We start from the raw sequence: 461,373 nt of genomic DNA on the forward strand, positions 1-461,373 counted from the left end.
CCACCCGACATTTCGTTGGGTTTGTGATGGATTCGGTGCGCAATGTGTAAATCTTCAAATAAAGAATACGCTTTTTCGATAGATTCTTTCTCATTTTTCCCTGCGATTCTTGTCGGTAACAAGACATTTTCCAAGGCAGAAAACTCCGGTAAAAGCTGATGAAACTGGAAGACAAATCCAATGTTTTGATTTCGGAAACTTGAAAGTTGTCTATCACTCATGCTGATAAATGATTGACCAGCCAAGTCGATTTGCGTATCAAATTTTTTGGGTGTTGTGGGTTTATCTAGTGTTCCTAAAATTTGCAATAATGTAGATTTACCGGCGCCCGACTCACCTACAATTGAAATTACTTCGCCCTGTTCAATATGAATATCAACTCCTTTCAGAACTTCTAAATCGCCGTACGACTTATGAATATTACGCGCTTTAATCATGGTGTCAAAAATACTAAATTTAAGGTAAAGTTCCCCCTTAGAAATGATGGAATTATATTAAAAAAGTCCTTCCAACATGTACGCCGAAAGGACTTCTTTTAGGATTTACGATTTTATATTAGAGTAACAATGTTAAAGGTTGCTCTAAATAAGTTTTTAAGGTTTGCAAGAATTGCGCGCCCGTAGCACCATCAACAACTCTATGATCACAAGCTAAAGAAAGTTTCATTGTATTTCCAACGACGATTTGGCCATCTTTTACAATTGGTTTTTCAATAATTGCGCCTACAGAAAGAATCGCTGAGTTCGGCTGATTAATAATTGAAGTGAAAGTTTCGATCCCGAACATTCCTAAATTAGAAACTGAGAAAGTTGAACCTTCCATTTCGTTGGCTTTCAGACCTTTGGATTTTGCTCTTCCGGCCATATCTTTTACGTCAGTAGAAATTTGTGTGTAGTTCATCTGATCTGTATTTTTCAACACAGGAACCACCAATCCATCTGGAATTGCTACGGCAACTCCTACATTAATATTTCCGTGGTGAATAATCTTATCTTCTTTCCAGGTAGAATTTACTTGCGGATGTTTTCTTAAAGCCATTGCTGTAGCCTTAATAATCATGTCATTAAATGAAATCTTAGTATCTGGTAAAGCGTTAATTTCTTTTCTTGCCTCAATCGCTTTATCCATATTGATTTCAACGATCAAGTAATAATGCGGTGCGGTAAATTTACTTTCAGCGAGACGTTTCGCAATAATGTTTCTTACTTGTGAATTCGGTGTTTCAGAATCTTTACCCTGAACAAAATTCATTGAAGCCTGTGCCGGAGCAGCAACTGCAGCAGGCGATGAAACTTCTTGTTTCGCTTGCGTAGAAGCAGCACTTGGCTGATAATTTTCAATATCTTTCTTTACAATTCTGCCATTTTCTCCACTTCCCTTTAAAGTTTGTACATCAATTCCTTTATCTTCCGCCATTTTTTTAGCTAATGGAGAAATCGCCACTCTTTCAGTTGATGAATTATCAGCAGTTGGCATTTCTGTATTTTCTGATGTGGAGTTATTTTCTTCAGCTTTTTCAGGAGCAGGTTTTGATTCTGCTTTTTTTGTTGCACCTGATGTAAGACCAGAAACATCTGTTCCTTCGGGCCCGATGATTGCTAAAACAGTATCAACTGGACTCGCTTCACCTTCGGCAACGCTTGTGTAAAGTAAAGTTCCGTTCACTTCTGATTCAAAATCCTGAACTGCTTTATCGGTTTCGATTTCTGCTAGAACATCTCCTTCTTTTACCTGATCACCCACCTTAAAATGCCATTTTGCCACTTTACCCTCGGTCATGGTATCAGAAAGACGAGGCATTGTAATTACTTCAACTCCTTGTGGAATTTCAGCAGTCGTTTCTTCAATGCTCGTAGATTCGTTTTCGGTTTTATGTTCTTCGTCTATTTTATTCTCTTCTTTTTTTTCGGAAATTCCTTCGTCAACCATTCCACTTTTAAGTTTAGAAATGTCTTCTCCCTGCTCTCCAATAATCGCCAAGACAGAATCTACAGGCGACGAACCGCCTTCTTCTGTTCCGATATATAATAAAGTTCCGTTAAATTCTGATTCGAAATCCTGTACGGCTTTATCAGTTTCAATTTCGGCCAAGAGATCTCCTTCTTTTACTGAGTCGCCCACTTTCTTGTGCCATTTTGCCACTTTACCGTCCGTCATCGTATCAGAAAGACGGGGCATTGTAATTACTTCTGCCATAATTCTAATTTGTTATATATTAAAATGAAGAGATTTTAAAACATACTCATTTTAAAATCTCGATCACCAAATTGTTTTAGTTATTTTCAAGCTTGTTTATAAACGGATAATCTTCCTGATCATAAACATAATCATAAACTTTAGATAAATCTGGATATGGAGACTGCTCCATAAATTCCACACACTCTTCTACAAATTCTTTAGATTTTTCATCGAGTGCTGCTAGTTCGTCTTCTGTTGCCCAGTTTTGCGATAAAATTTTATGTTTTACGATTTCTATAGGATCGTCTTTTTTATGTTCTGCAACTTCTTCTTTTGTTCTGTAAGGTTCTGCATCCGACATAGAGTGACCTCTGTATCTGTAGGTTCTGGCTTCTATAAAAGTTGGTCCGTCTCCTCGTCTTGCTCTTTCGATTGCTTCATAAGCAGCTTCCGCTACTTTCTCAGGATTCATAGCATCTACAGGTAAGCACGGCATTTCGTAACCCAAACCTAATTTATAGATATCTTCGTGGTTGGCAGTTCTTCCTACCGAAGTTCCCATCGCATAACCGTTATTTTCAACCACAAACACCACTGGTAATTTCCAGTTCATTGCCATGTTGAAAGTTTCGTGAAGTGAACCTTGGCGCGCTGCTCCATCGCCGAAGAAACAAATATTTACGCCACCAGTTTCAAAATATTTATCGGCAAAAGCAATCCCAGCTCCTAAAGGAATTTGACCCCCTACAATACCGTGACCGCCATAAAATCTTTTTTCTTTGCTGAAGATATGCATAGAACCACCCATTCCACCTGAAGTTCCCGTGGCTTTACCACAAAGTTCTGCAAGAATTCTTTTAGGATCTACTCCCATGGCCATTGGGTGAATGTGACATCTGTAAGCCGTGATCATGCTGTCTTTGGACAAATCCATCGCGTGCGTGAATCCAGCTGGAATCGCTTCCTGTCCGTTATATAAATGTAAAAATCCTCTGATTTTTTGTTTGAGATAGAGTGAACGGCATTTGTCTTCAAATCTTCTCCACATCGTCATGTCTTCATACCACTGCAGGTAGACTTCTTTCGAAAATTCTTTCATGTGTTGATTTTGCTTTTTTTAATAGGCACACCTAACCTTTCGGTTTTATGTTTGTTTAGAAATATTCAGCAAAAATAATAAAAATCTTTGTCTTTAAGGTTAGCATAGCAGGACAATTGTCAGTTTTTAGTCATTTAAAAATATTACTTTTGGTCACTTAATATTTTTTATGGCAGATTCTTCCCAGGAAATGACACACCGAGTATCGAAATTACTTTCTAATTTCTTTAATCCTATGAATTCTCTCGTTCTCTATTTTCTTTTTTTTAGCATTAAAAATTTTTCGTTAAAAGAAACCGGAGAAAATTTTCTACCAATTTTTTTTCTCATGATTGTTCCCATTTCTGGATGGATTTTTTATAAAGTTAAAAGTGGTGCATTTACCGATTCAGATGTTTCTGATCGAAACCAACGCAAACAACTGTATTTTTTTATCGGCGCTTCTTTGATTATTTATTTACTTTTCATTTATTTCAGATTTAACCGTGTAGATTGGGTTCTTCTATATCTTTTAATTCTACTGGTAACCATGCAGATCAGCAACTATTTTATAAAAAGCTCAATGCATACGGCTCTGAACATTTATGTTGCTGCGTTAATGTTTACAATAGATCCATTGCTGGGAATTGGGTGGTTAAGTATAGCAGTTGCAGTTGGCATAAGTCGCGTAATTCTTAAAAGACATACTTGGGCAGAAGTTATTTCAGGCGCATCAATCGCCACAATTATATCTTTTATCTATCTTTATACTCATATTCAATTATTATAAAAAAGGCATGAAAATTAGCGAATTAACGGCAGGCGAAGAACAATTAATGAATGTCCTCTGGAAACTTGAATACGGATATATGCGGGAAATTATCGAGTTTTATCCTGATCCAAAACCCCACCCCAATACAATTTCTACCTTCCTAAAAATTTTAGTGGAAAAAGAATTTTTACAAACCACAAGAGAAGGACGGATTTTTAAGTACACGGTAGCCATTCCATTTGAAGATTATAAAAAATATAAACTCGGAATTTTTTTAGAATATTATTTTGATAATTCACCGAAAAACCTGGTAAAGACCTTACTGGCTGAAAACCTAATTCATCCAGCTGACTTTAAAGAGTTTTTCGAAGTGAAAACAACTATTCATTCTAATCTTAAAAAGGAAAAGCGCGATTCTGATCTAAGTGATTTTATAGAAGAAATTACGGCACCAAAGAAGAAAAAAGTTGGGAAAGAAAAGAAGAAAAAAAATAAGCTAAGCAAGCAGAAAAAGAAGAAAAAACTTTAATAGAACAGCTTCAGTAATTTTAACATAAATACCTAAAACAGTGCGAAATAAATTTATTGACATCTTTGGGAATGCAGGATTTATAATCAAACACAATCCTTTGATGCTGGTAATCGCATTGATTGCTGCTGTTTCTATGATTTGTCTCGTTGAAGTTGCACTACCTCGGCAGGAGCAGTCATTTGTTTTTATGAAGTTGGCATTGGTGGCATCTTTGGGAATTTCTGTTTCTTTTACGGTAAGAATGCTGTCGCAAAGATTCGGTCGGGAAATCGTCTTTCAGTTTATTGCGATTGTATTTCTAATTGCTTTTTATTTTCTACTTCCAGACCGGGAGAAAGATTTTACAGAAATGTATGCCTATTTATTGATTCCTACTTTTATTTTATCCCATCTACTCGTGTCGTTCGTAGCATTTTTAAAATTTAACAGCGAATTGAATTTCTGGCAGTTTAACAAAAAATTATTCATCAATTCGTTCTTAACTGCTGTATTTACAGGAGTTTTAACGGGCGGCGTTTTATTGGCTATTTTAGCGGTTGATCGGCTTTTTGATTTTAATCTGGGAAACGAGTGGTACACATATACACTCTACTTCCTGTTATTCTTCGGCAGCGTTTTTATATTTCTATTATTTAATGAAAATGGACTTCCATATCTAGAGCGACACGGTGATTATCCCGTAATACTAAAATTCTTTACGCAATATATCCTCATCCCACTATTGCTCATTTATGCAGTGATTCTATATTTCTATTCTGCTAAGATTTTAATCAACTGGGAACTTCCCAGAGGTTGGGTTTCTTATCTGATTCTCGCCTATTCGGTCGTCGGAATTCTGGCACTTTTGCTTGTACATCCTTTGAAAGATGACACTACAAAATCCTGGGTAAGAATGTTTTCGAAAATATTCTATTATACATTGTTGCCACTCATTATTTTACTTTTTGTGGCGATATTTACCCGAATTTTAGAATATGGATATACAGAACCGCGGTATTTTGTTTTGATGTTGGCTTTGTGGCTGACGACCGTCGTTCTATATTTTATCTTGAACATAACACAAACTATTAAATTTATACCCTTAAGTTTATTTCTTTTTGGTCTTTTTTCCCTTGCTTTTCCTTATTTTAATGCTTTTTCTGTGGCAAAAAGAAGTCAGAAAAGTGAATTGGTAAAAATATTGAACGAAAATAATCTACTTAAAAACGGTAAAATTAACTTTAGCAAAAAAATTCAAAGTGAAAAAGTACATGATATTGCAGATAAATTTAAATTTCTGGCGGAAAGAAAAGAGATTGATTTTTTACTTCCCTTCCTGCACTCTAAAGGACAAGTTGAACTAACAAAAAATATACAGGATGGCAATTACTACGAAATTAAAAATCTGACTAAAAATCAGTTTAAAAATATTAGTTATGATCTATCCGATAAAGAAATCAATCCTGCTTCACAAAATATTACTTTGGTTGCTAAAGATTTTAATGCAAACCTTTCCGGTTACCAATATCTTTTCAAAGCCTATAACTACAAAGATAATTTCTTCGAATTTGAGGGTAATACGATAGAATTAAAAATGCCGGTTAGCGTTTTCAAATCGGATTTTAATTTAATTTTTAATAAGCAGAAAGTTAATTTAGTTCCAGATTTACAAAAGCTGTTTAAAAAGTATCCAAATAATGGGGAAATCAAAGTTGATAATCTTTTCATCACGAAGAAAATTGGGAACTACGAATTCAAAATTATGTTTGATACGCTTATTCTCGTGAAGTCTGCAAATAAAGAAAGTCAGTTTCTTATCAATTCGGAATCGATTTTAATTCTTATCAGAAAATTATAACAATTAAAATTAGGCACAAAAAAAGCGACTTTAAAAAGTCGCTTATATTTGTTTAGGTAAATCTTACCAGTTAGAACCGCCACGACTTCCTCCGCCGTAACCGCTTCCGCTTCCACCGCCGCTTCCGCCACGACTTCCACCACCATAACCACCACCGCCTGAACGGTTGTTGTCAAAGCTTCTTCTTGGTTTGTCTTCTCTTGGCTTAGCTTCAGAAATGTTAAGTTCTTTACCATCCAATTCTTTCCCGTTTAGAGCTTCGATAGCATTCTTGCCATCTTCATCGCTCATTTCTACGAAACCGAAACCTCTCGATCTCCCAGTTTCTCTGTCTGTAATGATTTTGGCAGACGATACGTCACCAAATTCTGAAAATAAATCTTGCAACGACTGTTCTTGAGTTGCATAGTTAATGTTTGAAACAAAAATGTTCATCTTAAAAAAAAAATTAATTATTAATACTGTTGAAATTATAAATGAAACTCAACAATTGATGAACAAAAATTGATTTCAGGATATAAAAACAGGTGCAAGATACAATTAATTATTACATATGCAACATTTTATACAAATTATTTAGTCAACTTCTTTTCCATTACTTGCTTCCAGAAGTCTGAACCAATCTTCCCTGCTCAGTTCTAAACCTAAACTTTGTTTAAATTCTTTTATCTTTTCTACACGGGAAGTCCCTATTATAGGAATTACATTTGCTGGATGTTTTAATATAAAAGCTAAAAGTATTTGGTTTTCTTCGGCTTGATATTTCTGACAAAGGTCTAAAACCACATTTTCAATTCTTTTATTCTGCTCAGAATTCTCGGAGAAATAATTTCCCATTACTGACCAAGCCATCGGTTGCAATTTTTTAAGCATCATTTGATCTAAAGTTCCGTCATATAAAGCTTTGGTTTCATTAATCGAAATTTCTACTTGATTCGTAATAATTGGGAACGCATCGTTGACCAGATCAAATTGTGATGGTGAAAAATTTGAAACACCAAAATGCCTAACTTTTTTTTCTTCCCGCAAAATTGAAAACGCTTCTCCGATTTCCAGGGGATTTAGTAAAGGTGAAGGTCGGTGCAGCAATAATAGATCAAGATAATCCGTTTTCAAATTTTTAAGACTTGTGTCTACCGATTTTAAAATATAATCCTTGGAATAATTATATGATTTAAGATGGAAATTACGATTGGTACACGGCATTTCTATACCACATTTTGAAATGAGTTGAATCTTATTTCTGTCAATTTTCATATCAGAGAATGCATCACCAAATAGCTTTTCGGTTGTATAATCACCATAAATATCGGCGTGGTCGAAAGAGGTGAGATTTTCTGTCATCGCAGTATCGATGAGTTGTTGCACATTTCTTATGGAATGATTGGCTCCCCAAATGCCCCAGCGCATGGTTCCTATGATAATGGGTGAAAAATTCATGAGCTTATGATTTTGGTCAAAATTACATCATTATAAAAAGTCTTTACTCATTTTACAATTTAAATTTTATTTTTAAAATTTTAGTCTCTTTTACTCGAGTAATCGCAACCCAGCGTGAGTGAATCCCCTTGTTTAATCTGGAGAGAATGGAAGATGGTAATGTTCGCCCTAAAGAACAGAAATTTACCTCTAGGCAACATTTAATAGCATTAAAAAAAATATTAACAGCAATATCTTTAAAACATTGTAACCTTTTACCACATGATAACGTATAATATAATGCAGTCCTAAAGTGGACCTTATTACTACATGAGACAATTAAAAATTACCAAACAGGTTACCAACAGAGAAACCGCCTCGCTTGACAAGTATTTGCAAGAGATTGGAAAAGTTGATTTGATTACGGCCGACGAAGAAGTTGAATTGGCACAAAAAATCCGCGCCGGAGACAGAGTGGCGCTAGAAAAATTGATTAAAGCCAACCTCCGATTTGTGGTATCTGTGTCTAAACAATACCAGAATCAAGGACTTTCTTTGCCCGATTTAATTAATGAAGGGAACTTAGGCTTGATGAAAGCGGCGAAAAGATATGATGAAACCAGAGGTTTTAAATTTATCTCTTACGCAGTTTGGTGGATTCGTCAATCGATTCTACAGGCATTGGCAGAACAGTCTAGAATTGTAAGATTGCCATTGAACAAAATTGGATCAATTAATAAGATCAACAAAGCGTACGCGCATTTGGAGCAGGAAAACGAAAGACCTCCTTCCCCAGAAGAGTTAGCTGAAGTTTTGGATATGAGCGAAGACGACATCAAGGAATCAATGAAAAACTCCGGAAGACATTTGTCGATGGATGCACCGTTGGTTGAAGGTGAAGATTCTAACTTATACGATGTTTTACGTTCCGGTGAATCACCAAGTCCAGATAAGGATTTGATGTTGGAATCATTACAAATTGAAATCGAAAGAGCGTTGCAAACTTTGACTCCACGTGAGGCAGATTTGGTTCGTTTGTATTTCGGCTTGAACGGAAAACATCCAATGACTTTGGAAGAGATCGGTGAAACTTTTGACCTGACAAGAGAAAGAGTTCGTCAGATTAAAGAAAAAGCAATTAAAAGATTGAAACACAATACGAGAAGTAAAATTCTGAAATCGTATTTAGGTAAATAATATTTTTCAAAAATATTATATAAATTAGAGCAGGTTTTTAAAGCCTGCTTTTTTATGGAAAATAATAAATTAAATAATTTAATTCAGTCTAATTTAATAGATTTCTCAACGGATATTTTAGAAATTCCTTTGGACACATTTATTGACAACGACACAATCGAAGCATTTCCGATTCTAGGCAGTATTTTTAAAATTATTGGACTCGGAAAATCAATTAATGATAAAATTTTCGCTAATAAATTAATTCATTTTCTAAATGAGTTAAAAGATTTGGAAAATGATTTCATTTTAAAAGAGATCAGCTATATCGATGATTCTAACTTATATCGTCACAAAGTTGGTGCGAAAATATTAGAAATTATAAATCGTATTGACTCTGATTCAAAACCTCAAATTATAGGAAAATTATTTAAATCTTTACTTTTAAAGCATATAGATTATGCAACATTTTACAAACTTGTTAATTCCGTTGAGAGCATCTTTATTTACGACTTACTCGTTTTAAAAGATTTTGATGAGCATGGTTATTTATATGTAGATCCTCCTCCTCATTTATATAACTTTGAATTATGTAACGTTTTAACAATGAACTCTCATTTCATTGATCTAACTAATACAGAAGAACGATTTTATGGAGTCAGAGCAGAATTACTTCACCATGGAACTATATTACTTAAGTTTGGTTTAAATTAATTAGGCAAAAAATTCTTCCTCGCCAGTTCTTTACGTACTCGGCTCAGACTTTCTGGTGTAATTCCGAGATAAGAGGCAACCATCCATTGGGGAACGCGCTGCAAAATATCAGGATACATTTTAATAAATGTCATATATCTTTCTTCCGCCGTATCAGCAAGAAGAGAATTCACCCGATTTTGCAAATTTCGAATGTGCTTTTGTAAAAGCAAGTCATTATTCTCCGCGGTTTGGGGAAATTTTTCAATCATGTTTGTAAAAAAATGATTATTCAGCAGCAAAACTTCAGACTCTTCAACGGCTTCGATATAATACTTTGATTTTTCATTAAAGTAAAGAGAACTTCGGTCGGAAATAAGCCACGTTTCTGGTGCAAACTGAATAATATGTTCTTTTCCATTTTTATCAATGGAATACATTCTTAGCAAACCTTTTTCTACGAAAAAAGTTTCGCGGCAAATGTCGCCGGGCTGAAGTAGAATGTGATTCTTAGAAACTTTTTTAAAGGTATAATTTTCACTACACGGATCGAGTAAGTCTTTCGGAACTTCTAAAATTTCGGAGAGATATGTTGTAATATTATGTAGGGAATCCATCAGCTTTTAAATGAGACTCACTGAAATACTCTGATGAGAAGCGTCTTTAACTGCTTTTCCATTTTCCAAAATAATCAGCTGTGGGCTTTGATGAGTGATGCCGAAATCTTCAGCGATCTTATTCGAAATAGGCCGGAAAGTGATTAAATCCAGAAAATAATAGGCTACATCTTTGTCAGAATTTCCTACTTCCGCTTCAAAATTTTTCAATACCATTTTACTGATATGGCATCTAGTAGAATGTTTAAAAATGACAACCTTTTTTTCAAAAGACTGTTCGATGGCTTTATTTAAATCTTCTTCAGATTTAATAGAGTTCCAAAAAGTAGATGAAGAATTTTGAGCGTCTTCGCCCCCAAATATTTTATTAAATAAACTCATATATTAATTGTTTTAGGAAATATAGAAAAAAATAAATTACCAGTTATTTTCTTTCTTTAAATTATCGATATGTGCAAAATGATGTTCACAATGCCAAGCGCAAAATGCCAAACATTCTCGCAGATTGATATTTTTATTTTGATCTGGATGAAAATAGGTACTTTCGAATTCCTTATTTGTCAGTGATTTTAATTCATAAACCCAACGTTTATGAACTCCTTTTAATGTTTGGATTGCAGGTTTGATGTCAATACTAAAGCTGTCTTGAAGTTCCGCCCATTGTTGTTCATTATAGGGTTTTATGGTTGGCGAATCTTCGGTTAAAGCCAGTTTGAACCTTATATAACTGTTCATACTGCTGTCCGCTAAGTGATTAATTAGCTGTCTCACCTTCCAACCGCCTTCGCGATATTGCGTGTCGAGTTGCTCATCGCTCCAGTTTTCCACGGCATATTTTATCTTATTCGGGAATTCTTTTATGGTTTTAATATATTGATCAAGATCCTGATCTGAAATTTCTACAGGTTCCTGATAATTGCCGATCGGATATTTTCTAAGTTCTAAATTGTCCATTTTAATTTTCAAATTTGACTATTTGGCTTACCAACGGAATTGGCGGGCATTTTGTGTTTTAGTTTTGTAAATTTACTACAAAAAAGTTGAATTCGATCTGATTCGAAAAATTTAAGAATATGAAAAAAGCCCTGATTATAGTCGATGTACAGAATGATTTTTGCGAAGGTGGCGCACTTGCCGTTCCTGGCGCGAATGAAATTATTCCTTATATTAATCTCCTCATGCAGGATAATGAATATGAGCAAATTGTGCTCACCCAAGATTGGCATCCGGCTAATCACAAAAGTTTTGCCTCAAATAATGGCAAAAAAGTCGGTGAAAATATCATTTTGAACGGCGTTCCTCAATTTATGTGGCCCGATCACTGCGTGCAGGGAACGCACGGTGCAGAATTTCATCCCGATTTAAACCGTGATAAAGTGACGCATATTATTCAAAAAGGCACAAACACAGAATTCGACAGTTACAGTGGTTTTCAAGATAATAATCATTTTGTAAAAACCGGACTTGATGATTTTTTAAAATATCATGATATAGAACTGGTGGAAATTGCGGGACTTGCCCTTGATTATTGTGTGAAATTTACGTGCTTAGATGCAGCGCAATTAGGATACGTAACCTGTCTGCATTTTAATGGAACACGTGCTGTAAATGTAAAACCCGATAACGCAAAGGAAGCCATCTACGAAATGTTACAAAATACGGTAACTGTTTTAGGTTAAACTCATTTAAAATTAAAATTAGCTCCGCATTTATCAATGTGGAGTTTTTTTGGCTTTTCTAATTTTAATATTTTATTTTTAACAAAATTTTAGTGTGAAAAAAATTGTATTTCTAGCTATCTTATTAATTCTAACATCTTGTATTTCGGTAAAACGGTATAATGAAAAGTTGGAAATTCCAATTGCAGCCGCCAAATTGAAAAAAGATGTCGATTTCACACGAACTAAATTAGAAAAACTCCACCCAAATTTATATTGGTATATCACAAAAGAAAACTTAGATTATAAGTTCGATAGTTTAAAAAATGGAATTAATAAGCCATTAAAACCGAACGAATTTTACCAAAAACTTGCGCCAATTATCGCTGACATCCGAGAAGGCCACCTTCGCCTCTATTCCGCAGACAAGCGGCTGACAAAAAAAGAAATCAAAGATCTAAAAAAGCAAAAAGGATTATTGGGTCGCTATAACTTTGTAGTTAATGATGATCGAATTTTTGTAAAAGATAACGCCGACAAAATCCCTAATATGAACGTTGGTACAGAAATACTTCGTGTTAAAGATATTCCCGTTAAAGATTTATTAGAAAAATACAAACCGTTTGTAAACAGCGACGGTTACAATACTACTTTTCAAAAATATTCAATGGCTCGGCGTTGGCCGCTATTTTTCACTGAAGAATTTGGCATTTTAGATAGTGTAAAAGTAGAAACCAAATATCAAAACGAAAAGAATACATTTTATCTGCACCGGGAAAAAATCACAAAGGAAGAGCGTAAAGAAAAAGAAGAACAAAATAAAAAACTCACCAAAAGCGAAACGGGTAAAACCAAAGATTATAATATTGTCACCAAAAGTTTTAATCGCGATTTACAATTTCCCACCAAGGATTCTACGATTGCGTACATGAAAATTAAAACATTTTCCGGCACGTATTCCCGTAAATTTTATCGACAGAGTTTTTCAAGTCTCAAAAAATCTCCTGCAAAATATTTAATCTTAGATATTCGTGATAATTTGGGTGGTTCTCTCGCGGAGATCAACAATCTTTATTCCTATCTGGTATCTGAAAATTTTAAATTCATTAATGATATCGAAGTGACTTCCCGATCATCAATGTTTCAGGCGAATTATTTTATAGAATTTCCAGCCTTGCTAAAACCTATTGCTGTTTTAGGTTATCCATTTTATTTTGTCGGTTCAGCGCTTTCTGTCAAAAAAGAAAATAATCAATTTTACTTGCGCAATAATGGAATCTTTGGTTTGAAAAAAGCAAAAAAAGACAATTTTGCGGGGAAAATTTATGTACTCATTAATGGAAGCAGTTTCTCCGCATCATCGATTATCGCCTCAAAATTAAAAGATGATCAGCGCGCCTTTCTCGTCGGTGAGGAAACGGGCGGAGCGAATGACGGAACTGTTGCTGGCAGATATTCTACCAAAAAATTACCGAATTCGAAATTGAAACTTCCAATTGGCTTAATGCTTATTCAGCCAAATATAGATTTTACGCACACCAAAAAAGGTGTTGTTCCAAACGAGGAAATTATTCTAACTTTAAATCAAGTCTTACAGAAAAAAGACATTCAACTGGATTGGATTTTAAATGACATTAAAAAGCACCAATTCCTGGAAAAATAAAAAAAGCTCTCGATTTGAGAGCTTTTTCGCTGAATTTTTTAATTGTAATGTTCTACGCTTAAAATTTCAATTTTTTTCTCACCTTCTTTAAAAGGCCAGTTGATTACGTCGCCCACTTTGTTCCCAACAGTTGCTAGAGCCATTGGCGATAAAATAGAATATTTTCCTTTTTTTTCTTTGTGTCTGCTGGTCTGCACAAATAAATAGTTTTCTTCTTCATTTGTATCGACATCTTTAATTTTAATTTCGCAGTTTACAGTTACTACATCTTCTGGTAATTCTCTACGAAGAACCTGTTTGGCATTTCGAAGTTGCTGCAAAAGAATTTGCTCCTCTTCTATGGTGGTGCCTTTTCTACGTAAATGTTCTTTAATTAAATCGTAAATTCCTGTAGTTAAAACGATACTTTCTGACATGTTGATTTTTTTCTAAAAGTTAAAAAATGAATACATAATTATGACTCAGACAGTTATTTCAAACAAAATCATTTGTTTGATTATTCTGCGAAATGCATTCAAAAATAGGTGGTTGAATATTTAATGTTCTGAAAAACTGCCCTGTCCTGAATCGTGACAGGGAATATTAAATAAACTCCTTAGAATCTTGTAGAAATTTATCATCTAGCAAATAGGCCAACGACGACGACTTTACGTCCGCAGAAAATTTTTCTAGAAAAAAGTAAATCATTATCATTTTTATCCTAATTAACTGACGAAGATACGACTTATATATTGGATTTCCAAACAGTTAACTTTTTGTACGTGGTAAAATTGATAAACTCTTTAATTATAAGGCATCGAAAATTATATTAATTACAAGTTCTAAAATTCAAATATAAATCCGAAATAAGGAAGAGGTGTTGAACGGTCACTTTCACCCGTTTGTAATAAATAATATTGCTGATTTTGAGGAGCCTCAGGATTGGCTATCACTCCGTTGTTGTCAGCATCCCGCTGAAGATTGACAATCGGCAAACGACTTGGGCTTTTTGATCCATAAGCATTTACAACATCAATATATGCGGTAAACTGCCACTTGTTGAATATCCATTTTTTTTCTGCACGTAAATCAAGTTGGTGCGATAAATTGCCACGTTGTGAATTCAGTAATTTAAAATTTTGTAAAGGTCCATTTGAAATATTCCAGATATTAACCAAAGCGCTACGCTGAAGATCGTACGGAGTTTCCGGTAATCCTGATTGCATGCGGAATCGTGCGCCTACATTCCAGTTATGATTTAAATATTTTCCCGCTGTTATGGCTACAATATGGCGAGAATCCCAACTCGAAGGCAAAAGATTTCCGTTTCCATTAGAAAATTTAGAGTATCCAAATGTATATGCTACAATTCCGTAGAAATTATTAACAGTTCTTTTTTGCGCCAAAAATTCCAGACCGTAGGTTTCTCCAAACCCTCTGGAATCCAAAGGTTCATTTCCTACAACTCCGAAATTTGCGCCTACATTTGCAAGTGAAATCTGGTTTCGAAGAGAAAACGGACAATTTTTGTATTTTTTATAATATCCTTCCACTGTAAGCCGTAAATTATCGTCGCCATTATATTCTACTCCACCAACCAGGTGCGAATTGCGGATATATTTTAAAGTACTTTTATTGGTGAGAGTTTGATTTTCCACATATCCTAAAGCGGTATAAGCTGGAAGTTGGTAGAAAATTCCTGTATTAAAGGTGAGGGCAAATTTCGGGGTGAGTTTATAGCTCAATGAAAACCGTGGGGAAAATTGGTCTAATGGATTATTTGTATTTTCTGAGTAATTGCTTGCATCTACTCTAAAACCTCCAGAAAGTTGCAAACGATCAGCAAAAAATCTTTTTGAAGTCTGCAGATAAACTCCGTATTGCAAAACATTTAGTTCTGATAAAATTTCATCAAAATTTACCGCATTTTGCGTTACATTTTTGATGGTTGAATTATTAAAGTATTTTGAAAAATTGAGGTTTGTTCCTGCACTGAATTTATATTCATTCCACGCGAAACTGCGGTCAAACCTTATTTTATTTTCACTTTCCTGAGATTTGTAATCGTACAGCAAATTAGTGGGAGTTTCTATATTTCGGTAATATTTAAACGCTTGATTATCCAGCATATTTCGGCTTATTGTTAACAACCAGTTGCCATTTTCTGCCAGGTGACGATAACCAGCACCGATCGTATAATTCCATTGAGGCGACACGGGAAGTTGATCGATTAAAGTTAAATTGGTTAAAGTTGGCTCCGCATTTTCATTAAATTTAAAGCTGTCTTTCGCCCCTAAACCAAGAAAAAAAAGCTCGTCACCTGATTTATATTTTTTGGCTACTTTAAAGGTTGCATCATAGTAACTAGGTAAAAAAGGCAATCCTATTGCTTTAAATAAAAGCTGCAAATTCGATTTCCGAACACTGAAAAGTCCGGTCCAGGATTGGTCTTTAGAAAGGGGTCCATCCATCATAAGCTGCATATCATCTAAACCAATCACCGCTTTATAACCTAATTTATCTTTCCGGGCCTGTTTCAAATTAAATTCAAACAAAGAAGAAAGAACACCATTTCGTGAAGCTGGAAAAGCACCACTATAAAAATCAACATCTTTCACAAAGTCGATGGTAATAATGCCGCGCGGTCCACCAGAAGCGCCTTGGGTTTGAAAGTGATTGATGACAGGAACTTCAATTCCGTCAATATAAAATTTATTTTCAGCGGAACTTCCACCCCGAATAAACAGGTCATTTCGAAAAGTTGCTGTACTTCCAACACCCGGAAAACTTAAGATTGCTTTTGAAACGTCGCGTGTAGAACCAGCATTTTTTTGAACTTCTTCACTCGTAATATTTCGTAATGAAAGTGGGCTTTCGGCAGTAGTTTTATATTGTTTTCGGGTGATGACGACTTCATCAATATTCCTGGCTATTTTATTTAAACCGACGGAGTATGTTAAATTTTGATTGGGAACAATATTTACATCCTTTAAAAAACCGGTCTCGTAATCTGTAGATCGAATTTCAAAACTGTAAGTTCCAGAAGGAAGATCAGCAATATTAATATTTCCTTCTCCCCTAAATTCCTGCGTTGAGTTTGAAATAGAAATATCTGCAGGCAATGATTTTCTTGTAAATTCATCGTACACATTTATATTAATGCTGCCTGTTTGTGCAGAAAAGCTAAGAAATGACAGTACGAATAAAAAAGATAAAATAAATTTCATATAAATTTTCGGACAAAATTACAAATAAGCGCCCCATTATGGGACGCTTAAAAAAAAATAAAAAAAACTAACTATGGTAATAACACTTTATCAATGGTAAATTGTATCCAGTCTTTACTGGCTTCAATAGTTAACACGAAATTTTTAAATCAATTTTGATGATAAGTAAATTTTCGTTCTACAATATTAGTACTTTTATTTTCTAATACAAATTTATTGGTATTATTTTTTACTAAAAATATTATTTGTAAAATCTATATTATTACAAGACTTCATTATATAAGAGAAAACCTCACATTTTGTAAGGTTTAATATATTAAAATTTAATTATTTTTAAAGAAGATTTTCATCTACGATATTAGGAATGGTTACTTTTAATTGAGGTTCAATTTCCATTGCACGTTTAATGGCGAATATTGCGCCTTCGTTTCTGGCCCAGCTTCGGCGGGAAATTCCGTTATTTACATCCCAGAACAGCATTGATTTTAGTCGGCGCTCTGCATCTGCACTTCCATCGAGAAGCATTCCAAAACCGCCATTAATCACTTCTCCCCAACCGACGCCACCACCATTATGAATAGAAACCCAAGTTGCTCCGCGGAAACTGTCACCAATTACATTTTGAATTGCCATATCCGCCGTAAATCTGGAACCATCATAAATATTTGAGGTTTCTCTGTAGGGAGAATCTGTACCGGAAACATCATGGTGATCTCTTCCTAAAATAACAGGTCCAATACTTCCTTTTCTAATTGCAGTATTAAAAGCTTCGGCGATTTTCATCCGACCTTCAGCGTCTGCGTAAAGAATTCTTGCCTGTGAACCTACGACCAGGTTATTGTCCTGCGCGCCTTTGATCCAGGTAATATTATCCTGCATTTGCTGTTGAATTTCTTGTGGAGAATCTTTCATTATTTCCTCTAAAACCTCACATGCAATTTTATCCGTCTTTTCTAAATCTTCCGATTTTCCACTGGCACAAACCCAGCGAAAAGGCCCGAATCCGTAGTCGAAACACATGGGTCCCATAATATCCTGCACATAACTTGGATATTTAAATTCTCTTCCTAAAGTTGGATTAGCTGCCATCACATCAGCTCCAGCTCTACTCGCTTCCAGTAAAAAAGCATTTCCATAATCGAAGAAATAGGTTCCTTTTTCTGTATGTTTATTAATGGCTTTCGCATGTCTTCTCAAACTTTCCTGAACTTTCTCTTTGAATAATTCTGGATTTTCTGCCATCATCTGATTGGCTTCTTCGAAAGAAATTCCTACTGGATAATAACCGCCGGCCCAGGGATTATGAAGTGATGTCTGGTCAGAACCGATATCAATTTTTAAATTTTCTTCGTCAAATTTTTCCCAAACCTCCACAATATTGCCAAGATAAGCGAGCGACACCGTTTCTTTACTTTCCTGCGCTTTTTTAACTCTTTCAACCAACTCATCGAGATTCGCGTGAATTTCATCAATCCAATTTTGTTCATGTCGAATCTTCGTAATTTTCGGATTTACTTCCGCACAAATGGTTATACAACCAGCGATATTTCCAGCTTTAGGTTGTGCGCCGCTCATTCCACCTAATCCTGACGTAAGAAATATGCCGCCTTTTGGCTCTTTTTTAATTTTTCTAAAAGCATTTAAAACCGTGATGGTGGTACCGTGAACAATTCCTTGCGGACCGATGTACATAAAACTTCCCGCAGTCATCTGGCCATACTGCGAAACTCCCAAAGCATTGAATTTTTCCCAGTCATCGGGTTTTGAATAATTAGGAATCACCATTCCATTGGTCACAACCACTCTCGGTGCATCTTTATGACTTGGAAATAATCCCATAGGATGACCTGAATACATGCTCAAAGTCTGCTCATCTGTCATTTCAGACAAATATTTCATTGTCAATAGATATTGCGCCCAGTTTTGAAAAACAGCACCATTTCCACCGTACGTTATGAGTTCATGTGGATGTTGCGCCACGGCGTAATCCAAATTGTTTTGAATCATCAAAATGATGGCTTTTGCCTGTTCCGATTTTCCAGGATATTCGGAAATATTGCGCGCTTTAATGTCATAATCCGGACGAAAGCGAAACATATATATTCGACCAAAATCTTGTAATTCTTTTCTAAATTCTGGCAATAATTCTGCATGAAATTTCGGCTCGAAGTACCGTAGCGCATTTTTTAGCGCCAGTTTTATCTCTTCATCGGTCAGGATTTCTTTCCGTTTTGGCGCATGATTAATTTGGGGATCGTAGGTTTTTGGTTCAGGCAAAACAGATGGAATGCCTTGTTGTATATTTTCTTTAAAAGTCATGGTATTTATAAATTCGAAAATTAATTTTTTTTGCGTTTTTAAAGATATTCAAATTAAGAAATACAAAGCAAATACAGATTTCAATCAATAACACAAAAAAACCTTACTTTTAAAAGTAAGGTTGATTATCTAAGAAATTAAATCTTCGCTGGTTTCTTCGTGATTATCTTCGTTATCACTGAGACTGTAGAAATTATTTTCCTCATCCTCCGAGCCTATTTTTTCCATGGCATCATCGGCGGCCGCACCGGGAACATCCAAATCATCGCCCAATCTCTCGGGGCTTACCGTTTCGTTGAGTATGGGATTACCGTCGCCATCCAGAGAAAAGTGTTCTTCCTGATTGAAAATATCATTTTCAGGACTGTAATTCATTTCTTTTAAATTTTCGTTTTGTTCTTCGATATTGTTGGAGGGTTCCATATTATTATTTTTATTGGTTAATTTTAAGTTGCGCAAAAATGATTCCATACTTACCTAACATTTCATTATTACAGAAGTAGTAATTATTTTCAACTACAATTTTCTCATCCTCTGTAATTTATATATTTTAGACATCGTCTTCTAACGCTTGATTTTTATTATTTTCCCATGCATCTTTGTAGGCTTGCTGTTGATTTTTCCAGGCATCAGGCGGAACAGCATTTTTTGCATTTTTTCTATTCTTATTATCGACAATGCTTTTTAATTTTTGTTCCTCTTCTGACAAATCTTTGATATTAATGAATTCAGTCTCAGGGTTTTCAAGATTTTCGGAATTGTTTTCAGGATTTTTTATATTTTCCATTTCAGTTATTTTAAATTAATTTTTTATAGAAATTTAATGAAATTGAGAGCAATTATTACGCCTTCATGAAATCCTTGAAAGGATAATTTGTTTCAACAAACTTTACTTAATAAAACTGCAACTTCAGTGCGAAATTTATGACTTTTAGGTATCGGTATCTTTTAGCCGGTTTGAAAAGCATTTGATTCTCTCTAAAATTTACTATTTTATCTCAAATATTATGAGTATCACCCGAAAATTTCTTAAATTTTATTATTAAATTTGTCCACATTGATATTATGGAAAAAAGCGCTAAAAAAACACCATCCTCAGCGATGGATCAAAACAAAATTCTCTCTAAACCCCGTATATTTTTCGGTATTTTATTTATTCTTATTTCGGTGGTGGCAACATTTTCCTTTGTTTCCTACCTCATGAACTGGAAGGCTGATCAAAGCCAGGCCGGAACCATGTTAGATAAAACAGTTAAATCATCGAATATTTTTGGAAAAATCGGCGACTGGTTAGGGAATATTTTTATATTTGAAAGTATCGGTATCGCAGCTTTTTTGGTTGCTTTTCTCTTTTTTGTCTGTGGACTGATCATCCTTAAAAAAAATTATTTCAAACCTTGGAAAACCATTGGTCATTCCCTATTCTTTATTTGTTGGCTGCCCATTCTATTAGGTGCTATTACAAAAGGTGAAGGCGTTTTGAGTGGAGTTTATGGTTTTCAAATTATGGATTTTCTAAATTCCGTGATTGGAACCGCTGGATTGTGGTTGGTACTTTTAGTCAGTATTGGTTTATATTTTATTCTGGAATTTAATTTGAATCCTGCCAATATCAAATCGAAATTAACCGATCTTAATGATAATACAGTAGGACGCGTGAAAGGAATGCTGCCAAAATCAGCGGAGAATTTCGAAGCTGACGAAGAGTTGGACGACTTAAGCGATTTAGCTAATCCTTTAATTACTGTTTCTGAAAGTGCGGGAATAAAAAAAGAACCTCTAACTGATCCTTTAAATCCTGCTACTACGAATTCAGAATTTGAAACCATTAAAACACCAAATAAAACATCCTTTGATGGTCAGAGTGGATCGACTTCAGTAAATCTAAGTCCTTCAGTTAATCAATCTTCCACCGACAATAAAGCGCAGAATGACGACATTAACTTTAAAGTAGAAGTAGCTAAACCAGTAGAAATTCTGGATGAGTCTGATTTAAAATCCAAAGAATTAGTTGATAAACACGGTTATTACGATCACAAACTGGAGTTGGCTAAATTCCAGATGCCGACAATCGATTTACTACGGGATTATGGTAACGAAGAAATTTCTGTAAATCAGGAAGAATTAGAAGAAAACAAAAATAAAATTGTAGGACTTCTGAAGAATTTTAATGTCGGTATCGCAGAAATAAAAGCGACGATCGGACCAACTGTTACTTTATATGAAATTGTTCCAGAAGCTGGAATTCGTGTAGCTTCGATTAAAAAACTGCAAGATGATATCGCATTGAATTTATCCGCTCTTGGAATCCGTATTATTGCACCGATGCCGGGAAAAGGCACCATTGGTATTGAAGTTCCGCGCAAAAATCCATCGATGGTTTCCATGAGAAGTGTAATCGCTTCCCAGAAATTTCAGAATTCCGATATGGATTTACCCGTTGTTTTCGGTAAAACAATTTCTAATGAAATTTTCATGGCAGATCTTGCGAAAATGCCTCACTTATTAATGGCGGGTGCAACAGGTCAGGGAAAATCAGTTGGGATTAATGCAATTTTAACGTCTTTGCTTTACAAAAAACATCCGAGTGAATTAAAATTCGTGATGGTTGATCCGAAAAAGGTGGAACTTTCCCTTTATTCAAAAATAGAAAGACATTATTTAGCGAAACTTCCAGATGGTGAAGATGCCATTATTACAGATACACACAAGGTAATTAATACGCTGAACTCCCTCTGTATTGAAATGGATCAGCGCTATGATTTGTTGAAAAATGCATTTTGCAAGAACATCAAAGAATACAACAAGAAATTTTCTGAGCGTAAACTAAATCCGGAAAACGGTCACCGATATTTACCTTACATTGTTTTGGTAGTTGATGAATTCGCCGATTTGATTATGACTGCTGGTAAAGAAGTAGAATTACCAATTGCACGTTTAGCACAATTGGCTAGAGCGGTAGGAATACACCTTATTGTGGCAACACAAAGACCATCAGTGAATGTAATTACGGGGATGATTAAAGCCAATTTCCCAGCAAGGGCGGCTTTCCGAGTAATTTCTAGCGTCGATTCCAGAACGATTTTAGATTCACCAGGTGCAGATCAGCTTATAGGAAAAGGTGATATGCTTTACTTTAATGGAAATGAAATTATGCGTTTACAATGTGCTTTTGTTGATACACCTGAAGTTGAAAAAATCGCAGAATTCATCGGAGAACAAAAAGGATATGCAAGTGCTTTTATGCTTCCGGAATATTCCAGCGACGAGAATACGTCGACCGTTGCCGCTTTCGATCCGAACGAAAAAGATGTGTTGTTCGAAGACGCAGCAAGAATTCTCGTTTCTACGCAACAAGGTTCAACATCAATGTTGCAACGACAGTTGAAGTTGGGTTACAACAGAGCTGGCAGAATTATGGATCAGTTAGAATCGAGTGGCGTTGTTGGTGGATTTAATGGTGCAAAAGCACGTGAAGTCCTAATTTCAGACCTAAATTCTTTGGAACGCTTTTTGGAAGAATTGCGCAAATAGAATCAAATTTTAAACATAAGTTTAACTTCACTTTAAAATTTTAATCCAACCACAAAGAATAATAATGCAAACACTATTAAAAAAAATATCAGTAGGAATTTTAGTCATCGCAACAACCGCCAGTTTCTCTGCACAGAAAATTGACGCAAAAGCGAAAAGTATTCTAGACGCCGTAGCGAGTAATTATAAAAGTAAAAATAATGTTTACTTTAAATTTATTTACGGAACCGGAACTGGAAAAAATGTGACGAAAACAGAACCTGGAATTTTCTACTCTGCAAAAGATCAGTACAAATTAAAAATAATGGGTACTGAACAAATTTTTGATGGCAATAAAATTTATAATATTTCTGCAGAAGACCAGGAAATAACAGTCGCAAAGCCAACAGGAAACGAGCAAATGTTCTCTCCTCTTAATTATATCGAAGAATATAAAAAAGGATACCATGTAAAATATGTCGGTAAATTAAATGTAAATGGTGTAAATGCAGATTATATTAAACTAACTCCGACCACCGATAACGGAATTAAAGAAGTGAAACTTTTTGTGAATGGTCCGAAAAAACAGTTGGTGAAAATAGAACAGTATTCTAAGGATAACAATGTTTCTGTGATCGCAATTCAGGATTATAGAGAAAATCAAAAACTAAGCAATACCATGTTTACCTTCAATAAAGACAACTACAAAAATTATTTTGTTACGGAGCTTTAAAAGTAATAAACACCTCATATTAATAAAGTCACAAAGCCAAAAACTTTGTGACTTTTTTGGTAAATTTGAGCCATGATAAAAAAACTTGACGGTTACGTCATTAAAACTTTTTTCGGCCCCTTTTTATTTATATTCAGCGTGCTGTTTTTCATATTTGTAGTTAATATTATATGGATCAGATTGGCGCAGTTTACGGGAAAAGGTTTGAGTTACTGGGAAATCCTGAAACTCCTCTCCTACCTTTCTGCTATTGTTGTACAACTGGTTTTGCCACTTACCATTCTGCTTTCATCAATCATGACCTTTGGAGATTTCGGAGAGCGTTATGAGCTCGCCGCTATGAAAGCTGCAGGAATTTCGCTGACTCGAATTATGCTTCCCTTATTCTTTACTACCTTATTTTTTGCCCTGCTCCTATTTGTATTTTCCAATAATGTGGTGCCGGATTTTCAGCGAAAAGCTAAAAATATGCTTTATAACATTGCTGCAACAAAGCCTGCATTAAACTTTACGCCGGGTCAGTTTATCCAGCAAATTCCAGGTTACAGCGTAAAGTTTGACAAAATATCTGGCGAAAGTGGAGAAAATCTAACCGGTGTTTTTATTCATAAAATGGCAACTTCGTTTGAGGATCAACAATCTATTGTCGCTGAAACCGGGAAATTTGTACCGGCTGTAAATCCTAATTATTTGAAATTGGTTTTATTTAATGGTCATGTTTATGAAGACCAACTGACTGGCGCCGATTATAATCAGCGATTAAAGCAACCGGATCAGGCGATTAAATTTGACACTTTAGTGTCGCATTTCAATATTTCAGATATCATTAACAAAGCGATTGAGGCGGAAAAAATTACGGATGATTATTCTTTTCAAAATATTCTACAGCTTAATAAAACCATCAAGGAAACTAAAAAAAGCAACGAAAATATTCTGAATAATATGAATTACGAATTGGTCAGTCAAGCCAACAGTTACGTAACTTACATTGACAATACTAAACTAAAAAAGACCATCACGCCACCGCCAAAAGTTGATACGATAAAACAAAAGCGTAAAAATGAGATGCTGTATTCTGCCTATAATAAAATCGAAAATATTAAGCTTTCGACGCTTGGAAAAGATCCACAGATTAAAGATATGCATGCGTACTTCTCACGTGTGATTATGCATCAGCAAAGAATTGTTTCGTATTCTGTGACCTGTATTATTTTCTTTCTTATTGGTTCCAGTTTAGGGTCGATTATTCGAAAAGGAGGGCTGGGACTTCCGGTTGTGATTGCAATTGTTGTGTTTATCCTGTTTTATCTTTTAAATCTTTCCGCTGAAAATATTGCATGGTCTGGCGGAATGGATCCCTACTTAGCAGCATGGTTGCCTAATCTGGTGCTATTGCCTTTCGGGATTTGGCTGACCTATAAAGCGCTAACCGATTCGCAACTATTTGATATTGAAAAATATAAAGCACTCTTCAAACCGATTATAGCTAGATTCAGTAAAAATAAAGAACACACGCGGTATCGATAAGCTACCAAGTTTAAGTAAAAAGGATGGATTTTATTCATCCTTTTTTTGGAATATATTCGACCTCCAAATAAGATCTAGAAACCTTTACATCAAAAAAAAGTTTACGAAATAACTTCCGTAAACTTTATAAATACTTTTGAAAAAAGTGATTTTCTTATTTCAAATATTTTGTGATAGAGTCACTGGTTGGTTTTGTTGTACTGATGTAAGAATCAATTAAATGGCCGTTCTCGTCAATTAAAAACTTAGTGAAATTCCAAAGAATAGCAGTGTTTTTAACACCATTCATTTCTTTTTCGGTAAGAAATTTAAATATCGGTGCAATATCATCTCCTTTTACAGAAACTTTTGCTGCCATTGGAAAAGTTACTCCGAAATTTTTCTCGCAAAATGCTCCAATTTCCGCATTGCTACCAGGTTCTTGTCCTCCAAAATTATTTGCAGGAAAACCTACAACCACAACTTTATCTGCGTAATCCTTGGAGAGTTTTTCCAGATCTGCATATTGGGGCGTAAATCCACATTCAGAAGCCGTATTTACGATTAAAACTTTTTTTCCCTTATAATCGGCGAAATTAATTTCCTTGCCGTCTAAACTTTCAACTTTATAATCGTAAAGAGTTTTGAGCATCGTATCATTTGTCGTGTTCACTTGAGCTGTATTTTTATTTGAATTTTTGCAGCTTTGCAACATTGCTCCGCTTGCTAATAGTAGTATAAATAATTTTTTCATGTTTATTAAAATTTAAATGTATTCGCTGGGAATACTTTGTTTGTTTCTATTTTATTTAAAACCATTACATAATCACTGTCTTTTTTTGGCGAAGACGATTCGATCCGGAAAGGCATCATCAAATTTCCTACTTGCTGATAATCAGAATACGTAAGGGTATCATCTTTTTTTATTTCCTTGACGATCATGTACGTTTTAGCATCAAAGTAATAGAGCGTTTTATTTACGTTTTTAGTAAGTTCAACCTTCTGACAAAGTATGTCGCCAACTTTTTCTTTACCGATATAGGCCGCTTCAAATCCTTTATTCTCCCAGTCAATAAAATCGTTATCAAAACTTTCTGGGGAGTAATTTGGGTATTCCTGAACTTTATTGGTTGCGTAATTCATGGCATATCCTTTCTCACCATCATAACCTTCAATCGCTGATTCTTTTTTGTCAATAGTAATCGTCGTCTTCGTAAGATTTGGGCGTTGCTGATATATTTTAATCGGATATTCATCATTAATTCCCAAAGTCACTTTACCCTGCAACAAGACAGAATTTAAAAGTTTCCAATTGGTCAATCCACCGGAAACTTCAATATTTTTATCGATAATTTCTTTTGCAGTTTGTGCTGATATCACTGAATTTATAGCGAGGAGAAATACTAAAAAAATCTTTTTCATTGTAAATAACTGACAATCCATGTATTGTCTTTCTGTAATAAATTATTTGCTTTAATCTGAAGAATATATCCTTCTAAAAGCCGACCAAATATATACTTTTTAATCTAAAAACGAATTTATAATCCTAAAAGTCTGCGTGCTTCATCTAAATCCGCAGGAACATCTATTCCCACACCCACGAAATCGGTTTCAATCATTTTAATTTTCATGCCGTATTCTAAATAACGCAGGCATTCTATTTTCTCCGCAATTTCCAAAGGTTTCATTTTCAATTTCGAAAATTGCTGCAAAGCCTCTTTTCTGAAAACATAAACGCCAATATGCTTAAAATATTCTGTATTTTCAAATTTTTCCCGCGTGTACGGAATGACCGATCTGCTGAAATAAAGTGCAAAGCCATCACTATCAGTAATAACTTTCACATTATTGGCATTTTCTATCTCTTCTTTATTTCTTAATTTGATTTTAAGAGACGCCAGCGAAATTTCTTTTTTGTCATCAGTTTGAAATACTGAAATCAGCTTCTCGAGAGGTTCAGTTTTCAGGAAAGGTTCATCTCCCTGCACATTCACCACTATATCACAATCTATCGCTTTCACGGCTTCCGCAATTCTGTCGCTACCTGTTTCGTGTTCCCCAGTCATCACAACCTGACCCTTAATGGACTGAATTTCTTCAAATATAATTTCTGAATCGGTCGCCACGAATACTTCGTCAAAAAGCTTCGTGTCTACAACATTTTGATAGGTTGTTGCAATGACAGTTTTCTCGCCGAGCTTTTGCATTAGCTTCCCAGGAAAGCGCGTTGCCTGATATCGGGCAGGAATTACAGCGATGATCTTCATACTGATTGCATAAATATTAATATTCTAAAACAAACTGAATTCTACTCTATTTTAAGATAGTTTTTCTAAAGCTTGTTCCAATCGAGGCAACATATTTTTAATATCATCTTTAGATAAACCACCTGCCGAAGCTCGATACCACGGCATCATTCTGGAATTTCCAAAGGCTGAAAAAGGAACCAAGGCGATTCCGGCATTGTCAATGAGATAAAAAACCAAGTCAGAAGAATCTTCGATAACGCTGCCGTCAGGTTTAGTTTTCCCGACAAAATCGAGTTTTATAGTCAGGTAAAGAGCGCCCATAGGGACAATACTTTCTACTGCAAATCCTTTATTTTTAAGATTTTGAATTCCTTCATGAAGAACAGTAAGACTTTCCGCAATTTTTCCTTTAAAATTATCGACAAATTTATTTACTTCTTCAGGATGATTCAACAAAACAGAAACTGCTTCCTGTTCTGGTTTTGGTGCCCACGCGCCGACGTGCCCCAAGAAAGCTTTCATTTTATCAATGATAGTTGAAGGACCAAAACTCCACCCCACGCGGATTCCTGTAGCTGCAAAGCATTTTGAAGCACCGTCAATAAAGATCGTGTATTCTTTTAGTTCGGGATAAAGCGAAACGGGATTAAAATGTTCTTCGTCAAAGGTTAGCAGCGCATAAATTTGATCGTACATTATGTAAAGAGGTTTCTCTTCAGCACTTCGACTTTTGTTTTCTTTAATTACAATTTCGCAGATATCAGAAAGCTGCTTCTTAGTAAACATAGTTCCAGTTGGATTCAGTGGCGAACAAAGCGCTAATAAAACTGCGCCTTTCAAATGCGGTTCTAATTCTGCGGCTGTGGGAAGAAAATTATTTTCCTCGGATGTTTCAACTTCTATTTTTTGTGCCTCTGTAAGATATGAATAATGATTATTATTCCAGGATGGAACGGGATAAATTACTTTGTCATCGGGATCAACAATCGTTTTAAATGTAGCATAAATCAAAGGTCTAGAACCTCCAGAAACCAAGATTTCATTAGCAGAATAATCAAGGTTCCATCTATTTTTAAGGTCTTCTGACACCGCTTTCCGCAAAGAAAGTAAACCATTTGCAGGCGGATAATTCGTTAGATTATTTTGATAAGCTTTCTGAACTTCAGCTTTAAGTAAATCCGGAATGGGATAAATATTAGAATCTAGATCACCGATGGTAAGATTTGCGATGTCAGCACCTTGTGCTTTTAAATCGTTTACTTGATTTCCGATTTTTATAATTTCCGAGCCGACAAGATTTTCGGCGAGCTTTGATACTTTCATTTACTTAAATTTATATTGATAGATTGTCGTATTTAAAACTATAGAAGTTCAACTTTACTTTAATTATTTTTAAAGTTTAAGATCGTTTTTCACCTGATCTATTTTATCATTCAAAAGCGCAATTTTTTCTTTAAACTCTTCTTTAGAGCGAATTTCATCTTTTACAGAAACGTAAAATTTAATTTTAGGTTCCGTGCCGGATGGGCGCACACATACTTTGGTGCCGTCTTCGGTATAATAAATCAACACATTAGATTTTGGAATTTCATCCATCGTAGATTTTGTGTGGTCTACCATATTCAGTGAGGTTTGCTCCTGAAAATCTTTTACGATGGCTACTTTTGAACCTGCAATTTCTTTCGGCGGATTTTCCCGGAAATCTTTCATCATCTGCTGAATTTCTTCCGCGCCGGTTCTCCCTTTTCGAACTACATTGACCAATCCTTCATAATATAAACCGAGGTCTTTGTAAATTTCGATCATATATTCGAACATTGTACTGCCATTAGCTTTACACCAAGCGGCAATTTCACAAGCCAATAATATGGATCCACAAGAATCTTTATCGCGCACAAAATCTCCGGTCATAAAACCGAAACTTTCTTCGCCACCACAAATAAATTTTTCTTCGCCTTCAAAATCACGGATCATTTTTCCGATCCATTTAAATCCTGTCAAACCAACTTTACATTCAACACCAAATTTTTCCGCAATATCATAGAAAATATCTGAGGTTACAATGGTAGATCCAATGAATTCCTTACCTGTAATTTTTCCGGCTTTCTGCCATTGATCTAAAATATAGTACGTTAAAATCGTGTTGGTTTGATTTCCGTTGAGCAACTGCATTTCCCCCTCAATATTACGAACTGCAATTCCTAAACGGTCGCCATCAGGATCTGTTCCAATCACAATGTCTCCATTTGTAATGCGTGCTAAATCGAGCGCCATTTCCAAAGCTGCAGGTTCCTCGGGATTTGGAGAAGAAACGGTCGGGAAATTACCACTTGGAATCATTTGCTCACGAACGAGATCTACTTTTTTAAATCCTGCCTTTGCCAGAGCTTGAGGAACTGTGGTATAGGTTGTGCCGTGAATTGAAGTAAAAACAATGTTTAAATTATCACGTCCTACATTTTGGTAGAGAGAATTTTCGATACAAGCATCAATATAAACATCGTCTTGCTCCTCGCCAATCCACTCAATTAAATCATCATTTCCTTCAAATTTAATTTCGTCGAATTTTACGGAATAGACTTCTTTAATAATTGCTTCGTCATCTGGTGGAACGATCTGCGCTCCATCATCCCAATAAACTTTATAGCCATTGTATTCGGGGGGATTATGGGAAGCGGTCAAAACGATTCCAGCGTTGCAATTTTTATCTCGTACAGTAAAAGAAAGCTCGGGTGTTGGGCGGTGCTCCTTAAATAGTAAAACTTTAATTCCGTTTGCGGTTAAAACATCAGCACACATTTTACCAAATTCTTTCGAATTATGTCGAACGTCGTAAGCGATCGCAACTTTTATTTCCTGATTCGGAAATTGCTGATGCAGATAATTTGCTAAACCCTGTGTTGCCTGACCAAGCGTATATTTATTAAGCCTGTTGGTGCCAACTCCCATAATTCCACGCATGCCGCCTGTCCCAAATTCGAGCTCACGGTAGAATGAATCTTCCATTTCATCGGAACCAGTTGCAATCCACTGACGAATTGTTTTTTGCGTCTCTTCATCGAAAGTATCTGTTAACCAGAGATTTGCTTTTTCTAAAGTGGTCATATCTTTATTTTTTATTTCAATATTATCTATAATTCTAATATATAACTGAATTAAAATGTTTTAAAAATTTCAGTTAGTCCAACTTTCCGTGCTGAACGTTGGCAGTTTTTTCAATTTTTAAAGCCTGAATGGGATCATTATAATACGTAAGTTTTGCGGTATTATTTACATTTCCTTTTAAAGAATCGGAAACATTAACTTCCGTATAACTGCCATTTTTTAATGAAAGTTGAAGGTTATTTATCATCCAATACGGCGCAATAATACTTGCTGTATCAGAAACTTTCAAAACTGCGTCTTTTGTTTTACCTAAAAAATTTGCTCGGCTTTTTTGCGTCATTTCTACTTCTGCGCGTCGGGTATTAACTGAACCAATAAATTTAGCACTATTTTTTAAATTAAGCCGAAAATTATCGGTCTTAATCTCACTGGAAATATTCAATTCCACTGATTCCGAAAGTGCGACTTTTTCTAAACTGTATTTGGAATAAATGGTGACATTGTAAAAATCAACACCTTCGGTTTCGCGACTTTCCTCAATATTTAAAGATTTATTTTTTACTTTAATGTTTAGATTATTTCCTACATTTTTATAAGTTTCAACATTTACGTAACTGCTGTCACTTTTAATATAAAAAGCCCGGAATTTTCCGTCTAAATTTACATTTACAAAGTCCTCAACTTTGATATCTTTGCTCACGATATCGCCTTTGGGACTGACTTTTCCACATGACATTAAAATAAGGAATACCAGGAAATACAGAAAATTTTTCATTAATAATAAGTAAACTCAATTATAATTTTGATGGGTTTTTAGATGCTAAACCATTAAATAACTTCCTCCACATGATAATTTTCGTGCTGTCTGTTGGTGCGAATGATCATTTCTCCCAGAAATCCTGCGATAAATAGAAGTGTTCCTAAAATCATCATGGTGAGGGCGATAAAAAACCAGGCATTATTGGTCAACAGATGACCGTAAACTCCTTGTGAAACATCAATTAATTTAGAAAGTCCGAGCCAAACAGCAGAAAGAAATCCGACGATAAACATAACGGTTCCAACTGCGCCGAAAAAGTGCATCGGTCTGCCCCCAAATCGGCTTACAAACCACAGCGTTATCAAATCCAGAAATCCTCTTACGAAACGTTCAGTTCCGAATTTGGAAGTTCCGTAAGGTCTTGCCTGATGCTGAACAGGCTTTTCGGTGATTTTTCGGAAACCGGCGTTTGCTGCTAATACAGGAATATAGCGATGCATATCTCCATAAACATCAATTGATTTTACCACCTGCTTTTTATAAGCTTTTAACCCACAATTAAAATCATGAAGCGATACTCCAGAAATACTTCTTGCCGCGGCGTTAAATACTTTGGAGGGAATATTTTTCGTCATTACGTTATCAAAACGTTTCTTCTTCCAGCCCGAAACAATATCGTAACCTTCCGTTTTTACCATGTCGTATAATTCCGGAATTTCCTCGGGAAAATCCTGTAAATCGGCATCCATCGTTATCACCACATCGCCGATCGCTTTTTCAAATGCGGCATGAAGCGCCTGTGATTTTCCATAATTTCGGGAAAATTTAATCCCATGGATTTGAGGATGCTGAATTCGTAAGTTTTCAATAATACTCCAGGATAAATCCGTGCTGCCATCATCTACAAACCAAATTTCGTAGGAAAGATTATGCGAAGTACACACTTTGTCAATTCGCGAAAAAAGTTCTTCTAAAGATTCTTCTTCATTAAGAAGCGGAATGATGATGGATAAATTCATGGAGACGTAAAAATTATGGAAACAAAATTAAGGCATTATTTTTTTGCAGAGGTAATTAAAAAATAAATGAAATTAAAGCTCTGTTTTATTCCGGAAAAAACTGGCAAAAAACGTTGAAAGTATTACATAAAAAACCAAAACAGCCGCAAAATAGTAGGTGAACTGGCGAAAGTTAAACATGTCCTTATCTTTGATCATTTCAGGAGAAAAACTCTGTTTTCTCTGTTGATAATTAATTTCTAACTCTGCAATTTCTTCGGGTGATTTCATCACTTGTTTTGCCTTGTTATACTCAGCGTCTAATTCAGTTTTCTGTCTTTCGAGGTATTGAAAATTCAACAAATCTTTCACTGCTGGATCGGCAAAGTTCAAAAATAAGAACATGGTGATCATCGACAAAAATCCTCCCACAAACATGGGTTTAAAAGCGCGGCCAAAAACGTCACGAAAACCCATTCGAACTCCCGTTCTTTTTACTGAATTCACGGAGATATACGCTCCTGCTACATAGATTATCGGCATCAAGAAAGCATTCAAAAGAAGCGAATTATTAAAATAATCGGTGTTCATACCGAAAAAGTACATTCCGAAGAAGACCACCATTGTTGTTATAAACAGGTAAAAACCAATGGTATAGACGTTTTGTATCATATTGAAAGTAATAATTTTTATTTTTTTAAAGTGTAGAATTTTGAATTTTCAATTAAAGGCGTATCTTTGCAACGGCAAGTCCTAAACAACCAGCTCCTGAAACTCCTCCAGGGTGGGAACGCAGCAAAGGTAATTGGTCGTAGCGGTGTGATTTAGGTAGCTTGCCATTTTTTATTTCTTATTCTTCTCCATTTTTATTTCACTCAACGTTTTTACACCTTTCCAGTTCTCCCCCGTTTTGATGCGGTGAATCTGCATGTCTGAGACTTTAAAGTGATTTGCCAGTTCCCGAAGCGTTTTTCCCTGAATCAACTTTTCTTTGATATAAAGTACATTCTCTACAGAAAGCTTTTCATTTCCTGATTTCCTCCTTTGTTCCCCAAAAATATTTTCATTGTATTTTTTTGCTTTGTAGTAGGGATTATCTGCATATCTCGAAAAAGCTTCATCTTTCGTGGCCCACGCCAAATTACCAACGTGATTATTTTGTTTGTTAAAATCCCGGTGAATCACTACTTCTGCATGATCAGTTTTTTCCAAAAAAAGTTCTGCCACCGCTCTATGGACTAAAAAATGTACGGCAATTTTCCGTTGCTGATCAGTCTTCAAAATAAATTTTTTCCTTTTTGCTACAACTGCAAGTTTTTGCTCTTTTAAATCTTCTATTTCTGGGAGATGATCACCAGTTTCTGAACTTTCTTTTAGTAATGAAGTACGTCTTTCCTCAATAAAGGCAATGAGTTCATTATATGCTTCAATTTTTTCAGTAACTTTTTGTGGTCTTTCTTTATATAAGGTAATGCGAACAATTGGATAACCTTCTTGCAGAGAACCTTTAATAATTCCGCCATTTGGACGAACTTTGTTATACGTTTTCACCCGTCCGAAATTGGAAATTTCTACACGGTAAAAATTACTGTGTTCAATGTTGAGTGGAAATTCTTTCCAAATTTCGATCTGATTAAGCATTGCTTTTAAATTTCAAATTCTTCTCCTAGTTTTGGTAAGGTAAAATCAATATTTCTTTCTTTAAAAAGTTGGTACGCTGCTTCATGGTTGATTTTTATAGGTGGAAAAGTATCAAAATGACATCCAATGACGCGCGTCGTTTTTAATAATTCGCTTGCTGCAAAACTTGCTTTTCTTGCACACATGGTATAATGCGAACCCACCGGAAGAATCGCCAGATCAATATTTCCGAAAAGTTTGGGAAACATTTCCATATCAGCCATCACGCCTGTATCACCAGCCATATAAATATTCTTACCCGAAAAACGGAAAAAATAACCAGCAGGTTCGCCGCCATATGAGCCATCTGGGAAAGAACTAGTGTGACTTGCAGGCACCATAGAAATTTTTAAATCATCAATTTTCGCGGAACCTCCAAAATTAATGTCAATTGAATTTGGATGTTTAAAATGTCCACAAATCTCTGGCTGACCGATTACAGTTACTTCAGGATAATGTTGCAGTACTTCTTCCACATCAGCAATATGATCGCCATGCGCATGTGTAATCAATACAAAATCGATTTTTTGCGTGGTGATATCAAACTGAGATTCTTCCTTTTGATAATTATAAAAAGGATCGCTTAAAATTGTTTTCTCTTTATAAGTGAACAAAAAACAGTTTTGTCCGAGAAATTTTATTTTCATTTTTGAATCCATGTTGAAAAAATTTTAATAAAAATAATTAAGGCCGAAAGCCACTAAAATAGCCATAGTCAAGGTCAGAATCCCAACTTGTTTTAAAAATGGATCTAATTCTTTCGGTTCTTTAACCTGCATAATTTTTCGACGCAAACCCGTCATTGGAAGCATCAAAATAAAGAAGATGAAAGCATAATATTTTCCTTGCGTATGTAATCCATTCTTCATCATAAAAACTAAAACCAGAAGCAAAGGAAGTTGCAAAAGAATAATTTCATAAACCATCGCTTTTTTAAAACCTAACCTCAAAGCAAGTGTTTTTTTGCCGCTTGCTGCATCACTTTCAATATCGCGCATATTGTTCAGATTAAGTACTGCTGCACTTAACAAGCCCACAGCGGTTGCAGGTAACAGAATATCCCAGTGAAATTCTTTTGTAAACAGAAAATAACTTCCACACACCGAAACTAAACCGAAAAAAATAAATACCATTATATCGCCCAGACCTAAGTATCCATATGGTTTTTTACCAATTGTATATCCAATAGCGGCCAAAATACAGGCAACGCCCAATCCTACAAAAATGTAAAATTCATTCATCAGGTTTTCTTTGAAGAAAGCCAAATAAAGAAGTGCAATGGTGGCAATCAAGGATAAAACAGAAAATAAAATCACAGCATTTCGCATTTGCGTTGCGGTGATTCTTCCGGAAGCTACGGCTCTTTGCTCTGCTTCATTCACTCTCAAATGGTCTGTTCCTTTAATTCCGTCGCCATAATCGTTCGCGAAATTCGAAAGAATCTGATATAATAACGTGACAACTAAAGCCATCGCAAAAATTCTCCAGTCCCAAGTTCCGCCGTTTTCCAGAACTCTCCATCGTGCGATGAAAGAACCAATAATAATTCCACTCATCGAAAGCGGTAATGTTCGCAGGCGTGCTGCGCTAATCCAATCTTTCATTGTTTTATATCCAATTTTTTGCTGAAGATTCTACTTTATAAAGGCTGTAATTTGCCAAATTTCTCAGTTCTGAAATTTTTGCAGTTTTCATTTTAAGGCTTCCACCGGCTGTACTGAAAAAAATATTTCCAAGATCAGATTTCTTTTGCCAGAAATATTGAGATATCGTTACCGTCTGAATTTTTTCAATTTGAAGTGTTTTCTGCTCAATATCCCAAATCCCACTTTGCTTTCTAATAAAATCCTCGTTATAAGCCAAACGACTGTTGTTAAAAGAAAAATATATAATCGAAGCCGCAAAAATACTATAAAAAATAGAATAAAGTAGAATTGGAGCAGTTTCTGAAAAGAAGAAAAAACCCGCTACGACCGGAACAACAATAAAGGAAACCGTTCGAGAAATAATAAATCTAAAATTCGGCTTTAAAAAAGTATGAAAAACCGGAATTTCTCTGTACAAAAATTTTAGAATATTATTTTTCTCCTCCTCATTACAACCTAAAATATTAATCGAGTTATTCTTGGAGTTTTCTTCTCCAATTTGATTAAATTTTAAGCTCAAAACATTCCATTTTTTTTGAAAATAATTTTGAGTAACACTAATCTTCTGAACCTTGTGATTATTTATAAGTTGATTTTTAGTATTAAACAAACCGTATTCAACAGATAAATAATAAGCAAATTTCGATATAATTAAATTGTAATACACTACAAAAGTGCGGACTACATTAATTAAAATTCCAAAAATTGCCACGAATAAAAAGGCTGCTATAAACGTAAAAACAGAAAGAGTTTCAATGCTGGTGTATCCAACTTCATTCTTTAAATAGGTCTCTAAATCAAGATTAAAATTTTTAGAGACTTGCTGAGAAAAATAGATCAGTAAACTGATGAGGGCGAAAAAACTTTTAACATAATTGGCAGTTACCGCATATTTTAATAAGGATAAATTTGAAATCTTTATTTGTGGAATTTCTTCTATATCTGCAGTCAAGTTTTCTTCAACAGCAACTTTTTTGTCAAGCAAGTAGCTTCTTATATATTGAGCATTTTCATTCGAAATAGCCTCAATCATAATGTCCTTTTTATCTGTGCCCGGAGAATCAATTTCAAGCTGATAAATATTCAGCATGCGATGGAGGAACGGCTGATTGATGTTGACTTCCTGAATCTTACTTTTTTCTAAAAGAATGGTCTTTTTATTAAAAACTCCTTTTTTAATAATGAATTCATCGCCTTCAAAATTAAATTCGTAAGTGAAGTATTGGTACTTTATATGTGCATTAACGACCACGAACACCAAAGAAATTATCGCCAAAAAAGTAAGAATTTCTATGGTATATTCCTTTTGTTTATATAGAATGTATAAAACAACAAACCAAAAACTCTTGAGCAATTTTCCGTAGGAAATTAGAGCTAGAATGATTATCCCCTTTTTGGATTGCCTTTGTGGCGCAGCAAAATCAGGATTCATATGATATATTTTGCGGCGTCTCTAACCTCTCCGGTTTATCACTTCCCGACTTCATTTTAAGCAAAATATGTTGATTGATCTTCTCTGAAAGTTTTTTATCTAATCCGTGAATCTTAACATCACCATTCTCTTGTCCGGCCGTAAATAGGGCAATAGTTTTTATATATAAAACCCTACTTAACCATCCTTCTTCTAAATTTACATGTTGAATTCTGTTGTACGGAATGATGATAGTAGTGCTTTTTATTAGACCGTGCTGATAAATTATATCGTGCGTTCGTAAAGCAAATTTTCTTTTAAAAAACCCGAAATAACCGATCACGTAATTGATGATTAAAAATAAAACCGATACTAGAAGTACGTATTTGAAGTAAACTCCAAAAAAATTAGGTTTAAAAATATTAAAGAGTAGCAAAGCAGCAAGAAAAATAATTGAAAAAACAAACCAATTAAAAACCACAACCCAGCCGTATTTTCGCGAAATAGGCTGTAATTTCACCGCTTCAAACTTGGGTAAATCTGCGAAATTAATTTCTGCGTTTTGGAATTCCACTAGATTTATTTAAGAAATCCAGTTATTGTCTCCGAAGTCGGGTTTTCTTTTTTCGAGGAAAGCATTTCTACCTTCTTTAGCTTCTTCTGTCATGTAAGCCAACCGAGTAGCTTCACCCGCAAAAACCTGCTGACCTACCATTCCATCATCCGTTAAATTCATAGCAAATTTTAGCATACGAATCGACATAGGTGATTTTCCTAAAATTTCTTCCGCCCACTCATATGCAGTATCTTCAAGCTCAGCATGTGGAATTACGGCGTTTACCATTCCCATATCCGCCGCTTCTTGAGCAGAATAATTACGTCCTAAGAAGAATATTTCCCGTGCTTTTTTCTGTCCAACCATTTTTGCCAAATAAGCCGATCCGTAACCGCCATCAAAGCTTGTAACATCGGCGTCAGTTTGCTTAAAAATAGCGTGCTCTTTGCTGGCTAAAGTTAAATCACAAACCACATGCAAAGAATGTCCGCCACCAACAGCCCAACCGTTGACAACCGCAATAACCACTTTCGGCATAAAACGAATCAACCGCTGAACTTCCAGAATATTCAACCGATGCCTTCCATCTTCTCCCACGTAACCTTGTTCGCCACGAGCCCGTTGGTCGCCGCCGCTGCAAAAAGCATGGCCGCCATCTTTTGGACTGGGACCTTCACCAGTCAGTAAAACCACTCCCACTGAAGAATCTTCGGAAACATGGTAAAAAGCATCGTATAGTTCCGAGGTCGTTTTGGGACGAAAAGCATTGCGCACTTCCGGCCGGTTAAATGCAATTCTTGCGACACCACCCTTTTTTTGGTAGGTAATATCTTGGTATTCTTTGACGGTTTTCCAGTCTGCCATTTTCTGTAAAATTTTGTGCAAAGATAGGCAATTATAAGAGGGTTGACCAAATGAAAAAGCGTCTTAGTTGGGCAAAATTACGCCGTATTTAGAAGCGTCAAGATTGTATTTTTTCCGAAAACCCTACCCGCTTTCCGTTGCAATTTTTCTAATCCCAACGCGGCATCCAGCAGCTTATTAGAAAAGATTTTCACTGCAATCGGGGCTAGAAGAAAAAACCCATTGTTAAATCTGGAAGGCTTCTTCCGAGATATTACGATTCTTTTGAAGCACTATTTCTGCCGCTTCGAAATCATGGGAATTGACGGGCTAATCGTAGTTTTGAGTACCTGGAACACTGCGCCATTTTTGACAAATTCGTTTTTAATAAAACTCGAAATCTCACGCGAAGCAAGTTTGGCTTTAGCAATTTCGATCTCGAACAAGTAAGACGACTGGAAAATGAGTACTAACTCTGACCTGTATTTTTTTGGCCAGTTGTTAAATATTAAGGTGCATCATTTTGGAATTCATCTTCTGCGATCTCATCATTCTCTTGAAGTACGAGTTCTGCAGCTTCAAAATCTCTGTCACTCACCATTAAATAGTAGTTTTGAGAGATGGGAAATACTGCAATATTATTCACAAATTCATTTTTTATATAACTGGGAATTTCGCGGGAAGCGAGTTTCGTTTTGGCTAATTCAATTTCGTATAAATAGGAAGACTGAAATATGGCGACTAATTCTGACATAACTTCTTTTCGGAAAGTTACTTATTTTTTGCCATATCGAGTATTATTCTGGAATTTTTGAAAGAAAAATCGCCTGAACTTTTAGCCCCGGTTGGAGCAATTGTTTGAGCTCTTTTTTCTTTTTGGAAGGAAAGCGGCAGGCAAAAGAAAAAAAGCGAGTGCGGAAAACGGGTTTGGACCTCGAACTTCTACACTCGCTTCTTGCTCCTGAAAATATTTACAGGATATTATCTTTCAATTTTTTTTCTGTTGATGAACCAATAGACGGGAACTCCGAGCAAAATGAGAATGAAACCGGGCCATGTATATTGGGGTTTGAAAATGACCAAGAGTACGCAAAATGCGGTGCCGATAAGAAGATAAATAATCGGAGTAATTGGATAAAGCCAGGTTTTATAAGGTCTTTCGAGGTTTGGTTGTTTTATTCTCATCCAGATGACGCCAAAAACAGTTACCATATAAAAAAGAACGATGATAAAGGAAATCATGTCCAGCAAATCACCATACTGACCGGAAAGCGCCAATAAACACGCCCACGCTCCCTGCATCCAGAGTGATTTACCCGGAACATTGTTTTCGTTATTTTCTGCGGCTGACTTGAAGAATAAACCGTCTTTCGCCATGGTTTGAAATACACGTGAGCCTGCGAGAACCAAACCATTAATACATCCGAACGTTGAGATCATTACTAAAATCGCCATGATGATAGTTCCTGTATTTCCAAAAATAACTTCGGAGGCAGCTACTGCAGGACGATTGTTGTCGGCAAATGCAATTCCGTTTCGGTCTAAGGCATGAAGGTAAACGAAATTCACAAATAGGTATAAAATCATAACGACTGTTGTCCCCAGCACCATTGCTTTCACTACATTTTTCTTAGGATTATCGATTTCGCCCGACATGAAAGTTACATTTTCCCACGCTACAGAACTAAAAACAGAGCCTACCATCGCGGCGGCAATTCCACCCAACAAGGTCAAACTACCGATGGATTTCCAGGTGGTAGGTTCTAAGGTAGTGCCAGTATCTGTCCCAAAATTCTGAAAAGCGTTCCATCCAAAACTCATATTTTCTGCCCAATGGGAATTTTTCACCAAGATGACACCGAAAATGATAATGCCTAAAAGGGCAATTATCTTCGACGACGTGAAAACATCTTGAAGAATCTTTCCATTTTTCAAGCCTCGGGAATTGATATAAGTAAGTAAAAGAATAATTCCTATTGCTAAAATTTGAATCCAGGTAATTTTAAAGCCGCCATTTTGAAACAAGGGTTCAGCGTTAAGTGCTGGCACCAGATAGGCGGTAAATTTACCAAAAGCCATAGCGACGGCCGCAATTGTTCCGGTTTGAATCACCGTAAATAAACCCCAACCGTAAAGAAATCCCGGCATTTTGCCAAAAATTTCAGTAATGTAGGTGTATTGACCGCCAGCTTTCGGAAACATTGAGGAAAGTTCGCCATAGGAAATCGCAGCTGCAACGGTCATAATTCCCGTAATAATCCAGACGGCAATTAGCCAATAGCCGGAGCCTAAATTCCGCATCATATCGGAACTGACAATGAAAATTCCGCTTCCAATCATAGAGCCCATTACGAGCATTGTCGAATCCCAAAGTGTAAGTTTTTTAGTCATAAAATGAACTATGTTATATTAATTACGATAAAATTTTATTTTTCAGTGCATTTTATTTTTAAAGTAAACCTCTCCCAATTATTAATTATAATTATTTAGCATAATAGTATACGGGAATTTCCTTTTTAGCTTTGAAAGCCGTAAATATATAAATTTTCTTTACCTAAAATCACATTTTAGTTACAATTATCACCCGCAATCTGGAAAACATTAATTATAAAAATAGAGGTTTAATTATTATTCCTACTTTTGTGAAAATTACAATCATGAAAAAATTATTCATTCTCTTTTCTCTGTCGTTCGCAACCTTAGCAATTGCACAGGAGAAAGTAACGTTAAATTCTGGACCGCCTGCAGGAAACGCAGTAGTAGGAGATCAATATGGGACGGAAGTATCTGAAAAGGCAGAGAAGACAGCCATGACTGTTAAAAAATTGGAGGAACAACTTAAAAAATCAGAAAAACTTGAAAACGTATCTGTTAAAGGTAAAGTCAAAGAAGTCTGTGATCAAAAAGGCTGTTGGATGACCGTAGAAACTGATAATAACGAAAAGTTTTTCGTGAAGATGAAAGATTATGCCTTCTTCGTTCCTACAGCATTGGTTGGGAAAAATGTAATTCTTGAAGGAAATGTTGAAAATTCAATTATATCGGTAGACGAACAGCGCCATTATGCTGAAGACGCGAAGAAGTCTCAGGCGGAAATCGATGCAATAACAAAACCGAAAGAAGAAATAAGGTTTATGGCCAGTGGAATAAAAGTGGTGAAGTAACCAATTCAGATAAAAATTGAAAGCGAAGTCGAGTTGAATTCGCTTTTTTTATTCTATAGTAAAATCTACTTTTTCGTCCAATTTTGGAAATTTGAGGTTTGAAATAAATTTCTTTCCTGTACAGTCAATTTCCTTCCAGCCCTTCTTCCTGCCGATATCTCCTACTTCTACGACGATTGGTGTGAACGATATTTCTTCACTTCCATTAATTAATTCTTCTTTATACTGTACCGCAATATCTAGAATACATTGGTAGTCGGTATTTAATCTTACATTTCTATAAATAATATCGAAATGGGTTTCTTTGTTTTGAGGAATTTGTTGATAATCTTCCCAACCAGCAGTGGATCCCTGTAATTCGGCCATCACGACCAATGCTTCATACAATGCGATTGTATAAAATTTTCTCGTTTCTTTCCGCAGGTAGTCATCCTGAAAATGGCCACCTTCAAATAAAATACTTGGAATTCCCATTTTCATCAAATTATCGCCTAATGAGGTTGGATAAAACTCGTCATTATACCGCGCAATCTGATGTGGAATTTCCGAACTCAATTTTTGAAAAATACGACTAATTACCGCCATTGATTTTTTACGCGTGGACGTTATTGAACGTTCATAATCCTGTGCAGGAGCCAAAAAAGACAAAGTTGCCGGATGAATTCCATCGGTGCTGAAAATTGTTCTTTGTTCGTGCAAATTCAGCGCGTAATGATAACTTTTCGAAGAACAAATTCCTTTAAATATTAAAATCTCCTTGCTCGATTCTTTCAGAAAATCGCGATTTATATCAATATCCAATGCATTCCTGCGTGTCCATTTTTCTGAGCCATCTGGATTTAACATAAAAACAAAATCGAGGGTGATTTTTGAAAGGAGGTCTTCCTTTAATTCCTTTTCATTTTCCAGAATTTCTAGCAAATCCAATATGGCATGTGTAGAATTGGATTCGTTGCCATGCATTTGGGACCAAGCCAAAACATTAATACTACCATTTCCCATTTCCATTTTAAAAATCGGCTTTCCTAAATCGGAGGTGCCGACCTCTTTTATGTAATCGCTATAATTGTCCTGTAGGTAAGAAAATAATTTTTCCGGGGAAATATAACGGTTTGGGAAATTGGGATTCTTGCGGTAATATTTAGTGATAGACATTCTTCTATTAATTTACAATTTCCAAATTTAGATTTTTCAAACCGAAAAATAAAATTCACTTTTGTAAATTTATTAAACATGACTAAATGTCAGTTTGTCTGTTGATTATTTTGTGGATTGTATTATTCTTATTTAAATTTTATATCCTCACTGAAAATCAATCTTTTAAAGCATTTAAATGAAGTATAAATTAAACTTTACTTTAATGCTAATTAGGTATGGAAAACCTTATTTGATGGTAATTATAATAAACAATTTTTAAAATAATTAATGAGTGAACATTTTTTTATTAACATTTGTAAACTAAATATAATTTCTTATTAATCGTTATATTTGCGTTTTAAATTTTTATGGCAAACGAAACTATTTTCCTACTGAGCTTTCTGGCTTTTATTCTATTAATATTGGTTCTAGACTTGGGTTTACTGAATAAGAAAGCAGATACAGTCTCCATGAAACAGGCTGGTTTGATGAGCTTTTTCGTTGTAGCGCTTTCAATGTGCTTTTATTTTGTACTTACAAACTACGGTCACCTACTCCATGGCATAGACAGTATTGAAAAACTACAACAGGTCATTTCACGGCACCATCATCCGGTTAAAATTATTCCTGGCAATCTTGAGGACAGTCTTTACTTATACAATCACAATTTAGGTTTGGAATACCTCACGGGGTATGTTGTGGAATATGCATTGTCCGTCGATAATATTTTCGTGATGGTACTCATATTTACCGCTTTCGGCGTAGCACCGAAAAATTACCACCGTGTGCTCTTCTGGGGTATATTGGGCGCGATTGTGATGCGATTTATCTTTATCTTCTTAGGTGCAGCACTTATTCAGAAGTTTGAATGGATTATGTATGTCTTTGGAGCTTTCCTCGTATTTACTGGGATAAAGATGTTTTTCGAAAAAGACCATGAGGATACAATTGATCCACAGAAGCATCCGGTTGTGAAATTCGCGAATAAATACTTCAAAGTTCACAATCATTTTGTAGGTAATAAATTCTTCGTGACCATTAATGGAGTGAAGAAAATGACTCCTTTATTTCTGGTTTTGGTGATTGTCGAATTCACTGATTTGATATTTGCAGTAGACAGCATTCCTGCCATTTTTTCTGTAACCAAAGATCCATACGTCGTTTTCTTTTCTAATATTTTTGCAATCATCGGTCTTAGATCCATGTTCTTTCTTTTAGCAGGAATCATTGATAAATTCCGTTATCTTAAAGTTGGCTTATCGTTACTCTTGACCTTTATCGGTTTGAAAATGCTCTTTCATGAATATTTGGATGAATTGGGATTCTCAACAACAGATTCGCTCTTTATTATTGTAGGAATTCTAGGCGGTAGTATCTTCCTCTCTCTGGTGTTACCGGAAAAAAAGAAAGACAGAAAATTAAAATATGATCCAGAAAAGGATGATCATTTAAGGAAATAATTACATTTGTAAATATATTAAATAATAGCATATCAATAACTTGGTGTGCTATTTTACTTTTGTAAATAACCCATAATTTTTATGCGTTACATTTGTAATATACTTTTGTAAAATTAATATTACATTTGTAACATGGATTTGAACGAAAGAATTTCTAGTGTAATCAGCTATTCTGAATTGTCGCTGTCAGAATTTGCAGATGAAATCGAAGTGCAGCGCTCCAGCATCTCACATATTACGTCTGGTCGTAATAAACCTTCGCTCGATTTTCTGATGAAAATTAAAAATCGCTTTCCAGAGTTGGAATGGGAATGGCTCATCGAAGGACGAGGAGAAATGCTTAAAAAACCTAATATAGCGTTAGAAGACAATGAATTACCATCAAAAACAAAAGCTACTTCCCTGCCCGATTTATTCTCATTAATTAATGATGAAGCTTTTGGTGTTACTGAATCTGAAGATAAAATTGTCCCAAAAACTTCCGTAGATGACGATATTCGTCCACAAAGGTCCAGTAAAGTTGAAATAGACGATTCTCAGCGATCAGACGCTCTTCCTACAACTGACAAACCATTAAATATTGAAAATCAGCAAGTTAAAGTAAAGCGCATCGTTCTATTTTATGAAAACGGAAAATTTGAAACTTTTGAACCCTAAATTTTAAGCGAAAAAAAATTATGTTGTACATTTGAGTATCCCTCAAAATATAATCTATGAAACTCGCTGCTCTCGCAAAAGAATTAGAAATATCCATTCAAAGCTTTATAAAATTTATTCAGGATTTTGATCTCGAACTTGCAGAGTGTCTCACCCCAAATTTTGAGGTAAAAGAAGATTTTGTTCGGTTTGCCAGAGAAAATAAAGAATTTCTAAAACGGTATGCCGAAGATCTTGATCAATCGAAATCGGTTGCGCAGATTGCAGAAAGTATTCACCAGCCGACCGAAAAAGTGGCGCAGATCATCAAGGAGCAAAAACCACAGCTTTTTGATAATGGAAGATACCGCTCCTCTATTTCCAGCTTTGGTATTGATAATAAACTTGGTGGAAATTATGAGTTCGTATACAATTATTTTGGGAAAAATACCAAATTAACAAAGCGCGATTTTATTGGATATCGCGATCTGTTTTTCTTTATTTCTGAAGCTCTGGAACCCTATTTAAGCAACGTTTCTGTAGAAAATTGGGGAATACATAAACCTGCAGGAATTATATTGTACGGGCCGCCCGGAAGTGGAAAAATATTTTGGGCAAATAAAATAGCAGATATTATTGGATATGATTTTAAAGAGATCAAAAAGCATTATTTAGGCACCACTTTGGTCGATAATGAGAAAACCGATTTCAATGATTTTCTGGTAACAATGATGCAGGAAGAAAAGGTTCTTCTTTTTTTAGAAAATTTCGACCAATTAATGGCAGAAAGAAGCGAAGAAAATTCAGTAAATGGTTGCGACGAAAAAACCAAAGAAATCATCCTGCATTATATCAGCCATTTTGAAGAAGAAAACATACTGATGATCGGTGCTGCAAACTCTTTGTTCAAAATTGATAGAGAACTTTTAGCGCCAGGGAGATTTGATGTTCTGATTCCTATTTTCCCTCCGGACGTGAAAGAACGTTCCGAAATGCTACTTTATCATATGACTGATGAGCTATCGTCTGACGCTTTACTTCTCAAAATTCTTAAACACAATAAAGCTCATTTGCTCCCTTTTTGGGAAGACATTTCCAAGAAAATGCGCGCCTATTCCAATACCATGTTAATTGATTTTACCCAAAGTTTAAAAAAACGGGCAAGAAATCTTTACTTAAAAGAAAATACTACAGAAATCAAATTAACTAAAACGATACTGGAAGCGGCGTTGAAAGATGCAGCAACAAAGCTTACTGAGCAATATCTGAATCAGGTCGAGCAATTTTTAAAAGAAGTCTCGCGGAATAATTATGATGAATTTTCACATCGTATTAAAGCCCTAGCGAAAGAATTAGAACACTACAGAATTGTGGAAAAACCCACAAAATCCATAGGTTTTAAATTAAACGAAGAAGATTAGAAAATAAAAATTCATTGATTTCTCAATGAATTTTTTTAAGTTCTATAAATTATAATATTAAAGTACAACTCCTATTTCATAAACATTAGCTTGCTTTAGATATTTAGATCGTTCTCGTGAAGTGATTGATTCAAACTCCCCATTTTTCAAAACGATAATGGGATCTTCTCCTATTTCTACTTCTGCATTGGTGATGTACTTCTCTTCCGGACTTTCATCCTTTAAATCAGAATCTACTTCCTGAAGATGGTGTGCATAATCTTTAAATTCGGGATCTGAGGAGTGAAGGAACTTATATTCAGGTCCAGCTTGTACGTTAAAATGCAGTTTTCGGGTTACAAGACCTACTTCATTGGTTATTTGGGGATTATCATTTCCGTCTTTAAAAGCGACTTCTACGACTTCTCCTAAATTTTGCGCTGCATAATTTTGGGCGTCCTCAAAAGTGTCAAATCCAACCATTACAACCTTCTCATCCATTTCGTACTTTACCAGTTTTTCTCGATCTATAGTTTCCATATTAAAGTTTTTAATTCGTGAACGTACATCAATAATATTGCCAAGATACTGTTCATAGAAGTTTACACCATTTTCGGAAATTTGTTATCTTTGAAAACTTATCAAAAATATTATGAAAAAAATCTTCATTTCGCTCTCGCTTTTAGCTTCAATATCTTTCTTTTCCCAAACCATAACTTTAGATAAAATTTATTCAGGATATTATCGTGGCAAGGGAATCTCTGGAATTTCTTCTCTTAAAAACGGGGAGAATTATGTAATCATTGAACCCGGCGGAATTGCAAAATACTCTTATAAAACAACCAAAAAAGATGGCAATATCGTGGAAGGAAGTTTTCAGTCATATATTTTTAATGATGATGAATCTAAAATTTTACTATTAAAAGACAGTCAGCCAATTTACAGACATTCGTTTTTCGGAAAATATGAAGTGCGGGATATCAAAACAGGAAAAAGCTTGCAACTGAACGAAGGTAATTTTGTGCAAGAACCTACCTTTTCGCCGGACGGAAGTAAGGTTGCTTTTGTGGCAGATAACAATCTTTTTTATCAGGATTTAAATTCTGGGGAAATTGTGAAAATAACTGAAGACGGAAAAAAGAATCAAATACTAAACGGTCTTGCAGATTGGGTTTATGAAGAAGAATTTGGACATGCGCGATTGTACGAGTGGACAAAAAATTCAGACGCAATTGTATTTGTAAAATCTAACGAATCCGAAGTTCCGGAAATGTCGATCCCAATTTACGGAAAACAGCTCTACCCTTCGGAAATGCGTTTTAAATATCCAAAAGCAGGTGAAAAAAACTCAATAGTTTCAGCACAACTTTATCGATTGGACAATGCAAAAACAATTGCACTCAATTTATCCAATTATAAAAATTATTATATTCCCAATGTTTATCACACGGCAAAAGCTGATGAAATTATTTTGATCACTTCTGAAAGATTGCAAAATGCCTCAGATGTTTTAAAGGTAAATACCAAAACCGGAAATATTACCAAACTATTTACAGAATCTGATAAAAGGTGGATTGATACTGATGATGTAACCTTGGAATTTTTAGATGACAACTCATTTATTTGGGGCGCAGAACGCGATGGAAACAGACACTTATATTGGTACGACCAAAACGGAAAGCTGAAAAAACAAATTACAAAAGGAAACTGGGAAGTAACCAATTATTACGGATACAGCCCGCGAACGAAAGAAGTTTTTATACAAACAACGCAAAATGGAAGCATTAATAAAGTCGTTTCCAAAGTAAATATCAATACTGGTAAAATCACTATACTTTCTGAAAAAGCCGGAACAAATAGTGCAAATTTCAGTCAAAATTATAACTACTTTATTGAAACATCTTCTTCCGCAGCCAAACCTTACACCTATGTCTTGAAAGATGGAAATGGCAAAACACTAAAGGAACTTCAGAACAATGAGGAACAGTTAAAAAAACTGGAGGCTGACAACATGGCGACGAAAGAATTTTTCACCATTCCTAATGAAGTTGGCGATCAAATGAATGCCTGGATTATGAAACCGAAAGATTTCGATCCAAATAAAAAATATCCATTATTTATGTTTCAATATTCCGGACCAGGGTCGCAGCAAGTGACAAATTCCTGGGATCAGGGAAATGGATTTTGGTTCAATCACCTGGTTCAGCAAGGTTATATTGTCGCTTGTGTAGACGGTCGTGGTACCGGCTACAAAGGAACTGAGTATAAAAAAGTGACGTATTTAAATTTAGGTAAATATGAAATTGAAGATCAGATTGCTGCAGCAAAATGGTTCGGAAAACAGTCGTACATCAACAAAGACAGAATCGGAATTTTCGGTTGGAGTTTCGGAGGTTATATGGCGAGTTTAGCTTTGACTAAAGGTGCCGATGTTTTCAAAACAGGAATCGCAGTTGCACCAGTAACGAATTGGAGATATTATGACTCTGTTTACACGGAAAGATTTATGAGAACGCCCCAGGAAAATCCCGCAGGTTATGATGATAATTCGCCGACAAACTACGCACAACTATTAAAAGGTAAATTTCTGTTAATTCACGGAACAGCCGATGACAATGTGCATTTTCAAAACTCAATGGAGTTTTCAGAAGCTTTAATTCAAAACAAAAAACAATTTGAATTTATGGCATATCCCGATAAAAACCACGGAATTTTTGGTGGAAATACAAGACCTCAGTTGTATGAAAAAATGACCAATTTTATCCTGGAAAATTTATAGAAATATTTGTCTTAAGATTAAAACCACTCAAAATTGAGTGGTTTTTTTGTGTCAAAATTTGGAGACTACATTCCATGAAATTATCAGATTTCAAAATAGTACAAAACTCTTATTTCAATTTTCCCCGATTTCATTTTCTATTTTCTTGAACTCACTTCATCTCGCTTTCAAAAACGGTTTTCCTGAAATATCTTTACTCCATCAATATAAAACAAAATAAAAATATTATGAAAACAACGATTAAAATGCCTTTGGGAATGGTGATCTTCGGATTAACATTAATGCTTTTCACCGTTTTAAATTCCTTTCGATTGGAAAGAAAAATTGAAAATTTTGACGAAATAAATGTCAAAAGAATCAACATCATCGAAAAAGATGGAACTATTCGAATGGTTATTTCTAACAAAGAATTGCAACATTCTGGAAGAATGAATGGTAAAGATTGGGAGAAACGCGAACGACAAGCTGGAATGATTTTCTTCAATGATTTGGGAGATGAATGCGGCGGTTTAATATATGAGAATAAAAAAAGAACCGACGGAAGTATAAAAAACGGAATGTCCATCACGATGGATCAATATAGAGACGACCAAGTCATTCAAATTTTAAATAATGAATCCATTAAAGGAGATAAAATGACTTCTGAACGTGGTTTTTCAGTAAATAGTTTTAAAAGTCTGGAAGGAATTGACGCCCGAAATAAAGCTTATGCAGACGCTGAAAAGATCACAGATGAAAAATTGAGAAAAGAAAAATTGCGGGAAATTTCTAAAAATCAGGGAAGTAATAAACTTTTATTTTTAGGTAAAACTACTGGTAATTCCCAAGGTTTATTCATCGCAGATCAAAACGGTCAACCGAAATTAATGGTTTATGTCGATGAAAAAGGTGAACCGAAAATCCAAACCTTTAATGAAAAAGGGGAAGTGAAGGATTTTCTCCTTACCGAAACTAAATAAAATATAAATTGGGTATTATCTTTCGGGAAAAATACCCATTTTTGATTTTCCAATTATGAGCACCAAAAAACTGATCCTCAATTCTCTGCTTGTTTTGCTTTTTATCGTAATCATCAATACGATTCAAACCTACGTTTTACATATTACAAGACGATTTGGAGACATCGATTTCTTTAAAATTCCAACGCATATTTTCGGGATTATTTCATGTATCATTTCCTTAGTAAGTACACTTATCGCCTGGAAAATCACTTCTAAGATTCACTTGACAAAGTTTTCCAGAATTGCTTCTGCTTTCGTTTTATCGATTATTATTTATGCAATTTTGCAAAGTATTTATTACCCAGTTCAGCGTTTTCTTATTTTTGATCTGGGAACCGATTTCAATATGTTGGTGGGAAATTTTGTTTTTACGACAGTGATTTTTCATCTTTACATTAGTGGACTTTCTTTGGCTTATTTTTATTTTCAAGAAAGTGCACAGACCAAAATAAATCTTCAGAATACGGAAAAAGAAAAGGAAATTCTGCAGTACAAAATTTTACAAAAAAATCTAGAGCCGCACTTTCTTTTCAATAATTTAAGCGTCCTGGCTGGATTGGTTAAGAAAAACCCAACAGAAGTTGAAGGTTTTATTGACGATTTTTCTGATGTTTATCGCTACTATTTAAATCATAGCGGAAAGGAATTGGTGACTTTAAAAGAAGAATTAGATTTTCTGACTAAATATATCGCTTTAATGACCAAAAGATTTCGGTCTGCTTACACCTTCGAAATTAACATTAATGACGAAAATGGCTTTATTCTTCCCTGCGCATTACAGCTTTGCGTAGAAAACGCAATTAAGCACAACCGCGGATCGGAGGAGAATCCTTTAAAAATTAATATAAGCCGAAATGAAAATTTTATCATTATTTCTAATGATTACAAACCTGTAGATTTTACAGCTGGTTCTGGAGTTGGAAACCAATTTCTTCAAAAAAGTTATGAATTAAATTTCGGTAAAAAAGTAAATTTCAAACTATCTGAAACACTTTACACCGTGGAAATTCCTTTAATATGATGAAAGTTATAATCATTGAAGATGAAGAGCTAAACGCAGAAATCATCACTGAACATCTGAAAAAATATGATGTTTCAATTGAAATTGTGGCATACTTAAAAAGCAAAGAGAAAACCCGGGAATGGATTTTGAAAAATGGTCAGGTTAACTTGGTTTTTAGCGATATCGAGCTTTTAGATGGCAATGTTTTTTCTTTATTGAAAGAAAATATCATTACTTCACCAATCATATTTACTACGGCTTATAACAATTTTTATCAGGATGCTTTTGAGGTGAACGGAATTGGTTATCTGTTGAAACCCATAAGTTATGAGCGATTTTCGCACGCCATGGATAAGTTTAAAACTTTAACCAATGCAGAGAAATCTCCGGATTGGAAAAGCATTTCTGAATTACTTCATCAAAAAACAAAGCGATTTAAGGAAAGGATTATCATAAGAACTTCCGCAGAAATTCAAATTTTGAACACGGAGAAAACGGTTGCGATCCTTTCGAATTCAGGAAAATTAATTGCAGTAGATGATTTGGGTAAGGAACATGAATTTCGCTATAAACTTGCCGATTTGGCTGAAGAGTTAGATCCAAAAATATTTTTTCAGATCAATCGGGGTGAAATTGTAAACATCAACTTTATCGAAAAGATCGAACCTTATTTTGGCGATCGACTTTCCATTAAACTCAAAAATGTAAAAACAAAACTCATAACAAGTGCGTCTTCTACACCAGAATTCCGCAAATGGATCGAATGATTTTGGTATTCAATTAAAAATCCTATTTTTGAGAAAATTAAAAATCTATGGAAAAATCGACCAGTAAACATCCGAAAGGATTGCCGTATTTATTTTTTACGGAAATGTGGGAGCGCTTCGGATATTACCTGATCTTAGGAATTTTCGTGCTTTATATGATCGACAGTGAAAAAGGTGGTCTCGCCTTCAATGATAAAAGTGCAGATGATATTTTCGGAACTTTCATCGCCTTAACCTATCTCACGCCTTTTTTGGGTGGATTTTTGGCCGATAAAGTTTTGGGTTATATCAAAGCCATCTACATCGGCGGTATTTTGATGGGACTTGGATATCTTGGCGTTGGTCTTTTTAAAGAACTTCCGCTATTTTATGCTTCTTTAGGACTTGTGATCCTGGGAAATGGTTTCTTTAAACCAAGCATTTCTACCCTTCTCGGTAATCTTTATAACGAGGAACCTTACAAGGAAAATAAGGATGCCGGCTACAATATTTTTTATATGGGAATTAATATTGGCGCATTTATATGTAATATTATCGCAGCATTTATGCGTAACAAATACGGTTGGGGACCAGCATTTATGACCGCTGGTGTAGGAATGTTTATTGGTCTAATCGTTTTCACGATGGGAAGAAAACATATTTTACAAGCCAATATTTTGAAACCGTCTCAGGAAGGTGATACTAAAATTTCTGATGTTTTGTTAAAAGTTTTCTTACCGGCAATCGTCGCAGGATTTATTGGGTGGATGATTCCCAACAATATTTTTGGAAGTGATTCTACCGACGCCTTTATTTTCGCTTGTATTCCGGTCATCTACTTTTATGTAATGCTCTATGTTAAAGCAAATTCAGAGGACAAAAGGCCAATCGGAGCACTGCTGGCGATTTTTGCGGTGAGTGTCATGTTTTGGGCTGTATTCAAACAAAACGGAACCGCTCTAACCCGTTGGGCAAAGAATTATACAGATCGGTCCATACCTGCTCCTTTAATTGAACCTTTGCGAGCCATTAATTTAATTGATGGTAAGGATGGTGTTCAGGGTAAAACCTATGAAATGAAAGAAGTTTCAGTCTACGATGATCAGTACAGAGCAGTAAAAGATGCGAATGGGGAACCGATGAAAGAACAGGCTCCAGATATTTATTTCCGCAATATTTCTGAAAAGGAAAAAGCTGCGCTTCAAGCCAATCCAGAAACGGAAGTCGCACTTTACAATACGGAGCTTTTTCAATCTATTAATCCAGGCTGGGTAATTATATTAACTCCAGTAGTGGTTGGTTTCTTTATGCTCCTGCGCCGAAAAGGGAAAGAACCAACTACTCCATCAAAAATTGTTTTAGGACTCTTTATTTCGGCCTTATCCTGCCTGGTAATGGTCGGTGCGGTTTATGCCGGTGATAACGGCTTAATTAAAGTTTCCGCAATTTGGCTAATTGCCTCCTACGGAGTCATAACCCTGGGTGAATTAATGTTATCACCAATGGGTCTCTCCTTGGTTTCAAAACTTTCACCACCCCGAATTACAGCTTTGATGATGGGCGGATTCTTTCTTTCTACCTCCATCGGTAACAAACTTTCGGGTGTACTGGCGAGTTTCTGGTATGAATATGATAATAAAGCGAACTTCTTTATTGTAAATTTCGGGCTACTGTTGCTTGCCACTTTACTCGGTTTATCTATTTTGAAAAGATTAAATAAAATCATGAAAGAAAAAGGAGTCAACTAATTTTAATATCCAATAAAAATGAAACCGCAGAATTATTCTGCGGTTTTTTTGTTTAAAGTTGTGAAATGTCTTTGTAAAAACGCAAAAAAAACTATATTTGCTAATCTTAACAAATAATTAACACTTAAAAATTATGGATACAGCAGTACAGAAAGGCCACCCGAAGGGATTGTACCTTTTGTTCATGACTGAAATGTGGGAGCGTTTCAGCTATTACGGAATGCGGGCAATCTTTGTTCTGTATATGACGAAAATGCTCTTAATGGGTGATGCAGAAGCATCCGAAATTTATGGTAGTTATACCGGATTGGTATATTTAACACCACTTTTAGGAGGTTATTTATCTGACCGTTTTTTAGGAAACAGACGAAGTATTGAAATTGGAGGAGTCTTAATGGCACTTGGTCAATTCTTTATGTTCTTTTCAGCGTCAACTTCTGGTACGAACGCCATCACATTAATGTGGGTTGGTCTTACCCTTCTGATTATTGGAAATGGATTCTTTAAACCAAATATTTCAACAATGGTTGGTCAATTGTATCCAAAAGGCGATCGCCGAGTAGATTCAGCCTTCACTATTTTCTACATGGGGATCAACTTAGGAGCCTTCTTCGCGCCGCTAATTGCAGGAACGTTGGCAGAAAAAGTTGATTTTAAATGGGGATTTTTAGCTGCTGGAATCGGAATGATTATCGGTTTAATTACCTTCATGTTGCAGAAAAATAAATTATTGGTTGATGGAAATAATGAACCTATAGGTTTACCAACCAATAAATTTGGAATCGCTCAGTTTGGGATGGTCGCCGGCGCAATTGCAATGATCTTCTTCTTCATGAACTTTAAAACTATGTTTAAAAGTGATTTAGATATCATTGGGTATTTAATATATGGAGCCATGATTCTAATGCCGCTTCTCGTTTTAACAGATAAAGGACTTACGAAAGAAGAACGTGATCGAATTATGGTCATATTCATCCTCGCCTTCTTTGTGATCTTTTTCTGGGGCGCATTTGAGCAAGCTGGAGCATCATTAACAATCTTCGCAGACAGACAAACCGACCGTACGATTTTCGGGTGGGAAATGCCTGCAAGTTATTTCCAATCAGTAAATCCACTGGCTATTATCCTATTGGCGCCACTATTTTCTTCCCTTTGGTTAAATTTGGGAAATAGAGGTAAAGAACCTTCTTCACCTAAGAAAATGGCAATTGGTTTGGCTTTAGTAGCTTTGGGATATGTTGTTATCGCATTTGCAGTTTACGGAATGGGCGCGATGGACAAAGTGTCTATGTTCTGGTTGATCGCATTGTACGTTATTCACACGATGGGAGAACTTTGCTTATCACCTATTGGATTATCAATGGTTTCTAAATTGTCACCACTTCGTTTTTCTTCATTATTAATGGGAACTTGGTTCTTAGCAAATGCAGCAGCTAACAAATTTGCAGGAACTCTTTCGGCGTTAATCCCGGGAACAGGCGAAGAAGGATCTGGAGCGAAAGTAACGTCATTCTTAGGATTCCAAATTGCGAGTCTTTTCGATTTCTTCTTGGTGTTTATTGTAATGTGTGGTGTTGCAGCAGCAATTCTATTCGCAATGAGCCGTTGGTTAGAAAAGAAAATGCACGGTGTAAACTAATTTTGCTATTTTAAATTAACATAAAAAACCATCGATTATTCGGTGGTTTTTTCTATTTTCGTGTGTTCTAATTTTAAGGATGATATTTTAAAAGAACCTTCCTTAATAGTATTTTTACCACAATTCTACTTACACAACAATATGAGTCTTACACTTGATCAAATACAGGATTTCAAAGGGAAATATCCAAAACAGATATGGTCTCTTTTCTTCTCCGAAATGTGGGAACGCTTTTGTTTCTACGGTATGCGGGGAATGCTTGTTTTCTTCATGATTTCACAGTTAAATCTCGATGAGAAAGATGCGAACCTTCAGTATGGTGCCACCCAAGCTTTTGTGTATGCCTTTACATTTGTTGGTGGTTTATTTGCCGATAAAATATTAGGATTTAGAAAATCGCTATTCTGGGGCGGTTTTTTAATGATTATTGGAAGTTTAATTTTAGCCGCAGATCCGCACCAATTTTTCTTTTTAGGTATTTCATTTACGGTGGTGGGAACAGGTTTCTTTAAACCAAATATATCCACAATGGTTGGGAAACTTTACAAAAGTGGCGACAATCGAACTGATGCAGGTTTCTCGCTCTTTTATGCCGGAATTAATTTAGGAGCACTACTTGGTGGATATCTTTGTATCGCCATTGGAAAAGGAGAATTATTATCTCATCTAATTCCTGAAGCATTGCGCTGGAATGTCGCATTCGGTTTAGCTGCCGTGGTGATGGTAATCAGTTTGATAAATTTCGTATTTACTCAAAAAACATTAGGACCAATCGGTTTACCACCTCAGAAAGTACTTGCCAATGGAGAGGTCGTTTCATTGGAAAAATGGAAAGAATATGGCGTTTATGCACTTTCTATACTTTTCATCCCCATGATTATGATCATGGTTGCAAAAACAGAATACACTGATTATTTCATGTATACGGTGGGACCCTTGACTTTAATTTACCTCTTTTTTGAAATGTCTAAAGTCACTAAACCAGAAAGAAGCAAACTTTTCGCAGCCTTAATATTCATTCTCTTTTCCATTATTTTCTGGGGAATTTATGAACAAAGTGGCGGTTCACTGAGTATATTCGCTGCTCATAACTTAAACAATGATTTATTAGGCTTAGATCCAAATGGAGTGAATAATTCCGGAGGTGCATTTTTCATTCTGCTGGTTGCCGTTCCTATTGGTTTACTTTGGATTTGGCTGAGCAAAAAGAAATTGGAACCGAATACCATCATTAAATTTGGTTTAGGATTTATCTTTTTGGGATTAGGTTTTTATGCTATTTATGCCACGAAATTTTTTGCTAATGCAGCGGGTGTAACCTCCTTAAGTCTTTTCACCATTGCATTATTTATCATAACACTCGGGGAAATGTGCCTCTCCCCGATCGGACTTTCTATTATGACAAAATTGTCTACGCAAAAATTACAAGGAATGATGATGGGTTTATGGTTTCTGGCGTCAGCTTACGGGCAATATGTAGCAGGTTTAATTGGCGCGAATATGGCAACAGCTCGCGAAGATGCTACCAACATCGAAAAATTAACAGCTTACACGTCTGGTTACAAAGAATTAGGGTTGTATGCTGTAATTGCCGGAATTGTATTAATATTAATATCACCATTAGTGAAAAAATTGATGCGCGAAGTAAGATAACATTTAACATTCCTTCAAAATATGAATCAAAACCCACAATGAAAAAAATTATCCTCTTCCTTTTTATACTCAGTTCAACTTTGACTTTCGCGCAAGTTACCTGGCTAACCTTAGATCAAGCACTTACGGCACAAGCCCAAAATCCAAAGAAAATTTTAATCGATTTTTATGCAGATTGGTGCTCCAACTGTCAAAAAATGGAAAAAAGCACTTTTGATCATCAAGTGATTTCCAAATATATAAATGAAAATTATTACCCGGTTAAATTTAATGCAGAAGGCAGGGACAGTGTTACCGTATTTGGTAGAACTTTCAATAATCCGGGGTTTATTGTCGGAAAAAATAAAAATACGATGCATGAGTTTACAAAATATATGAACGTAAATGCTGTCCCGTCCGTCGTTTTTTTAAATGAAGAAGGAAATCCGATTACGATTCTACATGGTGCACTTACGGCAAGAGAACTTGAACCCTATTTGAATTTCATTGCTAAAGATGACTTTAAAAAAATTACGACCCGTGATCAGTGGGAAAGCTATCAGAAAAAATTTAAATCTAAAATAAAAGACTAGCTCTCTAATATTGATAAATGATAAAAGACTTTCAAATTAATTTTGGAAGTCTTTTCTATTTTGTCGAAATTCGCTACCAATCAGAAACTATCAGTAAAATAAATTAGTGACTCTCGAAACTCCAATAGAATTTTTAAAGGGAATCGGTCCAGAAAGAGCCAAGTTCATCAAAAATGTGCTGGGTTTTTCAACCGTATACGATTTCCTCACCTTCTACCCTTTGCGATACATTGATAAAAGTAAAGTTCATCTGATTGCTGATTTAAAGGGCGATTTTGAAAATGAAATTCAGCTCAAAGGTAAAGTCACCGATATCCAGGAGGTCGTTTATGGAAAAGGTCAAAAAAGGTTAACCGCTAAATTCCGAGATCAGTCGGGAACGCTGGAAATTGTTTGGTTTCGGTATTCTAAGTGGATGAAAGAGCAGATACCGCTCAATCAGGAAATCTTTATTTTTGGGAAAATTAATGAGTTTAACGGCAATTTATCAATGCCTCATCCCGAAATAGAAGTCGATGAAAAGAAAGCAATTTCCGGCAGTTTACTTCCTATTTATCCGGGAAGTGAAAAATTATCGAAGCGCGGAATTAACAATAAATTTTTTCAAACTGTTTTAGTTGAGATTCTTAAAAATCTCCCCAATTTAACGCAGGAAAATCTGCCGGAAACATTATTAAAAAAATTAAAACTCATCGGGCGACTGCAGGCATTGTATAATATTCATTTTCCAAAAGATGTATTTCACTTTAAACATGCCGAAAAACGAATCAAATTTGAAGAAGCTTTCTTTTTTCAATTAGGGTACGGTCTAAAAAAACAGCATCATAAGACCTCAGTAATCGGAAATCCTTTCCCTAAGATTGGGGATAATTTTAACCACTTCTACAATCACCAAATTCCATTTGAATTAACAAACGCACAAAAGCGCGTGCTGAAGGAAATTAGAACGGATATGAAAAAGCCCATTCAGATGAACCGACTGCTGCAAGGCGATGTAGGTTCGGGGAAAACAATGGTTGCTCTGCTGGCGATGCTTATTGCACTTGATAATGGTTTCCAGAGCTGTTTTATGGCACCCACAGAAATTTTAGCACAGCAACACTTCAATTCGCTTCAGGAACTTTTAGAAAAATCGGAAATTAAAGTCCGTTTGCTTACCGGTTCTACTAAAACTTCTGACCGTAAAATCATCCATCAGGAATTATTCAGCGGCGAGCTTTCTATTTTGGTTGGTACTCATGCGGTTTTAGAAGATATCGTACAGTTTAAAAGTCTTGGTTTGGCCATCATCGATGAACAGCATCGGTTTGGTGTAGCACAACGTGCGAAATTATGGGCAAAAAATAAAATTCCCCCGCACATATTGGTAATGACCGCCACTCCGATTCCACGCACTCTGGCTATGAGTTTTTACAGTGATTTAGATGTTTCTGTAATTGATGAATTGCCAGTCGGCCGAAAACCTATTATCACGGCTCACCGTCGTGAAAAAGATCGGCTCACCATCTTCCGGTTTGCCAAAGAAGAAATCGAAAAAGGAAGACAGATTTATTTTGTATATCCTTTGATTGAAGAATCAGAAAAATTAGATTATAAAAATTTATTGGAGAATTTTGATCATATTCTGGAGTTTTACGAAGGTTACAATGTCACCATGCTTCATGGACGAATGAAACCTGCCGAAAAAGAAATGGCTATGAAATATTTTGCTTCCGGAGATGCCCAAATTATGGTAGCTACCACGGTGATTGAAGTTGGTGTAAATGTTCCCAACGCCTCAGTGATGATCATTGAAAGTGCGGAAAGGTTTGGCCTTTCACAGCTTCATCAACTTCGCGGACGTGTCGGTCGTGGTGCAGAGCAGAGTTATTGCATTTTGGTTACTTCCGATAAACTTTCCAGCGATACGCGAACCCGGATGAAAACAATGGTAGAAACCAATGACGGTTTTAAAATATCTGAAGTTGATATGAAATTACGCGGTCCTGGTGATATTCTCGGAACACAACAAAGCGGTGTCGTAGATTTTAAAAAATTAGATTTAATTACAGATTCTACAATTATTAAAGTAGCAAAAAGTGCCGTAGAAGATTTGCTTACCGCCGATCCACATTTAGAACATTCTGCAAATTTCGAATTGCGTACCTATTATGGCAAACAGTATAAGGGAAAAAATAAATGGGGACGGATTTCCTAGGAAATTTTCGTAATAATAAATACACATCAACTCACTTTCTGTTATTTTTTTGAATACTTTTGCTTACTATGAAAAAATGTTTATTCTCCATTTTACTTCTTTTCTCAATTGCGCTATTTGGCCAGTCAAAAATTACGGTTTTAGGAACGGGCGATCGCTTGCCCCTGCTCAATGCAGAAATATCCTGTAACAATAAATTAATTGGTAAAACAGATAAAAACGGAGTTTTAAATTTCAAAACAAAATGCAACAAAGTTTCCGTAAAAGCATCAGGTTATTATGCAGATGATGTTGTTGTTGATAAGGTTATGGAAATTGCTTTGTCTAAAACCGACCCAAAAACACAGTCCATTGAAGGCGTTATAATTGCCGATAAAAGTGATCCTCGCGCGCTCAATATTCTTCAAAAAGTTAATGAAAATTATAAAGACAATTCCCCAAAAAGTCTAGATTCTTATATCTTTAAATCGTACGAAAAAATATCTTTCGACTTTGATGAAGACAGTATAAAGCAGTACAATCAATATTTAGAAAATAGATTGGATTCCTTAAAATCACTTCCGGTTACCATACAGTCTTCTGATAAAAAGAAAGATTCTCTGGAAAGTGTAAACGTCATGAAATTGATGGGTCAGAGTAAATTATTTTTATGGGAACGTGCGTCTGAATTTCTTTTTTCAAAGAAATATGGCGAAAAAGTAAATATACTCGATAATCGAATTTCAGGGCTTCAACAACCTGTTTATGAATTACTTGCCCTACGATCAAATCGTAATCGAATTCCCCGAGAAATTAGGGAGGAAAATCGATCCCTTTATCGCTTCTTTCTTACCGATAGCATAAATATCGAAGGACGTAAAAACTATGTGATCCGCTTTCGTCAGGTTGATTATAAAAAACCCATTGAAAGAAGAAAGTACAATGGCTACATTTATGTCGACGCAGAAAACTACGGTCTTAAAAAAATTGAAAGCAACAGCAAAGTTAAAAGCGAGGGGACAATTACGAGCATTTGGACGCCAATTGATAACAAATGGTTTCTCCTCAAGGAGAATTTGAAACTGAAAATGGGTGCGACCAAGTTCAAAAAGGAAAAATCAGACGATAAATCTGAGAACAATAAACCCGTTGATAAACAAAAATTTGGGAACTATGTTTACGTAATGGCAGATTATTTCGATTTTAAAGCAAATCAGGAACTCGATCAAAAGAATTTTGCAGGCTATTCATTATCTGTAAAAAATTCCGATGGTTCAACGCTCGACCAATACCGAACAGATTCTTTAACAGCAAGGGAGCGAATGACTTATACCAAAATTGACAGTGTCGGAAAGAAATATAAACTGGATCAGAAACTTAATATCGTCAGCGGTTTGCTCGATGGAAAAATAAGTCTGGGGAAAGTAGATGTTGATGCACTTCAAATCATTAAGTACAATCAATATGAAGGAGTTCGCCTGGGTGCAGGCATTAAAATGAATGAGAAATTTAATAAATACCTATCACCAGATGCTTATTTCGCTTACGGATTTAAGGATCATACCTGGAAATACGGCGCTGGACTCGATGTGAAAACAACTTTAGAAAAAACCTCTTTTTTCCGTGCAGAATATTACGATGATGTTGTGGCGGCCGGAAGATTTAATGAAGATTTATGGAACTTTAAAATGAAAATTATGAATTCCGGAATCGATTTGAATAATGATCAATTTTACGGTTATAAAGGTTTTAAATTTTCCTACGAAAATGATCTCACCAATGTATTAACCCTTAGATTATCTGCGAAGAAAGACCAGGAAGAATCAAAATTTGATTATAATTTCAAAAATCTAGGTTCCCAGTTTGAAAATTTTGCGACTAAACTTACTTTAAGATATACGCCGCGGTCGAAAAGTATGATGACACCTTCTGGAAAACTCACGTACGAACAGAATTATCCGGAATTTTATTTTAATTATGAGCAAGCTTTAAAAACGTTTGGCGGAGATTTCAACTTCAGCAGATTTGATATTCTAGCCCAACATCAGTTTAAAACGAAGACCGGACTTACCGGCGTGCGCGTTTATTCCGGATTAACTACGGGTGAAGCTCCGATTTGGCACCAGTTTGCGATCAATGGTTTGGGAAGTAGCAACAGTTCTTTAAATTTCAACTTTACTTCTTATCTTGGCTTTGCAACTATGGAAGGGGGGAAATATTACAATGATAAATTTGTCGGATATTATTTTACACACCGAATTCCCTACTACTTCCGAACGATCGGGAAAACCACTTCCAGTTTTAATTTACTTTACAAAGGAATTATCGGTGATATGAAAAATCCAGAATTTCATCAGTTTAAATTCGAAAAACTAGATCATCTTTATCAGGAAATCGGTTTCGAAACCAACCACATTTTAGGAACACCTTTCGATTTAGGTCTCTTTTACCGCGTAGGTCATTACGCTACAGATTCATTCAAAGATAATTTTGCGATCCAACTTAAATTAAGTTTATTAGGATTTTAACAATGAAAAAGATACAGATTAAAGCAAGCTCTTTTTTTGAAATTTTAAAAGCAAAAGATACGTCGATGTGGGAAATTTTCGCGCAGATGATCGATGGTCAGGAAAGAGAAATTATTTTTGTTGATGACGAGGAAAAAATTCTCTTCACTTATATTTTGCCGCAAAATGTGGAAAAACTAAATGAAGATCGGAAAAAGTTCGCGGAAGAATATGCCGAAAAACTGTCGGGATTGAATTAATTATTCAAGAAAAAATCGATTGTCTTTTTAGTTTCTCGAACATCGTGAACTCGCAATATTTTCGCACCATTTTCTAATGATTTTAGATGTAATTTCTGGGTCTCTTCCTCAATATCCAAAGCAGATTTACCTAAAGGTTTATAGATGAATGATTTTCGGGAAATCCCGACCAACAGAGGATAAGTTCCAAAAAAAACGTGGTTAAGTTCCTCAATCACCTGATGATTCTGTTTTACCTTTTTTCCAAAACCAAAACCTGGATCTAAAATAATATCTTTCACTCCCATTTTTCTTAATTGTTCTATTTTCTCAGAAAAATAATAATTAATTGCAAGAATAATATCATCGTTAATTAAATGAGAATGCATTTTGTCATAGGTCGCATTCACATGCATCAGAATATATGGAAGCCCAGTTTCCGCTGCGGTCTGAAACATTTTGTCGTCAAACATTCCACCGGAAATATCATTAATTAAATCAATTCCTTCCGCAAAACCATAATTCACAGTTTCAGAATAAAATGTATCGAGCGAAATTAAGATCTCTGGGAAAGCTTTTTTTATTTCTGAAATAATATTCCCAAGTCGAGTAATCTCTTCTGGTGCAGAAAACAAATCAGCTTTTGGCCGAGTTGATTGCGCACCAACATCAATTATATGAGCGCCCTCGTTAACCATTTTCTCTACCTGTAAAAGAGCCGATTTTTTATTATTAAATTGTCCGCCATCCGAAAACGAATCAGGCGTTAAATTTAGAATTCCCATTATTTTTGGTTCCGACAAATCTATAAGTTGACCACGGCAGTTTATCGTTCTAAAAACAGGAAATGGCGAAGGTGAAACAGGTACATTCATTAGACAAAAATACAATTTCAAGGCTTTATGGGGCAATAACTCTCAAACGAAATTCTTATCTTTGAAAAGTTTAGAAATCTTATGCAAAAAACATCCAAACAGTTTGATCAGGTTATATCCGAATGCCGAAATCTCTTCAGCCATAAACTCACTGATTACGGTGCTTCGTTTCGGGTTTTGCGACCTTCATCTTTAACGGATCAACTTTTCATCAAGGTTAAAAGTCTCCGTAATTTTCAGTCCAGTGGCATTTCGAAAGTTGGTGAAGCTGCGGAAGAAAATTTTATGGCGATTGTAAACTACTCTATCATTGGATTAATTCAGCTGGAGAAAGGAGTTGCCGATGATTTCAAGCAGGAAAATACTGAAATTCTAAACCTTTACGACCGTTTTGCGCACGAAGCAAAAGAACTGATGCTGAAGAAAAATCACGATTATGGCGAAGCGTGGCGCGAAATGCGAATCTCTTCTATTACCGATTTAATTTACCAGAAAGTTTTGCGCACAAAACAAATCGAAGATAATGCGGGAGAAACTTTAGTTTCGGAAGGAATTGATGCCAATTATTTCGACATGCTAAATTATGCAGTTTTTTGCCTGATTAAATTTTCGGAGGAAAAAGAGAGCTTTAAACCAGATTTCATTTGATATTATGATTAAAAATATACTGCGGATTATAATTGCGCTTATTTTTCTTGCGTCGGGTTTTGTGAAAGCCGTAGATGTTGTTGGCTTCTCATTTAAACTGGAAGAATATTTTTCACCAGCTGTTTTTAATATTCCGTTTTTAGAAAAACAAGCATTGATAATTGCAGTCGCAGTTGTCGCATTTGAGCTGATTTTCAGTTTCTTTTTATTGTTAAAGAGTAACTTAAAGTTCACCCTATTGGTGTTGATCGGCTTGTGTGTATTCTTTGCATTTCTTACTTTCTATTCTGCGTATTTTAATGTCGTGACCGATTGTGGTTGCTTCGGTGACGCACTCAAATTTACGCCTTGGCAAAGCTTCTGGAAAGATATTATTTTACTTATCGGTCTAAGTATCTTATATTTTCTCTATCGCGACGATTTTGACGAAATTGAGGAAAAGACAAATTTTAAAAAATATCTGTCTGCATTTGCATTTATGACTATGGTTTTTGTCATTAACTGGGGAATTACGCACGAACCTGTTATTGATTTTAGAGATTATAAAATAGGTACCGACCTCAATGTAGAAAAGCAAAAAATAGAAAAAGATCCATCTGAATTTAAAACCTTTTACTCCCTCAAAAATGATAAAACAGGGGAAGTTTTGGAAGTAAATCAAGATGATTATGTGAATAATAAGAAATATTGGGAAGAAGGTTCACCCTGGAAAATCGACGAATCAAAAACAAAATCCAAATTAACTAAGCAAGGATACGAGTCGGAAATTGGAAAATTTAAACCTGAAACTCAAGAAGGAGTTGATTTAACTGACCAAATTTTAAAAGCTCCAAAAGCCATTTTAATTTTTGCTTACAAGCCAAAAGAAGCAAACATCAATATTTTAGCACAATCTGAAGCAATATTGAGTCAGCAAAAAGATGCCTTTGTTTACGGAATTTCCACGGATCCAGGAACTTTTAAAACGATTAATAATGCCATGATGGATGGCACGGCAATAAAAACGATTGCGAGAAGCAATCCATTCATCCTCACTTTAGAAAAGGGAAAAATAGTAGATAAACGTTCTGCTGAAGATTATATTAAACAAAAAAAATAGACAAGAATGTACCAAAAAAAATCAAATAAGTCAATTGCGGGATATCATTTATTAATGATTTTATCAGCAGTTGATGGCGAATTTGCACCAGAAGAAGGAATGCTCATTCAGCAGTATCTTGCAGATGAATTCCCTTTTAAAATGGATTTGGATAATGAATTAGATACCATCGCTTTATTGAAACAGGAAGAGTGGAAAAAGCATTTTGAATTTCATGCGCAATGTTTCTTAGATGATTCTACGGAAGAGGAAAGAGTATCTTTTGCAAAATTTGCCAAAACATTAATTAAAGCTGATGATCAAGTCTCTGAGCCGGAACACGACTTTTATCAGATCATGAAAACCATCTGGAAACTTAATTAAATTTATTTTGAAATGAGAAAAAATATTGTAGCAGGAAACTGGAAAATGAACAAAAACGCAATTGAAGCCCAACAGCTGATGTTGCAGATTTTACATTACAAAAAAGAAAATCCAACCAACTGTGAAGTTTGGATCGCACCACCAGCCCTTTATCTACTGATGGCGAAAGATATATTTTCAGCTAGAGAAATTGGTGTATTTTCTCAGGACATGAGCGAATATGAAAGTGGCGCATATACTGGCGAAATCTCCGCGGAAATGTTGGAATCCATTGGAGCTACTGGCACATTGATCGGGCATTCCGAAAGACGCCAATATCATGGTGAAACAGATTCGCATTGCAACGTAAAAATAAAATTAGCTCTAGATAAAGGATTGACGCCGATTTACTGTAATGGCGAAACGTTAGAACAACGGAAATCGGGTAAACATTTTGAGGTTGTAAAAAATCAGACAGAAGTGGCACTTTTCACTTTAAGTGCTGACGAAATTAAAAAAGTTGTGATCGCTTACGAACCAGTTTGGGCTATAGGAACTGGTGAAACCGCTTCTCCGGAGCAGGCGCAGGAAATTCACGCACACATTAGAAGTCTGATCGCAGATAAATATGGAAAAGAAGTTGCTGACGAAATTTCTATATTATACGGTGGTTCCGTAAAGCCGGACAACGCAAAAGAAATTTTTTCTCAACCTGACATCGACGGCGGATTAATTGGCGGTGCAGCCTTAAAAATTGATGATTTCTCAAAAATTATTGAAGGATTTAATTCTTAATCCTCACCGAAACACCTCTTCAAAAGAGAGGGACTTTTACAAAAAATGCGTCTCAAAACTGAGACGCATTTTACTTTTAAGTATAAGTAAATTTATTTCTTTTCTACTTTTCTCTGAAGAACTTCATCAACCATTCCGTAATCTTTTGCTTCTGAAGAAGTCATCCAATAATCTCTATCCGACGCTTTCTCCACCCATTCGTAAGTTTGGCCGGAGTGTTCAGAAATAATATCGTACAATTCTTTTTTCAGTTTCAGCATTTCTCGAAGGTTAATCTCCATATCAGAAGCTACACCTTGTGCACCACCACTTGGCTGGTGAATCATCACGCGTGAATGTTTCAAAGCAGATCGTTTTCCTTTTTCACCTGCAACCAAAAGAACAGCGCCCATTGAAGCCGCAATTCCTGTACAAATAGTCGCCACATCAGGTTTAATGATTTGCATGGTGTCATAGATTCCCAATCCTGCGTACACGCTTCCACCCGGTGAATTGATATAAATTTGAATGTCTTTTGAAGCATCAGAACTTTCTAAAAAGAGCAACTGTGCGGTAACGATATTCGCAACCTGGTCATCGATTCCTGTACCCAAGAATATAATTCGATCCATCATCAAACGGGAAAAAACGTCCATTTGAGCTACGTTTAATCTTCTTTCCTCCATAATATAGGGTGTCAGATTATTCGGTCCGTACATTCCCATATATTGATCAGTAGCTAAACCACTATTTCCTAAATGCTTTACAGAGAAATCTCTGAAATCTTTTTTTATATCCATTTTAAATTTTTTACACCTATTATTTTACAATTTTTGTTCCTTAAAAAAACTATGCCCTTTTGTCAGTTGGCGGTTTAATTTCTTGTTAATTTCATTCAGCAAAGACTTTAAGATCATAATCTTTTTTAGTTTTTCCAGATAATCATTTTCATCTTCTTCGGCAGAAGAATCCAGTTTCTTCACGACGTCATAAATTAATTTTTCAATAAAATGACTTTTGTGAATTAAGATGTCATCTTCAATCTCAGCTTCCAGTTTCTCCCCAGGTTTTGGTGGAAAAATATTGCTTTTCTCCCAGTTGCTTAATTCATCATCTTCTAAAATGGCTTCCGAAACTTTTAAGACAAGACTTTCATCCATTAAAGTTAAGAAAAAATCGCTCGTGATAATTTCATTATTCTGAAGTCCTTGTTTTAATTCCGAAATAATTTTAGCGTTAATAGGTGACTGAATTTCGTAATCATCTTCCTCAAAGTGGCTGATAATTTCTTCGATAACGGTAATTTTAAAAGGCTGATTTTCCGAATCACTTTTTTCCAGCACCCGATCGCCGAAATTCAACATATGTTTTACAAGCTTTTCTTCCAGTTCCAATAACGGATTTACAGAAATTAAAGTTGCCGGAACGATTTCCAATTTTGGCTTAACCTGTGGCTCTGCTCTCTGTTGTGGAGAAAATTGCTGTCTTTGAATCTGTTTTTGAACGTTCAGTTCATTAAAAAGTGACTGTTCCGAAAGTCCGAATTTGGTGGCAACTTCTTTCAGATAGATCTCTTGTTTTAAAGCGTTTTTTACAAATGCGACAGATTTTACGATATCACGAATCGCTTCTGCTTTTTTAATGGGATCATCTGCAGCTTCCTTCAATAAAATTTCAGCTTTAAAATCTATAAAATCTTTTGCTTCTTTTGCAATAAAATTTTCCACATATTCCTGCGGATGTTTTCGGGAAAAAGAATCAGGATCGTCGCCATCTGGAAAAAGTAAAATACGAATATTCATTTCTTCAGCGAGCAAAAGATCAATACTTCGGAAACTTGCTTTAATTCCGGCTGGATCACCATCAAAAAGGATGGTAACATTTTCGGTCAAGCGTTTAATTAACTTAATTTGATCGACAGTAAGCGCTGTTCCAGAGCTGGCTACAACATTTTCAATTCCACTTTGGTGAAGAGCGACGACATCCATATAACCTTCAACCAAAAGGCAAAGATTATTTCTAGAGATCGCCTGTTTTCCTTGGCTTAAACCATAAAGAACACTCGATTTATGGTAAATTTCTGTTTCTGGCGAATTTAAATATTTCGCAGTTTTTATATTATTTTTAAGGATTCTTGCGCCAAAACCTAAAACCCGTCCAGAAAAACTGTGGATCGGAAATACAACACGCTCCCGAAATCTATCGATTCCATTCGGCGCATTTTCGGGGAAAATAGAAAGTCCTGATTTCTCTAAAATCTCTTTAGAATAGCCTTTATTTAAAGCAAATTCAGTGAAAGCATTTCTTTGTTCCGGCGAATAACCGAGGTGGAATTTTTTAATAATATCATCCCGAAGTTCCCGCTCTTTAAAGTAAGAATACCCAATATTGCGACCTTCTTCAGTTTCAAAAAGTTGGTCCTGAAAAAAATCGTTCGCAATTTCATGAATTTTATAAAGCAGCTCTTTATCGGTTTGTGCCTGCTTTTGTTCCTCGGTCAGTTCGCGCTTTTCTTCTTCTATTTCAATTCCGTACTTTTTTGCCGCATGCCGTAAGGCTTCTGGATAGGTGAAATTTTCAATTTCCATTAAAAAAGAAATTGCGGTACCGCCTTTGCCCGAAGAAAAATCTTTCCAAATTTGCTTGCTGGGAGAAACAACGAAACTCGGCGATTTCTCCTCATGAAAAGGGCTTAAACCTTTAAAATTAGAGCCGGCACGTTTAAGTTGCACATATTCGCCGATGATTTCTTCAACCCGAACGGCAGAAAATATTTTATCGATAGTTTGCTTAGAAATCATTTGGTAAAAATAGGGAATAAGTTTTTCTTTTCCTTATTAATTTGGGCGCATCCTAAAAGGAAAAGCCAAGTAAATTGTAGAAAGAATCAAGAAATTAATACTGGATTTTAGAGTACCACTTATAAATATCTGAATCTCAATTCCAAAATTATCTCTACATAAAACTTTTCGGCGCTCGCTTCGCTCGCGCCTCCAAAAAAATTCAATAAATTTGACGAACATTTCCCTTGATTATGAAAAAACTTCTACTCGCTTCAATCGTCACTTTTTCACTGATGATGTCGGCACAAAAAAAATATGTACTCGTCATACACGGCGGTGCTGGAACAATCCTTAAATCAAACATGACGACCGAAAAGGAAAACGCTTATAAAGCAAAACTTACGGAAGCCTTAAAAGCCGGATATACGGAAATTCAAAAAGGAAATTCTTCGGTAGACGCCGTTGCTGCTTCCATTATGATCATGGAAGATTCGCCCTTATTCAATGCGGGGAAAGGCGCCGTTTTTACCGCAGAGGGTACAAACGAACTCGACGCTTCCATCATGTATGGAAAAGATAAATCTGCCGGCGCCATTGCGGGAGTTCATACTATTAAAAATCCGATTAAAACTGCCATTGCCGTGATGCAAAAATCAGAACATGTAATGTTATCGGGTGTTGGCGCAGAACAATTTGCAAAAGACCAAAATTTAGAAATTGTAGATCCAAAATATTTCTGGACCAAAGACCGTTGGGACGGTTTGCAAATACTAAAACAAAAAGAACAATCAAATACAACAAAAAAAGTCTCTCAAAATATATTACCCGAATCGTACGAAATCGATCAGAAATTTGGGACGGTTGGCGCAGTTGCTTTAGATAAAAGTGGAAATATTGCCGCTGGAACTTCCACAGGTGGAATGACCAACAAAAAATACGGCAGAATTGGCGACGCACCAATCATCGGCGCAGGAACGTATGCCAATTCCCAAGTCGGAATTTCCGCCACAGGTTGGGGCGAATATTTCATCCGAGCCACAGCTGCCAGAACGATTGCTGCAAAAATGGAATATCAGAATAAAGATATCAAAACGGCTTCTCAAGAAACCATTGACGAAATCGAAAAAATGGGCGGCGACGGTGGCTTAATCGCATTAGATAAAAATGGAAACATGGCGATGCCCTTTAATACAGCAGGAATGTACCGCGGTTCGATTACTGAAGACGGCGAAATTGCAATTGAAATTTATAAATAAACATGCAGTTTAAAATCGATAGAGTTGAAGACTGGCAAAAAGTTATTGATGCGATCTTGCCAGAACTGAAGTACAATATTCTTTTATTAAAGGGAAATTTGGGAGCGGGCAAAACAACTTTCACTCAATTTTTTCTAAAAAATTTGGGCAGTACAGATGAAGTATCCTCTCCTACTTACGCCATTGTAAATGAATATGATTCGCCCAAAGGAAATGTTTTCCATTTCGATCTTTACCGGCTTAAAAACGCAACCGAAGTTGAAGATATTGGAATTGACGAATATCTGTACAATGCCTATTTATGTATTATTGAATGGCCTGAAGTTTATGAAGAAGAACTCAGGGAAATTCCACATCACGAAATGAGCATAGAAACTGAGGGAAACTTCCGCGTCATCAACTTCCACTAAAATATCCTGAATTAATAGTCAAATCATTGTATCTTTGCGTCTTAATTTCTAGGAATTAGCAGTCGTTTTAATAAATTGTACACTATGAGTAACACCCATGTTTTCACTCCTTTTACCGAGCAGGATTTATTACCACAGGAAGAGAAGCTCGAAATTGTAAAGAAAGGAAAACAATTCAGCATAGGAATTCCAAAGGAAACCTGTCTTAACGAACGTAGAACGTGCATTACACCGGATGCGGTTCAGGTTTTGGTTTCAAACGGACATCAAATTATTGTGGAAGCAGGCGCTGGTGAAGGTTCTTTTTTTACCGACTTACAATACTCAAATTCGGGCGCAAAAATCACCACAAATCCGCAGGAAACTTTTGAACAGGATTTAGTTTTAAAAATTAATCCGCCAACGGTTGAGGAAATAGAAATGTTGAAGCCCAATACTTATCTGGTTTCGGCTTTGCAGATTAACCTGCGTGATAAAGAATATTTCAAAAAACTTGCAGAGAAAAAAATTAATGCCATCGCTTTTGAATTCATTGCTGATGAATACAAACAATTGTCCTTAGTTCGATTGATTGGTGAAATTGCCGGAAGCATTTCTATACTTTACGCCGCGGAATTGTTGGCACTTTCAAATGGATTAATGTTGGGTGGAATCACCGGTGTTCGTCCGACCGAAGTGGTAATTATGGGTGCCGGGATTGTAGGTGAATTTGCAACCAAAGCCGCTTTAGGTTTAGGCGCAAGTGTGAAAGTTTTTGACAATTCTCTGTCGAAACTTCGCCGTTTACATATGATGGTTGACGGTCGCGTTCCAACCTCAATTATCGATCCTAAAGAACTGACAAAGAGTTTAAAAAGAGCAGATGTTGTGATCGGTGCACTTTCAAAAATGAGCCACGTTCCCATCATCACAGAGGAAATGATTGTCGGCATGAAAAAAGGCAGTGTTATTATTGATGTAACGATTGATAATGGTAAGATGATTGAGACCTCGGAGTTGACTAATATGGATGATCCTTACATCATCAAACACGGAGTTATTCATTGTGGCCTGCCGAATCTGACTTCAAAAATGCCCCGTACAACGACCAAAGCAATCTCCAACTTTTTCCTCTCTTATCTTCTAAATTACGATGAGGAGGGCGGTTTTGAAAACATGCTGGTGCGCAAAAATGAAATGAAACAGTCGTTGTACATGTACAAAGGCCGTCACACCAAAAAAATGATTTGCGACCGTTTCGATCTTACTTATCACGATATCAATCTTTTAATTTTCTAAATGAGAAAAGCCAAATTCTTCTTACTGGGACTTATTCCCGGTCTTGTTATCGTATTTTTTATTTTGAACAAAAAAGGCGCAAGTTGCAGCGGTTATCTTCCGAATTCACGCGTGATTGCAGAATCTTTATCAAAAGAATTTACCTATTCTGCTCGATTTAAAACTGAAATGGACCTTTGGAAAGTTGATGAGAAATTTTTGAAAGACAGTATTCTAACCAAAGGAAATATTGATTTCGACCGAAGCGATGCGCAGAAAAAGCCTTGCCCAAGCTATATTTTAAACTATCCGAAAAAAAATCCACGATATGAGATTGGATTTGAAAAATGCGAGGAAACCTCTTATTTTCAAAGTTTAAAAAAATTACGATAATTTTTAATTCACAATAAAAAGTTATGAAACTAACGATTATCGGTGTTGGTTTAATTGGTGGTTCGATCGCCTTTAAATTACGTGAAAAGCATTTTGCAGATTACGTTTATGGCGTTGACCAAAACAAAATTCACTTGCAGGAAGCAAAAGAACTCGGAATCATTGATGAAAGTCTTTCGCTAGAAGAAGCAGTAAAAAATTCCGATTTAATTATAGTTGCGATTCCAGTTGATTCTTCAAAAGATATATTGCCGAGTATTTTAGATTTGGTCAACGAAAATCAAACGGTAATGGATGTCGGCTCTACGAAGGCTGGAATTGTTCAGGCAGTTGAAAATCATAAAAACAGAAGTCGTTTTGTAGCTTTTCACCCGATGTGGGGAACAGAAAACTCTGGGCCTAAATCGGCGATTTCAGACAGTTTCACAGGAAGAGCGGGAGTCATTTGCGACAAAGAAGATTCTGCACCTGATGCTTTGAAAATGGTCGAGCAAGTTGCAGAAAATCTGGAAATGAATCTACTCTATATGGATTCAGAAGGGCACGATATTCATACGGCTTATATCTCTCATATTTCACATATCACTTCTTACGCCTTGGCAAACACAGTTTTGGAAAAAGAACGCGAAGAAGATACTATTTTTCAATTGGCGAGTTCGGGTTTTTCGAGTACGGTTCGTTTGGCAAAATCTCATCCCGAAATGTGGGTTCCTATTTTCCGTCAGAACAAAGAAAATGTGTTGGATGTTTTGAATGAACATATTACACAGCTTCGGAAGTTTAAATCGGCTTTGGAAAAAGATAATTATGAGTATTTGGAAGAGTTGATTCGGAATGCGAATAAGATTAGGGGAATACTGCGGTAAAGTTTGGAGTTTGGAGTATGGTGTTTGGAGTATGGAGTATGGAGTATGGAGTATGAAGTATGAAGTGAGAAGTTGGAAGTATGAAGTTTGGAGTATGGAGTTGATTAATTTTTAATCTGTTTTTTAATGATAATGTACTCTTTAGCCTTATAAAGAAAAGATGATTTTGATTCTAGCCCCGATCGCAGTGGAAATCCCGGAATGAGGCGCGAGCGAAGCGAGCGCCTAATGAAGGATTGGAACGAAGAGCGGGACTGATCGCCGGGAAAGCGAAAATCTTGTTGCTCCTAAAAATTAAAGAAAAACTTTTAACATTCAGCCACGTTAACCGCGATTGCAAGACCACCTTCTGAGGTTTCCTTGAAGCGATCGCTCATACTTTGTGCTGTTTCCCACATTGATTGAATGACTTCGTCTAAAGTTACGCGCGCTTTCGCAGGATCGGACTCCAAAGCGATATTGGCCGCAGTAATGGCTTTCATAGCGCCCATAGAATTGCGTTCAATACACGGAATCTGGACCAAACCGGCAATCGGATCGCAGGTAAGGCCAAGATGATGTTCCATCGCGATTTCTGCAGCCATGAGAACCTGACCATAAGTTCCACCCATAATTTCGGTAAGTCCAGCCGCAGCCATTGCTGACGAGACGCCGATTTCAGCTTGACAACCACCCATCGCGGCGGAAATTGTTGCATTCTTTTTGAAAAGTGTTCCGATCTCTCCAGCGACCAAAAGAAAACGGATGATATTATCCTCACTTTTAAAATCGGTAAAAACCTGGGAATACATTAAAACGGCGGGAATAACGCCACTTGCACCATTTGTTGGTGCCGTAATGATGCGTCCAAAGCTGGCATTTTCCTCATTTACAGCGAGTGCAAAACAGGAAACCCACTTGTTGATGTTGGTAAAACTTACGTCGGCGTCGACGAGTAATTGATACCATTCGCTACTATTACGGTAAATTTTATCACCCAGTAATTTACTGTTTAAGTTGGCTGCGCGGCGCGTCACGTTTAATCCGCCCGGCAGAACACCTTCTTTATTTACCCCTTTATAAATGCAGTGTTTGATCTGATCCCAAATATACAGTGCTTCTTTCTCGGTTTCTTCTTTTGAACGCCAGGATTCTTCGTTTAAAAAAACAAGATCAGAGATTTTATCCAATCCCAGTTTGGCCATATTTTTCTCAATGTCTTTCCCGTTATGGCAAGGATATAAAGTTCTAGTACAATGTCGATCGTAGGAACTCGCTTCTTTGGTCGCGATAAAACCGCCGCCTACAGAATAGTAATCCTGAATGAGTTCTTCACCATTCTCAAAAATGGCCTTGAAGATCATTCCGTTTGGGTGAAAATCCAGGGATTGTTGTTTATTTAAAATGAGATGGTGACCGTAAATGAAAGGAATTTCTTTTTCACCAGCGAGTTTTAAAGTATTGGAGGATTTTATGGCTGCTACTTTTTCATCAATTTTCGAAGTGTCAATTAATTTAAAGTTTTCTCCTGATAAACCCAGCATTCCGGCGATATCGGTGCCGTGACCAATTCCTGTTTTGGCCAAAGATCCAAAGAATTCAACAAAAACTTCTTTAACTTCATGAAGTTGGTGATCGGTTTTTATTCTTTTTAAAAAACTTTCAGCGGCATTCCAAGGGCCCATTGTATGAGAACTGGAAGGTCCTATACCTACTTTAATAATTTCAAAAACACTGATTGATTCCATTATGATGCTTGAGAAGGTTCAACTCCAAAATTTAAAGAGCAAATATAATCCTAATTTAATGTAAACTAAACTTTAAGCCGTGGAAAAAATCTTTATATAAAGCGTTTTGATTTGGATGAAATACATTAAAAATAGCATTTGAGTCTACTTTGAAGTAGAAAGCATTATTCCTGAGTTTTTGTACCACTTTCATTTTGGAAGATCTCTCCCAAAATTTTTGAAACCTGCTTATGCTTCGTAGCGGGAAAAAGATGTGTTCCGTTTTCTATCACATAATCGGGTTTGGAATATTTCACCGGGAAGACGATATCTTTACTGCCTAAAACTTGAATTACCTTAGGATTTTCTTCGAACTTCCAATCAGAAACTTTTTGAATTCCCCATTTCAGATAGTACGGATCTGTCACTTGTAAATAATCCATCAATTTTGGATTTTTAGGATCGACCAGTTTTCGGGCAAATGAATAAACGGTTGCAGAGTGAATATTGAACAATCGCTGCGGCAAAAAGCGCGGAATTCTCGACAGCTCCCCGAATTTAATAAAACGTGATTTTTCTTTATCCGATTTTATACTTCCGAGGATTACGACTTTCTCTGCCGGTTTAATTTTGTCGATTTCCTGTACAACTATGCCTCCGAAGGAATATCCTAAGAGTGCAAATGGTTCCTTTTCATCGATTTTTTCAGCCATTCGTTCAACGTAGTGATGAAAGTCTTCGTGATTGGTTGGGATCAACCAGTCGAGAAAAACAACTTCCATATTGGGTGGAAATTTAATTTTTTCTAAGACTTTAAAAGCGGCACCAAGGCCACTGATGACGTAAAGTTTCATCCTTCAAAATTAAAAAAAAGAGCAGACAAATCTGCTCTTTTCTAAATGATATTATCAATGGATCTTTATTTCGCAGTTACATTGATCAGCATATCGATTTCATCTTTTATGATAATGTCTTTCGCCGTAGACGCATACGCAATTCCGAATTTCTGACGATCGAAACTAAATTTGTCTGACAAAATACTCAACACTCCTTTGTTTAAAGAAATTTTCGCAGGAAAAGCGACAGGATTACTAATCCCTTTTGCAATCAGATTTCCATAAACCATGTAGGGAAATGTCTTATCTGCATTCTTTTTCACAGAAGTGATTTTATAAGTCGCCGTCGGGAATTTTTCAGTTTCGAAAAAATCGCCTGTTTTTAGGTGATTATTTAGTTTTGTCTGATATTCACCAGTAAGATCTGTGGAAGTGATGCTTGTCATATCCAGAACGAATGTTCCACCGACAATTTGATTATTTTTCATTGTAACATCTCCAGATTTTACATTTACAAGACCGTTATGAGAAGACGCTTCCGTCTTCGCAATTTTGTAACCCCACCACTGTACATTGGAATCAGTTACTTTCTTTGATTGTCCGAAAGCTAAACCGCTTGCTAAAAGACTTAAAATTACTAATTTTTTCATATTATATATTATTAAATTTCTGGTGCAAACATAACCAATAAGAAGGTAAGATCGAATTGATGTAGGATAAGAAAGTAAAAAAGAAAAGCGTAATCACAAAAAAACTTCGCTCGTAAGCGAAGTTCCTTTAATATCATCAAACAATATTTTAATCCTGATAAAATGCTGCGTATAATGCCGCACCATTTAAAATTGTTTTCTCATCTTTTACAAGGTAGATTGGAATATCGGCTAAAATATTTTCCATCTTATCACTGATGATAAAGTTTTTATAAAACTTTTTGTTGGTTAAAAACTGCTCGAGCATGACGGGAATGTGACCTGTTAAATAAAGTCCACCCGTCGCTTTCATTTTTAAAACCAAACTGTTGGCTTCACGAGCCATGTACATTAAAAAAGTATCAATGGTCATTTTACAGATTCGGTCTTTATTTTCTATTGCACCACGAATAACGGCTTCCGTAAAATTATCGGCTTCAATTTCTTTCGTAAGCCAATCCGGTTGCTTTTGTTGCTTCACGTCTCGCAAAAAGCGGTAAATATTAAATAATCCTCCGGTGGAGAGTACCGATTCCCAACTTACAATTCCGTAAATTTTTTGTAGGAAGGAATAAAATTCAACTTCGTCATTGGTTCTGGGCGAAAATTCACAGTGACCACCTTCTGTCGCGAAAGGGCGCAAACCTTGTCCGTCCCAGAAAAGTGCAGCCTCGCCAAGTCCTTCACCAGGCGCTAATAGAACGACGTTCCCGGGCGTGAACGTAACCCCATCGTGAATTTTCACAAAATCACTTTCTTCTACATTTTGTAATCCATATGCAGAAGCTTCTAGGTCATTCACTAAATATACTTTATCAACCTTCGTTTTTTGTTTTATTTTTTCTTCATCTAAAATCCATTTTAGTCTTTGTGGCTGACTTTTCCCTGCGATAACAGGTCCGGGAACTGCCACAGAAATCATATCGATATTTTCCAAAGCGTGGTCTGCAATAAATTGATTTGCAATTTCTGAAAAGGAATTGAAATCTTTTGTCGCATAAGATTTCTCTGCAAGCAAATTTACTTTTTGATTTTCCGATTTGTAATGACCGAGAATAGTTACCTTTTCCCGAAGATCGGCAGCGATCAAAGAAACATTGTTATTGCTGTCAGATTGTAGGCCAGGTAAGAAAAGATTGATTTTATTTTTAGGTTCCATTGTAGAGTGTTTAACCCAAAGATAATAATTGTTTTCAAAAAATAGCAGATAAATAAAAAAAACCTCCTCTTAAGAAAGAGAAGGTTTTAGAATTTAAGCTGTGAAAAATTAATTTCCTAAAGGAATATTGTATCCTAAACCAACACCAACTGCGCCGGCATTGTATTTTTGGCTTCCTATTTCACCTTTGTTTCCTGTAAACGTTTTTTGGTACTGTAAAGCTACGTTCCAGTCGCGGTTGTGATATCCTATTTCTGGTTTGATATAAAAACCACCATCTGGACGAGCAGTCGCATTATTAGACGCAACCATATCATCACCTACGATAAATCCGTAACCCAAATCAGTTCCTAAGTAAAAACCAGTTTGTTTTGGATAAACTCTAATTAGAGCAGCTACTGGAACTACGCCAAAATCGTTATTGTTTAAACCATTGTTATCTTTTCCGAAAAAATGACTGTAACCAGTGGCGATTCCTAATCCAAAACCTGGAGTCACTAAATTTTGGTAAGCCAGGTCTAAACCTAAGTTTCCACCTGCGTTTTCAGCGGGAACAGCTAAACCACCATTTACACCGATTTTGATCATATTGTTCATGTTTGCACTCTGTGCACTCATTAATCCTGCAGTAACTACACCTAAAGCAAGGATTGATTTTTTAATTGAATTCATATTGTTAAATTTTAAGTTTTACTCGAACTTCTTTGTCAAAATCGTGCCAAAGCAATGAGCTATGTAGATGATAAATAACAGATAATATTTCAATACATTGATAATCAAATATTTAAATGCGACAAAAAATTAAACAAACATTTAAATTTCTTACTTATACCCTATTTCTAAACGTTCATTTTGGCAGATGTCATAAAAAAAACCGACAATTGTCGGTTTTAAATTCTATTATTTATTCTCCAGATTTCGGCTCATGTCCTGATAACCGCCGCCATTGTAAACATCCGAAAGTCCCTGCGATTTGAAATACTCTACGGCTTTCCCACTTCTGTTCCCACTTCTGCAAAAGAAGATTTTTGGACCTTCGAGATTTTCTATCTCTTCTTTACGGCTTTCAATTTCTCCTAAAGGAATATTTACGGCTTCTTCAATTTCACCATCCATTTCCAGTTCCATAGGTTCACGAACGTCGATTAGATGGTAATTTCCTGCTTTTAAAATTTCTTCTATTGACATATTGTTAAATTTGGTGTTATAATTAATGAATAGCAAATTTATAAAATAATGTTAGTTTTGCAAGACAACACATGTCACATACTGCCGAAAAATATGCAAACTTAATAAAAGCCAAAGCTGAAAAATTTGGATTTCAGAACTGTGGCATTTCCCCTGCAGGTTTTCTGGAAGAAGATGCTCAACCTTTTGAAAGTTGGTTAAAGAATAATTTCCAGGGTGAAATGGCTTACATGGAAAATTATTTTGATAAAAGACTGGATCCGCGATTACTGGTGGAAGGTTCAAAGTCAGTTATTTCTCTTTCTTACAATTACTATCCAGAAAAGGATTTGGCGGAATTAGGCGAATTGAAAATTTCCAAATATGCTTATGGCCAAGATTACCATGAAATTATCAAAGAGATCCTGCGGGAAATGGTTCAGGAACTTCAGGACGAAATTGGTGATTTTCAATTTCGGATATTTACAGATTCTGCGCCGATTTTAGAACGTAGCTGGGCCAGAAAATCCGGAATAGGATGGGTCGGTAAAAATGCAAACCTTATTACCAAACAAACTGGATCGTTTTATTTTTTGGCAGAAATCATCTGTGATCTCGATCTTACTTCAGATGAACCTACAAGCGATCATTGCGGAAGCTGTAGAAAATGCATTGAAGCTTGTCCCACAGACGCCATTGTATCGGACCGTATCATTGATGGCAGTAAATGTATTTCCTACGCCACCATCGAATTGAAGAATGAAATCCCGGAAAGTTTCAAAGGAAAAATGGAAGACTGGATGTTTGGGTGTGATATCTGCCAAGATGTTTGCCCCTGGAACCGATTTTCAAAACCTCATCATCAAAACTTATTTAAGCCAAATCCTCTTTTAGAGAACTTTCAAAAATCAGATTGGCAAGAATTATCACAGGATTTATTTTCAGAACTGTTTCGGAAATCCCCGGTTAAACGTACAAAATTTGCTGGTTTGAAAAGAAATATTAATTTTATTAGAGATCAAACAGATACAATTCAAAATAAAGAACAGTAAAATTTTCTGTGCTCAACAAGATTTCATCTTTTGACATCTAAAAAATCCACATTCTTACACACAAAATTGCATCATAAATTTAGTTACATTTGAAAAATGAAGAAAATCATCCTTGTCATTTTAAAAACAATCTGGGCTTTCATTGGCTTGATCGCAGTTTACGTACTTTTAGTATTGGCTCTTCCCTATTTTGAAACACCGGCACAACAGGTTTCCGAACCCAAAACAGTAGAAACTTTCATTTTAACAAATGGCGTGCACACCGATATTGTAGTTCCCATTAAATCAAAACAAATTGATTGGAGTAAGGAAATTCTCTTCAGCAATACTACTTCAAAAAGTACCGATTTCAAATACCTATCTATTGGTTGGGGAGATAAAGGCTTTTATCTCGATACCCCAGAATGGGCAGATTTAAAGGTTTCAACGGCCATTAATGCGGCATTTTGGCTGGGAGAATCTGCGATGCATTGTACCTTTTATAAAACAATGACCGAATCGAAAGATTGTAAAAGAATCATGCTCACTGAAAAGCAATATGCAGACCTCATCAATTTTATTCAGAAAAAATTTGACAGAGATGAAGCAGGAAATCTGATGCTTATAAAAACAGATGCTGTATACACGGCAAATGACGCATTTTACGACGCTCAAGGAAGCTACAGTTTCTTAAATACTTGCAATACGTGGACAAATAATGCGCTTAAGACTGCAGGTCAAAAAGCAGCTTTCTGGACTGCGACTGATTTCGGAATCTTTCAACATTATGATTAAAATTTCACCAAAAAAGTAAATCACTTTTAAAAATCGGCATTCATTATTTTGGTTTAAAATTAATTTTTGGTACATTAAGGCCTATTTTTTACTATTTATGATGATCCGTAACTTAACTAATTTCCTACTTTTTTGTATATTTTTTGTCTTCTGTAATTCTACATTAAATGGACAAAACCTGGTTAATAATACCGATGTAAAACCACTTCGCGTAGGTATTGCTGGGACTGCACCTTTTGTAATCAACGAAGAGGGAAATGCTACTCCACAAGGAATATCGCCCAGCATTTGGACGGAAATTACTGATGACCTCAAATGGGATTACAATTACACCCGCTATAATTCTGTAAATCAAGCTTTAGATGCGCTGAAAAAAGGGGAAATGGATGTGATTGTAGGACCAGTAACCATTAATTCTGATCGGCTTGAACATTTTAAGTTTTCACAACCGTATTACCAGTCAAGTTTAGCCATCGCTTATAAAGAAGGATCTTTCAGCATCTGGAATGTATTAAAACTGATTTTCAGTGTGAAACTTATTTTTGCTATTGGCATTTTTCTAATCATTCTGACCATAGTTGGAACATTTCTTTGGCTCGCTGAGCGCAAAGCTTCCCCGGAGCAATTTCCCGCAGATCCTGCGAGAGGAATCGGTACTGGAATGTGGCTCGCCATCGTAACAATGAGTACGACAGGTTACGGTGATAAAGCGCCTGTTACTTTAACGGGACGGATTATTGCCGGAACGTGGATGATTGTTTCTATCATCTCAGCAACATCGATGGTTGCGGGAATTGCGAGTATTTTAACTTTTTCCAATTTTCAATCGGTTGATATTCAGAATATGGAACAGCTTTCGGGGAAAAAAGTAGCCACAATTGCGGGTTCGCCTTCTGTAGAATTTTTACGGGAATTTAAAGTCATCATTAAATCTGCACCTACAATTGAAGAAGCCATGATTATGCTGAAGAATAAGGAGGTAGAAGCCATTGTCTACGATCGGCCGCAGTTGATGTATTACATTAATAATCACGAAAGTGAAAATTTAAAAATAGCAAAAGCCGAATATTATAAACAAGGTTACGGATTTGCTTTTCAAAAAGATAGTCCACTAACGTACGAAGTAAACCGAACATTACTGGAACTTGCAGAAGATCAAAAGATTCTTGAAATTACAGAAGATTATTTGGGAAAGGATGAATAAAAATCAGGTTTTTACCTAAAAAAAACTCCCTCGAAAGGGAGCTTTGTAAAACTGATATTATGAAAAAACTATTTAATCATCCGTGCTTAAACTGAAAACTAAATCTAACTCATCTTTAACGTAAACCATTCCTCCCATTCTTCTTGGAGGCACGATCTGGAAGTCGGAGAATTTCAATCTTTTATTTCCTACCAAACTGTTTTTATAATACGTAAAATCGATGTTATAGTTACGAGAAACAGTCATCATCTTAACTTCTACAACAGCTTGAAATTTTGTTGCAGAGGTTTTCTTAAATTCTAAAAACTTGATGGTAAGGTTTGGAAATTTATCAGATTGTAAAGTCTTCCGAAAATCTGCAGTCATCATTCTGTTCCCGCAATCAAAGTTTATGATTTTAAAAATCAAATTTGGAAGCTTCATTCCGCTAAATGAGTACACTGAGGGTGAGTTTTTAAATTGAGACTCTGTACATTTAAAGGTATTGATATTCGTCCAACCATTAATTTCCAATCCATTCTGCTGTGCAAAAGCACTGAGAGATGTGAGTAGAAAGGTGAAAAAAATGATTTTTGTTTTCATGATATGAAGATAGAAAAAGGGATTGCCAAGCAACCCCTTTCCCTTGAATAATTAAAAATTAGAAACCAATAGTTGCTTCAACCATTACTCCATTAAATTTACCGCCTCTTAGTGCACTTGTTGCGCCCCATACTGCGTCGTCGTTATATTTCTGAGATACGTACTCTACTTTTGCAAGTATGTTTTTGGTCATATTCCAGCCACCACCTACGTTGAATCGGTCGATTTTTCTCTCAGAAGCAGTTTCATTGTCTTTACCGCTTATTGTATTATATCTACCTCCGAAGTAAAACTGTTCGTTGCCACCGAATCTGTAAAGTAATTCTGCTGCAAGTTGTGTGTAATTCCCTCTAGTAGTTGCAGTTGCTCCTTTTAGACCAGTTACATATTCATAAATTCCGAAGAATTCTAAACCTTGATATTTGATGAATGGGTTAACTTGGATGGCTTTATTTTTCTTGAAACCTGGGTTGAATCTGCCTGTTGCATAATTTTCTTGACCCATTGCGTCATTCTCAGTTAAAAGCGTGTAATAATATCTAGCTCCCGCTCTATCTGAGCCGTAAAGATATCCACCAGTACTCATTCCGTTTGTTTGAATAACAGATCCTGTTAATCTCACTCTTAATTCTGGACTGATTTGTTTGTCATAACCCAATTTTGCATACACTGAAGGTGAGTTATCATTTGTTCCTTTCACTGCAGTTTGGTTTAATTTACCGTTAGAAATACCGGCCATACCGATGAAACTGTTGTAAAACACATAAGCTTCACCAAATGCCTCTGTAGAGAAACTGTCCATGATGTAATTTCCTACGAATGGGTTGTTGATTGCTTCCGCGTTATCAGATCTTCTGAAGTGAGCATCACCATAGTTAATTTCATCCATACCAACTTTAACTCTGGCATATTTCATAATTTCAGATGCAAAACCTTCTTGTATAAAATCTAAGTTATCAACCTGAATATATCCACCTTTCACCCAAGCTTCGTTATGGTGACGTGTAGAAAGATAGGTTCTTAAGTGCATTTTTACCCCTTTCGCTAAATAAGCATTAATGTCTAAGTTAGCAGTTGGAAGGTTAAAATCCGAACCCATCACTCTCAATGTATTTGGAGTTGTTGTGCCTGTTTTTAAACCTAAGGAAGTTGCCTCAGTAGAGTGATCTAAAGCTTGAAACTGTAAAGCGAAATCACCTCCTACGGAAACTTTTACGCCATCATAAGCCGGGGCTTCTACTTTAGGATCTTCAAAAATGTTGCGTGTCGCTTTTTCCGGTGCAAGATAGTCTCTCATTGTAGATGATTCTTCTTGTGCACTCACTAAGGAGATTCCGGAAACTAGTACTGCGAGCATTGAAGCTCTAATTAACATGGTTTTCATATTCTTAATTTTAATTTTTTACTATTTAATTTATTGTGCTACTGCGTTTACAGTAATGGTTACCTCGTTACCAGTTTTTACGGTGTTCATCATAAATGCTGGAGGTGTTACCCCGTAATCAGTCATTTTAATTGCAGCCGTTCCCCAAATAGTGTAGGTATTACCGTTTTTGGTCACATTTACTGGTACACTTACTGTTTTGGAAACGTTGGTTACCGTAAGTTTACCGGTCATTGTTCCTTTTCCTATGTTTACAGAAGTTGCGGTAAAGCTTATTGCAGGATATTTATCGGCCTGAAGTGCTTTATAAGCGTTGGTATCCATAGGTCCTTTTCCACTTTTTAATGTTTTACCATTCATAGTATAATGAACATCATTAATACTGTTTCCAGAAACATTACCAGAAAAAGTTCCTGTTGTGGAAGTCATTTTCCAGTCATGTAAAGTTGATGTACCGGATACGACAGTTTTAACATTATTGCTGCTGATTTTTTGGGCGGCAACTACTCCTGAGAAAAGAGTGAGTGCTAAAACGAGAGATCTGAAGTTTACTAAATTTTTCATTATTTCTTATTTTTAAAATTCCGTGATTAATTATACCTTGATTTTCTTATACAAAGATAGATCAACGATTTATCAAATCCACAATATTAGAGGGAAATCTTTTATGATATAAATCTTAATTTTAAAGATTAATGCGAATATGTATCGATAAAGTAGATAAAAATGAAAATAATTCATTTAAATTGAGCAAAATTTTCTTTTTTTGTAAAGAAACTTGATTAATGTTAAATATTGTTAATAATGCGATGGCAGATGATTACTGCAAAGCTGATAGAAGTCAGTAAAATAAAGCCTCTTTAGTGAAAAAAGTAAGTTATTTTGAAAAAGTTAGAGAATAAAATTCTTCAACTTATTTGAATATGATAAAAAAGTTCTTACCTGTTTAGAAGCACTTTTCATTTAAAGCTAAATTAATTTCCAACTTGCTGCACCATCTTTACAGCTTCTTGTTTTCAACTTAACATTGATGTTTTTTATGAAGATTTGGAAACCACGTCAAATCATAAGACCAGGGAACTTTACCCTTTCTTTTATGTAAAAATAAATCCCATCGGGGAAGTTTTTCGAATTTCATTTAATTGGCAGAATCTTGATGCTCACGAAATTTTATATATTTTTGCGTCTAATCAGGATTTGTATTTAAAAAATAAAACATGCTACACGCAATTTTATACTATGAAATTTAATAAACCAACTAAAAAATGGGCCTTAATATGGTTCATTTTCGCACTTATTTTCGCCCTCGCTGTTTTACCGGTTCCGGCACAACTTCCAATAAAATATGTTGATAGAGAAAGCGGACAAATTAAAACTGAAAAAGTGTATGGTGAAGAATGGCTGAAATGGTTGTATCACAATCCTGTCGGTGAGGCCACTTTATGGACTATTGCAAAACGAAAAATAGTAAGTTCTGTTTATGGAAACATGATGGAAAAGCCCTCCTCAGCAGATAAAATTCAGCCATTTATTAAAGAATACGGCGTAAATATTAACATTGCACAAGATCAGAGTTTTAATAGTTTTAATGATTTCTTTATTCGCAAACTCAAACCGGAAGCTAGACCCATTGTTGCAGATTCCTTGGCAGTAGCTTCTCCAGCAGATGGTAAAATTTTAGCGTATGAAAATGTAAATAAATCAGATTTTTACATTAAAGGTGTTAAGTTTAATGTTCAATCTTTTTTAAATGACAAAGAATTAGGAAAAAAATATGAAAATGGAGCGATGATCGTTTTTCGGCTGGCACCACCCGATTACCATCGGTATCATTTTCCTGTCAGCGGAATGACAGCAAGTTCCAATATTAAAATTGATGGCGATTATTATTCTGTAAATCCGCTGGCACTTCGTGAAAAGGCCGAAATTTTTTGGCTCAACAAACGGGAATACGGCGTTATAAAAAGTCCGGTATTTGGCGATGTTGTGATGGAAGAAGTCGGCGCAACAATGGTGGGAAGTATGATTCAAACCTACACAGGCACGAATGTCAAAAAAGGACAAGAAAAAGGTTATTTTAAATTTGGTGGGTCTACTGTGGTTCTCTTATTTGAAAAAGATAAAATTAAAATTGATAACGACTTGTTGATGAATACTTCAAAAGGCCTGGAAACGACTATAAAAATGGGCGAACAAATTGCGGTGAAAAAGTAAAATCCGTCCCAAATTTAAATGAGACGGATTAATTAACATACTATTTATACGTTTAATACATAAATGTAAGTCCTGCTCCAAAACCATATTCGCTGTCATAGTTGGTGGAAATAGAAACCCATTTCTGCAAAACATACCTCAATCCAAAATCAAATTCCTGATCAGAATTAACGGCGAAACTCCCACGAATTCGAGGCGAGATCGGAATTCCTTCTCTACCCAATTCCAAACGGACTTTTCCATTGTGATCGACATTCGCATCAGCCATAATTAAAAAGGGCAGAATATATCTGATTCCCGCAATAGCCACGTTTTGATTCGCTGGCATTACGTTTTGCCCGAACCAGGTATTTGAACTGTCATGTGTTTTATTACTTCTGAAACCTACATACGGCATTGCCCACTGGTATTTTCCGAGAAATCGCCCAACTTTCACACTGCCTTCGTAATGCGTAAAATCGTAGTCTGAGTGTAATTCATTAACGTTCATCCATCTCGCCCCAAGCATGCTCATATTTTCAAAATGAAATTTGTTGGAAGCAACATCCAGCATCGCTTTTGTGCTGATCATTCGGTTGGTACTCAAAAATTTGCGATACGACACTTCTTTATCTGGCAGTTGCGGATTCGGAGCAGAATTTTCGTAACTGAAAACGCGTCCCATTCCGGTCATCATGTGGTACAAAATATGACAGTGGAAAAACCAATCACCATCTTGGTTCGCAGCAAACTCAATGGTATTGGTTTCCATCGGTGCCATATCCACTACATTTTTTAAAGGTGAATATTCACCTTTTGAATTAATGAGTCGGAAGTCGTGACCGTGAAGGTGCATCGGGTGGCGCATCATGGAATTATTGTACATGGTAATACGCACGACCTGACCTTTTTTAATTAAGATCTTGTCGCTTTCAGCTACCGTTTTGTTATCTAAAGTCCAAAGGTAGTTTCGCATATTTCCTTCTAAAGTGAAATTTAACTCTTTCACATTGTCATCTGGTAAGATTGTTTTAAAGGGAGATTTCAACATATTATAATTCAGGCGCTTGATGGTTTTCATAGGTGGCGTATCCATATTGTCCATGTTGTGATCCGCGTTTATATCAGCTTTCATGTCCATTTTACTGTGGTCCATCTTGCTGTGATCCATTTCCTTGGAATCCATCTTCTTATCAGATTTCATATCCATTGTTCCGTGGTCCGTGTTGCTGTGATCCATTTCCATGTCTGAAGATTTATCTTTCGAACCCATCATTTCATTCATATGTTTCATGGTCTGCATTCTTTGGCTTTCAGGAATTTCCGGATACATCACTTCATTCATATCCAAGGTCTGATTTCCCATAGTCATGTTCATTGGTTTCATGTCGCCACTCATTTCCATCATGCCATTCATCATTTTCATGCCTTCGAAAAGCATCAATTTTGGCAGATTCGGAGCGCCTACTTTTTCTCCATCACCCAAATAGAGCGAAGCGTGACCTTGTCGATCTTCCGATGTTGCACGAAATTCATAACTTTTATTTGCGGGAATTGTGACCTCGATATCATAAGTTTCAGAAACGCCAACGATTAAGCGGTCAACTTCTACTGGTTCTACCTCATTACCATCATTACCGATAACCGTGATTTTTCCGCCGCCATAATTTAACCAGAAATAGGAGGACGAACCTCCGTTGGCAACGCGTAAATGAACTTTATCTCCGGCTTTTAAGTTTTTGTAGTTAGAAGAAATTTGTCCATTAATTAGAAAATTATTGTAATAAACATCACTCACATCCATGGCTTCCATACGTTTCCATTCATTCAAAAGTTTGGTGCCGAAATGTCCTTTTTCAATGGCTTCGGAGTAACTTTGAACGGTTCCTTTCTTTATAGACCAATAATCGCCCTGATCCATGTGCAAACGACGCATGATCTGTTTTGGATTTTCATCCGTCCATTCTCCTAAAAGAACCGGAATATCCGCAGAGAATTGTTTGTCAGGCTGACCATCTCTTTTCTGGAAAACCAAAATCCCATTCATCCCAATCTGTTCCTGCGTTCCTTCATGAGAATGATACCAGTAAGTGCCATTTTGAGAAATCCGAAATTTATACAAATGCGTTTCACCTGGCTTCACTTCTTTGGTAGTCAAATACGGAACGCCATCCATTTCATTCGGCAGAATCACACCGTGCCAATGCAGACCCGTGTTTTCTTTCAACTGGTTGTGCAGATAAATTTCAGCCGTGTCGCCTTCTTTAAAATATAGAGTTGGCGCCTGCAATTTGCCATTGGTAGCAATTGCGCGGGCAGGTTTTCCACTAAAGTTGACCAGCGTGTCTTTTACGTACAGATCATAACGAACCGTTTTTCCACCAAAGGAAACAGATCCACGTTCAGAAGCCGAATCCTTCATCACGTGATCTGCATGAGAATCTTTTGCTGGTTGATGCTTTTCTAATGCCATCCCACATTTCGGACAAATCCCCGGTTTATCGGAGGTCACTTCCGGATGCATTGGGCAGGAGTACATTCCAATCATCTTTTTATCAGTCGACATTTTAGGAGATTCTTTCACCTTTTTGGAAACAATTTTTGGGATTGCAGGAGAAACTGCAAGAGCTTTTTTCGGCGCAGGTTTTACTGCAGGTTTTGAGGCCTCCTTTGTAATTTTTTTCGCAACCGGAAAATTCTTAACTACCGGTTTATCTTTTTTTACGATTGGTATTGTTTTTTTCACCAATGTCATTCCGCATTTAGGACAATCGCCCGGTTTTGCAGAACGTATTTCCTGGTGCATAGGGCACGTGTAATAGGTTTGGATATTCTGAGAATGAACAAATATTGCACTTAAAAAAAACGTAAGGACTAAAAATCCTTTCAATAGGTATACTTTATTTTTCATTCTCTAATCGTTTAATCATTGTTTTCATTTCTTCAATTTCCTTTTTCTGAGCCGTGATGATATCGTTTGCTAACTTTTTAACTTCGGGATCTTTAATATCTGCTCGTTCACTAGTTAGTATGGCGATTGAGTGGTGAGGAATCATTCCTTTCATCCAAAGTATATCTCCAACGATGGGACTTTGAGTCCGCACTAAACCTAGCGCAGCGAAAAACAAGCCTATACTTCCCACTATTATTCCAAGGTTTTTCTGCTTATTTTTATACATTTTGCGCATAAAAAAGAACATGATTAAAGCCATTGCTGAGATTCCGAGGCATGCCATATAAAACCTGGTCATGCTGAAATAAATATGATCCAGTTCATAGGTGTTGAGATACATGGTAATGTACATCGCCACAAATGAGGCTGCAAGCATTAATACAAAAGTGGTGTACACGTTACTTTTTGAGTCGTCCATTGAATTTTTCATAAGTTTATTTTTAAATTTTAATGTTTTTTAGACGTAATGAATTACCGATTACCGACACGGAGCTAAAACTCATCGCCAAGGCTGCAATCATCGGTGATAATAGGATTCCGAAGACTGGAAACAAAACGCCAGCTGCAATTGGAATTCCTAAAATATTATAACCTAAAGCGAAAAATAAATTTTGCTTGATATTCTTCATCACGGCATCACTTAAGTTTCTTGCTTTTACAATTCCATGTAAATCACCTTGTACCAACGTAATCATTGCGCTTTCTATCGCGACATCTGTTCCGGTTCCCATGGCGATTCCGACATCGCTTTTGGCTAAAGCAGGTGCATCATTAATTCCATCTCCCGCCATTGCTACGATCTTTCCGCTTTTCTGAAGTTTTTCAACTTCCTGAAGTTTGTTTTCTGGCAGCATTCCGGCTTTAAAATGAACAAGATTAAGTTCTTTAGCAACCGCCTGTGCAGTATCGTGATTGTCTCCGGTGAGCATGATGACATCAATGCCTTTTTCCATTAATTCTTTAATTGCCTTTGCACTGGTCGGTTTTATTTTGTCACCGATCACTACGTAGCCGGCAACTTTTCCATCCACAGATAAGTAAGAAACCGTTTTTCCTTGCTTCTGAAAGTTCTGGGCTTCAGTTTCTATTTCAGTGGTGATTTCAGCCTTGGCATATTCCATCATCTTGGCATTACCCAAATCCACTTTCTTGCCGTTGACTTTTCCTTCGACACCTTTTCCCGTAACTGCACTGAAATTTTCAGCATTTATAATTTCTATATTTTGCTCTTTTCCATACTTAGCGGTGGCATCTGCCAGTGGATGCTCGCTCATCTTATTTAAAGAAACGATGAACTGCAAAACTTCTTTTTCTGTAAATTGATCTCCGAAAACTCCTATTTTTTCCACGGTTGGTTTTCCTTCCGTTATCGTTCCGGTTTTATCGATGATCAAAGTATCCACTTTATCCATTTTTTCTAACGCTTCGGCGTTCTTAATTAGCACCCCGTTTTGAGCACCTTTCCCAACACCGACCATCACAGACATTGGGGTGGCTAAGCCTAAAGCACATGGACAAGCGATAATGAGAACCGCAATTGCATTGACGAATGCATAAACATAAACCGGTTGTGGTCCAAAAACTGCCCAAACGATGAACGTAATAATTGAAACAAGTACGACGATCGGCACAAAATAACCTGAGACCGTATCTGCTAATTTCTGGATTGGTGCACGACTACGACTTGCGCTGTTTACCATTTCAACAATTTGAGAAAGCAAGGTATCTGATCCCACTTTCTCTGCTTTCATTAAAAAGGATTGATTCCCATTGATGGTTCCACTGCTTACTTTATCATCTATTGTTTTGGTTACCGGAATTGGTTCCCCCGTGATCATCGATTCATCCACAGAAGTTTCACCTTCTGTAATGGCACCATCTACCGGAACTTTTTCACCTGGTTTTACACGCAGGATATCACCTAGCACGATTTGTTCAATCGTTACTTCTTCTTCAACTCCGTCTTTGACTCTAATGGCTCGGTTGGGTGCGAGTTTTAATAATTCTTTAACGGCAGAATTTGTTTTGCTGTGCGCTCTGGCTTCCAAAACTTGTCCCAATAAAACTAAAGTCAAAATCACAGTAGCTGCTTCAAAATAAACATGAACTGCTCCCGTATGAGATTTAAATTGTTCCGGGAAAATATCTGGAAAAAACATTCCAAAAACACTGAAAAGGAAAGCGGCTCCAGCCCCAATTCCAATCAAAGTAAACATATTAAGATTCCAGGTTTTGATACTTTTATAGGCACGTACAAAAAACATCCAGGTTGCGTAGAAAACGACTGGAATCGATAAAGCGAATTGCACCCAGTTCCAATATTTTTGTTCCATCAAATTATAGAGCGGATTGTTGGGAATCATTTCGCTCATGGCCATTATAAAAATGGGTAGCGTAAAAATACCAGCGATCCATAATTTGCTGAGTAATTTTTTATAGGTCTTTTCTTCGGCAGAAATATCAGGTTCCATCGGCACCAGATCCATCCCACAAATAGGACATTCGCCCGGTTCATCTCTGATAATTTCCGGATGCATCGGGCAAGTCCACTGCTCTGACGTTACTGCGTTCGTATTCTGTTCTTCAACCAGATCCATTCCGCAAACCGGACAATCGCCTGCTTTATCGTAGGTTTTCTCACCTTCGCAATGCATCGGACAGTAGAAAGTGCCGTTGCCTTTTACTTTTGGTTTTTCTTCTTTCGGTTCGATATGCTGATGTTCACCAGGATGATGGATGGAATATTTATTACCATCTATTTTTAGAGCTTCCTGCAATTTCTCGAGCGGAATATGAAATTCCATTTCGATCGTCGCTTCTGAATTCTCTAAATCAACATTAACTTTTGAAACGCCTTCTACCTCGGAAAGTATTTCTTCTACGTAACTCCTACAGCCGCCGCAAGTCATTCCATGGATGTGATAGATGTGTTTCATTATATTATGTTTAAATTGATTGGTGGTGAATTGATTCTTTAAAACCGCTTTGACCAACAATTAAATCTTTAAAAGCTCTTGATTATTGGTCTTAGAGTAAGTGCATGTAATTACAAATAAAATTTAGTTTCACTTAAGATTACCGTATTCAGGTAACCTCGACGTACCATAAGATTATCAGTTTACTTAATTTCTGATTTCACGCTACCACATTTCAACATGGAGGCACCGTAGTAAGGATTTCTAATTTCTTTTTCAGCACTTAACCACGACGAATCTGCCATGGGACAATACTGAACGAAAACAGATTTGTCGGCCATTTTAAATTGTTTCGTTAATGCTATAATATTGTTTGAAAGACCATTGAAGGATTCTCTCTGGGTTTCGATGCTGCGGCTTTCTGCGATTTTAGTTGCGTCTTTTCGCAAAACATCCAGATTCCCTTCAGATAAAACTTTGTAATCCACCATCGAGGCCGATTTAATAAAAGTATCAGCGGCTTTCGAGGCTGCATCTGAATTGTCTGTAGCCAAGGCAGTTTTAATTCCCAAATAGTTTTCATAAAGTTTAGAAACTGCAGCATCGCTTTTTTGAGCCGACAAATTTAAAACGGTAAATACTGAAAATAGGGCTGTGAATATTAATTTTTTCATTGTAATAAAATTTAAATTGTTTTTAATATAATAAGGTTTGAATAGTCTAATTTCATCTTTGTCATCATTTTCCATTTCACTTCCTTCGTCTCAAATACATTAGCAAGTATTAAGATTAGAAGGTTTGTTAAAAAGACTGTTTTCCTAGATTTAAAAAGGCTTTCGTTGTGATTAGTTTATACCTTCCTTAATCCTGAAACTAGAGCATTGATAACGATGTAATGATACGGCGACTTTGATTTTTTTTGTGTCACAATTTTGGTTTAAATCTACATAATTCGGTCTAACGGATTTCTATTATTCGCGTTATTTGATTTATAAAAAGTTAAACTCATTCCGGTTTCACTTGCGAATTGTCTGCTCAGGTAATTCACATTGCTATAATTAAGCAACTGACTGATTTCCGTAAAGTTATATTCCTGATTTTGAATAAGTTCCTTTACTTTTTCAATTTTTAATTTAATGAAATATTTCTCAATCGTTACCCCTTCAGTTGTTGAAAACAGTTTGCTTATTTTAGAATATTCGGTGTGCAGTACATCTTCAAGATAAATAGAAAGGTTTTGGTTTAATTCTAAAGGCAAATCATCAAGAAGTTTGATGAGTTCTATTTTAATCTGTTCTACCAGTTGTTTTTCCGGACTTTCTATAAGAGAAAATCCATTTTTTTCTAAAATTGAATGAAGGTTTGTTTCATCCTCAGGGTTTAGCATAGAAAGTTGTATTTCCCCGAGTTCGATGTGTAATACTTCGATGCCACAATTCTGTAACTCCTCACGCAAGACTTTGATGCATCGGTCACAAACCATATTTTTTATGTAGAAATTTTTTATCATCCTTTATTGTATTTGAAAGTATTGTATCAATAATTTTTTCTCCGCCTCCGAAAGTTGAGCCTCAGGATGAAGCCATAGATAAGAGGTTAAGGGCATTTTGTCTTGCTCGATCTGTTTCACTATTTCGGTATATTTAGTACGCATTCTCCGTTTGCCATAGTCCTGAAATTTATCAAAATTAAGTTTCATTTTCCCCTCCGAAATATGATTTTCTAAAAGCAACGCAATAGGCTGAATGTTTCCATACCAAGGATACTTGGTCTGATTGCTGTGACAATCGTAACAGGATCTCTCCAGGATTCGGTTGACGTTATTGGGAACATTAAATTGAGTTGCAAAACTTTTATCTGCAGGAATTGGCGATTCATTTTTGTGCACAGGAATAACCTGCACGACTAAAAACAGAATGACTGCTGAAATGAATATAATCAAAAGTTTTTTCATTTTTTAATATTCTATATTCTGTAACACCATCTACATCTCATGACCTGCCATCGGATCAGCGCCTTTTTGGAAAATATATTCGCTGTTGAGCAGATAAGTTCCTGAAACCACGATCTCATCATCTTCTTTTATACCCGATAAAATTTCGATGCGGTCGTCCGTTTCCACGCCTGTTTTTACCATTCTATTGACGAAGGTGTTTTTTGCAGTTTTTACCCATACTGTGGACATTTTTCCATCGCGGATCACCGCATCTGTTGGCAGAGTGAGCGTTTTGCGGGAATCGTTTTCTACTAAAACATAAACCGGCATTCCGGGTTTGAGCAAATTGTCTTTATTGGGAATGGAAACCCGCACCAGATTTATTCTGCTGGCGGAATTTATTTCAGGATTGGTAAAATCGATTTTTCCTTCAATTTTCAAATTATCCATATCGGGAATGGAAACAATCACTTTCGTATCTCGATGGATTAGTGCCATTTGGGAAGAATAAACCTGCGCTTCCGCCCAAAGTGTAGAAAGATCAGCGAGCGTTAATATTGTTCCACCTTCTGAAAGATAAGCACCTTCTGAAATATTTAAATCAGTGATATAACCTGCTCCAGTACTGAAAACCGTTGTGGTAATCGGAGCTTTTCGGGTTCTTTCTAATTGACGGATCTGTCCTTGAGACATTCCCCAAAGCGAAAGTTTATTGCGGGAACTTTGGAGCAACTGATCAAAATCGATGGAGGTATTTCCTTTAAAGAGAGGTTGCCGCTCCAAAGCCAAAAGATATTCCTGTTTTGCATTATTCAGTTCTTCACTGTAAATTTCTATTAAAGGCGAACCTTTCGGAACGTATTCCCCGATATTTTTGTAATACAATTTTTCCACTCTGCCCATCACGCGGGAACTGACGGAATGCATTTTATACTGGTTGAAATTAAGTGTTCCGGTGAGCGTCATTTTGTCGGAAAGGTCATCATTAGAAAGACTCATCGTTTTTATATTGCCCAGTTTTATCTGCTCATCATTCAGGACAAGTGCGTTTGGATCTGCATTTTTTTTCTTTTCTACAGGCACCAATTCCATGTGACAAATTGGGCATTTCCCAGGTTTATCTGCAACAATTTGCGGATGCATTGAACAAGTGTAATATATATCGTGGTTCGCGAGTGGATCTTCTTCTTTTTTACAGGAAAAAAGAAAAACCAAAAGCACCATTATTAAAATATTATATTTCATTTTTCTCCTTTTTTTATTTATTTACTTACTTTAATCAAACTTTCGCTGTCCATCAGATATTGGGCATTTTCTGCAACCTCATCGTCGGGTTCTAACCCACTTACAATTTCAATTTTATCTTTTACAATAGCACCAGTTCCGACTTTGTGAGCAGTAAAACCGCCCGGTGCTTTTTTAAAGACAACTTTATCCATACCCAAAGAAACCACCGATGTTTTTGGCAGCCAACTGGCTACTTTGGAATGACTTGCAATTTCTGCTTTTACCTGAGTGCCGATCGGTATTTTTCCGACGCTATTATCAAAATAAACTCTTGCCGTTACGGTTTTGCTTCCGGGGCGGAAAAATGGTTCAATAAAATCAACAGTACCTTTAAACCGACTTGCAGGATCGTTTTGCGGAACAACTGTAACAGACTGTCCTTTGCTTACCAAAGCAATATCTTCTGCAAAAATATTGAGGAGCGCCCAACTTCGGCTGGGATTGTACACGGTGAAAATATTTTCTCCTTTTTGAAGATACATGCCTTCTTTCAGCGGCAATTCTGCAGTAACTAAACTTGCCTTCATGACTTCATTCGGTTGTGATGAGTTCGCCATACCTCCAGCTGATTGAATATATCCGCTGTAATTGCTAAAGACAGGAACACTCAGATCTGGTTTACCTTTTCTGCTGATGCTCTGAATCTGAGAAGACGGCATTCCCAGAAGCAATAATTTTTGTCGGGAGGCATTAATCATCATGGAGTTTGAACGGTCATTTTTCAAAATAAATAAATGATTCTGCTGCGCTGTAAGCAATTCCGGACTGTAAATATCTAAAATACGCTGCCCTTTGGAAACTCTTTGAAATTTGTAACGAACATACAATTTCTCGATCCTTCCGGCAATTCGGGAAGAAATAGTTCCGATCTGACGCGTGTCGTAATCTACAATTCCTAAAGCTTCTACCATTGTTGGGACATTTTCCTTTGATAAACGGATGACGGGCAACTGAGAAACCACAAAATTATTGGTGGGTTGTAATAGATCTTCCAGTTTAATGCCATCTGCTTTTTTTGCATGCACCTCTTTCAGCACCAGATCCATCCCGCATTTCGGGCATTTTCCAGGCTTATCCGAAATTATTTCAGGATGCATTGGGCAAGTATAAGTATGCAGTTCCGAAGCTTGCGAATGCGAGTCTTCCCAGAATTTTAATTTTTCACACGCTGATAAAGTGAACAGCATCACCGTGAACAGTATTAGTTTTTTCATCTTCTTTCAAGTAATCGGTCTAATTCGGTTTGAGCCTGGAGCGCTTTTGTCAGAATATCAAAGTATTCTAATTGTGTTATATTGAGTTTTTCCCAGGCATCATAAAGCGTGAAAAGATCCTCTGTGTTTTGCTCGTAGCCTAACTGCATTAATTTGTAATTATTTTTCAAAGCCGGAATGATGGTATTTTCATACAATTGAATTTGTTTTTTATTCAGTTCCAATTCGTTGCGCATACCATAACCTCGACCGCTGTATTCATTCACCATCACTGCTTTTTTGGCAAGCAGTGCTTCTTCTTTGATCCGTAGACTTTCGATATTGGCGTCGTACATTTTTGAAGCCCACGGAACTAAAGGAATCTTCGCCATTAACATCAATGTAAATTCCATAGGCTTTCCTCCAAATCCGAACATATTTTCGAATTTGACACCGAATTCTGGTCGCACATTTTGTTTTTCCAGATCCTTTTTCAATTTGGAGATATTAATTTCTTTGTCAATACCACGAAGGTCGCTTCTGTTTTGATAAAAAAGTTCTGGATCGAAAAGTTCTATCTCATAGTCGTTTAAAGTAAAATCAGGTTGTACATCCAGTTCTTCCATTGCGTTTCTTCCCATCAAAGCATTCAGGCGAATTCTTTTTACGCGGATATCATTATCATACATGAGTTGCATATTATCGGCTGAACCGAGGGCTGCTTTAGCTTTGTAGTAGGCTGAAATTTTTCCGAGGCCGTTTTTGTACCGAATTTCTGCATTCCGAATCATAAAGTCGAGCATATTTTTATTATCCTTTACGACTTTTATTTTCTTGTCCAGGACGATCCAGTCATAGTAGAGTTTTTTTGCATCCTGAAAATTTTCATTTAAAGTGTAAGTTAATTTTTCTCTTTCTACAGACGACATCGCAAGCATTAAATTTTCATTGGCATCCAGTTTCTTTTTATTTGGCATCATCTGTTCTACCGAAACTGCAAAAGATCCCATTCCGAGCATGTCTCCATCTCTGCTCCACCGTTGAACATTGTAAGGAGTCATTAAAAAACCGGCACCCACCGTCGGCGGCACCCAACTTCTGGAACCTTTGGCAGCTGCATCCAATGACCTCACTTCTGCATCATACATTTTTACCACCGGATTGTTTGCGGCAATACTGTCTAAAATTTCAGACAGAGACATTTGCTGTGCTCTCAAATTCCCGGAAAAAATTGCAATTATTATTAGGAGTGTTATTTTCTTCATTTTAAATATTATTAACGTTTTAATGGGAAGCATCAAGCACATCTATTTTCCCCAGTTTATTCAATTCCCATTCTTTCTGCATTAAAAAGATGATCGGCGTTACCAAAAGAATGTGAATTGCAGAAGTGAAAACCCCACCTACCATTGGTAAAACAATTGGTTTCATCATATCACTTCCTACTCCATGACTCCAAAGAATCGGGACTAATCCAAATAGAGTTACACAAACGGTCATTATTTTTGGTCTTAACCTTTTAGCAGCACCATAAATTACGTATTCACGCAAATCTTCATTGGTGATGGTTTCCCGGGAATTCCCTTTCGCAGCAACCAATTGCACCATGGCATCGTTTAGATAGATGACCATTACAATTCCCGTTTCGACAGCAAGACCAAACAGTGCAATAAATCCTACGGCAACAGCGACGGAAAGATTCACACCCCAAATCGAAATCATAAAGACGCCGCCAATTAAGGCAAACGGAATACTGATCAGATTGAAAAAAGCTTCACGATACGAGTTGAAGGCAAAATACATGGAGAGAAAAATAACGATCAGCACGATCGGCATGATCATTTTCAATGTTTGCTCACCTCGGATGAGATTCTCGTATTGACCGCTCCACTCCACATAATATCCTTTTGGCATTTTGGTCATTTTGTTATCCAGTCTTTTTTTGGCTTCTTCTACGGTACTTCCTAAATCCCGGTCACGCACATTAAATAAAACAGCTCCACGCAACATGGCGTTTTCTGAATTGATCATAGGTGGACCTTCGGAGAGCTTCACATCTGCAACATTACTTAAAGGGATCGACCCAAATTTCATGGTTTGTAAAGGCAATCTGCGGAGCGATTCTATATTATTCCGAAAATCCTGACCGTAACGCGCATTCACGGAAAAACGTTGTCTGCCTTCAATGGTTGTGGTGAGTTTGATGCCGCCTAAAGCACTTTCTATCACAGCGTTTACGTCATCTACACTTAAACCATATCTGCCAATTTCATCTCTTTTTACCTCAATATCGATGTATTTACCACCGGTGATCGGTTCTACATAAATATCTTTAATACCATCAACACCGACGAGTTCATTTTTAATTTGCTGAGACAAGGCATAAATACTGTCTAAATTTTCACCATAAACCTTCACACCGACATCGGTTCTAATTCCGGTGGAAAGCATATTGATCCGGTTGACAATCGGCATTGTCCAACCATTCGTTACGCCAGGAATCTGAAGTTTCGCATTCAGTTCATTGATCAAGCCTTCTTTGGTTGTTCCATCGCGCCATTCATTTTGAGGTTTCAATAGAATAATGGTTTCGATCATCGAAATCGGAGAATTGTCGGTAGCGGTATTTGCTCTACCGGCTTTCCCTAAAACATGATCAACTTCGGGAACGCTTTTAATAATTTTATCCTGAACCTGCAACAATCTTTTGGCTTCCGAATTCGAAATATCGGGCAGCGTGACCGGCATAAACAGAATGGAACCTTCATCTAAAGGCGGCATAAACTCGCGACCGAGATTTAACATCATCGGAATGCTGATAGCAAGCACAAGAATATTGATGCCCAACGTTGTTTTTCGCCACTTTATACACCACCTGATCAAAGGTTCGTAAAACCTTTCCAAACCTCTATTAATAGGGTTTGTATTGTCATCTTTAAACTTTCCTTTCATAAAAAAAGAAATGAGCACTGGTGCCAAAGTTAGAACCAGAAAAGCATCAACTATGAGGATGAAAGTCTTCGTATAAGCCAGTGGATGGAACAATTTTCCTTCTTGTCCCGTCAACATAAATACAGGGAGAAATGAAACCACAATAATTACGGTAGAAAAAAAGACTCCTCTAGATACCTGTTTGCACGATTTCTCAATAATGCTCATCCGAATATCTTCGGGGATTTTCTTATAACGATCCGGCTTTTCGCTTTTCTTCCGGAATATATTTTTAAACCAATCGGTCTTCATGATTAGGAGTTTTTGTTTTGGTTATGATTCTGCCAATCCGACAGATTTTTGTAGGCATTTTCAGACATGATAATTCCGTTATCTACGATCACCCCAATTGCTAAGGCAATTCCTGTAAGTGACATGATGTTGGAGGAAAGGCCAAAAGCATTGAGTATAATAAACGCAATGGCTATCGTAATTGGAATTTGAATAATAATACTCAAAGCACTGCGCCAATGAAAAAGAAAAACAATGACAATAATTGCCACTACAATCATTTCTTCAACCAGTTTGGTTTTTATATTTTCAATTGCTGCCTCTATTAGCGTACTTCGATCGTAAGATGTTTTTAGCGTCACTCCTTCCGGAAGACCTTTTTCCACCTCCTTCATTTTATCTTTAACATTATTAATGACTTTATCAGCATTCTCACCGTAGCGGGCGACGATAATTCCACCAACTACTTCACCTTTGCCGTCAACATCAAAAATACCAGTCCGCAAATCACCACCCATTTGCACGGAAGCAACATCTTTCACACGAACTGGAATACCCTGATTATTGCCCACGGCAATACTTTCGATATCTTCAATATTTTTTATGTAACCAAGACCACGAATGATATAGGCCATATCTGCCATCTCGAATTTCCGGCCGCCGACATCATTATTATTGGTTTTCACCGCCTTCATCACGTCCAGTAAAGAAATATTGTAATATTGCAATTTTACCGGATCGATCACGAGTTGATACTGCTTTTCGAAACCCCCGAAAGAGGCGACTTCTGCAACGCCGGGAACGGTTTGCAAAGCAAATTTTATATACCAATCCTGCAACGCACGCTGATCTCCCAGATCCATATTCGGTGCGTCTAAATGATACCAATAAACGTGACCAACACCAGTTCCATCGGGTCCCAGAGTTGGGGTTACATCTTGCGGCAATAATCTTTGTGCATAATTGAGCCGTTCCAGAACTCTGGTTCTTGCCCAATAAATATCTACGTCATCATCGAAAATGACATAGACGAAACTCATCCCAAACATGGAAGTCGCCCGAATGTTTTTAATTTTTGGAATCCCTTGTAGATTGCTGACCAAAGGAAAAGTAACCTGATCCTCGATGATCTGCGGACTTCTTCCCATCCATTCCGTGAAGACGATTACCTGATTTTCACTCAAATCAGGAATCGCATCAATCGGATTATTTCGGACGGCAAAAATCCCCCAGATAAACAAGCCTGCGGCAATCAGCAGTACAAAGTATCGGTTTTTAAGAGATAATCTTATTAAATTTTGAATCATATCTTTTACAGTTTACTTAATTTCCTCCTGCACTTCTCCACAGGTAAGCATTCCTTTACCGTAGTAAGGATTCTTCACCTCTTTAGAAGAACTTAACCAATAAGCACCTTTGTTGTCGTTATACATTGGGCAGAAAATTTTATAGACCGGTTTCGCGGTACCAAAAGTTTTTGCCAAGTCATAAAAATCTTTGCTCAGCATATCCATATGCTCCCGCTGATGTTCTATATTTCCTCCATTACTTTTAATATGTTCTGCATGCTCTTTAATGTCTGCTTCGAGATCTGCATACTCTTTTTTCTGGTCGGCAGGAATGGTGGTTTTATCTACTTTATTTAATGAAGTCAACATATTGGTGGCGACGGCCACTGCTTTTTTATCATCATCTGAAGATAAAGCATCTGCCATCTGCTGATAATTAGTATACAGATTAGAAAAATCTGTTTTTGAATTTTTAGGTGCATTAGTTACTGGAACGGGAGTATTGCTTTCAGTCATTTCGGTATTTCCCATGGATTGCATGTTTTGCATTTCCATACTATCCGAACTATTATGGTTCATTCCTTGCATGTCCGACGACATCATTGTTTCAGTCTTGGATTCTTTATTTTCTTTACATGAAGTAAGAAAAAGTACAGAAACGGCGAATACTGTTGAAAATAGAGCTTTCACTTTGATTGATTTTTAGAAATTAATTTTACTGTTATTGATGGATAGAATAGACCATTTAACAAATTTTTACGAATTACCTATCCTAATCGCAAACACAATCTTGTGTGAAGCAAACGGGAATTAGCTATTTAAAAGTTTGATAGATGGATTTGAGATTTTGATGACAGCCTTTGATAAAGAATTGCTTCTTCTCATAACTCTTAATAGTATAATGAAAATGACAATCAAAATAAATATTTGAATATCTTCCTATACTAAAATCTGAGAAGAAAGTAGGGTGTTCCCGAAAGAATATAAGAACGGCTGTACAAGGATATTTATCCTATTTTTGGCGGTTGCCAAATGGGATGAAAGCCGACAGAAAAGTGGGAATTTAAATAATAGAAATTATCTTTTTTTAGAACTAAAAAAAACAGGTTATTTTTCATTTCAAAAAACGGGACATCACTAAGAAAAGTAAATCCACCCGTACTTGAAGTTGAATTGCAATTGCCATTACAATTATTATGGGTACAATTGTTAGATTCTTTATGACAACATTTTTCTTTACAGTTTCCACTTTCGCAGGAATCATCTATTTTAGAAAATGTAGCCTCAGATTTGACATTTGTTTTTTCAGTACTATCTATCTTTTTACTATTAGTGGAGCAAGCATAGGAAGATGCAGGCACAAGGAACAATCCCAATACGAATAAAAATGATATTTTATTGTAATAATTGAATAACATTTAAGATCAATAGAACTACAAAGTTAATAATAAACAAGCTATAACAAGGGGATATTACTAAAAAGATTCTTTATTTCTTCCTCCAGGCAGATAAAGTTATACAATCCAATAATTTTAAAATATTTAATTCAGGTATTAAATAAGTGAACATTGGTTCAGAAACGAATCCACTTCTATTTTTAAAATTCTACAAATGCATCACCAAAAAAAACTTTAATATGCTCTTTACCTAAAAGTAGTAGAAAAATTACAATAAATCCTAAAACAGCCACCCTTTTAGCCACCCTTAAAAATAAAAAACCTCTGATAATCAACGATTACAGAGGTTTTTGGTACCCGGTGCCGGAATCGAACCGGCACATCTTGCGATACTAGAGTTTGAGTCTAGCGCGTCTACCAATTCCGCCAACCGGGCTTTTTAAATTGGTGTGCAAATATAGAATTATTTTTTATCTGAGAAAAATAATTTACGCATTTTATCTTTAAAATTCGATCGTAAGTCCATCATATGCCAAATGCATCCCCGCTGGAAGTTCACTTTCAGTTTTCTCGTGCAGATCCATGTGGTGAGATATGTGCGTGAGAAACATTTTTTTTGGCTGCAATTCTTTAAATAATTGCTTTACATCAGGTAAAATAAAATGTGCTGGATGAGGTCCTTCTTTCCGAATGCAGTTTAATATCAAGTAATCCAAATTTTTGAGTTTTTCTTTTTCCTCATCTGAAATAAAACTTGCATCCGTCAGATACGCCAGCTTCTTAAACTTAAACCCAAAAATAGAAATAGTAGAATGCATCACTTCAATGGGAATGACTTCGGCATCGAACAAGGTGAAAGATTTCGTGATCTCATGCAGATTGAAGGATGGAGCTCCCGGATATTTCACATCGGCAAAAGCATAAGGAAAACGCTCTTTCACTTCATCTCCTACTCTTTTGCTGGAATAAATATCGATATTTTTTCTATTTTTAAAAATCAAGGGACGTAAATCATCGAGGCCTATGATATGATCATTATGCTCGTGTGTAAGTAAAACTGCATCAATTTGTTCTTCCTTGTTTTGCAGCATCTGAAGACGGAAATCTGGACCGCAATCGATCAATATTTTCTTGCCTAAATCGGTACTGATAATAACTGAGGAACGAAAACGCCGATCTTTCGGATCAGCAGATTTGCAAACGTCACAATGGCAGCCTATTACAGGAACACCTTGCGAAGTTCCAGTTCCTAAAAATTTCAACTGCATTTTTTTGAGGTTGGTTTAATTTTGGTAAATTTACAAAAAATTAGACTTGCCCGTGATTCACCAGAAATTAACACCTAAACAGAAAGCTTTAGCGATCAATTTAGACCCTCACATTTACGGTACATTTGCCGAAATTGGTGCGGGTCAGGAAACAGTTCGCCATTTTTTCCGGGCGGGTGGAGCATCCCAAACCATTGCGAAGGCGATGTCTGCCTATGACAAAGACTTCAGTGATGCTATATATGGAAAGGAAGTACGCAATAGATACGTTACCCAAAACCGGTTGCGCAAGATGTTGCGATACGAGGTTTCTTTAATAGAAGAACGTGTTTCCCGCGAAACTTGTCCTGGTCGCAAATTTTTTTCCTACGCAAATACGGTAACAACCATTAATTTCGACAAAACGATGAAAGGTCATGGTTGGGTCGGATTACGGTTTCAGCTTGATGAAAATGATGATTATAACGAGATTGTTCTTCACGTAAAATTTAATGAAAATGATGCGACTTTACAGCAGGAAACATTAGGTGGACTTGGTGTAAATTTAATCTACGGTGCTTTTAATTACAGCGATAATCCTCGTAAGATGATCAATTCACTCTTTGATGATATCAATAATGATAACCTTGAAATTGATATGATCGACTTCAGCGGACCTGCGTTTAATTATGTTGATAACCGCTTGATGAGTCTTCAACTTGTAAAAAACGGGATGACCGATGCTGTGATTTTTAATTCTGAAGGCAATAATATGTTGCCCGCAGATATTTTATACAGAAAGAATATTTTTGCTGTTCGGGGAAGTTTTCGACCTGTGACGTTGGTTAATATTGATATGTTTTTAAAAGGTTTAGAAATGTTCAATAAGGATTGGCAATGCAGTACCGACGAAACTGAAGTATTATTTGAAATTACAATTTCCAATCTTCGTGCTGCTGGTGATATCGATGAGCGTGATTTCCTGGACCGCGTTGATGTTTTAGGGAAACTTGGATACACTGTAATCATCTCCAATTTTTCTGAATATTACCGTCTTATCGATTACTTTGCCACGTACACGAACGGCAAAATCGGCGTTGCGATGGGAGTTAACAACCTTTTGGATGTCTTCGATGAAAACTACTATAAAAATTTGTCAGGTGGCATATTGGAAGCGTTCGGAAAGTTCTTCCGGAAAGATATGCGCGTTTATCTTTACCCGTACAAAGATCCGGAAACTCATGAATTGTTAACTGCCGATAATCTAAAGGTTGCTGACAGTTTGAAAGAATTGTATAAATATTTTAAACACAATAATCGAATCGTCGATATCAAAGATTATAATCCGGATTATTCGGAAATATACTCCCGTGTTATTTTAGAAAAAATTGCGAATCACGTTTCTGGGTGGGAAAAAGAAGTTCCGGAAGGCGTTGCAGAATTGATAAAAGAGCGTGGAATGTTCGGTTATAAAGAAGAATTAAAACTAAAAGAATTTATTTAAATAAAATACAATGTCAGAAATTAAAAAACGTCTTTCGATTATATTAGAAAGTCCAAAAGATAATACAGAAGAGAAACTTCAAAAGGTTTGTCATCTACTCGACCAAGAAATCTCCTACTTTAACTGGACCGGATTTTACTTTAAAAACGGCGACAAAGAAGAATTGATTTTAGGACCTTACGTTGGTGCTCCTACCGATCATACAATTATTCCTTACGGAAAAGGAATTTGTGGTCAGGTTGCTGTGTCTAATGAAACCTTTGTAGTTCCGGATGTTCATGAGCAAGACAATTACTTAAGTTGTTCAATCGACACGAAAGCTGAAATAGTAGTTCCTATTATGAAAGATGGGCAAAATCTTGGACAAATTGATATCGACTCTCACAAAGTAGATCCATTTACTGATGCAGATCGTGAGATGTTAGAATGGTTGTGTGACGAAGTTGCTAAGATTATGTAATCAAATTTGATTTGAAATAAAAAAAGTGTGGATTTATAGTAAGTCCACACTTTTTGTTTTTATTAGGAGTTTTTTTATCCTGCCAAATCAGCAATTCCTTTTTTATCTAAACGGTAAACCGTCCATCCATTCATTGGTTTTGCTTGAAGAGATTCATAGAAGTCGATGGCGGGTTGATTCCAGTTGAGAACCGACCACTCCATTCTGCCACAGTTTTCTGCTTTTGCAATTTTTGTCAGTTCGATGAGTAAAGTTTTGCCATATCCTTTTCCGCGGTGCTCTGGCTCTACATAAAGGTCTTCTAAATACAAACCTGGTTTTCCTACAAACGTTGAAAAATTATAGAAATACAAGGCAAATCCAGCTGGAATTCCATCTTCTTCGCCAATGATGACGTGTGCGAATTTTTTTACAAATATATTTTCCTGAAGTTCCTCTACCGAAGTCACCACTTCATCTTCCATTTTTTCGTAAACGGCGAGTTTTTTAATAAGATCAAAAATTATTGGTGTGTCTTCTGGTGTTGCTTTTCTAATGGTGAACATTTTTTTTAAATTTTAGAAATCAAAGTTACTTATTTTCAAAGAATTTTCTATTGAAACTTGGTAGTAACTAGCCCCGATTGAACGGCCTGTTTGAGCTCTTTTTTTTCGGTGTTGGCAAAGGCGCTGGCGAAAAAAAGCGAGTAGTGAAAGCGGGATTAAGCTCCATAAAAAAACCTTTGAGAAATTCTCAAAGGTTTAGTTTTATATTTTGGTCTTCTGAAAATTAAATTTCAGTATTCATATCCCAGTTTTGAAGATAATCGTGAACGTGTTTCAGGAACATTCCTCCCAAAGAGCCGTCTACAACACGGTGATCGTAAGAATGTGACATGAACATCAAATTACGGATTGCAATCACGTCGCCATCTTTCGTTTCTAAAACTGCAGGTTTTTTCACAATCGCACCAACGGCTAAAATCGCAACTTGAGGTTGTGGAATAATCGGTGTACCCATTAGGTTTCCGAAGCCTCCAACATTAGAAATCGTGTAAGTTGCACCTTGCGTATCTTCAGGTCTCAATTTTTTATTACGTGCGCGGTAGGCCAAATCGTTGATCGCTTTTGCCAAGCCGGAAAGGGAAAGTTGATCTGCATTTTTAATAACAGGAACAATTAGATTTCCGTCTGGAAGTGCCGTTGCCATTCCGATATTGATGTTTTTCTTTTTGATGATTTTATCACCATCTACAGAAACGTTGATCATCGGGAAGTCCTGAATTGCTTTCACAATTGCGTGAACAAAAATCGGCATGTACGTCAATTTCTCGCCTTCTCTCTTTTCGAAAATATCTTTGTGTTTCGTTCTCCATCTTACTACATTGGTAACGTCAGATTCGATGAACGACGTAACATGTGGCGAAGTGTGTTTGCTCTTCACCATTGCATCAGCGATGATTTTACGAACGCGATCCATTTGAATTACTTCGTCACCCTCATTTAATTTCATGGGCGCAGAAACCTGAGCCGCAACTTGTGGAGCCGGAGTTGCTGCTATAGAAACTTGTGCTGTGGCTACTTGTGGCGCTGCAGGAGCAGTTCTGTTGGCTACGAATGATAATATATCTTCTTTGGTAATTCTTCCGTCTAAACCGCTTCCTTTAATAGATTGCAATTCGTTGTCAGAAATTTTTTCGTTTTGGGCGATTGATTTTACTAACGGTGATAGGTATAAATCGGAACCTTCGAAACCGGTAGCAGTTTTTGAACTTTCCATTGCTGCTTCCAAACCTTTTACAACGTCGGAATCTACATTTGGAATTTCAGTTTTCACTTCTTCCACAGATTTTGGTTCTTGAGGTTGATCAGCCACTGCATCACCAGCGCCGGCAACTTCTAAAATTGCGATTGCTTCACCAATCTTTGCAACTTCATCTTTCTGTTTCAGGATCTTAATGATTTTCCCCGAAACTGGAGTCGGAACATCGGAATCAACTTTGTCGGTTGCAATTTCTACAACGGAGTCATCTTCCTTTATGGAATCTCCTTCATTGAACATCCAACTGATAATCGTCGCTTCCATCACGCCCTCTCCCATCGATGGAAGTAGTAATTTATATTCTGCCATTTTATATTTCGATTTTCACAAAGATAAAAAATTTTCCCATTAGGAAAAAATGAATTTTTAGGGCATTTTTTTGATTTTATTTCAATAATTATGTTTTCTATTTTTACATTTGTCTAAATATTTATCTTAATGAAAAACCTGCATATTGTAGCCTTATTCCAATTCAAAGAAAATGATCTGATGGACGCTTTGGAATTACTGAAAAAATTAGTTTTTGAAACCCGAAAAGAAGAAGGTTGTTTACAGTATGACTTGATCGAAGACAATACGAACAAAGGCGTTTTCTTTATTGTGGAACTTTGGGAAAGTGAAGAACATCATCATCAACACAATGGTACAGATCATTTGATGAATTTCAGAAATCAATCGGCGTCGATGTTGGAGAAATCAGCACAAGTATATAAAGGATACAAAACTTTCTAAATCATGAAGAAGGTTTCATTATTATTCTTCGTCTTATTTTCTGTTTGTGCCTTTTCTCAGAAATATACAAAGCAAGAAATTTCACGCATTACGGAAGGGAATATCGATTCTGCACTGGTTATTTTTCAAACGTCAGATTCTTTGCAGCATCGAGTTTTACTCGATCATTCCATGGACGCGAATCCAAAAGATCAATACACCAAGATTTTGGTCAACCGAATGAAACTTGCCCTTCTTTCTACAGGAAGCGGTGTCGGAATCGCAGCACCCCAAGTTGGGATCAACCGGAATATCATTTGGGCAAAACGGTTTGATAAAGACGGTAAACCGTTGGAATATTTTATCAATCCCAAAATTCTTTGGCGTTCAGAAGTTTTGAATTTTGGTCCAGAAGGCGATTTATCCATCGAAGTTTTCAGAGATTATTTTTACAGAAGTCAAGTCATTCAGTTGGAACATTTTGATTTAAATGGAAAGAAACACACTGAAATTGTGGAAGGTTTTACTGCGGTTATTCTGCAGCACGAAATCGATCATCTTTCCGGGATTTTAATATCTGATAAAATAGAAAATCAGAAAATGAAGACTTATGAAAAAGTTGAGTTCTATAAGGAAGTGAAGTGATTTTTTAGTGCACAGATTTCACGGATTTACACAGAAACGCTTAAAAGCATTTTCTGTAAACTGCTTTATTCAGTTCAATTTTACAAATAAAAAAAATCACCTTTAATCGGGTGATTTTCTATTCTATTAAATCCGTGAAAAGTAAGTTCGACGGAGTCAAATCTGCGAGAATAAAAACGTTATAAATTTTTTGTAAAAATTAAGCCGCCTTTATTAAAAAAGAAATTCGTGCATTCGTGGCAAAAAAATCAAAGCGTGTTTTATTAAACAATCTGCGCTTCAAAAACGTCACAGAAATGTTTTTTAATTTTCTCTTTGACTTCAGCCATTTCTTCTTCCGAGAACTCTCTTTCCAATTCTCTTTGCAAAGAAGTCACGCCTTTATCTTTAATTCCACACGCAATAATATATTCGAAATAACGCAAATCGGTATTTACATTCAAAGCCAAACCGTGCATCGTCACCCACTTTGAGGTCTTCACACCCATCGCACAAATTTTTCGCGCATAAGGTTTTCCAACATCCAGCCAGACGCCGGTTTCGCCTTCACTTCTTTCGCCAGTCAAACCATATTCAGCAATCGCTCGAATAATCACTTCTTCCAAATTCCGCATATACAGAAAAATATCGGACTTAAAATTATCCAAATCCAAAATCGGATACCCCACAATCTGCCCGAAACCGTGATACGTAATATCTCCGCCGCGATTCGTCTTTACATAAGTCGCATTAATTTCCTCCAACTTTTTCGCATTCGCCAGCATATTATGTTCGTCCCCAGATTTCCCAATCGTGTAAACATGCGGATGCTCCACAAACAATAAATAATTCGGCGTTTCTACCTGTTCATCGTCAGTTCGGTTGCGATTCTCCAGTTTCAAATCGATGATTTCCTTCATCAATTTCTCCTGAAATTCAAAAGCCGGTTCATAGTCCATCAACCCTAATTCCTGAAACTGCAAAGTTCTATTCTGTGTGCTTGTCATTTTATTTTACTTTTTAGGACAATCCCCTCTCCGATGCTTATCCAGCCGCTTGGGTCGGGCTATCCGTTGCAATTCCTCGTTTCGACGCTCGCTTCGCTCGCGCCTCTACTCCGGGATTTCCACTTCTATCCCTATTGCGAGACTCCGCCTCTTTTCACGTTTAGTTTTACGATTAAAGATTAGTGAAAAGTCCTTTAAATTTTTTGTTTTCTTTCGAAAATCCTCTTAATTGCATTTATCTTTTGTGTCTTTTGTGTCTTTTGTGGTTTAAAAATTTATGGTCTCAAATTTATAAAATTAATTTATTATGCTACGAATAAAATCTTCTCCTTTTTTTGTCCAGTCATCATTATTCAGCAAAATATTCACGAAAGCTGTCCCGATAATTCCGCCATCTGCTTTTTCGGTAACCTTATCAAAATCAGATTTATTTTTAATTCCAAACCCAATCATCACCGGATTTTTCAAACCTAAATTCGCCAGTCGATTCAGATATTGTTCATTGTTGATTTCTTTTGCCTCATTTCCTGTCGTGGAAGAACTTGAGACCGCGTATAAAAATCCGGAACTTAAAGAATCCAAATATTTAATTCTTTCATCAGAAGTTTCTGGCGTCACCAAAAAGATAAAATTCAGATTGTTTTTTTCTAAAATCGATCTGTAGTTTTTCTCAAATTCCACGGGCGGTAAATCGGGAATAATCAAGCCAGAAACTCCAGACTCTTTACATTCTTTACAAAATTCTTCAAATCCAAAACTTAAAACCGGATTAATATATCCCATCAAAATAATCGGAATATTCATTTCTGATTTTACTGTTTTTAATTGACCAAAAAGTTCCGCGATGGTCATTCCATTTTTCAACGCGATTTCATGTGCTTTCTGAATCACGGGTCCATCTGCAACCGGATCTGAATACGGCATTCCGATTTCGATATAATCTGCTCCGGAATTTTGGATTAATTTTAAAATTTCAGTCGTGTCTTTCAATTGGGGAATTCCCGCTGTGAAATATATATTGAGTTTTTTTTTCATATTATAACGTAAATCTGTTAACAAATAAAATTAAATAGTAGAGAAAAATAAAAAGTAAAATACTCATCAGTAAAACATAAAAGATGTGTTTTAACAAGTGATTTGGATTGATGTTCTTTTGAATATTACTTATTTTTTTTAAGCCTTCCAAAAACGGGATGCGATTCAACCACAAAATAAAAAAAACCAAAAGTTGTAACGTAATTGCACTGAAAAGTGCTGGGATTTCATAAAAGTAATCTTGTAAAATAACATTAATCAGTATTGAAGAAATCAGCAAACACCCAACAATTCTTGTCTTGGGAATAAGCAACAATATTGCTCCCACTACTTCAAATATTCCTAAAATAATAACGTACGGCTTCGAGTAGGAATAAAAATTCCACATAATTTTCATCCCAGCAAACTGATCATTATCAAACCCATGGAATTGCCAATATTTACCTAATCCAAAGATAACCATGATTCCTGCAACATAAAGTACACAGGACCATTCAAATAGATTAAAGAACTCCTTTTTAGTAATCATAGGTCTAAACGTGTCAGGTAAGTTTCCATATCCTTATCTCCCCGTCCACTCAAACAAATCACGACAACTTCATCTTTTCCAAAACTTTTCTTTTCCAAAACTGCCAAAGCATGCGCAGATTCCAAGGCCGGAATAATTCCTTCAATCTGCGTCAGTTCAAAAGCAGACTTCAAAGCTTCATCATCAGTAATACTGAAAAATTCTGCTCTTTTTCCGGTGGCTAAATTTGCGTGAAAAGGTCCAATTCCAGGATAATCCAGTCCAGCAGAAATCGAATGTGGTTCGATGACTTGTCCGTCTTCAGTTTGCATGACCAAACTTTTACTACCGTGCAAAACTCCTAGAGTTCCCAAAAAAGTAGTCGCTGCAGATTTGCCCGAATGAATCCCAAAACCACCCGCTTCGGCCGCAATAATTTTCACACTCGGTTCATCAACAAAATGGTAAAAAGTTCCCGCAGCATTACTTCCGCCTCCAACACAAGCGATTACAACATCAGGATTTTCCCGTCCGATCTTTTCCTTTAACTGCCATTTTATTTCTTCCGAAATCACACTTTGAAACCTTGCTACCAAATCCGGGAAAGGATGCGGACCAACCACACTTCCAATAATATAATGCGTTGTGGTGGCATTATTAATCCAATCTCTCAACGCTTCATTTACAGCATCTTTCAAGGTTTTAGATCCAGAGGTCGCAGGAATAACCGTTGCACCCAACATTTTCATTCTACCAACATTTGGTGCTTGCCGAGCAATGTCAACTTCTCCCATGTAAATAATACATTCTAAACCAAGTAATGCACAGGCAGTCGCAGTTGCAACGCCGTGTTGTCCAGCGCCAGTTTCTGCAATAATTCGGTGTTTCCCTAATTTTTTTGCCAGTAAGGCTTGCCCCAAAGCATTGTTAATTTTATGCGCACCAGTATGGTTTAAATCTTCTCTTTTCAGATAAACTTGCGTCTGATATTTTTCGCTCAAATTCTTTGCAAAATATAACGGAGTAGCACGACCAACGTAATTTTTCAACAAGTCTTGGTATTCTTCCTGAAATTCCTCCGAATTAATTATTTCTAAGTAATTATGTTGAAGTTCCTCTACATTTGGATATAACATTTCCGGCACAAAGGCGCCACCAAATTCGCCGTAATAACCATTTTCATCTGGGTTTCTATATGTTTTCATTTTTGTATTTTTCTTTTTATAAAGCCACGAAATGGCGATTTAACGAAGGATAGGATGAAATCCTATTCATAAATTTCAAATTAGTCCCAAAGATATTTTTCATCATATTCCATCTTATTTTCAATTAACATTTCTACAAATTCATTCTTGAAATCTAATTCCTCATGATGTTTTCTCTGATTCACAATGTAGTTCTTAACAATTTCCAGATTGCTCCTACACACAGAAAATCCACCATAACCATCTTGCCAAAAGAAATCTTCATATTTACTTCCTTTTGTTTTTATCCATTTGGAGGAATGTGCCTTAACTTCCTGTACCAATTTCATTAAAGCAATTTTTCTTGAAAGCAAACATAAAATATGGATATGATTATCTGTTCCTCCAATTTGGATTGCTGTACTTTCAAAGTCCTTGCAAATGCTTGCGACGTACCTAAATAACTCATCTTTTATTTCTTCATCGATAAAATCATTTCTGTGTTTTGTACTGAAAACGATATGGATGTAATTTTTGACTAATGATTGTGGCATGGTTGTGTTTTTTTTAATTTCATCATTAATAGGATTTCATCCTATTCTTTATTAAAGCATCGCTTCGCGACTTAATGTATTTTTAAAATTAACAATTTTTGCAATATTTTTATTTCCAGGTTCTATTTCAAATTTTGAATTGATATCTAAAGCAAAAGGTTTCTGCTTTAATAAATTGATATTTTCAATATTCTCTTCTGAAATTCCACCACTTAAAAAGTACGGTTTGGTGATTTCTAATTCATTTAAAACTTGCCAGTCGAATGATTTTCCTGTTCCACCAAAAGCTTTTGAATCGGTATCGAAAAGAAAATAATCGACTTCTGATTTTAAATTTTGAATTTTAAATTTTAAATTTTCTAATTCTGTTCCTATTCTAAAGACTTTGATGATTTTAATTTCAGGATTTAATTGTTCTCTCACTTCCGAAATAAATTCGTCGCTTTCATCACCGTGAAGTTGTATAAAATTGAGTCCGGCTTTTTCAGATATTTCTATAATTTGTTCTAGACTTTCATTAACAAAAACTCCAACCTTTCCGGAATGTTTGATTGCTTTTATTTCTTCTAAATCTAAAGAATCCAAAACATATCTGGGAGATTTCTCATAAAAGATAAAGCCTAAAAAATCCGCCTTCAAAGAAACTAATTCTTCAATTTGATCTAGTTTTGTTAAACCGCACACTTTAAGTTTTGGTTGTCGGTTATTAGTTGCCAGTTGTTGATTCATTCTATTTTCTAAAATCTAGTTTCTAACATCTTTAATGAACTCTTCAAAAGCAACTCCAGGATTTTCATTTCGCATAAAATATTCGCCCATTAAAAATCCATCAAATCCTTTTTCTTTTAAAAATTTAAAATCTTCTATAGAATAAATTCCACTTTCGGCAACTGCCAGAATTTCTTTTGGTAAAAGGTTTTTCAGATTGACTGAATGTTGCAAATCAACTTTGAAATCTTTGAGGTTTCTATTATTAATTCCGACCAGATCAATGTTTTTATTGAAGTGCTTTAATTCTTCTTCTGTATGAATTTCTAACAAAACTTCTAATCCTAATTCGTGAGATAATTGTGTAAACTCCTGAACTTGGTTTGGAGAAAGACACAAAGCAATTAATAAAATTACATCTGCTCCATTCGCTTTTGCTTCGTAAAACTGGTATTCATCAATCATGAAATCTTTTCGTAAAACAGGAATCGAAATTTCACTTCGTACTTTCAAAATATCTTCTAATTTTCCTCCAAAAAATTCTGAATCAGTCAGGATTGAAATTCCACTTGCTCCAAATTTTTGATATGATTTTACAACTTCTAAAACATCTGCTTTATCATTAATAACTCCTTTACTGGGCGATTGTCTTTTAAATTCAGAAATGATTCCACTACCCGATTTCACTGATTCTTTTAAAGAAAAATTTTTTCGGTCAAAAAGTGCTGCATCTTTTAATTGCGTTAAAGCAACTTTCTTTTTCGCTTCAGCAACTTCCTGCTTTTTCTGTTCAATAATTTTATCGAGAATATTCATTTCTAATCAATTAAAACATTTAGACAATTCAAGGCTTTTCCTTCCATCAAACTTTCCTTCGCCATCATTAAGCAATTTTCGTAATCGCCGTATTTTTCGGTATTCTTCAAAGCCATCGCTGCATTTGCTAAAACAACGGCGTTTTGTTCGTACGTTCCTTTTCCCTCTAATATCGTTTTAAAAATCTCTGCGGCTTCTTCAACACTATTTCCGCCGAAAATAGTTTCTGCTTCGATATTCTTAAATTGCAAGTCTTCGGCTGAATAAATCTTCTCGCCATATTTATCAATAATTTTCGTATCGCTCGTCAAACTGATTTCGTCGTAACCATCTAAAGCATTGACAAGTAAAAAATCAGTATTTTTCTTCTGCAATAAATATTGGTAAATCCGTGCAATTTCCAAATTCGCCACACCGATCATGGTATATTTTGGCTGAGCTGGATTGATCAACGGCCCCAACATATTGAAAAAAGTTTTTAAACCTAAATTTTTACGCATCGGTGCAATTGATTTCAAAGAAGTGTGAAAAATCGGTGCGTGTAGATAACAGAAATTTCCTTTTTCTAAATCGTTTTTCAAATCGGCTTCTGTTTCTTTAAATTGGTAACCCAGAGTTTCCAAAACGTTGGACGCTCCGCTGATTGTTGAGGCCGCATAATTTCCGTGCTTGGCAACTTTTTGTCCGGTTCCGGCAACGACCAAACTCGCTAAAGTTGAAATATTGAATGTGTTTTTGCCATCGCCACCGGTTCCAACAATGTCTACCAAATCATCAGTTCCCAAATCAATTTTCGGCGCGAGTTGCTGTAAGGCTTCAGTAAAACCTTCCAATTCTGCCAACGTAATACTTCGCATCAAAAACACCGTAACGAAAGAAGTGACTTCAATTTCGTTGAAAATATTCTTTGAAATTTCCAGGAGGATTGATTTCGCCTGGGCTTTGCTCAAAGTTTGGTGGTCGAATAAATATTGTAATATCTCTTTCATTTTAATTCTGTAAAAAATTTTGGATAATCCTTTTTCCGGATGGTGTTAAGATACTTTCCGGATGATATTGAACTGCCTGAACATCGTACTTTTTATGTTGCAAAGACATTATCATTCCGTTCTCATCAACTGCAGTAATTTCCAGTTCTTCGGGGAAATCTTCAGGATTTACGGCCCAACTGTGATATCTTCCTACTTCTAAATTTTCGGGCAAATCCCTTAAAAGTCGAGCATCTTTTTTGATGGTTTGAGCATTCGTTGCAACACCGTGATAGATCTCTGTAAGATTAATCAGACTTCCACCGAATGCTTCCGCAATCGCCTGCTGACCAAGACAAACTCCCAATATCGATTTCGTTGGTGCATATTTTTTTATCAGTTCAATTAAAATTCCGGCTTCACTTGGAATTCCAGGTCCGGGAGAAAGTACGATCTTATCATACCTTTCAATGTGCTCCAAAGTAATTTGATCATTTCGGAATACATCTACTTTCTCACCACTAATTTGCTCAATCATTTGAACTAAATTATACGTAAAACTGTCGTAATTATCGAAGACTAATATTTTCATAATTGTATTTTCTTAAATTGAGGTTGCTTTTTTAATGGCCATTTTCAGCGCATTCAGTTTATTATTCACTTCCTGCAACTCATTTTCAGCCGCGGATTTCGCTACGATTCCAGCGCCGGCTTGATAATAAAGCGTGTTATTTTTACTTAAAAAAGTTCGGATCATAATGGCTTGATTACAACTTCCATCGAAACCGACAAAACCGATACAACCTCCATAAAACGAGCGAGAAGTTTTCTCATAAGAATCGATCAATTCCATCGCTTTATATTTTGGTGCACCACTCAAAGTTCCCTGCGGAAAAGTTGTGGCGATCATTTCGTAAGGATTTTGATTTTCTTCAACATCTGCGGTAACTTCACTTACCAAATGAATCACGTGAGAAAAAAACTGAACTTCTTTCAACTTTGTCACGGTTGTATTTTTTCCGCAAATGCTTAAATCATTTCGCGCTAAATCAACCAGCATCGTGTGTTCTGCATTTTCCTTCGCATCTTTCTTTAATTCTTCGGCGGCTTCTAAATCTTTCTGAACTTCACCAGTTCTTTTAAAAGTACCGGCAATTGGATGAATAATGGCTTTTCCGTCTTTAATTATCAATTGACTTTCCGGACTGGAACCCATCAATTTATAATCGCCGTAATCGAAATAAAATAAATAAGGCGAAGGATTAATATGTCGTAAAGCACGGTAAACATTGAATTCATCTCCATTAAATTTCTGTTCGAATCTTCTGCTCAAAACCAGTTGAAAAACATCACCACGGAAACAGTGCTTTTTTGCGGTTTCTACTAATTGGCGATATTCCTCATCTTCTAGATTTGAAGTTTCATAATCGGTAATTTTAAAGGGAAAAATGGGAGCGTTTTTCTGATTGATCAAATTTTCGATTTCGATAGTATTTGATTTTAGCCCATCGATTTTATTTTCAATAATGAACATCTCATCGTTGTAATGGTTAATCGCAATCACATATTGATACAGACGATAACGCAATAATGGAATTTTATTTTCCTCTGAAAGTTCTTTAAACTGAATATTTTCAAAAAATGGAATCGCGTCGTAACTCGTATATCCAAAAAATCCTTGTGCAGATTTACCAATTTCTTTGGAAGGTTCTTCACAAACAAAACATTTGGTGAAATCATTGAGCAGTTCACTTAATTTTTCTTTTTCTAAAGCAATCTTTTGTGGATTGCCAAGAGGAAATTTAACTTCTGCTTCCTCAAAATTTCGGATCTCAATTCCGGCAACCGCATTGATGGCGATAAACGAAAAGTTGTTATCGGTATTTTGATTTCCGGCACTTTCCAGCAAAATGGTATCCCGAAATTTATCACGAAGTCGAAGGTAAATCCCGACCGGCGTGAAAAGATCGCTCATCACCGATTTGATGGTGGTTTTTATGTTTATAGTTTGATTAAATTCCATGATATTTTTTAAAATTTAGATAAAAAAAAGACTTTAACGTAGCCCGTCAAAGTCTTTTATATGTTTTTACAAACAGAATACAAGATTTGCTTCAGACCCTAAAGGAGTTTGAATGATGCCACCAAGTATTGTTTGTGATTGTTTTCATTTGAAAAAAAATATTTTTCTTAAAGTTCGAATGTAATGCTTATTGAAGTAGTTTTTCTTTTACAAAAAGATTACCTCCGAGTTTCATTGAGGCAAATATATAAATGTTTTTTTTATCTGCAAACTTTTTTTAAAAATTTTGAGATTTGATAGTTTGAGAAAAAATGAAGATGTTTGTATAAATAAATTATTATGAAAAAATTCTTAGCAATTGCATTTATTGGTGGCTTATTGATGACAAGTTGTATTAAAAAAGAAACAGCAGCAGAAACGAACACCATGTTAAGCAAACCAGAAACTCCAACCGTAGAAGCCCTGCCGACTCCTGATTCAGCAGCAGTGATAGAGCCGATGGCTGCGGATTCTACCCTGATCAAACCCTAATCAAAATAATTAGCAGTCCTTTTGAGACTGCTAATTTTTTTCATCTATTCTTCTACATTTTTCAGCGCCATTAATAATTGATAAGCGCCTTTAGTCACAAATTTCTTGTCTTTATTATCTTCTTTAAAATTTAAAAGTTCGGTAAAACCATTTTCAGCATTTCCGATTTCTACTGGAAACATCTTATAGGTTTTGGGCTTAACTTCTTCAAAAATATATTGTTTTTCCTCCCATGTTACGATGGCGTCATCGGGAATTACAATGCCTTCTTCAGAATCGGCTTCCATTTCTGCATTCATAAAAGTTCCCGGAAGTAATTGCAAACTGTTATCGACAAAATGACAATGAATCAAAACACTTCGGTCAGCGGAGAAATCTTTTCCGATAATAAAAACGCGGGCTTCATATTTTTTTGTAGGATTTTGATTGGTAAAACCATACACTTTCTGACCTACTTTAATTTTACCTAAATCCTTTTCAAAAACCTTTAAAGCCAAATGTAAATCACCTGTATTGACGATATCGAACATTTTATCCATTGGAGAAACGTATTGTCCGATATTGACATTAACCGTAGAAATATAGCCGGAAATCGGAGAAGTTACGGCAAAGGATCGGCGGATATTATTGGCATTTAAAGAGCCAGGATTAATTCCCATTGCACTTAATTTCTGCGCCATTCCTTTCATCATTATATTTTGATTCTGGCTTTCATTAAAGGCCTTTTGCGTCACCTTATCGGAACTGGCTTTGTTCTCGTTCAAATCTTTTTGGCGTGAATAATCCTGTTGTGCGTATTGAAGATTAGATTTTGCCAAGAGATAATCCTGCTGCAACTGCACCAATTCTGGATTTTCTAAAGTTGCTAAAGTCTGTCCTTTAGAAACATAATTTCCCGGCATAAATCTCGAAACTCGCACGTAACCTCCGCTTGGCGCGGAAACACTCGCCATTCCTTGTGGTGGAACATCGATTTGCCCGGTGAGCATAATTTTATGCGCGATATCGAGGTTATTTAAAGTGCTGGTTTCAATGCCCGAATTTTTGATTTGTAAATCCGTCAAAGAAACCTGATCTCCAACGACGGTGCCTATTTCTTCCTGAACCACTTCTTCTTTGGAACAGGAAAAAATCATGAGGCTTAATAATATTATAAGTACTTTTCTCATTTTAAAAATTTTGTTGTTAAGATTCACCACCGATCATTTTTGAAGTGATTCCTTTTCGATTTGTATTTTCGGAAATCGCAACTCCCGCAAAGTGTAAAATGACAAAAATCGGCATCCAGTAAACTGCAAGTTTGTGAGTTGTTTCTGCTAAATTACTAAGAGATTCTGAACCGATTTCAAATTTTAGAATACTGCCGGTCATTATTTGTACAGCAACCAAAACATAAAATCCAAGATAAGTTAAACCTTGTAATTTTTCCTTAGTTGAAGTTAATTTCGAAAAAGGATTTGGAAATTTTATTCCTTTGACTATCATGTAAGCGATTCTTATAATAAAGGCGATGGTGATTACATAAGCAGCGTAAACATGCCACTCAAACATTGGATCTTGCACAGAATGAACGATGGTTCGAAGACTTTGCTTATCCAAATTAAGATTTTGAATTTGAGGGTTTTTATTCATTGCCTCAGAAATGACAGTTTTGCTCATCCAGACAATTCGTAGAAATCCGGTGGTAAATAAAACCAACATTCCTAGTGCAAAAATCCAGTGTAATAAGCGATGTAGAACGGTATATGTTTTCATTTTGATAAATATTAAATTATTGTTGCGTTAAATTATTGAGTTGAATTGTTTTCTCATTCAGCAGTTTTTGAGTGTCGATGAGTTTGTTTTGAATGTCTAAACTTTGGTTAATTAAAATGGACCATTCCAGATAGTTGATTTCACCTTCATAATACAATCGGTTTGCAGTTTTCATAATGGTTTCTGCATTTTTTAAACCTTTGGATTTGTAGTATTCAGTTTCACTTTTTAGTTTTTCATATTCACCGAAAAGTGTTGCGTATTGATTTTTTAAATTTCTGGAACCGAGTTCGTAATTGTTTTCTGCAATTAACTGATTGATTTTCTGACCTTCAATTAAAGATTTCTGCGCTCCATTAAAAAGTGGAATTCCAACGCCAATCATTCCGGAATGAAAACGTGCAGATCTTTCATAAAATTGGTCATCTGCGCCAGTTCCGTACATGCTGGAATTATTATACCCAATATTAAACGTCGGCAGAAGTTTGGATTTCTCTGCATTTAGTTTAGCAAGTTCTATCGCTTTCTGCTGTTCCAATTGTTTCAACACGATGGGATTTCCAGCATAATTTAGATCTTGAGTCGGACCATTCATTTCATAGAAATTTGAATTTTCGTTTGAATACATTGTTTCATCATTAATCAGATAATTGAACTGATAAAGGGAAACTTCACGGTCTTTCTTCAGATTTGCCAATTGAATTTCCGCCTGACTTCTGTAATTTTCTGCCGTGGTTTTTTCCAGAATATTACTTTCTCCTTTTTTCAATCGAAGTTCGGCGCGTTTGTAATAATTGGTATAAATGGAATCGGCTCTTAACAGCAGTTTTTCTTTTTCAGTCTGATAATTGAGTTCATTGTAAATCAAAGCGATCTCCCGTTTTAGTTGCCATTTTTGAAGATCTAAATTCAGCATGGAGTTTTTCCATTCTTCCATTAAAACCTGTTTCTGACTGTTGTAAAAACCAGGTAATCTGAAAGTTTGATTGACTGAAAATTTAGTGTCCGTGTAAGCGGAAACAAATTGCCCGATTTCTCCGGAAACATTCAGTGGATCGATTACGGCGTGAGATTTTTTAATCTTGTCTTGGTAATCAATTCGAAGTTGTCCGTTTTTTAAATTCAGATTATTTTTAAAGGCTTTTTCGTAGGCCGATTCCAGGGAAATCGGCGTTTGTGCTTTCAGTTGAATTGTAATCAAAACTGAAAATGTGATTATTATTTTTATAAGTTGTTTCATCTTTTTAAATTTAATTAAGGTCACTTGATTTTAGCAAAAATCTGCAGCCCGACTTGACTCTAGTTTTTATATTTTTATTTGAATCGTCGAAACTCGTTCCTCGTTTTGAGCGCGGAAGGCGGAATTGTCTGCCCAAATAATTATTTTATTCATCATAACCATCTTCTTCGGCACTTATTTCTACAATTTTTTTACGTCGGTCCGGGAAATGTTCCTCGAACCAAATGTAAATTAGGGGCAACAAATAAAGCGTGAGGAACGTGGCCAAGAGCAATCCGCCGATGACGACTGTTGCTAAAGGTCGTTGAACTTCTGCGCCTTCGCCTTGACTTAAGGCCATTGGTAAAAAGCCGAGTGATGCCACCAAAGCGGTCATTAAAACCGGACGTAATCTGGTTCTTCCACCGATTTTTACGACGTCTTTTAAATCGGAATGATGCATTTTCTGGCGGTTAAATTCTGCGATTAAAACGATTCCATTGAGTACGGCTACTCCGAAAAGTGCGATAAAACCGACGCCGGCGGAAATACTAAAATTCATTCCGCGGATCCAGAGCGACATAATTCCGCCAATCATAGAAAGTGGAATTGCGGAGAAAATGAGCAAGCCATATTTCACGGAATTAAAGGCAAAATAAAGCATCAGTAAAATCAGCAGTAAACTTATGGGAACGGCGATCATCAAACGGGATTTTGCGTGTTGAAGGTTCTCAAAAGTTCCTCCGTAAGAAATGGAATATCCGGGTGGAAGTTTGAAATCTTTTTCAACCACTTTCTGTAAATCTTCTACGGTCGACTGAATATCGCGGTTTCTGACATTGAAGCCGACGATAATTCTGCGTTGTGCATTTTCCCTTTGGATTTGATTGACGCTCTCTTTGAGTTCAACCGAAGCAACTGTGCTCAACGGAATTTCAGTTCCTAAAGGTGTAGAAATTAAAAGATTGTTGACGTCATCGACATTCTTTCTTTGCTCGCCATCTAAACGAACGACCAGATCGAATTTCTTTTCGCCTTCGAATACCGAACCGGTTGATTGTCCGGCAAATGCAGTGTTGACGATGTTGTTGACATCTTCAACGTTCAATCCAAACTGCGAAAGCGCTTCTCTTTTGTAAGAAATCACAATTTGTGGCATTCCGGAAATCGGTTCCACGTAAATGTTTTGCGCTCCATCAATTTTCTTCGAAATTTCCCCTAATTTTTCGGCATACACTTTTAAAGTATCGAGATCTTCACCGTAAATTTTACAAACAACATCTTGTCTTGCTCCCGTCATCAATTCGTTAAAACGCATTGCGACCGGATATTGGAAGGAGTACGTTACCCCGACCAGATTTTTCTTCAATTCTGCAGACATTTTTTCTGAGAGGTCATCATAAGTTTTAGCGGACGTCCATTCTTTCCTTGGTTTCAGAATGATCATCATGTCACTTGCATCGATTGGCATTGGATCGGTTGGGATTTCACTACTTCCGGTTTTCCCAACAATCTTTTCAATCTCCGGGAATTTCTTCATTAATATTCTGGAAGATTTCTGGACTGCATCAGTAGATGTTTTAAGGTTACTTCCCGGTAAAACTCTGGTGTCAACCGCGAAATCTCCTTCTGGAAGTGAGGGAATAAATTCGCCACCCAATCTCGACATCACAAACAAAGAGATAAAAAACAATCCGACAACACTGAAGAAAACCAAATTAGGAATCTTCAAAATAAAATTTAAAGTTCGATGGTAAAAGGCTTCAAACTTTGCCATCATTTTATCTGAAAAGTTTTTCTTTAAATCTATCTTTTTAGATAAAAACAAAGAACTCATCATTGGAATGTACGTCAGAGAAAGGATGAAAGCACCAAGTAAGGCGAAGATTACTGTTTGCGCCATCGGTTTGAACATCTTTCCTTCAATTCCTTGTAACGTTAAAATTGGCAGGTATACAATTAGGATAATAATTTGACCGAAAACTGCTGAATTCATCATGGTACTGGAAGAAGTATACACTTCACGATCCATAAATTCCTGAGAAATTTTTTTGTCCTGAAACTTGGTTAAATGCTTGAACCGATGCAGAATCGCTTCGACAATAATCACTGCTCCATCGACAATCAAACCAAAATCCAGCGCTCCTAAACTCATTAAGTTTCCGGAAACACCGAAAATATTCATCATGATAATGGCAAAAAGCATTGCTAATGGAATTACCGAAGCGACGATTAATCCAGCACGCATATTTCCAAGAAACAAAACCAAGACGAATATGACGATTAAAGCTCCTTCTAATAAGTTTTTACTTACCGTACTGATGGCGTTATTCACCATTTTTGTTCTATCCAGAAACGCATCAATTTTCACTCCTTCCGGCAGTGTTTTTTGAATTTCTTCAATTCTGGTCTTTACGTCTTTGATGACTTCATTGGAGTTCGCTCCTTTCATCATCATGACAACGGCACCTGCAACTTCGCCGTCGCCGTTATAAGTCATCGCACCGTAACGGATGGCTTTTCCGTATTGAACTTTCCCAATATTTTTAATGAGAATTGGCGTTCCATCAGCCAAATTTTTTACGACCGTATTTTCAATGTCCGGAATTTGATTCATCAAACCTTCCGTTCTGATGAACAAAACGCTGGGGCCTTTTTCAATGTAAGCGCCACCGGTATTTTGATTGTTTTTTTGCAAAGCATCAAAAACTTCGGAAATCGTAACGCCCATCGATTTTAAAATGGCTGGATTTACGGCAACTTCATATTGTTTCAAATAACCACCAAAACTGGCAACATCAGCAACGCCAGGCGTTCCGAGTAATTGTCGGCGTACTATCCAATCCTGAATGGTTCTTAATTCCATCGGATTATAGCGATGTTCGTAACCTTTTTTCGGACGGACAACATATTGGTAAATTTCCCCTAAACCCGTGGAAATTGGGGCCATTTGCGGAACTCCTAAACTTACAGGAATATCTTTCGAAACTTGCTGAAGCCGTTCTGCAACTTGTTGTCGAGCAACCATTAAATCGATATCGTCTTTAAATACAATGGTAATCACCGATAAACCAAAGCGCGAAAAACTTCGCATTTCCTTGATTCCCTGTATATTATAATTAATCTGTTCTAAAGGGAAGGTGATAAACCGTTCGATATCGGGCGCACCCAAACTTGGGGAAACGGTGATAATTTGAACCTGATTATCCGTAATATCAGGAACCGCATCAATAGGAAGGTTTCTGAGTTCAAACAATCCATAAATAATTAAACCAAGCGTCATCAAAATGATGATCAGTTTATTTTTTATGGAAAATTCTATTATTTTATTAAGCATATTTTTTCTTTAAAAAGTTGCCAGCGCATGATACGCTGACAACATTGTTAATCATCATGTTCGTCACTTTTGGAACTTGGACCATTGCCCTTATAATTTCGATAGTCAAAGTCCTGGCCCGTTCTGATTTCGGTATGACGGATTTCACCACCGGTTGTTCCTACTTTTTGAGCAAAGAAAAGACTGACTATCGCAAAGATTCCGACAAGAAATGGCGCATATTTAGAAATGACTGAATTTCTGAAACTCGCAATGAGTGCAACCAAAGAAATTGCTCCTAAAACATACGTTAGGGCTGCAAATATTTCAGAGACTTCTTCATGTTTTTTTATGAGATTCTCAGAAAGACCTGCAATTTTTGTCGCAGAATCTTCGGCACCTTCACCTGTCCCCATGGCAACCATTGAAGTAATGGCTCCGAGAATGAAAATGATATAAGCGTTTCGTTTGGTAACTTCGGATTTACTGAAAATTCCGATAAGTAGTATAATTATTCCTACGACAGGAAATATAATTGGCAAATGATTTACGACCAGATGCATATGTAATTCGTCCATTTTTTTTAATTTAAAATTTAACTTTTGTTTAGGATAATATCAGTCAGAATCGCAAGATTTGACATGATTATGTTCTTAAGAATTTCTAAATTAAATTTGAGGAGGTTCCCAGATTTTTTGAAAAACGGAGGGATAGTATTTTTCGGAGTAAGAAAAATTGTTGGAATCATCAACAAACACCAAATGACGTTGCAAATTGATTGTTGCTTTTTCCGGCGGAATGTTTAGGGTAATGGTCGAACTGGAAAAGTCATGTGTTTTAAAGGGCAGTTTCATATCCTGCTTATAATCGCTGTCTAGAATCTGCTCATCAATATAATGTATTTTAAAGAAGTCATAAATTGACAAATCGTGATTGGCTATTTTGTGCGAAATATAATGCTCAATCAATCTCGGCATTTTCACAAATTGTCTGACCTCACTAAACGAAGTAAGATAAGTAAACAACAGGAAATAAATAAACCACTTTTTCACACTACAAATTTACGGAAAATAGCAGATAGAATATAATATATTGCAGATTTGGAATCAATCCAAATAAATATCATGCTTTTTTGCTTGAAAATCTTTAAATAAAAAATCACTTTATAAATGAAAGTACATGATGATTTAAATGAATGCAAGTAGTAATTTCCGCGCTATTATCTTCCCTAAAAATTTACTAAATTTGCACTCTTAAAAAAGCAATAAAAATGCAGTTATCAGAACAGGAAATTATCCGGAGAGAAAAGTTACAAACCCTTGAAAAAATGGGCATTAACGCTTTTCCAGCCGAAGAATATAAAATTACAGAGACGACCAAAACCATTAAAGAAGATTTTGTTGAAGGTAAGAAAGTGACTATTGCAGGTCGTTTGATGAGCCGCAGAATTCAGGGTAAAGCGAGTTTCGCGGAACTTCAGGATTCTGAAGGTAAAATTCAGGTTTATTTTAACAGAGATGAAATTTGTACTGGTGAAGATAAAACGCTTTACAATGACGTTTACAAACACCTTTTAGATATCGGTGATATCATCGGAATTGAAGGTGAACTGTTCAATACGCAAGTTGGCGAAATGACCGTGAAGGTGACGGATTTTAAAATTTTAACAAAATCTTTACGTCCACTTCCACAACCAAGAACAGATGAAAATGGAGTGACTTATGATGCCTTCAATGATCCTGAACTTCGATACAGACAACGTTATGTTGATTTAATCGTAAATCCGCAAGTAAAAGAAGTTTTCATTAAAAGAACAAAATTGTTCAATGCGATGCGAACTTACTTTAATAATGCTGGCTATTTTGAAGTTGAAACTCCAATTTTACAGGCGATTCCAGGTGGTGCTGCGGCAAAACCTTTTATCACGCATCATAACGCTTTAGACATTCCCTTATATTTAAGAATTGCGAACGAACTCTATCTAAAAAGATTGATCGTTGGTGGATTTGACGGTGTTTATGAATTCTCCAAAAACTTTAGAAATGAAGGAATGGACCGAACTCATAATCCAGAATTTACGGCGATGGAAATTTACGTTGCTTATAAAGATTACAACTGGATGATGGATTTCACAGAAAAATTGTTGGAATTTTCTGCAATTCAAGTGAATGGAACAACGGATTCAACTTTCGGTGAACACACTATTAGTTGGAAAGCGCCATATCCAAGAGTTTCAATGACCGAATCAATTCAACATTTCACTGGATTTGACATTACTGGAAAATCAGAAAAAGAAATCTTCGATTTTGCAAGATCAATTGGTGTTGAAGTAGATGAAACAATGGGTAAAGGAAAATTAATTGATGAAATTTTTGGGGAGAAATGTGAAGGAAATTATATTCAACCGACCTTCATTACGGACTATCCTATCGAAATGTCGCCTTTAACAAAGAAACACAGAAGCAAAGAAGGTTTAACAGAGCGTTTTGAATTAATGGTTTGCGGTAAAGAAATTGCAAATGCATATTCCGAATTAAATGATCCAATCGATCAGAGAGAGCGTTTTGAGAAACAAGTAGAATTAGGTAAAAAAGGTGATGACGAAGCAATGTTCATCGACCAGGATTTCTTGAGAGCCTTAGAATACGGAATGCCGCCAACTTCAGGTTTGGGAATTGGAATGGACCGTTTGATCATGTATTTAACAAACAATCCATCGATCCAGGAAGTTTTGTTTTTCCCACAAATGAAGCCGGAGAAAGCAACGCCAACTTTCGAACTGGATGAAGATGAAAGACTGGTTTTGGAGATTTTGAATTCTTCAGAGGAACCGATGACTTTAGGAGTAGTGAAAGTAAAATCTCAACTTTCTGGCAAGAAATGGGACAAAGCGACGAAAAATTTAACGAAATACAATTTGGTTAAAGTAGAAAAAATCGACGATGTTGTTTGGATGAAATTGATGTAAAACCATTAAAATAAATTTTTTGAAGCGGACTTTACAGTTCGCTTTTTTTGTCCCACAAAAATAAAGTTGGTTTAAATCTTCCGAAAATCCAGTTATCTAATATTTTGTATTAGTTAAGAAAAATGACGAAATTGCATTGATCAAATCGATTTAAAAATTAAAAAAAAGAATTATGAAAAGAAATGCAACAGCCATTTGGCAAGGGTCAGGTAAAGACGGAAAAGGAAATTTAACCACTCAAAGCACAACCTTAAACAAGACCCAATATTCTTACAGCTCTCGTTTTGAAGAAGGCGTTGGGACAAATCCTGAAGAATTAGTCGCTGCAGCTCATGCAGGTTGTTTCGCGATGGCGCTATCTTTTAAAATAGATGAAGCCGGTTTTAAAGCAGAAAACTTAGAAACGAAATGTGTCATTAATCTGGATGCGAAAGAAGGAAAAATAACGCAGTCGATGTTAACTTTGATGGCAACTGTTCACGGAATTAGTAAAGAAAAGTTTGATGAGTTAGTTGCTGATGCAGAGAAAAACTGTCCAATTTCGAAATTGCTGAATACTGAAATTAAGGTCGATGCAACTTTAGCATAAAAAAAAAATAAAAGTTAAAAATAACTTTCTAATCCTCAAAAATCTGAGGATTTTTTTGTGCATAATTGTGCTAATTTTATGACTGCTTTAACTTTCATATTTCAGCGAAATTCAGTATATTTGTTGGTCTTTTGAAATAGAGAATAATCGCTCTATTTCTCAGCAAAATTTTAGTTAAAATGGAATTAAAATTCAAGGCAATTTGCTTTGATGAATAATAAATATATGAGCCAAAAAGAATATACAGCCAGTAGTATACAAGCGTTAGAAGGAATGGAGCACGTGAGAATGCGTCCATCGATGTACATCGGTGATGTTGGAGCAAGAGGTCTGCATCATTTAGTTTATGAGGTGATTGACAACTCGATTGATGAAGCGTTAGCGGGACATTGCGACACGATCTCGGTAGTTATCCACGAAGGTGAATCCATTAGCGTTAAAGATAACGGTCGGGGTATTCCAGTTGATTTCCATGAGAAAGAGCAAAAATCTGCGCTTGAAGTGGTTATGACCAAAATTGGTGCGGGTGGGAAATTCGATAAAGATTCTTATAAAGTTTCTGGTGGATTGCATGGTGTTGGGGTTTCGGTGGTGAATGCACTTTCAGTTTCCTTAATTGCAACCGTAAATAGAGATGGCAAAATTTATCAGCAGAAGTTTTCCCAAGGGAAAGCGTTAGCAGGTGTAGAAGAAATCGGAACGACTACAGAAAGAGGAACGGAAGTTTTCTTTCAGCCCGATGGATCTATTTTCCAGGAATTGGTTTATTACTATGATACTTTGGCCAGCAGACTTCGTGAACTTTCTTATTTGAATAAAGGGATTACAATTACTTTAACCGATGAAAGAGTTACTGAAGAAGATGGTAGTCTTAAAAGCGATGTTTTCCATTCTGAAGGTGGACTGAAAGAGTTTGTAGAATACATCGACGGAAACCGTGAAAGCATTATGAATAATGTGATTTTCATGGAAGGTGAAAAAGACAATATTCCGGTTGAAGTTGCCATGCGATATAATACTTCTTATAATGAGAATCTTCATTCTTACGTAAATAACATCAACACACACGAAGGTGGAACTCACCTTGCCGGTTTTAGAAGAGCTTTAACAAGAACGTTAAAGAAATTTGCTGATGAATTGGGACTTCCGGCAAAAGAAAAAGTAGAAGTTACTGGTGATGATTTCCGTGAGGGATTGACGGCGGTGATTTCTGTAAAAGTAATGGAACCTCAGTTTGAAGGTCAAACGAAAACGAAATTAGGAAATTCTGAAGTTTCTGGTGCAGTTGATAAAATCGTTGGTGAAATGCTAACCAACTTCTTAGAAGAGCATCCAAACGAAGCGAAAATTATTGTACAGAAAGTAGTGCTTGCAGCGAAAGCGAGACAGGCAGCGAAAAAAGCAAGAGAACTCGTTCAACGTAAATCTCCAATGGGCGGAAGTGGACTGCCAGGAAAACTTTCTGACTGTTCTTCTAAAGATCCAGAAATTTCTGAACTATTTTTAGTCGAGGGAGATTCGGCAGGTGGAACGGCTAAGCAAGGTCGTGACCGTCATTTCCAAGCGATTCTACCTTTGCGTGGTAAAATTTTGAATGTTGAGAAATCGATGCTTCACAAAGTTTACGACAACGAAGAAATTAAAAATATTTATACTGCTTTAGGAGTTTCTGTAGGAACTGAAGAAGACAGCAAAGCCTTAAATATTTCCAAATTAAGATATCATAAAATTGTGATCATGTGTGATGCCGATATTGATGGTGCTCACATCGCCACTTTAATTATGACGTTTTTCTTTAGATATATGAAAGAACTCATTGAGAATGGATATGTTTATATCGCGCAACCTCCTTTATATTTACTGAAAAAAGGAAATAAGAAGGTTTATGCCTATAACGAAAAGGAACGTGAAGAAATCACTTTAGAAATGTCACCTGACGGAAAAGGAGTTGAAGTTCAACGTTACAAAGGTCTGGGAGAAATGAATCCTGAACAACTTTGGGATACGACGCTGAATCCTGAACGAAGAACATTAAAACAAATTACCATCGAAAGTTTAGCAGAAGCTGACAATGTATTTTCTATGCTAATGGGTGATGAAGTTCCGCCAAGACGGGCATTCATTGAGAAGAATGCAATTTACGCGAAAATTGACGTTTAATTAAAAGCGTATAACACTATATCAACTGCTCAGATTATTCTTGAGCAGTTTTTTTAGCGTAAAAACGTACGAATCTTTTTAATAAAATAAAATTTGTATTTTTATATATGAGGAATTTTATAGTTTTTTCTTTCAGTGCCTTCATTTTTTTGATGGGCTGTAACCAGAAAAAAACCATCAATACAGATTTAAATGCTGAGATTGCACCACTAAATGATAGTATTGCATCTTTTGTCATTGATTCTGTTGCAGTACAAGATTCGGTTAAAATAACAGAAAATCTTACGGCTGCCTTTCATTCAAAGATGCTTGTTTTCCCATCTTTAAGCAATAAGCGAGTTTTAGATTCTATTTACAGTGTGGAGAATATTCATTTAAACTCCTACTCTGCTGAAAATATTACCGATTCTTTAAAAGCCAAAAAAGACAAATTTTTCCGCGACACGAAGGAATCAATTAAAGAATGGAATCCAGATTTTAAACAAACGTGGACTAATAATTCAAACATGAAGTTATTTTCAAATACCAACGGGTTTCTCACCATCAAATATACCGGAGATGGATTCACGGGCGGCGCACATGGCTATTATTACGAAAAATACAAGGTCTTCGACCTTAAAAAAAATACGACTTTACAACTTTCTGATATTTTAAAAAATCAAAATGCTGAAATTTGGGGAAGAATATTAATGGATCATTTTCTGAAAAACGATTTGGGAAAGGGACAAAGCGAAATGTTGCTGGTTAAAGAAATTCCCTTAAATACCAATTTCTACTTTGATGAAAATAACCTCTTTTTTCTGTACAATCAGTACGAAATTATAGCTTATGCCGCCGGTCCGGTCCTCATAAAAATACCGCTGTCAGACATAAAACCATTTTTAAATGCGGAATTTAAAAAGAGAATTGCAAAATAATCAGGCGCAAGCAAAAAGCTTTTAATCGCCCACTTTACCTATTTTTGCATCTATGAATAACGTTGCCTTTATTATCAATCCATTTTCGGCGCAGAAGAATTATCAACCATTTCTCACGTCACTTCAAAAAAATCTGGAAAACCCGATCTTCTACCTTTCTGAATCGGTCGCAGGAACAGAACAATTCATCACGGAAAACTTTGATAAAATTGATATTTTTGTAGCTGTTGGCGGTGACGGCACCATATCTTCTGTAGCTAAATCACTCATTAATACCGATAAAGTATTGGCTATTTTTCCCGCTGGTTCAGGCAATGGCTTTTCGAATGAAAATAATTTCAACAAGAATCTGAAAGATCTTCTTGCTAAAATAAAAAATAATCAGCATCGGGAAATCGATACTTTTATGGTCAACGAGTACTTTTCAATTAATGTTTCCGGAACTGGATTCGATGGAAAAGTCACAAAAGCTTTTGAAAAAACAAGCCGTGGTTTTAAGAACTATATTAAAGTTTCACTTCAGACATTTTTTTCCTACAAACCCGTTGAAGTTCAATTCAAGTCACCAGACTTTCAAAAATTCAACGGAAACTATTTGATGATCAACGTTGCAAATACGCGGCAATTCGGTAACAACGCTTATATTGCGCCGCATGCAAGCACTGTAGACGGTTTGGCAGAAGTAGTTTTGGTAAAAAAGTTCCCGTTTTGGTACAGCGGCATTTTCGCTTTTAACATGTTTTCGAAAAATTTAGAGGAAAACAAATACATCACTTACCTTTCAGTTTCAGATATTGAATTTACGGTCAATACGGAAGATTGGCATTTAGACGGAGATTATAACCGAATTAAATCGCCTGTCTCAATTAAAGTTTTACCCCACAGCTTGAAAATCCTGGTTTAATCAGGCATCCTGTAAACCCTTTTTATAAGCATTCAAGGCACGTTCGCGCGCAAATTTATGCTCCACAATGGGTTCAGTGTATTGTTTTGAACCAAATTCAGGAACCCACTTTTTAATATAGATAAACTCCGGATCAAACTTTTTTTGCTGTTCCGTTGGGTTAAAAACTCGGAAATAAGGCGCCGCATCACAACCGCTTCCTGCACTCCACTGCCAGTTTCCATTGTTGGAAGACAAGTCATAGTCAAGCAACTTTTCCGCGAAATAAGCTTCCCCAATTCGCCAGTCCATTAAGAGATGTTTTGTTAAAAAACTCGCACAAACCATTCGAACTCTATTGTGCATAAATCCTGTTTCATTTAACTGGCGCATTCCGGCATCTACAATCGGATATCCCGTTTTTCCTTCCTGCCATTTCTTCAAGAGATTTTCATCATAAATCCAGGAAATATGGTCGTATTTTTTCTTAAAAGATTGATGCACCACTTTCGGGAAATGATAAAGAATCTGCATGAAAAATTCCCGCCAGATCAATTCTTTCAGGTAAGTTTGATTGAGTTTCCCGCCTTCTGCAGCAAGTTTTCTAACACTAACTGTCCCAAAACGAAGATGAACACTCATTTCAGAAGTTTTTAAAGTCGGAAAATTTCGCGTTTCATGGTAATTTTTAATGATATCCGGATCAATATGAGGAATTTCAAACTCGTATCCTGTTTTCTTAAAACCAATTTGTTTTAAAGAAAGATTTTGAGGTTCTACATCAATTAATCGATTAAGATGTTTTTCACTGGGAAAATGCTCGATATTTTCAATGTCATATTTTTGAAGCCATTGTTTCGAATACGGTGTATAGATCGTATATGGAGTTCCGTCAGATTTTAAGATTTCATCTTTGTGAAAATGAACCTGATCTTTAAAGGATTGAAAATCTATTCCTTTAGAAGTTAAAAACTCTTTAATTTCTAAATCTCTTTTAATTGCTGAAGGTTCATAATCTTCGTTACAAATAACGCCTGAATGATCATATTCTTCGGACAACTTTTTAAATAAATCTATTGGTTTTCCGTGAAGAATTTTAATTGATTTCCCCGTTTTCTCTAAAAATTGATTCAAGGTTTGTAAAGTTTGCACGATATAATCAACGCGCCGATCTTCTTTATTTTCTAATTTTGAAAGAATTTCAGTATCAAAAATGAAAACTGGCAGAACATTTTTAGACGATTCCAAAGCTCTAAAAAGTCCATGATTATCACTCAATCTGAGATCCCGCCGAAACCAAAAAATAGTAATTTTATCAGCCATTTTCAACCATTTTCAGAATTTTTATCGGATCTTCATTTCGCAAATTGGTGTAGATGGTGTGATGAAAAGTATTCAGCTTTTTCAATGAAGTTAATAACTGTTCTTTTTCTTCGCCATTCAGTTTCCCACACATTATTTTAGAAACCATGGTTACATCTTTCATGGACTCCTGAAAAACCTTTTTACCTTTTTCGGTCACCGAAATTCTTGTACTTCGCTTGTCATTTTCATCTGGACTTTCAACTAATAAACCATTGCGTACCAGCCTTTTAATTATTTCTATACCCGATTGTTTTTCATGCGCATTTTTCTCGATGAGCTGCATTTTCGTGAGGGACGGATAATCCATCAATCTAAACAAGTAGGTAAAATCTTCGTTCACCAAATCGGTATGACTTTCCAGCGATTTTTTAATGAGATGTTTGGAATATCTTCCCAGCATAATCACCTGTTTTGCAATCTCATTCTCACGATCGAAAACCTGCAAATCAAATTTATCTGTCAGATTTCTCGGCGTTTCTTTTTCGTAAGCTTTCTCATTCAAATACAGTCGAAAATCCTCCAGACTTGTTTGGTTACTCGGCTGATTTTTTTGAAAAGTATCAAGCTCCGATAAAATGTCAATGATTAAATTAAGTTCCATATAATAAAATTATAGTTTTATATTTCCTAAACCTCCGTCAACGCCGATGATTTGGCCGGTCATCCAGGAACTTCTATCCGAAAGTAAAAATTCCACCAACTGTGCGCTGTCCTCTGGCATCCCGATTCTTTGTAACGGATGCCTTTTTGCCGACGCAATTCTTTTATCTTCTGTGGAAAGCAGTTGGGCGGCAAGATCAGTATCAGATAATGACGGCGCAATTACATTTACTCTGATTTTAGAGGCAGAAAGTTCGGCTGCCAAACTTTTAGCAAAACCTTCAATCGCACCTTTACTGGCAGCAATAGAAGTGTGAAATGGCATTCCTACTTTCGCCGCAACGGTTGAGAATAATACAATACTTGCCGATTTTGATTTTTTAATAGCTGGTAAACATTTCTGAATTACTTTAACCGCTCCCATAAAATTCTGGTTAAAATCAGCTAAAAAATCCTCTTCTGTTAATCTGTTAAATGGCCTCAAATTAATTGAGCCTGGGCAGAAAACCAGACCGTGTAATTCCTCCGGTAAAGATAGTGAGCTCAGGTCATCTGTAGAAACGTCCAGTTCAAAAAATTTCGTTTCTAAACTTTCTAATTCTGTCGTTAAATTTCTAGATATTGTAAAAAGATTTTCATCTTTTAACAGTTGAGCCGTGGCCAGTCCAATTCCTCTTCCAGCGCCAACAATCAGTATATTTCTCATTTTAAATTTCTTTTATATTACCCTTATTTTTTTTGCATTTTTCACTGCAATACTTTACACTTTCCCAATCTTTTTCCCATTTCTTTCGCCAACTAAAAGACAATGTACACACTTCACATATCTTTGTGGGAAGGTTGCCCTTTTTTACATTTTTCAAATTGATTTATGGTTTTGCGTACGGTAACTGCTCCAGGAAAACTCCTTTATAGTAAGCGTCTAAACCACCGCTCAATAATAAACCATCACCTTTAACCAGACCATCTTCTGATAATCTGGTGCTGGGAATATGAATAGCTTCCACACTTCCAATAACCAAAATAGTATTATTAATTTCTAAATTAAGAATCTGTTGCAGTTTCATCTCAATCTTAATTTCAGCCTCCTTTACAAAAGGTGCAATGCAATTATTTACATATTCGGGCGAAAAACCTACCACTTCAAATTCCGATGTATCTTTTGGATACCGCGCCGAGGTTTGATGGGAGTGGCTGGCTAAAGTTTCATTAACATAATTAATGGTGTAATATTCGGTCTCGCGGATGTTTTCTAAGGTATCACGCTCAACAGAATCGGGCCGTGAAATAAAGCCAAACAAGGGCGGATGGGAACCTAAATGAATCAGCGAATTAAAAATTGCCACATTTTCCTGACCATCTTTAGACTTTGTACCGATTAAAGAAACCTGACGAATACCCGCTACAGAATTAATCAATTTTGCACGAAAACGTTGTTCGCTTTCTAAAATTTCTTCTTTACTAAATGTTAAAATCTGCTCTTTCTGCATCTTATCGCTTGCTTATTTTATTACCAGTAATTGACCGCTGTCGGGTACACCTAAATCGATCAATATCTTCGTTCCTTTTGTATAAATGCTTCTGACTAATTCCCGAATTAACGCGAGCACGCCAGAGTTTAAATGAAGTTCTCTTCAACTCTTTTCGCATCAGTGCAATCACGTCTTTTTCTGCAAGGGAAAACTGATATTTAATGGCTTCAAAAGGTGTTCGGTCTTCCCACGCCATTTCTATAATTCGATCCGTTTGTGCTTCGTTTAAAATCACGATGCTGTAAAATTTTTATAATTATTTACACTGACATTACGGGCCTTGATAGCATGCATTAAATTGTAAAGACCAAAAAATGTTCTGTTCATGTAAATAAAATGTCGGGAACCCCGATTGGCATTGCGCCCTTTCAACTGGGTGTTTTTAGCATATTTCTGACCTAGATCAGCAATTGCCGCAAAGAATTTTCCATCTGAAAAATCGAAACTTTCTTCCTGAAAAGGAGTCGTAAATAAATACAACAATTCATAAAATATTTCGGTGAAGAATTCTTTTTCTTCCGCAGAATCATCAGGACGAATAATTTCTAATTCTAATAATTTTCGATCTAAAAATTGTCGATCATCTAAATTTTCCCGAACGGCGAGTTCAAAATAAGGAATATAAAAATCCTCCGGAATACTTTTCATACACCCAAAATCGATGGCGATTAAGGTTCCTTTGTCATCAACTAAAAAATTTCCGGGATGCGGATCTGCATGAACTTTCCGCAACGAGTGAATCTGAAACATATAAAAGTCCCACAAGGCCTGCCCCACTTTATTCGCTAATTCCGGATCTGTATTTTCATCACAAAATGTAGAAAGATGTTTGCCATGCATCCAATCCATCGTAATAATTCGGTCATTAGAATATTCGGGATAATAATTAGGGAAAGTGAGATTTGGCAAGTTTTCACAACTTTTACGAATTTCTAAACTCTGTTCAATCTCCAGTTTATAATCTGTTTCTTCCAGAAGTTTATCCTCAACTTCTTTAAAGTATTGATCGGAGTTTTTTCCTTTAATATTAAACATCTTCATTGCAATGGGCTTTACCATTGCCAAATCGGAAGAAATACTATCGGATACGCCAGGATATTGAATTTTCACCGCCAGCTCTTTACCATCTTTAAAGGCTTTATGTACCTGACCAATACTCGCAGCATTGCTAGACGTACTTTCGAACGTATCAAATAATTCCGTAGGTTTCTTTCCAAAATGATTTTTGAAAATTTTATTAACCAATGGCGGAGAAAGTGGCGGAACCTGGAACTGTGAAAGAGAAAATTTTTCAACATACGCTGCCGGTAATATATTCTTTTCCATGCTGAGCATTTGAGCAACTTTTAAAGCGCTGCCTTTCAATTCCTTTAAACTATCATAAATATCGGTCGCGTTATTTTTATTTAAATTCTCTTTCGCTTCACCTTCTGTCTTGGTAATTTTCTCCCCGTAATATTTTAAATAGTTCACGCCAACCTTTGCTCCCGTAGAAATAAGTTTGCTGGCGCGCTGAATTTTACTGGTAGGTATTTTATCTAATGTTTTCATGAATTGGGTCTTACTTTTTCGTTAAATATAAATTTCCCTAAATCCACCAATTTTTTAAATGGTTTCACATCGAGCAATTCAAAACTTGTATCTACGGATTTTTCAATGAAAATATCTGTTTTCTCAAAATTAGAACTCGTGTCCTCCAGCCAGAATTTTAAAGTTGCCACAAAATGACCCCAATATAATTCTTCGATGCCTTTGTTTTTAATCTTTTCCATTTTAGCCATACTTTCAGTCTGATTTTCCATCACAGATTCAGAAAGGCCAAGACTTTTTATAAAACGCTGAAATTCTTTTTTCAAAGACCAGAGTTTCTTTACATTTTGCAGATTATTTTTTTCCTGACCTATCAGGTAAATAACTAAACTTCGGTTCAAGGTAAGCTGCTCATAAAATGTAAAATAGAAAGACAACATTTTATTTTTCGGCGTTTCCATTATATAGGATTCTTCTGCTGAAATTAAGAGAAGCGTCTGATCCATGAAGTATTTCAGATAATCACCTTCCAATTGATCAAAATTTGCGTAGTAAAAGTAGAAATCACTTTCAGCAATCACATTATCGTCACAGAACGTAAATACATTAAGCGGTTTTTTATTGTTTCTCAATACATAATTAGAATACAATTCTAAAATCTTTTCCTGAGTAACTTCTATATTTTTCATAACTTGTTAAATAATTAAGTACAAATTTAGTAAAAAAATTTTCTATTTAAGAAATAAAAGTATATTTTTGTTCCATTATTAAAATAGATGAAGAAAGTTGTAATCATTGGATCTGGTTTTTCTGCACTCGCTTCTGCCTGTTATATGGCAAAGGCAGGCTATTCTGTTCAGGTTTTAGAAAAGAATGAGCAGTTGGGAGGGCGCGCCTCAATGTGGGAGAAAGATGGTTTTAAGTTTGATATGGGTCCAAGTTGGTACTGGATGCCAGATATTTTCGAGCGTTTCTTTTCAGATTTTGGTAAGAAAGTTTCAGATTATTACAGTCTTCAAAAATTATCACCCGGTTATCGCGTAGTTTTTGGGAAAGATGATTACATCGATATATCAGATGAGCCTGAAAAAATTATTGCGAAATTTGAAGAAATAGAACCGGGAAGCGGAAAACATCTGCGCAAATTCATGGAGGATTCCCGAAAAAATTATGAGATCGCAATGCAGGATTTGGTTTATAATCCTGGAAAATCTGTATTGGAACTCGTAAGTTTTGAAACTGCTATACGATTGCCACTTTTCGTTCAGAATATTTCTGAAACGGTTCGTAAAAATATTAATAATCCGAAATTGCAAAGTATTCTGGAATTTCCTGTACTTTTTTTAGGTGCAAAACCTCAAAATACACCGGCATTTTATAACTTTATGAATCATGCAGATTTCGGTTTGGGAACCTGGTATCCGAAAGGTGGCTTTAATGCCGTTGCGAAAGGAATTGTACAATTAGCCCAAGAACTCGGCGTGGAATTTCATATTAATCAGGAGGTTACTAAAATTGAGACTGAAAATAACAAAGCAAAAAGAGTTATTACGACTACAAATTCTTTCGATGCTGATATCGTAATTTCCGGAGCAGATTACGCGCACACCGAAACATTATTAAAACAAGAAGAAAAGAATTATAACAACGAATATTGGATGAAAAAGGTTTTCGCACCTTCCTCCTTTTTATATTATGTCGCGTTTGATAAAGAAGTTCCAGAACTAAAGCATCATAATTTATTTTTTGATACCGATTTTGGTCAACACGCAGTTGATATTTACGATGAGCCAAAGTTACCGACGAAGCCTTTGTTTTACGCGAATTTTTCCTCGAAGACTGATAAAGATTTGTGCCCAGAAGGCAAAGAAATTGGTTTTTTCTTAATTCCGGTGGCTGTAGATTTAGAAGACAATCAGGAGATTCACGACCGCTATTTCGAACTTATTATGGACCGAGTTCAACAAAATATTGGAGTTGATTTAAGGAGTAACGTACTTTTTAAAAGAAGTTTTGGCGTTCAAGATTTTAAAGACCGCTACAATTCCTGTCGAGGTAATGCTTACGGATTGGCCAACACTTTACTTCAAACGTCAATACTTCGACCAAGCATCAGCAATAAAAAAATTAAAAATTTGTTTTATACTGGCCAGCTTACGGTTCCAGGTCCTGGAGTGCCGCCCGCTTTAATCTCCGGAAAAGTAGTGACAGACTATATTATTAAACATCAAAAAAACACAGTGACCCGATGAATAACTTAGAAATTTTTAATCAAGTTTGTGGCCTCTCGTCCAAAATGGTGACAGAACAATACAGTACGTCATTTTCCCGTGCATCTACTCTTTTCAAACCGGAGATTCGTCAGCACATTTACAATATTTACGGATTTGTAAGATTGGCAGATGAAATTGTGGATACTTTCCATGATTTTGATAAAGCGAAATTAATGTCGGAATTTGAATACAACTATCATCTCGCCATGGAAAATGGTATTTCACTCAATCCTATTTTACAGTCATTTTGTACCACGCAACGGGAAAAGAAAATTCCACAGCATCTGGTAGATTCTTTTTTATACTCGATGAAAATGGATCTGGACGAAATTAAAGATCTGAATGATGAAAAGTATAATGAGTATATTTACGGCTCCGCAGAAGTGGTAGGTTTGATGTGTTTAAAGGTTTTTGTAGATGGTAATGTTGAGGAATATGAACGGTTGAAACCATACGCTCAAAGTTTAGGTGCAGCTTTCCAAAAAATTAATTTTCTGCGTGATATTAGTGCCGATTACAATGATCTAGACCGCACTTATTTTCCAAATGTTGATTTTAGAAACTTTTCAGCAGCAGACAAAGAGAAAATCGAGCAGGATATTGCAAAGGATTTCGCACATGCAAAAACAGGCATAAAAATGTTGCCAATGACTTGTAAACTTGCGGTGTATATGGCTTACAAATATTATTTTAATCTCTTTAAAAAAATTAGAAAAACTGAACCAGAACTCCTTCTAACAAAAAGAATTAGAGTTTCAAACGCACGAAAAATGTATCTGTTTGGAGAAATGATTTTAAATAAAAATTTGAATTTGCTTTGATGAAAAAAATTGGCCTTTTACTACTACTTATATTTACCCAGGTGATGTACGCTCAAAACTTGAAAGATTATCGTTCTCTTCTTCAAAAAGGGGAAAACTCAGAAAATGCCGCAAAGATGTTGATTGATAAATCGTCTGTGGCTTACACACAAACCAAACAGCCTATTTACGCAGGTTTTCTGGCGGTGGGAAAATTCTTCATGGCGAAGCATGTTTTTAATCCACTGAAGAAAATGTCTTATTTTAATGAGGGAAAAAAAACGATGGAACAGGCCTTGAAATCTGATCGTAAAAATTTAGAAATCCGTTTGATGCGGTTAATTACGCAGGAAAATGTACCGAAATTGTTGGGTTATTATCACGATATCGAAGAAGACCGCGCTTTTCTTACGAGAGAATATAAAACCACACCCGACAATGATTTGAAAGTATACATTAAAGATTATTTAAAGTTATAACATGGAATTTACAGGATATATATTATTAACCATCGCCGTTGTAATCATCATGGAAGGTGTTACCTGGGTTACCCACAAATTCATTATGCATGGATTAGGATGGTATTTACATGAAGATCATCATCAACCAGGTTATCCACACGTTTTTGAGAAAAACGACGCTTTTTTTGTAGTCTTCGCAATCCCAAGTATGTTGCTTTTTTGGTACGGAACGCGGGACGGCATCAACTGGATGTTTTTTGTTGGACTGGGAATTTTAATTTATGGACTTTCTTATTTTCTGGTACACGACGTGTTAATTCACCGAAGATTTAAATGGTTCGACAAAACAAATAACTGGTATTTACGTGGTTTACGTAAAGCTCATAAAATACATCACAAACATCTGGATAAAGAAGAAGGTGAATGTTTTGGAATGCTCTATGTTCCCCTAAAATATTTTCGGGAAGCACGTTTATCCACGGTAAAAAAATAAATTTAGCAGACTAACTTTGATAATTCTTGGGATTTTTTCAGGTTCTTTTGTTGAATTCCCCACTTTAAGGTAGTTTGTGAATCCACGTTAGTATTTTTGGACAATACTGAGATTTATAAATCTATCGGGAAAATATTCCTCCTGAAACACTTTACAATTTCATCTTTCTTTTATATATCGACTTAGTAGTATTTAAAAACTAAAAAATTATTCCATTCTACTAATGAAAATTAATTTGACAAAACAATCGGGCATTTATACTTTAACGTCCGAACAGATTTTACCACTTTCATTAGAAAAAGCGTGGGATTTCTTTACAGTACCCACTAATTTAGATAAGATTACACCAAAAGAAATGGAATTTCGGATTACCAATAATCCGCCCAACAAAACATACAAAGGTCAAATCATCACCTACAAAATTGGAATTTTACCCGGAATTAGCTCAAATTGGATTACCGAAATTACGCATTTTGAAGATCAACAGTTTTTCGTCGATGAACAAAGATTTGGTCCGTATGCAATGTGGCATCACGAACATCATTTTAAAGAAATTTCTGAAAATAAGGTTTTGATGACCGACATTGTTAATTTCAAAATGCCGTTCGGGATTTTAGGAGATTTTTTTGGTGGACAATTAGTGAAGAATAAAGTAAAATTTATATTTGAAAGCCGTTTTAAAATTTTAGAAAAAGCACTTGCATCATGAAAATATTACTTACAGGCGTAACCGGTTATATTGGTAAAAGACTGTTGATTCAGTTATTAGAAGATGGTCACCAAATTGTGTGCTCTGTAAGAGATAAAAATCGTTTCGGACTCAAATTATTTAAAGAAAAGATCGATCAGATAGAAGTTATTGAAAATGATTTCTTAGATGAAAAAACCTTAGCAAACATTCCGAAAGATATCGATGCAGCTTACTATTTAATTCATTCTATGTCATCCAGCGAAGGCGATTTCGAGGAGAAAGAAAAAATATCAGCCGAAAATTTCCGAAGTGCTTTAGAAAAAACAGCAGTTAAACAGGTGATTTTTTTAACTGGAATAATTAATGAGGAAAAACTTTCTAAACATCTTCAATCCAGAAAAAATGTGGAAGGTGCTTTGCAAAGTTCCGTTTACAGTTTAACCAGTCTTCGTGCCGGAATAATCGTAGGTTCTGGAAGTGCATCATTTGAAATCATTCGCGATTTGGTCGAAAAATTACCGGTCATGATTACGCCGAAATGGCTGAACACCAAATGTCAACCGATTGCGATCCGAAACGTTATGCAGTTTTTAGTGGGCGTTTTAGGGAAAGAATTTACCTATAATCAAAATTACGATATCGCAGGAACCAATGTTCTAACCTATAAAGAAATGCTTTTGCAATACGCCGAAATTCGTGGGTTAAAACGCCATATTTTTATTGTTCCCGTGATGACGCCAAAACTGTCTTCTTATTGGTTGTACTTTGTGACTTCCACCAGTTATTTTCTGGCGATTAATTTGGTCGACAGCATGAAAATTGATGTCGTCGCCAAGAAAAATAATTTAGCTGAAAAGCTGAATATTCACCTCTTTTCCTACGAAGAAGCAATTCGTCAGGCCTTCGATAAAATTAAGCAAAATGATGTTTTATCGAGCTGGTTTGATTCTTTTACGAATCAGTTTCACAGTAGAAAAGTATGGCAATATCTGGAAGTTCCAGAAGAAGGTTGTTTTAAAGATATTCGGCAGGAAAAAGTAGATGATGAAGAAAGAGCGCTTGACCGCGTCTTCAGTATTGGTGGAAAAACCGGTTGGTATTACGCCGATTTCCTCTGGAGAATTCGGGGTTTTCTTGATAAACTTTTTGGCGGAGTCGGTTTACGAAGAGGCCGAAGAAATATGAGCACCTTAGAAGCTGGAGATTCTGTTGATTTCTGGCGCGTTCTTTATGCCAATCGGGAAGAAAAACGACTATTGCTTTTTGCAGAAATGAAACTTCCTGGCGAAGCGTGGTTAGAATTTAAAATAAAAAATGGCATCCTTTATCAGGAAGCCACTTTTCGTCCGCTTGGTTTATCGGGAAGACTGTATTGGTATTCTGTTTTACCATTTCACGGTTTAATTTTCAATGGAATGTTGAAAAAACTCGCAGGAAAATAATTACTCCACTGCTACAGAATCATCGCCACGACCATCTGCAATTGCGATTGCATTTCCATTTTCGTCAATGATAATTAATTCTGTGCGGCCAATCTGGGCAGTCCTTTCAATTTTATAATTATGCTTTTCTAAATCTGCAATTGTAGTTTCGGGGAAATTGCTTTCCACCAAAACAGTTTCGGGCAACCACTGATGGTGGAATTTCGGAGTGTTAACCGCCATATTCGGACTCAATTTAAAGTCTATAATATTCACAATCGACTGGTAGACTGAAGTCGGAATCGTTGTTCCACCTGGTGTTCCTACGATGATGTAAGGTTTTGAATTTTTCATCACAATCGTAGGCGTCATTGAACTCAACATTCTTTTTCCGGGTTGAATGGAATTCGCTTCACCACCAACCGCTCCAAACATATTGGGAACACCAGGTTTTACGGAAAAATCATCCATTTCATTGTTCAGTAAAAATCCTGCACCAGAAACAACCACTTTACTGCCGTACAAACCATTTAAAGTGGTGGTTACAGCAACGGCATTGCCTTCTTTATCAATAATAGAAATATGGGTGGTTTCCGTAGATTCTTTTGATTGAGGAATAATTTTACCAACTTCTGAACTTGGTGTCGCTTTATTCATGGTAAAACTTTTCCACCGGTTTTTTAAATAATCGTCAGAAATAAGCATTTCAGTTTTATCTTTAATAAATCCGGGATCTCCCATATATTCAGCTCTATCAGCAAAAGATCGACGTTCAGTTTCTACCATAATTTGCACGGCTGGCGTTGAGTTTTGTTGATATTTTTCCACATTTTCAAAACTACTCATCTTTAGCATTTGGGCTAAAAGAATTCCGCCACTGGAAGGCAACGGCATAGAAACGATCTCCGTTCCCTTATAATTAAAGGAAATTGGCTTTCTTTCTACCACCTTATAATTTTTCAGATCATTTAATGTAATAATACCATTTCCGCGTTTCATTTCAGCAATGAGTAGTTGAGCTGTTTTTCCTTCATAAAAACCTTTAGCACCGTTTTTCTGAATGAGTTTTAAAGTCTCAGCCAAATCCTTTTGGATTAATAAATCACCTTGCTTCCAAGGCGTAGATTTTTGAAATACCGTTGTATTTTTATTATGTTCCGTAAAATACTTCATCTGATTATTTAGCAAATTGGCTTCTTTTTGCGATACTGCAAAACCTTGTTCTGCCAAATCAATTGCGGGTTGAATGAGTTTTTCCATGGGAAGTTTTGCATGTTTTAAAGTTGCATAAAACCCTGCAATAGAACCAGGAATCCCTACAGCTAACCTTCCATTCTGAGAAAGATCCGTATTTGCATTTCCTTTTTTATCCAAATACATATCTCTGGATGATTTTTCTGGTGCAGTTTCCCGAAAATCAATGGTAAATTTCTCACCGTTATTTTTCACTCCAACTAAAAAACCGCCGCCGCCAATATTTCCAGCTTGTGGATAAACTACTGCTAACGCATATTGTGTCGCAATAACCGCATCGTAAGCGTTTCCACCCATTTTCATGATTTTTGCGCCAGCTTCGCTTGCTAAAGGATGTGCGGAAACCACCAGACCTTTATTCTTGGTATGTATTTCTTTAACAATGTTAATATCTGTGAATTGTGCAAAAGTAAATTGGGAAATAACGACAAATGAAAGTAGCAGTTTTTTCATAGCTAAAAATTTTACCAAAAATAAGAAAATTATCAGCTGAAGAATTAATTAATAATTTCTATAATGTAAATATATTTTGTAAATAATATTTTTTATATCATTTTCGAATAAACATTAAACTTTTATCATATATTTGATGAATTATATAAACATTATACAATTAAACAAACTATACTATGAAGAAAAATTACTATTCAGCTTTACTTTTAGGAAGCCTATTGACTTTTACGTCAGTGTACACTTTCGGCCAGGAAAGAGACTCCGTAAAGACCAAAAACATTGACGAAGTTAACTTAACCGTCGGTTCAAGGAATAAAAACAGAGTTGCCACGGATACTCCAGTTCCGGTTGATGTCATTAACATTGCAGCGCAGGGAGTTTTAAGTCCACAGACAGATCTTAATCAAATTTTGAACTTCACAGCGCCTTCATTTACCTCAAATTCCACAACGGTAGCTGACGGAACTGACCACATTGATCCAGCCCAGTTAAGAGGATTGGGACCTGATCAGGTGTTGGTGTTATTGAATGGAAAAAGACGACACTCTTCTTCATTGGTCAATATTAACGGCTCGCCAGGAAGAGGATCTGTAGGAACGGATTTAAACGCGATTCCTGCTTTTGCCATCGAGCGTTTAGAAGTTCTTCGAGACGGAGCGTCCGCGCAATATGGTTCAGATGCTATTGCTGGAGTCATTAACGTGGTGATGAAGCGAAATACCGGACAGTTAACTGCTGCTTTAACTGCTGGCGGTTTTAACTCTTCTGGCTCTAATAATTTTGAAAAAGGTTGGGATGGTGCAAAATACCAAGTTGATCTAAATTATGGAACTAAATTGGGCAGCAATGGTTTTATCAACTTTACAGGGAGTTTATTAAGTCGCGATGACACACGTAGAGCAATGCCAGCCGGCGGAAAAATATATAATGCATATAACGCGATTGAAAAAAGAGCCATGGAAAGTGGCGTTAATATTTCGTCGTTATTTTCCAATATCAATCCCCAATATAATCCCAACGCAAATCAAATCTTAAGTTATCTCCGTCAGTACCAAGGAAACGTAGGTTATTTCAGCGCTGAACAGCGAACTGCAATACAGAATGCGAATACCATTACTGAAATGCAAAAGGCCTTAAATTTTGATGTTACAGAAAATGAACTTGCATACCGCGGATTAGAAAGGAAGGATTTTAATATGCGCGTTGGACAGTCGAAATTACAAAGCGGTCAGTTTTACGTTAATTCAGAATTCGATTTAACGGAAGGTATCAGAGGTTATGCTTTTGGGGGCTATTCCATGAGAAAAGGAGATGCTGGAGGATTTTACCGAAGACCAAATCAAAACAGAACTTCCACCTCTATTTATCTGGATGGATTCTTACCGGAAATTCATTCCGACATTACCGATGTATCTATTGGTACAGGAATCAAAGGAAAAATGGGAAATGTAAATTGGGATTTGAGTAATACTTTTGGTAAAAACTCTTTTCAATACAGCATAGAAAATACCGCCAACGCAACGATGATGTTCCCAAGTAAAACGGTTTTTGATGCTGGAGAACTGGCTTTCTCTCAGAATACCATCAATGCTGATTTTAATACGCAGGTAAATTGGTTACAAGGATTAAACCTGGCTTTTGGTGCCGAAGGAAGATTTGAAAATTTTCAAATCATTGCCGGTGAAGAATCATCTTGGGCCAGATATGACTATTTAGGAAAACTATACACGACTACCACCCAGGTTTTACCTACCGATTTTTTTGGCAGCACAAGACCCGGCGGAGCACAAGTTTTTCCCGGTTATAGATCAGAAAACGCCTTAGACAAAAACAGAACTTCATTTGCGATTTATTCTGATAATGAGCTAGATGTTACTGAAAAATGGCTTTTGAGCGGTGCCTTACGATTTGAAAATTTCTCTGATTTCGGTTCAACCTTTAATTATAAACTGGCGACCCGCTACAAAATTACGAATGATATTAATTTTAGAGCGGCACTATCTACCGGATTTAGAGCGCCTTCACTGCATCAGATCTACTTTAATTCCACTTCTACACAATTCGTAGGCGGAGTACCATTTGAGGTGGGTATTTTCTCCAATGATTCAAAATTAGCAGGATTACTCGGGATTAATAAATTAAAGCAAGAAAGATCTGCTAGTTACTCCGCAGGTTTTACTGCAAAAGTACCCTCGGCAAACCTTTCGATTACACTGGATGGTTATTATATTAAAATCAAAGACAGAATCACGCTAACAGATCAATTCTCTCCTACACCAACAACACAGGCGTTATTTGATCAGGCAGCAGCTACAGCCGCAGCATTTTTCGCAAATTCAATCGATACGCAAACCAAAGGAATTGAAGCTGTAATTTCACAAAAATCTAATTTTCCCGGGTTTAAATTGAATAATGACTTTGCAGTGACTGTTTCTAAAACCAATAGAATTGGTGACATTCATTCCTCCACGATTTTACAGAATTCAGGACAAGCGAGCCGGTATTTTTCTGAATCGAGCAGGGTTTATTTAGAAGAAGCTTCGCCAAGGTTTAAAATGTCACTAAACAATTTAGCAGAATTCAACAAATTGAGTCTTTTGATGAGAAATGTTTATTTCGGTAAAGTGACCGATCCCAACTCTGCAGATATTGATATGAACGGTACAATAAACGCCGATGAGCACCCAGTTTGGTCTGGCAAATTAATTACAGATTTATCTGCAAGTTATAAATTCAACAAAGTAGTGAGTTTAACTTTGGGTTCAAATAATGTTTTCGATATTTATCCGGACAAAAACCTGGATTCATTATCTAACGACAACCAATTTGTATATTCCAGAAACGTTTCCCAGTTTGGGATGAATGGTAGATTCTTATTTGTAAGAGCCAACCTTACTTTCTAATTAAATCCTTTTTATTTTAAATGCTGTTTCATTTGATGAGGCAGCATTTTTATTTGAGGTAAAATAAAGCGTGAAATTAAGACGGAAAAGTCAGCTTAAAAATAAATTGTCGACGGAAATAAATTTTCCCCAAAAAATTATTTTCAGAATACTATTTCTTTTACTAAGCTATTTTTCTAAATTTGTGCAAATCTAAAATTGAAACATGGCATCTCACACGGAAAAAATTCTAATTACAGGCGCGCTGGGCCAAATCGGCACCGAATTAACCAATCGCTTAGTTGAAATTCATGGCGCCGAAAATGTAATTGCCTCCGGGCTCGACCGTTGGGATAAAAGCCTGACTTCTGCAGGATTCTATGAAAGAATGGACGTTACCAACACCCAATTGGTTCGTCAGGTGATCAAAGATTACGGTATTACAACCGTTTATCATTTGGCATCTTTATTATCTGGGACTTCTGAAAAGCAGCCGCTTTTTGCCTGGAAACTCAACTTGGAACCTTTGATTAACTTTTGTGAAATGGCGAAAGAAGGACTTCTTCAAAAGATTTTCTGGCCAAGTTCTATCGCTGTTTTTGGGAAAGGAATCCCGAAAGAAAATGTAGGTCAGGAAGTGGTTCTAAATCCTACAACCGTTTACGGAATTTCTAAAATGGCTGGAGAAAAATGGTGTGAATATTATTTCGATAAATACGGTGTAGATGTTCGCAGTATTCGTTATCCGGGTTTAATTTCCTGGAAAACGCCTGCTGGTGGCGGAACTACAGATTACGCCGTCGAGATTTTTTATGAGGCTGTTGAAGAAGGAAAATACACCAGCTTTATTTCAGAAAATACCGGAATGCCCATGCTTTACATGAACGATGCAATTAAAGCGACCTTAGAATTAATGGCAGCGCCGAAAGAAAATCTAACCGTTCACACTTCCTATAATTTGGGTGGACTATCATTTACACCAAAAGAACTGGCGGCAGAAATTCAAAAGGAAATGCCTGACTTCACTATTGATTACAAACCCGATTTCCGCCAGGAGATCGCAGATTCCTGGCCGGCTTCTATCGATGATTCGGTGGCGAAAAGAGACTGGGGACTTTCTTACGACTATGATATTACCGAAATGACAAAAGATATGCTGAAAAATTTGAAAGTTAAACTTCAAAAAAGCTAAAAATAATTTCCAAATTAAAAAGCCTGCAATCCTGTGAAATTTTTCAAAGATTGCAGGCTTTTTTTATTATCTTTCTACTATGATTTTACTGACTTTCAATATCATTAGTGAAGACTTCACTTATAAAAAGAAAGAAGGAATTAATTCTGCCGATCAGCTTGCATTAACTTTAACGACGACTAAAGCAATTTTGAGAAGTTTGGAACAATACGAAGTGTTGGCTACCTTTTTTATTGAAATATCGCTTTTGTCACAAATAGAAAATCTTTTAAAACAAATAAGAAATGAAGGTCATGAAATCGCATTTTTTCACCAAAATTCTTCCTTAGATGAAATTGAAATCGCAAAAAAAAGGACGGAAGAACTCCTTGGCAAAAATGTTCGTGGCATTCGTATAGAAGAAAATATCTTTCCTGCAGAAGCTTTAAAAAAATTGCAGTTTAATTATATTTCAGTAATCGACGATCAACAAATTTCTTTTCCTTTAAAAAAACTCATCCGCAAAGCACCTTTCACCGAAGAGAACGGCCTAACCTTTATTTATCAAAGTATTTCACCTTATTCTCAGATGCCCTACAATGATTTTATTTTTCAACTAACTCCTTTAATTTATTATCAAAATATGGTGGTTGAAACAATTAAGAAAGACGAATTTGTCCTCGTAAATTTAAATTCATGGCAATTCTCCGACGTAAAAAAGTTGCCGTTTCATTTGCCCTTTTATAGAAAATATAAAGTTGGAAAAACAATGCAGGATAAATTAGACCGTTTTTTAGAATGGATAAACCTGAATCAAATTGCAACGTCCAGAATTAAAGATTTTATAAGTTAATTAATTACAATTCAAAAAAGGAATTCAAAATTACACCCCTAAACGGTCGGCTAATTATTTTAAAAATGATATTTTTGCATCATGCGGAGAATATTTGAATTTATAAGAATAAAAATTAAAGATTCTTTTGATAATATTCACAACGAAAATCTAAAGCATAACATGTTACAGGCGATTCCATTCTGGATCGGGTCTGTAATTACGGGAATCTTCGCAGTCATTTATGCGCAAATGTTTCAGTGGGGCGAAAATCTCATGCATTTCATTATGGCGTGGCACAGCTGGCTCATCTTTATCATTGCGCCAACTGCATTTGTATTATCGTGGTGGCTCGTGAATCGGTTTGCACCATATGCAAAAGGCAGCGGAATCCCGCAGGTGATGGCGGCGGTAGAACTAGCAAACCCGAAAGAACACCGAAAAATAACGCATCTTCTCAGCCTTAAAATTCTCATTCTAAAAGTTTTATCATCTGTCATACTCGTTATTGGTGGTGGAGCTGTCGGGCGCGAAGGCCCAACCATTCAAATTGCAGGTTCCGTATTTCGAAAGGTCAATGAGCTTTTACCAGAATGGTGGCCCAAAATCTCCAAGAAAAATATGATTATGACGGGCGCCGCCGCCGGACTTTCTGCAGCATTTAACACACCCTTGGGCGGAATCGTATTTGCCGTAGAAGAACTTTCAAAAACACACATCAACTATTTTAAAACGGCGCTTTTTACGGCGGTTATTATTGCGGGTTTAACTGCACAAACATTTGCAGGATCTTATCTGTATCTGGGCTACCCAAAAACGAGTGATATTGGGATGATGATTGTTTTCCCGGTTATTTTAGTTTCAGGGATTTCAGGCATTTTCGCCAGTCAGCTTTCCCGAATAATGCTTGGCGTAAATAACTGGAAAAAAAGGTTGAAAACCGATAAATCAAATATTATATTTCTCGTTATTTCAGCTTTAATTATTGCTTCACTTGCCTATTTCGTAAATCAGGAGATTTTAGGATCCGGAAAAGGAATTATGCAAAGAGTTCTTTTCACCGATAATAAAAATGAAGAATGGTATATGCCACTTTTCAGAATGTTGGGTCCAGCGTTGTCCTTCACTTCGGGCGGGGCGGGCGGAATTTTCGCACCTGCATTATCGGCTGGAGCAAGTATTGGATCTGTTATCGCAGGTTGGATTAGTTTATCACCCGATGAAACCAATGTCGTCATCTTAACAGGAATGGTGGCTTTTTTAACCGGAATTACGCGGGCGCCCTTCACTTCTTCAATTATTGTTCTTGAAATGACGGACCGTCACAGTTTAATATTCTACCTGATGCTCGCCGCAATGATTTCCTCCCTTTTCTCTTTAATGGTGAGCAAACATTCCTTATACGACGAATTGAAAAATGGTTATTTAAAAGATTTACGGAAGGAATAAGCAGCTTCAAATTTTAGCTTCTTCAGAGTGCATTCCCGTTTTCCGCTATATCCCCGACCAGTCGAGGGATGCCGCTGCAACCGGGGCTAAAACTTCTTTCATTTTGTATTTCCAGGATTTTTAAATTTATTTTGGGCGAAATCCTGTTTAATTGGTTCAGTATCTTGCATGTTAGGAAAAGAAGACCTATTTTTGCACCTCGAAATAATTAACAATTTTAATTAACATTATGAACAATTACGAAACTGTTTTCATTTTAACTCCCGTTCTATCTGATGCTCAGGTGGAGGAAGCAGTAAAAAAGTTTGAAGACTTACTAAAAGCAAACAATTGCGAAATCGTTGCCAAAGAAAATTGGGGACTGAAAAAATTAGCTTATCCAATTCAATTAAAAAAGAATGGATTCTACACTTTGATCGAATTCAAAGGTGAAGGAACAGTGGTTGCAGATTTAGAGTTGATGTACAAACGTGACGAGAGAGTGATCCGTTACCTGACTACAAAACTTGACAAACATGCAATCGAGTATGCAGTGACAAGAAGAACCAAAGTAAGAACTGCGAAAGTTTAATTTAACCCTCAAAAAAAAAGAATCATGGCAATAGATGATATGGCTAAACAAGCCTCAGCAGGTGGTGAATCGGAAGTAAGATTTTTAACTCCGGTAGACATCAACACAAAATCTGACAAAAAATACTGTAGATTTAAAAAATACGGTATCAAGCATGTAGATTACAAAGATCCTAACTTCCTTCTTCAGTTCGTAAACGAACAAGGTAAAATTTTACCAAGAAGATATACAGGAACTTCTTTAAAATACCAAAGAAAAGTATCTGCAGCAATTAAAAGAGCTAGACACTTGGCAATGTTGCCTTATGTAGCCGATTTATTAAAATAAAATTAATCATTGGTTGTTGGTTATTGGTTGTTGGCAGTTGGTTCGCTAACTTCTAACCTCTAAAATCTAACTTCTAAATAAAAAAGGACAACAACAATGGACATTATCCTAAAAAAAGACGTAGAAAACTTAGGTCTTGAATTCGACACGGTAAGTGTAAAACCTGGTTACGCAAGAAATTTCTTGCTACCTCAAGGCGTTGCTTTATTGGCAACACCAAAAAACAAAGCAGACTTAGCTGCTACTTTAGAAGCTAGAAAAGAAGAAGAAGCTAAATTGGTTGCTGCTGCAAACGCAACAGTAGATCAGTTGAAAAAAACAAACATTACCATTTCAACCAAAGTTGGTTCAGGTGACAAATTGTTTGGATCAATCAACAACGCAAACCTTTCTGACGAATTATCTAAAGCAGGTGTACAAGTTGATAAAAAATACATCAAAATTCCTGGGAATAACATCAAGAGAACTGGTAAATTCACAGCCTTGATCAGACTTCACAGAAATGTAGAGCATAACTATGAATTCGATGTTGTTTCTGATGCGCCACCGGTTGTAGAAGCTAAACCAGCTCCTGCTAAACCAAAAGCGAAGCAAGAAGAGGAAACTCCGACTGAAGAAGCATAAGAATAATACACTTTCAAGCAATAAATCCGGTATCAATCATTTGATACCGGATTTTTTTGTACACGATATCACACGTACAAAAAACCTCATGTTTTGTGACTGCTAAATTTTTTGTCGGATATTTATCAACATTAATAATAGGCCATTCACGCCGCTTCTTTTATTATCAAAGTGAGCATTAACTGAGTTTCTAGTACAAATACGCACAAAAAAACTCCAGATTGTATTCTGGAGTTTTATTTTTATTTTAAACCGGTTTAATAGCGATTTGAAGGTGCTTTTACATTTCCTAAAATATCCGGGAAATAATAATCAGCCAAATGTTCAAACTCGTCGCCGCGCATAAACATACTTGCATCTACTTCTTCGTAGGAAGTTCTGCCAGCTGCTGCAATCAATTCATTACAGGTACGCAACGTATTCTTATGGAAGTGATAAACCCTTTCACTTTTATCGGTCACATCAAGACCTTTAATGAGCATTTTATCTTGTGTGGCAACTCCAGTCGGACACGTGTTGGTATTACATCTTAAAGCTTGAATACAACCCAACGCGAACATAAATCCTCGAGCGTTATTACACATATCAGCGCCCATTGCCACGGCTCTTAAAATATCGAGTGAAGTTAATACCTTACCACTTGCAATTATTTTCAGTTTATCCCGTAAGTTGAAATTGGTAAGTGTTCTATTAACGAAAATCAAAGCAGGTTCCAAAGGCATACCTACTCCATCAGAAAATTCAGGTGGCGCCGCACCAGTTCCTCCTTCTGCCCCATCAACTGTAATAAAATCCGGATAGATCTTGAGAACGTTCATCTGAACACAGATATCTTCAAATTCTTTTGTATCACCAATACACAATTTAAATCCTACAGGTTTACCGTCCGACAAGTCACGCAATTGTTTCACAAAATGTAACAATCCTGTCGCGTCAGAAAATGAAGAGTGCGAGGGTGGCGAAATAATAGTCATTCCTGGTTGTACGTGTCTGATGGCTGCAATTTCTGGCGTATTTTTGGATCCTGGTAAAACTCCACCATGACCTGGTTTTGCACCTTGTGAAATTTTAATCTCGATTAATTTTACACTGGGTAAGGAAACATTTTTCTTGAAAATTTCAGGTGAAAAGTTTCCATGATCATCTCTACATCCAAAATATCCAGTTCCAATCTGCCAGCACAAATCACCACCTTCCAAGTGGTAGGGTGAAATTCCACCTTCTCCAGTATTGTGAAAAAATCCACCTTTTTTGGCACCGCGGTTTAATGATATTTGAGCACGGTCACTTAGTGAACCGAAACTCATTGCGGAAATATTAAAAAGTGAAGCTTTATATTTTTGTTTACAATCAACACCACCCAACAAAACGGTAGGCAACTCCTCCGCCGGTGATTTTGCGTAAATGGAATGCTTTATTCCTTCATACTTTCTATTGTTAATTTCCAGCTGAGTTCCAAATGGTACAGTATCGCTTAAATTTTTAGCTCGGCGATATGCAGAAGAACGCTCATTACGAGGGAATGGTTTCCCATCGGTTTCTCTTTCAATAAAATATTGCTGCATTTCCGGAGAAATTCCTTCAAAAATATATCGAAAATATCCCACCACCGGGAAGTTTCTTAGAATGGCATGTTTCGTTTGGAAAGCATTGTACAATCCTAAAATGTATATGAAGGTAAGCAAAATAGGAATCCAGTAATGGGATTTGATTAAAAGGGAAATTGCCCAAATGATCACCAGAATTATAATTCCCCATTTAATGAATTTGTCTCTCATTATAAATTATTTTTTATTTACGCGCAAAATTACCAATAATAAACCGACTAAAAAAACCACTTTGGTGGGAAAGCGGTTTTTAAGTCAAATATTGTAATTATTTAATCCAATTGATTTTAGCACGCTGAACTTGTTCAGAATCTGTTCCAATCATAACTTGAAATTCACCGGCTTCCCAATCAAATTTCAGAGAATTATCATAAAATTTTAAATCTTCTGGTGAAATGGAAAAGGTCACTTTTTTATGCTCTCCTTTCTTCAGAAAAACCTTTTGAAACCCTTTTAGTTCCTTCACTGGTCTTGTGATACTGCCAACCAAATCCCGAATGTATAACTGAACAACCTCAGCGCCATCATAATCTCCAGTATTCGTTAGGGTAACTGAGGCCTGAATGGTTGAATTTCCTTTCGGATTTAAATTAGAAATTGAAATATCTGAATATTTGAAATTGGTATAACTTAATCCAAAACCAAAGGGATAAAGCGGTGTGTTACACTCATCCATAAAATTAGAGCGGAACCTTTCGTACTCGCACTTTTCAGTTTTTTCGGCACTTAAAGGACGACCTGTATTTTTGTGATTGTAATATAAAGGAACCTGACCTAAACTGCGAGGAAACGTCATCGGCAATTTTCCGGAAGGATTAACTTTCCCAAATAAGACATCGGAAATTGCATTTCCTGCTTCTGTTCCCGAAAACCAAACATTTAAAATGGCATCCGGTGTGTCCTTCATATTTGACAAGGCCAGCGGTCTTCCCGTAAACAAAACAACTGCAATAGGTTTCCCGGTTTTTTTCAATTCATTGAGCAAATCAATTTGAGATGCGGGAATATCGATTTCTGTTCTGGATGATGATTCACCGCTCATTTCAGCAGATTCGCCAATGGCCAGAACAATCACATCTGCTTTGTTGGCAATCGACACTGCTTCTTTCAAAAGCTCTTCTTTGGAACGCGAATCTCTGTCTGTTAGTTTGCCGTGCGCAGCATAAATATTCTCGAGTTTTTCGCTGTAATCAATGTTTGAACCTTTAGCTGAAAGAAATTTAACCTCTTTACCAAAATTATCCTGCAGGCCTTTTAGTAATGAAACCGAATTGGCATGTTTTGCACCAACACTCCAGGTTCCCGCCATGTTCAATGCATTATTAACCAATGGTCCAATAACAGCTACCGTTCCTGTTTTTTTCAAGGGTAAAACTTTATGATCGTTTTTCATTAAAACCATAGACTGTGCGGCGGCGTTTCTTGCAATTTTTCTATTTTCTGCACTGTACACTTCTTTTGAGGCGAGCGTAACATCCCCATACTTATATGGATTTTCAAAAAGTCCCAAATCATATTTGGCTTCCAAAATTCTTCTTGCAGCTTGATCTATTTCCCCTTGCGACACCTTACCTTCCTGCAATGACGTTTTTAAAGTTTTTAGAAAACCTTCTCCCACCATATCCATATCAACGCCCGCTTTTAAGGCGAGTGCTGAAACTTGCTGCAAATCGCCCATACCGTGATCAATCATTTCATTGATCCCAGTATAGTCGCTGACTACAAAGCCGTTAAAGCCCCACATTTTCCGTAAAACATCGGTTTGTAGCCATTTATTTCCAGTAGCGGGGATTCCGTCAACTTCATTAAAGGAAGCCATCACGGAACCAACTCCTGCATCTACAGCCGCTTTATAAGGGGGAAAATACTCATTAAACATCCTCAGTCGGCTCATATCCACGGTATTGTAATCCCGACCTGCTTCCCCAGCGCCATAGAGTGCAAAATGTTTTACACAGGCCATCATGGTATTGGCTAAAGAAAGATCTTTTCCCTGATAGCCGTACACCATTGCTTTTGCAATTTCACTTCCCAAGTAAGGATCTTCACCAGAACCTTCGGAAACTCGACCCCATCGAGGTTCGCGAGAAATATCGGTCATTGGTGAAAATGTCCAGGAAATTCCATCGGAAGTTGCTTCTCTTGCGGCGACCCGTGCGGATTGCTGAATTAAATCCATATCCCAAGATGCCGCTAAACCCAAAGGAATTGGGAAATTGGTTTCATATCCGTGGATAACATCCATTCCGAAAATGAGTGGAATTTTTAAACGGCTTTTCTCCACCGCAACTTTTTGTACGGCTTTTATTTTTTCAGCACCTTTAATATTGAAAAGGCCACCGACCAAACCATCTTCTATCTTTTTACCGATATTGGAATTTTGTGCCTGACCTGTTGTAAAATCTCCCGCACTTGGTAAATTTAACTGGCCGATTTTTTCCTCAACCGTCATCTTTGCTAATAGATTATCGATAAATATTTTTTTATCAGCCTTATATTGTGCAGTTTGATAAGATTGTACAGGCTTCATAACCATTTCCTGCGCTAAAAACAATGGCGAAAGAGCCAGGGTTGCAATTAATATTATTTTCTTCATTATAACTACTTTTAATTCTTAACTGTATTTTTCTTTTGTGCCAGCATCCATTCATACAACTTCGGATTTGAATAGGTAGAATCCCATGAATTATGATTGTCATCTGGGAAAATCGTCAATTCAACATTTTTATTGAATTTCTTTATTTCCTGATAAATTTCAATAGAGTTTATGGGTGACACGATATCATCATTCCCACCATGGAAAATTTTCATGGGTAAATCTTTGTATTGGGAAGCCCGAACTTTCATCAATCGATCCACTGGCGCGCAAACCGCAACAACTGCCGAAAATAGTTCAGGATGTTCCATCGCTAATTTCAGTGTTCCCCACCCGCCCATTGAAAGGCCTGTTAACATAATTCTGGAATCGTCAATATTGTATTTCTGTTGGATATCTTTAATTAAATAATACACTGCTTCGGTATCCCACCATAAATCTTTCGGCGTTTGAGGAGCTAAGATCGCAACAGGTTCGGGAAATAAATTTTTATAGGTAAAAGGACTGTGCGCTTTTACCAGCTCCAAATTATCTCCGCGCTCGCCAGAACCATGGAGGAAGACCATTAAAGGAACTTTCCCTTTTACATCTTTCGGATAATCTAAAATGTAAGAAATCTGCTGCATTTTCTTTACCTCTTTTCTCATCTCATTTTTCATTTCCTGAGCAGCAACGGAGAAAGTTGTCAATAAAAACATACAAAAAAGAGTTTTATAGGTTGTAGGCATAACTTTAATCTTTAATTATACTTAAGTGAGGATTTCATTTACAACGAGTATTTAGTTGATTTAAAATCGAGTTTTTTCAAACCTGCTTTAATTTCCGGCGCCTTCATAAATAATTTCCAGATGAAGCCCGTTCTATAATTTTCTATCATAGGTGAAATGGTTCCTTGGTCAATTGCAAGATATCTCGGGGTAAACCAGTCTCCATAATTAATAGAAGTGGCATCATACGGACCTGCAGAACCTATAAATGATGGTTTCTCAGTATATATAAATCGTAAAAAATTCATCGATTCTTTCGGTGAATACGGAAAACTACTTAAGGCCGCAGTGGGATTTATTACGCCCTGGTCGTTCGTTGGAGAATGTGCTGTGTAACCAACAGAACCATCTTTATTTCTGGTGTAGCCGGCAGAAAGTCCCCAATAATTTGATCCATATCCTTTATACTTTTTCGGATTTTCAACACAATATTGGTAATCAATCATTACGTGATTTCTATTAACATCAAAATAATTATTGATATTCCGATCTGATAAACCCGTTGGATCTAGGCCGAGATAGGAATATTGAGCCCAAAAAAGCGGACCACCATATTCTTCGGAGCCGTTATGTTTTACGTAAAGTGGCAAATCGTATTTTGAATGATCTGTTTTGATGGTGCCATTTCTAGCCCAACCTTTATAATACGTTTCTGCATCAATAGGATATGAGGGTGAAGAAGCTGCTAAAATATAGGTGATCAAAGTTTCGTCATATCCTTTAAGAGGGAAATTCATATCCCAGCCGTAGGTTGGTGACCAATGCCAGTAAAGGGTTTTTTCGCCTCCTTTTGTGTACCAGTTCCACTCAACACCTTTCCAGAGATGATCCATTTTTTGCGCAAGATTCCGCTCTTCTTCGTTGCCATTCTTGAAATATTCTCGGACTGCAATCATTCCCTGAACCAAAAACGCAGTTTCTACCAAGTCTCCACCATTGTCTTTTTTACCGAAAGGAACTGTTTTTCCCGTTTCTCCATTAATCCAATGTGACCAGGCACCGTGATGTCGGTCGGCTTTTTCGAGAAAATCGGCCATTACACCTAATCTTTGTACCGCTTCCTGCCGGGGAATAAAATTACGCTCCACACCTACCAAAATTGTCATGAGTCCGAATCCGGAACCGCCGGTTGTAATAACGTGTTTGTCATGCTGCGGATAAACATTATCCTCATGATAACGCTCGCGAGCTAATAATGAATTCGGCTCGGCATACTCCCAAAAATATTTCAAAACATCTTTCTGAACTTGAGACATCAATTGTTCATCAGATAAGTGATCTGAAATTAAAGGTTTTTTACTTTCACACGAAGTTAGTAGTAAAAAGGTTGAACACGTGATCACAATTTTCCTCATAGAAGTTTATTAGTTTTAAGGATAAAAATACGATTTATATATTGACCTGAAATTCCAACTTAATGCACAAATTCATTTAAATTAAAATCCGTGCTTTGATGAATGAAAGCCCAACTTCAGTAAACCGTTTTTTACATCTGGAGCATTCATAAATAAATTCCAGAGAAATGCAGATTTATGATTTTCAATCATCGGTGACATCGTACCCTGATCAATTGCCAAATATCTCGGCGTTAACCAGTCATAATGAATCGAGTATGCATCATATGGTCCGGCAACACCAATATATTTCAGATTGGTTTCATTGTATAAAAATCGCAGGTAACTCATGCTTTCTTCTGGAGTGTAGGGAAGACTTGATATTGCTGCCGTAGGAGAGATTACTCCTAAATCATTATTAGGCTGATGAGCAGAATATCCCGTAGTGCCATCGCCATTTCTCGTGTAACTCGCCGTCAATCCCCAATTTTTAGTACTGTAGCCCTTCCAGTTTTTTGGATTTTCCACCGCATACTGATGCATGATTTTCGCATGATTGGTCGTTGCTTCTCCATAATTTACATATTCATCGGTAAGTCCGCGCGGATCTAGTCCTAAGAATGAATAATGAGAGAAGAACATGGGACCTACAGTTCCATTGGCACCATTGTGATTTACGATTAAAGGAATACCATATTTGGAAGCAGATGTTTTTATGCTCCCGTTGCGGGCCCAACCCTCCTGATATACGGATTTAGAAATTGTATAATTAGGAGAAGCGGATGCTAAAACGTATGTAAGCAACGTTTCATCATATCCTCGCACCGGTAAATTCATTTGGAAGTCATAGTTGGGAGACCAATGCCAGTACAAGACGTTTTGACCTTGTGCATACCAGTTCCATTCTACCCCTTTCCATAAATTATCAGCTTGTGTGCTTAATGCGATTTCCTGCGGATCTGTTGAATTTTTAAAATATTCCCGAACACAAATTAAACCTTGTGCCAGGAAAGCTGTTTCTACGAGATCACCACCATTATCCATGGTTCCAAAAGGAATAACTTTACCATTGGTTCCATTAATCCAATGTGGCCAGGCGCCGTGAAAACGCTCAGCATTTTGCAAAAAGGTAAGTGAAGTTTTTAATCTCGATACTGCTTCCGGACGGGAAACATATCCGTTTTTTATGGCAACCAATAAAGTCATCATACCAAATCCCGAACCGCCTGTCGTGATAACCGCAGCATCTGCACCAGGATTATCGGTGTGGTAGCGTTCCCGGGCTAATTTGGAATTTACTTCGGCAAAATCCCAAAAATATTTTGTAACGTCTTTCTGTACCATATTAAGAATCTCTGGATCGGTATAGGTAGTCACTTTAGGTGGATCGATAACCGGTGGCTTTACTGGATCGGGCACGCGTTCTCCACTAGAACAACTGCCACAGCTTAAGACTATGGCAGTTGTTATAAAGAAATTTATTTTATAAAAATTCATTTATCTTTTCTTGGTATACAAATTTTGAACTTCTGCTGCTGATAGTGGTTTTGAGTACATTCTAAACTGGTCGATTCCGCCCGTCCAAGAATTTTTCAACCAATCTGAAGCGCCATCGCTAATTTCGCCCGCAGAAAATTCCTGAGGTCCAGCGCCAATTTTCAATCCTACGATTTTACTCGGTTCAAGAACAACATTTCCGTGGTTCGTCCATTCCGGCACGAAAGCTTTCGCCTGACCATCAACATACATCGTCATTTTCGATGTTCCACCATCGTATACGAATGCCAAATGGTGCCACTTATTATCGTAAATGCCTTTCGGACTGTTATCTCCTACCCATTCAAACCATTTTTCGTCTGTTTTGTCTTTCACAAAAAACTTAACGACCGGACTTTCGGGTGAACCTTCAGTTAATAAAAACATAGATCCTCCGGACCAGTGATAGCCACTCGCGGCGGGCATACTGAAAATATGATCGGTTTCTAAGTTCCCTTTTTGAGCCCAAACAGAAACGGTAAAACTCCCGGCAGTTTGTGCAAAATCATTTGCGCTGCTGTATTTTACATATTTATATTTTTCTCCTTTAACGGCTTTTCCAGAGATTCCGTCCATGGGTTTTAATGGATTATCAGTTGGGAACTTTGCTTTAACACTGTCTACGGCATTCATCAGCTTATTATCTGTTGCACCGTCGAAAGCTACATAGAACTTCAGCGGTCCGCCCGGTTCACCTGCATCTTTTGGATACTCACCCATTTCTGGGCGGTCTAAATTTTGGCAGGAAAAGGCCAGAAATGCCAAACTGCATAAACCTAAAACTTTGATTATTTTATTTTTCATCTTGATGATCATTAATAGTTAGGATTTTGAATAAGTACACCCTGCGATTTATCAATCGCATCTTGTGGAATAGGGAAATACTTATTGCGATCGGTATATCCGAATGGTGCTAAAACTGTGGTCGCATCTCCCCAACGAACGAGGTCGTAAAAACGTTCAAACTCCATTCCGAATTCTACTCTTCTTTCTTGTTTAATTGCCTCACGCATGCTCATCATGTCTGCAGCCGTGGTGTTGGGCAAACCTGCTCTATTTCTCACTTTATTGAGATACATTGCTGCGTTTGCACTTTGTCCAAGTTCATTTGCGGCTTCGGCAGCGATCAGCAAAACGTCAGCATAGCGGATAATTTTAATATTTTCCCAGTAATTTTTACCGGTTGCATATTGTTGTCTTTCCGAAGGTCTGGTATAAGCTTTACCGTTCCAATATTTTTGAGCTAAAGGCGGCGAATCGGGCAGAATTAAACCTGGAGTATTATAAATATCTGGTCCACCAGAAGTTAAAATTGTGGTTTTTTTACGCAAATCACCCTCTTCATAAGCAGCTACTAAACCAGTTGAAGGTACATTAAATCCCCAACCTAAATCCCATTCACCAGAACCTCGCACCCCTTGCGATTCATAAAAGTTATTGGTGTATTTTGTAGGATAATCGTAGGTTTTTTGAACTTCTAAGATTGACTCTCTGGAGTTATTACCGTCTTTTGTAAATTCAGTATCGTAGGATGCATTAAGACTGTAAGCATTTGAATTGATCACAACTTCAGCAGCCTGTAAAGATTTTGACCAGTCTTTCTGATACAAATATAATTTTGCAAGAAGTGTATTTGCGAGGCCAGAAGTCGCCCGACCGAGATAAGCACTCGCCCATTGGGTTGGCAGAACATCTTTTGCTTCAGTTAAATCTTTGATAATTTGAGCATCAACCTCAGCTACTTTATTTTTAGGAGCGATCTCATCTTTAGGAACATCGATGGTTTTTAGATTGATGGGCACTTCTCCATAATCTCTTCGCAATTCGAAATAACAGAATGCTCTAATTACTTTAGCTTCTGCAACATTAATTCCTGTCCCCACAGAAGTATCGCCTGTCGCAGCTGCTGCGTTTATAAGTTCATTTGCATCATAAATGATTTTATAATGACCATTCCAGTTATTTTTGATATGACCATTAGAGGCGCTGTATGCAAAATTATTGAATACATTACCATCAGTCGCGGCATCAGAAGCTGTACTTCCTTTCTCATTGTCGTCCGCTCGAATTTGATGCGTCCAAACGTAGGTAAAGTCGCTGATTCCACTTTGATCCCGTAAACTTGCGTACAATCCAAAAGCCTGCGCTTCAAAACCACCTATGGTAACTTCATCTCCAACCGGTCTGCCTTCGGGTTTTAAATCTAACCAATCGTCTCCACAACTTTGGAAAGAAAGCGCTGCGGCAGAAAGAACTCCTGTCAGCATTATATTTTTAAATATTTTATAATTCATTTTTTTAATTTTTAAAAAGTTGCATTAATACCGAAACTGGTGATTCTTGGGTTTGGATAACCACTGTTATTATATCCAAACTGAATAGCAGATCCTCCAAATTCTGGTGTGAAACTGTTTACATGATCCCAAGTTTTTAGATTCTGAACATTAACGTAGAATCGAAGGGCCTGTAATTTAAAATTTGACAATAGATCTTTGTTAAAGTTATATCCTAACTGTACATTTCTAATTCTAAAGAAACTGCCATCTTCAATCATGTATGATGAAGGCAATTGGTTGTAACCAGAACCTGAATAACTTCTTGGTTCCCAGTTTGATGTTCCGGCGCCTGTCCATCGATCCATTCTTTCCTCGCGGTAATTAAATGGTGCGAAGGAACTTCCGTTACCCCAACTTCTATAGACTTCATTCCCATAAACACCGTAGAAATCAGCGCTTAATGAGATTCCTTTATAATCACCTCCTAAGCTAAAACCATACGTAAAATCTGGAGTTGGATCGCCCAGCATTGTTCGGTCATCTGCAGAAATTTTTCCATCTCCATTTAGATCTCTATATTTAAAATCTCCTGGCGCCACATCACCAATCGTAGAAGCTGGATGTGCTAAGATATCAGCATAAGACTGATAAATACCTTCTACTTCATAGCCATAAAACGCGCCAATTGGCAAACCTTCTTTGTAAATTGACGATCCGTAATAGCCGATATATCCTTCATTTAAAGTACTTAGAACCTGAGTTTTCGTCGTCGAAAGATTCCCATTAATATAATAAGTGAAATTGTCTTTAATACGGTCTTTCCATCCCGCGGTAAATTCAAAACCTTTTGCTTCAATAGAACCTGCATTCAAGAAATAATCAGGATTTCCATCAACAAAGTTTAACAAATCCTCCGTCTTTTTATTATAATAAGTTGCATCAAAAGAAAGTCTTCGATTCAGCATCATCGATTCAAAACCTACTTCGTAAGATTTTAAGTGTTCCCAACTTAGATCGTCAGCTTCTTCAAACTGCTTGATAAAGGCGGGGTAAAGATTTCCGTTGAAAACTCCTGTTCCACCCTCTACATAAATAGGATATCCAAAATAATTATACGGCGTATACTGATTTCCTAAATCACCATAAGAACCCTTTAATTTAAAATAATTAAGGAAAGATATGTCTTTCATAAATTCCTCTTTAGTTAATTCCCACGCTGCTCCTACAGACCAAAAAGTATCAAATCTATTTCCAGAAGCGAGTGCCGATGAACCATCATTTCTCAACGATGCATTAATCATATACTTATTCTGGAAGTTGTAGAGAATACGTCCGAAATAAGAAACGTTTCTATTTTTACTTTGTCCACTTCCGACACTCTTCGTGCTGGAATCCACAAAATCACTGTTTAAATACCAAAATCTTTTGTTATATGGAATTTGCCCTAAAGGATTAGAAAGACTTCCTCTCGCATTTGCAGAAAGCGAACTTGTTTCTCTACTTGTAGTTTCAAATCCACCCATCACCGTTAAATCATGATCACCAAATTTATTTTTATAAGTTAATAACTGGTTTTGCTGGAAACTTAAATCTCGATTTTCAAACTGATTGACCGATGTTAATGCTCTACCTGAATACAACGATATTGAATTGGTTTCTGGTATAAAAACATTAAAAATTGGTTCGTAACCTCGACCTGTACCATTTCTGTAATTTACAAAGTAATTAGAACGGAAGGTAAAATGATCAAAAAAATCAAATTCGAAGTACGCATTTGGGTTAAACTGAAAATCTTTGTTCAACTGCGTATATTTATGACCTTCTACTAAAGCCAACGGATTTCCAATTTGTGCTGCCCCAATTTCTTGTGGCAAGGAATTAAATAATCCTTCATATTGGCCGGGAATCATATTAATCGGTGCAACAACAGGCGTTGCATTAAGGGCACCACCGAAACCTCTGAGCTGAGGTAACTTCGCGTACGATCCTGTGATGCCAAAACCAGCACGTAGATTACTCGTGATTTTCAGGTCATCATTAAATTTCATAGTCATACGATCATAGTTCTCGTATTTTATAGACCCTTCTTCCATTTGATAACCAAAAGAGAAACTCACTCTGTTCTTATCACTTCCATTGGAAATGGTCACATTATGTTGATTAATGATGGCTCCCTTTTTCCGGATCACATCAATCCAATTGGTGTCTGCATTGAAAATATTAAACTTATCATACGCTGGAAGTCCCTGCGCCATTAAATCTTCATTATATAAAGTTCTAAACTGCTCGGCATTTGTTAAATCTGGTCTGTTGTCAAATGATTTCACACCAATAGAAGAGCTTAAACTCACGGAAGTTCTTCCGGACTTGGCTCTTTTCGTCGTAACGATAATCGCACCGTTTGCTCCCCGGTTCCCGAAAATTGCCAAAGATGATGGATCTTTTAAAATTTCCATCGACTCGATATCTGAGGGATTTAGGAAATCGATATTATTGGCAAATACTCCATCAACAATATAAACAGGCTGCGTTTGGTTGATGGTTACAGTTCCTCTAATTCTAACATCGGCCTGCGAACCAGGTTGCCCAGAATTCACCACCGAAAGTCCAGCGACCTTTCCCTGTAAGGAATTTACAGGATTTGAGGCAGGTTTATCATTAACCTCTTCCCCACTCACACGAGTAATCGATCCAGTAAGATCTCTCTTCTTGGCACTACCATACCCAATCATCACCACTTCTTCAATCTTTTGCTCTTTGACTGCGGTGTCTTTTCGAGCTTCCTGTCCACTCACATTAATACCGAAGTATAAGGCGGCGATCAAACAGGGAAACTTTAAATTTCTGTTTTTCATATACGACGTTTTATCTTTTTTAATGGTTCGTATTACTCGCATAATACAGTTTACTCTTTCAAAGTTATACAAAAATTTATAATGTTAAGGATAGTATAATATTTAATAAATTATGTTAAATTAAAAATATACCGCTATTTATTTGGCGTACTATTTGACATTGCACCATAAATCAAAATAAAATCGTTATGAGAAGAAATACAATATTGGTTGCCACTATGGCGGTCGCAACTATCGGAACTACTGCACAATCCTGTGTTGCTTTAGCAACGTCTGCTGTAGGAATCGCAGTTTTAAAACAAATCTTGCTTGGTGGAATTACAAAAGGACTTGGAATCTTTAGTGATAAAAACAGCTTTTTATCTAATCAACTAATTGATGCGGCTTTGCCTTCGCAACTGCGGGATCTTAACAATACTTTACAGAAACTCGGATTAAACAGTCTTGTTCAGAAGGAAAAAGAATATATCGCACAAGCTGCGGCATTTACTGTAGAAACTTCAAGACCTATTTTGGTGAACGCCGTTAATTCATTAACTGCGGAAGATGCAACCCGAATTTTACAAGGCGGAAGCGGCGTGGCTACACAAATTTTACGTGAAAAAACGTCCGATCAACTCATGTTGGCAATTGCTCCTAAAGTAGATGCAAAACTTAATGAGTTCGGACTCGTGCAATCACTGAACTCTGCCTTAACCGGAACCAATCTTCTGGGAAGCATCTTTGGGGGACAATCATCAAATGTAGTAACCAGTGGAATCAGCAAATTTGCAGCACAACAGATGGTCAACGGACTTTTTAATATTATCGAAAATCACGAACAACAGAATTCTGCTAAAATTTTGAATTCACTCAGTGCGGTAAAATAATATAAAATTTTATACCTAAATTTGAAATCCGGTCCATGGCCGGGTTTTATCATTTTAATTCAAATCAGAACGAATGAATATTATAGAAAACGAAGGCAACAAAAATCCAGAAGAATTTTACGCCTCTCTCAAAGAAAAACTTGATCACACCCATAATTTTCCGGAAGATTATCTCTTTAAATTTATCGTAATAAGCGATGAATCGAAACATACCGAAATTTTTCGTGTTTTTGATGACGTTAAATTTACCTTGTCAACTCGAGACAGTTCAAATGGAAAGTATACGTCCATCAGTATTAATGCATTTGTAATGGATTCCGATCAAGTGATTAGCCTCTACAAAGAAGTGGGGAAAATAGAAGGCGTAATGATGCTTTAATCAAATTATGAATATATTAATTACTGGCGGAACTGGATTAGTAGGCGAAGCGCTAACCGAAAAACTTCGAAATAATGGTCACCAAGTTCGAATCCTCAGCAGAAAGCAATCAGAAAATAAAGATGAATTTTATTGGAATCTTTCAGAAGGTTTTATTGATGACGCTGCTTTTACCGATCTAGAATGCATCATTCATTTGGCAGGCGCGACCATCAGCCAAAGATGGACTCCAGCTTATAAAGAAGAAATGTTCAGCAGCCGTGTAGACACTGCAAAACTGCTCAAAAAATATTGTCTGAAGAATGAAATAAAGTTAAAATCTTTTATTTCTGCGTCTGGAATTAATTATTACGGAACGTTTATATCAAGCCAAATTCTGGAGGAAAATTCTGGAATTGTGAAAAATGATTATTTGGCCCAATTATGCAAAGATTGGGAAAATGCCGCTGAGGACTTTTCTGATATTTCTGAGAGAGTTGTTTGTCTAAGAACCGCAATGATTTTGGCTAAAACTGGCGGTGCCTTTCCCCTGTTGGCAAAAACGGTAGATTTAAATATAGGCTCTGCAGTAGGAACTGGTGAGCAATGGATGAACTGGATTCATTTGGAGGACATGGTTAATATGTACATATTTGCAGTGGAAAATAAAAATCTAAATGGAAAATACAATGCTGTCGCAGACGATATTCCGACCAATAAAAATTTCATGCAAACTTTGGCAAAAATGAAAGATAAATACTTTCTGCCGATAAATGCACCAGCTTTTGTAATGAAAGCACTTCTGGGAGAGATGAGTTCAATTATTTTAGAAGGAACGCGAGCGGATAATAAAAAAATCAAATCTGCAGGATTTGATTTTACATATTCTAATTTTAAAGAGGCTTTGAAGAATTTAACCTGATTAAGATTCTATAAAAAGTTTTGCCACTTCTACAGGTCTTCCAATCATGGCAACGGCATCTTTAATTAAAATCGGCCGTTGAATAAGTGAGGGATTTTCTACTAAAACCTGCACCCATTCATCTTCGCTGTAGTTTTTATCACTGTAATTATCGGTAAATAATTTTTCGTTTTTACGAATCAAATCTTTAGCAGCGATATGCAGTTTTTTCAATACAGTTCTTATTTCTAATTCACTTAAAGGGTGCGTAATAAAATCAATTATTTCGAATGGAACACCGTTTTCGTCTAGGTATTCTAAGATTCCCCGGCTTTTGGAGCAGGCGTGATTATACAATATTTTAACCATGGTAAATAGTTTTTAAAAATTACAGTTTTAAGTCGTGGCAAAATTGAATTTAAAAATTAAATTCACTTAGAATAAACCGTGTAATTCTGTTTCTATTCTTTCTAGGATATAACCAAAATCTTCAGGTCTTTCTACAAAATCAAGATCATCAACTTCGATGATCAGGAGTTTCCCTTCATTATATTCAGAAATCCACCGTTCGTATTTTTGGTTAAGTTTAGACAGGTATTCAATAGAAATTGAAGCTTCGTATTCCCGCCCTCTTTTATAAATTTTCTTCACCAAATTCGGTACGTCAGACTTCAAATAGATGAGCAAATCTGGTGCCGAAACAAAGCTCTTCATCAGGTTAAAAACGGAGGAGTAATTTTGAAAATCCCGATCCGTCAGAAGCTTCATATCATTTAGGTTTTCCGCAAAAATATGCGCATCTTCATAAATTGTACGATCCTGAATTATGTTTTTCCCACTGTCACGAATTTCTTTCACCTGACGAAACCTGCTGCCTAAAAAATAAATTTGAAGCGCAAAACTCCACTGACTCATATCAGCATAAAAATCTTCGAGATAGGGATTTTGATCTACATCTTCAAATTGAGCTTGCCAACCATAATGTTTAGCTAACATAGTGGTTAATGTAGTTTTACCCGCGCCAATGTTTCCTGTGACAGCAATATGCATTCTTAAATTTTATAGTTTTTTTAATTAAAGCTGAACAAAGTTTTAGAAAATTATTTTTTTTCCTGCGCTTTACTCCATCTTTTTTCGAGTGGGTAAAGATAAAGTTTGTTGTCTCTCATTTCAAAATAAGACGAACTGTTTTTATCCACAATTTGGCAATCTGTACAGCGGAATAAAGGTCTCAATTGGTTTCCTTCCAGTTGTGAAATTACGTTTTTACTAATAATCAAAATGTTATCATTTTCCCGCCGGAGTTTTCGTGCATTTTCTACAGGAATCTCAACTACTTTTTCTGAACGGAAATTATATACAGCCAATTTATCTTTGTATAGAAGGTAGATCTGCTTTTCATGCACTATCAAATCCAGAACATCTTCGACATCCATATATAATGGAAATTTATTTAAAATTTTGTCTTCTCTAAAATGATATTGAATTAAATTCTTAGAACTTCCGTCCAATAACCACAATTGCTGCAAATCTTCAGCATATGCTGCTTTTATATATCCAAATTTCTGCTGAAGTCTAATCGTCTGGATTTCTGCGAGGTTTTTATCGAAAAACTTTACTTCTTGTGCATTTTCCGAAAAAGAGGGAATATTTAGAGGATTTTGGACCGATTGAATTTTAAAAGGCAAGGTCAGCATGAATTCGGCTTTCAAAATTCCCAAAGAATCATATTTGGCTAAAGAGAAATTTGAACTTTTATAAAGATAAATATTGCCATAATCATCAGCAAAAAGATCTTTAGTTCCTGCTAAATTTTCAAAAATTCCCACATTTGTTTTCGCTTGACTAAAAGTCAAAATAAATAGAAAGAAAAGGGCAAAATTTAATACTTTCATTTCTTAATGATTTATAAAACTGCCCGCTTTTATTTATTTAATTTTTACTTCATAAATCGTAGGCCAGTTCTTGCCTGTAACCAACATATTTTCTCCTTTAAAAGCAATTCCATTCAGCACGGAGTCGTTATCATTTTCATGAAGTTTTGCAATTTCTGAAAAATCGAACTTACCCACAACTTCGCCGTTTGCAGGATTTATTTTAAGAATAATGGGTTTCTGCCAAACATTTGCATAGATAAATCCGTTGTGATATTCCAACTCATTTAACTGATCATATGCTTCCGTATTTCCGGCGACAGAAATGTAACGCAACATTTTTGAAGGATCAGCAACATCAAGAAAATAAATATTTTTCGTACCGTCGGAAGCTATTAAATTCTTTCCGTCGTAGGTTAATCCCCAACCTTCACCCATCACATTTGGATAAGGAAATTCACTCAACAATTTGAATGTGTTTTTGTCATAAACAAAACCTTTTTTATTGCGCCACGTCAACTGAAAAATCTTGTCGCCCACAATGGTACAACCTTCGGAAAAGACATCTGAAGCTTGTGGTGCTTCTTTCAAAGGCGTCGTAGTTCCAAGTGTATATTTTAATATTCTTGATTCTCCCAGCTGGCCTTCGGATTCGTAAATTGTATTGCCTTCCAACTCAAAACCCTGTACAAAATTTTTCGTATCGTGCGGATATTCTTTTATAATTTCATAAGTTAAAGTCGCTTCCGGATTTTTTGCAAAAACATTAATTGTTGCGTCCTGCGTTAATATTTCGCCACCTTTCTTTTTTATATTAAAGGTCACTGCATTATCGCCAAGGGTGAAAAATTCTGGGTCTACAACCAACTTTGACGTTTCTTTGTCGCCAAAACTTATGGTAATACTTTCCGCATTCTCAGTAACCGTTTTCGGAAGTTCCAAAGCATCACCAAAGTGATAACCTTTGCTTTCCATCGACATGTTATAATCGTTTAAAGTATTGAGAACTTCTTTATCATTGTTACAGGAAAAAAGAAAAACCAAAGCAAAAAGTGCTGAAAATATTTTAAGTTTCATTAATAAATTTTTTCAAAAATACTGAAATTTATCAAGAATACCTTTCCTCTAAAATTTTGAAAAATGACGGCAATTTAAATTATAATTATATTTGCTCCTCTTATACAAGATCTCATGAAAAAAACCATCTTTTTACTGCTCATATCAACAGGATTTATTGCGGCCCAAACATCTACAAAACAAGACACGCTGAAAGGTTCTAACACAGAATTTCGCAATTTTTGGGATGTGAAAAAATATGAAATTGCGGTGGAACCAAAATTTGAGGATCAATCCGTATCGGGTACCAACAAAATTACTTTTGAAATTATAAAAGAAGTCACCAATCCTGTATTTCAGGTTGATTTACAACAGCCGATGGATTATAAAATCATTGATTCTGACGAAAAATTATGTTCTTCTAAAAGAGACGGTGATTTTATTTTTATTCAAACCAATCGGTCGTATAAAAGAGGAGAAATGCATTCATTTACGATTCAGTTTTTCGGAAATCCAACGGTGGCTAAAAATGCACCTTGGGACGGTGGCTGGGTTTTCAAAAAAGATGATCAGGGAAATCCGTGGATGTCGGTTGCGCAGGAAGGAATTGGAGCCTCGGTTTGGCTGCCGTCGAAAGATGTGTGGAGTGACGAACCAGATAACGGCATCATCATGAAAATTACGACCCCTAAAGATTTGGTCGGTGTTGGAAATGGCAGATTACTTTCTCAAAAACAACAAAAGGATAAAATCGTTTATACATGGGAAGTGAAAAATCCAATCAACCTCTACTCTATTGTTCCCAATGTTGGAAAATATGTAAATTTTAAAGAGACTTACGCAGGTGAAAAAGGACCACTTGATCTGGATTATTGGGTTTTAGATTATAATGTAGAGAAAGCGCAAAAGCAATTTCAACAGGTTAAACCAATGATGAAAGCGTTTGAATATTGGTTCGGTCCTTACCCGTTCTACGAAGATTCATACAAATTAATCGAAACACCCTATCTCGGAATGGAACATCAAAGTGGCGTCGGTTACGGAAATAAGTACGAAAATGGGTATTTAGGTCGAGATTTATCTGGAACAGGCGTTGGTTTGAACTGGGATTTTATTATTGTCCATGAAAGCGGACACGAATGGTTTGCCAATAATATTACTGCTGAGGAAAAAGCAGATATGTGGATTCACGAAGGTTTCACCAATTATTCGGAAACTTTATTTGTGGAAAATTATATGGATAAAGCCTCCGCTGAAAAATATATTGTGGGAATTCGAAAAAACATTAGAAATGATGAGCCGATTATTGGCCAGTACGGAATCGCAAAATCAGGAAGTGGCGACATGTATTATAAAGGTTCAAATATGATTCACACCATTCGCCAAATCATTAACAACGATGACAAATTCAGACAAATACTGCGTGGTTTAAATAAAGATTTTTATCATCAAATGGTGACCACAAAACAGGTCGAAAATTATATTTCTCAAAAATCTGGAATCGATTTTTCTACCGTTTTTGAGCAATATTTAAGAACGACTCAAATTCCAACTTTGCAATATTCACAAACTGGAAACACCTTTAAATACAGATATGATGGTGGTGTCAAAAATTTAAAACTACCAATCAGGATTAATGGTAACCAAGAAATCAATCCAACCGAAAAATGGCAAACCGTGAAATTATCTTCTGCCGCGCCGGTAAAATTTGATGAGAATTATTACATCTATTATTCAGAGCAAAAGTAAAGTTTGACATCATTTATTCATTAAAATTGCCGTTCCTGAAAAAAAACGGCAATAATTTTTTTATTTAATTAAATGTTCGACGAGAGAACTAAAATCAATGTAAATATTGAAAGCAGGAACTAGTTATTTTTCATAATGATTCTGAAAGTTGTTCCTAACCCAATTTCAGAATGGGCAACTTTTATATCACCTCGATGGTATTCTTTAATCACCCTTTTCGCCAGAGAAAGACCTAAACCCCAACCTCTTTTCTTCGTAGAATAACCCGCTTTGAAAGCGTTGCGCGATTGCAAATTGGTCATTCCAGAACCTGTATCTTTAACATCAATAATCGTTGAATTATTTTTTTCGTAAAGTTCAATCTCCAGACGACCTTCACCTTTCATAGCATCTACCGCATTTTTGACCATATTTTCGATGACCCAACTTAAAAGAATACGGTTGTGTGGGATCAGCAATTGTTCCTTCGGCAGCACAAGCATGAAATTTACTTTTTTCGAAATTCTGGTTTTTAAATAATTAAAATTTTGCTGTACTGTTTCATTAATGTTAAGATCATTCAGTTCCGGAACTGATCCAATTTTAGAAAATCGCTCGGAAATGGTTTTCAGGCGGTTGATATCATTTTCAATTTCCTTTACACCCAAACTGTTTTCATTTTCCATGCGAAGAATTTCAATCCACCCGATCATAGAAGATAAAGGAGTTCCGATTTGATGCGCAGTTTCTTTCGCCAAGCCCGCCCAGACATAGCCTTCATCGGTTTTTTTAATGGTTCGCAAAAACCAGAAAGAGAAAAAGATATATGATAATATCAAAAGCCCCAGAATATAGGGGGTATATCTTAGATTGTTTAATAGATTTGAGTTTGTATAAAAGACATACTGGTTATTTCCGTTCGGCATTTGCAACTCTATCGGTTTGTAAGAGCTTTCCATTTTTCGCAGTAGAGCCATTATTTTTTTTGGATCATTCTTTATTTTCTCCGGAATATTAATCTGAAAACCTTCACCATCAATCGGAACTTTATTCTTATCGGTCACAATTACAGGAATGGTATTGTTGGTTTTGCTGATTTGCAATATTAAGTCCAGTGTGACGGGATCTTCAATAATCTCTTCCTGCTGATATTTGATCGCAGTCGCAAATAATTCAATGCGCTTGATTTCCTCTTTACGTAAATAATCAATTAATACCACAGAGGCCACAACTACTGCTGCAACTGCTGACGTGAGCAGAAGGTAAATAATCCAGTTATTTAGTTTTGAAAAAATGTTTCGTTGCTTCATTGATTAATTTTCAGCTACTTTAAAGAATTTAAAACCTGATACAAGGCATCACTAATATTACCACACTGATAATTATTAAGAATGATGGCAAATACATACTTTTTACCATCGCGGCCCGTATGATAACCTGCAAACGACTTGGTGTCTTTCATGGTTCCACTTTTCATTTTCATACCGTTTCCCTGGGTCGGGAAACCGTCATAAAATTCGGGAAACCACGATTGTTTTTTACTATAAATTAATGCCTGCACTTCTGCACGGGCAGAAACATAGTTTTGGGGCGATAAACCGCTCCCATCTGCAAAATTAATCATCGTAGGATGAATTCCTTTTCCTTTCCAGAAATCCTTCAGAAAAGAAATACCAGCATCAAAACTGCCTTCCCCTTTCTTTTCTTTGGCTAAAGTTTTAATTAATGTTTCACCGTATAGATTCACACTTTTGCGCATAAACCAAAATATAATTTTGTCTAATGTTGGGGAATTATACTCTACTAATACATTGTTTTTTGGAATTGTTGATGTTTTTTCGCCCGCAATTTTCTGTTCAGATACCGATGTCACTTTTCCCGCCATTTGAATATCTGAAATTTTTAGCCAATCTGAAATTTCAGCTCCTAAAGTCAGCGGCGGATTAGGCGTTGCTCCTGATACTGTAATAGATTTTGCCGGAAGTTTGCCATTGATATACGCAACATCTGAATATGGAGCCGTAAAAATGAGGCTTTGGTCAGAACTTCCACCTGTTCTTACTTCATTCACCCATTTTACATTGGGCAAATCTATATTTGTTTTTTTAAGATCGCCATTTACCATCTGCATATCAAACTGATTTTCCCGCCAGTTTACACCCCAAACTCCAGCACCATAGTAATTACCGAGATCATTCCAGGGCCATCCACCTGGAACCGTCTGAAAATCAAAGTAAGAATCATCAATTATAAGATTGCCGGTAATCTTCCTAATACCTTTATCATTAAGGGACTTCAGAAGTTTTTGTTTGAAATTTTCCGGTTTGTATCCATCATATCTCCAGCTTCCCAACGTCGGATCTCCTGTGGAAGTAAGGAAAAGGTCGCCGTCTAAAATATTTCCGCTCAACGTTCCAGAATATCGCACCGTTGTTTTGTACTGAAAACCCTTTCCTAATGTTTCAAGTGCCGCTGCAGCAGTAAATATCTTCTGAGTGGAGGCAGTAGATAGACCTTGATTCCCATTATATTCATAAACAAAATTCCCTTGTTCATCGGCAACATAAAATGAAAGATTTGCAGCATAAGCAGGTGCAGAACTCAGCAGATTTCGGGTCGCGCCGTCCAGCTTTTGTGAAATGGTTTGTGAGGAATAAAATTGAGAAATTAATAAAAGAGCAAAAAACAGCTTCTTCATGAAATTTTTGTTTCAAATATAAAGAAATATTCGCGTTAGAGTAGTTAAAAAAACAGTTTAATCACGCACAAAATATTGTTAAATTCAAAATTAATTCGCCTTTCACTTGCATTAACCTCAATTAAAATGTAACCTTTGTAAATAATTTTTAATTTAAAGCACAATGACATCAATTATCACAGGCTTATTTAAAAGCCAAAGTCAGGCACCCAGAATTGCCGAAGATTTAGAAAGTGCAGGTATTAAAAAATCATCTTACATATTATACCTGCACGCCCAACCTATTAAAAAAGAAATTAAAACATCGATCTGGCGGTATTTTTTTAAAGATCACGCACTTTTAGAAGATGATAGTTTAGTGGTCAGCGTAAAAGCGAAAACACCAGAGCGGGTAGAAACGGTGAAATGTATTTTCTGTGGGCACGAGTGCATGCTTCAAAACTATTTTGAACACATAAAATTTAAGGATGCCAAGTCCCTTGAATATTTGCACCGCATCGCATCTATACGAGCGAAATCACAAATATTTAACTTGCCCGCAAGTAATCATCGTCACTGCCACGACGGAATTAACACAGAGATAAACTTTGGTAAATGTTGATATTGCTCAAGATTAGCGTCTTTTTATATTTGAAATTCGTGCGAAATACTCTGCTTTTTTTTCTTATTTTCGTAACTTAATTGCAGTGGATAAATGGTTTACGATTTAGAACAGGAAAATAAGGAAATTCTCGCCAGGTACAGGGACTTAATAACCAACACCTACAGGCATTTAGATGAGGAACAAAATAAACTCATCCGGAAAGCTTTTGACATCGCTTTAGACGCGCACAAAGATCAGCGCCGTAAGACAGGTGAACCTTATATTTATCATCCGATCGAGGTCGCGAAAATTGTTGCCAATGAAGTCGGATTAGGCGCTACTTCTATTGCCTGTGCGCTTCTGCACGACGTTATTGAAGATTCCGATTACACCTACGAAGATCTTCAGAAAATATTTGGTAAAAAAATCGCCGATATTGTAAATGGATTGACCAAGATTTCGGTCATGAACCATCAGAACATTTCCATACAATCTGAGAATTATCGAAAACTACTGCTGACCTTATCAGAGGACTTTCGGGTGATATTAATAAAAATCGCAGATCGACTTCACAACATGCGTACGCTGGAAAGTATGACGCCGGAGAAACAGAAGAAAATCGCTTCAGAAACGGTTTATATTTACGCACCACTTGCCCACCGATTGGGTCTTTATAACATTAAATCTGAACTTGAAGATTTATCATTAAAATTCAATAATCCAGAAGTTTACACCGATATTTCTGAGCAATTAAAATTAGCGAAGGAAAGCCGTGAAATTTATATCGAAGAATTTAGAAAAGAAGTTTCCGTACAGTTGGAAGATGAGGGATTGAACGTTTCTATAAAAGGACGCGCCAAAGCAATTTCTTCTATTTACCGAAAAATGTTGAAGCAAGGCGTTACCTTCGATGAAGTATTTGACAATTATGCCATTAGAATTATTTACAAGTCTGATGCAAAAAATGAAAAATTTCTTGCCTGGAAAATTTATTCAATTGTCACCGATCTTTATCACAGCAATCCGCACCGCATGCGTGACTGGATTTCGCGCCCACGTTCCACAGGTTATGAAAGTCTGCATCTTACCATTTTAGGGCCCGACAAGAAATGGATTGAAGTGCAGATTAGATCTGAAAGAATGGATGACATTGCGGAAAAAGGCGTTGCTGCACATTATAAATACAAAGAAGGTTTTAACCAAAATCATGATGAGAAAAATTTTGAAACCTGGGTAACTGAAATTCGTGAAGTTTTAGAAAACCAGCAATCTTTGTCAACAACTGAATTGTTAGATGACATCAAACTAAACCTTTATTCCAAAGAAGTTTTTGTTTTTACGCCAAAGGGTGAAATAAAAATTTTACCCATTAATTCTACAGCTTTAGATTTTGCCTTTTCGGTCCACTCAGATCTGGGTACCAAATGCTTGGGCGCAAAAGTAAATGGCAAACTTGTACCTATTTCTTACACCTTGAAGAATGGCGATCAGGTTGATATTCTTTCTTCTCAAAACCAGAAACCGAAAGCTGATTGGTTGGAATTTGTAGTAACATCTAAAGCGAAATCGAAAATTAAAGCCATCTTAAACTCAGAAAAAAATAGTCTGTCGGAAGAAGGTAAAGAAATTTTGCAGCGTAAGATGCGCCATGCAAAAATCAACTTTAATGATGAGGAGCTCAACAAAATGCAGAAGTTTTTCGGCTTAAAATCTTCTCAGGAGTTGTTTTTAAAATTCCAAAACGGCCAGCTGGATATTGGAGATATTAAAAAATATACCGAAGGAAAAGGAATTTTCAGCAATATCCTGCAACGATTTCGTAAATCTCCAGAGAAAAATACGGTGTACGAGGAAGCTCCAGAAACCAATTTAGACATGATCGTTTTTGGAAAAGATGAAGAAAAAATGAACTATTCTTTTGCCAAATGCTGCACGGTTATTCCCGGAGATAAAATGTTCGGTTTCATTACAATTTCTGATGGTATAAAAGTTCATAACGACGGTTGCCCGAATGCTATAAACCTGCGTGCACAATATGATTACCGCGTTTTATCGGCAAAATGGGTGAATGAGGAAAGTTTCCGAAACAGAATTAAAATTGAAATTGAAGGTCTGGACCGTATGGGAATGATCAACGATATAACGGCAGTTATCAGTAATAATATGAATATGGATATGAAGAGTATGTCCATTGAATCAAATAACGGTATTTTCCTGGGTAATATTAATCTGGAAGTAAAAAACCGGAGCCAGTTAGACGAAACATTTAAACAGTTAAAAAACATCAATGGCGTTTCTCGAATTAAACGTCTCTAAAATTCTAAAAAACTAATATGCTAATCACCGATTATTTCAAAAGATTTCTCCACAGTTCTCAATCATCTGGAATTCTACTAATTTTATGCGTTCTTATCTCCTTATTTATTGCGAACTCTTCTATGGGCGAAGAATTTCAGAATATTTTAGATGCAAAAATAGGCACAGAAATTTTCGATTTAAATTATCCTATTAGCGTTTGGATCAATGATGGCTTGATGGCCGTTTTCTTTTTACTGGTTGGTTTAGAAATCAAACGTGAAATTGTAGAAGGCGAACTTTCCACTTTTAAATCTGCTTCTTTGCCAATCATCGCAGCTTTAGGAGGAATAATCGTACCAGCCGGAATTTATGTATTTTTCAACAGCGGAACAGAATATGCTAAAGGTTGGGCAATTCCAATGGCGACCGATATTGCCTTCTCACTGGCTATCATTTCCATGTTGGGAAAAAGGGTGCCTTTATCCCTTAAAATATTTCTTGCAGCATTAGCAATCGTTGATGATTTGGGTGCAATTTTAGTGATTGCTATTTTTTACACCGAACAAATTAACTGGTCTTATTTAGCACTTTGTGGATTGATGGTTGCCATCTTAATTGCATGCAATATTTTTAAACGAACCAAACATATCTGGTATATTATCCCGGGAATTTTTCTTTGGTATTTTATGCATCATTCCGGCATACACGCAACGATTGCGGGTGTTATCTTAGCGTTTACGATTCCTACTAATGAATCAATGACAATAACGTCGCCGCTGGAGAAAATGGAACATAAATTACACTTGCCTGTTAATTTTTTGATTATGCCTGTTTTTGCGCTTGCCAATACAAATATCATGTTTAAAGAAGGTATGGTTGATGGGCTTTTTTCAAATTTTGGATACGGAATTATCTTTGGCTTGGTGTTCGGTAAAGTGATTGGAATAAGTCTTTTTTCCTGGATCTTTATTAAACTGAAGATCAGCGCTTTGCCCGACAAAAGTTCTTGGTCTCAAATGTTGGGCGCAGGATTACTGGCCGGAATTGGTTTTACTATGTCTATTTTCATCGCTCTGCTTTCCTTTAAAAACAATGTAGAAATTCAGGACGAAGCAAAGTTCGCGGTCTTAGTCGCTTCTGTAATTTCTGGTTTTGCAGGTTTTTCTCTCTTAAAATATATCGGCAAAAAAAGAGAGGCTTACGAAGCAGATTTTTAATTTATTCTAAAGTGATGTGATGATGATCCTGAAAATCATCGGCATGTAAAAGTTGATCATCAGTATAATGAAGATCATTAGAAGACATTTCATCGGCGATCATTTTCTCGACACGCACCTTTTTTATGGCAATATTCAGTTCATTACCGAGCAGAATTAAAATGATATTGATGTTCACCCAAATCATCACTAAAATTATGGTACCGATTGAGCCGTAAAGAACATTATACCGTGCAAAATTCCGCACATAAATCGCAAAGAAATACGTAACGACGACAAATAGAATCGTTGTTAGAATGGCGCCGGGAACTGCTTGCTTAAAGGTGGTAATCTTCAAACAACCTACCCAATAAAATAAAGCGAGTAAGATAAAATAAAAGAGCGGGAAAGATATAAATCCGATAATTTTAGACATATTATCTACGAACCAGGAAATATTAATTTCTGGCGTAAACAGTTTCAATACGACTTCACTGTAATAAACGCCGAGCAATGATATTAAAATCAGCAAGATAAATGCGATGGTAATGACAAAAGCAACCAGATATTCCTTTATCAGTCCACGTTGCAGATTGGTATGAATATTAAAACCGTTTATCAAAGAGTGCGTGCCATTAACGGCGAAAACCATTGCAAATACAATGGTAAGATTGCTGATGTTTTTAATATTTGGAATGATGAAATTCTGAATATAACCCGTCACATCTTTTTGAATGTGTGCGGGCAAAATATTATTCATCAAGACCTCGAAAATATAAAACTGTAGCTTGTCGTAATGCGGCAAATACGGCAATAAAGACAGCAAAAAAAGAATAAACGGAAAGAGACTAAGAAAAAAGCTCCACGAAATACTGGCTGCACTTCTGCCAATCTGCATTTTAAAAACGCCGTGACCATATACTTCGAACATTTTAAGGAGGGAAATCCCTAGAAAAGGAATATGAATCTCATCCAAAAAGTCCCGTATTTTAAGAATGAATCTAGGAGTTTTAATACCCATTAATTTATATTTGCAAAACAAAGATATGAAATGCGAATTAATTTAGTCTGCATGGGGAAAACCTCGGATAAAGAAATCTCCGGCCTCATCAAATACTACGAAAACAGATTGCCTAAATACTGGAATTTTGAACTCACTGAAATCAGTGATGTGAAGAATGCCAAAAATCTGAGCGCAGACCTTCTTAAAAAAGAGGAAGGAAAATTATTTCTAAACCATATCGAAAATGGCGACTACGTTATTATTCTCGATGAGAAAGGCTCACAATGGACCAGCCGGCAATTTGCGGGAAAGATTGATGGATGGATGTCTGCCTCCATTAAAAAAGTACTATTTATTGTAGGTGGCGCCTATGGATTTTCTGATGAAATCTACGAAAGAGCTAACGAAAAAATTTCTTTATCAAAAATGACTTTTACACATCAAATGATCCGTTTGTTTTTTATTGAACAAATTTATCGGGCAGATCAAATTCTTCAGGGAAAGCCTTATCACAACGATTAACGTAAAATTAATTTAATAAACATTGTTTCAGAACAATCCGTTGTTGATCAATTAACTTGTTTAGCCCGCAATATTCTACTAAATTATCTTCTCAATTCGTGGATCGGTATTTTACAACTCTTCTTGGTACATTTTTTTCTATATTGGAAAAAAATAAATTATGTCTCTGGAAAAGCTTAATAACTACGCTAAATTTTTCGCATTTATTTTAAAGTATTACAACAGTGACGTTGTAAAATCGACCACAAATACTGCTTTAGGCGATGCTGATCCGTCAGAAGATCCGTACGAATTCACCCAAAAACCAGAAGAGTTGGTTGATGATTTAAAGAAAATGGGACCAACTTTTGTGAAGTTGGGACAGTTGTTATCGACGAGACCTGATCTTCTCCCCGACCATTATTTAGATGCGCTCGCAAATTTACAGGATAATGTAGAAACCATTTCCTACACCGAAGTTGAAAAAATATTTGAAGAAGAAATCGGGGTTGGCATTAACAAAGCATTTGCCGATTTCGATCCAAATCCCTTGGCAAGTGCGTCCATTGGTCAGGTTCACAAGGCAGCTCTTCACTCAGGCCGTGTCGTAGCAGTAAAAGTTCAGCGCCCAGGCGTACGGAAAAATTTCATTGCTGACCTTGAAACTTTACAAAAAATGGCAGATTTGGCTGTTAGACATTCCAAAGATGCAAAGAAATATGCATTGGATGATATTGTTGAGGAGCTCCGTTTTATTTTATTAAATGAACTTGATTATAATAAGGAAGCCCAAAATCTTACCATTTTAAAAGAAAATTTAAAAAGGTTTAAACACTTGATAATTCCAGCTCCTGTAAAAGAATATTCTTCGTCGAAGGTGTTGACAATGGATTTCGTAGAAGGAAAAAAAATCACCGCGTTAGGAAACCTGAAAAAAATAGAAAGTGATTTCACACCTGTAATTGATGAATTGGTTGAAGCCTACTTACAGCAAATCGTGGTTGATGGATTTGCACATGCAGATCCGCATCCGGGAAATATTCATCTTACTACCGACGATAAACTCGTCTTGATGGATTTGGGAATGGTCGCGAAATTCAGCCCACAAATTATGGAAAAAACCATGATGTTGATGGTGAGTATCAGCAAGAAAGATGGCGATGCAATGACCGATGCATTATTAGAAATGAGTGAATTTGAGCAGGATGAAAACAAAATCAGAAATTTCCGTAAAAAGATAAACCGCTTAGTTTTGGAAAGCACAAGCACCGCTGCGGAAGATATGGAAACGGGTAGAATTGTTTTACAGATGAACCGAATTGCTGCAAATGAAGGAATTAAACTTCCCGTGGAACTGAATATTTTAGGTAAAATATTATTAAATCTGGATCAGATCGTTGCGGTTCTCACTCCAAAATATAATCTACAGCAAGCCATTGGGAAGTTTATGGAGAAGATGGTTAATCAGCGCATGAAAAATGAGTTGAGACCTGAAAACATGTATGGATTTCTTCTTGATAATAAAAAGTTAGCAGAAAGTTTACCAGGTAGGCTAAATAAAATCACAGAAAATCTTGCCAACAATCAATTTGAGCTTAAAATCCAGGCTTTAGATGAAAAACGACTTACTGATGGTTTCCAAAAAATCGCCAACAGAATTACCGTCGGATTAATTATTGCGGCCATGATTATTGGTGCAGCCCTACTGATGCGTGTTCCGTCCAGTTTTACAATAATGGGATATGGTGTTCTGCCTTTTATATTTTTTTTAGTTGCCATTGGTCTCGGACTTTTTTTAGTTTACAACATCATGTTTAAAGATGAAAGTTTTACAGAAAATAAAAAGTAGTATACAATACCTTCTATTTTTTTTGAAGTAAACAAAAGTTATCCTCAATTTTGGATAACTTTTTTATTTCCACTTATTTTTAATCCCTATTTTTGTAGTTATGCAAGACTTATCACTGCGAACGGTAACCGTGATGCGTTACATTTTGCCTTTGCGAGAAGGCGGTTCACTACCTGCATTGGCAGAAGCTGATGATGATTTTAAATACGTCTTAAAATTCAGAGGTGCCGGCCATGGGGTGAAAATGCTTATTTCGGAATTATTAGGCGGTAAAATCGCACAGGTTTTAGGCCTTCCTATTCCCGAGCTGGTTTTCGCAAATTTAGATGTTGATTTTGGCAGAACCGAAGCTGATGAAGAAATTCAGGATTTATTAAAGTTTTCCGAAGGTTTAAATTTAGGTTTACACTTTTTATCAGGTGCAATTGCCTACGATCCTTCTATAGAAATTGATCCGCTTCTTGCCTCTAAAATTGTGTGGTTAGATGCCTACATCACGAATATCGACCGCACATTCAAAAACACGAATCTCCTCATGTGGCACAAAGAATTGTGGGTTATTGATAATGGAGCCTCTCTTTATTTCCATCACTCTTATATGAATTTTGAAAAACATGCGCTGAGTAATTTCGCTTACATCAAAGATCATGTGCTTCTTTCCCAAGCATCAAAATTAGATGAAGCTGATGCGTTTGCCCAAAGTGTTTTAACTGATGAAATATTACATCAAATTGTTGAACTTATTCCGCTGGAATGGCTGGAGTGGAATGACACCGACGATTCGCCAGACCAAATAAAAGAAGTGTATTTCAATTTTCTGAAAACACGACGTGATCATTCTGTAAACTTTATAAACGAAGCAAAAAATGCAAGAGGTTAAAATTTACGAATACGCGGTAATACGGCTCGTACCGAAAGTTGAAAGAGAAGAATTTTTCAATATCGGATTGATTATGTTTTCTAAAAAGGAAAAATACATCCGTTTTGAATTTCATTTATGTACTGAAAAATTTGCATCGATGCGGTCGAAACTCGACTTTGAAGACGTTTCAAAAAATCTTCAAAATTTCAAACACGTAGCCCGCGGAGAAAAAGAAGGCGGCGCGATTGCGCAACTCGATATTCCGGAACGATTTCGATGGTTAACGGCAGTTAGAAGTTCGGTCATACAAACTTCCCGCCCACATCCAGGAAAAACAAAGGATTTAGATGCTACTTTTGACAGATTGTTTGAGGAACTGGTAAAATAAATTTACTTTAATATTATTTAAAGTTTCGTCAATTTTGCAAATTTCAGAATCAAATTCTTTTCACCTTCGTGCTGAAATTTTACTTTTGCTTTAATGTTCTGAGGATCAGTTCCATCTAGAAAAATAACATCACCCACCCCAAATCGGTCATGACGAACTTTATCACCAACTTCGATATCCTGAGAAGATAATCCACTTGGATTGATTATTCTAGCAGTCGCTACTGGTTTTAAATTCTGAGGAATTGGTTGCGGTTCGTTTCTTTCAATGGTTTTCTTCGCATCTTTCTTTTTGAAAAATCGTGCTTCCGAGGAATCATCATCGAAAATATTAGATTTTAAACCTGAATGATTTACAAAACGACTTTCTACGGCGGGATTTACGAATTCGAGGTACTTTTCATCCACCTCACTTAAAAACCGTGAAGGTTCAGCATCCGTAATTTTACCCCACTGAAATCTTGAAATCGCATAGGTAAAATAAGCCTGTTTCTCCGCTCTTGTCAGCGCGACATAAAATAGACGGCGTTCTTCTTCCAATTCCTCACGCGTTGAAGAACTCATAAAACTTGGAAAAAGATTTTCTTCCAATCCGACCACATGAACTACAGGAAATTCTAGACCTTTCGAAAGGTGTATGGTCATCAAAGAAACTTTGTCACCATCGTCATTTTTATCGGTTTGTGTATCTGCAGACAGCGCAATATTTTCCAAGAAATTAGATAAGGAAGGATCACCATCTTCGAGTTGTTGCTGCTCTTCGATGAAACCCTGCATGGAATTCATCAATTCCTGCACATTTTCAACACGGGAAATTCCCTCGGGTGTTTGATCATCTTTTAAAAATTTGATCATTCCCGTTCTCTTCGCAACTTCCATCGCGACATTGTAGGCATTTTCAGTTTTTAGCATTACCTGAAACGCTTTTATCATGGACCAGAAATCTGACAGTTTGGTAAGTATGCCGTTATTTAACCGCAGGTTAGGCGCATAAAATCCAAGATTATCCAATACTTGAGTCACTGCTAAATTTTGACTATCCGCAAAAACGATTAATTTATTTTGGGTCGTTTCGCCAATTCCCCGGGCTGGATAATTAATGATTCTTGTTAAAGCTTCAGAATCATTTTCATTAATTAGCAATCGCAAATAGGCAATGAGATCTTTCACCTCTTTTCGCTGGTAGAAAGAAAGTCCTCCGAATACCCGATATGGAATATTCTTGCGGCGCAAAGCGTCCTCAAAAGCACGTGTTTGCGAATTAGTCCGATAAAGTATAGAAAAATCTGTAAACCTGCGTTGTGCAGAATTATGCTGCTCCCAAATATTAGAAGCTACAAAGTTTGCTTCATCGGCATCTGATAGTGCGCGGTAAACCTTGATTTTATCACCTTCTTCATTATCACTGAATACATTTTTTTTAAACTGCTGTAAGTTTTTGGAAATTACCACGTTAGCAGCATTTACAATATTCTGGGTCGAACGGTAATTTTGTTCCAAAGAAACCGTGATTGCATCGGGGTAATCTTTTTTAAAATTGAGAATATTATAAATATTCGCACCACGGAAAGAATAGATGGATTGCGCGTCATCACCAACTACACAAATATTTTCAAATTTTGAAGCCAGGGCTTTAATAATTAAATATTGAGAATGATTCGTATCCTGATACTCATCTACTAAAATATACCGAAAACGATCCTGATATTTCGCGAGAACTTCTGGAAAACGGGTGAGCAATTCATTGGTTCTTAAAAGCAAATCGTCGAAATCCATGGCGCCGTTGCGAAAGCAAACATCAACATATTTCTGATAAATCGCGCCGATCTGTTTCATATTGGCTCGCTCATCAGCTTCAATGAGTTCGGGATTATTAAAGTATGCTTTTACCGTGATTAAATTATTTTTATAAGAAGATATTCTCGATTGAACTTTTTTAGGTTTATATAAATCGGAATCAACATTCAGTTCTTTTAAAACTTTCCGGATCACGTTCAATGAATCTTGGGAATCGTATATCGTAAAATTTGCGGGGAAACCCAAATAATGAGCTTCCGATCGTAATATGCGTGCAAACACAGAATGGAAAGTTCCCATCCACAATGATTTAGCTTCACTTTGACCCACAACTTTTGCAATACGCTCCTTCATTTCCTTGGCTGCTTTATTGGTAAATGTTAAAGCAAGAATATTAAAAGGATCAACCAGATTTGTAATCAGATGCGCAATTCTCATGGTGAGCACACGTGTCTTGCCGGAACCTGCGCCTGCAAGAACCATAAGTGGTCCTTCCAGCGTAGTTACCGCTTCATATTGGGGTTCATTTAATCCTTTCAAGTAGTCCATCTGCACAAATTATTATGTTTCAAATTTACGGAATATTTAGAGACTAGGTGAAGGACATCTTGGCAGAAAAGAAGAATTTGAAGAAATTATAAATTAGGGAAAAGAAGGGCATAATAATTGACTAATAGCATTTATAACTTACAAATCATAAAATCATGTCAGAAAATATACTATCTCTTGAAGACCTTAAATTTCTCGAAATTCTTTATCACAAGTTTGGCTTAAAATTCATCAGATGTGATGAAGGTGGAATGAAAATAAATAATGAGGAGCAAATTGCGAACGCAAATTCAATCGAATCATACGATAATATGAGTTATCTGGCTCAGATTTCTGGTAAATTGAAATATAGATTAGATTCCAATTTTCAGTTAAATTTTTCCCGAGGTTTTAACTTCGATTTACAAAAAATATAAAGCGATCAAAGCCTTTACATAAAAAAAAGACAATCTAATTAGATTGTCTTTATTTTTTTTACTTACGAAGCGAGTTGCTGAACGGTGTTGATAATGTCGTCAATTTCAAAAGGTTTCGCTATGAAGGCATTTGCGCCGGACTCTATTGCGGTATGTTCAAGACCCCGACTTGCTGACATTATAACTATGGGAATATTTCTAGTTTCCTCGTTTTGTTTTAGTTTTCTACAGATATCTCGTCCATCTTCACCTGAAAGCCACATATCAAGTAAAATAATATTGGGCTTGTGCGACTGTTCGACAAAACTGAAAATCTCGGAACCTCGTTCGAAAGTATTTACTTCAAAACCCTCGAAATCCAACATCGTTCCTAAAGAATCCAGAATTGCAATATCATCGTCGATTATTACTATTTTCTTAGAATTCATCATTTTAATTTTATAATTTAACTTTAGGCAGGGAAAAACAAAATGTTGATCCATGATTAAGTGTACTGCTTACTGAAATTTTACCGTGGGATCGTTCAACGATCTGGGAAGATATATACAAACCTAAACCTAAGCCTGGGAAGGTACTTTCTTCATCTCCGCTGACGCGATAATACTGTTCAAATACTCTGTTTTTCTTGTCTTCCGGCATGCCAATTCCAAAATCCTGGACAGAAAATTCAACATTGTTATTTGTTTCTTTTACTGTTACGACAATTCGCTCCGCTTTTGGAGAATATTTAATCGCATTGGATATTAGATTGGTCATTACCTGACCAATTCGATTTCTATCTGCAAATACCGTACCCACCGACTCAGTTTGCATTTCGATTTTATATGCTGTGGACATTTGTTGGTCTTCAACGGTCTCTATGACAAGCTTTTCGAAATCAAAGATTTCTTCATTCAAATAGATTTTCCCCGCATTAATTTTAGTAACATCTAATAAATCGGCAATAAGCGAAGTCAATTTCACGATCTGCAGATCCATTTTTTTTGCGAATTCGGCGTTTTTTTCATCACCCGTTTTTCGCAACATTCGTTCTAAAACCTGGGCATATAATTTCAAAGACGTTAAAGGTGTTTTCAGCTCATGGCTTGCAATTCCTAAAAAGGTATCTTTCTGTGCCGAAAGTTTTTTAAATTCGTCAATATTGGTGCTCGTTCCAATCCATTGAGTCAAATTCCCTTCATCATCCAGCACAGGAGTTGCCCGATTTAAAAACCAGACAAACTTCTCATTCAAAGGATCAAATAATCGAAACTCAATTTCGAAAAATTTTTGTTCCAAAGTTGATTTTTCCCAAACTTCTTTCAATTTAACGAGATCTTCAGGATGGATGGAATCAGAAAAATCAAAAGATTCAATGTCTTCTTCCTTTAGATTTAAAAAGTTTGTTAAATTTTTATTGTAATAAATGAGTTTGTTTTCCTGATCTGTGGTCCACACAATATGAGGCATTGCTTCTGCCAAATTCCGGTATTCTTTCATTACATTTTGAGCCTTCATACGAGCGTTCACGAGCTCGGTAACATTCATGGCCATATTCCAGATTGCGTAAATTTTTCCGCTTGAATCCCGCAAAGGTCGGTAGGAAATACTGTAATAAAATTGTTGAAGTCTGCCATCAACGATTAATTCTACCTTATCTTCTGTTGCAATATAAGGTTCCCCAGTACGAAAAATATTTCTTAAAATCTCTACAAATGGTTGACCTTCTAATTCCGGTAAGGCATCTTCTAACTTTTGACCAATTACGGCCTTCGTTTTCCCCCAACTTTTAATCATTTGATCATTGGCGAATTCAATCACCAGATCTTCGCCTTTGTACATTCCTGTTGCATAATCGGAGATTTCCATTAGTTCCTTGAAGAGCAACTCATTTTCATGAAGTTTTATTTCGCTTAAAACCTTGTCCGTAACATCAATTGCGACGATTGATATTCCTGTAATTTCCTCCCCAGAAAAGATGGGTGAATATATAAAGTCAAAATAATAGGTGATCAAAACGCCTTCTTTTTCAAGGAGCGCCTTAGCTTTGGATCCTTTGAAAGTTATGCCCGTTTCGTAAACGCCCCGAAGTATTTTCGGAAATTCCTGATTCTCTATTTCCGGAAGTGCTTCCAAGAGTGGAAGGCCAATAATACTGTCGCCTTTTTGCCAAAAGTCCAACACTTGACTGTTGGCATTTTCAATCACAAAGTTTTCTCCCATTAACACGGCTAAACCGATGGGTGCCTGGCTGAAAAGAGAGGCCAATGATTCGTGACTGATCGTATTATTCAGGAAATTTTTCATGAGAACAAACTTAAAAAAATTATGTTAAATTAAAAACACTTTTTTAGTCCTGCAATTGTTGAAATTTTAGGAGAACGATCCTTAATTTTATGATATTAAAACGGCTTTTTGATAAAAAATTAAATTATCATTTTAGGCGCCAGGTTATCGTTAAATATTTAAAAATTATGATTATATTTGCACTTCGAAAACTTTGATATAAAAATGAGCACAATATTTACATTATTCATGATCCTCATCATGATTTTGAGTATCTTACTAATCATCATCATTATGGCCCAAAATCCTAAAGGAGGAGGCCTTTCCGGAACATTTGGCGGAACATCACCGGCGCAGTTCGGTGTTCAGCGTACCAATGATTTTATGGAAAAAGCAACTTGGACTTTAGGAATTATGATTGTAGTTCTTATTTTATTAAGTGTAGTCCTGACTGCAAAACCAACTCAAACGATTCAGCAGGCACCTGCAAAACGTGAAGCACCTGCTCCACAAACTGCACCAGGAACCAATAATTCTGTAACAATGCCAATTCCACCAGCGGAAACTAAGTAGGAGAAAACACCTTTATAATAATAGTAAAAGAGATACATGAATTTGTATCTCTTTTATTTTATCTTAATTTTTTCGATGGTATGCCGAAATTTTAATCCTGCTGATAAAAAAAGATATTGCAAAGGTTTCCGCTTCTTATAATACTTATCTATGAAAATTTGCATTGCACCGTAAAAGCGATTCAAATATTCGACATTTCTCACCGTACTTTCTCCTTTATGATGTAAAATTGAAGATTGCCCATAATACCAGTTTTTATAGTTGGCTCTTAATAACGAAAAGCAAAGATCAATATCTTCACCATACATGAAATATTTTTCATCTAATCCGCCAACTTCACCATAAATTTCTTTCTTAACAAGTAGAAAAGCACCCGTCACTACTTCAACTTCTGCGATTTCAAATTCATCGATATCATTTCGGTAATAAGATTTCCTCTTATCATTTTTGAAATTAATAAAAAGTTTATTAAAAGAATTCAATAAATCAGGAACAGAACGTTTACTTTCGGGTAAAAACTTGCCTTTTAAATTATGCATCCGAACACCCAAACACCCAAAATCTTCTTTAGAATCAGCGAAAACTAAGATTTCTTTCATGCAAAAATCTTCAAATTCCGTATCTGGATTTAAAAGCAGTAGATATTCACCTTTAGCATGCCTTGCCGCTTTATTATTAGCTTTTGCAAAACCCTCGTTGCGTTCTGAAGTAATAAAATGTATTGCAGGGAATTTGTTAACTAATTCTCTCCACGATGTATCGGTAGATTGATTATCAATAACAAATACCTCATAATCAACATCGGTAACGAAGGTTTGTATGGAGAATAGACATCTCCGAAGAAATTCGGTTACATTATAATTGACAATAATTATGGATAACTTCATTTGCCTATCGACTTTAGATATCTGTTGCGGCCCAGTCTAAAAAGAAATTTCATTTTATAGAAGATAAAATATAAAATGTATTCTAGGTGATTGATTCTCCTCGATTTTAAAACCTCTTTCAAATTTTTCTGAAAACCTTTTTCCATTTCAGTTAAATTTGCAGAAAGTCCTGAAACACCAAAAGTTCTTTTTCCAGCACCTGTAAGCACCAATTCTTCATTTACAATATACATTTTATTATGCTCGGAAATTTTTAACCAATAATTTAAATCTTCTGCGTACCGCTGCTTTTCATCAAAATACCCACTGTTCGTCAAAACTTTACGTTTAAATATTACCGTGGAAGGTTGTACTTCATTGCGAAACATTAATTTACGAAACGTAATGACAGCGAGATTATTTTCATCGACCTTATACGGAAATAATAGCTCTTGATTTTTCCGTCGGCAACCTAGAAAGTCTACGTCTAAATGTTTACTTTCTAAAATACTTATTTGCTTTTTTATTTTTTGGGGAAACCATTCATCATCAGCATCTAGTAAAGCAATATAATCGCCTGTGGCCACTCTTAAACCAGTATTTCTAGAATTGGAGACGCCGCCATTTTCCTGGTTGATTAATTGAATATTAATACCTGAATTTACCTTCGTAAAATTTTCAACTACTTGCCTACTATTATCGGTAGATCCATCATTTACGACGATGATTTCAAATTCACCATTCCAAGTTTGTTTTTTGATGGAATCTAAGGCCGTTGTAATAGTTTCTTCAGCGTTATAAAGTGGAATGATAACTGAAATCACTGGCAAAAATTAGGTGTTGTGGTGAATATGTAAAACTAACGAATTTTTTGCAGCAATTAATCTTTTTCACTGTACGGCAAACGATTTTGTATTGATCTTCCTAAAGAAATCTCATCTGCATATTCCAGTTCGTCACCTACAGAAATTCCCCGTGCAATCGTCGAAAACCGGACGTTATTATTTTTAAATTTTTTGTAAATGAAATACGCCGTTGTATCCCCTTCCATTGTAGCGCTCAGCGCGAAAATTAGTTCCTGCACCAATCCTTCTGCAAGTCTTTTTTCAATAGAAGAAATATTGAGTTTAGCCGGTCCAATTCCTTCCATGGGCGATATTTTACCGCCTAAAACCAGATATTTTCCACGAAATTTACCCGTGTTTTCAATCGCCATTACGTCGCGAACATCTTCAACCACACAAAGTACTTCATCGGATCTTTTGGTATTGGCACAAATTTCACACACTTCAGAATCCGAAAAATTATAGCATTCGCGACAATATTGAATTTCTGTAACCAATTTTTTTAAAGAATCACCCAAAGCAATTGCTTGACTGCCAGGTTGTTTTAAAAGATGGAGCGCTAATCGCAAAGCAGATTTTTTTCCTATGCCGGGCAAACCGGAAATTTCTTCCACGGCTTTGGCTAAAACTTTACTCGGATATTCCATTTCACAAAAATAAAATTAAATCGTCCAATTTCCAAGTCCCGTTCATTTTATTATCTTTAAAAAAAATATAATTAAATGAAGAAATTATTTCTCCTTGCCAGTTTTTCACTTTTATTTTCTTGTACAAAAGAAAAAAACATAGCGGAAACTGCAGAAGTAAAAACAGATTCTATTTTGATAGTACAAGATTCTGCAAGTACTACCGAATCTCAAACAACTAATCAAATTAATTTAGAAACCTTTGGATTTCCGGCGGAAGTGAATGGCTGTTCGTGCTATTTCAGTAAAAATAAGGCAGACTTTCAGGATGAAAAATATGTATATATTGATGATTATGGTAATAATGCATTTCTAAAAATAGACGGAAAAACCATTAAAATTCCAATGAAAGAAGGTGATTTCGATCCTGAAAATTTCAGTAAGATGATTAAAAATGATGAAATTACAGTGACCATTAAAGGTAAAAAAGTGAAAGAGTTGGAAGAAGTGATGATGTTTGAAGGAACAATGACCGTGGAAAATAAAAAAGGCGAAAAAACTGTCACTCCAATTTATGGAGAATGTGGTTGTTAAATAGTCTTAAAATCGGATATAATGCGCTTTTGAATCTTTCAAAAGCGTTTTTTTATTTGTATTTTTGAGGTAAATAATATTTAAAATGGAATTATCACAACTAGAACCACAAATCGTCTGGAAGAACTTCGCAGCGTTAAATTCGGTTCCGCGCCCTTCTAAAAAAGAGGAACAGGTTATTGAATTTATAAAAAATTTCGGCGAAAAACTCAACTTAGAAACTACGGTCGACGAAGTGGGCAACGTTATTATAAAGAAACCGGCAACCAGCGGTATGGAAGACCGAAAACTAATCGTGCTTCAATCTCATCTCGATATGGTTTGCCAGAAAAATAACGACGTGAATTTCGATTTTGAAACGCAGGGAATTCAGATGGAAGTTGATGGCGATTGGGTAAAAGCAAAAGGAACGACTTTAGGTGCCGATAATGGATTAGGCGTCGCGTCTATCATGAGTATTTTGGAAAGCAGTGATATTCCTCACCCCGCCTTGGAAGCGCTTTTTACCATTGATGAAGAAACTGGGATGACGGGTGCAAAAGGTTTAAAACCTGGCCAATTAGAAGGTCAAATTTTATTGAATTTAGATACGGAAGAAGATGACGAAATCGATATCGGTTGCGCCGGAGGAATTGATGTCACCGCTTCTCAAAATTATAAAGTGGAAGATTCCAATGGTCAAATTGTAAAAATCACCGTGAAAGGATTACAAGGCGGCCACTCTGGAATGGACATTCACAAAGGTTTTGGGAACGCCAATGTAATTTTAGGAAGACTTTTGTATACAGGACTTTACAATCAAAATATTCAGTTAATTTCTATAGATAGCGGCGGTTTACGAAACGCAATTCCACGCGAAGGCAATGTGGTTTTATCTGTTCGCAATTCCGTAGAATTTATCGAAGATGCCAATAATTTAAAGGCGGAAATTTTAGAAGAATTTGCTGATATCGAGAAAGATCTGCAAATTAATATCGAAAATTTCTCAACGCCTGACAAAGCAATTTCAGAAGGAGATTCTAAAAATATCATTTTAGCGTTGAAATCAGCACACAATGGCGTGTATAGAATGTCTCCGGATGTGAAAGATTTGGTAGAATCTTCAAATAACATCGCAAGAGTAGAACTTCAAAATGGAGAACTGAAGATTTTAAATCTTTCCCGCTCTTCAGTTGAATCTTCTAAAAATTCAGTTGCTGAACAGTTAAAATCGGTGTATGAACTTGCAGGGATGGAAGTTGAATTTAGTGGTTCTTACCCAGGTTGGAAACCGAAACCCGGTTCTGAAATCGTAAAAATAATGGAGAAAATTTATGAAAGAGATTTTGGGTCAAAACCTGCTGTAGTTGCCTGCCATGCTGGACTTGAATGTGGAATTATCGGTGCTAATTATCCTGAAATGGAAATGGTAAGTTTCGGTCCAACCATTAGAGGTGCTCATTCGCCAGATGAAAAAGCCAATATTCCTTCTTTGCAGAAATACTGGGGATTTTTGAAAGAAATTTTAGCAAATATTCCTGCGAAGTAATATTCAATAAATCAGTTGACAAAAAAACAAAATACGCCCGCCGTATTTTGTTTTTTTTTAGGTCTAAAGTCGATTTGATCATATCTAAAGTATCGAATAAACGCGGTGTATTTTCAACATGCCAACAATACTTTTTATCGTGCAAGAATTACATTACCAAAATAGGAAAATTTAAAATTTTGATCTGATTTTTCTATCAGATTGCCTTTCGTTGCGCTTTTTCTTTCACAGAAGAGAACGAATAATTATATCAAACTAAGTAATTTAGGTGACAAAATTTTTCTACATGATCAATCGAACGCCGCCCAAATCGGCAACACGATAGCTGAATCGGTCACTTGGTGAAGCAATAAACATAAAGTTTTTCGGAATTGCCCATTTCTGAGAAAGTTCCTCAATTAAATCCGGCGTAAATTCACCAATAATTTCTATAAATTCAATATCTATTTCGGGATAAGCGCGGTCTAAAACTTCAATATCAACTTTCAATTTTTCATTGTCCTCTCCCGGTTTCATAACGTTCACAATCTTAATTTTCTTCGTGGTTTCATTCTGTTGCACATATTGCATCACTTTATTTAAAATCGAAACATCATCTCTTTTCGTAAAAAATACAAACTCCTGAGAATGCACTTTGAAATACATCTGTCTCAACTTTCGATTTGAAAGCACCGAAAGTTTTCGCAATGGACGGAAAATCGAATCAACTCCAACCAGTAATGCGGAAATAATAACGGATCGATTCAACATAAATAAAACCACCAAAAAGGCTGGAACCAAGTAGTAGATAAACGTTTTAAAAGAATTCGGATTCAAAATTAAATTTCCCCAAAATCCAATGACAATAAATACAATTGCGACAAGAACAACAAAAACGGGAGCATATTCTGGACGGGGCAACCTTTTTCTTTTGATTTTCAATAGCAAGTTACCAATTCCAAAAAGTGCCATTACCGATAGAAAAGAGAAGGTGTAAACTCCGGCTAGCGAAGTCATCACGCCATTCGTCGCCATTAAAACTGATACACACAATAATAAAAATCCAATTGCAATCCTGTAATGCGAACCTCTTTTATTCTGTTTAAGGAAAAAATTTGGTAAAATTCTATCTAAAGTCATCCGATTGACCAAACCCGAAACTCCAACAAACGAAGTCAGTACCGCTCCACAAAGCACCAAAACGGCGTCAACAGAGATTAAATATCCCAACCATTTTCCACCGGTAATTTCGCCCATATACGCCAATAATGATTCCTGATGTTCACCAACTGATGCTAACGGTAAAACAAAAATAATAATCAATGCGATTAAGGGGTTGAAGAAACTTACCACCGCCCACATATTGCGCAAAGTTTTCGGGAAAACACCGACTTCCTGCTCTTCGACAAAGTTGGCAGAACTTTCAAAACCAGAGATCCCCAACATTGCAGCAGAAAAACCCAGAAATAAAGCACTGATAATTCCCCCCGATTTTACGGGTGTTGTCCAGTTTAGATGCATGGTTTCAAATCCTGTATTGGCAATAAACCAAATACCGGCAATCACCAAAATACTTAACGAAACTAAATGGACTAGAAATATGACAACCGCAACAATCGCAGATTCGCCAATACCTGCAATCGTAAGCAAGGTAAAAATTACCAAGACTATAACGGTGGCAATCATGACGTTCATTCCCGGCAAAAGATTATGCAGATAATGCATAGCCTCTGAGCCGGAAAGTACCGCTGTTGCCATATAAGATAACACGGTCAAGGTAGCTGCAAAAGAAGCAACCCTTTTAGACGATGTATTTAGCAGAACATTGTATGCTCCACCATTCAGCGGCAAAGCACCAACGACTTCCCCATAAATTTTACGGAAAAGAAATAGAACTAGAGCTACAACGAGCAGAGAAATCCAGGCATATTGCCCAGCGTACATGATGGTCAGTGCAGAGACATAAAGACAAGACGAGGCAATATCGTTGCCTGAAATTGCAGTAGACTGCAATTCATTAAGCTTTTTATGGACGGACTTTTCCATTGCGTACATTTGTTAGTTTACTTTTTTCAGCGATAATCTGAGTGTTGGTCAGTAAATTAAAGCTGCCAATTTTTCGGTCTTTCAGTGATTTAACTCCTGTAAAAAAAGTAATAGTTGATTTTTTCATATGTAATTACATTTATAAATTATTGATGTTTAAGAATCTTCCCTAAAATGGAGATTCTGACTTTGAAATTTTTTTCGAAAGTTGTTGGGACTTTCTTCGGTGATCTTTTTAAAATATTTACCAAAATGTGATTTATCGGAAAAGCCGAGTTCGAAGGAAATCTCAGTAACGGACAAATCAGTATTTAAAAGCAATCTTTCTGCCTCTAAAATCACCCGGTTTTGTATTAAATTCTCGGCAGAAATATCTAATTTTTCTTTCACCAGCGCATTAAGATAATTTGCAGAAATAGCCAAATACTTGGAATAATCTGAAGTTCTTTTTAAATCTTTAAAGTGAATTTCGATCAAATCTTTAAACTGCTCGATGTAAGAATTCTTTTTATTTGTTTTAAAATTAATGTAGTCGGGATTATTGGTTTTTCGAATGTATTTCAGCATCGAAACCTTTAACAGAAGACAAATAATCTCTTTATTTAAAAGTGCGGAGGTTTTAAATTCACCCTTAATGTCCGCAATTCCTACTCGGAAATTATTGAACTCACTTTTTGTAAAATCCATAACGGACGGTAAATCAGAAAAGGCTGTATCATTTTTTATTTTTCGATTTCCAGTATAAATTAAATTATAAAAAGACCGCGTAAAAAGAACCGCTTCGCCTTTAAAACTTTCAACTTCCGAAAAACGGAAAACCTGATTATAATCCACAAAAAATACCCTGTTTTTTTTCAAGTCATGAACTTCGTGATCGATCAGCAGTTTACCCGCGCCACTTTCTACAATCAACAAAGTGTAAAACTTTGTTTTAAAGGAATTCCGGACAGAAAATAAGGTAGCTAAATCTTTCAGCGTCAGTACAATAAACTCACCGTCCAGCGAAAATGGATGTTTTAATGAATTTATTGTGATTGCATTGATTACTGAACTTGCCATAAAGAGGTACATTTCATTACATTACCAAAGGTAAAACAAACCATTTTAATGAGACGGATAAAATTTTATTAATGTTAAAAAGGAGTGTTAGAAATGTCCGCGAAAATTTAATTTAAACAGATAAAATGATTGGATCCAGCTCCATATGGTGCAATATCCGAGTCTACTTTCTTATCCACGTAATCTGAATTCATGGCGCGGAGAACTGCCATATAATTCATGCTGAAATTGATGGTATCACCAACTTCCAAGTTTTGAGAATTTTCGCCCAGATCTAAAATCAACATATCGGAACTTGCACCAATAATTTCTATTTCGGGAATTAATGCTTCGATATCTTTATGATCAATATCCAGCAATCCGATATCTACAATAGCACGGAGCGACGATTTTCCCTTTTCTTCTTCAGAAAAAATGGGTGTCTCACCTGTTAGATTAGTACCCGCAGTTCCGGAAGGAATGGTTGGTTTTTCCTGCATCTCGATAATTTCCGCGGTTAGCGTAAAAACATCGTGATACATACCGGTAAGCAAAGAATCTTTGTAAACATTAGTCCCAAAAAACAAAGTTTCCCCCACACGAAAATGGTTAATTCCAAGCGGAACTTCACGACTGAAAATAAGCGGAATCGTCACAGAGGAACCACCAGAAATATAAGGAATCTTCTCACCAGAATTTTCTTCTACAATTTCTTTAAAACGGTTCAGCTTGATGAGTTTTTTCTCATCTGGCAAAATTCCATTTAGGCAATTAAGATTGGTGCCCAAACCCACAACTTCAATATTTGGCAAGGCCAAAACCTCATCGTAAAAAGACATGAGATTACGCGCCATAATTCCTTCACGTAATTCTCCCATTTCTACCATAAGAACTACTTTGTGAATTTTATTCTGCTTCACGGCTTCCTCTGAAAGCACTTCTAAGGTTGCCAACTCGGTATTAAAGCTGACATCTGCAAATCGAACAATACTTTCTGCCAAACGTTTTGCCGGCGGTTTTATATAAATCGTCTGCGTTTTTGGCGAAAGTTTTTTTATGGTTTTCAGATTGCTAAGCCGGGAATCACAAATTTCTTTGTCACTGATATTCAGAAGAACCTGTAGAAATTTTTCGTTGCCACAAAGCATTTTTGCGACAATCGCCCACTCGATTTTATTCTCCTGAAAAAGTTGATCCAGAACCTGAAAATTATGACGGAGTTTTGTTGAATGTAAAGTAATATATGACATCTTATTTTTTTAATCTCATTTCGAGATATTTACTGGTAAAACCCAGGTTTTCGTAAAGAAATTTTGCAGGGTTGTCGGGTTCACAATGCAGTGCCATATCCCCTTCGGAAGCTTCGATTGCATCTTGCATCAGTTTTTTACCGATTCCCTGTCCACGCAGAATTCTATCAGTGGCGATATAAACCAAGATATTTTCCGGAATATAACTGTCCATGCCTGTTTTATTGACAACTACTGCACCTGCAATCTTTTGCGTCATGGTATTAAATGCGCTAAGGACTACTCCGCCAGGTTTATTATTTAAACCAAACGCGTAATCCACTGCCTTCTCAATATCAGTTTTTGGATCACCATATTGCTCCAAACTTTGAAAAAGAAAATCAATGATATCTGTTTTGGTACGCTCGTCTGGAATATTCTCTGGTGTGTACGTATTAATCTTAATCATATTTTTTTTATTTTTATCCGGGAACCGGTAAGGTTACATCATAACCCAAAATGGGTTCATTATCAATCTTAGCCACTTTTGATTTTACAATGAAAAGAGGAACATCGGTCCCATTAATTATTTTTTTAAAGAAATTTTCACCCATAAAAGATTTCCAGGAATTTTCGTCCTGATCGGCGAGCAATATAATATCGCTCTCTTCATCCTGTGCTGTTTCTACGATTACGTTGGCACTATCTACGCACAATTTAAATTCCGAAACACAATCTGCTGACTTCAACTGCATCACTTTTCGCATCTCGATATATGATTTTCGAACCTGCGCGATACCATCGGCATCTGCAACGCCTAATAAATTAATGCCACCCTCGTTTTTTTGAGCCAGTAAGAGGGACAGTTCTGCTTTCTGATCCAATTCGTTTTCGACACGTACCGGAAAAAGAATTTTCTTAAATGTAGATTTCTTAAATGTTTCAGGCACTAAAAGAACGGAACAGCTCGAGTATTGCAGCACGTTATATGAGTTAGATCCCAAAATAAATTTCTTCACATCCTGTCTGCCAGAGGTTCCCAAAACCACCAAGTCGATATCTTCATCATGAATGATCTCGTTAATACTGTCGATGAGACCCTGAGTACTGATGAGGGTTTCGATCTGCAGATTGTATTTTTCCTGAAAAGTTTTTTTTATCTCTTCCAGTTTTACCTTCGCGAGGTCGATGGATTGCTGTACCGTTTCAGATCCAATAATTTGTTTACCACCACGGTCCACAAGATAATAGGTATGTACAATGTGGGTAACAATTAATTTTGATTCATGGCGACCTGCCATTTCTGCAGCCAAACGCAAAGCGTTATCAGCTTTCGCAGAAAAATCGGTCGGAACTAATATATTCTTAATTGTGCTCATGTCGGTCGGATTTTATTTGATACTGCAAAAATACGGCTTACAGGAGCAAAAGTGTGGATAAAAAAAACTGAGTAGTGGTACTAATTATCGAATGGGAAGGTGTATTTGATACAATAATTAAATTTTTAAGTACATTTTACACTAAGATTATATAATCGAATATATTATTTAAAACATAAATCAAGGTTGTGATTGAATTTTTACCTTTGAATAGAAATTGAAATTCTTGACGTATTCAATTTTTAAGAAGTCGGATTAAATGCCAATTAAACTTTTAATAAAAATCAATAGCATGGCTACAAAAAACACAAATGAAGCGCTTTTTCAAATTTTAGAAGATCGTTTTAACGCAAATATGCATCGACATGAAAATCTGAAGTGGAAAGAAATTCAGGAAAAACTTACAAAGTATCAAAAGAAGTGCGATTCTCTGCTTCAAATGGAAGAAAGTGGCGGCGAACCCGATGTCGTTGGAATGAATTCGAAAACAGGTGAATATCTTTTTTATGATTGTTCTGCAGAAAGTCCCAAAGACCGACGAAGTTTTTGCTATGATAAAGCCGCGCTGGAGAAAAGAAAAGAAAACAAACCCAAAAATAACGCAGAAGAAGCGGCAAAATCGATGGGAATTGATATTCTAACCGAAGACGAATACCGACATCTACAAACGTTAGGAAATTTCGATACAAAAACATCAAGTTGGCTGAAAACTCCGGAGAAAATCAGGAAATTGGGTGGTGCTATTTTCGGTGATTTTCGCTACGACACCATTTTCATTTATCACAACGGAGCAGAATCTTATTACGCATCGAGAGGTTTCCGCGGCGTTTTGCGGGTTTAAATTCATGAAATATGGTTTATTTTATACTCCCGTTTTCGGAAATATAAACTCAACATCTATCTAAAAACGAAATGGTTCCTAAAATATAATTTAAGGAACCATTTTTTATTGTTCGAGGAAAAAACATTCTAAATGTTCAGTCCACCTTCAATGCCGCCATCTTCAGTTTTACTACCTGTAACTGCGGCAAAGACCATCTTCGCCATGGCAAAAACTTTATTATCCTTCGTTTCATAATAGTAACCGTCCTGCGCTTTTACGCCAATGAGGGTAACTTTTGGATCATCTTTTACGTCAAACCAAGCATTGGCAAAATCGGACCAATACTTGTCGATAAGGATTTTATCAGTAGTGATTTTTGCGGAACCTTTTACAAATACATATTCGTAAGAAGAATTGTTCATGAAATACAACTGCACCGCTGAATCTTGCATGATGTGCTCGTTGTGCTCACTTTCTGAAGAGCTGATAAACCACAAAACGCCGTCCTCATCTACTTCCTGCAAACTCATGGGAACGCTGTGCGCATCATTTCCTATTTTCGTGGTAAAGAAGCATGTTCTGGCTTCTTCAGCTAACTCTTTTATTTTCTTAATGGCCGAATTGCCAGATAAATCCTGATGTGGTGATTGTGCCTGTCCCATAATTTTAAATTTAAATTAATAATGTTTGTGTTCTGTAAAGTGCAAGATTTTCTTTGATTTGGAATAATAAGAAAATGACTTCTAAAAGTGGCATCAAGTTTTAGTCCAAGCACCTAGCAGTTTCAAACATTTATAAGAGTTTAATACTATTTGTACAGAAATTATAAAAGATTTACGTTTCGGGAAAAGAATTAATCAATAATGCTAAGCGTTTTTTCATCTTCTTTACCCTCGTAAAATTTATCCAAAGCGCTGCTGAAAATCCTAAATTTTTCTGTTGAAAAAATCTTTTCATTTCTTGAAACAGTAAAACTGAATAAAGTAAGACAGGATTTAAATTTCATAAAATCCGGATACCCAAAAATCTCTTCCGCCGATTTTCCCTGAACGTCATGGACCAATATTGAAGTCAGTGTGATCAATCTTTCACCCAAAACTTCATGCTGAAGGTAAGCCTCTGCCTCTTCTACAGTCTCAATTTCAAATTTTCGTGCAATGTCCGTTTTGCCCAAACCTTTAATCTGGGGGAAAATATACCACATCCAATGCGTGGTTTTTTTTCCATTTTTCATTTCCTGCATGGCGTCATCGTAGGAATTTTCCTGTGCTAAAAGGAAACGGTCTAAATTTTCTTTCATTTTGAATTTTAAGTTTAAAAATGATGTTTGAAACTCCTCTGAAATATTACTAAATATAGGGTGCTTTTCTTTAATAAATATCAATATTTCTACTACATATTTTTAAAAATAATAAGATATTAAGATTTTAAAATTAGTAAATTCTCTATAATATTTCTGTGCGAATTTGGTTAGAGAACCGAGCGGTAATGGTTATCTTTGCAAAAATTTCGAAATAAAAATTCTACTAATAGATGTCGCTATCCCTTTTTAATCCTTTCAAGGATATGATTTTCGATGAACAGTTCTGTTTTCTTACGGGAGATTTAACTACCGAAAAAATGACCGTTTACCCGCAGTGGTTGATGAACCATTTTAAATTTGGAAAAGATAGAATTGAAATGATGGATAAATCAAAATCTTATCATTATGAAAATCTTCAGTTGCCGTGTTCACCCCGCGTGAAAAAAGCTTTTGAAGCGTTAGAAGAAGAGGTACAAAAAGCCTACGAAAAGGGGTACGAAGGAATGGCTGCCCTTGATGAACAAATCCTCTTTCTATGGTCCGGTAGAATGGTGTACGGAATGTTATATTACGAAATGCAGTACGAATATGGAAGATTGATGAAACGGGGCGAAAATTTTGATTTGTCAGCGGCGCTTCGGGAGCGATTTGGCAATTTTCATCTCATGATGCAGTCTATCGTGGAACCGGTTTCTTTTGTAGGAAAAAAACCGTGGAGCATTGCTGTATTTCCTCTGAAGTATTCTGAAGATATTTTCAGTTACCGCGACGATACCATCAATTTATTGTTCCAGTTTGGAGTCAACGGCTTTGGTTTTATTGCTTGTCTTCAGGATAACGGCATCATCGGAGAAAAAAACAAAGATATTCTGGAAAAAATGCACGGTCATGTTTTGCACCCGCTTCAGTTTGAGGAACTCTTTGCGAGATTTCATTACTCCGATTATATATTGCAGTACAAAGCAGAATATAAAATTGAAGAGCGCGCGAATGCCATTACGATAGAGGCAATTCCTATTGTGGCCACTGCAGAACGACCTGTTTTCGGATTTTGGGACGAAGACATCTTTGCCCAACTTCTGTCGAATTATTGGTCGGTATACGGAATTCAGAGAGAAGACATTTTGAAGTTTCAAAAACCACCGCTCAGCTTTTTAGAAAACCCTTATTCAAAGGATTTTATTCTTCCGGAAAATATCGATTTGCCATTTTAACTGAAGACGTGAAAATGTTGTGTCAACGTTGGACTTTCCTTTAAATATAAGGGTTAAAGAGTAGAGAAAAATTTTAAAATTCAGAGAAAGTCAAACTGTACCTTCTAATTTTCTTCGGATTGATTCGCCTGCTTTTCTACATACAATTTATTGACGAGTGTCATCACAATGGCAACAAGAGGTGTAGCCAGTAATACCCCCCAAAATCCCGCAATGACACCCATTGCAACCTGTCCGAAAACCAGTAAAGCTGGTGGAACACTCACCATTTTTTTCTGAATTAAAGGTTGTGTGACCGCACTCTGTACGATCTGAATTACAGTATAAAGTCCCACGACGAGTAGTGCGGTATTCGTGTCCTGCATTAACGCTAACAATGCTGCCGGAATCAGGGCAATCAATGGCCCAAAATTCGGAATAAAATTTAATAAACCTGCGACTAGCGCTAAAGTTAAAACCAGTGGCATTCCCAGAATCCAAAGCCCTAAACCTGTTAAAACCGCAATGAAAAAGAACCCAAAAATTTGACCTTTTAACCAATTTTTCAGCACTTGATGCAGCTCATCCCATAAATTTTCTGCAGTTTCTTTCCCTTTCGTTGGAACGAGATGAATGACTCCTTTTCGATAAACTTTTGGACTTGCGGTAAAAAACAGACCCAACAAAACGACAATATAAAGATCACTTAATATCCCAAAAGTGGAGGAAAAGAAAGATTTTATGGTAGAACCGGCTTTTCCGGAATTCAGAGAGTTGGCCGAATAATTAAGAATTTTTTCACCCAACGGTTTTTCTGAAAGCCAACTTTTCGCATGTTCTAGGGTCTGCGGAAGTTTATCGGAAAGTTCGTCAACTTGAGAATTTAAACGCGCACCAACGAACCAAAAGAAAAGTCCGACAATCAGTATATTAAGCGTCACCGAAAGAATAAGCGCGTACGGAGAACCTATCTTCAACTTCTCCTTAAAAAAATCTGCACAGCCGTGAAAATAAATACTCATGAGTACGCCCGCAAGAACTAAAAGCAGAAGATTTAAAAGGGTCCCGAATAAATAAGCGACCAAAACAATCACGAGTAGAATTCCGCCCGCAATCCAAATTTTATTTTGGAAATCACTATTTTTTGAAGGAGTAGAATGTTGATCCATTTAACTTTTAATTTTACTTTTAATGCTAGTAAAGTTAGAAACCACTATCGTAAAGGTAGAATATTTGAAATATATGGCAATATTAAAAATGAAATTTTAGATGTGATTTCAAACTTATTTCGTGTATTAAATAAGGAGAAGAAACAGTAATCAATAAGCATTAAATCGAAATTAATAGTGAAATTAGACGTAATATCTAAAGGTAATTTCCCATAATACGCAATCATATTCTACCAAAGTAAAGCGTTTTTCCGATCCAGGTCCATTTCCAAAAACCGCGAACACAAAGACGACTACCCTCTTTAATTTCAACGTTGGCATCCCAGATTCTTCCGCTCGAGCCATCATAAATTTTACCATTTTCATACCGCTGGTTTTCTGTATTGAAGTGCAAACCTTCCAGAATATCCATCCCGATAATCTTTCTGTGGCGCAAATTGATATCAGGATTGTAAATATCTACACGGGAGTTCAATGGCGAACCGCCTCCCAGTCTTTCATCAAACCAAATTACCTTCGCCCTGAAAGCGTTTCCTTCCTTATAAACATTCACTTCAACACTTTTATCAGTGGCCATCCATTTCCCCAGAATCTCATCTTTCGTATTCTGGCAGAAGACATTCAGAAAAGCAGAAAACATTAATATTACAGATAATTTAATGCGCATTTTTGGTTGATCAAAAATTATAAACATAGACCAAACCGGCCTTGTGATTCATATACATGGGCGTGAGCGTAAAATTCCAGCCTTTTTTAAGAAATACCTTATCGTATAATAAGTAAGAAAGCTTCGCTGAAGCGATCCCAATTCCAGCACCTGCAACCACATCTCCCAGCCAATGTTTGTTATTATACATTCTTAAAACTCCCGTTGCTGTTGCAACCGCATAACCTGCATAACCAATCCAAGGCGAGGACTCTTTATATTCCTGCCGTAGAAATTCAGCCGAGGCAAAAGCAATTGCGGTATGACCTGACGGGAAAGAATTAAAACCTGAATGATCCGGTCGTTCTTCTTTGGTAATTTTCTTTAGAGGAAAAACAAAGGCGGTCGTAATGGCGATGGTGCTGCCGTAAATTAAAGCAGCATCTTTCCAGTTGTGTTTCCCTTCTACTCCAAAAGCGTTTAAGGCAAAAACCGCAACTCCCGGCGAAAACTGCGTGAAATCATCATAGTTGGAATGAAATAAGGGATGATCTTCCTGAAGTTCATCTTTTGTGCTTTGATTCAATTTCGGACTTGCCAGAGAAATAAATCCATAAGTAACCATAGCGGCTGGAATGATAAACTGTTTTACTTTTATTTGAGTTTCAGGCAATCTTGCAACTTCCTGCAAAGAATCCTTCTGCGCAAAGCCATATTGAAAACTAAAGAAAAACAAGCATAAAAAAAACTTTACAATCGGTGCTACCCTATTTCTCTTAAAAATTACTTTCATCAGAAATGAATTAAAAATTAAAAAAAGGCAATCAGAATTATTGATTGCCTTTAGATTTTATTAGTCTTTTTCAACTTTTAAAGTTTGGAAATTTCCATTATGATCAAACAGAAGATCGCCTTTTTTAACTTCGGCTTCATAGATTACAGAGCCGTCTGCTTTTACGATTTTTGCAGCTTCCTTAATGGTTCCGTATTTTTTTTGAGCAACATAAGAAACTACATTTTTAGGCAATTCTGTAACTTTTAAAGAAGTTTCAGTTTCCTCTTTCATCCCTTTTGCATTGTACGTAACCGACACATCCTGGTTATTTAGTTTGAATTCTGCTTCATACGTTCCGTGTTCATCGTCCCATTTCACTTTGTTTACTTTCGGATAATCCTTTTTAAATGCATTCTTGACTGCTACAGGAACTTCATCTCCTTTTGTCATTTGCTGTGCCGTGATTGTTCCTGCTCCGAGTGCGAAAATAATTGATAATACAATTGCTGACTTTTTCATAATAATAAATTTTATAGATTAGGATTGAACTTCCGTCAATCTCTACTACAAAATTGCCGTGCTAATCTGTGGAGATTCTGAATTTATTAGAGATAAAAAATATTTAACATTTATTTGTGATGCTACTTAATGAGATAGGTGATGTATCATGCATTACTATTTTAGTTTCTTTTAACCCTAAAATAATGTCTGTTTTCTCTGAAAAAATAATCTAGATTTAAATCGAAAGACCGCGCAATTTGTTTTGCAATTTCTAAACCTAAACCCGTACTGTTTTCCTGACTGTTCTGGCGTTGAAATCTTTTAAATAATTTTTTCTCGTCTAAAGCACGATGTTCTGCCAGATTAGAAATTACAAATTCATCTTTATTAAAGTTAAGTTCGATTGTACTGCCAACCGGAGCATATTTTAAAGCATTCAGCATTAAATTTCCGACCAGAATTTCCGCCAAACTGAAATCCATAATAACTAGAAATGGCGTAGACCAATTGGTTTCTAACTGAAGATTTCTAAATTTAATCTGTTCCTGATAATTCCTTAAAAACTGGTCAGCAATCTGATTGAGATTCACTTCCTGAATATTATTAAACTGTTTATTTTCAATTTTAGAAAGTAAGAGCAGTGATTTATTTAACCGTGTCATTCGGGAATTCGCGAGCGAGATATCATTCAGAATCTCTGACTGTTGCTCCGAAATCGGTTCCGTCTGCCAAAACAGTTCGATATTGTTCTGAACAATCGCCAAGGGAGTTTGAAGTTCATGAGATGCATTTTCTGTAAATTCTTTTTGCGCCTGATACACTTTCATATTCGTGGCAGAAAGTTTATTTAAAGAATCATTTAAATCACTCAATTCATCGATTCTGGTTTTTTCTAAATGGAGACTTTCGGTATCATCAACTCTGAAATTTTTAAGTTGATCTAAAGTTTCATAAAAAGGTTTCCAGATGTTTTTTTTAATTATTGAATTGATGAAAAGTAAAGTTAAAGTGAGCAAGCCAAACATCGACAGTAAAAGATAAAGAATGCTCTTCAAAAGATCTTCTGTTTCAACCAGCGATTCGGAAATCTTTACATTATAGAAAGAGGATGAGGTTTTTAAAGGAAACTGCAGCACGCGGAAAGATTCTGTTTCTTTCTCCTCTTTATTGTAAATATTTTCAGTAGAAATTCTCTCCTCAACTTGATGAACAGGATCTTTCTCGATTGTAATTCCTTCCTGAAAACTGATCACGTTTCCATTCGTTAAATTTTCTAACTTTTCTGTAATTACGCTTTGACGGTCTTTTAAATGCTCATCAATATTATGCGTTAAAACATTTTGGATGACCAAATAAAAAACGGGAATTGAAATAAGCATCACCAAAAGAGTAACACCTATATACCGCAGGGAAATGTAATGCGTCAGTTTCATACGGAGTTTTTTATTGTTTTTAAGGTCATATTTTATCGCCTATTTTTATAGCTTTTTTATTTACAAAAGGTCAATCGCGATTTCATTTCGCTTCAATTTTATAGCCCATTCCGTAAACTGATTTTATACAATCCTGCGCACCAACGGAAGTCAGTTTTTTCTTAATGTTTTTGATATGTGCATAGAGAAAATCAAAATTGTCGAAATATTCGATATTGTCTTCTGCGATGTGTTCTGCAATGGCGTTCTTGGAAACGATCTTATTCTTATTAACGGCGAGATAAAGGAGAATATCATACTCTTTTCGTGTAAAATCGATGGGTATATTTTTAAAGGAAATAATTTTCGAATCAGCATCAATTGCCAAATCATTAATTTCAATTACTGAACTTCCTTTAAATTGTCGCCGTCGAATAACCGAAGAAATCCTAGCACCCAATTCTGAGAGGTGAAAAGGTTTGGGTAAGTAATCATCAGCACCGAGATTCAGGCCTGTAATTTTATCATCTAAAGAATTTTTTGCAGAAATAATAATCACGCCGTCGGCTTTTTTCTCGTTTTTTAATAATTGTAAAAGATGAAGACCGTTTCCATCGGGTAAAGTAATGTCGAGAAGAATACAATCGTAGTCGAACAATTCCAGTTTCTCTTTGGCGCTTTCAAAGTTTTCGGCAAGTTCACAAGTGTACTTCTCGTTCTTTAAATAAGATAAGATGCTTTTGCTGAGTTGCTTTTCGTCTTCGACGAGTAAAATTTTCATTGAAATTTTTTAGAAAAGTAAATTTAAATACTGAATTAAAACTGAATTTTATTTTTAAAGATGCAAACTTTAAAGGACGTAAAAATATTAATAAATTACACCAGCAGAAAAATTCCTCAAATCTCTAAAATCACCCCACTTTTAAAACCCAAATGCTCCCTGTTCTGAACATATCCGAGTTGATTGGTCACCATTTTTGTTTTGCCAATTAGGAAATCTTCGGCGTTATAATGATGATGACCGTAAATCCAATACTCAATTTCATTTTCCTGGATGAAGCCTGATAATTCTGTAGCAAATGCCTCATTGATAATGCTCCCTTCGTATTGCGGCGGATAATTCAACAAGGTTGGGACGTGGTGCGTCACTACTATTTTCTTTGAATCGTTTTGTTCCGAAAGGACACGTCGTATAAAATCGACATTTTCTTCAAATAGATGGTTAAAGTCGGTTGCGTTAAAAAGGTTTTTACCTTTTCTTATTAATTTAAAATCATACAAAGCTTCCTCGATCTGACTTGCATTTTCGGGGGAGATCGCAGACCATAATGTAGAAAAAATAAGTTGTACGTCCCCAAAAGATTTCACGGTGTTATTCAAAAGAAAAATGTTCTCCTTAACTTTTTCTTCAAAACTTCCACTTCTATCGTTAATATCACTTTTATAATATTCATGATTTCCGGGAAGCCAAAACACCGTTTTAAAATGATCCGACAAATAGGTCAGGAAATCCTGATGTCTGTTCATATGCGAAAAGGGCATAATATCTCCGGCCAAGATCAACACCTCAGCAAGAGGTTGAAGGGGATTTTTTACGAGAAAATCTTTATTGTCAGCAAATTCGAAATGGAGATCAGAGCAATACTGGATTTTCATAACTACATTCTTAATGTGAGGTTAAATTAGTAAATTGTACAGACGATTCGACTAAAAAATAATTAGAATTGTATTTAAAGCAAATATTTATTAAAATTTATCCTTAAAATTGCTTCACATTAATTAATTTTGTACCTTATCAGATAATCTAAAAATAAAACAAAATATATGGCGGATTCTTTCTCCAAAAAAGAAAACTTTAAGAAAAAACTTCAAAAACAAAAAGAAAAAGCAATGCGTCGTGAAGAACGCAAGGAAAGTAATGACAAAGGAAAAGGTCTAGACGACATGATTATGTACGTAGATGCCAACGGTCAGTTTACGAGTACACCTCCGGACAAAAGGAATGATGAAGATTTTGATTTGGGTAATATACAGCTAGGCGCGGCGCCGATTGAAGCTGAAGATCCTATTAAATCAGGTATCGTTACTTTTTTCAGTGAAAAGGGTTACGGTTTCATCACCGAAGATAAATCGAAAGAAAATATTTTCTTCCATAGTAATAATTGCGAAGAGATGATCAAGAAAGGGAATAAAGTCGCTTTCGAAGTAGAAAAATCTCCCAAGGGTTTATCTGCAATCAACATTAAGTTAGTTAAATAACAGATTTCTAAAAAGCTTCAATCGAAGCTTTTTTTGTGACTTGATATCGCGTTCAATTCATTTTGAAAAGTAAGCATTTTGCACTACTCGCGCGGAAAAGAAGGAGCAGCGGTTTCAAAAGTCAGAACATTAACAAATTAGAAATTCAATGACCACCTTAAGAGCTTCCTATTATTAATCTCGCCGGTATTTTGCCCTCGAAAGTATTTTTTCCTCTTCTCTTTCAATAAGAAGGTGGGCTATAATTTCGGCCGACCGCACTTTCGTCTCCTTATTTTTAGCCAATTTTATTTTTAATTTCTGTTCAGAAATATCCACGCGATAAAGAATACTCAATAAGCGGTTAAAATCATTTCGAATCAAATCATCAATGAAGCTCACCAAAATTTCAAACTGGTCTGCATCTGACTGGGCGGATGCAACCGCTTCAATCTGCAGATTTTGAACGACTGTCGTAAGCGCTTTGGTGTTTTCCATTGGGTACTAAATTTACGTAAAATTCTTTTTTACGACCTTGAAATTGAAAGATGTTTTTATTTTTATAATTTTGAATGATTGCTAATCTATTCAAAACTGCTATTTTCCCTCGAAATATTTCATCCATAATCATTTTGTAAAAACCTTATAACTTTTTTTCAGTATGAATCATTAACAATAAGCAAATTACAAATGTCTATGATTAAAATAAGTCGGTTTTAAACATAGGCCTTACGCCTATATTCAACGATTTATTAAGGTTAATTTGTATATTGTTTCACTGCTTTCCTTATTTGTAAAAAAATAGTAATATTTTGAAATGAATACGTCCATCTAAAAATAAACGAATTCTATGTTTAAATCTACTCTGAATAAGGGAATATTCATTCCCAGCATTCTTTTTATATTATTGGTTTCCGTAATTTCCGTCCTCTATCCCGCGATGACCGATGCGATATTAGACACCATCAAAAACTTCATATTTGTGAACCTCAACTGGGTTTATGTATGGTCGGTAACGTGTTTTGTCATTTTCCTAATCTACTTATTATTTAGCAAATACGGAAAAATTCGATTGGGAGACAACGACAGCAGGCCGGAACATTCCTTTTTTTCCTGGGTCGCCATGTTATTTTCGGCGGGAATGGGAATTGGACTCATGTATTTTGGGGTCGCAGAACCGATGCAACATTATACTTCGGAAGTCTTTGGCCTCCACGAATATGTGAACAAACCAAAAAATGCACAGCTGTTTACTTTTTTCCATTGGGGAATACACGCCTGGGCAATTTACGGACTCGTCGGATTATCGCTTTCCTATTTCGCTTACCGGCTGAAACTTCCGTTATCATTACGAAGTTGTTTCTATCCTTTATTAAAAAATAAAACCGACGGTAATTGGGGAAATGCGATCGATGTTTTTGCATTGTGCAGTACTTTTTTCGGAATAACGACGACCCTGGGTTTTGGTGTTGTTCAAATTAATTCGGGTTTACAACATTTAAATATTGTTCCAGACACCAGCTTTTTTTATCAAATCCTGATTGTCGGAGTTCTGGTTTCCCTGGCAGTACTTTCAGCCTTAACAGGCGTTGACAAAGGAATCAAAATATTAAGCAATATTAATGTCACCATGGTTGTTGCGTTGCTTTTGTTTGTGCTCATATTAGGTCCCACGGTTTATTTGATCGGCAGTTTCACTGAAGGTTTGGGTAATTATATCAGCAACTTTTTCGACTTGACTTTTGCCACGCACGTTTACGACAAAGAGCAATTGCCTTGGTTCTACGACTGGACGATCCTGTATTGGGCCTGGTGGATTTCCTGGTCGCCTTATGTGGGTCTTTTCATTGCAAAAATATCTAAAGGCAGAACGATCCGGGAGTTTATTGTAGCGGTGTTACTGCTTCCGTCGTTATTCAATTTTATCTGGATGACCGTTTTCGGCAACAGTGCAATTTGGTTTGATGAGAATGTGGGTAACGGAGCACTAAGTGCGGTGGCTACAAACCCTGATGCATTGATGTTTCGATTTTTAGAATACTTGCCATTTTCTACCATCGCAAGTTTTATCACCATTCTTATTGTGATCATTTTTTTCGTGACTTCTGCAGATTCGGGTATTTTCGTCATGAACAATATTGCCACGAAAAATGCCGTGAAATCTCCGAAATGGCAAACCGTTTTGTGGGGTACACTATTGGCGGGATTATCGTTACTGTTGCTTAATGCTGGAGGTCTTAAAGCCCTCCAAAGTATGACGCTTATTACTGCATTGCCATTCGCGATCATTTTGCTTTTATTTATTTTGAGTTTAATAAAAGCGCTAACCATTGACCAGGCGTACTACGACCGTACGTTTTCAAAAGCTACCGTTCCGTGGTCTGGCAGATTATGGAAAGACCGCCTGAAACAAATTGTAGCTACGAAAGACCGTCACTCGATTGATCTTTTTATCGATACTGTGGTGAAAGAAGCCTTCACCGAACTGAAATTAGAATTTGCGGAAAACGGCATTGCAGCAAACCTTAATCATCATACCAATCCGAGGAAGATTGAAATAGAAATCAAATATGATAAGATCAATAATTTCGTCTATGGAGTGGAAACTACTGCAAAAAAAGTATCTGGTTTCCTGGTTTCTGAGGATAATATTCCAGAAGTTCAGGATAAAGGGGCTTTTTATCCAAAAGCTTATTTTGGAGATACACGAGAAGGTTACGACGTTCAATATTTTACCAAGAATGAATTGATCTCTGATGTACTGAAACATTACGATCGGTTCTTAGATATAGTGTCGGAAGAAAGAAATGAAATGTTTATCAGCAGCGATTCGCACCACCAAGCAAAGTAAAAGGGTTTGACTAGAACTATATTAAGTGGATGAATTATAGAATATGAATGCTCGTACACTACACATTAAGGCTATTTGATGTGTCGTGTGGGAAATATAGAGTGTGATAAAAAAATATGAGCCGATATATGCTGGAGCAAAATCTAACCGACGGTACAAAAATTACCTTCAGCATAGAACCAGAACGCTACGTTAGAAACGAGGTGAAAATTTCTGAAGTGAACTTTGTTTTACCTCTCAGCCAGAATAATAATCAAAGTAAATCTCCTTATTATCTAAAAACTCGGTGAATAAATCGAACGCCGTCATTTGGTTTTTCAACAACTTTAAAAGGCGTGATTCTACCTTATCAAAATCACAATTTAAGGCTTTAGAAACAGCTGCAACATCGGAAACTGTTGCGCATCTTTCATATTCATAATCTGGATTTAAATCTTGCAGATCGACCCGAATTTCAGTTGGATTTACAGTGAGCCAAATTACGCGGCCAAATTTATCGGAGTAAATTTCCATAGGTTTAAAGGTAATAAATATTTATTCCAATTCCTTCACTTGTAGATCATCCACGTTTTTTCTTTTTTGAACGGTTGTGGAAATGATGTGATTAAATAGTTTGAATAGAGCCTCCTTTAATCAAACTAATTCAGTATTTTTAAGGAGCAGGAAAACACAGCCCCGACAAAAATTCAATTTAAAAATAAACACAATCATGATGGAAAAACAAACCGTACACAATCTCATTATTTTAGACGAAAGCGGCTCGATGGACATTATTAAATCCCAGATTATTTCGGGCTTTAACGAAACCGTGCAGTCGATTAAAGGTTCTCAGAAAAAGTTTCCGGAGCAGGAACATTTTATCTCGGTGGTGAGTTTTAATAATCTCGCCAATAAATTGCTGCACTTCATCGATCCTGTAGATAAGCTTAACGAAATCGACGCAGAACAGTATCAGCCGAATGCCTGTACGCCACTTTTTGATGCGATTGGATTTGCAGTAACCAAATTACACCAGGTGGTAAAAGATCAAAAAAACTCTAACGTACTGGTGACGATTATGACTGATGGGGAAGAAAATGCCTCCAAGGAATATTCCGGGAAACAGATTAAGGAACTCATCGAAAAATTGAAACAGGAAAAATGGACTTTCACTTATATCGGCACCGATCACGATGTGGATCAGATTGCACTTCATCTTTCCATCACCAATACTTTGATCTTTGAGAAAAATGAAGAAGGCATCAAAGATATGTTTGAGAAAGATCGAAAATCACGCGGTTCTTATTACGCTAAAGTTCAACGAAATGAGGATACGAAAGACAATTTCTTTGAGGAATAGCAAGTAATTTTTCAGGATTTTTAAGTGAAAGAAGAGCGGCTCGGATTTTAGAATCTGGGCTTTTCTATTGTTTATAAAATAAATATCTTTGTGTAAATAACGATTATGAAAAGATCCAAAATTACCCTTCTTGCGCTCGCTTCCGTACTGCTATTTTCCTGTACCACGCAGCAAAAGACCGCCACTGAGCCAATTCCACAGGAACAAAGTGCAAAAAATGACGGAAACAGTATCGACCGTTTTGCCGACATTGAAGTACTTAAATATCAGGTACCAGGCTGGAACGATTTAACCTTAAAGGAAAAAGAATACGTCTATTATCTGAGTCAGGCCGGATATGCAGGCCGCGACATCATTTATGATCAGAATTACAAACACAACCTGACGATCCGTCGTGCTTTGGAACACATTTACCAGAATTACAAGGGCGATAAAGACACGGAAGACTGGCGCAATTTCGAAATTTATCTGAAGCGGGTTTGGTTTGCCAACGGCATCCATCACCACTACTCCAACGAGAAGATGAAACCCACTTTTTCGAAAGCCTATTTTGACCAGCTTTTGCAAAATACCAACACGAAACTGGACGCACAGATTGCTGATATTTTATTTAACAATGTCGACAATAAAAAGGTCAATCTCGATTTGAGCAAAGGTTTACTTCGCGGCTCTGCAGTCAATTTCTACGGCGACGGTGTGACTTCGGAAGAAGCCGATAAATATTACGCCCAAATGAAAAGCCCGGATGCGCAACGCCCTTTATCCACCGGACTCAATTCTAAGTTGGTGAAGGAAAATGGGAAACTTACTGAAAAGGTGTATAAAAGCGGTGGCATGTATGGCGCAGCCATTGACAAAGTAACGTATTGGCTGGAAAAAGCTAAGACAGCAGCGGAAAATCAGAAGCAGGCGAATGCGTTGGCACTGCTGATTCAATATTATAAAACCGGCGACCTCAAAACATGGGATGATTACAACACCGCGTGGGTCGGAGCTACCGATGGCAATATCGATTATATAAACGGTTTTATCGAAGTCTATAATGATCCTTTGGGACACAAAGGTTCCTATGAAAGTGTGGTTCAGATCAAAGATTTTGACATGTCCAAGAAAATGGAAGTCCTCTCCAATGAGGCCCAATGGTTTGAAGACCATACGCCACTAATGCCCCAGCACAAGAAAAAGAATGTGGTGGGCGTCAGTTATAAAACCGTCGTGGTCGCGTCTGAGGCCGGAGATTCTTCACCGAGCACGCCAATTGGCATCAACCTACCCAATGCGGATTGGATCCGTGCGGAATATGGGTCAAAATCGGTTTCCCTCGGGAATATTATCGATGCCTATAACCAAGCTGGCGGCTCGGGTCGTTTAAAGGAATTCGTGAACGATGAGGAAGAACTGCGACTTTCCGAAAAGTATGGGGAGCTGGCAAGCAAACTGCACACCGCCCTTCACGAGGTAGTTGGTCACGCTTCGGGACAGATTAATCCAGGTGTGGGCACGCCGAAAGAAACTTTGAAAAGCTACGCTTCCACCATGGAAGAAGGCCGCGCAGATCTGGTAGGACTTTATTTTCTTTATGATCCGAAGTTGCAGGAACTCGGCTTGGTAGATGACTGGAAAGCCGTCGGAAAATCGGCGTACGATAACTATATCCGAAATGGATTGATGATGCAGCTCGTGCGTTTGGATCCGGGTGCTGATATTGAAGAATCTCATATGCGAAACCGACAGTGGGTCAGCGCCTGGGTTTTCGAGAAAGGTAAAAAAGACAATGTCATCGAGAAAGTGATGCGCAACGGAAAAACCTATTTCAACATTACGGATTACGATAAGTTGCACGATCTTTTTGGTCAGCTTCTTCGCGAAACACAACGTATAAAATCCGAAGGCGATTATAACGCGGCTAAAAACCTGGTGGAAAACTATGGCGTAAAAGTAGATCAGGCGCTTCATAAAGAAGTGTTGGCGCGCAATGCGCAGTATAAAGAGGCCGCCTACCGTGGTTTTGTCAATCCTTATATTACACCTGTGAAAAACACGAACGGAACGGTCACCGATTATGTTTTGAAATATCCTACATCATTTCCGGAGCAGATGCTGGAATACGCTAAAGAGTATAGTTTCTTACCGGATAATAATTAGCTTCGACAGGCTCAGCTACCACGACAGGCTCAGCTACCACGACAAGCTCAGCTAGCACAACAGGCAAAGCCACTGAAAAGTGGCTTTTTTTTGGCTTCGACAGGCTCAGCCACCACGACAGGCTCAGCCACTACGAAAGGCTCAGCCACCACGAGAACTGCTCAACGGTCCCTGAGCTTGTCGAAGGCCAACCACCGATCTGGTGCCTGAGCTTGTCGAAGGGCAACACCGAAAGAACTACGAATGGTGCCTGAGCTTGTCGAAGGGCAACACCGAAAGAACTACGAATGGTGCCTGAGCTTGTCGAAGGCACATTTTACCGTAACTTAGTAGTGCAATGAAATCAATTCCGTATATCGAATACACGAAAATTGAAGAATCAGACTTCAATTCCACCGACTGGTACCACATGTCTCACCTTAGTAAAGCGTGTGCCACTGCAGATGCGCACCGAACTTCAGCCTACGCCATCTGTTTGCTGAGCGAGGGAGATATTCAGTTGGAATCTGATCTGTTTGTCCATATCTCCAAAGCACCTGCGATATTTACTCTTGCGCCGTCAGCAATTCGAAAATTTACGGATATGGGCGAGGGTTATAAAGCGAAAATCTTTTTCTTCCGGAAAGAAATTTTTTTGGAAGGTCAAACCGACATCACTTACCTGGAACAATTTGATTTCTTTGAAAAAAAAGGCCAGCAAGTGGTCCCCTTAAATGCAGAAGAGTTTCAGAAGTTTACGGCTTATTTTGATTTAATTCAACAAAAATCGACCGATGTAGCACCGCACACTTCAGAAATTATCCGAAGTTTAATCTATATTATTCTGAATGAAATTGATGATGTTCATTATCGCCACGTGCCTGAAAAAGAAGCCGTGACAGATCAGAACTTAAACCTACTTTCCCAATTTAAAATACTTTTAGCCAAACATTTTTTGGAGGAAAGAAAAATTTCTTTTTACGCCGAAAAAATGAATTTAACACCCAAATATTTTTCTACGGTAATAAAGGAAGTAAGCGGGAAAACGGCAGGAACCTGGATTAATGAAATGCTGTTGCTGGAATCAAAAGTGCGCTTGCAGAACAAAAAACAGAGCATTGCGCAGATTGCGGATAGTTTGAACTTTTCTGACCCTTCCCATTTCGGGAAATTCTTTAAAAAACACACTGGACGAAGTCCTTTAGAGTACCGAACGTAATCTTCCGACCTTTATACCAATTCTTCCTACTTCCAGCACTTCCCTTGGATTGCCTGCCGGCCTACCTTTGTACTATAATTAAAAACAACAGTTATGGTACCAATCACAAAACCTACCGTCCGATTATTGGCTTCAGGGAACCAATTAATAGCTAAACAGATGCAGGCAAAAGCAGGATCTGTTTTGCCAAAACACCTTGCCAATTTAGAATCCATACTCTTTATTCATGAAGGAGAGTGTGTGCTCGAAATCAATGGAGAAGAAAAACTACTGAAACAAGGCGACGCATTTGTTGTACCCCCAGACACCCAACATCAAATTAAAGTAAAAATCGACTTCAAAGGGCTACATCTCATGCCGAAAGAAATAGAATTTCAATACTTTAATTAAAAACCTAACAGTTCGCTCTTTTATTAAAATATTTAATCTTAAAATTTCAATATCATGAAAACCTTACAACAAATAAGTAACAGCTTTAGCAGAACAGGTATGATCCTTGGACTCTTGTTTTTATTAATAAGTATACCCGCATTTGCACACTGCGACTCCTACGATGGTCCGGTCATTAAAGACGCCATTAAAGCTTTAGAGAAAGAAAATGTAAACTTTGTGAAGAAGTGGATTGAACCGCAACAAGAAGCAGAAATCATCAAACTCTTTAATAAAACGGTAAGTCTTAAAAATAAAGATGCCGAAATCTATTCCCTCGTTGAAAAACACTTCTTCGAAACGCTGGTTCGCTATCACCGAGAAACTGAAGGTGCTCCTTACACCGGTCTAAAACCTGCAGGTTCTACAGAACCGATCATTCAGATGGCAGATACCACCATCGCGAACAGTAATGTGAAAACACTCCTCCATAATCTCGGAAATCATATTCAGAAGGTGATTACAGAAAAATATGAAAAGGTAGCAGCCTTAAGTACCGTGAAAGACCATTCCGTTGCTGAAGGAAGAGCGTATGTTGCGGCTTACGTTGATTACACGCATACTTTGGAAGCCTTGGAAAAGGTAATGTCGCATGGCGCCGCACATTAAAACTTCGAATAACTCTTTATTATAATTCCCCTTCGACTCAAGAAAACAATTGATTCGAAGGGGTTTTGGTTTGGACAAGTTCAACCTCATAGAAATTTCGACCAGTAATCTGGTGCCTGAGTCTGTCGAAGCACTCATTCCCCACCCTGCTTATTTTTAGATAAAAGCGGCAGATCGGTAGGTCTATTTTCAATCAGCGCTTCTTTCTTTGCACGACTCCAACCTTGAACCTGCTTTTCTCTGTAAAATGCATCTGCAATGTTGTCATATATTTCATAATAAACCAGGACTACTGGGAGCCTTTTCCTGGTATGATTAGCACCTTCCCCGTTTTGATGTTGTGCCAACCGCAACTCAAGATTTACCGTACTCCCTGTGTAGTAACTGTCGTCCGCGCATTTTAAAATATACATATAACCTTTAGCCATGACCGTTTTTTTTATGAATTCATGATGCCTGAGCTGGTCGAAGGTATAGCTGTAGTGGTTTCGACAGGCTCAACCACCAAGAAAACCTCACTCACCACAACGGGGACAACCATTTATAAGAACCAGACCATCATAGAAAAAACTAATATCGTCAATAAACTAATATCTTCTGGTGCCTGAGCTTGTCGAAGGGCAACTACCAAGAATGTTCGATCACCGTATTCAAATTAAATATCGAAAAAATCAAAAAACTTCTGGTGCCTGAGCCTGTCGAAGGCACAGCAAAGTGGCTTCCACAGGCAATATATTCGTGGTTTCGACAAGCTCAGACCGAGAGAATGATACAATTATTATAACTAACCCATCTTGGTGCCTGAGCCTGTCGAAGGCACCACTTACATTTTCCTCAGATAATTCTCTTGCAGAAATTCCTTAAAGCCACGCACATCATCTTCCAAGGCGCGACCACCAGTCCAATGCGAATAACGATTATACAGTAAAGCTTTCAATGAAAGCGGAATACCATCTTCCTCATTATAAAAGTGCAATACATATCTTTTATATTCAAGCACTCGTGGATGATCTTCTGCTCTTTCCTCTTCATTTTCGACCCACATTTTTTCATACTCCCAAAAATTAGAGTTTGCGCAGGATTTCGGACACTCCTTTTCTGCTTTGTAGTATTGGGTAAATTTGAGAAGTGGATTTGTTGGAGACATTACGAATATATTTTAGCGTTAAAGAAAAATCTTATTTAAATATCGTAAATTAGATCTAAACAATAATCTCCCTAAGCCTCTCAGAAATAAGTTTCCAATTGGAATTTAAATTTATTGTTCTAATTTCAATCATATGAGATTTATATTTATATTGTAGATCATACTCTTTTTCGATGGTGGGATAAAGAAGAACTCCTTTAGCATTCATCGTTTTCAATGTTTCATCTTCTTGATTTAATAAGTAACTGAATAGTTGATAAAGATTATTTGACTTGATTTTCTCTTTATCATAATTAATGGTCATTGTTTCCCGATAATACTTCGCATCAATTATAATTTTTTCAGTCCCGTTTTCTAATGTGATATCCGTTTCCATTTTTGGAATAAACTGAAAACTTTCTTGATCTTCACTGTTGAAACTCCACTTTATTGTTTCTTTTTTTACTATGGTATATCTATTTTGTTCAATGCGATAAAAGTTCCTAATGAAGGCTTCAAAGAGTTGATTCATCTTCCGTTCATCTCTGGTAAAATCAGTAAATTTAAAAATACCTTCTTCCTCTGATGGTAATGTATTTTCATAAATTATTTGACAGACATTCATTAAAAAACCATAAAACCGATTATTTCTGTTTAATTTAATTTGACTGAAAAGCGAATTATTAATTTGGATTAAATCAATCCCTGAAAACATTCTTTGCAACTTGAATAATTCTTTTTTTAATTCTCTATCTAATCCCTTCGTTCTTGATAATGAATACAGGGTAGAAAGTAAAATTCTGTTGTTTAGAATATTAGAGGAAAAGGAGTCGAAAGTACAAACGGTTCTCTGTTTAAATAACAAGTTACTCTTTAAAGTTTGACTGATCTGAAGTTTTCCTTTCACTCCTACAATCTCATCTGTATAATCGATGTAACTTTTATCAATACCCCTTTTAAGCAATATTTTAGTACCATTAATCAGAATCTTAGCGAACAGGTCAACCAATTCTGTTTTATCGTCAACCGAAACATATACACGCTCTTTCTCCTCTAACTTGTTCCAAGCATAGCACAAAAGATAGTAGATGTTTTCAATAGGAATTGGCATTATTATCTGGAAAGTAAATTCAACATATCACCCACATTGTTCAGATCATCAAACCAGATTTCTTCCAATAATGGTTTGAGTTCGAAATCAATAATTTCCTGCCACCAAATATTTTCATCTACCGTAGCAGTGAAATCGCAAAAATAACTATGCCCAATTTGAAAGCCTTCCCCTAAATTAACATCATCTTTTATTTTTTCATTGACTTTTACTAATGAAGAACAGATGTGTTCAATCATATCTTTAGAGAGTCCATTATCTGATAAGAAAGCACGGAAATTAATTCCATAATCTGGTTGTAAACTTATAAATGCAAAACGTCGTCTTAAAGCATAATCTACAATTGCGAGAGAACGGTCAGCCGTATTCATAGTTCCGATAATATGTAAATTATCTGGAACATAAAACCGATCTTCTTCATCTTCTGCATATGTTAATTTGAGGGCATATTTTTCCTTTCTCTTATCCGCTTCAATCAGCATCATTAGTTCTCCGAAAATCTTACTTAGATTCCCTCTGTTTATTTCATCGATGATAAAAAAGAATTGCCTTTCAGGATGTGCTAATGCTCTTCTACAAAAGGTGTAAAATATTCCTTCTTTAATATCAAAACCGCCTTTTAGGGTAGGCCGTAATCCCTGAATAAAATCCTCGTAACTGTAGGATTGATGAAACTGAACCATTTCGATATTGGCATCATTCATCTCCTTCATTATTTCATAAGCTAGTTTTCTTGCAATAAAAGTTTTACCAACACCGGGTGGACCCTGTAATATTATGTTTTTCTTTCTTTTTAAAAGAGAGACCGTTTTCAAAAACTGCTCTTCGCTAATGAAAGGCTTATCTTCATCTTCGGAAAAATTGTATTTCTTAACTTTACTCTCTTGGAGTAATTTTTCACTAATAATATTCTTATTATCTATGATCTCTCGAATAATTTCATATTCCTCAACCGTTAATTTAAATAGACTTCCTTGATTGTTATTAAATACTTCGCACTTCTGTAATTCCGGGTTATTTTTTAATTCGTTCCAACTCACTGGAATTTCTAATTTTAAGATCAATTGAAATTCTATTTCTTCTCCCTTATCACTATTATGAATACCCTTAGTAACTTCATAGATGGCTTTGATTTGTTTAGTAGGACTACTCTCATAACCTATGATTATATCGCCGGGTTTTATTTGTTCAAAATATTTATATATTCTGCGTTTATTTCCTTTCTCATTATATGTTGTGTAGGTTTGCAGTTCTTCAGTTTGATGACTTGCAATACTCCAAATCTTCGGATTAGCATTGAGCCACCAAAAGTTGATCGGCTCTTCTAATTCATCTGTTGCTTCTTCTTCAATAACTTCATCCGCTTTTATATCATTTTGTCTATTAAAGATCAGATTATATTTTTCAAAAACGAGTACTAATTCTGGGTAGAGTCTTGCATATTCGCTTAAAATGTACTCCCAAGGTTTTGTTGAGCTAAATGTATCAGGTCTAAATAACGTGGCATAATCACTATATGTATTAGGTTTATATTGATACACTTTGTTTGTTATCCATCGTACATTCCGTCTATGGTGATAAGAAGTGGCATCTGCATCGTAGTAGTAATCTCCCTCAATAATTCCTATTCCTAGAGAAGTATTTACGCCCTTATTAGCAAAAATAACATCCCCAATATTTGCAGATTTAAACATCCAAAGATTCCAGATTTGATTGGATTTAGTGTCTTTCGGAAATTCTGCAATGGCTTTTAATTCTTCTATAGAATTACATTTTGAGAGATCGCCCACATTCAAGTTTGAATAACTAAGCGCGGCAATATTCTTAGAATAGAAATCCTCCCATTCAGCTGCCTGACTGCCGGGAGCGAATTTAAAATAGTTCCTGCTTTCCTTATTAAGCCTGATAATTTCGCCTTTTATACTTTCAAAATAAGAGATTACTTTATTGTAGTTGTTAATTTTTACAAATTGATTCCCTTGCGGTTTTTTTATGGAGTGTCCTGCAACAATTCCTACTTCTGGACTTTCACTGATTTTTAAAAAAAACTGGTAAGCATCGCGGTGTGAATTTTTAATATGTGGATAAAGTGCAAGCCAGCAATATTCGGATCCAAAATTAGATGCACCTTGAAAATCTACTCTATGAAAGACATATTCTTTCAAATCTAATTTCTCAATTAAATCAGTCCCGATCTGGTCTAAATAATTTTGAACATTTTCCTTTTGCTTTGTCCACTTATTATAAAAGAAAGTATGGAAAATTGCCCAGGGCTTTTGCCAATTTGCAAACATATCTCTTTTACCAATTGGGTAATCCAGTAATTCATTTAAAAATAGGGAAGCTAAATGATCGAAATAAGTAACATCCTTTGATCTTATTTTATCTTTAATTTGGTCAATTAATGCTGCATCTACCTTCACGCCATTTTGTAACTGACGTGCTACTTCTGCACGCAACACATTGACGGGTTGAAATCTATTTTCTGGATTGCCGTAATCTTTATAGATTTCTGCCACTATCTCTTCTGGTAAATCATTTAATGCCTGATATAAAACTGCGGAATCTTTAGAATAAGTGTTATATTGTTTTGCTAAGTTGACTATATATTGAAATTGTGTTTCCATTAATTACATTTTCTTTTGTGAGCTATGGCTTTCATAATAATATTTTAAATCGGTCGAATATCAATTTTTCTTGTTCTTAATCATAAATAATAGATTATTTTAAGACATTATAATTTTTCAATTTTCCAACAAGAATTAGTCAAAGTTTCATTTTCAACTAAAGTAAAACTTTCTTGAAGCTTAACCCATTCCAGAAGTAAATTTGTATCTGGTTTGTAGCGTTCAATACTTCTAATAAAATGATCAATATGAGATTTCAAATCGCTGTACTCTTTTTCATATTTTTCAATTCCTTTTGACTCTATTATTGTCTTCAGTTCCAGAAAATAGCATTGGAAATAATCGACAACATTTTTATCTAGTACAGTCTCATTATATCTTTTTACACTACTCAATCCAATACTTTTAAAATCGTGTAAGGTTCCTAAATAATAATCGGTATGCAATTTTTTATGATGTAGCAATCGCTTATAAGTGTTTCCAAGCGAAGTAATTAATAATCGAATGGTTTTAGTCTCTAAAAATTGACCTTCAACTATTCGCTCAATGAAATGATCGCTATTGTCAAATGGTTTCAAACTGTCGTAAAATAAACCACTCTCTATTGAATTTTCAGAAATCAAAAAAGAATTCAGTTGAGCTTTCCAAATAAGTTCACTTTTTTGCCTTTTACCTAAATGATTAAATTCGAAAAGAATGTTCATAATAATTCTCTTTACTCGATCATTTACATTCTCAAAGGCAATCTTATCTTTTATCAGTAATGCAATATCTTGGAGTCTAACTATGTCACTTAAAATGTCAACTAAATAATCCCAATGTAAACCTCCATCAAAATCACCGTGAAATTCCACTTCTGAAATATCCTCCACGATTCCGAAATTTTCTTTTAAATTTTCATATAAACTTTTCTCTAAACTATCTATCGCCACATCTAATGATATTCCATTATTTAATCTGTCATAAAATGACGGCAGATTTAAATGCAAAAAGAAACTCAATTCTTGGGAATCATGTAGGTCAATTTTTTTTTCAGCAAAATGTAAATAAATTCTTTTTACAATAACTACCCAGAACAAATCGAAAAAACTTGAATCATTTACTCTAATTGCAGTTTTAGCGTTCTCTTTCCATAAAGCTAATAGCGAATCAATGATTTGAGAAGTCCTTTCTCCATCTAATCCATCACCAATCTCTATACATGCATTATCAACAATTTGAGAGTAAATAACTTGGTATGATTTAATTTCATCTTTTAAAATATAATCATCTATTTCATCCTTAATATTTGCAATCGAATTATCTTCTGTAATTTTAACTTCTGAAAAAGACTTGTACCGAGAATTATTAGCGAATGCATTAAAATCTAATTTTTTTGCTATCTTTAAATTACCACCAATACGGCTGGATTTATCTATGAGTACAGTGACAAATGGATATAAATAGCACAAAAATATAATAAAAAGAAAACCTGATAAATATCCCATCGTTAGAGCAGTACCATCTTTAAAATCGTTAATGATAAAATACGCTATAAAAAGACTTATTAATGAACCAATCGAAAACTGTATGAAGTTCCTTAATTTAGGATTATTTAAAATATTTACTTGAGTTTTATTTTCTATTCTTTCTTTACTATTTTCTACACTTAAAATTACAAAAGCGATTAAAATTCCAAAGAGAGAAGCAATTGAACTTAAAATGAACGCAAAAAAATCTTTAGCATCTTTATCCCTTAAATGCAAATAATCATCTAATACTTTTAATTTATCTGGAATGCCAAAGATTATAATAATTGAAAATAAAATAGGTATTAAATAAAGAAGATAATTTTTTTTCATCCGGCCTTTTAATTTTGTTATTTATTATAATACGATTGCGATTCCGCAACCAAACCCAAACCTTCACCATCACTCTCCCCAACCCTAACCTGACCATTCATCAACATCGGCAATAACCAATCCCGCAACGAAGCGAGTTCTTGGTTTTGTAAAGAGTTTATCTTGATTTTTTTATCAAATGTTGAAACAATTTTTTCAAAATTTATTAAAATTTCTTTTGATGGATAAACCAATTCTAAATTATATAAATCATCTTTTGTTAATGAGCCGAATGTAGTTCCTACCGAATTTAAATAATCGAATTTCTTTTTGAAATAATTCATTTGATATATTAAATAAGAATTATAGCCATCCCTACTATTCAACGCTGCTAAACCACGACCAATACAGCAATTAGTTGAGGCAACATTCATTGTTCCTATTGGTGCTCTTACACTTAACAAAATATCACCTTCCAGAGCAAACCTTGTTGGTGCAGTTGTATACATTCTAACTGTTGGAAATCTCCATTCGAAATCGGTAGATCCTTGAAAAAACATCATCCCCTGTTTATCTTGATTATAAGAAGTTCCAGCAGGAGATTGGCCCATTGTTATATTTGCAATTTCTGATAATCTTTTTACTTCCCACCCTTTCGGAATCTCCCTCTTCAAAACAGCATTATAAACCATTTCTCCGCCGGAAGATTTATACCCTTTAGCATGTTTATCGGTCACTTCGACAAGCTCAGTGTCCGTGGTGGCTGAGCTTGTCGAAGCCACGGGAAAATCAAACTGCACAAACCAATAATCGTAAAGCGTTTTTGCCATTTGCTCTAATTCGATATTGATTTTATTATTCAACTCAATCTTATCATCTAAAGCAGAAAGGACCGCAGCGATTTGTTTTTGGTTTATAATGTCATGTAATCGTAATTCTAGTCTTTTAAAATTAGATGTTGCCTGCGCTAAAGCAGGTACACCAACATGACTTTTAAATGACATTAATTTTTTTTGCCCATAATCACTTTTCATTAAGTAAGAAAAATAAACTGGATCTAAATCTGCGGTAAAACGAACTCGAAATTGACTTTGAGAAATTATATATCTTTCATATTTAGAATTATAGGGAATATATGCAACTTGTCCTAATGTGCCCCGATGTGTAATAACGATATCACCTCTAAATGCATTGGCTTTTCCTAATTTGTTTGCCTTTTCTAGCGAGACATATTTGAATGAATTTTCAACAAGTTTATGACTAGTTAAATTTGAACCATTTAAAACTGGTATTCCGTGTGAGATAAAATTATCAACTTTAATATCTGAACCAAATGGTCCCATAGAAATAACATCGATAACTGAAGATAATTTAGTTTCTTTCATACTTCAATTCTTTTAATTGTTTCTGAATTTCCTGATCAAGTGTATTTCCTTCCGCAAAAAGATTTGTTAAATGAGTTTCAAAGTTTTCCATTTTAGTCGCAAACTCATCCGCCGTAATATCAGTGTATTCAATCTTCACTTCAAAATATTGCCCTGCAGAAAAAGAGTAATTCTTGGCTGCAATTTCTTCTTTACTTACCACAACAGATAGATCTTCTACTGCTTCTTTTTGATTAAAAGTTGAAATTATTTCGTCTTCTTCAGCCGTGGTTAAAACTGTTCGCTGGTTTTTACCTTCTTTAATAGTGTTGCCCAATTTAGAAGCATCCATCAAAACAATATGTTGGTTGTCTGCTTTTTTATCCAGAAACAAAACCGAAACATTGGTTCCGGTACTGGCAAAAATATTACTCGGCATACTTACCACACCTCGCAACCAGCCGTTGTCAATTAAGCGTTCGCGAATCTTTTTTTCAATTCCCGATTGAGCCGTGATAAATCCGGTAGGAACTACAATAGCGGCTTTTCCATTATCGTTTAAACTGTACATAATGTGCTGAATGAACATCAGGTAAATCGACATTGCTTCTTTTTTACTTTTAGGAATATTGGGAATTCCGGCAAAGAATCTTTTCTTAAAAGCATCTTTATCTAAATCTGCATGAAAATCAGAGAAGTCTAATTTAAACGGCGGATTCGAAACGATATAATCAAATTTAGATTCCAAATAATAAGGTTGTGCAATGGTATTGGTTTTAATAATATTCGGGATGGAATGCGTCAGGTTATTCAAAACCAAATTCAACCTCAACATATTACTCGACTTCTGGGAAATATCTTCCGAATAAATGGTACAGTTTTCTTCCCCAATTTGATGCGCAAGACTCATCAATAAAGTTCCTGAACCCGCACTTGGATCATAACATTTAGCGCCTTTCACCGATTCCGGCACCATAATTTGCGCCATGATTCTGGCAACCGCATGTGGGGTGTAATATTCGGCATATTTACCACCCGAATCGGTATTGTAATCTTTAATTAAATATTCAAAAATGGTCGCAAAGAAATCATATTTCTGCTTGAACATTTCTTCAAAACTAAATTCGAAGAGTTTATTGATCAAGGCTTTACAAAAGGCATCTCGCTGTGAACTGTCCGAAATAAACTGGCTTAATTCATCGAACAAAATATCTTTCGCACCTGTAAATGATTTCACAGAAAACACTTCTGCATTCTGAATACTGATTTGGCGCAAAGTATCATCAAAGAGTTTGGCAAAATCACCATCATTCTGTTTAGAAAACAAATGAGAGATCAAATGTTCCGGTTGAAGTCTTGGAATATTAGGATCTAAAGCAGCTAATAAAAACTGGTAATCATCTTCCGGTAAATCTCGTAATGCTTTAGAGAATTTCTTTTCATCTTCAACAATTGCAGGCATTTCTTGCTTTACGGCATATCTGAATTTATCGTTTAAGAATTTATAAAGAAAAACCTGGGTGATAATCTTAAATTCGTTGCCATCATTTCCCAAACCATAAATTGCGCAAACACTTTTCAGATTATCGATGAGCGACTTGGTCTTGGTAATGAATTGAATATCGTGGGTCATATTTTAGTTATATTGATATTGTTGCAAATACTCGTTTGCAATCATATTATTAATAGTTTCTGTGGTGGCATAATCCAAAGGAATATTTTCGTTCTTCTTGAATTCCTGTACCACCAATTGCAGAAGATAGCATTTGAAGTAAGGTTCATTTTTACGCAAATCATCTTGGTTGATGAGTTTCTCATCCACCTGTTGTTTCACTTGCATTAAGGCACGGTGCAGTTGGCTTTCTTTTGCGTTCAAAGTTCCCTTTTCTTTTAAGCGTTTATGAATACGCGTATATTTTTCGTCGTTTTCATATTTAGCTTTTAGCAAAGCATTTTTACGGTTGAGTTCTTTGGCTTTATCGTAGATCTTTTGGAGCAAATGCATGTTCTCCACCATATCGTTTTGGGTGACTTCGCTCAGATTTTTCTTTTTGAAAAGTCTTTCCAATTCTTCCCGTAACGTAACAAAGTGTACATCCTGCTGATCGAAATTATGCTGCAGCGATTCTCTGGCTTTACGAAGAATATCTTTGAATTCATCGGCAAGAACCAATTCACTTTCATCAATTTTTATAAACTGAAAGATAATATCTTCGAGCGCAGTATTCAGCAGATTTTTAGAAGCTTCTTCATTTCCTATACTTTCTACGAAATTAAGATTATCTATTCTGTTTTGGGCAATAAGAAGTAAACCATTTAAGACATTAAAATCTTCAATTCCGTGCAAAGCATCATAACCATTTACGGCAATAATGTTTTTCAATTCCTTTGCCGTTCGCAACGCTTTTACTAAACGCAATAATTCTTTTTTGTCGGTCAGTTGTTCAATCTGCTGAGAGAACAATTCTCTGTTTTCGGTATCGTAATGAAATAAGGTTTCCTTGATTTCTTTTAACTCGTCTTTAATTTCCTGTTCAGATTTAAAAAGATGCGAATACATTTCCATTTCATCGCCTAACTGATCCTGCAACTCATCAAAATACATCTTGTTAGTTCGGTCAAATGCTTTGGAGATATCGGCAAAATCTACTACATATCCGTACTTGTATTTTTTATAAGGACGATTAACCCGGGTTAAAGTCTGCAGTAAATTATGATCTTGAATAACTCTTGCCAAATACAATTTCTTTAAACGTTTGGCATCAAAACCAGTGAGCAACATATTGTAAACAAATAGCAAATCAACTTTGGCTTTTTTGTACGCGCCAATCAAATCTTTGCGAATGGTTTTATCGTTTTCGTCGTGCAGAATTAATGCAGCAGTTAATTTCGGCTCTTCGTTATGTCCATATTTTGGTTTAGATTCAGCTACCATCAAAAGACTAGCATCAGTTTCCTGTTCGCCATATTTCTCCTGAAATAATCTAAACAATTCTTTTGCTTGCGGCGCAGAATCACAAACTACCATTCCACCTAAAGAAGTATCCTGTTGATCTCTTCTAAACTGAATTAAATCTTTGGTGATATAGTCCAAAAGTGGGTCGGCAAATTTTTTGTCAGCATAAATATCTCGGGCGGTAATTTCACCTTTCAATATTTTAATCTTTTCCATCACCTCCTGCATCTGGATTTTGAAACTTCCTTCAATTTCCTCTCTTATCAAACGCAAAGTATAACCATCGGCAATAGAACTGTTGTAATAATACTTGTGAAAATAATTACCGAAGAGCATTTTAGAATCATAATCTTTGGCAACTTCTCGTAACAAAGGCGTTCCTGTTAAAGCGATGATCACGGCATTCCGATCAGAATTGATGAGGTTTGCCAGGTAATTTCCTTTTGGATTATAACTTCGGTGTGCTTCATCTAAAAAGTAAATCCGCTGCACATTGATATCATAATTCAGATCTTTAACAGAAATAGCATCTTCACTAAATTTTTGAATATTCACCACCGTAATTTCCGGCACACCGCTATCGTTATGAATCGCGCCAACCACTTTTAAATCTTTAATAAAATCCTGACGAGAATTCACCTGATTAACTTTCAATCCACGATTCGCAAATTCACTGGATGATTGAATTAATAAATCCAAACGGTCGACGATGAAATAGAACTTAGGAATGATTTGTTTTTTTGCGAAATAGTTGGTCAAATATTTTACGTTATAATATGCTAAAGCCGTTTTACCTGAACCTTGCGTATGCCAGATAATCCCTTTGTTTTGACCTTGGTCTAATTTCGAAGATATCGCTTGAGTTGCAAACAACTGCGGATAGCGCATAATGTGCTTCTGATAAGAGATCTTTCCTGCATTTTCTTCTTCTACGTACGCAATCGCATATTGCAAGATGAATTGCAAACGTTCTCTGCTCAATAAAGAAGTGAGAATTCTATTTGTTGGTGTTTTATCCTGTTTGTTGATGATATACTCGGGACTATCTTTAATCACCACAATATTATTATCCTTTAAAACTTGATTTTCAATATCTTCTGATAAAGTCAATAAAGTTTGTTTTACGGGATATTCTAAATCCTCTCTGAAATAATTAAAGTTAACCTGATCATTAGATGGAGTTGCATAGAAAGCCCCAAAAATCGGTTCTACGATACCATCTTCATATTCCATGTTATTGGAGAATATGAGTAACTGGGATATATTTACAAAGCGACGGAAATGTTTATTTTTAAAACGGGTGTTGATTCTATTTCGTTCTGCAATAACTCCTTCTTTATTATGCGGTTTTTTAACTTCAACAAAAGCCAGTGGCAAACCATTGATTAAAATGGTGATATCTGGTCTGAATTCCTCATCACCGGATTTGCAGGTTAATTCGGTGGTAACGTGAAAACTGTTATTTTTAAAGTTTTCAAAATCAATCAATTTGATTCCGGAAGTGGCCGTCAATCTTTCGTAAAATTTCTTACCTAAATCTTCAAAATCTAATTCCAGGTTAATTTCATCTAATAATCTATGAGATTCTTCTTCAGAAATACCATTGATCTTTGAAATCTGGGGAATAAAAATAGAGGAGAAAATATTATTCTCCTCTATTCTATTTTGATCTTTTAAAGAAATGTATTGATAACCCAGTCGCATTAAATGCAAAATAGCTGGGAGTTTTACTCTCGAATCTTCGTTAAACTTCATCTCACGTATAATAGTTTGTTGTAAATATAAGAAATGTTCGCACGTTCAGAAAAAGAAAATAAAAGAAAAAATCATGATATTTTCCCTACGCAAAACAACGTCTTTTTGTTTATTTAGTTGAGACATTGTTTTTAATCACCTCTACGTTTTTGTCACCTCCCACTCTCCTCCCACACTCCTTCCCAAAAACCTCTCTTTTCGGGAACATTCCGCAACAATCCCGCAACACTTCCGCAATAAAGAGATCGCTTAAAGAAAATTAGATTGACATTAATTCGAAAATAAACAAGATGCAGTATTAATTTATTAATTATCTTGCAATCTTTAAAATTAATAATCTCGTAGTTACCCGTTATGAATGCGATTCAACGAAATAATGTACATGTTAAAGGCAAGGGAACGCAGGTGATGCTGTTTGCACATGGTTTTGGGTGTGATCAGAACATGTGGCGTTTTGTTGCTCCTGCTTTTGAAGAAGACTATAAAGTGGTATTGTTTGATCATGTGGGTGCAGGCAATTCTGATTTGTCGGCTTACACCACAGAGAAGTATTCAGAACTGGAAGGATATGCCGCTGACCTCGTGGAAATTTGTGAAGAAATGGAATTGAAAGACGTTATTTTTGTCGGTCATTCCGTAAGTTCCATCATTGGAATGATCGCCTCTTTGCAATCACCGAGTCTTTTCAAATCATTAATAATGGTAAGTCCATCGCCGTCTTACATCAATGAGGGTGATTATGTGGGCGGCTTTACAAGAGAGCAAATTACAGAATTGCTGGAGGCCTTAGACAACAATCACTTGGGCTGGTCAATGACCATGGCACCCGTCATCATGGCAAACCCGGAGCGTGGCGAATTGGCAGAAGAACTGTCGAACAGTTTTTGTCGTACCAATCCCGACATTGCAAAAGATTTTGCCCGCACAACCTTCTTTTCAGATAAAAGAGATTTACTGCCTAAAGTTGAAATTCCTACCCTTATTTTACAGTGTTCAGACGATGTGATCGCGCCGGAAGAGGTTGGCATTTATATGCATGAAAAGATAAAAGACAGTCAGTTGGTCATTATGGAAGCAACCGGACATTGCCCCAATCTCAGTGCACCGGAAGAAACTATTGCAGCCATGAAAGCATTTCTCTCATGATTCCGGATCCCCCTCAAAATAATAGTATTTCGCACCGGGAAGCAGATGATTTCTTTGAAGAGTCCTTCTCTGGTTTTGTCATTGCCGATGAGAAGAACAGAATTATTCGCAGCAATAGGTGCGTTTCTGCCTGGCTCGGGATTTCTGCGGAGGAAATAAAAGGCAAAAGGTTTTCGGATCTGCTCTCCATTGGGAGTAAGATTTACTTTGAAACGCATCTTTCACCCCTTCTGAAAATGCAGGGATATTTTGATGAAATTCTGGTGGAATTAAGTGGTGTCTCGGATCAACGATTAAAAATTTTGATTAATGGTAAAGAATCGGCTCCGAAAGAAGACGGTTCAAAATTGATTTACTACACGCTTTTAAAAGCTTCTGACCGCGTGCAGTACGAGCAGAATTTACAATATGCCAGAAGCATCGCTGAAAAGGAATTGGAAGCTGAACGGGAAAATGTACTCTTAAGGGAACAATTGATCGCCGTTTTGGGACATGACTTGCGGAATCCGCTCGGTGCAATAACCATGACGGTTGGCGTTTTAGAGCGCGCACTTAAAGAGGAGCACCAGAAAAAAATGCTCGGGATTTTAAAGCGAAGCACCTACCGCATGAATGAGCTTATCGGAAATGTGATGGATTTTGCGCGTACGCGAATGGGTGTAGGAATTGTGATCACGCCGCAAGAGGTCGACTTACAAGCCCTCCTGGAACACGTAGTCGAAGAGTTGAAGTTCTTATTCCCGAACCGACTGATCGAGACTGAATTCGCTCTTCCGGAAACGGTTCATTGTGATGCAGACCGAATTTCTCAACTTGCCTCCAACCTTCTCGCAAATGCCTTGACTCACGGTAATCCGGGATCTCCGGTTTATTTTAGGGCCATCAATACGCCCGACAACCTCGAAATTTCTGTGGCCAATGAGGGGGAACCTATCCCGGAAACGTTGCAGGCAATTTTATTTACGCCTTTCAAGCGGGAAAGAAACAGTCCGAGCAAAAACGGGCTGGGTTTAGGCCTTTACATCGCAGATCAAATTGCGCAGGCACATGGCGCGACGTTGTCCTTTGTTTCCAATGAAACGGAAACGCGGTTTACTTTTTTGATGCAATGGGAGCATTAAATAGTATTGCAGAAGACCGCCTAACTCTGTTTAGTGGAAAGGAATATGGCTCAATTTGTTTAATAGTCAGAGAAAGAATATTTCTTCCACAGCCATAATCAAATTGAAATAATGGTGAAAGAGAATCGTGTTTTCTGTAGCGATGAAAAGTTTTCTAACCTAATTTCTCCAGAAAAATTTAACGTGGTCAAGTGAAACCAGAGCAAAGCGTTGAACGAAGCTTTCTTTTGAGCTGTTTTTTTAAATTGATATTGCAATTCTACTTCAATGTGAGGCGACGATTGACCAATGGTTTCCGCTTTCTTTGTCTAGAATTAAAAGGCTAATCTATTAAAAACGAAAATTTTACAAAATAAATTCAGGATTTTTTAGAGTTGATTCAATCCAGCAATCATAAAGGGTCCGATTGGCAGCGCAGTCACAATTTTAAGATCATCCCAAACCGTACTTTCATTTCCTAAAAATTTTAAAATATCTTCCGGCGAGCGTTTTGAAAACATCGTCGAGAAAATTTCTTTTCCTTGCATCTTCCCAGACAGAATAACTTCCAGCAAAGTGCGGTCATACCATTCATACCGCTTGTCATCAAACGATTTTTCCGGGTTTGGATTTTTTTGTTGCACTAAATTTTCGATAATTTGTGCCGTATTTTTCTGCACAAACTGAAAGGTATAGCCACTGCTTGCCTTCGTGTAACCGCCGGCTGTTCCAATGTTGATGATGCGATTAAAAGCATCGCTCTTTCGCTCAAACTTGGCCAGAGACATGGGGATGATTCCAAATTCGGTATGGGTAATTTCGTAATCTGAAATCTGAAGATCATTTTTAATATAATGCTTCAAGGCTGTTTGATATTCTTCTTTTGGCAAAACACTTTTACTGAACAAGGTGTACTCTACCAGAGCTTCCGTGGGGCTTGTGGGTAAAACATACATGAAGGTGGCACCATGTTTTTGATCTAAGGTAAAGTCCATTAAAGTTCCAACCTTTGCATCGAAAGTATCTGCTGTAGTTTTAATCACCCAACCCGTAAAATGTTGAAGCAAGGAATTTTCTTCTGTAATCTTCGGATTAAATAAAGAGGTTGAATTGAATAAATAGTCAGCTTGGTACCTATTATCCTCAGTTTCTACAGTCGCCGCAAGGGCGTCTGAAGTAATCCCTTTTATATTTTCATTTTTAAAGGTTACATTTTCAAAATTGGAGGCGTAGGAAAGAACAAAGTCATAAAAATCTTTTCCCTGTATCATTTTGTAGCGGTACTTTTCCAGATCAAATTGGCGGGTAAAATCTTCATTTTTAAAAATCAGTGATTTCCATTCATGCGTGACCACCGATTCAAAAAGACCTTTTCCTTCCTCCCAAAAACACCAGGTACGGTCGTTTGCATTTTTCTGAACGCGATCAATCACGAGGATTTTTTTAGATTGCAAAACGGGATCGATCAACAATCGGTAAAGCAAACTTAACCCCGCACACCCCGAGCCGGCAATGATATAATCGTATTTTGAATTGGTATTGTTCATGTAAAATTTTGAGGTGATCTTCTAGATATCAATAGAATATTTGAACAGAATGTTCTTGGATAAAGATAGACTTTTGGAGGGTTGAAAATTGTAAATAAGTGTCTAAAATTGCGGGATTTATTTACCGATGCAAAACTTAGAAAAAATATTCCCCAGAACCTCATCATTTGTAAACTCTCCGGAAATCTCTCCCAATTGCTCCAGCGCATTTCTCAACTCATACGCCAACAATTCGGTATGAATCCCTGAACTCACCGCCTCCTCCACCTGAAGAACAGATTGCAGCGATTTCTGCAAGGCATCAAAATGCCTTTGATTCGTAATGATCACATTGCTTTCCTGATCTTTCAAATTCTCCACGTAATCGATCAAAACCGTTTTCACGGCTTCAATTCCCGTTTGATCTTTCGCGGAGATCCTCAACAATTCATCACAATAATCCGGAAACAATTCCAGGTTTAAAGTGGCGTCAAATTCGTTTGGAGTTTCGTCGTTGGTCAAATCCACTTTATTATGAACCAGCACAATTTTCAAATCCTCGCGGTGGAATTCCTTTACAAAAGCAATCACTTCTGCAGGCGAAGAATCGTGCTCATCGTAGAGATACAACAGTACTTTCGCCGAAGCAATTTTCTCCTTCGCTTTCGTTACGCCAATTTTCTCAATGATATCCGTTGTTTCCCGAAGTCCCGCCGTATCCACAAACCGAAAAGCCGTTCCTTTCAAATGAATCACTTCCTCAATCGTATCGCGCGTCGTTCCCGCGATTTCAGAAACAATCGCTCTTTCCTCTTTCAACAAAGCATTCAAAAGCGTCGATTTCCCAGCGTTCGGTTTCCCGATAATAGCGACTTCTACTCCATTTTTCAGCGCATTCCCGTATTGGAAACTCTCAATCAAAGCGCTCAGTTTATGGCGCAAGTTGAGCAGCAATTTATTCATGGCGGTACGGTCCGCAAATTCCACATCCTCTTCCCCGAAATCCAGTTCCAGTTCAATCAGCGACGTAAAATTCAGCAAGTCATTTCTAAGGATCGAAATCTCATTCGTAATTCCCCCTTTTAACTGATTCAAAGCCACTTTCCGCGACGCCTCATTTTCGGAAGCAATCAAATCAGCAATCGATTCCGCCTGCGCCAGATCAATTCTGCCGTTCATAAAAGCACGCATCGTAAATTCCCCGGCTTTCGCCAGTCGCGCTCCATGCTTCACCAAAACTTCCAGAATTTTCTTCGCAATATGTGGAGATCCGTGAAAAGAAATTTCCACAGAATCTTCTGCCGTAAAGGTTTTCGGCGCTTTAAAAACCGAAACCATCACTTCATCGATTATTTCTGAATTGTCGGTTGTCGGTTGTCGGATGTCGGATGTACTTATATCACTTTCAAATCCTATACTTTGGTTCTTGGATCTTGATTCTTGACTCTCGTCAATCTCCTGTCCATTATCTATTATCTTTTCTCTTTCCTCTTGGCTCTTTTCACTTTTTACCTGGTTCTTATCCACGATAAACCCATAATGAACCGTATGCGAATCCACCTCCTCCAGATTCTTACCGTCAAAAATTTTGGCTGCAATTTTAAAAGCCTGGTTACCCGAAATTCTTATAATCCCAATAGCTCCAACTCCGTTTGCCGTGGCGATTGCACAAATAGTATCTTGATTTAAATTCACGTTCATGCCGCAAAATTACGGAATTATTCCTGTTTTTAGGAGCACCAAGATTTCGCCTCTTTCGAAGACTCGTCCCGCTGGGAATTTACCCTGAGCCTGTCGAAGGACTATATCTTTTTTGTTCCGCCTTTCGGCGGAACAAAAAAGGATGTCGTTTCCATCGGGGCTAGAATGGAGGGTGGTTTTTCTTCTTGAAATTTAAAAATAATAGTAACAAAAGTAATTTGTATGTGAGAGTGAAATTTAAATAATTAAAAATGAAAAAATTATAAAACTTTAGTCTCTTATTGGTAAAAATCCTTTCTCCCCAAGAGTCTTAATAATTCCACGTAATAGAAAATTATTATCAAACCGAATTATATATTTACGCATTCCATCATTTTCAGGAATAATCATTTTTTTATCAATTAGTTTTTTAATTTGTCTTGAAATTTCTGAGCTATGTTTACCTTTAAAAAACTCCTTTACGTCAGTTGCTTGCACAACTTGAATTTCTATAACTTTTTTCAAAATTTTAGATTCAATTTCTGTTATATATTTTCTTTCAAGTGAGTGATTAATTGTAGGAATTAAAATTTCTTTTTTTAAATATTCATAATCACTTAATTTATCAATTTTTTCAATCTCATCTTTTAGACCTTTCAATACATATTCGCACCATTCTAAAATTCCTTCATCAGTACCTAAATCAGCTTTCGATAAATTTTCATAATAATCATTCCTATTACTACAAAAAACAGCTGTTGGATTAATTATTCGACCAACGTTTACATTAAATCCAGTTTTGACGAGCATTGCGTAAGTAAATAATCTCACTGTACGTCCATTTCCATTACCATATGGATGAATCCAAACAAACCTGTGGTGAGCAATCGCTGCTTTTAGTAAGTCATATTTTGGACTATTGTCAACACTAATAAAATCAAATAATTCTTTCATATAATCACCCACTCTAAAATGATCAGGAGGTAAATGACTAGATTGATTTATTTTTAAATTATTTTTTCTATAAATTCCAGGATTAGAATCACCCTCGCCATAAGGTGGAACAGATAAACCATCTACAATCATCTTATGTAACTCACTAATAAAAAGAGTATTAATTGGATTATCTTGAATATTCTCCTCAACGAATTCCATTGCTTTCTCAATATTCTGAATCTCTTGAATTCCAGATGAAACATTTACTTCATCGTCTAATTTTGTTTCAATGTATTCAGCTATCGTAGTTCTATTTCCTTCAATTCGTGCCGATCCAATACTTTCTAAAGTATGAAAAATGTGTTTGAGTTGAAAGAAAACTTTTGGATGAGTTGATCCTCCAAGTGGTTTTTTTCGTAAGTAATCTAACTCAATAATTAAGTCTGTTAAATTACTTTTGAAAGTTGGTTCAACTAATTTTAAATCGTATGGGGTAAATTTTGCTACTGACATTTTAAATTAAAATATAAAACATTTTACAATCAAGTTATAAACAATTAACAAATTTACAAATAAATTCTTTTATAATAGGGAATTTCAAGAAGTCTACATTAGTACAACAATTAACATTAATCATAAATCACAATTCAAAATTTAATAAAAAATACTTTACAACTATTGACAATGTCGAAAAAAAAGACTAACTTTGATAACGCCTTCAGCTTACAAATAATAAAAAATAAGGAAGTATTTCTACTATAAAATATTATTTGTAAGCTGAAGGCAAAGTATAAGAGCAATGCGTTAAAAAAACTAGTTTTTTTAACGCATTGCTCTTATTTTAATTATAAACATGCTTTGTGAAATATCTTTAAAGGTTTAACTTAATTTATAAAAATATTATATGAAATTACTTTTTTTGAATTTTCAAGTTTTTCTATTTTACACTCTATAAATTATTGAAAACTAAACTCTTCCTTCTAACATTTGTAACTTTAACAACTTTACTCTTCGGACAAACAGCAGAAAGAATTGCTGCAGTTCGCAAAAAGGTTGAAGCCATCAATACAGAAAAAAATTATCAGATCAAAAAATTAGATAACGACTATTTTGTGAACGTAAAAAATGAAACAACTGATGGCGGACAAGAACTTTCCGGTTATTATAAAAATGGAAAACTAAAAAAAATCGTTTACAGTTTCGGATTTTCTTACGGAATGAAAACCTGCGAATATTTCTTTTCAGACGATGAATTAATTTTCGTTTTCGAAAAGCAGGATCAATTTGCAGCTATAAAAGACCAATCAAATCAAGTAACTGGATTGGATCACACAAAACTAGAATCCATTTACATAGGTCGGTTTTATTTCGAAAACTCCAAATTATTTTCAATCAAGCAAACTGAAAAAGAGATTTTCACTCAAATGGATAAGAAAAGTAAAGAGGCAGAACTTTTAAAAGACAGTAAAGTTTTCCGTCTTGAATTACAGAAAGCAAAAAGCAAGTAAGAGCGTTGGATTAAAAAGCTAAATCAATATGAATATATTTAAATCCATTATCAACAGCGTCAAAAAATTAGGTACAAATGATAAAACTGAAAAACGCAGAGATCGATTTACTGCAAAAAAAATTCAATTGGAAGAGTTATCTGAAGAACTCAATCTGGTCCTGGAGGGTAAAACCGACTTTAATTTTATTGGAATCACTGCAAATGGATACGACAGTCTCTTTTTCGTCCGGAATGACGAGAAATTTAATGTAGAGTTTAGGGCACTTAAAAAGATTCAGCTCCCTTACTTAGAACTGTTAGAAAAATTTGCTTCGAAAAACCATATCAAGTTTGAAACAGAAAAATTAGATAGAATCCCCTATTTAAGTTTTAAAACAAACACGAGTATCCCAGAAACGGTTGAGTTTGCAAAACGTATTCAAAGAGAAGTTTTTGGAAATAATGACAGTACAATATATAAAGTGATTCCTTAATTAAAACTAAGGCATTAACTAAAATGCAGAATCAATTTTAAAACAACAATTACAGCTCTTACAAACTCGCATTCTGCTATTAAATCATAAAGTTGAAAATTTTTGATTTTCAGAACTTAGGTGCACTTTTAAAAGTATTATTTTTCTTAAACTAATGTCACCTCTATATTTAAAATAGTTTTTTATTAACTTTAAATAGTATAGTGCAAATTAACCTTTTGTGACTTTTGTGGTTTAAAACTCCCACAACTGCTCTATATAATAAACCAACCAAATGAAAGCAATCCATATCACAAAATCCGGTGGACCGGAAGTTTTACAATTACAGGAAACTCCAAAACCAACACCGGCAGAAAATCAGGTGCTTATTAAAGTAAAAGCCGCAGGAGTCAATCGCAGCGATATTATCACGCGACAAAACACAGCCACTTACGGCAAAGGTTCGCCGACCACTTTAATTCCCGGCTTAGAAGTTTCGGGCGAAATAACAGAAATCGGTTCCGCCGTAAAAGATAAAAAAGTCGGCGATAAAGTCTGCGCACTCATTGCAGACGGCGGTTATGCCGAATATGTAACAGTCGACAGTTCCCACTGTCTTCCCATTCCCGAAGGAATCGGTTTGACCGACGCGGCGGCAATTCCCGAAACGGTTTTTACGGTTTGGTTTAACGTCTTTCATTTGGGCAAACTTCAACCGCGTGAAAAATTATTGATCCACGGCGGAACCAGCGGCATCGGAACCATGGGCTTGCAAATGGCAAAAGCGTGGGGCTGCAAAACCTACTCTACTGCAGGAACGGATGAAAAAGTGGATTTCCTCCAAAAAATGGGCGTTGACAAAGTCATCAACTACAAAAAAGAGGCTTTCGAAGAATTTCTGAAAGACGAGAAAATCGATGTCATCTTAGACATGGTCGGTGGAGATTACACCCAAAAGAATCTCGAAATTCTGAATAAAAAAGGCCGACTTTGTTACATCAACGGCATGAAAAGCATGGATGTGAATATTAATCTGCTCACCATTATGGCGAAGAATCTCACGGTGACGGGAAGTTTTCTAAAACCCCAAACCGCCGACGTAAAAACCCAGATCGCCAAAGACGTCGAAAAAAATATCTGGCCGATGTTTCATTCAAAAGAAATTCATCCCATCATCTACAAAACCTTCCCGCTCGCTGAAGCGGCCGAAGCCCACCGATTAATGGAAAGCAGCGAACATATCGGTAAGATTTTGTTGACGATGGATTAGGGAGAATTTGAGAATGTGCTAATGTGGCAATTTGAGAATTTGGCAATTTGAGAATTTTAAAAACTAGTTCCCATACGACCTAGGAAACGGAGCCGTTAAGAAAATTAGAATTTGGGCCGCTAAAAAACCGACGAAGGAGGTTCGCCGATTCAAATAAAATAATAAAAAGTGGTGAGGCAAATTTCCAGTGTTTGAGTGGCGGCAAAAATCTTTAATCGAAGAAAAAAACTAACATTTCCGCCCGAGTTTGGAAATTTTAGGATCAAGTTCTAATTTTTAGGTGAGTTTCCAGTCTTGATTTTTTGGTTCTTTTTTATCAAGAAAAAAGAATGAAGAGTAAAAAAGATTATATAAGATATGGGAAATTGAGATTCCACGCTCCACTTTGTTCCGCTCTGAATGACAAAATTCATCAGTTTCAAACAAACTCGTATTTGAATGACTTAGGAAACGGAGCTGTTAAAAAAATTAGAAATTAATTCGTGAAGAAACCGACGAAGGAGGTTGGCCGATTCAAAAAAAAAAATAAAATATAGTGAGGCAAACTTCCAGTGTTTGAGTGGCGGAAAAAATCTTTAATAGAAGAGACAATTAAAGTTTCCGCCCGAGTTTGGTAGTCTTAGAATTAAATTCTAATTTTAGGTAAGTTTCTGGTCTTGATTTTTTGGTTCTTTTTTATCAAGAAAAATGAATGAAGAATAAATATTAATTTGTGAATGTGATAATTGGAAAAATTTTTTCCATTCTTGTTCGTCGTGGCGGATGATTCTTTTTTATCAAAAAAAACAATACAATAAAATAATATAGATCAATGAAAAATTTTTTTGAATTAATAACAGAATCAATCGGTTGGTTACAAATCGTAGCGTCACCCTTTCTTATTGGGATTATAATTGGAGCTTTAATTTATTTCCCCAATCCAAGTTCAATCACTCTTATTTTAGGAATTATTGCAGCTATTTTAGGATTGGTTTTAGGTATTATGTGGGCAAACAAAGCCTTGAAAGGGAAAGGGACAATTTGGTTCATGTCCAGAGTAATGGCCACTCCGGAATTGGAAAATCCGGACGCACAAAACAAATCAGAAGCAAACAAAGATGCCGGAGAAAAAACCAAACTAATTCCCTCTAAGCAGAAATTGAATGCTCAGTTTCCCGACCTTGAATTAATTGAAGAATTGATTTTAACCTTGTAATTTAAGTTGAAAAAACATTCAACCTGAATCAAAGTCAGGAATATGCTGCGCAAGCTTTCAACTCGACAACTTTAAAATTCTGTTTCGAATAGCCAAAATCACTCCAACAAAAACAGGACAATTTGTAACCCGTTTGAAAAGAAAGGAGCAAATTGATTTGAACCGAGCGAAAAATTAATTGTCGATGGAGCAAAGCGACTTATCAAAAAAGATAGCGTTCCTCCGGAACGCCCTAACTATCCCCTAATATAACCTACAGAGATGCGATTCCTCCGGAATCTCCTTTTTAATAAACCATTGTATCGTCTATAAAGACGAGATGAAAATCATTGCGAGTTTGCATGAAAACCTCAGTCTTGAACTGTAGACGAGATAAAAACCACTGTCTTGTCCTTTATACGAGAGAAAAACCACTTTGCGTCTTTGACTGAAAATATTTTCGAATCAAAAAAATGTACTCTTATTTCAAAAGTGGTATTTTAGTAGATTAAATAACAAAGAATTCTTTGTCAAGCACTAACAAGCTGGCAATTCTTAAAAATTAAACTTTTCATGAATCAACCTGTAATCGATCTCCACTGCGACTTACTCAGTTATATGACGCGTCCAGAATCCAGCATTTATAATACCGAAGATGTTGGTTGCGCAGTTCCCTATTTGACAAAGGGAAATGTGAAGTTACAAATCATGGCGATTTTTGCGCCCGTGGAAAATAACAGTCATGAATTTGGATTAAAACAAAGCGAAATTTTTAAGAATTTAAATGAGGAAGAAAACGAATTATACCGTTTCGAAAAACATCATTTAGCAAATTTTGGAACGAATGAAAATATCGGAATGCTGGCTTCGGTAGAAAGTGGTTCGGCGTTTTGTGATGAGAATATTTCTTTGAAAGAAGGTTTTCAAAACTTAGAAAAGATCATTGAAAACGTAGGTTCGATCCTTTATATTGGATTTACGCATCACGCTGAAAATAGATTTGGTGGCGGCAACTACTCCACTGCCGGCTTAAAAAACGACGGAAAAGCTTTAATCGATTATATGCACAACAGAAACATTGCCATCGATTTTTCGCATACGAGTGATGCTTTGGCGTATGATATTTTAAACTATATTTCTAAACAGAACATCGACGTTCCGATTATGGCGAGTCATTCAAATTACCGTCCGGTTTATGATCACAAACGGAATTTACCCGATGATGTGGCGAAAGAAATAATTCATCAAAAAGGATTGATCGGACTTAACTTTGTGCGCGCATTTTTAAATCCAGATAACGTGGAAGCTTTACAAGAACACGTTGCGCATGGAATTTCCTTAGGCGCAGAAAAAGCGATTTGTTATGGAGCAGATTATTTTTACACCAAAGACAATCCAGACAAGTCAAGAATTCCTTTCTATTTTTCGGCACATGGAAACGCCAGTTGCTATCCTGAAATCAATAAAGTTTTGGAAGAGCAATTTGGTGCTGAACAAATGAAGAAAGTAAGCAGTCAGAATGCTTTGGATTTTTTAGAAAGACTTTGGAGATAATTAGCTTGAGGTGGTTTCATTTTTCGATAAATTCTTTAATTAAAAGATTTATAGTTCCGTCAGGTGGTTTTCAATCACTCTCTACCTCATATCAGCAATAATTAAAATATGGAAAGCTGTTTAAAATTTAAACAATTCTTGATCAAACTTTATATTCTTTAAAATAAGAAATCAATGTTACCGATTGCGTATCATCCCATTTACAAACATCCATTGCCTGAAGGTCACAAGTTTCCAATGTTGAAATATGACTTGCTCCCGCAACAGTTATTATTGGAAGGAATTGTGGAAGAACATGATTTTTTTGTACCCGAACCTGCTGATCTAAAACATATTTATGCTGTTCACGACCAACAATATGTGGAGCGTTTATTAAATTTAATCTTGGATGCAAAAATGGTACGGAGGATTGGTTTCCCGCTGTCTGCAGAATTGGTGGAACGGGAATTTAGAATTGCGCAGGGAACCATCACAGGCTGCGAAAAGGCGATACAAACTGGAGTTGCATTTAATATCGCTGGTGGAACACACCATGCTTTCACCAATCGAGGCGAAGGTTTTTGCATGCTGAATGATCAGGCTATTGGCGCGGCGTATTTAATAAACCATCAATTGGCGACCAAAATTCTCATCATCGATTTGGATGTTCATCAGGGAAATGGAACGGCGGAAATATTTCAGCATCATCCAAACGTATTTACATTCTCCGTGCATGGTCAAACCAATTATCCGTTTAAAAAAGAAACGTCTGATCTGGATATTGGACTACCCACCGGAACTTCTGACCATGAATATCTGGAGGTAATCAATGAATTTGTCCCAAAACTTATTAACCAGGAAAAACCTGATTTTATCTTCTATCTGAGTGGTGTTGATATTTTGGAATCTGATAAACTGGGAAATCTGAACTGCACTTTGGAAGGTTGTAAAACCCGCGATGAAATTGTTTTTTCTCATTGCAAAAAATTTGAAATTCCCGTTCAGTGCAGTATGGGCGGCGGTTATTCTCCCGAAATAAAAACGATCATCAACGCACATACCAACACGTATCGCGTTGCGGCGGATTTTTATTCTTAGGAAAATCTTTTTTATATTAACATCCATAAAAATATTACATGGAAATAATCAAAAATCCGATTCAGTCAACTGACGAAAAATATTTGAGAAGATGTCTGGAATTGGCAAAAGAGTCGGTGGAAGCTGGCGATGAAGCTTTCGGCTCAGTCTTGGTCAATGACGCTGGAGAAATTATTGCAGAAGCGCGAAACCGCGTGAATGAAAAAACAATTCTGGCGCATCCGGAAATTGATTTGGCGTATTGGGCAGCAGAAAATTTATCGGAAGAAGAACGAGCAAAGTCCACAATGTACACAACTGGTGAGCATTGTCCGATGTGTTCGGCTGCGCAAGGTTGGGTGGGAATCGGAGGTTTAGTGTATTTGAGTTCTGCCAAACAGTTGGGAGAATGGCAAAAGGAATATGATCTTCCAGCTGCACCGATTAACTTTTTACCGGTTGAAGACATTATTAAAAAGATCGAAGGCCGCGGTCCTGCGGAAGGTGATTTACTGCAAGAAATCAAGAAGCTTCACGAAATGAAATGGTCAAAAAAATAGACGCTTTTTAAAGATTTGAAATTGCACAAAACAGAATTTTACTTGGTAAAAGTTCCTCTTCTATTAAGCGATGATCTGCGTGAGGGATAGCAATGGAAATCCTTTTTGTTTTGTTCCGACAAAACAAAAAGATTGTAATGAATAACCCGACCCTTGGGGCACGCCCAAATAAAAAAAGTGTAGAAAAATCTACACTTTTAGTTTTTATATCGGTTGAACCATTTCTAAGAACCAGTCTTTGACCTCGCCTTCTAAATCGTTTTCTAATTTTTCTTTACACCACGCGTGGTAATTATTTAACCAGTCTTTTTCAGGCTGAGTCAATAATTCGGTAGCAATTACATTTTTGTCGAACGGACAAATCGTCAAGGTTTCGAAATCATAGAAGGTTCCGAAATCGGTGGTTTCCAATTCCCGAACTGCGATGAGATTTTCGTGACGAATTCCGTAATGGTTTTCATAATAGAAACCTGGCTCATTTGACAAGACCATGCCCGGAATGAGTTCCTGGAAATTCATGTCTTTTCTAATGTTTTGTGGACCTTCGTGCACATTCATAAAACTTCCCACCCCGTGACCGGTGCCGTGGTTGTAATCTTTGCCTTCTTTCCAAAGTGCCAATCTTGCAAAGGCATCGAGTTGAACACCACGCGTTCCTTTTGGAAACTTCACCATGGACAACTGAATTAATCCTTTCAAAGCCAACGTACAGTTTTCTTTAAATTCTGCCGACGCTGTTCCTAAGGCCGAAGTTCTGGTGATATCGGTGGTTCCTTCTAAATACTGGCCGCCGGAATCGACTAAGATCGTATCTTGATTGGTGACTTCTTTGCTTCCTTCACTTTTCGCAGAGTAATGCATAATCGCCCCATTTTCTTTGTATCCGACGATGCTGCCGAAACTTTCGCCCACGAAGTTTTTACCTTCCGCGCGGAAACCTCTTAACTTTTCGCCAATTGAAAATTCGGTCATGACTTCTTTTCCCGCCTGATGCGTGAGCCAATAAAGGAATTTCACCATCGCTACGCCATCTCTTTGCATCACGGTTCTGAAACCTTGGAGCTCGGTTTCATTTTTAATGGCTTTCATTAAATTCCCCGGAACAGGTGCTTTAATGAAGGTATTCCCTTCTTTTAAGGCTTCAAATATGGCTTGATTGCTGTTTGGAGAAATTAGAATACGTTCCTCTTTATAACATTTCAGATCTTCAAAGAACTGATCGTAAGGCAACATTTTTACCCAACATTCCTGCATTTGTTCCCGGGCATCGGTATCAAGTTTTTCCAGGTCAACGAAAAGCTTGGTTTCGTTTTTTGTTAAAATAATATAGCCCAAAAAAACAGGATTAGACTGTACATCGCTTCCGCGTAAATTGAGCGTCCAAGCGACATCATCTAAACTTGAAATCACGTGGACTGAAGCATCCATTTCCTCCATTTTCTGACGAATATCTGCCAGTTTATCTGCCACTGATTTCCCCGCGCGTTCTACGGGATGTACGAAAATCGGATTTTTAGGAGCATTGGTATTTCGGTCTTTCCACACTTCTTTCAACAACGGATTATCGACAAGTTTTTTTCCTTTTGCCGTCAGTTTTTGCTCCAGCAATTCCCAGTTCGCGTTTGAAGTTGCCAAAGCATTTACCGCAACTGTTCCATTTTCTGGAATTTCGGAAATGATCCAGTCGATATAATTGGGAGTGCCTTCCATGCCATCTTTAAAAAGATCAACACCAGAATCTTTAAGTTCAATCGGTGCCTGAACGAAATAACGACCATCCGTCCAGAGTCCGGCTTTATCTTTCGTAACGACAACGAAGCCGGCGGAACCTGTAAATCCTGAGAGCCACGATCTTTCTTGCCACTCTGCGGGTAAATACTCGCTCATGTGCGGATCTGCAGAATAGACGATAAAAGCGTCGATATTATTTTCAGCCATTTTCTGGCGAAGCAGTTCTATTTTTTCTGATGATGTCATAACTTTTAATTTGACGTGAATTTACGAAGAATGTGAGACTTTACGAAAAGATCAGCCCTAAAATCGACAATAAATGCGGGAATTTAAAAACAAAAAAAAGTATACTGAAAATAATTCAGTATACTTTAATTCAAAATAGGTAAAAACCTCTTTATTTTTTAGTAGCTGACATGGCAGCTTCTTTGTCTTTAAACTCTTTATATTTTGCATCGTTTTTCACTGAAAGGTAAAGACCTTTAAGTAAAGTAACAACTTCAATATTATTGCCGTCATACAAATACCACTGTTCAGCGTAAGGAAGTGAGGCTGCTAATCTCGCTCTTCTTGCTTCGATAATTTTGTTGGCCAGTTCAGTTTTTCCCGCTTTTCTTGCAGCATTATAATCATCAATCGCCTTTGCATCATCACCCATTGTGGTAAACGTAAGGTTTTGATGTGCCTGAATGAAATCTGGTTTAAGCTCTACCGCTTTTTTGTAAGAAGCCAATGCTTCTGCTGCAGTTGCAGGATCTTTACTTTGCAAAACACCAAGATTATACCAGTTATTGGCATCATTCGGATTTTTCGCCAGCTGTGCTTTCAGATTGTTTACAAATTCATTTGTTTTCCCCGCTTTATAATAAGCTGTTCCCTGTAATTCTGCTAATTTAGCATTACTTGGGAATTTTTTCAAACCTTTATCAATAAGTGCTAAAGCATCATCTGGTCGGTCAGCATCTAGAAGTAAAGCTGCTGTAGTTTCGTATAATTCCTGCTCCATACTTTTAGACGTTTCCACCTTAAAATCAGTATAGTCTGCAGTTGCGCCCATTTTCTTGTAGAGATCCCAAGTCGCTTTCTCTAAATTTTCTACTTCGCCAGATTTTTTATTTTTAGCAGTATAGGTTGTTTCAACACCTGTATAATTGGAGTTGATCAAATTTGTATACACTTCTGTCGCTTCCTTTTTCATATCCCCCAAAGCGTAGGTAAGGCCTGCGTAATAAAGATATTTCTTATTGTCCTGACCTGCTGCGCTCAATAAGTCATAGACTTCTTTGAATTTTGGAGCAGCAACTGTATATTTTTTCTCGTTATACGCAGCTAATGCTGCTTTATTTGCCGCTTCAATAACCGGGTTGATTGAAGTTCCAAGTTTTCCCATCAAAGTAGGCACGTAAGTTTCTTCTTTTAAACCTTGAACTCCAGATTCATCTGCTGCTGTTTTACCAACATAGTATACTTTGTTTTTGGAAGAATCTTTACCAACATAAATTTTATTTTTGGCAAGATCATTAATTTTTGCAAGGTAGGTTGCGCCTTCTGCTGTTTTACCAGCTTTCAAGAGCGATAATCCTTTTGCATAATAATACTGCTCTAAAAGTGCAGGTTCCAAAAGATATGTTTTAGTTCCCATCGCACTTTCGGCCTGCGCAAGTTGTGACGTTGTCGTGGCGATATCACCGGCGTCGATGGCTTTTACTGCGGCTGCAATTTCTTTTTTCTGTGCAAATGTGAACACAGCTGTAAGCATTGCGGCGCTTAAAAATATTTTTTTCATTTGATTTTATTTAAAAATTGTTAGCTTTATTATTCTGGAGATTCATCTTCTGAATCGTTCTCTATTTCAGGATTTTCACTTAGTTCTGCTTCTTCATCTTCAATTTTTTGAAGCACTTCAGGATCACCAATATTGGTAAATGCATTATTACCGGTTTGCTCCTGATCACTAAAGTCTGGATGGTCAGAATCTACATGTTCGGTAGGAAGTTCAGTAAGTTCTTCATCGATCACCTCTACAACTTCTTTATCCATTTCCACTTTTGCAATGGCTGCGATTTCATCATTCTTTTTAAGGTTGATTACTTTCACACCTTGCGTATTTCTACCCATGATTCGCATTTCGTCCATTCCCATTCTGATGGCTACGCCTGATTTATTGATGATCATTAAACCATCATCATCAGTCACCATCTGAATTGCGATAAGATCGCCCGTTTTTTCGGTAATATTTAAGGTAATAACTCCTTTTCCACCACGGTTTGTCACCCGATAATCTTCTACTGCCGTACGCTTTCCGTATCCTCTTTCAGATACCACTAAAACGGACTCATTTTGCACATCGTCCACAACAATCATTCCAATAACTTCGTCGCCTTTATCGAGCGTAATCCCACGAACACCGATCGATCCACGTCCCACAGCTCTCGCTTTTTCCTCTGGGAAACGGATACATTTACCTTTTCGTGTCGCAATCATAATTTCAGAAGTTCCGTTGGTTAATCGTGCACCCAACAGCTGGTCATTGTCTCTAATTTCAATCGCATTTACGCCATTTGTTCTGGGACGGGAATAAGCTTCCAATGAAGTTTTCTTGATGGTTCCGTTTTTGGTAATCATCACCACATTCATTTTATTGATATATTCCTGATCCTTTAAATCATTGGTTCTGATGTAAGCTTTGATTTTATCATCCGGCTCAATATTAATTAAATTCTGAACCGCTCTACCTTTGGATATTTTAGAACCTTCTGGAATTTCAAATACCCTTAACCAGAAACATTTTCCTTTTTCAGTAAAGAACAACATATACTGGTGATTGGTCGCTGCTACGATATACTCCAAGAAATCTTCATCTCTCGTTGTCGCTGCACGGTTTCCGACACCACCTCTACTTTGAACTTTATATTCTGAAAGGGACGTTCTTTTTATATAACCTGCATGAGAAATAGTAAGCACTACTTTTTCATCTGGAATTAAATCTTCGATAGACATTTCGCCACCTGAGTAATCTATTTCCGTACGTCTTTCGTCCCCATACTTTTCTTTCATGTCTAACATTTCATCTCTGATAATCTGATATCTTCTTGGCTCGTTGGCTAAGATATCTTCTAAATCATTAATCAATGCCATGATCTCGTCATATTCCGCGCGGATTTTGTCGAGTTCCATTCCGGTCAATCGAGCCAATCTCAAATCTAAGATTGCTTGTGCCTGAATATCTGAAAGTTCGAATTCTGCCATCAATCCTTCCTTCGCTTCGGCAGGATTTGCGCTGTGACGAATAATCGCAATCGCTTTATCAAGAGAATCCTGGGTTCCGATCACTTTCATGAAACCTTCAAGAATATGTGCTCTTTCTCTGGCTTTTCTTAAATCATATTTTGTTCTGCGAACAACTACTTCATGGCGGTGTTCTACAAAATGATGAATAATATCCTTTACATTCAACTGGACCGGACGGCCTTTTACCAAGGCAATATTATTAACGCTGAACGAAGTCTGCAATGCCGTATATTTATAAAGCATATTTAGAACAACATTCGGGATTGCATCGTGTTTCAATTCATAAACCACACGCATTCCCTGTCTGTCAGATTCATCGCGAATCTCGTAAATACCCGGGATTTTTTCGTCTTTAACGAGTTCCGCAGTTCTGGCAATCATATCTGCCTTATTCACCTGATAAGGAATTTCCGTAACGATGATGGCATTTCTGTTTCCAATTTCTTCGAAACCTACTTTTGCACGCAACACGATTCTTCCTCTACCGGTATGAAGTGCATCACGAACACCGTCGTACCCATAAATAATACCACCTGTCGGGAAATCGGGTGCGATAATGTGTTTCATCAATTCATCAATCGTAATTTCACGATCGTCGATGTAAGCACAAATGGCGTCAATTGATTCTGAAAGATTGTGCGGCGCCATATTGGTCGCCATTCCTACTGCAATCCCCGAAGTACCATTGACCAAAAGGTTAGGGATTTTCGTTGGCATTACAGAAGGTTCCGTCATGGAATCATCAAAGTTATTTTGAAAGTCAACGGTATCTTTATCAAGATCTGCTAAAATTTCATCTGAAATCTTTTTCATTCTTGCTTCCGTATAACGCATTGCTGCGGGCGGATCGCCATCTACAGACCCAAAGTTACCTTGTCCGTCTACCAATTGATAACGCAAACTCCAAGGTTGCGCCATTCTTACCATGGCATCGTAAACGGAGGTATCACCGTGTGGGTGATACTTACCAAGAACATCACCTACAATTCTGGCTGATTTTAAATGTTTTCTGTTTGAAAAAACGTTGAGACCGTACATCCCGTAAAGAACTCGTCTGTGTACGGGTTTTAAGCCATCTCTTACATCGGGTAACGCTCTGGAAACAATTACCGACATCGAATAATCGATGTAAGAGGATTTCATTTCATCAACAATGTTGATAGGAATTAACCTTTCTCCTTCTTTATGCATAATATTTTAATAAAATGAAAATCAAGCGGTTATACTGATGCTTGAACTTTCTCAAAATTCTAATTTTAATAACGTGCTAAATTACGAAAAAAATCCCGAATTTTGTGCGAAACAGAACGCTCTGAATCATAAAAAAAGTTAAAAATATGAGTCTCCTAAGCATTACTTTCCACACCACAGCCGACATTCAGAATGACTGGGGAATTTACCTCGGTACAGAGCTGCACCAAATGATTGAAAATCTGATGGAAGTAGAAAAATATATTCTGTCTGAAGTTGAAAGCGATCTAGTTTCCGAAGGTCAAAATACCAACCTTCTCCTAATTTTCGAAAATGCGGAAAAGCGCGATGATTTTGTAGAAATTGAACTCACCAATATTACTGAAATCGTGAAACAGAAATTTGGGGTAAATGTCATGGTTTTCGTTACTTATCTAAATCCCAGAAGATCTCGACTTTAATTTAAATCACCTCCAAAAACGCCATGGTGTCTACATGGTCTGCATACGTAGACAAGGCAGGATTTTGCGCTTCGCCAAAATAGATTGAATCCAAACCTAATTCAGATTTCGCAACGATCGCCTGAATATTCTGGTCGTTTTCAGCAATGAAACTTTCGACCTCTCCCAGGTTTTTATACCGTGTAAAATTTAAGACTGATAAAGGGGAAAATAAATCTGCATCTTCCTTCAGCATTACAAAATTATTATCCCAGAATCTTTCCTGATTAAGCAAATAAATTGCACGGTTATATTCGTAATTATTAGCGTATTTGTGATGATTGATTACATTTTTAAAAGCGATGAAACTTTCAAACAGACGGTCTATCAAAAAGTCCTCGGGAATAAAAAGACGGGTTACATTCCGACAACCCAAACCATAATACCGGAAAATATCTTGCGCCAAAAGTGCAAGTTCTTCTGGAGTTTCATCTCCTTTTAATACAGCAATTGATGTTCTGTTTTTTCTGATGATACTTAAAGAATCTTTAAAATAATAGTCCAGATAGCGCGCGGTATTATTGCTTCCTGTGGCAATTACAGCATCGAAATCCTGAAGTCTTTCCACGAATTCGAACGATACATTTTCCTCTGAAAATAAATTCCATTTGTTGAGAAGAAACGGAAGCATTGTTTTATCTTTTGAAGACAATTTTATAAGCGGAATGTGCTGGCTTAGAATTACCGAAATCACATCATGCAAGCCTACTAAAGGAATGTTTCCCGCCAAAATCAATCCTACTTTCTTCGGGTTTTTGGAGGGTTCGTATACAGACAGCCAATTTTTTATATTTTCTTCCTGCAATAAATTCGCCCACTGCGTTAGGGCAAACTTTTGATTTTCAGCCGTAAACCAGGGATTTTCATTTTCCGATTTCCTCAAAACCGAAGAAAATTCTTCATCAATTTCGGTATAATTTTCAGGATTCTTTTCTAAAAAATCAGTAATATACCTGCTTAATTTACAAAGGCCTGAAATTTGTTTTTCTAACTTCATTCTATGGGAAAATTGGGGGATTTTTAGTAATTTTGTGCAAATTTAAATAAATAAAGTAGCAATGGCTATTAAAATAACAGACGAATGTATCAATTGTGGCGCTTGTGAACCGGAATGTCCGAACAACGCTATATATGAAGGTGCCGTAGATTGGAAAGCTTCCGATGGAACGGCCTTAAAAGGAAAAGTAGTCATGAAATCCGGATTAACCGTTGACGCTGATGCGCCACAGGAACCGGTAAGTGATGACATCTATTTCATAGTGACTGATAAATGTACAGAGTGTATGGGCTTTCATGAAGAACCTCAGTGTGCTGCCGTTTGCCCGGTAGACTGCTGTATTCCAGATGAAGATCATGTAGAATCTGAAGAAAGTTTGCTGGAGAAAAAAGCGTTTCTTCACGGCGAATAAGAATACAATGCCGCTCCGTAAAGGGCGGTTTTTGTCTTTATTTACGTAATGTTTTCAGACCTTAAAATTTTTTAATTAACATCATTATCATGAGTAAAAAACACAATTTCAGTGCAGGTCCCTGCATTTTACCTCAAGAAGTTTTCGAAAAATCGGCCGAAGCGATTCTAGATTTTAACGGCATCGGTCTTTCTCTGTTGGAAATATCGCACCGCAGCAAAGATTTTGTAGCGGTAATGGACGAAGCTCGTGCTATTGTGAAAAGATTAATGAAGTTGGGCGATGATTATGAAGTTCTTTATCTTGGCGGCGGCGCAAGTTTGCAGTTTGTCATGGTTCCGTTCAATTTGATGAAATTGGAGAATGGGAAAGCAGCATATCTCGACACCGGAACATGGGCTGCAGGCGCGATTAAAGAAGGAAAAAAACTGGGAACCGTAGATGTTGTAGGTTCTTCGAAAGAGAAAAACTACTCCTATATTCCAAAAGATTACAACGTAGGAAGTGAATATGATTATTTCCACTGCACGTCTAACAATACCATTTACGGAACACAAATGAAAGCGTTTCCAAAAGTGGATACTTTGTTGGTTTGTGATATGAGCTCTGATATATTTTCAAGAGAAATAGACTTTTCTCAGTTCGATGTGATTTACGCTGGAGCCCAAAAAAATATGGGTCCCGCAGGAACAACTTTAGTGGTTGTAAAAAAAGAAATATTAGGTAAAACAGGCCGAGATATTCCTTCTTATCTGGACTATTCATTACAGATTGCAAAAGAATCAATGTTTAATACTCCACCGGTTTTTCCTATCTATGCATCTCTTTTGACGTTGCAACATCTGGAAAATAATGGAGGAATTGCAGCCGCGGAAAAAAGAAATAACGCGAAAGCCGAATTGCTATATTCTGAAATTGACCGCAACCCTTTATTTGAAACATTTTGTGTGGAGGAAGACCGATCTATAATGAATGTTTCATTTAAATTAGTGGATGATTCCAAAAAAGAGGAGTTTGACAATGCGTGGAAAAATGCAGGAATTAACGGCTTAAATGGCCACCGCAGTTTGGGTGGTTACCGCGCCAGTATGTATAACGCGTTGCCCATTGAGAGTGTTCAGGTTTTAGTTGACGTAATGAAAAATTTAAAATAAGATGATAGTTCTTGCAAACGACGGAATATCAAAAGCTGGTGAAGAAGCACTTCAGGAAGCTGGCATTGAACTCTTGGAAGCAAAAGTTTCCCAAGAACAGTTAGCCAATTTTATAAATGAAAATAAAGTTGATGTTTTATTGGTGAGAAGCGCTACAAAAGTTCGTCAGGATCTGATCGACGAATGCCCTTCTTTAAAAATTATTGGGCGCGGCGGTGTTGGTATGGACAATATCGACGTTGAATATGCCATCGAAAAAGGCTTATATGTAATTAACACACCGAAAGCATCTTCACGTTCAGTGGCAGAAATGGTCTTTGCTCACTTTTTTGCTTTAGCAAGATTTCTCCACGAATCTAACAGGTTAATGCCGCTAGAAGGCGAATCACACTTCAAGGCTTTGAAGAAATCTTTCTCCAGCGCCATTGAATTACAGGGAAAAAATTTAGGAGTGATTGGCTTCGGAGGAATCGGCCAGGAAGTGGTAAAGATGGGAATTTCTTTAGGGATGAAAGTAAAAGTACTGACCAGAAATCCCAAAACAGAAACACTCTTTTTAGAATATTTCGACGGACAAAAGATGCAGTTTGAAATTACTTCGGAAACAGATATGAACAATTTTCTGCAGGATTTAAACTTCCTAAGTATCAATACACCAGCAACTGAAAATTATATTATTGATAAGGAACAGTTCGAGAAAATGAAAGATGGAATCTACATTGTAAACACAGCCCGTGGCGGTGTAATTAATGAAGTTTCAATGTTGAATTTTATTGAGTCGGGTAAAATCGCGGGAGCAGCTTTAGATGTTTTCGAAAGTGAACCAGCTCCCGAATTGGCATTATTGATGAATCCAAATCTTTCATTAACCCCACATTTGGGTGGAAATACCCTCGATGCGCAGGAGAAAATTGGCCGGGAACTGGCAGAACAAATTATTGAGATTAAAAAGAAACTCCATTTAACGAATGCCAATATTTAAACCTTTTCGGGGAATTCGTCCGAGTGAAGATTACGTAGATATATTTCCGACGCATCCTCTCGACAATTTCTCACAAGATGAAATTAACAAAAAAGCACAGCTGGATTCCTCCTATATCCAGATGGTAAAACCTTTTGTGGTGAGCAAATCAAAAGATGTAGACCGTAATTTGCGAAAAATACGTACCAATTTTGAGGAACTCTTAGCCGACCGAAAACTGATTCAGGATAATTCTTCCTATTATTTATACGAGCAGATACTTCCAAATAAATCAATTTTCAGAGGTTTAATGGGTCTTGTAAGTGTAGAAGATTTCTGGAATGGAAATATTAAGAAACACGAATCTACCCTAACGCATCGCAAAGAGAACCTGGCTTATTATTTAGATAAAGTGAATGTTCAGGCAGAACCAGTGTTGCTGACATACATGGCAAATCCCAAGGTAGAATTGCTGATGAATCACGAAGAAAAGAACGTTCCTATTCTCAATTATACAGACGAAAACGGTACCCGACATAAAATATGGCGTATTGATAACCGCCTCAGAATGCAACAATTTAAAGAAGTTCTGGAGCAAATTGATTCATTTTATATTGCCGACGGTCACCATCGTATTGGTTCCGCGGCACTTCATGCAAAAAACCAGAAAACCAAAAATAAGAAACACAACGGAACGGAACTCTACAATTATGTTTATAGTTTTATTGTATCCAACCAATCTATTAAAATTCACGATTACAACAGACTTTTAGAAGATCTCAATGGGTTGAAACCGAAAGATTTTTTAAAGAAAATAGAAAAAAACTTTCAGATTCACGAGAAAGGGGAACAGCCGTATTTTCCTTCCCAGAAGTTTCATATTTCCATGTATTTGGATGGTAAATTTTATTCGCTTCATGTAAAACATGAACTTAGAAAGCAGCAGAGTGAAATGAATGATCTAGATCATCTTCTGCTCGAAAATTACATCATTAAAGATATATTGGGAATCGATGATCCTAAAACCACTGAAAAAATCACTTATATCAAAGGAAATTCAAGTATCGACGGTATTAATACGATCAAAGAAAGTGTAGATTCAGGCAAATTTAAAGTAGGATTTGGTATTTATCCTGTCAGCTTTAATGACCTTATTAAAGTTTCTGATAACAAGACGGTCATGCCACCAAAATGTACTTATATTGAACCAAAACTCGTCACTGCTTTATTGATGTACGATATGAAACAGTAATATCTGCTTATTGTAATTATTTTTTTTTAAATTTGAGTGATCAATATAAAAAAAATGAAATACTCTTTTATAAAAATACTTCCGCTCTTTCTGGGCGGATTTTTATTTGCCCAAAAAGACGCTGATTCTATTCAATTCAAAAATATTTCTGATGAGATGTTGGTGAACGGAACTGCTTATGAAAACCTACGCGATTTAACGCAAAACATCGGACACCGATTAAGTGGCTCTGCTGCTTATGAAAAATCCGTTGACTGGGCAGTTTTAAAATTGAAAGAAGCGGGCGCCGATAAAGTCTGGAAAGAAGAAGTCATAGTTCCAGTTTGGGAACGCGGCAGAGAATCTCTTCAGATAAAAGACGGAAATGGAAAGTGGAAATCTTTAAAAATGCTTTCCTTAGGAAATTCTGAAGGGACAAAAGGAAAAGACGTAGAAGCCGAAATTGTGTTTGTAAAAAATAAAGAAGATTTCGATAAACTTCCAGATGCTGCCGTAAAAGGGAAAATTATATTCTTTAATTATCCATTTAATCAAAAATTTATTATGACAGGACAGGCATATGGAGATGCGAATATTTACCGACGTGCGACTGCTTCCTGGGCTGGTAAAAGAGGAGCCAAAGCGGTGATCATTCGGTCGCTTTCTTCTGCTTTTGATGACGTTCCGCATACAGGAATGATGCGGTACGCAGAAGATGATCAGGTTAAAATTCCGGCTGTTGCCATCGGACCGAAAAGTGCTGATGAATTAGAAAAAACTTTAAAAACTCAAAAAGTATTTGCGAAATTAAATTCCAACGCGACCATGAAAGGTGAGAAACTTTCGCACTCTGTGATCGGCGAAATTACCGGAAATAAAGACAAAAGTGTCATCGTTGTGGGTGGGCATTTAGATTCCTGGGACGTTGGCGACGGTGCCCAAGATGACGGTGCCGGAATTGTGCAAAGTATTGAAGTATTAAGAACCTTTAAAAAACTCGGCATTAAAAATAATCATACCATTCGCGTCGTTTGTTTTGCCAATGAAGAAAACGGAGTGAAAGGTGGAAATCAGTATGCCGAAAATATTAAGAAAAATAATGAGAAGCATCTTTTCGCCATTGAAAGTGATGGCGGAGGTTTTACGCCGCGGGGAATCGGTTTGGTAATGAGCCCGGAAAAACGTCAGCAAATTCAATCCTGGAGAACTCTTTTCTTGCCATATGGCGTTTATAATTTTGAAATCCAGTATGCGGGAACCGATATAGAACCGATGGAACCTTTGGGTGTTCCTTTGGCCGAACTTATTCCTGATTCTCAGAGATATTTTGATATTCACCATTCCGAGGAAGATACTTTTGATAAAGTAAACCGTCGGGAATTGTTGCTGGGTGCAGTTGCAATGGGACAATTAATCTACATGGTCGATAAAAACTGGTAATGAAAAAACCACCAATTCATCGCAGTTTTGGGAATGCTCTAAAAGGTATTTTCTGGATTCTGCGAAATGAACGAAATTTTCAGATTGAACTTCTTGCATTGTTAGCCAATGTGGTGCTCATCTTTTACTTTAAAGTCAATGGTATGGACGCAGCAATCATTATTATCGTTTGTTTTGCCGTGCTTAGCCTGGAAATGCTCAATACGTGTGTGGAAAAGATTTGCGACCTTATTCAGCCGGATTTCGACAGTCGCATTAAAGTGATCAAAGATGTTGCAGCTGGTTCGGTTTTTATCATGGTGATTGCGGCAGTGATCATCGGACTATTAATTTATCCTAAATACTTGTACTAAAGACACTTTCATCAAAAGAACTCTTCGCAGCCTGATAACCAATCTCGAAAATTTCGTCCAGACGGTGTGCTTTCCTTTCAAAAGTCCCGTACTGCGCTAACTTTTGCGACGTAATAAACCAATCACAATAAGAGAATTTATAAATTTCCGTACGGTGTGATAACAGTTCGTAGGCTCGCGACGTAATTGATTTGATAGAGTGAAGATCACTTAATTCTACGTTTTGCGGAGGCGACACATAGACGCCAACGAGCTGCTTGCAGTCATGCGTAAGAATATCTGCAGGGAAATTATTTAAAACGCCACCATCGCTATACATTTCATTGCCAACAACATATGGTGTTGTAATTCCGGGAATTGAGCAGGAAGCAATAATCGCATCGACTACTTTATCGGTTGGAGAAAATATTTTTTGTTTCCCCGAAACCAGTTCTGTTGCAATAATCTTGATTTCTTTATTTAAATCTCCAAGGACCATTTCGCCGAAAATCGGATTAAGATACGTGGAGAAAATAAGCGAGGAAACAAGGCCAGGTTTATTAAACGTGAAATGCCGCCAGTTAAAAAAATAGACGGATTTAAAAAAATCAAGAATCTCCTCAGGATTTTTTCCCACGACATAAAGTGCTCCGACAATAGAGCCAGCACTGCAACAAGCCACTACATCTGGAGAAATTTCTTTCTCTGCCAGAAATTTTAAAACTCCAGCATGCGCCACGCCTTTCGTTCCGCCACCGGAAAGAACCAATCCCAGACTGTATTTTTCCATATCTTAAGTTTTTCAAAATTACGAAACAGCACTTAAATCTCTTCTTTTTCAACCAGTTTATTGATATGCTACCCTTTTCATGTTATCAATTTATAGCTGCATTCTTCGTAGGAATTTTTTGCTGCCTCATATCCAATTTGGAAAATCTCTTCTAACCGGCTCGATTTCCGTTCGAAAATGCCATACTTTGAGAGTTTTTGAGGGCTGATGAACCAATCACAATAAGAAAATTTATACATTTCAATTCGGTGCGAAAGCAGTTCGTAAGCGCGCGTGGTGATTGCTTTGATAGAGTTTAATTCAGACACTTCTACTTTATGAGACGGCGAGACATAAACTCCTATTAATTTCTTGCAGTCGTGGTAAATAATATCAGCCGGAAAATTATCTGAAACGCCACCATCGCTGTACATTTCATTCCCGATGACATACGGTGTGATAATTCCGGGAATGGAACAGGATGCGATCACCGCATCTACAATCTTATCTTTTTTTTCAAAAATCTTTTGCTTGCCTGAAACCAATTCCGTCGCTACAATTTTTACTTTTATTGGCAGATGGCCGAGCGTCATGTCCGCGAAAATGGGTAGTAAATAGTTGGCAAAAATCTCTGATGAAATGAGGCCCGGTTTATTAAAAGTAAAATGCCACCAATTAAAAAAGTACACCGACTTGAAAAAATCAAGAATTTCTTCTGGAGTTTTACCGACCGCATAAAGTGTTCCCACAATTGAACCTGCACTGCAACAGGCCAAAATATCGGGGCGCAAATTCTGTTCGGAAAGAAACTTGATCACGCCAGCGTGTGCAACACCTTTTGTTCCGCCGCCAGAAAGTACCAACCCAAGCTTGTAACTTTTCATCACTAATAGTATTTAAAACAAAAAAACCGCAATAAAATGTTGCGGTTTAGTATTTAAGATGGGATTGCAGAACTCTATTTTAGAAGATATTCCTGCATAAACTTAATAACCGCCAATCTTTGAAAATCTACATTTTCCTTCTTTCGGAAACCGTGCCCTTCATTCTTCGCTTCTAAATACCAAACTGTATTTCCTTGTGCCTTTAATTTATCACGCATTTGCATGGCTTCAGTTACAGGAACTCGCGGATCATTGGTTCCCTGAATAATAAACATGGGCTTTTTAATTTTATCGGTGTTGTTTAAAGGGGCAATCTTGGTAAAGAATTCACTCATTTTCGGATCGCGTTCATCACCATATTCGGCACGTCGCAGATCACGGCGGTATTCCTCAGTATTTTTTAAAAAAGTATTGAAATCAGAAATACCGACAATATCCACAGAACATTTTATTTTATCTGCATATTCGTAAGCCGTTGCCAAAGTCATAAATCCACCATAACTGCCACCCATTATCATAATTCGATCTTTGTCCAATTCTGGTTGTTTCGCAATCCAATCTAATAAAGCGCCGATATCTTTTACAGAATTCATGCGGTTGAAACCGTTGTCGCTCGCAATATAGGTTTTGCCAAAACCTGAAGAACCACGAACATTTGGATAAATCAAAGCCACGCCCATTTCATTCGTATAATAATTACTCGAACCTAAAGAAGACGCCATAGACTGACCTTCCGGTCCGCCATGAATATTGATGAGAACTGGTCTTTTGCCTGCAAATTTCTTCGAAGCCGGATAATAGAATCCAGAGATTTTCATCTTGTCAAAACTTTTCCATTCGATGAGTTTTGGTTGCGCCATATCGCTTTTCTGCATTTCTCCCTGTTCGCTGTCCGTCCATCTTTCAATATTTTTGGTTGCTAAATCCAAACGATAAATATCCGATGAAGAATCATAAGTTGACTGGGTGTAAAAGAGCGATTTTCCGTCATCGGTAAATGCAATATCACTAACGATACCTATCGGCAAACCATTGATTTCATTATATTTTTGAGTTGCGGTATCCATCAAATATAATTTGATTAGACCTCCTTCATTGGTTGAAAAAGCAATTTTAGATTTATCTTTTGACAAAGTATAATTCTCCACCTCCCACGGAATATCGGTCGTGAAATAGGTGATTTTTTTCGTTTTCAAATTGATCATCGCCAATCGATTGAATTCATTATCACGATCAGTTACATAAAATATTTCATCCGAATTTTTTGAAAACTGTGCGCCACCTTGAACTATTTGCTTTTCACTCAGATCGGTGATTGGCTGCAGTTTTTTGGTGTTGACATCGAACAGATACAGATAGGATTCATTCGCAGAAACATATTCGCTGATAATGAGTTTATTTCCGTCTGCTGATATATCGTCAATTGACCAGCCGCCACCTTTCACTTGCAAAACTAATTTGATGTCGTTTGGTTTTAAAGGATTCATGAAATAAATATCCCGATCGCCACCATTTCTTTTGGTGGAGGAAAAGTAAAAACCTGACCCATCTTTTTTCCATTGTATGCCACCGTTTTGGGATCTTCCGCCATCGGTTAGCAATGTAGATTCCATGGATTTTAAATCGAGTTTAAAAAGCTGACCAAATTCATTTCCGCCAATGTCTTTTGAGTAGACCAAAAACTCTCCTTTTGTAGGTTCAAAATCTGCAGAATTTACCGGCTCATCAAAAAAAGTAATTTGTTTTCTGTTTCCTAAAGCGTGCGATAAATGATGCAGTTGATTGGTGGACGCAAATCTGGTGACCATAATCAATTCTTTTCCATTCGGATGAATGGCAGTAAAGTAAGCACCTCTGCTTTCCGTATATTTTTTAATATTATCGTTTAAACTTTTCGGAATTGCCGGAATATTTTCTACGATTAAATTCTCGTTCGGAACTACATTATCATTTTTGGTTTGGGCAAATAAAGAAGTTCCGGAGAAGAGCAAAATCGGGAATAAATATTTCATTTTCATGGATCATAATTTGATGTTAAGATAGAACTATTTGGGAATAAAAACCACAAGTTTAAAATTTGATTTAACTGTAATTTCTAAAGCAAGAAAACCTAACGCAACTCGAGCTAAAAATTTAAAGACTTTTTAAAAGACCGATTACATAATAACAATGAAAAATTGTGGTGACTATTCAAAAAAAACCGTTGTACTAGTACAACGGTTTATAAATGAAATGTTTGAAAACTTATTTAGGCATCACTACTGTATCGATTGCATGGATTACTCCATTAGAAGCTGGTACATCAGCCATAACAACTGTCGCTGTGCCGCCTTTTGCATCGGTTAACATTACTTTATCACCTGTCAGACTTAAATCGATTTTCTCGCCCTGAACAGTGGTAACGGTGTATTTTCCGTTGTTTTTGTTTATTGCGTCAATTACTGCGGCCGCGTCAAATTTACCTGACACCACATGGTACGTCAAAACTGATTTCAGTTTGTCAAGATTTTCCGGTTTCAGTAAACCATCCACAGTTCCTGTAGGAAGTTTATCAAATGCAGCGTTGGTAGGTGCAAAGACAGTGAAAGGCCCTGCTCCACTTAACGTTTCAACTAATCCGGCAGCTTTTACTGCAGTTACCAGTGTTGAGAAATCTGGATTTGAAGAAGCAACTTCTACAATGTTTTGAGCATCAACTGCCGCTGTGGAATCCATTGCTGTAGAATCCACTGTTGCTGTTGTAGCATCAGTCATGTCGGTAGATTCTACTTTTTTTTCACAAGAAGTTGCGATTGCTCCTACAACTAAAAAGGCACCAATTGTTTTTACGAATTTCATAATCAATATTTTAGGTTAAATTAAGGTAGTCGAAGATAGAGATAAACATGATTTGTTCAATATAGTTACCGATAATTTTTAACGATGACTGTAAATGTTAAAATAATCTCAGTTGATCCCCCACTTAATTGACGTTTCTATAAAATGTGCATCAATAGTAGGCGATTCGCTGTAATTGTTTCAAAATAGGTGGCAATGAAAATCAAAGAATTTCATAGTTTTGTGTTTTTAGTTTACACAAACGTACCGTACTTTCTATATTTTTTTTAAAGGTAAATTATTGAAGTACTGCATGTTGGTGAGAGACAATAATTAGAAATTCGCTCCATGAAAGAAATTTTTTTTACAATGGAAAAGCATGTCGAATGTCTTTGAAGAAGAATACTACGGTTTTGCCAGTAGACTTATTTGAGTGACCTGCATCGAAATAATTTTCCATATTTTATCTGCCTTTTGAAAAACAGCGGTAATATACTTCTGATCGATATTACCTTTTTTTACAATACCTCCAGGAATGGTATAGTCACTTTTTGCGGTTAATTCTTCTTTAATATGAGCGACTGCTGAACTTTCGTTGATCAATTTAGTGTCGATCAATTCATATTTAACAGAAGTTGGTTTGATGCAACAGTCATTAATTTGGGAAAACTTAGCGCTAATATTTTCTTTCCCTTTCCAGTACATTCCGAGGAAATTAATCAATGTTGCATCATCACTGAAAGCCTCTGAAAATGCTTTCATATCATTTTTATTCCAGTCGGCTTCCTGTTTTTGGATAATCTGTTTCAAAGAGTCATCGGAGGCCTGTCCATTTATTCCGCTATAGCTTATTAAAGCCAAGAATAATAGAAGTATTTTTTTCATCTGAAAACTTTTAGTTTACACGAATGGACAATATGTTGATTTTAAATAAATATAATTTTAACATTAAATGATTGGGAGACAATGTGTTGATGAGTAAAACGGATTAAAAAATCCGCGCTATCGGAATTTAATTTAGAAAATACTGTCTACAGTTTTGTGTCATTAATCAATACTTAAAGGCGGCCCGACCACTTCCATTTCGTTATCGGCAAAAACTTTTGCCATTTCCTCTCTACTGGGTTCGTGATTTAAAGCTGCTATCGTCAGAAAAAAATTCTCCATTTTACCTGCGGGTTGAAATATCACATTCATTTTCCCTTTTTCCGACACTTGTGTCCAGGCATGTGGGACTTTGCGCGGTAAAAAAATGTTGTCACCCGAGGTTAAAAAATAGTGATCGCTGCCCACCTGAAATTTATAAGATCCTTCGATCACATAAAATACTTCGTCCTGGAAATGGTGAATGTGCAAAGGCGTGCCCTTGCCTTGTGATATAGATGTTTGTTCAAATATAGCTAAGCCTCCATCTGTATCACTACCTGGAATTTTCAAATCTAGAATGTTTGCATTAACACCTTTTAGTTTAATATGACCATGAATTCTTCCTTCTCCGGCAGAAACTTTAAATCCTTTGCGATTTCTCGTTGCGAGTTTTTGAAAATTTGAAAATCCGAAAAATGGTACTGCTGCCAGCGTGCAAAGTGAGGCAAGAAAGGTGTTCCGTTTCATGATTTTATACTTTTAATTAATAAAATTATACACATCCGTTAAAAAACAATCCAACTTTAATTTTGAAACCAAGTATTTCTACTAAGACCAAACGAAGTTAAAATAAATATTTTGTCTTTATGAATTAAAATGCAACTAATTGCTGGTAAAGTAATGATCTGATTTCACAGTCAACCAAACCCGAGCGGTCACCATCTAAAATTTTTCTCAAGGAGATTTGATCTTTATAAGTAGTAGGAAATTCGTCGAAAGGCGGATGATTTTCGGACATAAAATCGATATTTTTTTATAAAGAAATTGGTGCGTAAACAACAAAATTTTGATTTAAAATTTATGCAGCTGAGTTGGAATCTTCCCTGGATGTTCTTTTTTGCCAGGGAAATTTTCCTTCAATTTCAACCTGAATGGAAAGACTTAAAAATGTTCGGATCAGGACGATAATCGCTAAAATAACCACCCGTTCTAAAGTAGGATCTGTAACGACCGTGGCAATAATATCACCCGCCACGAGGATTTCCAGACCCAGGAGAATGGCTTTGCCCAGTTCCTGACGTAAAATCTTGTAAGAGCGTGGCGAAACGCTTTGCGCATTGAAAAGAAACTGACCAATTGCGTTAAGGGTTCCGAAGACGATGGTAATAATGCCTAAAATTTCTAAAGCACGCGCGCTGTATTCAATGTAGTTTCGGATTTCTTCCATAATTTATGTTTTAAGATAAATTTAGGGAAAAAACCGGTAAAATTTTATTTTTTGATTTTCAATTTCGATTTCAGGGGATTTTACTGTTTGGAATCAGCAGCAATAAATGCAGACGGTAAACTAAAGCGACAAAAAATAGAAAAATACCAATACCATCTATTTTTCTTTATTGTCCTATAGTACTCTTCGAATTTGCCTTAAGTATTCATTTCATTGCGATATTCTAGAATTGATGCTAACGGTTGCCTATTTCTGTTGGCGGGGACTTTTTTATAAATGGTCTTTATAAATATAACAAATTGAACAATTAGCAAAAATCTTGATGATAGGAACTTCCAATCCGCTAATAGAATACCGTATGATGTGTAGTATTTTAATTCGGATTGAACTGAATATTGAAATTCTTTAAATAATCCTTTATTGGTTCCATTCCCATTTCTTTTCTTCTTTCGTTCACAGTTTCAGGATTATCTAATTTATACAATTTACCTTTTTCTATTTGTGAACCATATATTTGGGGTTTTCCTTCGTCCATTAAAATCCTATCTTTCATCAATGCGTATTGTTGTTTAGATAAGTCTCCATTTTCAACCGCATTCTCTATTTGTGGAAAATACTTTTTTCTGATTTCTTTAGTACTGTGTTGCAGTCCCAACCAGATTGCATCCATTTGTTTTTGACCCACCTCCTTTAATGTTGGCATACCACACTTTTCAATAATGCTAATCACTAATTCTTGATTCCTATGATCTTCTTTAGCGTATTTGATGAATTCATTTGATTTTCTAATCCTTTGGTCACTTTCTAAAACTTCGCTCAAGATTTGACGTTTTTTGCTGCAATCGACTTCAATAATATCTACTGAACCTACATAGACAAATTTATCCCTATTCATATAAAGGAATATTGATATTATTAAAACAAGAGCGGTTAATGTGCTGAATAATATTTTTTTTATTTTCATATCTATTTTTGGTTAATATTACACATAACGTTTTGCGTATTGGCGATGGTGCGGCTAAAAATACTGACTTTATCTTTTATAAATTAATGTTCGGAAAATCTAAAATATTTAAACTTAAGATTCATCCTCATTATTGCCATTTCGATGTTGTACGGCGGTTTTATTTCAATATTTTTACGTCGATATTTATTGATGGTTCAGCAATTGACATTTTATCCCATTTTGAATAAAAATCTCTTTTGTAAAATGTATGAAATAATGAACCACTTAAAAACAGATAACCACCAAATGAATTTAAAACTTGCATTGATACAAAAAAGTCCTCCTTTTCAACCCATATATCTCTATCAGATATGTCAAAAGTAAAAACGCCATCTTTGATCTTATCGTTTGTTAATATTGCTGTAAGATTTTCAGAAACTATAGATTCAAATGGTAATTTATCTTTTAATGAGTAAATATTAAAACTTATTTGTAGAGGCTGGTCTGCTTTTAATTCCGCAACATTTACATTTATCTTATTTATTTTTACCTTTTTATTATTTCCAAAATAAACAGCAATTTCTTTAGATTTATCTTCGTTCGTTCTCTCTGGATAATAAGCGAAAAGAATTTTCTGTGAGTGTGAATTTGAACCCCAATTTTTTTCTGTAAATTTTTGCTTCTTTAAAATGACTGCTTGAATATTTTGAACTTTTTCATTTAAAGATATTTCAAAATTTTTAGAATTAATATTCTGTATTTTAATGGAATAATTTTCATAACCGCCAAATTGAACAACTAAATTCTTCTTTTTATCAACATTGGTTAAGTCAATAGAAAATTCCCCATTTCCATTTGAAATAACCCCAAAATTTTCGTCTAAAATTCCAACTCTCGCAAAAGAAATTGGTTCTTTATCAATTTTTGCCTGAATTTTACCGTTAATTATTTGAGCATTAAGAAAAAAATTTATTAGTGCAAAAAATATCCCGTATTTTATTTTCATAATTTTGTTTTAAACTGACGTACAACGTTTTGGCGCTTGGCGAAGGTGGCGATTTTTACCACAAATGTTGATGCGGAGAACCAAACTGTGATTAACAACAAAACTGTCTGCGGAGCACTGAACCGCCACTTTTGCCAAACGCCTGTTAGCTGTAGTTATTCTTTTCAATGTATACATCCTAAATAAATGTCACCAAATTTTTCTCTTGCAATGTCGGATAATTTTTTGTCACAAAGGTCTGAAATGTAAAGTCCGTAAGGTTCAACTTTCAATATCGCATCAGCAATAGGGTCGTCAATATAAAGTTTAGAACCTTCATTGAAAAATGTATAGCGAATAGTCGCCCACATTTCAAATCCAAGACCAAAATCCGTGTCTGGCTCATAGCCTGAGTTGTCGCCAGCTTTTACCATTTTTGTAACTAATCCCAATGCGTCTTTAAGTTGTATTGAAGATATATGAGCTGCAAGGTCAGCAACCTGAATACCTTTTATATCAATTGAATTTTGTTCTAAATGAAATGTGCACTCCGTGAAATCTATTGAAGAAATCAATTGTTCGGCTTTGTCTTTTGAAGTAAACATACCTTGGTCAAGATAAACGCTAGTAGGTTTTTTAATTCTTTTGTTGCTGTCAATAAATTGTCTTACAGCTTTTATGCATTCAAAGCCAAGTTGCTGTCTGTTTGTCCTTGGAATAACAACAATGCCAAGGCTGCAACTATCAGTAAGTAATCCTTTTAGTTCTTCTCGAACTTTTGCTTTTTCTGGTTCTTTAGAATAGTTCGCACTGCTTTTATATTCAAAAATGTTAGGGTCGAAGCCACAACTCTTAATTATGTCAATGACTTTTTCATTGATGTCAATGTCAGTATAAACACAAGCTCCGATTATAAAACCAGCTTCATCGTGAACACTATCGTCTATGTAGAATTGTCCCATATAATTACAGCTAACTCTCAAATATACGCAAGTTCCATAAATTATAGTGAGATTTATTTAAAAGTTCCCACTTGCAATCCGACTGGAGTGGAGCTCTTTTTTTGCAGCGACGCGAAGCAAAAAGCGGCAATACTTCGACAAGCTCAGCAAAAATTCGCGGAGGATTAAGTTGCCCTAATAAAAAAACTCCAGCAAATTACTGGAGTTTTCTATATCAATATTTCGAATATTTTAGATGTGAATCACTTCGCCATAAGCGGCTGCAACTGCTTCCATCACTGCCTCGGAAATAGTTGGATGCGGGTGAATTGACTTCAACACTTCGTGGCCGGTAGTTTCTAATTTACGCGCTACAACTGCTTCTGCGATCATATCGGTAACGCCGTCACCAACCATATGACAACCCAGCCATTCGCCGTATTTCGCATCGAAAATTACTTTGATGAAACCATCGGTATCACCGTTTGCTGTAGCTTTTCCGGAAGCTGAGAAAGGGAACTTCCCTACTTTCAGTTCGTAGCCTTTTTCCTTCGCTTGCTTCTCGGTTAAACCAACAGACGCCACTTCTGGATGCGCATATGTACAACCCGGAATATTGCCGTAATCGATTTTTTCTACGTGAAGTCCTTTGATTTTTTCAACACAAGTAATTCCTTCTGCAGACGCAACGTGTGCTAAAGCTTGTGTTGCCAAAATATCACCAATTGCATAATAACCGGGAACCGATGTTTCGTACCATTCGTTCACCAAAACTTTTCCTTTATCAGTTTGGATTCCAACTTCTTCAAAACCTTGACCTTCAATATTGGAAGCGATTCCAACCGCTGAAAGTAAAATATCTGCTTCTAAAGTGATGTTTCCAGTTGCTGTTTTTACGGTTGCTTTCACGCCGTTACCAGAAGTATCCACAGATTCTACAGAAGCGTTGGTCATGATTTCAATCCCTGATTTTTTCAAAGATTTCTCAACGTGTTTTGAAGTATCTTCATCTTCAACAGGCAGAATGTTTGGCATGAATTCAACAACGGTTACTTTCGTTCCCATGGTATTATAGAAATCTGCGAACTCAATTCCGATCGCGCCTGAACCAACAACGATCATCGATTTTGGTTGCTCTGGAAGAACCATCGCTTGACGGTATCCGATTATTTTTTTTCCATCTTGTGGAATATTTGGTAATTCACGAGAACGCGCTCCGGTTGCTATAATAATATGTTCTCCAGAATATTCAGTTGCTTTTCCGTCTTTATCGGTTACAGAAACTTTTTTGCCTTTTTGAATTTTGGCAGTTCCCATGATGACATCAATTTTATTTTTCTTCATCAGGAAAGCGATTCCACCACTCATTTTCGTGGCAACTCCTCTACTTCTCTGGATAACTTTTGAAAAATCAAAACCTGGATTTTCTACAGCATTTAAACCATATTGTTCTGCGTTTTTTAAATATTTAAAAACGTGCGCAGATTTCAATAAGGCTTTCGTCGGAATACAACCCCAGTTTAAGCAAATTCCACCTAAACTTTCTTTTTCTATAATTGCAGTTTTGAAACCTAATTGTGCAGCTCTGATTGCGGTTACATAACCTCCAGGTCCGCTTCCAATGACAATGATATCGTAATTCATTCTTTAAAAATTTGATGCGAATTTACGGAAATTTTTTGAGGTTTAATACCGATAATGAAAAACCCCTTCAGCCTCGTACGAGCCAGAAAGGGTTAATTCTTTATAAAACGCTATCAAAGATTTAAAACTTTGACGAAGCATATCTATTTATTAGATTTTCGGAAATTTCGTCGGATTTACTTCCGTGAATAAGGCATAAACCTTTTCAACCATATCATCAACACTTGGTTTGCTGAAATAATCGCCATCACTTCCATACGGCGGACGGTGATTTTCTGCACTAATCGTTAATGGATCAGAATCTAAATATCTAAAGGCTTTCTGTTTTTCTAAAATCTGCTGAAGAATAAATGCGGAGGCACCCCCTTCAACATCTTCATCAATAATAACCAATCTGTTGGTTTTCTTTAAACTTTCAGAAATTTCGTGACTTAAATCCAACGGAATTAAAGACTGAATATCAATTACTTCAGCCGAAATTCCAATTTTTTCTAATTCTGCGGCGGCTTCCATAACCAATCTCCAAGTCGAACCGTAAGTTACCAAGGTGACATCAGAACCTTCTTTAGTGACTTCAATTTTTCCAACAGGAATAGTGAATTCTCCTAAATTGTCAGGTTGTTTTTCCTTTAAACGATAACCGTTCAGACATTCGATAATTAAAGCCGGTTCATCTGTCTGTAGCATCGTATTATAAAATCCTGCAGCAATCGTTAAATTACGCGGCACTAAAACTAAAATACCTTTTGACAGATTAAGAATTCCCGCCATCGGAGAACCAGAATGCCAAATTCCTTCTAAACGGTGACCGCGAGTCCTGATAATTAATGGTGCTTTTTGTCCGCCTCGTGTTCGGTATTGTACCGTTGCCAAATCGTCGCTCATTCCTTGCAGACAATACAGAATATAATCCAAATACTGAATCTCTGCAATTGGTCTTAAACCACGCATTGCCATTCCGATTCCTTGTCCAAGAATTGTAGCTTCCCGAATTCCGGTATCGGCAATTCTTAAATCACCATATTTTTCCTGAAGTCCTTCTAACCCTTGATTTACATCACCGATATTTCCGGCATCTTCACCAAAGATTAAAGTTTCCGGATATTTTGCAAATATTTTATCGAAATTATTTCGTACCACAACTCGACCATCAACTATTTCAGAAGCGTCTGAAAAAATCGGAGCAACTTCTTTTACGTTCGTGGCTTTCCATTCAGATTGCGAATATAAATGGGAAGAATAATTATCTTTTTCAACAGCAAAAATTTCTTCATACTTTTTTTGAAGGTTTTGCCTTTCTGTAGTCTGGTTAGTTCTCGTTAAAAACAAAGACTTTCTCCCCAAATGAAAAATATCTTTCTTCGCTACGGAAACTACTTTATTAAATTTTTCCAGTTCTTCGGCAACCTCCGTATTTTGAGCTTTCAAATTTTCAATCAATGGAAGTACTGACTGTTTTAAATCCTGAATCGTTTTCTGATAATTTTCCCAGGCTTTTTTCTGACCTTCTTTTACGAAACTTTTTGCTTCAGATTCTATTTTTTCTAATTCTTCAAGTGCTGCCAATTGCTGCTCAGTGCCCTCAATTTCAATAGAATAATTCAAAACCCATTCGCGGAATTTTAATAATCCATCGAATTCACCTTCCCATTTAAGACGGTCTTCACTTTTATAGCGCTCATGCGACCCAGAAGTTGAGTGACCTTGTGGCTGCGTAACTTCTACGACATGCACAACGACAGGAATACTTTCTGTGCGGGCAAAATGTTCTGCTCTCGCATACGCATCTAAAAGAGACGGATAATCCCACGCTTTTACCTGAATAATTTCACATCCCTGATTTTCACCTTCCTTTCTTTGAAATCCTGAAAGCATTTCTGCAATATCAGCTTTAGCTCTTTGATTTTGAGTGGGTACAGAGATTCCGTAACCATCATCCCAAATAGAAACAATCATCGGAACCTGCAACGCACACGCAGCATTTAAGGTTTCCCAAAAATGACCTTCAGCAGTTGAAGCATCTCCAATAGTACCGAATGCAACTTCATTTCCGTTATGGGAGAACTTTTCAGAACCTTCAAATTTCACGGTTTTATAAACTTTCGAAGCCAATGCTAAACCTAATAGTCTAGGCATTTGCCCCGCAGTTGGAGAAATATCAGAAGAAATATTTTTTTGTTTTGTTAAATCTTTCCAGCTTCCGTCTTCATTCAAACTTCTGGTCGCGTAATGGCCATTCATTTGTCGGCCTGCAGAAGCGGGTTCGCGCTCAATACTGGTATCTGCATATAACTGAGCGAAAAAACTTTCTACGGAAACCGCGTCAATCGCTAAGGCAAAGGTTTGATCACGATAATAACCAGACCGAAAATCACCATCTTTAAAAACTTTGGCCATGGCCAATTGCGGCAATTCTTTTCCGTCACCAAAGATTCCGAATTTTGCTTTTCCCGTTAGGACTTCCCTTCTGCCGAGATAAGACATTTCCCGGGAAATACGGCCAAGCTTATAATCTTCAAGGATTTGGTTTTTAAAGTCCTGAAAAGAAATTTGCTGAGTTTCTATATAGGTTGATTCCATAATTCTGATTTTTACAAAGATAATAATTTTCAGAAATCGAGAGGTCTCAAAATGAGAGAAATAGCACAAAAAAATCGAAACCTTATGTAAGATTTCGATTTCTGTAAAACGTAAAATTTAAAAATATGAAGATGTTTTAGTTTTGCGTAAGGTTAAATTCGGGTTCCTTTAACATTTCGTCGATGATTTCGAAGGCTTTTTGCTCATCCTGTAAATTCACCATTACTTTTACCATTGTCGCTGTAGGCGTTGTCGTAAAAGACATATAACTGTTATTTGTAAAGGTTGTAATTTTTTGGGCTTCCAGTTTAGCCTTTACCAATTGTACTTGTACTGATTTGTCACTTTCAAAAACTGGGACTCTTGTTTCTCGTTTCATTATTCATTTCATTTTTAGAATCTTAAAGGTACATAAATAATTCGGTTAATCGGCGTTTTGTATATTAAATTTATTCAAAACGCAGAATAACCATTTAATTTATATCAGTATCACACCCCTATTGCATTTTCTTTAAACAAACCTCAATGAGGTCCAGCGCCATTTGAAGCTCCTCTTTAGAAACATTTAAATGCGGTCGGAACCGAATTGATTGATCACCACACGATAAAATAATCAGGTGATTTTTATATAAAAGTTCACGAAGCTCATCACGCTGTTCTCCTGAAGGCAAATCAATGGCACACATCAAACCTCTTCCTCGTGCATTTGAGATCAAAGTTGGATATTTTTGTTCAAGCAACTGTAATTTTTCCAGAAGAAATTCTCCCATTTTACGGGAATGTTCCACTAAATTATCTTTTTCAATCACCTCTAAAATAAGTTGAAAACGCAGCATATCGATAAAGTTTCCACCGAACGTTGAATTGATTCGGGAACTTTCGCGGAAGACATTGTTCGGAATTTCATCGAATTTTTCTTTGTTGGCAAGTACGCCGCAAACCTGAGCTTTTTTACCAAATGAAATAATATCCGGTACGATGCTGAAGTGCTCATAAGCCCACATTTTACCCGTAAGTCCGATTCCGGTTTGTACTTCGTCAAAAATCAACAATACTTCGTTCTGGTCGCATAATTTTCTTAAACCAACAAAAAATTCATCGCGGAAATGGTTATCTCCACCTTCTGCCTGAATAGGTTCAATAATGATACACGCCACTTTATTTGGATTGGAAAGAATAGCTTCTTCAATATTTAAAAGAGCTAAATTTTCATGTTTAATGGTTTCATCTAGATTCTCCTCAGTAATAGGGAAATTTAAATGAGGATTGATTATTCTTGGCCAGTCAAACTTTGGAAAGTATTGATATTTTCTTGGATCAGAAGTATTGGTTAAGCTCAAAGTATAGCCACTTCTACCGTGAAATGCCTGTTTAAAGTGAATACAGATTCCAGCTTCAAGATCAAGACCTTTTTCGAAATTCTTGCGCGTTTTCCAGTCGAAACATGCTTTCATTGCATTTTCGACACCCATTGTTCCACCTTCGATAAAGAAGCAATATTGCAATTCTTTTGGGATGGCAACTCTTTCGAAAACGGTCATAAAATCTGCAAATTCCTGGGAATAAACATCAGCTAAAGTTGGTTTATTAACTGCCATTTTTCCGAGCCAGGCAGATCTTTCCATCAAATACGGATGGTTATATCCGATCGATGCAGAGGCAAACATAGAGAACATATCCAGATAATTTTTACCGGTAACCCGATCATGAATCCAGGAGCCGTGGGATTTTTCGAAATCCATCACGAAATCAAAACCGTCGGCAAGCATATGTCTTGCGAGGGTTTGTTTGACTTCATTTGTGGGCTGTGGATGAGAAGCTATTGCGTTGTTCATTTTTTAGAAGTTAGAAGTTAGAGATGAGTTATTAGATTTCTAATTCCTCACAATTATTTAGATTTATTTATTGTTATAAGTCAAATTTAATTCCTTGTGCTAGAGGTACACTGTCCGTATAATTAATGGTATTGGTTTGTCTGCGCATATAATATTTCCAAACATCAGAACCCGATTCTCTACCGCCGCCGGTTTCTTTTTCACCACCGAAAGCACCACCGATTTCTGCTCCGGAAGTTCCGATATTAACATTCGCAATTCCACAATCGGAACCGTTTTGTGAAAGGAATAATTCTGCTTGACGCATATCGGTCGTCATTATTGCAGAACTTAAACCTTGTGGAACATCATTCTGCATTGCGATTGCTTCTTCTAAAGTTTTATATTTCATGATATAAAGAATCGGTGCAAAAGTTTCATGCTGCACGATTTCATAAGAATTCTCAACTTCTGCGATGCACGGTTTTACGTAGCACCCTGAATCGTAATTTTCGCCTTCCAAGACGCCACCTTCAACCACGAATGTGCCACCTTCTTTTTTGCATTTTTCAATGGAGTCCAAATATTGCTGAACCGCTTGTTTATCGATCAAAGGTCCAACGTGATTATTTTCATCTAAAGGATTTCCGATTTTCAATTGTCCATACGCTTTTACCAAACGATTTTTCACATCATCGAAAATAGACTCATGAATAATCAGTCGTCGGGTTGACGTACATCGTTGACCTGCCGTTCCTACCGCGCCGAATACCGCGCCGATAATTGACATATTCAAGTCTGCGTTTTCTGTAAAAATAATGGCATTATTACCACCTAATTCCAGAATTGATTTACCAAATCTCTGCGCCACATTTGTACCAACAAGTCTTCCAACTTTAGTTGAACCAGTGAAGGAAATTAGCGCAACATTTTTATCTTTCACCATTTTGTCACCAATTTCATGATCACCAACAATCATGGTTGAGATTCCTTCCGGAAGGTTATTTTCTTTTAAAACTTGGGTGATGATATTCTGACAGGCGATTCCACAAAGGGGTGCTTTTTCAGAGGGTTTCCAAATCGTGACGTTTCCACAAATCCAAGCCAATGCGGTATTCCAAGACCAAACGGCAACAGGAAAATTAAAAGCAGAGATAATTCCGACAATTCCCAGGGGATGATATTGCTCGTACATGCGATGTCCAGGACGTTCAGAATGCATGGTGTACCCGTGAAGCTGGCGCGATAATCCTACCGCAAAATCACAAATATCAATCATTTCCTGAACTTCACCCAAACCTTCCTGCAGCGATTTTCCCATTTCATAAGAAACGAGTTTTCCCAAATCTTCTTTGTATTCTCTAAGCTTTAATCCAAACTGACGAACCAACTCCCCTCTTTTGGGCGCTGGTATTTGGCGAAATTCTAAATACGCCTTTTTTGCAGTTTCAATTACACGGTCATAATCACTTGCGTTTGCAGTGGTAACTTTTCCTATAAGTTTACCATCGGTCGGAGAATAGCTTTCGAGTAAATCGCCACTGGCAAAGTAATCACCGCCAGATGACACTCCTTTATTCTCCATGGAGATTCCTAAATTATAGAGGGATTTTTCAATTCCAAATTCCTGATTTGTTTGAGACATAATTCTATTTTGAGTTGACCTTAAAGATAGAAAAATTACTGTAGGCAGGAAAATTTAGCAGGTATTTTTCTCAAATTTCATAAGAAATGTGAGCTACTTATCAAAGTATCTTATTATTTTTAAAGTTAATTCAAACTCAAAATTACCAGGTCAAAAAACAGTTTAAAAGTAAGAATTGACATGATCAATGTTTCTAATTCCTAAAGTTTTAAAATCGCCCTTCTGAAAAATATTAATTAATTTTGAAAAAAATTTTTGATGGAAGATTTTAAACCTCAGAAAGATAAAAATTCCACTTTTAAAAAGTGGTTCAAACGGGTCGGAATAGGTGGCCTGATCTTTTTCACGCTAAAAGGAATTGCGTGGCTTTTCGTATTTTATTATGGCGCAGAACTTTTTCAGGAATGTTCGAGTAAATAAATTTAATGCAGATTCTTCTTAATCCGCCAATCCTCTATTTTAATCTGAAAAACCACATTCATTTTTGAAGGCTCGCCAAAATAAGCAACTTCTTCTTCGCCTATATTTTCTGCACCGAGTTTGGTCATCGCTTTTACAGATCGGATATTATCTTTTCCAACATGGAAAATTACTTGATCTACAAATTGAAAAATGTAATCCAGCATCATTTTTTTTACACGCGTATTAATGTTTTTTCCCCAGGATTTGGTGCCGTAAAAAGTATAGCCAATTAAAATACTGTTATCAACTTTATTGAGATCGTAAAATCTTGTACTTCCTAAAACCTCCTCGGAATTTTTGTCAAGAACTAAAAAAGCGCCTTTACTTTCTAGTGCTCCAGTAAAAAAATTCTGAAAAACTTCACGTTTGTACCGTTCTTTATTGGGATGCATGGACCAAACTTCGGGATCAGACGCCACGGTAAATAATCTTTCAAAATCACTTTCTTCTAAAGGAATTAATTTGATGTTTTCGTCCTCTAATACTGGTTGAATGGAGAAATTCATAGGTGTTGTTTTTTCAAAGATAAAAATAGTTTTGGCTGTCTTCTAAAAATTACACAAAATTTTTACTCATCATATTCTCAAATTTCATTTTTATTCTGATGCAGATTTAGCAGCTTTGGCGGATAATAACAATCTTTAAAAATCAGCAGCATTAGCTGAATCTAAGATAGTTGAAATTCATAAATGGAAATATAAATCAATGCCCAGATATAATATTAACCGTGATAAACTCTAGAGAAAATAATTTTATGATTTTTAATCTTTAAGACTTCCCCGATTTCCATGTCATCTTCTCCAACAACTTTTCTGGTATATTCCATAAATACTTGTTCAGAATCGGCGGTTAATTTATTGACTTCATATTGTAAGGTTGGCAATCTTTCGAAACAATCTTTCCACCATTTTCTTAAGGCCTCTTTTCCTTTAAGTAATCCATTGGTTTCAGGTTCGCGGACTTTTAATTTTGGACTGAAATGTTCTGCATTGTCCTCATACAGTTCAAGCAGATTTTCTAAATCATGTTCATTGAAGGCTTTGAACCAAAGTTTTGCGATATTTTTTAATTCGTCTGGATTCATAGATCGGATTTTAATCTGTGTGGAAATTTTTCAAATAAAGGCGCGAAGGTTTTAGTTCTCTAAAACAAATTAACGCGCAAAGTCCACCTCTGGCGAATTGGCATCGCAGAAATTTTCAGTTGCCAATTTATTTATTTTTTAAAAATAGAAGAATTTCAAAATTGCATATTTACATTAAAACTAAAAAAGAATGGCCTTTTCTAATTCTAATAGTTTTTGTTTTCGCCAGATTCCACCGCCGTAACCAGTTAAAGTGCCATTACTCCCAATTACCCGGTGACACGGAATTATAATTGAAATTTTATTCATTCCGTTCGCATTTGCAACGGCGCGCACTTTTTTGGCATCACCCAAAACTTCAGATTGTTTGCGGTACGTCCAGGTTTCGCCATAAGGAATTTGTTCTAAAACTTTCCAGACACTTTTTTGAAATTCTGTACCGACCGGCGAAAGTGGAACGGTGAATTTTGTTCTGCTTCCTTCGAAATATTCTGCCAGTTCATTTTCTAAATTTTCGAAATGAGGATTTTCGCCTTGAACGATGGTCGCATTTAATGATTTTGCTAAATCTTTAAATTCGGTTTCCAGCATTTTGCGGTCTGTAAAATCGAGCATGCAAATTCCCTCTTCCACAGCGGCGGCGTACATTGTTCCAATCGGTGTTTCAATTCTTTTCAAATCAATAATCTTTTGTGTTTTAGAGTTTTTAGGAGAAACTCCAAATATCGATTTAAAACTTTCATTAAAACCACTCAGACTTTCGAATCCACTATCATACGCAGTTTCGATAATATTGTCTCCTTGTTGAATTTTCTTAAAAGCCGTATTCAAACGAAACATTCTTTGAAACGCATGAAAAGTCAACCCGTGGTTTTTCTGAAACCAGCGTCTCACTGTCGCAGGTTCAATATTGCATTGAACCAAATCAAAATCCTTAAATTTTAGAGATGGATTTTCCCGGAGTTCTTCCAAAATCTTTTGAATGTAAACTGGAGTTTCCGCGAAATTCTCGAGAGGTTTACAAACTTTACAAGGTCTGTAACCTTTTAAAATAGCATCTTTCGTAGACTGGAAAAACTCCACATTTTCTTTCTTCGGCTTGCGTGCTGTACAGGTCGGTCGGCAAAAAATACCGGTGGTCTTCACGCCCATCCAGAAAACGCCTTCAAATTCTGGGTTTTTCTGAAAAGAAGCTTGATACATGATATCGTCTGAAAGTTGCATACTGTAAATTTAAAGCAAAAATAGTTGAACAGAAACAGGAACACAACCGAAAAATTAACAACTATTTCCCATAAAAAAAGTGAACCGAAGTTCACTTGAGATTATTTCTTAGCAGCATCTTTTTCGATCTGCTTAATTTCATTTAATTTTTCAATTATTTTTCCGACCACTTCCGGCTTAGCTTCTTTTATAGAAACCGTTGCTTTAGCCCAGTCCCAAGATAAAACCAAATCTAAAGAATGTACATCCACAGGATTTAACGCGATTTGAAACCATTCTTGCTTTTCAGCAGTTTTTTGAACCGGAACCGTTACTTCTGCAATGTTTAGCTTTTCATCATAGGCATAAGCACCCCACTGTTGTGCATCTTTATTTAAAATTATCTTCCATTCTTTTTCCATTGGAATCACGAATAAACCATAGGTTCCTGCCATTACTTCTTTACCGCCGAAATTTACATTTTGGTTAAAAGTAATTCTTGTGGCAGAGTTCGCGCCGGCACGCCACACTTTTCCGTACGGAACCAATTCGCCAAATACTTTTCTTCCTTTCATTCCTGGTCGACCATAATCGACAGTAATTTTCGATAGAGAAAATTCTTGCTCTACGGTCTGCCGCGGACTTGCTGTTGGAACATTAAACTGGGCAAATCCCATTGTAGAGAATGACAATACGAGTAGTAAAATAATTTTTTTCATAAGAATATTTGTTAGGTAATAAAAATACTTATTTTAAAGTTTTGCTAAGATATAAAATTTACGACTGAAAAATTAAAGGTAATAAGGGAAAATAAAAAGTCACTTAAACCGAAATTTAAGTGACTCCCATTAAAAATAAAACTATGAAAACTATGGCATAAGTACCGTGTCAATCACGTGTATTACACCATTTGACTGATTAACATCTGCAATAGTAATTTTTGCAGAGTTTCCTTTTGCATCTTTTACATACATCATATTATTTTTCATCCAGAATGTTAATTCTTCACCCTGAACAGTTTTTGCCATGTATTTTCCACCGTTTTTAGTAATCCACATGGATAAATCTTTGGCTGAAATTCTTCCTGGAACAACGTGATACGTTAAAATTTTTGTTAACATCGCTTTGTTTTCTGGCATCACCAACATATCAACTGTTCCTGCTGGTAATTTTGCGAATGCAGCGTTAGTTGGTGCAAAAACGGTGAAAGGACCGTTGCTTTGTAAAGTTTCTACCAATCCGGCAGCTTTTACAGCAGCAACTAAAGTAGTATGATCTTTTGAGTTCATCGCATTTTCAACGATATTTTTCGAAGGATACATTTGTGCTCCTCCCACCATTACAGTTTTTTCTTTCATTGCCATCGGTGCGCAAGACTGAGTTGCCATTCCGAAAGTTAAAGTAAGCGCTAAAGCTGCTGTGGTCATTTTTAAATAGTTCATTTTAAATTGTTTTAATGTTATATAATAAATTTGTGTTATTAGGAGATACGAGGTGAAATTCGTTTCGGTTCTGTGTGGATCAAATTATTTTGAATTTTTTGCAATTGGTTCAAATTCAAGTGAGATAGAATTCATACAAAACCTTTTTTTAGAAGCGGTTGGGCCATCATCGAAAACGTGACCTAAATGAGCATCGCATCTTCCACATCGAACTTCAGTTCTTACCATATCATAAGATTCATCTTTTTTGTAGATCACCGATTTCGGACGAATTGTTTCAAAAAAACTTGGCCATCCGCAGGTACTGGAGAATTTAGCATCTGATTTAAAAAGTGCATTTCCACACGCACCACAATAATAAGTGCCTATTCCCTCGAAATCATTGTATTTACCCGTAAAGGCCATTTCCGTATTATTAAGGCGTGAAACCGAATAGAGGTTGGCATTCAAGACCTTCTTCCAAGCCGATTCTGGTATTTTCAAAATCTTTGTATCTGTTCGTGAATAATAAGGATTCACGATATTTTTCCCGTTTACTTTCTGAATTCTTTGCGCATCCATCTTTTGAACAGAAAAAATGGAGATCAAAAAAATTGCTGATATTTTAATAAAGTTTTTCATTTCTATACTGATTATATAAAAGATATACGCCCAAATGCTAAAATTGGTTTTATATCTTAAGAAAAAAAACTACTTTTGAGGGCGATTAACACATTTGAAAAAAGCAACAATTTCCCCAGACCAACTTTTGTCTTTACTTATAAGTAGAGATGAGAAAGGTTTTAACTACTTGTATGAAAATTATTCCGGCGCACTTTACGGGGTTATTTTCAGAATTGTACGGTATGAAGTTGAAGCTAATGAAGTAATGCAGGACGTTTTCGTTAAGATCTGGAATTCTATTTCAAGCTACGATACTAAAAAAGCCACACTTTATACCTGGATGTTGAACATTGCTCGGAATTCGGCCATCGACCGATTAAAATCTAAATCCTTTCAAAACGATTTAAAAAACCAAAGTATCCCCGACTTCGTAAATGATAATGTAGCTCTTTCTACGGAACAGATCCACGAATTTCATGAAGTACAAAAGGGAGTAAATACCTTGCGTGACGATTATAAAATTTTGATCAACAAAGCCTATTTCGGCGGTTTTACGCAAGAAGAAATTTCAGAAGAATTAGGGATTCCATTAGGAACTGTTAAAACACGAACAAGAGCTGCACTCTTAGAATTAAAAAATATTTTAAAAGATTTTAAATTTATTATTTTATTTTTTTTGATTAAATAAAAGTGGATATTAAAAATTACATATCATCAGGCGTTATCGAAGATTACGCAATGGGAATTCTTCCGAGGGAAGACGCTTCTATATTGGAGTGCGTGATGAGCAATAATGCAGAAGTTAAGCAAGCCGTAATAGAAGTGCAGGAAACATTTGAAAAATTAGCAACAATACAGGCGATACAACCGCCAGAATATTTGAAAGAAGAAATTCGAAGAAGAATCGAGTTTGGTAATTCGGAATCGTTACCTGGCAAAATCATTCCTTTGAATACTAAAAGAGAGGAAACTAAAAGATCCTCAAATATTTCCGGATGGATGAAAGCTGCTTCAGTAGCACTGCTGATTGGATTGGGATTTTTAGGCTATGAAGTAGGATCAAAAAGTGCGGAACTTGAAAAAGTCGCCCAAAAAAACACAGAGCTTTCTACTAAAATTACCGATCTCGAGAATATGAATTCATTGGTTATGAATTCACAAAGAATTGAATTGAAAGGCGTAGAAAAACATCCTAATATGATTGCTGATGTTTATTGGCACACCTCTAAAAAGGTTTTTCTGGAAATAAAAAATTTACCCGAAGCTCCTCCGGGCAAACAATACCAACTTTGGGCAATTGTTGATGGGAAACCTGTAGATATGGGAATGTACAGTGCAAAAGCTGATTCTACAGTTCAAGAAATGAAATCGGTGAACAACGCTCAAGCCTTCGCAATTACTTTAGAAAAAGAAGGCGGCAATCCTACTCCAACGATGGAAGAAATGTATGTCATGGGAACTACTTAATTCAACTCATAAATAAATTAAAATAAAAAAAATCCACATTGAAATTCAATGTGGATTTTTTATGAGGTCTGATTCTTACATATTGTTCGAATCGTTCGTATACCATTTGTTATAAGTATCACGGGCGTCATCTTCATGTCTTGGTTTAAAGCCCATGTAAATTCCACCGTCTTTGATATCTTCTTTATATCTTGTAGCTTCTTCTTCAGGAACTCCCATTCCAGTAAGTGCTCCGATTAGTCCTCCTGTTGCGGCTCCAGCTCCAGCTCCGGCAAGACCTGCTGCTAAAGGACCAGCAACGATTAGACCTAAACCGGGTAATAAGACGTTACTTCCGATCGCGGCAATTGCACCTACTACAGCACCTACGCCACCTCCGATCAACGAACCTGTTCCGGCGTTATCAGCTACTTTATCACCCAATGCAGAATCGTGATCTACATCTGTGGAGAAATGTCTTTTTCTTGTATCATCAGACATCATCACATTAATATCGTCTTGAGAATAACCTCTCCCAGCTAATTCGTTATAAGCTCTGTCGGCATCTTCTCTCGTATTAAAAACTTTCGACACATAATCATTTCTGTACTCTGGCTTGTAATTTTGCATAATTTTAAAATTTTAATGTTAGTATAAATTGTTAAAACCTTAAATTCAATTAAAGTGCCACCAACCCGACCGAATCTATTTTTTAACATTATTTATGAAATAACACAAGCATAATAACACAATTTAGTATTATCGTTAATTATAATTACATATTCGGTAGTTATGATAATTAAAAAGATTGTGTTGAAGCCTATTTCAAGCAATATTATAGATTTATAGTACTGCTCATCTATGATAAAAATTTACAATCTTAAAATTTGAGTACCCAATATCTCTGCTTCTTCTTCGGAGTGAGTAACCATTACAAAAGTTGTTTTTAATTTCTGATGAATGTCTTTTACCAAAATCTGTAGTTTATCCCGCGTCTCGCTATCGAGGGCAGAAAACGGTTCGTCCATTAGGACAATCTTCGGGTCATGAGCAATGGCGCGAATAATTCCAACTCTTTGCTTTTGTCCACCACTTATTTCATCAGGAAATTTTCCCAGCAGATCTTCTTTCAATCCAACCAACGGAAGAAGTTCTCTAATTTTATCGTTACAAAAAGTATCAGATTTCTTTAGGAGTTTTAAACAATACGCCATGTTTTGAAAAACCGTCAAATGTGGAAACAAAGAATTTCCCTGTAGAACATAACCCATTTCTAATCTTTTTTCGATGAGATTTTCTGTCATTAATGCTTCATTTTCAATTTTAATTCGTCCTTTCTCGGGAAGTAGCAAACCATTTATTAATCGAAGTAAAGTTGATTTTCCACTTCCACTTTCACCCAAAATACACGTGAAACTTTCTTTCTCAAACTCGTAGGAAAAATCCTTCAATATGAATTTTTCTTCATATCTAAAATCGACATTCTCCACAGAAATGATGGTATTTTGAATCATCTTAATTTTTTAAATTTTTGAGGAAATTCTGGGCAACTTCAGCGGGAGATTTTTTTTCTACTTCCACTTCATAATTGAGTTGTTGCATTTTTTCGGTCGAAATCTTACCTTTTAAATTGGAAAGCAATTTTTCTACTTCGGGATATTTTTTAGCAATTTCTTCTCTGATGACGATTCCTGCTTCATAACTGGGGAAATAATTTTTGTCGTCTTTTAAAACTTTCAAGTTTAAATTTTTGATTTGAGCATCGGTCGTGAAAACGTCAACTGCATCAATTTTCCCCTGTTCAAAGGCTTGATACCGAAGATTGATATCCATTTCCTCCAGTTTTTTAAAGTCAAAAGGATAAACTTTTTTCAAGCCTGGAAATGCATCACTTCTTTCAAAAAAATCAAATTCCGCCCCGAAAGTAAATTCCTGACTTTTATTCGCCAACTCAGAAAAAGTAGAAATTTCCGAATTATTTTTAGAAATCGCCAAACCATACGTATTATTAAAACCGAGTAAACCCAACCATTTTAACTTAAATTTTTCCTCATAAATTTGGTTTAAAGTTTCGTAATTGATTTGATTATTTGGCGGTAATATTTCTTCTAAAACGTTTAACCAAGCGGTCCCGGAATATTCCACATAAATATCCAGATCTCCAGAAATCATCGCGGGATGAATGTTGGTTGTTCCACCTCCAATTCCAAATTTGCGGATGACTTTGATATCCGTATTATTTTCAATGGTTTGAGAAATAATTTCTCCCAAAATAAATTGTTCACTTGTCGGTTTCGAGGCAACCGTAATGGTTTCCGAATTTTTTGAACTTACAGGATTCAAATAAATTAATGCTCCAATTACAGCAATTAAAACCAAAACACTTGGAAAAATAATTCGATTTCTATGTTTTTTGGTAGCGTTTTTAGAAATAACGCGAAGTAAACTTTCATCTTTTTCAAACTGACCAATCCATTGATCACCCAAAATTGCAAAGAGCGAAATTCCTAAAGATCCGGTCACAATTAATCCCGTATTCATAGTATTTAAACCACGAAAAATTGCTTGACCTAAACCTCCTGCTCCAATTAATGCAGCCAATCCGGTTAAGGCGACAATCATGACAACGGTAATCCGTAAACCTGATAAAATGGACGGTAAAGCGAGTGGAAAATAAATATTCTTGAAAACTTGAATTGGTGTTGAACCTAAACCTTCTGCAGCTTCGACTAATTGCGAGGGAACTTCTTTTAACCCACTGTAAGTGCTTCTAACAATAGGAAGTAATCCGTAAATAATTAAAACAATAAGTGCGTTTTTCAGTCCGATTCCAACCAATGGAATCAATAAACCAAACATTGCGATCGACGGAATCGTGTAAAGGAAGTTGATTAAAGGCAGAATAATTTTCCGACTTTTTGAGGAATAAAAAACAGTAACACCGAGTAAAATCCCCAGGAAAGTCACTGCCAAAAGGGAACCTAAGGAAAGTAGCAAATGTTCCGCAAAAAGTTGGAGATAGTAAATCCGACGTTCCCAAAAATCCATTCAATTAATTTGACACAATTTAAAAATTATAATTTTTGTGGGCAATATTTAATCTTCAACGAAACTTCTCTACAATTTAATTTTTCTTTTATCTTCAATACTGATTTTAGAACCCACTGCAAAAAAAACAGAAGTCGGCTCTAAGTCTTTAATAAAAGCAAATTCTTCCCCGTAAACATCTTCAAAATTAATTGCAGAATTATTCTTAATGACATTATATTGTTGCCATCTTGGATGTTTTACTTCATATTCGATGGTTTCAGTTTCACTCACTTTATTGTAACCGAAATAATGTTCTGTGATAAATTCACTTTCGGAACCAACTTCAATGGCAATCGGATTTTTATTGGTTTCTAATTGAATCTTATTCCACTTATTTTTGACTTTCCACTCATAAATAAATTCGCGGGAATTATCATTGACTTTCAAAGTATGTTTCATCGGGAAAGTTTCGTAATGTTCGTTGTAGAAAGTATTCGCTACAAATGAAATCGCCAATTTCGGCACAATTTCGCTGATGAAAACAGCACCTCTTTTCCATACGCCATTTTCAAAGCGCCTTACATAAAATCTCAAATTAACTTCTTCAAAATCTGAGTGAAAGGGAATTTTCAAACCTAAAACTTTTACATTTTCAAAGAGAAATCCAATAAAACTCACATAACATTCACCGTCAAAAAAATCAAGTTCAGTTCCGGGCGGAACATATTTTTCCAGAATTGTAGGATCGATTACGTAGTTAATCATGGCTAAATTATTCCATTCTGCGGTAAGAAAACTCATATTTTGCTCGGTTTAATTGATGGGTAAATGTAGAGATAAAAAAACCTTCAAGCTTTTTAAAGCATTGAAGGTTTCTATCTTCATAAAATTATTTTAAAGTAGACTTACATTTTTTCCATTTTAAAACTCATACTTTCGATCACTTTTAAAATCGCTTCAACCGTATCCATCGAAGTTAAACAAGGAACACCATTTTCAACCGACGTTCTTCGGATTTGGAAACCATCTCTTTCGGATTGTTTTCCTTTAGTCATCGTGTTTACAATGTATTGAACTTTTCCGGTTTGAATTAAATCGATTAGATTGATTTCTGGATTTTCTTCTATTTTATAACCGATTTTGGTGCGAACTCCGTGTTCTGTAAAATAATTGGCGGTTCCTTCAGTTGCCCAAATTTTAAAGCCGATTTCCTGAAATCTTCTGGCTAATTCACAAGCTTCTTCTTTGTGTTTATCGGCAACAGTAAAAAGAATTGCGCCATGTAAAGGCATTTTTCTTCCGGCTCCGATTAAACCTTTGTATAAGGCTTTTTCCAGCGTCGTGTCTTTGCCCATTACTTCTCCAGTTGATTTCATTTCCGGTCCGAGGGAAATATCAACTCTCGTTAATTTTGAAAAGGAGAAAACCGGAACTTTTACGTAAACTCCGTCTTTCACTGGAGCCAAACCGTTTTTGTAACCGAGATCTTTTAATTTTTGTCCGAGGATTACTTTTGTGGCTAAATTCGCCATTGGAATTTCTGTAATTTTTGATAAGAAAGGAACCGTTCTACTCGATCTTGGATTTACTTCAATTACGTAAACGCCGCCTTGATAAAGAACGTATTGAATATTCATTAATCCAATCACATTCAAGCCTTTCGCTAATCTTTCGGTGTAATCAACTAAAGTGGCAATTTGTTCATCATTAATATTTTGTGGCGGATAAACTGCAATCGAATCTCCGGAGTGAACTCCTGCTCTTTCGATATGTTCCATAATTCCTGGAATCACGACTGTTTCTCCATCACAGATTGCATCAATTTCAACTTCTTTTCCAGTTAAATAACGGTCAATCAATATCGGATGTTCCGAATTTTCTTTAACCGCATTCGTCATGTAATGAGAGAGTTCATACTCATCATAAACGATTTCCATGGCTCTTCCTCCTAAAACATAACTCGGACGAACCAAAACCGGGAATCCAATTTCATTCGCAATTACCAAAGCCTCTTCTTTTGTAAAACAGGTTTTTCCCAAAGGTTGTGGAATTCCCATTTCCTGAAGCGCGGCTTCAAATTTATTTCTATTTTCTGCGCGGTCTAAATCTTCGAGAGATGTTCCCAAGATCTTAACGCCGTGTGCGGCTAATTTATCTGCTAAATTAATGGCGGTTTGTCCACCAAACTGTACTACTACTCCTTTTGGTTTCTCCAAATCGATGATGTTCATCACATCTTCTTCGGTCAAAGGTTCGAAATATAATTTATCGGAAATCGAAAAATCTGTAGAAACTGTTTCCGGATTATTATTAATGATAATCGCTTCGTAACCCATCTCTTTAATCGCCCAAACTGAATGAACTGTCGCGTAATCGAATTCTACTCCTTGCCCAATCCGAATCGGACCAGAACCTAAAACGATGATTTTTTCTTTATCAGAAGGTACACTTTCGTTTTCCTCTTCGTACGTTCCGTAGAAATATGGCGTCTCACTTTCGAATTCTGCAGCGCAAGTATCAACCATTTTATAAACCGGCATCACTCCATTATTTTTCCGGTATTCAAAAATTTCTTTTTGAGTAGAATTCCATAATGTTGCGATACTTAGATCTGAAAATCCTAATTTCTTGGCTTCTAATAAAGTTTCTTTGTCAAATTTATTTTCAGCAATTACTTTTTCAAAGTCGATGAGTTTTTTAATTTTCCAGATGAAGAATTTATCAATCTTGCTCCACTCAACTATTTTTTCCCAGTCGTAACCTCTTCTCAAAGCATCACCAATAATGAACAAACGCTCATCGTCACAAACTCTGATTCTTCTTTCGATTTCCTCGCCAGTTAAAGCTGCAGCGTCTTTTGATTTTAAACCGATATGTCTCAAACCAGTTTCCAAAGAACGGATTGCTTTTTGCAAAGATTCTTCGAAATTTCGACCAATTGCCATTACTTCTCCAGTTGCTTTCATTTGTGTTGAAAGTCTTCTATCAGCGGTTTCAAATTTATCAAAAGGGAAACGCGGGAATTTAGTTACCACATAATCCAAAGCCGGTTCGAAACATGCGTACGTTTTTCCAGTTACGGGATTCATGATTTCATCTAAAGTCAAACCAACCGCGATTTTAGCCGCAATTTTAGCAATAGGATAACCTGTTGCTTTACTCGCCAAAGCCGATGAACGCGAAACTCTTGGATTCACTTCGATGATATAATAATCGTAAGAATTTGGATCCAAAGCCAACTGAACATTACAACCACCTTCAATTCCTAAAGCGCGAATGATTTTTAATGAAGAGTTTCTCAACATTTGATATTCACGGTCAGAAAGCGTTTGCGAAGGCGCAACTACAATCGAATCTCCAGTGTGAATTCCCACAGGATCGATGTTTTCCATATTACAAACCACAATCGCATTGTCGTTTTTGTCGCGCATTACTTCGTACTCGATTTCCTTAAAACCCGCGATCGATTTTTCAATCAAACACTGACGAACGGGACTGTATTTTAAACCGAAACTTGTAATTTCTTTCAATTCGTCATCACTGTGAGCAATTCCACCTCCAGTTCCACCCATCGTAAACGCTGGACGAACAATCACGGGATAACCGATGTTGTGAGCAAATTCTAAAGCCGATTGAACGTTATTTACAATATCAGAATCTGGAACGGGTTCGTTTAATTCCCGCATTAAATTCCGGAATAAATCACGGTCTTCGGCTTGATTGATGGCGGAAAGTTTAGTTCCTAAAACTTCTACTTTACATTCTTCCAGAATTCCAGAATTTTCTAATTCTACGGCCATATTTAAACCAGTTTGTCCACCCAAAGTTGGCAAAAGCGCATCTGGTCTTTCTTTACGAATAATATGACTTACGAATTCCAGTGATATTGGTTCAATGTAAACTTTATCTGCAATTTCCACATCAGTCATGATGGTTGCAGGATTTGAATTGATGAGGATTACTTTGTAGCCTTCTTCTCTTAAAGACAAGCAAGCCTGCGTTCCTGCGTAATCAAATTCTGCGGCTTGTCCGATGATGATTGGTCCGGAACCAATAACGAGAATTGTTTTTATATCGTTTCTTTTCATTATTTTACTTTGATTTAAAAGTGAAGATTAGATACTTTTAAATTATTTTTTAGGTTTATTTTCTAACATTTTTTTCGCAGATAAATCACTAACCACTTTTTTACCGGTTTTAGATTCTAATTCCAGCCTTGCTACTTTTGCAACATTTCCACCTTGTTGGGCAACAGTTTTATTTTCATCAAAAGTTTCCGGATTTACTGCTTGCGAAATATCTTTCGTAGATGCTTCTGCCAACATATTTAAAATCAATTCGGTATTGGTCATATTATCCCGAAGATTTTCCTTTTTCAATCCTTTGAACTTTTTATAATCTTTGGTATTCTTATCACTCCAACCTTTAGTGATGATATCAGTCAATGTGGCAAATTGTTGACCTTCTTTCAAACCAAGTCTTTTCCATTCATCCGTCAATTCCTTCCGAACTTCGATGCTTTTTAAGCGTTGATTAATCCAGTTTTCAGAATATCCTAAATTCAAATAATCCTGCATTGCTTTATTAATGCTTAATTCCGGATCCTGCATTTCATCAAGTCGGTCTGAACCCACCTGCGCCAACCAAAGTTTGAAAGGCTCTGCTTTTTTTGAGAGTATGGATTGAATTATTCTTAAAAGTCCTTTGGTATCTGAGGCTTGAATTTTTCGTTTTTTCCCATCTGCAGCCTGCATTTCAACCAGGGTACAAATTGTACCCCAGTTCATTTTCAAAGATTCATCTCTAGAAAGTAAGCGTTTAATATATTGTTTAACATCGCTACTTTCAGTCAAAATCCCCACCACATCTTGTACTGAAAAATACCATTTCTCCTCAACTTCGTTCCAAACTGAACGAACTTGTTTTTGTTCAAAAAGTTGAATATTGGTATTTTCCATCTTGTGAGATTTAGATTCTTAAACTGTTACATTTTTAAATTCTTCCATCATTTCAATAAACTCGTCGAACAAATAATTCGCGTCTTCCGGTCCTGGACTTGCTTCTGGGTGATATTGTACAGAAAAGCAAGGATGAATTTTATGTTTCAAACCTTCATTAGTTCTGTCATTTAAGGCAATGTGTGTTTCTTCTAAATCAGTATTATTTAAAGATTTCTGATCCACAGCGTAACCGTGATTTTGAGAGGTAATCGCAACTTTATTTTTCTTCAGATCTAAAACCGGATGATTTCCACCACGATGTCCGAATTTCAGTTTAAAAGTTTTTGCACCACTTGCCAAAGCGATTAACTGATGGCCTAAACAGATTCCAAAAATTGGAACTTTACCTAAAAGTTTTTGAATCATTTCGATGGCACCTTTTACATCTTCCGGATCTCCAGGACCGTTGGAAAGCATCACTCCATCAGGATTGATCAACAGAATTTCTTCTGCCGTTGTATCTTGAGAAACTACGATAACGTCGCAATCTCTCTGAGCGAGTTCGCGCAAAATTCCGAGTTTTGAACCGTAATCCACTAAGACTACTTTCAAACCTCTTCCCGGATTTGCGTACGATGTTTTGGTAGAAACCTGCGCAACCTGATCAGTTGCTAAAACAGAGGCTTTTAAATTTTCGATCACTAAATTTTCATCAGCATTTTCATTTACAATCTTTCCTTTTACAACGCCGGAATTTCGAAGAACTCTTGTTAGTCTTCTGGTGTCGATTCCAGAGATTCCCGAGAGATTTCTCTTTTGGAAAAATTCATCCAGATCCATTTGAGTCCTAAAATTGGAAGGAAAATCACATACTTCTTTTACGATTAAACCTTTGATTGCAGGTTCTATACTTTCGTAATCGTCGCGGTTTATTCCGTAATTTCCGATGAGCGGATAGGTCATACAAACGATTTGCCCGCAGTAGGAAGGATCGGATATCAATTCCTGATAACCTGTCATTCCGGTATTGAAAACGACTTCGCCTTCAATATCCTGCTCGGCTCCGAAACCTTTTCCATGGAAAACTTCGCCAGATTCTAAAATTAATTTCTTTTTCATTTTTATTTTTTATTAGACACAAGATTCAAGATGTGAGATGCAAGACTTTAAATTCTGAAGCTTTCTAATTCAACCTTTCGCAATCCTGGTTCTTGATTCTTGGTTCTTGATTCTTGATTCTCTAACTAAATTCGAATCCTTTTGCTTCCAGGGCAGTTTTCAAAATGGCCATTCTTGCAAAAACGCCGTTTTCCATTTGTTTGAAAATTCTCGAGCGTTTGCATTCTACCAATTCATCAGCAATCTCAACTCCTCTGTTAATCGGTGCTGGATGCATAATGATGGCTTCTTTTTTCATTGCTTTTTCGCGTTCGGTGGTTAGACCAAACTGACGGTGGTATTTATCAGATGAAAGTTTTAATTTTTCCTCGCTATCATGTCTTTCATGTTGAATTCTCAATAACATTAAAACATCAACTTCTTTTACCAAATCATCAATGGAAAGGTAAGTTCCATTGATAATTGTTCCTTCATCAAACCATTGTTCGGGTCCGGAGAAATAAACTTTCGCTCCTATTTTTCTTAAAACTTCTGCATTTGAATTTGCTACACGGCTGTGTTTTACATCGCCAACAATTCCAACTTTCAACCCTTTAAATTTTCCGAATTCCTGCTGAATGGTCATTAAATCTAAAATATTTTGAGAAGGATGATTTCCGGTTCCATCGCCACCATTAATGACAGCAATATCAATGTCTTTGAATTCATCATAGAATTTTTCTTTTTTGTGACGGATCACACAAAGATCGATTCCAAGACTTTTCAATGTTTTCACCGTGTCATAAAGCGATTCTCCTTTATTAACGGAACTTGCGGAGATATCAAAAGGAACGACCTTTAAACCTAACTTTCTTTCGGCAACATCAAAACTTGTTTTTGTTCTGGTGCTGTCTTCAAAAAAAAGATTGGAAACATAGATTTCACTTTTGGCTTTCAACACTTTACCTTTGGAAAACTCATTGGCTTCCTGAAGCAATTTGTTAATTTTTTCTACGGATAAATCGGCGGTTCTGAGCATAATTTTAGTTTTTAAATCAAAAAAAAAACGAAGCCAAAATGACTTCGTTGTATTAATAAATATCGTGAATATCGGCATTGCTGCCTTTGTGTAAATCGTCTAATGGAAATCTTCTTTTCATTAGGTGCAAAGATATCATTTTATTTCAAAGGTTACAATATAAAAGTCAAACTATAATTAATAATTTCACAACATTGCTAATTTAATATATCTTTGCTAAAAAGATATAGTTATGTCCAATTCCTGTCCAAAATGTAATCAGAAGAACATCGTCAAGAGCGGTATTATTAACGAGCGTCAACGGTTTTTATGCAAAGACTGCAACTACTATTTCACCGTTAAGAAACTGGGGAAACAGATTGATGATTATGTTGTGACGAAAGCGCTTCAACTTTATTTGGAAGGTTTAAGTTATCGTGAAATTGAACGAATCATCGGTGTTTCACACAACACCGTAAGTTCCTGGATCAAGAAATACAACATCACCCGTCCACCACATTCTGATTTTCATCCGGTGTATAAAGTTTTTAAACAAAATGAACTTTTAGATTATATGTCAAAGGAAGAAAACTTAAAAGGCTCGGGCTTGGTTATCACGGAGTTTGGTGACAAGTACATGATGATTAAATGGGAACGGTTTAAAAAATAAAATGCTTCATATTTTTCTCTATTTTATAAAAAAATTTCAATAACTATATTCATTACACTGATATATATTAAATTTCTTCAATCAAATTTTTAGTTTCAATTTCGTTTCAACAAAAAAACAAACTAAAAATTATTAATCTATGAAGAAATCAACTGTGTTGTTAGGAATCGTTTCTTCTCTATTTTTTTCAAACTTACTTTTAGCGCAAGAAACTCCCTCTAATGAAGATCTTCTAAAAAGAATCGAAGCATTGGAAGCAGAAAAAGCCAAGCCAAAAGAATGGGACGCTTCCTTCTATGGCTGGGTTCGAACGGAATATAATTTCGACAGCAGACAATCTGCGTACTCCCGAGAAATGCATCTCAACCTTTATCCATTTGATGAAAAATTAGATGCGAACGGAAAAGATATCAATGCTACAGGAGGAAGCAACTTTTTAGCAATCACTTCCAGAGTAGGAATTCGATTTAAAGGTCCGGATGTTTGGGGTGCAAAAGCAAGCGGAAATATTGAAGCCGATTTCTTCGGTAATACAGAATTGAATAAATCTTCAGCCGGAAGTGGAAGTACCGGATTAATGAGACTTCGTCACGCCACCGCCACTCTAGCCTGGCCAAAAACCGCAGTTACTTTCGGACAAACGTGGTATCCTTCGTTTGTTGCCGATGTTTTCCCCGGAGTTGCTAACTTCAATACAGGGATTTTGTTTAATCCATTTGGTTGGGCAGGTCAAATTAAAGTGGCTCAAAAATTGACTCCGGAATTAACTTTAAGTCTTGTGGCTTATAAAGACCGTGAGTTCCAAACTGCAAATGCAACTGGTGCTTCTGTTAACAGTGCGACTTTTAATTCTTCTATTCCCACGTTTCACGGACAACTACAATACAAAACAAAAACAGTTACAACGGGATTTGGTGCAGAATATCAATCCTTGAAACCGGTTATTGAATCGGCAGGTTTAGTTTCGAATGAGAAAGTAAATTCTGAAATGTTCTTCGGTTACTTTAAATATGCCAACGATAAAATTATTACCAAACTTTACGGAATCACGGGTGGAAACCTTCATCATTTAGTAATGCTTGGCGGTTTCGCAGGATACACAGAACCCAACGGACAGGAATCTTACAAACCAACTAAAACGTCAGCGTTCTGGGTTGATGTTGCGAGTGCAAATTCAAAAGTGGCTCCGGGAGTTTTCTTTGGATACACAAAAAATTCGGGTGTTGATGCAGGTTTTAAAAACCTTTACGTTCGTGGCGCTTCAGGAGCAAGAGTTCTGGACGATGTGTGGCGTGCATCTGCAAGAGTTGATTTCAAACAAAATAAATTCAACATTTCTCCGGAAATTGAATACACCGCCGCAACATGGGGCGATTTAAATGCCCAAGGAAAAGCCCAAAATAACATGAAAGATGTGGGCAATCTGCGAGCAATGGTGAGAGTGATGTATTCTTTTTAATTAAAGGAAAAACCAATTTTCCAAAATTGTCCTAAACCAAATTTCACAAAATAAAAAACAAATAAATTATGGCCAAAAAGTTTAAAACGCAGGAAGCGCATGATGCTTATGTTGCGGAGAGAAAGAAAAACAAAACCATTTGGGGCGTCATCATGGCTTCCTCACTTGGGACACTGATTGAGTGGTACGACTTCTACATTTTCGGAAGTTTAGCCGTGGTTTTAGCCACTAAATTTTTCCCGGCAGATAATCCAACTGCGGCCTTCTTGTCTACTTTGGCAACGTTTGCGGCCGGATTTGTGGTAAGACCTTTTGGGGCTTTATTCTTCGGGAGACTTGGAGATATCATCGGTAGAAAATATACGTTCCTGGTAACGCTTCTCATCATGGGATTCTCAACTTTCCTAATCGGATGTGTACCAGAATATGAAACAATTGGTTATGCTGCACCGGTTTTGGTTTTAATCTTAAGACTTTTACAAGGTTTAGCATTAGGTGGAGAATATGGAGGTGCCGCAACTTATGTCGCCGAATATTCGCAACCGAACCGAAGAGGATACTGGACTTCCTGGATTCAAACAACGGCAACTTCAGGTCTATTTATTTCACTGATCGTGATTTTGGTAACTAAAACCTCACTTTCACCGGAAGAGTTTGACAGTTGGGGTTGGAGAATTCCATTCTGGATTTCAATTTTAATGGTTGGTGTTTCTTACATCATCCGTCGTAATATGGCTGAATCACCATTATTTGCCAAAGCGAAAAAAGAAGGAAAAACTTCTAAAAATCCTTTGAAAGAAAGTTTCGGAAATAAATTCAATTTCAAATTTGTATTGCTTGCTTTATTTGGAGCCGTAATGGGACAGGGAGTTATCTGGTACACCGGTCAATTCTACTCCATGAGTTTTATGCAGAAAGTAATGAATATTGAATCTGCACAAGTTGATACGATGATGGCTTTAGCACTTTTTGTGGCCACTCCATTGTTTGTACTTTTCGGTTGGCTGTCTGATAAAATTGGTCGTAAACCTATTATGATGATCGGAATGTTATTGGCGATTATCGCTTACCGACCAATCTATAAAACAATGTATAACTCTGTTCAAATAGAAAGTAAAGTCGTGGCTAAAAACGGATTAACTGAAAAGAGAACGGTAAAAGTTCATGCAAAGATCCCAACAGACAGTTTGATCACTTTCCATAAAGAAACTGTATTTACAGATGGAACTTTCATGAAAAGAGACAGTATCGTACATTGGGCAGCAGCCGGACCAAGCATGGTTAATGGTAAACCTGAAGAACCGCTTATCAAAGAAGCAATTACGGTAAATCCGGATACTAGATGGTTGTTGATTTTACTGGTATTTATTCAAGTAGTTTTTGTGACCATGGTTTACGGACCTATCGCCGCCTTCCTGGTAGAAATGTTCCCACTAAAAATTCGGTACACTTCAATGTCATTACCTTACCACATTGGTAATGGAGTGTTTGGAGGATTGCTTCCTGCAGTTGCAACTTATCTTGTCGTCTCCGGAAAAAGCGCCGGACATTCCGAATGGTATCTCGAAGGATTATGGTATCCGATTGTTGTTGCCGGAGTCTGTCTAGTCATTGGAACCCTTTATTTAAAAACAAAAAATAAAAGTTTAGAGGAAGATGAATTGGTAGAAGAACCAGAGGTTGAACATCCCGTAGTTTAAAACGCATCATCTTTCAAATTTCATTAACTTTAAAAAACAAAAAAAATGGATCAAGTAAAAAAAATATTAGGAATTGTTTGGATACTTCTGGCATTGGTAGTCGCGTACTACGGTTTAACAGTTTTCGGCATCCCTAAAGTTATGTCGGAGAAGCAGGAAGACAATGTTTTCGGCTGGATCATCCTCACCGTATTGATGCCGATTATCGTTGGCGGTCTGGGCATCTTCGGTTGGTATTCTTTTACGGGGGAATACTCAGATGCTAAATCATAGTACAGTTTAAAATTAGGAAACTAACGGGAAATTCGTTTCCCGTTGTTTTCTTTTAATGATCAAAATGAAATCGGCAATTACACATTTCTAAAAATCAGAATGTCGCTTAAACGATTCCATATGACTTTTAAATTGAATAGAAACTTCATATGAAAAAGAGACATCAACAAAAACTGATTATTTTAAGTATTGCATTGTTTATTTTATTCAATGCGCCGATTTTGCTTTTGTTCAACAGTTCACAGAAATTTCTAGGCTTACCGCTCATTTACGCTTACATATTTTTTGTTTGGGCAGCCTCTTCCCTCAGTTCCTTCATCATTTTTAAAAAGTACAATGAATAGTTATTTGCTTTTCGTATTGGTCATCATCTATCTTGGACTTCTGTTCTTCGTTGCGTATTTCGCAGAGAAGAAAAGAAGCAGCTTTTGGGTGAACAATCCTTACGTTTATGCTCTGTCATTGGCTGTTTATTGTTCAGCTTGGACGTATTACGGAAGCATCGGTGTGGCAGCAAATCAAGGTTTAGAATATATGGCGATCTACATTGGACCCATTATTATTATTCCAGCCTGGATTTATATCAATTCAAAAATCATCAGAATTTCCCGGGTTAATAAAATCAGTAGTATCGCAGATTTCATCTCATTGAGATATGGAAACAGCCGTTCTTTAAGTGCTTTAATTGCTTTGGTTTGTATGTTTGCAATTATTCCTTACGTCGGTTTACAAATTAAAGCGATCTCGGAAACCTTTCATTTGATTACCGAAACAGATCAAACTACAAATATATTTTTCGATTCGGCAACTTATGTTGTTTTAATAATCGCCTTATTCTCCTCTTATTACGGAACAAAATATGTAGATGCTTCGGAAAAAAGACTAGGGATTATTTCTGCCGTTGCAGTAGAGAGTTTCTTAAAATTAATATTCTTTATCATTCTCGGAATATTCGTGGTTTATGGGGTTTTTAATGGTTTTGAAGATATTTACAACCAAGCCGAAAAATTACCGGACTTCGCAGCCAAAAATACCTTTAACGGTTTAGAAGGCGGATTCAACTGGTTCCTAATGTCGATGCTTTCGATGTCCGCGATTTTTCTTTTACCAAGACAATTTCACACGGCGATTATTGAAAATAGAAAAGAGAAGCACATCAAAACTGCAATTTGGTTGTTCCCTTTATACCTTTTAATTTTCAACTTCTTTGTGTTCCCAATCGCCTGGGGCGGAAAGATTTTATTTTTTGGTGAAGATGTAAATCCCGAACTCTACTCTATTCTCATTCCACAGAAATTTGGAAATACGATCATTTCAACAATGGTTTTCTTTGGTGGATTAAGCGCCTGTATTTCAATGATTATTATTTCGAGCATTTCCTTATCGATTATGCTTTCGAATAATATCATTATTCCTTACGGTTGGTTGGATCGGTTTAAATTTGGGTCGGAAACAAACAATACCAAAAACATTGTTAACATTAGAAAAATCAGTATTTTCTTATTGATTTTGGTTAGTTTTATTTTTTATAAATATTTTATATTAGGTAAAAGTTTATTCAGTATTGGTTTGGTTTCTTTTGTATTAATCGCACAATTAGCACCTTCTTTTTTCGGCGCGATATTTTGGCGACGCGGAACTTATTTAGGATCGATGTCTGGAATTATTGTGGGAGTTCTAATTTGTTATTTAGGTTTGGTACTGCCAAGTTTTTCTGAAAATTATCAGCAAAGTACTTTCTTCAATCACGGGTTTTTCAGTTTTTTTAATATTCCTTATTTATCGCCAATTCCACAGATTTTCTTTTGGAGTCTTTTAGTTAATGGACTTTTATTTACCATCATTTCGGCAAATACTATTTCAGATTATCGCGAAAGAAACTACGCTGAAATTTATGTAGACATCAATGATTACATTCAAAATCATGAAAACGCTTACATCTGGAAAGGAACGGCACACGTTTCAGATATTCAAAAGATTTTAGTAAAGTTCCTCGGGGAGAAAAAGACAGAACAAGCCCTGAAAATTTTTAATTTAAAATATAAAATTACCGATGATAGTGACACCGCAGATTCCCGTTTCATCAAGTTTTCTGAAAACCTTTTAAGCGGACGAATCGGAACGGCATCAGCCAAAATTTTAATTGAAGGCGTAACGAAAGAAGATAAAATTTCTCTTCCGGAAGTTTTAAAAATCTTGGAAGAATCAAAGGAAAATATTTCTATTAACAAACAGTTGAGTGAGCAGTCTTCACAGTTATTAAAACTCTCTGATGATCTTCAAAACGCAAATAAAAATCTCATTGTAAAAGACAAACAAAAAGATGAATTCTTGGATAGCGTTGCACATGAACTTCGTACGCCGCTGACTGCAATTCGCGCTACCAGTGAAATCCTTTTGGATGATGAAGAAATGCCGGCAGAAATAAAGAAAGATTTCCTGGAAAACATTATTTCAGAATCCGATCGATTAAGTGAAATTATTAATGATATTCTTTATCTGGACAAACTGGAAACGGGAACTATTCCTTTAAATATTCAGTCCTTTAATATCATTGAAACTTTCCGTAAATCAGTGAAACCTCTGCTTCATCTTTTTGAACAGAGAAGTCTCCATCATTCGGAAGTCAATCTTTTAGAAAATGAAATTTTTGAATATGACGAACCCAGAATGATTCAGGTTTTTCAAAATATTTTAGGAAACGCTTTGAAATTCACCAATGAACAAGGAATGATTCAAACAAAATTTCAGAAACAGGAAAACCAGTTAAAGATTTCCATCTTCAATACCGGAAAAATAATTCCGACCGAAGATCTGGCCTTCATCTTTGAAAAATTCTATCAGTCGAAAAATCAAAATCTTCAAAAACCAACCGGAAGTGGATTAGGTTTGGCGATTTGTAAAAAAATTATGATCGCACATGGTGGCGACATCGAAGTCAAAAACAAAGAAATTGGAGTAACGTTTGAAATTTTCTTACCAATTAAAGAACATAACCATGAACTCGAAGAGTTCAACAACAATAGCCGTATGTGAAACGTACGGAAAAAATAATCAAAAAAATGTCAACCTACACCCAAATATATTATCACATCGTATTTTCTACAAAACATAGAAAACCAACCCTCAATTCTGAACACGAAGACGAATTGTACAAATATATCTGGGGAGTTATTAAAAACAAAAAATGTACGCTATACAGAATTAATGGAATGCAGGATCACCTACATATTTTTACCAGTTTGCATCCAACCGTTCGACTGAGCGATCTGGTAAAAGACATTAAAATTGCCAGTAACTTATGGATGAAACAAAATGATTTGTTTCCCGAATTTGAAGAATGGCAGGAAGGTTATGGTGCATTTACGTACTGCATAAGAGATAAAGAGATGATAATTAATTATATTAAAAATCAAAAAAAGCATCACCATGCTGAAGATTTTGAATCCGAATACCGGAGATTATTGCTTGAAAATGAAATTGAATTTGATGAAAAATATTTTTTATAAATTCCGTTCACATGTTTGAAAATTTCACAAACATGTCCGTAAACGATCCGTATGTTTCACATACGGCCATGAATATTTGACCGCTTCGCGGTCGCCCCAAAAAAGAAGAAAGATGAAAAAAATATTAATCGCAGACGACGAACACAAGATCATCATGACCCTGGAATACGCATTTAAGAAAGCAGGTTATGAAGTTTTTATCGCACGAGACGGTTCCGAAGTTTTGGAACTGTTGAAAACCGAAATTCCCGATATGATTTTATTGGACATTATGATGCCCAATGTCGATGGTTACACCACGCTTGCAGAAATTAAAAAAGATCAAAACCTGAATAAAATTAAAGTCATTTTACTTTCTGCTAAAAGTGGTGAAGCAGATATTAAAAAAGGGCTGGAACTTGGCGCAGATGATTACATCACCAAACCTTATTCAATTAAAAAACTGACAGAACGGGTTGAAGAACTTTTGACAGACAAGCAATAAGTAATCGATAATAAGCAATCAATAAAACTCAATTTTGGGAATTTAGACTTAAACCTAAAACCCACTACCTAAAACCTAAATATCATGAACGCAGATCAAATGTTTAAAGAAAGTATTACGCACAAAGAAAAATTCTGGGCAGAACAGGCAGAACAAATTGAATGGTTTAAGAAGCCTAAACATATCTTAACCGACGACGGCGAAAATTACCCAACTTGGTTTGCAGATGGCGAATTAAACACCTGTTTTCTGGCGGTTGACAAACATGTCAATGATGGATTTGGCGATCAGGTTGCCATTATTTACGATTCTCCGGTGACAAATAGGATTATTAAATATACGTACAGCCAAGTTTTAGAACACGTTTCAAAATTTGCGGGCGGCCTGAAAAAATTAGGTTTGGAAAAAGGCGATACCGCGATTATTTACATGCCCATGATTCCGGAATCTGTATTTGCAATGTTGGCTTGTGCAAGATTAGGTGTAACGCATTCCGTAGTTTTTGGTGGATTTGCGCCACAGGAATTAGCCATCCGAATTGACGATTGTAATCCGAAAGCGATTATCACCGCAAGTTCCGGAATGGAAGTTTCCAGAAGAATTCCGTATTTGCCTTTCGTGAAAGAAGCAGTTTCGATGTCTGAACATCAACCGGAACATATTGTAGCCTTTGATAGAAAATTATTAGGAAATCGGGTTGATTTTAAAAACGACTCTTCATTGGTTGATTTTGAAAAGTTGATGACCGATTCTGAATCCACCGAGTGCGTTTCCGTAGAATCTACGCATCCTTTGTATATTTTGTATACCTCCGGAACGACTGGAAAACCGAAAGGAGTTGTCCGCGATAATGGTGGGCACGCCGTTGCCATGAAATTTTCAATCAAAAATATTTACGGTGCAAATGAAGGCGAAACCTTTTGGGCGGCTTCCGACATTGGTTGGGCAGTTGGCCACAGTTATTCGGTTTATGGTCCTTTGATCAACAGAAATACGACCGTAATTTTTGAAGGGAAACCTATCGGAACTCCGGATGCAGGAACTTTTTGGAGAGTAATCGAAGAGCATAAAGTATCCATTATGTTTACGGCTCCGACCGCAATTCGTGCTATTAAAAAAGAAGATCCAGAAGGAAAACTGGTGAAGAAATATGATTTATCCTCTTTGAGAATGCAGTTTTTGGCAGGTGAAAGATGTGATGTCGCAACTTTGGATTGGTATGAAGAATTTGTCGGCGTTCCTGCAATCGATCATTGGTGGCAAACAGAATCAGGTTGGCCGATGTTAGGATTAATGCCTGGAGTTGAAGATGTTAAAATTAAAAGAGCCTCCGCTGGAAAACCAATTCCTGGATATGATATTAAAATTTTCAGTGAAGAAGGTTATGAACTTGAACCGCATCATGAAGGTTATTTGGTGATTAAACTTCCTTTAGCGCCCGGCGCGATGATGGGAATTTGGGGCGATCCGGAACGTTTTAAATTTGGATATTTATCCAGATTTCCGGGCTATTATTTTTCCGGCGATGGTGCCATTAAAGATGAAGATGGTTATGTTTTCGTGACTGGACGAGTTGATGATGTAATCAATGTCGCAGGTCACAGACTTTCTACCGCAGAAATGGAAGAAGTGGTTTCTGCTCACAAAGAAATTGCAGAATGTTGCGTGGTCGGAATTGATGATGATTTAAAAGGTCAGATTCCTTTCGCAATTGCGGTTATAAAATCCGGTTCGGAAGCGGATGAGAAAACTTTGGAGAAGGATCTTGTTTTATTGGTGCGCGAAAAAATTGGTGCTGTGGCGTGTATGAAAAATGCTTTGGTGGTGAACCGTTTACCGAAAACGCGGTCTGGGAAAATTTTGAGAAAACTGATTCGGACGATGTTGGATGGAAAGGAATATCAAATGCCTTCGACGATTGATGATGAAAGTGTTGTGGAGGAATTGCAGTTGAAAATGGATGAATATAAAAAGAAGTATTTGTAAATTGTTTTGTCCAATTACACAAAATATTTTAACGCAAAGACGCAAAGAAATAATTAGGAATGCTGCATAAAATTACGGGCGCGAAGGCGTTTCACTTAGCAAAGAATTGCGAAAAATGACGACTTGCGCATCTGAAATTTAACTATTAAGAAAGATTAAAGAGATTGAGGAGGATTAAGGTTCATCAAAGATGAATTGAGTTGGAAAAATATTTCTTTGGCAAATGCAGGTTTTATAAAACTGAATTTTAAATAAACGAAAATTGGGATAAATAAAACGGGTCGTAACTAGCCCTGATAGAAGCGGTTACCCCGGAACAAGCGTTGGGAAAAGCCTTGGCGTGAGGAGTATGAGCGGATAGCAGGTTCCTGGCTCCTAAATAAAATTAGAATTAAAAAAAATTAAATATTATGAAAAATTACGTGATAGACGATTTGCCGGACTATTTTAAACAGTATAAAAAATCGATTAAAAACCCGAAAAAATTCTGGGATAAAGTGGCCGATGAGAATTTTGTGTGGTATCAACGGTGGTCCAAAGTAGTGGATTACAATATGGAAGATGCTAAAATTCAGTGGTTTAAAAATGCAAAACTGAATATTACGAAGAATTGTATCGACCGGCATTTGAATGAGCGTGGCGATAAAACGGCGATTATTTTTGAGCCGAATGATCCGAAAGAGGAGGCGCAACATATTTCCTACAGCGAATTGCGCGACCGGGTTTGTAAGATGGCGAATGTGCTCCGTGATCAGGGCGTGCAAAAGGGCGACCGCGTTTGTATTTATCTGCCGATGATTCCGGAACTGGCTGTTTCAATGTTGGCTTGTGCAAGATTGGGCGCGATTCACTCCGTGATTTTTGCAGGATTTTCGGCAAACGCTGTGGAATCAAGAGTCAACGATTGTGGAGCGAAAATGATCATCTGTTCGGACGGAAGTTACCGCGGTACCAAATCAATTGATTTAAAAGGAATCATCGATGAAGCCGTAGAAAAATGTCCGACCGTGGAAAAAGTTTTGGTCGTAAAAAGAACCGGCGGCGAGGTGAACATGAAGGAAGGAAGAGACCTTTGGTTGGCGCCGCTTTATGACAAAGCGCCTTCTGATTTTATTTCGGTGATCATGGATGCGGAAGATCCTTTGTTTATTTTATATACTTCCGGCTCGACTGGAAAACCAAAAGGAATGTTGCACACCACCGCTGGTTACATGGTTTACACGGCTTATACTTTTAAGAATGTTTTCAATTATAAAGAGAATGATATTTATTGGTGTACCGCAGATATTGGCTGGATTACGGGACATTCTTATATTTTATACGGACCATTATTGAATGGCGCAACGACGGTAATTTTTGAAGGAGTGCCGACTTATCCGGAACCGGATCGTTTCTGGGAAGTGATTGAAAAACATAAAGTAACGCAATTTTATACGGCTCCAACGGCGATTCGTGCCTTGGCGAAAGAATCTTACGAGTGGGTTGAGAAACACGATTTGTCGAGTTTGAGAGTGATTGGTTCTGTTGGTGAACCGATTAATGATGAAGCGTGGCATTGGTACAATGATCATGTCGGCAAGAAAAAATGTCCGATCGTTGATACTTGGTGGCAAACTGAAACCGGAGGAATTATGATTTCGCCTTTGCCTTTTATCACGCCGACAAAACCAACTTATGCAACCTTGCCGTTGCCGGGAATTCAGCCGGTTTTGATGGATGATAAACGAAATGAAATTACGGGAAATCAAGTGGATGGGAATTTATGTATCCGTTTTCCGTGGCCCGGAATTGCCCGAACAATTTGGGGCGATCATCAACGATATAAAGAAACTTATTTTACCGCTTTCCCGGGAAAATATTTTACGGGCGATGGCGCCTTGAGGGACGAAGTTGGTTATTACAGAATCACCGGTCGCGTTGATGACGTGATCATTGTTTCCGGACATAATCTTGGAACTGCACCAATTGAAGACAGTGTGAATTTGCATCCGGCCGTGGCGGAATCTGCGATTGTTGGGTATCCACACGATGTGAAAGGAAGTGCGCTTTACGGTTTCGTGATGTTGAAAGACAGTGGCGAAGATCGCGATAGAGATAATTTGAGAAAAGAAATCAACAACGTGATCTCCGATACGATTGGACCGATCGCGAAACTGGATAAAATTCAGTTTGTTTCAGCCTTGCCAAAAACCCGTTCCGGGAAAATCATGCGTCGTATTTTGAGAAAAATTGCGGAAGGTGATTTTGCTAATTTCGGTGATACTTCTACGTTGTTGAATCCGGAGATTGTGGAGGAGATTAAGAATGAAAAATTGTAAGATTGTTGGATGATGGATGTCTGATGATGGATATTTTAATCTTGCAATAAACTATAGAACCTTGCGGAAACGTGAGGTTTTTTGTTTTGCAATATATTGTATCTTTCTTTTTTTAAACTTAAGTATGAAATATATTTTCCTTTTTGTTTCGCTATTTCTAATTTTATCTTGTGAGAAAAAAGATCTTACTGATAAAGAAGTATTAGAGATTATTCATGCTGATAAAAACTACCAAGGGCTTCAACTAAAAACAAATTTTTGGACTGGTGATAAAGTTATTGATACTATTAAATCTTTCAGGAAAATAATTGTGAAGGAAAATCTAAAACCTATATTTAAAGCCGATTTGAAGGGTGATGGGAAACAGGATTATTTAGTAAATTTAGAATATAAAAAGGACAGTGCTAATGAAAATATCGTGAGATATATTGATGAAGATTCTAAAAATTGTGTTGTTTTATTAAGCAGTTCAAATGCTTACAAAATTTTAAGCGCAGGTAAAAAAAGGGTTTACGATATCTTTGCCACCAAAATTATAAATTACAAAGGTCAGAATTTGATAAAGGTGTTAAACTTTATACCAAGATTTGATGACTTAAATAATATCCTGAAGTTCGATACCTTAACTGTTAAAAATAATCAACTTACAGAATTTGTAAATAAGAGAAGTAACAATAATATTTCAGAAATTAAATTCACCCAGTTTGGAGGTTTTGCACCTGGAATTTACTACACGTTGACTTTAAAAAAAGATTCGATCATTTTAAATTCAAAATTTTATAAAAAGTTAGAAGGAAAATATCTTGGAAATAACAAGAATGATTTTGAAAATCTAGCATTATATCTCAATAATATTGATTTCAAAAATTTAAAAGACAAATATTTCATTGACTGTTCCGATTGTTCTGCAATCGAAACAAAGATAGTGTACGATAACGGAAAAGTAAAAACAAATTACGACTATGGTGAGAAAGGTTCTCTTGGTCTATTAAAATTTTACGATTCTATTCACGCGATAATGGAAAAGCAGAAATGGCAAAAAATGGATTGAAAAAATCACCATTAATATTTTGGTTAAGGAGTTAAGATAATTAAGATTTCCTTTGGAAAACTAATGTATGCTTTTCAGCATCGTGCTTTCAAACTTTAACTAATGTGTTAAAAACCAAATGATAAACGTTTACAACAAAACTTTTGTGACTTTGTGGTAAAATTTTTTACTACATTTAAATAAAAATTGAAGAATTCAAATTGCGATGCCGAAATCCTCATCATTGGCGGAGGTTTAGCAGGTTTAACAAGCGCGATACATCTCACGAAAATGGGTTGTAAAGTCATTGTTATCGAAAAGAATTCTTATCCAAAACATAAAGTTTGCGGCGAATATATTTCCAATGAAGTTCTCCCTTATTTTGATTGGCTTGATGTAAATATTGAGGAATTAAAACCAACCCACATTACATCTTTACAGTTTTCATCAGAATCCGGACGAACGATTGAAACCCAACTTCCGCTCGGCGGTTTTGGGATTAGCCGATATACTTTGGATCATGCACTTTATTTAAAAGCCCTTTCGCAAAATTGCGAGATTATTGAAGATCAAGTAAATGAAGTGATTTTTAAAGATGATTATTTTGAAGTTCAGCTGGCTTCAGAAAAAATTATAAGCTCGAACGTAGTTTTGGGTGGATTTGGAAAAAGATCCAACTTAGATTTAAAAATGAACCGCGATTTTTTAAAAAACAAATCTCCTTGGTTGGCCGTCAAATCTCATTATAAAGGAGAATTTGCAAATGACGTTGTGGGTTTGCATAATTTTAAAGGCGGTTATTGTGGCATTTCAAAAGTGGAAAATAATTTGCTCAATATCTGCTATTTGACTAATTTTAAATCGTTCAAGAAATATAAAAACATTGAAGAATTCCAGGAAAAAGTCGTGTCTCAAAATCCACATTTAAAAAATATTTTAGAAAATTCCACGTCTGTTTTTGAAAAACCTTTGACCATCAGTCAGATTTGTTTTGAGAAAAAAGAAAATGTAGAAAAACATATTTTAATGATGGGTGATACGGCTGGATTAATTCATCCCTTATGCGGAAACGGAATGGCAATGGCGATTCACAGTGCAAAATTGGCTTCAGAACAAACCATAGAATTTTTATCAGAGAAAATTTCGAGAAATGAAATGGAAAATAATTATTCTTCGAACTGGAATAAAAATTTCAAACAAAGATTATGGTATGGCCGAATTTTAGGTAGTATTTTAGAACATTCAAAACTCTCCGAAGTTTTGACAAATTTAATAACCCATCTTCCTTTCCTACTTCCTATTATCATTAAAAAAACCCACGGAAAAGAAATCAATATGATTCAAAATTAATGGCTTTAGATACGACGTACAGAACAGATCTTGAAGAATCGATGGACGATTTCTCCATGGATAATGATGGATTAGTAACCGCTTTAGATGACATCGCCAGAATTAATCAGTTACTTGGTGGAAACTCGGTGACGTTAGAAGGCGTTAAAAATTTGATCAAAGATTTCCCAAAAGATAAAACCATCACCATCATGGATTTCGGTTGTGGCAGTGGCGATATGCTGCGAATGTTGTCGAAGTTTGGAAAAGAAAAAAATTTAAATTTCCAGTTAATTGGTATTGATGCGAATGATGCCACAATTCGACATGCTGAAAAATGCTCATCAGAATTTGAGAATATCACGTTTTTAGCTGAAGATATTTTTCTGTACGATTTCTCTAAATATAATATTGACATTGCTTTGATAACGCTTACTTTACATCACTTTAAAGATGACGAAATCTTAAAAATAATGCGTGTCATTTTAAACTTGGTTAAAAAAGGAATCGTCGTCAATGATTTGCAAAGAAGTAAATTGGCTTACCGACTTTTTCAGGCAATTATATTTATCTTTAGATTAGAAAAAATGACCGCGGAAGACGGATTAATTTCTATTTTAAGAGGATTTAAAAGAGAAGATTTAGAAAAATTTTCAAACGATTTAGGATTAAAAAAATACAGCATCAAATGGAAGTGGGCATTTCGCTACCAATGGGTTATTGAAAAATAAACAGCAAATAAAAAGATAATATTAAACCACAAAAGGCACAAAGATTCTCTGTAAAAAGGCAAATGAACATTATTAAAATAGACCACAAAAGAAACTAAAAATCTATAGATTTTTAACTTATGTGAACTTTTACAGTAAATATTTTCAATACAACTTTTGTGACTTTGTGGTTAAAAAATATTCAATTAATGAGTGTAAAAATAGTTACCGTTGCTAAGCAACTCCCAAAATATTCCCGAAAAACTTCCGAAGTTTTGCCTTTCCTGGATCAATGGCTAGTCGATCAAGACAGCCGTTTTGTGCGCAAAGTCAAAAAGATTTTTGAAGGTGCCGCGGTTGATGAGAGATATTCCATCATGGATCCGATTGAAGTTTTTACGGCGACATCCTTCGAAGATAAAAATGACATTTACGTTCGCGAAGTTGTTTTATTAGGCGAACAGGTTTTGGATAAATCTCTAAAAAAGGCCAATTGGGATCCGCAATCTTTGGATTACATCATCACCGTAAGTTGTACTGGAATTATGATTCCGTCACTTGATGCTTATCTGATCAATAAATTAAACTTACGTCAAGATATTGTCCGTTTGCCCGTGACCGAAATGGGTTGCGCTGCTGGAGTTTCCGGAATTATTTATGCGAAAAATTTCCTCCAGGCAAATCCTGGAAAACGTGCCGCCGTAATTGCGGTAGAAAGTCCGACGGCGACTTTTCAGTTGGAAGATTTCTCCATGGCAAATATTGTGAGTGCTGCGATTTTCGGGGATGGTGCTGCTTGTGTTTTGCTTTCTTCTGAAGAAAATGCAGAAGGTCCGGAAATCTTGGCGGAAGAAATGTATCATTTTTATAACAATGAACATATGATGGGTTTCAAATTAACGAACTCTGGGTTGCAAATGATTTTAGATATTGAAGTTCCTGATACCATTGGAGAACATTTTCCCAATATTATTCATCCATTTTTAGCCAAACAAAATTTAGAAATTAAAGATGTCGATTATCTTATTTTCCATCCAGGTGGAAAAAAGATTGTTCAAATGGTGGAAGGATTATTCTCGGAATTGGGTAAAAACATTGACACTACAAAAGAGATTTTAAGACTTTACGGAAACATGTCGAGCGCCACAGTTCTTTACGTATTGGAAGAAATCATGAATCAAAAACCGCAGAAAGGCGAGAAAGGTTTAATGTTAAGTTTTGGACCTGGATTTTCTGCACAACGCGTTTTACTGCAATGGTAAGAAGATTTGAAAATACAAATTACTGGGCGATAATTCTGGGCGGAAGTTCCGGATTAGGTTTAGCGTCTGCCAAAAAACTGGCAAGCGAAGGAATGAATATTTGCATCATTCACAGAAATTCTCGGGCTGAAATGGAAAAAATTACTAAAGAGTTCGATTTATTTAAAAATGAAAATATTAAGTATTTAACTTTAAATAAGGATATATTAAATCCTATCATACAACAAGATATAATTTTAGAACTAAAAAACACTTTAGGTGTAGACGGAAAAATAAAATGTCTATTACACAGCATCGCCAAAGGAAATTTGAAACCAATGATCGGAGATAAAAATGAAAGTTTATCAACCGACGATTTCGCGATTACGCTTCAAGCCATGGCAACAAGTTTATACGACTGGACAAAATTAATATTCAACGAAAATTTATTTGCAGAAGACGCAAGAATTCTCGCTTTTACAAGTGAAGGAAGTTCAAAACCCATCAATAATTACGGCGCAGTTTCCGCTGCAAAAGCCGCTTTAGAAGCCATTTCCAGAAATATCGCTCTGGAATTTGCGCCTTTTGGTTTACGATCAAATTGTATTCAAGCCGGAGTCACAGATACAAGATCTTTTCAAATGATTCCCGGAAGTGAAGAAATAAAAGAGCACACTATAAAACGTAATCCTTTTAAAAGATTAACTACGCCGGAAGATGTGGCAAATGTGGTCAGTTTATTATGTACTGATGAAGCCGCTTGGATCAATGGTTGTGTAATTCCCGTTGATGGAGGAGAACATTTGAGTTAAATGAATATTGCAGAAATTTTAGAAAAACTACCTTACACTACTCCATTTTTATTCGTGGATGATTTGGTGATTGTTGATGAAAATGGCGTGACCGGAAATTTCACTTTTAAAGAAGATCTTGATTTTTATAAAGGTCATTTTAAAAATAATCCAATAACGCCAGGAGTTATTTTAACTGAAACAATGGCACAAATCGGCTTGGTTTGTTTGGGAATTTTTCTGTTTGCAAATGATTTGATTGAGGAAAGTCAGATTGGTTTAACTTCAACTGATATTGAATTTTTAAAACCCGTTTTTCCTGGTGAAAAAGTGACCGTGATTTCAGAGAAAATTTACTTTAGATTTAACAAGTTAAAATGCAAAGTGAAGATGCTGAATGAACAATCAGAAATTGTTTGTGAAGGAACAATCGCGGGAATTATTAAAGTGAATTAAAATGGAAAGAAGAGTTGTCATCACAGGATTAGGAGTCGTTGCACCCAATGGAGTTGGTTTGGAAAATTTCCGGTCTGCTTTAAAGGACGGTCGCTCTGGAATTCAGTTTGATCAACAATTAGCCGACCTGCAATTCTCCTGTCAGGTTTCTGGAACACCACCCATTAATAAAGAAAATTTAAACGAATATTTCACCGATTTAGAATTACGAAATTTCAATTCGACTGGAATTATGTACGGCGTGATTGCAGGATTAGATGCCTGGAAAGATGCTGGTTTAGAACCTTCCGATGGTGAAAATCCCGATTGGGATAGCGGAACTATTTTTGGTGCTGGAACTTCCGGCATTGAAAAATTTCGGGAAAGTATTTATAAAATTGATGCGTTTCAAACCCGAAGATTAGGAAGCACCGCGGTTTCCCAAACCATGAACAGTGGAATCTCTGCTTATCTCGGTGGAAAACTAGGTTTAGGAAATCAAGTCACGACTAATTCTTCTGCGTGTACAACAGGAACAGAAAGTATCTTAATGGCTTTTGATAGAATTCAAGCCGGAAAAGCAAAACGTATTTTAGCCGGAAGCACAAGTGATTCAGGACCTTATATTTGGGCAGGTTTTGACGCCATAAAAGTTTGTAATTATAAATCGAATGACGATCCAGAAAAAGCCTCTCGTCCGATGAGTGCTTCTGCAGCAGGATTTGTTCCCGGAAGCGGCGCCGGTGCTTTGGTGATTGAAGATTTAGAATCTGCTTTGGCAAGAAATGCGAAAATCTATTGCGAGATTCTCGGTGGAAATCTGAATAGTGGCGGTCAGCGTGGCGGCGGAAGTATGACTGCTCCTAATTCTACAGCTGTTCAAAAATGTGTAAAAGATGCAATTTTCGAAGCTGGAATTAAAGCTAAAGACATCGATTATATCAGCGGACATTTAACCGCAACTTCGAAAGACAGTACTGAAATTCAAAATTTATCAATTGCTTTAAATCGATCCGGAAAAAATTTCCCGTACATCAATTCATTAAAAGCTTTAACCGGACATTGTCTATCTGCAGCCGCAAGTATTGAATGTGTGGCTGCAGTTTTGCAATTGTCAGAAAATTTTGTCGCTCCCAACATTAATTGTGACAATTTAAATAAAGAAATTACGGCGATTATCGATGCTGAATGTATTCCACAAAATCTTTTAGAAAAAGAAATCAATATTGCGGCAAAAGTAAGTTTTGGTTTTGGCGATGTAAATGGATGTATTATCTTTAAAAAATATTCTTAATAAATTTCAATTCTAAAATATGAACAAGGAAGAGGCTATTCAAAAACTAAAAGAAATCGTAAAACCTTATGTGAAAAATGAGGACGCTTTAGCAAACATCAACGAAAATACCGATTTCATCAACGATTTAAATATTAATTCGGCCAATTTGGTTGATGTAATTTTAGATGTAGAAGAAGTTTTTGATATTGAAATCGATGCAGATTCTATGGAGAAAATGCGCGATGTAAAATCTGCACTAGCGGTGATTGAAGAAAAGCTAACGACAAAATAAATGTACAAGATTTTTAGATTGAAATCCCTTTCTCATTGCACTCGAAAATCTTACCTTCGCACAAACAAAAAGTACTATGAAATTTTTTATCGACACGGCTAATCTGGAGCAAATAAAAGAAGCACAAGATTTAGGAATTTTAGATGGAGTTACCACCAATCCATCATTAATGGCCAAAGAAGGAATCAGCGGAAAAGAAGCAATTCTAAACCATTACAAAACCATTTGCGAAATTGTTGACGGCGATATATCTGCAGAAGTTTTGAGCACTACTTATGAAGAAATGATCAAGGAAGGTGATGAACTTGCTGCTATTCATCCGAATATTGTAGTTAAAATTCCGATGATTAAAGACGGGATTAAAGCATTAAAATATTTTTCAAATAAAGGAATCAAAACCAACTGTACTTTGATCTTTTCTGCTGGGCAGGCTTTATTAGCAGCGAAAGCAGGAGCAAATTATGTTTCTCCATTTTTAGGAAGATTAGACGATATTTCGGTGGATGGTATGAATTTAATCGAAGAAATCAGAATTATTTTTGATAATTATATGTTCGATACAGAAATTCTTGCAGCGTCGATCCGTTCGCCAATGCACATTATCAACTGTGCAAAAATCGGTGCAGATGTAATTACTTCACCATTAGATTCAATTTTAAATTTATTAAATCACCCTTTGACTGATAAAGGTTTGGCGCAGTTTGTTGCTGATGCTAAAAAAATGGGATAAAAGAATTTATCTTTTTGATATAGAAACCGTCTGAATTTTCAGATGGTTTTTTTTGTACCACAAATTCATATATCGCAAATTGATATCTTCTATTAAATTAAATTGCACACAATTTAATTGCGTAATATATTTGCATCTGTAAATACAAACAACAAAATTAATATCATGTCATTAATAGAAAATTTAAACTGGAGACACGCAGTGAAAGCGTACGACGCCACAAAAAAAGTTTCAACCGAAGATCTTCATAAAATATTAGAAGCGGCGAGATTGGCTCCCACGTCTTCAGGATTACAACCTTTCAGAGTGATTGTAGTAGAAAATCAGGAACTGAAAGAAAAAATGGTTCAAGGTGCCTTGAACCCAGAAGTGATGAAAGATTGTTCACAGGTTTTGGTCTTTGCAGCTTGGGACAGTTATTCCGATGCTAAAATTGATAAGGTGTATGATCACCACACTGATGTTAGAGATTTACCTAGAGGAAGATTTGGAAGTTATACCGATCACATCAAGGAATTATATAACGGCCAAACCAAAGAAGAACATTTTGCGCACACCGCAAGACAAACATATATTGCTTTAGGTTTAGCCATGGCTCAAGCTGCTGAATTAAAAATCGACAGTACGCCGGCGGAAGGCTTTAGTAATGAGATTGTTGACGAAATGTTAGGATTGAAAGAATTAGGTTTAAGAAGTGTAAGTTTACTCTATCTTGGGTACAGAGATGCCGATAAAGATTATTTATCACACATGAAAAAGGTAAGAATTCCGATGGAGGAATTTATTATTCAAAAATAATCTACTGATTTTAATCTTTTCAATTTCACCTCATGGAAAATTTAGAAACACCAAAATTAGGAGATCAATTATGCTTTCCGTTTTACTTAATCGCTAAGGAAATCACCGGAATGTACCGCCCTTTTTTGGAGGAATTAGACATTACGTATTCTCAATATTTAGTGATGATGGTCCTTTGGGAATATGAAAGATTAACCGTGAATCAAATCGGAGAAAAATTATATCTGGACAGTGGAACTTTAACCCCATTGTTAAAAAGACTTGAAGCAAAATCATACATTGTCCGACATCGAAAGAAGGAAGATGAACGTGTGGTTGAAGTCTATCTGACGGAAGAAGGAAATCAACTTCAGAAAAAAGCATGTATCATACCGGGGAAAATGCAGGAAAAACTCAATCTATCAGAAAATGATCTTTTAGATTTGAAACATACCATTACCAAACTAATGAAAATAATAGAAAAATAAAATATGAAAACATTGTACACAACAAGCGTTACTGCACAAGGCGGCCGCGACGGACACGTAAAAAGTGAAAACGGTATTTTAGAATTGGATGTTAGAACTCCAAAAGCGCTCGGTGGCGCAAGTGATGACTTTGCCAATCCGGAAATGCTTTTTGCAGCGGGATATTCAGCGTGTTTTGACAGCGCTTTGAATTTGGTTATCAAAAGATCAAAGATGGAAACTGGCGAAACTACGGTCACCGCAAGAGTAAGTATCGGTCAAATTGAAAATGGCGGTTTCGGTTTAGCGGTAGAATTAGATGTAAATGTGCCCGGCGTTTCTTTGGAAGAAGCACAATCGTTGACAGAACAGGCACATCAGGTTTGTCCGTACTCAAATGCGACGAGAAATAATATTGAAGTTAAACTTTCAGTGACCAACAATTAATTTCGGATTAAATAGAAAAACATCAATTATATAGAAGATTAAATCGATTCTGAGATTTAATTACAAGCAAAAACGGCAGAACTATAAGTTTTGCCGTTTTTTTTAGTAAAATTACATTGTATAATTAAATTAAAAGTAATTACTTTGTAATAACAAAATTCGAACTATGGAAATTTCAGTCATCAATATTGGAAATTCAAAAGGAATACGACTTTCAAAAACAATACTGGAGAAATATAATATCCAGGATAAAGTTGAAATTACTTTGGAGAAAGGATATATCATTTTAAAACCTAAAACAGAACCGCGAAAAAATTGGGAAAATTCTTTCAAAAAAATGCATGAAATTGGTGATGACAAAATTCTCATAGACGACATTTTTGAAGATGAAGATTTTGAAGAATGGAATTGATTCAACAATACACAATAGTTTTAGTAAGTCTCGATCCCACTTTGGGAAGCGAGATTAATAAAACTCGACCTTGCGTAGTAATATCACCTAATGAATTAAATAAACATTTAAGAACAATTGTCATCGCACCAATTACCAGCACTTCAAAATCTTACCCAACTCGAATTCCAATTTCTGGCAAAATAACAAAAGGCTGGATTGTGGTAGACCAAATACGAGTCATTGATCGACGAAGAGTAATAAAATCTTTTGGAAATTTAAAAGAAGAAGAAATTATAGCATTGAAAGCGGTTATAAAAGAAACCTATGTAGATTAAATAAAATACAAAAAAGGATAAAAAATTAATTTTATCCTTTTTTTTGTGACCGCGACAGGGTTCGAACCTGTAACCTTCGGAGCCGAAATCCGAAATTCTATCCAGTTGAACTACGCAGCCATTTTTTATAATTAATAATTATTACTTATCGGTATTTACTAAAAACTTATCTTCACTCCTCCCAGAAACTGTGCTCCCAAAACTTTATAACCTTTGTAAGTTTGGTACTGAGTATTGAGTAAGTTGTTTCCGAGTGCGAAAATACTGAAATTTTTGTGAACTTTGTACTCTGCAGACAAATTTAAATCAGCAAATCCACCAACTTTATCATTTGTATTTTCTGTAGAAACTAACACCGGATCCATTTCTGTGAAAGAAAACGAATTTGTCGTTTTATCCGATGATAATAAAACTGTTGCACCTAAATTTAATTTTTTATCCAGCACGGAATACTTTCCGCCCAACCTTGCCGTCAATAAAGGCTTATAATAAATATTTTGATAATTTTGAAGGTCATATTTTTCAAATTTCAATTCTCCGTCAAAAGATAAATTTGCCAATGGGAAATATTGAACACTCACTTTTGCTTCACTCACTGTTCCATTATCGTAAACAGAAGAATAAGTATTGGCAAAATCAAAACCTTGACGAATAAAATTCTGATTGTCTTTAAAAAACAAATCATTCGCTTTGAAGAAAAGAATATCATTCATTTTTCCGTATCCGGCGCTGAAATCATATTTAATATTCTGATCAATATCACCGCGCAAACCAAAGTAGAATTTATATTTCGTTTCGGTCGGACGTAATTCCTGATCGGAAACTAAATAAGGATTTTCTGCCAGTAAATTAGCGTAAGTATTCAATTTTAATCCTCCCGTAATTCCCGCATAAAACTTGAATTCATCGGCAGCGGCAAACTGTAATTCAGCTTTTGGAAACCAATAGGTTTTAGAATTTTTAACCTGATCGGCTAAAATCATATTTGAATTTTTCGAGTTTAGAAAAGAAAAATCAGAACCGATCATTAAGTACGATTTACCTTTAAAGAAAGTCATTTTCGGTGCTAAAGTCGCATTCAAAAATTGAGAAGAATTTTTATCGAGCAACTCAAAATCTGTTTTTACCGTTTCTAAATTCAGTCCCAGATCAGCATTGAACCTCACGTCATCAAAAGTCGGCAGTTCTACTCCATGCTTCGATAAATTCACCAAAACTTCCGCCTGATTTTCTTTTGCATTAAAGTGATCACTCAGGAAAGATGATTTCACCCGAACGTCATTTAAAAATTCATTGGAATAAAAATCATAATAACCATTTACTTTAATTTGATTGGTTTTCTGTTGTAAATCTACGTTATTTGAAGCCGGTCTAAAGGCATAAATTCCATAATAATTATAGTCATTCAATCCGTAATCGGCATTAATGCTGAATTTTCCCTTCTCCCCATAAGAATTAAGAAATACGCCAACATTCCCAGCATTTTGTTTGGAATTCCAGTCGTAAACTTTTCGCAAACCTGCTGTAGAAAGGAAATGAACATCTCCGCCAACTTCCATTCCGCTGTCTAATTTGGTAGAAATATTTCCATCCGCAAGAATTTTACCGTAATTCCCCATTCCGACCTGGAAATAATTATTCTGATATTCTGCGTCAAACTTCGGCGAAATATCTTCACCTTGAATTAAGGAAGTTTTAAAATCTGAAGATGCTGGAACATTAGTAATATCATACGTCGGCGGATTTGCAGATTTTTCTTCTGGCGGATAATTCTTCTCTGCTTCGATGGACGTTTTTTTCTTCTCGATTTTCTTCACTTCCGGTTCGCGCTTTTTGTCCAAAATCAATTTTTCTTCTTTAATCTGGGAAAAAACTGCCGTTGAGGAAAATAGTAAACCGATGAAAAATATATGTTGAATTCTCTTATTCATTTTTTAATGTATTATTGTAAAATCTCAGGCGTACAATGTCAATTTTTCGTCATGTACGTTATACTTTGTACAATTATATTTATTTTTTAATTTGCTTTTTTAAATCCTTTGCTTCCGACACAATTTCTGGGAAATCACCGTAATTGGCGATGATCTGATCGGCTGTATAACTGGCTTGATAATTATCTTTCAGTCCAATATAATTTCTAACCATTAAGACTAAAGAATTTGCACCCCAATATTCTTCGGAAGCATAATTATTGGCCAGTTTAAAAATCGTTTCGTTGGATGATTTGAAGGCTTTTCCTTTGTTTTGATAAAAGGCTTTCGCATACAAAGCTTCGGCTGCAACTTCGGTATTTGAAGATTTCTCCAAAACGGTATAAGCAGCTTTCGCCTCATTGTCTTTTCCATTGTTCATCAAACTTCTGGCTTTAATGACTTTCGCCAGTTCATTCACCGAAGCTGAATTTTTTGGATTTTGTAAAACTAGATCAGCTAGCGTTTCAGCTTTTTTGAAATCTTTTTCGTCCGCGTAAATCTTCATCAATTCTACATTCGCGAAATTTTTCACATTCACGTTTGTAGAATTAGAAAGCGACACTAAATATTTCTTGGCTTCATTCGAATTGTTCTGCGCTAAATAAATCTGGGCAATCCTTGTTTGCGCATCTTCCTGGTAATCGTTCTGCACCTGCGCAACCTCCTGTAAAACCAGTAATGATTTGGTCGGATTATTGGTTTGAAAATAACTTTCACCCAATTCATATTGCGCCTGATATAACCCTTCTCCAGTTGGATTCTGCGTCAGATATTTTTCAAAAAGTGGTATCGCGTTTTTGTAATCTTTACTGGCATAAAAAGTCTTCGCTCGATTCAAATTAATTTCGTCAATTTCTGAAGCATCGATTCTTACGCCCAAACTTTGAGCAAAATTTTGATATCCTGAAACATCATTGTTTTTAATGAAGAGCGGTCTCGCTGCCTGAACAATTTTGCTTGCAAACGCCGTATTTTTGTATTGATTTCCAAGGGATTTTAATTCAGATAAAGCTTTGGAATCTTCACCTTGATCGATGTAATTCTGCGCACGATAAATCTGAGAATTAGCGACCAAATCTTTATCACTGCTGGTTTTAATGACTTGTGAAAAATAATCATTCGAGCTTTTAAAATCGTCATTTGCTGCATAAGCAGTTGCAATTTCATATTGCGCATCGTCGAAATATTCTGAATTTCTATACTGAGCAAGTAACTTTTTCAATTCCGCAATTTTCGCAACGGTATCGCCTTTAAATCCTAAAGCCATGGCTTTTTGGAACATCGTATAATCATCAGCACTTTCTGCTTTATCGTAAATAGCGATCGCCTCATTCAGCTCATTGTTGGCATAATAGGTATCTGCCAAACGAAGTTCTGCGTCATTTTTAAATTCCGGTTTTGGATTTTTTAAATAAGCCATGAAATATTCTTTGGCTTTGTCGAATTTTTTTGATTTAAAATAAGCGTAACCCAAATCGTAATTCAGTTGTTGCTTCTCTGGGAAATTTTCTGTTTGAAGTTTTTCAAATCTGACAATTGCCGACGGATAATTTCCCTTCTGATAATACGTTTGCGCCAACCAATACAACGCTCTGGAATTAAACTCTTTATTGATATTAAATTGTAAGCTTCGCAGAAAATACTTTTCAGCAGCGTCTAAATTACCTTTATTAAATTCTTCCGTTCCAATGAGATAGGAAACTTCCTGATCAACTTTATCGGTTTCCGGCGTAGAATTTGGCATTTTATCAATTGCCGCCAAAGTTCCTTTATAATCGCCAGAATACAAATACGATTTCACCAAAAGCGATTTCATTTCCTTCGTATCAGGACTGTTTGGATATTTTGAAATATAACTTTGAAAAACATTTGATGCTGATTCAAATGGATTTCCCAACTCATAACTCAATTTCGCATATTGCAAATGAGCCAATTGTTGAACTTTCGGATCATACATCATTTGATATGCCGAACGAAACGCAGAAAGCGCTTCCTGTTTTTTACCAACTTCTAAATAAGCATTTCCTAATTGATAATAAGCATTTTGGGAAGTCGCCGAATTGCTGTTCAACAACTGGTTATAATAAGAAACGGCTTCATCGTATTTTTTCAAATGTGCCGAAACAAATCCCATTTCATATAAATCACTTTCAGATGGAGTTTCTTTGCTATCCAGGTAAATTTTCAAATGCGGATAAGCAGAATTATAATCGCCTTTCATGAAATAACTTTCGCCAATCATCTTATGAACTTCAGCTTTATAATCCGCAGAAATATTTTCGTTCAGCAATGCATTTCCTTCTACAATCGCTTTGTCATAATCCTTATTGTTGAAATACAACTGCACATAATACGGTTTTACCACCCGCGCATATTTGTCGTTATCTTTGATCTGATCAAAAAATGTGAAAGCTTCGTCATTTTGTCCGTCTGCATAATAAAGGTGTCCCAACATGTAGGCAATGTCGTTTTTGTCTGAACCTTCCGTGGTTTTATACGCTTCTTCTAAAGCTTCGATAGCACCTTGAGAATCACCGGTCATAAATTTCGCATAACCGAGTTTCATAATATATTGCGTGTTTTCTTCCTTTGAAAGTTGGTATTGATTCACATTTTTCAAAGTCTCCAAAGCTTTATCAAAATCTTTTTGAGCCAGATAGAAATCTGCTAATGGTAAATTGGCCTGCGCAAAATACGCCGAGTTTGGATATTCTTTGATGAAAGCGTCTAAACCTTCTTCCGCATGATTTTTTCGTAAAATTACGCCGATGACATTATCGAAAAATTGCGCTGCTTCTTTTTTTGAATTGGAAAGATTCTCATTGTAAAAATACTGTCGCGCGTATTCAAACTGAGAAGCGTTATAAATTTTATTTTGGTAAAGGTTTTCTGCGAGATTAAAACGGTAATTTTCGCGGTCGCTGAAATATTGAGATTGTTGTGCCTCGGATAAGCCGAAATAGAAGATCGCCGTTGCGATTAAGATTTTTTTTGAATTCATTTAATCCTGATTTTCGGAAAGTTTTAGAATTAACAGTTTGGATAATCAAAGCTTTAAAAGCCCAGTACGATTTCCCCATTTAATCAACGAAAATAAAGAAAAGTTATTGCTTACACAAGTTTATTTGATGGTTGTGGATAAGTGGATAAGTTCTATTTATATGAATATCAAACCCTTAAATTGCAAATTAATATTAAAATCAACAATTTAAAAACAATTGAAATTATTAAAGATTTATGAAGCATGGATTCTTAATTCATTGAAATAATTTCTAGATCTTCGACAGAAATTCGATTTATTTTTTAGTCCAATCTACAATTCAGAAAAGACTTTTAATTAGAAGAAATACAATAGAATTTGCACTGATTTCCGCATTAATGCACGAAAAAACCCATTTTTCCAAATTTTCTTTTACATTTGTGTAAACTAAAATTAGAAGATGAATCAACTTTTCAGAAGAAAACAATACAGTGCAAGTGACCATTCATCAGGATTAGTGCGTGTTTTAGGCGTATGGGATATTGTCTTTTTCGGAATTGCTGCCATTATTGGTGCGGGAAGTTTCAGCTCTTTGGGTGAAGCCGTTTTCCGCGGTGGACCTGGTGTTATCGTGCTTTACATCATTTGTGGATTTGCCTGCGGTTTTACTGCTTTGTGTTATGCTGAATTTGCGAGTCGTATTCCAACAGCAGGATCTGCCTACACCTATGCCTACGCCAGTTTTGGTGAATTGATGGCGTGGATCATCGGTTGGGCCTTAATTATGGAATATTCATTTGGTAATATTTATGTTGCGTTCTCATGGTCTGACTATTTTACGAGCTTTTTAGGCCGTATCGGTTTTTTTATACCTGAATATCTTACTTGTAGTTACCCGGAAGCTAAAAAAGCTTTCTTCGGTGCTTCTCAGAATCAGGAACTTCTTAATGCCTGGAAAAATGCGCCAATTGTCGGGAATTTGAAAATCATTCTAGATCTTCCTGCACTTGTGATTAACGGTTTAATTACCTGGTTGGTTTATCGCGGCGTTCGTGAAAGTAAAAACTTCAATAATGTTTTGGTATTGATGAAGTTGGCCGTTATCGTTTTAATTATTTTGGTGGGCGTTGCCTACGTGAATGTTGATAACTGGATGCCCGTCAACCCAGAAACACAAGTCGCCTCTTTTATGCCCAATGGATTTACTGGCGTGATGAGTGCGGTTTCTGGAGTATTCTTCGCTTATATCGGATTTGATGCTTTAAGTGTTCTATCAGAAGAAACCAAAGACCCACAAAAAAATCTGCCACGCGGAATGATTATTTCCTTGGTTTTATGTACAGTTATATACATTATTTTAACACTCGTTCTTACGGGAATGGTCGATTACAAAAAATTTGATGGCGTGGGCGATCCATTAGCGTTCATCTTCGAAAAGTCAAATGCCAATCTACCTTGGATGGAATTAACGGTCTCTTTTGTTGCCATAATTGCAATTACTACGGTTCTACTCGTTTTTCAAATGGGACAACCGAGAATTTGGTATGCAATGAGTAGAGATGGTTTGATGCCGAAAAAATTCATGACCATACATCCAAAACATAAAACTCCGTCTTTCGCTACCATCATTACAGGAATTGTGGTTGGAATACCTATTTTGTTTACCGATAAATCTTTCATTTTAGATTTCACCAGTATCGGAACGATCTTCGCGTTCGTCTTGGTTTGTGGGGGCGTTTTGCTCTTGCCTTCAAAAAAGAAGCTTCCCGGAAGATTCCATATGCCATATATCAATTCCCAGTTTATTTTCCCTGCGATATTTTTAGGAGGTTTGGCTTTCTTCTATTTCTGGCAGCCTGCCTTTTTTCATAATTTGATGGATTGGAATGATCCTACCGAGGGAGAATTCAGAATTTCAATGTTCTTTTTTCTCATCATTAATTTGGGTTTATGTGTTTTAACGTTGGTTAAACATTTATCCCTAATACCGCTTATGGGTTTAAGTTCTTGTCTTTATTTATTGACAGGAATGACCCATAATAACTGGTTTTGGTTCCTGGCGTGGTTCGCTGTGGGCATGGTGATTTATTTTGGGTACGGTTTTAGACACAGTAAACTGAACCGCGAAATGAATGGCGATTTAGATTAATATTATGGCAGACCGAATTAAAACCTTCTCAGAATTCTACGAATTCTACCTTTCCGAACATCAAAAAATGTGGACACGCATTTTTCATTTTGCAGGAACGCTTCTTATATTTCTGGTTATATTTTATGTATTTCAATCGGGTAAAGAGCGATTTCTCTGGTACATCCCAATCGTTGGATATGGAATGGCCTGGATCAGTCATGCCGTATTTGAAAAGAACAGGCCAGCAACCTTTAAATATCCTCTCTGGAGTTTCGTTTCAGATTTTAAAATATTTTTTGAACTTCTGATTGGTAAACAAAAATTTAAATCATAGTAAATGCCCGACTTTAATCGGGCTTTTTCATTTCACTTGATCAGTATGCAAATATAATCCTGCCAGCGCTTGGTAGACTACTTCTTCGATATTATATCAATTTTTGATGTTTCTGTAACTAATTTATTTCCTTTTAACATACTATACTTCCGAAAATAAAAAAAGCCAACTTCGAAAAGTTGGCTTTAGATTTACTGATAAAGGTAATTTACTTGATATGTTCCATTTGCTGTGTTGCAGCCATAGAAACCATTAAATCATTTAATAAAGTACTTGCAGAATTCGGTGAATTTGGCAATAAAACCAAACTGCTCTTATTGGTTGCACCAATTGCCTGAAGCGTATCATAATGCTGAGTTACAACGATTAATGCAGATGCCTCCTGTGCATTAATATTGGCTTCGTTCAACATTTTTACAGATTCTACCAAACCAGCTGCGATTTCTCTTCGTTGATCGGCAATACCTTGTCCCTGTAATTTTTTAGATTCTGCTTCTGCTTTCGCTACGGCTACAATTCTAATTTTTTGTGCTTCAGATTCGTACTCAGCGGCAGTTTTTTCCCGTTCTGCAGCATTAATTCTGTTCATGGCATGTTTTACCTGCTCATCAGGATCGATATCGGTTACCAGGGCTTTGATGATATCGTAACCATAACTTTGCATCGCTTCCTGCAGTTCTCCTTTTACAGCTATTGCTACGTCATCTTTTCTTACAAATACATCGTCCAGTTTTAACTTCGGAACTTCTGCACGAACAACGTCAAAAACATAAGAAGTAATCTGGTTTTCTGGATTTTCTAATCGGTAAAAAGAATCTGCAACTTGTGAAGCGATAACTTGGTATTGTACGGAAACTTTCATTCTAATGAATACGTTATCTAAAGTTTTAGTGTCGATAATTACATCCAACTGCTGAATTCTCAGGTTCATGCGTTTTGCAACCTGATCGAGAAACGGAATTTTTAAATGTAAACCCGATTGGCGTACAATATGAAATTTTCCTAAACGCTCTACTATAGCTGCTGTTGCTTGCTTTACCGTAAAAAAGGAGGCAAATAAAACAACAAGGGCGATGAAGATAATAATTCCTAAATAAGTCATTTCTATTTTTTTAATGGTTTATTAAAATCGTTTTGATTTTGGATAAAGATAATTAAAATTTACCTCATTTACATGGTCATTCCGATATCAATTCCCTTAATTTTTCGGTATAAATCGGTTGCAAAATTATCTGTCATTCCGGAAACAAAATCAAGCGCGCCCAAAACTTTTTGGTAGTCGGTACCATTCTCATATTGAAATTGTAGAGGCAAAAGTTTCAATGCCATTTTATCATACGATTTACGTTTAGATTTCTCCGTTAAAATTGGGGGAATAAAATGATTCAGCAATTCATACATCACATTATAGCCCGCATTTTCAATTTCGATTACCGCTTTGTGGCCGTAGATTTTTTGAATAGAGAAACTTTCAATTTCCTGAAGCGATGAGTTTTCATTCTTGAAAATATCCAGCAAAGCTTCGTCTAAACTTCCGTTTAAAATATCTTGGAATCGGTCTTTATAAATCTCGATGGATTTATTAATGAGTGCGTTGATCACTTTCGCCCGTAAATAAGAAATGCGCTCGTTGGCGTTTGTCAAAATAGACAATTTATCTTCAACCCTTCTGGTATTTCCATTTTCAGATTTAATCAGATCGAAAAATAAATTTTCGCAATCCGAAGTCGATACAATTCCCAGACGGTGCGCATCCTCCATATCGATAATGTTGTAGCAAATGTCGTCAGCCGCTTCAACCAGCCAGACGAAGGGATGTCTCTTAAAAATGGTAGGTTCCTCACTTTCCTGGATCAGGTGTACTGCTTCAGCAATTTTCAAAAAAGTTTCTTTTTCGTTTTGGAAAAAACCGAACTTCTTGCGGTGAAGTTCACCTTTCTTCTTCGCAACCGCTTCACAAGGATATTTCGCAATGCTCGCTAATGTGGCATATGTTAATTGTGTTCCTCCCTCATCTTTTCCCGTTTGCTGATGGGTTAAAACACGGATAGCATTTGCATTTCCCTCAAAATTAACCAAATCTGCCCATTCTTTTTCATTGAATTTAGATTTTAAATCTTTTTCATTTTTGTCGAAATAACTAGCAATCGCATCTTCGCCGGAATGTCCGAAAGCTGGATTTCCTACGTCGTGACAAAGACAGGCTGCCGCAATGACATTCTGCAAATTGTGCTGATAGAAATTTTGCGCATTTTCATCCAATTCTTTTTGGAAATTATTAAAGATGAAATCACCCACCGAACTGCCCATACTTCTACCAACCGACGCAACTTCTAAGGAATGAGTCAGGCGGTTGTGCACAAAAACACTACCTGGAAGTGGAAAAACCTGCGTTTTATTTTGCAGTCTCCGAAATGAGGCAGAAAAAATAATGCGGTCGAAGTCACGTTGAAAATCCGTGCGGGAAGCTATCGTTGCAGAGTGGTTTCCAGTGCGCTGATGCGTGTACAGTCTGTTTAAAATCATAATGGTATCCCAAAAATAAGTCTTAAATTTAAGTAATAAAAAGTTTTTAGAATGAAAGTTTATTATTTAGTCTTCGCAATGCTGCTTATCGGTTGTAACGATAAATCCAAAACCGATCAAAAAATTACCAAAACTACGGAAGACCAATGTTTTATTCTCAACGAAGGAATTAATTTTGATGAAAGGGTGAAACCTGCAGCTGTACCTACGAAAGAAGATATTCTTAAAACAATGCCTGCTCATATCAAGATCACGTCGCTGCCAGAATTTACATCTTTCAACTACGATCAGAAAAATACCGAAGAACTTCAGGCGAAAGAAAAAACTTATTTCGCGAGTACTGAATATCAAAATAAGTATAAAGAGATCATCCAGGTTTTACCAGACTTTCAGTTTCTTTCTGAACAGGAAAACTACACTTTGGCCAAAAATAAATATGGACTTTGGATCATTGAAAAAATAAATGAAGAATACAAACCTTATTTTTTAGGCTTAACCCAAAATATCTATCTTCCCGAAGTATACGGAAAAGACCAGAAATTTATTGCTGAAAATCAGTTTGTAATGAAGGGAAGTGTCGTAGATATTCAGCGATTATCTCGAGTGCCCATGTTGCCAAAATATGAAGTCATCAAAGACGGTGTACAATTCACCATTAATTTAGACGAGGTGAGAAAAGATACCGATCAAGATGGTTTTAATGATTTATTTGAAAACTTTATCGGTCTAAATCCAGATTTAGCGGACACGGATGGCGACGGAATTTCAGACTTTGAAGATTCAAATCCACGCTATAAAACAGGAAGTGAAAGTTTTACTTCGATGTATGAAACGTTGGTGGATCATGGCTCTGGGCAAACATCGTATTCTTTCGTGGAAATTTTAACAGATTGTCCTTACTTTCAGGAAATTAACACAAACAATATAAAAGTTTTGGTCTACAATACAGAAGAAAAAATTCCTTTGAAAGATGATGTGCTCGATCACTTCTTCCCGAAAAAGTACAGTAAAATGAAGAAATATAAAAATTATGACGATGTATATTTTACAGATTTTTCAGATGAAACGGGTGACGGAACTATTTCAGCACAAATGAAAAATGGCAAATGGCAATTTGATAAAAAATATACCGTGACTTTTGGAATGTAAAATATTTGATAGAACGTAATTAATTAACAGTGACAGAAATAAAAAAAATTCCCGAACATTTGTTCAGGAATTTTTTTAAGAATAAATGTACTATAGGTTACATATAACTTTCAATTGGTGCACAGGTACAAATCAAATTACGATCACCATACGCTTCGTCAACCCGGGAAACCGACGCGAAGAATTTGTGCTCGCGAACCCAATCTAGAGGATAGGCAGCTTTCTCGCGACTGTAAGGTTTATCCCAAGAATCAGAAATTACGATCTGCTCTGTATGCGGTGCGTTTTTCAACACATTATTGGTCATATCTTCATTCCCTTCTACAATCTCATCAATTTCTCTTTTAATGGAAATCAGCGCTTCTGCAAAACGGTCTAACTCAGCTTTACTTTCAGATTCTGTAGGTTCGATCATCAACGTTCCAGCCACAGGAAAACTCACTGTTGGCGCGTGATAACCGTAATCCATCAATCGTTTGGCGACATCAGCAACTTCAATTCCAAACGCTTTAAACTGGCGGAAATCTACAATACACTCATGCGCAACCCGACCTTTTCGGTTGGAATAAAGAATTGGAAAATGCTCCCCCAAAACTTCTTTTATATAATTGGCATTAAGAATCGCATATTCGGTTGCTTTTTTCAGACCGTCGGTACCCAACATTTTGATGTATGCATAGGAAATATTCAGGACCAAAGAAGAACCGTACGGTGCGCCAGAAATTGCATCAATAGACGCGCTACCACCTGTTTTAATATTTGGATTGCTCGGTAAAAACTTAACCAAATGTTCGGCAACGCAAATCGGGCCAACTCCAGGACCACCACCACCATGTGGAATCGCAAATGTTTTATGTAAATTTAAATGGCATACATCGGCGCCGATATTTCCGGGCGAAGTATAACCCACCTGCGCATTCATATTCGCGCCATCCATATAAATTTGGCCACCATGTTGGTGAATCAAATCTGTAATTTCCTTAATATTATCATCAAAAAAACCATAAGTTGACGGATAGGTAATCATTACCGCTGACAAATTATCACTGTGTTGTTCAGCTTTTGCTTTTAAATCATCAAAATCAATTTCTCCATTTTCAAGATTTTTTACGACAACCACTTTCATACCTGCAATCACCGCGGAGGCTGGATTTGTGCCATGCGCGGACTGCGGAATCAAAACAATGTTTCGATGACTTTCACCACGTGATTTATGATATTCCCGAATAACCATTAATCCTGCATATTCTCCTTGTGCTCCTGAGTTAGGCTGCAAAGAAGTTCCTGCAAACCCGGTAATTTCTGCTAAATCTTTCTCTAATTCTGCAATTAATATTTGGTAACCTCCAGCTTGATCTATTGGCACAAATGGATGTACACTTCCCCATTCTGCCCAAGAAAGAGGAAGCATTTGCGTTGCAGCGTTCAGTTTCATGGTACAAGATCCCAAGGAGATCATAGATTGCGTCAGGGAAAGATCCTTTTTTTCCAAACGCTTAATATAACGCATGAGTTCCGTTTCTGTGTGATATTTATTGAATACTTCTTCCTGCAAAATTGCATCAGTTCTTAAAAATTCTTCTGGAATCTGAACCTCTTCTTTAAAACTTAATTTAAAACTTTGAGATCCTAAAAAGTCTGAGAAAGCATCAAATAAGTATTGAACTTTAGAAGCTGTGGAAGTTTCATTTAAAGAAACACTTACAATTCCATCTGAAAAATAATTAAGGTTGATTTTTCTATCGAGCATCAAACGCATTAATTTTGCTTTTTCGGCTTCCTCCATTCTGAATTTTACGGTATCAAAAATAGGTTCATCTACGATGTCATATCCTAAAGTTTTTAAACCATTATGTAACGCAACTGCTTTAAAATGAATCTGTTCGGCAATAAAATTCAATCCGTTCGGACCGTGATAAACAGCATACATTCCTGCCATTACGGCTAGTAAAACTTGCGCTGTGCAAATATTGGAAGTTGCCTTTTCTCTTTTAATGTGTTGTTCACGCGTTTGCAAGGCCATTCGCAAAGCACGTTTTCCATATGCATCTTGGGAAACACCGATGATACGACCTGGAAGATCTCTTTTATATTCCTCTTTACAAGCGAAAAATGCTGCGTGAGGACCGCCATATCCCATTGGAATTCCAAAACGTTGTGTAGTTCCGACCGCACAATCTGCACCCATATCTGCGGGTGATTTCAGTTTTACCAACGCCATTGGATCACAAGCTACAACCACCTGCAATTCTAAATTTTTGTATGAATGAATCACTTCCGAATAATCGATGATAATTCCATTTTTTCCGGGATATTGCAGAATAGCTCCAAAATAGGACTCATCGAGCTTTTCAGTTTCGTAATTTCCTACCACAACTTCAATCCCTAAACCTTCTGCTTTCGTTTTTAATACGGCAACAGTTTGAGGAAATACAAGGTCAGATACAAAAAATTTCTGTGCGCTTCCTTTTTTCTGGGTTTTTGTTCTGCTTTCAAAGAACATGTGCATGGCTTCAGCTGCAGCAGTAGATTCATCAAGAAGCGAAGCATTTGCTAATTTAAATCCTGTTAAATCACAAACCACGGTCTGGAAATTTAACAAAGCTTCCAAACGACCTTGTGCAATTTCTGCCTGATAAGGAGTGTATGCGGTGTACCAAGATGGATTTTCGAGAATATTACGTTGGATGACACTTGGTAATATGGTATTGTTATAACCAAAACCGATATAATTGTCAAACATTAAATTTTTTGCGGCCAATTCTTTGGAGTGCGCCAACATCTCGTATTCCGACAACGCCTCGGAAATTGAAAGATCTTCTTGCAAGCGAATATTATCCGGAATCGTCTGACCAATGAGTTCGTCCATATCTGCAACGCCAATACGGTCTAGCATTGCCTGCTGATCAGCTTTGTTCATGGAGATGTGCCGGTTTACAAATTGTGTAGTGTTCATATATTTTTACTAGATTTTTCTGAAATAAAGGTTTGTAAAAATACGAATATTTGAGCAACATGCCAATTGATAATTCTCAGGTTCTGCGAATTTCTAATTTTAATTATTATTTTGAATTAGTCTAAATAAGTTTTATATTTGCATCATGAACGGTCAAATTATTCCCTTTAAAATCGCTCCTCTACTATCGATAGGTGGTAGAAAGGAAGAATTAATGTGTGGTAAGAAAAACTGCTGCAAAAAATTTAAGAAAGGAAAACGCTGTAAAAAATGCCCTGGTAGACTTAAAATGGTCTAGAGATTTTCGGTTCTCCTATTTTGATTTCTTAATTCTGCAACATTGCAGCTAGTGCAATTGCCAGAAATAAGAGGAGTAAAATAATTCTTACTGCGCGCGACATTCCTTGCGGATTAAGTCGCGTTTCTTTTTCAGGTTTGAATAAATTTTCAACATCACTTCGAAACTCCTCACTTTTATTTTCAAAGATTTCAGTAATCGTAATACCCTGAACAATAGTTTTATTTAACAGTGAATTGGTGACATGCAACAAAAGCTGAAACTGACCATTTTTAAATTCCGTGATTCGAATGACTTTCTCTCCATATCCTTTCTCTAAACCGAATGGCAATACTTTAACAATATCAGCATTTTGTGTCTGCCAACTGATGATAATTTCTTCCCCTTTTTGAATGCGTACTTTATTAGTGGAAAATGATTTAATAACGGGTGGCAAATTGGGTCTGTAACTTCTCTGTTGATGTCCCAAATTATCGTCATAAATCCTCCGCTTTTCTTTATCATTCAGCATTTCGTAGGCTTCCTGAATCTCCCGAAAGCGGTTTTCAAAAAAGTCATCGCCCGGATTTTTATCAGGATGATATTTTAAAGATAATTTACGGTAGGCTTTTTTGATGTCTTCTTCAGAGGCATTCTCTTCCACACCGAGAAAATAATAATAATTCTTCATTCAGTTTTTTAAGGCTGAGCCGCATTTAATATGCGTACGCAAAAATAGAACTTTTATATTTTTTTGGCGGATGATTCAACTTTATTTTAAAGCGAGGGCAAATAAATACCGAAAAACCAGGTCCAGACAATGAGTATGATCTGCATGGGCAAACGCTCTTTGTAAAGATAATCCATTCCGGGACCGCTAAAGTCACCTTTAAATAAATTTACATTTTTTCGGGAAGAATTGATATTTGCAAAAAATACAAGAATTAAAAAAATAATTAAAAGAATTGCAGTCGTCACGCGCCAGGCTGGAAAGAGCAAACCAATTCCTGCGGCGATTTCAAGAATGCCTGTAAGATATACCAAAAACATTTTTACGGGAAAGATATCTGGAATCATGAGCGCCATTCCTTTCTGATATTTAAAATGCGCCAATCCCGTGAAAATTATAAAAACAGCAAGTGCTAAATTTCCGGAGAAGAGAAAATTCCAATTTCCTTCAATAATTTTAGTAATACCTAAACTTAGAACGAAAGTAACTGCGATGATGGAAAGTAGTTTCATCTAACTTTCCGCAATTTTTTTCAAAAGCTCAAAACCTTTGTTGAAACCTGTATTCATTGCGTCCTGAAATACTTCGTTGGCATGAATGATTGCACGCAATTCTGTAGTATTTTCGTCTATAGCTCGCAAAAAATATTTTTCTTCTGCACCGCTCCACTGCTTTACATCACGACTTTCGGTATCTTCAATACCATTTTTTACAATTCCTAAATGACTGAAAATGACCTCATTCGGTTCATCCAAACTTACAATAGTGGAAACCATACCTTCGCCATTTTCATCTGTGAAATAAGTTTTCCCACCCACTTTCCAGTCCGATTTCATTTGCGAACCTGATTGAAAAAATTGAGTCCACTGCGGATAGGTTTCTTCATTCCAGAGGAGATTCCAGACTTCCTGAATTGGTGAATTAATGTGTATTTCGTAGTCTAAAGTTTCCATAGGTTTTATATATTAGAGAATCAATAATTAATATTTTGAAAGCAAATTTTCCGCTTTGAAATAACTTTAATAATGATCGGTTAAGAATCGTACGCTTTTTCTAAATCTGCAATGATAATTTTCTGCATTGTCATCATGGTTTTCATTACGTTCACTCCTCTCATTTGATCATCACCATTCATTAATTCCAAGAGTTTTTTCGGCACAATCTGCCAACTCACGCCAAACTTATCTTTTAACCAGCCACACATCGATTCTCTGCCGCCATCTGCAGTTAGAGAATTCCAATAATGATCGGTTTCCTGCTGATTATCGGTCATAACGACAATTGAAATTCCTTCACTAAAGTCAAAATCGTGATCGTGCGAATTGTCCATACAATACATCGTATACCCATCTATCTCAAAATCTGCGTGCTGCACATTTTCGGGAATTTCGTGGGTTTCAGTTCCGACATTGTCGCCATATTTTAAGACACCACCAATTTTAGAATTCGGGAAAATTCCCGTGTATAAATTCATGGCCTCCAAAGCTTTTCCGTTGTTCTGATGGATGAACATCAGCGTAGGAATAAGCCGTTGTTCACCAATATTTTCACTTAAATAAAGCTGCCAGGTTACGCCAAACTGATCTCGAACCCAACCATATAATTTTGACCATGCATATTCACCAAGATCCATTAATACCGATCCGTCGGCACTCAGTTTTTTCCAATAGCCTTGCAGTTCGTCTGCAGTCTCACACAAAACAGTAAAAGAAATGGAAGCATTTTTTTCGAACTGCGGTCCTGCATCAAGCAACATGAGTTTCTGACCAAATAATTCAATATTAAGTACCATTTGGGAATCGACAGTAATTTTACCACCGAAGGTTTCACAGTAGAAATCTGCTGCGGCCTTTCCGTCTTCATTGAACCAAAGACAGGGAAATATATGATTTGTCATTCTTTAAAAATATCTAGCGAAGTGAGAAATAAATATTAATGATTCTCTACGTACTTATGAAAACGATCTAAAATGGCGTACCACCCAACACGCTGCATTTCCCTTGAATACTGAACTTCCGGTTCGAAGACTTCAATAATCTCTGTTGTATTTTCATCAATTTTACGGAAGAAAACTTCGATTTTTCTACCATCATCAAGTTGACTGCGAACGTACTCCAACTCTTTAATTTCTTCAATAATTCCCGAAAAATTATAGCCGAAGGTTTTGTCTTTATATTCTAACCGATAATCAAATCGACCACCTTCATGAAAATCGATCTCCGCTTTCGGGCAATGCCAATTTGTTGTGGTGTAATTCCACTTCACAATGTGCTTGGGCTGATAAAAAAAATCCCAGACTTTCTGTATAGGTTTTAAAATGGTAATATTAATAGTAATGGGCTCCATATAGCTTATTTTCCATAAAAATACGGAATAATTTCCAAACGACTTAAGCGAAACAGAAATTAAGGTTAATCGTTTTCTACGTACTTATGAAAACGATCCAGAATCGCATACCAACCTTCCGTTTGCATCTGGCGGGGCTGCGAAGGATCCGGTTCAAAAATTTCGGTGACCTTCGTTGTACTAGCATCCAATTCTTCGAAAATAACTTCAACCTTTCGGTTATCATCTAAATGATATTTAATTTTTTTCTCCGGAACAACCTCCTCATAAGTTCCCTTATAATCAAAACCAAACGCTCCGTCGGCTTGCTCCATGCGGTAATTAAAATGGCCGCCCACGCGTAAATCGTTTTCAGCTGTGGGACAAGACCAGTCTTCGGTCGCAAAATTCCAGTTGGTAATATGCGAGGGTTCTGTGAAAAATTCCCAAACCTTGGAAACAGGTTTTAAAATGGTTATTTCAATAGTGATCGGTTCCATATTTTGTGTTTATTTGTTTTTTAATTTAATTGATACCTACTTTTAAGCTTTTTAAATTTTTACCATTAAACTGTTTTAATGATAATTTTTATACATTTCTAAAAAAGCGAAAGCTGAATTGCCTTTTGACCGTTCGGTTTTTCGGCATCACCAAAAACTGTTTTTCCGCCATATTTCCAGGAATTTGCCCGATCCTCTTCGATGACTTCATTAATATCAAAATTGGGTTCAAAATTCTCCTCAGCTTTTGCCATCATGCGATGTAATTTCTCCACTGATTTCAGCTGGTCAGCATTACCGAGTTTCGATTTTTCAATCCCTTTCTGTAAAATAGAAATCGTTTCATCGTAAACCTTCAGCGGCACTGAAAAAGGATGACCGTCTTTTCCACCGTGCGCAAAGGAAAAGCGTGCTGGATCTTTAAAACGTGAAGGCGCACCATGAATCACTTCACTCACCAAAGCCAAACTTTGCAATGTTCTGGGCCCAACTCCTTTCATCAACAATAATTGTTCGAAATTTTCCGGTGGTGTTTCTCTCGTCATATACAATAAAGCGCCTAATCGCTTCAAGTCGACGTCAGAAGCTTGGACATCGTGATGTGCGGGTAAAATCAGTCGCGCAAAATCCGACATTATTTTTTCAGAATTGGTGTGCGAAATTTCCAGAATACCGGAGCGATTTTCTTTCGCATCTTGGGCAGTGAGATTCAAAATTTGTCCGCGGTTCATTCCTTCGATTCCCGTGTGCGGCTCCTCAATAAATGATTTTAAATTTTCTGAATGCCAGTGATAGCGGCGTGCGGTTTTATCTTTTACATTCATTCCCTGCTGAATCACGGCCCATTTACCTTCATCCGTCAGCATGAAATTATGAGTGTATAATTGGTAACCATCTTGCATCGCGGTATTATCAACTTTCGCGGAGAGTTTACTGGCGCGGATTAATTCAACGCCGTTCAAACCGGTACTTTCAGATATTTTCTGGAGCTCAGTCGGCGTTTGCAATGATGATTTCCCTTTGCCACCCGCAATGTAAATTCCAAGTGATTTTGCATTTGGATTAATGGCTCTTTTCAAAGCTCCCATGACAGAAGTGGTGACACCGGAAGAATGCCAATCCATTCCCATGACGGCGCCGAAACATTGAAACCAAAAAGGATCACTCATTCTTCGGATGACCTCATCTTTACCATAATCACTGAGCAAAACTTCAACGACCGACAAGCCAAGTGTAGACATGCGCTCATAAAGCCATTGTGGAACATAGCCGTAGTGAAGTGGTAAATCTGCTGATCCTGACCGTTTCATTTTACGAATTTCCTTAAATCAAATTTTGAGATTAGACAAAAAACCTCATCAGGAAAATCTCCCTGACAAGGTTAAAACTTATTTTTCTACTGTTTATTTTAGAGCATTTAATGCTGCTTCATAATTTGGTTCTTGCGCAATTTCTGGAACTTGTTCAGTATAAATTACTTTTCCAGCCTCATCTGTTACGATAACTGCTCTGCTCAAAAGTCCCTGCATTGGTGAATCTTCCATTTTTACGCCATAATCATCGCCAAATGATCCGCGGAAATCTGATAAACTCTCTACATTATCCAAGCCTTCTGCGGCGCAAAAACGACTTAAGGCAAATGGTAAATCTTTAGAAACATTGATCACTACAGTATTTTCTAGTTCTGCAGCTTTTTCATTGAATTTTCTGGCGGCCGCAGCACAAACCGCAGTATCAATACTTGGGAAAATGTTGAAGATCTTTCTTGTGGAAGCGTAATCTTCGTTAGTTTTCTCCTTTAATTGACTATTGATTAATTTGAAGTTTTTAATGGTACTTCCTACTTCGGGTAAGTTTCCAACGGTATGCACAGGGCTGTCGTGTAATGTAATATCTGCCATAATTTTAATAATTTAATTAACTCAAATTTACTGAATCTTTAATCAAATGAGGAATTATGAAAGTTAAATAATTCTTAATTCAACTGTATTGAAAATTATTTTAGATGATATTTTAAAAAAAGCCGCTTCAAAATTTGGATGAAATTCTGGCAGAAAACTGCAGAGTAAGTCACAAAAAAATTCCGTTCAGAAGATCTTTTTAAAAAATTTCTGAATGGAATTCTGTAATAGAAAAAGTGGTTTTTAACAACAAGACGGGCCACAACATTCGTCTCGTTTTTCGCCATAAACAGTAATACTGAAAATGATATTTTTGGTGGAATTGTAAACTTCGATTTCTGGTTCGGTCAGATAGTTTTTTAAAATATCATTAGGAATAATAATCGGTTTTTCTTTCTGAATCGTAATATTTTTGAAACCGGAATTTTTAATAATATCCAGATAATCATATTTCCGAATAGCACTCGCCACGCAACCCGCGTACATTTCCGCCGCATTTTTAATTTTCTCCGGAAGGTCACCCGTCAGAACAATATCTGAAATACTGAAATGTCCGCCCACTTTCAAAATTCGGTGAACTTCACTGAACGCTTTTGGTTTGTCGGGAACCAAATTCATGACACAATTGCTCACCACAACATCCGCAATATTGCTCATGGTCGGAATATTTTCAATGTCGCCTAAACGGAATTCTACATTATTATAATTGAGCTTATCTGCATTGTTTCTGGCTTTGTCAATCATCGCCGGTGTAAAATCAATGCCGATTACTTTTCCGGTTTCGCCCGTTTCATGTCTTGCAACAAAACAGTCATTTCCAGCGCCACTTCCCAAATCGACCACGGTATTTCCGGGTTTTATTTTTGCAAATTCGGTAGGTAGGCCGCAGCCTAACTTTAAATCTGCATCTGCGTTATATCCTTCTAAATGATTGTATTCATCACTCATTACGTTATACACTTCGGTACTGCAACCGCCACTTTCGCAGCATGATGAGGCGTTGGTTTCCTGGTCTTGTAAAGCAATTTCACTGTATTTTTGCTTTACCATTTCTTTGATTTCTTCGTTGGTAGTCATGGGTTAGAAGTTAGAGGTTAGAGGTTGGAAGTTAGAAGTCTGAAGTTGGAAGTTGGAAGTCTGAAGTTGGAAGTCTGGAGATGGAAGTCTGAAGTTGGAGTTTTGAGTTCATTGATAGTTGATACAATTAGCAACAAGTGTTTCGCTCGGTTAGTTGGGTGGAAATCTGTTGAAAATAAAGCTGGAGTTTTTCGATGGTTTTTTCATCGATGCAGTAACACACCGAATTTCCGTCGATATTACCTTTGATGATTCCTGCATTCTTCATCTCTTTTAAATGTTGAGAAACGGTAGGTTGCGCCAAAGGAAGTTCTGCCACAATATCCCCACAAATACATTCATTCACTTTTAAAAGATGTTCTAAAATTGCAATTCTGGCCGGATGACCCAAAGCTTTTGCAATGATTGCAATTTCATTTTGTGCTTCGGAAAAGTGCTCAGTTTTAGTCGCTCCCATGTTGTAATTTGTATATTGCAATATTACGATTAAAACTTTAATAATTTAAATAATTCTGATAAAAATTTGAAATTAACTCAAACAAAAAACAGCATCCTTTCGAATGCTGTTCTATATCTTACAAAAATTATATTTTATCCGTGAGTATCAATTTCCTCGTCAACCACTTCTTTCTTTTTTCCAAAGAAAAATTTCAAAAGAATAGGCAATGTAGTCATCAACACAATAATAATGATAATCATTTCCAGGTGTGATTTTAAATCAATCCCAAACTGATTCATAAACAACGCGTCTAAATAGTGTCCCGCAAATATTAGGGAAAAAGACCACAAAACTGCACCAATCACATTATCGATCAAAAAACGGGTTTTATCCATTTTCACAATTCCTGCAACGATGGGCGTAAATGTTCTTACGATAGGTAAAAATCTTGCCATAATCACAGCTAAAGCACCATGTTCCTCGAAAAAATCATGCGCCTGAAAAAGGTATTTCTTCTTGAAAAGGAAGGTATCTTCTTTTTTGTATAGTGCAGGACCGGCTTTCACTCCGAACCAATAGCCGACTTCGTTGCCGATAATGGCTGCAATAGAAACAGCAGTTGCCAAAATGGTGGTATCTAAAAAATCGCTTCCTGTAGAACCGAAAGTTTCTTTAATAATATCGACGGCGTAAATCCCAGACACAAAAAGCAAACTGTCGCCTGGAAGAAAAAACCCAACAAACAAGCCTGTTTCAGCGAATATAATAAACAAAATGAGCCAAAAACCGCCCATCTTTATATAAAATTCAGGATTTAATAAATCCTTCCAACTTTCAAAATTTTCCATGTATTTTCTAAAAAAAACAAAAATACTTTATTAAAATCGGTAATGAAAATTATTTAAGATCATTTAACAATATTTAATTTGAATTCTTTTGCAAAGTGGCAATACGCTCATCTTTTCCGCTGTGATTCCACCCGGGAGCTTTGAAAATATAATTTAGTTTCGCTCGAAAATTAGGAGCTGATTTCACATCTTTTATTAAATTCCCAAATTCATCGAACACGATGTGAAAAACATTGTGCGTATGAATATTGTGCAGAATTCCGTACTCTTCAATTTTTTCATTTTCAGCTTTGTACGTTCCAAAAAGATGATCCCAAATCATCAATATTCCAGCATAATTTTTGTCTAAATCTTCAATTTTTCTAGAATGATGAACGCGGTGATTGGACGGCGAATTGAAAACTTTATCGAACCAACCAAGTTTTCCGATTGCGTTGGTATGCGGCCAAAACTGAAAAATTAAATTAAATTGATGCATCATCGCAATCATAATCGGGTGAAAACCCACCAAAATAAGCGGAATATACCAGATATCGCGGTATATAATTTCAAACCAACCTTGTCGCAAAGCAATGGCAAAACTGAGGTGCGTCGCAGAATGGTGATTCACATGTCCTGTCCAAAGAAGCCGAATTTTATGGCTCAAACGATGGTGCCAATAAAACCCAAAATCCTGAACTATTAAAACCAAAAGCCATAACCACCAATGTTCCAGGTGCCATTTTAAAGTGAAAAATTCTGAAAAATTCTCAATTCCAAAAATATCGGTTAACCGTAAATGATTGTAAATCCAGAAAAAGTAAGACAGCGAAATGGCTTTCATCCCAAAATCCAAAAATACTGCGCCCACACCCAATCCAACACTGGAAAGTTCATCTTTTACCAATTTCTTGGTAAATAATTTTTGAGGAATTTGATATAAAAATGTTTCACCCAAAATCAAAAGTATAAATCCAGGAACAAAATAAGTAACCGGATCTGTAAAGTCTAACGGACTAAACAAACCAAGATTATTAAAAAATTGAGTGATTGTCTCTTTCAAAATGGGAATATTATTTTAAATATTAAACTTTCAATAAAACTTACAGGTCAAAATCGTCCTCTGAAACCGCGGTACCATCGGCCATCAAAAAAGCTTTTAGAAATGGCGTTAAATTACCGTTCATTACACCGTCAACATCTGAAGTTTCGTGCCCTGACCGCACGTCTTTAACCAATTTATAGGGATGCATCACATAATTACGGATTTGACTTCCCCACTCGATTTTCATTTTACCGGCTTCAATTTCTGTTCGGGCTTTCATGCGTTCTTCAAGTTCCATTTCATAGAGGCGGGATTTCAACAATTGCATCGCTTTTTCTTTATTTTGAAGTTGGGAACGCGATTCGGAATTTTCAATAATAATTCCGGTCGGCGCGTGACGAAGACGAACTGCAGTTTCTACCTTGTTTACATTCTGCCCACCTGCTCCACTGGAACGCATGGTTTCAAAAGAAATATCAGCAGGATTAATATTGATTTCAATCGTATCGTCCACCAAAGGATAAACGTAAACCGACACAAAGCTAGTATGGCGTTTCGCATTTGAGTCGAAAGGGGAAATCCTCACCAATCGGTGCACACCGTTTTCACCGCGCAGATATCCGAAAGCAAACTCTCCATCAATTTCTAAAGTTACGGTTTTAATACCCGCAACCTCGCCATCCTGATAATTAAGTTCACGTATCTTGTAACCTTGATTTTCTGCCCACATGGTGTACATTCGCATCAACATGGAAGCCCAGTCGCAACTTTCTGTACCGCCAGCGCCCGCCGTGATCTGAAGCACAGCCGAAAGTTCATCACCTTCATTGGAAAGCATATTTTTAAATTCCAGATCTTCTATTTTTTGAATAAGTACGGGAAAGGCTTCATCTAATTCCTGGGCAGAATCTGCATCTTCTTTGGCAAATTCCAGCAAAACCTGAATATCTTCAAAACGGGTGAATATTTCTTCGTAATCATTGACCCACTTTTTCTTGGACCTCAATTGCTTCATAAATATTTCCGCCTCTTTCGGATTATCCCAAAATTCGGGTGATACCGTTTTCTCTTCGTCATTAGAAATTTCGATTTGCTTACGGTCAATTTGCAGGTATTTATACAAATCTGCTATTCTGGCTTGCGTATCTTTTATTTGGTCGCTGTTGATCACTAAATATTAATTTTAACAAAAGTAATATTTTTTAAAGGAAAATTTTAAAGGTTGTTGCTAATGATCCTATATTTTAAAAAGTAAGACACGCAGAAATCAGCGATACTAATATATTAATATCATCGAAAAAACGCTTCATTTAATGATCAAAAAAAATCCGGAAACATTGCTGCATCCGGACTGCGTATTTTGAAACAAATTACAAATAAATCTGTTTGTAATATTCGTCGGCCATTCGATCGGAATTGAAGGCAACTTTCACATCATCCATCGCGGTATGCTGTACATTACGCCATTCATCTGGACGGTCGTAATACATTGGAATAATTTCGTTTTCTAAAATTTCGTATAGTTTATTCAGGTCATAATTATCCTGATCATATACACTCATATTGTCGTAATCTGCTTTTGGAACGACGAAAGAGTTCTCTCCGTGTTTCGCAAATTCCGGGATCCAGCCATCATCGGTCGATAAGTTGATAGAACCGTTCATTGCAGCACTCATTCCAGAGGTTCCTGAAGCTTCACGTGGTACACGCGGATTATTTAACCATACATCCGAACCTTGTTTCATCGATTTACTCAATGCGAGTTCATAACCTGTTAGTACGGCCATGTTTTTATAGTTTTTGCTTTCTTCCACCAAACCATTAAAGGTAGAAATTGCAGCATAATCCATGGGATAAGGTTTTCCAGCCCAAATAATCTGCACCGGATATTTTGGATTATTTAAAAGTCTTTCGAAACGTTCTTTATCGTGAAGCAATAAATCTGCTCTTTTGTAGCCAGCAAACCTTCTTGCCCAAACAATTGTTAAAACATTTGGATCAAATAAATTACCCGTTTGGTCAGCAACTATTTTGAAAAATCTTTTCTTTAGATGTTTTTTTCGGAAATCAAACAAGGTAGCATCATCTTCATCTTTTGATTGATAAAGCGGTTTATCTGCCCAGTACTTATATTCCTGTGCGTTGGTGATGGCTTTTATTTGGCAGATGCTCGGGTATTTGCTCCACATAGACCGTGAAACTACACCATGTAACTGAGAAACTCCATTCGCAATTCTGGCCATTCGAAGGGCGCAAAGCGAGTGATTAAAGCGGTCATCTTCTACGCCTTCAATAGTTTTTACTTCTTCAACGGACAAACCGGAAAAGTAAGACATATCATAGCACATAAAAAGATCATGTTTTTCATTACCCGCTTCTTCTGGTGTGTGGGTTGTAAATACCAGTTTTTCTTTTACTTTTTCTAAATCACCACCGAATTTCTTCAATAAATAAAATGCTGCCGGCAATCCGTGTGCTTCATTTAAATGATAAACATCTCTTTCAAAATTCATCATGTCCAAAAGTTTTGCCCCACCTTTTCCAAGTAAAATATACTGGGCAATTTTTGTAGATTCGTTGGCATCATACAAACGGTGACAAATTGTTTTAGAAATATGGTCATTTTCCGGCACATCGGTAGAAAGGAAAAACATCGGTGCCGTGTGAAAAACCTCTGGTGCTAAATAATACACTTTCACCCAAACTGGTGCAGAATGAATTTCAATTTGGAATTTTATGCCGGTATCCTGTAAAAAAGAATACATCTTTCTCGTCCATGTAGCCTGCAAAGTTTGGTCGTGATTTCTCGCTTGATCGTAATAACCGAATTTCCAGAGAATTCCTATTCCTACCAAATCCTGCTTCAGATTATAGGCGCTTCTCATGTGCGAGCCTGCCAAAAAGCCTAAGCCTCCGGAATAGATTTTTAAAGCTTGATCAATGGCAAATTCCATTGAAAAATAAGCAACTTTCTTCGAATAATCGGGGTTGATGCTATACGGCATCGTATAATTTTTAAAATCCATTATCATTAATTAAAAATAAAGTGCAAATGTAAAGATTAATAAACGGTATTAAAATGAATGCGCTCAAATTTTTAAAAATGATGTTCTATCTCATATTTCGAATAAAGAAAACTGTTAATTAGATAATATTTAATTCTTACATTCCTTAAATTTGAGTGTCCTAATATTTACAAAATGAAAAAAACACTATATAAACGATTTCAGCAGTATAAAGACTTAGGCGACAAAACATTTGTTCAACTAACGGCAGAGCAACTAGGTTGGAAATATAATGAAGAAAGCAATTCCATCGCGACATTGGTGAAACATATGCATGGAAATATGAAATCCCGCTGGACAAATTTCCGTACCGAAGACGGTGAAAAAAGTTGGCGTAAAAGAGATGAGGAATTCGAGAACGATATCAAGTCTAAAACTGAAATGCTGCAACTTTGGGAAGAAGGCTGGGAAATATTTTTTAAAGCTTTAGATGAGATAGAAGAAGATAATTGGCAGGATTTGGTTCAAATCGGTGGTCAGAAATTAACCGTTTTCGACGCTGTTCTACGCCAGCTTGCTCATTATTCGTATCATGTTGGCCAAATTGTTTACCTCGGAAAAATGCTGAGCAATGAAAAATGGAGGAATCTTTCCATTGAAAAAAATAGACAGAAAGTAAATACACTGGAAGAACTTAAAAATCAAAATTCCACTGAAATTCAAGAAAATTCTTCGCCAGTTTGCTATGCGAAAAGCGACGAAGTACGCGACGATTATAAAATCTAATTGTCTGATATATATCACTATTGATAAAAGTCACGGCGATAAATCAATTCGCCCAACGGGATGTGTTTACTTTTACAGTATAAAACTATAAGTGATGAAAACACCTCCCGGACTCCAGAATCTCGAGCAGGTTTTAGCAGATTTAAAAGCAAAAAAAAATTTAAGCTTTGAGGAAATTTGTGACCTTCTTTTTACTTTTCAGTTCAAAGATTTTGATGAACTTTTCCAAATAACTCCTTTAGAAGTTCCGGATGAAACCTTTATGAGAGTTCCTATTTACCACGGTGATTTTGTGGCCGCCTTAAAAATTTGGGGAGTCAACCATTATTCTGCTATTCGGGATCATTCGAATTACGATGCCAAAATTAAAGTTTTAAAAGGCAGTTTAACCGAAGTGAGTTATCGGGAAAATATGAATTTTATTGAATATGATTCCCGCGCAATCGCCCGAGTTGGAGATATTTTGGTCGAAGAGCAAACCGATATTAATTCCATGATTAACAATTCAGAAGGAATCTCGGTAAGTCTTCATGTGTATAGAACACCGAAATTACGCCTGGAAAACGTTCGTATTTTCGATACAGAACAACGCCGTATTGCTCATCTTTCAAATCTGGCAAAGTCTTGTTCGTGGATTGCGCCGGAAAACAGTTATAAAAAAATCGCCCAAATATAGATTTACAAATTTTATTTTAAGTTAAATTTCATTTCATTGAAAAATCATACTTCGGTGTAGTTTTTTTTTGTGCGTGAATCGCGTTTTCTTTGCAAAAAAATAATCTTTAAATTTGCAGTCTTAAATTATGGAACATCTAACCCCAAAAACTGCAGCTTTTCATACACTAGGTTGTAAACTCAATTTTGCTGAAACTTCAACTATTGCCCGACAATTAACTGGTGCAGGATACGAGAAAGTGAGCTTTGATGAGCCCGCTCATGTTTATGTAATTAACACGTGCTCGGTAACGGAAAATGCAGACCGGGAATGCAAATTTCATGTAAAACGCGCGATGAAGGCCAATCCCGATGGTTTGGTTGTTATTTTAGGATGTTATGCACAGTTGAAGCCAGAAGAAATTTCGGCAATTGAAGGCGTAGATTTGGTTTTGGGAGCTAAAGAAAAATTTAATATCCTGAGTTATTTGGAAGATCTGCAGAAATCTGATGAACACGGAATTATCCACTCCTGCGAAGTTGATCAGGCCGATTTTTTTATTGGCAGTTATTCCATAGGCGACCGTACCAGAGCTTTTCTGAAAGTTCAAGATGGTTGTGATTACAAATGCACGTACTGCACAATTCCTTTAGCCAGAGGAATTTCGCGGTCCGACACCATAGAAAATGTGGTAAAAAATGCAACAGAAATAGCGTCGCGCGGAATTCGTGAAATCGTTTTAACTGGTGTAAATATTGGCGATTACGGTAAAGGTGAATTTGGCAATAAAAAGCACGAACATACTTTTCTTGATTTAATCTCAGAACTCGATCAGGTAGAAGGTATCGAAAGAATACGTATTTCTTCCATCGAACCTAATCTCTTAAAAGATGAAAGTATTGATTTGGTAGCGAAAAGCAAACGATTTGTACCTCATTTTCATATTCCCTTACAAAGCGGAAGCGACGATTTATTAAAGAAGATGAAGCGCCGTTACATGTCGGGACTTTATTACAATCGCGTAAATAAAATCCGTGAAGTAATGCCCGATGCCTGTATTGGAGTTGATGTCATTGTAGGATTTCCAGGGGAAACAGAAGAAAAATTTCTAGAAACTTATCAATTTCTAAACGAACTGCCGATCTCTTATCTGCACGTTTTCACCTATTCGGAAAGAGAAAATACGGAAGCTGCAGAAATGGCGGATGTTATTCCGATTCCTGAAAGAAAAAGACGCAACAAAATGCTGCGAATTCTTTCGGAGAAAAAGAAAATGGCTTTCTACGAAACTCAATTGGGAAAAACGTTGCCCGTCCTTTGGGAACACGAAAACAAAAATGGAAACATGTTTGGGTTTACCGAAAATTATGTGCGTGTTCAAAAACCATTTGACGAAATTTCCATCAATCAAATTGAACTTTTAAAACTCAGTAAAATAGAAAGCGACGGAACAGTTTCTGTGCACGCCGCTTTCGAAGATTTTTTGAATAAAGTTTAATTGGTCTGAACGGGTTGTGCTTCTCCTGTCGGTAAACTTTGAAATAATTCAGGGAAAAATACCGATAAAATGAGATAAGATATTATGGCGATACCAATCGCAACAATACCAATAATTACAACGGGTGCCGGCTTATTTTTTTTTGTAGGTTCCATATTTTAAAATTTTAATGTTCCACTTTTTCCTGCAATTTCTACACCACCTTATGTAGGACTTTCTGTTTGAGCTTTTGCGAGCTTTCTTTGTGTAAATCGCGGCTGCAGGATTTTGGCAATTAAACCCGTCCAGCCAGTTTGGTGTGATGCTCCTACTCCACGGCCGTTATCGCCATGGAAATATTCATAAAATAAGATGTAATCTTTAAAATCTTTATCTTCCTGAAACCTGGGATATTGCCCATTGAAAGCACGCTTCCCGTTTTCATCTTCCAAGAAAATTTTGGCTAGACGCTTGCCTAGAAACTCTGCTATTTCATCTAAATTCAAATAGGTTCCACTTCCGGTCGGACATTCTACTTTAAAATCTGGACTGTAATAAAAGAAAAACCGCTGCAAACTTTCTATTATCAGAAAATTAATCGGAAACCAAATGGGACCGCGCCAGTTGCTATTTCCGCCAAACATATAACTGTCACTTTCTGCCGGCAGATATTTTACTGTATAATCTGTACCGTCTAAATTGATGTGAAAGGGATCTTCTTCATATTCTTTTGATAAAGCCCGAACGCCGTAGTCACTCAGGAATTCTTTTTCGTTCAACATTCTTTCCAGCAATTTTTTCAAACGGTGACCTCGCAACAACGAGAGCAGATGTTTGGAATCGTCACCTTTCACTTCCCAATGGGAAACCAGAGAAGCCAATTTCGGTTTATTTTCTAAAACCCAATCCATTCTTTCTTTAAAAGCGGGTAATTTTTCCAACATTTCTTCATCAATTACTTCTACCGCAAACATGGGAATTAATCCCACAATGGTACGGATTCGCAAAAACATATTGGTACAATCTTTCAGTTGCAAAGCATCATAGAAAAACTCGTCCTGCTCATCCCAAAGGGAAAAATCACTTTCACCCATATTATCGAGCGCGTAGGCGATATGTAGAAAATGCTCGAAGAATTTGGTGGCCATATCTTCGTAAACCTTATTGTATAAAGCCAACTCCAGCGCAATTCTCATCATATTTAAAGAGAACATTGCCATCCAACTTGTTCCGTCGGCTTGCTCTAAATTTTCACCGTAAGGTAAAGTTTCACTTCGGTCAAAAATTCCAATATTGTCTAAACCTAAGAAACCACCTTCAAAAATATTATTTCCGTTATTGTCTTTTTTATTGACCCACCAGGTGAAATTCATGAGCAGTTTTTGAAAAACTCCTTCCAGAAATTGAATATCGGGTTTCCCTTTTTCTACTTCATCAATTTTAAAAACCCGAAACGCTGCCCACGCATGTACCGGCGGATTGACGTCGCTGAAATCCCATTCATAAGCCGGAAGCTGACCGTTCGGATGCATGAACCATTCCAGGGTTAACAGTTTCAACTGTTGTTTAGAAAAATCTGAATCGATAAGGGCAAAACTTAAGGTATGAAAAGCCAAATCCCAAGTCGCAAACCAAGGATATTCCCACTTATCCGGCATTGAAATAATATTCAGAGAATTGAAGGTTTCCCATTCTTCATTTCTAATATTTCGACGGGACTTCGGCGGTTTTATTTCTGCTGGATCACCGTCTAACCATTTTTCGACGTTATAATGGTAAAATTGTTTACTCCACAACATTCCCGCGAGGGCTTGTCGCTGAACTAATTTTTCGTCATCGGTTTTAATTCCTTTCTGTAAATTTTTATAGAAATCATCAGCATCTTTTTTTCGGTCTGTAAAAATCTTCGTAAAATCATCAAATGGTTTATCAAAATCTTTATCGCATAATCTGAATTCAAATACTTGAGTAGAATTTCCACCGATCACCTCATCGATTAAAAAGGATGCTTTCGTCCCAATTTTATTTGGATTTATGGAAGTTTTAGTACCATTAATAACATAATCATTTATGCCATCTTTGCAATATTTACCGTCATTTTTTGAATGATATAAACGTTGATTATTGGTTTCATTGTCACAAAAAAGTACGTCTTGCGCTTGACTCGCATACAAATTTTTGATTGGTAATTCTTTGTGATTAATGGTTATTTGATTAGAATCAGTAGCCTTTAATTCGGGACGGTAATCATCGTAACCCCAGCTCCAGGTATTTCTGAACCAAATGGTCGGCAAAAGAATCAGGGGCGCGTCCGTGGTCGTTTTATTGGTAACCGTAATTTTGATTAAAATATCTTCTTGTGACGCTTTCGCAAATTCAATAAAAACATCGAAATATTCATTTTGATCAAAAATTCCTGTATCTAGAAGTTCATATTCCGGATTTTCTTTTCCGGCAACTGCGTTTTTTTGCACTAATTCTTCGTAAGGAAAGGCGTTTTGTGGGTATTTATACAACATCTTCATATAAGAATGCGTTGGCGTGTTGTCTAAATAATAGTAATATTCTTTCACGTCTTCACCGTGATTTCCCTCCTGATTGGTCAAGCCAAAAAGGCGCTCTTTGACCATTTTATCTTTTTTATTCCAAAGTCCCAGAGAGAAAATGAGAAGCTGCTTGTCATCGCAAATTCCGCAAATCCCTTCCTCGCCCCAGCGGTAAGTTTTCGCTTCGGCGGTATCGTGTTTCGTAAAATTCCAGGCGTCACCATTGGCACTATAATCCTCACGAACTACTCCCCATTCGCGATTGCTGACGTAAGGACCCCATCTTTTCCAGGAAACATCGGGTAATTTTTTATCTTCTTCGGTCATCGATTCTATTTATTTTTGCAGAAAGGCTAATTACTAGGTATTTACAATCAAACTATTAACCTCCTGTAGAAAATGATTCGAAAGTGGTCATTCCACCATCGATAAAAATGCTTGCACCGGTAATATAATCGGCCAGATCGCTTGCTAAAAAAACGGCCAAATTGCCAATATCTTGCGGCTGTCCAATTCGGTTGTACGGAATAAGCTTCAGAAGTGAATCCAGTTCTTGCTTCGTTTCCCACGCATTTTTATTAATGGGTGTCTGTATAGCACCGGGGCAAATAGAATTTACCCGAATTCGGTCTGCGCCATATTCTTGCGCTAAGGTTTGCATCAACATTCTGATGGCACCTTTGCTGGAGGCATAATTGGCATGTCCAGCCCAGGGAATAATTTCATGTACGGAAGAAATGTGTATGATTTTTCCACACGCAACGGAACGTGATGGATTAATTCCTCTCTTCAAAAATTCTTTAATCGCCTCCCGTGCGCAGAGAAACTGGCCCGTCAAATTCACTCCGATTACTGCGTTCCAGGCGCTCATTGTCATTTCGGTAAAAGGTGAATCGACTTGTATACCGGCGTTATTTACCAAAATATCTACAGTTCCATAATTGGCTGTGACTTCCTTAAACATGTTAATAACTTCTTCCTCCTTGGAAACATCACATTGGCAGAGCATTCCAGTACCGCCGCTGTCTATTATTTCTTTTAATATTACTGCCGCTTTATCCTTTGAATTTTCACTGGGATAATTAATGACCACAGAAGCTCCTGATTCTGCCATAGATTTAGCAATCGCAGCTCCGATGCCGCTGGAAGAGCCTGTAATGATAGCGACTTGGTTTTTCAAAGAAATTTCCATGTGAAAGATTTATTGGTAATTGAATTATTGAGGACTTTTAAATTATTATTAATGATAATACACGTCATCGTACATAACGCCAGCTTCAATTCGGAGCGGAAGAATATTTTCCACCGGAACAATTGGACAATTGTAATCAAAAGCGTTATACGCACAGTAAGGATGATATGATTTATTAAAATCGATAATCATCTTATCTGCTTTAGGAATTTTTAAATCAAGATATTTGCCGCCGCCATAAGTTTCGATGGTATTGGTCTCGTCCCGGAACGGAAGAAAAAGATCGTCCTCATATTTTTTCTGTTTCATCAAATCTAAACTTTGATAGAGAGAAACAGTAAAACTCTTTCCGTCCAAAAGGAAAGTTGCCTTTCCGTATTCCCGATATTTTTTCGTTTTACCGGAAGATGTTGGCAGATCAAAAGGAACCGGATTTTCGGTCTTCACAAAATCTGCAGTCACTCTGTATTTCAGATTGATGGGAAAGAAAGGATGTTTCGTGAAATTGGTAAAATTACTTCCGCGCAAAGGCGTCGTCTTCGCATTTGTATATTCTGAATTTAATTCCTGCTGAAATTTCTTTATTTCCGACGTAGGATTTTCAGAAAGCATACTTGTGCAGGAAGAAAGTAGAAAAAGAGAAATAAAAAAAGAGAAATATTTCATAAAATTAATTTAAGTTATAATACGGATGAATTTGTAAAGAGGCCAACAAATCAAAATTCTCGAACGCACTTGAATACGTTTCCTAGGAGATTTTCACTCTATAAACATCAGTTCCGTTTCTTTTGATATTAGGTACAAAAAAGCCGCCCTCTTCGGGAATCTCTTCCTTCAGATCGAAACTTTTACAATCTTTTGGCAGACCGGAAAAAACCAGGGTAAACCAAAAATCTTTATGTGATGGAACTTCAGTCCAGTAGGGAAAAAGAGATATATTTTCGTGATGAATAAGGGAGCTTTTGTGATCAGAATTTTTATCAATTAAAAAAGTGGAAGACCAAATACGTACAAGCATTCCGGAAAAGGGGCTACCGGGAAAACAACAGTGCACAATGACCTGTTTTTCCTCTTCAACCTTTGGCTGAAGAGATTCCAGAATTTCAGTAGTGATCTCCGGTTTGGTAATTGTTGCTGGATCGCCCATTATTCAGGTAATTTCAATTTTTCTTAGTAATTAAGTTCCAATTTTTCTTTGGTGTACGCACGAACCTTCTCAGTCAGTTCTGGATTCTCAGACAATTTCTGGCCGTAAGAGGGAATAATTTCTTTAATTTTATCTTTCCACTCATTCTCAACCTTATCGGGGAAACATTTTTCAATCACCTGCAACATGGCGTAAGCAGCAGTTGAAGCTCCCGGCGAAGCACCAAGCAACGACGCAATTGTGCCGCTGTTGTTCACTACGACTTCAGTACCGAACTCCAGTTTGCCGCCATCTTCATCATTTTTTTTAATAATCTGCACGCGTTGTCCCGCCACTTTTAATTCCCAATCTTCTTCTTTGGCATCTTTTACAAATTCACGAAGGTGTTGCATCCGCTGATCTTTTGTCATGGCAACCTGCCGTACTAAATATTGGGTTAATGGTAGGTTATGCCACCACGCGCCGAAAAGCGATCTGATGTTGGAGAAGTTTATACTTTCGGGTAGATCAAGATAACTTCCCTCTTTTAAAAACTTAGTTGAAAATCCCGCGAAAGGCCCAAATAATAATGCTTCTGTACCGTCTATAATGCGCAGATCTAAATGGGGAACGCTCATAGGCGGTGCGTCGACGGTTGCTTGCGTATAGACTTTGGTTTGATGTTGAGCAATTAATTCAGGATTATAAGAAACGAGCCATTCTCCAGAGACAGGAAATCCACCATAACCTTCACTTTCGGGAATATCTGAACTATCGAGTAAAGGCAACGCATAGCCGCCCGCACCGATGAATACAAAATCTGCGGTAACTTCGTAAGATTTTTGATGCATTCTGTTTTTTACATCAATTTTCCATTTCCCGTCATCGCGGGGATCGATATCTTTCACGTCATGGTACAGAAAAACATCAACATTAGAATCATCTACGAGAAATCTTCCCATTTTCCGCGTTAAAGTACCGAAATTCACGTCGGTTCCCATATCCATTTTAGTAGCTGCCAGATGTTCATTATCCTTTCGGTGTCCCATAATGAGCGGAATCCACTCGCGTAATTGGTCATGGTCGGTAGTGAACTGCATTCCTTTAAATAGATGAGACTCGGTCATTTTCTCGTGACGTTTCCGGAGGAACTCACTATCGCCTTTGCCAAATACCAAACTCATATGTGGACAGGAATTGATAAAGGTCTTTGGATCTTGAATATAATTTTCAGAAAGTAAGAAAGACCAAAATTGCTTCGAAATTTCAAACTGTTCCGCTATTTTTTCAGCTTTCGAAATATCGATGGTGCCATCTTCGCCTTGCGGCGTGTAATTGAGTTCACAGAAAGCAGAATGTCCCGTGCCGGCATTATTCCAGGCAGCAGAACTCTCCCGGGCAAAACGCCCAAGTCTTTCAAAAATTGCAATCTTTAAGGTTGGATCAAGTTCATGAAGTAAGGTTCCGAGCGTTGCACTCATAATTCCGCCGCCGATTAAAACAACGTCGTAATGGGATTGGGGAACTCTATAAGATGAATAGGAAGGCATATTTTACTATTTTGGTTTTACGAATTTCGGGAAAACTTTTGTGTTAAGGTGAAATAGAATTGTTAAACTTAACTTAAAGAACCGAGTCAAATCACAAATAATGCGATCAATTTCGGCAGATTACAGCACAGCAAATAAATCGCCAAAAGTACCGAACCATTACATTTCACTACAAAACATTAAAACAAAATGAAAAATTTTACAAGCTAGATCTAAGTATTACTCACGGGAATAACATAGTAATAGACCGAAATAAAATGACAGAATGTACCCATCAACACAAACAAATGAAAAATAGCGTGATTAAGTTTTAGCTTATTCGACATATACAAAGCAGCGCCAATTGTATAGGCAATTCCCCCGGAAATCAGCCACATAACTCCTTTTGCACTTAAATTAGAAAGCAGAGTGTGGGAACTGAAAATAATCAGCCACCCCATTGCGACATATAAAATGGTGGATAGTAACGTGAACCGGTCGATAAAAAATAATTTGAAAATAATTCCCATCAAAGCGATTGCCCAAACTATCGAAAAAATAATAAAACCTTCGCTACCATTTAGAGATACTAAGGCAAAAGGCGTGTAACTACCGGCAATCAAAACATATATGGCGGCGTGATCGAAAATATTTAACCGATACCGCAGTTTCGGTTTTGTGGCGGAATGATATAAAGTAGACGCGAGATAAAGGATAATCATGCTGAGACCAAAAATGGGGAAACTAATCGCCGCCCAAAAACTGTCTAATTCAGCTGCGCGTTTAACCAATAAAAATAGCGCGACAACGCTCATAACTAGCCCAAAAAAATGAGAAGCCACATTCAAATTCTCTTCCAGTTTTGAGTAGACGTGAATTGGATATGTTTTCTCGATTTTCATCAGTTGAGCTTTAGCGTTAATTTTTTAAATTCAGTTTCCGCATTTTTCTCTTTATACAAAACGTTATAAATTGTATCAATTATAGGCGTGGTCAGGTTTTTTTCTTTTGAAGTATGGTAAACTGAATCTGCAGCGTAATATCCTTCCGCAATCATATTCATAGATTGTATCGCAGATTTCACGGTATACCCTTTTCCAATAAGATTTCCCAAGTTTCGGTTTCGGGAAAATAATGAATAAGCAGTCACAAGTAAATCTCCTAAATAAGCACTTTCGTTAACATCACGTGGAACTTCATACACTGCTTCCAGAAAAACTTCCATTTCGCGGACCGCATTTGAAACGAAAACCGCCGTAAAGTTGTCACCATATCCCAATCCACTGGAAATTCCGGCACCAACAGCATAAATATTTTTTAAAATTGCACTGTATTCATTTCCTAAAATATCTCGTGTGCAGTGAACATTAATAAAATCGGAAGAAAACAGATCTTTTAATTTTGTAGCCACTTCGTCTTCTGCAACGGCAATTGTCAAATATGATAAACGCTCCATCGCTACCTCTTCTGCGTGACAAGGTCCTGCGATTACCGCTTGATTGCGAAATCCGATTTTGAATTCATCCCGCAGATAATTGCCGACCACATCATTCACTTTTGGCACGATTCCTTTTATAGCAGAAACGAAAATTTTATTATCATAATTGCAGGTCATTTTATCTAAAGCATCGGAGAGATAAATTGAAGGTGTAGCAAGAACTACAATTTCGCATGCAGAAACCAATTCGTTAATATCGGTGGTCACTTTCAATTTCTTCAAATCAAAAGAAACAGACGTCAAATACGTAGGATTATGTCCGCGAAGTTCGATGGCACCTTTTACAAATTCATTGCGAACGCACCAGTGAACGACTTTACAGTTTTCCACCAACATTTTAACGATCGCTGTGGCAAAACTACCGCTTCCGACAACTCCAATGGAAACTTCATGTTGTGCAATCTTTTTCTCAGAACTTTTCTTTTTTATCATATCAGAATTTTAGAGAATTCGCTGAATTTTATATTAATGAGGTCTCTTACACAAAGATATTAAAGGTTTCTGAATAACCATAACTAATTGTTTTTTTGTGCTGGATGAAAGGATTTACGTTAAGTTGAATTGGATGAAATTCGATAGGCTCTTCACACTTAATACTTTATTTATTTTTTTCATAAATTTGCAGCTCATTTTTTTCGAAAACTTTAATACGATTTTATAAAGATGAAAAACTTTTTAAGCAGCAAAAAAAACATTAACTTTATTCTGGGTTTCCTCGCTTTAATTATTTTTGGGCAGGCACTCTATATCGGTAAACTCTATGCTGAAAAGGATTACAAATCCTACGAAGTAAATTTGGTTCCTATAAAAACTGAAAAAGACAGCATCGATTATCTGAGCATGAAAAATGATCTGGCTTTGGTTGATCATACGGTTCGGGAACTGAACTCTTTTCTCGCCTCAAAAAACATTAGCGATGGGAAAATTCAAATGCTCGCGCAGGACAGCCTTTCTAACGCGGTTTATCTTGCAAAACAAACCAATCGCTACAGTCAATATTTGATGGATTTGCAAACCAAACTTCAACAAGTTCCCTTAGGAATTCCTACAGATGGTTATATTTCTTCTCAGTTTGGCAAAAGAACGAATCCTATTCCTGTAAAAACGGTATTGCTGGCTTCTTTGAAACCAGTTAAAGCAGAACCTCAATATATTGAGGAAAAAGACAGTTTAGGAAATATCACAAAAAGAACCTTAGTTGCCGCGACAACTCCTGTACAACAGAATAATGTTCCCGCTGAAAAAGATCAGATTCAATTTCACAAAGGTTTAGATTTCGCCGTTGCTCATGGTTCTGACGTTCGAACCGCTGCAACCGGTAAAGTTATTTTTGCTGGCGTAAAAGGAGGTTATGGAAATTGCGTAATCATTTCGCACGGAAACGGTTTAGACACACTTTATGGTCACTTGTCTCAAATTTTAGTAAAAACAAATGATAACGTAAAAGTAAACGACGTTATTGCAAAATCTGGAAATACAGGACGGTCAACAGGACCTCATCTTCATTATGAAGTTCATAAAAACAATACACCGGTAAATCCGAAATTGTTTATCAATTTGTAAAAGATTCATTTTAAAAATACAAGCGCTCCTGAATTGTCGGGAGCGTTTTTTTTAATATTAGTAGTGAAAAATGCTATAGTTGCAATTTGAAAATTTGCCCACCGCGAAGTTTAATCTTAAAATCTTTTTGCGAAAAATGTTCTACATCTAAAAAGCAATAAAAGTTTGTATCCGTAATTTTATGGAAATGAATAAAGAATTCTTCCGCAAAAGTCACCAACTAAAAAGTAAAATTGAGTATTAGCAAAATTGATAATTAAGAAGATTTGATTTTGATGAAAAATCGCAAAAACAATTTTCTCTTATCTGATAAAATTTTCTCAGATTTGCACCACGTCCCTAAAATGAAGCCGAAGTATGAAATTATGTATTGCTGAAAAGCCCAGTGTTGCACGAGATATTGCCAAAGTTTTAGGTGCAGACATGCCGAAACAAGGCTATTTCGAAGGCAATGGTTATTGGGTAACCTGGACGTTCGGCCATTTTTGTACGCTGAAAGAACCACACGATTATGGTCCCCATTTAAAATCCTGGACTTTGTTTACACTTCCCATTATTCCCAATCCATTTGGAATAAAACTCATCGATAATCCTGGTGTTGAAAGGCAGTTTACTATCATCGAGAAATTAGTTGCCGATTGCGACGAAGTCATTAATTGTGGTGATGCAGGGCAAGAAGGAGAAGTCATACAGCGGTGGGTGTTACACAAAGCGAAATGCAAAAAACCCATGAAAAGATTGTGGATTTCGTCGCTGACTGAAGAAGCCATTAAAGAAGGTTTTGCCAATTTAAAACCTGCCGAAGATTATCAAAATCTCTATCTCGCGGGAAATGCACGCGCAATTGGCGACTGGCTTTTAGGAATTAATGCAACGCGATTATTCACCAAAAAATTTGGCGGAAATAAAACTGTACTTTCAATTGGTCGCGTTCAAACGCCAACTCTTGCGATGTTGGTACAGCGACAGAAAGAAATCGATGCATTTACAACGGAAGAATATTGGGACCTGAAAACCAATTACCGTGACGTTCTTTTTAGTGCTGCGATTGACCGTTTAAAAACGAAAGAAAAAGCCGAAAAAGGGTTAGATTATTTAAAACAACATCCTTTTGAAATTATCTCTTTTGAAATTAAAGAAGGAAAAGAAAAGAATCCACGACTTTTTGATTTAACGGCGTTGCAAGTTGAAGCCAATAAAAAATTCGGGTATTCTGCCGAGAATACGTTAAAGTATATTCAAAGTTTATACGAGAAAAAACACACGACCTATCCAAGAGTTGATACGACTTACCTCGCCGAAAGTTTGCATCCGAAAATTCCGGGAATTCTTCAAAGCATGAATTTCTATCGCGAATTTACAGCACCACTTTTAACTCAACCAATTCCGAAATCGAAAACCGTTTTTGACGATGCAAAAGTTACCGATCACCACGCAATTATTCCGACAGAAATTCCCCCTTCTTCTAATTTAAGTCGAGAAGAAAAATTAATTTATGATCTTGTAGCGAAACGGTTTATCGCCGTTTTTTATCCGGAATGTAAAATTTCAAATACTTTGGTGGAAGGTCAGGTTGGAACGATACCATTCAAAACGTCCGGTCGGCAAATTTTGGAATTGGGATGGCGCGAAGTTTATATAAAAGACAAAAAAGAAGAGCCCGAAAAGAAAGACAAAGAGGAAGAGCAAACGATTCCCGAATTTAAAGTGGGCGAAAAAGGTCCACACAAACCTTTAATTCATCAAGGAAAAACGAGCCCGCCAAAACCCTATACCGAAGCGACTTTACTTCGAGCTATGGAAACTGCGGGGAAACAGGTCGATGATGAAGAATTGCGGGAAATGATGAAAAACAATGGTATTGGGAGACCTTCAACACGCGCCAACATTATCGAAACCCTTTTCAAAAGAAATTATATCGAACGGAAGAAAAAAAACATTTTGGCAACTTCAACTGGCATTCAATTGATCGACACTATTCAGGATGAATTGCTGAAAAGTCCTGAATTAACAGGCGAATGGGAATTTAAACTCAGAAAAATTGAGCGCGGAGAATATGATGCTAATCAATTTAAAGAAGAGTTGATCACGATGGTTACCAATCTAACGCGAAACGTTATCAACGAAAAAGCAAAAGTTATTTCAATTCAGACAAAAGTTCAGACCAAAGAAAAAAAGGAATCTGTGCCAAGAAAAATAACTGCAATTATTTGGGACGATGAAAAATGTCCAAAATGTAAAGAAAGCAAGTTGATGAAAGGTAAAACTGCCATTGGTTGTTCGAATTTTAAAGGATGTGGTTTTAAAGTTCCCTTCATTTTATTCGGAAAAAAATTGACTGAAAAACAAATTCAGGATATCATTATTAAAGGAAAATCTTCAAAACTAAAAGGGTTTACAGCACATCCGCGAAGCTTAGTTGAAGGAGTTGTGCTGTTATCCGATGAATTTATAATCGATCTAATTTCGAATTGATCAGCACTTTCAGAAAAGCTATCATCTGCTCAGAATCTGCTGCAGCTAAACGTAAAAATTTAAAGTAATTGAATTTAATTACCTTTGCAAACGATGGGTTTGAATTGAATTTGACCCATTTTAACACTATAATTTTAATAAGGAAAAAGAAATCCTTGATAACATTAATCTCATGACAATAGACAAAAATCAAGTAGTAGCACTACATTACACTTTAAACGCCATCGAAGAAAATGGTGAAAAAACTTTTATCGAAAAAACCGATGCCGACAACCCTTTCGTTTTTCTTTATGGTGTAGGAATGATGCTACCAAAATTCGAAGAGCAGCTTCATGGCTTGGTCGCAGGAGATCAGCGCTCGTTCACCATTACTCCGGAAGAAGGTTACGGCGAAAAAGTAGATAGTGCCACTACGCAACTGCCCGCAGAAATGTTCGGCGAATCAGGAATGCCGCCTGTTGGGGCAGTTTTGCCGTTGCAAGATCCCGAAGGAAATCACTTGAATGCAATTGTTCTTGAGGTAACTCCAGAAGCGGTGACAGTAGATCTTAACCATCCGATGGCGGGAAAAACTTTGCACTTTGATGTTGAAGTAGAATCCACAAGACCTGCAACAGAAGAGGAATTAGAACACGGTCACGCTCATGGCGTTGATGGACAAGGTGGAAATTAATTAGATTTTCCTTTATAAATACAAGCTACGAAACTTTCGTAGCTTTTTTAATTTCCAATTTAAGACTTAAATTTCTTAGGAAAAAAAACGAAAGAATGAAATCTAAATTCCCTGAAATAACGTATTTTTAAACATGCACAAAATTATTTTACTCAACCTTGGTACGCTCCTTTTCGTTAGCTGCCAGTCCCGAAAATTTAAAGATATCGTTTATCATAAATCTGCGGATAATGTAGATTTAAAGTTGAATATTTTTGTTCCTAATAAGGCCGAAAATAAAAAACTTCCTGTTCTGATTTTTGTTCACGGTGGAAACTGGAATAGTGGAAATAAAGATCAGTACGGGTTTTTCGGCAGAAATTTCGCAAAGAAAGAGGTCATCACCGTTCTTCCCGAATATACTTTAAGTCCGAAAGCGAATATTGATGAGATGACCACCGAAATTGCGGCGGCAGTAAAATGGGTTCAGAAAAATATTGCAGAATACCACGGTGACACCAAAAATATATTTGTTACCGGTCATTCTGCAGGAGCACAGTTGGTTACAAATGCTGTTTTAAATCCGAAATTTGGAATTGATGAACAATCAATAGCGGGAATTATATTAAATGATGCCGCCGGAATTGATATGAAGGATTATCTAGAAACCTATCCTCCGACTGCGAAAGACGATTACTTAGCGACATGGAGTAACAATCCAGAAAACTGGTATCAAGCGTCACCAATCAACTTTCTGGACGAAAATTCTCCACCATTTTTAATTTATGTGGGCTTAAAAACCTATCCCTCGATCACCACTGCCAATCAACATTTTCTGAAGAAATTGAATGAATTTCAACCCGAAGTACAACCAATATTTTTAAATAAAAAACACATTCCCATGATTTTGCAATATTTCTTTCCGTGGAGCGATCGGTTTGATGAAACAAAATCTTTTATGCAGAAAAACGGGAAATAACGATATCTTTTTTATCTTTAAATAAATATAGCGTTTATGAAAGATAATCCCATCGATTTCACCCAAGGTTTACAAAATTCCGTGATCAATTACTGGAATAATTTTGTGCAATCCTTGCCGCGTATTGTTTTAGCGATTATTATTTTAATTGTTTTCTATTATGGTGCAAAATATCTCTCTAGGTTCATCAAAAGAAAATTTTTGAATGCGGACCATGATCCGCTTTTTGTAAATTTTCTCAGCAAAACTTCGAATGTTTTATTGCTCATTGTCGGAATTATCTTTGCCATGCAGGCAGTTGGCCTCAGTGGTATTGCAAAAGGTCTTTTGGCTGGCGCAGGCATTTCAGCTTTTATATTCGGTTTTGCGTTCAAAGATATTGCTGAAAATTTTTTAGGCGGTTTAATTTTAGCATTTAATCGGCCTTTCAGTTTGAATGACACGATTATGATTCGTGATTTCACCGGCCACGTAAAAGCCTTAAACTTTAGAACTACCCACATCAAAACATTTGATGAAAAAGATGTTTTCCTCCCCAACTCTATTGTTGTGAAGGAACCGGTAACTAATTTTACCCGCGACGGACAACTTCGTTTGGATTTTTTAGTTGGCATCGCCTATGAAGATGATATTAACAGAGCAATTGCAATTATTATTAAAACGATTACGCCATTTGCCGATATTATTAAAGATAAAGAGCCTTTTTCGGTGGTAGAAGAATTAGCCACGAGCACTGTAAATCTGAGAATTTACTTTTGGGTAAATACTTTTGATTACAAAAAAGGAGTCTTGGAACTTAAAAGCCAGGTGATTAGCAGCGTGAAGGAAGTTTTAATGGAAGAAGGCTTCTCTCTACCTTCTGATATTCAGGAAATAAAATGGTATGACCCTAAAAAACCTTTCCCAATCGATATTTTAAATACAAAAGACGATTATCCACCATATAATCCAAGTAAAAACAAAGAATGAGTTTCAGCAAGTGGCTTAGAATTTATTACAACAAGACGATTGAAAGTATTGCTTTCTATCCGGCAATTATTGCCATAGGATTTCTGGCGTTATCCTGGGGAATGTTGGTTTTTGATTTTTCAGAGTACGGAAAACATCTAAAATCCAATTTAAGCTGGTTAAGTTTGAAAGATGCGAGCACCGCAAGAACTATTATTTCAACAGTTGCTGGCGCCATTATTTCGCTGACCGTTTTCAGTTTTTCGATGGTGATGATTGTGTTGAATCAGGCGGCTTCGCAAATGAGCAACCGCGTTCTGAAAAGCATGATCGAAAATCGTTTTCAGCAAGTAATTTTAGGAATTTATATCGGCACCACGGTATATGCTTTATTTTTACTCAGTACGATTCGCGATATATCCAGCGGTATTTACGTGCCCGCGCTCAGTATTTATTTGCTTATTGTGTTGACGGTTATCGATATTTTTCTATTTATTTATTTTCTGAATTATGTGACCCAAACAGTAAAGTATGAAACAGTAATTGATCGCGTTCGCGTTCAAACCTATAATACAATCGAACGTGATTTCGCGGAAATTCGTCATATTTTACCGAGCTGGATTAATGATTCTGCAACCATTATTTCTGCACAGAAATCAGACTATTTTCAAGGTTTCAATACCAAAAGATTGCTAGAAATTACAGAAAGCAATCAAGTTCAAATTCAATTTCTTTTTCCGGCAGGCCAGTTTACTTTAGAAGGAACACCTTGCATTAAAGTGTACGGTAAGAATAAAATAACCCCCGAACTCCTGAAAGAAATCGCAGACTGCGCCGACTTTTTCACTGGACAACCCATTGACCGAAACGCAGATTATGGTTTTCACCATCTTGCAGAGATCGCCCTTAAAGCGCTCAGTCCTGGAATAAATGATCCCGGAACTGCTGTACTTGCATTGCACGCACTGTTTGCACTTTTTGATTACCGAAAATATCAGCAGTTACCAGAAACAATTTTAAATGATACAGATGAAATAGCAATATTTCGTAAAAGTTCGAATTTTGATAAACTGTTTAATCAATGCCTACAACCCATCTGGAATTACGGGAAAGATGATGATTACATACAATCGACATTTTTAGAAATGTTGAATCAGCTGAAAAATCAGGATAGTAAACATTTATATTTCAGTCTGTTTGAAGCTTGGATATTAAAAGTAAAAACACATCAGCTCAGTTTAAAACGCTGACAATGTGAAATTTATTTTTAAGAGTTTGCATTGATAATCCTTCACAATAAAATGTTCCAAAGCGAAAATCACTTTGGAACATTTTGATTAATCAATAGAACTTAAGTCTATTTTATTTTTGAAGTTTAGCCAATAACATTTCAGCTACTTTTTCAGATGACGCTGGGTTTTGACCCGTGATCAACAAACCGTCTTCGATTGCATATTCTTCGAAATCTCCTTTTTTACTGTAGATGCCACCATTTTTTTTCAACATGTCTTCTACTAAGAAAGGAACAACATCGGTTAATTGTACCAATTCTTCTTCCGTATTCGTAAATCCGGTTACTTTTTTACCTTTTACCAATGGTTCTCCATCTGTGTTTTTCACATGTTTCAAAGCTGCCGGAGCATGACAAACAAAAGATACAGGTTTATCGGAATTGTAGAAACTTTCGATCAATTTTGCGGAAGTTTCGCTTTCTGCCAAATCCCATAATGGTCCGTGACCGCCTGGATAAAATACCGCATCGTAATCTTCTGATGAAACCTCCGAAAGTTTGTGCGTTTCACTTAATTTTTCTTGTAAAGCTGCATCCGCTTTGAATCTTTTTGTGGATTCCGTTTGATTTTCCGGTTTGTCACTTGTAGGATCAATCGGTGGTTGACCGCCTTTTGGGGAAGCTAAAGTTACTTCAACTCCTTTATCTACTAAATAGTAATAAGGACTTGCAAATTCTTCAATCCAAAATCCGGTTTTTTCGCCAGTGTTTCCTAATTGATCGTGTGATGTTAAGACAAATAATATTTTCATAATATATTTTTTAAGTGTTTGAATTTTTAATAATTTAATGATTATTCATATTGAACAATAAAATTTTAACGAAAAGCCTCGCAAAGGTTTCTTTAAAAGAATGCTGTTTTACGTACTTCTTTAAGTTCGCAAAGGCGTTTCACTTAGCAATGCCCGCAATGAATTGTTAGTTTAATTTTTTAAAATTCTGATTTTTAATAACTCATTTCGATGATTTTCTGAGCATCAGAAGGTTTCAAAGATTTATGTTCGCCAAGTCCTTCCCAACCTCTTTCAGTAAATCGTTTTGCAACGGTACTTCCAGTTTCAGTGTAATCTTTGGTATAATCTGATAATTTAATATCGATTCCCAAAGATTTGAAAAACTCATCGGTTTTGTCGATTCCAGCGTGGGCTTTTTCTTCTAAAATTCCTTCCGTGATATTCCAAACGCGTTCGGCGTATTGCGCCAATTTTTCTTTCTTGGTTTCGAAATTATAACGGTAATGATTTCCGGCTAAAATGGCCAAAGTTCGAGCGTGATCGATTCCGTAAAGTGCCGTCAGTTCGTGACCCATGGAGTGAACTGCCCAATCTCCCGGAACTCCTTGCTGAATTAATCCGTTCAAAGCCATGGTACAACTCCACATAAAATTTGAAGCTGCTTCATAATTGGTTGGATCTTTCATAATTTCCGGAGCCACTTCAACCAAAGTCTGCATAATACTTTCCGCAAAACGATCCTGTAATTTGGCACCAATCGGATACGTCATATATTGTTCCATCACGTGCGTGAAAGCATCAGCAATTCCGTTCGCCAATTGACGTTGTGGAATTGATTTGATCACTTCCGGATCCAAAACAGAAAATTGTGGGAACATTCCCGATCCACCAAAAGCTAATTTTTCTTTCGTTTCGGCTCTCGTAATTACGGAACCAGAATTCATTTCTGAACCTGTTGCAGGAAGTGTTAGAACTGTCGCGAAAGGCATTGCTTCCGTCACTGGTTTTTTTTTAGTCAATAAATCCCAAGGAGTTTCGCCTTCATATAAAGCTGCGGCTGATAAAAATTTAGTTCCGTCGATTACTGAACCGCCACCAACTGCTAAAAGATAAGTAATGTTTTCTTCTTTGATTACTTTTAAAGCCTCCAATAAAACGCTGTATTCAGGATTGGCAGGAATTCCACCGAATTCTACAACTTCATAACCTGAAAGTGCATTTTTCACTTGGTCATAAACTCCATTTTTCATAATACTTCCACCGCCGTAAAGCATCAATATTTTTGAGTTTGCTGGAATTTCAGTTGGAAGATTTTCTATTTGACCTTTACCAAACAAAATTTTTGTTGGATTTCTGTATTTAAAATTGTTCATATAATGTATTTTAATGTTTATATTTTTACGATCATTTTCCCTTTATTCTTACCGTCGAAAAGGTCGATAAAAGCCTGTGGAATGTTTTCAAAACCTTCCACGATGGTTTCTGAATAAGTAAGTTTTCCTTCCGTTAACCATTGCGATAAATGTTTCATTCCTTCCGGAAACTTCTCGGCATAATTCCCAACAATGAAACCTTGCATTAAAGCAGATTTCCGAATTAAAAAATGCTCAACTCTTGGACCTTGAGGAACGGAGGTATCGTTGTAAGCGGAAATGGCGCCACACACAATAATTCTTCCTAATCTGTTGATATTCGCATGAACGCTGTCCGAAATAGTTCCGCCCACATTGTCAAAATATACATCAACTCCATCGGGACAAACCTCTGCAATGGCTTTGGTCATGTTCGTCGTTGTTTTATAATTGATGGCTTCATCAAAACCGAATTTTGATTTTAGCATTTCTACTTTTTCATCTGTTCCGGCGATTCCGATAACGCGACAACCTAATATTTTTCCGATTTGACCAACGATACTTCCGACCGCTCCGGCTGCTCCGGAAACAACAAGGGTTTCTCCTTTTTGCGGTTTTCCAATTTCTGTCAATCCGAAATAAGCAGTTAATCCTGTCATTCCCAAAACACCGAGATAGTTAGAAAGTGGCGCTATTTTATCATCTATTTTTAAAAGATTTTCTCCTTTTGAAGTTTGAAATTCTTTCCAGTTCAACATTCCCGAAACAAAATCTCCTTTTTTGAACTTTTCATTTTGCGATTCTGTCACTTCTGCTACGACTCCGGAACTCATCACTTTTTGAAGTTCAAAAGGTGGAACATAAGATTTTGCATCACTCATTCTTCCTCTTAAATAAGGATCTACAGAAACAAACTTTGTTTTTAAAAGAATTTCTCCCTCCTTTAGAACAGGCATTTCTTCCTCCACCAATTTAAAATTTGAAAGTTGAGGTTTCCCAACTGGACGACTATTAATTATTATTATATTATTCATTGTGTTGAATTTTTTTAATTTTTAAAGAATTGATATTCTGAGAGAAAAAATTGTGACTTGCAGAATATCTCTTATATTTTTATCGCATCCCAAGCTGCTTTAAAAGTCTCTGCTTTTTTTCCCTCACTTAAAGTATATATTTCCCGTTCCTGCATTCCTAATAAAAAAGAAAGTGGATAAACGGTAAAAGCGTATAAAATATAATCGGAAAGCGGTTTTATAATTCCCTCTTTTTTTCCTTTTTCCCAAAGATTTAATAAAGGTTGCAAATTTTTTAAACCTTCTACTCTAATCACCTCCTCTATCATTGGACTGTTGTCACATTGCGATAAAAAGTTGGCTTCTTTAATTCGATTTAGTTTGTAGTTCGCGATATTAAACCAAATGAGTTCAAAACCTTTTTCCACAGATAAATCTTCAGTATAACCTTCAGAAGCGCAATTGCTAAAATCTTCTTTAACTTCCAGATACAACTTATTGACGAGATCCTGTTTGTTTTCGAAATAAAGATAAATCGTAGCTGGAGCAACTCCTGCCAGCTGCGCAATTTTAGACATCGGTGCATTGTGAAAACCATGATTATTCACCAAAGTCAGGGTAGCGTTCAATAGCGCATTTCTTTTATCTGTTATTTTTTCTTTTTTGATCATAATTAAATTCTTGCGAGCGAAGTAAATTTATAGGATTTCCAAGAGAGCCAAATCAATACAAATTGAAAGAACAATCTGAAATACGCCATCGTATGACTTCCGATAACGGGTTGATCTTTTAAAGCATCTGTAATATGAAGTGGTAAGAAAATCACCATCAGAACGAAAATTCCGAACAGGCCGTACTTCGTATATTTTTGATTTAAAAATAAGGTGACAATCCCTAATGAAAGCTCAACAATACCCGACAGGTAAACAATTGCCACCGGAAAAGGTAAAAATGAGGGAACAATAGGAAGGTAAAATTTGGGATTCCATAGATGATAAACACCTGCAACCATCATCAAAACGGCTAAAAGGACACTTGTAATGACCCAAAATATTACTCTCATGATTAGTCTTTTATCTTTTAACAGGACAAAGATACAAAAAAAAGAATGAACGTTCATTTATTTCATCTATTAGGGAAATTTGGAATCTTTTTTGAGACCAATTCAGCGACCTTCATTTAAGTCAAATACTTTTAATTTCTCGGAAAAACAATCCTTTCAATTCCTCTTAAACTCTTATTTTAGCACATCTAAAAATGCCGCATGAATTCCATTGATTATATTAAAAAATTCCTTCCCTTATCTGACAATAATATTAAAGCAACGCTGAAACTTTTGGCGGAAGATTGTACGATTCCTTTCATTTCCCGTTATCGAAAAGATGCAACCGGAAATCTGGATGAAGTTCAAATTGAAGGAATTTTTAAACTCAACAAACAGTTTGAGGACATCATCAAAAGGAAAGAAAGCATTTTAAAATCCATTGAAGAACAAGATGCTTTAACACCAGAATTTAAAAAAAGAATTGATGGAAGCTTTGATCTGCAGGAACTGGAAGATTTGTATTTGCCTTTCAAAAAAAAGCGAAAAACAAAAGCCGATGCGGCGAAAGAGAAAGGTTTAGAACCATTGGCAAGAATGATTATGAGTCAGAACGCCAACCATCTGGAAAGCTTAGCCTCCAGATATTTAAATGATCAGGTTTCTACGGAAGAAGAGGCTTTGCAGGGAGCGCGAGATATTATGGCGGAATGGATCAATGAAAATATGTACGTTCGGAAAAATTTGCGTCGATTGTTTCAAAGAAAAGCGGTCATTACCTCCAAAGTCATTAAGACAAAAAAAGACGAAGAAGCGGCCCAGAAATTTTCGCAATATTTTGAGTGGGAAGAAAGTCTGAACCGAATTCCGTCGCACCGATTATTGGCAATGTTGCGTGCAGAAACTGAAGGATTTGTAAAAACAAATATCGGAATTGACAAAGGAGAAGCATTGGAATTTATTGAAAACGCCCTCATCAAATCAAATAATGAATGCGCAGATCAAATTGCTTTGGCCATCAAAGATTCTTATAAAAGATTGCTGGAACCGGCGATTTCTAATGAAACTTTACAGGAAGCCAAAGAAAAAGCAGACCAGAAAGCCATTGAAATATTCTCTGAAAACCTACGGCAACTTCTACTCGCTCCGCCCTTAGGAGAGAAAAGAATTCTGGCGATTGATCCAGGATTCAAAAGTGGGTGTAAAATCGTTTGCCTCGATGAGAAAGGTGATTTGCTGCACAACGAAACGATTTATCCACATGCGCCCCAGAATGAAACGGGAATGGCGATGAAGAAAGTCCGGTCGCTCGTGAACTCTTTTAATATTGAAGCGATTTCAATTGGAAACGGAACGGCAAGTCGGGAAACTGAATTTTTTATTAAGAAAATTGCTTTTGATAAACCACCACTGGTTTTCATTGTTTCTGAAGCAGGTGCTTCGGTTTATTCGGCGAGTAAAATTGCTAGAGATGAATTTCCGAGTTATGATGTGACGGTCCGTGGAGCGATTTCGATAGGACGGAGACTTTCCGATCCGTTGGCAGAATTGGTGAAAATTGATGCAAAGTCGATTGGTGTCGGACAATATCAACACGATGTAGATCAAACACAATTGAAAAACGAACTCGATTCTACGGTCATGAAATGTGTGAATTCGGTTGGTATCAATCTGAATACGGCGAGTAAATCTTTGCTCAGTTACGTTTCCGGAATTGGGGACAAGATGGCAGAAAACATTGTGAATTACCGCACAGAACATGGCGCTTTTGAAGACCGAAAACAATTAAAGAAAGTTGCAAGACTGGGTGAAAAAGCCTATCAACAAGCCGCAGCATTTATTAGAATTACGAATGGTGAAAATCCGTTGGATAATTCGGCCGTTCATCCGGAAGCATATTCGATTGTTGAAAAAATGGCGAAAGATTTAGGCATTAAAACGAACGAGCTCATCGCAAATAAAGAAAAAATTCAAACCATTAATCCAGAAAATTATATCACGGAAGCGATTGGTATTTTAGGAATTAAAGATATTTTGAAAGAACTGGAAAAACCCGGTTTAGATCCGCGAAAAGCAGCGAAAGTTTTTGAATTTGATCCAACTGTAAAATCCATTAAAAATCTAAAAGCAGGAATGGTTTTGCCCGGAATTGTAAATAATATTACCGCCTTCGGATGCTTTGTAGATGTCGGAATTAAGGAAAGTGGACTGGTTCATATTTCAAAGTTGAAAGAAGGTTTTGTGAGCGACGTGAATGAAGTGGTAAAGCTGCATCAGCATGTTCAGGTGAAAGTGACGGAAGTTGATGAGGCGAGGAAGCGGATTCAGTTGAGTATGATTCTGTAGGAATCAATTTTATTCTTAATTTTTTTTAACGCAAAAACGCAAAGATTTTAATCAGTTTACTTCTTAGAATTACGGTCGCAAAGGCGCTTCGCTCAGCAAATGGATTTATTTAAAATTTGAATAGGAGTTCTGATAAGTAAGTTTTTACAAAAATCTTTTTACTTATTCATCAATTGATTAGGAATGTCGGTGGTGATAAAATCGATGCCTTGTTTTTTCAGTTCTTCAAATATTTCAGGGTTGTTTACCGTCCAGGAATTGGTGATTAATCCGAGAGTTTTTGCCTCTGAAATCCAGGTTGGGTTTTTCAGGAAAATAGAGTAATGATAATCGATTCCATCAAATCTTTTTTCTTTTATTTCTAAAGGTGAAAGTTCTCCATTCAGGTAAAATACTTTAAAATCAGGTTCTTCTTTTTTAATCTGCTCGCAAATATTTAGACTGAAAGAAATAAATTCGCATTGTGATTGTAGCTGAAATTTTTTAACCCACTGAACGGCTTTATGAACCAGGTCATTTTCCTTATTTTTCCACTTGATTGGTTTCAGTTCTATCATCAGTTTTAAGGATGGATATTCTTTTCCTTTTTCTAAATACTCCTTTAATGTTGGAAGATTCTCCCCGTTTTGTAATTTCAGTTTTTCCAAATCTGCAAAATTGGTTTCGGAAATCTCTAAGTTGTAAAAATATTCATCATGATAAATAAGGAGCACGCCGTCTTTTGACATTCGAACGTCGAACTCTGTCCCATAAATATTTAAAATCTGAGCATTTTTTAACGCTTGAAGAGAATTTTCTGTGGTTGGAGGATTTGTTTGCCAAAAGCCGCGGTGCGCGATAATTTGAGTTTGCATGATGAACAAATTTAAAACTAAAAAAAAACAAAGCGAGTAAAAACCCGCTTTTGTTGTAAAGTATTGAAACTCTTTATTGATAAATTTAAGAAGACGATTATGGATTTGTTGAAAAAATAGAACCATTGGCAATTAATGCTCTTCTGTTCATTTTCAAAATATCTCTTACCCATTCTGCAAAATCTTCCGGCTGAAGTACTGTTTCTGGATTTCCATCGGTCAAACCTCCATCAATCGACATATCAGAGGCGATTGTACTGGGTGTTAAAGTAATTACTCTGATGTTTTGTTTTCTCCATTCTGCCATCATCGACTGTGACAGAGAAACGACTGCCGCTTTTGAAGCTGCATACGCCGACATATTGGGTCCACCTTTTAAACCAGCTGTTGAAGCCACGTTTACGATATCTCCCGCACCTTTTTCTTTTAAGAATGGATAGACTGCTTTTGCCGCATAATACACGCCGAAAAGATTGGTCTTAATGACTTGTTCCCACGTCTCAGACGACATTTCTTCTATGCTTCCAAAGTCTCCGATTCCCGCATTGTTGATTAAAATATCTACTCCACCCAAATCTTTTGCCAGATCTGAAATTCCTTTCTGAACTGCACTTTCTTCATCCACACTGAAAATGGAATAAAATGCCTGAACGCCTAAACCTTTCAATTCTTCAACGGTTGTTTTCAAGTTTTCTTCGTTTCTTCCCGTGATCCCAATATGAACTCCTTCTTTGGCCAAAATCAAAGCAATGGCTTTTCCCAAACCTCTACCTCCACCTGTGATGATGGCGTTTTTTCCTTTTAAATTCATTTCAACTATATTTTATTATGCAAATTTAAGGATTACATTGGGGTTTAATGGGTGATCTCCCTTAAATTTCCGACTCCAATTTTTGTCTTATAAATAACCACATTTTTATTTTAGTTTCATCTGAGACTTAAAATTAAGACCTATCCATGACCAGCTTTGCATTGAGGCCGGATCTGCAACATTTTTAAGATGTTTCATTCCTTCTGAGGCAAACATTTGAGAGTGACCCAATTGCATAGTGAAAACTTTTGCAACTTTATAGGTAAAAACCAAATCGGCTTCTGTTCCTAAATATTTTGAATATTCTTCGTTATTAGTTACATTGACTCCTAATTTCGCATTGCTTGCAAAACCGTGAAGGTTGAGCGCCAAAGCAGCTTTTGGATTGAATTTAACATTCGACTTCACATAAAAATCTTTCAGCCCAACACTGTTAAAATGGTTTCCTACGAAAAAGTAATCCATAAAACCATTGAACTTATGGTTAGTTCCGTAAAATGGACTGAAGGAATGGTTTATAGAAGTGGCTTCACTATAATCCGTTCCGGAAAGCCATTCAGTTCCCAAAACGACATTGGCATTTTTATTAAGAATGAAATCAACATTTGCGGAAAACTGATAGGCATTTTTACTTTGCGCCCATGTATTTTTTCCCGTCTGCCAGTATGCGGATCCAAAGAAGCCGACATTACCGCAGTATTTTTTTGCATTCACGCCCAGCGTCAAAAGATCATAATGCATTCCGGAGAGATTTTGTACCACATTATTTAATCCAATAAAGGACACAGTTGCTTTAGGCCACAGATATTCATAATGCAGAATCTGCAGGGATTTGGTTCTTTCGCCACTGTCCAGAATGCTGTAAAACTCCCGATCCGGCAAATCATTGGTTTCGATATTATCGTTATTATAAGTGACTACGGCTTCCAGTTTAGATTGCGGACTGAAGCGGAATATTCCTTTCGCTGCATCAAAACTCCGACCCTGCATCTGCCAGTCTAAAGCACCAATCAATCTTTCATCATCGTAAGAGAGAATTTGTCGCCCTACTTTAATCTCGGCATTTGGAGTAAACTGATATTTTGCCCAAGCTTCGTTCACATTCAAACTTCCACTTCGCTGGTTGGTTGATGAAACTTCGCCCCAGATTCGCGCATCCTGCAAAGACATAAAAAGTTCAAGATTCTGCCAGTAATAATCTACGCCAAGTTGTGTTCTGGAATATACATTGGTTTCTGGTTTGTAGTTTTTGGGTATTAACTTTTTTTGACCATGATCTACTTCGGCACGTGTGCGGAAATCGACGTTCATTTTCAGACTGTCTATCTGTGCATTTGCGGAGATTGTAAAAAGAGAAATTGCTCCTAATGCAAGTATATATTTTTTCATGTGGACGAAATTTTTAAAAGTAATAATTTAATTAAGATATTTTTATCTTAATTAAAGTGGCGAATTTAAAAATTAAGCGGGAAAATAATTGGCTGATTATCTTACAAAGCTAAAATCCTGCGAAAAATCATCTGAAAATCATACTTAATGTTGTAATAACTTAAAAAAATTCCACCATTTATAACTAATGAAAATTTATAAATGCGAATTTTTGTCACAAAAACAGCTGAAAAGATTGCGGTATTATAAGATAAAGTTCAAAGTAGAAAAACCTTTTTTAATGAATTGATCGTTTATACATTATGTTCTAACTTATCAGCACGTAAAAATTGGTTCTTGGATCAAACAATATATATTTTAAGAATTCTGATTTTTTTCCGTACGATTTCGAGCATCTACGTCCTCAGGTAAAATCGAAAATTCTAATTTCGGATGGTCAAATTTATAAACACTTAACTCACCAGACTGCTCAAAATATGCATGTTCAACTTCCGACAGAAATTTTATTCCAGCTTGACGCAGCAACATATAAACTTCATTTTCATCAATAACATCGGAAGTAAGATTTTCTTTTAAAAGGCGACCATTCTCTACAAGTTTCATCACTTTTGGATCTTTAATATTACGCACGGTCTCATTTCTGATACCCAAATAAACGTACGTTTTCTGGTATATCGCAATAAGTGTTATTACCGTAATGGCCACCGAAAGCGGAACGGAGGGATAAAACATGGCATCTCCAACCGCACTTCCCATCGCAACAATCAGAAGCACATCGGCGCTTCCCAAACCACCTACCGCTCGTTTACCAATCCATCTGATCATCAAAATGGTATACACCATGATAATTAAGACTCGTAAAATTATTTCAAGATATATCAACGGTCCAAAATCGCCAAATAACATTTTTTGAATATCAAAAGTATATTCGCTGCCCTCAACCATGGTATTAAATTTTAATTAATAATTTGAATATAGAAACCGAAAATTTCTGAATCAAAAATTTAACCAATTTTTAAAATAATAAGTTAAAGTAGAACAGGAAAATTTATTGTTGTAGAATTAATATTGGTACAGCAACTCCGATTTATATATAAACGGCGAAAAACGAGGTGTACTAAAAAATATTTAAATTATAAATGGATGCGTAAAAAAACACCTACATTTCTGTAAGTGCTTCTATTCCAATAATGTGGCCCCACCTGGGCTCGAACCAGGGACTTGCTGATTATGAGTCAGCTACTCTAACCAGCTGAGTTATAGGGCCTAACTTTATTTCCGAAGAAATACCGTCTCAATTGGTTTGCAAAAATAGCGTTTTTTTGAAAAAATCAAAATTTATTTAGGGTTTTTCCTGACAAAGTTCTACTAAAATGCCATTCGTTGATTTTGGATGAAGAAAAACCACCAGTTTATTATCTGCACCATCTTTCGGAGTTTCCGAAATAAAAACAAATCCCAAGTTTTTTAAACGCTCGATTTCTACCTCAATATTTTCTACGCCGAATGCAATGTGATGAATTCCTTCCCCACGTTTATCAATGAATTTAGCGATCGGACTTTCTGGATTGGTGGCTTCCAGAAGTTCTATTTTACTTTCGCCCAATCCGTAAAAGGAAGTGGTAACACCTTCCCTTTCGACCGCTTCCTGTTTATAGTTTTCTTTTCCCAAGAGTTTAGCGAATAACTCGTCTGAGTTCGATAATGATTTAACTGCAATACCGAGGTGTTCTATTTTCATAATTGAAATCTTTTTGCAATTTTTTTGCAGAAAACTTAAACTCTTTTTTCAGTCTTAAATTCTGATATTTCTATAAAAGTGCCCGCGAGAATAATTCAAACAAAAATAGTAAATTTGCACCATGAACGAAAGCAACAGACAAAGAAAAGTCGCACAGATTATACAGGAAGATTTTGCCGAATTTTTCCGCAAACAAGCATCTGAAAGCAAACAGAATTTTTTGATCAGCGTTTCTGATGTAAAAGTTACGGCTGACCTGAGTATTGCCAAAATTTATCTAAGTATATTTCCTACAGAGTTTCGCACCTCTATTATGAAAGAAATTAAAGAGAATAAATCGCATTACCGCAACTTTCTAGGTCAGAAAATGGGGAAACAAGTTCGTATTATACCCGAATTAAATTTCTATTTGGATACCACTTTGGATGATGTAGAAAAAATTGAAAGGGAATTGAAAGGCGAAGGCGATAATCCTATACTGTAATCTGGCTTAACGATTATTTCTTTGAAAAATACCTCATTTTATATTGCGACGCGCTATCTTTTAGCGAAAAAAGGAAGTACCGCAGTTACGTTTATCACCTGGCTGGCTGCTGTGGCGATGCTTGTTGCGGTCGCGGCAATGTTTATTATTATTTCCGTTTTTTCGGGATTAGAAGATTTGAATCAAGATTTAATTGCGAATCTTCATGCTGATCTAACCATTAAAAATGCCAAAGGAAAAACCCTTTCCGATATTGATAAAGCCACAAAAATACTGAAAAACCATAAAGAGATTGCTCACTATTCAAAAGTAATTGAAGAAAAAGCTTATGTGAGATACCGCGAAAATGGGGATATCGCCAACCTTCGGGGCGTTGATTCTGCCTATATATTCGTTAATCCAATCCACCAGAAAATTTTTTACGGTTCTTATCCTAGTTTTAAATATTCGAATGAAGTGTTGATGGAAAATAAGTTGGACAACCGACTTACCATTCCAATTGGCGAAGGTTCTGATTACGCTACGATTCTAATGCCGAAACCAGGCACGGGAATGATCAGCAAAGAAGAAGATATTTTCACGAAAAGAGAAATTTTTGTATCCGGAGTTTTTCCCGGAAATGATCAACTCGACAATACGATTATTTCGCCCATTGAACTGGTGCAGGAATTATTAAACCTTCCCAAAAACGCAGCGTACGAAATCGTCATTAAACTAAAGAATCCTGAAAATACAGACGATGTAAAAGCTGAATTATCAAATTTGCTGGGCAGTAAATACGACATCAAAACGAAAAAAGAAGAAAATGCAGCCTTCTGGAAAATGATCAATACAGAGAAACTATTTATTTATCTCATTTTCATGCTCGTTATCTTTATTACCACTTTTAATTTGGCAGGTGCGATCATTATTTTACAACTCGATAAAAAAGAACAGGCAAAATCCCTTATTTCTTTAGGAATGAATTTAAAATCACTCCGAAATATTTACTTTTATACTGGTTTACTAATCGTTGTTTTTGGGATCATCTGCGGTTTAATCGTAGGTACGGCGATTTGTTATCTTCAAATTAATACTGGGTTTTTCAAAGCTGGCGCCAATACCGATTTGGCATTTCCAGTGCGTGTAACTTTTATGAATTATATAATCGTCAGCGCCACTGCCGGAATATTTGGTGTGGGTATCGCACGTATTTTTTCTAAAGTCAATAAGCGACATTTTAAAGTGAATTAGAAAAATTTCTTTTAAAACTATCTTCAAAATTATAATGAATAAAATTTTTACATTTTTAATAGCTCTTGGGACAGTGGGCGGAACATTTGCACAAATCCCTGCGGGTTATTATGATGGAACCTCTGGCTTAACAGGATATCCTTTAAAATCAAAATTAAGCGAAATAATCACCAATGGCGCTCAGGATTTAGGATATGGAAGAGGAACTGGCGGCTTATGGACGACATTTTTCACCTCTGACGTTGATAATTATTACGAAAAAAATGGAACCGTGCTCGACATGTATTCCGAAAATCCTGCTGGTGCTGATGCGTACGAGTATAAATTAGGTCAATCTTCAGCGGGTGGCAATCAATGCGGAAACGGAAAAAATGTGGAAAATACGTGTTACAATCGTGAGCACACTTTGCCCAAATCTTTTTTTGGTGGAATAGACGCAACGCCAATGGCAAATGATGCACATTTTATTATTCCTGCGGATTACTATGTAAATGGTCAGCGGTCCAATTATCCGTACGGTGAAACCGATTCGCCTGTTTGGACTTCAACCAATGGCAGTAAAATAGGTGGAAGCAGTTTCCCGGATTATGGTGGAACTATTTTCGAACCCATTGATGAGTTTAAAGGTGATCTCGCCAGAATGCAGCTTTATTTTATAACACGCTATCAAAGCAGACTTCCAAATTTTTCTCAATATTACTCGGGTATGAATCCTATTGATGGAACTACCGACAGAGGTTTCAAACAGTGGTACATTAACCTGATGTTAAAATGGTCGTCTCAAGATCCCGTTTCTCAAAAAGAAATTGACCGTAATAATGCAATTTATGACAGACAAGGAAACAGAAATCCGTTTATTGACCATCCAGAATGGGTGAAATTGATTTGGAAATCTACCTTATCAAGTACCGATGTGGCTCTATTCAAAAAAACGCTTTCTATTTATCCAAATCCAGTTCTTAATGGTGAATTGCATTTGTCTGGATACGGACTAGATGACCTATCAAAAGTTCAAATATATTCGATGGACGGAAAATTAGTTCAAACCGTGGATCAAAATTTTAGAAATTCTGGTAAAATAATTCTTAAAAATCAAACGAAAGGATTATATCTCCTAAAGGCCGGTGATCAAACTGTGAAATTTATCGTTCAGTAAAGCATACATTTTTATTGAAAACCGCTACTTAAAAGTAGTGGTTTTTTTTATTATATTCTAAGATATATGCGAATGAAAAAGTGAATTCAGCCCAATATTTTTATGAAAGCTTCCTGAAATTATTTTAAAGGTCAGATGAAAAGAAATAGTTTTAGCTAACTTTGACATCCAAATATTATTAAGATATGAAAAAATACACTACTCTTTTACTGGGCTTTTTATTTACAATCACTTTAGCACAGGCACCTGCAGGTTATTATGATGGAACGGACGGATTAACAGGTTATGCGTTGAAAACAAAATTAAGCACGATCATTTCCAACGGTGCCCAAGACCTCGGTTACGGCGCTTTGTGGGTCACTTATGCGACTTCAGATGTCGATAAATATTACGAAAAAGATGGAACTCTTCTCGATATGTATTCAGAAAAACCACTTGGTCCCGATGCTTATGAATATACAATCGGAGCTTCAGATGTTGGCGGAGATCAGTGTGGCTCTGCGAACCAGAACAAAGAAGGTTTCTGTTACAATCGCGAACATTCTTTACCAAAAAGCTATTTCGGTGATCAGGCGCCAATGGCAAATGATGCGCACTTTGTAGTTCCCTCCGATTATTATGTAAATAGCCAACGCGGGAATTATCCCTACGGAGAAACAATCTCACCCTCGTGGATTTCAACGAATGGCAGTGAATTAGGGCCCTCTAATTTTCCTGGTTACAGTGGAACGATTTTCGAGCCGATTGACGAGTTTAAAGGAGATTTCGCCAGAATGCATCTCTATTTTGTGACGCGTTATGAAGATAAACTAACCTCTTTTACACAGTATCAAAGCGCTGCAAATCCTTTGGATGGAACCACTGATCGAGGTTATAAACAATGGTATATAAATTTATTGTTAAAATGGGACGCGCAAGATCCCGTTTCTCAAAAAGAAATTGATCGCAATAATGCGGTGTATAACAGACAGAAAAACCGAAATCCTTTTATCGATCATCCAGAATGGGTGAAAATGATCTGGACATCGACCTTATCAAGCAATGATGTGGTGTTATTTAAAAAAACACTTTCTATTTATCCAAACCCTGTAAAAAACGGAGAACTTCATTTGTCTGGTTACGGCTTGGGGGAAATATCGAAAGTGCAAATTTATTCGATGGAAGGAAAACTAATTCAGACCATCGAGCAAAACATTAAGAACACGGGGAAAATTTTACTTCAAAATCGCAGTAAAGGAATGTATATTCTGAAAGCTGGAGATCAAAGCATTAAATTTCTCGTTCAATAGGTATAATTTTTCTAAAGAAATCAGTCGCTATTTTGTACAAATAGCGGCTTTTTTCTTGACTCCCGAAAACATTAGAAATAAAACAAAAATATCCTAGTTAACTTTCGTCTTTTTTCTATTTTTGAAAAATGAATGAACGGATAAAACTAGGAATTATAGGAAAGAACATCTCCTACTCTTTTTCTAAAAAATATTTTGAACAGAAATTTGAACAATTAAAACTTCAGAATCTGTCTTATTCGGTATTTGATTTAGATACCATTTCCGAGGTGGAAGAAATTTTTGAGATAAAAAATCTGCGGGGTTTTAATGTTACAATTCCTTTTAAAGAAAAAATTCTCACCTATTTGGATAGTTTAAGTCCGGAAGCCTCAAAAATCGGCGCAGTGAATACAGTGTTGATTCAAGATGGTAAAAAAACAGGTTATAACACAGATGCTTTTGGTTTTGAAAGTACCTTACTTCAACACAAAAGTATTGATCACCAATCGGCGTTAATTTTGGGTGATGGGGGCGCCGCAAAAGCAGTAAAATATGTTTTAGAGAAATATCAAATTCCGTTTCAGACGGTGTCAAGAAAAGGAAAAATAACGTTCGAAAATTTAACATCGGCGATGGTTAGAAGTAATTTACTCATCATACAATGTACGCCTGTCGGAACTTTTCCCAATATTTCCGATTGTCTCAATTTTCCTTTCGAAGGGCTAACCTCTGAGCATTTAGTTTTTGATCTTATTTATAATCCGACCCAAACTCAATTTTTAAAGAAAGCTGCAGAACAGAATGCTATAACGGTTAATGGTGCACACATGCTCGAAGAACAAGCAGAAAAATCGTGGGAAATTTGGAACATTTAATAAAAATAGGTTAATTTAGTCCACGGTTTGCCAATGTCGCTAACCGCTCTACAATTAAATAAAAAGTTTGCTATGATTACAGAAGATTCTCTTTCTGACAAACACGGAAAAGAAATGCCGGTTAACAATGATTTTAAGGAAAATAATGCGGAAGAAAATCAGGTAACTGATACAACTGTTGATGCCAATAATCATATGGAAGAAATTCCATCAGATAACGAAGTAATAGTTCCTACAACACCTGAATCTGCGTCATCTGAAGATTCTGCAGTAGTTTCTGTAGATCAGGAAGAAATGAAAGTTGACGAATCTACTAATCAATCTGCAGCTGAATCAGAAGTTTCCGACAGCATGAATTCTCCAGAAGAAAAAACGCAAGGCGAAGTTGAAAATCATGTAGAAAATTCCGACGAAACCGTAACCGCACAATCCGACGAAAAAATAGATGATTCCAAAGAAGAAAAAGTAGATGCTTCTCAACAACCAGAAGTTGCTGCCGAACCAACGCAAAAAAGAGAAGAGAATACCGCTCCAGAAGAAAAAATTACGTTAGATCATCTGTCATTGGCAGAAATTCTGGCTGAGATGGAACAGATCATCAATCAGGAAGATACTGCGACTCATTTTCGCAAATTTAATCAGTTAAAAGAAGAGGCTAATCACCGAATTCACGAGGAAAACAATAATCTTAAAAGAGATTTTGTGGCGGAAGGAAATCCTGAGGAACTTTTCACGGCCCAAAATCCAGCTCAGGCAAAACTCTCTGGCATCTTGCATGTATTTAGAGAAAAATCCGACAAATATCATCAGCAACAAGAACTTCAGCACAATTCAAATTTAGAACATCGTCAAGGAATTATCGATAAACTAAAAAATCTTTATACCAATACCGAAGCGGGAACCAATCTTTTTAAAGCAATCCGCGAAATAAAAGACGACTGGAAGAACGCTGGACAAGTGGCTAAATCTGAATTTAAGTTGCTAAATAACAACTACTTCCATCATTTAAATCAGTTCTATCAAATGCTTGATATGAACAAAGAATATATGGAGCAGGAATTTGCTCATAATTTGGAGAAAAGAAATCATATTATTCAGCGCGCCAAAGAACTTGAAACAGAACCGTCCGTTCAAAAAGCACTGAACGAATTGCAATATCTGCATAAACTTTGGAAAGAAGAAGCAGAACCTGTAGCAGAGGAATTCCGGGAAAAAACTTGGGACGAGTTTAAAGAACTTTCTAATAAAATTCACGATAGAAAATCTGAGCTTACAGAACAGATTGAAAAAGAACAGAACGAAAATCTTCTCAAAAAGAACGAAATTATTGAGGAGTTGAAAAAACTGGCAATCTCTGCGAAAGAAAGCAACCACAATTACTGGCAAAATTCAATTAGAAAAGTTGAAGATTTACGAACAGAATTTCTTCGTTTAGGAAATGTACCCCGTAAATATTCAAACCAAAACTGGAATGATTTTAAACTGAATTTGAGGAATTTCAACATCAGTAAAAATGAATTTTATAAAGGTTTAAAAAATTCGCAACAGACTAATCTGGACGAAAAATTAAAATTAATTCAGACGGCAAAAGATAATATGCTTAGCGAAGATTGGGAAATTGCAGTTCCACTTTATAAAAAATTACAAGACGACTGGAAAAAAATTGGCCATGTTCCGAGAAGCATGACCAATAAGGTTTGGGACGATTTTCGTGAAGCTTGCAATGTTTTTTTCAATAATTACAGGGAGAAAAATAACACCGCAAACGACAACTGGAAAGAAAATTATAAGAATAAAAAGCAACTTCTGGATGAGTTAAAAGAAATCGGAAACGAAGAAGGAAGTGTAGAAAAAATCGAGCAGATTAAAAGCAGCTGGAATAATATCGGTAAAGTGCCACGCGAAAAAATAACCATTAATACAGATTTTAACAAAACACTTCGCGAAAAACTGAAGTTGAATAAAATTCATGAATATGATCTGAAAGAAGAAGGTTTAAGCGAAAATCAACTTACTGACAAAGCGCGTAAAATTAAAAATCAGATTGCCGATTTAGAAGCTGAAGTTGTAAAAATGGAAAACAACCTTGGATTCTTCAGCAACTCTTCACGAGAAAATCCTTTATTAAAAGAAACTTTTGATAAAATTGATGAAAAGAAATCTCAAATCGAAACCATGAAACAAAGTTTACACAACATTGTAGCTGGAGAAAATTATTAAAAAAGATGTTAAAAAATTTATTTTTGCTGGTCATGTTGCTGGCAGTTTCCAATATAAATGCGCAGGAAAGAAAAGATATACTTTCAATTCCCGGCCCGATTGACCTTCATGGTACAGAATTTTTCTTATCCTGGAGTAAGCCAGTTTCCAAAACATTATTTCGTCAGCAATATTTGCCGCGAGATGAAAAAATGGAAAACTTTACGCAGCTGATCGAATTTTCTTATTTCAATAAAGAAATCGATATTGAATTGGCAGTTCGTCAGAAAGTAGAACAGATTCAAGCCCGGGAAAAAACCGATAAATTGGCTAAGGTTAACGTTTCTCAAAATAAAGATGGGAGTGAATTCATTGTTGATTATTTTATTTCCGAAAATCCGGAAAAGGGCGAACCCTACGTCGAATATATTGTGGATCGCTTTATAAGTGAGGACAAAGGCGCAGGAAAAACGTTCCTGATTTTTTCTTATGTTAAAAGAGCGTACAACAATGTTAAATGGGAATCTCGTGCAATGGCGAAGATGCGCGATGATATTTTAATTAATGTCATCGAATATAAAATCCCTACGATCAGACTTAAAAACATTAATTAAAAATTTAAACACCCAACGCTGGGTGTTTTTTATTAGAATGACACACGAAATCTATATGCAACGCTGTCTGGATTTGGCACAAAAAGCGCTCGGCAAAACCTATCCTAATCCTATTGTGGGCAGTGTAATTGTTTATAACGGTGAAATAATAGGCGAAGGCTATCACGCAAAAGCGGGGGAAAATCACGCTGAGATTAACGCTATAAATTCTGTAAAGAATCCTGCGTTGTTAAAAGATTCCACCATTTATGTTTCGTTGGAACCTTGTTCCCATTTCGGAAAAACACCACCTTGTGCACTTAAACTTGTTGAAATTGGTTTTAAGAAAGTTGTGATAGGTTGTCTGGATTCTAATAAGGCGGTGAATGGAAAAGGGAAATTGATGATCGAAAACGCAGGTATTGAAGTGATCTGTGGCATTCTCGAAGAAGAATGTAAGGACGCTAATAAGCGTTTTTTCACTTTTCAGGAAAAGAAAAGACCTTTTATTATTTTAAAATGGGCAGAATCTGTTGATGGTTTTTTGGACCGAAATTTTAAACCTACGCAAATTGGTAATCCATTAACAAAGCAATTTGTACATTTTATGAGAAGTCAGGAAGAAGCAATTCTTGTCGGTACAAAAACGGCTTTAGTCGATAATCCCAGTTTAACCACGCGGGAAATTGACGGTAGAAATCCGGTGCGAATTTTAATTGATCTGGATCTAAAAGTTCCACTTGATTTTAAAGTATTGAATGAGGAAGCTAAAACTCTTGTTTTTAACGTTCACAAAAATGAGCAAATAAAAAACATTAACTATATTAAAATCAGTAATGAAAATCTAGTCAATGAAATACTTCATCATCTTTATGAACTTCAAATTCAATCTGTCTTGATTGAAGGTGGCGCTTATACTTTGCAGCAATGTATTGATCAAGGTTTCTGGGATGAAGCGATAATCATTAAAAATGAAAATCTTTTATTAGAATGTGGAACGAGAGCTCCTAAAACTAATACGCAATGCGTGAATAAGATTGAGCTGCGTGATAATTTAGTGGAATTTTACAAAAATACTTAAGTGGAATTTTCTTTCGATACCATCAAAACTCCTGTTGATCAAATCTTGTTGCGGGAAAAAGGCAGTAAGTTCATCGGTTTTGCCTTTCCGGTGCGAAATGACTTTGAGATTAAGGAAAGTTTAAATAAAATAAAGGAAATTCATCCTAAAGCTACGCACCACTGCTATGCTTTTCGGCTTGGCGTTACTGGTGAAAATTATCGTGCTAATGATGATGGGGAACCTTCGGGCAGCGCTGGTTCACCGATATACAATCAATTGCTAGCGCATAATGTAACTAATATTTTAGTCATTGTCGTTCGATATTATGGCGGAACAAAACTGGGCGTTTCCGGATTGGTTCGTGCTTATAAGGAAACAGCCAAAGTAACTTTGGAATCTTCAGAAATCATCACTGAAGAATTGAAAAGTGAATTACTCATCCAATTCCCTTTTACGCAACAGAATGTCATTTTCACCTTGCTTAATAAATTTGAGGCTAAAATTTTAGACTTTACTGCAGAAGAAAAATGCAGCATCAAAGCACGTTTAAAAACGGCGGAAAAAGAAAACATCTCAGACCAATTGGCTGAGATGCAAAATATATCATTTGAATTTTTAAATTAATCTCTTCTTCCCATAAGCAGCGATGCCCAATAAAGAAGCTGTGCTAAGGAACCTAAAGCTGCTACAACGTATGTTCTTGCCGCCCACTTTAAAGAATCCTGCACTCCTACATATTCTTCTTCTGTAACGGTTCCGGTAGTTTTCAACCATTTCATAGCTCTGTTACTGGCATCATATTCTACGGGTAAAGTAATGAAGGAAAATAACGTAGTTACTGCAAATAACGCAACACCGATTGCTAAAACCGTAGTATTTCCATTTGGATTTTCAATTGTTCTCGTCGCACCCATCAAAACGATACCACCAATAAGGACAAACTGCATCAAATTCGAACTGATGTTGACCATCGGAACCAATTTAGAGCGTAATTGTAACATAGAATATCCCACAGCATGCTGCACTGCATGTCCACACTCATGTGCAGCAACCGCAGCGGCAGCAGCATTTCTTTGCATGTAAACGCCTTCTGATAAATTAACTGTTTTGTCAGCAGGATTGTAGTGGTCTGTTAATTGGCCAGGAACAGATATTACTTTGACATCATTAATGTTATTGTCACGAAGCATTTTTTCCGCAATTTCTTTTCCAGATAATCCGTTGCGCAGATGGACCTGCGAATAATGTTGGAATTTTGATTTCAACCTGGAGGAAACTAACCAACTCACTAACATTGAAATCCCAATAATTAAATAATACCCTGTCATTCTTTCTTCTTTTTTCTATATTGATAATTCGCTTACTATTAATAAAAAACGTGCCAAAGTTTTGATTTTTCACCGAATCATTTATCTTTGTTTTCTCAAATTCAACCGAATGTCTGTGATTACTATTTTTGAAGTGAAAACTGCAAATGATTTAAAAAATTTCATCAAATTTCCGATGGAACTGTACAAAAGTAACGAAAATTATGTTCCGCCTCTCATTAAAGATGAAGAACATATTTGGAGTCCGAAAGAAAATGCAGCCCTTAATTTTTCCGAATTTAAAAGATATCTTGCTTTAAAAGATCAAAAAATCGTGGGCCGAATTGCCGTGATGATTAATCACAAGGAAGTAGAAGATTTGGGAATCAGCAAAGTACGTTTCGGCTGGCTCGACTTTATTGATGATATTGAAGTGACGAAGGCATTACTTAATAAGGCAATCGAATTTGCGCAACAAAAGGAAATGACGAAAATTGAAGGTCCCATGGGCTTCACCAATTTAGACAAAGCAGGGATGCTAACGATGGGTTTTGACAGGTTGGCCACCATGATTGGACTTTATAATCACTCTTACTATCCAGAACATCTTGAGAAATTAGGATTGAAGAAGGAAAAAGAATGGGTGGAATATGAACTTGATTTTCCGGAGATTCTTTCAGATAAAATACTGAAATTCAGCAGTCTAATTTCAGAAAAATATAAATTAAGAGTTTTAGAGTTTAACAATAAACAGGAGATTTTACCATATGTTTTCCCAATGTTTAAATTATTGGATGAAACGTATAAAACGCTTTCCACTTATACACCTATTACTGACGAACAAATTCAGACTTATAAAGACAAATATTTCAATTTCATTGATAAAGATTATATCGTCTGCATTGTTGATGAACACGATGAACTGGTTTCCTTCGCGATCACAATGCCTTCCTACTCCAAAGCTCTACAGAAGGCGAATGGAAAACTACTTCCGTTTGGCTGGTATCATTTGATTCAGGCTGGCAAAAAAAATCTTCGTGCAAATTTTTACCTCATAGGAATTCATCCGGATTATCAGCGGCGCGGTGTTACATCGCTGATCTTTAAAGAGATATGGCGCAATTTCAGCAAAAAAGGAATAAAATTATTAGAAACAAATCCAGAATTAGAAGAGAATAAAAGCGTGCAGGTACTCTGGCAGGATTATAATCCGGTGAATCACAAACGCCGCAGAACATACGCGATGGATGTTTCCCCACAAACTCCTTTGTTTTCATGAGAAAGCAGCTTTACTTTTACATCGCAATCATTATTGCGTTTATTGCATACAATCAATTTTTTCAGGTCGCTGATCCGAAAACAAATGAGGTGATAAATATCTTGTTCGCCAGTTTTTTATTCTTATATATTGGCTATTTGGCGTATGAGGTATTAAAAAGGATAAAAAAAACCCATAAAAAGTAAGAAGCAGTTTTGTGGGATATTATTTTTTCTATACTACATAATTCCCTAAATTTGCATCATTAAGAAAAATATGTCTACATGAATGTTCCCGCAAATTATATCCCGATCATTATTCAGATTGCAGTTGGTGCAGGTTTCGTTTTACTCTCTATATTAGGTACTCATTTTTTAGGTCCTCGTCAAAAAGCGACTTCTATTAAAAAGAATGAAAGTTTTGAATGTGGAGTTGAAGTAGAAGGAAACGCGCGAACGCCTTTCTCTGTTAAGTATTTCCTAACCGCAGTCCTCTTTGTACTGTTTGATATAGAAATTGTCTTTTTCTATCCTTACGCGGTCAACATCCGTGAATTTGGTGTGGAAGGATTTTTAGCAGTTCTGACTTTCATCTCGATATTTTTCATTGCCTTTATCTACGTTTGGAAACGGGGTGCGCTTGACTGGGACAAATAGTTTAAGAACTGAATCTTTAACAACTTTAAGAAAACAAAATGTCAGATAATAAACCAGTAATTAGAATGGATGCGGAAGCGCCAGAAGGTTACGAAGGAGAAGGATTTTTCGCTACCAATCTCAGCAGTGTAATTGGCATGGCGCGTAAATTCTCATTATGGCCTTTGCCTTTTGCAACGTCATGTTGTGGAATTGAATTTATGGCGACCTTAAACCCAACTTTTGACGCCTCCAGATTTGGAATGGAAAGAAACTCTTTCTCTCCGCGTCAGGCAGATATGTTGATGGTTTGCGGAACGATCGCAAAAAAATTAGGCCCCGTTTTGAAGCAGGTTTACACTCAAATGGCGGAACCAAAATGGGTTATTGCTGTGGGCGCGTGTGCTTCTAGTGGAGGAATTTTCGATACCTATTCTGTATTACAGGGAATTGATAAAATTATACCTGTAGATGTTTACGTACCTGGTTGCCCGCCACGTCCTGAACAGATTATTGAAGGTGTGATGCAGGTTCAGGCACTGTGTGAAAGCGAAAGTATCCGTAGAAGAGATATGCCTGAATATCAAAGTTTACTGGAATCCTACGATATAAAATAAAGGAAATGACAAACGAATTTGTGCTAGAAGCCATTACCCGGGAATTTCCGGAGTCTGTAGTTTCCCATTCCACGCCGTACGATTTTTTAACATTGGAGATTAAAAAGGAAGACATCAAGAAAGTTATTCATCACTTACGGGATTCTTCACTTGAAATTAATTTCCTTACTGATATTACCGGAATTCACTATCCAGAAACTCCAGAAAAAGAACTTGGCGTCATTTATCATTTACAAAACATGAGAACGAATTTCAGAATTCGTTTGAAAGCTTTTATGCCCCGCGAAAATGCGGAAGTTGATACAATGACTGATCTCTACGCCGGTGCTAACTGGATGGAGCGGGAAACATTCGAATTCTTTGGTGTTAAATTTAAAGGACATCCTGATTTACGGGTAATCCTTAATGTAGAAGATATTGGTTACCACCCTATGCTGAAGGAATATCGTTTAGAAGATGGTACAAGAACGGACAAAGATGATAAAATGTTCGGCCGATAATTAATTAAATGCTTGGGTATAGCTTAAGCGCCCTCGATTATGAAAGATAACGCACTCTCTAATATTCTCAATCAACAGGATTCCAACGATCATATCGATGGGCAGTTGTATACTTTAAATCTGGGTCCTACACACCCTGCGACACACGGAATTTTCCAAAATGTTCTTACCATGGATGGCGAGAAAATTTTGCATTCAGAGCAAACGATTGGATATATTCACCGTGCATTTGAAAAAATATCAGAACGCAGAAATTTTACGCAGATTACAACTTTAACAGATCGTATGAACTATTGTTCTGCGCCCATCAATAATATTGGTTGGCACATGACCGTAGAAAAACTTATCGGTTGTGAGGTTCCGAAACGGGTTGATTACATGCGCGTTATTATGATGGAACTGGCACGGATTTCCGATCACCTTATCTGTAATGGGGTAATCGCGATGGATGCTGGTGCAATTACAGGCTTAACTTATCTTTTCCAGGAAAGAGAAAAGATTTACAATATGTACGAAGAGGTTTGCGGCGCAAGACTTACTACAAATATGGGAAGAATAGGTGGTTTTGAAAGAGATTTCAGTCCTAAATTCCATGAATTCCTACAAACCTGGTTGAAGAAATTCCCGAAAATTTTTGGGGAATTCTGTGCTTTAAATGAACGTAATAGAATTTTCATGGACCGGACCATTAAAGCTGGACCAATATCAGCCGAACGCGCATTAAGCTACGGTTTTACAGGACCTAACTTACGAGCAGCAGGTGTAGATTATGATGTGAGAGTTGCCAACCCTTACTCCTCTTATCAGGATTTTGATTTCATTATTCCGATAGGAACTGCCGGTGATACTTATGACCGATTTATGGTTCGCCAACAGGAGGTTTGGGAAAGTTTGAAAATTATTGAGCAAGCCTATAAAAATCTTCCAGATGGACCTTTCCACGCTGATGTTCCGGATTTCTACCTGCCAGAAAAAGCAGATGTTTACACGAAGATGGAAGCATTAATTTACCATTTCAAAATTGTAATGGGAGAAACTGATGTTCCCAAAGGTGAAGTTTATCATGCTGTAGAGGGTGGAAATGGTGAACTGGGATTCTATCTTGTTAGTGATGGCGGAAGAAGTCCTTATAGACTGCATTTTAGAAGACCTTGCTTTATTTACTATCAGGCATTCCCAGAAATGATTCAGGGTGGACCAATCTCCGATGCAATTGTTACCATGTGTAGTATGAATGTAATTGCAGGGGAACTTGATGCTTAGAAAATCGCAATATTTCTAATTGTTAATTTTAATTTTTGTCATGATACTTCTGGTGTTTGATTCAATAATTAAAAAAATATAAAACATTATAAAATTAAGTTTTAGATATCTCAAACTTAGAATTTAAAATAAAAAAACGTGAGCGAAACGATTGCTTTTAAACCAGAAACCTTAAATCAGGTTCAAAAAATAACAGAGCGATATCCTGCAGAGCACAAGAAATCAGCTTTAATTCCGGTCTTACATTTAGCCCAAAAAGAATTCGGTGGGTGGCTTCAGGTTCCTGTAATGGATTACGTTGCCGAACTTTTAGAAATTCAACCTATCGAGGTTTATGAAGTAGCTACTTTCTACAGCATGTTTAACATGCAACCTGTTGGAAAATACGTTCTGGAAGTTTGTCAGACGGGACCTTGTATGCTTAATGGCAGCGATGAAATTATAAAGCACATTAAAGAAACCCTTCATATTGAAAATGGTGGAACAACAGCAGACGGTTTATTTACACTGAAAACGGCAGAGTGCCTTGGCGCGTGCGGTTATGCACCAATGATGCAACTCGGCAAATTTTATCACGAACATTTAACTAAAGAAAAAGTAGACGAGATCCTGGAGCTATGCAGACAGGGTGCGATTGCTTTAGATTAATTTATAAAACTGATGAGTAAAAAACTTTTACTTAAAGACGCACATATAGAAGGAATTCGCACATTCGATGTCTACCGAAAACAAGGTGGCTACGAATCTGTGGAAAAAGCTTTAAAAATGGCGCCCGATGCAATCACGGAAGAAGTAAAAACTTCAGGTCTAAGAGGTCGTGGTGGCGCAGGATTTCCGACAGGTTTAAAGTGGAGCTTTCTGGCAAAACCAGAAGGTGTACCGAGATACTTGGTCGTTAACGCCGATGAATCTGAACCCGGAACTTTCAAAGACCGTTATCTAATGGAGTTCATTCCTCACTTATTGATAGAGGGAATGATTGTCTCATCTTTTGCGCTCGGTGCAAATACCGCCTATATTTATATTCGTGGTGAATATGCGTGGATCGTAGCTATTTTAGAAGAAGCTATCGACGAAGCAAAGGCTGCTGGATTTTTAGGAAAGAATATTTTAGGAACAGGGTTCGATTTAGAAATTTACGTGCATCGCGGTGCCGGCGCATATATTTGTGGTGAAGAAACTGCTTTATTAGAATCACTGGAAGGTAAAAGAGGTAACCCACGTTTGAAACCACCTTTCCCTGCAGTAAAAGGACTTTGGGCTTGTCCAACAGTTGTTAACAATGTAGAAACCATTGCCGCAGTAGTTCCTGTTATTAATTTAGGAGGTGCGGAATACGCCAAAATTGGTGTAGGGAAATCTACGGGAACAAAACTAATTTCTGCTTGTGGTAATATTAATAAACCTGGTGTTTACGAAATTGATATGACCATTACGGTAGAAGAATTCATTTATTCTGATGAATACTGCGGCGGAATTCCGAACGGTAAAAAACTGAAAGCGTGTATTCCAGGTGGAAGTTCGGTACCTATTGTGCCCGCGAATTTACTTTTGAGAACCATTAATGGTGAACCAAGATACATGAATTACGAATCGTTGGCCGATGGTGGATTCGCTACCGGAACAATGATGGGTTCAGGAGGATTTATTGTTTTGGATGAAGATCAGTCTGTGGTCAAACATACGATGTCTTTATCTCATTTTTATGCTCACGAAAGTTGCGGACAATGTACACCATGTCGTGAAGGAACACCGTGGATGTTTAAAATATTAAAGAAAATTGCCAGTGGTTTAGGAACCATGGACGATATTGATCTGCTTTGGGACGTTCAGCGAAAAATTGAAGGAAATACGATTTGTCCATTAGGTGACGCTGCGGCGTGGCCAGTTGCGGCAGCGATTCGGCATTTCCGTGATGAATTTGAATGGTATATCAATAATCCAGAAAGTCAAACACGGAATTATGGCTTAGCAAATTATGCAGATCCAATTCCTGTAGCTGTAAAAGCAGAGTAAATTATTGAAAGATAGAAGAGGTTTTCTCTTTAGGAAATGAAAAAGATTATTGTATTAGCTGCATTTGTACTGGGATTTAATTTTGCATTGGGGCAAGAAATTAATTCAGAAAGAGAACCATTAACTCAAAAAGGTCAGATGCTTATTTTTTGGGGTTGGAACCGGGCAATGTTTAGTAATTCAGATATTCGGTTTAAAGGAAACGGTTATGATTTCACGTTGAAAAATGTTGTCGCTCATGACCGACCTACAGAACTCTCCTATCATAATTATTTTCAGCCCGACAGAATTACAATACCTCAGACCAATCAAAGGTTTGCCTATTTTGTTAAAGACAATTTGGCTTTTATGATCGGAGTGGACCATATGAAATATGTAATGGATCAGGATCAAACAGTTGAATTCTCCGGAAATATTGCAGATCCTGTATATTCTGCAATGGTTGAGAATGGAAAAGTAGATTTACGAGATGAGAAGTTTTTAACTTTCGAACATACCGATGGATTGAACTACATCAACTTCGGTTTAGAAAAGTATAAAAATATTTATAATAAAGAGAAATTTGATATTGTATGGAGTTACGGCGCCGGTTTCGGTCCGATGTTCCCAAAAAGCAATGTAAAGTTGTTCGGAAACGAACGAAGTGACAGATTTCATGTAGCAGGTTTTGGGTTAGATGGTCGTACAAGTGTTAACTTTGTTTTTTGGAAACATGTTGTAGCCAGAGTAGAAGCAAAAGCCGGTTACATCAATATGTTCGACATTAAGACGACCTTGAATAATAAACCAGATAAAGCCTTACAGGATTTTGTCTTTGGGCAGGTTAATTTTGGCCTTGGATATACCTTTAATACGAGAAAACTTTAATTAAAAGCCAAATGCTTAAAGCGAATTGCTAAAAGCTAAGATATATGAGCGAAGAAATAAAAAAATTTAAGATAACCATCGACGGACAGACTACAGAAGTTCTGCCCGGTACTTCGATTCTGGAAGCAGCACGACAAATCGGCGGAAAATCTGTACCACCGGCGATGTGCTATTACAAACCTCTTGAGGCAAGTGGTGGACGTTGCAGAACTTGTCTTGTTGAAGTATCGAAAGGTTCTGACGCAGATACGCGACCGATGCCGAAATTAGTTGCAAGTTGCAGAACGAGCGTGATGGATGGTATGGAAGTAAAAAATTTAACTTCTGAAAAAACGCAGGAAGCAAGACATGCGGTTACCGAATTTTTATTGATCAATCACCCACTCGATTGCCCAATTTGTGATCAGGCAGGTGAATGTCACTTACAGGATTTAAGTTACGAACACGGTGTAGAACAAACTAGAACCGAATTCGAGCGAAGAACTTTCGAACCAGAAGATATTGGTCCGTATATTAAACTGAATATGAATCGTTGCATTTTGTGTGCACGATGCGTTTTGGTGGCAAATCAGTTGACGGAAAACAGAGAGCATGGAATCCTATTCAGAGGAGAACACGCAGAAATCTCTACTAATTTAAATAAAGCTTTAGAAAGTGACTTCATCGGAAACGTTATTGATGTTTGTCCGGTTGGCGCTTTGACCGACAGAACTGCAAGGTTCGCAAGTCGCGTTTGGTTTACAAAACCTATGAATGCAACTTGTGAGTGCGACAAATGTGCAGGTAAAGCAGTAGTGTGGATGAAAGGTGAAGAAATAATTCGAGTTACTGCGCGGAAAGATCAATATGATGAAGTGCAGGATTGGATTTGTAATGAGTGCCGCTTTGAAAAAAAGGATGTTAAAAAATGGATTATCGAAGGGCCTCGTCACATCGACAGACATTCCGTAATTTCATTAAACCACTATCAAAAACCTAAAAATATGATTAACCTTTTGGACAATCCGGATGCAAAAGAAATCAGTGAAAAAGACGAAAAATAAACATGGATTTAATTACTTTTAAAATAATACTGGTTGTCAGCCTTTTTACCTTATCATTAGGTGTCGCGGCTTATTCAACCTGGGGCGAAAGAAAAGTTGCCGCTATTTTGCAAGACCGAATCGGACCGAACAGAGCTGGCCCTTTTGGAATATTGCAGCCTTTAGCAGATGGAGGGAAACTCTTTTTTAAAGAAGGTTTTGTTCCTCAGGGAGCCGACCGATTTTTGTTCTACACAGGTCCTGCCCTCACCATGTTCATTTCCCTCATCACCGGAGCAGTTATTCCGTGGGGTAAATCACTTAATATTGGTGGAAATTCATTCGACATTCAAGTCGCTAATATTGATGTTGGTGTTTTATACCTCATTGGAATGGTTTCCATTGGAGTATACGGAATGATGATTGGAGGCTGGGCTTCTAACAATAAATATTCCTTGATTGGAGCAATTCGCGCCTCTTCACAAATGATTTCCTACGAATTGGCAATGGGCCTTTCTCTTCTTTCTATTATTTTAATGGCTGGAAGTTTAGATTTAAACTTGATTACTTTAACACAGGGAACCGGAAAAATCTGGGGTTTCATACCAGCAGATGGTATGAACTGGAATATTTTCTATCAACCCTTAGCATTTATTATATTTTTCGTGGCGGCAATGGCAGAAACAAACCGCCACCCGTTTGACTTACCGGAATGTGAATCTGAACTTGTAAATGGGTATATGACTGAATATTCATCAATGAACTTTGGCCAATATATGTTTGGCGAATATGTGAACATGTTTATTTCTAATGCATTGATCGTTACTTTGTTTTTTGGCGGATTTAATTATCCCGGAATTAACTGGGTTGGCGAGAACTGGGGAGAGAATATTGCCGGAGTTTTGAGTATTTTTGCCATGTTATTTAAAGTCATCATCGGAATATTGATCTTTATGTGGATCCGTTGGACCATCCCAAGATTTAGATATGACCAATTGATGCACCTTGGCTGGAAAACATTAATTCCACTTGCATTAGCCAATTTGGTTATTACAGCGGCTGTAATTGTTTTCTTTGCAAACTAAAAAAGAAGTTTTACTACCCAACATTTTGTTGAGTTAAAACCTACCAATATGAAATTGACAAACAGATCAAAAGTAGTCTCGAACAAAGAGATGACTTTTATGGAAAAATTATACCTCCCAGAAATCTTTAAGGGAATGGCAATCACCATGCGACATGCGTTGGAAGGGCCAAAAGGAAAAGTATATTCTTATCCTGAAGTTGAAAAACCACGGTCCAAAGTATGGCGTGGACTTCATGTTTTAAAACTTGATGAAGAAGGTCGCGAACGATGTACAGCTTGCGGGCTTTGTGCCGTTACTTGCCCTGCAGAAGCAATTACCATGACGGGAGCCGAGCGCACACGTGATGAAAAGCATCTTTATCGTGAAGAGAAGTACGCCTCTGTTTACGAGATTAATATGCTTAGATGTATTTTCTGTGGTTTATGTGAAGAAGCTTGTCCTAAATCTGCGATTTATCTTACAGACCGTTTGGTAGATGTGGAAACCAACCGCGGAAGTTTCGTTTATGGAAAAGATAAGCTTGTTGAAAAAATAAACGAGCGTATTGACATTACTGAACGCCAGAGCGAATTGCAGAAAAAAACAGTTAAGTAATATGGAGCAGATTATATTTTTCTTCGTCGCCTTGTTAGCGGTTACCAGCGGATTTTATTTTGTATTTGCCAAAAACGCGCTCTATTCCATTTTATCACTAATCATCACTTTCTTTTCAATTGCTGCACTTTACATTTTATTGAATGCACAGTTTCTCGGAATTGTACAGATCATCGTGTACGCTGGAGCTATTATGGTTTTGTTCCTCTACATTTTGATGATGTTGAATTTGAACAAAGAAGATGAAAGTAAGAAGCAAAACCTTTCAAAATTTATTGGAGTTTTTACTTCTGGATTATTGCTGGTCGGAATTCTAGGTGCGTTCAAAGGTTTAAATAAAACGACTTTCGGCACTGGTGCTGATGACTCGGTTGGATTAACAAAAAACCTCGGAAGATTATTGTTTAACGAATATGTTTTGCCTTTTGAATTGGCTTCCATCCTTATTCTTGCGGGAATTGTAGGAGCGGTATTAATTGGTAAAAAAGATTTATAGAATTATGGGAGAAGTAAATTCATTTATACAGGTTGTTCCCTTAGAATATTTTATTATTCTGAGTTCCATCTTGTTTTGTCTCGGTGTTTTAGGAGTTTTAATCCGCAAAAACGCCATTATTATTTTAGGATGTGTGGAACTGATGCTGAATTCTGTGAACCTCATGCTGGCTGCTTTTTCCTCCTACAAAGGTGATGGAAACGGACAGATTCTGGTATTTTTTATCATGGTTGTTGCGGCCGCAGAAGTTGCGGTAGGTTTAGCGATTATTGCCATGTTGTACAGAAATACAAAATCAGTAGACATCAGTATTTTTAACAAATTAAGAGGATAATATAGGATGGAAAATTTAGTTTACGCGATTATACTTTTACCTCTTGCAGGATTTCTCTTCAACGGTCTGTTTGGAAAGAAACTTCCAAAAATGTTGGTCGGCGGTTTAGGAACAGCAGTTGTATTTGCCTCATTTCTTATTGCTTTAAGTTTATTTCTGAAGTTCGATGCAGAATCGCAACCAGTTGTTGTGAGGGCTTTTGAATGGTTTAGAGTAAATGGAGTTCAGGTTAATTTCGGATTTCAGATCGATCAACTCTCGTTGATGATGATCATGATTATTACAGGAATCGGCTCATTAATTCACCTCTACTCTATTGGCTATATGCACGATGATTCCGGATTTTATAAGTTTTTCTCTTACCTGAATCTCTTCATCTTTATGATGTTGCTTCTGGTAATGGGAAGCAATTATTTAATTCTTTTCATCGGTTGGGAAGGTGTGGGATTATGTTCCTATTTGCTCATCGGTTTCTGGTACAAAAACAAGGAATATGGTGCAGCAGCAAGAAAAGCCTTCATCATGAACCGTATTGGTGACTTGGGAATGATCATCGGAATTTTGATGATTGCTTATCAAACCAACGCCATCGATTATTTATCAGTTGCACAAAATTCCGGTAAATTCGAACTTGATTCAACCGTCATTATTTTCATTACTGCCAGTTTATTTATTGGAGCGATGGGAAAATCTGCACAGATACCTTTGTTTACGTGGCTTCCAGATGCAATGGCAGGACCTACTCCAGTTTCAGCGTTAATTCACGCAGCTACGATGGTGACAGCGGGAATTTATTTGATCGTACGTTCGAACTTCCTCTTTTCCCTTGCTCCAACAACAATGGACGGAATTCTTTTCATTGGATTACTTACCGCATTAGTAGCCGCATTTATTGGTCTCCGTCAGAATGATATTAAAAAAGTCTTGGCGTACTCTACCGTTTCTCAATTAGGATTTATGTTTGTGGCAGTTGGAGTTGGTGCTTACACCACTGCAATGTTCCATTTAATGACGCATGCTTTTTTCAAAGCATTGTTATTCTTAGGTTCCGGATCTGTAATTCACGCAATGAGTGGTGAACAGGATATGAGATTTATGGGCGGTTTAAAAAAGAAAATCCCGATTACGCATATTACTTTCCTTATTGGAACATTGGCAATTTCCGGATTTCCTTTCCTTTCCGGAATGATTTCTAAAGATGAAATTCTAACTAATGTTTACGGGAAAAACCCGATTATTTGGGTGATTTTATTTGCTGTTGCAGCGATGACGGCCATCTATATGTTTAGAGCTTATTATTTAACGTTCCATGGTGAATTCCGCGGTACAAAAGAACAAGAAAGCCATCTTCACGAAAGTCCTTTGAATATGACTTTACCATTAATCGTATTGGCTGTGCTTACGGTGATCGGAGGTTTTATTAATTTACCGCATTTTATCGGACATGGCAATTATGCAAAATTAGCCGACTGGTTGAAAACAATTTATGTTTACGATGTTGAATTGGCCGAGGTTCCTTTAATGACAGAAATGATTTTATTAGGACTAACGGTACTGATGTTTTTCACCGTTTGGTTTGTTGTAAAAAATATATACGTCAACATGAAAAAAATGGCGCTTCCCGATGAAAATTATACAGGCTGGGAAAGACTTTCCAATAGAAAATTATACATCGATGAGTTAAATAATGCCACTTTCGTGAAATTTATTGAAGGACTCGGTGTGGGTGGAAATATGTTCGACAAAGGTGTTCTCAAAAGATTTGTAGATTATATCGGTATCGGAGCTGAAGATTCAGGTCGCGCTGCCAAACGTCTTCAAAATGGAAATGTTGAGAACTATGTCCTCATCATGTCTTTAGCCATCGGAATTATTTTAATTGTTAACTTTATATTACAATAGTAAATGTCGTACCTATTATTAACATTACTACTATTACCTCTTGTAGGTTCAGGATTGGTGTTCGCGTGGAAAAATCCCGCCAGTAAATATCTCGCCTTAGGAATTGCATTTGCACAAATGTTTTTAACATTTTATATGCTTTCTGATTTCGATTTCAAACCTACCGTAGATGGAGTTTTGCAATATGAAATCAATTATCCCTGGTCTAATTATATCAAAAGTAACTTTCATTTCGGTATCGATGGAATGAGCATGTTGATGTTGCTATTGACCAATATTTTAACACCGCTTATTATTCTTTCAGCTTTTAATGAAAAGCCGGGATACAGAAATACTTTTTTCGGTTTAATATTATTGATGCAATTCGGTTTAATAGGAGTGTTTACTTCTTTAGATGGTTTGTTATTCTATATTTTCTGGGAAATAACTTTAATTCCAATTTGGTTAATCGCTGGAATTTGGGGTCAGGAAAACAAAAAGATTCAGTTTACAACGCGATTCTTCGTGTTTACTTTCGTGGGTTCTTTGTTTATGTTGATTGGGCTCATTTATTTATATACCCATTCAGCATCCTTCGCGCTAACTGATTTATACAATGCAGATTTAACATCTGGTGCACAAACCGTTATATTCTGGTTTATATTCTTTGCTTTTGCGGTGAAGTTACCAATCTTCCCTTTCCATTCCTGGCAAGCAGATACTTATACGTATTCACCAACGCAAGGTTCAATGTTGCTTTCGGGAATTATGCTAAAAATGGCAGTTTACGGATTGTTACGATATTTACTCCCAATTACGCCAGAACCAATTATGGGACTTTCAGGACAAATCGTTTTGGTACTCGCCATCATTGGTATTGTTCACGGAGCTTTAATTGCAATTATTCAAAATGACTCCAAACGAATTATCGCTTACTCTTCTTTATCTCACGTAGGTTTAATTACCGGAGGAATTATCGCATCCGCTATTTTAACAATGCGTGGGACGGTGGTAATTACTGGTGGTGAAGGTGCTTTGGTACAATCGTTCGCTCACGGGATAAATGTTGTAGGTCTATTTTACTGCGCTGATATTCTTTATAAAAGATTTAAAACCCGAGACATCCGCCAAATGGGTGGATTGGCGAAGGTTGCGCCCAAATTTGCCGTTCTATTTATGGTTATTTTATTAGGATCAATCGCGCTTCCTTTAACGAATGGTTTTGTTGGTGAATTTATTTTGATAAAATCCATATTTGATTACAGTATTATGGCGGCGGTGATCGCCGGATTAACCATGATTTTCTCTTCCGTATATCTTTTCAGATTTTATGGTAAGGCTATGCTTGGACCTGGTGATGAAGCTGTTTTAGAAACGGCAGGTGACTTAAACGCTGTTGAATTTTCAGTCTTAGCCAGTTTGGCAGTTTTTGTTATTCTTCTGGGTGTATTTCCGCAGCCAATCATGGATATGGTCAGCAGTTCATTGAAGTTTATTTACGCTTCGATGTTAAATTAAAAAATTAATAATAAAGAAATTAAGAGATCGAGATCAAAGATAAATATCTGAAATCTCAAATCTATAAATCTCAAATCTAAATTAAATGAGCGTTTTAATAATTATTTTCCTTACCGCCTTGGTCGCGCTTTTTGCAGGTGTTTTCGAACAGGGGAAATTCTCACGGTATATCGGTATTCTGGGGCTAATGATTGCTTTTTACGTCAGTTTCCTGCCGGAACTTTCTTTCTTTGCTCAGTATCAGAACATGTTTGAGTTCGGGGCAAACGCAGCTTTGTTCACCAAAATAACCATTGTTATTACCATTTTATTGTTCTTCATCGCAGGTTTCGCATTTAGCAATCACCGCAGTCATCAATCAGAATTATATGCTTTAATGCTATTTTCTTTATGTGGTGGAATTGTCTTATTCGGTTTTCAGAATTTAGTAACTTTATTTCTCGGAATTGAAATTCTTTCGATCCCTTTATACGTTCTCGCCGGAAGTAATAAAACTGATCTACGCTCCAACGAAGCTTCAATTAAATATTTTTTGATGGGTGCTTTTGCAACAGGATTTCTTTTATTCGGAGTTGCACTCATTTACGGAAGCAGCGGCAGTTTTGATCTGTACACCATTCATGCTTTTGCCGTTCAAAATCCGAAAAATTTAATGTTTATTTTAGGTGCTATATTAATGCTGGTAGCTTTGGCTTTCAAAGTTTCCCTCGCACCTTTCCATATGTGGAGTCCAGATGTTTATCAGGGTTCACCATCGTTAATCACGGCGTTTATGATGTCGGTCGTTAAGATTTCAGCCTTCTTCGCTTTCTTTAAATTAATGACGATCGGTTTCCTAGGAATTACCGGCGAATGGATTAATGTGATTGGGGTAATGATTATTATCACACTATTCCTTGCGAATGTAATGGGTCTTGCGCAAACCAATGTAAAGCGAATGTTAGCCTATTCTTCCGTTTCTCACGTTGGTTATTTATCCCTTATTTTTTACGGAATGAACAGTTTGTCGAGTTATAACCTGGCATTTTATTTATTCGCATATTCATTAGCAACTGTAGGCGTAATGATGTGTTTAATCTGGGTTGAAAAACTGAAAAGAGAGACTTCTTATAACGCTTTCAAAGGTTTGGCACATACCGAACCTATCTTGGCGGTAACTGCAACAGTTTCATTATTATCAATGGCTGGGATTCCATTAACTGCAGGTTTTATGGGGAAATTTGCCATCTTTGCACAAGCAATTGATAACACGCCATTCCTCGTATTAGTCGCGGTTTTAGGATCTGCAATTTCCATCGCTTATTATCTTCGACTAATTATGTCGATGTTTTTTCCGAAAGAAAGCAGCTTCAAAACTTCAGAAAAAGTTTCACTAACTTACAATATTGTAGCGGTCTTCATTATCGTGGCATTAGTAGCGATGGGAGTTTTCCCAGATTTGTTTGCGAAACAATTCGGTTTGTAAGATTGAATTAAAAATATTTTTAAAACGCATTTCTTTCGACTTGCGTTTTTTTATAACTAAAATTTAATCATTTGATTAATTCATTTGTTTAAATCAAAAATTTAATACTAACTTTACTTTATAATTTAAGATATGAAAACAGAAGAATATTCTACCGAAGATAAAATCCTGATTGCTGCTTCAAAAGTTTTCACTGAAAAAGGTTTTTCAGGTACACGAACACGCGATATTGCGGAGGAAGCCGGAATTAATTTGGCGCTTCTCAATTACTATTTTCGAACCAAAGAAAAACTGTTTGAACAGGTCATGAAGGTCAAAATCGTTTTGCTCTTTGGACAGATTATTCCCATCATTACAAATGAAAAAACGTCTTTAGATGAAAAAATCAATTTAGCGAGTATAAAGTATTTTGACATTTTAACTAAAAATCCTAACCTACCAATTTTTGTTTTAAGTGAAATTCAGAAGAAAACCTCGGATGTGAAATCAATTCTTCCTTTTGAAAAAGTATTGAACAATTCCTATTTGATGAAACAGATTAAAGAAAGAAAACCTGACGTTAATCCTTTTCACTTTTTATTGAATTTTCTAAGCATGACGGTTTTTCCCTTTTTAGGAAAACCAATTCTTCAATCATTTGATTTGATGGATGATGCTGAATTTCAACAGTTCGTGGAAGAAAGAAAAACAATGGTTCCGATGTGGATCAAGATGATGCTGAATAATTAATAAATCAAACCACAAAAGTCACAAAAGTGAATTGTTTAAAATTGAAAATGCAGCACTATAGAGTTCATATAATTTTTGAAAATCTATAGATTTTCTCTTTTGTGAACTTCTGTAAAACTTTTTCAGAGTGTTCTTTTGTGACTTTTGTGGTTAAAAACTTCGCACATTCTATGTTTAAAATGATAAAAATGAAAATCTTAAAATACATATTCCTCCTCCTCTTCTTCTCAGTCAATGCTCAAACATTGACTTTAGAAGAATGTTACGATTTGGCCAAACAAAATTACCCGCTCATTAAAAGACATGATTTAATTGCGAAGACCAAAGAATACAATTTGCAGAATGCGGCAAAAGGTTGGCTTCCTCAAATCCAGATTGTGGGACAGGCAACTTATCAAAATGATGTGATTCAGTTCCCAATTCAACTGCCCAATATGACCAATGAACCATTGAGCAAAGATCAATATAAAGTATATGCCGACGTTCAGCAAAATATTTACGATGGCGGAATGATTGCCAATCAAAAAAAAATGGCAACCATTAATTCCGAAATAGAACTACAAAAAACAGAACTTGAAACCGATCAGTTAGAAATGAGAATCAACCAAATTTATTTTGGAATTCTACAAACCGATGAGCAACTTCAACAAACAGAATTAACCAAATCTGACTTATCAAGCGGACTAAAAAAAGCCGAAGCACAATTAGAAAACGGCGTTATCTTTAGAAGTAATGTCGATGTTCTGAAAGCACAAATCGTCAATCTCGAACAAAAACAATTGGAGCTCCAATCCACGAAAAAAAGTTTTTTACAGATGCTTTCTCTTTTCATTAATAAAAATATCGATGAAAATACCACGCTCGAAAAACCAGAGAAAATTCTGATTCAAGATGAAAATAAACGTGCAGAACTGAAACTCTTTGAATTGCAAAAACTCGGTCTAGAACAGCAGAAAGCAAATATCAATTCCAAAAACCTTCCAAAGCTCGGAGCTTTCTTTCAAGGTGGTTACGGAAAACCCGGTTTCAATATGTTGAAAAATGAATTCGATGTTTTTTACATCGGTGGTTTGCGTTTAAACATTCCGATTTCGGGATTTTACACCAGGAAAAATGATTTGGCTTTGGTCGAAACGCAACAGCAGGAAATCGACGTTCAGAAAGAAAACTTCCTTTTTAATCAGCAGTTTCAAACCATTCAGAACAACAGCGACCTCGATAAAATTCAGCAATTGATTAATAAAGACAATGAACTCATCCAATTACGTGAAAGCATTAGAAAAGCCTCTTTAGCCCAACTGGAGAACGGAGTTATTACGACCAATGATTATTTGCGGGAAGTGAATGAACTCGACCGGGCAAAAAATCAAAGGATCATTCACGAGATCCAATATCTTCTGACACAATATAATTTGAAAGCACAACTTAATCAGTAGTTGACAGGTGATAGTTGAAAATTAAATAAAGACTCTTTTTAAAAAAGATCCGATGAAAAAATATATTTTATTTACAGCCCTACTTTCCCTCGCTGCCTGCAATAATTCAGATAATTCCTACGATGCGTCGGGAACATTCGAAGCCGATGAACTGATGGTCACTGCCAAAGCCAATGGAACGATCCTGCAACTCAATATAGAAGAAGGTCAGCAATTGTCACCCAATGAAAAAGTCGGCGAAATAGATCCCAAGAACGTAGAACTTCAAAAGGAACAGGTTATCGCTAGCATGGATGCTATTGAGCAAAAAACAAATTCTGCTCTTCCACAAATTCAGGTTTTGCAATCTCAGATATCCGGACAATCTGCAAATGTTTCCGTTTTACAGGAACAACTTCAAAATGCAATTCGGGAAAGAAACAGAACTGCAAATTTGGTGGCCAAAGATGCCGCAACAAAAAAACAACTTGATGATGCAAACGGACAAATAAAAGTGATTCAGAAACAGATTGTTGCGGCTCAAAGTCAGTTGAGTATTTTACAGCAACAGATTTCCACCACCAAACAAAATGTCTCCATTCAAAACCGCGCGATTTTAGGTGAAAGAAAACCAACCGAGAAAAAGGTGGAGCAAATCGATGAACAGTTAAAAAATAACAAGATTGAAAGTCCGATTGCCGGTATGGTTTTAACGAAATATCTAAATCAAGGTGAGTTTGCAACGGTTGGAAAACCTATTTTCAAAATGGCAAATTTAGAAGTGATGACTTTAAAAACCTTTGTGACCGGAGATCAATTGCCCCAAATAAAAATCGGACAACAGGTAAAAGTCCTCATCGACGCTGGAGAAGGAAAAACCAAAGAACTTCCCGGAACAATTTACTGGATCAGTTCCAAAGCCGAGTTTACCCCGAAAACCATTCAAACCAAAAACGAACGAGCCAATTTAGTTTACGCGGTAAAAATCCACGTCAAAAACGATGGCTATCTCAAAATCGGAATGTATGGTGACGTGAAATTCTAAATCATTAAACCACAAAAGTCACAAAAGATAAATGCCTTAAAAGATTTATTAATAACTTCTTTAAAGTCCACAAAATATTTTAGCAGGTATCTTTTTTAAACTTTATGCGTAATAAGGTCCAACTATAAAAAGAAGAACTTTTGTGACTTTTGTGGTTAAAAAAATTTCAGTTAAAACAGTATCAATGAAATCAATCATCGTCAACAATCTCATCAAAACCTACGGCAAGAAAACTGAAAAAGTACTTGCAGTGGATGACGTGAGTTTCGATGTCAACCCGGGAGAAATATTCGGCTTGATTGGTCCTGACGGTGCCGGGAAAACTTCCATCTTCAGAATGTTGACGACGGTTCTTCTACCCGATTTCGGTTCTGCGTCGATTGAAGGTTTTGATATGGTAAAAGATTATAAAGAAATTCGGAAAATTTTGGGTTACATGCCTGGACGTTTTTCACTCTATCAGGATTTAACGATTGAAGAAAATCTGGAATTTTTTGCCAGCGTTTTTAATACGACCATTGCAGAAAACTACGATTTGATCAAAGACATCTATATTCAAATTGAACCTTTTAAAGATCGAAGAGCCGGAAAATTATCAGGCGGAATGAAACAGAAACTCGCTTTATGCTGCGCCTTAATTCATAAGCCGAAAGTATTATTTCTGGACGAACCGACCACGGGAGTTGATCCTGTTTCGAGAAAGGAATTTTGGGAAATGTTGCAGCGTTTGAAATTACAGGGAATCACCATGGTCGTGGCGACACCTTATATGGACGAAGCCGCCTTGTGTGACCGAATCGCTTTAATGCAAAATGGAAAAATTCTTTCAATCAATACGCCGGAAAATATCAGCAAAGCTTATCCTGATTTACTTTTCGAAGTGAAAGCCGGACGAACTGCAAATGTATTGCGTGCTTTGGAAACCTTCGACCAAAAGAAAAATGTCTATGCGTACGGAGAATTTGTGCATTTAAGTGTGGACCAGAATGAAAATTTCGACATCGAAAACATTACAGAATATTTGAAAAAAGAAGGACTTGAAAATATTGAAATCAATCCTATAAAAGCCAGTATCGAAGATAGTTTTATTCGCTTATTATCCAATTAAAATGATGACTTCAGACAACCAAAATATCGCCATCAAAGCAGAAAATATCACCAAGACTTTTGGAGATTTTACGGCGGTTGATCATATCAGTTTTGAAGTAACCAAAGGGGAAATTTTCGGTTTCCTGGGAGCCAATGGTGCTGGAAAAACTACAGCGATGCGAATGTTCAGCGGACTTTCAATTCCGACTTCTGGAACTGCGACGGTCGCAGGGTTTGATGTTTATAAGGAAACCGAAAAGATTAAGAAAAACATTGGTTATATGAGTCAAAAGTTTTCTCTGTACGGCAATTTGACCGTTAAAGAAAACCTGAATTTCTTCGGTGGAATTTACGGAATACCAAGAAAGAATTTGAAAATAAAACGCGATCAACTCATCCAAGAACTCGGACTTGAAAATGAAAAAAACAAATTGGTTTCAGAACTTCCCTTAGGGTGGAAACAGAAATTAGCTTTCTCGGTTGCCATATTTCACGAACCTCAAATTGTCTTTCTTGATGAACCAACTGGCGGTGTAGATCCTGTGACCAGACGGCAATTTTGGAATATGATTTATGAAGCCTCCGACCGTGGAATTACCATTTTTGTGACGACGCATTATATGGACGAAGCCGAATATTGCGACCGCATCTCCATTATGGTTGATGGAAAAATAGCGGCCTTAGATACTCCAGCACAATTGAAAAAACAATTCAATGCGCAAAATATGGATGATGTTTTCTATGAATTAGCACGCGGTGCGAAACGGATAGAATAGTTGACAGTTGATAGTGGAAAGTTGATAGCGAAAACCAAGATGATAAAATTTTAAATTATGGAAAATAATACGGTAGCCGAAAAATCAATTGCATTTTCAATTCGACTGATTAAGATTTACAAAATATTGACCCAAGATAGAAAAGAATATATTTTATCAAAACAACTATTGCGCAGCGGAACTGCAATTGGCGCGTTAATTAGAGAAGCAGAACACGGTCAATCCAAAGCAGATTTTCTAAACAAAATGAATATCGCTTTAAAAGAAGCAAATGAAACAGATTATTGGTTACTCCTACTCTACAAAGGCGAATTCTTAAACGAAAAGGAATATCAATCAATTATAGAAGACTGTACAGAACTACTAAAAATGCTCATAAAAATTGTAAAAACAACAAAAGAAAATTTAGGCAGAATTTAACTTTCAACCCTCAACTTTCAATTGTCAACTAAATAAATGAAACAGTTAATCACTTTTGTGAAAAAAGAATTCTGGCACGTCTTGCGTGACAAGAGAACTTTGCTGGTTCTTTTCGGAATGCCGGTCGTGCAGGTTCTACTGTTTGGTTTTGCTTTAAGTACCGAAGTAAAAAATACTAAAATTGGTGTATTAGATCAAGACAAATCTCAAAATTCCATCGAACTCATTTCGAAAATTAAGGCCAACCAATATTTTGATGTTGACAAAAATCTGAGATCGATCGACGAAGCAGAAGATGCTTTCAAAGGCGGAAAAATAAAAATGCTTCTGGTAATTCCGGCGCAGTTTGCCCAAGATATAAATAGTGGCAAAAAAGCCCAACTTCAACTCATCACCGATGGAACCGACATTAATATGGCGAACCAAATCTATAATTTCATGTCGAATATTATTATGGATTTTTACGGTCAACAGACAATGCAACCCAAGTCCGGCGTACAACCGGAAATCCGCATGCTCTACAATCCACAACTGAAAGGCGCGCCCAATTTCGTTCCCGGCGTGATGGCTTTAATTCTTTTAATCATTTGTGTTTTGATGACCGCCATCGCCATCGTGCGCGAAAAGGAAATGGGCACCATGGAAGTATTACTCGTATCGCCCATGAAACCGTATATTATTATTTTAGCCAAAGCAATTCCGTACTTTATTTTATCGATGATCATTTTGGTTTCCATCCTGATTTTGAGCGTCACCGTCCTCGATTTACCCATCAAAGGAAGTCTGCTTTTACTCTTCGGCATCAGCATTATTTTCATCATCACGAATCTGCTCTTAGGAATTGTGATTTCAATTGTTACAGATAGTCAGCAAACCGCCATGCTTATTGCCTTAGTGGGAACGATGTTACCCACAATTATGCTGAGTGGTTTTATGTTCCCCGTCGAAAATATGCCGCTTCCTTTACAAATGATTGGCAACGTAATCCCCGCAAAATGGTATTATGAGATCGCCAAAAACATCATCATCAAAGGAACCGGCCTGGAAGTCATCTGGAAACACGTGCTCGTCCTCATCGGAATGATGCTGGTTTTATTCGTCATCGCCGTGAAAAAATTTAAAATAAGATTAGAATAATTAATGCCATGAGAATAATTATTTGGGCAGACATTTCCGCCTTCCGCTCCCAATCTTTTTTTCCAGCGTTTAGGCCAATGCAAAAAAAAGGATTTCCGCTCAACTCGGGCTGCAGATTTTAGATAATATAAAAAGTGAGATTAAAATTAGATAATAGACCGCTTTGCTCCTAGATAAAAGATAATAGACAAAAAATGTTTAGAACATTATTCATATTAATCAAAAAAGAATTCCTGCAGATATTCAGGAACAAATCCATATTGGCCATCATTTTCGTGATGCCGGTGATTCAGTTGGTGATTCTTCCGTTGGCCGCAAACTATGAAATAAAAGACATTAAAATCGCCGTGGTTGATCACGATAAATCAACCCAATCCCGTGAACTCATTCGGAAAATTACGGCGTCAGGATATTTTAAAATTATGGATTATGGCGAAAATTACAATGACGCCTATCAGGAAGTTGAAAAAGACAAAATCGATTTAATCCTCGAAATTCCCAATAATTTCGAAAAAGATCTCGTGCGTGAAAACAATGACAAAGTATTAATCGCCATCAATGCCATCAACGGAACAAAAGCCGGACTTTCCGCCAGTTATCTTGGACAAATTCTGCAGAATTACAATCAGCAAATTCAGTTAGAAATGAATCCGGAACTGGAAACGGTAAAGAAAAATTCCGGCTTAGAAATCGTTCCGAAATTCTGGTTTAATGAAACCTATAATTACCGACTTTCTTTAGTTCCGGGCATTCTTGCTTTTCTGGTGACATTAATTGGTGGCTATTTGACCGCTTTGAATATCGTAGAAGAAAAAGAAATCGGAACCATCGAACAAATTAATGTGTCGCCAATTAAGAAAAGAGATTTCATCTTAGGAAAATTAATTCCGTTCTGGATTTTATCAATGGTTGCTTTTACGATCGGACTTTTGGTCACTATTTTCGTTTACAAAATTCAAATGCAGGGAAGTTATCTCCTCCTCTACGCTTTCATTTCCGTTTACCTCATCGCGATTTTGGGAATGGGACTTTTGGCTTCGGTTTATAGCGATACGCAACAACAATCGATGTTTATGGTCTTCTTTTTCATGATGATTTTTATATTAATGAGTGGACTTTTTACGCCGACAGAAAGTATGACCGACTGGGCAAAATATATCGCCTATTTAAATCCGGTCACTTACGGTGTCGATGGTGTACGTTTAATCATGTTGAAAGACAGTGGTCTTATGGATCTTCTTCCGCACTTTGGATTTATTATCGGACTGGCTATTGTCGTTATTTCGTGGTCTGTTTTACGCTATCACAAAACAAGTTAGAAAGGAGAAGTTAAATGTTGGAAAAAGAGCATTGATTTCTTGATGATTCAAATCATAAGAAAATGTACTTATAAACCTTATCTTTAAATATTTATAAAAATGAAAAAAACAATACTTCTTATCTTCCTCATTCTCTTCGGAGCCGTAACGGTTTTTATGAGCAGTTCAGTTCTTTTCGACTGGTTCGGAATCCGAGCAAAAGAAGGAAACTATGTTCCACTGGTTGTTTGGGCGAATTTCCTTTGTGGAATTCTATATTTAATAGCAGCATTTGGAATACTACAGAACAAGTCTTGGGTGAGAATACCGCTTGTAGCTTCTTTAATTGTTCTAATTCTTGCTTATATGAATTTATTCACGCACATTACTACCGGAGGACTTTACGAAACAAAAACCATATTTGCGATGGCTTTCCGATTCGGACTTACCTCCTTATTTCTTTTTATAACAATAAAAATTTTAAAAAAATGAAAAAGATTCTTTTATCAGCAATCCTCGGATTAGCAATCGTTATGTCTTGTGAAAAAAAACAGGAAACAGTAATTGACCAAAATAACAATATGGCAGCAACGGAACAAAATGTTTCTGAAGAACATGCAACCGACGATCATGAAAAATCTGATGACCACGAAGAAGGTGTAAAACTGGAATTAAACAATGGCGCAAAATGGCCGGTGAACAACGAAATGAAACCGTATGTTGCCGAAATGGAAACCCAACTTAAAGCCTACCAACCGGAAAGTGGCGATTACAAAATGTTGGCTGCAAATCTCAGCACTTCTAATGAGAATTTAGTGAAAAGCTGCACAATGACCGGAGTTCCACATGATAATCTTCACGCTTGGTTAGCGCCTCACATGAAAGAAATCGAGAAACTAAAAAATGCAGAGGACCGAGAGCACGCCAATAAAATAGTAGGAGAACTTAAAGAGTCGATGGACGAATACCACCAATTTTTTAATTAATAATGAACAAATAATATTTAAACCGATTTTGCAGCCCGGCTTGAACGGAGCTCTTTTTGTGCAGCGTAGCGAAACAAAAAAACGGGAGTGGAAGACGGAAATTGCTGCCCAAATAAAAATAAACCTTCAGAAACTCTGGAGGTTTATTCATTTTTCTTGGCCTCTTCCCAAAGTTCATCCATTTGTTCTAAATTCAAATCTGCCAAATCTAGATTTTTATTCAAAGCCAGATTTTCCATTTTCTGGAATCGGTTGATGAATTTATTATTGGTTCTTTCTAAAGCCGTGTCCGGATTGATGCCTGAAATTCGCGCGTAATTAACAAGAGAGAAAAAAACATCGCCCAATTCCTGCTCCTTTTTATCAAGATCCGTTTCGGCGTGAAATTCGGCTAATTCTTCATCTACCTTTTTCCAGGCATCTTCTGCATTGGCAAATTCAAATCCGATTCCTTTTACTTTATCTTGAATGCGATACGCTTTTATCAAACTCGGCGTTCCTTTCGTCACCCCAGAAAGCACCGATTTATTTCCTTCTTTCAGTTTCAGTTTTTCCCAGTTTTGCTTCACTTCTTCTTCATCCTTCACTTCAACATCACCATAAATATGCGGATGGCGGAAAATCAATTTTTCATTTAAAGAATTAATGACATCAGCAATATCGAAACTTCCTTTTTCGGACCCGATTTTAGCATAGAAAACAAGATGCAGTAAAACGTCGCCTAATTCTTTTTTAATCTCTTGTAGATCTTCTTCCAGCAACGCATCTGAGAGTTCGTAAACTTCCTCCAAAGTTAAATGACGAAGTGTTTGCAAGGTTTGTTTTTGATCCCACGGGCATTTCTCCCGCAAATCATTCATAATGTCGAGTAAGCGATTGAAAGCGTCGAGTTGTTCTTGTCTGGAGTTCATTTTAAAGAGTTGACAGTTGAGAGTTGATAGTTGAGAGTTGATTGTTGATTGTTGTAAATTTACTTTAAATAAAAAAACCTTGTCAAAATTTTAAAGTTTGACAAGGTAAATTTAGAAAGAAGAAGAAATTTATCCCATTTTTCTATGCGTACTTTTTGGTGCCGACTTCGCTGATGAAGTTGCTGCTTTTACTTTTGGCGTCGTCGTTTTTTCTTTTTTAGGAGCCGCTTTCGTAGCTTCTAATTTATCTGTATTTATCTCGTTTGTAGCAGGTTCTTCCATTTCAGGTTCTGCTTTTACAAAACTTTCCGGCGTAATATATCCTGCTTTGTGCAGAATGTTATACCACTGTGCCAATTTTTTAATATCAGAAATATAAACCCGGTCCGTATCGTAATTTGGCAAAGACTTGGTCATCAATTCTTTCAACTCATCTTCTGATGATTTGTGAGAAATCGTCTCTTTGTAGTCTTCATTTTTTGCCAGATTTTCGAAAACATCAAATAACGGAACTTCGTTATCAAAAGTAAACATGGCGATATTATCTAACAAGCTTACCTGCGAAGAATTAGTTATACTTGCTTTTTTCTTCGTGATGACATCTTCTACGATAAATCCGCTTTTCAACTGGGAGATCAATTTGTAAAGACCCGGTTTTCCGGAAATTGAAATTATTTTTTCTAACTGCATTTTATTATTATTTGTTTGAATTTAATTTTTACTACGCTCCCCCAATTTACTTCGGAAATCTCATTTTATAGGTCACAGAAACATCGCCCTGGGCAATTTTCATCAGCTTACCTTTTACCAATTTTTTCTTGAGGGCACTCAGGTGATCAGTAAACAGAATTCCCTGAATATGATCGTATTCATGCTGAATTACGCGTGCTCGCATATCTGAGAAAGTATCGGTATGTTTAACGAAATTTTCGTCATAATATTCGATAAGTATGGTTTCTTTTCTTTTTACATCTTCACGCACATCAGGAATTGAGAGGCAACCTTCGTTGAATTTCCATTCTTCGCCACTTTCCTCCAGGATTTTTGCATTGATTAAAATTTTTCTAAAATCTTTCAATTCTTCTGCGATATCTTCGTAATCCTCATCTTCTGCCAAAGGCGAAAGATCCACGACAAACAGCCGAATATCTAAACCAATCTGCGGTGCTGCCAAACCAATGCCGTTTGCACTGTGCATGGTTTCGAACATATTGTCGACGAGCGTTTTCAACTCTGGATAGTCCTGCGGAATATCGTGACATTTTTTTCTTAAAACGGCATCTCCAAATGCTCTTATCGGTAATATCATTTCTGTTTCTGCTCTAAAAAATTTTGCAATATAATGGTTGCACTCACTTTATCAATCAATCCCTTTTCCTCTCTTTTCTTTTTTGTTTTCCCACTCTGTGAGATGGCGAAAGAAGCCATTTTAGACGTAAAACGTTCATCAAAACGCGCTACTTCAACCAATGGAAATTGGGATTTAAACTTTTCTATAAATTTTAAAATGTCAATTTCCACCTCATTTAAATTTCCCTTTAAATCAGTCGGAAGTCCCACCACAATCTGCTCTACTCTATTTTCTAACAAGTACTTTTTCAGAAAAATAAAAATCTCTTTCGTAGGCACAGTCTGCAAACCGCTCGCAATGATTTGCATATCGTCGGTAGCTGCTAAGCCGCACCGAGCTTTTCCATAATCAACGGCTAGTATTTGTGACATCGTGTGCAAATTTACAAATATTTGCCTTTGCTCACAAAATTATAAAAATACTGATTAAAGTCACCTGATTTTCAGAAAAGTCCATTTCAAATCTACCTACCTTTAATAAGGCAAAATCTGCCTAAATAAAAATCATACGGATTATGAAAGCTTTAGTATTTAAAGGACCCGGACAAAAAGACCTCGTCGATTGTCCGATGCCGGTGATCAAAGAATCGACCGACGTGATTGTAAAACTGGTAAAATCTACCATTTGCGGAACCGACCTTCACATTTTGAAAGGTGATGTTCCGGCTGTAACTCCCGGAAGAATTTTGGGACATGAAGGTATCGGTATCGTAGAAGAAATTGGGGACGGCGTTACCAATTTTAAAAAAGGAGATAAAGTGTTAATTTCCTGCATCACTTCTTGCGGAAAATGCGATAACTGTAAAAAACAACTCTATGCCCACTGCGACGATGGTGGCTGGATTTTAGGACATTTAATTGATGGAACACAGGCAGAATACGTTCGGATTCCGCACGGTGATAATTCTCTTTATCATTTAAAGGATGATATTAATGAAGAAGCAGCCGTGATGTTAAGCGATATTTTGCCGACTGGTTTTGAAATCGGTGTGCTGAACGGAAAAGTAAATCCCGGTGACACCGTCGCAATTGTTGGTGCAGGACCTATCGGTATTGCAGCACTATTGACCGCACAATTTTTCTCTCCTTCAAAAATTATTATGGTTGATGTTGACCAGGAAAGACTGGAACTTTCCCGAAGTTTTGGCGCAACAGATATTGTAAATAGCGGCAATGAAGATCCAATTGAAGCCATTAAAAAAATTGCAGGAAAAGAAGGTGTTGATGTGGCGATCGAAGCGGTAGGAATACCAGCGACGTTCGATATCTGCCAAAAAATTCTAAAACCTGGCGCGCACCTCGCTAATGTTGGTGTACACGGCAAACCAGTAGAGCTTCATATTGAAGAACTTTGGATCAGAAATGTAACCATAACGATGGGTTTAGTCTGTGCAAGTACAACACCGATGCTGCTGAAAAATGTAGAAAGCAAAAAGCTACAACCGGAAAAACTCGTTACGCACCGATTCGATTTTACAGATATGATTCATGCGTACGAAGTTTTCGGAAATGCATCAAAAGAAAAAGCGCTGAAAGTCATTATTAATTTTAATTGATAACTTTAAATTTTAATTTAAAAAAGAGAAGCTTACAACTTCTCTTTTTTTTAATTAATTTTATTGTTTTAAAACTATTGCGGAATGAAAACATTAATTCTAGTGCGTCATGCGAAAAGCGACTGGCCGGAAAATACAGATGATTTCGATCGTCCTCTCGCAGACAAAGGAGAAAAAGATGCTGAAAAAATGGCTCACTTCCTAAAAGAAAATAATATCGAGATTGATAAATTCTTTTCTAGTCCTGCTTTGCGCGCATTCAGTACGTGTGAAATTTTTAACAAGGAATATAAAATAAAGATTGAAACCCTACAGAAACTCTATAACGCCTCGGAAACTAATTTTGAATCACTTGTCACAGAAATTCCAGATGATTTAAGATCAGTGGCAATGTTCTCGCACAACAACGGAATCTCTAATTTCGCGAACAGCATGTCGGACATTATGTTTATGTTCCCCACCTGCGGCGTAGCAGGTTTTGAAATAGACTGTGATTCTTGGTCTGATTTTCATGGTGCAAAGAAAAAACTCATTTACTTTTATGAACCGAAGAAAATTTAAATCTTCCATAAAGACCAAAAAACCTCATCAAATAATTGGTGAGGTTTTTCATTAACATTTTCAAAATATTATTTCTTTCGCTGCAAATCCAGATCTTCAAAATCGAAACTAAAATCGGTAACATCCGAAATTGGTTTTAATTTAATCGCGATTGCTTTTCCGTTTTCGTCCAGGGCAAAGTTTACAAATGCATCAGCATCATAACTTCTATCGTCCCATTTTACAATCATCACGTTGGGTGAATAGGGTAATAATTCTCCTTTCAAGCGCGGTGAATTTTTACTTACCAAGCGTAAATTTTTTCCTTCTGAAGTTATCATTACATCACCAAACCACGGATCATTGTAGGTTCCGGTAATTTGATCATTCTTAATTTGGCAGTTTCTATCTTTTTTAAAGTTTTCTGATTTTGCAAAAACTTCTTTTTTACCTTTTTCATAATCCGCATTTATCTTCGCCATGCGATCACCATATGTTTTTAACCAATCTTTTTCTGGCATTCCCAAATAAGAATCTTTTATGGTATTGGTAATTGTACTAAAAGCCGCACCACTCTGCTGATTCGTTAAGACCACAATTCCTAATTTCATATCTGGAATTAAGGTAAACTGCGTCACAGTTCCAATTAATCCGCCCGTGTGATAAACCTGTTTATGACCTTTCACATCGGTCACAAACCAACCTAATCCGTAACCGCCAAAGTTCGTATCATAAGCATTTTTCAAAGCAACAGGTGTTGAAATTTGCAAGTTCCACAACTGCTGGATCTGCTTATCTGAAACCAATTTTTTTCCATCTTTTGTTGTAAAGCCATTCATCAGAAATTCTGCCCAAGTCGTCATATCTTTAATATTACTGATGATACCTCCCGCTGCGTTCGCCGTTTCATTCCAATCATGCGGAACCGCGATTGCCTTTCCGTTGACAGGCGCGTGCGCTTCGATAATATTCTGAACGTTGGCAGCTTTTGCTCGGTTATAACTTCCGAAACTGGAGGTCATTCCCACAGGTTTTAGAATTTTCTGCTCGATAAAGTCTGCCCAGGAAAGTCCGGAAACCCGATGAATGACTTCTCCCGCCACAATAAACATGATGTTATTATAATCCAAAGTCGTACGGAAAGGATTTTCTGGTTTCAAATAACGTACGTTGTGAATAATTTCGTTGACGGTTAAATTACCACCTTCCGGAAAAAACATTAAATCTCCCTGTCCTAAACCTAATCCGGCACGATGCGTAATTAAATCCTTAATGGTAATATTTTGGGAAACATAGGGATCATTCATTTGAAATTCAGGAATATATTTAGAAACTTTATCATCGAAATTCAGTTTTCCTTCATCAGCTAAAATAGCCAGCGCTGTTGCGGTAAATCCCTTACTGTTAGATGCAATTCCGACCAAAGTCTCATCCGTCATTTTCTGGTTTGTGTTGAGAGATCTTACTCCAAAACCTTTAGAATAAATCACTTTGCCATCTTTTACAATTCCCACCGAAATTCCTGGTACATCAAATGTTTTTAAAGTATTTTGAATTAGCTCGTCGAGTTTTTTTTCTTCAACTTGAGAAAAGGCAAAAAAGGAAATAAGAATTAAAAGAAATGAAAATTTTGTTTTCATAGGTAAAGGTTTATTGATTTGATTTATTTAAAAAGACTTCAAATTATTAGAACAACTTGCTACTTTTCGGCTGTTTTTTCAAAGGTAGAAATTTTAAAGCTTTTGACCACAATTGCCACGGAAATCTCTATTCCTGTTTCCTTTAAAATATTAACTTTGTCTTACAATAAAAAGTAAATGGAAACTAAGAAAGAATTTTTTCTCGAGTGTTACAAACTCGGCATCATTAAGTTTGGGAGATTTACCCTGAAATCGGGTATTGAAAGTCCTTTTTATGTGGATTTAAGACCACTTGCTTCGGATCCCAAAATTCTTAAATCACTCGCCAATTATTTGCTGGATATGCTTCCGCTGGATAATTTCGATTTGATTTGTGGCGTTCCGTACGCCGCGTTGCCAATGGCCACTGCAATGTCGCTGGAAAGCTATATTCCACTCATTATTAAAAGAAAGGAAGCCAAACAGCATGGCACCAAGAAAATGATTGAAGGAATTTTTACGAAAGGTCAAAATTGCTTATTGGTAGAAGATGTCATTACTTCTGGCGCTTCTTTGCTGGAAACCATTCCAGAAATCGAAAACGAGGGAATTTCTGTTTCGGATATTGTCGTTGTTCTTGACCGCCAACAAGGCGGAAAAGAACTTTTAGAAAACAAAGGGTTCCGAGTGCATACGCTATTTACCATCTCTGAGGTTTGTAAAATGCTAAAAGAAGAAGGACACTTAACGGACGATGAAGTTTTAAGAATTTATGATTTTCTTGCTGGTAATGTGGTGAAATTTGAAGAAGAAAAACGACTGTCTTACGAGAAAAAATTAGAAATCTGCGACCATTCTGTAGCCCAAAAATTACTGCAAATTGCAATTGAAAAGAAATCAAATCTTATTGTTTCTGCCGATGTGACAACAACGCACGAATTGCTTGCATTAGCAGAAAAAGTAGGTCCGCATATCGTTGCGCTGAAAACACATATTGATATTCTTTTAGATTTCGACTCAGATGAAACGATATTGAATTTGAAAGATTTGGCAACCAAGTACAATTTCCTTTTGATGGAAGACCGGAAATTTGCAGACATCGGAAATACGCAGGAATTACAGTTCGCGTACGGAACTTATAAAATCTCTAACTGGGCAGATCTTGTTACCGCGCAAGTTATTGCGGGTTACGAATCGCTAGACTGTTTTCGAAATGTGGGAGTTGTTGCAATCTTAGGTATGTCTTCGAAGGGAACTTTAACAGACAAACATTATCAAGAAGAAGCCACAAAAATTGCTCTGGCGCATCCGAATGTTTTTGGTGGAGTTTCGCAGCATAAAATCCCGAATGAACTTCTTCTCTTTACGCCGGGAATTAATCTCGCAGATTCTGGAGACGGAAAAGGTCAGCAGTACAACACGCCGCAACATGCTTTTAAACAATTAGAAACCGATTTTATCATCGTGGGACGCGGAATTTACAAAGCAGATGATGCTGAAATTGCCGCCTTAAATTATAAAATCGCGGGCTGGAATGCCTACGAGGAAAGTTTATAGAATTTACTAAAAAAGGCTGAAATCAATTTAAGAGATTCAGCCTTTTATTTTTTTTTAAACCAACATTGTTTACAAAATTAAAATTTGTCTAATTTAATTTTACTTTTTATCTGTCTCTTCCTCGGCGTAATCCTGCGGAAAACAAAGTTGTTTCCAGAGAACGGCCATTTGGCGCTAAATGCTTTCGTCATTAATATTTCCTTATCTGCTTTATCACTCTATTACATTCCAAAAATTGTATTGAATTTTCAAGTGATATTTCCAGTGTTGGTTCCCTGGTTAAATATTTTGCTGGCGTTTTTATTTTTCACCTTTTTAGGAAAAAAATTGAAGTGGTCCAAAACGCTTATCGGCGCATTAATTATGTGTGCGGGTTTTGGCAACACGTCTTTCGTTGGCATTCCTGTGATACAATCAATTTACGGTGAAAGTGGTTTAAAAACAGTAATGCTCGTTGATCAACCCGGATCTTTTGTAGCGCTGTCAACCATCGGAATTACTTTGGCTAATTTTTATTCGTGTGGAAAAAGTTCAAGTTCGGAGATTTTAAAAAAAATATTAAAATTTCCACCTTTTGTTACCTTCTTAATTGCGGTAATTCTAAATATTTTAAACATCAATGTGCCACTACAAATTGATGAAGTATTTAATAAACTAGGCGCAACCACCGTTCCGTTGGCTTTGGTATCTGTAGGAAGTCAGTTAAAATGGCAGAAATTTGACAAGGAAGCAAAACCTTTGTTTTATGGACTTTTATTTAAGCTCATCTTATTTCCAGCGGTGATTTTTCTCTTTTATTTTATTATTCTAAAACAGCGTGGCGAAATAATAGAAGTTGCCTTTTTGGAATCTGCCATGGGACCAATGGTAACAGCGGCGATTATTGCGGTCGCTCACCAACTCGAACCAAAACTCTGCAACCTCATGCTTGGCGTGGGTATTCCGCTTTCTTTATTAACTTTAACAGCTTGGTATTTGGTCATGAAGTACTCCGGATTAGTCGGAGTTTAGTTAATTAAAACCTTCTTCTTATCATAGCTCAATACGTAACAATTTAGAGATTCTTATCTTTGTCTGTATAAATACAAAACATATGAAAGTAGATATTTGGAGTGACATTCGTTGTCCTTTTTGTTACGTCGGAAAAAAGAATTTCGAAAATGCCTTAGCGCAGTTTCCCAACAAAGAAAATATAGAAGTGACGTGGCACAGTTTTCAGCTGGATCCTAATTTAAAAACACAGCCCGAAAAAAGTTCTTTGGAATATTTCTCCGAGGCGAAAGGTGTTTCTGTGGAGCAGGCAAAAGAAATGTATTCCCACGTTTATAAATCAGGAAAAGATGCCGGAATTGAATTTAATTTTGACCATCAAAAAGTGGCAAATTCTTACAAAGCCCACTTGCTGTTGCAATTAGCACAAACTAAAGGTTTAGCCAATGAAACGGAAGAAGCTCTTTTTAAGGCCCAACTGATCGATGGTAAAAATATTGACGATGATGCGACCTTGGTTGAAATAGGAACGTCGGTTTCTTTAAATGAAGATGAAATAAAATCTGCCTTAACATCAGATGAATTTGGCTTAGCGGTTTCCCAGGATATGATGCTCGCGCGACAAATGGGAATTTCTGGAGTGCCGTTTTTTGTCATCAATGATAAATATGGTGTTTCTGGCGCGCAACCTCCGGCTGTTTTTAGTGAGGTTTTAGAAAAATCCTGGCAAGAATTTTCAGCAGGAGATCAAGGTTTGCAAATTATTCACAAAGGCGAAAGCTGCGATACTGATGGAAACTGCGATTAAAATTAAAATTCATCGAAGAATTTAAAATGTAAATAAAACGTCTGAAATATTACCTTTTAGACGTTTTTTTTATTTTAACACCGTTCTTACTTTAATTAAAATTTGGAGTGGAACTTGTATTCATTCGCCTTAAAATTGACTATTATGAGCAGAGGTTTTGTAAAAGAAGATGATCAGGAAGAAGTTCCCTTAGTACCGCCCAGAGCAGATTTACCACACGGTACAGAAAATTTCGTTACTCAAAAAGGCATGAATTCTTTAGTGAAAGAAAGAGAAATCTTACTTGAAGATCAGGAGAATTTGGATTCTTCTCAAGAGAAAGAATATCGGATCGCCTTTAACCATATCAATGCAAAACTTCAATTACTAAATGAAAGGATTGCTTTTGCAAAAATTATCGATCAGACGAAATTACCACAGGATGAAATTCATTTCGGCGCGACTGTAACTTTTAAAAATTCGGCAAACAATTCCACACAAACATTCCAAATTGTGGGCGTTGATGAAGCTAATATTTCAAAGGGGAAAATATCATTCACAACTCCATTAGCGAAAGCACTGATGCATAAAAAAATTGGCGACAAGGCTACATTAAAGTTGAATGAGAAGGAGAATTATTTCGAAATTTTAAATATTGTCTATTAAAATTCTTGAATCGCTTCCTTTCAAATTGTTCTTTTATTGGTAAGCAATTGCACAAACACAATTATTCCGGAAAAAACCAGACCTAAAACCGAAACACCGGTCCACCCAAAATAATTCCAGGCGAAGGAACCTAAGCTTGTCCCTGCTGCGCCACCAATGAAAAAACCCACCATATAAATAGTGTTTACGCGGTTTCTGGCGTCCGGGTTTTTAGAAAATACAATATTCTGATTGGTGATGTGAACGGATTGTACGCCAAGATCTATTAAAATTACACCAATTATTAACCCGATAATTGAATGTGCTGAAAATAGAAATATCACCCAGGAAATCACAATAACAATTCCGCCAAATAATATTAAAGTTCCTTTATTCACCCGGTTATTTAATTTTCCCACGACTGTTGCTGCAAGTGCGCCAGCAATTCCAAATAAACCAAAGCTTCCGGCAACAGCGCTGCCGTAATTAAACGAATCTTCCATTAAAAAAACGAGTGTAGTCCAAAATTCACTCAGACTTCCAAAAGCTAAAGCACCGCGCAAAGTGGCGAGACGCAAAGTTGGTTCTGTACGGAAATAAAACCACAGTGATTTCATGAGTTTTGCATAACTGTCGCCATATTTCGGTTTTATTATGGGCAGTTTTGCGTTCAGTAGAAAAAATAAAACAAACATTAAAGCTGCAGCGCCATAAAAAACAGTTCGCCAGCCAAAATATTCTCCGACCAATCCACTTAAAACGCGGCTCCCTAATATTCCGATGAGTAAACCGCTCATCACAATTCCAATCGCTCTTCCCCGACTTGCATCACTGCTCAAATGCGCTGCCATTGGCACAAATAATTGCGGAAGCGTTGACGTAAATCCGATGAGAAAACTGCTGACTATTAAAAAAAATAAAGATTGTGAGAATGCGGCACCTAAAAGAGATAAGATGAGGATTAGAAAATCAATTTTTATAATTTTCAAATTGCTGATCTTATCACCTAGAGGAATAATCAGCAATAAACCCAGCGCATAACCAATCTGTGTGGAAAGCGCGACATTACTCACGTGAGAATCGCTTACATTTAAACTTAACGCAATATCATGAAGCAGCGGTTGGTTGTAATATAGATTTGCCACCACCAATCCAGCGGAAATGCTGAGCAAATAAAGTGTGGAATTGGATAAATTATTTTTCATTGAAATTCGATAGTTATTTCGAGGTGCAAAAATAAATTATTACTCCGGATGTTTAGAGAATTAATCATTGTCTTACTAAATCATGACTGAAAAAATCATCTATGAAAAAACGTACACAAAAAATTTAATTAATTTTAAAACCTACTTTTCAAAACATAAAATAGGGTCAATTTTAGAAAAACATCGTTATATTTGACGCACTTTTGAAAATGAAAAGATATTTTTTTGCTTCCTTCTTCCTTGTATTATTTGCTGAAGTTTCTGCTCAGCAGGATAGCATTTATATTTCAGCCAAAGTTTCGGAGAACCGGAAGGAAATTTCGGTAGAACAAACCATTGTTTACTATAATGCTGCTAAAGTTCCGCTTGATAAAATTAAATTACTGAACTGGAGTTCTGCCTATAAAAACCGAAATACTCCATTACTCAAAAGAACGCTGGAAGACCGAAAAAATGACTTGTATTTTGCAAACAAATCAGACCTTGCATCCGTTGAAAATTTAAAGATAAAAATTGACGAAAATTGGGTGGAAACTAATTCTGCCGAAGAAAATATTTACCTTCCCTTACAACACCCGCTAAAACCCGGCGAAAGTAAAACCATCACTTTACAATATCTCATCAACGTTCCCGATTCCCAATTCACGGGGTATGGAACATTAAATGGCGAAACGGAACTGAAATATTTTTTCATCGTACCTGATGGTTTTGAAGATGAAAATCAAAGTCCGAAATATTATCGCGGAATCGAAGAAAATCAAAGTCCCGGAAATTTCTGGAAAGTAAATTTTATATTACCGCAGGATTTTGAAGTTAAAAGCAATTTAGCTCAGGAAAGTTCAACGACATTCAGTGGTAAATTATTGGTAGATCCTGAATTTTTACTCACAAAAAACCACACCGATTTACTTACGAGTACGATAGATGGGCAAAATATCAAAATTCAGTTTGGTTATTCTTTAGAAGACAGTGAAAAACAAGCGTTGGAGTTTTTTCTGCCTTTGCATCTTCAATTTATTAAAAGGAAATTAGGCGCATTACCCGACAAGATTTTCATCAGTGAAAAGTTTCGGGATGACGAAGATTTTGTCGGAATCGATGATATTAAATTTTGGAAATTTCATTTTAAACTTTTTACAGATTACGAAAAAACCGATCTTACTTATTTCAGCATTCTTTCCCAAGCCATCATGCAAAACTCGGCAGTGTTTGAAAAAAATGAAGATCATTGGCTGACCAACGGTTTGAAATCCTATCTGGAAATTCAATATTTGCATCAATATTATAATGACCGGAAATTACTGGGAGATTTGCCCGAAAATGCAAAAATATTCGGCATAAAACCTTTGAAATTTTTTCATGCTTCTGATTTAAAACTCACGGAAAGATATGGTTTAGCGTACCAATATATGCTCACCCAAAATCTGGATCAAAAGATTGGGGAAGATTTTGTAGACCTCAGTAATTTTAATGCGACCGCCATCAGCCATTTTGAGACCGGTAGTTTATTTTCATTTCTCTCGGAGAAAATGGGCCACGACCGATTTGCACAATTTTTACAAAATTATATTGCAGAAAGTAATGACAAACGGGTTGATAAAAAAGACTTTTTAGAAAAACTCACGCTGGCTTCTGGCTATTCAGCGGATTTTTTAGAAGGTTTTATCGAACATAAAAATCGCGTAAACTTTCGGTTAAAAAGATACCGCAAAATGGGCGAAGATTTTCAAGTAAAAGTGTCCAAAAATACAACTCAGGCGATTCCCTTTAAAATTGAAACTGAAGAAAAATCTGGTATCAGCAAAACTTTTTGGTTTGATACTGATGAATCGAAAAAAACAGTGCAGTATAATATTCCGCAGTCTAATGCGGAAAAAATAATTATTAATGATGACTATATTTTCCCTGAAAAGAATTTCCGGGATAATTATTTGTATACCAAAGGTCTTTTTGCAAATACGAAAAAGATCAAATTAAAATTGTTAAAAGATATTCCAAATCCGGAGTATAACGAAATTTATCTCAGTCCACGGTTTAATTTTAATGCGTACGATAAAGTTCTTTTCGGTCTAAATATAAAAAATACTTCTTTATTTGAGCGAAAATTCACCTACTCATTTACCCCATATTACAGTTCAGGGACCGGAAAACTAGCGGGTTCTAGCGGTATTGGTTATTCATTTCAACCCGCTGAAGCGTTTTACCGAAGTTTAGATTTGGGGATTTCTGCCTCGCATTTTCATTATGATTACGACTTAACTTACCGAAAATTATCAGCTTCTGCTAATCTTAATTTTGCTAAAAATCCGCGCACCGATATCCGTCGGAATGTAGCTTTTTCCTATAATTATTTAGAGAAAGATGTAGATCCGAAAGACCTCACCAATACAGAATATTCGAAATATAATTTGTGGAATTTAGGATACGGTTATTCCGATCGACGTCTTATTCATGAAAAATATTTCGGCACCGGGATTCAGTGGATGGAAGATTTCCAGAAGATTACAACTGAAGTTTCTTATCGCTATGAATATGCAAAAGATAAAAAAATAAGTCTGCGTTTTTTCGGGGGATATTTTATTTCTAATAATACGAAGAACAATCTTTTCGATTACGGAATTTCGCGGGTTTCTAACTACGCTTTCTCCTATGGATTATTGGGACAAAGTGCTACTTCTGGTGTCTTAGCACAGCAGCTTATCGTTGCAGAAGGAGGTTTTAAATCTTATATCGGAACTACAGCAAACCAATGGATTTCAACGGTTAATGTAGATACGCACGTGTGGCGTTGGTTTAATGTTTACGCAGACGCCGGAATCTACAAAAATAAATATGAAAACCCTCAGTTTATCTGGGATTCAGGGGTTAAATTAAAGGTTATTCCAGACTTCCTGGAGGTTTATTTCCCAATACAGAGTTCGTTGGGTTTTGAACCCTCTTTTAAAGATTACGGCAAAAGAATTCGTTTCACCCTCAGTTTAAACTTTTCAGCCATTACCAGTTATCTCCGGCGTGGTTGGTTTTAAAATATAAGAAGCGGCTCCATCTTGAACCGCTTTTTTTTATTAAAGTAAAACCTTTTAGTTTTTCATCACTTTTCTGCTCACTTTTGCAGTACCATTATCAACAGTTACAATGTACATTCCCTTATTTAAAGAAGATGTGTTAATTGAATCACCGCTGTTTACTCGGTTTGAACTTACCAATCTACCTTCAGCAGAATAAATATTTACTGTTGCTTTCGATGGAAGAATAACCGTTAAAGCATTTCCAAGATTTGTATTCATCTTGATTTGTTTGTCAAAATTAGATACATCAGAAACAGCCATTGTCGCTTTGTTCATTACGGAGAAATCATCGAATTGTGCAATCGTGGCACCATTATATGCTCTAACAGCAACATCTAAGTTTGTAGCAGTAGGACCAGCAATCATCTCAGCTGTATGTTTAGTCCATTCAGCTGCAGGTGTTAGATAGCCATCATTTGTCCGAAAAGAATCCGTTTTTGCGTCCGCGGTTGTATATACGGGAGCATTTGCGGCGTCTTTATAAACGCTCCATAATCTAGCGTCGGTATCGTCACCTGTGGCTTTATACCAAAAAGAAATAACATAAGTTTCTCCTGCAGTTACTGGGATATTTTGATAAAAACCAGTGGTAGCAGTTGGAGCAGTATAACCCGCAGATTGGGTCCCACTATGAAAATTAGTGGTAGATATTGTGGGAGCGGTATAGCTTGAGGAAGTTCCCGCCGCCCAAGGCGCTAAGCCTGTTTCAAAACCAGGGTTTGATAACAATTCTTGTGAAAATGCAGTCGCTGTAATTGCAACAACACCTAAAATAGTAAAGATTTTTTTCATAATAATAATTTTATTGATTAAAGTATTTGAAGTCCGAATTTAAGCATTTCTTTTATAAAAAAGAACTGGAAACCGAACTTTAACATTCAAAATATGGTTAAATGTTATTTATTAAAATCGAAGAATTTTAAATTCTGACGGCTTTTGAATTGGCTATTTCAGGTACGGCAATTCCTCACAGGGACATTGCAATTTTAGAAAGAGTTTTTCGTTATTTTTACACCTTGGTTTTCCCGATTTTGACTAAAAAACTACTTTCTTTTCTCCTTTTTATTTCGGCATCTTATTTCCTGAGTGCGCAAATTTTCACGTGGACCAATCCCAACATTCCAAAAGATTCGCTGAAAAAAGATTCGGTACTCGCCCAAAAATTAAATCGAGATGTTTTCTCAAAAGACACTTTGGATTTTATACGATTACCCAGCAAAACAATTGTTGATGACGGTGTTATCGTGAAAAACACAAAATCACAAATGTTGGGAGATCTGAATTCTAAAGGTTCCATCATACGCGGAATAACATTCGGTAATAATCAGGGCCAAAGTGTACAAAGCTCCATGGATCTGCAGATTTCCGGCAAGTTATCAAAAGATGTTTCAGTTCTGGCGTCGATATCTGATCATAATCTTCCGGTTCAGGCGGATGGTTATACGCAAACATTGGAAGAATTTGATAAAATTTATATGCAGCTCAACATCAAGGAAAACTCAATTTTGCGGGCTGGACATTTGGATTTGGTTGATGATGAAACATTTTTCGGCAGATTTCAGCGACGAAGTATGGGTTTACAGTTTCAAACTCAATTCGGCAAAGAAAACAAAACATTTGCAGATTTTTCGGCCGGCGTCGCACGAAGTGAATTTCACCGCGTACGGTTTGAAGGTATTGAAGGAAATCAAGGACCTTACCGCTTAAACGGAAAAAATGGAGAGCAGTTCATCACCATAATTTCTGGGTCAGAACAGGTTTTTATTGATGGTATTTTAATGAAAAGAGGTGAAAGTCTGGATTATATCATTAATTACAATACGGGTGAAATTACGTTCACGAGTTTTCGCCCCATTTTCAAACAGAATTTTATTACCATTTCTTACAATTATACCAATCGAAATTATACCAGATTTCTCGTAACGGGCGGAATTCAGCATCAAAGAGAAAAACTGAAATTTGGCTTTAACTGGTTTCTGGAAAACGATAATAAAACTGCGCCTTTAGCCTTAAACTTATCCAGAGAAGATGAGAAAATTCTTGCTGACGCGGGCAATAATCCGGAATTAATGTTTGCACCCTCCGGAACCGTTTCGGAATATGATGTAAATAAAATTCTCTATGAATTGCTTCAAACTCCGAACGGCAATTATTACGAATTTTCAACGGATGAAAGCCGCACATTGTATCAAGTTGCTTTTACCAATTTCGGTGAATTTAATGGAGATTATAGTTTAAAACAAACCACTAATAACGGTAGGGTTTTCGAGTATGTCGGCTTGAATGCTGGAAACTACCGCGCGGTCCGAAAATTACCTGCACCCCAGAAATCACAGGTTTTTTCTACGAATGCAGAATTGCTTTTGAATGAGGGAAAAGTAGGTGCTGACTTTTCATTAAGCAACTTCGACATCAATCTTTTTTCTTCAAAAGATAACAATCAAAATATAGGTTATGCGGGTCGGATTTTCGGCCACAAAACTTTCACAAAAAACTCCTGGAAAGGAACGCCAAGCTTCGAATATCAACACATTAATTCTCAATTTCATATCCTGGACCGTATTAATAATGTGGAATTTTCGAGGGATTTTAATCTGGCGCAGGAGTTTAACCAGATAACACAAAATCGATTGATTTTCAGTTTTTTAAATCTATGGAAAAACACTTCTTTTCTTAATTATCAAATCAATTATCTGGATGAGAAAGATTCCTACCGCGGAATAAAAAATGATCTGGATTTTGGCTGGATAAAAAAGAAATTTAATACCAAAGGAAAACTTTCCTATCTCGATACGGAATCGGTTTTTCAGGATACTAAATTTATCCGGGGAGGTGTAGAAACGGAATATCTGGGAAGTAAGGGAAGTTGGAGCGTTGGCGCCGGGATGGAACATAATCTGAAAAAATTTAATCAAACCGACCTTTTAGATGTCACCAGCTTTAGGTGGAAAGAAATTTTCCTTCAGAAGAAAATCGGCGATTCATCAAGAATAAAACTTTTAAGTAAAATTTATATCCGAGACAATGATTCTGTTCGGGATAATCGCTTAGAAAACATCAATCGGATTTTAGGTTTTATGGCGGAAAGCCAAATCATTAAAAATGAAAAAGCCACTTTGACCGCACTGCTTCACTATCGAAAATTCTTTAATCAGCGAGATGAATTTAGTACCGATTACAACAAAGATTTTGTCGTCGGCAATTTAACTTACCAGCAACAGTTATTCAATAATGGTATCCGTTTGCAGGCATTTTATGAATTGGGAAATGGCCAGGAAGCGCAACGTGAATTCCAGTATATTAAGGTTACGGATGCGCAGGGAATTTATAAATGGACCGATTATAATGGCGACGGAATTCAGCAACTTGACGAATTTGAAATTGCGGAATACGCCGATTTAGCTCAATATATCAGGATTTACACGAACACCGTAAATTATTTACCTTCTAATAAAAACAAAATGCAAGTCGCACTTTTTGTGAATCCATCGGTTGTTTTTAATTCAGAAAATCAATTTTTAAAGCGCTGGAATTTCAATATTTCCATTAATTCTCAAAATTCCTACTTAAAAAAAGTAAAGGCTTTGGTTCTTAATCCGTTTGATAAAAATGAAGAACAGATTTTAAAGAACCAAAATGTTTTGGCCTCGGTACAATTTAATCCCACTGATAAGTCTGGGTGGAATGGAAATTACCGATTTATTGCAAACAACAATTTAATCAATGCAAATTTCAGTAATGAAGAGCGCAGTCAAACTTCTCATTTCTTAAATGTTGGACACTGGTTTAGCAAGGATTTCCGAATTGACTGGGAAAATTCGGTACACGATATTCAAAACGCTTCGCAACTTTTCACGAGCAGAAACTATAAACTGCAAAATTTCGAAACGAAACCAAAAGCGACTTATAAGTTTACGGAAGCAATTCAGGCAGAAGTTTCCTCGGCGTTTCGCCAGAAAAAAAGAATGGATGGCGATGAGTTTCTGAAGACACTTGACTTAACCGGAAGTTTGCAGTGGGAAAAAAGAAAAACTTCAGTACGCGGAAATTTCTCTTTCATCAATAATAATTTCACGGGAAATAATTTCTCGATTGTGGGAAATCAAATGCTTGATGGTTTGAAACCTGGAAAAAACCAGGTTTGGTCTCTGTTTTTACAACAATCTGTAAATTCTTTCATTCAATTAAATGTAAATTACGAAGGCCGAAATTCCGGTGACCGAACCATTCATATCGGATCAATGCAGGTGAAAGCGAGTTTTTAAAACAAGGAGAAAGTGAGAAGCGTTGCCAAACATTAAATAAATGATCCGTGCGGTTAATCTTCGTAAATGATATATTTCGCTCTGATTTTCTGAAATGCTTCCAGATCATTTTTCCAGCTTTCTTTAATTTGAGCCGCACTTTTACCCGCGATAATTTGTTTTCTTAACTGATCTGTACCCGCCAATTTATCGAAGAACAAATTCTTTAAAAAGAAATCCTGTTGTGGGTTTTTATAATCTTTGTAAGCAGCGATGAGCCAGTTTAAATTAATGGCGCGCAAATCACTTAAAGGTTCAGAAAGATTTTCACCATAACATAATTTCCCATTTAGAAATGGATCTTTTGCTCCGGCAGAAGGTTTTGGTGTAAATTTGTAAGGGAAACTTTTCGTCCAGGGTGAACCAAAAATCTGGAAAGGCAAATCGGTACCGCGACCTACAGAAACATTTGTTCCTTCGAAGAAACATAAACTGGGATATAAATTGATAGACTGCGCATTCGGCAGATTGGGCGAAGGTCGCGCTGAAATTTCATACCGCTGATTTTTATGATAACGTTCCATCGGAATCAAGGTGTATTTGGCCTGAATTCCTTTCGTTAACCATTTTTCACCGTTGACCATTTTCCCATACTCACCCATCGTCAAACCATAAACTACGGGAATTGGGTGCATTCCCACAAAACTTTGCCACTGCGATTTTAAAACCGGTCCATCAATGTAACCATCGTGGGGATTTGGACGGTCGAGAACCATCACTTCAACATTGTTTTCCGCCGCAGCTTCCATCACATAAGTTAATGTTGATATATAGGTGTAAAATCGTACGCCAACATCTTGAATATCGAACAGAATTATATCAAGTCCTTTAATCTGCTCAGGTTTCGGTTTTTTATTGCTGCCATATAAAGAAATTATAGAAATCCCTGTTTTAGTGTCTGCGCCATTTTTTACATGTTCACCCGCATCAGCTTCGCCTCGAAAGCCGTGCTCGGGAGCAAAAATCGTTTGTATTTTAATATTATTTTTAACCAGAAAATCTACGAGAAAAGTTCCATCGCTCATCAAGCCGGTTTGGTTGGTAACAATTCCTATGGTTTTGTCTTTCAACAAAGGCAGATATAATTCTGGACGATCAGCGCCCGTTTTAAAACAGTTTTTATCAATGTTTTGTGCAAAACCCACTTGGCAAAAACCAAAATAAATTAGCACAATCAGAAGTAAATCTTTAATTTTGGCACTTAAACTCATTTGCTTGAAATTTCCGTTATATTTCTCTAAAAAAATAGCTTTTTCCAAAGATAATAAAAATAATCTCTCACGGGTTATTGTCTTTATTGGTCGTCTTTCTGTTGCGCTCGGCGTCATAGTTTCGTTGATTACAGTGTCGACCGGATTAGGCTCAAAAAAAGCAATTAAGGAACGAATGGCCGATTTCTCGGGGCATATTTCTATAAAATCAAAGCAGTCTAATAATTCTTACAATTCATCCATCTTAAGCACCGAGGGATTACAGGTAAAGAAAATCAAAGAGTTGCCCGATGTTGCTACGACGCAAAAATACGTAGCAGTGAGCGGAATTTTTCGGAACGAACATAATTTCGCGGGGATTATTTTTAAAGGTGTAGGTAAAGATTTCGACACGGAACGCTTCAGCAAATTTCTAATTGCGGGAAAATCGCCAAAAGTAACTGAAAACGGCTTTAATAATGGGATTTGTATTTCAGCAAAAATCGCTAACGATCTTCATTTAAAGGTAAAAGACAGCATTGTTGCCATTTTTTCTAAAGAAAATCAGAGTCCCCTCTATCGTAAATTTGAAGTTGTAGGGATTTATAAAACTGATATTAAGCAAATTGACGATATTTTTGTTATCGGCGGAATTAACCATGCTCGAAAAATTCAGGGCATGAAAAATACAGAAGTTGGCGGAATTGATGTATTTCTGAAAGATATCAACGATATCGATATTGATGCGCCTAAGATTGACAAACTCGTGGGTTATAAAAACTACACGGTAAAAGCGACGGAAGAATATCCACAAATCATGGATTTTATCGCTATTTTCGACATGAATATTGCTTTAATTATCATCATTATGTTGGTGGTTGTGATCATAAATATTATCATGGTTCTTTTAATTTTAATCATCGAAAGAACGAATTCTATCGGAATGCTCAAAACTTTGGGCGCGACTAACGGCCAAATACGAATGATATTCATTAATTACACATTGCTCATAATGGTTCCGGGATTACTTATCGGAAATTTAATCGGGATTGGATTTTTACTTATTCAAAAATATTTTGGCGTAATCACTTTAAATCCAGAAAACTATTATTTGAGCGTAGTCCCTGTGGAACTTAGTGTGGTGCATATTGTCCTGATTTCGGCTGGGATTCTTTTAGTTTCAGGAATTTCTCTCGTTTTACCGAGTTATCTTATTAGTAAAATCTCTCCAGTAAAAGCCATTAAATACAATTAAAATTTAAAATTATATCTTTGCAAATTCGTAATTATTGTATCTATAATTACGGAATTCACAACTTTTACACTTATGAAATACGCGGAAAATATATTAGAAACCATTGGAAATACTCCACTTGTAAAAATCAATAAAGTGTTGGGAGCAGACTTCCCAGCATTAGTTTTGGCAAAAGTAGAAACCTTCAATCCAGGAAATTCTGTGAAAGACAGAATGGCGGTAAAAATGATAGAAGATGCCGAAAAAGATGGACGTTTAAAACCAGGCGGGACCATTATCGAAGGAACTTCCGGGAATACGGGAATGGGCCTGGCTTTAGCAGCAATTGTAAAAGGTTACAAATGTATTTTCGTTACCAATGCAAAACAATCAAAAGAAAAGAATGATATTTTAAGAGCAGTTGGCGCCGAAGTGATCGTTTGCCCGACCGACGTAACGCCAGATGATCCGCGTTCTTATTACTCTGTGTCTAAAAGATTGGGCGAAGAAACCGAAAATGGGTGGTACGTAAATCAATACGATAACTTATCAAACCGATTGGCTCATTACGAATCCACAGCGCCTGAAATCTGGGAACAAACAGAAGGAAAATTAACGCATTTTATGGCGGGTGCCGGTACAGGTGGTACGATAACTGGTTGTGGAAAATTCTTTAAGGAAAAAAATAAAAATATTAAAGTAATCGGAGTTGATACTTATGGATCGATTTTGAAAGAATTTCATGAAACAGGTGAATATCATCCTGATCATGCGCATTCTTACATTACGGAGGGAATTGGAGAAGATATTATTCCCGAAAATTTCGACATGTCGGTAATCGATCATTTCGAAAAAGTTACGGATAAAGACGGTGCAATTTACGCTAGAAAATTAGCAAAAGAAGAAGGTATTTTCTGTGGCTATTCCGCTGGAAGTGCGATTGCCGCTTTGATTCAAATGAAAGATCAGTTCACCAAAGATGATGTGGTAGTTGTTTTGTTACACGATCACGGTTCCCGATATGTAGGGAAAATCTACAACGATGAATGGATGAAAGAAATGGGTTGGTTGTAAAATAATTTGGGCGTGCCCTTTATAAAAATAGCCGTAAAATTAAACTTTTACGGCTATTTTTATAAACGTCGGTATTCGGTTGCCAAACCTAACGAAGTGGTTCGACGAAGTCAATCTTTTTTAACCTTCGCTTCTGCCCTTGCCAAAAAAAAGGATTTCCACCTTCTCCCTCACGCAAGGTGAATCACAAAAGTTCAGTCAGTTTTTTAGTTAGATTTTTTCGGGAGAATTGTTCAATATTTTGAGTCTGAGAATTTAAAATTCCAGATTTCCAATCTTCAAATTTTTCAAGTAAAAACACTTTTAATTCTGATTCATCTTCATAGGAAAAATGTTTCCCAGCCTGAGTTTCTTCTAATATTTTCTTGACATCACTTTCTTTTGGACCAAAAGAAACGATTTGTTTTCCCGTCGCTAAATATTCAAATATTTTTCCGGGAATAATTCCTTTTGAACTGTCATTAGGGAAATTGGTAATTAATAGTAAATCTGAATTCTGCATTTCCACATTTGCTTCTGAATGAGAAAGATATCCTAAATTATTTACTGAATCCTTCAATGAAGATCTTTCGATCTCAGCCAAAATTTTATCATCAATTCTGCCGACAAATTTTAATTCGAAAGCATTTTTAAAATCCTCATGTTCGGAAAGCAGCTCGTTTAAAACTTTCCACAAAACTTCTGGATTACGCAACTGTTCCAAAACTCCAATATAACTTAAAGTAAATTTTGAACTCTTCTGCTCATCCTTAACCTTAACCTTATCAAAACCATTGGTAATACAAAATGCATTGGCGCCTTTTTGCTTAAAGTTTTCAGCGTCGGAAAAACTGGTGGCTAAAGTAACATCAGCAGTTTGAAAAACTTTTTGTTCTAAATTTCTGTGTTTTTGATCTGCAGATTTCGTCAGTTTTAAATGTTTGTAATACGATATTTCTGTCCACGGATCGCGAAAATCGGCGATCCACTTTAAATTTGGAAATTCTTTCTTTAATTCCAAACCAATCAAATGCATCGAATGTGGTGGACCAGTTGTTACAAAAGCATCAAACTGGTTTTCTTTTAAATATTTCTTCAAATATTCTACGGAAGGTTTTACCCAAAAAACGCGTGCATCAGGAATGAAGAAATTCCCACGAACCCAAATCGAAAGTTTAGATTTCCAGGATTGATTTGTTCCGACGTCGAACTGTCCGGCTTTAAATTTTTTATTGTCTTTGCCGAAAAATTCAGCTATTTGGTAGGGTTCCCAAATTTTGGTTTTAATGATTTTTAAATCTTCCGAAACTTCATTTTCCAAAGTCTCATCAATAATCGGATAACTTGGGTTTTCAGGCGTAAAAACGGTAGGATTCCATCCAAATTCTGGAAGATATTTCACAAATTTCAACCAACGTTGTACTCCTGGTCCACCTCCTGGCGGCCAATAATAGGTGATGATTAAAATTTTTTTTGACGGGTTCATAACTTAAATTCGAATGGTCAAGTTGAGAAATTTCCAAAAACCAGAGGTTTTAAATTATTTCGAAAAAATGTAATGTATGGTTAATTGATCTCTATTGGAAATTTTCAATTTTCAGCCAGGTCACGACCTGTCCCTACAGATTTGCGGTATAAAAAGTAAATCCCAAAAACACTTAAAAGTACAAATAATCCAAACGCAATCATCGAAATGAGTTTTCCAGTCGCAATAACATCCGGTGCAAAAATCATATTTATAGTGTGATTACCTGCAGGGACATAAACTGCTCTCAACAAATAATCTGCTTTGATGTAAGGAACTTCTTTTCCATCAATACTTATTTTCCAGCCTTTCGGATAATAAATCTCGGAGAAAACTGCCAATTGTGGAGTTTTAGATTGTGACTTAAATTCCAATTCATTAGCCTGATACTTCGAAAGATTTAAGAATGCAGTAGAATCTTGTTTCAAAGGTTTTCCTTCAAAATACTTTTGATCTTCTTTCGCAATAATTGCCACCTTTTTGTTATCAACGATTCCAATTTGATCAAGTTCTTCATTAGGAGTATCTACGAATTTCAATTCTGAAACAAACCAGGCATTTCCGTTTGCGTCGGCATTTGTAGCACCTTGTGGATTTTCCGCATTGCCGAAAATCATATATTTCGTATTCAGCATATTAAGAATTCTGGGTACTTTCACGGTATCCATTTTCCCGAAATATTCATTAATTAAATCATCATATCGTCTTAATTTCACGGCATGATATCCACCGACAGATGATTTAAAATAGGAGGTATTGGTTTCGCTGAACGCCCCCAAAGTCTGATTGTAAATTCGATAATGCGACTTGTCTTTTTCTGAAATTGTTTCTAATGTTTTGTTGACATTCACATTATCCAAAAGTGATTTAAGATTGGCATTTTGACCCACTTTCTGCATCAGCAATTCCGAATTTTCAGTTTGGAAAGGATTTTCAGTAAATGCTTTATCAATAAAATTTTCATTATTTAAATACCTTTTATTAACGCTCCACAGATCAAAGAAACTAACACAACCTATAATAATAAGCGCAATATTTTGAGTGATTTTATTCTTTAAACTTAAAAATAACACACCACCAGTGATTGCCACAAATAATATCGCTTTAACAGCATCGATGGCAAACATTTTAAATCGTTCATCCACTAGAAATTCTAAGAGATACGGCGGGAGATAAGTCTTTTCAGTATCGGTGTAAAATCCTAAAAGCGACTTCCCAAACAAAAGTAAAAGCACAGTAATGCCCAGAAATGTGGCACTTACATAGATTAATATTTTCTTTTTATAATCCTCACTCAAAATGTTTTCAGTTGAAACTTCGCTAATATCTTTTGAATTAAAAAATCGGAATAAACCAACAATTGCAATTAATGGAAACAACAATTCAACAACAACCAAAATAGAACTCGGCGCTCTAAATTTATTGTAGAAAGGAACGTAATCAATGAAAATATCAGAAACGACTATAAAATTACTTCCCCAAGCCAACAATACCGTTAAAACCGAAGCTCCCAAAATCCAATATCTGTACTTTTTCCAGCCGAAGAAAAAACCAAGTACGGCTAGAAAACACACCACTGCACCCTGATAAGCCGGCCCCGACGTTCCAGGTTGTTCTCCCCAATAAGTTAATGATCCGAAACCTTTTCCGATTCGGTCCATCTCTTCCTGCGATGTCACATTTTCCTGTACAAGCTGCTGTACTTTTGCCATCATTTCATCAGAACCATCTTCATTACTCGAGCCACCCATTAATCGCGGAATAAATAAGTTCAGCGTTTCCAGTTTGCCGTAGCTCCACATGAGCATGCTTTCTTTATCCATTCCTGATTTGTCATCGGAATGTCGCTCATTATTTAAAATTTGTTTTCCCCGGACAGTCTCCGTTATATATTCGGAATTCGCCATAATTCTTTGGGAATTCATGCCGATTCCTAAAACAAAAGCCAAAGCCAAAACGCCCGTTGAAATCCCAAAATGCTTCCAGTCTGTTTTACCCTGAATAGCTCGAACAAGTTCTGAGACGAATAAAAATGCCAATGCAATAAATAAGTAAAACGTCATTTGTGGGTGATTTGCCGCAATTTGTAAGCCCATAAAAAGCGCTGTAACAATAAAGCCGACAATGTATTTTTTTCGGATATAAACCAAAAGAATTCCAGCTAAAAGCGGCGCAAAATAAGCGACAGTGTGTATTTTACCGTTATGACCGGCAGCAAGTGCAATATAAAAATAGGTTGAAAGACCAAAAAAAGTAGCGCCTAACAAAGCGTATTTCCAATTTCTGACCGCGACTAATCCTAAAAGAAAAAATCCGGAAAAAAGCAGAAAAATGTAGTTCGCGGGTTTTGGTAAAAAATTCAGGAAATTATCAATATTTTTAATGACATCACCTCGAAATTGCGCACCCATTTGATAGGTTGGCATTCCCCCAAACATGGAGTCGCTCCAGTAGGTTTCTTCTCTGTTTTGCGCACGGTAGTCCAGCAATTCCTTTGCACCGCCTTTATATTGCACAATATCGTGCTGAAAAAGTTGCTTTCCAGTAAGTACGGGATTGGCGTAAATAACCGCCAACAAGACGAATACAATCAGACTTCCGAAAATGAAAATTAAATTTCTATTTTTTACCATTTTAAACTTTATTATTCTGAAAAACCCTTTGACATGGTCAAAGGATTTATTTAGGTTTTGTCTCTTTTACTTCTTCATACTCTACCGTTTCTGCATCCCATTTTATAGTGGAATCCAGAGTTTTGCTCGTTTTCTTCTGGTCGACATTTTCCTCCTTCTTTCCAGGTTTTGGAAATTTGAAAATCGCAGTAAAGAATATTCGTTTCAGGATATTCCAAACAAAGAAAATGACTACCGTAGTCAGAATCAATTCTAAAATATATTTCATTGATGATCTTTAAGATTGAATGAAGATTACTTTATAATATTAATCTTTAGGCTAAATTATTTGGATGGATTTACGACAACCGTAGAATTAGAAGTTGATTTCATCGTTTGGGACTGTTTTCCATCGGAAAGCGTTTCCGATTGCGAGGTTTTTACAGCAATATTCTGGTTTTTCACCCAACCTGTATTTTGATCCAACGTGATTGTTCCATTTTGAGACAATTCAGAACTCATACTGCGGGTAATTCCTTCCTGCGTTTTTTTATCAGATTTCTTTGGGATTCCACCGGAAACTCCAATCTGTGCAATACCATTTCCTACATTCTTCAACACATAAGTCGTGGTGAGTTTAATTTTCCCATCTGGACTAGCATTTTCAGTTTGAGTCCATTTTTCCCCAATTTTAACTCCGTTTTCTGGAATCAACACCAGGTTTTTAGAAAACTGATCTTTCAAGACTTTCTCATTAAAGCTTTGTTTGAAACTGGTGATAAAAGCGGTTTTATCTTTCGCATCTTTGATGGTACTTCCAACTGCCGCAGCCACTTTATTGTAAACGGTGTCGAAACCGGTGATGGAAATTACCTTTCCAGTATCGCTCATTTTTAAGTTTAATTTATTCCCGACCAGCGCCTTGTTCACTTTCCACATCATTTTCAGCTGCTCATCTTTCGGTTCACCTTGTTTTGTATCTACGGCAACCGTTTTCCCATTTGCCGATTGGGAATTTCTTTTTCCGGTAAGGTTGATGGAAATATCATAAATACCATCTTTAAAATCATTCACCGTGAACGACATTTCGTCGGTCATTTCACTAGTACCACTTTGCGATTTACCATCGGGTGCTTTCATGGTTTGCACATCTTTCTGATAAGTAATCAATGGATATGTTTGACCTTTTTCCAATTTGAAGGTTTGTTTGTAAACTCCAGCTGCTTCGTAAATTGCGGGCGTAGAAACCACTGCATTCGGCTGCGCAACCTTTGTGGAATCGGTTACAGTTTCCACAGGAACTTCCACAGTAACTGTTTTTCCAGTTTCCGGATCAACTTTGGTAATTGTTTTTGTTTCTTTTTTACAGGCAACTAAAGTTATAGCGAGAAGCGCGAGGGCTGTGAGTTTTTTCATTGACTAATTTTTCTGAATTTTAAAATTAAACAGCTTTTCACATCTGTTTTAACGACGGACAAATTTAAGGTAATTATTTTAGGTGATTTCAAACCGCGAAGCCTTTTTTAACCTCTTGATGAAATAATTTAAACGTGGTTAATTTGAACTTATTCCTACGAATCCTAAATTTTTGAAAATAAATTTTTACTTAAATTTGTGAAATAACCGAAACTCTAGAATAACACCAATAAAATACAGATGCAAAATCCTTTATTACAGCCATTTTCAACTCCTTATGAGTCTGCACCATTCAATGAAATAAAAGAAGAACATTTTCTGCCCGCATTTCAAGAATTGATTATCACCTCTGAAAAAGAAATTGATGCAATTGTAGAAAATCCAGAGAAACCAAATTTCGAAAATGTAATTGAGGCATTGGCATATTCAGGACAAAAACTGGAGGTAGTTTCAGGAATTTTCTTTAATTTAAATTCTGCCGAAACCAATGACGAAATTCAGAAAATCGCACAGGAAGTTTCCCCAATTTTAACTGAATTCTCCACGAAAATTTCTCAAAATACCCTACTTTTTGAAAAGATAAAAAAGGTATTTGACGAAAAAGAAAAATATAACCTCACCGAAGAACAACAAATGCTCTTAAATGAAACGTACAAAGGTTTTGTGCGAAGCGGTGCATTATTGGATGATGAAGAAAAGGAAAAATTTAAAAATATAAGTATTGAATTGTCTAAAAAATCATTGCAATTTGGACAAAATGTATTGGCAGAAACGAATAATTATTTCAAACATATAACAAACGAAGAAGAGCTTTCAGGAATTCCAGAAGCGATTTTAGAGCAATATCGCGAAGAGGCAAAAGAAAGAAAGCTCGAAGGATTTGTGATTACTCTACAACATCCGAGTTTTTTGCCGCTGATGACTTATGCGGAAAATCGGGAATTACGGAAAGAACTTGCTTTAGCGAACGGAAAAAAAGGATTTCAGCAAAACGAATTCGACAATCAGAATTTAATTAGAGATTTAATTTCCTTAAAACAGGAAAAGGCAAAACTTTTAGGCTACGACAGTTATGCAGATTTTGTTTTAGAAGAACGGATGGCAAAATCCCCAAAAGAGGTCACCTCTTTTTTAAATGAATTATTAGAAAAAGCAAAACCATTTGCGGTAAAAGAAATCGATGAATTGAAGAAATTGGCGAAGGCCGACGGAATTGATGAAATGGAAAGCTACGATCATACCTACTATGCTGAAAAATTACGAAAACAGAAATTTGATATCGATGATGAGGAACTGAAACCATTTTTCCCTCTTGAAGAAGTGCAGACCGCGGTTTTCGGGTTGGCGAAAAAACTTTTTGGTCTGGAATTTAAAGAAAGAGATGAAATTCAGAAATACCACACTGACGTAAAAACGTACGAAATTTTTGAAAACGGCAAATTTAAAGCTTTACTCTACGCCGATTATTTCCCGAGAAAAGGCAAGAGAGCCGGCGCTTGGATGACGAGTTATAAAAGCCAATACATTAAAAATGGAGAAAATCACCGGCCTCATATTTCGGTTGTCTGTAATTTTTCAAAACCTTCGGCAGATACACCAAGTTTGTTAACTTTTCAGGAAGTCACCACACTTTTCCATGAATTTGGCCACGCTTTACACGGTGTTTTGGCGAATACAACGTATCCAAATCTTTCCGGAACTTCTGTGAAATGGGATTTTGTTGAATTACCTTCTCAGTTCTTGGAAAATTACTGCTATGAACCGGAGTTCCTGCAGACTTTTGCAAAACATTATCAAACAGGCGAGATTTTACCTCAAGAAAAAATGCAGAAAATATCAGACTCCAAAAATTTTATGGAAGGTTATCAAACCATGCGGCAAATTGGATTTGGGAAGTTAGATATGGGTTATCACACCAATTCTGCAAAGATTGGCGACATTAAGACATTTGAAGTTGAAGAAACCAAGGCGACAAACCTTTATCCCAGCAATCCTGAAACGGTAATGAGCACGAGTTTTTCTCATATTTTTCAGGGTGGCTATTCGGCAGGATATTACTCTTACAAATGGGCAGAAGTTTTGGATGCTGATGCTTTTCAATATTTTAAAGAAAATGGAATTTTCAATCCGGAAATCGCTGCAAAATACAAGGTTTTACTTTCCTCTGGCGGCACAAAAGATCCGATGGAATTGTATAAAAACTTCCGTGGTAGTGAGCCAAAAGTGGAGAGTTTGCTGAAAAGAGCTTTTAATGTTTAAAGGCTTATTTTAAAATCTAAAAAGGGATCCCTGTTGCAGCGATCCCTTTTTAATTAAGAATTTTTTACTTTAAAATTTCTGATTTTTTACCGCTGCATTCCGGGCTTTTGCCAAAATAGGAATCGACACCGCACCCAAAACGAGCATTATAACGAGCTGCATCGTGTGAGATATAAATGCATAGGAAAGTCCGACTTCTCCACCTTCTTCCGGATTTTTACCCATTGAAAGATAGAGTGCCATTATGCCAAATTTTAACGCCAGGTGAAAAGCACCGATTCCGCCAGAAGCAGGAACCATCATTCCCAAAGTTCCGACTACAATAATGAAAAAGCCATCGGCAAATGTAAACTCAGACGTTTCTGGCAAAGCAAAACACACCAAATATGCGGCAAGGTAGTAGCACATCCAGATTCCTACAGTGTACGCTATAAATTTTCCTTTTTCCTTCATTTTAAAAATAGAAGTCAAGCCGTGAAAAATACCTTTTACAAAATCCAACACCTTTTGATAAATTGAAAATTGTGCTAATTTTTTTCGCATTAATAATAAGATAATACCTAAAAAAAAGACAATTAATCCAATAATTAAGAGTTTCAAATTTGATGTAGGTTCTGCAGTTTTCCCTTTCTCCTCAGTTAAATAAGTATAGAATGCAACAATGGCTTTGTATTTAAAAATCAGGGTAAGACCTAAGAACACCAACATGCACATCAAATCGACGACACGCTCTAGAATAATGGTTCCAAAAGACTTATCAACAGGAACTTTTTCTACTCCAAATAAAGCCGTAGAACGAGCAAGTTCACCACTTCGTGGAATGGTAAGGTTCATTAAATATCCAAAAGAAATAGTCCAAAAGGAATTTGAAGTCGAAATTTTATAACCCATCGGCTCTAAAAGAAGATTCCAGCGCACGGCACGGAACCAATATGCGAGTACCCCAAATATTGCGGCAATAAATACCCAAAAGTAATTGGCTTTTGCAAAATATCCGGCGATTTTTCTAAATTCCATTCCTTTCAACGCCCACCACATAAAAAGTGCGGCAATCGCGAGAGAAATAGCAATCGTTAAGAATGTTTTAAAAAAGGTGGATTTTGTAGGATTTTCCAAAAGAAAATATTTCAGAAATTAAGTAAGAAGATTGGTTTTCTCGTCTGGAAAAATAATTTTTGGCTGAAAAGTTTTGGCTTCTTCAGGTGTCATCTGCGCATATGACATGATAATAATGATGTCATTTTTTTGAACCAGTCTTGCTGCAGGTCCGTTTAAACAGATTTCTCCAGATTTTCTTTTACCTTTTATGGCGTAGGTATCGAAACGTTCACCATTATTTACATTCACAATATAAACCCTTTCGCCAACGATGATTCCAGAGGCATCAAGTAAATCCTCGTCAATGGTAATGCTCCCAATATAGTTGAGATCAGATTCAGTTACATGAACACGATGAATTTTAGATTTGAAGATTTCTATTAACATGGCGCAAATTTAATTATTTTAATCAAAATACCGTACATAAAACTTTTTACTTTCAGCTTTTAATAAAATTTTTATCCACAAAGAAAATATCTTAAATATCTGTTTAATAAACCTTTACAAATAAAGATAAAACAATTGAAAGAAGACTCTTCTATTTGATAATTCACAATTATAAACGCAAAGTTTAAAATTTCAATTAAATACGACTAACATTAGGTTTGGCACAATTATAGCACTCTGCAAGGCTCATTAATCAAGTAAATCAGGTTTTTTAAGTTTGTGTTAAATTTCCTTATTTGTTGAATATTGATTAATTATTTCTAAAAAATTTGTGCAATATGAAAAAAGTTTTATATTTGCTATACAATCAAATTAACCCTAACTAATTATTATTATGAACAAGTCTGAATTAATCGACGCTATTGCAAAGGATGCGAACATCACGAAAGTTGCAGCAAAAGCAGCTCTTGAATCATTTATTTCTAACGTGTCTAACACATTGAAGCAAAAAGATGGTAAAGTATCTTTGGTAGGATTTGGTACTTTTTCTGTAGCTGAAAGAGCTGCAAGACAAGGTATTAACCCAGCTACCAAAAAACCAATTCAAATTGCAGCTAAGAAAGTTGCTAAGTTTAAAGCTGGAGCCGATTTAGCTGGAGCCGTAATGGAAGGTATGAACGCTGCTGCCGCTAAAAAGAAAAAATAATCGTTAGATTATGATACAAAATTAAAGTCCCGATCACTCGGGACTTTTTCTATGGGGCTAATCGGCTGACGATCCAGTCGAAATCATCATTAAGATTATAAATAAGTCTGTCGTGTAACCGATTAGGGCGACCTTGCCAAAATTCAATTTCATATGGTTTTGCAAGATAACCACCCCAATTTTCCGGACGGGGAACATCTTTTTCTGCAAATTCACTTTCTAATATTCTTAATTTCTCTTCTAAAAATTCCCGATTCGGAATGACTTGACTTTGTGGAGAAACCACAGCACCCAATTGACTGCCTTTTGGTCGAGAGTGGAAATAACCATCACTCAGATTCGGAGCCAATCTTTCCAAGTCAGCTTTTATAATGATCTGACGTTCTAAATCTGGCCAAAAAAAATGAAGACAAGCTTTATGGCTGTTTTCAATTGCTTTTCCCTTTCGGCTTTCATAGTTGGTATAAAAAATAAAACCTTCCCAAGTGTAGGCTTTTAATAAAACCATTCGGGTACGCGGACAACCATCAGATTCAACAGTAGAAATAGACATGGCATTCACTTCTGCTACCTGAGCATCCTCTTCTGCTTCGGAATACCAATCCCGAAACTGCTCCATCGGATTCTCTTTTATTTGGTTTTCTAAAAGTTCTGACCGGTCATAAATTTTTCTTTTATCGTGTAAGTTTTCCATTAAATTTTTATTACTTTTGATCAAAGGTTCTTTATTTGACCTCACATTTCAGATGAATTATTCTTACAAAGGTAAAATTTTAATTTCCACTCCAGATATATCGGGCGACATATTTTCCCGATCAGTGGTTCTTATTATTGACCATAATGAACAAGGTGCTTTTGGCTTAATACTGAACAAAAAGAACGACAACATGACCTCAAAACTTCTAGATATTTTTGGATTTCAGGTTTCAGTTTATGATGGTGGTCCCGTAGAAAATGATAAAATATTTTTCATTTGTAAAGGAGAAAAAATAACCGAATCTTATTCTGAAATTAGTGGGGAATTTTATCTCACAGAAGATATTGAAAATGTTGTTGCCGCGATCATCGATCTCCGAATGCCAATCAATAACGTGAAAGTTTTTTCCGGCTATACGGGTTGGGGAATACAGCAATTGGACGGCGAAATTCTTCGTAAAATGTGGACACCTGTAGATATTTACAATTTAGATTATACCTCGCCCAACGACCAAAACCTCTGGAAAAAAATCATGCAGAATTTAGGTGGTGAATTTCTTTTGTGGGCCAATGCGCCCGAAGATGTGTCTATGAATTAAGCTCAAAAAACTTTAACAAAATTTTAATATCCATCGCATAACAACCGATTGATATTTAATCTATCTTCGCAATACTAAAGTACTAAAAGCCCGGTTACTGACCTTTCACTGAGGTTGCTGATCGGGTTTGCCAATTCTAGGAAAAAGTACCTGACCAAGCCAAAATCATTTGCGAGAAACGATCGTTTTCAAAGGTTTTGTTCCGAATTTTGGTAACAGGAAAAATTCCTTTTTGGTCAGAAACAATGATAATTTCTTCCGCTTTCTGAGATTCAAAAGCAATCATTTCAGCTTCTTCAATTACGGCGAGTTTATTCTGGTGAACAAAAGTCACAAAACTTTCCATCAATGGCGAAACAAAAGCACCTTCAGTCTGTTTGGGAATTTTAATAGTGTCGCCTTCCAGAAATAAAAGATTGCCATAAATTGTTCTTGCAATTCGCTTATTCGGATTTAAAAAGATGACATCGTCCAGGTCATTATCTACCGCATACACTTCTGCATAAATATTTTCTGGAGAATGAACATGAATTCCACTCAAAACATTCGTGTTTACATTGATTTCTTTGATCAGATCGATCTCAAACTTTTTCTGTAATTCTAGAACATCAACTTCCGAATCTGCTTCAAAATAATACGAAATATCATTTTTTGAAAGTGATTTCTCACTTTCGGTTCTGTAAACATTAAAACTAATAATTCCCTTTGCAAATCCTTCATTTATAACTTTTTCCGAAAATAAATTCTGAAAAAATTCCAGCGTGTAAGTCAGCGGAATTGCCATTCTCATTTTGCGCATAGAAGCCATTAAGAAAAAATAGCATTCTTCTGCTAAAATTAATTTAGACTGATGAACAAAAAAGGAAACCTGCACCGCATCACCATACAAAAAAGCGCGATTGTTAAGCTGAGCGGGCTCTGAGTGAACAGATAATTTCAAAATGATAAAAGTATTTAGAGGGTAAAAAAATAATGAACGAAAAATCGTTCATCATGATATTTTCAATAAAAAATTAGGAGGCGCCTAATTTCAATTTAAGATTTTCGATAAGGTTTTCCCAGTAGAGTCTATTTTCCTCTTCGTCACCGGCATCGCAAAAATCAACCACATTTAGGGCCAAATCTTCTGTAATATCATCAATAACGATGGTCATTTCAAAATAATTTTTGGTTCCTTCATCTTCTTCCCAACGAAAACGCACGAAGCTTTCTGGCTTATAACGAATAAGCGTAGCTTTCTCTTCTGGCCCACTACCCCAGCTAAAGAAGAAATCGTCTCCTTTTTCTTCTACATCATCTGCAAACCACTCCGAAAGTCCCTCTGCGCTCGCCATATATTCGTATAAAATCTCTGACTGACAGTGCATTGGAAATTCATATTGCACTTTCGTTTTCGCCATATTGCTACCTATTTTTAATGTGTCGCAATATATAAATTAATTTCTTATTTAAACAATATAAATCGTTCAAAACTTTAAATAATCAGAAGCTTGAAGTTTGATTTCTTCTGCTAAATCCCGTCCCGCTGTCCGCTATATCCCCGATTGCGAAATTCCCGCTATTATTACATGATTTATATCATCGGGGGATGCCGCTCCCATCGGGGCTAAAAGAAAATCCGTTTCCTTTTTCGAAGATTTTAAAAACGCTCTTTCACTTCCAGAATGCTGAGAAAAAAGTAAGATCGGAAAAGACATTTTTTAGAAAAGCTCAGAATTATTTGCCCGAAAATATCTTCTACTTTGCCTTCAAGATTTAAATTAAAAGTAAGTCGTAGAAAAATTACTTAATTTCATTTAAAACCTCCAGAATAATCGCACAACCTTCTCTAATTTCCGCTAAAGAAATCGTCAATGGAGGCGAAATTCGCAGATATTCATTTCGGTACAATTGCCAGAAAACAACCAAACCCTTTTCCATACAACTTTTTGCAACTTCCAAAGTAAAATCTGGAGTTCCTAGATTTACGGCCAACATCAAACCTTTTCCGTTGACATTTTTAATTTTAGGATGAACCAATAATTCCCGGAATAGATTTTCTTTTTCCTGAATTTCATCCATTAAACCACTTTCTAAAACTTCCTGTAAAGTTGCATGACTTGCTGCTGCGATAAGTGGATTACCACCAAATGTCGTGATATGGCCTAATTTCGGTGAATGTGACAGACAATGCATAATTTCTTTAGAACTCATAAAAGCACCCACCGGAACGCCACCTCCCATTCCTTTTCCCATCACCAAAATATCAGGAACCATTTCGAAATGTTCGAACGCAAAAAGTTTCCCAGTTCGTCCAAATCCAGGTTGGATCTCATCGAGAATCAATAACGCGCCAACTTCGTCACAACGCTTTTTTAAATTTTTAAAATAGTCTGAATCAGGAACTAAAAATCCGGCAGCACCTTGAATGGTTTCTGCTAAAACACACGCCGTTTTTTCGGTAATTTTTGAGAAATCGTCTTGATTATTAAATTCAATAAAACTCACCATCGGCAAGAGTGGACGGAATTCCCGTTTGTGATATTCATTTCCCGAAACGGACAATGCACCGTGCGTATTTCCGTGGTACGAATTCGTCATGGAAATAATTTCTTCCCTGCCCGTAAAACGTTTTGCCAACTTCAAAGCACCGTCAATTGCTTCTGCGCCAGAGTTGACAAGGTAAGTAACTTCTAAAGGTTCAGGTGTAGCATCAGCGAGGAGTTTGCATAATTTTACCGGCATTTCCTGCGCATATTCGCCGTAAACCATAACGTGCAGATATTTCTCTGCCTGAGTTTTAATGGCTTCAACAATTTTCGGATGAGAATGGCCCAATGTATTGGCAGAAACGCCGGCCACGAAATCCAAATAGCGTCTCCCGTTTTTACCATAAATATAAGAACCTGCTGCTTTTTCTACTTCGAAACCTGCGGCGAATTGGGTGGTTTGGGCCTGGTATTTAAAAAAATCGTGTTGCATAAAAGAAAACTTTGTCCAAAATTTAAATCTTTGACAAAGTTCGGCAAAAATTTAGTTGAAAGTAAAATGAATCACCCTTAATTCTACTCTGTTTTTCAAATTAATATTTAATCTAAAACTATAATTTCATCTGTGATTTTATCTAAATAATCTTCGTGGGTGACGATGAAAAATAATTTATTTTTATCTAAAATTTGATCCACAATAATTTTTACACTTTCTTGGTCTAAAGAATTAAAAGGTTCATCCCAAAAAATATACTGTGGATCATTAATTAAAGTTCTTGCTAATTCAGATTTCTTTTTCATTCCTAGAGAATAGTTCTTATAAAATTCTTTTCTTGGTAAAGAAAAAAGGTCTTGATAAAAAGCAATCTTGTTCTCAACCTCACCTTTTTCCATTTTTAATATACCGCCGATTAGCTGCATGTTATCTTCAAAACTTAGATCATCAATTAAGATATCGACATCTAAAAGAAAACCAGATTTTTCAAAAAACAGATTATCATTGTAATTAATTAATCCAGAATATTTTTTAATAAATTTAGAAATAATCTTTAATAAAGTTGATTTACCAGTTCCATTTCTACCTTTCAGAAGCACAATTCCACTTTCTGGTATCGAAATGTTTACATTATCTAAAACCACTATATTTTTAAAAGATTTGTTAAGATTTTTTATTTCAATGAGCATTTAATAAAGTTTTAAAAATGTTAAACGTAAATCCGGGTAAAAGTATCGCGAATATTAAAGTCGGTGGAACAATTTCCTTAAAAACCACTAATAAGAAACTGGCCAAAATTACATTAAAGATCGCAATAAAATAAATCGGTTTTTGATACAATTTACAAAGGATGACTACGTCTTTGAAGTCAGAAAATAATTTAAATTGCTGAATAAAAATATTGGCTAAAAGTACAAACGAGAGGAAGCTTTTGATCTCTGCACCTACAAAAAATAGACTTACTAAGGTCAAGTAATGAATCCAAAAGAACCTTTTTAAAAAAAGAATCAGATAATATTTGAAAAGCATCACAATTTGGTTTTTACATAATAATGAATTGCAAGTGAGGAAAATAACAGCAGCCCTAAGATCATCGCAAAATCAACCAGATTAACTATTCTATTTGCATCGAAATAAGCATTTGCTACAAAACCAACGACGAATAAAACTATAGTAGAAACAGAAGTGTTTACGCTCAAATTTTGTTCTAATACATAAAGCAAGGTTTCAACTGCATTTAATAAAACTATTGCAAAAAAAAGAAAAGTGTAAGCAATAAAAATGTTCAAGTAAATATTTGCTGAAAAATAGAAAGGAATAACGATAGGAATTGCAAATAATGAACTCACTAATATTCTAAAACCATAACCATTAAAAAAAATAAATTTGTTTAATTCCCATAATCTTTTTGTCGGATTCTGGAAATACAAAGTAATCATGTGAAAAAAAGTCTGGCTTTGCTTTATTGCGGTTTCAGACATCAATTTAAAAAAAAGAGACCCTAAAATTAAAACGCTGGTATAATTATAAAAATTAAGTGTTGGAAAGCGTTCGTTATTAAATAAAAACTCAATTCCATTTTCAGCTCCAAAACCAATTGAAACAAAGCTAATAAGAGAAAAAAAGATAAAAATAGAAACGATATAAAACCAAATGAAATAGCGATCTAACACTTTCATTAACCAAGTATTGACCACTTCACTGGCTTTGAATTCGCCACCTTCATTTAATCTGGTTTTGATATATAGTAAAATAGAAGTCATGCTTATCCTTAATTAATAGGACAGCAAAATACAAATTTAAACTAAACTTTAGAAGCAATCAGTTTGCGCCCCGACCTGAGTGGAGCTCTTTTCGCGAGGAGGCAGGACGAGTGAAAAAGCGGGAACGGAGGGCGGAAAAAGGCGCCCAAATAAAAAAAATTATTTCCGGACGCGTTTTGGTTTTTTGGCTTCTTCTTTGGCTTTCTCCTCATCAATAGCTTTCTGCGCGGCTTTGTACAACACATCATTTGCTTCATATTGAATCTCTTCATAATTTGGAGAATCTACAAAAATATCTCGCCAGGTGCGCAGGCGATCTTTGGTATTCCAATTAAAATCGGGAAAAAACCGCTGTTCTCGCGAAATTAAACTCATCGGATACGTATCTACATTTGCACCAATATTGCAGGAAATAATCTGAACTTTTCGGTCTTCAAATTCAGCTTCAATCGTTCCGCAAGTGGATAATGAAACTCCAATTCTTTCAACTTCTTTCGTTTTTTCGTTTCGATCATCAGCATACGTAATTGCCTGCGCATTTCCGATTACTTTGGCCAGTTTAACGTCGTTTTTCTCGTAGTAAACCGTCATTAATTTTCCTTTGACCTGATTGAATTCGTCTTTCAAATTCAAAGAATCTGCTTTGCTGATAGCAAATGCATCGCCGATGACACGCAAAGAATCTATAAACTCATTTTCGGTATCGAAATACGCTTCAATTTTATTTCCGGTGATCTGTTTTTCTCCACTCCAGGCGATCGGATTACCGTTCAAGTGCATGATACCGTCTGTTTCATTAAAGCTTAGAGAATCCGCCCGAAGCTGAATATTAGATTTAAACATTCGCGCTTTGCGGTAAGCACGCAAAAAGCTCTTTTTCTTTAATGGATTTTGCTCATCTATTTTCTGATAAGCCAAAATTCGGTCCGCTGAAAAATACATAGAGTCTTTTTCTAAAATCTTCACTGCATAAGGTTTTTCGGTCATCATCGCCGAATCTTTTTTCTCATAGATTTCGGCATAACCTCCTTTCATATACCTATTTTCCCTGGGATCGCGCAAGGTTACATTTCCTTTGGCAGTTCCAAAACCGGTAATTTGATTGAAGTACATGTCGTCGCCTGTAAGTAACTTTCCGTTGTAGTGAATTCGGGAATTCTTTTTGAGATATACTTCCTTGGAATTCATATTATACGTTCCTTTCTCCGTGTAAATCAGGTTGCTCGGGTTCTTTTTATTCGTAATCGTAGTAGCTCCGTTAAAAGTTGCCGTATTTGTATTTTGATTTTGAACAATATTTACGCCTTCAACCGTATATTCAGGATTATCAATCTTTACGTTTCCGGTAAAATCAATGATTCTGCTGTTTAAATCGTAGGTGGCCGACTTGGTATACATCACGTTTCCGTCTTTCGTAATCGTCCCGCCTGTATTGAAGTAGGCTTTGTTCGAAAGGCGGTCGTAATAAAGTGTTTCGGTTTGAATGGTTTGACCCGGATCGGTAAGTAAAACTTTTTTTCGGGCAATACCTTTTTGTGTATTTCCGTCGTATTCCATTTCTCCGGACGTGATTACCGAACCATCAGCATTCTGAAGTCGAACATTCCCGATGGCTTTTACGAAGTTTTGTTCCTGATAAAAGATGACCACATCAGCAGTTAAAATTGAACCCTGATGCGCGAATTGCACATTTCCGGAAAAGTAAGGATTCCCATTATATTTATCTAAAGCTTTCTGAAAAAAATCGGAGTGAATGAGTTTTACTTTTTCAGCGGTTGCACCTGTCTGGGCATTATTAAAGTAAGGATCTTTTACCAAATCTTGTTGAGGCTGGGTATTGATCTGCGCAAAAAAATGGGCGCTGATGAAGAGAAAAAAAACGAAAAGTTTTTTCATTAATCCTTTTTGGTTCCGTAAAAATAAAGTGAGTGGGAATCAATATTTACGCCAAAAGCCTCTTCAATCGAATCCTTAATCCCTTGAATTCTGGGATCACAAAATTCAATAATTTCCTGTATTACCTTGTCGGAATCTTTTTTATAAATAACCAAATGATCGTGCTGCTTATCAAAATAAGATTTCTCGTAGGATGAAGAAGTCAAGGTTTTTTCGCCAAACTGATGTTTTCTGATCAGGCCGGCATCCAAAAATATTTCGATGGTATTGTAAATAGTCGCTTTCGAAACATGGTACTTTTTCTGCATCATCAAAAGATAAAGATCATCAACATTGAAGTGATGCTCCATATTGTAGATTTCCTCTAAAATTGTATACCGTTCTGGCGTATTTCTAAACCCTTTTTCCTGCAGATACTGTCGTAAAACCTCTTTAATTGTGGCAATATTAAGCTCTTTATGTTTCGCGTCCATCTAATTTAAATATGTGCAAATTTACCGATAATTTTATTAATGGCTGATAGACTAAATTTTGCAAAAATGCTTTAATTAAGAATCGTAGCGACGGAAATTTACCTGTTTAATTTTATTTGTAATAATTTTCTGATCCAGCAATGGCGCAGATTCTACGACTACATTATGCGCGGAAATTCCCCAAGCTTTGAAATCATCACTGCCAATATATTTCACAAAATTATAGATATTAAGAATAATTTTCTCTTTCACAGTGAGCAAAGTATCATTAATGTAAGTATTATCAATAATAACATATTTTAAATCCGGCGGAACATTATAACCACGCAAAGATGGATGGCTGCTGCGAGACGGAATACTTCCATCTTCCATCATATCTTCTAAAACCTGATCGAAATAGTCATTAATCCGGCGATCAACTTTAAAGCCTAACATAAAATTAACGCGGTAAATTGTTCCTGGCATAATTTCGTCAACGGTATATTTAAAGGTGAAAGGATCTTCCTGATTCGAAATATTAAGTATAAAATAGTGATCTGCTCTTTTCGGCTGTTTCCTCATAATCGAGTAGATGATCTTGGCTTCAACTTCATCTGCTCTTTTCGCACGGCTTAAAAAGGCAAGATTCGTGGCGTATTTTGGGATTGTTTCATCGAGTTTCAATTCTTTAATAACAGGAACATATTTGTCTAGTTTAACGAATTTGATGAATTTACCTTTGATAGAACGCCCATTATACCAAGCATACATACAGACTGCAATGAATCCGCCTAAGACCATTGTCAGCCAACCACCGTCGAAGAACTTAATAACATTGGCATAAAAGAAACCGAGTTCAATGAATAAGTAGACTACAATAAAGCCAATTGCAAAAACCCGTGTTGCTTTATTACGGCTGAGCCAGAAAAAGAGTAAAACGGTCGTCATCAACATCGTGATGGTAATTGTTAAACCGTAGGCAGCTTCCATGGCTTCAGATTTCTGAAAATATATCACGACGATGAAACAGAGAAACATCAATCCCCAGTTTACCCGCGGAATGTACATTTGACCTTTCACTCCAGACGGATAATCGATTTGTTGGTTGGGCCAAAAAGTCACAGACATTGCTTCCGAGAACATGGTGAAAGAACCTGTGATCACAGACTGACTTGCGATAATTGCAGCAGCCGTCGCCAAAATAACACCAGGTAAAATTGCCCATTCTGGCATGATTCCAAAAATTGGATTAATTCCTTCAGAGACTTTTAGAGGATTATCTAACAACCAGGCACCTTGACCTAAATAATTTAAAATCAACATCGTTTTTACAAAAATCCAACTTACACGGATATTCTTTTTGCCGCAATGTCCCAAATCAGAATACAAAGCTTCAGCTCCAGTCGTACATAAAAAAACCGCGCCCATAATAACAATCGCACTCGGTGAGTGTGTAATTAAATTGTAAGCGTAATATGGATTAAAGGCTTTTAAAATTTCAAAATGATCAACGATATGTATAGAACCAAATATTCCTAAAACCAAAAACCAAAGCACCATCACAGGTCCGAAAAGTTTTCCGATAGAAGCTGTACCAAACTGCTGAACGATAAATACGATTGCTAAAATTACCAGCGTAATTCCTACAACTGGCGTATGAGGCGAAAATATTTTAAGGCCTTCGACCGCAGACATTACCGTTAAAGAAGGGGTAATAATACTATCTGCCACCAACGTCGAGGCGCCGATAATTGCGACGACATACAGCCATTTCTTCTTTAGTTTTTTGACCAATGAATATAAAGATAAAATGCCACCTTCCCCTTTATTATCTGCCCGCAAGGCAATCACCACATATTTCAGTGTCGTTTGCATCGTCAGGGTCCAGATGATGCAGGAAAGCGCACCTTCAATATATTCATCGAACGGTAGATTTCCTGTTCCATGGCGCGCATTTACGATCGCTTTCATCACATAAAGTGGCGATGTTCCGATATCGCCAAAAACGATTCCGAGCGAAACTAAAACTCCTACGGCGCTGAGTTTCTTGGTATCAAAATGCGAGGTAATGCTTTCAGACATAAGCTGGAAAAATTTCGTCAAAGGTAAACGATTCTCTGCTTTTCTTTTGCACTTTTTTCAAATAAAAAAAACTCCCTTTCGAGAGTTTTATATGATTTAAGCTTTAATGTAAAGTGCTTTTTTAATTTCTTCTTTTACCTTTTCTAATTTAGGAAACCATTCGGCAAAAAGCGGTGCAGAATATGGTGCAGGAGCATCTGGCGTCGTGATTCTTTTGATAGGAGCATCTAGATAATCAAAAGCTTTCTGCTGAACCATATAGGTAATCTCAGTTGCAATAGAGCCAAGTGGCCACGCTTCTTCTAAAACAACCAAGCGATTTGTTTTCTTTACAGATTCTAAAACAGTATCATAATCAATAGGACGAACTGTTCGTAAATCGATAACTTCTACAGAAATTCCTTCTTTTTCTAAATCTTCAGCTGCCTGAATCGCCAACTTCATGATTTTTCCAAAAGAAACTAAAGTAACATCGGTACCCTTTTTTTTAATATCTGCTTTTCCGATTGGAATATAATATTCTTCTTCGGGGATTTCCATTTTATCGCCATACATCTGCTCAGATTCCATAAAAATGACTGGATCATTATCTTGAATTGCGGTTTTCAATAAACCTTTTGCATCATATGGATTGGAAGGAACGACAACTTTTAAACCCGGAATATTGGCAAACCAAGATTCCAAAGATTGGGAATGCGTTGCTCCCAACTGCCCTGCTGAAGCCGTAGGACCGCGAAAAACAACTGGACAACTCCATTGCCCACCACTCATTTGGCGGATCTTCGCTGCATTATTTATAATTTGGTCAATTCCTACCAAGGCGAAATTGAATGTCATATACTCTACAATTGGTCGGTTACCGTTCATAGAAGAACCGATTGCAATTCCGGTAAATCCAAGTTCAGCAATTGGAGTGTCAATCACTCTTTTTGCACCAAACTCATCCAACATTCCTTTAGAAGCTTTGTAAGCACCATTGTACTCGGCAACTTCTTCACCCATTAAATAAATGGATTCATCTTTTCGCATTTCTTCGCTCATTGCCTGCGCAATCACTTCTCTAAAAGTATATTCCTTCATAATCTTTTCAAAAATTAAAGTACAAAAGTAAAGATTTTTCCGCTAATTTCGGTATTTCAAGACATGAAAAAAAGCATCTCTGTAGAGATGCTTTTTATATGAGTTGTAGTAAATTGTTATTTTACAGCGTGCCAAGTTTGAGTTCTCCCAATAAGTGAGAAGCCAACGTAACCTCTTACATTCAATTTGTCACCTTCACGGGTGATATTACATTTGTAAGTTTTACCTGTTTTTGGATCAGTAATCGTTCCGCCTGTAAATTCAGAACCTTCTTTTTTCATATCACGAATGACTTCCATTCCCAAAATTGGTTTGTTTTTACGGTCGTCTTTACAATCTGTACAGTTTGCATTGGCCGGTTTTATTAAGAGCTGCGTAACCTTGCCATAATATTTACCGTTAGGTTTTTTGGTAATTTCTACGATAGATTTAGCCTGACCGGTTTCATCATCGATTGTTTTCCATTTTCCTTCAATTTGAGCATACGACAATGTCGCGAAAAATAATGCTACGAAAGCAAAAACTATTTTTTTCATTTTAATAATATTTTTTAATTATTGATTGGATAAAAGTAATTAAAAAAAGTTAAACGCCAAATGTTTAATTATTCATATCATAACTTATTAAAAGATTCAGCAATATCTTAGAAATTAAACAAGCGTTTATTTTTTAGTAATAATTAATCCAGTTTACGGTTGATCACGCGATGCATATAATCCTGATACCATGCTTTTGTCAAAAGAATTCCCTTTTTCATTTCTGGATTTAAAGCCTGTTTTATTAAATTATTCTGCAAACCTTTATCTTGAATAGCATAAATTCCAGTCACTTCTTCCCCATTAAAAAGATAAATATAGTTCCCAATCATCATCTGTTCATTGATTGAATCTGAATTGATGATCATATAATCTTCTTTTTTATCAGATACTAAACTTCTCCCCCAACTTCTGATTATTTTATTATAACCCATTAAATCAACCAAAGTCGGATAAATATCAATCTGCTGAGCGGGTTCTGTAACTTCTCCTTTTAATTGATATTTTTGATTCGGTGAGTAAAACATAATGGGAATTGCAAAACGATTCATCGCTTTTTCATACTCCGGATAACCGATCTGATTGGTATGATCCGCTACAAAAACAAAAATAGTATTGTCAAACCAAGGCATTTTTTTTGCGGTTTCAAAAAACTTTTTCAAAGCGTAGTCAGTATACTCAATGGGTTCATGAATTTCCAGCGGACCTTTTTTAAATTCACCCACGTATTTTTCCGGAATTTTAAAGGGATGATGTGACGAAACAGAAAACATCGTTGCCATAAACGGGGTTTTTTTTGTATTCAAAGTTTTTGCGAAATACTGAAAAAAAGGTTCATCCCAAATCCCCCAAATTCCATCAAAATCTGCATCATTATTATACTCCGTTTTTCCGTAATAATGTTTGAATCCCAAAATATTTCCAAAACCTAAAAATCCCATGGAACCGTTTGGCGCACCATGAAAGAAAGAAGTATCATAACCCATTTCATTGGAAACCGATACGATAGACTGAATTTTCTGATTAGAAAAAGGTGAACTCGTAAACGCATCTTTCAGACTGGGAATCCCTGCCAGAACGGAACTCATTCCATGAATTGATTGCCTCCCGTTTGCAAAAGCATTTGTCGCAATTAAACTTTGCGAAGCTAAACTGTCGAAAAACGGCGTATAGGAAACAAAGTTTTTAATATCGGTATTTTGATTAAAAGCTCCGGAATATTCCTTGCTAAAACTTTCAAGAATAAAAATCACAATATTAGGTTTCGGCGAAACTTCCTCGCGAATATACAATTTATAGGGCTTGATATTTTCCTCGATAAAACTTTCATCTACAAAATGAACTTCTTTAAAGTTATTCGTATTCAAAGTTCGGAAAAAAGAGAAAACACTGTTCAATACCAAATTTGCCTGCACGGGTTTGGTAACGTGGCGATTCGCATCTACAAGATTGATCGGTCGTGTTGAATGTTTAAAATCACCCCGAATTCCGCCAACGACCAGAAGCGCAGTTAAACAAAGTGTGAGTATTGAAAGTATAAAATAGGGAATGAGTTTTTTAGGTGTATTTCCTTTTACCTTAACCTTTAGATAAAGAAAAACCCAAGCAATCATCAAAATGATAAACCATATTAAAACAAAAGGATATTCTACAAGCGAAGCAAGAAAAACCTTACCAATATTACTTTCGTGCTGCGCAACCTGTAGCGCTGCCGTTGTAAGGCGTGCCTGGGAAAATTTATAATAAATAAAATCCCCGAAATTTAAGCAGTAGCCAATTCCATTCGTAATGAAATAAAGGTAAAAAAGAAATTTCTGATAAGATTTCTTCGTATTTATTAAAATAGGAATTAAACTTAAAAGAATAAAAAGAGAATTTACATAGAGAATCGCTGTGGTATCAAAAGCAAAACCGCGGTAAGCGATATTTAGATAATCTAAAACGCCATCTACAGGAATTAGATTTTTATTGAACACCCAAAAAAGAATGCGCGCTACCTGATAAAACAAATAGGCCAAAAATATTCTGTACACTAATGCGAAAATTTCTTGCTTTCTAATTTCTTTCATTAATTTTCTGAAAATAATGGTGCAAATTTACATTATTTTCGCATCTTGAACGGATTCTGGTCTCGGTCGGAAAAGCGGCGAAAAATCAATAAAAACCTTACTTTTGTATCTATGAGTTTCTTTAAAAACAATTTGGCCAATATGCTGACTTTAGGAAATCTAATGTCGGGCAGCATCGGTGTAATACATCTGATTACTGGAGATTACAAAACAACCGCGATTTGCATCATTATTTCTCTGATTCTGGATTTTTTTGACGGCTTTGTAGCGCGTGCTTTAAAATCGAATTCACCACTTGGCGTGCAGCTCGATTCATTGGCAGATATGGTGAGTTTTGGTTTATTGCCTGGCGTGACGATGTTTAAAGCTTTAGAACCATTTGGCACACAGCTTTTAGGATTCGACTTACCTTTTGAACTGAAGTACATCGGTCTTTTTATCACCTTGTTTTCTTGTTTGCGTTTGGCAATTTTTAATCTCGACGAAGAGCAAACTTATTATTTTAAAGGTTTAAATACGCCTTCAAACACCATTTTAATTTTTGGACTTTATTTCGCTTTTTTAGCAAATGGTGCTTTCAAAATATTTTTCGATAATTCCCTGTTATTAATCGTGATCACTTTAATTTCTTCGCTGATTTTGGTGAGCCCGATTAAAATGATTTCAATGAAATTCAAATCGATGCAGGTAAAAGACAATTATTCGAAAATTGCTTTGCTTTTAGGAGCGATAGTACTTTTAATTTTATTTAAAATTCCGGGCATACCGCTCGTTATTTTGTATTACATTCTCGTTTCTATGTTTTTTCAGAAACAGTTGAAATAAAATTTTCTTCTTTTACAATCCGATTATAAAATCCAATCTATTTAAAATGAACTTAAAACTGCATAAACCACTTTGCGTATTTGACCTGGAAACAACAGGAATACAGGTTGCAAAAGACCGCATCGTAGAAATTTCGATATTAAAAGTAAATCCCGACGCCTCACGCGAAAGTAAAACTTGGCTCGTAAATCCAGAAATGTTTATCCCAAAAGAATCATCAGATATTCATGGGATAACTAATGAAGACGTAAAAGATTCGCCAACATTTAAGGAAATTGCCGGAAAGGTAATCGATATGATTACGGGATGTGATTTAGGTGGTTTTAATTCAAATCGTTTTGATGTTCCGCTCTTGGCAGAAGAACTTTTGCGTGCAGGTTTCGATTTTGATCTGACTAAATTTAAACTGGTTGATGCACAAACTATTTTTCATAAGATGGAACCGCGAAATTTAACAGCAGCTTATCAGTTTTACTGTCGAAAAAGCCTTGAAAATGCCCATTCCGCAGAAGCAGATGTATTGGCAACTTTTGAAGTTTTAGATGCACAGGTGGGTCATTACCCAGATTTACCGAATGACATTGCCGGATTGAGCGAAATTTCATCACACCATAAATTTGCAGATTTAGCCGGTTTTATTGCTTTTGATAAGGAAGAAAAAGAAGTTTTCAGCTTTGGCAAATATAAAGGTCAGCGCGTGAAAGACGTTTTCCAGAAAGATTTGGGATATTACGGTTGGATTCAGAATGCTGATTTCCCTTTATATACCAAGAAAGTTTTGACAGGAATTCAGTTGAGAAGTAAATTTTAAATAGTAAATAAAACGATATGAAAATCATTTGCATTGGTAGAAATTACGCAGAACACGCACAGGAATTGGGAAATGAAATCCCGGAAAGCCCCGTGATTTTTATGAAACCCGACACGGCGATCTTAAAAGGAAATGATTTCTATATTCCTGAATTTTCGAACGATGTACATTATGAATTGGAGGTTGTTTTAAAAATATCCAAAGGCGGAAAATATATTCTTGAAGAAAATGCCGACAAACATTATGATGAAATCGGCTTAGGAATTGATTTCACCGCACGCGATTTACAGAGCAAACTGAAATCGAAAGGATTGCCTTGGGAACTTTCAAAAGGATTTGATGGAAGCGCGGTACTTTCAGAATTTTTCAATAAGAAAGAGTATGATATGAAAAATCTCAATTTTTCACTCTTAAAGAATAAGCAGGAAGTTCAAAATGGAAATACCTCGCTGATGATTTTCTCCCCAGAACAAATCATTGCTTTTGTCTCTCAGTACTTCACTTTACGAGTCGGTGATTTAATATTTACAGGTACACCAAAAGGAGTTGGGAAAGTTTCCGAAAATGACGAATTGCAAGCATTTCTGGAAGATCAGAAGGTTTTTAAACTTAGAATTCAATAAGCAAATAATTGAAGGTATCAGAATATATTTGTAACTTTAAGGAACAAAATTAAAGATCATGATAAACATTATTTTACCCGTAGATTTTTCAGACGCGACCGAAAAATTAGTGGAAGGCGCAGTGAAATTTGCAAAGGAAGCCAACGGAAAAATCTGCCTGATTCATGTGGCGCCGGCAGACATTGGTTTTGCGATTGGCGATATGGGATTTCAATATTTTCCGGAAGTGGAGCAAAATGAAATCAAGCAGGAATTGATGCAGTTGAATAATTTAGAACAACGCATTATTGCACAGGGCATTGATTGTGAACATCTTTTAAAACAAGGTGTTGCCGGTGATATTATCCTGGAATATGCAAAAGATAAATCTGCAGGATATATTGTAATGGGCTCTCACGGACGAAGCAATATGTATGATGTTTTTGTGGGAAGTTTAACCAAAGAACTCACCAGAAGATCTCACATTCCAGTTTTAGTGATTCCTATTCATTAATAAAAAAATAAAAATAAAATCCCGAAATTCAAAAAATTTCGGGATTTTTATCGTTAAAACGATATCAATTATTCACTAGTCTTTTTTGTAAATTCTTGGGTCATAATAAGGATAATGGCCTTCTGTTGGAGAAAAATATTCTTTATCTTTATTTCCGCCCAAAACTTTTACTAAAACGTAACACCAATAACAGAAGAGTGCTACTGCAGCAAAGAATAGAATCCAGTTTACAAAATTAGATGCAAAATCAAAAAAACCGAAAGACCATTTAAAGAACTCGCTGATTAGTAGAAATATTGATGTCATTTTTTCCTTTTTTAAATTAACTTTGCACAAATTTATAAAAAATGTTTCGATTACTTTCAAAAGAAAGCAATATTTTTTCTGTTCCGGTGTATATTGGTATATTGCTTTTAATTGTAATCAGTTTTAACTTTTTAGATTTCAATACTTTAGAAGTTATTTCGGCGGTGGTAACATTTGCAGGTGTGGCACTTGGATACTTCTGTTTTAACGCTATCGATCTTAATTACCAAAGTCATTTGCCTCTTTTTGTGTACACCGTTTTTGTCTTCGCCTTATATCCCGGAGATCTCGACATTGGAATTGCAGTCTCACTATTCACCAATTCTATTATCCTTCTTCTCCTCACTGATGATGATTTATTGGTGCGTAAAAACTCATATATTCTGGTAGGCACCATCTTGGCTTTTAATTTCATTTTTCTGCCGACAACGTGGCCCATGTCAATTTTCGTTATATTTCATATTATAGGAACATCTGACCGCATCGGGCTGCACGTTTTTCGATTGTTTTTCGGATTTCTTTTGATTGCAATTTCCTATTTTTCAGTTGCTTATTTTTTTAAATTAAATTCCTGGAATACCGCCTATTTTCCCTTCGGAGGATTTACAGCAACCAAGAAGTTTGACCATCTTTTGTGGCTTAGTCCTGTGGCTATTTTTCTCATTCACGCCGTTGCGGACCACTTTCGGAACTTTAACAAAAAAAGTCCGACCAGCCGTTTTAAATATACATTCTTACTGGTATTTTCTTTGGCTCAGATGATTACCATATTTTTGTACATGGGCAAAACCTATGAATATCTATTATTGTTGGCTCTGCCAGCTTCTATTATACTCAGCAGAATGTTAAAATTTTCTAAGAAACATTGGCTTCAGGAAGCCGGTTTGTGGACCATTATTTTTTCGTTGCTGCTCTTTAAACTTTCCTCTTATTTTAATTTTTATTAAACATGATCCAAATTGACGATAAATTAATTTCTGAAGATATTTTCTCTGAAGAATTTGTATGTAATTTAAGCAAATGCAAAGGCGCCTGCTGTGTAGAAGGCGATATCGGCGCGCCCCTGAACAAAGAAGAAACCGTAATTCTGGACCGTATTTTCGAACAGGTAAAACCTTATCTTCGAAAAGAAGGTGTAGAAGCGATCGAAAGACAGGGAACTTGGGTAATAGATCCCAATGACGGTGATTATGTAACGCCAATGGTTGAAGATAAAGAATGTGCGTACGTTATTTTTGATGAAAAAGGAATTACCAAATGCGGAATTGAAAAAGCGTACGAAGACGGCGCAGTCGACTGGCAAAAACCAATCTCCTGCCACCTTTATCCAATTCGTGTAGACGAATACAGAACCTTTACAGCACTGAATTACCACAAATGGGATATTTGCAGTGATGCGTGCACTTTGGGCCGGGAATTACAGGTTCCTATCTATAAGTTTGTGAAAACTCCACTCATTAGAAAGTACGGTGAAGAATTTTATCAAACTCTTTGCGACGCTGCCGACGAGTGGAAAAAAGAATACGGTTCGTAAATAATTTCTATCTTTAAATAAAAATGTCCGAGCACTTTGAACTTTTAGATATTTATAAAGCAATTATCTCTTTGATTGCCGGATTAATTCTGGGTTTCGAGCGCGAAATGAAAGACAAATCCGCGGGCTTAAAAACCATTACCATTATTTGTCTGGGTTCTACCCTTTTTTCCATTCTTTCCTACAAATTGGCAGGAACCGGCGACCCAACCAGAATTGCATCTTATATTGTGAGCGGAATTGGTTTTCTGGGCGCTGGCGTAATTTTCAAGGAAGGATTTAATGTTTATGGTTTAACTACGGCCGGAATTATCTGGATTGCAGCAGCCATCGGAATGTCGATTGGTTTTGGGGAAATTTATATTGCGTTTACCTTTTTAATTTCAGCGCTGATTATAATTTATGTTGCTAAAGTTTTGACCAAACATCTTTTAGCTTACCATCATAATAAAATTCTGAAGTTTAAAATTTCAACAGACCGTTTTCAGGCGAAAAAGGCGATTGTAAAGGATATTAAAAATATATCGAAAGTAGGTTATCAAATTGCTCTGGAGAAAAGAGACGATTTTATATTGGTGACCATGGATCTTCACATTACTAATAAACAGCTTGAAGATCTAGAAATATACCTCATTGAAAACGAAAATATAAATTCTTTTAATTACTAAAATTTAAGAATTTTCTCCATAAAAAAATCCGTCTCGATAATAGATCGAGACGGATTTTATATTTAAGAGAAGAGTTTACTTTTTCAATTCTTCTAAAAACTCATCGTGAGAAATTACAGTTTCTTTTTTGGATGCTTTTTCTAAAATCACATCTTTCAATTTCGCCATTCCAACTTCAGATGAAATCTGACGAACCTGCTCCTGATCTTTTAACATTTCCACAGCGTATTTCTGTACTTCTTCATCCGGTAAATGGTGAATTCCGTAGATCGCCAACTGATTACGAACCAATTGTTCAGCTTGTGCTAAAACATCAGTATAATCTAATTTAATATCGTTATCGGTCATCAATTTCCCTTCAAGAATTTGATATTTCAATTGACTTTTTTCTGTTTCTAAAATTTCTTTTGCCTGTTCTTCTGTCGTTACATTTTCATTGCTGAAAACCAACCATTTTACCAAGAAATCTTCCGGAAGTTTCACGTCTTCTTTTTCAGTAACCTGCGCTAAGACTTTGTTTACGAAATGAACATCTGCATTCTGCTGGAAATATTCATCCAATTCGGCTTTTACTTTTTCTTTTAATTCTTCTTCAGATTTTATAGTTCCTTCACCATACACTTTATCGAATAATTCCTGGTTCAACTCTGCCAATTTAAGACCGAAGAAATCTTTCACTTTAACCTCGATTTGGTCGTGGTGTAAATGTTCAACTTCTTCTTTGGTGAAGCTTAGTTCTTTCGCCAATTCCTCATTACTTTCTAATTCTGCTTTAGAAACTTTTACAGAACCATCCATTTTCAAATCTTTTACCAATTTGAAAGCTTCTTTTCTAGTTGCATCGATGGTTACATTTTTCGGCGGATGATTGTGCGCACCTTCTGCATCTTCTTCAACAACTTGGCTAATTTCCAATGAAATGGTCGTGTCTTCGCCGATTGCATCTTGTGGAACCTGCTCTGCGAAACGCTTCTGCATATTTTCGATGCTTTGTCCAATCTCTTTTTCAGAAGCTTCTACTTTATAATGTGGCGCTTCATATTTCGATAAATCGATTGTAAATTCTGGTTCATAACCTACTTCAAAACCTACAGAAAGCTGGTCTGCAGTATGATCTAATTCCTCAACAGGTTGTGGAACTGGCTGACCTACCAATCTTAATTTATTGTCATTAACATAGTTGTTCAGTGCGTCTGAAACCTGCTTGTTGATTTCTTCGAAAGCAATTCCTGCTTCATATTGTTTTCTCACCATGCTCAATGGTACTTTTCCTTTTCTGAATCCAGGAACTTGTGCATTTTTTGCGTAGTTGATCAATTGCTTTTCAACTTTATCTTTGTAATCTGACTTATCTAAAGTAACTGTAAGTAACGCACTTACTTCGTCGTGGTTGGTCGCTGTAACGTTCATTGTAATTTATTGAAAATTTAGGTTGCAAAAATAGTAATTTTTTTTTGAATATTTTTATAGGACGTGAAAGTGTGGGAAGCAATAATTTGGCAACTGAAACTTTTAGAGATTACTGATCTCGTAAGTTGCCATTGCATCGGTTTCGCCACCTTGAACTGTGCCGAAAACACTGCCACTTTTCTCTTCATTTACCGAAGATGCGTCGTGAATTAAGGTCAATACCAATTGCGGGTTTTTTCCGTTCTCGGCTTTAATAACCGTCCATTTCGTGGTAAGCCCAATTCTTTTACCGTCACTTCTAACTGCAGATTCCGCATCAATTCTTTTCAAATCAATATCAGCATTCTGAAAACTGAAAAGCAGAAAATGCTCATCTTTCGCTTCGATGATGCTTTGCGTTTCGTCTTCATTTCCATTTAGGAAAACGGCATTTACGGTATAAGTTTTTCCATCTGTTAATTTAATATCCGGATTCGTTGTAGAATTAACGGTGTAATTATAGGTAGTTGTAATGCCGGTTATGTCGTCTTGTACATTTAAAATTATATTAGAAATATCTTCCTGAGAAAGAACATCTTCATCTTCGTCAGCACGGCTACAGCTTACTGAAAATAGTACTATTAATAGAAAGACGAAATATTTAAGTTTAATTAATGATTTCATTTTTAATGAATTTAGAAGTTATATTTTACATTGAAAATAATATTTCTGCCCATTTCAAAAGAGAAATAACGCATTCTGTTCAGGTAATCTTTGTAATTCGTATCAAAAAGATTAGTCACATTTAAACCAGCCGTAAAATGTTTATTAAAATCAAACCCGGTTTGAATACTCCACAAAGTATAGGTTGGCGGCGGCGTAGACAGATCTAAAGTTTTCTCAACCTCTACTCCATTTTCGAAAATATTGATGGTTGGATTGTAAACTGGAAATCTTTTTTGTTGTAAGAACGTTTGCTGTTGAACTTTGAAATAGAAATTTCTCCAACCTTCATTTTTAAATTCTAAACTGTTGGTAAAATTCGTTGGAACCATCAGTATTAAAGGTTGATTGTTGGTTTCATCTTGACCATTGATGTAGGAGAAATTACCGTGATATACAAAACGATCATTTAATTTTAACTGCGCATCAACATCTACACCGTACATTTTTGCGTCGATTTGTTTGTAAGACCAAACTGGGAAAACACCTCGGATCGTATTCTGAATGCCAGTCGGAATTTCAGTGATGAAGTTTTTCGTGATGAATAAGTACGGGTTTACGGTAATTCTGAAACCATCTAAAATATTTAATTTCCCATCGATATTTAAATTAAATTGGTTTCCATCTTCATTTTTAATTCCCATATTTCCCACTTCGATGATCGCCGCGGAATGATGCAATCCATCCGCAAAAAGTTCTGCAATATTGGGCGTTCTTCCGACTTTCGCATAGTTTAATTTGATATCTAAATTCTTGGAAGGCTGATAATCTAATCCTGCATTAAATGATAGATTCTTGTACGTCAAATTTGGTTTTGTAAAAACACGGTTACCCTCCGTCTTCACATAAAACTGTGAAAAATCATTCGAGTACAGATTTTCCCAATCGCTTAAATCGTACCATTTTTTGACTTCATATTTTGCAACATCATATCTCAATCCAGCTTCTGCATTTAATTCTGGAGTCAACTTACATTTGAAGACAGAATAAACGCCGCCAGAATATTGATCATAATTTGGAACCAATCTTCGGGCCTGAGTTTCTGGCGTAGAATAATTAAACTGGTATTTTAAATCGATTCCAGTTTCTAAACTCCAGAACTGTCGCTCGATAAAATCATTGATGTTAAATTGATTCGTAAACAATTCCAAATCCAAAGATGGAATTTGAGCCAATTCACCTCTTCTCACATCATATTCCTTTCTATGATTGTATTGAAAGTTATAATCCACCGAAACTTTCCCCAGATTTTCAAATCTTTTAAAAGCAGAAATTTTGGCAATATGATGCTGAACATCTTGTTTTGGATTATCAATCGAATAAGAAAAGTCTCTTTCATAAATCGGAATATCGAAGGTTAAGGCTTTATAAAAATCTTCTAAATTGCCCAAATCAGAACCTCTGTAAATTCCGATCTCAGAATTGGTCACGCTGTAATCAAAAGAAATTCCTCGTAAGAAAGTATTGTTCTGAACCGTAAAACTGAAGGATTGATTTTGCAAACCGGTATTCATCAAATTATAATCAGGCGTTTTCAAGTCTCCTAATTTCTTAAATCCGCCCGTTGTTTTTATAGCCCAACCATTTTCCCAGGTTTTTAATAAATTAATTCCAAGTCCAACGCCTCGACCGTTTGATATTCCAGAAAGATTTGCACTTCCCTGAATGGTATCTTTTCTTTTAAAAACGGCAGGTTCCAGTACAACTACTCCACCGATGGCGTCACTTCCGTATTTTAAGGCAGAAGCACCTTTAATCACATCGACATGATCAAATTGGTTAACGTCAATATTTGGTGCATGTTCAACGCCCCATTCTTGATCCGCCATTTTTACGCCATTATTAATGATAGGAACTCGACTTCCGTACAATCCGTGGATAATCGGTTTGGCAATATTATTTCCACTTTTCAAGGCGCCGACACCCGAAATGCTCGACAAAATATTTCCTAAATTTTCTGTGGAATTACGGTCGATTTCACTTCTATCCAAAGATTTTACAATAAGGGAATTGGTGTTTTTATGCGTTCCGTGAAGTGTAATTGTTTCAATTTCTTCAACGTGATGTTCCAGTTGAAGTGTAATCTCCAAATCTTTATTCACGTTGAGTTCTTCCGTAACCGCATCACAATCGGGGTGATTTGCAATAAGCGTGTAATTTCCTTTTTCTACTGTTTTAAAGGTAAAATTACCATTAACATCCGAAACTTGGGTTGTTTTGCCAATGATAATTGAGGCGTCTTTTAAGGGAACTTTGTCGTGATAATCGATCACTTTCCCTTTGACTGTAAAAGTCGTTTGCGCGTTCGCTAATAACAATCCAAAAAAGATTGCCATGATATTTAAAGTAAATTTCATTTAAATTGAGTTTAAGAATAAAAAAAACGTGAACATTAAAAAACTGAAAATCAATTCTTTAGTATTCATTTCGAAAAAAGGTTGTAGTTAAATGAAAAATACGGGCGGGCCGCGTAAGTAATAATTGTAGAATGCAGAATGAAGCGCGATTTTTTCAAAGGAAAAATTTCCTAAGTGAAGTTCCTCCGCTGCTATTGCTTTAAAGAAAAAAGCCTGAGCGGTTATATATTTTGCTTCGTGCAGAAAATGACAGGAAAGACAGTCTGTATAATGTACTATTTTAGAGGAGGTCGAAAAGGTTTTATCGACCTTTGTAAAATGGAAATCTTTTAAAATTTCCCCACTACCATGTTCATGAAAATTTTGAGAAAACAAAGCCACAAAAAGATAAACGCCCGCGAAAAGCGTCGCTAAAAATTTTTGGTGTGTTCTGTTTCTCAACATTTGGCAAAAATATACAAATTTAAAACAGAAAAAAAATTCAACCTTTTTTAAATCGAGATTTGAACATAAATTCTCATCTAGTGACTTCTTAACCAGAGGTGACAAATCTTCTGTATCAAAGGCTCAAAAATTCCTTTAGATTTCGTAAATTTGTGCTGAAATTTTTTTATATGATAGACAGTGCGGTGAAAAAGATTGTGGTACTTACTTCAGGAGGTGATTCTCCCGGTATGAACGCTGCTCTACGTGCAGTTGTTCGAACTGCAAGTCACTACAAGATAGAATGTTACGGCGTAAGAGAAGGCTATAATGGTTTAATCAATGACGATTTTACGAGAATGGGACCTCGATCCGTTAAAAATATTATCACGGAAGGCGGCACCATTTTAAAATCTGCACGTTCATTAGAATTTAAAACTGCGGCCGGCAGAAAAAAGGCTTTTGAAAATTGTCAGAAACACGGCATCGATGGAATGGTTTGCATCGGTGGAGATGGAACTTTCAAAGGCGCAAAAGTTTTCTGTGAAGAATACGGCATTCAGGTAATTGGTGTTCCCGGAACGATCGACAATGATATTTTCGGTACCGATAATACCATTGGGTATG

The 461,373-nt window shown here is 36.3% G+C and carries 433 protein-coding genes, 3 tRNA genes and 1 other RNA gene (2 of these 437 cut by a window edge); 199 read left to right on the forward strand and 238 right to left on the reverse strand.

The genetic code is table 11. From position 1 onward, the window contains the following. The 3 genes from LC814_RS02770 to pdhA all read right to left on the reverse strand — a co-directional run. Positions 1-437 carry the 5' portion of an ABC transporter ATP-binding protein gene (locus LC814_RS02770; protein ID WP_226064832.1) on the reverse strand. It extends 238 nt beyond the left edge of the window, so only the first 437 of its 675 coding nucleotides appear in the window; its start codon is at positions 435-437; the stop codon falls past the left edge of the window. Between the two features lie 118 nt (positions 438-555). After that, entirely contained in the window at positions 556-2,196 is a 1,641-nt protein-coding gene (locus LC814_RS02775) for a dihydrolipoyl dehydrogenase family protein (RefSeq protein ID WP_226064833.1), read from the reverse strand. Positions 2,197-2,272: 76 nt separating this feature from the next. Continuing rightward, on the reverse strand, positions 2,273-3,277 hold the full coding sequence (gene pdhA / locus LC814_RS02780) for a pyruvate dehydrogenase (acetyl-transferring) E1 component subunit alpha (protein ID WP_226064834.1): 1,005 nt from the start codon (positions 3,275-3,277) through the stop codon (positions 2,273-2,275). A 169-nt stretch (positions 3,278-3,446) separates the two neighbouring features. On the opposite strand from pdhA, the gene LC814_RS02785 reads away from it, so the two are divergent. The 3 genes from LC814_RS02785 to LC814_RS02795 are packed head-to-tail and all read left to right on the forward strand — an operon-like array spanning position 3,447 to position 6,397. Then, positions 3,447-4,046: a phosphatase PAP2 family protein gene (locus LC814_RS02785; protein WP_226064835.1), complete on the forward strand. Its 600-nt coding sequence runs from the start codon at positions 3,447-3,449 to the stop codon at positions 4,044-4,046. A gap of 7 nt (positions 4,047-4,053) precedes the next feature. After that, complete coding sequence (locus tag LC814_RS02790) at positions 4,054-4,557, forward strand: BlaI/MecI/CopY family transcriptional regulator (RefSeq protein WP_226064836.1); 504 nt, start codon at positions 4,054-4,056, stop codon at positions 4,555-4,557. A 40-nt stretch (positions 4,558-4,597) separates the two neighbouring features. Then, on the forward strand, positions 4,598-6,397 hold the full coding sequence (locus tag LC814_RS02795; protein ID WP_226064837.1) for a DUF4153 domain-containing protein: 1,800 nt from the start codon (positions 4,598-4,600) through the stop codon (positions 6,395-6,397). A gap of 63 nt (positions 6,398-6,460) precedes the next feature. Here the strand turns inward: LC814_RS02795 and rbp are convergent, their stop codons facing one another. Continuing rightward, positions 6,461-6,832, reverse strand: a complete 372-nt coding sequence (gene rbp, locus LC814_RS02800) for an RNA-binding regulator (protein WP_226064838.1) — start codon at positions 6,830-6,832, stop codon at positions 6,461-6,463. 141 nt (positions 6,833-6,973) lie between these two features. Then, the gene (locus LC814_RS02805) at positions 6,974-7,837 is read right to left on the reverse strand and encodes an aldo/keto reductase (protein ID WP_226064839.1); all 864 of its coding nucleotides are present in this window, start codon (positions 7,835-7,837) and stop codon (positions 6,974-6,976) included. Between the two features lie 309 nt (positions 7,838-8,146). Between LC814_RS02805 and LC814_RS02810 the strand changes: the two genes are divergently transcribed. Beyond that, complete coding sequence (locus tag LC814_RS02810) at positions 8,147-9,013, forward strand: sigma-70 family RNA polymerase sigma factor (protein WP_039344711.1); 867 nt, start codon at positions 8,147-8,149, stop codon at positions 9,011-9,013. A gap of 54 nt (positions 9,014-9,067) precedes the next feature. Next, positions 9,068-9,706, forward strand: a complete 639-nt coding sequence (locus LC814_RS02815) for a hypothetical protein (RefSeq protein WP_226064840.1) — start codon at positions 9,068-9,070, stop codon at positions 9,704-9,706. Here LC814_RS02815 and LC814_RS02820 read toward each other — a convergent pair. From LC814_RS02820 to LC814_RS02830, 3 genes are read right to left on the reverse strand one after another with little or no spacing between them, the layout of a single operon-like run. After that, a complete protein-coding gene (locus tag LC814_RS02820) occupies positions 9,703-10,302 on the reverse strand; it encodes a Crp/Fnr family transcriptional regulator (RefSeq protein ID WP_226064841.1) in 600 nt (199 codons plus the stop codon). The two genes, LC814_RS02815 and LC814_RS02820, sit on opposite strands and share 4 nt — an antisense overlap. Positions 10,303-10,308: 6 nt before the next feature. Then, on the reverse strand, positions 10,309-10,683 hold the full coding sequence (ytxJ, locus tag LC814_RS02825; RefSeq protein WP_226064842.1) for a bacillithiol system redox-active protein YtxJ: 375 nt from the start codon (positions 10,681-10,683) through the stop codon (positions 10,309-10,311). Between the two features lie 36 nt (positions 10,684-10,719). Beyond that, the gene (locus LC814_RS02830; RefSeq protein WP_226064843.1) at positions 10,720-11,256 is read right to left on the reverse strand and encodes a YfiT family bacillithiol transferase; all 537 of its coding nucleotides are present in this window, start codon (positions 11,254-11,256) and stop codon (positions 10,720-10,722) included. A gap of 119 nt (positions 11,257-11,375) precedes the next feature. Here LC814_RS02830 and pncA point away from each other — a divergent pair, with 119 nt between their 5' ends. Further along, complete coding sequence (gene pncA / locus LC814_RS02835; RefSeq protein ID WP_226064844.1) at positions 11,376-11,981, forward strand: bifunctional nicotinamidase/pyrazinamidase; 606 nt, start codon at positions 11,376-11,378, stop codon at positions 11,979-11,981. Positions 11,982-12,075: 94 nt separating this feature from the next. Then, positions 12,076-13,623, forward strand: a complete 1,548-nt coding sequence (locus LC814_RS02840; RefSeq protein WP_226064845.1) for a S41 family peptidase — start codon at positions 12,076-12,078, stop codon at positions 13,621-13,623. 38 nt (positions 13,624-13,661) lie between these two features. Here the strand turns inward: LC814_RS02840 and LC814_RS02845 are convergent, their stop codons facing one another. The 5 genes from LC814_RS02845 to LC814_RS02865 all read right to left on the reverse strand — a co-directional run bounded on the left by LC814_RS02845 (position 13,662) and on the right by LC814_RS02865 (position 19,935). Further along, entirely contained in the window at positions 13,662-14,039 is a 378-nt protein-coding gene (locus tag LC814_RS02845; protein WP_226064846.1) for a GreA/GreB family elongation factor, read from the reverse strand. Between the two features lie 405 nt (positions 14,040-14,444). Then, entirely contained in the window at positions 14,445-16,829 is a 2,385-nt protein-coding gene (locus LC814_RS02850; RefSeq protein WP_226064847.1) for a TonB-dependent receptor, read from the reverse strand. Positions 16,830-17,162: 333 nt separating this feature from the next. Continuing rightward, positions 17,163-19,148: a urocanate hydratase gene (gene hutU / locus LC814_RS02855; protein ID WP_226064848.1), complete on the reverse strand. Its 1,986-nt coding sequence runs from the start codon at positions 19,146-19,148 to the stop codon at positions 17,163-17,165. A gap of 129 nt (positions 19,149-19,277) precedes the next feature. Next, positions 19,278-19,571: a hypothetical protein gene (locus LC814_RS02860; RefSeq protein ID WP_226064849.1), complete on the reverse strand. Its 294-nt coding sequence runs from the start codon at positions 19,569-19,571 to the stop codon at positions 19,278-19,280. Between the two features lie 127 nt (positions 19,572-19,698). Further along, positions 19,699-19,935, reverse strand: coding sequence for a hypothetical protein (locus LC814_RS02865; RefSeq protein WP_226064850.1), 237 nt, complete (start codon positions 19,933-19,935; stop codon positions 19,699-19,701). A 278-nt stretch (positions 19,936-20,213) separates the two neighbouring features. Here LC814_RS02865 and LC814_RS02870 point away from each other — a divergent pair, with 278 nt between their 5' ends. From LC814_RS02870 to LC814_RS02880, 3 genes are all read left to right on the forward strand, one after another. Next, a complete protein-coding gene (locus LC814_RS02870) occupies positions 20,214-22,682 on the forward strand; it encodes an FtsK/SpoIIIE family DNA translocase (RefSeq protein WP_226064851.1) in 2,469 nt (822 codons plus the stop codon). Positions 22,683-22,746: 64 nt separating this feature from the next. Continuing rightward, entirely contained in the window at positions 22,747-23,394 is a 648-nt protein-coding gene (gene lolA1 / locus LC814_RS02875; protein ID WP_226064852.1) for an outer membrane lipoprotein periplasmic chaperone LolA1, read from the forward strand. Positions 23,395-23,466: 72 nt separating this feature from the next. After that, a complete protein-coding gene (locus LC814_RS02880; protein ID WP_226064853.1) occupies positions 23,467-24,921 on the forward strand; it encodes an LptF/LptG family permease in 1,455 nt (484 codons plus the stop codon). Between the two features lie 154 nt (positions 24,922-25,075). On the opposite strand, the gene LC814_RS02885 is transcribed toward LC814_RS02880, so the two are convergent. From LC814_RS02885 to LC814_RS02920, 8 genes are all read right to left on the reverse strand, one after another. Then, a complete protein-coding gene (locus LC814_RS02885; protein WP_226064854.1) occupies positions 25,076-25,654 on the reverse strand; it encodes a glutathione peroxidase in 579 nt (192 codons plus the stop codon). Between the two features lie 5 nt (positions 25,655-25,659). Further along, positions 25,660-26,322: a LolA-like protein gene (locus tag LC814_RS02890; RefSeq protein WP_226064855.1), complete on the reverse strand. Its 663-nt coding sequence runs from the start codon at positions 26,320-26,322 to the stop codon at positions 25,660-25,662. A 116-nt stretch (positions 26,323-26,438) separates the two neighbouring features. Continuing rightward, positions 26,439-27,167, reverse strand: a complete 729-nt coding sequence (gene kdsB, locus LC814_RS02895; RefSeq protein WP_226064856.1) for a 3-deoxy-manno-octulosonate cytidylyltransferase — start codon at positions 27,165-27,167, stop codon at positions 26,439-26,441. Positions 27,168-27,218: 51 nt separating this feature from the next. After that, a complete protein-coding gene (locus LC814_RS02900) occupies positions 27,219-28,472 on the reverse strand; it encodes a pyridoxal phosphate-dependent aminotransferase (protein ID WP_226064857.1) in 1,254 nt (417 codons plus the stop codon). Positions 28,473-28,541: 69 nt separating this feature from the next. Further along, positions 28,542-30,254 carry a phospho-sugar mutase gene (locus tag LC814_RS02905; protein ID WP_226064858.1) on the reverse strand — a complete coding sequence of 571 codons (1,713 nt, stop codon included), beginning with the start codon at positions 30,252-30,254 and terminating at the stop codon, positions 28,542-28,544. Positions 30,255-30,327: 73 nt separating this feature from the next. After that, on the reverse strand, positions 30,328-31,029 hold the full coding sequence (locus tag LC814_RS02910; protein WP_226064859.1) for a GIN domain-containing protein: 702 nt from the start codon (positions 31,027-31,029) through the stop codon (positions 30,328-30,330). 53 nt (positions 31,030-31,082) lie between these two features. Further along, positions 31,083-32,033 carry a glycosyltransferase family 2 protein gene (locus LC814_RS02915; protein ID WP_226064860.1) on the reverse strand — a complete coding sequence of 317 codons (951 nt, stop codon included), beginning with the start codon at positions 32,031-32,033 and terminating at the stop codon, positions 31,083-31,085. A 72-nt stretch (positions 32,034-32,105) separates the two neighbouring features. Next, positions 32,106-32,684, reverse strand: coding sequence for a DUF4199 family protein (locus LC814_RS02920; protein WP_226064861.1), 579 nt, complete (start codon positions 32,682-32,684; stop codon positions 32,106-32,108). Between the two features lie 72 nt (positions 32,685-32,756). Between LC814_RS02920 and ffs the strand changes: the two genes are divergently transcribed. Further along, an RNA gene (gene ffs / locus LC814_RS02925) (signal recognition particle sRNA small type) lies at positions 32,757-32,854 on the forward strand. Between the two features lies 1 nt (position 32,855). Here ffs and LC814_RS02930 read toward each other — a convergent pair. The 8 genes from LC814_RS02930 to LC814_RS02965 all read right to left on the reverse strand — a co-directional run bounded on the left by LC814_RS02930 (position 32,856) and on the right by LC814_RS02965 (position 40,539). After that, the gene (locus tag LC814_RS02930; protein ID WP_226064862.1) at positions 32,856-33,653 is read right to left on the reverse strand and encodes an NUMOD4 domain-containing protein; all 798 of its coding nucleotides are present in this window, start codon (positions 33,651-33,653) and stop codon (positions 32,856-32,858) included. A 5-nt stretch (positions 33,654-33,658) separates the two neighbouring features. Beyond that, on the reverse strand, positions 33,659-34,339 hold the full coding sequence (locus tag LC814_RS02935) for a metal-dependent hydrolase (RefSeq protein ID WP_226064863.1): 681 nt from the start codon (positions 34,337-34,339) through the stop codon (positions 33,659-33,661). Between the two features lie 24 nt (positions 34,340-34,363). Beyond that, on the reverse strand, positions 34,364-35,296 hold the full coding sequence (menA, locus tag LC814_RS02940) for a 1,4-dihydroxy-2-naphthoate octaprenyltransferase (RefSeq protein ID WP_226064864.1): 933 nt from the start codon (positions 35,294-35,296) through the stop codon (positions 34,364-34,366). Between the two features lie 4 nt (positions 35,297-35,300). Beyond that, the gene (locus tag LC814_RS02945) at positions 35,301-36,770 is read right to left on the reverse strand and encodes a PH domain-containing protein (protein ID WP_226064865.1); all 1,470 of its coding nucleotides are present in this window, start codon (positions 36,768-36,770) and stop codon (positions 35,301-35,303) included. Continuing rightward, entirely contained in the window at positions 36,760-37,323 is a 564-nt protein-coding gene (locus tag LC814_RS02950) for a PH domain-containing protein (protein WP_226064866.1), read from the reverse strand. The genes LC814_RS02945 and LC814_RS02950 overlap by 11 nt, the downstream gene beginning before the upstream one ends. 9 nt (positions 37,324-37,332) lie before the next feature. Then, positions 37,333-38,169, reverse strand: a complete 837-nt coding sequence (locus tag LC814_RS02955) for a 1,4-dihydroxy-2-naphthoyl-CoA synthase (RefSeq protein WP_226064867.1) — start codon at positions 38,167-38,169, stop codon at positions 37,333-37,335. A 487-nt stretch (positions 38,170-38,656) separates the two neighbouring features. Further along, positions 38,657-38,902, reverse strand: coding sequence for a putative signal transducing protein (locus LC814_RS02960; protein ID WP_226064868.1), 246 nt, complete (start codon positions 38,900-38,902; stop codon positions 38,657-38,659). 227 nt (positions 38,903-39,129) lie between these two features. After that, on the reverse strand, positions 39,130-40,539 hold the full coding sequence (locus LC814_RS02965) for an APC family permease (RefSeq protein ID WP_226064869.1): 1,410 nt from the start codon (positions 40,537-40,539) through the stop codon (positions 39,130-39,132). 266 nt (positions 40,540-40,805) lie between these two features. Here LC814_RS02965 and LC814_RS02970 point away from each other — a divergent pair, with 266 nt between their 5' ends. Further along, positions 40,806-41,312, forward strand: coding sequence for a DUF4920 domain-containing protein (locus LC814_RS02970; RefSeq protein ID WP_226064870.1), 507 nt, complete (start codon positions 40,806-40,808; stop codon positions 41,310-41,312). Between the two features lie 48 nt (positions 41,313-41,360). Here LC814_RS02970 and LC814_RS02975 read toward each other — a convergent pair whose 3' ends face one another. Beyond that, entirely contained in the window at positions 41,361-42,467 is a 1,107-nt protein-coding gene (locus LC814_RS02975; RefSeq protein WP_226064871.1) for a M14 family zinc carboxypeptidase, read from the reverse strand. A 350-nt stretch (positions 42,468-42,817) separates the two neighbouring features. On the opposite strand from LC814_RS02975, the gene LC814_RS02980 reads away from it, so the two are divergent. The 3 genes from LC814_RS02980 to LC814_RS02990 all read left to right on the forward strand — a co-directional run bounded on the left by LC814_RS02980 (position 42,818) and on the right by LC814_RS02990 (position 45,966). After that, on the forward strand, positions 42,818-43,909 hold the full coding sequence (locus LC814_RS02980; protein WP_226064872.1) for a TerC/Alx family metal homeostasis membrane protein: 1,092 nt from the start codon (positions 42,818-42,820) through the stop codon (positions 43,907-43,909). A gap of 132 nt (positions 43,910-44,041) precedes the next feature. Continuing rightward, positions 44,042-44,566 (forward strand): helix-turn-helix domain-containing protein, encoded by a 525-nt coding sequence (locus LC814_RS02985; RefSeq protein ID WP_226064873.1) that lies wholly within the window; start codon positions 44,042-44,044, stop codon positions 44,564-44,566. Between the two features lie 56 nt (positions 44,567-44,622). Next, positions 44,623-45,966 carry an AAA family ATPase gene (locus tag LC814_RS02990; protein ID WP_226064874.1) on the forward strand — a complete coding sequence of 448 codons (1,344 nt, stop codon included), beginning with the start codon at positions 44,623-44,625 and terminating at the stop codon, positions 45,964-45,966. A gap of 57 nt (positions 45,967-46,023) precedes the next feature. Here LC814_RS02990 and LC814_RS02995 read toward each other — a convergent pair whose 3' ends face one another. Next, positions 46,024-46,485, reverse strand: a complete 462-nt coding sequence (locus tag LC814_RS02995; protein WP_226064875.1) for a hypothetical protein — start codon at positions 46,483-46,485, stop codon at positions 46,024-46,026. A gap of 112 nt (positions 46,486-46,597) precedes the next feature. Here LC814_RS02995 and LC814_RS03000 point away from each other — a divergent pair, with 112 nt between their 5' ends. The 11 genes from LC814_RS03000 to LC814_RS03050 all read left to right on the forward strand — a co-directional run bounded on the left by LC814_RS03000 (position 46,598) and on the right by LC814_RS03050 (position 62,029). After that, positions 46,598-48,724, forward strand: coding sequence for a S9 family peptidase (locus tag LC814_RS03000; protein ID WP_226064876.1), 2,127 nt, complete (start codon positions 46,598-46,600; stop codon positions 48,722-48,724). 227 nt (positions 48,725-48,951) lie between these two features. After that, a complete protein-coding gene (locus tag LC814_RS03005) occupies positions 48,952-49,683 on the forward strand; it encodes a hypothetical protein (RefSeq protein ID WP_226064877.1) in 732 nt (243 codons plus the stop codon). 55 nt (positions 49,684-49,738) lie between these two features. Next, positions 49,739-50,746, forward strand: coding sequence for a sensor histidine kinase (locus LC814_RS03010; RefSeq protein ID WP_226064878.1), 1,008 nt, complete (start codon positions 49,739-49,741; stop codon positions 50,744-50,746). Then, positions 50,743-51,495, forward strand: coding sequence for a LytR/AlgR family response regulator transcription factor (locus LC814_RS03015; RefSeq protein ID WP_226064879.1), 753 nt, complete (start codon positions 50,743-50,745; stop codon positions 51,493-51,495). The genes LC814_RS03010 and LC814_RS03015 overlap by 4 nt, the downstream gene beginning before the upstream one ends. 47 nt (positions 51,496-51,542) lie before the next feature. Next, a complete protein-coding gene (locus tag LC814_RS03020) occupies positions 51,543-53,222 on the forward strand; it encodes a peptide MFS transporter (RefSeq protein WP_226064880.1) in 1,680 nt (559 codons plus the stop codon). 133 nt (positions 53,223-53,355) lie between these two features. Then, a complete protein-coding gene (locus tag LC814_RS03025; protein ID WP_226064881.1) occupies positions 53,356-54,861 on the forward strand; it encodes a peptide MFS transporter in 1,506 nt (501 codons plus the stop codon). A gap of 141 nt (positions 54,862-55,002) precedes the next feature. Beyond that, a complete protein-coding gene (locus LC814_RS03030; protein WP_226064882.1) occupies positions 55,003-56,514 on the forward strand; it encodes a peptide MFS transporter in 1,512 nt (503 codons plus the stop codon). A gap of 38 nt (positions 56,515-56,552) precedes the next feature. Next, complete coding sequence (locus LC814_RS03035; protein ID WP_226064883.1) at positions 56,553-57,086, forward strand: thioredoxin family protein; 534 nt, start codon at positions 56,553-56,555, stop codon at positions 57,084-57,086. Between the two features lie 106 nt (positions 57,087-57,192). Continuing rightward, the gene (gene recG, locus LC814_RS03040; protein WP_226064884.1) at positions 57,193-59,283 is read left to right on the forward strand and encodes an ATP-dependent DNA helicase RecG; all 2,091 of its coding nucleotides are present in this window, start codon (positions 57,193-57,195) and stop codon (positions 59,281-59,283) included. A 68-nt stretch (positions 59,284-59,351) separates the two neighbouring features. Further along, the gene (locus LC814_RS03045; protein WP_226064885.1) at positions 59,352-61,790 is read left to right on the forward strand and encodes a DUF5686 family protein; all 2,439 of its coding nucleotides are present in this window, start codon (positions 59,352-59,354) and stop codon (positions 61,788-61,790) included. Between the two features lie 2 nt (positions 61,791-61,792). Beyond that, the gene (locus LC814_RS03050; RefSeq protein ID WP_226064886.1) at positions 61,793-62,029 is read left to right on the forward strand and encodes a hypothetical protein; all 237 of its coding nucleotides are present in this window, start codon (positions 61,793-61,795) and stop codon (positions 62,027-62,029) included. On the opposite strand, the gene folP is transcribed toward LC814_RS03050, so the two are convergent. Beyond that, positions 62,026-62,883 (reverse strand): dihydropteroate synthase, encoded by an 858-nt coding sequence (gene folP, locus LC814_RS03055; protein ID WP_226064887.1) that lies wholly within the window; start codon positions 62,881-62,883, stop codon positions 62,026-62,028. The genes LC814_RS03050 and folP overlap by 4 nt on opposite strands. Before the next feature lie 81 nt (positions 62,884-62,964). Between folP and LC814_RS03060 the strand changes: the two genes are divergently transcribed. The 4 genes from LC814_RS03060 to tpiA are packed head-to-tail and all read left to right on the forward strand — an operon-like array spanning position 62,965 to position 65,767. Continuing rightward, positions 62,965-63,531, forward strand: coding sequence for a DUF1599 domain-containing protein (locus LC814_RS03060; protein WP_226064888.1), 567 nt, complete (start codon positions 62,965-62,967; stop codon positions 63,529-63,531). A gap of 4 nt (positions 63,532-63,535) precedes the next feature. Then, complete coding sequence (locus LC814_RS03065; protein ID WP_226064889.1) at positions 63,536-64,630, forward strand: BT_3928 family protein; 1,095 nt, start codon at positions 63,536-63,538, stop codon at positions 64,628-64,630. Positions 64,631-64,636: 6 nt separating this feature from the next. Further along, positions 64,637-64,993 carry a tellurite resistance TerB family protein gene (locus tag LC814_RS03070; protein WP_226064890.1) on the forward strand — a complete coding sequence of 119 codons (357 nt, stop codon included), beginning with the start codon at positions 64,637-64,639 and terminating at the stop codon, positions 64,991-64,993. Positions 64,994-65,005: 12 nt separating this feature from the next. Further along, positions 65,006-65,767, forward strand: coding sequence for a triose-phosphate isomerase (gene tpiA / locus LC814_RS03075; RefSeq protein WP_226064891.1), 762 nt, complete (start codon positions 65,006-65,008; stop codon positions 65,765-65,767). Positions 65,768-65,859: 92 nt separating this feature from the next. Here tpiA and clpP read toward each other — a convergent pair whose 3' ends face one another. After that, on the reverse strand, positions 65,860-66,546 hold the full coding sequence (gene clpP, locus LC814_RS03080; protein ID WP_226064892.1) for an ATP-dependent Clp endopeptidase proteolytic subunit ClpP: 687 nt from the start codon (positions 66,544-66,546) through the stop codon (positions 65,860-65,862). A 24-nt stretch (positions 66,547-66,570) separates the two neighbouring features. Beyond that, positions 66,571-68,547 carry a DNA primase gene (gene dnaG / locus LC814_RS03085; protein WP_226064893.1) on the reverse strand — a complete coding sequence of 659 codons (1,977 nt, stop codon included), beginning with the start codon at positions 68,545-68,547 and terminating at the stop codon, positions 66,571-66,573. Between the two features lie 233 nt (positions 68,548-68,780). Here dnaG and LC814_RS03090 point away from each other — a divergent pair, with 233 nt between their 5' ends. The 5 genes from LC814_RS03090 to LC814_RS03110 all read left to right on the forward strand — a co-directional run bounded on the left by LC814_RS03090 (position 68,781) and on the right by LC814_RS03110 (position 72,711). Continuing rightward, positions 68,781-69,785, forward strand: coding sequence for an isoaspartyl peptidase/L-asparaginase family protein (locus LC814_RS03090; RefSeq protein WP_226064894.1), 1,005 nt, complete (start codon positions 68,781-68,783; stop codon positions 69,783-69,785). Positions 69,786-69,787: 2 nt separating this feature from the next. Continuing rightward, positions 69,788-70,195 (forward strand): tRNA (adenosine(37)-N6)-threonylcarbamoyltransferase complex ATPase subunit type 1 TsaE, encoded by a 408-nt coding sequence (gene tsaE, locus LC814_RS03095; RefSeq protein WP_226064895.1) that lies wholly within the window; start codon positions 69,788-69,790, stop codon positions 70,193-70,195. An 84-nt stretch (positions 70,196-70,279) separates the two neighbouring features. Next, positions 70,280-71,473, forward strand: coding sequence for an alanine dehydrogenase (locus LC814_RS03100; RefSeq protein WP_226064896.1), 1,194 nt, complete (start codon positions 70,280-70,282; stop codon positions 71,471-71,473). Further along, complete coding sequence (locus tag LC814_RS03105; protein ID WP_226064897.1) at positions 71,474-71,845, forward strand: hypothetical protein; 372 nt, start codon at positions 71,474-71,476, stop codon at positions 71,843-71,845. It begins immediately after the preceding gene. Positions 71,846-71,868: 23 nt separating this feature from the next. Then, a complete protein-coding gene (locus tag LC814_RS03110) occupies positions 71,869-72,711 on the forward strand; it encodes a prephenate dehydrogenase (RefSeq protein ID WP_226064898.1) in 843 nt (280 codons plus the stop codon). A gap of 308 nt (positions 72,712-73,019) precedes the next feature. Here the strand turns inward: LC814_RS03110 and LC814_RS03115 are convergent, their stop codons facing one another. The 6 genes from LC814_RS03115 to LC814_RS03140 all read right to left on the reverse strand — a co-directional run bounded on the left by LC814_RS03115 (position 73,020) and on the right by LC814_RS03140 (position 78,289). Continuing rightward, a complete protein-coding gene (locus LC814_RS03115; protein ID WP_226064899.1) occupies positions 73,020-74,438 on the reverse strand; it encodes an L-serine ammonia-lyase in 1,419 nt (472 codons plus the stop codon). 164 nt (positions 74,439-74,602) lie between these two features. Then, positions 74,603-75,271 (reverse strand): alpha/beta hydrolase, encoded by a 669-nt coding sequence (locus LC814_RS03120; RefSeq protein ID WP_226064900.1) that lies wholly within the window; start codon positions 75,269-75,271, stop codon positions 74,603-74,605. A gap of 65 nt (positions 75,272-75,336) precedes the next feature. Then, positions 75,337-75,903, reverse strand: coding sequence for a YceI family protein (locus tag LC814_RS03125; protein ID WP_226064901.1), 567 nt, complete (start codon positions 75,901-75,903; stop codon positions 75,337-75,339). 148 nt (positions 75,904-76,051) lie between these two features. Next, entirely contained in the window at positions 76,052-77,101 is a 1,050-nt protein-coding gene (locus tag LC814_RS03130; RefSeq protein ID WP_226064902.1) for a glucokinase, read from the reverse strand. A gap of 108 nt (positions 77,102-77,209) precedes the next feature. Continuing rightward, positions 77,210-77,773, reverse strand: coding sequence for a hypothetical protein (locus tag LC814_RS03135; RefSeq protein WP_226064903.1), 564 nt, complete (start codon positions 77,771-77,773; stop codon positions 77,210-77,212). Positions 77,774-78,001: 228 nt separating this feature from the next. After that, a complete protein-coding gene (locus LC814_RS03140; RefSeq protein WP_226064904.1) occupies positions 78,002-78,289 on the reverse strand; it encodes a rhodanese-like domain-containing protein in 288 nt (95 codons plus the stop codon). Positions 78,290-78,360: 71 nt separating this feature from the next. Between LC814_RS03140 and queG the strand changes: the two genes are divergently transcribed. From queG to LC814_RS03155, 3 genes are all read left to right on the forward strand, one after another. Beyond that, positions 78,361-79,320 carry a tRNA epoxyqueuosine(34) reductase QueG gene (gene queG / locus LC814_RS03145; protein ID WP_226064905.1) on the forward strand — a complete coding sequence of 320 codons (960 nt, stop codon included), beginning with the start codon at positions 78,361-78,363 and terminating at the stop codon, positions 79,318-79,320. Positions 79,321-79,416: 96 nt separating this feature from the next. Next, positions 79,417-80,094 (forward strand): TIGR02117 family protein, encoded by a 678-nt coding sequence (locus tag LC814_RS03150; RefSeq protein ID WP_226064906.1) that lies wholly within the window; start codon positions 79,417-79,419, stop codon positions 80,092-80,094. Positions 80,095-80,191: 97 nt separating this feature from the next. Further along, the gene (locus LC814_RS03155; protein WP_226064907.1) at positions 80,192-81,298 is read left to right on the forward strand and encodes a transporter substrate-binding domain-containing protein; all 1,107 of its coding nucleotides are present in this window, start codon (positions 80,192-80,194) and stop codon (positions 81,296-81,298) included. A 72-nt stretch (positions 81,299-81,370) separates the two neighbouring features. On the opposite strand, the gene LC814_RS03160 is transcribed toward LC814_RS03155, so the two are convergent. Genes LC814_RS03160 through LC814_RS03170 form a run of 3 tightly spaced genes read right to left on the reverse strand, consistent with a single transcriptional unit; the run spans position 81,371 to position 83,828 of the window. Continuing rightward, complete coding sequence (locus LC814_RS03160) at positions 81,371-81,880, reverse strand: YceI family protein (protein ID WP_226064908.1); 510 nt, start codon at positions 81,878-81,880, stop codon at positions 81,371-81,373. 58 nt (positions 81,881-81,938) lie between these two features. Further along, positions 81,939-83,264: a hypothetical protein gene (locus LC814_RS03165; protein WP_226064909.1), complete on the reverse strand. Its 1,326-nt coding sequence runs from the start codon at positions 83,262-83,264 to the stop codon at positions 81,939-81,941. A 30-nt stretch (positions 83,265-83,294) separates the two neighbouring features. Further along, positions 83,295-83,828, reverse strand: a complete 534-nt coding sequence (locus LC814_RS03170) for a YceI family protein (protein ID WP_226064910.1) — start codon at positions 83,826-83,828, stop codon at positions 83,295-83,297. A gap of 675 nt (positions 83,829-84,503) precedes the next feature. On the opposite strand from LC814_RS03170, the gene LC814_RS03175 reads away from it, so the two are divergent. Continuing rightward, positions 84,504-85,478, forward strand: coding sequence for a phosphatidylserine decarboxylase (locus LC814_RS03175; protein ID WP_226064911.1), 975 nt, complete (start codon positions 84,504-84,506; stop codon positions 85,476-85,478). 52 nt (positions 85,479-85,530) lie between these two features. Here LC814_RS03175 and LC814_RS03180 read toward each other — a convergent pair whose 3' ends face one another. From LC814_RS03180 to LC814_RS03240, 14 genes are all read right to left on the reverse strand, one after another. Beyond that, on the reverse strand, positions 85,531-88,368 hold the full coding sequence (locus LC814_RS03180) for a multicopper oxidase domain-containing protein (RefSeq protein ID WP_226064912.1): 2,838 nt from the start codon (positions 88,366-88,368) through the stop codon (positions 85,531-85,533). Next, positions 88,358-88,840: a DUF305 domain-containing protein gene (locus LC814_RS03185; protein WP_226064913.1), complete on the reverse strand. Its 483-nt coding sequence runs from the start codon at positions 88,838-88,840 to the stop codon at positions 88,358-88,360. Before LC814_RS03185 ends, LC814_RS03180 begins: the two co-directional genes overlap by 11 nt. Before the next feature lie 10 nt (positions 88,841-88,850). Then, complete coding sequence (locus tag LC814_RS03190; protein WP_226064914.1) at positions 88,851-91,346, reverse strand: heavy metal translocating P-type ATPase; 2,496 nt, start codon at positions 91,344-91,346, stop codon at positions 88,851-88,853. Between the two features lie 182 nt (positions 91,347-91,528). Further along, a complete protein-coding gene (locus LC814_RS03195) occupies positions 91,529-91,999 on the reverse strand; it encodes a DUF3347 domain-containing protein (RefSeq protein ID WP_226064915.1) in 471 nt (156 codons plus the stop codon). Positions 92,000-92,268: 269 nt separating this feature from the next. Further along, positions 92,269-92,835: a helix-turn-helix domain-containing protein gene (locus LC814_RS03200; protein ID WP_226064916.1), complete on the reverse strand. Its 567-nt coding sequence runs from the start codon at positions 92,833-92,835 to the stop codon at positions 92,269-92,271. 3 nt (positions 92,836-92,838) lie between these two features. Then, positions 92,839-93,279: a heme-binding domain-containing protein gene (locus tag LC814_RS03205; RefSeq protein WP_226064917.1), complete on the reverse strand. Its 441-nt coding sequence runs from the start codon at positions 93,277-93,279 to the stop codon at positions 92,839-92,841. A gap of 30 nt (positions 93,280-93,309) precedes the next feature. Continuing rightward, positions 93,310-94,506: an efflux RND transporter periplasmic adaptor subunit gene (locus LC814_RS03210; protein WP_226064918.1), complete on the reverse strand. Its 1,197-nt coding sequence runs from the start codon at positions 94,504-94,506 to the stop codon at positions 93,310-93,312. A gap of 17 nt (positions 94,507-94,523) precedes the next feature. Then, the gene (locus tag LC814_RS03215) at positions 94,524-95,762 is read right to left on the reverse strand and encodes a heavy metal-binding domain-containing protein (protein WP_226064919.1); all 1,239 of its coding nucleotides are present in this window, start codon (positions 95,760-95,762) and stop codon (positions 94,524-94,526) included. Further along, positions 95,759-97,006, reverse strand: coding sequence for a TolC family protein (locus LC814_RS03220; RefSeq protein WP_226064920.1), 1,248 nt, complete (start codon positions 97,004-97,006; stop codon positions 95,759-95,761). The genes LC814_RS03215 and LC814_RS03220 overlap by 4 nt, the downstream gene beginning before the upstream one ends. Positions 97,007-97,025: 19 nt before the next feature. Continuing rightward, complete coding sequence (locus tag LC814_RS12490) at positions 97,026-98,984, reverse strand: efflux RND transporter permease subunit (protein ID WP_262903722.1); 1,959 nt, start codon at positions 98,982-98,984, stop codon at positions 97,026-97,028. Positions 98,985-98,986: 2 nt separating this feature from the next. Beyond that, positions 98,987-100,270: an efflux RND transporter permease subunit gene (locus LC814_RS12495; protein ID WP_262903723.1), complete on the reverse strand. Its 1,284-nt coding sequence runs from the start codon at positions 100,268-100,270 to the stop codon at positions 98,987-98,989. A 12-nt stretch (positions 100,271-100,282) separates the two neighbouring features. Continuing rightward, entirely contained in the window at positions 100,283-100,942 is a 660-nt protein-coding gene (locus tag LC814_RS03230) for a DUF3347 domain-containing protein (RefSeq protein ID WP_226064921.1), read from the reverse strand. A gap of 1,058 nt (positions 100,943-102,000) precedes the next feature. Further along, a tRNA-Leu gene (locus tag LC814_RS03235) sits at positions 102,001-102,085 on the reverse strand. 67 nt (positions 102,086-102,152) lie between these two features. Further along, positions 102,153-102,917: an MBL fold metallo-hydrolase gene (locus tag LC814_RS03240; protein WP_226064922.1), complete on the reverse strand. Its 765-nt coding sequence runs from the start codon at positions 102,915-102,917 to the stop codon at positions 102,153-102,155. Positions 102,918-102,972: 55 nt separating this feature from the next. Here LC814_RS03240 and LC814_RS03245 point away from each other — a divergent pair, with 55 nt between their 5' ends. Both LC814_RS03245 and LC814_RS03250 read left to right on the forward strand, forming a co-directional pair. Next, positions 102,973-104,400 carry a TonB-dependent receptor gene (locus LC814_RS03245; RefSeq protein WP_375373403.1) on the forward strand — a complete coding sequence of 476 codons (1,428 nt, stop codon included), beginning with the start codon at positions 102,973-102,975 and terminating at the stop codon, positions 104,398-104,400. Positions 104,401-104,410: 10 nt separating this feature from the next. Continuing rightward, a complete protein-coding gene (locus LC814_RS03250; RefSeq protein ID WP_226064924.1) occupies positions 104,411-104,860 on the forward strand; it encodes an XrtF-associated fRMsr-like GAF protein in 450 nt (149 codons plus the stop codon). Between the two features lie 74 nt (positions 104,861-104,934). Here the strand turns inward: LC814_RS03250 and LC814_RS03255 are convergent, their stop codons facing one another. Both LC814_RS03255 and LC814_RS03260 read right to left on the reverse strand, forming a co-directional pair. Next, positions 104,935-105,405, reverse strand: a complete 471-nt coding sequence (locus LC814_RS03255) for a GNAT family N-acetyltransferase (protein ID WP_226064925.1) — start codon at positions 105,403-105,405, stop codon at positions 104,935-104,937. Between the two features lie 223 nt (positions 105,406-105,628). Further along, positions 105,629-106,969: a dihydrolipoamide acetyltransferase family protein gene (locus LC814_RS03260; protein ID WP_226064926.1), complete on the reverse strand. Its 1,341-nt coding sequence runs from the start codon at positions 106,967-106,969 to the stop codon at positions 105,629-105,631. A 129-nt stretch (positions 106,970-107,098) separates the two neighbouring features. On the opposite strand from LC814_RS03260, the gene LC814_RS03265 reads away from it, so the two are divergent. After that, complete coding sequence (locus LC814_RS03265; protein ID WP_226064927.1) at positions 107,099-107,392, forward strand: putative quinol monooxygenase; 294 nt, start codon at positions 107,099-107,101, stop codon at positions 107,390-107,392. A 3-nt stretch (positions 107,393-107,395) separates the two neighbouring features. Next, entirely contained in the window at positions 107,396-108,016 is a 621-nt protein-coding gene (locus LC814_RS03270) for a peptide deformylase (protein WP_226064928.1), read from the forward strand. Positions 108,017-108,279: 263 nt separating this feature from the next. On the opposite strand, the gene lipB is transcribed toward LC814_RS03270, so the two are convergent. From lipB to LC814_RS03320, 10 genes are all read right to left on the reverse strand, one after another. Continuing rightward, on the reverse strand, positions 108,280-109,002 hold the full coding sequence (lipB, locus tag LC814_RS03275) for a lipoyl(octanoyl) transferase LipB (protein ID WP_226064929.1): 723 nt from the start codon (positions 109,000-109,002) through the stop codon (positions 108,280-108,282). A 297-nt stretch (positions 109,003-109,299) separates the two neighbouring features. After that, positions 109,300-110,037, reverse strand: a complete 738-nt coding sequence (trpA, locus tag LC814_RS03280) for a tryptophan synthase subunit alpha (protein WP_226064930.1) — start codon at positions 110,035-110,037, stop codon at positions 109,300-109,302. Position 110,038: 1 nt separating this feature from the next. Continuing rightward, positions 110,039-110,566 carry a hypothetical protein gene (locus LC814_RS03285; protein ID WP_226064931.1) on the reverse strand — a complete coding sequence of 176 codons (528 nt, stop codon included), beginning with the start codon at positions 110,564-110,566 and terminating at the stop codon, positions 110,039-110,041. Further along, on the reverse strand, positions 110,563-111,750 hold the full coding sequence (gene trpB, locus LC814_RS03290; protein ID WP_226064932.1) for a tryptophan synthase subunit beta: 1,188 nt from the start codon (positions 111,748-111,750) through the stop codon (positions 110,563-110,565). The genes LC814_RS03285 and trpB overlap by 4 nt, the downstream gene beginning before the upstream one ends. Before the next feature lie 80 nt (positions 111,751-111,830). Further along, positions 111,831-112,283: an IS200/IS605 family transposase gene (gene tnpA, locus LC814_RS03295; protein WP_226064933.1), complete on the reverse strand. Its 453-nt coding sequence runs from the start codon at positions 112,281-112,283 to the stop codon at positions 111,831-111,833. Between the two features lie 51 nt (positions 112,284-112,334). Next, positions 112,335-113,012: a phosphoribosylanthranilate isomerase gene (locus tag LC814_RS03300; RefSeq protein WP_226064934.1), complete on the reverse strand. Its 678-nt coding sequence runs from the start codon at positions 113,010-113,012 to the stop codon at positions 112,335-112,337. A gap of 15 nt (positions 113,013-113,027) precedes the next feature. Continuing rightward, positions 113,028-113,807 (reverse strand): indole-3-glycerol phosphate synthase TrpC, encoded by a 780-nt coding sequence (gene trpC / locus LC814_RS03305; protein ID WP_226064935.1) that lies wholly within the window; start codon positions 113,805-113,807, stop codon positions 113,028-113,030. Between the two features lie 2 nt (positions 113,808-113,809). After that, positions 113,810-114,796: an anthranilate phosphoribosyltransferase gene (gene trpD / locus LC814_RS03310; RefSeq protein WP_226064936.1), complete on the reverse strand. Its 987-nt coding sequence runs from the start codon at positions 114,794-114,796 to the stop codon at positions 113,810-113,812. 1 nt (position 114,797) lies between these two features. Next, entirely contained in the window at positions 114,798-115,367 is a 570-nt protein-coding gene (locus LC814_RS03315; RefSeq protein WP_226064937.1) for an anthranilate synthase component II, read from the reverse strand. A 12-nt stretch (positions 115,368-115,379) separates the two neighbouring features. After that, positions 115,380-116,798, reverse strand: coding sequence for an anthranilate synthase component I family protein (locus LC814_RS03320; protein WP_226064938.1), 1,419 nt, complete (start codon positions 116,796-116,798; stop codon positions 115,380-115,382). Between the two features lie 339 nt (positions 116,799-117,137). Here LC814_RS03320 and LC814_RS03325 point away from each other — a divergent pair, with 339 nt between their 5' ends. After that, positions 117,138-117,329, forward strand: coding sequence for a hypothetical protein (locus tag LC814_RS03325; RefSeq protein ID WP_226064939.1), 192 nt, complete (start codon positions 117,138-117,140; stop codon positions 117,327-117,329). A 44-nt stretch (positions 117,330-117,373) separates the two neighbouring features. On the opposite strand, the gene LC814_RS03330 is transcribed toward LC814_RS03325, so the two are convergent. The 6 genes from LC814_RS03330 to LC814_RS03355 form a co-directional block, all read right to left on the reverse strand. After that, a complete protein-coding gene (locus tag LC814_RS03330; RefSeq protein WP_226064940.1) occupies positions 117,374-118,498 on the reverse strand; it encodes an efflux RND transporter periplasmic adaptor subunit in 1,125 nt (374 codons plus the stop codon). 16 nt (positions 118,499-118,514) lie between these two features. Then, a complete protein-coding gene (locus LC814_RS03335) occupies positions 118,515-119,084 on the reverse strand; it encodes a cytochrome b/b6 domain-containing protein (protein WP_226064941.1) in 570 nt (189 codons plus the stop codon). Positions 119,085-119,100: 16 nt separating this feature from the next. Continuing rightward, the gene (locus LC814_RS03340) at positions 119,101-120,324 is read right to left on the reverse strand and encodes a TolC family protein (RefSeq protein WP_226064942.1); all 1,224 of its coding nucleotides are present in this window, start codon (positions 120,322-120,324) and stop codon (positions 119,101-119,103) included. Positions 120,325-120,469: 145 nt separating this feature from the next. Next, on the reverse strand, positions 120,470-123,640 hold the full coding sequence (locus LC814_RS03345; RefSeq protein ID WP_226064943.1) for an efflux RND transporter permease subunit: 3,171 nt from the start codon (positions 123,638-123,640) through the stop codon (positions 120,470-120,472). 47 nt (positions 123,641-123,687) lie between these two features. Next, positions 123,688-124,197 carry a hypothetical protein gene (locus tag LC814_RS03350; RefSeq protein WP_226064944.1) on the reverse strand — a complete coding sequence of 170 codons (510 nt, stop codon included), beginning with the start codon at positions 124,195-124,197 and terminating at the stop codon, positions 123,688-123,690. Positions 124,198-124,287: 90 nt separating this feature from the next. Further along, entirely contained in the window at positions 124,288-124,596 is a 309-nt protein-coding gene (locus LC814_RS03355; RefSeq protein WP_226064945.1) for a hypothetical protein, read from the reverse strand. 293 nt (positions 124,597-124,889) lie between these two features. Here LC814_RS03355 and lysS point away from each other — a divergent pair, with 293 nt between their 5' ends. From lysS to LC814_RS03380, 5 genes are all read left to right on the forward strand, one after another. Then, positions 124,890-126,587 carry a lysine--tRNA ligase gene (gene lysS / locus LC814_RS03360; protein ID WP_226064946.1) on the forward strand — a complete coding sequence of 566 codons (1,698 nt, stop codon included), beginning with the start codon at positions 124,890-124,892 and terminating at the stop codon, positions 126,585-126,587. A 172-nt stretch (positions 126,588-126,759) separates the two neighbouring features. Beyond that, complete coding sequence (locus LC814_RS03365) at positions 126,760-127,176, forward strand: OsmC family protein (RefSeq protein WP_226064947.1); 417 nt, start codon at positions 126,760-126,762, stop codon at positions 127,174-127,176. A gap of 225 nt (positions 127,177-127,401) precedes the next feature. Continuing rightward, positions 127,402-129,336, forward strand: a complete 1,935-nt coding sequence (gene gyrB / locus LC814_RS03370) for a DNA topoisomerase (ATP-hydrolyzing) subunit B (RefSeq protein ID WP_226065753.1) — start codon at positions 127,402-127,404, stop codon at positions 129,334-129,336. Between the two features lie 107 nt (positions 129,337-129,443). Beyond that, positions 129,444-130,253, forward strand: coding sequence for a PdaC/RsiV family protein (locus LC814_RS03375; protein WP_226064948.1), 810 nt, complete (start codon positions 129,444-129,446; stop codon positions 130,251-130,253). A gap of 52 nt (positions 130,254-130,305) precedes the next feature. Then, positions 130,306-131,157: a diacylglycerol/lipid kinase family protein gene (locus tag LC814_RS03380; RefSeq protein ID WP_226064949.1), complete on the forward strand. Its 852-nt coding sequence runs from the start codon at positions 130,306-130,308 to the stop codon at positions 131,155-131,157. Here the strand turns inward: LC814_RS03380 and LC814_RS03385 are convergent, their stop codons facing one another. From LC814_RS03385 to LC814_RS03420, 8 genes are read right to left on the reverse strand one after another with little or no spacing between them, the layout of a single operon-like run. Next, positions 131,158-132,459: a cryptochrome/photolyase family protein gene (locus LC814_RS03385; protein WP_226064950.1), complete on the reverse strand. Its 1,302-nt coding sequence runs from the start codon at positions 132,457-132,459 to the stop codon at positions 131,158-131,160. Next, positions 132,452-133,102 carry a MarR family winged helix-turn-helix transcriptional regulator gene (locus LC814_RS03390; protein ID WP_226064951.1) on the reverse strand — a complete coding sequence of 217 codons (651 nt, stop codon included), beginning with the start codon at positions 133,100-133,102 and terminating at the stop codon, positions 132,452-132,454. The genes LC814_RS03385 and LC814_RS03390 overlap by 8 nt, the downstream gene beginning before the upstream one ends. 9 nt (positions 133,103-133,111) lie before the next feature. Then, complete coding sequence (locus LC814_RS03395; RefSeq protein ID WP_226064952.1) at positions 133,112-133,807, reverse strand: SDR family NAD(P)-dependent oxidoreductase; 696 nt, start codon at positions 133,805-133,807, stop codon at positions 133,112-133,114. Position 133,808: 1 nt separating this feature from the next. Continuing rightward, entirely contained in the window at positions 133,809-133,964 is a 156-nt protein-coding gene (locus tag LC814_RS03400) for a DUF2256 domain-containing protein (RefSeq protein WP_226064953.1), read from the reverse strand. A gap of 6 nt (positions 133,965-133,970) precedes the next feature. After that, positions 133,971-134,591 (reverse strand): flavin reductase family protein, encoded by a 621-nt coding sequence (locus tag LC814_RS03405; RefSeq protein ID WP_226064954.1) that lies wholly within the window; start codon positions 134,589-134,591, stop codon positions 133,971-133,973. 1 nt (position 134,592) lies between these two features. Then, positions 134,593-134,868, reverse strand: coding sequence for a TIGR03643 family protein (locus LC814_RS03410; protein WP_226064955.1), 276 nt, complete (start codon positions 134,866-134,868; stop codon positions 134,593-134,595). After that, the gene (locus LC814_RS03415) at positions 134,865-136,184 is read right to left on the reverse strand and encodes an ABC1 kinase family protein (RefSeq protein ID WP_226064956.1); all 1,320 of its coding nucleotides are present in this window, start codon (positions 136,182-136,184) and stop codon (positions 134,865-134,867) included. Before LC814_RS03415 ends, LC814_RS03410 begins: the two co-directional genes overlap by 4 nt. Then, entirely contained in the window at positions 136,181-136,852 is a 672-nt protein-coding gene (locus LC814_RS03420) for a TetR family transcriptional regulator C-terminal domain-containing protein (RefSeq protein WP_226064957.1), read from the reverse strand. Before LC814_RS03420 ends, LC814_RS03415 begins: the two co-directional genes overlap by 4 nt. 87 nt (positions 136,853-136,939) lie before the next feature. Here LC814_RS03420 and crtID point away from each other — a divergent pair, with 87 nt between their 5' ends. The 6 genes from crtID to LC814_RS03450 all read left to right on the forward strand — a co-directional run bounded on the left by crtID (position 136,940) and on the right by LC814_RS03450 (position 142,323). After that, positions 136,940-138,415, forward strand: coding sequence for a bifunctional phytoene desaturase/3,4-desaturase (gene crtID / locus LC814_RS03425; protein WP_226064958.1), 1,476 nt, complete (start codon positions 136,940-136,942; stop codon positions 138,413-138,415). Further along, positions 138,412-139,257: a phytoene/squalene synthase family protein gene (locus tag LC814_RS03430; protein WP_226064959.1), complete on the forward strand. Its 846-nt coding sequence runs from the start codon at positions 138,412-138,414 to the stop codon at positions 139,255-139,257. Before crtID ends, LC814_RS03430 begins: the two co-directional genes overlap by 4 nt. After that, on the forward strand, positions 139,257-139,715 hold the full coding sequence (locus LC814_RS03435; RefSeq protein WP_226064960.1) for a hypothetical protein: 459 nt from the start codon (positions 139,257-139,259) through the stop codon (positions 139,713-139,715). Before LC814_RS03430 ends, LC814_RS03435 begins: the two co-directional genes overlap by 1 nt. A 1-nt stretch (position 139,716) precedes the next feature. Further along, a complete protein-coding gene (locus LC814_RS03440) occupies positions 139,717-140,190 on the forward strand; it encodes a sterol desaturase family protein (RefSeq protein WP_226064961.1) in 474 nt (157 codons plus the stop codon). A gap of 223 nt (positions 140,191-140,413) precedes the next feature. After that, complete coding sequence (locus LC814_RS03445; protein WP_226064962.1) at positions 140,414-140,899, forward strand: SRPBCC family protein; 486 nt, start codon at positions 140,414-140,416, stop codon at positions 140,897-140,899. Further along, positions 140,896-142,323 (forward strand): SDR family oxidoreductase, encoded by a 1,428-nt coding sequence (locus LC814_RS03450; RefSeq protein WP_226064963.1) that lies wholly within the window; start codon positions 140,896-140,898, stop codon positions 142,321-142,323. The genes LC814_RS03445 and LC814_RS03450 overlap by 4 nt, the downstream gene beginning before the upstream one ends. On the opposite strand, the gene ggt is transcribed toward LC814_RS03450, so the two are convergent. Continuing rightward, positions 142,324-144,009, reverse strand: coding sequence for a gamma-glutamyltransferase (ggt, locus tag LC814_RS03455; RefSeq protein WP_226064964.1), 1,686 nt, complete (start codon positions 144,007-144,009; stop codon positions 142,324-142,326). 176 nt (positions 144,010-144,185) lie between these two features. Here ggt and LC814_RS03460 point away from each other — a divergent pair, with 176 nt between their 5' ends. The 7 genes from LC814_RS03460 to rplI all read left to right on the forward strand — a co-directional run bounded on the left by LC814_RS03460 (position 144,186) and on the right by rplI (position 151,865). Further along, on the forward strand, positions 144,186-146,912 hold the full coding sequence (locus LC814_RS03460; RefSeq protein WP_226064965.1) for a TonB-dependent receptor plug domain-containing protein: 2,727 nt from the start codon (positions 144,186-144,188) through the stop codon (positions 146,910-146,912). A 205-nt stretch (positions 146,913-147,117) separates the two neighbouring features. Then, a complete protein-coding gene (locus tag LC814_RS03465; RefSeq protein WP_226064966.1) occupies positions 147,118-148,083 on the forward strand; it encodes an NAD-dependent epimerase/dehydratase family protein in 966 nt (321 codons plus the stop codon). A gap of 79 nt (positions 148,084-148,162) precedes the next feature. Then, the gene (locus LC814_RS03470) at positions 148,163-148,915 is read left to right on the forward strand and encodes a polysaccharide deacetylase family protein (RefSeq protein ID WP_226064967.1); all 753 of its coding nucleotides are present in this window, start codon (positions 148,163-148,165) and stop codon (positions 148,913-148,915) included. Positions 148,916-148,996: 81 nt separating this feature from the next. Further along, positions 148,997-150,343, forward strand: a complete 1,347-nt coding sequence (locus LC814_RS03475; RefSeq protein ID WP_226064968.1) for a chloride channel protein — start codon at positions 148,997-148,999, stop codon at positions 150,341-150,343. Between the two features lie 229 nt (positions 150,344-150,572). Beyond that, positions 150,573-150,914: a 30S ribosomal protein S6 gene (gene rpsF / locus LC814_RS03480; RefSeq protein ID WP_226064969.1), complete on the forward strand. Its 342-nt coding sequence runs from the start codon at positions 150,573-150,575 to the stop codon at positions 150,912-150,914. A 24-nt stretch (positions 150,915-150,938) separates the two neighbouring features. Beyond that, positions 150,939-151,241, forward strand: coding sequence for a 30S ribosomal protein S18 (rpsR, locus tag LC814_RS03485; RefSeq protein WP_226064970.1), 303 nt, complete (start codon positions 150,939-150,941; stop codon positions 151,239-151,241). Positions 151,242-151,337: 96 nt separating this feature from the next. Continuing rightward, positions 151,338-151,865 carry a 50S ribosomal protein L9 gene (gene rplI / locus LC814_RS03490; RefSeq protein WP_226064971.1) on the forward strand — a complete coding sequence of 176 codons (528 nt, stop codon included), beginning with the start codon at positions 151,338-151,340 and terminating at the stop codon, positions 151,863-151,865. 257 nt (positions 151,866-152,122) lie between these two features. Here rplI and LC814_RS03495 read toward each other — a convergent pair whose 3' ends face one another. The 8 genes from LC814_RS03495 to LC814_RS03530 all read right to left on the reverse strand — a co-directional run bounded on the left by LC814_RS03495 (position 152,123) and on the right by LC814_RS03530 (position 164,836). Beyond that, entirely contained in the window at positions 152,123-153,643 is a 1,521-nt protein-coding gene (locus tag LC814_RS03495) for an FMN-binding glutamate synthase family protein (RefSeq protein WP_226064972.1), read from the reverse strand. Positions 153,644-153,740: 97 nt separating this feature from the next. Next, a complete protein-coding gene (bglX, locus tag LC814_RS03500; protein ID WP_226064973.1) occupies positions 153,741-156,068 on the reverse strand; it encodes a beta-glucosidase BglX in 2,328 nt (775 codons plus the stop codon). Positions 156,069-156,079: 11 nt separating this feature from the next. Next, the gene (locus tag LC814_RS03505; RefSeq protein WP_226064974.1) at positions 156,080-156,766 is read right to left on the reverse strand and encodes a carboxylesterase family protein; all 687 of its coding nucleotides are present in this window, start codon (positions 156,764-156,766) and stop codon (positions 156,080-156,082) included. Between the two features lie 68 nt (positions 156,767-156,834). Further along, on the reverse strand, positions 156,835-158,190 hold the full coding sequence (locus LC814_RS03510; RefSeq protein WP_226064975.1) for a glucoamylase family protein: 1,356 nt from the start codon (positions 158,188-158,190) through the stop codon (positions 156,835-156,837). An 81-nt stretch (positions 158,191-158,271) separates the two neighbouring features. Further along, a complete protein-coding gene (locus LC814_RS03515) occupies positions 158,272-159,666 on the reverse strand; it encodes a glucoamylase family protein (RefSeq protein ID WP_226064976.1) in 1,395 nt (464 codons plus the stop codon). Then, positions 159,667-160,509: a LamG domain-containing protein gene (locus LC814_RS03520; protein WP_226064977.1), complete on the reverse strand. Its 843-nt coding sequence runs from the start codon at positions 160,507-160,509 to the stop codon at positions 159,667-159,669. 11 nt (positions 160,510-160,520) lie between these two features. Then, on the reverse strand, positions 160,521-161,999 hold the full coding sequence (locus tag LC814_RS03525; RefSeq protein ID WP_226064978.1) for a RagB/SusD family nutrient uptake outer membrane protein: 1,479 nt from the start codon (positions 161,997-161,999) through the stop codon (positions 160,521-160,523). Positions 162,000-162,010: 11 nt separating this feature from the next. Next, a complete protein-coding gene (locus tag LC814_RS03530; RefSeq protein WP_226064979.1) occupies positions 162,011-164,836 on the reverse strand; it encodes a SusC/RagA family TonB-linked outer membrane protein in 2,826 nt (941 codons plus the stop codon). Positions 164,837-165,024: 188 nt separating this feature from the next. Between LC814_RS03530 and LC814_RS03535 the strand changes: the two genes are divergently transcribed. The 3 genes from LC814_RS03535 to LC814_RS03545 all read left to right on the forward strand — a co-directional run bounded on the left by LC814_RS03535 (position 165,025) and on the right by LC814_RS03545 (position 166,985). Next, the gene (locus tag LC814_RS03535; RefSeq protein WP_226064980.1) at positions 165,025-165,705 is read left to right on the forward strand and encodes a DUF4197 family protein; all 681 of its coding nucleotides are present in this window, start codon (positions 165,025-165,027) and stop codon (positions 165,703-165,705) included. Between the two features lie 73 nt (positions 165,706-165,778). Then, positions 165,779-166,084, forward strand: coding sequence for a DUF493 domain-containing protein (locus LC814_RS03540; RefSeq protein WP_226064981.1), 306 nt, complete (start codon positions 165,779-165,781; stop codon positions 166,082-166,084). Positions 166,085-166,091: 7 nt separating this feature from the next. Beyond that, on the forward strand, positions 166,092-166,985 hold the full coding sequence (locus tag LC814_RS03545) for a TIGR01777 family oxidoreductase (RefSeq protein WP_226064982.1): 894 nt from the start codon (positions 166,092-166,094) through the stop codon (positions 166,983-166,985). Here the strand turns inward: LC814_RS03545 and LC814_RS03550 are convergent, their stop codons facing one another. From LC814_RS03550 to LC814_RS03565, 4 genes are all read right to left on the reverse strand, one after another. Then, positions 166,986-167,333, reverse strand: coding sequence for an ArsC/Spx/MgsR family protein (locus tag LC814_RS03550; protein WP_226064983.1), 348 nt, complete (start codon positions 167,331-167,333; stop codon positions 166,986-166,988). Positions 167,334-167,399: 66 nt separating this feature from the next. Next, positions 167,400-168,014 (reverse strand): deoxynucleoside kinase, encoded by a 615-nt coding sequence (locus tag LC814_RS03555; RefSeq protein WP_226064984.1) that lies wholly within the window; start codon positions 168,012-168,014, stop codon positions 167,400-167,402. 50 nt (positions 168,015-168,064) lie between these two features. Next, positions 168,065-168,859, reverse strand: coding sequence for a hypothetical protein (locus tag LC814_RS03560; protein WP_226064985.1), 795 nt, complete (start codon positions 168,857-168,859; stop codon positions 168,065-168,067). 33 nt (positions 168,860-168,892) lie between these two features. Further along, positions 168,893-169,915: a glutaminyl-peptide cyclotransferase gene (locus LC814_RS03565; RefSeq protein WP_226064986.1), complete on the reverse strand. Its 1,023-nt coding sequence runs from the start codon at positions 169,913-169,915 to the stop codon at positions 168,893-168,895. Between the two features lie 114 nt (positions 169,916-170,029). Here LC814_RS03565 and LC814_RS03570 point away from each other — a divergent pair, with 114 nt between their 5' ends. Next, positions 170,030-171,643 (forward strand): M1 family metallopeptidase, encoded by a 1,614-nt coding sequence (locus tag LC814_RS03570; protein WP_226064987.1) that lies wholly within the window; start codon positions 170,030-170,032, stop codon positions 171,641-171,643. A gap of 119 nt (positions 171,644-171,762) precedes the next feature. On the opposite strand, the gene LC814_RS03575 is transcribed toward LC814_RS03570, so the two are convergent. Then, positions 171,763-172,932: a sensor histidine kinase gene (locus LC814_RS03575; protein WP_226064988.1), complete on the reverse strand. Its 1,170-nt coding sequence runs from the start codon at positions 172,930-172,932 to the stop codon at positions 171,763-171,765. 14 nt (positions 172,933-172,946) lie between these two features. Beyond that, a complete protein-coding gene (gene dacB / locus LC814_RS03580) occupies positions 172,947-174,320 on the reverse strand; it encodes a D-alanyl-D-alanine carboxypeptidase/D-alanyl-D-alanine endopeptidase (protein ID WP_226064989.1) in 1,374 nt (457 codons plus the stop codon). A 163-nt stretch (positions 174,321-174,483) separates the two neighbouring features. On the opposite strand from dacB, the gene LC814_RS03585 reads away from it, so the two are divergent. From LC814_RS03585 to nhaA, 3 genes are all read left to right on the forward strand, one after another. Beyond that, complete coding sequence (locus LC814_RS03585) at positions 174,484-174,921, forward strand: hypothetical protein (RefSeq protein ID WP_226064990.1); 438 nt, start codon at positions 174,484-174,486, stop codon at positions 174,919-174,921. Between the two features lie 93 nt (positions 174,922-175,014). Then, positions 175,015-177,219: a RelA/SpoT family protein gene (locus tag LC814_RS03590; RefSeq protein ID WP_226064991.1), complete on the forward strand. Its 2,205-nt coding sequence runs from the start codon at positions 175,015-175,017 to the stop codon at positions 177,217-177,219. Between the two features lie 17 nt (positions 177,220-177,236). Continuing rightward, positions 177,237-178,418, forward strand: coding sequence for a Na+/H+ antiporter NhaA (nhaA, locus tag LC814_RS03595; protein ID WP_226064992.1), 1,182 nt, complete (start codon positions 177,237-177,239; stop codon positions 178,416-178,418). Position 178,419: 1 nt separating this feature from the next. Here the strand turns inward: nhaA and LC814_RS03600 are convergent, their stop codons facing one another. Next, complete coding sequence (locus LC814_RS03600; RefSeq protein ID WP_226064993.1) at positions 178,420-179,418, reverse strand: YihY/virulence factor BrkB family protein; 999 nt, start codon at positions 179,416-179,418, stop codon at positions 178,420-178,422. 30 nt (positions 179,419-179,448) lie between these two features. Between LC814_RS03600 and LC814_RS03605 the strand changes: the two genes are divergently transcribed. From LC814_RS03605 to LC814_RS03620, 4 genes are all read left to right on the forward strand, one after another. Further along, positions 179,449-179,922 carry a 23S rRNA (pseudouridine(1915)-N(3))-methyltransferase RlmH gene (locus tag LC814_RS03605; RefSeq protein WP_226064994.1) on the forward strand — a complete coding sequence of 158 codons (474 nt, stop codon included), beginning with the start codon at positions 179,449-179,451 and terminating at the stop codon, positions 179,920-179,922. 160 nt (positions 179,923-180,082) lie between these two features. Next, positions 180,083-181,750, forward strand: a complete 1,668-nt coding sequence (locus LC814_RS03610) for an ABC1 kinase family protein (RefSeq protein WP_226064995.1) — start codon at positions 180,083-180,085, stop codon at positions 181,748-181,750. Positions 181,751-181,850: 100 nt separating this feature from the next. After that, positions 181,851-182,630, forward strand: coding sequence for a HipA family kinase (locus LC814_RS03615; RefSeq protein ID WP_226064996.1), 780 nt, complete (start codon positions 181,851-181,853; stop codon positions 182,628-182,630). After that, a complete protein-coding gene (locus LC814_RS03620; protein ID WP_226064997.1) occupies positions 182,617-183,000 on the forward strand; it encodes a DUF3037 domain-containing protein in 384 nt (127 codons plus the stop codon). The genes LC814_RS03615 and LC814_RS03620 overlap by 14 nt, the downstream gene beginning before the upstream one ends. A 17-nt stretch (positions 183,001-183,017) precedes the next feature. Here LC814_RS03620 and LC814_RS03625 read toward each other — a convergent pair whose 3' ends face one another. Then, positions 183,018-185,345, reverse strand: coding sequence for an ATP-dependent helicase (locus tag LC814_RS03625; RefSeq protein WP_226064998.1), 2,328 nt, complete (start codon positions 185,343-185,345; stop codon positions 183,018-183,020). Positions 185,346-185,500: 155 nt separating this feature from the next. Between LC814_RS03625 and LC814_RS03630 the strand changes: the two genes are divergently transcribed. Next, on the forward strand, positions 185,501-185,761 hold the full coding sequence (locus LC814_RS03630) for a hypothetical protein (protein WP_226064999.1): 261 nt from the start codon (positions 185,501-185,503) through the stop codon (positions 185,759-185,761). A gap of 62 nt (positions 185,762-185,823) precedes the next feature. Here the strand turns inward: LC814_RS03630 and LC814_RS03635 are convergent, their stop codons facing one another. Both LC814_RS03635 and LC814_RS03640 read right to left on the reverse strand, forming a co-directional pair. Beyond that, positions 185,824-186,192: a response regulator gene (locus LC814_RS03635; protein ID WP_226065000.1), complete on the reverse strand. Its 369-nt coding sequence runs from the start codon at positions 186,190-186,192 to the stop codon at positions 185,824-185,826. Between the two features lie 7 nt (positions 186,193-186,199). Beyond that, on the reverse strand, positions 186,200-188,047 hold the full coding sequence (locus LC814_RS03640) for a PAS domain-containing sensor histidine kinase (RefSeq protein WP_226065001.1): 1,848 nt from the start codon (positions 188,045-188,047) through the stop codon (positions 186,200-186,202). A gap of 204 nt (positions 188,048-188,251) precedes the next feature. On the opposite strand from LC814_RS03640, the gene secG reads away from it, so the two are divergent. Continuing rightward, a complete protein-coding gene (secG, locus tag LC814_RS03645; protein ID WP_226065002.1) occupies positions 188,252-188,599 on the forward strand; it encodes a preprotein translocase subunit SecG in 348 nt (115 codons plus the stop codon). A 53-nt stretch (positions 188,600-188,652) separates the two neighbouring features. On the opposite strand, the gene LC814_RS03650 is transcribed toward secG, so the two are convergent. Genes LC814_RS03650 through recR form a run of 3 tightly spaced genes read right to left on the reverse strand, consistent with a single transcriptional unit; the run spans position 188,653 to position 190,957 of the window. Beyond that, complete coding sequence (locus LC814_RS03650) at positions 188,653-189,486, reverse strand: glycosyltransferase family 2 protein (RefSeq protein WP_226065003.1); 834 nt, start codon at positions 189,484-189,486, stop codon at positions 188,653-188,655. Next, a complete protein-coding gene (locus tag LC814_RS03655; RefSeq protein ID WP_226065004.1) occupies positions 189,483-190,289 on the reverse strand; it encodes a glycosyltransferase family 2 protein in 807 nt (268 codons plus the stop codon). The genes LC814_RS03650 and LC814_RS03655 overlap by 4 nt, the downstream gene beginning before the upstream one ends. A 56-nt stretch (positions 190,290-190,345) precedes the next feature. Continuing rightward, positions 190,346-190,957, reverse strand: coding sequence for a recombination mediator RecR (gene recR / locus LC814_RS03660; RefSeq protein WP_226065005.1), 612 nt, complete (start codon positions 190,955-190,957; stop codon positions 190,346-190,348). Between the two features lie 75 nt (positions 190,958-191,032). Between recR and LC814_RS03665 the strand changes: the two genes are divergently transcribed. After that, on the forward strand, positions 191,033-191,530 hold the full coding sequence (locus LC814_RS03665; protein ID WP_226065006.1) for a hypothetical protein: 498 nt from the start codon (positions 191,033-191,035) through the stop codon (positions 191,528-191,530). 85 nt (positions 191,531-191,615) lie between these two features. Next, a complete protein-coding gene (locus LC814_RS03670; RefSeq protein WP_226065007.1) occupies positions 191,616-193,058 on the forward strand; it encodes an aminoacyl-histidine dipeptidase in 1,443 nt (480 codons plus the stop codon). A 282-nt stretch (positions 193,059-193,340) separates the two neighbouring features. Here the strand turns inward: LC814_RS03670 and LC814_RS03675 are convergent, their stop codons facing one another. The 6 genes from LC814_RS03675 to LC814_RS03700 all read right to left on the reverse strand — a co-directional run bounded on the left by LC814_RS03675 (position 193,341) and on the right by LC814_RS03700 (position 198,729). Further along, the gene (locus tag LC814_RS03675) at positions 193,341-195,083 is read right to left on the reverse strand and encodes an APC family permease (RefSeq protein ID WP_226065008.1); all 1,743 of its coding nucleotides are present in this window, start codon (positions 195,081-195,083) and stop codon (positions 193,341-193,343) included. Then, on the reverse strand, positions 195,064-195,210 hold the full coding sequence (locus LC814_RS03680; protein WP_226065009.1) for a hypothetical protein: 147 nt from the start codon (positions 195,208-195,210) through the stop codon (positions 195,064-195,066). Before LC814_RS03680 ends, LC814_RS03675 begins: the two co-directional genes overlap by 20 nt. 29 nt (positions 195,211-195,239) lie before the next feature. Further along, a complete protein-coding gene (locus tag LC814_RS03685) occupies positions 195,240-196,142 on the reverse strand; it encodes a helix-turn-helix domain-containing protein (RefSeq protein WP_226065010.1) in 903 nt (300 codons plus the stop codon). 107 nt (positions 196,143-196,249) lie between these two features. Beyond that, positions 196,250-197,371 carry an alanine racemase gene (locus tag LC814_RS03690; RefSeq protein ID WP_226065011.1) on the reverse strand — a complete coding sequence of 374 codons (1,122 nt, stop codon included), beginning with the start codon at positions 197,369-197,371 and terminating at the stop codon, positions 196,250-196,252. A gap of 1 nt (position 197,372) precedes the next feature. Further along, positions 197,373-197,819 carry a GNAT family N-acetyltransferase gene (locus LC814_RS03695; protein ID WP_226065012.1) on the reverse strand — a complete coding sequence of 149 codons (447 nt, stop codon included), beginning with the start codon at positions 197,817-197,819 and terminating at the stop codon, positions 197,373-197,375. A 13-nt stretch (positions 197,820-197,832) separates the two neighbouring features. Further along, positions 197,833-198,729, reverse strand: coding sequence for a universal stress protein (locus LC814_RS03700; protein WP_226065013.1), 897 nt, complete (start codon positions 198,727-198,729; stop codon positions 197,833-197,835). Between the two features lie 292 nt (positions 198,730-199,021). Here LC814_RS03700 and LC814_RS03705 point away from each other — a divergent pair, with 292 nt between their 5' ends. Next, the gene (locus tag LC814_RS03705; protein WP_226065014.1) at positions 199,022-199,570 is read left to right on the forward strand and encodes a DUF4256 domain-containing protein; all 549 of its coding nucleotides are present in this window, start codon (positions 199,022-199,024) and stop codon (positions 199,568-199,570) included. 128 nt (positions 199,571-199,698) lie between these two features. Here LC814_RS03705 and LC814_RS03710 read toward each other — a convergent pair whose 3' ends face one another. Both LC814_RS03710 and LC814_RS03715 read right to left on the reverse strand, forming a co-directional pair. After that, positions 199,699-200,214: a pyridoxamine 5'-phosphate oxidase family protein gene (locus LC814_RS03710; protein ID WP_226065015.1), complete on the reverse strand. Its 516-nt coding sequence runs from the start codon at positions 200,212-200,214 to the stop codon at positions 199,699-199,701. Positions 200,215-200,405: 191 nt separating this feature from the next. Further along, entirely contained in the window at positions 200,406-200,852 is a 447-nt protein-coding gene (locus tag LC814_RS03715; protein ID WP_226065016.1) for a DUF1810 domain-containing protein, read from the reverse strand. Between the two features lie 233 nt (positions 200,853-201,085). Here LC814_RS03715 and LC814_RS03720 point away from each other — a divergent pair, with 233 nt between their 5' ends. Then, a complete protein-coding gene (locus LC814_RS03720) occupies positions 201,086-202,069 on the forward strand; it encodes a hypothetical protein (RefSeq protein ID WP_226065017.1) in 984 nt (327 codons plus the stop codon). 104 nt (positions 202,070-202,173) lie between these two features. Here the strand turns inward: LC814_RS03720 and LC814_RS03725 are convergent, their stop codons facing one another. From LC814_RS03725 to LC814_RS03755, 7 genes are all read right to left on the reverse strand, one after another. After that, entirely contained in the window at positions 202,174-203,217 is a 1,044-nt protein-coding gene (locus tag LC814_RS03725) for an AI-2E family transporter (RefSeq protein WP_226065018.1), read from the reverse strand. Between the two features lie 223 nt (positions 203,218-203,440). Next, the gene (locus LC814_RS03730; RefSeq protein ID WP_226065019.1) at positions 203,441-203,884 is read right to left on the reverse strand and encodes a DUF2147 domain-containing protein; all 444 of its coding nucleotides are present in this window, start codon (positions 203,882-203,884) and stop codon (positions 203,441-203,443) included. A 10-nt stretch (positions 203,885-203,894) separates the two neighbouring features. Then, the gene (locus LC814_RS03735; protein ID WP_226065020.1) at positions 203,895-204,656 is read right to left on the reverse strand and encodes a phosphatase PAP2 family protein; all 762 of its coding nucleotides are present in this window, start codon (positions 204,654-204,656) and stop codon (positions 203,895-203,897) included. A 60-nt stretch (positions 204,657-204,716) separates the two neighbouring features. After that, on the reverse strand, positions 204,717-205,157 hold the full coding sequence (locus tag LC814_RS03740; RefSeq protein WP_226065021.1) for a PepSY-like domain-containing protein: 441 nt from the start codon (positions 205,155-205,157) through the stop codon (positions 204,717-204,719). Between the two features lie 161 nt (positions 205,158-205,318). Further along, positions 205,319-206,572 (reverse strand): sensor histidine kinase, encoded by a 1,254-nt coding sequence (locus LC814_RS03745; protein WP_226065022.1) that lies wholly within the window; start codon positions 206,570-206,572, stop codon positions 205,319-205,321. Between the two features lie 82 nt (positions 206,573-206,654). Further along, complete coding sequence (locus LC814_RS03750; protein ID WP_226065023.1) at positions 206,655-207,332, reverse strand: response regulator transcription factor; 678 nt, start codon at positions 207,330-207,332, stop codon at positions 206,655-206,657. Positions 207,333-207,448: 116 nt separating this feature from the next. Continuing rightward, positions 207,449-208,207, reverse strand: a complete 759-nt coding sequence (locus LC814_RS03755) for a metallophosphoesterase (protein WP_226065024.1) — start codon at positions 208,205-208,207, stop codon at positions 207,449-207,451. A 168-nt stretch (positions 208,208-208,375) separates the two neighbouring features. Here LC814_RS03755 and LC814_RS03760 point away from each other — a divergent pair, with 168 nt between their 5' ends. Beyond that, a complete protein-coding gene (locus tag LC814_RS03760) occupies positions 208,376-208,810 on the forward strand; it encodes a cold-shock protein (RefSeq protein ID WP_226065025.1) in 435 nt (144 codons plus the stop codon). Positions 208,811-208,984: 174 nt separating this feature from the next. Here LC814_RS03760 and LC814_RS03765 read toward each other — a convergent pair whose 3' ends face one another. Further along, positions 208,985-209,287 (reverse strand): hypothetical protein, encoded by a 303-nt coding sequence (locus tag LC814_RS03765; protein WP_226065026.1) that lies wholly within the window; start codon positions 209,285-209,287, stop codon positions 208,985-208,987. Positions 209,288-209,639: 352 nt separating this feature from the next. Here LC814_RS03765 and LC814_RS03770 point away from each other — a divergent pair, with 352 nt between their 5' ends. Beyond that, positions 209,640-211,640 (forward strand): BCCT family transporter, encoded by a 2,001-nt coding sequence (locus tag LC814_RS03770; RefSeq protein WP_226065027.1) that lies wholly within the window; start codon positions 209,640-209,642, stop codon positions 211,638-211,640. Positions 211,641-211,877: 237 nt separating this feature from the next. On the opposite strand, the gene LC814_RS03775 is transcribed toward LC814_RS03770, so the two are convergent. After that, entirely contained in the window at positions 211,878-212,153 is a 276-nt protein-coding gene (locus LC814_RS03775; RefSeq protein ID WP_226065028.1) for a hypothetical protein, read from the reverse strand. A gap of 196 nt (positions 212,154-212,349) precedes the next feature. Here LC814_RS03775 and LC814_RS03780 point away from each other — a divergent pair, with 196 nt between their 5' ends. The 5 genes from LC814_RS03780 to LC814_RS03800 all read left to right on the forward strand — a co-directional run bounded on the left by LC814_RS03780 (position 212,350) and on the right by LC814_RS03800 (position 217,360). Next, positions 212,350-212,979 carry a vWA domain-containing protein gene (locus LC814_RS03780; RefSeq protein ID WP_226065029.1) on the forward strand — a complete coding sequence of 210 codons (630 nt, stop codon included), beginning with the start codon at positions 212,350-212,352 and terminating at the stop codon, positions 212,977-212,979. 105 nt (positions 212,980-213,084) lie between these two features. Continuing rightward, positions 213,085-215,124, forward strand: a complete 2,040-nt coding sequence (locus LC814_RS03785; protein ID WP_226065030.1) for a dipeptidyl-peptidase 3 family protein — start codon at positions 213,085-213,087, stop codon at positions 215,122-215,124. Between the two features lie 337 nt (positions 215,125-215,461). Beyond that, the gene (locus LC814_RS03790; protein WP_226065031.1) at positions 215,462-216,322 is read left to right on the forward strand and encodes a helix-turn-helix domain-containing protein; all 861 of its coding nucleotides are present in this window, start codon (positions 215,462-215,464) and stop codon (positions 216,320-216,322) included. Between the two features lie 93 nt (positions 216,323-216,415). After that, complete coding sequence (locus tag LC814_RS03795; RefSeq protein ID WP_226065032.1) at positions 216,416-216,712, forward strand: cupin domain-containing protein; 297 nt, start codon at positions 216,416-216,418, stop codon at positions 216,710-216,712. A gap of 54 nt (positions 216,713-216,766) precedes the next feature. After that, on the forward strand, positions 216,767-217,360 hold the full coding sequence (locus tag LC814_RS03800; RefSeq protein WP_226065033.1) for a DUF6448 family protein: 594 nt from the start codon (positions 216,767-216,769) through the stop codon (positions 217,358-217,360). A gap of 134 nt (positions 217,361-217,494) precedes the next feature. On the opposite strand, the gene LC814_RS03805 is transcribed toward LC814_RS03800, so the two are convergent. The 8 genes from LC814_RS03805 to LC814_RS03840 all read right to left on the reverse strand — a co-directional run bounded on the left by LC814_RS03805 (position 217,495) and on the right by LC814_RS03840 (position 230,119). Continuing rightward, positions 217,495-217,788 carry a GIY-YIG nuclease family protein gene (locus LC814_RS03805; protein ID WP_226065034.1) on the reverse strand — a complete coding sequence of 98 codons (294 nt, stop codon included), beginning with the start codon at positions 217,786-217,788 and terminating at the stop codon, positions 217,495-217,497. Positions 217,789-218,183: 395 nt separating this feature from the next. Continuing rightward, a complete protein-coding gene (locus tag LC814_RS03810) occupies positions 218,184-218,507 on the reverse strand; it encodes a hypothetical protein (protein WP_226065035.1) in 324 nt (107 codons plus the stop codon). A 55-nt stretch (positions 218,508-218,562) separates the two neighbouring features. Next, a complete protein-coding gene (gene mcrC, locus LC814_RS03815) occupies positions 218,563-219,597 on the reverse strand; it encodes a 5-methylcytosine-specific restriction endonuclease system specificity protein McrC (protein ID WP_226065036.1) in 1,035 nt (344 codons plus the stop codon). Between the two features lie 2 nt (positions 219,598-219,599). Continuing rightward, positions 219,600-222,224 (reverse strand): AAA family ATPase, encoded by a 2,625-nt coding sequence (locus LC814_RS03820; RefSeq protein WP_226065037.1) that lies wholly within the window; start codon positions 222,222-222,224, stop codon positions 219,600-219,602. 107 nt (positions 222,225-222,331) lie between these two features. Beyond that, positions 222,332-224,065, reverse strand: a complete 1,734-nt coding sequence (locus LC814_RS03825) for a hypothetical protein (protein ID WP_226065038.1) — start codon at positions 224,063-224,065, stop codon at positions 222,332-222,334. 17 nt (positions 224,066-224,082) lie between these two features. Then, the gene (locus LC814_RS03830; RefSeq protein ID WP_226065039.1) at positions 224,083-225,429 is read right to left on the reverse strand and encodes a restriction endonuclease subunit S; all 1,347 of its coding nucleotides are present in this window, start codon (positions 225,427-225,429) and stop codon (positions 224,083-224,085) included. After that, entirely contained in the window at positions 225,416-227,041 is a 1,626-nt protein-coding gene (locus LC814_RS03835) for an HsdM family class I SAM-dependent methyltransferase (RefSeq protein WP_226065040.1), read from the reverse strand. Before LC814_RS03835 ends, LC814_RS03830 begins: the two co-directional genes overlap by 14 nt. Before the next feature lie 3 nt (positions 227,042-227,044). Then, positions 227,045-230,119, reverse strand: coding sequence for a type I restriction endonuclease subunit R (locus LC814_RS03840; protein ID WP_226065041.1), 3,075 nt, complete (start codon positions 230,117-230,119; stop codon positions 227,045-227,047). 354 nt (positions 230,120-230,473) lie between these two features. Here LC814_RS03840 and LC814_RS03845 point away from each other — a divergent pair, with 354 nt between their 5' ends. After that, positions 230,474-231,265 (forward strand): alpha/beta fold hydrolase, encoded by a 792-nt coding sequence (locus LC814_RS03845; RefSeq protein ID WP_226065042.1) that lies wholly within the window; start codon positions 230,474-230,476, stop codon positions 231,263-231,265. Next, complete coding sequence (locus tag LC814_RS03850) at positions 231,262-232,386, forward strand: PAS domain-containing sensor histidine kinase (RefSeq protein WP_226065043.1); 1,125 nt, start codon at positions 231,262-231,264, stop codon at positions 232,384-232,386. The genes LC814_RS03845 and LC814_RS03850 overlap by 4 nt, the downstream gene beginning before the upstream one ends. A 368-nt stretch (positions 232,387-232,754) precedes the next feature. Here LC814_RS03850 and LC814_RS03855 read toward each other — a convergent pair whose 3' ends face one another. The 3 genes from LC814_RS03855 to LC814_RS03865 form a co-directional block, all read right to left on the reverse strand. Then, positions 232,755-233,912 carry a lycopene cyclase family protein gene (locus LC814_RS03855; RefSeq protein ID WP_226065044.1) on the reverse strand — a complete coding sequence of 386 codons (1,158 nt, stop codon included), beginning with the start codon at positions 233,910-233,912 and terminating at the stop codon, positions 232,755-232,757. 117 nt (positions 233,913-234,029) lie between these two features. Next, the gene (mnmE, locus tag LC814_RS03860; protein ID WP_226065045.1) at positions 234,030-235,592 is read right to left on the reverse strand and encodes a tRNA uridine-5-carboxymethylaminomethyl(34) synthesis GTPase MnmE; all 1,563 of its coding nucleotides are present in this window, start codon (positions 235,590-235,592) and stop codon (positions 234,030-234,032) included. Positions 235,593-235,862: 270 nt separating this feature from the next. After that, a complete protein-coding gene (locus tag LC814_RS03865) occupies positions 235,863-237,020 on the reverse strand; it encodes a Fic family protein (protein ID WP_226065046.1) in 1,158 nt (385 codons plus the stop codon). A gap of 446 nt (positions 237,021-237,466) precedes the next feature. Here LC814_RS03865 and LC814_RS03870 point away from each other — a divergent pair, with 446 nt between their 5' ends. The 8 genes from LC814_RS03870 to LC814_RS03905 all read left to right on the forward strand — a co-directional run bounded on the left by LC814_RS03870 (position 237,467) and on the right by LC814_RS03905 (position 244,083). Next, positions 237,467-238,015, forward strand: coding sequence for a hypothetical protein (locus LC814_RS03870; protein ID WP_226065047.1), 549 nt, complete (start codon positions 237,467-237,469; stop codon positions 238,013-238,015). A gap of 28 nt (positions 238,016-238,043) precedes the next feature. Then, entirely contained in the window at positions 238,044-238,490 is a 447-nt protein-coding gene (locus LC814_RS03875; RefSeq protein ID WP_226065048.1) for a hypothetical protein, read from the forward strand. A 274-nt stretch (positions 238,491-238,764) separates the two neighbouring features. Beyond that, positions 238,765-239,739, forward strand: a complete 975-nt coding sequence (locus tag LC814_RS03880) for an NAD(P)H-quinone oxidoreductase (RefSeq protein ID WP_226065049.1) — start codon at positions 238,765-238,767, stop codon at positions 239,737-239,739. An 811-nt stretch (positions 239,740-240,550) separates the two neighbouring features. After that, entirely contained in the window at positions 240,551-240,934 is a 384-nt protein-coding gene (locus LC814_RS03885; protein ID WP_226065050.1) for a hypothetical protein, read from the forward strand. A gap of 97 nt (positions 240,935-241,031) precedes the next feature. After that, positions 241,032-241,112 carry a hypothetical protein gene (locus LC814_RS12500; RefSeq protein ID WP_262903725.1) on the forward strand — a complete coding sequence of 27 codons (81 nt, stop codon included), beginning with the start codon at positions 241,032-241,034 and terminating at the stop codon, positions 241,110-241,112. A 374-nt stretch (positions 241,113-241,486) separates the two neighbouring features. Further along, a complete protein-coding gene (locus LC814_RS03895; RefSeq protein ID WP_226065051.1) occupies positions 241,487-242,467 on the forward strand; it encodes a dipeptidase in 981 nt (326 codons plus the stop codon). A gap of 174 nt (positions 242,468-242,641) precedes the next feature. Beyond that, a complete protein-coding gene (locus LC814_RS03900; RefSeq protein WP_226065052.1) occupies positions 242,642-243,544 on the forward strand; it encodes a histone deacetylase family protein in 903 nt (300 codons plus the stop codon). Positions 243,545-243,582: 38 nt separating this feature from the next. Continuing rightward, complete coding sequence (locus LC814_RS03905; protein WP_226065053.1) at positions 243,583-244,083, forward strand: nucleoside deaminase; 501 nt, start codon at positions 243,583-243,585, stop codon at positions 244,081-244,083. Positions 244,084-244,287: 204 nt separating this feature from the next. Here the strand turns inward: LC814_RS03905 and LC814_RS03910 are convergent, their stop codons facing one another. The 3 genes from LC814_RS03910 to gyrA form a co-directional block, all read right to left on the reverse strand. Beyond that, positions 244,288-246,060 (reverse strand): aminopeptidase P family protein, encoded by a 1,773-nt coding sequence (locus LC814_RS03910; RefSeq protein WP_226065054.1) that lies wholly within the window; start codon positions 246,058-246,060, stop codon positions 244,288-244,290. Between the two features lie 151 nt (positions 246,061-246,211). Beyond that, complete coding sequence (locus LC814_RS03915) at positions 246,212-247,600, reverse strand: tetratricopeptide repeat protein (protein ID WP_226065055.1); 1,389 nt, start codon at positions 247,598-247,600, stop codon at positions 246,212-246,214. A gap of 29 nt (positions 247,601-247,629) precedes the next feature. Continuing rightward, entirely contained in the window at positions 247,630-250,296 is a 2,667-nt protein-coding gene (gene gyrA, locus LC814_RS03920; protein ID WP_226065056.1) for a DNA gyrase subunit A, read from the reverse strand. Between the two features lie 146 nt (positions 250,297-250,442). Between gyrA and LC814_RS03925 the strand changes: the two genes are divergently transcribed. Further along, positions 250,443-250,757, forward strand: coding sequence for a DUF4286 family protein (locus LC814_RS03925; protein ID WP_226065057.1), 315 nt, complete (start codon positions 250,443-250,445; stop codon positions 250,755-250,757). 1 nt (position 250,758) lies between these two features. Here the strand turns inward: LC814_RS03925 and LC814_RS03930 are convergent, their stop codons facing one another. Beyond that, positions 250,759-251,793 carry an acyl-CoA reductase gene (locus LC814_RS03930; protein ID WP_226065058.1) on the reverse strand — a complete coding sequence of 345 codons (1,035 nt, stop codon included), beginning with the start codon at positions 251,791-251,793 and terminating at the stop codon, positions 250,759-250,761. 61 nt (positions 251,794-251,854) lie between these two features. On the opposite strand from LC814_RS03930, the gene LC814_RS03935 reads away from it, so the two are divergent. From LC814_RS03935 to LC814_RS03960, 6 genes are all read left to right on the forward strand, one after another. Further along, positions 251,855-252,205, forward strand: a complete 351-nt coding sequence (locus LC814_RS03935; protein WP_226065059.1) for a 4Fe-4S dicluster domain-containing protein — start codon at positions 251,855-251,857, stop codon at positions 252,203-252,205. 89 nt (positions 252,206-252,294) lie between these two features. Beyond that, the gene (gene serC, locus LC814_RS03940) at positions 252,295-253,359 is read left to right on the forward strand and encodes a 3-phosphoserine/phosphohydroxythreonine transaminase (protein ID WP_226065060.1); all 1,065 of its coding nucleotides are present in this window, start codon (positions 252,295-252,297) and stop codon (positions 253,357-253,359) included. A gap of 1 nt (position 253,360) precedes the next feature. Beyond that, positions 253,361-254,341 (forward strand): D-2-hydroxyacid dehydrogenase, encoded by a 981-nt coding sequence (locus tag LC814_RS03945; protein ID WP_226065061.1) that lies wholly within the window; start codon positions 253,361-253,363, stop codon positions 254,339-254,341. Continuing rightward, positions 254,328-255,572, forward strand: coding sequence for a DUF1015 domain-containing protein (locus LC814_RS03950; RefSeq protein WP_226065062.1), 1,245 nt, complete (start codon positions 254,328-254,330; stop codon positions 255,570-255,572). The genes LC814_RS03945 and LC814_RS03950 overlap by 14 nt, the downstream gene beginning before the upstream one ends. A 54-nt stretch (positions 255,573-255,626) precedes the next feature. Next, a complete protein-coding gene (locus LC814_RS03955; RefSeq protein WP_226065063.1) occupies positions 255,627-256,991 on the forward strand; it encodes a M20/M25/M40 family metallo-hydrolase in 1,365 nt (454 codons plus the stop codon). After that, complete coding sequence (locus LC814_RS03960; RefSeq protein ID WP_226065064.1) at positions 256,991-257,344, forward strand: diacylglycerol kinase family protein; 354 nt, start codon at positions 256,991-256,993, stop codon at positions 257,342-257,344. The genes LC814_RS03955 and LC814_RS03960 overlap by 1 nt, the downstream gene beginning before the upstream one ends. Here LC814_RS03960 and LC814_RS03965 read toward each other — a convergent pair. The 16 genes from LC814_RS03965 to amaB all read right to left on the reverse strand — a co-directional run bounded on the left by LC814_RS03965 (position 257,328) and on the right by amaB (position 274,662). Next, on the reverse strand, positions 257,328-258,113 hold the full coding sequence (locus LC814_RS03965) for a patatin-like phospholipase family protein (protein WP_226065065.1): 786 nt from the start codon (positions 258,111-258,113) through the stop codon (positions 257,328-257,330). The two genes, LC814_RS03960 and LC814_RS03965, sit on opposite strands and share 17 nt — an antisense overlap. Before the next feature lie 77 nt (positions 258,114-258,190). Then, positions 258,191-258,976, reverse strand: a complete 786-nt coding sequence (locus tag LC814_RS03970; RefSeq protein WP_226065066.1) for a patatin-like phospholipase family protein — start codon at positions 258,974-258,976, stop codon at positions 258,191-258,193. A 74-nt stretch (positions 258,977-259,050) separates the two neighbouring features. Then, complete coding sequence (locus LC814_RS03975; protein WP_226065067.1) at positions 259,051-260,988, reverse strand: S9 family peptidase; 1,938 nt, start codon at positions 260,986-260,988, stop codon at positions 259,051-259,053. Positions 260,989-261,220: 232 nt separating this feature from the next. Further along, complete coding sequence (locus LC814_RS03980) at positions 261,221-261,814, reverse strand: fasciclin domain-containing protein (protein WP_226065068.1); 594 nt, start codon at positions 261,812-261,814, stop codon at positions 261,221-261,223. Between the two features lie 384 nt (positions 261,815-262,198). Then, a complete protein-coding gene (locus tag LC814_RS03985) occupies positions 262,199-262,678 on the reverse strand; it encodes an SgcJ/EcaC family oxidoreductase (RefSeq protein ID WP_226065069.1) in 480 nt (159 codons plus the stop codon). Between the two features lie 162 nt (positions 262,679-262,840). Next, positions 262,841-263,407 carry a cupin domain-containing protein gene (locus tag LC814_RS03990; protein ID WP_226065070.1) on the reverse strand — a complete coding sequence of 189 codons (567 nt, stop codon included), beginning with the start codon at positions 263,405-263,407 and terminating at the stop codon, positions 262,841-262,843. 124 nt (positions 263,408-263,531) lie between these two features. Beyond that, positions 263,532-263,678: a hypothetical protein gene (locus LC814_RS03995; RefSeq protein WP_226065071.1), complete on the reverse strand. Its 147-nt coding sequence runs from the start codon at positions 263,676-263,678 to the stop codon at positions 263,532-263,534. A 60-nt stretch (positions 263,679-263,738) separates the two neighbouring features. Next, the gene (locus LC814_RS04000) at positions 263,739-264,107 is read right to left on the reverse strand and encodes a DUF1622 domain-containing protein (RefSeq protein ID WP_226065072.1); all 369 of its coding nucleotides are present in this window, start codon (positions 264,105-264,107) and stop codon (positions 263,739-263,741) included. Between the two features lie 373 nt (positions 264,108-264,480). Then, positions 264,481-265,071 carry a DUF6624 domain-containing protein gene (locus LC814_RS04005; protein ID WP_226065073.1) on the reverse strand — a complete coding sequence of 197 codons (591 nt, stop codon included), beginning with the start codon at positions 265,069-265,071 and terminating at the stop codon, positions 264,481-264,483. 160 nt (positions 265,072-265,231) lie between these two features. Further along, on the reverse strand, positions 265,232-266,059 hold the full coding sequence (locus LC814_RS04010) for a carboxypeptidase-like regulatory domain-containing protein (RefSeq protein ID WP_226065074.1): 828 nt from the start codon (positions 266,057-266,059) through the stop codon (positions 265,232-265,234). A 164-nt stretch (positions 266,060-266,223) separates the two neighbouring features. After that, a complete protein-coding gene (locus LC814_RS04015) occupies positions 266,224-267,000 on the reverse strand; it encodes a DUF3800 domain-containing protein (protein WP_226065075.1) in 777 nt (258 codons plus the stop codon). A 231-nt stretch (positions 267,001-267,231) separates the two neighbouring features. Further along, positions 267,232-268,623, reverse strand: coding sequence for a dihydrolipoyl dehydrogenase (gene lpdA, locus LC814_RS04020; protein ID WP_226065076.1), 1,392 nt, complete (start codon positions 268,621-268,623; stop codon positions 267,232-267,234). A gap of 150 nt (positions 268,624-268,773) precedes the next feature. Beyond that, positions 268,774-271,203: an alpha-ketoacid dehydrogenase subunit alpha/beta gene (locus LC814_RS04025; RefSeq protein WP_226065077.1), complete on the reverse strand. Its 2,430-nt coding sequence runs from the start codon at positions 271,201-271,203 to the stop codon at positions 268,774-268,776. Between the two features lie 136 nt (positions 271,204-271,339). Continuing rightward, on the reverse strand, positions 271,340-271,582 hold the full coding sequence (locus LC814_RS04030; protein WP_226065078.1) for a putative signal transducing protein: 243 nt from the start codon (positions 271,580-271,582) through the stop codon (positions 271,340-271,342). 118 nt (positions 271,583-271,700) lie between these two features. Next, entirely contained in the window at positions 271,701-273,038 is a 1,338-nt protein-coding gene (gene lat / locus LC814_RS04035) for an L-lysine 6-transaminase (protein WP_226065079.1), read from the reverse strand. Positions 273,039-273,111: 73 nt separating this feature from the next. Then, a complete protein-coding gene (amaB, locus tag LC814_RS04040; RefSeq protein WP_226065080.1) occupies positions 273,112-274,662 on the reverse strand; it encodes an L-piperidine-6-carboxylate dehydrogenase in 1,551 nt (516 codons plus the stop codon). Between the two features lie 258 nt (positions 274,663-274,920). Here amaB and LC814_RS04045 point away from each other — a divergent pair, with 258 nt between their 5' ends. Beyond that, positions 274,921-275,082 carry a hypothetical protein gene (locus LC814_RS04045; protein WP_226065081.1) on the forward strand — a complete coding sequence of 54 codons (162 nt, stop codon included), beginning with the start codon at positions 274,921-274,923 and terminating at the stop codon, positions 275,080-275,082. Between the two features lie 2 nt (positions 275,083-275,084). On the opposite strand, the gene LC814_RS04050 is transcribed toward LC814_RS04045, so the two are convergent. The 6 genes from LC814_RS04050 to msrB all read right to left on the reverse strand — a co-directional run bounded on the left by LC814_RS04050 (position 275,085) and on the right by msrB (position 279,414). Continuing rightward, a complete protein-coding gene (locus tag LC814_RS04050) occupies positions 275,085-275,630 on the reverse strand; it encodes a GNAT family N-acetyltransferase (RefSeq protein ID WP_226065082.1) in 546 nt (181 codons plus the stop codon). A 215-nt stretch (positions 275,631-275,845) separates the two neighbouring features. Next, entirely contained in the window at positions 275,846-276,208 is a 363-nt protein-coding gene (locus LC814_RS04055) for a nuclear transport factor 2 family protein (protein ID WP_226065083.1), read from the reverse strand. A 180-nt stretch (positions 276,209-276,388) separates the two neighbouring features. Further along, the gene (locus LC814_RS12515) at positions 276,389-277,432 is read right to left on the reverse strand and encodes a bifunctional transcriptional activator/DNA repair enzyme AdaA (protein ID WP_311135717.1); all 1,044 of its coding nucleotides are present in this window, start codon (positions 277,430-277,432) and stop codon (positions 276,389-276,391) included. Positions 277,433-277,533: 101 nt separating this feature from the next. Beyond that, on the reverse strand, positions 277,534-278,130 hold the full coding sequence (locus LC814_RS04070) for a DUF2911 domain-containing protein (protein WP_226065084.1): 597 nt from the start codon (positions 278,128-278,130) through the stop codon (positions 277,534-277,536). A gap of 150 nt (positions 278,131-278,280) precedes the next feature. Continuing rightward, positions 278,281-278,799, reverse strand: a complete 519-nt coding sequence (locus LC814_RS04075; RefSeq protein WP_226065758.1) for a fasciclin domain-containing protein — start codon at positions 278,797-278,799, stop codon at positions 278,281-278,283. A 138-nt stretch (positions 278,800-278,937) separates the two neighbouring features. After that, positions 278,938-279,414 (reverse strand): peptide-methionine (R)-S-oxide reductase MsrB, encoded by a 477-nt coding sequence (gene msrB, locus LC814_RS04080; protein WP_226065085.1) that lies wholly within the window; start codon positions 279,412-279,414, stop codon positions 278,938-278,940. 154 nt (positions 279,415-279,568) lie between these two features. Here msrB and LC814_RS04085 point away from each other — a divergent pair, with 154 nt between their 5' ends. Both LC814_RS04085 and LC814_RS04090 read left to right on the forward strand, forming a co-directional pair. Next, positions 279,569-280,144: an RNA polymerase sigma factor gene (locus tag LC814_RS04085; RefSeq protein ID WP_226065086.1), complete on the forward strand. Its 576-nt coding sequence runs from the start codon at positions 279,569-279,571 to the stop codon at positions 280,142-280,144. 2 nt (positions 280,145-280,146) lie between these two features. Then, entirely contained in the window at positions 280,147-280,923 is a 777-nt protein-coding gene (locus LC814_RS04090) for an anti-sigma factor (RefSeq protein WP_226065087.1), read from the forward strand. Positions 280,924-280,998: 75 nt separating this feature from the next. Here LC814_RS04090 and LC814_RS04095 read toward each other — a convergent pair whose 3' ends face one another. The 8 genes from LC814_RS04095 to LC814_RS04130 all read right to left on the reverse strand — a co-directional run bounded on the left by LC814_RS04095 (position 280,999) and on the right by LC814_RS04130 (position 291,009). Next, complete coding sequence (locus LC814_RS04095; RefSeq protein ID WP_226065088.1) at positions 280,999-281,532, reverse strand: general stress protein; 534 nt, start codon at positions 281,530-281,532, stop codon at positions 280,999-281,001. A gap of 242 nt (positions 281,533-281,774) precedes the next feature. Then, positions 281,775-282,416 carry an ATP-binding cassette domain-containing protein gene (locus LC814_RS04100; protein ID WP_226065089.1) on the reverse strand — a complete coding sequence of 214 codons (642 nt, stop codon included), beginning with the start codon at positions 282,414-282,416 and terminating at the stop codon, positions 281,775-281,777. A 1-nt stretch (position 282,417) separates the two neighbouring features. Continuing rightward, positions 282,418-283,950 carry an ABC transporter permease/substrate-binding protein gene (locus LC814_RS04105; RefSeq protein ID WP_226065090.1) on the reverse strand — a complete coding sequence of 511 codons (1,533 nt, stop codon included), beginning with the start codon at positions 283,948-283,950 and terminating at the stop codon, positions 282,418-282,420. A 69-nt stretch (positions 283,951-284,019) separates the two neighbouring features. Continuing rightward, positions 284,020-284,733, reverse strand: a complete 714-nt coding sequence (locus LC814_RS04110; protein WP_226065091.1) for a YqjF family protein — start codon at positions 284,731-284,733, stop codon at positions 284,020-284,022. A 104-nt stretch (positions 284,734-284,837) separates the two neighbouring features. Then, positions 284,838-288,020, reverse strand: a complete 3,183-nt coding sequence (gene carB, locus LC814_RS04115) for a carbamoyl-phosphate synthase large subunit (RefSeq protein ID WP_311135718.1) — start codon at positions 288,018-288,020, stop codon at positions 284,838-284,840. Positions 288,021-288,062: 42 nt separating this feature from the next. Further along, positions 288,063-288,890: a BRO family protein gene (locus tag LC814_RS04120; RefSeq protein ID WP_226065092.1), complete on the reverse strand. Its 828-nt coding sequence runs from the start codon at positions 288,888-288,890 to the stop codon at positions 288,063-288,065. An 18-nt stretch (positions 288,891-288,908) separates the two neighbouring features. After that, positions 288,909-289,991: a carbamoyl phosphate synthase small subunit gene (locus tag LC814_RS04125; RefSeq protein WP_226065093.1), complete on the reverse strand. Its 1,083-nt coding sequence runs from the start codon at positions 289,989-289,991 to the stop codon at positions 288,909-288,911. A gap of 121 nt (positions 289,992-290,112) precedes the next feature. Next, positions 290,113-291,009: an aspartate carbamoyltransferase catalytic subunit gene (locus LC814_RS04130; RefSeq protein ID WP_226065094.1), complete on the reverse strand. Its 897-nt coding sequence runs from the start codon at positions 291,007-291,009 to the stop codon at positions 290,113-290,115. Positions 291,010-291,241: 232 nt separating this feature from the next. Here LC814_RS04130 and LC814_RS04135 point away from each other — a divergent pair, with 232 nt between their 5' ends. The 24 genes from LC814_RS04135 (at position 291,242) to LC814_RS04250 (ending at position 313,641) form a co-directional block, all read left to right on the forward strand. Further along, complete coding sequence (locus tag LC814_RS04135; protein ID WP_226065095.1) at positions 291,242-291,658, forward strand: IS1/IS1595 family N-terminal zinc-binding domain-containing protein; 417 nt, start codon at positions 291,242-291,244, stop codon at positions 291,656-291,658. Positions 291,659-291,797: 139 nt separating this feature from the next. After that, positions 291,798-293,117, forward strand: coding sequence for a hypothetical protein (locus LC814_RS04140; RefSeq protein WP_226065096.1), 1,320 nt, complete (start codon positions 291,798-291,800; stop codon positions 293,115-293,117). 152 nt (positions 293,118-293,269) lie between these two features. Further along, positions 293,270-294,817, forward strand: a complete 1,548-nt coding sequence (locus LC814_RS04145) for an MFS transporter (protein WP_375373404.1) — start codon at positions 293,270-293,272, stop codon at positions 294,815-294,817. A gap of 45 nt (positions 294,818-294,862) precedes the next feature. Beyond that, on the forward strand, positions 294,863-295,090 hold the full coding sequence (locus LC814_RS04150) for a DUF6814 family protein (RefSeq protein ID WP_226065098.1): 228 nt from the start codon (positions 294,863-294,865) through the stop codon (positions 295,088-295,090). A gap of 149 nt (positions 295,091-295,239) precedes the next feature. Beyond that, positions 295,240-295,434: a hypothetical protein gene (locus tag LC814_RS04155; protein ID WP_226065099.1), complete on the forward strand. Its 195-nt coding sequence runs from the start codon at positions 295,240-295,242 to the stop codon at positions 295,432-295,434. Further along, positions 295,427-298,126: an ATP-binding protein gene (locus LC814_RS04160; protein WP_226065100.1), complete on the forward strand. Its 2,700-nt coding sequence runs from the start codon at positions 295,427-295,429 to the stop codon at positions 298,124-298,126. The genes LC814_RS04155 and LC814_RS04160 overlap by 8 nt, the downstream gene beginning before the upstream one ends. A gap of 26 nt (positions 298,127-298,152) precedes the next feature. After that, a complete protein-coding gene (tnpA, locus tag LC814_RS04165) occupies positions 298,153-298,599 on the forward strand; it encodes an IS200/IS605 family transposase (RefSeq protein ID WP_226065101.1) in 447 nt (148 codons plus the stop codon). Positions 298,600-298,711: 112 nt separating this feature from the next. After that, positions 298,712-299,083, forward strand: a complete 372-nt coding sequence (locus LC814_RS04170) for a response regulator transcription factor (protein ID WP_226065102.1) — start codon at positions 298,712-298,714, stop codon at positions 299,081-299,083. A gap of 84 nt (positions 299,084-299,167) precedes the next feature. Continuing rightward, on the forward strand, positions 299,168-301,069 hold the full coding sequence (locus LC814_RS04175; RefSeq protein ID WP_226065103.1) for an AMP-binding protein: 1,902 nt from the start codon (positions 299,168-299,170) through the stop codon (positions 301,067-301,069). A gap of 410 nt (positions 301,070-301,479) precedes the next feature. Then, entirely contained in the window at positions 301,480-303,387 is a 1,908-nt protein-coding gene (acs, locus tag LC814_RS04180; RefSeq protein WP_226065104.1) for an acetate--CoA ligase, read from the forward strand. Positions 303,388-303,511: 124 nt separating this feature from the next. After that, positions 303,512-304,438: a DUF6438 domain-containing protein gene (locus LC814_RS04185; RefSeq protein ID WP_226065105.1), complete on the forward strand. Its 927-nt coding sequence runs from the start codon at positions 303,512-303,514 to the stop codon at positions 304,436-304,438. A 186-nt stretch (positions 304,439-304,624) separates the two neighbouring features. Further along, positions 304,625-305,767, forward strand: a complete 1,143-nt coding sequence (locus LC814_RS04190) for an NAD(P)/FAD-dependent oxidoreductase (protein ID WP_226065106.1) — start codon at positions 304,625-304,627, stop codon at positions 305,765-305,767. Continuing rightward, positions 305,767-306,477, forward strand: coding sequence for a methyltransferase domain-containing protein (locus LC814_RS04195; protein ID WP_226065107.1), 711 nt, complete (start codon positions 305,767-305,769; stop codon positions 306,475-306,477). Before LC814_RS04190 ends, LC814_RS04195 begins: the two co-directional genes overlap by 1 nt. 188 nt (positions 306,478-306,665) lie before the next feature. After that, the gene (locus LC814_RS04200; protein ID WP_226065108.1) at positions 306,666-307,718 is read left to right on the forward strand and encodes a type III polyketide synthase; all 1,053 of its coding nucleotides are present in this window, start codon (positions 306,666-306,668) and stop codon (positions 307,716-307,718) included. After that, entirely contained in the window at positions 307,712-308,509 is a 798-nt protein-coding gene (locus LC814_RS04205; RefSeq protein WP_226065109.1) for an enoyl-ACP reductase FabI, read from the forward strand. Before LC814_RS04200 ends, LC814_RS04205 begins: the two co-directional genes overlap by 7 nt. After that, positions 308,510-308,944: a 3-hydroxyacyl-ACP dehydratase FabZ family protein gene (locus tag LC814_RS04210; RefSeq protein WP_226065110.1), complete on the forward strand. Its 435-nt coding sequence runs from the start codon at positions 308,510-308,512 to the stop codon at positions 308,942-308,944. 1 nt (position 308,945) lies between these two features. Continuing rightward, positions 308,946-310,217 carry a beta-ketoacyl-[acyl-carrier-protein] synthase family protein gene (locus tag LC814_RS04215; RefSeq protein ID WP_226065111.1) on the forward strand — a complete coding sequence of 424 codons (1,272 nt, stop codon included), beginning with the start codon at positions 308,946-308,948 and terminating at the stop codon, positions 310,215-310,217. Between the two features lie 19 nt (positions 310,218-310,236). Continuing rightward, positions 310,237-310,491 carry an acyl carrier protein gene (locus LC814_RS04220; RefSeq protein WP_226065112.1) on the forward strand — a complete coding sequence of 85 codons (255 nt, stop codon included), beginning with the start codon at positions 310,237-310,239 and terminating at the stop codon, positions 310,489-310,491. A 76-nt stretch (positions 310,492-310,567) separates the two neighbouring features. Next, positions 310,568-311,221 (forward strand): fructose-6-phosphate aldolase, encoded by a 654-nt coding sequence (gene fsa / locus LC814_RS04225; protein ID WP_226065113.1) that lies wholly within the window; start codon positions 310,568-310,570, stop codon positions 311,219-311,221. A gap of 165 nt (positions 311,222-311,386) precedes the next feature. After that, positions 311,387-312,019: an NAD(P)H-dependent oxidoreductase gene (locus tag LC814_RS04230; RefSeq protein WP_226065114.1), complete on the forward strand. Its 633-nt coding sequence runs from the start codon at positions 311,387-311,389 to the stop codon at positions 312,017-312,019. A gap of 32 nt (positions 312,020-312,051) precedes the next feature. After that, positions 312,052-312,486, forward strand: a complete 435-nt coding sequence (locus tag LC814_RS04235) for a MarR family winged helix-turn-helix transcriptional regulator (RefSeq protein ID WP_226065115.1) — start codon at positions 312,052-312,054, stop codon at positions 312,484-312,486. Positions 312,487-312,489: 3 nt separating this feature from the next. Beyond that, positions 312,490-312,912 (forward strand): organic hydroperoxide resistance protein, encoded by a 423-nt coding sequence (locus LC814_RS04240; protein WP_226065116.1) that lies wholly within the window; start codon positions 312,490-312,492, stop codon positions 312,910-312,912. 166 nt (positions 312,913-313,078) lie between these two features. After that, complete coding sequence (locus tag LC814_RS04245) at positions 313,079-313,324, forward strand: AbrB/MazE/SpoVT family DNA-binding domain-containing protein (RefSeq protein ID WP_226065117.1); 246 nt, start codon at positions 313,079-313,081, stop codon at positions 313,322-313,324. Then, the gene (locus LC814_RS04250; protein WP_226065118.1) at positions 313,315-313,641 is read left to right on the forward strand and encodes a type II toxin-antitoxin system PemK/MazF family toxin; all 327 of its coding nucleotides are present in this window, start codon (positions 313,315-313,317) and stop codon (positions 313,639-313,641) included. The genes LC814_RS04245 and LC814_RS04250 overlap by 10 nt, the downstream gene beginning before the upstream one ends. Positions 313,642-313,687: 46 nt before the next feature. Here the strand turns inward: LC814_RS04250 and LC814_RS04255 are convergent. The 3 genes from LC814_RS04255 to LC814_RS04265 all read right to left on the reverse strand — a co-directional run bounded on the left by LC814_RS04255 (position 313,688) and on the right by LC814_RS04265 (position 318,615). Beyond that, positions 313,688-313,761, reverse strand: a tRNA-Arg gene (locus tag LC814_RS04255). A gap of 38 nt (positions 313,762-313,799) precedes the next feature. Further along, positions 313,800-315,572, reverse strand: coding sequence for a TonB-dependent receptor (locus tag LC814_RS04260; protein WP_226065119.1), 1,773 nt, complete (start codon positions 315,570-315,572; stop codon positions 313,800-313,802). 79 nt (positions 315,573-315,651) lie between these two features. Then, positions 315,652-318,615, reverse strand: coding sequence for a tetratricopeptide repeat protein (locus LC814_RS04265; protein ID WP_226065120.1), 2,964 nt, complete (start codon positions 318,613-318,615; stop codon positions 315,652-315,654). Between the two features lie 439 nt (positions 318,616-319,054). Here LC814_RS04265 and LC814_RS04270 point away from each other — a divergent pair, with 439 nt between their 5' ends. Both LC814_RS04270 and LC814_RS04275 read left to right on the forward strand, forming a co-directional pair. After that, positions 319,055-320,743: an APC family permease gene (locus LC814_RS04270; RefSeq protein WP_226065121.1), complete on the forward strand. Its 1,689-nt coding sequence runs from the start codon at positions 319,055-319,057 to the stop codon at positions 320,741-320,743. A gap of 4 nt (positions 320,744-320,747) precedes the next feature. Next, the gene (locus tag LC814_RS04275) at positions 320,748-321,059 is read left to right on the forward strand and encodes an Mpo1-like protein (RefSeq protein ID WP_226065122.1); all 312 of its coding nucleotides are present in this window, start codon (positions 320,748-320,750) and stop codon (positions 321,057-321,059) included. Between the two features lie 208 nt (positions 321,060-321,267). Here the strand turns inward: LC814_RS04275 and LC814_RS04280 are convergent, their stop codons facing one another. Together LC814_RS04280 and dgt are read right to left on the reverse strand one after the other, a co-directional pair. Continuing rightward, positions 321,268-322,161, reverse strand: coding sequence for an SPFH domain-containing protein (locus LC814_RS04280; protein ID WP_226065123.1), 894 nt, complete (start codon positions 322,159-322,161; stop codon positions 321,268-321,270). Positions 322,162-322,229: 68 nt separating this feature from the next. Continuing rightward, complete coding sequence (gene dgt / locus LC814_RS04285) at positions 322,230-323,585, reverse strand: dGTP triphosphohydrolase (protein ID WP_226065124.1); 1,356 nt, start codon at positions 323,583-323,585, stop codon at positions 322,230-322,232. A 51-nt stretch (positions 323,586-323,636) separates the two neighbouring features. On the opposite strand from dgt, the gene LC814_RS04290 reads away from it, so the two are divergent. Next, entirely contained in the window at positions 323,637-324,734 is a 1,098-nt protein-coding gene (locus tag LC814_RS04290) for a hypothetical protein (protein ID WP_226065125.1), read from the forward strand. A gap of 97 nt (positions 324,735-324,831) precedes the next feature. On the opposite strand, the gene gcvP is transcribed toward LC814_RS04290, so the two are convergent. The 15 genes from gcvP to glgP form a co-directional block, all read right to left on the reverse strand. After that, positions 324,832-327,690: an aminomethyl-transferring glycine dehydrogenase gene (gcvP, locus tag LC814_RS04295; protein WP_226065126.1), complete on the reverse strand. Its 2,859-nt coding sequence runs from the start codon at positions 327,688-327,690 to the stop codon at positions 324,832-324,834. Positions 327,691-328,016: 326 nt separating this feature from the next. Then, entirely contained in the window at positions 328,017-328,658 is a 642-nt protein-coding gene (locus tag LC814_RS04300) for a DnaJ domain-containing protein (protein WP_226065127.1), read from the reverse strand. 86 nt (positions 328,659-328,744) lie between these two features. Next, complete coding sequence (locus tag LC814_RS04305) at positions 328,745-329,209, reverse strand: DoxX family protein (protein ID WP_226065128.1); 465 nt, start codon at positions 329,207-329,209, stop codon at positions 328,745-328,747. Next, positions 329,210-329,650 (reverse strand): SRPBCC family protein, encoded by a 441-nt coding sequence (locus LC814_RS04310; RefSeq protein ID WP_226065129.1) that lies wholly within the window; start codon positions 329,648-329,650, stop codon positions 329,210-329,212. An 80-nt stretch (positions 329,651-329,730) separates the two neighbouring features. After that, entirely contained in the window at positions 329,731-330,594 is an 864-nt protein-coding gene (locus tag LC814_RS04315) for a VOC family protein (protein WP_226065130.1), read from the reverse strand. 35 nt (positions 330,595-330,629) lie between these two features. Then, positions 330,630-331,043, reverse strand: coding sequence for an SRPBCC domain-containing protein (locus LC814_RS04320; RefSeq protein ID WP_226065131.1), 414 nt, complete (start codon positions 331,041-331,043; stop codon positions 330,630-330,632). Between the two features lie 65 nt (positions 331,044-331,108). Then, positions 331,109-331,522: an SRPBCC domain-containing protein gene (locus LC814_RS04325; protein WP_226065132.1), complete on the reverse strand. Its 414-nt coding sequence runs from the start codon at positions 331,520-331,522 to the stop codon at positions 331,109-331,111. 98 nt (positions 331,523-331,620) lie between these two features. Then, positions 331,621-332,832: a DUF763 domain-containing protein gene (locus LC814_RS04330; protein WP_226065134.1), complete on the reverse strand. Its 1,212-nt coding sequence runs from the start codon at positions 332,830-332,832 to the stop codon at positions 331,621-331,623. Between the two features lie 93 nt (positions 332,833-332,925). Beyond that, the gene (gene tpx / locus LC814_RS04335) at positions 332,926-333,423 is read right to left on the reverse strand and encodes a thiol peroxidase (protein WP_226065136.1); all 498 of its coding nucleotides are present in this window, start codon (positions 333,421-333,423) and stop codon (positions 332,926-332,928) included. A 243-nt stretch (positions 333,424-333,666) separates the two neighbouring features. Next, complete coding sequence (locus tag LC814_RS04340) at positions 333,667-334,500, reverse strand: arsenite methyltransferase (RefSeq protein ID WP_226065138.1); 834 nt, start codon at positions 334,498-334,500, stop codon at positions 333,667-333,669. 127 nt (positions 334,501-334,627) lie between these two features. Further along, positions 334,628-334,957 (reverse strand): ArsR/SmtB family transcription factor, encoded by a 330-nt coding sequence (locus tag LC814_RS04345; protein WP_226065140.1) that lies wholly within the window; start codon positions 334,955-334,957, stop codon positions 334,628-334,630. A gap of 134 nt (positions 334,958-335,091) precedes the next feature. Then, positions 335,092-335,787 (reverse strand): DedA family protein, encoded by a 696-nt coding sequence (locus tag LC814_RS04350; RefSeq protein WP_226065142.1) that lies wholly within the window; start codon positions 335,785-335,787, stop codon positions 335,092-335,094. A gap of 73 nt (positions 335,788-335,860) precedes the next feature. Further along, positions 335,861-336,829 carry a sterol desaturase family protein gene (locus LC814_RS04355; protein ID WP_226065144.1) on the reverse strand — a complete coding sequence of 323 codons (969 nt, stop codon included), beginning with the start codon at positions 336,827-336,829 and terminating at the stop codon, positions 335,861-335,863. Between the two features lie 40 nt (positions 336,830-336,869). Beyond that, positions 336,870-337,982, reverse strand: coding sequence for a peptide chain release factor 2 (prfB, locus tag LC814_RS04360; protein WP_226065146.1), 1,113 nt, complete (start codon positions 337,980-337,982; stop codon positions 336,870-336,872). 199 nt (positions 337,983-338,181) lie between these two features. Further along, the gene (gene glgP / locus LC814_RS04365; RefSeq protein ID WP_226065147.1) at positions 338,182-339,837 is read right to left on the reverse strand and encodes an alpha-glucan family phosphorylase; all 1,656 of its coding nucleotides are present in this window, start codon (positions 339,835-339,837) and stop codon (positions 338,182-338,184) included. 174 nt (positions 339,838-340,011) lie between these two features. On the opposite strand from glgP, the gene LC814_RS04370 reads away from it, so the two are divergent. From LC814_RS04370 to mtaB, 3 genes are all read left to right on the forward strand, one after another. Further along, on the forward strand, positions 340,012-340,602 hold the full coding sequence (locus LC814_RS04370) for a DinB family protein (RefSeq protein ID WP_226065149.1): 591 nt from the start codon (positions 340,012-340,014) through the stop codon (positions 340,600-340,602). A 94-nt stretch (positions 340,603-340,696) separates the two neighbouring features. Next, positions 340,697-341,278, forward strand: coding sequence for a cysteine dioxygenase (locus tag LC814_RS04375; protein WP_226065151.1), 582 nt, complete (start codon positions 340,697-340,699; stop codon positions 341,276-341,278). A 127-nt stretch (positions 341,279-341,405) separates the two neighbouring features. Further along, the gene (gene mtaB, locus LC814_RS04380) at positions 341,406-342,755 is read left to right on the forward strand and encodes a tRNA (N(6)-L-threonylcarbamoyladenosine(37)-C(2))-methylthiotransferase MtaB (protein ID WP_226065153.1); all 1,350 of its coding nucleotides are present in this window, start codon (positions 341,406-341,408) and stop codon (positions 342,753-342,755) included. Here mtaB and LC814_RS04385 read toward each other — a convergent pair. From LC814_RS04385 to LC814_RS04420, 8 genes are all read right to left on the reverse strand, one after another. After that, on the reverse strand, positions 342,752-342,910 hold the full coding sequence (locus LC814_RS04385) for a hypothetical protein (protein WP_226065155.1): 159 nt from the start codon (positions 342,908-342,910) through the stop codon (positions 342,752-342,754). The two genes, mtaB and LC814_RS04385, sit on opposite strands and share 4 nt — an antisense overlap. 48 nt (positions 342,911-342,958) lie before the next feature. Next, positions 342,959-345,607 (reverse strand): MGH1-like glycoside hydrolase domain-containing protein, encoded by a 2,649-nt coding sequence (locus tag LC814_RS04390; RefSeq protein ID WP_226065157.1) that lies wholly within the window; start codon positions 345,605-345,607, stop codon positions 342,959-342,961. Between the two features lie 55 nt (positions 345,608-345,662). Further along, the gene (locus LC814_RS04395) at positions 345,663-346,472 is read right to left on the reverse strand and encodes a glucose 1-dehydrogenase (protein WP_226065159.1); all 810 of its coding nucleotides are present in this window, start codon (positions 346,470-346,472) and stop codon (positions 345,663-345,665) included. A gap of 48 nt (positions 346,473-346,520) precedes the next feature. After that, positions 346,521-347,138 (reverse strand): DUF1684 domain-containing protein, encoded by a 618-nt coding sequence (locus tag LC814_RS04400; RefSeq protein ID WP_226065161.1) that lies wholly within the window; start codon positions 347,136-347,138, stop codon positions 346,521-346,523. A gap of 82 nt (positions 347,139-347,220) precedes the next feature. Beyond that, positions 347,221-347,619, reverse strand: a complete 399-nt coding sequence (locus LC814_RS04405) for a hypothetical protein (protein WP_226065163.1) — start codon at positions 347,617-347,619, stop codon at positions 347,221-347,223. 23 nt (positions 347,620-347,642) lie between these two features. Continuing rightward, complete coding sequence (gene mqo / locus LC814_RS04410; protein WP_226065165.1) at positions 347,643-349,148, reverse strand: malate dehydrogenase (quinone); 1,506 nt, start codon at positions 349,146-349,148, stop codon at positions 347,643-347,645. Between the two features lie 212 nt (positions 349,149-349,360). Beyond that, on the reverse strand, positions 349,361-350,029 hold the full coding sequence (trhA, locus tag LC814_RS04415; protein WP_226065167.1) for a PAQR family membrane homeostasis protein TrhA: 669 nt from the start codon (positions 350,027-350,029) through the stop codon (positions 349,361-349,363). After that, entirely contained in the window at positions 350,029-351,057 is a 1,029-nt protein-coding gene (locus tag LC814_RS04420) for an NAD(P)H-dependent glycerol-3-phosphate dehydrogenase (RefSeq protein WP_226065169.1), read from the reverse strand. The genes trhA and LC814_RS04420 overlap by 1 nt, the downstream gene beginning before the upstream one ends. A gap of 231 nt (positions 351,058-351,288) precedes the next feature. Here LC814_RS04420 and LC814_RS04425 point away from each other — a divergent pair, with 231 nt between their 5' ends. From LC814_RS04425 to LC814_RS04450, 6 genes are all read left to right on the forward strand, one after another. Then, positions 351,289-352,188 carry a M23 family metallopeptidase gene (locus LC814_RS04425; RefSeq protein WP_226065171.1) on the forward strand — a complete coding sequence of 300 codons (900 nt, stop codon included), beginning with the start codon at positions 351,289-351,291 and terminating at the stop codon, positions 352,186-352,188. Positions 352,189-352,545: 357 nt separating this feature from the next. Continuing rightward, positions 352,546-354,663: a type IA DNA topoisomerase gene (locus LC814_RS04430; RefSeq protein WP_226065173.1), complete on the forward strand. Its 2,118-nt coding sequence runs from the start codon at positions 352,546-352,548 to the stop codon at positions 354,661-354,663. Between the two features lie 172 nt (positions 354,664-354,835). Continuing rightward, the gene (locus LC814_RS04435; RefSeq protein WP_226065175.1) at positions 354,836-355,336 is read left to right on the forward strand and encodes an FKBP-type peptidyl-prolyl cis-trans isomerase; all 501 of its coding nucleotides are present in this window, start codon (positions 354,836-354,838) and stop codon (positions 355,334-355,336) included. A 133-nt stretch (positions 355,337-355,469) separates the two neighbouring features. After that, the gene (locus LC814_RS04440; RefSeq protein WP_226065177.1) at positions 355,470-356,294 is read left to right on the forward strand and encodes an alpha/beta hydrolase; all 825 of its coding nucleotides are present in this window, start codon (positions 355,470-355,472) and stop codon (positions 356,292-356,294) included. A gap of 36 nt (positions 356,295-356,330) precedes the next feature. Next, on the forward strand, positions 356,331-357,263 hold the full coding sequence (locus LC814_RS04445) for a mechanosensitive ion channel family protein (RefSeq protein WP_226065179.1): 933 nt from the start codon (positions 356,331-356,333) through the stop codon (positions 357,261-357,263). Then, positions 357,260-358,492 carry a DUF2254 domain-containing protein gene (locus tag LC814_RS04450; RefSeq protein ID WP_226065181.1) on the forward strand — a complete coding sequence of 411 codons (1,233 nt, stop codon included), beginning with the start codon at positions 357,260-357,262 and terminating at the stop codon, positions 358,490-358,492. Before LC814_RS04445 ends, LC814_RS04450 begins: the two co-directional genes overlap by 4 nt. Before the next feature lie 112 nt (positions 358,493-358,604). Here LC814_RS04450 and LC814_RS04455 read toward each other — a convergent pair whose 3' ends face one another. From LC814_RS04455 to LC814_RS04475, 5 genes are all read right to left on the reverse strand, one after another. Then, positions 358,605-359,285, reverse strand: a complete 681-nt coding sequence (locus LC814_RS04455) for a type 1 glutamine amidotransferase domain-containing protein (RefSeq protein WP_226065183.1) — start codon at positions 359,283-359,285, stop codon at positions 358,605-358,607. 194 nt (positions 359,286-359,479) lie between these two features. Next, a complete protein-coding gene (locus tag LC814_RS04460) occupies positions 359,480-360,640 on the reverse strand; it encodes an iron-containing alcohol dehydrogenase (protein WP_226065185.1) in 1,161 nt (386 codons plus the stop codon). A gap of 17 nt (positions 360,641-360,657) precedes the next feature. After that, positions 360,658-361,653 (reverse strand): NADP-dependent oxidoreductase, encoded by a 996-nt coding sequence (locus tag LC814_RS04465; protein WP_226065187.1) that lies wholly within the window; start codon positions 361,651-361,653, stop codon positions 360,658-360,660. A gap of 71 nt (positions 361,654-361,724) precedes the next feature. Beyond that, positions 361,725-362,303 (reverse strand): TetR/AcrR family transcriptional regulator, encoded by a 579-nt coding sequence (locus LC814_RS04470; protein WP_226065189.1) that lies wholly within the window; start codon positions 362,301-362,303, stop codon positions 361,725-361,727. Positions 362,304-362,305: 2 nt separating this feature from the next. After that, the gene (locus LC814_RS04475) at positions 362,306-362,695 is read right to left on the reverse strand and encodes a DoxX family protein (RefSeq protein WP_226065190.1); all 390 of its coding nucleotides are present in this window, start codon (positions 362,693-362,695) and stop codon (positions 362,306-362,308) included. Positions 362,696-362,896: 201 nt separating this feature from the next. Between LC814_RS04475 and LC814_RS04480 the strand changes: the two genes are divergently transcribed. Further along, positions 362,897-365,020 (forward strand): Tex family protein, encoded by a 2,124-nt coding sequence (locus LC814_RS04480; protein ID WP_226065192.1) that lies wholly within the window; start codon positions 362,897-362,899, stop codon positions 365,018-365,020. A gap of 158 nt (positions 365,021-365,178) precedes the next feature. Here LC814_RS04480 and LC814_RS04485 read toward each other — a convergent pair whose 3' ends face one another. From LC814_RS04485 to mce, 6 genes are all read right to left on the reverse strand, one after another. Continuing rightward, on the reverse strand, positions 365,179-365,874 hold the full coding sequence (locus LC814_RS04485) for a glycerophosphodiester phosphodiesterase family protein (protein WP_226065194.1): 696 nt from the start codon (positions 365,872-365,874) through the stop codon (positions 365,179-365,181). 97 nt (positions 365,875-365,971) lie between these two features. Further along, on the reverse strand, positions 365,972-366,685 hold the full coding sequence (locus tag LC814_RS04490) for a 3-ketoacyl-ACP reductase (protein ID WP_226065196.1): 714 nt from the start codon (positions 366,683-366,685) through the stop codon (positions 365,972-365,974). A 105-nt stretch (positions 366,686-366,790) separates the two neighbouring features. Beyond that, the gene (locus LC814_RS04495; protein ID WP_226065198.1) at positions 366,791-368,074 is read right to left on the reverse strand and encodes an alginate export family protein; all 1,284 of its coding nucleotides are present in this window, start codon (positions 368,072-368,074) and stop codon (positions 366,791-366,793) included. 357 nt (positions 368,075-368,431) lie between these two features. Beyond that, entirely contained in the window at positions 368,432-369,019 is a 588-nt protein-coding gene (locus LC814_RS04500; RefSeq protein ID WP_226065200.1) for a DUF421 domain-containing protein, read from the reverse strand. A 248-nt stretch (positions 369,020-369,267) separates the two neighbouring features. After that, positions 369,268-369,341: transfer RNA gene (locus tag LC814_RS04505), tRNA-Ile, on the reverse strand. Between the two features lie 75 nt (positions 369,342-369,416). Continuing rightward, positions 369,417-369,815: a methylmalonyl-CoA epimerase gene (gene mce / locus LC814_RS04510; protein WP_226065202.1), complete on the reverse strand. Its 399-nt coding sequence runs from the start codon at positions 369,813-369,815 to the stop codon at positions 369,417-369,419. A 121-nt stretch (positions 369,816-369,936) separates the two neighbouring features. Here mce and rbfA point away from each other — a divergent pair, with 121 nt between their 5' ends. From rbfA to LC814_RS04555, 9 genes are all read left to right on the forward strand, one after another. Beyond that, complete coding sequence (rbfA, locus tag LC814_RS04515) at positions 369,937-370,299, forward strand: 30S ribosome-binding factor RbfA (RefSeq protein WP_226065204.1); 363 nt, start codon at positions 369,937-369,939, stop codon at positions 370,297-370,299. A gap of 21 nt (positions 370,300-370,320) precedes the next feature. Then, positions 370,321-371,532 carry an ABC transporter permease gene (locus LC814_RS04520; protein ID WP_226065206.1) on the forward strand — a complete coding sequence of 404 codons (1,212 nt, stop codon included), beginning with the start codon at positions 370,321-370,323 and terminating at the stop codon, positions 371,530-371,532. Between the two features lie 34 nt (positions 371,533-371,566). Then, positions 371,567-372,688 carry an endonuclease gene (locus LC814_RS04525; protein ID WP_226065208.1) on the forward strand — a complete coding sequence of 374 codons (1,122 nt, stop codon included), beginning with the start codon at positions 371,567-371,569 and terminating at the stop codon, positions 372,686-372,688. A 185-nt stretch (positions 372,689-372,873) separates the two neighbouring features. Further along, positions 372,874-373,977 (forward strand): endonuclease, encoded by a 1,104-nt coding sequence (locus LC814_RS04530; RefSeq protein ID WP_226065209.1) that lies wholly within the window; start codon positions 372,874-372,876, stop codon positions 373,975-373,977. A gap of 128 nt (positions 373,978-374,105) precedes the next feature. Next, the gene (locus tag LC814_RS04535) at positions 374,106-374,834 is read left to right on the forward strand and encodes a shikimate dehydrogenase family protein (protein ID WP_226065211.1); all 729 of its coding nucleotides are present in this window, start codon (positions 374,106-374,108) and stop codon (positions 374,832-374,834) included. 72 nt (positions 374,835-374,906) lie between these two features. Beyond that, positions 374,907-377,054, forward strand: coding sequence for a DUF349 domain-containing protein (locus LC814_RS04540; protein WP_226065213.1), 2,148 nt, complete (start codon positions 374,907-374,909; stop codon positions 377,052-377,054). A 5-nt stretch (positions 377,055-377,059) separates the two neighbouring features. Continuing rightward, positions 377,060-377,647 carry an HI_0983 family protein gene (locus LC814_RS04545; protein ID WP_226065215.1) on the forward strand — a complete coding sequence of 196 codons (588 nt, stop codon included), beginning with the start codon at positions 377,060-377,062 and terminating at the stop codon, positions 377,645-377,647. Between the two features lie 37 nt (positions 377,648-377,684). Continuing rightward, complete coding sequence (ribD, locus tag LC814_RS04550) at positions 377,685-378,707, forward strand: bifunctional diaminohydroxyphosphoribosylaminopyrimidine deaminase/5-amino-6-(5-phosphoribosylamino)uracil reductase RibD (protein ID WP_226065217.1); 1,023 nt, start codon at positions 377,685-377,687, stop codon at positions 378,705-378,707. Next, positions 378,708-379,313: an IMPACT family protein gene (locus tag LC814_RS04555; protein ID WP_226065219.1), complete on the forward strand. Its 606-nt coding sequence runs from the start codon at positions 378,708-378,710 to the stop codon at positions 379,311-379,313. It begins immediately after the preceding gene. Here the strand turns inward: LC814_RS04555 and LC814_RS04560 are convergent. Further along, positions 379,310-380,017: a zinc metallopeptidase gene (locus LC814_RS04560; RefSeq protein ID WP_226065221.1), complete on the reverse strand. Its 708-nt coding sequence runs from the start codon at positions 380,015-380,017 to the stop codon at positions 379,310-379,312. The genes LC814_RS04555 and LC814_RS04560 overlap by 4 nt on opposite strands. Before the next feature lie 109 nt (positions 380,018-380,126). On the opposite strand from LC814_RS04560, the gene LC814_RS04565 reads away from it, so the two are divergent. The 26 genes from LC814_RS04565 (at position 380,127) to LC814_RS04695 (ending at position 404,445) form a co-directional block, all read left to right on the forward strand. After that, positions 380,127-381,275, forward strand: a complete 1,149-nt coding sequence (locus LC814_RS04565; RefSeq protein ID WP_226065223.1) for a GNAT family N-acetyltransferase — start codon at positions 380,127-380,129, stop codon at positions 381,273-381,275. 263 nt (positions 381,276-381,538) lie between these two features. Next, positions 381,539-381,910, forward strand: coding sequence for an NADH-quinone oxidoreductase subunit A (locus tag LC814_RS04575; RefSeq protein ID WP_226065227.1), 372 nt, complete (start codon positions 381,539-381,541; stop codon positions 381,908-381,910). Positions 381,911-381,948: 38 nt separating this feature from the next. Then, entirely contained in the window at positions 381,949-382,506 is a 558-nt protein-coding gene (locus tag LC814_RS04580) for an NADH-quinone oxidoreductase subunit B (protein ID WP_226065229.1), read from the forward strand. 5 nt (positions 382,507-382,511) lie between these two features. After that, positions 382,512-383,006 (forward strand): NADH-quinone oxidoreductase subunit C, encoded by a 495-nt coding sequence (locus LC814_RS04585; protein WP_226065231.1) that lies wholly within the window; start codon positions 382,512-382,514, stop codon positions 383,004-383,006. A 39-nt stretch (positions 383,007-383,045) separates the two neighbouring features. Then, complete coding sequence (locus tag LC814_RS04590; protein WP_226065233.1) at positions 383,046-384,269, forward strand: NADH-quinone oxidoreductase subunit D; 1,224 nt, start codon at positions 383,046-383,048, stop codon at positions 384,267-384,269. 138 nt (positions 384,270-384,407) lie between these two features. Continuing rightward, positions 384,408-384,917 (forward strand): NADH-quinone oxidoreductase subunit NuoE family protein, encoded by a 510-nt coding sequence (locus tag LC814_RS04595; RefSeq protein WP_226065235.1) that lies wholly within the window; start codon positions 384,408-384,410, stop codon positions 384,915-384,917. Positions 384,918-384,929: 12 nt separating this feature from the next. Beyond that, the gene (gene nuoF, locus LC814_RS04600; protein ID WP_226065237.1) at positions 384,930-386,285 is read left to right on the forward strand and encodes an NADH-quinone oxidoreductase subunit NuoF; all 1,356 of its coding nucleotides are present in this window, start codon (positions 384,930-384,932) and stop codon (positions 386,283-386,285) included. A gap of 36 nt (positions 386,286-386,321) precedes the next feature. Further along, positions 386,322-387,152: a hypothetical protein gene (locus LC814_RS04605; RefSeq protein WP_375373399.1), complete on the forward strand. Its 831-nt coding sequence runs from the start codon at positions 386,322-386,324 to the stop codon at positions 387,150-387,152. 44 nt (positions 387,153-387,196) lie between these two features. Beyond that, positions 387,197-388,195 (forward strand): NADH-quinone oxidoreductase subunit G, encoded by a 999-nt coding sequence (locus LC814_RS04610; protein ID WP_226065239.1) that lies wholly within the window; start codon positions 387,197-387,199, stop codon positions 388,193-388,195. Between the two features lie 2 nt (positions 388,196-388,197). Next, entirely contained in the window at positions 388,198-389,259 is a 1,062-nt protein-coding gene (gene nuoH / locus LC814_RS04615; protein ID WP_226065241.1) for an NADH-quinone oxidoreductase subunit NuoH, read from the forward strand. Positions 389,260-389,307: 48 nt separating this feature from the next. Next, positions 389,308-389,856, forward strand: coding sequence for a NuoI/complex I 23 kDa subunit family protein (locus tag LC814_RS04620; RefSeq protein ID WP_226065243.1), 549 nt, complete (start codon positions 389,308-389,310; stop codon positions 389,854-389,856). A gap of 1 nt (position 389,857) precedes the next feature. Then, positions 389,858-390,352 (forward strand): NADH-quinone oxidoreductase subunit J family protein, encoded by a 495-nt coding sequence (locus LC814_RS04625; RefSeq protein ID WP_226065245.1) that lies wholly within the window; start codon positions 389,858-389,860, stop codon positions 390,350-390,352. Between the two features lie 4 nt (positions 390,353-390,356). After that, the gene (gene nuoK, locus LC814_RS04630) at positions 390,357-390,686 is read left to right on the forward strand and encodes an NADH-quinone oxidoreductase subunit NuoK (protein ID WP_226065247.1); all 330 of its coding nucleotides are present in this window, start codon (positions 390,357-390,359) and stop codon (positions 390,684-390,686) included. 6 nt (positions 390,687-390,692) lie between these two features. Next, a complete protein-coding gene (gene nuoL, locus LC814_RS04635) occupies positions 390,693-392,588 on the forward strand; it encodes an NADH-quinone oxidoreductase subunit L (RefSeq protein ID WP_226065249.1) in 1,896 nt (631 codons plus the stop codon). A gap of 3 nt (positions 392,589-392,591) precedes the next feature. After that, the gene (locus LC814_RS04640; RefSeq protein ID WP_226065251.1) at positions 392,592-394,085 is read left to right on the forward strand and encodes a complex I subunit 4 family protein; all 1,494 of its coding nucleotides are present in this window, start codon (positions 392,592-392,594) and stop codon (positions 394,083-394,085) included. 85 nt (positions 394,086-394,170) lie between these two features. Next, positions 394,171-395,550, forward strand: coding sequence for an NADH-quinone oxidoreductase subunit N (locus LC814_RS04645; RefSeq protein WP_226065253.1), 1,380 nt, complete (start codon positions 394,171-394,173; stop codon positions 395,548-395,550). Between the two features lie 132 nt (positions 395,551-395,682). Beyond that, complete coding sequence (locus LC814_RS04650; RefSeq protein WP_226065255.1) at positions 395,683-396,279, forward strand: TetR/AcrR family transcriptional regulator; 597 nt, start codon at positions 395,683-395,685, stop codon at positions 396,277-396,279. Between the two features lie 188 nt (positions 396,280-396,467). Beyond that, positions 396,468-397,715 (forward strand): TolC family protein, encoded by a 1,248-nt coding sequence (locus LC814_RS04655; RefSeq protein WP_226065257.1) that lies wholly within the window; start codon positions 396,468-396,470, stop codon positions 397,713-397,715. 52 nt (positions 397,716-397,767) lie between these two features. Then, positions 397,768-398,739 carry an HlyD family secretion protein gene (locus tag LC814_RS04660; RefSeq protein WP_226065258.1) on the forward strand — a complete coding sequence of 324 codons (972 nt, stop codon included), beginning with the start codon at positions 397,768-397,770 and terminating at the stop codon, positions 398,737-398,739. Positions 398,740-398,923: 184 nt separating this feature from the next. Further along, positions 398,924-399,847, forward strand: a complete 924-nt coding sequence (locus LC814_RS04665) for an ABC transporter ATP-binding protein (protein WP_226065260.1) — start codon at positions 398,924-398,926, stop codon at positions 399,845-399,847. Positions 399,848-399,851: 4 nt separating this feature from the next. Then, positions 399,852-400,604: an ABC transporter ATP-binding protein gene (locus LC814_RS04670; RefSeq protein WP_226065764.1), complete on the forward strand. Its 753-nt coding sequence runs from the start codon at positions 399,852-399,854 to the stop codon at positions 400,602-400,604. Positions 400,605-400,661: 57 nt separating this feature from the next. Continuing rightward, positions 400,662-401,024: a four helix bundle protein gene (locus LC814_RS04675; protein WP_226065262.1), complete on the forward strand. Its 363-nt coding sequence runs from the start codon at positions 400,662-400,664 to the stop codon at positions 401,022-401,024. Positions 401,025-401,060: 36 nt separating this feature from the next. Further along, a complete protein-coding gene (locus tag LC814_RS04680) occupies positions 401,061-402,161 on the forward strand; it encodes an ABC transporter permease (RefSeq protein ID WP_226065264.1) in 1,101 nt (366 codons plus the stop codon). Positions 402,162-402,355: 194 nt separating this feature from the next. Further along, entirely contained in the window at positions 402,356-403,480 is a 1,125-nt protein-coding gene (locus LC814_RS04685; RefSeq protein WP_226065266.1) for an ABC transporter permease, read from the forward strand. A 99-nt stretch (positions 403,481-403,579) separates the two neighbouring features. Beyond that, entirely contained in the window at positions 403,580-403,951 is a 372-nt protein-coding gene (locus tag LC814_RS04690) for a hypothetical protein (RefSeq protein ID WP_226065267.1), read from the forward strand. Next, complete coding sequence (locus tag LC814_RS04695; protein ID WP_226065269.1) at positions 403,948-404,445, forward strand: hypothetical protein; 498 nt, start codon at positions 403,948-403,950, stop codon at positions 404,443-404,445. Before LC814_RS04690 ends, LC814_RS04695 begins: the two co-directional genes overlap by 4 nt. A gap of 143 nt (positions 404,446-404,588) precedes the next feature. Here LC814_RS04695 and mazG read toward each other — a convergent pair whose 3' ends face one another. From mazG to ruvX, 4 genes are all read right to left on the reverse strand, one after another. Then, a complete protein-coding gene (gene mazG, locus LC814_RS04700) occupies positions 404,589-405,356 on the reverse strand; it encodes a nucleoside triphosphate pyrophosphohydrolase (protein WP_226065271.1) in 768 nt (255 codons plus the stop codon). A gap of 129 nt (positions 405,357-405,485) precedes the next feature. Continuing rightward, positions 405,486-406,046 carry a DUF5606 family protein gene (locus tag LC814_RS04705; RefSeq protein WP_226065273.1) on the reverse strand — a complete coding sequence of 187 codons (561 nt, stop codon included), beginning with the start codon at positions 406,044-406,046 and terminating at the stop codon, positions 405,486-405,488. Between the two features lie 46 nt (positions 406,047-406,092). Further along, a complete protein-coding gene (gene def, locus LC814_RS04710; protein WP_226065275.1) occupies positions 406,093-406,665 on the reverse strand; it encodes a peptide deformylase in 573 nt (190 codons plus the stop codon). Beyond that, positions 406,662-407,078, reverse strand: coding sequence for a Holliday junction resolvase RuvX (gene ruvX / locus LC814_RS04715; RefSeq protein ID WP_226065277.1), 417 nt, complete (start codon positions 407,076-407,078; stop codon positions 406,662-406,664). Before ruvX ends, def begins: the two co-directional genes overlap by 4 nt. Positions 407,079-407,221: 143 nt before the next feature. Between ruvX and LC814_RS04720 the strand changes: the two genes are divergently transcribed. Continuing rightward, complete coding sequence (locus tag LC814_RS04720; RefSeq protein ID WP_226065279.1) at positions 407,222-408,262, forward strand: zinc-dependent alcohol dehydrogenase family protein; 1,041 nt, start codon at positions 407,222-407,224, stop codon at positions 408,260-408,262. Between the two features lie 84 nt (positions 408,263-408,346). Further along, positions 408,347-408,823: a SixA phosphatase family protein gene (locus LC814_RS04725; protein ID WP_226065281.1), complete on the forward strand. Its 477-nt coding sequence runs from the start codon at positions 408,347-408,349 to the stop codon at positions 408,821-408,823. A 68-nt stretch (positions 408,824-408,891) separates the two neighbouring features. Here LC814_RS04725 and LC814_RS04730 read toward each other — a convergent pair whose 3' ends face one another. Continuing rightward, positions 408,892-410,442: a serine hydrolase gene (locus LC814_RS04730; RefSeq protein ID WP_226065282.1), complete on the reverse strand. Its 1,551-nt coding sequence runs from the start codon at positions 410,440-410,442 to the stop codon at positions 408,892-408,894. 177 nt (positions 410,443-410,619) lie between these two features. Between LC814_RS04730 and pyrF the strand changes: the two genes are divergently transcribed. The 4 genes from pyrF to LC814_RS04750 all read left to right on the forward strand — a co-directional run bounded on the left by pyrF (position 410,620) and on the right by LC814_RS04750 (position 414,421). After that, positions 410,620-411,978, forward strand: coding sequence for an orotidine-5'-phosphate decarboxylase (gene pyrF, locus LC814_RS04735; protein ID WP_226065284.1), 1,359 nt, complete (start codon positions 410,620-410,622; stop codon positions 411,976-411,978). An 84-nt stretch (positions 411,979-412,062) separates the two neighbouring features. Next, positions 412,063-412,989, forward strand: coding sequence for an AEC family transporter (locus tag LC814_RS04740; RefSeq protein ID WP_226065286.1), 927 nt, complete (start codon positions 412,063-412,065; stop codon positions 412,987-412,989). Positions 412,990-413,071: 82 nt separating this feature from the next. Further along, entirely contained in the window at positions 413,072-413,776 is a 705-nt protein-coding gene (locus tag LC814_RS04745; RefSeq protein ID WP_226065288.1) for a DsbA family oxidoreductase, read from the forward strand. Positions 413,777-413,920: 144 nt separating this feature from the next. Next, the gene (locus LC814_RS04750) at positions 413,921-414,421 is read left to right on the forward strand and encodes a GreA/GreB family elongation factor (RefSeq protein ID WP_226065290.1); all 501 of its coding nucleotides are present in this window, start codon (positions 413,921-413,923) and stop codon (positions 414,419-414,421) included. Between the two features lie 20 nt (positions 414,422-414,441). Here the strand turns inward: LC814_RS04750 and LC814_RS04755 are convergent, their stop codons facing one another. After that, positions 414,442-415,605 (reverse strand): MFS transporter, encoded by a 1,164-nt coding sequence (locus tag LC814_RS04755; RefSeq protein WP_226065292.1) that lies wholly within the window; start codon positions 415,603-415,605, stop codon positions 414,442-414,444. A gap of 209 nt (positions 415,606-415,814) precedes the next feature. On the opposite strand from LC814_RS04755, the gene LC814_RS04760 reads away from it, so the two are divergent. Next, the gene (locus LC814_RS04760; RefSeq protein WP_226065294.1) at positions 415,815-418,631 is read left to right on the forward strand and encodes a gluzincin family metallopeptidase; all 2,817 of its coding nucleotides are present in this window, start codon (positions 415,815-415,817) and stop codon (positions 418,629-418,631) included. Positions 418,632-418,685: 54 nt separating this feature from the next. On the opposite strand, the gene LC814_RS04765 is transcribed toward LC814_RS04760, so the two are convergent. After that, entirely contained in the window at positions 418,686-419,465 is a 780-nt protein-coding gene (locus LC814_RS04765; protein ID WP_226065296.1) for a T9SS type A sorting domain-containing protein, read from the reverse strand. Between the two features lie 473 nt (positions 419,466-419,938). Here LC814_RS04765 and LC814_RS04770 point away from each other — a divergent pair, with 473 nt between their 5' ends. Then, positions 419,939-422,938, forward strand: coding sequence for a DUF8818 domain-containing protein (locus LC814_RS04770; protein ID WP_226065766.1), 3,000 nt, complete (start codon positions 419,939-419,941; stop codon positions 422,936-422,938). Positions 422,939-422,991: 53 nt separating this feature from the next. Here LC814_RS04770 and LC814_RS04775 read toward each other — a convergent pair whose 3' ends face one another. Then, complete coding sequence (locus tag LC814_RS04775; protein ID WP_226065298.1) at positions 422,992-424,188, reverse strand: exo-beta-N-acetylmuramidase NamZ family protein; 1,197 nt, start codon at positions 424,186-424,188, stop codon at positions 422,992-422,994. A gap of 4 nt (positions 424,189-424,192) precedes the next feature. Between LC814_RS04775 and LC814_RS04780 the strand changes: the two genes are divergently transcribed. Together LC814_RS04780 and LC814_RS04785 are read left to right on the forward strand one after the other, a co-directional pair. Further along, positions 424,193-425,422, forward strand: a complete 1,230-nt coding sequence (locus LC814_RS04780; protein WP_226065300.1) for an ABC transporter permease — start codon at positions 424,193-424,195, stop codon at positions 425,420-425,422. Positions 425,423-425,494: 72 nt separating this feature from the next. Then, positions 425,495-426,475: a PLP-dependent cysteine synthase family protein gene (locus LC814_RS04785; RefSeq protein ID WP_226065302.1), complete on the forward strand. Its 981-nt coding sequence runs from the start codon at positions 425,495-425,497 to the stop codon at positions 426,473-426,475. 184 nt (positions 426,476-426,659) lie between these two features. On the opposite strand, the gene LC814_RS04790 is transcribed toward LC814_RS04785, so the two are convergent. The 4 genes from LC814_RS04790 to LC814_RS04805 all read right to left on the reverse strand — a co-directional run bounded on the left by LC814_RS04790 (position 426,660) and on the right by LC814_RS04805 (position 432,007). Next, positions 426,660-427,940 carry a glycosyltransferase family protein gene (locus LC814_RS04790; RefSeq protein WP_226065304.1) on the reverse strand — a complete coding sequence of 427 codons (1,281 nt, stop codon included), beginning with the start codon at positions 427,938-427,940 and terminating at the stop codon, positions 426,660-426,662. A 104-nt stretch (positions 427,941-428,044) separates the two neighbouring features. After that, positions 428,045-430,612: a YfhO family protein gene (locus LC814_RS04795; RefSeq protein WP_226065306.1), complete on the reverse strand. Its 2,568-nt coding sequence runs from the start codon at positions 430,610-430,612 to the stop codon at positions 428,045-428,047. Positions 430,613-430,658: 46 nt separating this feature from the next. Further along, positions 430,659-430,880, reverse strand: coding sequence for a hypothetical protein (locus LC814_RS04800; protein WP_226065308.1), 222 nt, complete (start codon positions 430,878-430,880; stop codon positions 430,659-430,661). Between the two features lie 56 nt (positions 430,881-430,936). Then, the gene (locus tag LC814_RS04805; RefSeq protein WP_226065310.1) at positions 430,937-432,007 is read right to left on the reverse strand and encodes a DUF6263 family protein; all 1,071 of its coding nucleotides are present in this window, start codon (positions 432,005-432,007) and stop codon (positions 430,937-430,939) included. A gap of 240 nt (positions 432,008-432,247) precedes the next feature. Between LC814_RS04805 and LC814_RS04810 the strand changes: the two genes are divergently transcribed. Continuing rightward, complete coding sequence (locus LC814_RS04810) at positions 432,248-434,266, forward strand: M3 family metallopeptidase (protein ID WP_226065312.1); 2,019 nt, start codon at positions 432,248-432,250, stop codon at positions 434,264-434,266. A 69-nt stretch (positions 434,267-434,335) separates the two neighbouring features. On the opposite strand, the gene LC814_RS04815 is transcribed toward LC814_RS04810, so the two are convergent. Both LC814_RS04815 and panD read right to left on the reverse strand, forming a co-directional pair. After that, positions 434,336-435,304, reverse strand: a complete 969-nt coding sequence (locus LC814_RS04815) for a lysylphosphatidylglycerol synthase transmembrane domain-containing protein (protein WP_262903727.1) — start codon at positions 435,302-435,304, stop codon at positions 434,336-434,338. 96 nt (positions 435,305-435,400) lie between these two features. Beyond that, positions 435,401-435,751, reverse strand: coding sequence for an aspartate 1-decarboxylase (gene panD, locus LC814_RS04820; protein ID WP_226065316.1), 351 nt, complete (start codon positions 435,749-435,751; stop codon positions 435,401-435,403). Between the two features lie 394 nt (positions 435,752-436,145). On the opposite strand from panD, the gene LC814_RS04825 reads away from it, so the two are divergent. Next, a complete protein-coding gene (locus LC814_RS04825) occupies positions 436,146-436,457 on the forward strand; it encodes an HU family DNA-binding protein (protein ID WP_226065318.1) in 312 nt (103 codons plus the stop codon). A 49-nt stretch (positions 436,458-436,506) separates the two neighbouring features. Here the strand turns inward: LC814_RS04825 and pdxH are convergent, their stop codons facing one another. Next, complete coding sequence (pdxH, locus tag LC814_RS04830; protein ID WP_226065320.1) at positions 436,507-437,151, reverse strand: pyridoxamine 5'-phosphate oxidase; 645 nt, start codon at positions 437,149-437,151, stop codon at positions 436,507-436,509. A 52-nt stretch (positions 437,152-437,203) separates the two neighbouring features. On the opposite strand from pdxH, the gene LC814_RS04835 reads away from it, so the two are divergent. After that, positions 437,204-437,752, forward strand: coding sequence for a YqgE/AlgH family protein (locus LC814_RS04835; RefSeq protein ID WP_226065322.1), 549 nt, complete (start codon positions 437,204-437,206; stop codon positions 437,750-437,752). Between the two features lie 136 nt (positions 437,753-437,888). Here the strand turns inward: LC814_RS04835 and LC814_RS04840 are convergent, their stop codons facing one another. The 11 genes from LC814_RS04840 to LC814_RS04890 form a co-directional block, all read right to left on the reverse strand. Then, the gene (locus LC814_RS04840) at positions 437,889-438,692 is read right to left on the reverse strand and encodes an aminotransferase class IV (protein WP_375373400.1); all 804 of its coding nucleotides are present in this window, start codon (positions 438,690-438,692) and stop codon (positions 437,889-437,891) included. Between the two features lie 73 nt (positions 438,693-438,765). Then, on the reverse strand, positions 438,766-439,152 hold the full coding sequence (locus tag LC814_RS04845) for an START-like domain-containing protein (protein ID WP_226065324.1): 387 nt from the start codon (positions 439,150-439,152) through the stop codon (positions 438,766-438,768). 382 nt (positions 439,153-439,534) lie between these two features. Next, positions 439,535-440,713, reverse strand: a complete 1,179-nt coding sequence (locus tag LC814_RS04850) for an aspartate aminotransferase family protein (protein ID WP_226065325.1) — start codon at positions 440,711-440,713, stop codon at positions 439,535-439,537. A gap of 107 nt (positions 440,714-440,820) precedes the next feature. After that, positions 440,821-441,405 (reverse strand): ATP-binding cassette domain-containing protein, encoded by a 585-nt coding sequence (locus tag LC814_RS04855; protein WP_226065327.1) that lies wholly within the window; start codon positions 441,403-441,405, stop codon positions 440,821-440,823. Between the two features lie 339 nt (positions 441,406-441,744). Further along, complete coding sequence (locus LC814_RS04860) at positions 441,745-442,479, reverse strand: hypothetical protein (RefSeq protein WP_226065329.1); 735 nt, start codon at positions 442,477-442,479, stop codon at positions 441,745-441,747. A 159-nt stretch (positions 442,480-442,638) separates the two neighbouring features. Then, complete coding sequence (locus LC814_RS04865; protein WP_226065331.1) at positions 442,639-444,375, reverse strand: OstA-like protein; 1,737 nt, start codon at positions 444,373-444,375, stop codon at positions 442,639-442,641. Then, the gene (locus tag LC814_RS04870; RefSeq protein WP_226065332.1) at positions 444,375-444,848 is read right to left on the reverse strand and encodes a Fur family transcriptional regulator; all 474 of its coding nucleotides are present in this window, start codon (positions 444,846-444,848) and stop codon (positions 444,375-444,377) included. Before LC814_RS04870 ends, LC814_RS04865 begins: the two co-directional genes overlap by 1 nt. Before the next feature lie 75 nt (positions 444,849-444,923). Next, on the reverse strand, positions 444,924-446,909 hold the full coding sequence (locus tag LC814_RS04875; protein WP_226065335.1) for a KUP/HAK/KT family potassium transporter: 1,986 nt from the start codon (positions 446,907-446,909) through the stop codon (positions 444,924-444,926). A gap of 96 nt (positions 446,910-447,005) precedes the next feature. Further along, on the reverse strand, positions 447,006-447,989 hold the full coding sequence (locus tag LC814_RS04880) for a pyruvate dehydrogenase complex E1 component subunit beta (protein WP_226065336.1): 984 nt from the start codon (positions 447,987-447,989) through the stop codon (positions 447,006-447,008). Between the two features lie 116 nt (positions 447,990-448,105). After that, positions 448,106-448,525, reverse strand: a complete 420-nt coding sequence (locus tag LC814_RS04885) for a DUF2147 domain-containing protein (RefSeq protein WP_226065338.1) — start codon at positions 448,523-448,525, stop codon at positions 448,106-448,108. A gap of 143 nt (positions 448,526-448,668) precedes the next feature. Beyond that, the gene (locus LC814_RS04890) at positions 448,669-450,594 is read right to left on the reverse strand and encodes an LTA synthase family protein (protein WP_226065341.1); all 1,926 of its coding nucleotides are present in this window, start codon (positions 450,592-450,594) and stop codon (positions 448,669-448,671) included. A 111-nt stretch (positions 450,595-450,705) separates the two neighbouring features. Here LC814_RS04890 and LC814_RS04895 point away from each other — a divergent pair, with 111 nt between their 5' ends. The 4 genes from LC814_RS04895 to LC814_RS04910 are packed head-to-tail and all read left to right on the forward strand — an operon-like array spanning position 450,706 to position 453,346. Then, complete coding sequence (locus LC814_RS04895; RefSeq protein WP_226065343.1) at positions 450,706-451,419, forward strand: CDP-alcohol phosphatidyltransferase family protein; 714 nt, start codon at positions 450,706-450,708, stop codon at positions 451,417-451,419. Between the two features lie 46 nt (positions 451,420-451,465). Beyond that, entirely contained in the window at positions 451,466-452,230 is a 765-nt protein-coding gene (locus tag LC814_RS04900) for a 3'-5' exonuclease (RefSeq protein WP_226065344.1), read from the forward strand. A gap of 17 nt (positions 452,231-452,247) precedes the next feature. Beyond that, entirely contained in the window at positions 452,248-452,853 is a 606-nt protein-coding gene (locus tag LC814_RS04905; protein WP_226065346.1) for a fumarylacetoacetate hydrolase family protein, read from the forward strand. Positions 452,854-452,911: 58 nt separating this feature from the next. Beyond that, entirely contained in the window at positions 452,912-453,346 is a 435-nt protein-coding gene (locus LC814_RS04910) for a universal stress protein (protein WP_226065348.1), read from the forward strand. 75 nt (positions 453,347-453,421) lie between these two features. Here the strand turns inward: LC814_RS04910 and LC814_RS04915 are convergent, their stop codons facing one another. After that, positions 453,422-453,652 (reverse strand): hypothetical protein, encoded by a 231-nt coding sequence (locus LC814_RS04915; protein WP_226065350.1) that lies wholly within the window; start codon positions 453,650-453,652, stop codon positions 453,422-453,424. Positions 453,653-453,693: 41 nt separating this feature from the next. Here LC814_RS04915 and LC814_RS04920 point away from each other — a divergent pair, with 41 nt between their 5' ends. From LC814_RS04920 to LC814_RS04930, 3 genes are read left to right on the forward strand one after another with little or no spacing between them, the layout of a single operon-like run. Further along, positions 453,694-454,599, forward strand: coding sequence for a DUF6427 family protein (locus LC814_RS04920; RefSeq protein WP_226065352.1), 906 nt, complete (start codon positions 453,694-453,696; stop codon positions 454,597-454,599). Positions 454,600-454,601: 2 nt separating this feature from the next. Continuing rightward, on the forward strand, positions 454,602-455,186 hold the full coding sequence (locus LC814_RS04925) for a DUF3109 family protein (protein ID WP_226065354.1): 585 nt from the start codon (positions 454,602-454,604) through the stop codon (positions 455,184-455,186). Positions 455,187-455,209: 23 nt separating this feature from the next. Continuing rightward, positions 455,210-455,854 (forward strand): MgtC/SapB family protein, encoded by a 645-nt coding sequence (locus LC814_RS04930; RefSeq protein ID WP_226065356.1) that lies wholly within the window; start codon positions 455,210-455,212, stop codon positions 455,852-455,854. Between the two features lie 75 nt (positions 455,855-455,929). Here the strand turns inward: LC814_RS04930 and LC814_RS04935 are convergent, their stop codons facing one another. From LC814_RS04935 to LC814_RS04950, 4 genes are all read right to left on the reverse strand, one after another. Next, entirely contained in the window at positions 455,930-457,264 is a 1,335-nt protein-coding gene (locus LC814_RS04935) for a trigger factor (protein WP_226065358.1), read from the reverse strand. Between the two features lie 102 nt (positions 457,265-457,366). After that, positions 457,367-457,927: a hypothetical protein gene (locus LC814_RS04940; RefSeq protein ID WP_226065360.1), complete on the reverse strand. Its 561-nt coding sequence runs from the start codon at positions 457,925-457,927 to the stop codon at positions 457,367-457,369. Between the two features lie 11 nt (positions 457,928-457,938). Beyond that, a complete protein-coding gene (locus LC814_RS04945) occupies positions 457,939-460,323 on the reverse strand; it encodes a TonB-dependent receptor (protein ID WP_226065361.1) in 2,385 nt (794 codons plus the stop codon). A gap of 87 nt (positions 460,324-460,410) precedes the next feature. After that, positions 460,411-460,767, reverse strand: coding sequence for a hypothetical protein (locus LC814_RS04950; RefSeq protein WP_226065363.1), 357 nt, complete (start codon positions 460,765-460,767; stop codon positions 460,411-460,413). A 170-nt stretch (positions 460,768-460,937) separates the two neighbouring features. On the opposite strand from LC814_RS04950, the gene pfkA reads away from it, so the two are divergent. Then, positions 460,938-461,373: the start of a 6-phosphofructokinase gene (gene pfkA / locus LC814_RS04955; protein WP_226065365.1), read on the forward strand. 551 nt of this gene lie beyond the right edge of the window; the window shows 436 of its 987 coding nt (coding positions 1-436); it begins with the start codon at positions 460,938-460,940; its stop codon lies beyond the right edge, outside the window.

It is taken from the genome of Kaistella polysaccharea (assembly GCF_020410745.1).
Lineage (GTDB): Bacteria > Bacteroidota > Bacteroidia > Flavobacteriales > Weeksellaceae > Kaistella > Kaistella polysaccharea.

Excerpts from the sequence above, each read along its gene's own strand:
- LC814_RS02775 (WP_226064833.1), bottom strand. The coding sequence starts at position 2,196 with ATGGCAGAAGTAATTACAATGCCCCGTCTTTCTGATACGATGACGGAC.
- pdhA (WP_226064834.1), bottom strand. The coding sequence starts at position 3,277 with ATGAAAGAATTTTCGAAAGAAGTCTACCTGCAGTGGTATGAAGACATG.
- LC814_RS02785 (WP_226064835.1), top strand. The coding sequence starts at position 3,447 with ATGGCAGATTCTTCCCAGGAAATGACACACCGAGTATCGAAATTACTT.
- LC814_RS02790 (WP_226064836.1), top strand. The coding sequence starts at position 4,054 with ATGAAAATTAGCGAATTAACGGCAGGCGAAGAACAATTAATGAATGTC.
- rbp (WP_226064838.1), bottom strand. The coding sequence starts at position 6,832 with ATGAACATTTTTGTTTCAAACATTAACTATGCAACTCAAGAACAGTCG.
- LC814_RS02805 (WP_226064839.1), bottom strand. The coding sequence starts at position 7,837 with ATGAATTTTTCACCCATTATCATAGGAACCATGCGCTGGGGCATTTGG.
- LC814_RS02810 (WP_039344711.1), top strand. The coding sequence starts at position 8,147 with ATGAGACAATTAAAAATTACCAAACAGGTTACCAACAGAGAAACCGCC.
- LC814_RS02815 (WP_226064840.1), top strand. The coding sequence starts at position 9,068 with ATGGAAAATAATAAATTAAATAATTTAATTCAGTCTAATTTAATAGAT.
- LC814_RS02820 (WP_226064841.1), bottom strand. The coding sequence starts at position 10,302 with ATGGATTCCCTACATAATATTACAACATATCTCTCCGAAATTTTAGAA.
- ytxJ (WP_226064842.1), bottom strand. The coding sequence starts at position 10,683 with ATGAGTTTATTTAATAAAATATTTGGGGGCGAAGACGCTCAAAATTCT.
- LC814_RS02830 (WP_226064843.1), bottom strand. The coding sequence starts at position 11,256 with ATGGACAATTTAGAACTTAGAAAATATCCGATCGGCAATTATCAGGAA.
- pncA (WP_226064844.1), top strand. The coding sequence starts at position 11,376 with ATGAAAAAAGCCCTGATTATAGTCGATGTACAGAATGATTTTTGCGAA.
- LC814_RS02845 (WP_226064846.1), bottom strand. The coding sequence starts at position 14,039 with ATGTCAGAAAGTATCGTTTTAACTACAGGAATTTACGATTTAATTAAA.
- LC814_RS02850 (WP_226064847.1), bottom strand. The coding sequence starts at position 16,829 with ATGAAATTTATTTTATCTTTTTTATTCGTACTGTCATTTCTTAGCTTT.
- hutU (WP_226064848.1), bottom strand. The coding sequence starts at position 19,148 with ATGACTTTTAAAGAAAATATACAACAAGGCATTCCATCTGTTTTGCCT.
- LC814_RS02860 (WP_226064849.1), bottom strand. The coding sequence starts at position 19,571 with ATGGAACCCTCCAACAATATCGAAGAACAAAACGAAAATTTAAAAGAA.
- LC814_RS02865 (WP_226064850.1), bottom strand. The coding sequence starts at position 19,935 with ATGGAAAATATAAAAAATCCTGAAAACAATTCCGAAAATCTTGAAAAC.
- LC814_RS02870 (WP_226064851.1), top strand. The coding sequence starts at position 20,214 with ATGGAAAAAAGCGCTAAAAAAACACCATCCTCAGCGATGGATCAAAAC.
- lolA1 (WP_226064852.1), top strand. The coding sequence starts at position 22,747 with ATGCAAACACTATTAAAAAAAATATCAGTAGGAATTTTAGTCATCGCA.
- LC814_RS02880 (WP_226064853.1), top strand. The coding sequence starts at position 23,467 with ATGATAAAAAAACTTGACGGTTACGTCATTAAAACTTTTTTCGGCCCC.
- LC814_RS02885 (WP_226064854.1), bottom strand. The coding sequence starts at position 25,654 with ATGAAAAAATTATTTATACTACTATTAGCAAGCGGAGCAATGTTGCAA.
- LC814_RS02890 (WP_226064855.1), bottom strand. The coding sequence starts at position 26,322 with ATGAAAAAGATTTTTTTAGTATTTCTCCTCGCTATAAATTCAGTGATA.
- kdsB (WP_226064856.1), bottom strand. The coding sequence starts at position 27,167 with ATGAAGATCATCGCTGTAATTCCTGCCCGATATCAGGCAACGCGCTTT.
- LC814_RS02900 (WP_226064857.1), bottom strand. The coding sequence starts at position 28,472 with ATGAAAGTATCAAAGCTCGCCGAAAATCTTGTCGGCTCGGAAATTATA.
- LC814_RS02905 (WP_226064858.1), bottom strand. The coding sequence starts at position 30,254 with ATGACCACTTTAGAAAAAGCAAATCTCTGGTTAACAGATACTTTCGAT.
- LC814_RS02910 (WP_226064859.1), bottom strand. The coding sequence starts at position 31,029 with ATGAAAAATTTTCTGTATTTCCTGGTATTCCTTATTTTAATGTCATGT.
- LC814_RS02915 (WP_226064860.1), bottom strand. The coding sequence starts at position 32,033 with ATGAATTTATCCATCATCATTCCGCTTCTTAATGAAGAAGAATCTTTA.
- LC814_RS02920 (WP_226064861.1), bottom strand. The coding sequence starts at position 32,684 with ATGATACAAAACGTCTATACCATTGGTTTTTACCTGTTTATAACAACA.
- LC814_RS02930 (WP_226064862.1), bottom strand. The coding sequence starts at position 33,653 with ATGCTTAATCAGATCGAAATTTGGAAAGAATTTCCACTCAACATTGAA.
- LC814_RS02935 (WP_226064863.1), bottom strand. The coding sequence starts at position 34,339 with ATGAAAATAAAATTTCTCGGACAAAACTGTTTTTTGTTCACTTATAAA.
- menA (WP_226064864.1), bottom strand. The coding sequence starts at position 35,296 with ATGAAAGATTGGATTAGCGCAGCACGCCTGCGAACATTACCGCTTTCG.
- LC814_RS02945 (WP_226064865.1), bottom strand. The coding sequence starts at position 36,770 with ATGAATCCTGATTTTGCTGCGCCACAAAGGCAATCCAAAAAGGGGATA.
- LC814_RS02955 (WP_226064867.1), bottom strand. The coding sequence starts at position 38,169 with ATGGCAGACTGGAAAACCGTCAAAGAATACCAAGATATTACCTACCAA.
- LC814_RS02960 (WP_226064868.1), bottom strand. The coding sequence starts at position 38,902 with ATGTCAGAATTAGTCGCCATATTTCAGTCTTCCTATTTATACGAAATT.
- LC814_RS02965 (WP_226064869.1), bottom strand. The coding sequence starts at position 40,539 with ATGACTAAAAAACTTACACTTTGGGATTCGACAATGCTCGTAATGGGC.
- LC814_RS02970 (WP_226064870.1), top strand. The coding sequence starts at position 40,806 with ATGAAAAAATTATTCATTCTCTTTTCTCTGTCGTTCGCAACCTTAGCA.
- LC814_RS02975 (WP_226064871.1), bottom strand. The coding sequence starts at position 42,467 with ATGTCTATCACTAAATATTACCGCAAGAATCCCAATTTCCCAAACCGT.
- LC814_RS02980 (WP_226064872.1), top strand. The coding sequence starts at position 42,818 with ATGGCAAACGAAACTATTTTCCTACTGAGCTTTCTGGCTTTTATTCTA.
- LC814_RS02985 (WP_226064873.1), top strand. The coding sequence starts at position 44,042 with ATGGATTTGAACGAAAGAATTTCTAGTGTAATCAGCTATTCTGAATTG.
- LC814_RS02990 (WP_226064874.1), top strand. The coding sequence starts at position 44,623 with ATGAAACTCGCTGCTCTCGCAAAAGAATTAGAAATATCCATTCAAAGC.
- LC814_RS02995 (WP_226064875.1), bottom strand. The coding sequence starts at position 46,485 with ATGGAAACTATAGATCGAGAAAAACTGGTAAAGTACGAAATGGATGAG.
- LC814_RS03000 (WP_226064876.1), top strand. The coding sequence starts at position 46,598 with ATGAAAAAAATCTTCATTTCGCTCTCGCTTTTAGCTTCAATATCTTTC.
- LC814_RS03005 (WP_226064877.1), top strand. The coding sequence starts at position 48,952 with ATGAAAACAACGATTAAAATGCCTTTGGGAATGGTGATCTTCGGATTA.
- LC814_RS03010 (WP_226064878.1), top strand. The coding sequence starts at position 49,739 with ATGAGCACCAAAAAACTGATCCTCAATTCTCTGCTTGTTTTGCTTTTT.
- LC814_RS03015 (WP_226064879.1), top strand. The coding sequence starts at position 50,743 with ATGATGAAAGTTATAATCATTGAAGATGAAGAGCTAAACGCAGAAATC.
- LC814_RS03020 (WP_226064880.1), top strand. The coding sequence starts at position 51,543 with ATGGAAAAATCGACCAGTAAACATCCGAAAGGATTGCCGTATTTATTT.
- LC814_RS03025 (WP_226064881.1), top strand. The coding sequence starts at position 53,356 with ATGGATACAGCAGTACAGAAAGGCCACCCGAAGGGATTGTACCTTTTG.
- LC814_RS03030 (WP_226064882.1), top strand. The coding sequence starts at position 55,003 with ATGAGTCTTACACTTGATCAAATACAGGATTTCAAAGGGAAATATCCA.
- LC814_RS03035 (WP_226064883.1), top strand. The coding sequence starts at position 56,553 with ATGAAAAAAATTATCCTCTTCCTTTTTATACTCAGTTCAACTTTGACT.
- LC814_RS03045 (WP_226064885.1), top strand. The coding sequence starts at position 59,352 with ATGAAAAAATGTTTATTCTCCATTTTACTTCTTTTCTCAATTGCGCTA.
- LC814_RS03050 (WP_226064886.1), top strand. The coding sequence starts at position 61,793 with ATGAAAAAGATACAGATTAAAGCAAGCTCTTTTTTTGAAATTTTAAAA.
- folP (WP_226064887.1), bottom strand. The coding sequence starts at position 62,883 with ATGAATGTACCTGTTTCACCTTCGCCATTTCCTGTTTTTAGAACGATA.
- LC814_RS03060 (WP_226064888.1), top strand. The coding sequence starts at position 62,965 with ATGCAAAAAACATCCAAACAGTTTGATCAGGTTATATCCGAATGCCGA.
- LC814_RS03065 (WP_226064889.1), top strand. The coding sequence starts at position 63,536 with ATGATTAAAAATATACTGCGGATTATAATTGCGCTTATTTTTCTTGCG.
- LC814_RS03070 (WP_226064890.1), top strand. The coding sequence starts at position 64,637 with ATGTACCAAAAAAAATCAAATAAGTCAATTGCGGGATATCATTTATTA.
- tpiA (WP_226064891.1), top strand. The coding sequence starts at position 65,006 with ATGAGAAAAAATATTGTAGCAGGAAACTGGAAAATGAACAAAAACGCA.
- clpP (WP_226064892.1), bottom strand. The coding sequence starts at position 66,546 with ATGGATATAAAAAAAGATTTCAGAGATTTCTCTGTAAAGCATTTAGGA.
- dnaG (WP_226064893.1), bottom strand. The coding sequence starts at position 68,547 with ATGATTTCTAAGCAAACTATCGATAAAATATTTTCTGCCGTTCGGGTT.
- LC814_RS03090 (WP_226064894.1), top strand. The coding sequence starts at position 68,781 with ATGAAAAAACTTCTACTCGCTTCAATCGTCACTTTTTCACTGATGATG.
- tsaE (WP_226064895.1), top strand. The coding sequence starts at position 69,788 with ATGCAGTTTAAAATCGATAGAGTTGAAGACTGGCAAAAAGTTATTGAT.
- LC814_RS03100 (WP_226064896.1), top strand. The coding sequence starts at position 70,280 with ATGAGTAACACCCATGTTTTCACTCCTTTTACCGAGCAGGATTTATTA.
- LC814_RS03105 (WP_226064897.1), top strand. The coding sequence starts at position 71,474 with ATGAGAAAAGCCAAATTCTTCTTACTGGGACTTATTCCCGGTCTTGTT.
- LC814_RS03110 (WP_226064898.1), top strand. The coding sequence starts at position 71,869 with ATGAAACTAACGATTATCGGTGTTGGTTTAATTGGTGGTTCGATCGCC.
- LC814_RS03115 (WP_226064899.1), bottom strand. The coding sequence starts at position 74,438 with ATGGAATCAATCAGTGTTTTTGAAATTATTAAAGTAGGTATAGGACCT.
- LC814_RS03120 (WP_226064900.1), bottom strand. The coding sequence starts at position 75,271 with ATGAAACTTTACGTCATCAGTGGCCTTGGTGCCGCTTTTAAAGTCTTA.
- LC814_RS03125 (WP_226064901.1), bottom strand. The coding sequence starts at position 75,903 with ATGAAAAAATTAGTAATTTTAAGTCTTTTAGCAAGCGGTTTAGCTTTC.
- LC814_RS03130 (WP_226064902.1), bottom strand. The coding sequence starts at position 77,101 with ATGGAACCTAAAAATAAAATCAATCTTTTCTTACCTGGCCTACAATCT.
- LC814_RS03135 (WP_226064903.1), bottom strand. The coding sequence starts at position 77,773 with ATGAATTCAATTAAAAAATCAATCCTTGCTTTAGGTGTAGTTACTGCA.
- LC814_RS03140 (WP_226064904.1), bottom strand. The coding sequence starts at position 78,289 with ATGTCAATAGAAGAAATTTTAAAAGCAGGAAATTACCATCTAATCGAC.
- queG (WP_226064905.1), top strand. The coding sequence starts at position 78,361 with ATGTCACATACTGCCGAAAAATATGCAAACTTAATAAAAGCCAAAGCT.
- LC814_RS03150 (WP_226064906.1), top strand. The coding sequence starts at position 79,417 with ATGAAGAAAATCATCCTTGTCATTTTAAAAACAATCTGGGCTTTCATT.
- LC814_RS03155 (WP_226064907.1), top strand. The coding sequence starts at position 80,192 with ATGATGATCCGTAACTTAACTAATTTCCTACTTTTTTGTATATTTTTT.
- LC814_RS03160 (WP_226064908.1), bottom strand. The coding sequence starts at position 81,880 with ATGAAAACAAAAATCATTTTTTTCACCTTTCTACTCACATCTCTCAGT.
- LC814_RS03165 (WP_226064909.1), bottom strand. The coding sequence starts at position 83,264 with ATGAAAACCATGTTAATTAGAGCTTCAATGCTCGCAGTACTAGTTTCC.
- LC814_RS03170 (WP_226064910.1), bottom strand. The coding sequence starts at position 83,828 with ATGAAAAATTTAGTAAACTTCAGATCTCTCGTTTTAGCACTCACTCTT.
- LC814_RS03175 (WP_226064911.1), top strand. The coding sequence starts at position 84,504 with ATGAAATTTAATAAACCAACTAAAAAATGGGCCTTAATATGGTTCATT.
- LC814_RS03180 (WP_226064912.1), bottom strand. The coding sequence starts at position 88,368 with ATGAAAAATAAAGTATACCTATTGAAAGGATTTTTAGTCCTTACGTTT.
- LC814_RS03185 (WP_226064913.1), bottom strand. The coding sequence starts at position 88,840 with ATGAAAAATTCAATGGACGACTCAAAAAGTAACGTGTACACCACTTTT.
- LC814_RS03190 (WP_226064914.1), bottom strand. The coding sequence starts at position 91,346 with ATGAAACACATCTATCACATCCATGGAATGACTTGCGGCGGCTGTAGG.
- LC814_RS03195 (WP_226064915.1), bottom strand. The coding sequence starts at position 91,999 with ATGAAAAAATTAATATTCACAGCCCTATTTTCAGTATTTACCGTTTTA.
- LC814_RS03200 (WP_226064916.1), bottom strand. The coding sequence starts at position 92,835 with ATGATAAAAAATTTCTACATAAAAAATATGGTTTGTGACCGATGCATC.
- LC814_RS03205 (WP_226064917.1), bottom strand. The coding sequence starts at position 93,279 with ATGAAAAAACTTTTGATTATATTCATTTCAGCAGTCATTCTGTTTTTA.
- LC814_RS03210 (WP_226064918.1), bottom strand. The coding sequence starts at position 94,506 with ATGAAATATAATATTTTAATAATGGTGCTTTTGGTTTTTCTTTTTTCC.
- LC814_RS03215 (WP_226064919.1), bottom strand. The coding sequence starts at position 95,762 with ATGAAAAAACTAATACTGTTCACGGTGATGCTGTTCACTTTATCAGCG.
- LC814_RS03220 (WP_226064920.1), bottom strand. The coding sequence starts at position 97,006 with ATGAAGAAAATAACACTCCTAATAATAATTGCAATTTTTTCCGGGAAT.
- LC814_RS12490 (WP_262903722.1), bottom strand. The coding sequence starts at position 98,984 with ATGAAGACCGATTGGTTTAAAAATATATTCCGGAAGAAAAGCGAAAAG.
- LC814_RS12495 (WP_262903723.1), bottom strand. The coding sequence starts at position 100,270 with ATGATTCAAAATTTAATAAGATTATCTCTTAAAAACCGATACTTTGTA.
- LC814_RS03240 (WP_226064922.1), bottom strand. The coding sequence starts at position 102,917 with ATGCAGTTGAAATTTTTAGGAACTGGAACTTCGCAAGGTGTTCCTGTA.
- LC814_RS03250 (WP_226064924.1), top strand. The coding sequence starts at position 104,411 with ATGTCAGAAATTAAAAAACGTCTTTCGATTATATTAGAAAGTCCAAAA.
- LC814_RS03255 (WP_226064925.1), bottom strand. The coding sequence starts at position 105,405 with ATGTTCACCATTAGAAAAGCAACACCAGAAGACACACCAATAATTTTT.
- LC814_RS03260 (WP_226064926.1), bottom strand. The coding sequence starts at position 106,969 with ATGGCAGAATATAAATTACTACTTCCATCGATGGGAGAGGGCGTGATG.
- LC814_RS03265 (WP_226064927.1), top strand. The coding sequence starts at position 107,099 with ATGAAAAACCTGCATATTGTAGCCTTATTCCAATTCAAAGAAAATGAT.
- LC814_RS03270 (WP_226064928.1), top strand. The coding sequence starts at position 107,396 with ATGAAGAAGGTTTCATTATTATTCTTCGTCTTATTTTCTGTTTGTGCC.
- lipB (WP_226064929.1), bottom strand. The coding sequence starts at position 109,002 with ATGACAAGCACACAGAATAGAACTTTGCAGTTTCAGGAATTAGGGTTG.
- trpA (WP_226064930.1), bottom strand. The coding sequence starts at position 110,037 with ATGAAAAAAAAACTCAATATATATTTCACAGCGGGAATTCCCCAATTG.
- LC814_RS03285 (WP_226064931.1), bottom strand. The coding sequence starts at position 110,566 with ATGATTACTAAAAAGGAGTTCTTTAATCTATTTGAATGGTCCTGTGTA.
- trpB (WP_226064932.1), bottom strand. The coding sequence starts at position 111,750 with ATGAAAACATATAGAAACCCAGATGAAAATGGTTATTACGGCGAATTT.
- tnpA (WP_226064933.1), bottom strand. The coding sequence starts at position 112,283 with ATGCCACAATCATTAGTCAAAAATTACATCCATATCGTTTTCAGTACA.
- LC814_RS03300 (WP_226064934.1), bottom strand. The coding sequence starts at position 113,012 with ATGAATCAACAACTGGCAACTAATAACCGACAACCAAAACTTAAAGTG.
- trpC (WP_226064935.1), bottom strand. The coding sequence starts at position 113,807 with ATGAATATTCTCGATAAAATTATTGAACAGAAAAAGCAGGAAGTTGCT.
- trpD (WP_226064936.1), bottom strand. The coding sequence starts at position 114,796 with ATGAAAGAGATATTACAATATTTATTCGACCACCAAACTTTGAGCAAA.
- LC814_RS03315 (WP_226064937.1), bottom strand. The coding sequence starts at position 115,367 with ATGAAAATATTAGTCTTCGATAATTACGACAGTTTTACGTATAATTTA.
- LC814_RS03320 (WP_226064938.1), bottom strand. The coding sequence starts at position 116,798 with ATGGAATTTAATCAAACTATAAACATAAAAACCACCATCAAATCGGTG.
- LC814_RS03325 (WP_226064939.1), top strand. The coding sequence starts at position 117,138 with ATGAAAAAATTCTTAGCAATTGCATTTATTGGTGGCTTATTGATGACA.
- LC814_RS03330 (WP_226064940.1), bottom strand. The coding sequence starts at position 118,498 with ATGAGAAAAGTACTTATAATATTATTAAGCCTCATGATTTTTTCCTGT.
- LC814_RS03335 (WP_226064941.1), bottom strand. The coding sequence starts at position 119,084 with ATGAAAACATATACCGTTCTACATCGCTTATTACACTGGATTTTTGCA.
- LC814_RS03340 (WP_226064942.1), bottom strand. The coding sequence starts at position 120,324 with ATGAAACAACTTATAAAAATAATAATCACATTTTCAGTTTTGATTACA.
- LC814_RS03345 (WP_226064943.1), bottom strand. The coding sequence starts at position 123,640 with ATGCTTAATAAAATAATAGAATTTTCCATAAAAAATAAACTGATCATC.
- LC814_RS03350 (WP_226064944.1), bottom strand. The coding sequence starts at position 124,197 with ATGGACGAATTACATATGCATCTGGTCGTAAATCATTTGCCAATTATA.
- LC814_RS03355 (WP_226064945.1), bottom strand. The coding sequence starts at position 124,596 with ATGCCGAGATTGATTGAGCATTATATTTCGCACAAAATAGCCAATCAC.
- lysS (WP_226064946.1), top strand. The coding sequence starts at position 124,890 with ATGCAGTTATCAGAACAGGAAATTATCCGGAGAGAAAAGTTACAAACC.
- LC814_RS03365 (WP_226064947.1), top strand. The coding sequence starts at position 126,760 with ATGAAAAGAAATGCAACAGCCATTTGGCAAGGGTCAGGTAAAGACGGA.
- gyrB (WP_226065753.1), top strand. The coding sequence starts at position 127,402 with ATGAGCCAAAAAGAATATACAGCCAGTAGTATACAAGCGTTAGAAGGA.
- LC814_RS03375 (WP_226064948.1), top strand. The coding sequence starts at position 129,444 with ATGAGGAATTTTATAGTTTTTTCTTTCAGTGCCTTCATTTTTTTGATG.
- LC814_RS03380 (WP_226064949.1), top strand. The coding sequence starts at position 130,306 with ATGAATAACGTTGCCTTTATTATCAATCCATTTTCGGCGCAGAAGAAT.
- LC814_RS03385 (WP_226064950.1), bottom strand. The coding sequence starts at position 132,459 with ATGGCTGATAAAATTACTATTTTTTGGTTTCGGCGGGATCTCAGATTG.
- LC814_RS03390 (WP_226064951.1), bottom strand. The coding sequence starts at position 133,102 with ATGGAACTTAATTTAATCATTGACATTTTATCGGAGCTTGATACTTTT.
- LC814_RS03395 (WP_226064952.1), bottom strand. The coding sequence starts at position 133,807 with ATGAGAAATATACTGATTGTTGGCGCTGGAAGAGGAATTGGACTGGCC.
- LC814_RS03405 (WP_226064954.1), bottom strand. The coding sequence starts at position 134,591 with ATGCAGAAAGAGCAGATTTTAACATTTAGTAAAGAAGAAATTTTAGAA.
- LC814_RS03415 (WP_226064956.1), bottom strand. The coding sequence starts at position 136,184 with ATGAAAACATTAGATAAAATACCTACCAGTAAAATTCAGCGCGCCAGC.
- LC814_RS03420 (WP_226064957.1), bottom strand. The coding sequence starts at position 136,852 with ATGAAAAATATAGAAGTTACTCAGGAAAAGATTTTAGAATTGTATTCT.
- crtID (WP_226064958.1), top strand. The coding sequence starts at position 136,940 with ATGAAGAAAGTTGTAATCATTGGATCTGGTTTTTCTGCACTCGCTTCT.
- LC814_RS03430 (WP_226064959.1), top strand. The coding sequence starts at position 138,412 with ATGAATAACTTAGAAATTTTTAATCAAGTTTGTGGCCTCTCGTCCAAA.
- LC814_RS03435 (WP_226064960.1), top strand. The coding sequence starts at position 139,257 with ATGAAAAAAATTGGCCTTTTACTACTACTTATATTTACCCAGGTGATG.
- LC814_RS03440 (WP_226064961.1), top strand. The coding sequence starts at position 139,717 with ATGGAATTTACAGGATATATATTATTAACCATCGCCGTTGTAATCATC.
- LC814_RS03445 (WP_226064962.1), top strand. The coding sequence starts at position 140,414 with ATGAAAATTAATTTGACAAAACAATCGGGCATTTATACTTTAACGTCC.
- LC814_RS03450 (WP_226064963.1), top strand. The coding sequence starts at position 140,896 with ATGAAAATATTACTTACAGGCGTAACCGGTTATATTGGTAAAAGACTG.
- ggt (WP_226064964.1), bottom strand. The coding sequence starts at position 144,009 with ATGAAAAAACTGCTACTTTCATTTGTCGTTATTTCCCAATTTACTTTT.
- LC814_RS03460 (WP_226064965.1), top strand. The coding sequence starts at position 144,186 with ATGAAGAAAAATTACTATTCAGCTTTACTTTTAGGAAGCCTATTGACT.
- LC814_RS03465 (WP_226064966.1), top strand. The coding sequence starts at position 147,118 with ATGGCATCTCACACGGAAAAAATTCTAATTACAGGCGCGCTGGGCCAA.
- LC814_RS03470 (WP_226064967.1), top strand. The coding sequence starts at position 148,163 with ATGATTTTACTGACTTTCAATATCATTAGTGAAGACTTCACTTATAAA.
- LC814_RS03475 (WP_226064968.1), top strand. The coding sequence starts at position 148,997 with ATGCGGAGAATATTTGAATTTATAAGAATAAAAATTAAAGATTCTTTT.
- rpsF (WP_226064969.1), top strand. The coding sequence starts at position 150,573 with ATGAACAATTACGAAACTGTTTTCATTTTAACTCCCGTTCTATCTGAT.
- rpsR (WP_226064970.1), top strand. The coding sequence starts at position 150,939 with ATGGCAATAGATGATATGGCTAAACAAGCCTCAGCAGGTGGTGAATCG.
- rplI (WP_226064971.1), top strand. The coding sequence starts at position 151,338 with ATGGACATTATCCTAAAAAAAGACGTAGAAAACTTAGGTCTTGAATTC.
- LC814_RS03495 (WP_226064972.1), bottom strand. The coding sequence starts at position 153,643 with ATGAGAGACAAATTCATTAAATGGGGAATTATAATTCTGGTGATCATT.
- bglX (WP_226064973.1), bottom strand. The coding sequence starts at position 156,068 with ATGAAGAAAATAATATTAATTGCAACCCTGGCTCTTTCGCCATTGTTT.
- LC814_RS03505 (WP_226064974.1), bottom strand. The coding sequence starts at position 156,766 with ATGTTTTTATTGACAACTTTCTCCGTTGCTGCTCAGGAAATGAAAAAT.
- LC814_RS03510 (WP_226064975.1), bottom strand. The coding sequence starts at position 158,190 with ATGAGGAAAATTGTGATCACGTGTTCAACCTTTTTACTACTAACTTCG.
- LC814_RS03515 (WP_226064976.1), bottom strand. The coding sequence starts at position 159,666 with ATGAATTTTTATAAAATAAATTTCTTTATAACAACTGCCATAGTCTTA.
- LC814_RS03520 (WP_226064977.1), bottom strand. The coding sequence starts at position 160,509 with ATGAAAAATAAAATAATCAAAGTTTTAGGTTTATGCAGTTTGGCATTT.
- LC814_RS03525 (WP_226064978.1), bottom strand. The coding sequence starts at position 161,999 with ATGAATTATAAAATATTTAAAAATATAATGCTGACAGGAGTTCTTTCT.
- LC814_RS03530 (WP_226064979.1), bottom strand. The coding sequence starts at position 164,836 with ATGAAAAACAGAAATTTAAAGTTTCCCTGTTTGATCGCCGCCTTATAC.
- LC814_RS03535 (WP_226064980.1), top strand. The coding sequence starts at position 165,025 with ATGAGAAGAAATACAATATTGGTTGCCACTATGGCGGTCGCAACTATC.
- LC814_RS03540 (WP_226064981.1), top strand. The coding sequence starts at position 165,779 with ATGAATATTATAGAAAACGAAGGCAACAAAAATCCAGAAGAATTTTAC.
- LC814_RS03545 (WP_226064982.1), top strand. The coding sequence starts at position 166,092 with ATGAATATATTAATTACTGGCGGAACTGGATTAGTAGGCGAAGCGCTA.
- LC814_RS03550 (WP_226064983.1), bottom strand. The coding sequence starts at position 167,333 with ATGGTTAAAATATTGTATAATCACGCCTGCTCCAAAAGCCGGGGAATC.
- LC814_RS03555 (WP_226064984.1), bottom strand. The coding sequence starts at position 168,014 with ATGCATATTGCTGTCACAGGAAACATTGGCGCGGGTAAAACTACATTA.
- LC814_RS03560 (WP_226064985.1), bottom strand. The coding sequence starts at position 168,859 with ATGAAAGTATTAAATTTTGCCCTTTTCTTTCTATTTATTTTGACTTTT.
- LC814_RS03565 (WP_226064986.1), bottom strand. The coding sequence starts at position 169,915 with ATGAAACTTAAAATATTTTCAGCACTTTTTGCTTTGGTTTTTCTTTTT.
- LC814_RS03570 (WP_226064987.1), top strand. The coding sequence starts at position 170,030 with ATGAAAAAAACCATCTTTTTACTGCTCATATCAACAGGATTTATTGCG.
- LC814_RS03575 (WP_226064988.1), bottom strand. The coding sequence starts at position 172,932 with ATGAAGCAACGAAACATTTTTTCAAAACTAAATAACTGGATTATTTAC.
- dacB (WP_226064989.1), bottom strand. The coding sequence starts at position 174,320 with ATGAAGAAGCTGTTTTTTGCTCTTTTATTAATTTCTCAATTTTATTCC.
- LC814_RS03585 (WP_226064990.1), top strand. The coding sequence starts at position 174,484 with ATGACATCAATTATCACAGGCTTATTTAAAAGCCAAAGTCAGGCACCC.
- LC814_RS03590 (WP_226064991.1), top strand. The coding sequence starts at position 175,015 with ATGGTTTACGATTTAGAACAGGAAAATAAGGAAATTCTCGCCAGGTAC.
- nhaA (WP_226064992.1), top strand. The coding sequence starts at position 177,237 with ATGCTAATCACCGATTATTTCAAAAGATTTCTCCACAGTTCTCAATCA.
- LC814_RS03600 (WP_226064993.1), bottom strand. The coding sequence starts at position 179,418 with ATGGGTATTAAAACTCCTAGATTCATTCTTAAAATACGGGACTTTTTG.
- LC814_RS03605 (WP_226064994.1), top strand. The coding sequence starts at position 179,449 with ATGCGAATTAATTTAGTCTGCATGGGGAAAACCTCGGATAAAGAAATC.
- LC814_RS03610 (WP_226064995.1), top strand. The coding sequence starts at position 180,083 with ATGTCTCTGGAAAAGCTTAATAACTACGCTAAATTTTTCGCATTTATT.
- LC814_RS03615 (WP_226064996.1), top strand. The coding sequence starts at position 181,851 with ATGCAAGACTTATCACTGCGAACGGTAACCGTGATGCGTTACATTTTG.
- LC814_RS03620 (WP_226064997.1), top strand. The coding sequence starts at position 182,617 with ATGCAAGAGGTTAAAATTTACGAATACGCGGTAATACGGCTCGTACCG.
- LC814_RS03625 (WP_226064998.1), bottom strand. The coding sequence starts at position 185,345 with ATGGACTACTTGAAAGGATTAAATGAACCCCAATATGAAGCGGTAACT.
- LC814_RS03630 (WP_226064999.1), top strand. The coding sequence starts at position 185,501 with ATGTCAGAAAATATACTATCTCTTGAAGACCTTAAATTTCTCGAAATT.
- LC814_RS03635 (WP_226065000.1), bottom strand. The coding sequence starts at position 186,192 with ATGATGAATTCTAAGAAAATAGTAATAATCGACGATGATATTGCAATT.
- LC814_RS03640 (WP_226065001.1), bottom strand. The coding sequence starts at position 188,047 with ATGAAAAATTTCCTGAATAATACGATCAGTCACGAATCATTGGCCTCT.
- secG (WP_226065002.1), top strand. The coding sequence starts at position 188,252 with ATGAGCACAATATTTACATTATTCATGATCCTCATCATGATTTTGAGT.
- LC814_RS03650 (WP_226065003.1), bottom strand. The coding sequence starts at position 189,486 with ATGAAGTTATCCATAATTATTGTCAATTATAATGTAACCGAATTTCTT.
- recR (WP_226065005.1), bottom strand. The coding sequence starts at position 190,957 with ATGGAATATCCGAGTAAAGTTTTAGCCAAAGCCGTGGAAGAAATTTCC.
- LC814_RS03665 (WP_226065006.1), top strand. The coding sequence starts at position 191,033 with ATGAAGAAATTATTTCTCCTTGCCAGTTTTTCACTTTTATTTTCTTGT.
- LC814_RS03670 (WP_226065007.1), top strand. The coding sequence starts at position 191,616 with ATGGAATTATCACAACTAGAACCACAAATCGTCTGGAAGAACTTCGCA.
- LC814_RS03675 (WP_226065008.1), bottom strand. The coding sequence starts at position 195,083 with ATGGAAAAGTCCGTCCATAAAAAGCTTAATGAATTGCAGTCTACTGCA.
- LC814_RS03680 (WP_226065009.1), bottom strand. The coding sequence starts at position 195,210 with ATGAAAAAATCAACTATTACTTTTTTTACAGGAGTTAAATCACTGAAA.
- LC814_RS03685 (WP_226065010.1), bottom strand. The coding sequence starts at position 196,142 with ATGGCAAGTTCAGTAATCAATGCAATCACAATAAATTCATTAAAACAT.
- LC814_RS03690 (WP_226065011.1), bottom strand. The coding sequence starts at position 197,371 with ATGTCATATATTACTTTACATTCAACAAAACTCCGTCATAATTTTCAG.
- LC814_RS03695 (WP_226065012.1), bottom strand. The coding sequence starts at position 197,819 with ATGATTAAGATTAATACGTACACACCAGAGAATATTCCAGACGAGCGT.
- LC814_RS03700 (WP_226065013.1), bottom strand. The coding sequence starts at position 198,729 with ATGAGCACAATTAAGAATATATTAGTTCCGACCGATTTTTCTGCGAAA.
- LC814_RS03705 (WP_226065014.1), top strand. The coding sequence starts at position 199,022 with ATGGCTACAAAAAACACAAATGAAGCGCTTTTTCAAATTTTAGAAGAT.
- LC814_RS03710 (WP_226065015.1), bottom strand. The coding sequence starts at position 200,214 with ATGGGACAGGCACAATCACCACATCAGGATTTATCTGGCAATTCGGCC.
- LC814_RS03715 (WP_226065016.1), bottom strand. The coding sequence starts at position 200,852 with ATGAAAGAAAATTTAGACCGTTTCCTTTTAGCACAGGAAAATTCCTAC.
- LC814_RS03720 (WP_226065017.1), top strand. The coding sequence starts at position 201,086 with ATGTCGCTATCCCTTTTTAATCCTTTCAAGGATATGATTTTCGATGAA.
- LC814_RS03725 (WP_226065018.1), bottom strand. The coding sequence starts at position 203,217 with ATGGATCAACATTCTACTCCTTCAAAAAATAGTGATTTCCAAAATAAA.
- LC814_RS03730 (WP_226065019.1), bottom strand. The coding sequence starts at position 203,884 with ATGCGCATTAAATTATCTGTAATATTAATGTTTTCTGCTTTTCTGAAT.
- LC814_RS03735 (WP_226065020.1), bottom strand. The coding sequence starts at position 204,656 with ATGAAAGTAATTTTTAAGAGAAATAGGGTAGCACCGATTGTAAAGTTT.
- LC814_RS03740 (WP_226065021.1), bottom strand. The coding sequence starts at position 205,157 with ATGAAAAAGTCAGCAATTGTATTATCAATTATTTTCGCACTCGGAGCA.
- LC814_RS03745 (WP_226065022.1), bottom strand. The coding sequence starts at position 206,572 with ATGAAACTGACGCATTACATTTCCCTGCGGTATATAGGTGTTACTCTT.
- LC814_RS03750 (WP_226065023.1), bottom strand. The coding sequence starts at position 207,332 with ATGAAAATTTTACTCGTCGAAGACGAAAAGCAACTCAGCAAAAGCATC.
- LC814_RS03755 (WP_226065024.1), bottom strand. The coding sequence starts at position 208,207 with ATGAAAATCCAGTATTGCTCTGATCTCCATTTCGAATTTGCTGACAAT.
- LC814_RS03760 (WP_226065025.1), top strand. The coding sequence starts at position 208,376 with ATGGCGGATTCTTTCTCCAAAAAAGAAAACTTTAAGAAAAAACTTCAA.
- LC814_RS03765 (WP_226065026.1), bottom strand. The coding sequence starts at position 209,287 with ATGGAAAACACCAAAGCGCTTACGACAGTCGTTCAAAATCTGCAGATT.
- LC814_RS03770 (WP_226065027.1), top strand. The coding sequence starts at position 209,640 with ATGTTTAAATCTACTCTGAATAAGGGAATATTCATTCCCAGCATTCTT.
- LC814_RS03775 (WP_226065028.1), bottom strand. The coding sequence starts at position 212,153 with ATGGAAATTTACTCCGATAAATTTGGCCGCGTAATTTGGCTCACTGTA.
- LC814_RS03780 (WP_226065029.1), top strand. The coding sequence starts at position 212,350 with ATGATGGAAAAACAAACCGTACACAATCTCATTATTTTAGACGAAAGC.
- LC814_RS03785 (WP_226065030.1), top strand. The coding sequence starts at position 213,085 with ATGAAAAGATCCAAAATTACCCTTCTTGCGCTCGCTTCCGTACTGCTA.
- LC814_RS03790 (WP_226065031.1), top strand. The coding sequence starts at position 215,462 with ATGAAATCAATTCCGTATATCGAATACACGAAAATTGAAGAATCAGAC.
- LC814_RS03795 (WP_226065032.1), top strand. The coding sequence starts at position 216,416 with ATGGTACCAATCACAAAACCTACCGTCCGATTATTGGCTTCAGGGAAC.
- LC814_RS03800 (WP_226065033.1), top strand. The coding sequence starts at position 216,767 with ATGAAAACCTTACAACAAATAAGTAACAGCTTTAGCAGAACAGGTATG.
- LC814_RS03805 (WP_226065034.1), bottom strand. The coding sequence starts at position 217,788 with ATGGCTAAAGGTTATATGTATATTTTAAAATGCGCGGACGACAGTTAC.
- LC814_RS03810 (WP_226065035.1), bottom strand. The coding sequence starts at position 218,507 with ATGTCTCCAACAAATCCACTTCTCAAATTTACCCAATACTACAAAGCA.
- mcrC (WP_226065036.1), bottom strand. The coding sequence starts at position 219,597 with ATGCCAATTCCTATTGAAAACATCTACTATCTTTTGTGCTATGCTTGG.
- LC814_RS03820 (WP_226065037.1), bottom strand. The coding sequence starts at position 222,224 with ATGGAAACACAATTTCAATATATAGTCAACTTAGCAAAACAATATAAC.
- LC814_RS03825 (WP_226065038.1), bottom strand. The coding sequence starts at position 224,065 with ATGAAAAAAAATTATCTTCTTTATTTAATACCTATTTTATTTTCAATT.
- LC814_RS03830 (WP_226065039.1), bottom strand. The coding sequence starts at position 225,429 with ATGAAAGAAACTAAATTATCTTCAGTTATCGATGTTATTTCTATGGGA.
- LC814_RS03835 (WP_226065040.1), bottom strand. The coding sequence starts at position 227,041 with ATGACCCACGATATTCAATTCATTACCAAGACCAAGTCGCTCATCGAT.
- LC814_RS03840 (WP_226065041.1), bottom strand. The coding sequence starts at position 230,119 with ATGAAGTTTAACGAAGATTCGAGAGTAAAACTCCCAGCTATTTTGCAT.
- LC814_RS03845 (WP_226065042.1), top strand. The coding sequence starts at position 230,474 with ATGAATGCGATTCAACGAAATAATGTACATGTTAAAGGCAAGGGAACG.
- LC814_RS03850 (WP_226065043.1), top strand. The coding sequence starts at position 231,262 with ATGATTCCGGATCCCCCTCAAAATAATAGTATTTCGCACCGGGAAGCA.
- LC814_RS03855 (WP_226065044.1), bottom strand. The coding sequence starts at position 233,912 with ATGAACAATACCAATTCAAAATACGATTATATCATTGCCGGCTCGGGG.
- mnmE (WP_226065045.1), bottom strand. The coding sequence starts at position 235,592 with ATGAACGTGAATTTAAATCAAGATACTATTTGTGCAATCGCCACGGCA.
- LC814_RS03865 (WP_226065046.1), bottom strand. The coding sequence starts at position 237,020 with ATGTCAGTAGCAAAATTTACCCCATACGATTTAAAATTAGTTGAACCA.
- LC814_RS03875 (WP_226065048.1), top strand. The coding sequence starts at position 238,044 with ATGAATATATTTAAATCCATTATCAACAGCGTCAAAAAATTAGGTACA.
- LC814_RS03880 (WP_226065049.1), top strand. The coding sequence starts at position 238,765 with ATGAAAGCAATCCATATCACAAAATCCGGTGGACCGGAAGTTTTACAA.
- LC814_RS03885 (WP_226065050.1), top strand. The coding sequence starts at position 240,551 with ATGAAAAATTTTTTTGAATTAATAACAGAATCAATCGGTTGGTTACAA.
- LC814_RS03895 (WP_226065051.1), top strand. The coding sequence starts at position 241,487 with ATGAATCAACCTGTAATCGATCTCCACTGCGACTTACTCAGTTATATG.
- LC814_RS03900 (WP_226065052.1), top strand. The coding sequence starts at position 242,642 with ATGTTACCGATTGCGTATCATCCCATTTACAAACATCCATTGCCTGAA.
- LC814_RS03905 (WP_226065053.1), top strand. The coding sequence starts at position 243,583 with ATGGAAATAATCAAAAATCCGATTCAGTCAACTGACGAAAAATATTTG.
- LC814_RS03910 (WP_226065054.1), bottom strand. The coding sequence starts at position 246,060 with ATGACATCATCAGAAAAAATAGAACTGCTTCGCCAGAAAATGGCTGAA.
- LC814_RS03915 (WP_226065055.1), bottom strand. The coding sequence starts at position 247,600 with ATGAAAAAAATATTTTTAAGCGCCGCAATGCTTACAGCTGTGTTCACA.
- gyrA (WP_226065056.1), bottom strand. The coding sequence starts at position 250,296 with ATGCATAAAGAAGGAGAAAGGTTAATTCCTATCAACATTGTTGATGAA.
- LC814_RS03925 (WP_226065057.1), top strand. The coding sequence starts at position 250,443 with ATGAGTCTCCTAAGCATTACTTTCCACACCACAGCCGACATTCAGAAT.
- LC814_RS03930 (WP_226065058.1), bottom strand. The coding sequence starts at position 251,793 with ATGAAGTTAGAAAAACAAATTTCAGGCCTTTGTAAATTAAGCAGGTAT.
- LC814_RS03935 (WP_226065059.1), top strand. The coding sequence starts at position 251,855 with ATGGCTATTAAAATAACAGACGAATGTATCAATTGTGGCGCTTGTGAA.
- serC (WP_226065060.1), top strand. The coding sequence starts at position 252,295 with ATGAGTAAAAAACACAATTTCAGTGCAGGTCCCTGCATTTTACCTCAA.
- LC814_RS03945 (WP_226065061.1), top strand. The coding sequence starts at position 253,361 with ATGATAGTTCTTGCAAACGACGGAATATCAAAAGCTGGTGAAGAAGCA.
- LC814_RS03950 (WP_226065062.1), top strand. The coding sequence starts at position 254,328 with ATGCCAATATTTAAACCTTTTCGGGGAATTCGTCCGAGTGAAGATTAC.
- LC814_RS03955 (WP_226065063.1), top strand. The coding sequence starts at position 255,627 with ATGAAATACTCTTTTATAAAAATACTTCCGCTCTTTCTGGGCGGATTT.
- LC814_RS03960 (WP_226065064.1), top strand. The coding sequence starts at position 256,991 with ATGAAAAAACCACCAATTCATCGCAGTTTTGGGAATGCTCTAAAAGGT.
- LC814_RS03965 (WP_226065065.1), bottom strand. The coding sequence starts at position 258,113 with ATGGAAAAATACAGTCTGGGATTGGTTCTTTCCGGTGGCGGAACGAAA.
- LC814_RS03970 (WP_226065066.1), bottom strand. The coding sequence starts at position 258,976 with ATGAAAAGTTACAAGCTTGGGTTGGTACTTTCTGGCGGCGGAACAAAA.
- LC814_RS03975 (WP_226065067.1), bottom strand. The coding sequence starts at position 260,988 with ATGAAATATTTATTCCCGATTTTGCTCTTCTCCGGAACTTCTTTATTT.
- LC814_RS03980 (WP_226065068.1), bottom strand. The coding sequence starts at position 261,814 with ATGAAATTCGTAAAAACAATTGGTGCCTTTTTAGTTGTAGGAGCAATC.
- LC814_RS03985 (WP_226065069.1), bottom strand. The coding sequence starts at position 262,678 with ATGAAAAAAATACTTCTATTATTCTTGGCTTTAATAAGCTATAGCGGA.
- LC814_RS03990 (WP_226065070.1), bottom strand. The coding sequence starts at position 263,407 with ATGAAACGGAACACCTTTCTTGCCTCACTTTGCACGCTGGCAGCAGTA.
- LC814_RS03995 (WP_226065071.1), bottom strand. The coding sequence starts at position 263,678 with ATGTCCGAAAATCATCCGCCTTTCGACGAATTTCCTACTACTTATAAA.
- LC814_RS04000 (WP_226065072.1), bottom strand. The coding sequence starts at position 264,107 with ATGGAAGAAATCCGAAACTACATTGAATACAGCGCGCGTGCTTTAGAA.
- LC814_RS04005 (WP_226065073.1), bottom strand. The coding sequence starts at position 265,071 with ATGAAAATAAAAAAAATATTATTCAGCACATTAACCGCTCTTGTTTTA.
- LC814_RS04010 (WP_226065074.1), bottom strand. The coding sequence starts at position 266,059 with ATGAAAATAAAATACGGGATATTTTTTGCACTAATAAATTTTTTTCTT.
- LC814_RS04015 (WP_226065075.1), bottom strand. The coding sequence starts at position 267,000 with ATGGGACAATTCTACATAGACGATAGTGTTCACGATGAAGCTGGTTTT.
- lpdA (WP_226065076.1), bottom strand. The coding sequence starts at position 268,623 with ATGAATTACGATATCATTGTCATTGGAAGCGGACCTGGAGGTTATGTA.
- LC814_RS04025 (WP_226065077.1), bottom strand. The coding sequence starts at position 271,203 with ATGGAATCAACCTATATAGAAACTCAGCAAATTTCTTTTCAGGACTTT.
- LC814_RS04030 (WP_226065078.1), bottom strand. The coding sequence starts at position 271,582 with ATGAAACGAGAAACAAGAGTCCCAGTTTTTGAAAGTGACAAATCAGTA.
- lat (WP_226065079.1), bottom strand. The coding sequence starts at position 273,038 with ATGAACAACGCAATAGCTTCTCATCCACAGCCCACAAATGAAGTCAAA.
- amaB (WP_226065080.1), bottom strand. The coding sequence starts at position 274,662 with ATGTCTCAAACAAATCAGGAATTTGGAATTGAAAAATCCCTCTATAAT.
- LC814_RS04045 (WP_226065081.1), top strand. The coding sequence starts at position 274,921 with ATGGAAGATTTTAAACCTCAGAAAGATAAAAATTCCACTTTTAAAAAG.
- LC814_RS04050 (WP_226065082.1), bottom strand. The coding sequence starts at position 275,630 with ATGAATTTCTCCATTCAACCAGTATTAGAGGACGAAAACATCAAATTA.
- LC814_RS04055 (WP_226065083.1), bottom strand. The coding sequence starts at position 276,208 with ATGAATCCAGACGAATTAAAAAATATCGCAAAACTTTGGTTCAAAGCC.
- LC814_RS12515 (WP_311135717.1), bottom strand. The coding sequence starts at position 277,432 with ATGCAACTTTCAGACGATATCATGTATCAAGCTTCTTTTCAGAAAAAC.
- LC814_RS04070 (WP_226065084.1), bottom strand. The coding sequence starts at position 278,130 with ATGAAAAAAATTATTTTACTACTCGTATTGTCATTCTCTACAATGGGA.
- LC814_RS04075 (WP_226065758.1), bottom strand. The coding sequence starts at position 278,799 with ATGGCAACTCAGTCTTGCGCACCGATGGCAATGAAAGAAAAAACTGTA.
- msrB (WP_226065085.1), bottom strand. The coding sequence starts at position 279,414 with ATGGATGCGCAAAGAATTCAGAAAGTAAACGGGAAAAATATCGTGAAT.
- LC814_RS04095 (WP_226065088.1), bottom strand. The coding sequence starts at position 281,532 with ATGCAAAATTACAAGCCAGAGTACAGAAATGATTATGTGTCGAAAGTT.
- LC814_RS04100 (WP_226065089.1), bottom strand. The coding sequence starts at position 282,416 with ATGATTCAAAATACCATCATTTCTGTGGAGAATGTCGATTTTAGATAT.
- LC814_RS04105 (WP_226065090.1), bottom strand. The coding sequence starts at position 283,950 with ATGGATTTTTGGGAACGTCGGATTTACTATCTCCAACTTTTTGCGGAA.
- LC814_RS04110 (WP_226065091.1), bottom strand. The coding sequence starts at position 284,733 with ATGAGTTTTCTTACCGCAGAATGGAATAATTTAGCCATGATTAACTAC.
- carB (WP_311135718.1), bottom strand. The coding sequence starts at position 288,020 with ATGAAAAGAAACGATATAAAAACAATTCTCGTTATTGGTTCCGGACCA.
- LC814_RS04120 (WP_226065092.1), bottom strand. The coding sequence starts at position 288,890 with ATGGAAAATACCAATATTCAACTTTTTGAACAAAAACAAGTTCGTTCA.
- LC814_RS04125 (WP_226065093.1), bottom strand. The coding sequence starts at position 289,991 with ATGAAAAAGAAATTAATTTTAGAATCTGGCGAAGTTTTCCATGGAAAA.
- LC814_RS04130 (WP_226065094.1), bottom strand. The coding sequence starts at position 291,009 with ATGCTCAGAACCGCCGATTTATCCGTAGAAAAAATTAACAAATTGCTT.
- LC814_RS04135 (WP_226065095.1), top strand. The coding sequence starts at position 291,242 with ATGTCCAATTCCTGTCCAAAATGTAATCAGAAGAACATCGTCAAGAGC.
- LC814_RS04140 (WP_226065096.1), top strand. The coding sequence starts at position 291,798 with ATGAAGAAATCAACTGTGTTGTTAGGAATCGTTTCTTCTCTATTTTTT.
- LC814_RS04145 (WP_375373404.1), top strand. The coding sequence starts at position 293,270 with ATGGCTTCCTCACTTGGGACACTGATTGAGTGGTACGACTTCTACATT.
- LC814_RS04150 (WP_226065098.1), top strand. The coding sequence starts at position 294,863 with ATGGATCAAGTAAAAAAAATATTAGGAATTGTTTGGATACTTCTGGCA.
- LC814_RS04155 (WP_226065099.1), top strand. The coding sequence starts at position 295,240 with ATGAAAAAGAGACATCAACAAAAACTGATTATTTTAAGTATTGCATTG.
- LC814_RS04160 (WP_226065100.1), top strand. The coding sequence starts at position 295,427 with ATGAATAGTTATTTGCTTTTCGTATTGGTCATCATCTATCTTGGACTT.
- tnpA (WP_226065101.1), top strand. The coding sequence starts at position 298,153 with ATGTCAACCTACACCCAAATATATTATCACATCGTATTTTCTACAAAA.
- LC814_RS04170 (WP_226065102.1), top strand. The coding sequence starts at position 298,712 with ATGAAAAAAATATTAATCGCAGACGACGAACACAAGATCATCATGACC.
- LC814_RS04175 (WP_226065103.1), top strand. The coding sequence starts at position 299,168 with ATGAACGCAGATCAAATGTTTAAAGAAAGTATTACGCACAAAGAAAAA.
- acs (WP_226065104.1), top strand. The coding sequence starts at position 301,480 with ATGAAAAATTACGTGATAGACGATTTGCCGGACTATTTTAAACAGTAT.
- LC814_RS04185 (WP_226065105.1), top strand. The coding sequence starts at position 303,512 with ATGAAATATATTTTCCTTTTTGTTTCGCTATTTCTAATTTTATCTTGT.
- LC814_RS04195 (WP_226065107.1), top strand. The coding sequence starts at position 305,767 with ATGGCTTTAGATACGACGTACAGAACAGATCTTGAAGAATCGATGGAC.
- LC814_RS04200 (WP_226065108.1), top strand. The coding sequence starts at position 306,666 with ATGAGTGTAAAAATAGTTACCGTTGCTAAGCAACTCCCAAAATATTCC.
- LC814_RS04205 (WP_226065109.1), top strand. The coding sequence starts at position 307,712 with ATGGTAAGAAGATTTGAAAATACAAATTACTGGGCGATAATTCTGGGC.
- LC814_RS04210 (WP_226065110.1), top strand. The coding sequence starts at position 308,510 with ATGAATATTGCAGAAATTTTAGAAAAACTACCTTACACTACTCCATTT.
- LC814_RS04215 (WP_226065111.1), top strand. The coding sequence starts at position 308,946 with ATGGAAAGAAGAGTTGTCATCACAGGATTAGGAGTCGTTGCACCCAAT.
- LC814_RS04220 (WP_226065112.1), top strand. The coding sequence starts at position 310,237 with ATGAACAAGGAAGAGGCTATTCAAAAACTAAAAGAAATCGTAAAACCT.
- fsa (WP_226065113.1), top strand. The coding sequence starts at position 310,568 with ATGAAATTTTTTATCGACACGGCTAATCTGGAGCAAATAAAAGAAGCA.
- LC814_RS04230 (WP_226065114.1), top strand. The coding sequence starts at position 311,387 with ATGTCATTAATAGAAAATTTAAACTGGAGACACGCAGTGAAAGCGTAC.
- LC814_RS04235 (WP_226065115.1), top strand. The coding sequence starts at position 312,052 with ATGGAAAATTTAGAAACACCAAAATTAGGAGATCAATTATGCTTTCCG.
- LC814_RS04240 (WP_226065116.1), top strand. The coding sequence starts at position 312,490 with ATGAAAACATTGTACACAACAAGCGTTACTGCACAAGGCGGCCGCGAC.
- LC814_RS04245 (WP_226065117.1), top strand. The coding sequence starts at position 313,079 with ATGGAAATTTCAGTCATCAATATTGGAAATTCAAAAGGAATACGACTT.
- LC814_RS04250 (WP_226065118.1), top strand. The coding sequence starts at position 313,315 with ATGGAATTGATTCAACAATACACAATAGTTTTAGTAAGTCTCGATCCC.
- LC814_RS04260 (WP_226065119.1), bottom strand. The coding sequence starts at position 315,572 with ATGAATAAGAGAATTCAACATATATTTTTCATCGGTTTACTATTTTCC.
- LC814_RS04265 (WP_226065120.1), bottom strand. The coding sequence starts at position 318,615 with ATGAATTCAAAAAAAATCTTAATCGCAACGGCGATCTTCTATTTCGGC.
- LC814_RS04270 (WP_226065121.1), top strand. The coding sequence starts at position 319,055 with ATGAATCAACTTTTCAGAAGAAAACAATACAGTGCAAGTGACCATTCA.
- LC814_RS04275 (WP_226065122.1), top strand. The coding sequence starts at position 320,748 with ATGGCAGACCGAATTAAAACCTTCTCAGAATTCTACGAATTCTACCTT.
- LC814_RS04280 (WP_226065123.1), bottom strand. The coding sequence starts at position 322,161 with ATGACTTATTTAGGAATTATTATCTTCATCGCCCTTGTTGTTTTATTT.
- dgt (WP_226065124.1), bottom strand. The coding sequence starts at position 323,585 with ATGATTTTAAACAGACTGTACACGCATCAGCGCACTGGAAACCACTCT.
- LC814_RS04290 (WP_226065125.1), top strand. The coding sequence starts at position 323,637 with ATGAAAGTTTATTATTTAGTCTTCGCAATGCTGCTTATCGGTTGTAAC.
- gcvP (WP_226065126.1), bottom strand. The coding sequence starts at position 327,690 with ATGAACACTACACAATTTGTAAACCGGCACATCTCCATGAACAAAGCT.
- LC814_RS04300 (WP_226065127.1), bottom strand. The coding sequence starts at position 328,658 with ATGAAGAATTATTATTATTTTCTCGGTGTGGAAGAGAATGCCTCTGAA.
- LC814_RS04305 (WP_226065128.1), bottom strand. The coding sequence starts at position 329,209 with ATGAAACTACTTTCCATCATCGCAGTTACTTTCGTTCTAAGTTTAGGT.
- LC814_RS04310 (WP_226065129.1), bottom strand. The coding sequence starts at position 329,650 with ATGGAAACTTTAGACTACGAAATACACATTAATTCACCAATTCAGGAA.
- LC814_RS04315 (WP_226065130.1), bottom strand. The coding sequence starts at position 330,594 with ATGACAAATCATATATTTCCCTGTCTTTGGTTCAATGAAGACGGAAAG.
- LC814_RS04320 (WP_226065131.1), bottom strand. The coding sequence starts at position 331,043 with ATGGAGCCCATTACTATTAATATTACCATTTTAAAACCTATACAGAAA.
- LC814_RS04325 (WP_226065132.1), bottom strand. The coding sequence starts at position 331,522 with ATGGAACCGATCACTATTGAAATAACCATTTTAAAACCTGTTTCCAAG.
- LC814_RS04330 (WP_226065134.1), bottom strand. The coding sequence starts at position 332,832 with ATGAAACGGTCAGGATCAGCAGATTTACCACTTCACTACGGCTATGTT.
- tpx (WP_226065136.1), bottom strand. The coding sequence starts at position 333,423 with ATGGCAGATATTACATTACACGACAGCCCTGTGCATACCGTTGGAAAC.
- LC814_RS04340 (WP_226065138.1), bottom strand. The coding sequence starts at position 334,500 with ATGACTACCAACGAAGAAATCAAAGAAATGGTAAAGCAAAAATACAGT.
- LC814_RS04345 (WP_226065140.1), bottom strand. The coding sequence starts at position 334,957 with ATGGGAGCGACTAAAACTGAGCACTTTTCCGAAGCACAAAATGAAATT.
- LC814_RS04350 (WP_226065142.1), bottom strand. The coding sequence starts at position 335,787 with ATGGAAAATTTTGAAAGTTGGAAGGATTTATTAAATCCTGAATTTTAT.
- glgP (WP_226065147.1), bottom strand. The coding sequence starts at position 339,837 with ATGGATTTTAAAAATTATACGATGCCGTATAGCATCAACCCCGATTAT.
- LC814_RS04370 (WP_226065149.1), top strand. The coding sequence starts at position 340,012 with ATGAAAAAAACACTATATAAACGATTTCAGCAGTATAAAGACTTAGGC.
- LC814_RS04375 (WP_226065151.1), top strand. The coding sequence starts at position 340,697 with ATGAAAACACCTCCCGGACTCCAGAATCTCGAGCAGGTTTTAGCAGAT.
- mtaB (WP_226065153.1), top strand. The coding sequence starts at position 341,406 with ATGGAACATCTAACCCCAAAAACTGCAGCTTTTCATACACTAGGTTGT.
- LC814_RS04385 (WP_226065155.1), bottom strand. The coding sequence starts at position 342,910 with ATGGAACCTACAAAAAAAAATAAGCCGGCACCCGTTGTAATTATTGGT.
- LC814_RS04390 (WP_226065157.1), bottom strand. The coding sequence starts at position 345,607 with ATGACCGAAGAAGATAAAAAATTACCCGATGTTTCCTGGAAAAGATGG.
- LC814_RS04395 (WP_226065159.1), bottom strand. The coding sequence starts at position 346,472 with ATGGAAATTTCTTTGAAAAACCAAGTCGCTATCATTACAGGCTCTTCC.
- LC814_RS04400 (WP_226065161.1), bottom strand. The coding sequence starts at position 347,138 with ATGAAATATTTCTCTTTTTTTATTTCTCTTTTTCTACTTTCTTCCTGC.
- LC814_RS04405 (WP_226065163.1), bottom strand. The coding sequence starts at position 347,619 with ATGGGCGATCCAGCAACAATTACCAAACCGGAGATCACTACTGAAATT.
- mqo (WP_226065165.1), bottom strand. The coding sequence starts at position 349,148 with ATGCCTTCCTATTCATCTTATAGAGTTCCCCAATCCCATTACGACGTT.
- trhA (WP_226065167.1), bottom strand. The coding sequence starts at position 350,029 with ATGAAAATCGAGAAAACATATCCAATTCACGTCTACTCAAAACTGGAA.
- LC814_RS04420 (WP_226065169.1), bottom strand. The coding sequence starts at position 351,057 with ATGATAAAAAAGAAAAGTTCTGAGAAAAAGATTGCACAACATGAAGTT.
- LC814_RS04425 (WP_226065171.1), top strand. The coding sequence starts at position 351,289 with ATGAAAAACTTTTTAAGCAGCAAAAAAAACATTAACTTTATTCTGGGT.
- LC814_RS04430 (WP_226065173.1), top strand. The coding sequence starts at position 352,546 with ATGAAATTATGTATTGCTGAAAAGCCCAGTGTTGCACGAGATATTGCC.
- LC814_RS04435 (WP_226065175.1), top strand. The coding sequence starts at position 354,836 with ATGACAATAGACAAAAATCAAGTAGTAGCACTACATTACACTTTAAAC.
- LC814_RS04440 (WP_226065177.1), top strand. The coding sequence starts at position 355,470 with ATGCACAAAATTATTTTACTCAACCTTGGTACGCTCCTTTTCGTTAGC.
- LC814_RS04445 (WP_226065179.1), top strand. The coding sequence starts at position 356,331 with ATGAAAGATAATCCCATCGATTTCACCCAAGGTTTACAAAATTCCGTG.
- LC814_RS04450 (WP_226065181.1), top strand. The coding sequence starts at position 357,260 with ATGAGTTTCAGCAAGTGGCTTAGAATTTATTACAACAAGACGATTGAA.
- LC814_RS04455 (WP_226065183.1), bottom strand. The coding sequence starts at position 359,285 with ATGAAAATATTATTTGTCTTAACATCACACGATCAATTAGGAAACACT.
- LC814_RS04460 (WP_226065185.1), bottom strand. The coding sequence starts at position 360,640 with ATGAACAATTTTAAATACAGAAATCCAACAAAAATTTTGTTTGGTAAA.
- LC814_RS04465 (WP_226065187.1), bottom strand. The coding sequence starts at position 361,653 with ATGAATAATATAATAATAATTAATAGTCGTCCAGTTGGGAAACCTCAA.
- LC814_RS04470 (WP_226065189.1), bottom strand. The coding sequence starts at position 362,303 with ATGATCAAAAAAGAAAAAATAACAGATAAAAGAAATGCGCTATTGAAC.
- LC814_RS04475 (WP_226065190.1), bottom strand. The coding sequence starts at position 362,695 with ATGAGAGTAATATTTTGGGTCATTACAAGTGTCCTTTTAGCCGTTTTG.
- LC814_RS04480 (WP_226065192.1), top strand. The coding sequence starts at position 362,897 with ATGAATTCCATTGATTATATTAAAAAATTCCTTCCCTTATCTGACAAT.
- LC814_RS04485 (WP_226065194.1), bottom strand. The coding sequence starts at position 365,874 with ATGCAAACTCAAATTATCGCGCACCGCGGCTTTTGGCAAACAAATCCT.
- LC814_RS04490 (WP_226065196.1), bottom strand. The coding sequence starts at position 366,685 with ATGAATTTAAAAGGAAAAAACGCCATCATCACAGGTGGAGGTAGAGGT.
- LC814_RS04495 (WP_226065198.1), bottom strand. The coding sequence starts at position 368,074 with ATGAAAAAATATATACTTGCATTAGGAGCAATTTCTCTTTTTACAATC.
- LC814_RS04500 (WP_226065200.1), bottom strand. The coding sequence starts at position 369,019 with ATGGTTGAGGGCAGCGAATATACTTTTGATATTCAAAAAATGTTATTT.
- mce (WP_226065202.1), bottom strand. The coding sequence starts at position 369,815 with ATGAAAATAGAACACCTCGGTATTGCAGTTAAATCATTATCGAACTCA.
- rbfA (WP_226065204.1), top strand. The coding sequence starts at position 369,937 with ATGAACGAAAGCAACAGACAAAGAAAAGTCGCACAGATTATACAGGAA.
- LC814_RS04525 (WP_226065208.1), top strand. The coding sequence starts at position 371,567 with ATGAATAAAATTTTTACATTTTTAATAGCTCTTGGGACAGTGGGCGGA.
- LC814_RS04530 (WP_226065209.1), top strand. The coding sequence starts at position 372,874 with ATGAAAAAATACACTACTCTTTTACTGGGCTTTTTATTTACAATCACT.
- LC814_RS04535 (WP_226065211.1), top strand. The coding sequence starts at position 374,106 with ATGAATGAACGGATAAAACTAGGAATTATAGGAAAGAACATCTCCTAC.
- LC814_RS04540 (WP_226065213.1), top strand. The coding sequence starts at position 374,907 with ATGATTACAGAAGATTCTCTTTCTGACAAACACGGAAAAGAAATGCCG.
- LC814_RS04545 (WP_226065215.1), top strand. The coding sequence starts at position 377,060 with ATGTTAAAAAATTTATTTTTGCTGGTCATGTTGCTGGCAGTTTCCAAT.
- ribD (WP_226065217.1), top strand. The coding sequence starts at position 377,685 with ATGACACACGAAATCTATATGCAACGCTGTCTGGATTTGGCACAAAAA.
- LC814_RS04560 (WP_226065221.1), bottom strand. The coding sequence starts at position 380,017 with ATGACAGGGTATTATTTAATTATTGGGATTTCAATGTTAGTGAGTTGG.
- LC814_RS04565 (WP_226065223.1), top strand. The coding sequence starts at position 380,127 with ATGTCTGTGATTACTATTTTTGAAGTGAAAACTGCAAATGATTTAAAA.
- LC814_RS04575 (WP_226065227.1), top strand. The coding sequence starts at position 381,539 with ATGAATGTTCCCGCAAATTATATCCCGATCATTATTCAGATTGCAGTT.
- LC814_RS04580 (WP_226065229.1), top strand. The coding sequence starts at position 381,949 with ATGTCAGATAATAAACCAGTAATTAGAATGGATGCGGAAGCGCCAGAA.
- LC814_RS04585 (WP_226065231.1), top strand. The coding sequence starts at position 382,512 with ATGACAAACGAATTTGTGCTAGAAGCCATTACCCGGGAATTTCCGGAG.
- LC814_RS04590 (WP_226065233.1), top strand. The coding sequence starts at position 383,046 with ATGAAAGATAACGCACTCTCTAATATTCTCAATCAACAGGATTCCAAC.
- nuoF (WP_226065237.1), top strand. The coding sequence starts at position 384,930 with ATGAGTAAAAAACTTTTACTTAAAGACGCACATATAGAAGGAATTCGC.
- LC814_RS04605 (WP_375373399.1), top strand. The coding sequence starts at position 386,322 with ATGAAAAAGATTATTGTATTAGCTGCATTTGTACTGGGATTTAATTTT.
- LC814_RS04610 (WP_226065239.1), top strand. The coding sequence starts at position 387,197 with ATGAGCGAAGAAATAAAAAAATTTAAGATAACCATCGACGGACAGACT.
- nuoH (WP_226065241.1), top strand. The coding sequence starts at position 388,198 with ATGGATTTAATTACTTTTAAAATAATACTGGTTGTCAGCCTTTTTACC.
- LC814_RS04620 (WP_226065243.1), top strand. The coding sequence starts at position 389,308 with ATGAAATTGACAAACAGATCAAAAGTAGTCTCGAACAAAGAGATGACT.
- LC814_RS04625 (WP_226065245.1), top strand. The coding sequence starts at position 389,858 with ATGGAGCAGATTATATTTTTCTTCGTCGCCTTGTTAGCGGTTACCAGC.
- nuoK (WP_226065247.1), top strand. The coding sequence starts at position 390,357 with ATGGGAGAAGTAAATTCATTTATACAGGTTGTTCCCTTAGAATATTTT.
- nuoL (WP_226065249.1), top strand. The coding sequence starts at position 390,693 with ATGGAAAATTTAGTTTACGCGATTATACTTTTACCTCTTGCAGGATTT.
- LC814_RS04640 (WP_226065251.1), top strand. The coding sequence starts at position 392,592 with ATGTCGTACCTATTATTAACATTACTACTATTACCTCTTGTAGGTTCA.
- LC814_RS04645 (WP_226065253.1), top strand. The coding sequence starts at position 394,171 with ATGAGCGTTTTAATAATTATTTTCCTTACCGCCTTGGTCGCGCTTTTT.
- LC814_RS04650 (WP_226065255.1), top strand. The coding sequence starts at position 395,683 with ATGAAAACAGAAGAATATTCTACCGAAGATAAAATCCTGATTGCTGCT.
- LC814_RS04655 (WP_226065257.1), top strand. The coding sequence starts at position 396,468 with ATGAAAATCTTAAAATACATATTCCTCCTCCTCTTCTTCTCAGTCAAT.
- LC814_RS04660 (WP_226065258.1), top strand. The coding sequence starts at position 397,768 with ATGAAAAAATATATTTTATTTACAGCCCTACTTTCCCTCGCTGCCTGC.
- LC814_RS04665 (WP_226065260.1), top strand. The coding sequence starts at position 398,924 with ATGAAATCAATCATCGTCAACAATCTCATCAAAACCTACGGCAAGAAA.
- LC814_RS04670 (WP_226065764.1), top strand. The coding sequence starts at position 399,852 with ATGACTTCAGACAACCAAAATATCGCCATCAAAGCAGAAAATATCACC.
- LC814_RS04675 (WP_226065262.1), top strand. The coding sequence starts at position 400,662 with ATGGAAAATAATACGGTAGCCGAAAAATCAATTGCATTTTCAATTCGA.
- LC814_RS04680 (WP_226065264.1), top strand. The coding sequence starts at position 401,061 with ATGAAACAGTTAATCACTTTTGTGAAAAAAGAATTCTGGCACGTCTTG.
- LC814_RS04685 (WP_226065266.1), top strand. The coding sequence starts at position 402,356 with ATGTTTAGAACATTATTCATATTAATCAAAAAAGAATTCCTGCAGATA.
- LC814_RS04690 (WP_226065267.1), top strand. The coding sequence starts at position 403,580 with ATGAAAAAAACAATACTTCTTATCTTCCTCATTCTCTTCGGAGCCGTA.
- LC814_RS04695 (WP_226065269.1), top strand. The coding sequence starts at position 403,948 with ATGAAAAAGATTCTTTTATCAGCAATCCTCGGATTAGCAATCGTTATG.
- mazG (WP_226065271.1), bottom strand. The coding sequence starts at position 405,356 with ATGAACTCCAGACAAGAACAACTCGACGCTTTCAATCGCTTACTCGAC.
- LC814_RS04705 (WP_226065273.1), bottom strand. The coding sequence starts at position 406,046 with ATGCAGTTAGAAAAAATAATTTCAATTTCCGGAAAACCGGGTCTTTAC.
- def (WP_226065275.1), bottom strand. The coding sequence starts at position 406,665 with ATGATATTACCGATAAGAGCATTTGGAGATGCCGTTTTAAGAAAAAAA.
- ruvX (WP_226065277.1), bottom strand. The coding sequence starts at position 407,078 with ATGTCACAAATACTAGCCGTTGATTATGGAAAAGCTCGGTGCGGCTTA.
- LC814_RS04720 (WP_226065279.1), top strand. The coding sequence starts at position 407,222 with ATGAAAGCTTTAGTATTTAAAGGACCCGGACAAAAAGACCTCGTCGAT.
- LC814_RS04725 (WP_226065281.1), top strand. The coding sequence starts at position 408,347 with ATGAAAACATTAATTCTAGTGCGTCATGCGAAAAGCGACTGGCCGGAA.
- LC814_RS04730 (WP_226065282.1), bottom strand. The coding sequence starts at position 410,442 with ATGAAAACAAAATTTTCATTTCTTTTAATTCTTATTTCCTTTTTTGCC.
- pyrF (WP_226065284.1), top strand. The coding sequence starts at position 410,620 with ATGGAAACTAAGAAAGAATTTTTTCTCGAGTGTTACAAACTCGGCATC.
- LC814_RS04745 (WP_226065288.1), top strand. The coding sequence starts at position 413,072 with ATGAAAGTAGATATTTGGAGTGACATTCGTTGTCCTTTTTGTTACGTC.
- LC814_RS04750 (WP_226065290.1), top strand. The coding sequence starts at position 413,921 with ATGAGCAGAGGTTTTGTAAAAGAAGATGATCAGGAAGAAGTTCCCTTA.
- LC814_RS04755 (WP_226065292.1), bottom strand. The coding sequence starts at position 415,605 with ATGAAAAATAATTTATCCAATTCCACACTTTATTTGCTCAGCATTTCC.
- LC814_RS04760 (WP_226065294.1), top strand. The coding sequence starts at position 415,815 with ATGAAAAGATATTTTTTTGCTTCCTTCTTCCTTGTATTATTTGCTGAA.
- LC814_RS04765 (WP_226065296.1), bottom strand. The coding sequence starts at position 419,465 with ATGAAAAAAATCTTTACTATTTTAGGTGTTGTTGCAATTACAGCGACT.
- LC814_RS04770 (WP_226065766.1), top strand. The coding sequence starts at position 419,939 with ATGTTGGGAGATCTGAATTCTAAAGGTTCCATCATACGCGGAATAACA.
- LC814_RS04775 (WP_226065298.1), bottom strand. The coding sequence starts at position 424,188 with ATGAGTTTAAGTGCCAAAATTAAAGATTTACTTCTGATTGTGCTAATT.
- LC814_RS04785 (WP_226065302.1), top strand. The coding sequence starts at position 425,495 with ATGAAATACGCGGAAAATATATTAGAAACCATTGGAAATACTCCACTT.
- LC814_RS04790 (WP_226065304.1), bottom strand. The coding sequence starts at position 427,940 with ATGAACCCGTCAAAAAAAATTTTAATCATCACCTATTATTGGCCGCCA.
- LC814_RS04795 (WP_226065306.1), bottom strand. The coding sequence starts at position 430,612 with ATGGTAAAAAATAGAAATTTAATTTTCATTTTCGGAAGTCTGATTGTA.
- LC814_RS04800 (WP_226065308.1), bottom strand. The coding sequence starts at position 430,880 with ATGAAATATATTTTAGAATTGATTCTGACTACGGTAGTCATTTTCTTT.
- LC814_RS04805 (WP_226065310.1), bottom strand. The coding sequence starts at position 432,007 with ATGAAAAAACTCACAGCCCTCGCGCTTCTCGCTATAACTTTAGTTGCC.
- LC814_RS04810 (WP_226065312.1), top strand. The coding sequence starts at position 432,248 with ATGCAAAATCCTTTATTACAGCCATTTTCAACTCCTTATGAGTCTGCA.
- LC814_RS04815 (WP_262903727.1), bottom strand. The coding sequence starts at position 435,304 with ATGTGGTGGGCGTTGAAAGGAATGGAATTTAGAAAAATCGCCGGATAT.
- panD (WP_226065316.1), bottom strand. The coding sequence starts at position 435,751 with ATGTTAATAGAAATCTTCAAATCTAAAATTCATCGTGTTCATGTAACT.
- LC814_RS04825 (WP_226065318.1), top strand. The coding sequence starts at position 436,146 with ATGAACAAGTCTGAATTAATCGACGCTATTGCAAAGGATGCGAACATC.
- pdxH (WP_226065320.1), bottom strand. The coding sequence starts at position 437,151 with ATGGAAAACTTACACGATAAAAGAAAAATTTATGACCGGTCAGAACTT.
- LC814_RS04835 (WP_226065322.1), top strand. The coding sequence starts at position 437,204 with ATGAATTATTCTTACAAAGGTAAAATTTTAATTTCCACTCCAGATATA.
- LC814_RS04845 (WP_226065324.1), bottom strand. The coding sequence starts at position 439,152 with ATGGCGAAAACGAAAGTGCAATATGAATTTCCAATGCACTGTCAGTCA.
- LC814_RS04850 (WP_226065325.1), bottom strand. The coding sequence starts at position 440,713 with ATGCAACACGATTTTTTTAAATACCAGGCCCAAACCACCCAATTCGCC.
- LC814_RS04855 (WP_226065327.1), bottom strand. The coding sequence starts at position 441,405 with ATGCTCATTGAAATAAAAAATCTTAACAAATCTTTTAAAAATATAGTG.
- LC814_RS04860 (WP_226065329.1), bottom strand. The coding sequence starts at position 442,479 with ATGACTTCTATTTTACTATATATCAAAACCAGATTAAATGAAGGTGGC.
- LC814_RS04865 (WP_226065331.1), bottom strand. The coding sequence starts at position 444,375 with ATGAAAAAACTTTTCGTTTTTTTTCTCTTCATCAGCGCCCATTTTTTT.
- LC814_RS04870 (WP_226065332.1), bottom strand. The coding sequence starts at position 444,848 with ATGGACGCGAAACATAAAGAGCTTAATATTGCCACAATTAAAGAGGTT.
- LC814_RS04875 (WP_226065335.1), bottom strand. The coding sequence starts at position 446,909 with ATGTCTGAAAGCATTACCTCGCATTTTGATACCAAGAAACTCAGCGCC.
- LC814_RS04880 (WP_226065336.1), bottom strand. The coding sequence starts at position 447,989 with ATGAAGGAATATACTTTTAGAGAAGTGATTGCGCAGGCAATGAGCGAA.
- LC814_RS04885 (WP_226065338.1), bottom strand. The coding sequence starts at position 448,525 with ATGAAAAAAATAGTTTTTGCTTTCGTAGCATTATTTTTCGCGACATTG.
- LC814_RS04890 (WP_226065341.1), bottom strand. The coding sequence starts at position 450,594 with ATGAAAGAAATTAGAAAGCAAGAAATTTTCGCATTAGTGTACAGAATA.
- LC814_RS04895 (WP_226065343.1), top strand. The coding sequence starts at position 450,706 with ATGAGTTTCTTTAAAAACAATTTGGCCAATATGCTGACTTTAGGAAAT.
- LC814_RS04900 (WP_226065344.1), top strand. The coding sequence starts at position 451,466 with ATGAACTTAAAACTGCATAAACCACTTTGCGTATTTGACCTGGAAACA.
- LC814_RS04905 (WP_226065346.1), top strand. The coding sequence starts at position 452,248 with ATGAAAATCATTTGCATTGGTAGAAATTACGCAGAACACGCACAGGAA.
- LC814_RS04910 (WP_226065348.1), top strand. The coding sequence starts at position 452,912 with ATGATAAACATTATTTTACCCGTAGATTTTTCAGACGCGACCGAAAAA.
- LC814_RS04915 (WP_226065350.1), bottom strand. The coding sequence starts at position 453,652 with ATGACATCAATATTTCTACTAATCAGCGAGTTCTTTAAATGGTCTTTC.
- LC814_RS04920 (WP_226065352.1), top strand. The coding sequence starts at position 453,694 with ATGTTTCGATTACTTTCAAAAGAAAGCAATATTTTTTCTGTTCCGGTG.
- LC814_RS04925 (WP_226065354.1), top strand. The coding sequence starts at position 454,602 with ATGATCCAAATTGACGATAAATTAATTTCTGAAGATATTTTCTCTGAA.
- LC814_RS04930 (WP_226065356.1), top strand. The coding sequence starts at position 455,210 with ATGTCCGAGCACTTTGAACTTTTAGATATTTATAAAGCAATTATCTCT.
- LC814_RS04935 (WP_226065358.1), bottom strand. The coding sequence starts at position 457,264 with ATGAACGTTACAGCGACCAACCACGACGAAGTAAGTGCGTTACTTACA.
- LC814_RS04940 (WP_226065360.1), bottom strand. The coding sequence starts at position 457,927 with ATGAAATCATTAATTAAACTTAAATATTTCGTCTTTCTATTAATAGTA.
- LC814_RS04945 (WP_226065361.1), bottom strand. The coding sequence starts at position 460,323 with ATGAAATTTACTTTAAATATCATGGCAATCTTTTTTGGATTGTTATTA.
- LC814_RS04950 (WP_226065363.1), bottom strand. The coding sequence starts at position 460,767 with ATGTTGAGAAACAGAACACACCAAAAATTTTTAGCGACGCTTTTCGCG.